General features: G+C 51.1%; 350 protein-coding genes, 4 tRNA genes and 2 pseudogenes (2 of these 356 only partly in view). 156 read left to right on the forward strand and 200 right to left on the reverse strand.

Annotation, left to right across the window (positions count from 1 at the left end; translation table 11 throughout):
- The 6 genes from CCY01nite_RS19445 to CCY01nite_RS19470 all read right to left on the reverse strand — a co-directional run.
- On the reverse strand, positions 1-468 hold the start of the coding sequence (locus CCY01nite_RS19445; RefSeq protein WP_146865309.1) for a DUF4962 domain-containing protein. It extends 3,291 nt beyond the left edge of the window; only the first 468 of its 3,759 coding nucleotides appear in the window; it begins with the start codon at positions 466-468; the stop codon falls past the left edge of the window.
- Positions 469-484: 16 nt separating this feature from the next.
- A complete protein-coding gene (locus CCY01nite_RS19450; RefSeq protein ID WP_186831155.1) occupies positions 485-1,879 on the reverse strand; it encodes a TolB-like translocation protein in 1,395 nt (464 codons plus the stop codon).
- Positions 1,879-3,696: a RagB/SusD family nutrient uptake outer membrane protein gene (locus CCY01nite_RS19455; RefSeq protein WP_146865313.1), complete on the reverse strand. Its 1,818-nt coding sequence runs from the start codon at positions 3,694-3,696 to the stop codon at positions 1,879-1,881. Before CCY01nite_RS19455 ends, CCY01nite_RS19450 begins: the two co-directional genes overlap by 1 nt.
- Before the next feature lie 32 nt (positions 3,697-3,728).
- Positions 3,729-7,004: a TonB-dependent receptor gene (locus CCY01nite_RS19460; RefSeq protein ID WP_186831156.1), complete on the reverse strand. Its 3,276-nt coding sequence runs from the start codon at positions 7,002-7,004 to the stop codon at positions 3,729-3,731.
- A gap of 199 nt (positions 7,005-7,203) precedes the next feature.
- Positions 7,204-8,187 carry a FecR family protein gene (locus CCY01nite_RS19465; protein ID WP_146865317.1) on the reverse strand — a complete coding sequence of 328 codons (984 nt, stop codon included), beginning with the start codon at positions 8,185-8,187 and terminating at the stop codon, positions 7,204-7,206.
- An 80-nt stretch (positions 8,188-8,267) separates the two neighbouring features.
- Positions 8,268-8,825, reverse strand: coding sequence for an RNA polymerase sigma-70 factor (locus tag CCY01nite_RS19470; RefSeq protein ID WP_146865319.1), 558 nt, complete (start codon positions 8,823-8,825; stop codon positions 8,268-8,270).
- 145 nt (positions 8,826-8,970) lie between these two features.
- Here CCY01nite_RS19470 and CCY01nite_RS19475 point away from each other — a divergent pair, with 145 nt between their 5' ends.
- The 18 genes and pseudogenes from CCY01nite_RS19475 to CCY01nite_RS19555 all read left to right on the forward strand — a co-directional run bounded on the left by CCY01nite_RS19475 (position 8,971) and on the right by CCY01nite_RS19555 (position 41,369).
- Positions 8,971-9,987 (forward strand): GntR family transcriptional regulator, encoded by a 1,017-nt coding sequence (locus CCY01nite_RS19475; protein ID WP_146865321.1) that lies wholly within the window; start codon positions 8,971-8,973, stop codon positions 9,985-9,987.
- A gap of 10 nt (positions 9,988-9,997) precedes the next feature.
- Positions 9,998-11,599: a solute:sodium symporter family transporter gene (locus CCY01nite_RS19480; protein ID WP_146865323.1), complete on the forward strand. Its 1,602-nt coding sequence runs from the start codon at positions 9,998-10,000 to the stop codon at positions 11,597-11,599.
- Between the two features lie 30 nt (positions 11,600-11,629).
- Complete coding sequence (locus CCY01nite_RS19485) at positions 11,630-13,639, forward strand: alpha-galactosidase (protein ID WP_146865325.1); 2,010 nt, start codon at positions 11,630-11,632, stop codon at positions 13,637-13,639.
- Between the two features lie 374 nt (positions 13,640-14,013).
- Positions 14,014-17,214, forward strand: coding sequence for a SusC/RagA family TonB-linked outer membrane protein (locus CCY01nite_RS19490; protein WP_246129984.1), 3,201 nt, complete (start codon positions 14,014-14,016; stop codon positions 17,212-17,214).
- Between the two features lie 17 nt (positions 17,215-17,231).
- Positions 17,232-19,145: a RagB/SusD family nutrient uptake outer membrane protein gene (locus CCY01nite_RS19495; RefSeq protein WP_146865329.1), complete on the forward strand. Its 1,914-nt coding sequence runs from the start codon at positions 17,232-17,234 to the stop codon at positions 19,143-19,145.
- 18 nt (positions 19,146-19,163) lie between these two features.
- On the forward strand, positions 19,164-20,411 hold the full coding sequence (locus CCY01nite_RS19500) for a DUF5000 domain-containing lipoprotein (protein WP_186831157.1): 1,248 nt from the start codon (positions 19,164-19,166) through the stop codon (positions 20,409-20,411).
- A gap of 17 nt (positions 20,412-20,428) precedes the next feature.
- Positions 20,429-21,658 carry a DUF4998 domain-containing protein gene (locus tag CCY01nite_RS19505; RefSeq protein ID WP_146865333.1) on the forward strand — a complete coding sequence of 410 codons (1,230 nt, stop codon included), beginning with the start codon at positions 20,429-20,431 and terminating at the stop codon, positions 21,656-21,658.
- Between the two features lie 57 nt (positions 21,659-21,715).
- Positions 21,716-24,028 carry a glycoside hydrolase family 95 protein gene (locus CCY01nite_RS19510; protein ID WP_146865334.1) on the forward strand — a complete coding sequence of 771 codons (2,313 nt, stop codon included), beginning with the start codon at positions 21,716-21,718 and terminating at the stop codon, positions 24,026-24,028.
- Between the two features lie 6 nt (positions 24,029-24,034).
- Positions 24,035-26,218, forward strand: coding sequence for an alpha-galactosidase (locus CCY01nite_RS19515; protein WP_146865336.1), 2,184 nt, complete (start codon positions 24,035-24,037; stop codon positions 26,216-26,218).
- Between the two features lie 201 nt (positions 26,219-26,419).
- Complete coding sequence (locus CCY01nite_RS19520) at positions 26,420-27,184, forward strand: LuxR C-terminal-related transcriptional regulator (RefSeq protein WP_146865338.1); 765 nt, start codon at positions 26,420-26,422, stop codon at positions 27,182-27,184.
- A 75-nt stretch (positions 27,185-27,259) separates the two neighbouring features.
- Positions 27,260-31,114, forward strand: coding sequence for a WG repeat-containing protein (locus CCY01nite_RS19525; RefSeq protein WP_146865340.1), 3,855 nt, complete (start codon positions 27,260-27,262; stop codon positions 31,112-31,114).
- A 506-nt stretch (positions 31,115-31,620) separates the two neighbouring features.
- Entirely contained in the window at positions 31,621-32,709 is a 1,089-nt protein-coding gene (locus CCY01nite_RS26655; protein ID WP_186831158.1) for a DinB family protein, read from the forward strand.
- 172 nt (positions 32,710-32,881) lie between these two features.
- A pseudogene (locus tag CCY01nite_RS26660) lies at positions 32,882-33,103 on the forward strand (beta-xylosidase family glycoside hydrolase); the annotation flags it as partial.
- A gap of 88 nt (positions 33,104-33,191) precedes the next feature.
- Positions 33,192-33,803: an RNA polymerase sigma factor gene (locus CCY01nite_RS19535; protein WP_186831159.1), complete on the forward strand. Its 612-nt coding sequence runs from the start codon at positions 33,192-33,194 to the stop codon at positions 33,801-33,803.
- Between the two features lie 70 nt (positions 33,804-33,873).
- Positions 33,874-35,013, forward strand: a complete 1,140-nt coding sequence (locus CCY01nite_RS19540; protein WP_146865344.1) for a FecR family protein — start codon at positions 33,874-33,876, stop codon at positions 35,011-35,013.
- 223 nt (positions 35,014-35,236) lie between these two features.
- On the forward strand, positions 35,237-38,548 hold the full coding sequence (locus CCY01nite_RS19545) for a SusC/RagA family TonB-linked outer membrane protein (RefSeq protein WP_186831160.1): 3,312 nt from the start codon (positions 35,237-35,239) through the stop codon (positions 38,546-38,548).
- 26 nt (positions 38,549-38,574) lie between these two features.
- Positions 38,575-39,945 carry a RagB/SusD family nutrient uptake outer membrane protein gene (locus tag CCY01nite_RS19550; protein WP_146865348.1) on the forward strand — a complete coding sequence of 457 codons (1,371 nt, stop codon included), beginning with the start codon at positions 38,575-38,577 and terminating at the stop codon, positions 39,943-39,945.
- A 14-nt stretch (positions 39,946-39,959) separates the two neighbouring features.
- Positions 39,960-41,369, forward strand: coding sequence for a TlpA family protein disulfide reductase (locus CCY01nite_RS19555; protein WP_146865350.1), 1,410 nt, complete (start codon positions 39,960-39,962; stop codon positions 41,367-41,369).
- An 89-nt stretch (positions 41,370-41,458) separates the two neighbouring features.
- Here the strand turns inward: CCY01nite_RS19555 and CCY01nite_RS19560 are convergent, their stop codons facing one another.
- The 5 genes from CCY01nite_RS19560 to CCY01nite_RS19580 form a co-directional block, all read right to left on the reverse strand.
- Entirely contained in the window at positions 41,459-42,880 is a 1,422-nt protein-coding gene (locus CCY01nite_RS19560; protein WP_146865352.1) for a TlpA family protein disulfide reductase, read from the reverse strand.
- An 11-nt stretch (positions 42,881-42,891) separates the two neighbouring features.
- Positions 42,892-44,274, reverse strand: a complete 1,383-nt coding sequence (locus tag CCY01nite_RS19565) for a RagB/SusD family nutrient uptake outer membrane protein (protein WP_146865354.1) — start codon at positions 44,272-44,274, stop codon at positions 42,892-42,894.
- Between the two features lie 11 nt (positions 44,275-44,285).
- Positions 44,286-47,762: a SusC/RagA family TonB-linked outer membrane protein gene (locus CCY01nite_RS19570; RefSeq protein ID WP_186831161.1), complete on the reverse strand. Its 3,477-nt coding sequence runs from the start codon at positions 47,760-47,762 to the stop codon at positions 44,286-44,288.
- A gap of 270 nt (positions 47,763-48,032) precedes the next feature.
- Positions 48,033-49,268 carry a FecR family protein gene (locus CCY01nite_RS19575; RefSeq protein ID WP_146865357.1) on the reverse strand — a complete coding sequence of 412 codons (1,236 nt, stop codon included), beginning with the start codon at positions 49,266-49,268 and terminating at the stop codon, positions 48,033-48,035.
- A 53-nt stretch (positions 49,269-49,321) separates the two neighbouring features.
- Positions 49,322-50,068, reverse strand: coding sequence for an RNA polymerase sigma factor (locus tag CCY01nite_RS19580; protein WP_146865359.1), 747 nt, complete (start codon positions 50,066-50,068; stop codon positions 49,322-49,324).
- A 73-nt stretch (positions 50,069-50,141) separates the two neighbouring features.
- Here CCY01nite_RS19580 and CCY01nite_RS19585 point away from each other — a divergent pair, with 73 nt between their 5' ends.
- The 6 genes from CCY01nite_RS19585 (at position 50,142) to CCY01nite_RS19610 (ending at position 60,477) form a co-directional block, all read left to right on the forward strand.
- Positions 50,142-50,732, forward strand: a complete 591-nt coding sequence (locus tag CCY01nite_RS19585) for an RNA polymerase sigma factor (RefSeq protein ID WP_186831162.1) — start codon at positions 50,142-50,144, stop codon at positions 50,730-50,732.
- Positions 50,733-50,838: 106 nt separating this feature from the next.
- Positions 50,839-52,092: a FecR domain-containing protein gene (locus CCY01nite_RS19590; protein ID WP_146865363.1), complete on the forward strand. Its 1,254-nt coding sequence runs from the start codon at positions 50,839-50,841 to the stop codon at positions 52,090-52,092.
- Between the two features lie 216 nt (positions 52,093-52,308).
- A complete protein-coding gene (locus CCY01nite_RS19595) occupies positions 52,309-55,797 on the forward strand; it encodes a SusC/RagA family TonB-linked outer membrane protein (RefSeq protein ID WP_186831163.1) in 3,489 nt (1,162 codons plus the stop codon).
- Positions 55,798-55,808: 11 nt separating this feature from the next.
- A complete protein-coding gene (locus tag CCY01nite_RS19600; RefSeq protein ID WP_146865367.1) occupies positions 55,809-57,242 on the forward strand; it encodes a RagB/SusD family nutrient uptake outer membrane protein in 1,434 nt (477 codons plus the stop codon).
- Between the two features lie 83 nt (positions 57,243-57,325).
- Positions 57,326-58,270 carry an ABC transporter ATP-binding protein gene (locus CCY01nite_RS19605; protein WP_146865369.1) on the forward strand — a complete coding sequence of 315 codons (945 nt, stop codon included), beginning with the start codon at positions 57,326-57,328 and terminating at the stop codon, positions 58,268-58,270.
- The gene (locus tag CCY01nite_RS19610) at positions 58,267-60,477 is read left to right on the forward strand and encodes a Gldg family protein (protein ID WP_146865371.1); all 2,211 of its coding nucleotides are present in this window, start codon (positions 58,267-58,269) and stop codon (positions 60,475-60,477) included. Before CCY01nite_RS19605 ends, CCY01nite_RS19610 begins: the two co-directional genes overlap by 4 nt.
- A 93-nt stretch (positions 60,478-60,570) precedes the next feature.
- Here the strand turns inward: CCY01nite_RS19610 and CCY01nite_RS19615 are convergent, their stop codons facing one another.
- Positions 60,571-61,005, reverse strand: a complete 435-nt coding sequence (locus CCY01nite_RS19615) for a DoxX family protein (protein WP_146865373.1) — start codon at positions 61,003-61,005, stop codon at positions 60,571-60,573.
- A 102-nt stretch (positions 61,006-61,107) separates the two neighbouring features.
- The gene (locus tag CCY01nite_RS19620; RefSeq protein WP_307726087.1) at positions 61,108-65,985 is read right to left on the reverse strand and encodes a PKD domain-containing protein; all 4,878 of its coding nucleotides are present in this window, start codon (positions 65,983-65,985) and stop codon (positions 61,108-61,110) included.
- Between the two features lie 124 nt (positions 65,986-66,109).
- Here CCY01nite_RS19620 and CCY01nite_RS19625 point away from each other — a divergent pair, with 124 nt between their 5' ends.
- Together CCY01nite_RS19625 and CCY01nite_RS19630 are read left to right on the forward strand one after the other, a co-directional pair.
- Entirely contained in the window at positions 66,110-68,590 is a 2,481-nt protein-coding gene (locus CCY01nite_RS19625; protein ID WP_146865377.1) for an alpha-L-rhamnosidase-related protein, read from the forward strand.
- A 43-nt stretch (positions 68,591-68,633) separates the two neighbouring features.
- Positions 68,634-69,320: an SH3 domain-containing protein gene (locus CCY01nite_RS19630; RefSeq protein WP_146865379.1), complete on the forward strand. Its 687-nt coding sequence runs from the start codon at positions 68,634-68,636 to the stop codon at positions 69,318-69,320.
- A gap of 130 nt (positions 69,321-69,450) precedes the next feature.
- On the opposite strand, the gene CCY01nite_RS19635 is transcribed toward CCY01nite_RS19630, so the two are convergent.
- Together CCY01nite_RS19635 and CCY01nite_RS19640 are read right to left on the reverse strand one after the other, a co-directional pair.
- Positions 69,451-69,804, reverse strand: coding sequence for a DUF2200 domain-containing protein (locus CCY01nite_RS19635; RefSeq protein ID WP_146865381.1), 354 nt, complete (start codon positions 69,802-69,804; stop codon positions 69,451-69,453).
- 76 nt (positions 69,805-69,880) lie between these two features.
- Entirely contained in the window at positions 69,881-70,945 is a 1,065-nt protein-coding gene (locus CCY01nite_RS19640) for a flavin monoamine oxidase family protein (protein WP_146865383.1), read from the reverse strand.
- A 54-nt stretch (positions 70,946-70,999) separates the two neighbouring features.
- Here CCY01nite_RS19640 and CCY01nite_RS19645 point away from each other — a divergent pair, with 54 nt between their 5' ends.
- The 3 genes from CCY01nite_RS19645 to CCY01nite_RS19655 all read left to right on the forward strand — a co-directional run bounded on the left by CCY01nite_RS19645 (position 71,000) and on the right by CCY01nite_RS19655 (position 76,912).
- On the forward strand, positions 71,000-71,398 hold the full coding sequence (locus CCY01nite_RS19645; RefSeq protein ID WP_146865385.1) for a hypothetical protein: 399 nt from the start codon (positions 71,000-71,002) through the stop codon (positions 71,396-71,398).
- 61 nt (positions 71,399-71,459) lie between these two features.
- Positions 71,460-75,785, forward strand: coding sequence for a CusA/CzcA family heavy metal efflux RND transporter (locus CCY01nite_RS19650; RefSeq protein WP_146865387.1), 4,326 nt, complete (start codon positions 71,460-71,462; stop codon positions 75,783-75,785).
- A gap of 2 nt (positions 75,786-75,787) precedes the next feature.
- The gene (locus tag CCY01nite_RS19655; RefSeq protein ID WP_146865389.1) at positions 75,788-76,912 is read left to right on the forward strand and encodes an efflux RND transporter periplasmic adaptor subunit; all 1,125 of its coding nucleotides are present in this window, start codon (positions 75,788-75,790) and stop codon (positions 76,910-76,912) included.
- On the opposite strand, the gene pdxR (CCY01nite_RS19660) is transcribed toward CCY01nite_RS19655, so the two are convergent.
- A complete protein-coding gene (gene pdxR, locus CCY01nite_RS19660; RefSeq protein ID WP_146865391.1) occupies positions 76,860-78,407 on the reverse strand; it encodes a MocR-like pyridoxine biosynthesis transcription factor PdxR in 1,548 nt (515 codons plus the stop codon). The genes CCY01nite_RS19655 and pdxR (CCY01nite_RS19660) overlap by 53 nt on opposite strands.
- Positions 78,408-78,512: 105 nt before the next feature.
- On the opposite strand from pdxR (CCY01nite_RS19660), the gene CCY01nite_RS19665 reads away from it, so the two are divergent.
- On the forward strand, positions 78,513-79,439 hold the full coding sequence (locus CCY01nite_RS19665; RefSeq protein ID WP_146865393.1) for an NADP-dependent oxidoreductase: 927 nt from the start codon (positions 78,513-78,515) through the stop codon (positions 79,437-79,439).
- A 107-nt stretch (positions 79,440-79,546) separates the two neighbouring features.
- Here the strand turns inward: CCY01nite_RS19665 and ppsA are convergent, their stop codons facing one another.
- The gene (gene ppsA, locus CCY01nite_RS19670) at positions 79,547-81,997 is read right to left on the reverse strand and encodes a phosphoenolpyruvate synthase (RefSeq protein ID WP_146865395.1); all 2,451 of its coding nucleotides are present in this window, start codon (positions 81,995-81,997) and stop codon (positions 79,547-79,549) included.
- Positions 81,998-82,312: 315 nt separating this feature from the next.
- On the opposite strand from ppsA, the gene CCY01nite_RS19675 reads away from it, so the two are divergent.
- The 15 genes from CCY01nite_RS19675 (at position 82,313) to CCY01nite_RS19745 (ending at position 105,239) form a co-directional block, all read left to right on the forward strand.
- Positions 82,313-82,771, forward strand: coding sequence for an Lrp/AsnC family transcriptional regulator (locus CCY01nite_RS19675; RefSeq protein ID WP_146865397.1), 459 nt, complete (start codon positions 82,313-82,315; stop codon positions 82,769-82,771).
- A gap of 101 nt (positions 82,772-82,872) precedes the next feature.
- Entirely contained in the window at positions 82,873-83,466 is a 594-nt protein-coding gene (locus CCY01nite_RS19680; protein WP_146865399.1) for an RNA polymerase sigma factor, read from the forward strand.
- Positions 83,467-83,548: 82 nt separating this feature from the next.
- Positions 83,549-84,760 (forward strand): FecR family protein, encoded by a 1,212-nt coding sequence (locus CCY01nite_RS19685; RefSeq protein WP_146865401.1) that lies wholly within the window; start codon positions 83,549-83,551, stop codon positions 84,758-84,760.
- A 114-nt stretch (positions 84,761-84,874) separates the two neighbouring features.
- A complete protein-coding gene (locus CCY01nite_RS19690) occupies positions 84,875-88,255 on the forward strand; it encodes a SusC/RagA family TonB-linked outer membrane protein (protein WP_186831164.1) in 3,381 nt (1,126 codons plus the stop codon).
- Positions 88,256-88,262: 7 nt separating this feature from the next.
- Positions 88,263-89,756 carry a RagB/SusD family nutrient uptake outer membrane protein gene (locus tag CCY01nite_RS19695; RefSeq protein WP_146865405.1) on the forward strand — a complete coding sequence of 498 codons (1,494 nt, stop codon included), beginning with the start codon at positions 88,263-88,265 and terminating at the stop codon, positions 89,754-89,756.
- Between the two features lie 60 nt (positions 89,757-89,816).
- Positions 89,817-90,584 (forward strand): hypothetical protein, encoded by a 768-nt coding sequence (locus tag CCY01nite_RS19700; protein ID WP_146865406.1) that lies wholly within the window; start codon positions 89,817-89,819, stop codon positions 90,582-90,584.
- Positions 90,585-90,600: 16 nt separating this feature from the next.
- The gene (locus CCY01nite_RS19705; protein WP_146865408.1) at positions 90,601-91,521 is read left to right on the forward strand and encodes an ABC transporter ATP-binding protein; all 921 of its coding nucleotides are present in this window, start codon (positions 90,601-90,603) and stop codon (positions 91,519-91,521) included.
- Positions 91,522-91,587: 66 nt separating this feature from the next.
- Positions 91,588-93,942, forward strand: coding sequence for a Gldg family protein (locus CCY01nite_RS19710; protein WP_146865410.1), 2,355 nt, complete (start codon positions 91,588-91,590; stop codon positions 93,940-93,942).
- A gap of 33 nt (positions 93,943-93,975) precedes the next feature.
- Entirely contained in the window at positions 93,976-95,283 is a 1,308-nt protein-coding gene (locus tag CCY01nite_RS19715) for a MutS-related protein (protein ID WP_146865412.1), read from the forward strand.
- Between the two features lie 24 nt (positions 95,284-95,307).
- Positions 95,308-96,630, forward strand: coding sequence for a MutS-related protein (locus CCY01nite_RS19720; protein WP_146865414.1), 1,323 nt, complete (start codon positions 95,308-95,310; stop codon positions 96,628-96,630).
- A gap of 250 nt (positions 96,631-96,880) precedes the next feature.
- Complete coding sequence (locus CCY01nite_RS19725; protein ID WP_146865416.1) at positions 96,881-99,034, forward strand: HEAT repeat domain-containing protein; 2,154 nt, start codon at positions 96,881-96,883, stop codon at positions 99,032-99,034.
- On the forward strand, positions 99,034-99,636 hold the full coding sequence (locus CCY01nite_RS19730) for a hypothetical protein (RefSeq protein WP_146865418.1): 603 nt from the start codon (positions 99,034-99,036) through the stop codon (positions 99,634-99,636). Before CCY01nite_RS19725 ends, CCY01nite_RS19730 begins: the two co-directional genes overlap by 1 nt.
- Before the next feature lie 54 nt (positions 99,637-99,690).
- Positions 99,691-102,450 (forward strand): TonB-dependent receptor, encoded by a 2,760-nt coding sequence (locus tag CCY01nite_RS19735; RefSeq protein WP_146865420.1) that lies wholly within the window; start codon positions 99,691-99,693, stop codon positions 102,448-102,450.
- Positions 102,451-102,459: 9 nt separating this feature from the next.
- Positions 102,460-103,683: a DUF4876 domain-containing protein gene (locus tag CCY01nite_RS19740; RefSeq protein ID WP_146865422.1), complete on the forward strand. Its 1,224-nt coding sequence runs from the start codon at positions 102,460-102,462 to the stop codon at positions 103,681-103,683.
- A 20-nt stretch (positions 103,684-103,703) separates the two neighbouring features.
- Positions 103,704-105,239 (forward strand): DUF6850 family outer membrane beta-barrel protein, encoded by a 1,536-nt coding sequence (locus CCY01nite_RS19745; RefSeq protein ID WP_146865424.1) that lies wholly within the window; start codon positions 103,704-103,706, stop codon positions 105,237-105,239.
- Here the strand turns inward: CCY01nite_RS19745 and CCY01nite_RS19750 are convergent, their stop codons facing one another.
- Both CCY01nite_RS19750 and CCY01nite_RS19755 read right to left on the reverse strand, forming a co-directional pair.
- On the reverse strand, positions 105,240-106,376 hold the full coding sequence (locus CCY01nite_RS19750; protein WP_146865426.1) for a FecR family protein: 1,137 nt from the start codon (positions 106,374-106,376) through the stop codon (positions 105,240-105,242). It lies immediately after the preceding gene.
- Between the two features lie 45 nt (positions 106,377-106,421).
- Entirely contained in the window at positions 106,422-106,964 is a 543-nt protein-coding gene (locus CCY01nite_RS19755) for an RNA polymerase sigma factor (protein ID WP_186831165.1), read from the reverse strand.
- A gap of 461 nt (positions 106,965-107,425) precedes the next feature.
- Here CCY01nite_RS19755 and CCY01nite_RS19760 point away from each other — a divergent pair, with 461 nt between their 5' ends.
- The 19 genes from CCY01nite_RS19760 (at position 107,426) to CCY01nite_RS19850 (ending at position 136,703) form a co-directional block, all read left to right on the forward strand.
- Complete coding sequence (locus tag CCY01nite_RS19760) at positions 107,426-110,737, forward strand: SusC/RagA family TonB-linked outer membrane protein (RefSeq protein ID WP_186831166.1); 3,312 nt, start codon at positions 107,426-107,428, stop codon at positions 110,735-110,737.
- Positions 110,738-110,754: 17 nt separating this feature from the next.
- Positions 110,755-112,233: a RagB/SusD family nutrient uptake outer membrane protein gene (locus CCY01nite_RS19765; protein ID WP_186831167.1), complete on the forward strand. Its 1,479-nt coding sequence runs from the start codon at positions 110,755-110,757 to the stop codon at positions 112,231-112,233.
- 112 nt (positions 112,234-112,345) lie between these two features.
- Complete coding sequence (locus tag CCY01nite_RS19770; protein WP_146865434.1) at positions 112,346-113,521, forward strand: TlpA disulfide reductase family protein; 1,176 nt, start codon at positions 112,346-112,348, stop codon at positions 113,519-113,521.
- Between the two features lie 6 nt (positions 113,522-113,527).
- Entirely contained in the window at positions 113,528-114,046 is a 519-nt protein-coding gene (locus CCY01nite_RS19775) for a TlpA family protein disulfide reductase (protein WP_146865437.1), read from the forward strand.
- Positions 114,047-114,234: 188 nt separating this feature from the next.
- A complete protein-coding gene (locus CCY01nite_RS19780; RefSeq protein ID WP_146865439.1) occupies positions 114,235-115,056 on the forward strand; it encodes a hypothetical protein in 822 nt (273 codons plus the stop codon).
- Between the two features lie 3 nt (positions 115,057-115,059).
- Positions 115,060-115,755 (forward strand): ABC transporter ATP-binding protein, encoded by a 696-nt coding sequence (locus CCY01nite_RS19785; RefSeq protein ID WP_146865441.1) that lies wholly within the window; start codon positions 115,060-115,062, stop codon positions 115,753-115,755.
- A 9-nt stretch (positions 115,756-115,764) separates the two neighbouring features.
- Positions 115,765-117,192, forward strand: a complete 1,428-nt coding sequence (locus tag CCY01nite_RS19790; protein WP_146865443.1) for a DUF3526 domain-containing protein — start codon at positions 115,765-115,767, stop codon at positions 117,190-117,192.
- A complete protein-coding gene (locus CCY01nite_RS19795) occupies positions 117,189-118,628 on the forward strand; it encodes an ABC transporter permease subunit (protein ID WP_146865445.1) in 1,440 nt (479 codons plus the stop codon). Before CCY01nite_RS19790 ends, CCY01nite_RS19795 begins: the two co-directional genes overlap by 4 nt.
- Positions 118,629-118,661: 33 nt before the next feature.
- Positions 118,662-119,264, forward strand: coding sequence for an RNA polymerase sigma factor (locus CCY01nite_RS19800; protein ID WP_146865447.1), 603 nt, complete (start codon positions 118,662-118,664; stop codon positions 119,262-119,264).
- Positions 119,265-119,384: 120 nt separating this feature from the next.
- On the forward strand, positions 119,385-120,551 hold the full coding sequence (locus CCY01nite_RS19805) for a FecR family protein (RefSeq protein ID WP_146865449.1): 1,167 nt from the start codon (positions 119,385-119,387) through the stop codon (positions 120,549-120,551).
- A 240-nt stretch (positions 120,552-120,791) separates the two neighbouring features.
- Positions 120,792-124,076: a SusC/RagA family TonB-linked outer membrane protein gene (locus CCY01nite_RS19810; RefSeq protein ID WP_186831168.1), complete on the forward strand. Its 3,285-nt coding sequence runs from the start codon at positions 120,792-120,794 to the stop codon at positions 124,074-124,076.
- 3 nt (positions 124,077-124,079) lie between these two features.
- On the forward strand, positions 124,080-125,537 hold the full coding sequence (locus CCY01nite_RS19815; protein ID WP_146865453.1) for a RagB/SusD family nutrient uptake outer membrane protein: 1,458 nt from the start codon (positions 124,080-124,082) through the stop codon (positions 125,535-125,537).
- 92 nt (positions 125,538-125,629) lie between these two features.
- Positions 125,630-126,832 carry a TlpA disulfide reductase family protein gene (locus CCY01nite_RS19820; RefSeq protein ID WP_146865455.1) on the forward strand — a complete coding sequence of 401 codons (1,203 nt, stop codon included), beginning with the start codon at positions 125,630-125,632 and terminating at the stop codon, positions 126,830-126,832.
- 167 nt (positions 126,833-126,999) lie between these two features.
- On the forward strand, positions 127,000-127,575 hold the full coding sequence (locus tag CCY01nite_RS19825) for an RNA polymerase sigma factor (RefSeq protein WP_186831169.1): 576 nt from the start codon (positions 127,000-127,002) through the stop codon (positions 127,573-127,575).
- 58 nt (positions 127,576-127,633) lie between these two features.
- Positions 127,634-128,758, forward strand: a complete 1,125-nt coding sequence (locus CCY01nite_RS19830; protein WP_146865459.1) for a FecR family protein — start codon at positions 127,634-127,636, stop codon at positions 128,756-128,758.
- Between the two features lie 250 nt (positions 128,759-129,008).
- Positions 129,009-132,482: a SusC/RagA family TonB-linked outer membrane protein gene (locus CCY01nite_RS19835; protein ID WP_186831170.1), complete on the forward strand. Its 3,474-nt coding sequence runs from the start codon at positions 129,009-129,011 to the stop codon at positions 132,480-132,482.
- A 12-nt stretch (positions 132,483-132,494) separates the two neighbouring features.
- On the forward strand, positions 132,495-134,057 hold the full coding sequence (locus tag CCY01nite_RS19840; protein WP_146865462.1) for a RagB/SusD family nutrient uptake outer membrane protein: 1,563 nt from the start codon (positions 132,495-132,497) through the stop codon (positions 134,055-134,057).
- Positions 134,058-134,083: 26 nt separating this feature from the next.
- The gene (locus tag CCY01nite_RS27120; RefSeq protein ID WP_146865464.1) at positions 134,084-135,589 is read left to right on the forward strand and encodes a redoxin domain-containing protein; all 1,506 of its coding nucleotides are present in this window, start codon (positions 134,084-134,086) and stop codon (positions 135,587-135,589) included.
- 10 nt (positions 135,590-135,599) lie between these two features.
- Positions 135,600-136,703, forward strand: coding sequence for a TlpA disulfide reductase family protein (locus CCY01nite_RS19850; RefSeq protein WP_146865465.1), 1,104 nt, complete (start codon positions 135,600-135,602; stop codon positions 136,701-136,703).
- A gap of 73 nt (positions 136,704-136,776) precedes the next feature.
- Here the strand turns inward: CCY01nite_RS19850 and rsgA are convergent, their stop codons facing one another.
- Positions 136,777-137,838: a ribosome small subunit-dependent GTPase A gene (gene rsgA, locus CCY01nite_RS19855; protein WP_146865467.1), complete on the reverse strand. Its 1,062-nt coding sequence runs from the start codon at positions 137,836-137,838 to the stop codon at positions 136,777-136,779.
- A gap of 409 nt (positions 137,839-138,247) precedes the next feature.
- Here rsgA and CCY01nite_RS19860 point away from each other — a divergent pair, with 409 nt between their 5' ends.
- Positions 138,248-138,997, forward strand: a complete 750-nt coding sequence (locus CCY01nite_RS19860; RefSeq protein WP_146865469.1) for a DUF3800 domain-containing protein — start codon at positions 138,248-138,250, stop codon at positions 138,995-138,997.
- Positions 138,998-139,344: 347 nt separating this feature from the next.
- Here the strand turns inward: CCY01nite_RS19860 and CCY01nite_RS19865 are convergent, their stop codons facing one another.
- The 44 genes and pseudogenes from CCY01nite_RS19865 to CCY01nite_RS20080 all read right to left on the reverse strand — a co-directional run bounded on the left by CCY01nite_RS19865 (position 139,345) and on the right by CCY01nite_RS20080 (position 178,594).
- A complete protein-coding gene (locus CCY01nite_RS19865) occupies positions 139,345-139,560 on the reverse strand; it encodes a hypothetical protein (RefSeq protein ID WP_146865471.1) in 216 nt (71 codons plus the stop codon).
- Positions 139,561-139,648: 88 nt separating this feature from the next.
- Complete coding sequence (locus CCY01nite_RS19870; protein ID WP_146865473.1) at positions 139,649-141,085, reverse strand: hypothetical protein; 1,437 nt, start codon at positions 141,083-141,085, stop codon at positions 139,649-139,651.
- Between the two features lie 153 nt (positions 141,086-141,238).
- Positions 141,239-142,675: a hypothetical protein gene (locus CCY01nite_RS19875; RefSeq protein ID WP_146865475.1), complete on the reverse strand. Its 1,437-nt coding sequence runs from the start codon at positions 142,673-142,675 to the stop codon at positions 141,239-141,241.
- Positions 142,676-142,694: 19 nt separating this feature from the next.
- A complete protein-coding gene (locus CCY01nite_RS19880) occupies positions 142,695-143,762 on the reverse strand; it encodes a nucleoid-associated protein (RefSeq protein ID WP_146865477.1) in 1,068 nt (355 codons plus the stop codon).
- A 769-nt stretch (positions 143,763-144,531) separates the two neighbouring features.
- Entirely contained in the window at positions 144,532-144,783 is a 252-nt protein-coding gene (locus CCY01nite_RS27180) for a DUF8820 family protein (RefSeq protein WP_503826420.1), read from the reverse strand.
- A gap of 10 nt (positions 144,784-144,793) precedes the next feature.
- The gene (locus CCY01nite_RS19890) at positions 144,794-145,510 is read right to left on the reverse strand and encodes a hypothetical protein (protein WP_146865479.1); all 717 of its coding nucleotides are present in this window, start codon (positions 145,508-145,510) and stop codon (positions 144,794-144,796) included.
- A gap of 11 nt (positions 145,511-145,521) precedes the next feature.
- Positions 145,522-146,178, reverse strand: coding sequence for a hypothetical protein (locus tag CCY01nite_RS19895; protein WP_146865481.1), 657 nt, complete (start codon positions 146,176-146,178; stop codon positions 145,522-145,524).
- Positions 146,175-146,579: a DUF6915 family protein gene (locus tag CCY01nite_RS27125; RefSeq protein ID WP_371863620.1), complete on the reverse strand. Its 405-nt coding sequence runs from the start codon at positions 146,577-146,579 to the stop codon at positions 146,175-146,177. The genes CCY01nite_RS19895 and CCY01nite_RS27125 overlap by 4 nt, the downstream gene beginning before the upstream one ends.
- Before the next feature lie 38 nt (positions 146,580-146,617).
- Positions 146,618-146,902 carry a hypothetical protein gene (locus tag CCY01nite_RS19905; RefSeq protein ID WP_146865484.1) on the reverse strand — a complete coding sequence of 95 codons (285 nt, stop codon included), beginning with the start codon at positions 146,900-146,902 and terminating at the stop codon, positions 146,618-146,620.
- A 97-nt stretch (positions 146,903-146,999) separates the two neighbouring features.
- On the reverse strand, positions 147,000-147,896 hold the full coding sequence (locus CCY01nite_RS19910; protein ID WP_146865486.1) for an adenine nucleotide alpha hydrolase family protein: 897 nt from the start codon (positions 147,894-147,896) through the stop codon (positions 147,000-147,002).
- Positions 147,897-147,929: 33 nt separating this feature from the next.
- On the reverse strand, positions 147,930-148,724 hold the full coding sequence (locus CCY01nite_RS19915) for a phosphoadenosine phosphosulfate reductase domain-containing protein (RefSeq protein ID WP_146865488.1): 795 nt from the start codon (positions 148,722-148,724) through the stop codon (positions 147,930-147,932).
- A gap of 206 nt (positions 148,725-148,930) precedes the next feature.
- A complete protein-coding gene (locus CCY01nite_RS19920) occupies positions 148,931-149,494 on the reverse strand; it encodes a hypothetical protein (RefSeq protein ID WP_146865489.1) in 564 nt (187 codons plus the stop codon).
- Between the two features lie 39 nt (positions 149,495-149,533).
- A complete protein-coding gene (locus tag CCY01nite_RS19925) occupies positions 149,534-150,490 on the reverse strand; it encodes a bifunctional DNA primase/polymerase (RefSeq protein WP_146865491.1) in 957 nt (318 codons plus the stop codon).
- An 11-nt stretch (positions 150,491-150,501) separates the two neighbouring features.
- A complete protein-coding gene (locus tag CCY01nite_RS19930) occupies positions 150,502-150,942 on the reverse strand; it encodes a hypothetical protein (RefSeq protein WP_146865493.1) in 441 nt (146 codons plus the stop codon).
- The gene (locus CCY01nite_RS19935) at positions 150,920-151,765 is read right to left on the reverse strand and encodes an HNH endonuclease signature motif containing protein (RefSeq protein WP_146865495.1); all 846 of its coding nucleotides are present in this window, start codon (positions 151,763-151,765) and stop codon (positions 150,920-150,922) included. The genes CCY01nite_RS19930 and CCY01nite_RS19935 overlap by 23 nt, the downstream gene beginning before the upstream one ends.
- A gap of 65 nt (positions 151,766-151,830) precedes the next feature.
- Positions 151,831-152,496, reverse strand: a complete 666-nt coding sequence (locus CCY01nite_RS19940; RefSeq protein WP_146865497.1) for a DNA ligase-like domain-containing protein — start codon at positions 152,494-152,496, stop codon at positions 151,831-151,833.
- An 11-nt stretch (positions 152,497-152,507) separates the two neighbouring features.
- Entirely contained in the window at positions 152,508-153,098 is a 591-nt protein-coding gene (locus CCY01nite_RS19945; protein WP_146865498.1) for a hypothetical protein, read from the reverse strand.
- Between the two features lie 171 nt (positions 153,099-153,269).
- Entirely contained in the window at positions 153,270-155,066 is a 1,797-nt protein-coding gene (locus CCY01nite_RS19950; protein ID WP_146865510.1) for a ParB/RepB/Spo0J family partition protein, read from the reverse strand.
- Positions 155,067-155,095: 29 nt separating this feature from the next.
- Complete coding sequence (locus CCY01nite_RS19955) at positions 155,096-155,746, reverse strand: hypothetical protein (RefSeq protein WP_186831171.1); 651 nt, start codon at positions 155,744-155,746, stop codon at positions 155,096-155,098.
- Positions 155,697-156,161, reverse strand: coding sequence for a hypothetical protein (locus CCY01nite_RS19960; protein WP_146865514.1), 465 nt, complete (start codon positions 156,159-156,161; stop codon positions 155,697-155,699). Before CCY01nite_RS19960 ends, CCY01nite_RS19955 begins: the two co-directional genes overlap by 50 nt.
- A gap of 30 nt (positions 156,162-156,191) precedes the next feature.
- Entirely contained in the window at positions 156,192-157,031 is an 840-nt protein-coding gene (locus CCY01nite_RS19965; protein WP_186831172.1) for a hypothetical protein, read from the reverse strand.
- Between the two features lie 41 nt (positions 157,032-157,072).
- On the reverse strand, positions 157,073-158,197 hold the full coding sequence (locus CCY01nite_RS19970) for a vWA domain-containing protein (protein WP_186831173.1): 1,125 nt from the start codon (positions 158,195-158,197) through the stop codon (positions 157,073-157,075).
- 11 nt (positions 158,198-158,208) lie between these two features.
- Positions 158,209-159,207 carry an ATP-binding protein gene (locus CCY01nite_RS19975; RefSeq protein WP_146865520.1) on the reverse strand — a complete coding sequence of 333 codons (999 nt, stop codon included), beginning with the start codon at positions 159,205-159,207 and terminating at the stop codon, positions 158,209-158,211.
- Between the two features lie 95 nt (positions 159,208-159,302).
- Entirely contained in the window at positions 159,303-159,614 is a 312-nt protein-coding gene (locus tag CCY01nite_RS19980; protein WP_146865522.1) for a hypothetical protein, read from the reverse strand.
- A 420-nt stretch (positions 159,615-160,034) separates the two neighbouring features.
- On the reverse strand, positions 160,035-161,114 hold the full coding sequence (locus CCY01nite_RS19985) for a hypothetical protein (RefSeq protein ID WP_146865524.1): 1,080 nt from the start codon (positions 161,112-161,114) through the stop codon (positions 160,035-160,037).
- A gap of 7 nt (positions 161,115-161,121) precedes the next feature.
- On the reverse strand, positions 161,122-161,958 hold the full coding sequence (locus CCY01nite_RS19990; protein ID WP_146865526.1) for a DUF4138 domain-containing protein: 837 nt from the start codon (positions 161,956-161,958) through the stop codon (positions 161,122-161,124).
- 28 nt (positions 161,959-161,986) lie between these two features.
- Entirely contained in the window at positions 161,987-163,156 is a 1,170-nt protein-coding gene (gene traM / locus CCY01nite_RS19995) for a conjugative transposon protein TraM (protein WP_146865529.1), read from the reverse strand.
- An 11-nt stretch (positions 163,157-163,167) separates the two neighbouring features.
- Positions 163,168-163,431 (reverse strand): hypothetical protein, encoded by a 264-nt coding sequence (locus CCY01nite_RS20000; RefSeq protein ID WP_146865531.1) that lies wholly within the window; start codon positions 163,429-163,431, stop codon positions 163,168-163,170.
- A gap of 103 nt (positions 163,432-163,534) precedes the next feature.
- Complete coding sequence (traK, locus tag CCY01nite_RS20005; protein ID WP_146865533.1) at positions 163,535-164,152, reverse strand: conjugative transposon protein TraK; 618 nt, start codon at positions 164,150-164,152, stop codon at positions 163,535-163,537.
- 13 nt (positions 164,153-164,165) lie between these two features.
- Complete coding sequence (gene traJ, locus CCY01nite_RS20010; protein WP_146865535.1) at positions 164,166-165,380, reverse strand: conjugative transposon protein TraJ; 1,215 nt, start codon at positions 165,378-165,380, stop codon at positions 164,166-164,168.
- 8 nt (positions 165,381-165,388) lie between these two features.
- Positions 165,389-166,027 (reverse strand): TerB family tellurite resistance protein, encoded by a 639-nt coding sequence (locus tag CCY01nite_RS20015; protein WP_146865537.1) that lies wholly within the window; start codon positions 166,025-166,027, stop codon positions 165,389-165,391.
- A gap of 10 nt (positions 166,028-166,037) precedes the next feature.
- On the reverse strand, positions 166,038-166,670 hold the full coding sequence (locus CCY01nite_RS20020) for a hypothetical protein (RefSeq protein ID WP_146865539.1): 633 nt from the start codon (positions 166,668-166,670) through the stop codon (positions 166,038-166,040).
- 18 nt (positions 166,671-166,688) lie between these two features.
- On the reverse strand, positions 166,689-167,510 hold the full coding sequence (locus CCY01nite_RS20025; RefSeq protein WP_146865541.1) for a hypothetical protein: 822 nt from the start codon (positions 167,508-167,510) through the stop codon (positions 166,689-166,691).
- Between the two features lie 5 nt (positions 167,511-167,515).
- Positions 167,516-168,151: a conjugal transfer protein TraI gene (locus tag CCY01nite_RS20030; protein ID WP_222614453.1), complete on the reverse strand. Its 636-nt coding sequence runs from the start codon at positions 168,149-168,151 to the stop codon at positions 167,516-167,518.
- Positions 168,152-168,258: 107 nt separating this feature from the next.
- Positions 168,259-170,784 (reverse strand): annotated as a pseudogene (locus CCY01nite_RS27130) (TraG family conjugative transposon ATPase).
- Positions 170,738-171,106 (reverse strand): DUF4133 domain-containing protein, encoded by a 369-nt coding sequence (locus tag CCY01nite_RS20040; RefSeq protein WP_146865545.1) that lies wholly within the window; start codon positions 171,104-171,106, stop codon positions 170,738-170,740. Before CCY01nite_RS20040 ends, CCY01nite_RS27130 begins: the two are co-directional and overlap by 47 nt.
- A gap of 4 nt (positions 171,107-171,110) precedes the next feature.
- Positions 171,111-171,446: a DUF4134 domain-containing protein gene (locus CCY01nite_RS20045; RefSeq protein ID WP_443092683.1), complete on the reverse strand. Its 336-nt coding sequence runs from the start codon at positions 171,444-171,446 to the stop codon at positions 171,111-171,113.
- 120 nt (positions 171,447-171,566) lie between these two features.
- On the reverse strand, positions 171,567-172,085 hold the full coding sequence (locus CCY01nite_RS20050) for a hypothetical protein (RefSeq protein ID WP_146865547.1): 519 nt from the start codon (positions 172,083-172,085) through the stop codon (positions 171,567-171,569).
- Positions 172,086-172,239: 154 nt separating this feature from the next.
- Positions 172,240-173,400, reverse strand: coding sequence for an RteC domain-containing protein (locus CCY01nite_RS20055; RefSeq protein ID WP_146865549.1), 1,161 nt, complete (start codon positions 173,398-173,400; stop codon positions 172,240-172,242).
- 306 nt (positions 173,401-173,706) lie between these two features.
- Positions 173,707-174,519 carry a hypothetical protein gene (locus tag CCY01nite_RS20060; RefSeq protein ID WP_146865552.1) on the reverse strand — a complete coding sequence of 271 codons (813 nt, stop codon included), beginning with the start codon at positions 174,517-174,519 and terminating at the stop codon, positions 173,707-173,709.
- Between the two features lie 31 nt (positions 174,520-174,550).
- Positions 174,551-176,563 (reverse strand): conjugal transfer protein MobC, encoded by a 2,013-nt coding sequence (mobC, locus tag CCY01nite_RS20065; protein ID WP_146865554.1) that lies wholly within the window; start codon positions 176,561-176,563, stop codon positions 174,551-174,553.
- A 39-nt stretch (positions 176,564-176,602) separates the two neighbouring features.
- A complete protein-coding gene (locus CCY01nite_RS20070; protein ID WP_186831174.1) occupies positions 176,603-177,793 on the reverse strand; it encodes a relaxase/mobilization nuclease domain-containing protein in 1,191 nt (396 codons plus the stop codon).
- 14 nt (positions 177,794-177,807) lie between these two features.
- A complete protein-coding gene (locus tag CCY01nite_RS20075; RefSeq protein WP_146865558.1) occupies positions 177,808-178,218 on the reverse strand; it encodes a plasmid mobilization protein in 411 nt (136 codons plus the stop codon).
- 142 nt (positions 178,219-178,360) lie between these two features.
- On the reverse strand, positions 178,361-178,594 hold the full coding sequence (locus tag CCY01nite_RS20080) for a hypothetical protein (protein ID WP_146865560.1): 234 nt from the start codon (positions 178,592-178,594) through the stop codon (positions 178,361-178,363).
- A 1,445-nt stretch (positions 178,595-180,039) separates the two neighbouring features.
- Here CCY01nite_RS20080 and CCY01nite_RS20085 point away from each other — a divergent pair.
- Positions 180,040-180,414 carry a hypothetical protein gene (locus CCY01nite_RS20085; RefSeq protein ID WP_146865562.1) on the forward strand — a complete coding sequence of 125 codons (375 nt, stop codon included), beginning with the start codon at positions 180,040-180,042 and terminating at the stop codon, positions 180,412-180,414.
- Positions 180,415-180,484: 70 nt separating this feature from the next.
- Here CCY01nite_RS20085 and CCY01nite_RS20090 read toward each other — a convergent pair whose 3' ends face one another.
- A complete protein-coding gene (locus CCY01nite_RS20090) occupies positions 180,485-181,882 on the reverse strand; it encodes a RagB/SusD family nutrient uptake outer membrane protein (protein ID WP_146865564.1) in 1,398 nt (465 codons plus the stop codon).
- Positions 181,883-181,898: 16 nt separating this feature from the next.
- Positions 181,899-185,933 (reverse strand): SusC/RagA family TonB-linked outer membrane protein, encoded by a 4,035-nt coding sequence (locus CCY01nite_RS20095; protein ID WP_146865566.1) that lies wholly within the window; start codon positions 185,931-185,933, stop codon positions 181,899-181,901.
- Positions 185,934-186,362: 429 nt separating this feature from the next.
- Between CCY01nite_RS20095 and CCY01nite_RS20100 the strand changes: the two genes are divergently transcribed.
- The 5 genes from CCY01nite_RS20100 to CCY01nite_RS20120 are packed head-to-tail and all read left to right on the forward strand — an operon-like array spanning position 186,363 to position 188,210.
- Positions 186,363-186,746: a helix-turn-helix domain-containing protein gene (locus CCY01nite_RS20100; RefSeq protein ID WP_146865568.1), complete on the forward strand. Its 384-nt coding sequence runs from the start codon at positions 186,363-186,365 to the stop codon at positions 186,744-186,746.
- A gap of 13 nt (positions 186,747-186,759) precedes the next feature.
- Positions 186,760-187,155, forward strand: coding sequence for a helix-turn-helix domain-containing protein (locus tag CCY01nite_RS20105; RefSeq protein WP_146865570.1), 396 nt, complete (start codon positions 186,760-186,762; stop codon positions 187,153-187,155).
- Positions 187,156-187,166: 11 nt separating this feature from the next.
- Positions 187,167-187,535: a helix-turn-helix domain-containing protein gene (locus CCY01nite_RS20110; protein WP_146865572.1), complete on the forward strand. Its 369-nt coding sequence runs from the start codon at positions 187,167-187,169 to the stop codon at positions 187,533-187,535.
- Between the two features lie 37 nt (positions 187,536-187,572).
- Complete coding sequence (locus CCY01nite_RS20115) at positions 187,573-187,815, forward strand: hypothetical protein (RefSeq protein WP_146865574.1); 243 nt, start codon at positions 187,573-187,575, stop codon at positions 187,813-187,815.
- The gene (locus CCY01nite_RS20120) at positions 187,812-188,210 is read left to right on the forward strand and encodes a type II toxin-antitoxin system VapC family toxin (protein ID WP_146865576.1); all 399 of its coding nucleotides are present in this window, start codon (positions 187,812-187,814) and stop codon (positions 188,208-188,210) included. The genes CCY01nite_RS20115 and CCY01nite_RS20120 overlap by 4 nt, the downstream gene beginning before the upstream one ends.
- 151 nt (positions 188,211-188,361) lie before the next feature.
- Here CCY01nite_RS20120 and CCY01nite_RS20125 read toward each other — a convergent pair whose 3' ends face one another.
- The 17 genes from CCY01nite_RS20125 to CCY01nite_RS27160 form a co-directional block, all read right to left on the reverse strand.
- Positions 188,362-188,820, reverse strand: coding sequence for a heme-binding domain-containing protein (locus CCY01nite_RS20125; RefSeq protein ID WP_146865578.1), 459 nt, complete (start codon positions 188,818-188,820; stop codon positions 188,362-188,364).
- A gap of 116 nt (positions 188,821-188,936) precedes the next feature.
- Positions 188,937-189,569: a DUF3347 domain-containing protein gene (locus tag CCY01nite_RS20130; RefSeq protein WP_146865580.1), complete on the reverse strand. Its 633-nt coding sequence runs from the start codon at positions 189,567-189,569 to the stop codon at positions 188,937-188,939.
- 49 nt (positions 189,570-189,618) lie between these two features.
- A complete protein-coding gene (locus CCY01nite_RS20135; protein ID WP_146865582.1) occupies positions 189,619-191,730 on the reverse strand; it encodes a copper-translocating P-type ATPase in 2,112 nt (703 codons plus the stop codon).
- Between the two features lie 3 nt (positions 191,731-191,733).
- On the reverse strand, positions 191,734-192,309 hold the full coding sequence (locus CCY01nite_RS20140) for a DUF2911 domain-containing protein (protein WP_146865584.1): 576 nt from the start codon (positions 192,307-192,309) through the stop codon (positions 191,734-191,736).
- 35 nt (positions 192,310-192,344) lie between these two features.
- Positions 192,345-192,914 carry a DUF3347 domain-containing protein gene (locus CCY01nite_RS20145; protein ID WP_146865586.1) on the reverse strand — a complete coding sequence of 190 codons (570 nt, stop codon included), beginning with the start codon at positions 192,912-192,914 and terminating at the stop codon, positions 192,345-192,347.
- A 35-nt stretch (positions 192,915-192,949) separates the two neighbouring features.
- Positions 192,950-194,167: an efflux RND transporter periplasmic adaptor subunit gene (locus CCY01nite_RS20150; RefSeq protein ID WP_146865588.1), complete on the reverse strand. Its 1,218-nt coding sequence runs from the start codon at positions 194,165-194,167 to the stop codon at positions 192,950-192,952.
- A gap of 17 nt (positions 194,168-194,184) precedes the next feature.
- A complete protein-coding gene (locus CCY01nite_RS20155; RefSeq protein ID WP_146865590.1) occupies positions 194,185-195,498 on the reverse strand; it encodes a heavy metal-binding domain-containing protein in 1,314 nt (437 codons plus the stop codon).
- Positions 195,476-196,729 carry a TolC family protein gene (locus CCY01nite_RS20160; RefSeq protein ID WP_222614456.1) on the reverse strand — a complete coding sequence of 418 codons (1,254 nt, stop codon included), beginning with the start codon at positions 196,727-196,729 and terminating at the stop codon, positions 195,476-195,478. The genes CCY01nite_RS20155 and CCY01nite_RS20160 overlap by 23 nt, the downstream gene beginning before the upstream one ends.
- A complete protein-coding gene (locus tag CCY01nite_RS26990; protein ID WP_146865594.1) occupies positions 196,713-198,647 on the reverse strand; it encodes an efflux RND transporter permease subunit in 1,935 nt (644 codons plus the stop codon). Before CCY01nite_RS26990 ends, CCY01nite_RS20160 begins: the two co-directional genes overlap by 17 nt.
- Before the next feature lie 5 nt (positions 198,648-198,652).
- The gene (locus CCY01nite_RS26995) at positions 198,653-199,939 is read right to left on the reverse strand and encodes an efflux RND transporter permease subunit (RefSeq protein WP_146865596.1); all 1,287 of its coding nucleotides are present in this window, start codon (positions 199,937-199,939) and stop codon (positions 198,653-198,655) included.
- A 74-nt stretch (positions 199,940-200,013) separates the two neighbouring features.
- Complete coding sequence (locus CCY01nite_RS20175) at positions 200,014-200,388, reverse strand: heavy-metal-associated domain-containing protein (RefSeq protein ID WP_146865598.1); 375 nt, start codon at positions 200,386-200,388, stop codon at positions 200,014-200,016.
- A 12-nt stretch (positions 200,389-200,400) separates the two neighbouring features.
- On the reverse strand, positions 200,401-201,390 hold the full coding sequence (locus tag CCY01nite_RS20180; RefSeq protein ID WP_222614457.1) for a YncE family protein: 990 nt from the start codon (positions 201,388-201,390) through the stop codon (positions 200,401-200,403).
- A 204-nt stretch (positions 201,391-201,594) separates the two neighbouring features.
- Positions 201,595-201,993 carry an HYC_CC_PP family protein gene (locus CCY01nite_RS20185; protein WP_146865600.1) on the reverse strand — a complete coding sequence of 133 codons (399 nt, stop codon included), beginning with the start codon at positions 201,991-201,993 and terminating at the stop codon, positions 201,595-201,597.
- Between the two features lie 137 nt (positions 201,994-202,130).
- Positions 202,131-202,469, reverse strand: a complete 339-nt coding sequence (locus CCY01nite_RS27050; RefSeq protein WP_146865602.1) for a four-helix bundle copper-binding protein — start codon at positions 202,467-202,469, stop codon at positions 202,131-202,133.
- Positions 202,470-202,504: 35 nt separating this feature from the next.
- On the reverse strand, positions 202,505-202,996 hold the full coding sequence (locus CCY01nite_RS20195) for a DUF305 domain-containing protein (protein ID WP_146865604.1): 492 nt from the start codon (positions 202,994-202,996) through the stop codon (positions 202,505-202,507).
- 28 nt (positions 202,997-203,024) lie between these two features.
- The gene (locus tag CCY01nite_RS20200) at positions 203,025-204,446 is read right to left on the reverse strand and encodes a hypothetical protein (protein WP_146865606.1); all 1,422 of its coding nucleotides are present in this window, start codon (positions 204,444-204,446) and stop codon (positions 203,025-203,027) included.
- Between the two features lie 195 nt (positions 204,447-204,641).
- Positions 204,642-205,037 carry an HYC_CC_PP family protein gene (locus tag CCY01nite_RS27160; RefSeq protein WP_443092684.1) on the reverse strand — a complete coding sequence of 132 codons (396 nt, stop codon included), beginning with the start codon at positions 205,035-205,037 and terminating at the stop codon, positions 204,642-204,644.
- 612 nt (positions 205,038-205,649) lie between these two features.
- Between CCY01nite_RS27160 and CCY01nite_RS20205 the strand changes: the two genes are divergently transcribed.
- From CCY01nite_RS20205 to CCY01nite_RS20240, 8 genes are read left to right on the forward strand one after another with little or no spacing between them, the layout of a single operon-like run.
- Positions 205,650-206,324 (forward strand): response regulator transcription factor, encoded by a 675-nt coding sequence (locus CCY01nite_RS20205; protein WP_146865608.1) that lies wholly within the window; start codon positions 205,650-205,652, stop codon positions 206,322-206,324.
- Positions 206,321-207,586 carry a sensor histidine kinase gene (locus CCY01nite_RS20210; RefSeq protein ID WP_186831176.1) on the forward strand — a complete coding sequence of 422 codons (1,266 nt, stop codon included), beginning with the start codon at positions 206,321-206,323 and terminating at the stop codon, positions 207,584-207,586. The genes CCY01nite_RS20205 and CCY01nite_RS20210 overlap by 4 nt, the downstream gene beginning before the upstream one ends.
- 53 nt (positions 207,587-207,639) lie before the next feature.
- Positions 207,640-208,071 (forward strand): PepSY-like domain-containing protein, encoded by a 432-nt coding sequence (locus tag CCY01nite_RS20215; RefSeq protein WP_146865612.1) that lies wholly within the window; start codon positions 207,640-207,642, stop codon positions 208,069-208,071.
- A 22-nt stretch (positions 208,072-208,093) separates the two neighbouring features.
- Complete coding sequence (locus tag CCY01nite_RS20220) at positions 208,094-209,380, forward strand: TolC family protein (RefSeq protein ID WP_186831177.1); 1,287 nt, start codon at positions 208,094-208,096, stop codon at positions 209,378-209,380.
- Positions 209,381-209,396: 16 nt separating this feature from the next.
- Positions 209,397-210,314, forward strand: a complete 918-nt coding sequence (locus tag CCY01nite_RS20225; RefSeq protein WP_146865616.1) for an efflux RND transporter periplasmic adaptor subunit — start codon at positions 209,397-209,399, stop codon at positions 210,312-210,314.
- A gap of 6 nt (positions 210,315-210,320) precedes the next feature.
- The gene (locus CCY01nite_RS20230; protein WP_146865618.1) at positions 210,321-213,434 is read left to right on the forward strand and encodes an efflux RND transporter permease subunit; all 3,114 of its coding nucleotides are present in this window, start codon (positions 210,321-210,323) and stop codon (positions 213,432-213,434) included.
- Positions 213,431-214,126: a phosphatase PAP2 family protein gene (locus CCY01nite_RS20235; protein ID WP_222614458.1), complete on the forward strand. Its 696-nt coding sequence runs from the start codon at positions 213,431-213,433 to the stop codon at positions 214,124-214,126. The genes CCY01nite_RS20230 and CCY01nite_RS20235 overlap by 4 nt, the downstream gene beginning before the upstream one ends.
- 6 nt (positions 214,127-214,132) lie before the next feature.
- Positions 214,133-214,606 (forward strand): EamA family transporter, encoded by a 474-nt coding sequence (locus tag CCY01nite_RS20240; protein ID WP_246129985.1) that lies wholly within the window; start codon positions 214,133-214,135, stop codon positions 214,604-214,606.
- Positions 214,607-215,433: 827 nt separating this feature from the next.
- Here the strand turns inward: CCY01nite_RS20240 and CCY01nite_RS20245 are convergent.
- From CCY01nite_RS20245 to CCY01nite_RS27135, 4 genes are all read right to left on the reverse strand, one after another.
- Positions 215,434-217,737, reverse strand: a complete 2,304-nt coding sequence (locus tag CCY01nite_RS20245; RefSeq protein WP_246129986.1) for a heavy metal translocating P-type ATPase — start codon at positions 217,735-217,737, stop codon at positions 215,434-215,436.
- Between the two features lie 111 nt (positions 217,738-217,848).
- Complete coding sequence (locus CCY01nite_RS20250; protein WP_146865620.1) at positions 217,849-219,129, reverse strand: efflux RND transporter periplasmic adaptor subunit; 1,281 nt, start codon at positions 219,127-219,129, stop codon at positions 217,849-217,851.
- A gap of 21 nt (positions 219,130-219,150) precedes the next feature.
- A complete protein-coding gene (locus CCY01nite_RS20255; protein WP_146865622.1) occupies positions 219,151-223,476 on the reverse strand; it encodes a CusA/CzcA family heavy metal efflux RND transporter in 4,326 nt (1,441 codons plus the stop codon).
- Positions 223,477-223,722: 246 nt separating this feature from the next.
- Entirely contained in the window at positions 223,723-224,052 is a 330-nt protein-coding gene (locus CCY01nite_RS27135; protein ID WP_371863621.1) for a DUF6660 family protein, read from the reverse strand.
- Positions 224,053-224,914: 862 nt separating this feature from the next.
- Here CCY01nite_RS27135 and CCY01nite_RS20260 point away from each other — a divergent pair.
- Entirely contained in the window at positions 224,915-225,274 is a 360-nt protein-coding gene (locus CCY01nite_RS20260; protein WP_146865624.1) for a heavy-metal-associated domain-containing protein, read from the forward strand.
- Positions 225,271-227,508, forward strand: coding sequence for a TonB-dependent receptor (locus tag CCY01nite_RS20265; RefSeq protein ID WP_146865626.1), 2,238 nt, complete (start codon positions 225,271-225,273; stop codon positions 227,506-227,508). The genes CCY01nite_RS20260 and CCY01nite_RS20265 overlap by 4 nt, the downstream gene beginning before the upstream one ends.
- Positions 227,509-227,606: 98 nt before the next feature.
- On the opposite strand, the gene CCY01nite_RS27055 is transcribed toward CCY01nite_RS20265, so the two are convergent.
- From CCY01nite_RS27055 to CCY01nite_RS20285, 5 genes are all read right to left on the reverse strand, one after another.
- On the reverse strand, positions 227,607-227,759 hold the full coding sequence (locus CCY01nite_RS27055) for a GDCCVxC domain-containing (seleno)protein (RefSeq protein ID WP_307726088.1): 153 nt from the start codon (positions 227,757-227,759) through the stop codon (positions 227,607-227,609).
- A 107-nt stretch (positions 227,760-227,866) separates the two neighbouring features.
- A complete protein-coding gene (locus CCY01nite_RS20270; protein ID WP_146865628.1) occupies positions 227,867-230,275 on the reverse strand; it encodes an outer membrane beta-barrel family protein in 2,409 nt (802 codons plus the stop codon).
- 64 nt (positions 230,276-230,339) lie between these two features.
- Positions 230,340-231,047 (reverse strand): phosphatase PAP2 family protein, encoded by a 708-nt coding sequence (locus tag CCY01nite_RS20275; RefSeq protein WP_146865630.1) that lies wholly within the window; start codon positions 231,045-231,047, stop codon positions 230,340-230,342.
- An 11-nt stretch (positions 231,048-231,058) separates the two neighbouring features.
- Positions 231,059-232,357, reverse strand: a complete 1,299-nt coding sequence (locus CCY01nite_RS20280) for a sensor histidine kinase (RefSeq protein ID WP_186831178.1) — start codon at positions 232,355-232,357, stop codon at positions 231,059-231,061.
- The gene (locus CCY01nite_RS20285) at positions 232,354-233,022 is read right to left on the reverse strand and encodes a response regulator transcription factor (RefSeq protein WP_146865634.1); all 669 of its coding nucleotides are present in this window, start codon (positions 233,020-233,022) and stop codon (positions 232,354-232,356) included. Before CCY01nite_RS20285 ends, CCY01nite_RS20280 begins: the two co-directional genes overlap by 4 nt.
- Positions 233,023-233,575: 553 nt before the next feature.
- Between CCY01nite_RS20285 and CCY01nite_RS20290 the strand changes: the two genes are divergently transcribed.
- Positions 233,576-233,764: a hypothetical protein gene (locus CCY01nite_RS20290; protein ID WP_146865636.1), complete on the forward strand. Its 189-nt coding sequence runs from the start codon at positions 233,576-233,578 to the stop codon at positions 233,762-233,764.
- A 130-nt stretch (positions 233,765-233,894) separates the two neighbouring features.
- Here CCY01nite_RS20290 and CCY01nite_RS20295 read toward each other — a convergent pair whose 3' ends face one another.
- From CCY01nite_RS20295 to CCY01nite_RS20345, 11 genes are all read right to left on the reverse strand, one after another.
- Positions 233,895-235,076 (reverse strand): TolC family protein, encoded by a 1,182-nt coding sequence (locus CCY01nite_RS20295; protein ID WP_146865638.1) that lies wholly within the window; start codon positions 235,074-235,076, stop codon positions 233,895-233,897.
- On the reverse strand, positions 235,069-238,161 hold the full coding sequence (locus CCY01nite_RS20300) for an efflux RND transporter permease subunit (protein WP_146865640.1): 3,093 nt from the start codon (positions 238,159-238,161) through the stop codon (positions 235,069-235,071). Before CCY01nite_RS20300 ends, CCY01nite_RS20295 begins: the two co-directional genes overlap by 8 nt.
- Before the next feature lie 23 nt (positions 238,162-238,184).
- Positions 238,185-239,687 (reverse strand): efflux RND transporter periplasmic adaptor subunit, encoded by a 1,503-nt coding sequence (locus tag CCY01nite_RS20305; RefSeq protein WP_186831179.1) that lies wholly within the window; start codon positions 239,685-239,687, stop codon positions 238,185-238,187.
- A 75-nt stretch (positions 239,688-239,762) separates the two neighbouring features.
- Complete coding sequence (locus tag CCY01nite_RS20310) at positions 239,763-239,993, reverse strand: hypothetical protein (RefSeq protein WP_146865644.1); 231 nt, start codon at positions 239,991-239,993, stop codon at positions 239,763-239,765.
- A 60-nt stretch (positions 239,994-240,053) separates the two neighbouring features.
- Positions 240,054-240,491 (reverse strand): DUF6769 family protein, encoded by a 438-nt coding sequence (locus CCY01nite_RS20315; RefSeq protein ID WP_503826421.1) that lies wholly within the window; start codon positions 240,489-240,491, stop codon positions 240,054-240,056.
- 109 nt (positions 240,492-240,600) lie between these two features.
- On the reverse strand, positions 240,601-241,872 hold the full coding sequence (locus CCY01nite_RS20320) for an MFS transporter (RefSeq protein ID WP_146865648.1): 1,272 nt from the start codon (positions 241,870-241,872) through the stop codon (positions 240,601-240,603).
- On the reverse strand, positions 241,869-242,636 hold the full coding sequence (locus CCY01nite_RS20325) for a nucleoside phosphorylase (protein ID WP_146865650.1): 768 nt from the start codon (positions 242,634-242,636) through the stop codon (positions 241,869-241,871). Before CCY01nite_RS20325 ends, CCY01nite_RS20320 begins: the two co-directional genes overlap by 4 nt.
- Before the next feature lie 32 nt (positions 242,637-242,668).
- Positions 242,669-243,772, reverse strand: a complete 1,104-nt coding sequence (locus CCY01nite_RS20330) for an MBL fold metallo-hydrolase (protein WP_146865652.1) — start codon at positions 243,770-243,772, stop codon at positions 242,669-242,671.
- 151 nt (positions 243,773-243,923) lie between these two features.
- Positions 243,924-244,595: an ArsR/SmtB family transcription factor gene (locus tag CCY01nite_RS20335; RefSeq protein ID WP_146865654.1), complete on the reverse strand. Its 672-nt coding sequence runs from the start codon at positions 244,593-244,595 to the stop codon at positions 243,924-243,926.
- A gap of 5 nt (positions 244,596-244,600) precedes the next feature.
- Entirely contained in the window at positions 244,601-245,149 is a 549-nt protein-coding gene (locus tag CCY01nite_RS20340; protein WP_146865656.1) for a TlpA family protein disulfide reductase, read from the reverse strand.
- 3 nt (positions 245,150-245,152) lie between these two features.
- On the reverse strand, positions 245,153-245,587 hold the full coding sequence (locus CCY01nite_RS20345) for a rhodanese-like domain-containing protein (RefSeq protein WP_222614459.1): 435 nt from the start codon (positions 245,585-245,587) through the stop codon (positions 245,153-245,155).
- Between the two features lie 533 nt (positions 245,588-246,120).
- Here CCY01nite_RS20345 and CCY01nite_RS20350 point away from each other — a divergent pair.
- From CCY01nite_RS20350 to CCY01nite_RS20360, 3 genes are all read left to right on the forward strand, one after another.
- The gene (locus CCY01nite_RS20350; protein WP_146865658.1) at positions 246,121-247,248 is read left to right on the forward strand and encodes a hypothetical protein; all 1,128 of its coding nucleotides are present in this window, start codon (positions 246,121-246,123) and stop codon (positions 247,246-247,248) included.
- A 349-nt stretch (positions 247,249-247,597) separates the two neighbouring features.
- Complete coding sequence (locus CCY01nite_RS20355; protein ID WP_146865660.1) at positions 247,598-248,479, forward strand: hypothetical protein; 882 nt, start codon at positions 247,598-247,600, stop codon at positions 248,477-248,479.
- 37 nt (positions 248,480-248,516) lie between these two features.
- The gene (locus tag CCY01nite_RS20360) at positions 248,517-248,753 is read left to right on the forward strand and encodes a hypothetical protein (protein WP_146865662.1); all 237 of its coding nucleotides are present in this window, start codon (positions 248,517-248,519) and stop codon (positions 248,751-248,753) included.
- Positions 248,754-249,044: 291 nt separating this feature from the next.
- Here CCY01nite_RS20360 and CCY01nite_RS20365 read toward each other — a convergent pair whose 3' ends face one another.
- Complete coding sequence (locus CCY01nite_RS20365; protein WP_246129987.1) at positions 249,045-249,419, reverse strand: helix-turn-helix domain-containing protein; 375 nt, start codon at positions 249,417-249,419, stop codon at positions 249,045-249,047.
- Positions 249,420-249,556: 137 nt separating this feature from the next.
- Between CCY01nite_RS20365 and CCY01nite_RS20370 the strand changes: the two genes are divergently transcribed.
- Together CCY01nite_RS20370 and CCY01nite_RS20375 are read left to right on the forward strand one after the other, a co-directional pair.
- Positions 249,557-250,831 carry a hypothetical protein gene (locus CCY01nite_RS20370; protein ID WP_146865666.1) on the forward strand — a complete coding sequence of 425 codons (1,275 nt, stop codon included), beginning with the start codon at positions 249,557-249,559 and terminating at the stop codon, positions 250,829-250,831.
- 22 nt (positions 250,832-250,853) lie between these two features.
- A complete protein-coding gene (locus CCY01nite_RS20375) occupies positions 250,854-251,765 on the forward strand; it encodes a HEPN domain-containing protein (RefSeq protein WP_146865668.1) in 912 nt (303 codons plus the stop codon).
- 38 nt (positions 251,766-251,803) lie between these two features.
- Here CCY01nite_RS20375 and CCY01nite_RS20380 read toward each other — a convergent pair whose 3' ends face one another.
- From CCY01nite_RS20380 to CCY01nite_RS20390, 3 genes are all read right to left on the reverse strand, one after another.
- A complete protein-coding gene (locus CCY01nite_RS20380) occupies positions 251,804-252,892 on the reverse strand; it encodes a site-specific integrase (protein ID WP_146865670.1) in 1,089 nt (362 codons plus the stop codon).
- A 139-nt stretch (positions 252,893-253,031) separates the two neighbouring features.
- Positions 253,032-253,115 (reverse strand) — tRNA-Leu (locus CCY01nite_RS20385).
- A 30-nt stretch (positions 253,116-253,145) separates the two neighbouring features.
- On the reverse strand, positions 253,146-254,165 hold the full coding sequence (locus CCY01nite_RS20390; RefSeq protein WP_146865671.1) for an MBL fold metallo-hydrolase: 1,020 nt from the start codon (positions 254,163-254,165) through the stop codon (positions 253,146-253,148).
- 80 nt (positions 254,166-254,245) lie between these two features.
- Between CCY01nite_RS20390 and CCY01nite_RS20395 the strand changes: the two genes are divergently transcribed.
- Complete coding sequence (locus CCY01nite_RS20395; RefSeq protein WP_146865673.1) at positions 254,246-254,593, forward strand: MmcQ/YjbR family DNA-binding protein; 348 nt, start codon at positions 254,246-254,248, stop codon at positions 254,591-254,593.
- 3 nt (positions 254,594-254,596) lie between these two features.
- Here the strand turns inward: CCY01nite_RS20395 and CCY01nite_RS20400 are convergent, their stop codons facing one another.
- The gene (locus CCY01nite_RS20400; RefSeq protein WP_146865675.1) at positions 254,597-257,656 is read right to left on the reverse strand and encodes an ATP-binding protein; all 3,060 of its coding nucleotides are present in this window, start codon (positions 257,654-257,656) and stop codon (positions 254,597-254,599) included.
- 18 nt (positions 257,657-257,674) lie between these two features.
- Positions 257,675-259,519, reverse strand: coding sequence for a CHAT domain-containing protein (locus CCY01nite_RS20405; RefSeq protein WP_146865677.1), 1,845 nt, complete (start codon positions 259,517-259,519; stop codon positions 257,675-257,677).
- Between the two features lie 170 nt (positions 259,520-259,689).
- On the opposite strand from CCY01nite_RS20405, the gene CCY01nite_RS20410 reads away from it, so the two are divergent.
- The 4 genes from CCY01nite_RS20410 (at position 259,690) to CCY01nite_RS20425 (ending at position 268,083) form a co-directional block, all read left to right on the forward strand.
- Positions 259,690-262,962 (forward strand): alpha/beta fold hydrolase, encoded by a 3,273-nt coding sequence (locus CCY01nite_RS20410; RefSeq protein WP_146865679.1) that lies wholly within the window; start codon positions 259,690-259,692, stop codon positions 262,960-262,962.
- A gap of 17 nt (positions 262,963-262,979) precedes the next feature.
- On the forward strand, positions 262,980-265,580 hold the full coding sequence (locus tag CCY01nite_RS20415) for a S8 family serine peptidase (RefSeq protein ID WP_186831180.1): 2,601 nt from the start codon (positions 262,980-262,982) through the stop codon (positions 265,578-265,580).
- A gap of 224 nt (positions 265,581-265,804) precedes the next feature.
- The gene (locus tag CCY01nite_RS20420; protein WP_146865683.1) at positions 265,805-267,028 is read left to right on the forward strand and encodes a PAS domain-containing sensor histidine kinase; all 1,224 of its coding nucleotides are present in this window, start codon (positions 265,805-265,807) and stop codon (positions 267,026-267,028) included.
- On the forward strand, positions 267,025-268,083 hold the full coding sequence (locus CCY01nite_RS20425; RefSeq protein WP_146865685.1) for a response regulator: 1,059 nt from the start codon (positions 267,025-267,027) through the stop codon (positions 268,081-268,083). Before CCY01nite_RS20420 ends, CCY01nite_RS20425 begins: the two co-directional genes overlap by 4 nt.
- On the opposite strand, the gene CCY01nite_RS20430 is transcribed toward CCY01nite_RS20425, so the two are convergent.
- The gene (locus CCY01nite_RS20430; protein ID WP_146865687.1) at positions 268,080-268,391 is read right to left on the reverse strand and encodes a hypothetical protein; all 312 of its coding nucleotides are present in this window, start codon (positions 268,389-268,391) and stop codon (positions 268,080-268,082) included. The two genes, CCY01nite_RS20425 and CCY01nite_RS20430, sit on opposite strands and share 4 nt — an antisense overlap.
- Before the next feature lie 6 nt (positions 268,392-268,397).
- Complete coding sequence (locus CCY01nite_RS20435; RefSeq protein WP_146865689.1) at positions 268,398-269,225, reverse strand: universal stress protein; 828 nt, start codon at positions 269,223-269,225, stop codon at positions 268,398-268,400.
- A gap of 435 nt (positions 269,226-269,660) precedes the next feature.
- On the opposite strand from CCY01nite_RS20435, the gene CCY01nite_RS20440 reads away from it, so the two are divergent.
- Genes CCY01nite_RS20440 through CCY01nite_RS20460 form a run of 5 tightly spaced genes read left to right on the forward strand, consistent with a single transcriptional unit; the run spans position 269,661 to position 271,760 of the window.
- A complete protein-coding gene (locus CCY01nite_RS20440) occupies positions 269,661-270,122 on the forward strand; it encodes a MauE/DoxX family redox-associated membrane protein (RefSeq protein ID WP_186831181.1) in 462 nt (153 codons plus the stop codon).
- Positions 270,123-270,132: 10 nt separating this feature from the next.
- Positions 270,133-270,516, forward strand: a complete 384-nt coding sequence (locus CCY01nite_RS20445; RefSeq protein ID WP_146865693.1) for a hypothetical protein — start codon at positions 270,133-270,135, stop codon at positions 270,514-270,516.
- A 34-nt stretch (positions 270,517-270,550) separates the two neighbouring features.
- Positions 270,551-270,934: a hypothetical protein gene (locus CCY01nite_RS20450; RefSeq protein ID WP_146865695.1), complete on the forward strand. Its 384-nt coding sequence runs from the start codon at positions 270,551-270,553 to the stop codon at positions 270,932-270,934.
- A gap of 27 nt (positions 270,935-270,961) precedes the next feature.
- Complete coding sequence (locus CCY01nite_RS20455; RefSeq protein WP_146865697.1) at positions 270,962-271,339, forward strand: hypothetical protein; 378 nt, start codon at positions 270,962-270,964, stop codon at positions 271,337-271,339.
- A gap of 46 nt (positions 271,340-271,385) precedes the next feature.
- Positions 271,386-271,760: a hypothetical protein gene (locus CCY01nite_RS20460; protein WP_146865699.1), complete on the forward strand. Its 375-nt coding sequence runs from the start codon at positions 271,386-271,388 to the stop codon at positions 271,758-271,760.
- An 80-nt stretch (positions 271,761-271,840) separates the two neighbouring features.
- On the opposite strand, the gene CCY01nite_RS20465 is transcribed toward CCY01nite_RS20460, so the two are convergent.
- The 4 genes from CCY01nite_RS20465 to CCY01nite_RS20480 all read right to left on the reverse strand — a co-directional run bounded on the left by CCY01nite_RS20465 (position 271,841) and on the right by CCY01nite_RS20480 (position 278,929).
- Positions 271,841-273,247: a TlpA family protein disulfide reductase gene (locus tag CCY01nite_RS20465; protein WP_186831182.1), complete on the reverse strand. Its 1,407-nt coding sequence runs from the start codon at positions 273,245-273,247 to the stop codon at positions 271,841-271,843.
- A 25-nt stretch (positions 273,248-273,272) separates the two neighbouring features.
- Complete coding sequence (locus CCY01nite_RS20470) at positions 273,273-274,619, reverse strand: RagB/SusD family nutrient uptake outer membrane protein (protein WP_146865703.1); 1,347 nt, start codon at positions 274,617-274,619, stop codon at positions 273,273-273,275.
- Positions 274,620-274,646: 27 nt separating this feature from the next.
- Entirely contained in the window at positions 274,647-278,180 is a 3,534-nt protein-coding gene (locus CCY01nite_RS20475; protein ID WP_146865705.1) for a SusC/RagA family TonB-linked outer membrane protein, read from the reverse strand.
- Positions 278,181-278,371: 191 nt separating this feature from the next.
- Positions 278,372-278,929 carry an RNA polymerase sigma factor gene (locus CCY01nite_RS20480; RefSeq protein WP_146865707.1) on the reverse strand — a complete coding sequence of 186 codons (558 nt, stop codon included), beginning with the start codon at positions 278,927-278,929 and terminating at the stop codon, positions 278,372-278,374.
- Between the two features lie 557 nt (positions 278,930-279,486).
- Here CCY01nite_RS20480 and CCY01nite_RS20485 point away from each other — a divergent pair.
- Positions 279,487-280,620, forward strand: a complete 1,134-nt coding sequence (locus CCY01nite_RS20485; protein WP_146865709.1) for a FecR family protein — start codon at positions 279,487-279,489, stop codon at positions 280,618-280,620.
- Between the two features lie 6 nt (positions 280,621-280,626).
- On the opposite strand, the gene CCY01nite_RS20490 is transcribed toward CCY01nite_RS20485, so the two are convergent.
- Positions 280,627-281,034 (reverse strand): carbohydrate-binding protein, encoded by a 408-nt coding sequence (locus CCY01nite_RS20490; protein ID WP_186831183.1) that lies wholly within the window; start codon positions 281,032-281,034, stop codon positions 280,627-280,629.
- A 283-nt stretch (positions 281,035-281,317) separates the two neighbouring features.
- On the opposite strand from CCY01nite_RS20490, the gene CCY01nite_RS20495 reads away from it, so the two are divergent.
- Positions 281,318-282,499, forward strand: coding sequence for a copper amine oxidase (locus CCY01nite_RS20495; protein ID WP_246129988.1), 1,182 nt, complete (start codon positions 281,318-281,320; stop codon positions 282,497-282,499).
- A 60-nt stretch (positions 282,500-282,559) separates the two neighbouring features.
- On the opposite strand, the gene CCY01nite_RS20500 is transcribed toward CCY01nite_RS20495, so the two are convergent.
- Positions 282,560-283,369 carry a hypothetical protein gene (locus CCY01nite_RS20500; RefSeq protein WP_146865715.1) on the reverse strand — a complete coding sequence of 270 codons (810 nt, stop codon included), beginning with the start codon at positions 283,367-283,369 and terminating at the stop codon, positions 282,560-282,562.
- A gap of 73 nt (positions 283,370-283,442) precedes the next feature.
- Here CCY01nite_RS20500 and CCY01nite_RS20505 point away from each other — a divergent pair, with 73 nt between their 5' ends.
- The 4 genes from CCY01nite_RS20505 to CCY01nite_RS20515 all read left to right on the forward strand — a co-directional run bounded on the left by CCY01nite_RS20505 (position 283,443) and on the right by CCY01nite_RS20515 (position 289,060).
- The gene (locus CCY01nite_RS20505; protein WP_222614460.1) at positions 283,443-284,522 is read left to right on the forward strand and encodes a tetratricopeptide repeat protein; all 1,080 of its coding nucleotides are present in this window, start codon (positions 283,443-283,445) and stop codon (positions 284,520-284,522) included.
- A gap of 6 nt (positions 284,523-284,528) precedes the next feature.
- Complete coding sequence (locus CCY01nite_RS26780) at positions 284,529-285,014, forward strand: helix-turn-helix transcriptional regulator (RefSeq protein WP_222614461.1); 486 nt, start codon at positions 284,529-284,531, stop codon at positions 285,012-285,014.
- Positions 285,015-285,204: 190 nt separating this feature from the next.
- Entirely contained in the window at positions 285,205-288,021 is a 2,817-nt protein-coding gene (locus CCY01nite_RS20510) for a TonB-dependent receptor (RefSeq protein WP_246129989.1), read from the forward strand.
- 10 nt (positions 288,022-288,031) lie between these two features.
- Entirely contained in the window at positions 288,032-289,060 is a 1,029-nt protein-coding gene (locus tag CCY01nite_RS20515; RefSeq protein WP_146865719.1) for a phytase, read from the forward strand.
- Between the two features lie 33 nt (positions 289,061-289,093).
- Here the strand turns inward: CCY01nite_RS20515 and CCY01nite_RS20520 are convergent, their stop codons facing one another.
- Entirely contained in the window at positions 289,094-289,981 is an 888-nt protein-coding gene (locus tag CCY01nite_RS20520) for an ATP-grasp domain-containing protein (RefSeq protein ID WP_146865721.1), read from the reverse strand.
- Between the two features lie 26 nt (positions 289,982-290,007).
- Between CCY01nite_RS20520 and pdxR (CCY01nite_RS20525) the strand changes: the two genes are divergently transcribed.
- Positions 290,008-291,507 (forward strand): MocR-like pyridoxine biosynthesis transcription factor PdxR, encoded by a 1,500-nt coding sequence (gene pdxR / locus CCY01nite_RS20525; RefSeq protein ID WP_146865723.1) that lies wholly within the window; start codon positions 290,008-290,010, stop codon positions 291,505-291,507.
- Positions 291,504-292,352 (forward strand): tetratricopeptide repeat protein, encoded by an 849-nt coding sequence (locus tag CCY01nite_RS20530; protein WP_146865725.1) that lies wholly within the window; start codon positions 291,504-291,506, stop codon positions 292,350-292,352. Before pdxR (CCY01nite_RS20525) ends, CCY01nite_RS20530 begins: the two co-directional genes overlap by 4 nt.
- 7 nt (positions 292,353-292,359) lie before the next feature.
- Here the strand turns inward: CCY01nite_RS20530 and CCY01nite_RS20535 are convergent, their stop codons facing one another.
- The 5 genes from CCY01nite_RS20535 to CCY01nite_RS20555 all read right to left on the reverse strand — a co-directional run bounded on the left by CCY01nite_RS20535 (position 292,360) and on the right by CCY01nite_RS20555 (position 299,478).
- The gene (locus tag CCY01nite_RS20535; RefSeq protein ID WP_146865727.1) at positions 292,360-293,274 is read right to left on the reverse strand and encodes an HAD family hydrolase; all 915 of its coding nucleotides are present in this window, start codon (positions 293,272-293,274) and stop codon (positions 292,360-292,362) included.
- 127 nt (positions 293,275-293,401) lie between these two features.
- Positions 293,402-294,769 (reverse strand): purple acid phosphatase family protein, encoded by a 1,368-nt coding sequence (locus CCY01nite_RS20540; protein WP_146865729.1) that lies wholly within the window; start codon positions 294,767-294,769, stop codon positions 293,402-293,404.
- A 115-nt stretch (positions 294,770-294,884) separates the two neighbouring features.
- The gene (locus CCY01nite_RS20545; protein ID WP_146865731.1) at positions 294,885-297,920 is read right to left on the reverse strand and encodes a TonB-dependent receptor; all 3,036 of its coding nucleotides are present in this window, start codon (positions 297,918-297,920) and stop codon (positions 294,885-294,887) included.
- Positions 297,921-297,929: 9 nt separating this feature from the next.
- The gene (locus CCY01nite_RS20550) at positions 297,930-298,916 is read right to left on the reverse strand and encodes a FecR family protein (RefSeq protein ID WP_146865733.1); all 987 of its coding nucleotides are present in this window, start codon (positions 298,914-298,916) and stop codon (positions 297,930-297,932) included.
- A gap of 1 nt (position 298,917) precedes the next feature.
- On the reverse strand, positions 298,918-299,478 hold the full coding sequence (locus CCY01nite_RS20555; RefSeq protein WP_146865735.1) for an RNA polymerase sigma factor: 561 nt from the start codon (positions 299,476-299,478) through the stop codon (positions 298,918-298,920).
- A 122-nt stretch (positions 299,479-299,600) separates the two neighbouring features.
- Here CCY01nite_RS20555 and CCY01nite_RS20560 point away from each other — a divergent pair, with 122 nt between their 5' ends.
- Entirely contained in the window at positions 299,601-300,932 is a 1,332-nt protein-coding gene (locus CCY01nite_RS20560) for a DEAD/DEAH box helicase (protein ID WP_146865736.1), read from the forward strand.
- 64 nt (positions 300,933-300,996) lie between these two features.
- Here CCY01nite_RS20560 and CCY01nite_RS20565 read toward each other — a convergent pair whose 3' ends face one another.
- From CCY01nite_RS20565 to CCY01nite_RS20575, 3 genes are all read right to left on the reverse strand, one after another.
- Positions 300,997-303,387: an ABC transporter permease gene (locus tag CCY01nite_RS20565; RefSeq protein ID WP_146865738.1), complete on the reverse strand. Its 2,391-nt coding sequence runs from the start codon at positions 303,385-303,387 to the stop codon at positions 300,997-300,999.
- Between the two features lie 284 nt (positions 303,388-303,671).
- Entirely contained in the window at positions 303,672-305,618 is a 1,947-nt protein-coding gene (locus CCY01nite_RS20570) for an alpha-L-arabinofuranosidase family protein (protein WP_146865740.1), read from the reverse strand.
- A 96-nt stretch (positions 305,619-305,714) separates the two neighbouring features.
- Positions 305,715-307,904 (reverse strand): B12-binding domain-containing radical SAM protein, encoded by a 2,190-nt coding sequence (locus tag CCY01nite_RS20575; protein WP_146865742.1) that lies wholly within the window; start codon positions 307,902-307,904, stop codon positions 305,715-305,717.
- A gap of 84 nt (positions 307,905-307,988) precedes the next feature.
- Between CCY01nite_RS20575 and CCY01nite_RS20580 the strand changes: the two genes are divergently transcribed.
- From CCY01nite_RS20580 to CCY01nite_RS20655, 16 genes are all read left to right on the forward strand, one after another.
- Entirely contained in the window at positions 307,989-308,603 is a 615-nt protein-coding gene (locus CCY01nite_RS20580) for a trimeric intracellular cation channel family protein (protein WP_146865744.1), read from the forward strand.
- Positions 308,604-309,043: 440 nt separating this feature from the next.
- Positions 309,044-312,169, forward strand: coding sequence for a SusC/RagA family TonB-linked outer membrane protein (locus CCY01nite_RS20585; protein WP_146865746.1), 3,126 nt, complete (start codon positions 309,044-309,046; stop codon positions 312,167-312,169).
- 12 nt (positions 312,170-312,181) lie between these two features.
- The gene (locus tag CCY01nite_RS20590) at positions 312,182-314,035 is read left to right on the forward strand and encodes a RagB/SusD family nutrient uptake outer membrane protein (RefSeq protein ID WP_146865748.1); all 1,854 of its coding nucleotides are present in this window, start codon (positions 312,182-312,184) and stop codon (positions 314,033-314,035) included.
- Between the two features lie 17 nt (positions 314,036-314,052).
- On the forward strand, positions 314,053-314,457 hold the full coding sequence (locus tag CCY01nite_RS20595; RefSeq protein ID WP_246129990.1) for an SGBP N-terminal domain-containing protein: 405 nt from the start codon (positions 314,053-314,055) through the stop codon (positions 314,455-314,457).
- A 24-nt stretch (positions 314,458-314,481) separates the two neighbouring features.
- A complete protein-coding gene (locus CCY01nite_RS20600) occupies positions 314,482-315,471 on the forward strand; it encodes a DUF4466 family protein (protein WP_146865750.1) in 990 nt (329 codons plus the stop codon).
- A 65-nt stretch (positions 315,472-315,536) separates the two neighbouring features.
- Positions 315,537-316,727 (forward strand): alginate lyase family protein, encoded by a 1,191-nt coding sequence (locus CCY01nite_RS20605; RefSeq protein WP_146865752.1) that lies wholly within the window; start codon positions 315,537-315,539, stop codon positions 316,725-316,727.
- Positions 316,728-316,743: 16 nt separating this feature from the next.
- On the forward strand, positions 316,744-318,597 hold the full coding sequence (locus tag CCY01nite_RS20610; protein WP_146865754.1) for a heparinase II/III domain-containing protein: 1,854 nt from the start codon (positions 316,744-316,746) through the stop codon (positions 318,595-318,597).
- Positions 318,594-320,531 carry a heparinase II/III domain-containing protein gene (locus tag CCY01nite_RS20615; RefSeq protein WP_146865756.1) on the forward strand — a complete coding sequence of 646 codons (1,938 nt, stop codon included), beginning with the start codon at positions 318,594-318,596 and terminating at the stop codon, positions 320,529-320,531. The genes CCY01nite_RS20610 and CCY01nite_RS20615 overlap by 4 nt, the downstream gene beginning before the upstream one ends.
- Before the next feature lie 2 nt (positions 320,532-320,533).
- Positions 320,534-320,986 carry a hypothetical protein gene (locus tag CCY01nite_RS20620; RefSeq protein ID WP_146865758.1) on the forward strand — a complete coding sequence of 151 codons (453 nt, stop codon included), beginning with the start codon at positions 320,534-320,536 and terminating at the stop codon, positions 320,984-320,986.
- 16 nt (positions 320,987-321,002) lie between these two features.
- Positions 321,003-321,695, forward strand: coding sequence for a ribose-5-phosphate isomerase RpiA (gene rpiA, locus CCY01nite_RS20625; protein WP_146865765.1), 693 nt, complete (start codon positions 321,003-321,005; stop codon positions 321,693-321,695).
- On the forward strand, positions 321,692-321,979 hold the full coding sequence (locus CCY01nite_RS20630) for an Rdx family protein (protein WP_146865767.1): 288 nt from the start codon (positions 321,692-321,694) through the stop codon (positions 321,977-321,979). The genes rpiA and CCY01nite_RS20630 overlap by 4 nt, the downstream gene beginning before the upstream one ends.
- Positions 321,980-322,017: 38 nt before the next feature.
- Entirely contained in the window at positions 322,018-322,206 is a 189-nt protein-coding gene (locus tag CCY01nite_RS20635) for a GldL-related protein (protein WP_146865769.1), read from the forward strand.
- A gap of 69 nt (positions 322,207-322,275) precedes the next feature.
- Complete coding sequence (locus tag CCY01nite_RS20640) at positions 322,276-323,088, forward strand: 2,3,4,5-tetrahydropyridine-2,6-dicarboxylate N-succinyltransferase (RefSeq protein WP_146865772.1); 813 nt, start codon at positions 322,276-322,278, stop codon at positions 323,086-323,088.
- 72 nt (positions 323,089-323,160) lie between these two features.
- Positions 323,161-323,247, forward strand: a tRNA-Leu gene (locus tag CCY01nite_RS20645).
- Between the two features lie 88 nt (positions 323,248-323,335).
- A complete protein-coding gene (locus CCY01nite_RS20650) occupies positions 323,336-323,590 on the forward strand; it encodes a type II toxin-antitoxin system Phd/YefM family antitoxin (protein ID WP_146865774.1) in 255 nt (84 codons plus the stop codon).
- Between the two features lie 2 nt (positions 323,591-323,592).
- A complete protein-coding gene (locus CCY01nite_RS20655) occupies positions 323,593-323,850 on the forward strand; it encodes a Txe/YoeB family addiction module toxin (protein WP_146865776.1) in 258 nt (85 codons plus the stop codon).
- A 143-nt stretch (positions 323,851-323,993) separates the two neighbouring features.
- Here CCY01nite_RS20655 and CCY01nite_RS20660 read toward each other — a convergent pair whose 3' ends face one another.
- Both CCY01nite_RS20660 and CCY01nite_RS20665 read right to left on the reverse strand, forming a co-directional pair.
- The gene (locus CCY01nite_RS20660) at positions 323,994-324,245 is read right to left on the reverse strand and encodes a hypothetical protein (protein WP_146865778.1); all 252 of its coding nucleotides are present in this window, start codon (positions 324,243-324,245) and stop codon (positions 323,994-323,996) included.
- 49 nt (positions 324,246-324,294) lie between these two features.
- Positions 324,295-324,849 carry an RNA polymerase sigma factor gene (locus tag CCY01nite_RS20665; protein WP_146865780.1) on the reverse strand — a complete coding sequence of 185 codons (555 nt, stop codon included), beginning with the start codon at positions 324,847-324,849 and terminating at the stop codon, positions 324,295-324,297.
- A gap of 648 nt (positions 324,850-325,497) precedes the next feature.
- Here CCY01nite_RS20665 and CCY01nite_RS20670 point away from each other — a divergent pair.
- Together CCY01nite_RS20670 and CCY01nite_RS20675 are read left to right on the forward strand one after the other, a co-directional pair.
- Positions 325,498-326,343 carry a dienelactone hydrolase family protein gene (locus CCY01nite_RS20670; RefSeq protein WP_246129991.1) on the forward strand — a complete coding sequence of 282 codons (846 nt, stop codon included), beginning with the start codon at positions 325,498-325,500 and terminating at the stop codon, positions 326,341-326,343.
- 10 nt (positions 326,344-326,353) lie between these two features.
- A complete protein-coding gene (locus CCY01nite_RS20675; RefSeq protein WP_146865782.1) occupies positions 326,354-326,866 on the forward strand; it encodes a class I SAM-dependent methyltransferase in 513 nt (170 codons plus the stop codon).
- Between the two features lie 58 nt (positions 326,867-326,924).
- On the opposite strand, the gene CCY01nite_RS20680 is transcribed toward CCY01nite_RS20675, so the two are convergent.
- The 15 genes from CCY01nite_RS20680 to CCY01nite_RS20750 all read right to left on the reverse strand — a co-directional run bounded on the left by CCY01nite_RS20680 (position 326,925) and on the right by CCY01nite_RS20750 (position 351,114).
- A complete protein-coding gene (locus CCY01nite_RS20680) occupies positions 326,925-328,076 on the reverse strand; it encodes a TlpA disulfide reductase family protein (RefSeq protein WP_146865784.1) in 1,152 nt (383 codons plus the stop codon).
- Between the two features lie 6 nt (positions 328,077-328,082).
- Positions 328,083-329,495, reverse strand: a complete 1,413-nt coding sequence (locus CCY01nite_RS20685; protein ID WP_146865786.1) for a RagB/SusD family nutrient uptake outer membrane protein — start codon at positions 329,493-329,495, stop codon at positions 328,083-328,085.
- A gap of 29 nt (positions 329,496-329,524) precedes the next feature.
- Positions 329,525-333,073 carry a SusC/RagA family TonB-linked outer membrane protein gene (locus CCY01nite_RS20690; RefSeq protein ID WP_146865788.1) on the reverse strand — a complete coding sequence of 1,183 codons (3,549 nt, stop codon included), beginning with the start codon at positions 333,071-333,073 and terminating at the stop codon, positions 329,525-329,527.
- A 300-nt stretch (positions 333,074-333,373) separates the two neighbouring features.
- Complete coding sequence (locus CCY01nite_RS20695) at positions 333,374-334,519, reverse strand: FecR family protein (RefSeq protein ID WP_146865790.1); 1,146 nt, start codon at positions 334,517-334,519, stop codon at positions 333,374-333,376.
- A 91-nt stretch (positions 334,520-334,610) separates the two neighbouring features.
- Entirely contained in the window at positions 334,611-335,198 is a 588-nt protein-coding gene (locus CCY01nite_RS20700) for an RNA polymerase sigma factor (protein ID WP_186831184.1), read from the reverse strand.
- Positions 335,199-335,262: 64 nt separating this feature from the next.
- Positions 335,263-336,717, reverse strand: a complete 1,455-nt coding sequence (locus tag CCY01nite_RS20705) for a family 43 glycosylhydrolase (RefSeq protein ID WP_146865794.1) — start codon at positions 336,715-336,717, stop codon at positions 335,263-335,265.
- 148 nt (positions 336,718-336,865) lie between these two features.
- Positions 336,866-338,188 carry a MutS-related protein gene (locus CCY01nite_RS20710; RefSeq protein ID WP_146865796.1) on the reverse strand — a complete coding sequence of 441 codons (1,323 nt, stop codon included), beginning with the start codon at positions 338,186-338,188 and terminating at the stop codon, positions 336,866-336,868.
- On the reverse strand, positions 338,185-339,534 hold the full coding sequence (locus CCY01nite_RS20715; RefSeq protein ID WP_146865798.1) for a MutS-related protein: 1,350 nt from the start codon (positions 339,532-339,534) through the stop codon (positions 338,185-338,187). Before CCY01nite_RS20715 ends, CCY01nite_RS20710 begins: the two co-directional genes overlap by 4 nt.
- A gap of 10 nt (positions 339,535-339,544) precedes the next feature.
- Complete coding sequence (locus tag CCY01nite_RS20720) at positions 339,545-341,845, reverse strand: Gldg family protein (RefSeq protein WP_146865800.1); 2,301 nt, start codon at positions 341,843-341,845, stop codon at positions 339,545-339,547.
- A gap of 22 nt (positions 341,846-341,867) precedes the next feature.
- Complete coding sequence (locus CCY01nite_RS20725) at positions 341,868-342,797, reverse strand: ABC transporter ATP-binding protein (protein ID WP_146865802.1); 930 nt, start codon at positions 342,795-342,797, stop codon at positions 341,868-341,870.
- Positions 342,798-342,940: 143 nt separating this feature from the next.
- The gene (locus tag CCY01nite_RS20730; RefSeq protein ID WP_146865804.1) at positions 342,941-343,873 is read right to left on the reverse strand and encodes a hypothetical protein; all 933 of its coding nucleotides are present in this window, start codon (positions 343,871-343,873) and stop codon (positions 342,941-342,943) included.
- Positions 343,874-343,983: 110 nt separating this feature from the next.
- A complete protein-coding gene (locus CCY01nite_RS20735) occupies positions 343,984-345,411 on the reverse strand; it encodes a RagB/SusD family nutrient uptake outer membrane protein (protein ID WP_146865806.1) in 1,428 nt (475 codons plus the stop codon).
- A gap of 11 nt (positions 345,412-345,422) precedes the next feature.
- Complete coding sequence (locus CCY01nite_RS20740; RefSeq protein ID WP_222614462.1) at positions 345,423-349,007, reverse strand: SusC/RagA family TonB-linked outer membrane protein; 3,585 nt, start codon at positions 349,005-349,007, stop codon at positions 345,423-345,425.
- Positions 349,008-349,233: 226 nt separating this feature from the next.
- The gene (locus tag CCY01nite_RS20745) at positions 349,234-350,442 is read right to left on the reverse strand and encodes a FecR family protein (RefSeq protein ID WP_146865808.1); all 1,209 of its coding nucleotides are present in this window, start codon (positions 350,440-350,442) and stop codon (positions 349,234-349,236) included.
- Between the two features lie 54 nt (positions 350,443-350,496).
- On the reverse strand, positions 350,497-351,114 hold the full coding sequence (locus CCY01nite_RS20750) for an RNA polymerase sigma factor (RefSeq protein WP_186831185.1): 618 nt from the start codon (positions 351,112-351,114) through the stop codon (positions 350,497-350,499).
- Positions 351,115-351,255: 141 nt separating this feature from the next.
- Here CCY01nite_RS20750 and CCY01nite_RS20755 point away from each other — a divergent pair, with 141 nt between their 5' ends.
- Positions 351,256-352,059, forward strand: a complete 804-nt coding sequence (locus CCY01nite_RS20755) for a hypothetical protein (protein ID WP_186831186.1) — start codon at positions 351,256-351,258, stop codon at positions 352,057-352,059.
- A gap of 293 nt (positions 352,060-352,352) precedes the next feature.
- Here CCY01nite_RS20755 and CCY01nite_RS20765 read toward each other — a convergent pair whose 3' ends face one another.
- The 5 genes from CCY01nite_RS20765 to CCY01nite_RS20785 form a co-directional block, all read right to left on the reverse strand.
- Positions 352,353-358,793, reverse strand: coding sequence for a T9SS type A sorting domain-containing protein (locus CCY01nite_RS20765; RefSeq protein WP_146865812.1), 6,441 nt, complete (start codon positions 358,791-358,793; stop codon positions 352,353-352,355).
- 286 nt (positions 358,794-359,079) lie between these two features.
- The gene (locus CCY01nite_RS20770) at positions 359,080-360,027 is read right to left on the reverse strand and encodes a methylenetetrahydrofolate reductase (protein ID WP_146865814.1); all 948 of its coding nucleotides are present in this window, start codon (positions 360,025-360,027) and stop codon (positions 359,080-359,082) included.
- Positions 360,028-360,103: 76 nt separating this feature from the next.
- Positions 360,104-360,463 carry a DUF1801 domain-containing protein gene (locus CCY01nite_RS20775; protein WP_146865816.1) on the reverse strand — a complete coding sequence of 120 codons (360 nt, stop codon included), beginning with the start codon at positions 360,461-360,463 and terminating at the stop codon, positions 360,104-360,106.
- A gap of 81 nt (positions 360,464-360,544) precedes the next feature.
- The gene (locus CCY01nite_RS20780) at positions 360,545-361,120 is read right to left on the reverse strand and encodes a Crp/Fnr family transcriptional regulator (RefSeq protein ID WP_146865818.1); all 576 of its coding nucleotides are present in this window, start codon (positions 361,118-361,120) and stop codon (positions 360,545-360,547) included.
- Positions 361,121-361,153: 33 nt separating this feature from the next.
- Positions 361,154-362,302, reverse strand: coding sequence for an NAD(P)/FAD-dependent oxidoreductase (locus tag CCY01nite_RS20785; protein ID WP_146865820.1), 1,149 nt, complete (start codon positions 362,300-362,302; stop codon positions 361,154-361,156).
- Between the two features lie 170 nt (positions 362,303-362,472).
- Here CCY01nite_RS20785 and CCY01nite_RS20790 point away from each other — a divergent pair, with 170 nt between their 5' ends.
- Positions 362,473-365,055 carry a phosphoenolpyruvate carboxylase gene (locus CCY01nite_RS20790; RefSeq protein WP_146865822.1) on the forward strand — a complete coding sequence of 861 codons (2,583 nt, stop codon included), beginning with the start codon at positions 362,473-362,475 and terminating at the stop codon, positions 365,053-365,055.
- A 5-nt stretch (positions 365,056-365,060) separates the two neighbouring features.
- Here the strand turns inward: CCY01nite_RS20790 and CCY01nite_RS20795 are convergent, their stop codons facing one another.
- From CCY01nite_RS20795 to CCY01nite_RS20810, 4 genes are all read right to left on the reverse strand, one after another.
- Positions 365,061-365,828 carry a lipopolysaccharide kinase InaA family protein gene (locus tag CCY01nite_RS20795; protein ID WP_146865824.1) on the reverse strand — a complete coding sequence of 256 codons (768 nt, stop codon included), beginning with the start codon at positions 365,826-365,828 and terminating at the stop codon, positions 365,061-365,063.
- Positions 365,829-366,011: 183 nt separating this feature from the next.
- Positions 366,012-366,923, reverse strand: a complete 912-nt coding sequence (locus CCY01nite_RS20800) for a hypothetical protein (protein WP_146865826.1) — start codon at positions 366,921-366,923, stop codon at positions 366,012-366,014.
- Between the two features lie 11 nt (positions 366,924-366,934).
- Entirely contained in the window at positions 366,935-367,834 is a 900-nt protein-coding gene (locus CCY01nite_RS20805; protein ID WP_146865828.1) for a helix-turn-helix domain-containing protein, read from the reverse strand.
- 142 nt (positions 367,835-367,976) lie between these two features.
- A complete protein-coding gene (locus CCY01nite_RS20810) occupies positions 367,977-368,813 on the reverse strand; it encodes an oxidoreductase (RefSeq protein WP_246129992.1) in 837 nt (278 codons plus the stop codon).
- Between the two features lie 116 nt (positions 368,814-368,929).
- Between CCY01nite_RS20810 and CCY01nite_RS20815 the strand changes: the two genes are divergently transcribed.
- From CCY01nite_RS20815 to CCY01nite_RS20830, 4 genes are all read left to right on the forward strand, one after another.
- The gene (locus tag CCY01nite_RS20815) at positions 368,930-369,655 is read left to right on the forward strand and encodes a DUF4197 domain-containing protein (RefSeq protein ID WP_146865832.1); all 726 of its coding nucleotides are present in this window, start codon (positions 368,930-368,932) and stop codon (positions 369,653-369,655) included.
- A gap of 305 nt (positions 369,656-369,960) precedes the next feature.
- A complete protein-coding gene (locus CCY01nite_RS20820) occupies positions 369,961-373,053 on the forward strand; it encodes a SusC/RagA family TonB-linked outer membrane protein (protein WP_146865834.1) in 3,093 nt (1,030 codons plus the stop codon).
- Between the two features lie 11 nt (positions 373,054-373,064).
- Complete coding sequence (locus CCY01nite_RS20825) at positions 373,065-374,696, forward strand: SusD/RagB family nutrient-binding outer membrane lipoprotein (RefSeq protein ID WP_146865836.1); 1,632 nt, start codon at positions 373,065-373,067, stop codon at positions 374,694-374,696.
- 137 nt (positions 374,697-374,833) lie between these two features.
- Positions 374,834-375,337, forward strand: a complete 504-nt coding sequence (locus CCY01nite_RS20830) for a DinB family protein (protein WP_146865838.1) — start codon at positions 374,834-374,836, stop codon at positions 375,335-375,337.
- Here CCY01nite_RS20830 and CCY01nite_RS20835 read toward each other — a convergent pair.
- The 5 genes from CCY01nite_RS20835 to CCY01nite_RS20855 are packed head-to-tail and all read right to left on the reverse strand — an operon-like array spanning position 375,319 to position 380,495.
- Positions 375,319-376,845, reverse strand: coding sequence for a sulfatase (locus CCY01nite_RS20835; RefSeq protein WP_146865840.1), 1,527 nt, complete (start codon positions 376,843-376,845; stop codon positions 375,319-375,321). The genes CCY01nite_RS20830 and CCY01nite_RS20835 overlap by 19 nt on opposite strands.
- On the reverse strand, positions 376,820-378,319 hold the full coding sequence (locus tag CCY01nite_RS20840; protein WP_146865842.1) for a sulfatase family protein: 1,500 nt from the start codon (positions 378,317-378,319) through the stop codon (positions 376,820-376,822). Before CCY01nite_RS20840 ends, CCY01nite_RS20835 begins: the two co-directional genes overlap by 26 nt.
- A gap of 19 nt (positions 378,320-378,338) precedes the next feature.
- Positions 378,339-379,340 carry an MvdC/MvdD family ATP grasp protein gene (locus tag CCY01nite_RS20845; RefSeq protein ID WP_146865843.1) on the reverse strand — a complete coding sequence of 334 codons (1,002 nt, stop codon included), beginning with the start codon at positions 379,338-379,340 and terminating at the stop codon, positions 378,339-378,341.
- A 15-nt stretch (positions 379,341-379,355) separates the two neighbouring features.
- On the reverse strand, positions 379,356-380,309 hold the full coding sequence (locus CCY01nite_RS20850; protein WP_146865845.1) for an MvdC/MvdD family ATP grasp protein: 954 nt from the start codon (positions 380,307-380,309) through the stop codon (positions 379,356-379,358).
- 3 nt (positions 380,310-380,312) lie between these two features.
- Positions 380,313-380,495, reverse strand: a complete 183-nt coding sequence (locus CCY01nite_RS20855) for a microviridin/marinostatin family tricyclic proteinase inhibitor (protein ID WP_146865847.1) — start codon at positions 380,493-380,495, stop codon at positions 380,313-380,315.
- Between the two features lie 171 nt (positions 380,496-380,666).
- Between CCY01nite_RS20855 and CCY01nite_RS20860 the strand changes: the two genes are divergently transcribed.
- The 5 genes from CCY01nite_RS20860 (at position 380,667) to miaA (ending at position 385,443) form a co-directional block, all read left to right on the forward strand.
- Positions 380,667-381,791, forward strand: coding sequence for a glycosyltransferase family 4 protein (locus CCY01nite_RS20860; RefSeq protein WP_146865849.1), 1,125 nt, complete (start codon positions 380,667-380,669; stop codon positions 381,789-381,791).
- 75 nt (positions 381,792-381,866) lie between these two features.
- Positions 381,867-382,439 (forward strand): L-threonylcarbamoyladenylate synthase, encoded by a 573-nt coding sequence (locus CCY01nite_RS20865; RefSeq protein ID WP_146865851.1) that lies wholly within the window; start codon positions 381,867-381,869, stop codon positions 382,437-382,439.
- A 51-nt stretch (positions 382,440-382,490) separates the two neighbouring features.
- Entirely contained in the window at positions 382,491-383,909 is a 1,419-nt protein-coding gene (locus CCY01nite_RS20870; protein ID WP_146865853.1) for a CCA tRNA nucleotidyltransferase, read from the forward strand.
- A gap of 39 nt (positions 383,910-383,948) precedes the next feature.
- Positions 383,949-384,524, forward strand: a complete 576-nt coding sequence (locus CCY01nite_RS20875; protein ID WP_146865856.1) for an IS1096 element passenger TnpR family protein — start codon at positions 383,949-383,951, stop codon at positions 384,522-384,524.
- Positions 384,525-384,537: 13 nt separating this feature from the next.
- On the forward strand, positions 384,538-385,443 hold the full coding sequence (gene miaA, locus CCY01nite_RS20880; RefSeq protein WP_146865858.1) for a tRNA (adenosine(37)-N6)-dimethylallyltransferase MiaA: 906 nt from the start codon (positions 384,538-384,540) through the stop codon (positions 385,441-385,443).
- A 3-nt stretch (positions 385,444-385,446) separates the two neighbouring features.
- Here miaA and CCY01nite_RS20885 read toward each other — a convergent pair whose 3' ends face one another.
- The 4 genes from CCY01nite_RS20885 to CCY01nite_RS20900 form a co-directional block, all read right to left on the reverse strand.
- Complete coding sequence (locus CCY01nite_RS20885; RefSeq protein WP_146865860.1) at positions 385,447-385,677, reverse strand: helix-turn-helix domain-containing protein; 231 nt, start codon at positions 385,675-385,677, stop codon at positions 385,447-385,449.
- A 17-nt stretch (positions 385,678-385,694) separates the two neighbouring features.
- Entirely contained in the window at positions 385,695-386,630 is a 936-nt protein-coding gene (locus CCY01nite_RS20890) for a DUF2975 domain-containing protein (protein WP_186831187.1), read from the reverse strand.
- A 121-nt stretch (positions 386,631-386,751) separates the two neighbouring features.
- Positions 386,752-388,305, reverse strand: a complete 1,554-nt coding sequence (locus CCY01nite_RS20895; RefSeq protein ID WP_146865864.1) for an OmpP1/FadL family transporter — start codon at positions 388,303-388,305, stop codon at positions 386,752-386,754.
- A gap of 125 nt (positions 388,306-388,430) precedes the next feature.
- Positions 388,431-389,471 carry a hypothetical protein gene (locus CCY01nite_RS20900; RefSeq protein WP_146865866.1) on the reverse strand — a complete coding sequence of 347 codons (1,041 nt, stop codon included), beginning with the start codon at positions 389,469-389,471 and terminating at the stop codon, positions 388,431-388,433.
- Between the two features lie 323 nt (positions 389,472-389,794).
- On the opposite strand from CCY01nite_RS20900, the gene proS reads away from it, so the two are divergent.
- From proS to CCY01nite_RS20915, 3 genes are all read left to right on the forward strand, one after another.
- Positions 389,795-391,270: a proline--tRNA ligase gene (gene proS, locus CCY01nite_RS20905; protein WP_146865868.1), complete on the forward strand. Its 1,476-nt coding sequence runs from the start codon at positions 389,795-389,797 to the stop codon at positions 391,268-391,270.
- A 75-nt stretch (positions 391,271-391,345) separates the two neighbouring features.
- The gene (locus CCY01nite_RS20910; RefSeq protein ID WP_246130018.1) at positions 391,346-394,282 is read left to right on the forward strand and encodes a sensor histidine kinase; all 2,937 of its coding nucleotides are present in this window, start codon (positions 391,346-391,348) and stop codon (positions 394,280-394,282) included.
- Positions 394,279-395,040 carry a LytR/AlgR family response regulator transcription factor gene (locus tag CCY01nite_RS20915; RefSeq protein ID WP_074237512.1) on the forward strand — a complete coding sequence of 254 codons (762 nt, stop codon included), beginning with the start codon at positions 394,279-394,281 and terminating at the stop codon, positions 395,038-395,040. The genes CCY01nite_RS20910 and CCY01nite_RS20915 overlap by 4 nt, the downstream gene beginning before the upstream one ends.
- Positions 395,041-395,344: 304 nt before the next feature.
- On the opposite strand, the gene CCY01nite_RS20920 is transcribed toward CCY01nite_RS20915, so the two are convergent.
- Entirely contained in the window at positions 395,345-396,877 is a 1,533-nt protein-coding gene (locus CCY01nite_RS20920) for a trypsin-like peptidase domain-containing protein (protein ID WP_146865872.1), read from the reverse strand.
- A 356-nt stretch (positions 396,878-397,233) separates the two neighbouring features.
- The gene (locus CCY01nite_RS20925) at positions 397,234-398,247 is read right to left on the reverse strand and encodes an acyl-CoA reductase (RefSeq protein WP_246129993.1); all 1,014 of its coding nucleotides are present in this window, start codon (positions 398,245-398,247) and stop codon (positions 397,234-397,236) included.
- Between the two features lie 87 nt (positions 398,248-398,334).
- On the opposite strand from CCY01nite_RS20925, the gene CCY01nite_RS20930 reads away from it, so the two are divergent.
- The 4 genes from CCY01nite_RS20930 to CCY01nite_RS20945 all read left to right on the forward strand — a co-directional run bounded on the left by CCY01nite_RS20930 (position 398,335) and on the right by CCY01nite_RS20945 (position 400,968).
- Positions 398,335-398,682 (forward strand): 4Fe-4S dicluster domain-containing protein, encoded by a 348-nt coding sequence (locus CCY01nite_RS20930; protein ID WP_146865876.1) that lies wholly within the window; start codon positions 398,335-398,337, stop codon positions 398,680-398,682.
- 102 nt (positions 398,683-398,784) lie between these two features.
- Positions 398,785-399,771, forward strand: coding sequence for a D-alanine--D-alanine ligase (locus CCY01nite_RS20935; protein WP_146865878.1), 987 nt, complete (start codon positions 398,785-398,787; stop codon positions 399,769-399,771).
- 26 nt (positions 399,772-399,797) lie between these two features.
- On the forward strand, positions 399,798-400,625 hold the full coding sequence (locus CCY01nite_RS20940; protein ID WP_146865880.1) for a PASTA domain-containing protein: 828 nt from the start codon (positions 399,798-399,800) through the stop codon (positions 400,623-400,625).
- A gap of 34 nt (positions 400,626-400,659) precedes the next feature.
- The gene (locus CCY01nite_RS20945; protein ID WP_146865882.1) at positions 400,660-400,968 is read left to right on the forward strand and encodes a rhodanese-like domain-containing protein; all 309 of its coding nucleotides are present in this window, start codon (positions 400,660-400,662) and stop codon (positions 400,966-400,968) included.
- Positions 400,969-401,051: 83 nt separating this feature from the next.
- Here the strand turns inward: CCY01nite_RS20945 and CCY01nite_RS20950 are convergent, their stop codons facing one another.
- From CCY01nite_RS20950 to CCY01nite_RS20975, 6 genes are all read right to left on the reverse strand, one after another.
- Positions 401,052-401,453: a RidA family protein gene (locus CCY01nite_RS20950; RefSeq protein ID WP_146865884.1), complete on the reverse strand. Its 402-nt coding sequence runs from the start codon at positions 401,451-401,453 to the stop codon at positions 401,052-401,054.
- Positions 401,454-401,472: 19 nt separating this feature from the next.
- Positions 401,473-402,666, reverse strand: coding sequence for a hypothetical protein (locus CCY01nite_RS20955; protein WP_246129994.1), 1,194 nt, complete (start codon positions 402,664-402,666; stop codon positions 401,473-401,475).
- Positions 402,667-402,673: 7 nt separating this feature from the next.
- A complete protein-coding gene (locus tag CCY01nite_RS20960; protein ID WP_146865888.1) occupies positions 402,674-403,489 on the reverse strand; it encodes a type 1 glutamine amidotransferase in 816 nt (271 codons plus the stop codon).
- A gap of 168 nt (positions 403,490-403,657) precedes the next feature.
- Positions 403,658-404,761, reverse strand: a complete 1,104-nt coding sequence (locus CCY01nite_RS20965) for a carboxylate-amine ligase (RefSeq protein ID WP_146865890.1) — start codon at positions 404,759-404,761, stop codon at positions 403,658-403,660.
- A gap of 25 nt (positions 404,762-404,786) precedes the next feature.
- On the reverse strand, positions 404,787-405,731 hold the full coding sequence (locus tag CCY01nite_RS20970) for an ATP-grasp domain-containing protein (RefSeq protein WP_146865892.1): 945 nt from the start codon (positions 405,729-405,731) through the stop codon (positions 404,787-404,789).
- Between the two features lie 7 nt (positions 405,732-405,738).
- Entirely contained in the window at positions 405,739-406,446 is a 708-nt protein-coding gene (locus tag CCY01nite_RS20975; RefSeq protein ID WP_146865894.1) for an esterase family protein, read from the reverse strand.
- Between the two features lie 64 nt (positions 406,447-406,510).
- Between CCY01nite_RS20975 and CCY01nite_RS20980 the strand changes: the two genes are divergently transcribed.
- Genes CCY01nite_RS20980 through CCY01nite_RS20995 form a run of 4 tightly spaced genes read left to right on the forward strand, consistent with a single transcriptional unit; the run spans position 406,511 to position 409,835 of the window.
- A complete protein-coding gene (locus tag CCY01nite_RS20980; protein WP_146865896.1) occupies positions 406,511-407,260 on the forward strand; it encodes an alpha/beta hydrolase in 750 nt (249 codons plus the stop codon).
- A gap of 24 nt (positions 407,261-407,284) precedes the next feature.
- Positions 407,285-407,677 carry a hypothetical protein gene (locus tag CCY01nite_RS20985; RefSeq protein WP_146865898.1) on the forward strand — a complete coding sequence of 131 codons (393 nt, stop codon included), beginning with the start codon at positions 407,285-407,287 and terminating at the stop codon, positions 407,675-407,677.
- A 1-nt stretch (position 407,678) separates the two neighbouring features.
- Positions 407,679-409,067 carry a hypothetical protein gene (locus CCY01nite_RS20990; RefSeq protein WP_146865899.1) on the forward strand — a complete coding sequence of 463 codons (1,389 nt, stop codon included), beginning with the start codon at positions 407,679-407,681 and terminating at the stop codon, positions 409,065-409,067.
- Positions 409,068-409,073: 6 nt separating this feature from the next.
- Complete coding sequence (locus CCY01nite_RS20995) at positions 409,074-409,835, forward strand: arylamine N-acetyltransferase family protein (protein WP_146865901.1); 762 nt, start codon at positions 409,074-409,076, stop codon at positions 409,833-409,835.
- A gap of 31 nt (positions 409,836-409,866) precedes the next feature.
- Here the strand turns inward: CCY01nite_RS20995 and CCY01nite_RS21000 are convergent, their stop codons facing one another.
- The 3 genes from CCY01nite_RS21000 to CCY01nite_RS21010 form a co-directional block, all read right to left on the reverse strand.
- A complete protein-coding gene (locus CCY01nite_RS21000) occupies positions 409,867-411,498 on the reverse strand; it encodes a RagB/SusD family nutrient uptake outer membrane protein (protein WP_146865903.1) in 1,632 nt (543 codons plus the stop codon).
- Between the two features lie 20 nt (positions 411,499-411,518).
- Complete coding sequence (locus CCY01nite_RS21005) at positions 411,519-414,500, reverse strand: SusC/RagA family TonB-linked outer membrane protein (RefSeq protein ID WP_246129995.1); 2,982 nt, start codon at positions 414,498-414,500, stop codon at positions 411,519-411,521.
- Between the two features lie 314 nt (positions 414,501-414,814).
- Positions 414,815-417,508 carry a TonB-dependent receptor gene (locus CCY01nite_RS21010; RefSeq protein WP_146865906.1) on the reverse strand — a complete coding sequence of 898 codons (2,694 nt, stop codon included), beginning with the start codon at positions 417,506-417,508 and terminating at the stop codon, positions 414,815-414,817.
- Between the two features lie 303 nt (positions 417,509-417,811).
- Between CCY01nite_RS21010 and CCY01nite_RS21015 the strand changes: the two genes are divergently transcribed.
- Positions 417,812-419,014 (forward strand): bifunctional 3,4-dihydroxy-2-butanone-4-phosphate synthase/GTP cyclohydrolase II, encoded by a 1,203-nt coding sequence (locus CCY01nite_RS21015; protein ID WP_146865908.1) that lies wholly within the window; start codon positions 417,812-417,814, stop codon positions 419,012-419,014.
- 28 nt (positions 419,015-419,042) lie between these two features.
- Here CCY01nite_RS21015 and CCY01nite_RS21020 read toward each other — a convergent pair whose 3' ends face one another.
- The 6 genes from CCY01nite_RS21020 to ggt all read right to left on the reverse strand — a co-directional run bounded on the left by CCY01nite_RS21020 (position 419,043) and on the right by ggt (position 428,607).
- Positions 419,043-423,842, reverse strand: coding sequence for a translocation/assembly module TamB domain-containing protein (locus CCY01nite_RS21020; RefSeq protein WP_146865910.1), 4,800 nt, complete (start codon positions 423,840-423,842; stop codon positions 419,043-419,045).
- A 118-nt stretch (positions 423,843-423,960) separates the two neighbouring features.
- On the reverse strand, positions 423,961-424,830 hold the full coding sequence (locus CCY01nite_RS21025) for a TraB/GumN family protein (RefSeq protein ID WP_146865912.1): 870 nt from the start codon (positions 424,828-424,830) through the stop codon (positions 423,961-423,963).
- 6 nt (positions 424,831-424,836) lie between these two features.
- On the reverse strand, positions 424,837-425,946 hold the full coding sequence (locus CCY01nite_RS21030) for an aminotransferase class I/II-fold pyridoxal phosphate-dependent enzyme (RefSeq protein WP_146865914.1): 1,110 nt from the start codon (positions 425,944-425,946) through the stop codon (positions 424,837-424,839).
- A gap of 1 nt (position 425,947) precedes the next feature.
- Positions 425,948-426,358: a hypothetical protein gene (locus CCY01nite_RS21035; protein ID WP_146865916.1), complete on the reverse strand. Its 411-nt coding sequence runs from the start codon at positions 426,356-426,358 to the stop codon at positions 425,948-425,950.
- On the reverse strand, positions 426,355-426,891 hold the full coding sequence (locus CCY01nite_RS21040; protein WP_146865918.1) for a DUF1572 family protein: 537 nt from the start codon (positions 426,889-426,891) through the stop codon (positions 426,355-426,357). Before CCY01nite_RS21040 ends, CCY01nite_RS21035 begins: the two co-directional genes overlap by 4 nt.
- Before the next feature lie 18 nt (positions 426,892-426,909).
- Complete coding sequence (ggt, locus tag CCY01nite_RS21045) at positions 426,910-428,607, reverse strand: gamma-glutamyltransferase (RefSeq protein WP_146865920.1); 1,698 nt, start codon at positions 428,605-428,607, stop codon at positions 426,910-426,912.
- 47 nt (positions 428,608-428,654) lie between these two features.
- Between ggt and CCY01nite_RS21050 the strand changes: the two genes are divergently transcribed.
- Positions 428,655-429,215 carry a hypothetical protein gene (locus CCY01nite_RS21050; RefSeq protein WP_146865922.1) on the forward strand — a complete coding sequence of 187 codons (561 nt, stop codon included), beginning with the start codon at positions 428,655-428,657 and terminating at the stop codon, positions 429,213-429,215.
- A gap of 18 nt (positions 429,216-429,233) precedes the next feature.
- Positions 429,234-431,732 (forward strand): M14 family metallopeptidase, encoded by a 2,499-nt coding sequence (locus CCY01nite_RS21055; RefSeq protein WP_146865924.1) that lies wholly within the window; start codon positions 429,234-429,236, stop codon positions 431,730-431,732.
- Between the two features lie 6 nt (positions 431,733-431,738).
- Here CCY01nite_RS21055 and CCY01nite_RS21060 read toward each other — a convergent pair whose 3' ends face one another.
- The gene (locus CCY01nite_RS21060; protein WP_146865926.1) at positions 431,739-432,149 is read right to left on the reverse strand and encodes a hypothetical protein; all 411 of its coding nucleotides are present in this window, start codon (positions 432,147-432,149) and stop codon (positions 431,739-431,741) included.
- Positions 432,150-432,237: 88 nt separating this feature from the next.
- Here CCY01nite_RS21060 and CCY01nite_RS21065 point away from each other — a divergent pair, with 88 nt between their 5' ends.
- A complete protein-coding gene (locus CCY01nite_RS21065; RefSeq protein WP_146865928.1) occupies positions 432,238-432,516 on the forward strand; it encodes an SWIB/MDM2 domain-containing protein in 279 nt (92 codons plus the stop codon).
- 152 nt (positions 432,517-432,668) lie between these two features.
- On the opposite strand, the gene CCY01nite_RS21070 is transcribed toward CCY01nite_RS21065, so the two are convergent.
- The 11 genes from CCY01nite_RS21070 to miaB all read right to left on the reverse strand — a co-directional run bounded on the left by CCY01nite_RS21070 (position 432,669) and on the right by miaB (position 445,063).
- Entirely contained in the window at positions 432,669-434,246 is a 1,578-nt protein-coding gene (locus tag CCY01nite_RS21070; protein ID WP_186831188.1) for an SEL1-like repeat protein, read from the reverse strand.
- Complete coding sequence (locus tag CCY01nite_RS21075) at positions 434,243-435,238, reverse strand: hypothetical protein (protein ID WP_146865932.1); 996 nt, start codon at positions 435,236-435,238, stop codon at positions 434,243-434,245. The genes CCY01nite_RS21070 and CCY01nite_RS21075 overlap by 4 nt, the downstream gene beginning before the upstream one ends.
- A gap of 25 nt (positions 435,239-435,263) precedes the next feature.
- Positions 435,264-436,937: a hypothetical protein gene (locus CCY01nite_RS21080; protein WP_146865934.1), complete on the reverse strand. Its 1,674-nt coding sequence runs from the start codon at positions 436,935-436,937 to the stop codon at positions 435,264-435,266.
- Positions 436,938-437,114: 177 nt separating this feature from the next.
- Positions 437,115-437,717, reverse strand: coding sequence for a redoxin family protein (locus tag CCY01nite_RS21085; protein WP_146865936.1), 603 nt, complete (start codon positions 437,715-437,717; stop codon positions 437,115-437,117).
- Between the two features lie 125 nt (positions 437,718-437,842).
- Entirely contained in the window at positions 437,843-438,814 is a 972-nt protein-coding gene (locus CCY01nite_RS21090) for a YihY/virulence factor BrkB family protein (RefSeq protein ID WP_146865938.1), read from the reverse strand.
- 35 nt (positions 438,815-438,849) lie between these two features.
- Positions 438,850-439,899 (reverse strand): endolytic transglycosylase MltG, encoded by a 1,050-nt coding sequence (gene mltG / locus CCY01nite_RS21095; RefSeq protein WP_146865940.1) that lies wholly within the window; start codon positions 439,897-439,899, stop codon positions 438,850-438,852.
- 88 nt (positions 439,900-439,987) lie between these two features.
- The gene (gene secG, locus CCY01nite_RS21100; RefSeq protein WP_146865942.1) at positions 439,988-440,368 is read right to left on the reverse strand and encodes a preprotein translocase subunit SecG; all 381 of its coding nucleotides are present in this window, start codon (positions 440,366-440,368) and stop codon (positions 439,988-439,990) included.
- A gap of 8 nt (positions 440,369-440,376) precedes the next feature.
- Positions 440,377-441,816, reverse strand: a complete 1,440-nt coding sequence (locus tag CCY01nite_RS21105) for a DUF8458 domain-containing protein (protein WP_146865944.1) — start codon at positions 441,814-441,816, stop codon at positions 440,377-440,379.
- Positions 441,817-441,856: 40 nt separating this feature from the next.
- Positions 441,857-442,372, reverse strand: coding sequence for an LptE family protein (locus CCY01nite_RS21110; RefSeq protein ID WP_186831189.1), 516 nt, complete (start codon positions 442,370-442,372; stop codon positions 441,857-441,859).
- Between the two features lie 19 nt (positions 442,373-442,391).
- Positions 442,392-443,636, reverse strand: a complete 1,245-nt coding sequence (locus tag CCY01nite_RS21115; RefSeq protein WP_146865948.1) for a sigma-54 interaction domain-containing protein — start codon at positions 443,634-443,636, stop codon at positions 442,392-442,394.
- Positions 443,637-443,650: 14 nt separating this feature from the next.
- Positions 443,651-445,063 (reverse strand): tRNA (N6-isopentenyl adenosine(37)-C2)-methylthiotransferase MiaB, encoded by a 1,413-nt coding sequence (gene miaB / locus CCY01nite_RS21120; protein WP_146865950.1) that lies wholly within the window; start codon positions 445,061-445,063, stop codon positions 443,651-443,653.
- A 182-nt stretch (positions 445,064-445,245) separates the two neighbouring features.
- Here miaB and CCY01nite_RS27140 point away from each other — a divergent pair, with 182 nt between their 5' ends.
- Positions 445,246-445,437 carry a type II toxin-antitoxin system HicA family toxin gene (locus CCY01nite_RS27140; RefSeq protein ID WP_146865953.1) on the forward strand — a complete coding sequence of 64 codons (192 nt, stop codon included), beginning with the start codon at positions 445,246-445,248 and terminating at the stop codon, positions 445,435-445,437.
- Positions 445,438-445,448: 11 nt separating this feature from the next.
- Positions 445,449-445,856 (forward strand): type II toxin-antitoxin system HicB family antitoxin, encoded by a 408-nt coding sequence (locus CCY01nite_RS21130; RefSeq protein ID WP_146865955.1) that lies wholly within the window; start codon positions 445,449-445,451, stop codon positions 445,854-445,856.
- Between the two features lie 4 nt (positions 445,857-445,860).
- Here CCY01nite_RS21130 and CCY01nite_RS21135 read toward each other — a convergent pair.
- From CCY01nite_RS21135 to CCY01nite_RS21150, 4 genes are all read right to left on the reverse strand, one after another.
- Positions 445,861-445,936: transfer RNA gene (locus CCY01nite_RS21135), tRNA-Gly, on the reverse strand.
- A gap of 83 nt (positions 445,937-446,019) precedes the next feature.
- On the reverse strand, positions 446,020-446,529 hold the full coding sequence (locus CCY01nite_RS21140; protein WP_146865957.1) for a hypothetical protein: 510 nt from the start codon (positions 446,527-446,529) through the stop codon (positions 446,020-446,022).
- Between the two features lie 14 nt (positions 446,530-446,543).
- Positions 446,544-447,323 carry a (Fe-S)-binding protein gene (locus tag CCY01nite_RS21145; RefSeq protein WP_146865959.1) on the reverse strand — a complete coding sequence of 260 codons (780 nt, stop codon included), beginning with the start codon at positions 447,321-447,323 and terminating at the stop codon, positions 446,544-446,546.
- 10 nt (positions 447,324-447,333) lie between these two features.
- Positions 447,334-448,626, reverse strand: a complete 1,293-nt coding sequence (locus tag CCY01nite_RS21150) for a 4Fe-4S dicluster domain-containing protein (protein ID WP_146865961.1) — start codon at positions 448,624-448,626, stop codon at positions 447,334-447,336.
- A 61-nt stretch (positions 448,627-448,687) separates the two neighbouring features.
- On the opposite strand from CCY01nite_RS21150, the gene CCY01nite_RS21155 reads away from it, so the two are divergent.
- Complete coding sequence (locus CCY01nite_RS21155) at positions 448,688-449,185, forward strand: phosphoribosyltransferase family protein (protein ID WP_146865963.1); 498 nt, start codon at positions 448,688-448,690, stop codon at positions 449,183-449,185.
- Here CCY01nite_RS21155 and CCY01nite_RS21160 read toward each other — a convergent pair.
- The gene (locus CCY01nite_RS21160) at positions 449,182-450,132 is read right to left on the reverse strand and encodes a DUF2279 domain-containing protein (protein WP_146865965.1); all 951 of its coding nucleotides are present in this window, start codon (positions 450,130-450,132) and stop codon (positions 449,182-449,184) included. The genes CCY01nite_RS21155 and CCY01nite_RS21160 overlap by 4 nt on opposite strands.
- Entirely contained in the window at positions 450,129-451,853 is a 1,725-nt protein-coding gene (locus tag CCY01nite_RS21165) for a phospho-sugar mutase (protein ID WP_146865967.1), read from the reverse strand. The genes CCY01nite_RS21160 and CCY01nite_RS21165 overlap by 4 nt, the downstream gene beginning before the upstream one ends.
- 102 nt (positions 451,854-451,955) lie before the next feature.
- Between CCY01nite_RS21165 and CCY01nite_RS21170 the strand changes: the two genes are divergently transcribed.
- Positions 451,956-452,612 carry a protein-L-isoaspartate(D-aspartate) O-methyltransferase gene (locus CCY01nite_RS21170; protein ID WP_146865969.1) on the forward strand — a complete coding sequence of 219 codons (657 nt, stop codon included), beginning with the start codon at positions 451,956-451,958 and terminating at the stop codon, positions 452,610-452,612.
- Between the two features lie 71 nt (positions 452,613-452,683).
- Here CCY01nite_RS21170 and CCY01nite_RS21175 read toward each other — a convergent pair whose 3' ends face one another.
- From CCY01nite_RS21175 to CCY01nite_RS21185, 3 genes are all read right to left on the reverse strand, one after another.
- Positions 452,684-455,242: a TonB-dependent receptor gene (locus tag CCY01nite_RS21175; protein WP_146865971.1), complete on the reverse strand. Its 2,559-nt coding sequence runs from the start codon at positions 455,240-455,242 to the stop codon at positions 452,684-452,686.
- A 258-nt stretch (positions 455,243-455,500) separates the two neighbouring features.
- Entirely contained in the window at positions 455,501-456,094 is a 594-nt protein-coding gene (locus CCY01nite_RS21180; protein ID WP_146865973.1) for a DUF445 domain-containing protein, read from the reverse strand.
- Between the two features lie 66 nt (positions 456,095-456,160).
- Positions 456,161-456,234 (reverse strand) — tRNA-His (locus tag CCY01nite_RS21185).
- 314 nt (positions 456,235-456,548) lie between these two features.
- On the opposite strand from CCY01nite_RS21185, the gene CCY01nite_RS21190 reads away from it, so the two are divergent.
- A complete protein-coding gene (locus CCY01nite_RS21190) occupies positions 456,549-457,754 on the forward strand; it encodes a hypothetical protein (RefSeq protein WP_146865975.1) in 1,206 nt (401 codons plus the stop codon).
- Between the two features lie 58 nt (positions 457,755-457,812).
- Here CCY01nite_RS21190 and CCY01nite_RS21195 read toward each other — a convergent pair whose 3' ends face one another.
- Positions 457,813-460,248, reverse strand: coding sequence for an MG2 domain-containing protein (locus tag CCY01nite_RS21195; protein WP_146865977.1), 2,436 nt, complete (start codon positions 460,246-460,248; stop codon positions 457,813-457,815).
- Positions 460,249-460,364: 116 nt separating this feature from the next.
- Here CCY01nite_RS21195 and CCY01nite_RS21200 point away from each other — a divergent pair, with 116 nt between their 5' ends.
- Positions 460,365-461,373 carry the 5' portion of a BaiN/RdsA family NAD(P)/FAD-dependent oxidoreductase gene (locus CCY01nite_RS21200; RefSeq protein ID WP_246129996.1) on the forward strand. The gene runs 275 nt beyond the window's last position, so the window shows 1,009 of its 1,284 coding nt (coding positions 1-1,009); it begins with the start codon at positions 460,365-460,367; its stop codon lies off the right edge, out of view.

The following is a 461,373-nucleotide window of genomic DNA, read 5'->3' on the forward strand; positions in this document are numbered from 1 at the left end:
GTCGCTTTCATCATATCCGAGGTCTTCCGGGAAGATGCCTGCCCGCAGGTCCCACTTTCCATAGTGCGCGGCCTTGTAATCCGGATCGATGGATTTGAGAAGCGCTGGAATGGTGAGCCATTTTTGTTTGCGCGGATCATACCGTTCCGCGAAAGTGGCGTCGCCGGTATGAATGGGCGATTGTCCGAACTGAATACTGCGGCGCGAGGGCGTGCAAAGCGCGGCGGGCGCGTATCCCCGGCTGAAGCGCATGCCGCTGTTGCCGAGCCGGTCGATGTTCGGCGTTTCGTAATAACTGCTTTTGAAACCGGGGTGCCGGTCGTCCATGGCGGCGGATATGGAAGTCCATCCCTGGTCGTCTGTAAGAATGAATATGAAATTGGGCTTTGGCGGCGTTGCCGGTTTGCGGGCTGACAAATAAAAAGATGCCAGGCCGGCAATACCCGCCAGTAACAACATTTTCTTCATGATCGTTTTTTCAGCTTTATGAGATCACCTGTTTCAGATCTGCGATATACACCTGTCTTCTCCCTTCGGGAGCGCCGTTGAAGGCAATGCTTTTGCCATCAGGGCTCCATACCGGGTGTGGGTCCAGCTTGTATCCGCTGCCGCCCTGTGCGCGGTTTTCCTTGGTGTATTGCGCGCCTTTTCCACCTACGTCGTTAGCGATGGTGCAAAGGATTTGTTCTTCATCATGGCGGAGATCGATCAGCCGGATGGGTATTCCGCCATCGGTGCTTACCACGTAGGTTTGCTTTGGATAAGCGTCCGCCAGCAGGTACCGGCCGGTATTGTCGATGCTCGGATGCCCGCTGCCCATGTGCTTTTCGCTCAGGATGGAAAAATCCGTTCCATCATATTTGAACTGGCAGAACCGCATGTCCTTATATCCCAGCCAGGTGGGCACGCAGTTCATCACCACATGCTCGCCGTCCGGGTGCCAGTTCGGATGATTGCCGGAGCCGCCCGGCGCTTTCTGGTTCCACTTTTCCATGCTAAGGCATTGCTGCAATCCTGTGCCGTCCGCGTTCAGGCTGAACAGGCAGGCGTTGCGGCCTTTGTTGTCCACCTGCGCACGGAGCACCTGCAAAATGCGGGTGTTCTGGCGGTTGAACTGGGAGTGGAAAAGATACAGTACAGCGTTGCTGTAAAACGGATAGTCGTTTTCCGAACGGGCGATAAAATCCGAAAAGGACACGAACAGAAATTCGCGGTTGGCGTCCAGGTCTGTTTTCCAGAGCCCTTCCCGCTGCATATCTGCCTTCGTAAACGGCGCCGGCCGGCCGGAAGGCGGATCGGGCACGGAGTAGCCGTACTGCGTCATGTTCATGTTCATCAGCTGCGGGCTGATAACGGAACGGTTGTCAGGCGCGAGGTCATATTTGGCGCCGGCATATACGGTGGCGGTATGATCGCGGATATCTATCCGAACGCATACCACCTTCCCTTCAATGATATCATTCGTATATAGGTACCTGTTGCTGTCATACCGCCATTGTATATTGGCGCCCAGCTGGAATCCCCACGCTTTGGTGCGGTATACGGTGCGGATGCTTTGCCGCTCCAGATCTATCACGCAAACCTCCGCGGTATCGCCCCAGGCTGCTTTCGCTTTCTGGGCGGGCAGCCGGGTTACGGCGAAATAGCGGCCATCGTGGCTCCACGGGCATTTGTTATAGAACGTGTGCAGGTAGAAGCCGTCGTCCGGCGTGATGCATTGTACCGGCGCCGCTGTTTTTCCCGGCCGGTAGGCGCGGAACTTATAGCGCCTTTCAGCATACAGCGGCAACTCCACATGAAACACGCCGGGCAATACGGCCCCGCCGAGCAAGCCGGCGGAAGTCCGGATAAAGGCCCTTCTTCCAATATGCTCCTTCATCATTTATAGCCGTCGTTCTGTGAAATGGTGGGTGAAGAAAGATCGATCTCTCCCTGCGGGATGGGGCGCAGCAGGTGATGGTCTTCCAGTTCGCCGCGCAGGTTCGTCCACGGGTTCATCGCCTTGGTACGTTCGATGAGCTTTCCGGTGCGTTTGAGATCGTACCAGCGCATGTTCTCGCCCATCAGTTCCCGGGCGCGTTCGTCCAGTATCATGTCTATGCTGATGGTTGCCGCGGTGGCGCGGTAGTGCACGGAATCAAGGGAGTTGACATTCCCGGGAATGCTGGCGCGATGTGGCTCGGCGCCTGCATTCGCACCCAGCGCGCGGTCCAGTACCTTGTTGTAATATACGTCCGCGCCACCCAGCGTACCGCCGGAAGCGCCTTTCACGATCGCTTCCGCCGCAATGAGATAGGCTTCCGCTGATCTGAACAATATCTGGTCCAGCGTACCGAAAGCATCGCCGTATTCAATATTGGGCTGCCAGAACTTCCACATCATCGGATGGATGTAAGGATCGTTGAAAGCGGTGGTGCAAACTTCGCCGTATTCCGGCACATTGTACACGGCGTAGGGTTTTGTGCCGCCTACGTCTATGCCTTTTTCAGACAACGGAGCGGGATCGTTCCAGGGGCGGAAGAGGATCACGGTATCGCCTTTTTTGATATCGATGCTGACGGTGTTGTTGTTCTTGATGGGCCGGAAATCATGCTGGTCTTTCAGCGCGTATTGCGCCGCCACGAAGTTCCAGCTGTAACGGGAATCCAGGCGGGGATCGAACATCCGGTAAGCGGCAGGCGTTACTACCTGCTTTTCCTGGTGCCGGTTGTAGTCGCTGGTCCTGCCGATGTTACCGGGCACCGTTTCCACCTGTCCACCGAAAATGGAATGTGCGTTATTGCCGATGGTGGCGGAAACAGGATTTTCGTTGGTGAGCACATTTTCGCTGTATTGCACGGCGAAGACGATCTCTGGATTTTTATCATTCTGTGTGGGACTGCCTTGCAGCAGCGGGTTTTTGGAATGCTGCGGGAACAGGTCGCTGTACCTGGCGGCCAGCGGATAGGCAGCGATCACCTGGTCTGCATACTGCAACGCGCTTTGAAAATCGGCGTTGCTGCCGCCGAGCGACTGGCGGAAGTTCCACCCACGGGTGAGGTGCACGCGGGCCAGCAGGAACTGTGCGGCGCCTTTGGTGGCGCGGCCATAGTCCGTTGCAATGGGCGGCAATGCGCTTTCCGCTTCTTCCAGATCGCTGATGATCTGTGCGTAGATGGTGGCGGAGGCTACTCTTTCCGCTTTTTTGGAGGCGGTGACGGTTTCCGTCAGCGGCATGGGTACGTCGCCCCATTGCTGCACGAGGTGGAAGTAAGCCATTGCGCGGAGGAATTTAGCTTCCGCCAGGCGCACCTCCAGCTCGCCTTCATCCATACCGGTAACATCGGGCGCGCGGGTCACCGCGGTATTGCAGCGGCCGATCTCCTGGTACAGCAGGTCCCACAATGTCTGCAGCGAGAGCAGGGTGGAGTTCATCGTAGCGTCGTAGCCGTTCTCCGCATTCTGTACCGAGGCTGTGCCGTCCCAGCGGGTGCTGGTGAAAAGGTCCGTGCCCTGCAATACCAGGTCGCGCTCCTGCGTGATCGTTCTCCATAAAGGGTAGCACGATCTGATGAGGTCGTTATATCCGTTTGCGGTGGTATAGTAGGTATCCGAGGTGGTGGTGGAAATGGATATCTCGTTGAGATAATCCTTACAACCTGTATTTGCCAGCATCATACCGGCCAACACGATCAATGTTTTATTATACAGTTTCATCTGTTAGTATTTTTTTTTGTTCAACAGGAAGATCAGAACGAAGCATTTACGCCAAAGGTGAAATTGACGGAAGGCAGATCATCCTTGTAGGTGCTGGAATTATACTCCGGATCGAAGCTGATGAAATTTGTAAATACAAATGGATTCATGATTTGTCCGTATACCCGGAGGCTGCCTATTTTCAGCCGTTTCAGCGTGGCGGGAGGCACAACGTACCCGAGGGTGATATCGGTCACCCGCCAGTAAGACGCATCCTGGTAGAAGATGGCGGCGCGGTAGGGACCGGGATTGTTGAGCGCATAATAATCGTTGGTGGGATTATCCGCAGTCCAGTAGTTCAGCGCGAGCGCATTGTAGCGGCCTTTGCCGATCTCACCCATGGTGCCGGAGATCATGGCGTTCCTGAACTGTGCGCCCTGGCGGGTGTAGACCATAAACGAGAGGTCCCAGTTCCGGTAGTTGAACGTGTTAAGGATGCCCGCCATCCATTTCGGCTGCTGCGATCCGAGTATCACGCGGTCTTCATCCGCCGTGATCTTGCCGTCGTTATTCTGATCTATCACGCGCACCGTGCCAGCTTTCTGCTTGTATTTGAGCGCTTCTGTGGAATCGGCCGTTTGCCAGATGCCGGCAAATTTGTAGTCGTAATTCGCCATGAGCGGCTGGCCTACGAAGAGGTTGTTGCCAACATCCGCGGTGGAATTGCCGCCGTAGAGTTCGAGTATTTCGTTCCTGTTGGTGGAGAAGTTGATCGTTGTTCTCCATTTAAAATCTTTTGATTGCAGGTTGACCGTATTTAACGTTACTTCCACGCCTTTGTTCTGCACTTTACCGATGTTCGTGATCACATTGCCGAAGCCGGTGGAGGTGGGCAGCTGTTGCTCTACGATGAGGTCGAGCGTATTTCTTTTATACACATCGATGTCCGCCGCTATTCTTCCGTTCAGGAAAGCGACGTTCAGACCGAGATCTACTTCGCGGCTTTTTTCCCAGCCCAGTTCGCGGTTGGCGATGGAAGCGGGCGCGAAGCCGAAGGCGGCGCTGCCGTCGAAATCATAGCCGGTATTGGCAAGAGTGGCCTTGGTACCGTAGGGCGGCACTACGTTGTTGCCCACGAGGCCGTAGCTGATGCGCAGCTTCATGTCCGAGAAAACGCCGAGGTTGCGGATGAAGGGCTCGTCTACCAGCCTCCATGCAAAGGCCGCGGATGGGAAGAAGCCCCATTTATGTCCGTCCGCCAGCTGCGAAGCGCCATCCCAGCGGCCGGTGAGGGTGAGCAGGTATTTGTCTTTGAAACCGTAATTCAACCGGCCCATATAGGAGAGGAGCGCCCGTTCCATCAGATCACTGCCGATGCTCACGATGGTACCGGCGGAGCCGAGATTATGCCATTTGGATTCGTACGGAAGATCTTTAACGGATATCTTGTACTGCTCGTCCCTTCTCTTGTACGCGCTCTGCAGCGCGGTAAAGTGGATGCTGTGGCTGGCGAGGTTCAGCTTGTAGGTGAGCAGGTTGTCCAGCGTATAGGAAGTTTGTGTTTGCGTTTCGTGCGAAGCGGTAGGCTTGGCGGTGCCGAGATTCGTTTTGGTAAAGGTGCCGCGGTAATCCCCGATGCCGGTGCCGTACACGAAAGTGGAAAGTGAAGAGCGGATGGAAAGGCCCTTCATCGGCGTGAGTTCCACGAAGCCCCGGGCGTTGAAGCGGGACAGCTTCGTTTCCAGTATCTGGTTGCCGTCGTAGGCTTCCACCAGCGGGTTGATCACCTGGTGGTCGTTGATCCCCATCCATAGTGCGTATCCTTTAAATTCCACATCATTGCTTTCCGAAACGTTCAGCACTTCGTCGTAATACGGTACGCCGGTAGGCCGCGCGCGGAAAGCGGAGCGGATCGTTTCCATGGAGCCGGTGTTCTGCACGCTGTAGGCGAAGTTCGTATTGAAGCCCGCCCTCAGCACTTTGTTCAGCTGCGTGCTGATGTTGCCGTTGAGCGTGTACCGTTTGTAGTTGATGCCGCGGGTCAGGCCGTCCTGGTTGAGGTAGCCCGCGGAAAAATAGTAGTTGACCTTTTCGGTGCCACCGGATGCGGCCAGTACATGATTGGTCTGCATGGCGGCGGAGCGCGTGATCAGGTCTATCCAGTCGGTGGATTTTCCGTCCGCTATCATGGCTTCTTCCGTGGAGGTGAGGGTGGCGTTGGGATTGGCGGCGGCCCATTGCTGTGCGTTCTGCATGTTGGGCAGGTGCGCGGCTTTGCGCATGCCGACGTAAGCGTCGTAGGTAATGCGGATCGTTCCGGCCACGCCTTGTTTGGTGGTAACGATGATCACGCCGTTGGCGCCGCGTGAACCGTAGATGGCGGTGGCGGATGCGTCTTTCAGCACGTCGATGGAGGCGATGTCGCTGGGGTTCAGCGTATTCAGGTCACCGCCCATGTTGCCGTCTATCACTACCAGCGGCGCGTTGTCGTAGTTGATGGAGCCAAGCCCGCGGATATCTATCTGGAAGTCCGCTCCCGGCAGGCTGCTGGTTTTGGCGATGTTGATACCGGCGGCCTGTCCCTGCAATGCCTGCAGGGGGCTGACGGGATTGCCGCGTTCGATGGTCTTTGAACTGATGGTGCTGATGGAGCCGGTGAGGTCTTTCCGTTTCTGGGTGCCGTAACCCACTACCACTACGTCGTTGAGTGACTGGGTGTTGGGCTCTATCACCACGTCGAGCGTTGTTTTGCCGGCCAGCGGCACTTCGAGGCGGTTGTAGCCGATGTAGGTGAATATGAGGGTGTCGTTAGCATTGGATACTTCGAGGGAGTAGCGTCCGCCGGCATCCGTTACCGTACCTTTCCTGCCTGCTTTCGATTGCACAGTGACGCCTACGAGCTTGTTGCCGCCGGGGTCGGACACAATGCCGGTGACCACCAGGCGCGGCGCCACCACGGAAATATGATCTTCCAAAGCAGGTACGGGCGCTCTCACCGGACCGTTCAGTTCATCGTAGCTCAGCGCGATGCAATCGTTCACCACGCGGTAGCGGATGTTCTTCGGGAGCAGGAGCCTGTCAAGCACTGCTTTCAGCATTTCTCCCTGTGCGTTCACTGAAACTTTCTGGTTGGCATCAATGATACTGTTGCTGTATATGAACTTGACATCTGCCGATTTCTCCAGTTTTTTCAGCACCTTTTCCAGGCTGATGCTGCGGACCGAAAGGTCTACCTGGCGATCCAGGATGGTTTGACCGTCTGCCGTACCCGCATAAGACATGCTGGTAAAGGTGAACGCTATCAATAGCTGGCTGAAGGTAATTCTCATGATTTTGCACCAGTTGACGCGATTTTGCAAATTAATTTTCATAACTTGGATTGTTTCATTTTGTTAAAAACTGAGACAAAGCAATCCCCTTCACTTGCTACGTGTTAGTTCAAGGTGGTTGCCTGTAACGGTCTGGAAGTGTTGGCCCACTTTCAGACCGCTTTTTTTTTCTGGTTGTTCGTTACGTAATCACGGTACTTTATTTTTTGGAGAATATAATTTTGTCGCCTTGCAATTCATAAGTGATATTCAGGGATGTTTGCATCATCTCCAGAATATCCGGAAGATTCTGGTTGGTGAAATCCGCATTGAGCGAATAACCCGCGGTTGATTCATCTTTAAGGGATATCTGCACGCCGAACTGGCTGTTCAGCGCTTTGATCACTTCGCTGACCGGTGTATTGGTGAATGAAAGCCCGGCTTTCTGCCAGATGAGCATGGCGCTTGCCGCGGAGGAATCCACGGCCAGTTGCTGATCTCCCGGCTGGTAGGTGATATGCTGGTCCGGCAGCACTATTTTTTCAGAGCGTTTATTGCCTTCGATGGCTACGGATACCTTGCCGGTGGCAACGGCTACTTCTGTGGCGGACTGGTTGAACGACCGGATGCGGAAGCTGGTGCCGAGCACTTTGGTTATGATGCCGTTACTGTGAATGATAAAGGGGCGGCGGGCGTCTTCCCTGACCTGGAAGAACGCTTCTCCCGTTAGTCTTACCTGCCGGCTGTCGCCGCTGAACTGCTGCGAATATTCCAGCCGGCTGTCCGGGCTGAGCCACACCACGCTGCTGTCCGGCAGCAACTGCTTGTGCATGCCGGTGGTGGTGTTGGACACGGCGATCTCTCCCCTGATACCGCTTCCCGGCGCCTGCGTTTCGTTTTGCAGCAGCGCGCGCATACCGAATACCAGTGCGAATATGGCGGCCGCGCCGGAGAGCGTATAGGCCAGGCGCCGGATCACGGTCCTGCGTTTCGTGCTGCGCTGTTCCGCTTCCGAGATGTTCATCCTGATCCTGTTCCTCATCCGGTCTTTTAGCGCCTGCTGGCTGGAAGGGGGCAGTATCTCGTCCAGGCTTTCTCCCGTGCCCATGGCGTCGTACCAGTTGTACAGCGCCTGTTCTTCTTCGGGTGTACAGGCCTGGCGAAGGTATTTTTCTATAAGTCTGTGCGGTATCTCGCTTTTCATTGTCGGATGAGGGTATTTGTAAGTATGTCCGTTGAAAAGGCGGTACCCCCTAACCGGGGAGGAAATTTTTTTTGGGAGCGTCAAAACAGGAACAGGAATATTTCTTTCAGGCTGAGGCGGAGGTATTTCAGCGCCCGGGTGAGGTGATTTTCCACGGTCTTTTCGGAGATGCCCAGCTCTTCGGCGATCTCCCGGTTGGTTTTGTGCTCGCGGCGGCTCAGCTCGAATACGGACCGGCATTTTTCCGGCAGGCGGGTAATGGCCTCGGAAAGGCGGCTGTTGAGGTCGTTCAGGAACACGGCCTCTTCTGTGGTGTTGAGATGGTCTACCGGCAATGCTTTGAGGGAGTCGGTATGTTTCTTCCGGATCACTTCTTTCTGGATATAATGGAAGAGGTGATAGCGTACCGCCGTAAAGGCATAGGCTTCAAAGGAGCTGCTGATCTTCAGGTTTTCCCGCCGGAGCCACAGGCTGGTAAAGAAATCCTGCACGATCCCTTCGGACCATTCGGCAGACCTGGTCCTGCTATAGATGGCATGGTACAGTTTTTTCCAGTAACGGTTGTAGAGTTCCTCAAATGCAGCCTCATCGCCCTGCCGCATCCATACCAGAAGTTCTTCGTTCGAAAGTTCATACATACGTGGCTTGTTTTGGCGATGGAACAAAAATATTCATTTGCAAATAAAAAATACAAATAATAAATCTGATAAATAGTGGAAGTTGAATATATTTACATGTAGGATAGAATAGTACAGTTTGTAAGCTGTCATTTAATTATTTGTTATGCAGGATATTTATGAGCAGATCCGGGAGCTGGAGCATATACAGGGGCTCTCCAAACATGAGCAGCTGGTGCAGGGGATCATCAATGCGATCAATGACAAGCTGATCCAGCGGGGAGACATGCTGCCGTCGGTGAATAACCTGATCAAAGAGCTGGGCTTTGCGCGGGAAACCATTGCAAAGGGCTATAAAGAGCTGGTCAGCCGCGGGATCGTGGAATCGAAGAACCGGATCGGGTTTTATGTGGCGAGGGAGAATACGGAAAATAACCTGCGGATCGCGTTGGTGATTTTTGCATTCGACAGCTTCCAGGAAGTTTTTTTCAAGACCTTCCGGGATAGCCTGGGCACGCCTGCGTACATCGACATTTACTTTCATCACAATAACATCGATGTGCTGGAAAGCACCATCGCCAGCGTAAGAGGCCGGTACGGCATGTACGTGGTGGCGCCCATCCCGCACAAACGTACGGCGGGGATATTGTCCACATTGCCGATGAACAAATTCCTGATGATAGACCGTTACCAGGCGCTGGACGAGGACTTCTCCTATGTTGTGCAGGAGTTCGGGAAATCTTCCTATGCCGCTTTTTCAAAGCTGGCCCCGGCCATACGTAAATTCCGCGGAATGATCCATTACCACCGGCCGGCATCCGACACGCCGATCGAGATCATCGAAGCATACAAAAAGTTCGTGAAGGATTTCAAGATCAAAAGCGTGATCCGCACGGAGTATATTCCCGGTTCCATCGAAAAGGGATATGTTTATTTTACCATCAACAATGCGGAGCTTTGGCAGATGTTGAAAGACGCGAAAGCAAAGGGTTTCCGGCTTGGGAAAGATGTAGGTGTGCTGTCGCATAACGATGAAGTGGTAAAAGAGATCATTTTCGATGGCATCACTACCTATTCCACAGACTTCGCCAAAATGGCCGAGAAGGCCGCGGAGTTCGTATTGAAACGCGAGAAGATACAGGAGGTCATCCCAACCGTTCTCCTGCGCCGCGGATCTTTATGATTGCTATGTTATGAATTTTGCTATACTTCTGAGCTTCCTTTTTGTTACGGTAGTAGCGGCGGCTGTTTCCATCTATGCCACCCGCAGGCAGCAACAGCAGACGCCTGTAGGCTTCTATCTTGGCAACCGCAGCCTGGGATTCTGGATGATCGGCAGTTCCATGTTCCTGACGAACATGAGCGCCAACCAGTTCATCGGCGAGAACGAGTTCGTGTACACCACCAACATGTCCGTCATGGCCTGGGGCATGAGCTCCATACTGGCCATGTTGATCGTGGCGGAATTTTTAATGCCGATGTATCTGCGGATCGGTGCGGTCACTACACCCGATTTTCTCGCGAAAAGATTCGATGCGCAAACGCAGCGGATCGTTTCGGTCATTTTTTTGCTCGGATATTTCATCAACCTGATCCCTTCCGTGCTGTATGGCTGTGCGGTAGCCATCAACGGCATTTTTCATATCGATCAATGGCTGGGGATCTCTTATTTTTCCTCGATCCGGCTGATCGTGCTGATCGTAGGGCTGGTGGGCTGCCTGTACAATATTCTCGGTGGTCTTCGTGCGATCACGATCACCGATGTGGTACAGGGCATGGGCATGCTGATCGGCGGCAGCCTGATCGTGTGGTACGGGTTCCGCTATCTTGGCGACGGCAGCATCTGGCGCGGCGTGGAAACCCTTACGCTTTTTCACCGCGAGCACCTGGATGCGATCGGCGGGCGGGAAGACGTGCTGCCGTTTGGCACCATCTTCACCGGCATGCTGCTGATCAACATCTACTACTGGGGCATGGAACAGTATATCGTGCAGGAAGCGCTGGCTTCCCGGAACCTGAAAGAAAGCCAGAAAGGCATTGCGCTGGCCTGTGTGGGCAAGCTGTTTGCGCCGCTGCTGCTGAATGTTCCCGGCCTGATCGCCGTGCATTTGTATCCCAGCCTGGAAAACAGTGCTACCGCCTTTCCGCGCCTGGTGAGCGACATCCTGCCGCCGGTGTTCATCGGCCTCGTGGCCGCGGTGGTTTTCGGCGGCGCGCTCAGCACCTTCAACGCGGGGCTGAACAGCACCGGCACCCTGTTCACCATGAACCTGTACAAACCCTGGCTGGAACGCAAGGGCCAGCCGGCGGATGAACGTAAATTGCTGCGCAGCGGAAAAATGCTGCAGGTAGGCGTTACGATCGCAGCCATATTTTTCTCGCCCTATATCATGTATTTCGACGGCGGCTTTTATAACTATCTCCAGAAGGTGAGCAGCTTCTTCAGCGTGCCGGTGTTTACGATCATGGTAGTGGGGCTGCTGACGAAGAAAGTGCCGCCTATCGCGGCGAAGATCGGCATCGTATTTTTTGTAACGGTATATACGGCCACGCAATTTCTTTTCGACACGGGACTGCATTACCTGCATGTGCTGGCGCTGCTGTTCTTTGCGGTTACCGGCATCATGCTGCTGGTCGGCCGTGTCAAACCGATGGAAGCGGCGTTCGTGCTGCCACGGCGGGCTGCAGTAAGCATCATTCCGTGGAAGACCCGCTATGTGTATTATGTGTTGTTGCTGCTGATGATGGTAGGCATGTTTATTCTTTTTTCTCCCCTGGGAATTGCGGGAGCGTAATATTATTTCATCTTTTTGAAGAGATCTCTTATGTCAAACAGGAAACTGATCGCAACGGCATTATCGTTTTTCTTTTTATGCGCCGCATCCGCCAGCGCGCAGCAGCCGGAGCTGGTGATCCCGCTCGGGAATAAAAGCAGGATCGTGTATGATCTGGAACGGGGGCAGTATGACGTTATCTGGAATGGAAAGATATTGATAAAGGACGCTTACACATTGTACCAGGCGGAGAAAGCAGGTGACAGCCGGAAAGCGGGGAAGGCCGGTTACTCCGTAAGCAAAGTGCAAACGAATATCGGCAGGGCGAAGCTGTACACGATCCGTTTTGCCGGCGACAACTCATTGCAGCAACAGTTTTATGTACTTCCTGGCAACAACGGTTTTATAACCCGGCTGCGGTTGCAGGATGCTGGCGCCGCGGGCATGATGGCGCCGGTGGCGACGGACAGCGTGTTGTGGAACCGGCCGGGAGACAACAGGGCTTTGTATGTGCCTTTCGATAATGACATGTGGGCAAGATACAACGCCATGCCTTTGGCGGCCGCATCTTTTAAAGGAAGCGAGGTGAGTGTGATATATAATGTGGAGGATAACCGGGGTGTTGTGATGGGATCGCTGGAGCAGGACGACTGGAAGACGGGCATTCTGCTGAAAGGGGATAACACGGGCGGATCGGCGGGCGTAACGGTATTGTCGGGTTTTTCGGACAGCGCGGTCACGCATGATGTGATGCCGCATGGAAAAGTGTTGCCGGTGAATGGAATAGTATATTCACCGATGGTGATGGTCGGTTTTTATGATGACTGGCGCGATGGCATGGAAACATTCGCGAAGTATAACAGCCGGTTGCATCCCCGTTCTGTGGCGGACTGGAAAGGCCCGACCCCAATGGGATGGAACAGCTGGGGCGTGCTGCGGGAGAAGATCCGCTTTGATCAGGCGATGAAAGTGGTGGACTTTTTTGCAGACAGCCTGCAGGGATTCAGAATGGCGGACAACACATTGTTCATCGACCTGGATGCATTCTGGGATAACATGACGCCCGGTGGCATCGATGGCGATGTAAGCAAGCTGGCTGCTTTCGTGAAACATTGCAAAGAAAAGGGATTGCGCCCCGGCATCTACTGGACGCCCTTTGCCGACTGGGGAAAATCCGACCGCAAAGTAGAAGGGTCCACCGGCTATTCCTACAAGGAAACATGGACGACCCAGCGGGGCCGCATGCTGGATATTGATGGCGGCCGCGCGATGGACCCCACGCATCCGGCCACGCAGCAAAGGATCGTGCATACGATCAACCGGATGAAAGACCTTGGCTTCGAAATGATCAAAATAGATTTCCTCGGGCACGGCGCGCAGGAATCAGACCGTTTCTTTGATCCCGCCGTTACCACCGGCATGCAGGCATTTAAAAGGGGCATGCAATTTCTGGACAGTGTGCTGGACAACAAGATGCTGGTCTATGCCGCCATTTCGCCCAATATCGCTACCGCCCGTTATGTGCATGTGCGCCGTATTGCCTGCGATGCGTTCAGCAGTCTTGATCACACGGCCTATACTTTGAACAGCACCGGGTACGGCTGGTGGCAGTCGTACCTGTACGATTATGTTGATGCCGATCACATCGTATTCGCGGAAGAAGCAGACGGAGTGAACAGGGCTCGGCTGGCAGCTGCGCTGGTAACCGGTTCGATCCTTACCGGGGATGATTTTTCCAGTACGGGCAAATGGAGCGGCACTGCCCGCAGGCTTTTGCAGCACCGCGACCTGCTGGCGCTGGCGGCACATGGAAAGAGTTTCCGGCCGCTGCGGGGAGATACCGGCGACAGGGGAGTGGAGCAGTTTTACCGGCGCGATGGCAACAAGGTGTACGTTGCGTTGTTCAATTATGGTAATGCAACGCAGACGGTCAGGATTCCTGATGAATTGATACGGGGCCGGAAGAAAATAAAGGAACTCTTTTCCGGGAAAATGTTTTCGGGAGAGGAACTGCAGGTGCCTCCGGCGGATGTGAGGATTTTTGAGATCACGCGCAACTAGTACACAGCAGCATGCTCCAGCGGACGTGAAGGTTTATTGAGATCACGCGCAACCAAACAAGATATTTTGAAAACACCGGGCGCTTCCTGCCCGGTGTTTTTTTATGCCGGTACTTCCAATTTTATTTTGGCGGATTGAATTATTGTAATAACTTAGCCTTGTAGTATAGTATAGTACAGAATAGATGATAGACGCTTCTGTTCCGGTTTTTATACATGAACACGTTATGTCAGCACGTTATGCCACGTTTTTATCAACCTTTTTTATCAACCGTTATGTATCATATGCAGTTAGCATGATGCCATGCTAATCAACATTACAATCGCTTGAATATGAATATCAGACCTTCTTGCTTAAAAGGCCGGCGGCGACGTTTGTGCTGTCGCTTTCCTGCAATCCTGTTTTTCGTTTCCCTGCTTACCTTTTCACTGCATTCTTCCGCGCAAAACGGCAGCAAGCTCACCGGTCATGTGCTGGACAGCGCCACGCGCCTTCCGATCGACCGTGCATCGGTGGTTATCAAAGGTACCCGGCAGGGAACGAGCACCGACAAAACAGGCGCATTTTCCCTGGACGTTTCCGGCAGCCAGGCGCATCTTGAATTTACCTGTATCGGCTACAAGCCCACAGAGCTGGTAGTGGAGAAAGGAAAGCCGGCCACTGTTTATCTCGCCATGGCGGTGGATACTTTCGGCGCGGTGGTAGTAACGGCATTTGGCCGCCGCGAGCGGCGTGAGGCGGTAGTGGGATCTGTGACCTCCATACAACCCGGAGAGCTGAAGATCCCCGCCAGCAACCTTACCAACGCCCTGGCCGGGAAAGTGGCCGGCGTTATTGCCTTTCAACGCGGCGGGCAGCCGGGGCTGGACAATTCGTCCTTTTTCATCCGCGGCGTTACCACGCTCGGTTACAGCAACAGCCCGCTGATCCTGGTGGACAACATCGAGCTGACGGCCAGTGACCTGGCACGTTTGCAGGTGGATGACATCGCCAGCTTTTCCATCCTGAAAGATGCCAGCGCCGCCGCATTGTATGGCGCCCGTGGCGCGAACGGTGTGATACTCGTCACCACCAAAGAAGGCAAGGCCGGTAAAGCGAAGGTGGAGCTGCGCGTGGAAACCGCGATCTCCGCGCCCACGAAAAGCATCAAGCTGGCCGATCCGGTCACTTACATGCGTACCTACAACGAAGCGCTGACCACCCGCAACCCGCTGGCGACGCCCTTCTACAGTCCCAACAAGATCATCGGCACGCAAAGAACGCTGAACGGAGAAGGCGGCATCACACCGTACATCTATCCGGCGGTGGACTGGATCAAGGAAATTTTCAAGGAACGCACGAACACCTCGCGCGCGAACTTCAGCGTGAGCGGTGGTAACGACCTGGCAAAATATTATGTGGCCGGTTCCTATTCGAGAGATAACGGCATCCTGCAGGTGAATCCTGTCAATAATTTTAATTCCGGCATGCGTTTCGAAAACTACCAATTGAGAGCCAACACCAGCATCAAAGCCACATCCACCACGGAAGTAGGCGTTCGCCTCTGGGGTAACTTCAACGAATACACGGGGCCGATCAGCAACCAGGGCGGCGGGTTTGCCACCGACCTGTACTCACAGGCGCTACATTCCAATCCCGTTGCTTTCCAGGCTTATTACCTGCCGGACAGCGCCAACCGGAATACGAAACACATTCTTTTCGGCAACGCGATCAACCAGACCGGCAACCTCCAGACGAACCCCTACGCATCGCTGATGTACGGGTACAAGACCTTTTCCGAATCGCGGATGTCCGCGCAGTTCGAGCTGAACCAGAACCTGAAATTCATCACGCCGGGCCTGACCTTCTTCGGCTTGTTCAGTACCAACCGTTATTCCTATTTTGATGTAAGCCGTAATTATCTTCCCTTTTATTACGACGTACAGAGCTATGACGAGCAGGCCGGCGAATACAAACTTCGCTGGCTGAACTCGCAGCCCGGCGCCGCCAGGGAATACCTCGGTTACCAGGAAGGTCCCAAGTACCTGAACACTTACCTGTATATGCTGGGAAGGATGGATTACAGCCGCACCTTCGGAAAGCACAGTGCGGGCGCATCCATCATCGGCACGCGGCAGCAGACGTTGAGCGGGAATGCCGGCAACCTGCAGGCATCGCTGCCCAACCGCAACCTCGGTCTTTCCGGCAGGGCCAGCTATTCTTTTGACGACCGGTATTTTGCCGAATTCAATTTCGGCTATAACGGCTCGGAGAAATTCGCGCCCGCGCACCGCTTCGGGTTCTTTCCCACTATCGGCGCGGGATGGGTAGTGTCTAACGAGGAGTTCTGGGGAGAAGGCATCAAAAGCGTGATCTCAAGGCTGAAGCTGCGCGGCAGTTACGGCCTGGTGGGCAACGATGCGATCGGCGATCCTAATACCCAGCGCTTCTTCTACCTGTCCAACGTAGCACCCAACGCCGGCGCCGGCGCTTCGTTCGGCACCAACAACTCGGTGTCCATGAACGGCACGGTGATATATGCTTATCCCAATCCGGACGTTACCTGGGAAACCTCCCGTAAAGCAAACCTTGCCGCCGAGATCACCCTGTTCAACGACCTGAACATCGTAGCGGAAGTATACCGCGAAAACAGGTACAACATTCTCGTGCAGCGTGGGTACATTCCCGTTACCGTGGGCATCGAAAACTCCGCCATCAGCAACCTCCGTTCCAACCTCGGCAAGGCTTATTCCGAAGGGTTTGACCTGAACGTGAACTACCGCAAGGATTTCAATTCCGGCCTGTGGGCTTCGGTGCTGGGCAACCTTACCATCACGCGCAACAAAGCGGTGCACCTGGAAGAGCCCGAGTATCCCAACCCCTGGAGCTTCCGCACCGGCAGAATGATCAACCAGCCCTTCGGGTACATTGCGGAAAGGCTTTTCGTGGACGACAAGGAAGCGCGCAATTCGCCCAGCCAGGTATTCGGCGATTACCTGCCCATGGGCGGCGATATCAAGTACCGCGACATCAACCAGGATGGTGTGATCGACCAGGACGATATGGTGCCCATCGGCCTGCCTTCCACACCGCAGGTCATCTATGGCTTCGGTTTTTCCGTGGGCTATAAGAACCTCGACCTGAGCGCATTCTTCCAGGGCTCCGCCCGGTCATCTTTCTTTATCGATCCTACCGCGCGTACGGATTTCAACCAGGGCATCTTCGGCACGGCGCCTTTCGCCAACAACGCGCAGATATTACAGGCGTATGCGGACGATCACTGGTCAGAAGAAAACCAGGACCTGTATGCGCTCTGGCCCCGCCTATCCACGTATGAAATTCCCAACAACCAGCAAACCAGCACCTGGTGGCTGCGCGACGGGAGCTTTATACGCCTTAAATCCGTGGAAGCAGGTTATACGCTGCCCAAAAAATGGGGCCGGCCGATTCACATGAACAGCATGCGCATCTACTTCAGCGGGCTGAACCTGCTCACCTTCAGCAAATTCAAGCTGTGGGACCCGGAGCTGGCTGGCAACGGTTTTGCCTACCCGATACAGAAAGTATATAACCTGGGTTTGAAATTCGAATTCTAGCCGATAAAAAGATAGATATGAAAGTCTTTGTAAAAATATTCGTAACTGGTTGTTTGCTGGCGGCTTCACCGGGGTGCAAGCAATACCTCGATGTTACGCCGGACAACGTTGCCACGCTGAACAGCGCCTTCAGCAACGCCAATGAAACGCAGGCTTACCTGTTTGGCTGTTACGCCAACCTGCAGGCGCTGGCGGATGTGAGAAGGAACGCGGGTTTCACCGCTTCCGGGGAAATTCTGTTCCCCATCAATATGCAGGACCAGACCACGCTTGGCGGTCAGGGTGGAGACGGTGGTTTCAACCTGATGCGCGGATTGCAGAACAGCCTCAATCCCCTGCATAACTACTGGGACGGCTACAACCTCGGCCTCCGGCTGTGGGAATCCATCCGCATGTGCAATATCTTCCTGGAAAACATTCACCTGCCGCTGGACGTGCAGCCGTATGAAAGAACGCGCTGGGCAGCCGAAGCGAAGTTCCTGAAAGCCTATTACCATTACTGGCTGTTGCGCATGTACGGCCCTATTCCCATCGCGGACAAAGCCATTCCCATTAATGCGCCCGCCGAAGAAGTGCGCCAGCAGCAGCAATCGCTGGATTCCTGCTTCAGCTATGTGATCAGAACGCTGGATGAAGCGATCCCCGGTCTGCCGCCCGCGATCCAGAATGCGGCCGCCGAAGCCGGGCGTATCACCGCCACCATAGCGCTGGCCGTAAAAGCGGAAGTGCTCGCCACGCAGGCAAGCCCGCTCTTCAATGGCAATCCCGATTATGTTTCGTTCAAGGACAAGCAGGGGCGAAGCCTGTTCCCCGCCGAAGCGGACCCGGAAAAATGGCGCCTGGCCGCGGAAGCCTGCAAGCTCGCGATCGACGCGGCCGTAGCTGCCGGGGCGAAGCCTTACGAACTGCGGGTGCAGGGCAACATCGTCAGCATGTCCGACCAGACCCGCCAGCTGCTCACGCTGCAAGGCGCTTTCACAGACGGCTGGAATCCCGAACAGGTATGGACCCTCAACCCGCACTACGGATGGCAATACATGTCCATGCCGAGAGTAACCGCGGATGCCGCCTCCAACGTTTTCGCCGTGTATTCCAATTTCTCCGTGCCGGTTTCCGAATCGGAGATCTTCTACACGAAGAACGGCGTGCCCATCACGGAAGACAAAACATGGGATTACGCGAACCGCTATCAGCTGCAGACCGGCGATGAAGCGCACCGTTACTATATCAAACAGGACTACACCACCGTAAAAGGCAACTTCAACCGCGAGCCGCGCTACTATTCCAGCGTGTCTTTCGACGGCGCCACCTGGTTCGGATCAGGCAACACCGACGACAACAATCCGAACTACGTGAACGCGGTGGACGGTTACGCTTCCCCGCCCGACCGCATGCGTTACAATGCCACGGGCTACTGGCCCAAGAAGCTGGTGCATTACCAGTCCGTGCCCGGCCAGAATACCGTATGGCACACGTATCCGTGGACGTTCATCCGCCTTTCCGGCCTCTGGCTGCTCTACGCGGAATGCCTGAACGAAGCGGACGGCCCCACCGCGGAGGTATATTCCTGGATCGACAAGGTGCGGGAAAAAGCAGGGCTGCCCGGTGTGCTGGCCTCCTGGTCGCAATACTCCCGCAATCCTTCCAAACCCACCACTAAAGAAGGACTGCGGCAGATCATCCACCAGGAAAGAAGAATTGAACTCGCCTTTGAAGGACAGGCCGGATGGGACCTCCGCCGCTGGAAAGAACTGCAGGCCGTATTGTCGTCCCCCTTCCAGGGATGGAGCGTATTCAACCGCACCGTGGCGGGATATTACCAGCTTAGCACCGTGTATCAGCCGCTGTTTGGATTGAGGGATTACCTGTTCCCCATCCAGGAATACGACCTGATCACCAATCCCAATCTCGTGCAAACTCCTTATTGGTAATCTTATCAAAACATGACTATGTCAAATCAATATAAAAAGCTCCTGTGGTGCGCGTTAGCGGTAACGACGCTTGGCTGCAGCAAGGTGAATGAGTATAAGGACATCGTGTCGTCCGACAAAACGAAGCCCGATCCTGTCACCAACGTCCAGGTAAAGAACGAGGCCGGTGCGGCCATCATCACCTATAACCTGCCGCGGTCAGAGAACATCCTGTATGTGCAGGCGGAATATATGATCAACGGTCAGACGAGCCGGCAGACTAAGTCCTCCTACTATTCCGATACCATCCATGTCGGCGGCTTTGAGAAGAGCCAGGATTATACGGTCACGCTGCACACCGTCAGCCGGGCGAATGTACAGTCCGACCCCGTGGAAGTTACCGTGCATCCGGACACGCCGCCTTACCTGCAGGCTTTCCCTACCATTGAAACGAAAGCCGATTTCGGCGGGATCAACATCAATGTACTGAATGAGCTGAAAGCCAACCTGGGCATCATTACCATCACCACCGATCCGGTCACCAGACAGCACGAGATCGTCAACCAGCATTATACCAACGGAGATACGATCACCTACAGCGTGCGCGGTTACGATACCATCCCGCGGGAGTTCGGCATTTACATCACCGACCAGTGGGGGAATATATCAGACACGCTGCTGACAACGGTAACGCCGATCTATGAAGAGCAAATGGACAAATCAAAGTTCAACGGCTATATATTGGGTACGGACGTGGAAACCGGCTTTGGATGGGAGATACAGAACCTCTGGAACGGCAACACCGGCTCGCCGGGTTATCATACCGAACAGCCCATTCAGCCGCTGGTGTGGCCGGCGGTGATCACCTTCGATATGGGGCAGGCAGCGAAGCTGAGCCGTTACACGATCTGGAACCGCGGCATAGACGGCAGCGGCAACTGGCTCTGGCAGGCCGGCGCGCCGCAGACCTGGACGCTCTGGGGCCGCGAATCAGATCCGGTGGATGAAACATTGCCCAGTGGCCCGGGTGCGCCCGGCGTAGGCGAAACATCCGCCAACGGATGGATCAACCTCGGCACTTTCACGCTCCCGGCAAAACCTTCCGGCCTGCCCAATCCGCAATACACGAATGCCGACCTGGATTTCTGGAACGCCGGCTTCAGCTTCAATTTTTCGCTGGAGCTGCCGAAGGTGCGGTACATCCGCTTCCAGTGCCTGGAAAACGCATCGCTGACCAACAACTTTTTCAATATTGCCGAACTGACATTCTGGGGCGATCCCAGGTAATTCATAAAAGCGTTTTTATGTTGAAACATCATTCATCCCTTTTCCTGATCACCGGCCTGTGCTGCCTGATAGCAGCCTGCTCGCAGCAACCCGATGATTTCAGGGAGTTTCTGGAAGACAGGGAGCTGACATATCCGGGCGCCATCACGCAGACCTTCACGCAGCCCGGCAATCTCCGCCTCGGCATCGGCTGGTCGCCCAGTCCCGATCCATCCGTGACGAAGTACAAAGTTTACTGGAACAATTACCGGGATTCCGTGGAAGTGCCTGCTTCCACGCACAGCCCCTCCGATACGATATCCACCATCATCACCGGCTTGCAGGAGTATACCTATTCCTTTTTCGTGTATTCGTTCGACGAAAAAGGCAACCGCTCCATTCCTGTTGAAATACAGAACGCACGAGTGTACGGCAACACCTATCAGAACAGCCTGATGAACCGGCCTATCAATCTTACGGAACCTTACAAGCTGCTGAATGATGACGGCAATGAGATCATGCTGAACTTCCTGCCTGCCGATTCAACGAACACAATTACTTATATTCGTTACACGAGCATCACCGATGAGCAGAAAGAAGTTGCATTGCCGCCGGACCAGCAGGCCATTACGCTGAACGATTATAAGTACGGCACCAAAGTAGCGTACCATTCGTACTACACGCCGGGGCGCCTGGCGCTGGATACCTTTCCCGTAACGCTGGTGGATACTTTCCCGCCGATAGCGTTCGGCATTGTGAAATGCGACAAGTCACTTTTCCGCGAGATCAGCCTGCCTTACGACGTGGGCCCGCTGGAAGGGCAGACCAGTGTTGCCCGGCTGTGGGACGGCTCCACAAGCCCGCAGGGCTATCCAAACATCTTTCACTCCAATGGGGACAACCCGCTGCCGCATCATTTTACATTTGATATGGGCAAAGCGTATGACAGCCTCCGAACGATGGAAGTGATCGGCCGCGATTGCTGTCATAACCCGGTGGAATACGAAGTATGGGGGATTGCCGATGTCTCCAACGCCGCCACCACCGTGCCGGGCAATGATCCGGGATGGAAAGATGATGCGATTGCCAAAGGCTGGATTCTCCTGAAAGAAGTGAACCGCACAGACGATGGCAAAGGTCCCTATACGCTTGACTTCTCCACCGAAACACCGCAGGTCCGCTACATCCGGATCAGGGTGAAAAGGGTGGCCAGCAACGAAAGCGCTTACAGCAACCTGACGGAGCTGACGATCGGATATAAAAAATAGCTGCCTGATAAATGATGCACGTGCGGCATCTGATTGAAAAATAAAGATTTGTTACAAATGAAAATAGCGATTGGCTTTATACTCCTCTTGTGTTCTTTATCGCTTTCCGCCCAGGAACGCCCTTTGCAGATATGGTTCAATAAACCCGCCGCTCAATGGGAAGAAACGCTTCCATTAGGCAATGGCCGCCTGGGCATGACGCCGGACGGCGGCGTGGAAAAGGAAAAGGTAGTACTGAACGATATCACGCTCTGGTCCGGCAGCCCGCAGGACGCCAACAACTACGAAGCGTATAAACAGCTGCCGGAAATAAGAAGGCTGCTCTCCGAAGGAAAGAACGATGAAGCGCAGAAGCTGATCGACAAGAATTTCGTATGCCTCGGCCCCGGCTCCGGCGGCCCGCAATGGGGATGCTTCCAGATGCTGGCAGACCTGCACATCACTTACAAATACGATGGAGATGCCAGCGCTTACCAGGATTACCGCCGTTGGCTTTCCCTGGACAGCGCCCTTGCCACTACGGTAATGACCATCAACGGCGTGCACTACAAACGCGAATATTTTACCAGCTTCGGTGATGACGTGGACGTGATCCGCCTCACCGCCAGCGAAAAGGGAAAGATCAGTTTCTCCACCGCCATCAGCCGCCCGGAAAGAGGCGCAGCTTCCATCGCGGGTCAGGCATTGCTGCTGGAAGGCCAGCTGGATAACGGAACAGACGGGAAAGGAATGCAATATCTCACGCAGGTAAAGATCGTGCATACCGGCGGGAAGCAAACGGTAAAAGACAACGCGCTGGTGCTGGATGGCGCCGATGAAGCCCTGATCTTCATTTCCACCGCAACGGATTTTCGCAACCCGGATTATAAGGCGCTGGTGGAAAAGAACATGCGTGCCGCGATCAGAAAAACGTATGCTGTACAAAAGCAGCAGCACGTCCGTAATTTCCGCAAGCTGTTCGGCCGCGTGGCCGTTGACCTCGGAACGGGGCCTGCGGAAAGCCTGCCCACCGACCAGCGGCTGGCAGCCTATTATCAGCATCCCGAAAAAGACAGATCATTGCCGGTGCTCTTCCTGCAATTCGGCCGGTACCTGAGCATCAGCAGCACGCGGGTAGGGCTGCTGCCGCCCAATTTGCAGGGGCTTTGGGCGAACCAGGTGCGCACGCCCTGGAATGGTGATTATCACCTGGACGTGAATGTGCAGATGAACCACTGGCCGGTGGAGATGTCCAACCTCTCCGAACTGAACCTGCCGCTAACGGAGCTGGTGCGCGGACTGGTAAAACCCGGTGAAAGAACGGCCAAAGCCTATTACAATGCCGAAGGATGGGTGGCGCATGTGATCACCAATGTATGGGGTTTCACCGAGCCCGGCGAAAGCGCTTCCTGGGGCGTTACCAAATCCGGTTCAGGCTGGCTGTGCAATAATTTGTGGGAACATTATGTTTATACCGATGATATTGCCTATCTCAAAAGCATCTATCCCATCCTGAAAGGATCGGCGCTGTTTTATAAAAGTATTTTGGTGAAGGATGAAAAAACAGGATGGCTCGTTACTTCGCCGTCTTCTTCCCCCGAGAACTCCTTTTATCTTCCGAACGGGAACCACGCCAGCATTTGCACAGGCGCTACGATAGACAACCAGATCATCCGCGAACTGTTCACGAACGTCATCGAAGCCAGCCGTAAGCTGAAAACAGATCAGGCATTCGCGGATACGCTGCTGGCGCAGATGGCGCAGCTTCCGCCCGCGGGCATCATTGCGCCGGACGGCCGCATACAGGAATGGCTGGAAGACTATAAAGAAACAGATCCGCAGCACCGCCATATCTCGCATCTGTACGGCCTGTACCCCGCGAACCTCATCACGGCCAACGGTACGCCGGAGCTGGCCGCCGCGGCAAAAAAATCACTGGAGGTAAGAGGCGATGACGGCCCCAGCTGGGCCATTGCCTATAAGCAGCTTTTCTGGGCAAGATTGCTCGACGGCAACCGCGCCTTCAAATTACTGCGCGAGCTGCTGAAGCCCACTCTGCGCACGGACATTAACTACGGCGCAGGCGGCGGCGTATATCCCAATCTGTTCTCCGCCGGCCCGCCGTTCCAGATAGACGGCAACTTCGGCGCCGCCGCCGCGATCATGGAAATGCTGCTGCAAAACCATGCCGGTTACGTGGAACTGCTGCCCGCCATTCCCGATTTGTGGAAAGAACATGGTAAGGTGAAAGGGCTGAAGGCAAGAGGCAACCTGACCGTTGATTTTGAATGGAAAAACGGGAAGGTCACACACTATAAGATATCGTCGCCCACCCGGAAAAAAGTACAGGTGAAAGTAAACGGAAAACAGTCAACATACACAACAGAATAAATGCTTATGAAGATCAGGTTAACCATCTGGATTTTTTTGGGTTTGTGCGCGGGCGGCCTTCATGCCCAGAATGTCATCATTCCTGTGGAAACAGCGAACAATGCGCTGGTGCTGGAAGCGAATAAGGAAAAGGATTTGTCAGTCATCTATTTCGGCAGGAAGCTGGCCAATGAAAAGGAGTATCAGCTGGTACCTTCGGTTTATCAGCAAACAGGCGATTATTCCGAAGTGCTGAACGCCGCCTATACGCCGTCGGGCTCCCGCAACCTGCTGGAACCGGCGATCTCGGTGGTGCATGCGGACGGCGACCGCTCGCTGGACCTCCGTTATGTAAAACACGAACGCCAGCAGCTGGACGAAAATATTACGCTTTTAAAAGTAACTCTCAAAGATCCGGTGTATGATTTTGAAGTCGTGCTGCATTATAAGATCTACCCCCAACAGGATGTGATCGAGCAATGGTCCGTGATCCGCCATCATGAGAAAGGGAATGTGGTGCTGGAGAAATACGCCTCCGCCAATTTGTACCTCAAGGCGCAGGGCTTCTGGCTGCAGCAGTATCATGGCGACTGGGCGAAGGAAATGCAGCCGGAGGAATCGAAGATCACCCACGGCATTAAAACCCTCGATTCTAAGCTGGGCACCCGCGCGAATATTTTCCAGCCTTCGGTGTTCATGGTGTCGCTGAACAAACCAGCTACGGAGGATGAAGGAACCGTGCTGTACGGCGCGCTGGAATACAGCGGCAATTTCAGAACGGACATCGAACTGGATTACCAGGACAATCTCCGTATCATCTCTGGCATCAACAATTATGCATCGCCCTACACCCTGAAACCGGGCGAAGCATTTACCACACCCGCTTTCCTCTATATCTTCTCCGATAAAGGAAAGGGCTATGCGAGCCGTCAGCTGCACGACTGGGCCCGGAATCATCGCATCCTCAACGGCCAGGGAAACCGGCTGACGCTGCTCAATAACTGGGAAGCCACTTATTTTGATTTTAATGAAGACAAGCTGAAAGCGCTGCTGCACGATACGAAAAAACTCGGCGTTGATCTTTTCCTGCTTGATGACGGATGGTTCGCCAACAAATATCCCCGCAATAACGACAAGGCTGGCCTTGGCGACTGGCAGGAAAATAAAAGCAAGCTGCCGAACGGCGTTGCCAGCCTGGTGAGGGAAGCCACGAAGAACGGCGTCAAATTCGGGATATGGGTGGAGCCGGAGATGGTCAACCCCAAAAGCGAGCTCTACGAAAAGCATCCGGACTGGGTGATCAAAGAACCTGCCCGCAAAGAGCACTATTTCCGCAACCAGCTTGTGCTGGACCTCGCCAATCCCGCCGTGCAGGATTTCGTGTTCGGCATCGTGAACGGCCTGTTCGAGCGCAATCCCGGCCTGGCCTATATCAAATGGGACTGCAATGCCGTGATATATAATGCGCACTCCGCTTATCTCGGCCGGCAGCAATCTCATTTCTATATTGAATACATGCGCGGCCTGTACAACGTACTCAAACGCATCCGCGAGAAACACCCCACCGTGCCCATGATGCTCTGCTCCGGCGGCGGCGGGCGCGTGGACTACGAAGCGCTGAAATATTTCACCGAATACTGGCCGAGCGACAACACGGACCCGCTGGAAAGGATCTTCATCCAGTGGGAATATTCCTATTTCTATCCCGCGATCGCCAGCGCCAACCACGTAACGGACTGGGGAAAGCAGCCCATCAAGTTCAGAACGGACGTAGCGATGATGGGCAAGCTCGGCTTCGACATCGTTGTCAGTCATCTGAACGAAAAAGACCTCGCGTATTGCCAGCAGGCGATCAAAGAGTACAACGGTTTCAAGGACATTGTGTGGAAAGGAGATCAATACCGCTTGTCCGACCCGCGGAAAGGGGCCGTTGCTTCCGTTGCTTATATCAATAAAGAGCGCTCGGAAGGCGTCATCTTCAATTACCTCGTGAGCAACCGTTACGGCGCGGGCAGCGCGTATCCCATCCGTTTGAAAGGGCTTGATCCGGCGGCGGTTTACCAGTTGGAGGAGATCAGTCTTTATCCCGGTACGAAGTCATCCATCGATGGCGGGAGGCAGTATTCAGGAGAGTTTTTGATGACTGTTGGGTTTAACCCGGAGGTGTCTGCGGGGAGGGCGAGTGTGGTGCTGAGGGTGAAGAAAAGATAAGCCTATAAAAATTCAATTGTAGACGGCCGGTCGTAGTCATTCGTATGGTAGGAATACTCAAACAGCAGCCGGGCGAGTAGCGTTTTGACCGCGCGTACATCGTTGTTGAAAAGCCTCAAAGCAGAATAGTCTGCATTTTATTTGCCATTTGCGCTGGAATCCGGTATCTTAAAGCTTTTTCATTGAAAGAGCACCGTGCCTATGGACAAAATTATCTTCAACGAAGCACAGCGGATATGGACTGAAATAGCGCAACACAAAACACCCGGAGAGCTGAAGCTGGAAGTAGAACTCTACAAGAAACTCCTTAATATCTTCCAGGTCGGCGATTACTACTACATGGTCTTTAACCCGCCGGAGATGATCATAGAATTTACCAGCAACTCCATCACCCCCGTGTTGGGTTATCAGCCGCACGAGTTTCAGCTCGACAAACTGATGGAGATCATACACCCGGATGACCTTCCCTACTTTATCAATTTCGAAGCGACAGTTACGAATTTCTGGCGGCAACTTCCTCCGGATAAAGTAAAGAAATATAAAAGCAGGTATGACTACCGCGTACGGAAAAAGGACGGCAGCTATATCCGCATCCTGCAACAGATCATCACCATACAGAGCGATGAAGATGGCGCCGTGCTGCGTACATTTGTGGTACACACGGATATTTCCCACCTGAAGAAAGACAACCGGATGATCCTGTCTTTCATTGGCCTTGACGGCGAGCCTTCCTATATCGATGTTGATCCTGTGCAGCGGCTGACGCCTTATAAAGAAATACTGACGCCGCGTGAGAAACAGATACTCAGCTTACTGGCGCAGAACCTCACTTCCAAAGAGATCGCGGCAAAGCTGGATATCCGTTATGCAACGGTATCAACGCACCGTAAGAATATACTGGGCAAGACCAATACTTCATCCGTTCTTGAGTTGGTGCAACTAGCTTTGGAGAAAGGCTGGCTCTGATGACAGCCGCATACCCTACGTAGGGTATTGAGTCGTCCGGCAGGGCAGGTTACCTTTGTGCGAAAACCTGACCTGATGAAAAAATGGCTGTCGATTACACTACTGATCCTGTTTGTTACCCGGGTAACGGCGCAGCGTACCCACTCGCACAAAGTTTCTTTCAGCGACCTGAAGGGATTTTCCGGTTACGTCACGTTTGAAACGTTTTATGAAGGATTCGCCACCGTTGTGAAAGGGCGTAAAGCGCATCTTGTGTTGACGAGGTACAATACCTCCGCGGAGAACCTGGCAGTATTGTACAAAGCGGGAATAGACCTGCGCGGGTATCCTTCCTCCGCTTATACGCCGGAGCGGTACAGTTTCGATGTTTCTTTCAATGCGCAGCTGATTCACGCCGCAGCGGGCGCCGCGGTTATTGTCAACAACACGAAGAACAAGCTAAGTCTTTCTCAGAGCGGAACTGATTTTACCACTATTGAATTTGGCCAGCCGGTCGCCGACCGCGTAAACAAATGGCAACGGGAAAACAACCGCTCCGCCTGGGAAGAAGCGGGGAATATCCGTAATACGGAGGTCACTGCCCTGTATGTGACGGACCTGAAAAACGAGATAGACCGCCTGCTGGGTGAGCATGCGAGAAACAAAAGCCGTTTCAAACAGTTGCTGGACCAGGCGAAAGCGGCAGCGGGCAAATATAATTTCGAAGCAGCGGAGAGTTACCTGGCAAAGGCCGCCGACATGAAAACCGGCGCCTCGGACGAACAGAAAGCCCTGGACGCGGCAAAGTCTTTCGTAAAGGAAAAGAAAGCCGCGCAGCAAAAGGAAGAGGAAAAGAAGAAGAAGGAAGAAGAAGAGAAGAAGAAAAAGGAGGAAGAGGAGAAGAAAAAGAAGGAAGAAGAGGAAAAGAAGAAAAAGGAGGAAGAAGAGAAGAAAGCAACGGAGAAAGAAACTGAAACAGAAGCGGCTAAAACCGCCGGTGGCGGTAGCGGCAGTGGCGGCGGTGGAAAGGAAAAGAAGGATGAAAAGAAAACAACCAGCACAAAAACGAAAGAAAAGTCCGGCTCCTCCGAAAAAAAGACGGTTTACATCCCCAAGACCTCCAAACAGCTCTATGATGAGTTGAAAACGATGACGGACCGGAATCCCGGCATGTTGAACAACCCCACGATCCGGCAGCAGCTGCGGGGCTATAAGATCATGGCAGACCGTGAAGATTATAACAATACGCTGAGCCGCGCCGGCGCGTTCAACCCCTCCAATTATTCACCGGGAACTTACAGCAAGGTCATGGGGCAGATCGCTTCTACGAACTACCGCATGGATGTAGCGGCGAATACTGTTGGTGCCATAACGGATATGGCTACCGGCGTGGTGAACAGCATTATCGCGGAGAAGAACAGGAAGGATGCGCAGCAACGCGCCGAGCGGGAAAGGGAGCGCCGGGCGGATGAGCAGCGAAGAGCGGACATCAGGGCGCACCGGGAGCAGGTGGAGAAGGAACGGTACAGCTATGAGGAAAAAGTAGAAAAAGCGTTGAAGAAGGATTATAAGCTGGCCTACACGGTAAATGACAAATATATCTATTTCAATACCGAAAAGGCGGAATTCGACAGGAGCAGTTTGAACTGGACTTTCGAGAAGGTTTCCGCTTCGCTGGGCATCGCGTCAAAGGTCTATATCATAGAAAAAGACAAGCTGCTGGGCCTCGCGGGGGATAACGGCGCCGTTATATACCCGCCGCAGTTTGAAGGAATTGCCGTTTACACGGAAAAGGGATGGCGTCCCCGTTTTCTCATCAATATGAAAGACAAATGGGGCGAGCTGCGCTTTGACGGTGAACAGGAGGAGGATGTGAAGCATGACGGTATCTGGTACCTGGCCAACCGCACTAAGCTGATGAGGGATGGTGATCAGTGGACGCTGAAAACATTCTATACCGGCGACCAGCCATCCACAACAACCAGTTTCACGACGGATGAACTGTCAGATCACTTCACCGGCGGGTTGATACCCGTGCTCAGCAAACCCGCAAAGGGTGTCACGCAGACTTCGGGTTACTCCGCGCCGGAAGGTCTGCTCATGACAACGGACGGGAAATTCTATAACCTTACCGACAATCAGAACGGACAAGGCATCGTGCTCAAATACTGGAATACGACATCTTCCGTTAAAGATCCCGATCTTTCCGGGAAACTCTTCAGGATCGGAAATACCTGGTACGACAGGCTGTACAACAAGAAAACAAAGGCGGTGACGATCCGTCAATTGCCGGAAAAATTTGCCGTTCCTGTTTGCGAAACGCAGTACGACAAAAAGGAAAGAGAGAGATTTACAAAATGGGGCATGCTCAACCAGGATGGAAAACTTATCATACCCATCGATCATGATTATCTCACACCATTTGACCAGGGCGTAGCATCGTCCGATAAAGGCGCCTACAATACAGAAGGAAAACTTATCCTGGATGCAAGAGGGAAATACAACTACGTTTCTACTTTCAGCAAAGGCTACGCTTTCTTTTATAATGGTAAGCTGGCGTTGCGGGAAGACGGGTTCATGAATAGAAGCGATGCGAAATGGAAACAGCTCAAGGATGTGCCGGTGGCCGGGGTGCTCGATGTGCATGGCCGGGAAATATATGCAGTAAAAACAATGTCGGAATATGATAATATTTACCATATCCTGGCAAAGAACGCCCCCGACAGGGAGATGGCTTTATACTGGTACCACCGCCTGCCTGATGCGGTAAAGACGGGTAGCTATAAATACAAATTTATGGTGGAAGAGATGGGTAATATCTATTTCCAGATGAAGAACTATGATAAAGCGCTGGAGTATTATATCATCAGCGCCAGGCAGAACTGGAGCAGCTATTTCGAATCCTCCCGCTGGTACTCATCGTTTGCGGACTACCGCACGAAATACCAGGATCTGACCGAAAGGATCGGGGATTTCTACATGTACCGCCTGCCGGATTCCATGTATGTTTTAAACGCCATGTACTGGTACGAGGCTTCCGGTAAACGCGGTGGTCTGCGGGCGATGGTGAAGCTGGCGGAAGCCAATGCCTTTTCCAATTATCCCATAGCACTGAAAGCAAACTTGTCCCGCATCAGGAAAATGGCGCCCAAACATAAATATGTGCATCATTATGTGCAGGGGTTGGTGCACCTGCAGAAAAAATCCTTCAAAAAAGCGAAAAGCGCATTCCTGAAATCCGCTAAAAAGAAGGATTATTACGCGCCGGAATATATGCTGGGCCTTATGTATAGCTCCGGCAAGTACGGAGAAACGCCGGATACCGCACTGGCGGTGGAATGGTTAAAAAAGGCCGGGGAACACAATAGCGCCCTGGCCCACCTGGAATATGGCAAGATACTGCTGGCCCGGCATGACCTGGAACAGGCGGAAGTATATCTCAATAAAGCCGCTGCCGCTGATCGTTACGAAGCATACGATTGCCTCGGCCGCCTGTTCGAGGAAAAATATCCCGATATGCCGCTGAAGGACAACCGGCTGGCCGTTTCCAACTACGAAAAGGGCGCGAAATGGGGGGTAGCGTCCGCTAAGGAACGCCTGCTCGCCGTTATTTCAGCGATGGCGGATACGAAAGACACAACGGCCGGCAAACCCGCTCAGCCATCGGTGAGCGCCTCCTTTCCTGGTGGAAACAAGGCATTTATCGCTTATGTCTCTGAAAAGATGAATACTTCCCCGTTGTTCTCCGATAATCAAAGGAACCGGCAGGTGAATGTGAGCTTCATCGTAAGCAGGGAAGGAAAGGTCATTGGCGTGGAAGTGCAGAATACAAACGACCGGGAGGTGACCGCTGAAATTATCCGCGTGTTCACATCGTCGCCCGAATGGAAGCCCGCCGTGCAGAACGGCCGGCCGGTGAATGTACAGATGAGCCAGGTGCTTGCAATATAAACCGGAAAAAGCTATCCGCTATTCTGAAAACCGGTCATTGATAGAAAAAGGAGGCCGTCTTTCAACATAGAAGACGGCCTCATTCTATTAAGAACATGAGTATGCCTATGCTTTTCCCGTTTTTTCTGATGGCAGGGATGAGGATGAATGGCCGGTAAAGGCGAGGGCAAGGCCAGGGTGAAGCGGGTATGAAGCGGATTAAAGGCCGACTAAGGCCGATCCAAGGCCGATAGTATGCGAGTACGAGGCCAGTACGAGGGGTTTTCCTCCTCCCCGGCTGGCCGGAATAACGTCCTTCACTCCACCTGCCGGGTGGAATTAACCCGGATACAGCATTAAGTTTACGCGCGCCGCAGCGGATAAGACAATTTCCCGGGTTGAGACAGGGACCGGAAAGTCTTGTCTTGGTAGTTATGCCTGCTATTAGTTAATTATAAATATGTACATTTAACTTGTGCAAATTATTAGCTAACTGCTTTGTTTTCCGATCACCAAAATCAAAAAGTATGAAAGCACTCAAGAAAATTCTCATTGTATTGGCTATTTTGATCGCTATCCCGCTGATCATTGCGCTCTTTTTGAAGAAAGATTACGCAGTGGAACGGGAGATTACCATCAACAGGCCCAAACAGGAAGTTTTTGACTATGTAAAGCACCTCAAAAACCAGGACAACTACAGCAAATGGGCCATGATGGACCCGGATATGAAGAAAACATACCGTGGTACCGACGCCACTGTGGGTTTTGTGTCCGCCTGGGACAGTGAGGATAAGAATGTAGGTGCGGGTGAGCAGGAAATAAAAAAGATCACGGAAGGGGAACGGGTAGATTTTGAGCTTCGTTTTATCAGGCCGTTCGAATCAACAGAAGCGGCTTATATGATCACCGAAGCGTCTCCGGAAGATCAAACCAACGTAAAATGGGGATTCAACGGGCATATGAATTACCCGATGAACCTGATGTTGCTGTTTATGGACTTCGAAGAAATGATCGCTAGTGACCTGGATACCGGCCTGACCAGGCTGAAGGGCGTACTGGAATCCCGGCCGATGGCTGCCAATGGCAGTAAAGAGTTTTTACTGGAATACTTCAACCGCACGACCAGCGATCTCGAAAAAAGCGTGGCAGGGCTGAGCGAAGCGCAATTGAAATTCAAGCCGGCCGCTGATAAATGGTCCGTGAGCCAATGCCTGGAACATATTATTGCCACCGAAAAAATGCTGTTCGGGATGTCTGAGAAGGAACTGGAAAAGCCAGCGCAGCCGGAACTGAAAGGGGAGGTGAAACTATCCGATAAAGAACTGATCGCGGCAATGACCGACCGCAGTGAAAAACACAAAACGTCAAAAGCGCTGGAAGGCCAGGGCCTGTATACCGATCCGCAAACAGCCCTCAATGACCTGTCCGTGGCCCGCAAGCCGGTACTTACATATATTCAGAACGCATCTTTAGAAGACCTGCGTAATCACGTCATCGATTATCCTACCGGGAAAGCAGACGGTTATCAAAGCCTGCTGTTCATCGCAGCGCATTGCGCGAGGCATACTTTGCAGATCGAGGAAGTGAAATCCGATGCGGGTTTTCCGAAGAACTGACCTGCAGCATTGTACTTTTAAATTATGACGCCCAACCAGGAAGGATACACGCTTCCGGGTTGGGTGGCCTTTTTTCCGGCTCTCCGGCAGCATACCATCCATCCCGGTTAGTAATGATACCTGGCTCCGATAGGGTGTATTCAGCAAATTTGACCAGCAGCCGTTAAAAGATGTTACGGTATACCTGCGTGTACAGCTCCGTGCTCCCGATGCACAGTGTATCTTCAGCTATAGCGAAGATGGTGAGCACTATCAGTCAATCGGCAAACCCTTTACGGCGCAACCCGGCAAATGGATGGGCGGCAAAGTAGGTTTGTTCAGTACGGCCAGGCCCGGTGTACGTATTGGTGGTTATGCTGATGTGGACTGGTTCAGGATGGAACATTTGGAGTGATGGGATCGACAGATCACAGCTCATATCCCGTCAGACCGCAGTTGGAAATTTTAATTATTTTAGCCGGGCAACCAACAAATTCAGCGAATTGCCCGGAAAGGAAACAAATAACGAAAGAGAGCTGCTGGTGAAGATCGCCGAAGGGAACGAGAGCGCCTTCCGTGAATTGATGCACGTCTATCAACCGCTTTTGCTTACTTATGTTTTTCAATTGACAAAGTCCGTCAGCAACGCGGAAGAGATCGTTCAGGACGTATTTTTGAAGATATGGATGGGCCGCGAAGCGCTCGCCGACGTGCAACGCTTCAAAGGATATTTGTTTATTGTCTGCCGAAATTATGCGCTGGACCAGCTGCGTAAAATAGCCCGTGAACGCGAACTGGCCGCCCGCTGGGAAAGCGAGCAGGCGCAGCTGGACAAGTACCCTCCCGCTGATACGGAAACGCCGGCCGCCATCTTTACACTGCTGGATGAAGCAGTTAACCGTCTTCCTCCCCAACAACAAAAGGTGTACCTGCTTGCGAGGCGGGATGGCCTGCCGCATGCGGAGATCGCCCGGCAAACCGGCTTGTCGGTACTCACCGTCAAAAAATATATGAAACTGGCCATTGCCGCTATCACGGCCTTTATCCGTGCGCGGGTAGGGAATATTCCCCTGGTCTGGATAATGTTTGCGATCGCCCCGGAAAATTTTCTCTAAAAAAGTTTCCACCCCATGGCCCCCGCCGTGATATCTTTTCGTCTTTATATAAAATTGCGCATCGCAGCTTATGCAAGAGATCGACATACAGCAACTTCTTCACCGTTACATGAAGGGCGTAGCCACTCCCGAAGAGGAGCAGGCACTCAGAGAATTTCTGCGGAAAAACCGGGATGACAGCCAGCTTGTTCGCCTGCTGGAAGATGAATGGGAGAATTTGCAGGAAGCAGATGCGCGGTTCAGGGAATATGATGTGGACGCTTCCTGGCGCAGGATCGTGCAGCCGGCCGGGCCTGTTGTCCGCCGTATGCATTTTATCCGCCGGTGGGGATGGGTTGCCGCCGTCCTGTTCATACTGGCCGCCGGCGCTGTGTTCTGGATGCAACGGGCAGATCGGCAGGATGCCGTCGTTGCGCAGATTACCGATATAGCCCCGGGCAGCAATAAAGCCACGCTGACCCTCGCGGATGGTTCTGTTATTACGCTGGACAGCACCGGTAACCAGGTGATCAGACAAGGGAATACGGCCATCCGTCAACACGGTGGTCAATTACAGTATGATGTTCGGGGAACGAATGCCACCATAAGTTATAATACACTTACAACGCCGAATGGCGGCCAGTTTCAGCTGCTGCTGCCGGACGGCACAAAAGTGTGGTTGAATGCCGCCAGCTCCATCCGGTACCCGACTGTATTTGCCGGTCAGGAACGCCGTGTGGAGATGACGGGCGAAGTTTATTTTGAAGTAGCTGGCAACGCGCAGCAGCCCTTCCGGGTAAGCGCTGCCGGCAAAGCGGAAATAGAGGTGCTGGGCACGCATTTCAACGTCAATTCCTATGAGAATGAAGCAATCCTGCGCACTACATTGATAGAAGGCCGGGTAAAGGTTAATGGCAAACAGATAAAACCCGGCCAGCAGGCACAGATAGCGGCCGGTATCCGCATTGTTGATCATGTTGATCCAGACAAGGTGATGGCCTGGAAAAACGGGCTTTTCAATTTTGAAGGCGCCACCCTCCCGGAGGTAATGAGACAGCTGGAACGCTGGTACGATATAAAAGTTATTTATGAGGGAACAGTCCCCGATATTGAATTTATGGGAGAGTTGAGCAGAAATATTTCTTTGAATGAGTTACTGGATATCTTAAAGAGAATGCAGGTCGGCTTCCGGCTGGAGGAAGGAAGGCGGCTGATCGTAATAAATAAGTAGCAGATTCTTCTCCTGCTGTATGCAAACTATGCCTTCATCCGATCCCCATTTTTGAAAATACAGGATCAACCAAAAAAAATCCGGAAGCGATTGAGCCCGCTTCCGGTAAACAGTTCAGTTGGTCCAAATTGAGCGTCAATCTCTATTTTTTAACAACCAAAACCTTTGCAAAAGTATGCAAAAAAATGCGCCGCCTGGCCGGTTCTATCAAACATTTTTAGTCATGAGGCTAGTTATTGTATTACTCACAATTTCTTTTATGCAGGTACAGGCTACCGGCAAAGCCCAGTCAGTGACCATTTCAGGAAAAAACATCCCGCTGAAAGAAGTATTCGCTGCCATTAAACAACAAACCGGCTATGTTGTATTTGCCAGGAAGGATGATAACCTGATGCGGCGGAAAGTTTCGCTGAATGTCAGCAACGCGCCGCTGCGGGAGGTACTGGAAACGATACTGAAAGACCGGTCTTATGAATTTATCATCCGCGACAAATCGATCATTCTTACGCCGGTACCGGCCGCTGCGCTTCCCGCCAGGAAACCCGCGGCTGAGGACAAAACCTCACCGCCTCTTGTTCCCGTTAGCGGGCGCATTATAGGGGCGAACGGACAGCCGGTCCCTGAAGTGACCATTGTGGTAAAAGGAACTTCGAAAGGGACTACCTCCGGCGCCGACGGCTCTTTTTCGATAGAACTGGACGACGGGGATGTGCTGCATATTTCAGCAGTCGGTTTTGTACCGGTCACGCTCAAACTGTCGGGGACGGTGTTCCAGGTGATCACACCGGGCGCAAAAGGGAATGCGGGCGGCAGCCAGCTGTCCGATCCGGCACTTGCCTCGCTGGTAGTGCGGTTAATGCCCGGCACGTCGAAGCTGGATGAAGTGCAGATCATGGCTTACGGCAGCACTACCAAACGGCTCTCTACCAGCAGCATCGCCACCGTTACGGCGAAAGAGATCGAACGCCAGCCGGTCTCGAACCCGCTGGAAGCGATGGTCGGCAGAATTCCAGGTATGAAGGTGCAACAGGGCGACGGGCTCCCCGGCGGATGGTTCGATATCGTTGTGAGGGGGCAAAACTCTCTTACCAGCGGTTACCGTCCGCTCATACTGGTAGATGGAGTGCCTTTCACCAACGAGAACATGGCAGTGTCCTTTCCGGGCACCAATACCTACAATAGCCCGATGAACACACTGAACCCCGGTGATATTGAAAGTATCGATGTACTGAAAGATGCCGATGCAACCGCCATTTACGGCTCCCGGGGCTCCAACGGTGTTATACTGATCACCACTAAAAAAGGCAAACCGGGCAAGACCAGCCTGGACATTAATGCCTATACAGGTATATCCACTGCTACGGTGAAAGCAAAATTCCTCAATACACAGCAATACCTGGAAATGCGCAGGGAAGCTTTCCGGAACGATGGCATCGAGCCGACGGTACTGAATGCGCCGGATCTCCTCGCCTGGGATACTACCCGGTATACCGACTGGACCCGGGAGTTCTTCAGCCGCCGGGCTGTTAATAGTAATGTACAGCTCTCGCTGTCCGGCGGAAACCGGTATAACCAGTTCAGGCTGGGGGCGGCCTATCATTACCAGACGCCTGTCTATGCCGAAGTGGCGAAAAGAACGTTGGGGCAGGATTTCCGTTATTACAAAACATCCGTACACTTCAGCTTTAATCACCGTTCAGCGGACAGCCGCCTGACGCTTGGGCTAAGTGCGGGCATCAGTCTGGATAACAGCCGGTTTTCCACCGGCAGCACCAATAATATTCATTTGCCGCCTAACGCGCCAAGGCCGCTGGATGCAGACGGCAACCTGGTATGGGAGGAAGGTGGGGCAACTTACCAGAACCCCCTGGCCCAGTTCCACAATCACTACAATGCGAAAAATACGGCGTTGACCAGCAGCTTCAATCTCGGATACCGGTTATGGAAAGGCCTGCAATTCAAACTGACAGGCGGCTATAATTCCGTTATGCTGGACCAGCTTACCCTAAGCCCGGCGAAAGGCAGAGAGCCTACTTCCTCCTTAAACCCCACCGCCAATAAAGTAAAGAACACGGTCAACAGCTGGCAGGTAGAACCCATGCTTCAGTACAACACCACCGCCGCCGGAGGGAAGCTGGAAGTGTTGCTTGGCCAAAGCTGGCACGGAAAGCTCAATGATCAGCTGCGCATGCTCATGTCGTTTGATTCGGATACTTACCTGGGGGTGGTAGCACACGCCACCGGCAATACGATCCGGCACAGTCCCGCTGAATACTATTACCACGGCATCTATGGCCGCGTCAACTATAACCTCCGTAACAAATACATCCTGAACCTTACCGCCCGGCGGGACGGCTCGTCCCGCTTCGGGCCGGGCAGGCGCTACTCCAACTTCGGGGCGCTGGGTGCTTCGTACATCTTTACGGAAGAGAACTTTTTCAGCGAACATATGCCTTACCTGAGCTTCGGTAAACTAAGGGCTAATTACGGCGTCACCGGCAATGATAACATCGGCGATTACGTATTCTTCGATACCTGGAGCTCGCAGGGAAGCAGCTATTTTTACGACGGTCTCTCCGGTCTTATCACCAGCAAACTCTTCAACGCGGATTATAGCTGGGAAAAGAACCTCAAGCTGGAGCTCGCACTGGACCTTGGCTTCTTTAATGACCGCCTGCTGCTCGGCGCCAACTATTACCGCAGCAGGGCAGGCAGTCAGTTGATCAACTATACACTTCCGGCACAGACCGGTTTCACCAGCGTCAACAAAAACTTTGAAGCCGTTATCCTGAACTACGGCATGGAATGGAATATAACAGCGGTGCCGGTACGGAAAAAGGATTTTGAATGGTCCTTCAATGTAAACGGTACTATTGCACGTAACAAACTGGCCGCGTTTCCCGGGCTGGAAAATACATCTTATGCCACCCGGTTCTTCATTGGAAAGCCCATTACACTCCTCCGCTACTACAATTATCTGGGCATCAGCCAGGAAACGGGCCTGTACGAATTTGCAGGCACTACCAGCAAGGACCGGAATACATTGGTGGATGTGGGAACGCCGACCCTCTATGGCGGCATGTCGCATACGCTGTCCTTTAAAGGATTCAGCGTGGACATGTTCTTCCAGTATGTCAGGCAGGAGCTTAGTTCTTACCTGAACCGCCTGAGCGCTGCCCCCGGGGGAATGTCCAATCAACCGGTACAGGTGATGGACCGTTGGCAGAAACCTGGCGACCAAACGGCTTTCCAGCGCTTTACTACTGGCGGGGCCGGCGCGCAGGCTTACAGCTACTTTAAAACGTCCAACGCATATATTGTAGACGCTTCTTTTCTCCGGTTCAAGAATCTTTCTGTTTCCTGGACTGTCAGCGAAAAAATAGTGAAATGGGCGCGGCTGAACAATCTTCGCCTGTACATGCAGGCGCAGAACCTTTTCGTGCTCACGCCATATGAAACCGGGGACCCGGAACAGGGCAGCCTCGGCAACCCGTTGACGAAAACATATTCCGCCGGGCTTCAGGTGAATTTATAAACACTGTTACATTCAAATAATAAACTATGCGGATATCCATATTATTATTTCTCTGCTTTTTGTGCTGCTCCTGCAACAAGTTCCTGGAGGTACAGCCGCCTCCGGGGAATTTGTCTCCCGGAGAGGTATTTGAAACGGACGAAACGGCCACCGCGGCGATTATCGGACTGTACATCAAGTATCCCATCTATTTTGGTTACATGTCCTCCACCCATATGGGCCTTTATGCCGATGAGCTGAATTATGTGCCATCCTCCTCCAGCGCAACGGGATATGAAACAACCATGCAATTTCATGAAAGCCGGCTGCAGGAAGACAATAGCACCCTTCAGTATTTCTGGCAGGAAGCCTACAATTTCATCTACCGCTGCACGCTTTGCATTGAGAATATTGCAGCGTCCGAAGCGGTCAGCGCTCCTTTAAAAAAACAGTTAACCGCTGAAGCTGCCTTTCTCCGGGCATTGTCCTATTACAAGATCGTGCGCCAGTTTAAACGGGTGCCGCTGATCAAAGGAACAGACTACCGGGAGAATGCGGTAATTCCCCAGGCAGACCCGGAGGAAGTCTATGCCTACATCATGGAAGATCTCAAAAATGTTATCACTTTATTGAAGGATGAGCCGCTTACCGCAAAGCGCACACGTGTTACAAAATACGCCGCGCAGGCTTTGCTGGCCAGCGTGGAGCTGAGCCGTAAAAACTGGGAACAGGCAGCGTTGATGGCCGGCGAAGTGATCAGCGCTTTCGGGATGGATGACCTTCCGCCGTTGTCTGCTGTGTTTCGCGACAATAGCACCGAAGCAATATTTCATGTTGAGCCGAATACGGAAAATGGATACAGCTCTGAATCCTACGTTTTTATTCCTTCCACTGTAACCGTTATTCCACAGTATGTTATACGGGATGGGCTGGTAGCGGCCTTTGAGCCGGGAGACAAGCGCAGAGAGGAATGGATGGGGAAAAATACTGTGAATGGAGTGGACTATTACTACGCTGCCAAATACAAAATGCGGGCGTCAACCCTGCCAAAAGAGAATCACGTTGTATTACGGCTCGCGGAACAATACCTGATCCGCGCGGAAGCGGAGTGTCAGCGCGACAGGTTCCCGCAGGCTATTGCTGACCTGGATCGCGTCCGGAAGCGGGCAGGATTGCCGCTGATCGCTGACACCCGGCCAGATATCAGCAAGGAAGACCTGCTCGAGGCGATCTACCATGAAAGAAGGGTAGAGCTGTTTGCTGAAAACGGTCACCGCTGGTATGACCTTCTGCGTACCGGTAAAGCCGATGCAGTGATGGGCCAGCTGAAACCGCAAACCTGGAACAGTCGCGGCGTAGCATGGCCGATACCGCAGAATGAACTGGATGCCAATCCGTTCCTGGAACCCAATTATTAATACAAATTATTGATATGAAATTATTAATGATAATGATGATGACCGGGTTGTTATCCGGGCCATTTACATCTGCTTTGGCCGACCCTGGCCCGGCGTTGACCAGGCTTCGCGTAGGCGACCAGGTGCCCGATCTGGAGCTTGGGCATCTTGCCAATTATCCGCACGATAACGTCCGGATCAGCAGCTTCAGAGGTAAGATCATCCTGCTCGATTTCTGGTCTACCGGCTGTACCGGCTGCATGGCCGCCTTCCCGAAAATGGAGGCGCTGCAACATCAGTTCCGGGAAAACCTGCAGGTGATACTCGTCAATCCCTGGCAAACGGACGAAAAGATCAAAAGCACCATGGAGCAACGCAATTATACCGCGCGTTACCGCCTCTCCAGCCTTCCCGCCATCAACGGCGACTCTACCTTGGTAACGCTGTTCCCTACACGTACCGTACCACATCATGTATGGATAGACCAGGAAGGAAAGGTAATTGCCATTACCGGCGGATACAATGCCACAGAAGAGAATGTAAAGGCGTTGATCAATGGTGAAAAGCTGCGCATGATCCTTAAACCTTCATTGTCCCGTTTCGACATTGAAGCGGCGCCGGTTACCAGCTACCTGGACCAAACCGCCTTTACGCGCAGCGGGCACTCCGTGCTCCGGCCATTCTATGAAGGAGAGGGCGGCACGGTCTACGGGTACAGTGCAGAGCATATCGTAGACTCGGCGAAAGGCACCGTACGCTACAGTTATGTGAATATTCCCGCCATGCAATTGTTCCGTGAGGCATTTGACCTGCGGCAGTCCCTTGACAGAAAAGAAGAAATACACACTACAAACGATCAGCTCCTGTGGGAAGTCACGTCGCCGGACTGGTATCTTCAACCAGCAAAAGGAATAGCAATGGACAACTGGGCCAGGCGTTTCCGCTTTTGTTACGAAGTAACCGTTCCACTGGCGGAAGTACAGTATTTACCGGATATTATGCTGCGGGACCTGAACGCCTTGCTGCAGCCTTACCTGCCGCTCCGCGGCAGCTTCGAACAACGTGCCAGAAAATCCTATCTGCTGGAGATTACAGACACCCAAAAGATCGCCGGTATCAAAACTTCCGGTGAAAGTGACACAGACTTTCCTTCCGCCAAAAACAGCTACACATATACGTACACGAATACCCCCTTTCGGTATATTTTCAGCGCCTTAAAGAGAAAATTCTACATGGGCTCCCTCGGAAATGAACCACCTGTTCATCATCCGGCGCTCCCGCTTATAGACAGGACCGGCATCAGCGGGACCATATCCATGCGTTTGCCTGCCTTTGATAACCCGGTGGAAGAACTGCCGGAATTGAACAACGCGCTGGCAATATATGGTCTGCGCATCCGCGAAAGCATAGAGAAAATAGATCTGCTGGTGTTCAGCGATCAGTAACCGGCCGCTTAGACAGCTTCACTAAAGTAGATGCTGGCCATTTGGGGCCAGTATCTACTTTAGCCGGAAACCGTATAGGGTCAACGACTTTAACGCATTTCTTTTATCATGTTTATCAGCTCCACCGTTTTTTGTTCGGTGAATGGTATTGGCGGGTTGGCTGAATATACAATCCCCCGCCTGTTAATTAGTAATAGCTGTGGCGCACTGGCAAATTGATAGTATTTGACCAGGGGATGCCTTATGCCAAGGCCACCGGTGTACAAATTGACCTCACCACTGCTTGTGTATTTTCCGCTTTTCAGACCTTCTATCCAGTGCGTTTTTTGCGTACTCATATTGACGTTAAGGAAAACGATACTTTTATCATCCTTGAATTTTTGTTGTATTACGCTCATGCTATTTTTGATCTGGGCACACCCTGTACAACCGGTAAACCAAAACTTGATCACCAGGTTTTTACCTTTATAGTCGTCAAGACGGTGCGTTTTGCCGTTTTCATCTTCCAGGTCAAAATTAAGCGCTTTTTTGCCCGGCCTCACAGCATGATAAGCGGACATCAATGTTTGTTTTGCCAGTGAATCCGTCATTGTTTCGGCTGCTATTGGAAGAATGGGCAGTATACCGGGATCCCGTTGAATGGATTTGATCAACAGGTAAGAACCCATGCGGTCTTTCAACATCCCGTCGTAAGTTGTTTGAATGAAATCAAAAGCCTTTCTGTACGGATTTGTACGGATGGCAGTTCCTTTTGATGTCAGTTCAAAATAACCCATCAATAGAAAAACCCTATACTCAATATATTTATCACTCACTTCCCATATTTTCTGCTCAACATCCAGTCTTTTATCATATACAAGGGTATTCATCACCCGTACGGGATCAAGTTTGTCTTTATCCGCCCGGCCATCCCTCTTCCAAACCGAATAAAATATGCTATAGCTTCTCAGATAGAAGTTCAATTCCAGTAGCTTCAAAAAGTTTTTTTCGATGGTAGGCGCATATGCTTGCAACACAAGTCCCCCCTTCTCAAATTTATGGTCAGCCAGTGCAAGCAGGTTTTGGGAAAAGGTAAGTGTATCGCGTCCCTGCATTGACGCTGAATAATATACCTTATCCAGCTGCAGTTGACAATTTAAGATGTTAACGGCATTTTTGCTTCCGTTCACCTTTTTCTGATCGGTTATATATACGCTATCTCCTTTTTTTACCGCATAAGTATTTTGTGTACGAAAGGGAGGCAGGTTGAGAAACCGAAAATACATTATGCTGTCGGTTGCAGGAATAGATACATAAAATGAGTCGGCAGATGAAATTACTTTTACAGATCGTTCCTTTTGCAGATGCGGAACGGCTGTCTGGTAATTTTCGATTAACCGGATTTCAGGTGCTTTATTTGCAGGAGACAACCTCCCGCAAATCGTTACCCGGTTTGTGCTATCACTATTTTCGCGCGCAAATGAATGGCTTTGGGCACAAAGGAAGATCAATGTTAGTAGTGTCCTGGTCATTTCAATGGATTTTAACGTTTATTCTGCTGAATGCCCGACAGCGCAATTTCATCGGCCGGGATGGGGAAAACATACCGGGGATCGTTGGAAGGCAATACATAAGTTTGTGCATTTAGCTCCCGTTGTATAGTAATATTCCTTCCCTCTCTATTCAACCTTTTCAGATCCTGCCACCGTAAAGAACGCCAAACCAGCTCTTTTCTTCTTTCCTGGAGTACTCTGCCAAGAGCTTCCGCGGGATCTGTTATTGCCAATGGTTCAAATGATGCATCATACCGGTTCTCCAACAGCCTATTTAATGCTTTGATTCCGCCACTTACATCTCCGTTCCTGATAGCACATTCTGCCTTGATCAGAAAAACTTCGTCCGTAGCCAGCCCGGTAAAAGGGTATGCGGGCGAATAGCCTTTTTTAATGTAGAACTCACGAGGTGACTTTTCTGCATAGAAAATAGGTAGCCGCAAGTCTGCAGCTTCGTATAGGGCTATTAAGTTTGTGTCTACAATTGCCTGTAGATTGTTCAATCCCGGGAATGTCGTAAAACCGTAAACAGCAGCCTGGCTGCTAAAGAAGATGATTTCTGAATTGAGATTGGCGAAAGGATTTATATTGTGAGGATCAACTGATCTGTAATCTATGAGTCGATCGTATGTAGTAAGTGTGCTGTCTGCGTACAGCTCCGCCAGTTTGTATTGACCCATATCAAGATAAATACGCGCGAATAGTGCGAACGTTGCCGGTCGCGATGGCCTGTTCAGATTTGTCATTGGCCTGTTAACATGAGATAAAAGAGTAGATGCCAGTTGCAGATCGCCGATCAGTTGATCGTATGTTTCCTGTACGGTAGCCCGTTGCTTCACTTCGTCAATAGCCGCCTTTAGCTTCAGCGGAACTCCGGGATGTATGCCGGCGCTGGCCGGATCATAGGCCGGAGAAAAGTTTCGGACGAGATCGAAATAGGCGTATGACCTGTAGAAAAGCGCACTTCCGTATATCTCGCTCCATTCATTTTTATCAACAAGATCTCTATTCATTTTGTCCAGTCCTTCCAGTACATTGTTTGCATAGAAAATGGCGGAATATGGTACGTTCCATCCCTGGAAATTGGTTTCACCACCATATACGTCTTCTGCCCAGAGGTATGCATTCTTTTCTGTTAATGAACCCAGTGCCTGGTAGGTTTGTTCATCCCTGATGTAATACTCATCTGCAGACAGTTGTGGTAATGGATTGGTAATATTCATGACGGTCATATTGTCCAGCAGATTTCGGTACTCCTGCAGCTTTGAGGGGATAGTAAGCGTTGAAGATGGTTTATCTTCAAGAAAATCGCTGCAACCGGAGATACAGATGTAGCCAAATATGAAGATTATGCAAAAGAAGTACTTATTCATATGTCAATAAATTAAAGGTTGAAGTTAATGCCCATCGATACGCTGAGCGGATCCGGTATTGCATTGCCCAGGGTGAAGTCGGGATCAATGTTGTGATCAGTAGATTTCCATAATATACCGATGTTTCTTACATATAGTATAAGCCTGGCGTTTTTTAACGGGAAACGTGCTCCTGTATTGAGCAGATAGTTAAACTGGATATCCTGCAGCCTGATGTGGCTGGCATTCTCGATTAACGCAGTGGAGTACTGGTAAAAATTATCCCGGTTGGCGTTTGCCGGATAGGTGAAGGAAGGAACATTCGTTCGCAGTTCATCGCCAGGTTGCTGCCATCTTTTTGAGTAATCTGCCTGCTGGTATGCGTTTACTCCTCCATTTAGCAATGTTGCGTAGCTAATTGAGTTGCGCCGGAAGTAATAGCCGAGTTTATAGGTGATATTGGCGGAAAGAGAGGCCCTGCCGAATGAAAATGTATTTCGTAAAGATCCGAAAGTGGCCGGTGTGGCATTTCCACTGTAAACCAGGGCTTCGGTATTTGTGGAGTTAAGAATAGCTGCATAGTTAGTGCTTTCAGAACCATCTGCTATACCAACGGGATTGCCTTCGGCGTTCAGCCCCTCCCAGGCAAAGCTGAAAAGAGCATAGTAGGGGTAGTTTACAGCAGGGTTTTGTGGATTGCTCCTGGCAACCGTCAGATTGGTAGATTGTTTGAAGTCATATTTGGTTACCTTGTCCCTGGTGAAACTCAACAAAAAGTCGGTGTTCCATTTTATCTTCCTGTCGCTGATAACGGCATGCAGAACTACATCAATTCCGTTTGTCAGAATATTTGCTGTGTTACCTTTAAAGCTTGATATACCTGTTTGGGGAGCTATAGATGCACTGCCTATCAGATCCAACCCTTTTTTCCTGTAATATTCGATACTTCCCTGCAAGATGTTGCCATGAATGGAAAAATCAAGCCCTAAGTTGATATTTTCTATTTTTTCCCACCGGAGAGAAGGATTGGGTGGATTAACCACTCTTGCATATAACACATTGTACATGTTATAAGTAAAGAGGGTAGAGGTAAAAAGGGCAGACATGCTTCTGTCAACATTCCCGTTATATCCATATGTCGCCCTTATCGCCAGTTTGGGTAGCCATGAAATGTTATAGAAATCTTCCTCACTTAACTTGTAGAGGAAACCCGCTGACCATAATGGTACACCTTTCTGATTGGAATTAACACCAAACAGGTTGGATTGATCTTTCCTTGCGCTGAGAGACAGAATATAGCGGCTTTTGAAACCGTAGGAGCCGTTGAAATAGTAAGACCGGTAACGGTCTGACGCCCACTGTTCCATCTGCTCTGACGGAATACGGCCGGAACGCGCCGGATTATAGAATAGAGGATAGAGTGCTGTGAAATCTATTGTAGCATTCTGATTCGATGCCGTTAACGGATCATAGCCGTATAAAGTCTGGGAGTTATAATCGGATCTATAGCTTTTTACCTCGATGCCGGCCACAACATTCACATCGTGGTGTTGACGGAACTTTCTGCTAAAGTTCAGTTGAAAGCGGCCATAGTGCGAGCCAAATGAGTTGTTACGGCGGTTGATGATGTCACCTGTGGGAATAACTCTTCGGATATCCCCTGTAAGGCCGTCTGTTATGCTATGAGTGTTGATCAGGTTACGGGTGAAGAAGGAGTTAACGTTGTTCAGATTTTCTCTTGAGCCATTTGCTCTTTCATATTGATAGTTCAGCGAAATATCCAGGCCGTCCAGCAACGAGTACTTGAAGGTTGTATTTATTCTGTAGTCCGTAAGCCCATCTTTCGTATTCGCATACCGCTCTTCAAGAGGTCTGAAATTCCAGTCCAGCAGCTTACCATCCCCGGCAGTATCTATATAGGACCTGCGGAGTAATTGCAGACCTCCGTAGACCGGTAATGCATTCCCGTTGGGGTCGGCCAGTTGTTCATAAGGGGTAAAAGGGGAATAGCTGGTGATATTACTTCTGGTTATACTGTTGGTAAATGTAATTCCGGTAAACAATTCGGCTCTGTTATTCAATAGCTGATAGGTGTTATTGGCTGTAATTGTTATTCTGTCAAATTGATCGCTTACAGCAGCATTTTTGTTTCTGTCGTAGGCGGTTGAAATAAAATACCTGTTGTTAAGGCCGCCGCCATTTATATTCAACTGATGTTGCTGCAAAATACTTTCTCTGAGGAGGTATTTGTTGATATCATTTCTGACATCCTGATTTTTTAGACGGTCCAGCGCCGTTGCTGCTTCCTGCTCAGTTATGCTGTTGTTTCGTTGCCGGGTCAGAATGTCAACTACGTCCGAGATGGCGCCAAACCCATTGTTTATTGTGGTATTGTAAGCTCCTTTTTCGAACAGGAATCGCTCTGCATCTATGTACTCCGCGGAACTTAAACGAGGGAGGTAGTATTGATCAGGTTTAGCCTTCAGTGTTAAATTGTTTGTGAAATGAATGGTCGGTTTCTGATTATATTTCCCTCTCTTTGTGGTGATCACGATCACACCGTTGCCGGCCCTTACGCCCCAGATACTCGCGGCCGCGGCATCCTTTAATATGGTGACTGATTCTATATCCGCAGGATTGATATTATTCAGGTCCCCATCGTAGGGGAAATTGTCCAACACTATTAAGGGGTCCGGATTAGCAAAAAGCGTACTTCTTCCTCTTATGGATATTGTTGCATTGTTTCCCTGGTTAGTAAGGCTTTTATTAAAAATAAGCCCGCTCGTTGTTCCATCCAGGCGATCCAGAATATTTGTTGATATACTTCTGTTCAGCAAAGCGCTGTCGATCACTACGAAACTGCCGGTAGCTCTTTCTCTGGGTATGGTCTGATATCCGGTGCTTACACTTACTTCTACCGTAGCCAGAGCGGAAATGGAGTACTGAAGCATAATAGCCAGCGTGCCATTTTCGAGGTTTGACTGGCTCAATTTGATAGTTTTGGGTTCCATACCTACATAGGATACCAGCAGCACGTCCCCTTCCGAGGCGTTCAGGCTTATAAACCCGTCACCATCAGTTACGCCTGAAACGTTTGTGTTTTTATTAAGAATTGAAGCGCCAGGCAAGGGTATTCCCGCAGAATCAATGACCCTGATCCTGACAGGAGGTGGTTCCTGACTGGCTGTATTTGGCTGGCCAATTGTCGTATTGGTTAACTTTTGTGTAAAAAAAATTGTTTCCCCATCTATGTAGTATTTCACTGGCAGACCTTGTACAACCAGATTGAGCAACTCACGCAAGGGCATATTACTCGCGGAGATGGAATATGTATGACTGGTTTTAAAAGTGCCGGCATTGTAAATGGCCCCAAAGCCTGTTTGCTTTTTTATGGAATGGAGCACCTGGTCTATGGTCAGCTTCTTACCTTGAAGGGTTATGTACTGTGCCGAGCTGGAAGCATGTGCATGAATAAAAACAATTGTCAGCAGAAAAGCGGTAATTCTCATTGTCCTCATGATTTTGGCAAGGCCCTGGTACTCCGATGATTTGAGGAGTCCCCAATAGCAGTTTTTTTGCATAGATTTGCAAAGGTTTGGTTGTGAATAAAATGGTTGTCAGCCGTTGAAGGATCATCCAGACTTTTGCCGGAAGCGAGCCCAATCGCTTCCGGTTTTTTGATCCCGGATTATTGTAACGGGGCGGAAAATGCCGCCCGGTGTACTATTCATGGTATTACAGGGCAACTCGCCCGGTTCCTGAAATGGCGCGACATTCTGTTACGGCAGAATAGTCAGTTTTCTTCCCTCCAGCCGATAGCGAATCCCGATTTTTTCAAAGTATTTCAGTACGCTGGTCAGTGGGGTGTTTCTGGTCATTTCCCCCCTGATTTGCCTTTCCGGTATTCCTTTCTCAAACACTACTTCAATATCATACCAGCGTTCAAGTTGCCGCATAACCTGATCGAATGTTAGATCGGTAAAAATAAAGAACCCTGTTTTCCACGCCGTCACGTTGTCTATATTGGCATCGTTGATTACACGCACCGCATCCGAAATTTGAGCCTGCTGTCCGGGTTTCAAAACTATTCCAGGTTGTCTCTTTTGGGCAACCGGAGAATTCGATCCCGGCGGTTCTGAAGACGCAACTTTTGAGGAGGACCCCGTAACGGAACGGGGGGCAGGCAATACTTTTACTTCTACGCTGCCTTCTATCAGCGTTGCAGTAATGTTCTCTTCATTCTCGTAAGCATTTATGTTGAAATGTGTGCCTAATACCTCCACTTCAGCCCGACTATTTATGTTTACCCGGAACGGCATTTTTTTATTCTTCGCTACTTCAAAATAACCCTCGCCTGCCATTTCCACACGGCGCTCATTACCCAAGAAGACAGTGGGATAACGAATAGTGCTGGCGCTGTTCAGCCATACACCGGTACCGTCGGGCAATGTCAGGTGAAACTGGCGCCCTTTGGGTGTGGTTATCTTATTATACATCAATTCGTTCCCATTGCTTTCATATAGCAATGCTCCATTCACGATCTTTGCCGCGGCCCCACCCTGCAATGACACTACTGTACCGCTTGCCACGCTATCCAGCAGTACTTCGCTGCCATCCGCCAAGGTGAGAATAGCCCCATTTCTACCTGGTGCCCTGTCCATGTACTGCTGAACAACGGTTGCAACCGGGGGGGATGACTGCCTGTCAGAAGACACGATAATAGCTACAGTCGCGCCGATAAAGAGAATAATTGACGCGGCGGCCCACCAAATGCGTTGGGCACGCATCCGTACCGGGTGCATGCGTGCATTAAGAAAAACATCCAACCGCTCTTTGATGTCAGGAGGATAAGCTTCTTCATAGGTGGATGCAGTCATTACCTGCTGCACAAAACCTTCGAGTGCCGCTTTATGTTCTGGCTGGGCGATCATTGAAGACAGCATAGCCTTTTCAGCGGTATTCAGGTCGCCAGTAAGATATTTATCCAGTAATTTGCGGAAAGTTTCCTGCTCCATACTTAGAAGGACGCTTTTATATTCCGGAGAAGGGGGGTGGGAATCAAAATATTTTACCGAAAGCAGTGCAAAGCCAGTACGATTACCGGCACGGTTTTGTCCGAATGGTCCTGCAAATATCTTCTTAGAAAACCCAGTGCCAATACGACATGCTCTTTTACCGTGTTTTTAGAAATGCCCAACTCGGTAGCTATTTCATCATATGTAAGCCCGTTTATGCGGCTCATTTTGAAGATCTTCCGGCGTACAGGGGAGAGCGCTTCAATACCGGCATAAATCAATCCGCTTGTTTCTTTTAATTCCAGTTGCAGATCGGGAGAGGACATTTCTTCCACCAGGTCGCCAGGCATATCCGGAACGATCGCCATTACTTTTTTACGCATGGCGGAGATTACCTGGTTACGGCCAATAACATAAATATAAACGCCGAAATTCTCCACTTGTGGAAGACTTGTGCGCTGTTCCCATATTTTCAAAAAGATGTCCTGTGTTAGTTCTTCGGCAGTTTGCGGAGATTTGGTAAGGGCGAGCGTACTGCCATATACCCTTTTCCAGAAAAGATCAACCAACAAGGCAAATGCTGCTGCATGACCTTCCGCTACTTGCTGTAGCAGGTATTTCTCATTATCTGTCGTATGATGATTCATTCTCCCTGCAGAAGTTAGTTGATAGCCATAAAAGTAAGAAAAAACAGGAATTGTGCCTCTGTGCCCGCGTATTCCAATGCGCATGTACCTCTCCACCACCCACCCCATTGCATATCCCGCAGAATTTGCCGAAATTCGTTCCCGATTGGGCATAACCAAAATCTTTTCATCCCATTAGTTTTCACCATTCAATAGCGTAACACATTCAATAATCAATATCGCTTCATTGAACGACGGCCATTTTACGGACACACCTGACCTTTATAAACGGATTGCAGCGGGCGATGAATCAGCCTTCCGGCAGCTGTTCGAGATCTACGCACCGCGCCTGCAGGCACTGGCGGCGCGTATCACGGGATCAATGGCCGTGGCGGACGACCTGGTGCAGGATACTTTCCTCAAAATATGGGTAGCCCGCGACCAGTTGGCGGAAGTAGACCAACCCGCCTCCTGGATCAAAAAAATATGTTTCTTCCAGGCCGTGAATTACGTCCGCCGCCAAATGATCCATGGCAAAGTGATGGATGCCGTTGGATATGAAAAGAACAAATCCCTGCCCGTAGCGGATATGATCGAATTCCGGCAGCTGCTCGGCCTGGTGAATAAAGCCGTGCAGCAATTACCCGACAAGCAACGGCAGATCTACCGCCTGAGCCGTGAACAGGCGCTGAGCATCAATGAAATCGCGCAACATATGGGCCTGGCCGTCAGCACGGTGAAGAACCTGCTGGTCATGGCCCTGAAAAATATCCGGGCCTCCCTGCAAAAGGCCGGTTATTCCTTTTTCCTCGCTGTATTGATCAGCATCTTCATCTGAACCGGCGCCAGCCATCCGCTTGATTTTCACCTGCTCCAAAAAAAACTTTTCTTTTTTTCGGTACCAATTCCCCGCTCAATTGTCTGGTATATACAAAGGGACATCCATGGAGCATAACGCCCGCCTGACATATTTACTGGAACGCCTCGCAGCACGCACCGCCACAGAGGAAGAACTGAACGAACTGACCGCTTTGGTGGAACGGGGGGAAACCGGTATTTCCATCGAGGAGGTGGAAAGCTGGCTGGAGGAACACCGGCCGCAACCGCAGCCCGCCTTCGATGAGCAGCACTGGATGGCGGTGGCGGACCAGATATTGATGTCGGACAAGTTGTCCGGAGTGCCCGCAACACGGCTCACCAGCGAAGGCATTGACGGGATGAGCAACGGTAATCCCGGCAAGCGCGCGCCAAAGGTGCATTTCCTGCACGGATGGAGAAGATGGGGGGCCGCGGCAATAATACTGCTCACAGGCGCGGGCGCCTGGTTTATGAACCGCCATCGTCAGCCAGCACCAGCCTCCACAGTCGCGGAACACAAGCTGCTGGACGCGGAACCCGGAAGAAACGGCGCCGTTCTTACACTGGCCGATGGCTCCCAAATGGTGCTGGACAGCGCCGGCAACGGCGTTATCACCCGCCAGAACGGCACCTCCGTAATGCTGAAGGATAACGGGCTGCAATACACGCCCGAAGACCCCGGCTCCGGTGAGGTAAAATATAATACTATCACCACCTCAAAAGGCCGGCAGTTCCGGGTGGTATTGCCGGACGGCACCAAAGTGTGGCTCAACGCCACCAGCTCCCTGCGGTTCCCGACGGCTTTCTCCGGCACGGAGCGCCTGGTGGAGTTCTCCGGGGAAGCCTATTTCGAAGTAGCTAAAAATGCTTCGCAGCCCTTTAAATTAAAAGTACCCGGGAAAATAGACCTTGAAGTACTCGGCACCGCATTCAATGTGAACGCCTATACGAATGAAAAAAACAGCTACACCACGCTGGTGGAGGGAGCTGTGAGAATATCCCTTACCGGCAAAAACGGCAGCGGGGTGGTATTAAAGCCGGGCGATCAGCTGCAGGCTGGCAGTGAAAGCATGGAAGTAACGCACAACGCAAACATGGAAAAGGCCATCGCCTGGAAGAACGGGTTGTTCAATTTCGATGGCGTGGGCCTGCGGGAAATGATGCGCCAGCTGGAACGCTGGTACGACCTGGAAGTGGTGTATGAAGGAAATGTGCCGGACGTGCGGTTCTTTGGGGAGATGAGCCGGACGCTGAAGCTCTCCGATGTATTGACCGGCCTGGAAAGGTCCGATGTGCATTTCCGCCTGGAAGAAGGGCCGCGCCTGATCGTAATGCCTTAACATAAAACTGAAAAAAAACAGATCAACCGGCAAAAAAAAGCCGGAGGTGCGCTAACACTTCCGGCAACCTTTGATCACTCAAAGGGCTGGCTGATTCAAAATCGGGTTTCGAGACCTCCATTTCTAACAACCAAACGTTGCAAATCTATGCAAAAAACTGCTTTTTGGAGCCGTTGGGACTTGCCGTGCCGGCTCCCAACCAAAATGCTCCGGATCATGAGACTAACCAGTATTCTCCTTCTCGCCATTTGTTTACACGTATCAGCCAGCAGCTTTTCCCAGTCCATCACTTTCTCCGGAAAGGATGTGCCGGTGAAAAAGCTGTTTGCCGCCATTAAAAAGCAAACCGGTTTCGTGGTCTGGGGCAAATCCGAGCTGCTGCAGCAGGCAGGTACGGTATCATTGTCCGTAGAGGATATGCCGCTGACGAGGTTCCTTGACCTCGTGGTGAAAGATCAGCCTTTCAGCTACAGGATAGCGGACAACACTATCATGTTGTACAGCAAGCCCGCCCGGCCCGCAGAGGGCGGGGCGGCGCCGGCGGCGGATTCGCCGGTGACCGGCCGGGTGACCGACAGCACGGGGGCTGTCCTGATCGGCGCCACGGTGCAGATCATAGGCGGCAGCCACACCGCCATTACAAATACAGAAGGGAGCTTTTCGCTTCCTGTGATGGCCGGGAACATCCTCCGCATCAGCTTCATCGGTTATAAAACAAAAGAGATCGCCATCACGCGGGCGATGGTGCAAAGGGGCAGCATCGGCAATGTAGTGCTGGCAGTCAGCTCATCCACATTGACGGAACTGAACGTTACGGCCAATACCGGGTACCAGTCCATCCCCAAAGAGCGCGCCACCGGGTCATTCGGCGTGATCACGGAAGAAACGCTTGGCGCGAGGATGGAAACCAGTATTATGGACCGGCTGGAAGGTACGGTGCCGGGCCTTTTCATGCAGAACGGGGAGGTCAATATCCGCGGGCTCTCCACACTCTACGGTAACCAGCGGCCGCTGTATGTGGTGGACGGTTTTCCGTATGAAGGCGATTTGGACTTCCTCAACCCTGCCGATGTGGTGAATGTAACGGTGATGAAAGATGCGGCGGCAGCCTCCATTTACGGTACCAGGGCCGCCAACGGTGTGATCTCCATCACTACCCGCCACGGCAGCAGCCGCAAGCTGACCGTCAACTTCAGCAGCACTGCATTCCTCACCGCCAAACCGGATGCCGGTTACATGAACCTGCTCAATTCTTCCCAGATGGTAGATCTGCAGCAGGAAACCTTCAACATGTGGCACCCCACTTACAACGACGCGATCCGGCGCGCGGGCCAGCCCAAAGCCATGGAAGCCCTGTACAACCACGAACAGGGCCTGATAGATGAAACGGAACTCAATACTATCCTGGATAATCTGAGGAAAGCGGACGGGCAAAGCCAGGTGGAAGACCTGTTCATGCGCAGCCGCATCAAGCATCGCCACGCTTTTTCCGTTAGTGGTGGGAACGATATTCACCAGTATAATATCATGATGAACTATACTGGCAACAGGGACTACGGGTTGCGTACCCGTACTGAAGACATCAACATAGGGCTGAAAGACAGGATAAAGGTGTTTGAATGGCTGGACGCTGAAATAGGCGCCTTTACGAATATCCGTGATAATACATTCGGTACGGAGCTCCCGGATACCTATTACCGCGGCATGCCTTATGAGATCTTCCGAAATTCCGATGGAAGCCCCGTTCCGGTCACCAAACTGAAATCACCTTACGAGATCGAACGGCTGAAAAGCATTGGATTGTATGATGAAACATTTTATCCGCTCGAAGAACTGGATAAAGCAGGTTTTTCCAATGCCGCGAATTATTTCAGGCTGCAGGGTGGCTTCACAGTGAAGATAATCAGCGGTCTTACGCTGGACCTGAAATACCAGACAGAGCGCGGCAGCAGCTATAATAAATCTTACTACGCCTCCGATTCCTATTATACCAAAAATATGATCAACGATGCGGCGCAACTCATCAATGGTGAACTGGTGAAAAACGTGCCCGACGGTGGACGGCTATTTGAAACAAGAGGAAGCTCAAAATCCTATACCGCCCGCGCGCAACTGAATTTCGACAAGCGTATCAGCCCGAAACATCACCTGTCTGCCCTCGCCGGCATGGAGCGCCGGGCCATCGTAAATTCATCTACTTCCGTATTCAAAATGGGCTACAACGATAACAATCTGCAATACCTGCCCGTAGATGAAATTGCCCTCGGTAATCTGAAAGGGACAGAGTCCCTCACCAGCACGTTCTCCTGGAGATACAACCAGAATAACAATTTCAATTACGGTGAGGACCGGTATATTTCAGCCTACGCCAACGCCGGCTACACCTACAACGGAAAATACAACGTTACCGGCAGCGTGCGTATAGACAACTCCAACCTCTTCGGCACCGATCCGCGTTACCGCTATGTGCCCCTGTGGTCCGTTGGCGCCAGCTGGCGGTTGACGGAAGAAGACTTCATGAAAGATATCAGCTGGCTGAACAGCCTGAGCATCCGCTCTACCTACGGGCTTGGCGGGAACGTGGCCAGAACGGTAGGGCCTTACCTGCAGGCAAGGTCTACCTTCTTCTCCGAAGCCAATGCCACCGCTACGGATATCATCTATCCGCCCAACAAATTATTGAGATGGGAGCGCACTGCTACTACCAATGTTGGTGTGGATTTTACCGTGCTGAATAACCGTGTGTCCGGATCAATAGATTATTACATCCGCAACACCACGGACCTGCTGGGAGAAAAGGCCATAGACCCTACCAATGCATTCCCGAGCGCCCTGATCAACTACGGCAGCATGAACAACAAAGGCATCGAACTGGCGCTCAGCACCCGGAACATCGTAAAGAAACACTTTACCTGGAGCAGCACGCTGTCCATGAGTTTCAACAAGAACAGGATGACCGAGATCAATACGCTCGGAGAAAACTACCTTGTTCTCACGGGAGGATACGGTGTAAACCGCATCGGCTACCCGATGGACGCGGTGTTCAGCTTCCGGTCCGCCGGGCTTGATCCCACCAACGGCTCCATGAGGGTGTACGATGCTGCCGGAAAAGTAGTCACCAACTACGACCAGACCGGCGCCATCGTGGCGAATATGACTGACATCAACGGGCTGGTGTACAGCGGTACGCTGCGTCCGAAATATACCTCCGGGTTCACTAACAGCTTTTCCTACAAGCAGCTTTCCCTCAGCATCATGATCATCGCCAACGGCGGGCATGTTATAAGAGATGTGGTGCCGCCGCTGAACTACGGCGCCCTCAACAGGAATGTGGACGCGAGAGCCATGAATTTCTGGCGCAAGCCCGGTGATGAAAATATCCCCGGCATGGCGCCCGCGCCCGATCTGAAAGGCAATGGCGGCAGCTATTACACGCTCATATGGTACGCATCCGATCAGAACGTGCTCAAAGCAGATTTTATCAAGGTAAGGGACATCGCGCTCTCCTACAACTTTGCGCCCATGCTGTCCCGCATCAAAAAGCTCTCCTCCGCCAAACTCACGCTGCAGGTGCAAAACCCCTTCCGCTGGGTGAACAACTCCGTGGGAATCGATCCTGAAGCCTACGAGATCGCCAGCCAGTACGCCAACAGAAGGCTGCCGGTGATGCCTGTTTACATGGCCGGAATAGATATCACATTCTAAAAAGAGGAATCATGAAGAAATTACATCTGTATATCATCATCAGCATACTGACCTTATCCGGCTGTACCAAGTTCCTGGATATAAAACCCAAAGACAAATTCATCCCGGCAACGGTGTCCGACTACGAGAACATGCTCAACTCCGGCACCACCGTGAACTTTGGCGATTACTTCTGGGACCTGATGTCCGACGACGCTTTTCTGCCCGAAGGAGAACCCGGTAATCTGTACACGAAGCAACAATTGTGGGGCCGGCAGATCTATACCTTCAACCCTTCTCCCTACGAGCAGGGCGCCAACGATTTCCTGTGGAGCGAAGGCTATAAAAGAATCTTCTACTACAACAGCATCATCAACAATATCATGGAGGCTACCGAAGGAACGGAAGCCAACAAGAAAAGCGTTCGCGCGGAAGCCTACCTTGGCCGCGCCATGGAACACCTGCAGCTGGTGAATGTGTACGCGCATCATTATGATGCTGCCACAGCGGCCACAGAGCCGGGTATACCTATTGCGCTGATAGCGGACATTAACGCGAAGTTTGTAAGGAATACGGTGAAGGAGGTGTACGACCAGGTGCTGAGCGATGCCAACGCCGCCATCGCTGACCTGCCGTTGAAAAATAAGCTGACGAAATTCAGAGCCAGCAAAGCCGGCGGGTTTGCACTGCTCGCCAGAGCTTACCTGTTCATGGGCGATTACGTCAACGCTAAGAAGAATGCGGACTCGGCGCTTTCCCTGCAAAGCACGCTGGCCAATATGAATGATTACAACATCATCATTCCCGGACCGTTCCCGAATGTACCGGGGCAGCCGCTGGGATGGACGGACATACCGGACGGGCAGCTCCACCCTGAAACCATTGTGGCCCGGCATTTCCTGCGTCCCTTCGGACTGGGCATGGATGTTTGCGCCTCCCCGGAACTGAGCGCCCTCTTTACCGACGACGATAAACGGTGGACATTATACTACGCAGACGGATGGCCGCCCGCGCCGCCGTTCAATTATATGTCCAGGTACGGCGTGAAGATCTTCCTGCGCGGCGACTACTACAGCAACTATCTCAATGTGCCGGAAATGTACCTCGTGCGCGCCGAATGCCTCGCGCGTGACGGGCAACTGGCGGACGCCCTGGCGGATGTCAACAAGCTGCGTTTGAACAGGATCACGCCGGCCGCTTACCAGGCTTTTACGCCCGCGGATTTCGGTAATGATGATGAACGTGTTTTGCGTTTTGTGCTGGAAGAAAGAAGGCGGGAGCTGGCGTTCACGGGCATGCGGGTCATCGATCTGAAAAGGCTGAACAAAGAGCCCCGTTTTCAGAAGGTCATCAAACATACCGCGGAAGGCATCGAGTATGAATTGCAACCCAACAGCGATAAATACCTGCGCCAGCTGTGGCCGAACGCTGCCGTGTTCAATCCTGACTGGCCGTTGAATCCTTAACATCTTTCCTGTCTTTCCCTATCCATCTATGGCGCCGGCAATTGCCGGCGCCATTCACCTCCTGTTGATCAATTTAAATCACCATGCAAGATAATATCGTTAAGATCGAAGCACTGTCACACCGCTACAGTAAAGACTGGGCGGTGAAAGATGTCAGCTTCGGGATCAATAAAAAAGGCATCGTGGGGTTGCTCGGTTCCAATGGCGCGGGCAAGTCCACCACCATGAACATCCTTTGCGGCGTGTTGAGCCAGACCCTTGGCCGCGTGCTGATCGAAGGCATCGATATGAGGACCCATCCGGAAGAAGCCAAGAAAAGGATCGGCTTCCTCCCGCAAAATGCGCCGCTCTACCTTGAGCAAACCGTAGATGAATACCTCACCTTCTGCGCCCATCTCCGGCTGATTGAGAAACGCCGGATAAAAGCAGCGGTGGATATGGTGAAGGAAAGATGCGGCGTAGCGCATTTCAGCAACCGGCTTATCGGCAACCTTTCCGGCGGTTACCGTCAAAGGGTGGGCATCGCGCAGGCGATCATCCATACGCCGCAGCTGGTGGTGCTGGACGAGCCTACCAACGGCCTCGATCCCAACCAGATACTTGAAGTACGGCAACTCATCAAGGAAATTGCCGCCGACCGCGCGGTGATCTTCTCTTCGCACATCCTTTCAGAAATACAGGCCACCTGCCAGGACATCATCATGATCGAAGGCGGCAAGATCGTGTTCAAGGACACGATGGAATCGTTCAACAACTACATTGAGCCGGACAGCCTCATCGCCACACTGGAAAACCCGCCCGGAGAAGCGGAGCTGAGAGCCATCAAAGGCATTAAGGAAGTGCAGTTCCTCACGGAGAAAACCATCCGTTTAAGATTCGAAACGGGAGCGGACATCGCGGAAAACCTCGTGGAAACAAGCGTTCTCCGCAAATGGCGCCTGAAGGAGATCACACTGGAAAAAAGTTCCCTCGACGCCATCTTCGCACAGTTATCCAATAAAAAATCTAAACCTGCCGTACAACCATGAAATTAATATTCAGAATAGCCCGCCAGGAGCTGAGCCTCCTGTTTCATTCGCCGGTAGCATGGCTCATTTTAATCGTGTTCCCGATACAGATCGGCGTTAATTTTATATACTACCTGCAGATGATAGGCAGGGCGCAACGGATGGGCAATCATTTTTCCGATGTCACCTCCATGGTGTTTGCCGGCCTGCAGGAAGGGTTTTATCCCGGTGTGAAAAGTACCCTCTACTTTTATATTCCCTTGCTCACCATGGGGCTGATCAGCCGGGAAATGCACAGCGGTTCCATCAAGCTGCTGCTGTCTTCTCCCATCAAGGTAAGGGACATTGTACTGGGTAAATATGTAGCCATGATGGGATACGGCGCGCTGTTGCTGGTCATCATCTGCCTGTATGCTATTTCCGGTTCGTTCTTTATCCAGCATATCGACTGGTCGCTGCTGGCTTCCGGAGCGCTGGGGCTGTACCTGCTCATCTGCGCCTATGCGGCCATCGGTCTGTTCATGTCCTCGCTCACCACTTACCAGGTAGTAGCGGCCATCAGCACGCTGGCGGTACTGGCGGGCCTCAACTTCATCGGTAGCGTGTTCCAGGGCAATGACGCCGTGCGGCACATCACTTATTACATGTCCATCGCCGGCAGAACGGAACAATTCATTTTCGGGTTGATCAGCTCGCAGGATGCTGTTTATTTCTTCGTGGTGATCGGCTTTTTCCTCGCCATCACCGGTATGCGGCTGCAGGACCAGCGAGAGGCCAGATCCGCTTATGCCCGCACTGCCCGTTATCTCGGGCTGATAGCCATCTGCTTCGTCATCGGCTACATCAGTTCCCTGCCCGCGCTTACGGGGTATATCGATATGACGGCTACCCGGACGCATACGCTCGGCCCGCAAAGCCGCGAACTGATAGAGAAAATGGACCAGCCGCTGAAGGTCACCACTTACGTGAACATCCTCGATAATAATTATTACCTCGGCGCGCCGGAAAAGAAAAGCGCGGATGAAAGGATACTCACACCATACCGCCGGTTTATGCCGGATATGGAAATGGACTACGTGTATTATTATGATTTCTCCAACAACAAAGGGCTTTACAAAAATTATCCCGGCGAAAGCGATGCCGCCATCGCAAAGAAAGTAGCGGACATCCAGGACCTCGACTACAAAAAAGTACTGCCGCCGGACGAGATCAAAAAAAAGGTGGACCTCGGCCCGGAAGAAAACCGCCTGGTAAGGCTCTTGCAGTATGGCGACAAAAAAACCTTCCTCCGGTATTACAACGACATCCGGATATATCCCGGCGAGCAGGAGTTTACCGCGGCGCTGAAACGCCTGGTAACACCCGCTGAAATCCCGCTGGTCACTTTCGTGACCGGGAATGGAGAAAGAAGCATTACCAAAGCGGGCGATGGGGCTTTCAGGACGTTTGTGAACGAGCTTACGTTCAGGGGCGCGCTGATCAACCAGGGCTTCAATGTGGATACTGTAAATCTCGCTTTCGGGGAAATTCCCGCAACTACCTCAGTGCTGGTGATCGCTGACCCGAAAACGGCGCTGCCGCAGGCCGCCCAGGCAAAGCTGGAGCAATATATCGCCAGCGGAAGGAACCTTTTTGTGATCACCGAACCGGGATCGCAGGAAATACTAGGACCTTTATTGCAGCAACTGGGCGTGCAGCCGGGTGAAACACCGGTACTGGAAGAAAGCCGGGACTATGCGCCCGATTTTATCCTGGCCCGCTTTGCAGACAGCGCGGGGATCATGGCGCCCAGGCTTTCCGCATTCAGGGCGGATAGCGCCGTAGTATCCATGGTGGGCGCGGTAAGTTTGCAGTACGGACAGGAGCAGGGTTTTCACACCATCCCGCTGCTGGTTGCGAAAAACAGGGAAGCGCTGGCGATTGCAGCCGAAAGGAAAATACAGGGCAAAACCCAGCGGATCATCGTTACCGGCGACGCGGATTTCATGAGCTCCGGCGAACTGGGACGGCGCAAACCGTATATCTGGAACCAGCCGCTGATCACCGAAATGTTCCGCTGGTTCACCTACGGCGAGTTCCCCGTCAACACCGGCGCCATCAGATCGAAAGATGTGATCGACACCGATGATAAAGGAATCCTTGCCATGCGGGTATTCTTCTTCGGCGTGATTCCGGGGGCACTGCTGATCTTTGCTTCACTGCTGCTGTTGTACAGGAAAAGAAGATAACATTGCCCTGCCTTGCTGAAAAGGCGAAAATAAAAAGAGGGTATCTCCCGGCTTCTGCATGGGAGATACCCTCTTTATTAAGATTACTGTCTTTTACTGCAGCGCTGTATTTGTGTTGCCGAAACCGCTGTGCGCCACGCGGCTGCGGCCACGGCTGAAGGCGCCGGCATCCAGCAGCTTGTGATAGTAGATGTAAGACACCACCAGTATGGCCATGATCACCAGCGGGAAGATGGCAAAGCTGCCGAAGCCATATACCACGGCATTGCTTGCAGAAGCGCAGATAAGACTGATGCCGAAGCCGGCATATGCCCATTCCTTCACGCGGGGAGGAACCATAGGAAGCATCAGGATGATGGCGCCGGCCACTTTAAATACGGTGAGCATTACCCTGAAATAATCGGGATACCCCAGTTTCCTGATCGCTTCCACAGCGAGCGGGGTATGAGAAGTAAGGCCGGGCATTACGCCGTCCCATAATACGATAATGGCGGTAGCAATCCAGAAGATGATCTTATTCTTTTTCATGATTGATGATTTTTAGGTTTGTTTGTTGAATACAAAACTATTGCTCTTCCATGAAAGCGGTCATGCCGGAATACGACAATTTGAGGGGGAGATTGCGACAGGCTACTTGATCACCATCACCGTACCCCTGAACAGGAAGGCCGTTCCATTCTCACACACCGTTTCTATCGCATACACGTAGTTGCCCATCGGCGCCACCTTGTTCTTCCAGGTGCCATCCCAGCCTGCGGTAGGCGTGTTGATCGGGAAATGCGTTTTTTCAAACACCAGCGTGCCCCATCTGTCATAAACGCGCATCCATGTCACTTCTTTGATGCCGCGCCCTTTGGGATAGAACCAGTCATTCTGTCCGTCCCGGTTGGGGGTGAAGACCGTCGGCAGGAACACCGCGCCCTTGTCGCAGGCGATGTGCACCGTTACTTCGTCCGAAGCCTTGCAGCCGTAAAGGTTTTCCACTTCCACGGTATAGCTGGTGGTGAGGTTGGGCAGGGCTTTCGGTGCGGGGCAGGTGGTGCAATCGAGGTAGTCCGCCGGCGTCCACCTCCATCTGATGATATCCGGACTCCCCAGTGCGCCCAGCTTTACGGGCATGCCCGCCATCGTTGTTTGGTCAGGCCCCGCATTGATGGTGGGCGAGGGGTGCACGCTCACTACCAGCGAGGTATCATGCGTAAAGCAGCCGTCCGCATCATAACCGGTTACTTCGTAAGTATAGTTGCCCTGCGCATGGATAGTGGCATGTGGCGAAGGATGGTTTACATCATCCAGCCCTTCGCCTTTCCATACATAGTGGTCCGCGCCCCAGGCCCGTAATGGCAGCGCATGACCCAGGCATATGATGGTGTCCGGCGTGGCCTGTATCCGGAATGGCTGCGCCACGCGGATGCTTACTTCATCTGTGCTGCTGCAGCCGTTGGCATCCGTTACGGTCACGGCATAAGTGGTGTTGGCCATCGGGGCCGCTACCGGGTCTGGCGCCTGCGGATCGCTGAGGCCCGCCGCCGGTGACCATTGATACGTGATGCCGCCGCCTGCGCTCAATGTGGTGCTGCTGCCCGCGCATACAACGTTAGATGTTGCAGCGGCGTTGATCACCGGCTCAGGCAGGATGTGCATGTTATGCAGCGCTGTATCGGCGCAGCCGTCCTTGCTGGTGACGATGAGCCTTACTTCCTGCGGCCCCGTTTTGTTATAGGTCTGGTCAGCCGGTTGCTGCGCATCGCCGGTTTGACCATTGCCGAAATCCCATCGCCAGGTAACATCATTCACGTTGCTCACTTCCCCGCTGAAGCTTACGGCAGCATCCTGGCAAGCCTGCAACGGCCCGTTAACGGACACCAGAGGCGCGGGATAGGCATGCACCGTTTGGGTCACCGTTTGCGTACAGCCGAAAGCGGTAGTTGTGGTGAGCGTGAAATCATAGCTTTGCTGCTGATCCAGGAAAAAGCGCGGCGTGGCAGTGGCGTCATCTTCCGCCTGCAGCCCCGCGTCATATGTCCATTTGTATTCCGCCTCCTGCTGCAGCTCATCGATGGAATAGCTGTTGAAGGTTGGCGCAAAAGCGATCCAGCCTTCATCACATACAAATTCCGGCGTAGCGGTCAGCTGTACATCCAGCTTGTCTATCACAATAGGCTCGTCCAGGAAAGCAGTGCCTTTACAGCCCGCCGCGTCAGAGAGGATAAGGCGCGGCTTGTAAATGCCCGGGTTTTTAAACGTGTGTTTGATGGTGGCGTCCGTGGTTTCCATCACAATACCATCTGTAAAGTCCCACGCGAAATTGGTCGCATTCAAGGCCTCTACCTTGAACTCGATCTCTTTTGTGAGGCAGCCGCCGTTGGCGGAAGTGGTGATAGTGGCGTAGGGGCCTTTCACTTCTATTTCTTCCTCGTATATATCCTCCGTATCGGCATCGCCCACCACTTTCAGCGTCACTTTATACTTTCCCGCGTAGGTGTAAGTATGAGAAGGATTGCTGATGGTGGAAAAGCTGCCGTCGCCAAAATCCCAGTAGGAACTTGTGTAGTTCACGGAAGTATTGGTGAACCGGGCGATCACCGGCGGGCAGCCGCTGTTGTTCACGAAGGATGTGGTGACCGTAAAGCCCGCGCTTACGCTGGATACCTTGATCTGCTTCTTCGCGCTGTCTACACAACCATTATCGTCCTTCACCAGCAGCTTCACCATGTACACGCCTTTATCCGGATAGTTTTTATACGGACTGTAATCCGTAGAGGAAGTATTATCCCCGAAATCCCACTGGTACGTGGCGTAGCCGCCCGTTTCACTGGTATTGTTATAGAACCATATATCGCCGCCCGGCGGTATCAGCGTAGTGCTGGGCGTAAAGTCCGCGTTCGGGCCGTTCACCTGCAGATAGCCGTTGTTGACGGTGCTGGTGCAGCCGTCTTCATCCGTTACCGTCAGTGTTGGATAGAAGTAGCCGGACTTGTGATAGGTATGTGTGAAAGGTGGCGCGGTAAATGCCGTGGCGCCGTTGCCATCGCCAAAATCCCATGACCAGGTCTTGATGGGCTTGCCTTTGGAAACGTCCGTCTGATCCGTGAACGTAAGCTCCGTGCCCCGGCATTCCAGCACCGGTGGAGAAAGGAATTTCGCTACCGGCCCGTGCACGTCCACCGCTACTTTATTGCTGCTGTCCGGGCACCCCTGCAGATTGTAGGCTACGAAGCGGATAGTGTCTTTACCCGGCAGCAGGTTCGTGAAGGTAGCGTGCTGATAATTGTAGTAGTCCCAGTAGGGGGAAGTACCGTCTGATGAGAGCCAGCGGAAATAATAAGTATCGTATATCGGTCTGTCGATAGCCGTTACGCTGGCTTTGAGCGTTTCGTGGCCGCACAGCATTGTTTTGTCTGTGGTAATGGTGACGGGCGATGGCGCGTACACGTTGATGTTCATGGAATCGGAACTGGTGCAGGTGCCGTCCGTGACGGTCAGCTTTACTTTGTATGCGCCGGTTTTGTCGTATTTGTGACTGACGGGGCTTGTTGCCGCCGTGTATGCATTTTCTTTTCCGTCTCCCCAACTCCATTTCCAGCCGGTAATCGTACCCAGTGAATGATCTTCAAAGCTGATCTCCGTGCGGTTGTCGCAGTCGATGCCCTGCATGGCAAAGCGCGGGAAAGGGTTCACGGCTGTGATGTACGCCGTTTTGGTGACTGTTTCGCTGCAACTGTTATTGGAAACCGTCAGGCTTACCGTATAAGTGCCCGGCTCCCGGTAGCTGTGCGCCGCATTTTGCGTATAGTCGTACGTGTAATCCCCGAAATTCCAGTGCCAGGAGTTGCCCACATCCGTTGTGCCTTTAAACTGCACCCAGTTGTTGCCGCAGACCTGGGGCGCCTGTGGGGATGAAAAATCAGGCGTTGGTTTTTTGTACACCCGGATGGTGCTGAAGGAATACAGGCCCACTGTTCCTTTACAACCATTGGTGGTGGTGTAGGTGAGCTTCACGGCATAAGCGCCTTCCTTGTTATAGGTATGTGAGGGGGTGGCCTCTGTTGATTTGGGGCTGCCGTCGCCAAAATCCCATTCATAGCTGGCAATGGCGTCGCCGGTATTGACATAGCTGGAAAAAGAGGTGGTCAGTCCCTCGCAGCCCTCGGCAACGCTTGCGTAGGCATAGACCTCCGGCTTCACCACACTGATATAATGTTCCGATACGCTGGAGCAGCCGGATGCATTGGCGGCCGTGAGCCTTATGGTGAAATATCCCAGGCTGTTGTAAGTAACGGAAGGGTTTTGCTGGGTAGACGATTGACCGTTGCCAAAGCTCCAGCTCCAGCTGGTGGCGCCCTGCGATTTGTCTGTCAGCTTTACGGTAGCCGGCACATCGCAGATCGCTTGCTGATCGGTTTCAAAGCCCGCCTGTGGCGCAGGTTTTATCACATAATCCTTGGTCACGGTTTCCTTGCATTTGTCGTAATCCGCTATCATGGTCACTTTTACCGTGCCGGCGCCGGCGGGAGAGTAGTAGGCCGTTGTGCCGTAGCCGGATATGTAACCTTTGTCAACGCTCCAGGTAATATTGTTGGCCTGTGGGCTGTTGACGGCGTTGAACGAGGTGGAGCTGTTTTCGCAGATGCTGGCCGGCAGCTGGAAATCCGTTTTAAAGTTAGCTACATTGATATCTTCCGATGTTTTGGTAGCGGTACACCCTTTGTCGCTCGTAACCGTGAGCTTTACCTTGTAAACGCCCCTGGCGGTATAGTTATGCGGGGCGGGGCTGGCGCCGGAGGCGGTGCCGCCATCGCCGAAATCCCATGCGTAGGTGAGATTACCGGGACCGCTGGAAGCATTGGTCACCGTCAGCGCGCCGGGCGCGGTGCACAGGAATTTGTCGGACACATTAAAATCGGCCTTCAGGGAAGCCGCCGCATCCACAATATTGCCCAGTTGTTTGGATGCCGTGCAACCGTTACTGGTAGTGATGGTGAGGGTAACGGTGGGTGACAATACATCATTGTAGGTATGTACAGGGCTGTTGCCCGAACCGGTAGTGCCATCTCCGAAATCCCAGCTCCAGGCGGTGATGGAGCCGCTCACAGGGTTCGATTTGTCCGTGAAAGTAACGTTCAGGGGAATGCAGCCTTTGGCGGGACTGGCGGAAAAATCCGGTTTGGGCTTTTCCCATACGGTCACGGTCTTTTCCGCGGTGCTGGTAGTGCCGGCGGCGTTCTTCACGGTCAGCGTTACTTTGTAGGTGCCGGGAGCCGTGTAGGAAGCGCTGGGGCTTTGCTCTGTGGACGTAGCGCCGTTGCCCAGGTTCCATTGCCAGGAAACCGGGTTGCCGGTGGAGTTATCGTTGAATTTGGTGATCAGGCTTTCGCAATCACTGGTTTTACTGGGGGTGAAGTCCGCTTTCAGCTGCGCGCGGGCGGAAACATTCAGCAAAAGCGCTATGAAAAACATGGTACAGGTGAGGACAACGCCTGGGGTTGCCTTGCGATACAGGGACATGAGATAAGAATTGGCGCCGAAAAATACGTATATAATGTCAAATTGTACAAAAAATAAGCCTTTAAACACAAACCCGATTGGGCGCCGGTTTTTAATTTTAGTCATCAAAAAATCAAATGGCCACATGAGAATAGTGATAACGTTATTAACGAGCTTTTTATACATAACAAAATGCTTTTCCAATGATCTTCCGCAGAACGGCATCGTACATGATCAGCTAAATAAAACCATCACCATCGTCACCCAGCAGGGGCTTTCAGCACTTGTCATCGACTATTCAATAGGATGTTACATCTCTCAATTGCTGGTAAAAGGGAAGAATAAATTATCGCCCTCCGGAGTCTATACCGGTTTCACCACCAACGGATCTGCCTATACGTCAAAAAAAACCGTCACAACTCCCGCCGTTAAGATCAACCGGAATATCGTCAGCATAACAAAGATCAATTACGGTGACGTTAGTGAAACATGGATATTTACATTGAATAAGAACGATATAGAATGGCAGCTCGAACGAAACTACCCTGATGCATATACGCTGGAAGACATGGCATTCCCCCGATGGAATTTTGACAATCTTTCTGTTTGGAAAGGAGGCATCATTGATAACGGCGGCATGGTCTGGTGCAAGTACCTGCATACGATCAATGACACCTATGGCGTACATACCGGCGGCACCACTTTCTGGAACGATAAAACCGGCGAAGCCTTGTCTGTTCAGGCAAAAGCATTGAACGGCCATCAGATCGCCACAAAATACTCGCACAGCGCGGAAGGAGAATTTACCAGCACACAGATCGTCAGCGCCCAACCTGTGAAACAACGGCATCATCTCAGCCGCTTTGTGCATGCCCGGCCGGATGTTTTTGCCCCGGTAAGGGTAGAAAAAGGTACCGCCGCTGCACATTTCACCATCAGCTATGTGGATTATTTCAAGGCTTACGACAGGGGAAACCTGCAAAACATCAATGCGGCAGCGGTACGGGAGCTGTTGAATACGACGGCAAGATACGGTGTGGTGGATAATAACATCGTGGGTGGTAACGGATGGATCACCAACTGGAAATGCCTGCATGAACCTTTCTTTGCACAGGTAGCGCTGGCCGTTGCCGACAGCAATTATACCAATAACCTTGCTTCCACCTTAAACCAGGAGCGGGATCAGGCGATGCTGCCGGACGGCCGCGTGCTGTCCCGCTGGCATAACGCCCCCGGTGACGAAATAGCCGGCACCTTTAATGCGGAAACCGGTTATTATGAAGCGATGTGGGGATACACGATCGATTCGCAAACCGGGTACGTGATCAACGTAAGTGAGCTGTTCAATCTTACCGGGGATGTAGCCTGGCTGAACGGCCATCAGAACAGCTGCCGCAAGGCGCTGGACTGGCTGATACGCCGGGATAGCAATCACAACGGCATCTTCGAGATGATGAACAATAATATCAGCGAAGCCAAATGCAGCGACTGGATCGATATTGTATGGGCATCTTTCGAGAACGCTTTCGTAAACGCACAGATGTATGACGCGCTGGTAAAATGGGCTTCCTGCGAACGGATATTGGGAAATGCAGCGGCGGCCATCAAATATGAAACCATTGCCCAACGCCTGAAGGAAGCCTTCAATAAACCCGTTGAAGCAGGCGGCTTCTGGTCTGATGCAAAGAAACAGTTCGTCTATTGGAGGGATAACGATGGTTCCGTGCATGGCGATAACCTTGTAACGCCCGTTCAGTTCATGGCTATTGCATCCGGATTGTGTGATGATAAGGAAAGGATTCAAAGCATCATACAGCAGATCGAAGAACGCACGGCGGCGGAAAACCTGTTTCACTGGCCTTTGTGTTTTGATTCTTTCAAACGCGAAGAAGTGTCCGGCGGTAACTGGCCGTTTCCCAGGTATGAGAATGGGGATATTTTCCCTACCTGGGGTTATATCGGTGTAAAGTCTTACATCCACTACGACAAGCAGCTTGCCTTAAAATATATCAACCATCTTTTAGATCAATACGAAAAGGACGGGCTTTCTTCACAGCGTTACAGCAGAACCACCCAAGAGGGATTAGGCACCGATATCCTTTCCGGGATTTGCACCGGCATTACCGCGCTGTATTCCGATATCTACGGCATACAGCCCCGCTGGAACCGTTTGGTAATTGCGCCGAATCTGGCGCCGTCGCTCTATGGCACAAGTTTCACATACCCGTTACGGAATGTCGATTATAACGTCTGGCTGGATGAAAATAGTTACCAAGTCGTATCTCCTTTTTACGCGGTGAGCTTTGATACCACTTTTGGCGTAAGCGGGGGAAAGGGGATGGTGAGGTTTTATCCTGGTGATCAGGATTCCGTGTGCTTATCTGTTGCTTCGGGAAAGGCTATCAGCCTGTCTGTTCAGCGGTTCGATGAACAGGAGGTCCGGTTTGCGATAAAAGAAAGCGGGCGGCACAGGATTTCATTGAACGGGTTTACGCCGGGGGCAATGTATTATTTGTCTGTCAATGGTTCCCGCCGGAAGCTCCGGGTTTCGAAAGAGGGGAGTATTGATGTATGGCAGCATACCGGCGCCGATGGTGTTATTACGGTAACACGTTTGCAGAACTAAATGTGTTTATTGTGTATATTCGGTAATTGCCAAATACCACACAATGAAATATCCCTTGACCGTTTTCCTTTTGATTTGCTTCCTGCACTCTTTTGGACAGTTCGCTATTGTTTCAGACGCTGACGGGTTTTTAAATGTCAGAGCAGATGGACAGCAGAACAGCAAAGTTATTGATAAGCTGGAAAATGGGCATTTGATCTATTGCTTCGAGAAAAAAGGGAATTGGACAAATATTGACTACACAAAAGCGGCGAAGGAACTGAATGGCTATGTTTATCAGGACAGGTATAAATTGATTGCAGATTTTCCGGAAATTCCCATCACGAAGGAGTCTGAAAATAAAATAGTCCTTAAGAAGGAAGACATAGCAATAACTATTTCACAGTCCGCATTTGACAAGAGGAAGCATAAGTTTACCTACATAAAAGATTATCCTGACCAAATTGAATTGATAGACAATCAAAGATATTGGGGAACTGATGGCGGGATGCCAACAAGGCAATTTGAAAAAATTGAAATCCGGACAGGACAAAAGACTTTGGAATTGCCGAAATCTGCATTGGATGGGCTTTATGAGCCTGGTATTTACAATGCAGTGGTAAACTATGATAAAGTAAGCGATACATTTTATATACAAATGATGAACAGTGATGGTGCGGGAGGATATTTAGTGTTGTGGAGGGTGGAGAAAGGCGTGTATAAAGACAGATTGGTCGTTTATGGATTTTAATACGTTCATTCATCAGTCAAAATGCGCATTCATCACATTGCCATTACTGCATTGTAACCACCATGAAAGCATTAAGCCGGGGGATTCTGTGGAATTTACCGTGGCATTTAATTAGACGCAAATAACGCCTTCACTTCCTTAAAATCTTCTCCATCGCCTTTCCTTTCGCCAGTTCATCTATCAGCTTGTCCAGGTAACGGGCCTTTTGCATTAATTGATCTTCTATTTCTTCCACACGATAGCCGCAGATCACGCCTGTGATCTTTGAAGCATTGGGGTTGATCTGCGCCTGACCGTAGAAATCTTCAAAATTGGTTTTATTATCGAGATGCTTTTTCAGCGACTTTTCATTATATCCCGTCAGCCAGAATATAATTTCATCTACTTCCGCTTTGGTGCGTCCTTTTTTCTCCGCTTTCTGGATATAATGCGGGTAAACACTGGCAAAGGCCATCTTGTAAACTCTCGCTGTATTATTATTCATTTTAGTTGTTTTTATGGTGATGGAAGCGCTGTTTCGCTGTTCATGGATAGTTAAATTACGAAATGTTGCGATGGAATCAAATGCCGCCTTTTAAAGTATGGAATGCCTGCTGCGCCGATACAACCGCCCCTTCCATATACCCTCCGAAAGAAGGCGATGTTTCCGCACCGCCAAACAGCAGCCTTCCGTTCATATACGATTGTTGCAGCAGAGGATGTCCGTGATGCTGATGCGGTCTTTGGATAACCGGTGAACCGTCCTGTATGAATTTATCATTCCAAATCTTGTCGAAATAGGCAGACGGCCTGGCGGCTTCATCACCTAACAGCGTTGTAAGCTGTTGCAGCACCAGTTCCTGCCTGAGCTCCGGGGTATAAGCGGCTGCACCGGGGTTCAGGAACCCGGTAAACCCGAATTTTGTTTCTTCGCAATTGGTATGGTCATACATTTCCATGATGATGCCGGCGTGACTGTAGAGCATCCCGGAATAGCCGTTCTTCCGCCAGAAAGGAGTGTGGTATTCCAGCGTGAATTTTAGCGCTCCGGCCATCCAGGTTTGGACTGCTCCGATTACTTCCTGCAAGGCCCCCGGCAGGGCCGGGCTGAATTGAATTTTACGGGAAACCAGCTGTGGCGGCATGCAGATCACCACTTTGCTCCCGTAAAATGTTTCACCCTGCGTTGTGCTTATCTTCAGCCTGTTCCCCGCATCCTCAATGGCAGACACCTCCGTATTTAACCGGAGCCTTTGTTCCGGCAATTTTTCGCAAAGGGAATCTATCAGTTTTGCTGTGCCGCCCTGAACACGGTAGGAGGGAGTATCAGATCCGGGCACGAAGAACTTTTGCGGCGGTTCGAAAGATTTTGTTTGAAAAAGGGACATCCCGTGCGAAAACTGCGGATATTTCGTCAACCCCAGTTCATTGATCAGGGCAATAAGATGTACGTGAATGTCCGAAAACCACGTAGCTCCGAGTTCCAGGGGCGTGTTCAGAGGGCCCGTTACCGTATGTATCCTTCCGCCCGGCCGGGAGCCGGCTTCCAGGAGGATGTAATCAATATTCTGTCCGTTGAGCAGGTAAGAAAGGTACAGGCCGCTCAGCCCTCCTCCGATTACCACTACTTGCGCCGTAGATTCCATGACGCGAAAATAAGTTAGTTATCAAAACCGATGATATTTTTTACCTTTGCCACTGTGAAAAAATGGATTGCGCTCATATTGTTTGCCGTCTATGCCTTTTCCAGCACGGAGCTGAGGGAAATAGCCAAGCTCCCTGTGCTCATCCAGCACTACAATGAACACAGGCAATTAAACCATTCCATTACCTTTTCCCAATATCTTGTTGACCACTATAATAATCTGCCCCATACCGACAATGATCAGGAGAGGGACAATCAGCTACCTTTCAAACAGGTAGATTCAACCGTCATGAGCAGTCCCGCTATTCCTCCTTCCTGCGCCATCAACCTGAAAAGACCGGTGATGTCGGTCGTGAAGGACGTACTTTTCCCAAAGAACGATCAATTCATCCCCTCCGGCAACTTCAGCAGGATCTGGCAGCCTCCCAGGTCCGGATCATCCATCATTGCTTAGGGCCAGGCCATCTATGATGCCTGACCTGTCCTTATTTCCGGATTGATCAAACTGCATTTTAATGTTAAATCGAATTATCGGTTTTTCCGTAAGGAATAAACTCGTTATTGCGTTGTTTACCATCGCATTGATTATTTATGGCATCTTCGAATTATTCAGGTTGCCGATAGACGCTGTACCGGATATTACCAATAACCAGGTACAGATCATCACCGTGGCGCCTTCTTATGGGGCAACGGACATCGAACGCCTCGTTACTTTTCCCGTGGAGCAGGCCAGCAGCAATATTGGCGGCATCACGGAGATCCGCAGCTACAGCCGCTTTGGTCTTTCGCTGGTGACGCTTGTTTTTGACGATGGCGTGGACATTTACTGGGCGAGGCAGCAGGTATCCGAACGGCTTGCCGTGATACAGGAAACGATACCGGACGGTATCGGGAAACCCGAAATGGGGCCTATCTCCACCGGACTGGGTGAAATTTACCAGTACGTTGTGAGGCCGGAGAAAGGCTACGAAAGCCGATACGACATTACCGAACTGAGAACGATCCAGGACTGGATCGTCCGCCGCCAGCTGCTGGGCGTGAAGGGCGTGGCGGAAGTGAGCAGCTTTGGCGGCAAGCTGAAGCAATACCACGTAGCGGTAAGTCCCGGTAAATTGCAGGCGCACGGCATCACCATTGTCGATGTGTTCAAAGCGCTGGAGACCAACAACGAAAACACCGGCGGCTCTTACATAGAAAAGCATGCCACCGTGTTGTATATCCGCAGCGAAGGTCTGATAGGCACCAAAGAGGATGTTGAGAACATTGTGGTGAGGAATATTGCGGGCGGCGCGCCTTTGCTGATACGCGACGTAGCGGAGGTGAAAACCGGCGCCGCTACGCGGTACGGAGCATTGACCTATAATGATGAAGGGGAAGTGTCGGGCGCGATCGTGATGATGCTGAAGGGCGCGAATAGCAACGTAGTTATTGAAGATATCAAGGAAAAGGTGGCGGAAATTCAGCAAACCTTGCCGGAAGGTGTGGTGATAGAGCCGTTCCTGGACCGGACGAACATGGTGTCTAACGCCATCCGTACGGTGGAAACGAATCTCATGGAAGGTGCGCTGATCGTTGTGTTCGTGCTCGTGATCTTTCTCGGGAACCTGCGGGCCGGCTTGCTGGTAGCGTCTGTCATACCGCTGTCGATGTTGTTCGCGGTGATCATGATGAATCTTTTCGGCGTCAGCGGCAACCTGATGAGCCTGGGGGCGCTGGATTTCGGGTTGATCGTGGACGGGGCCGTTATCATCGTGGAAGCGGTCATGCATCAGTTGAGCCACAGCAAAAGATTTGGGGGGATGACGATGTTGTCGCGGGAAGACATGGACCAGGAAGTCAAAAGCGCTTCTTCCAAAATGATGAACAGCGCCGTGTTCGGCCAGGTCATCATCCTGATCGTGTATTTGCCCATCTTCAGTTTACAGGGGATTGAAGGAAAGATGTTCAAGCCGATGGCGCAGACCGTGGCTTTTGCGTTGTTGGGGGCGTTCATTCTTTCCCTGACCTATATTCCCATGATGAGCGCCGTTTTCCTGAGCCGGAAGGTCAAGACGAAACAGAACCTTTCCGACCGCATTATGGCGCGTGTGGAAGCGCGTTACAGATCCATGCTCACCAAAGCGCTGGCGATGCCCAAAATCATCGTAGCGGCCGTATCGGTATTGTTTGTGGTGGCCGTGTTCATGCTCACCCGGCTGGGCGGCGAGTTTATCCCCTCCATCGAGGAAGGCGATTTTGCCGTGGAAACACGGGTGCTTTCCGGCAGCAATCTGCATACAACGATCAGCAACGTACAAAAGGTGGCGGGGATACTGAAAAGCCGTTTCCCGGAGGTCAGGAATATCGTTACCAAGATCGGCAGCAGTGAAGTACCCACGGAACCGCTCCCGATGGATATGGGAGATATGATCATCAATCTCAAACCCAAACGGGAATGGATATCCGCCCGTTCATTCGATGAGCTTTCGGAGAAAATGGGCGCCGCCGCTGCTGAAGTGCCGGGCGTGACCACTAGCTTTCAGTTCCCTGTGCAGATGCGGTTCAACGAATTGATGACCGGCGCGCGGCAGGACGTGGTATGCAAGATCTTCGGGGAAGACCTGGACACGCTGGGCGTATATGCCCGGCAGCTTGGCAATATCGTGCGGTCGGTACCCGGCGCCACGGAGCTGTATGTGGAGCAGATCACCGGCACGCAACAGATCGTCATTAAATATAACCGTGCGGCCATTGCGCAATACGGACTAAATATCTCGGATATCAACCGCAACGTAAACGCCGCTTTCGCGGGGCAGAGCGCGGGCCTTGTTTTCGAAGGCGAGAAGCGCTTCGAACTGGTAGTACGCTTGCAGAACGAGCAACGTACCGATATCCGCGATGTAAGAAACCTGCTGATACCCACGCCGGCGGGAACGCAGATACCCCTGTACCAGGTAGCCTCGGTGGAGCTGACCGACAGCCCCAGCCAGATACAGCGGGAAGACACCCGGCGGAGGATACTTGTAGGCTTCAACGTGAGTGGCCGTGATGTGGAAAGTATCGTGGAAGAACTTCAGCGGAAGGTGCAAAACGGCATGAAGCTGCCCACGGGATATTCCATCAGCTACGGCGGATCGTTCGAGAACCTGAACGAAGCCAAGGCCCGCTTGTCCGTCGCGGTACCGGTATCGCTGGTGCTCATCTTCCTCCTGCTGTATTTCGCCTTCAACTCCATTAAATACGGATTGCTCATTTATACCGCCATCCCTTTGTCCGCCATCGGCGGCATTTTCCTGCTGGCCTTGCGGGGAATGCCTTTCAGCATCAGCGCGGGTGTTGGGTTCATCGCCTTGTTCGGTATTGCGGTGCTGAACGGCATCGTACTGGTAGCGGAATTTAACAGGATCAAAAAAGCAGGGGAAAAGGATATGAAAAAGATCGTTGTACGGGGAACGGTCACCCGTTTAAGACCGGTATTGATGACCGCTTTCGTTGCTTCGCTGGGTTTTCTGCCGATGGCTTTGAGCAACGGCGCGGGAGCGTCCGTTCAGCGGCCGCTGGCAACTGTGGTCATAGGCGGTTTGATGATCGCCACCTTGCTTACACTGTTCGTATTGCCGATCCTGTATGTTGCTTTTGAACGGGGCATCCGGATCAGGCCCGGGAAATTCGCCGCCGGCGCGATCCTGCTTTTCCTCGCCACGCCGGCCTTCGCGCAAAAGCCCATTTCAATGGAGGAAGCGCTGGATTCGGCGGTAGCCAATAATTTACAGATGCAGAACAGGAAATTGCGGGCAGCGCGTGCGCGGGAATTGATGGGTACCGGGGTAGACCTGCCCAAAACTGTTGTCAGCGCGGAATACGGCAAATTTAACAGCCCGCTTTCCGATGACAGGATATCGGTGATGCAGAGCTTTAGCCTGCCTACTGTTTACCGCCGCCAGCGCCGCCAGTTGGGGGAAGAATGGAAAGTTGCTTTGCTGGAAACGGAGCTGCAGGAAGCAGAGATCAGGAGATTGACGACGGCGCTTTTTTATGAATTGCGGCTCCTGTCCGAAAAAGAAGCGTTGCTGATCAAAATGGATACCGCTTACAGCGCATTCTTCAAGGTGGCGGGATTGCGGCTGCAGGCGGGCGAAACGAACATGCTGGAAAAAGCCAGCGCGGAAAACCAGCTGCTGCAGATAAGGATGCTGCAAAAGAGCATCCGGCAGGAACGTGTGCAGCTTCAGCAGCAGTTCATGCTTTTGCTCAATACGGAAGAGGAACGTATTCCCGCCTCGGTGGATTTCAAGCTGGAAGCCCCCGTGCCGGACACCTCCGCGCTGGCCGCGCATCCTTTGCTGAAATGGCAGCAACAACGGGAGAAAGCCGCTGAAATGACCGTGCTGGTGGAAAAGTCGCGCTTGCTCCCGGAGCTGAGCGCGGGATACAATAACCTGAGCATACGGGACGGGGTGCAGTATAACCGGAGCGACCGGTTTCAGTCATTCCAGGTTGGACTGGCGGTGCCTGTTTTTACAGGTTCGCAGAAAGCCAGGATACGGTCGGCAGAAACATCCCGGCGCATCGCGCAGAACGAAACCGAATACCAGGCGCGCGCCCTTGAGGCGGAATTCTCCTCCGCATCGGCCCGGGTGCATCAATACCGCGAGATCGTCGCCGACTTCGAAGCAAGCGCGCTGAGGAACGCACTGGAGATCACCGCCACGCTGAGCCGGCAATTGCAGGCAGGCGAAATCAATTACCTGGAATGGACCGTTCTCAACCAGCAATCCCTCAACACGCAGCTCGATTATCTCGACGCCGTCAAAAACCTGAACAACAGCATCATTCACCTGAATTATCTTTTAGCCAAATAATCATGAAACGTACCATCATTTTCCATATTTGTGTTTTGTTATGCGCCTGCAATAGCAAGGCTCCGCAGGAAGCAGAAAAGGAGCCTGCTGCAACAGAAACCGGCCTCGTGCAACTGACGCCGGAACAGCTTAAAAACATCGACCTGGAAACAGGCAGGCTCACCGAAGAGAGCATCAGCAGCATCCTGCGGGTAAGCGGACAGGTGGACGTGCCGCCGCAGAACCTCGTTTCTGTTAGCACGCCGCTCGGCGGATACCTCAAATCCACCGGTATGATGCCCGGCACGCACGTGCGGAAAGGCCAGCTGATCGCCGTGATGGAAGATCCGCAGTTCATTCAGCTGCAACAGGAATATCTTTCCGCGAAAAACCGGCTGGCATATGCGATGAAAGAATACGAGCGCCAGCAATCCCTCAACAGTAGCAAAGCCAGCAGCGACAAGGTGTTGCAGCAGGCGGAAAGCGAATACCGGGATGTCAGCATCGCCACAAAAGCCCTTGCCGCCAAGCTCGCGCTGATCGGCATCAACGCGGACCGCCTCACCGAAAACAATATTTCCCGGACGATAAATATCTATTCGCCTATCAACGGTTACATCAATAAAGTGAACGTCAACATCGGGAAATACGTAACGCCATCCGACGTGATCTTCGAACTGGTAAACCCGGAAGACATCCACCTGAACCTGACCGTGTACGAAAAAGACCTCGGTAAGCTATCCATCGGACAGCATGCCACCGTTTTCACGAACGCGAAGCCCAACCAGAAATATGATACCAGGATCATTCTCATCAGCCATTCCCTGAACGAGAACCGGAGCGCCGAAGTGCACTGCCACTTTGAAAAATACGACAAAGGCCTGGTGCCCGGCATGTACATGAACGCGGAGATCCGGTTGAACGACAGCAGGGAGAAGGTGCTGCCCGATGAGGCCATTGTAAATTTTGAGAACAGGGATTATGTGTTCGTGGAGGAAGGCGAGCGGGTATTCCGCATGACGCCGGTGGAAAAGGGGCAGGTAAATGATGGGAAAACGGTGATCATTTCCGGTGGGCTGGAAGGGAGGAAGGTTGTTATTTCAGGGGCTTATGCTTTGTTGATGCAGTTGAAGAATACGGGGGAGTAGTGTAAGGAGCAAGCGCCTGCTTCCATATTTGAATTGCAGCGGCCATTTCCGTTTCATCCAAAGAACAATAACCAATGCGTATGAAGTCATGTGGCCTGGAAGTACCAGGCTGGAAAAAATAATTCCTGCCATCACTGATCTTCAATCCCAGCTTTCCTGCTTTCAGGGCGGTTGCGCTGGCGCTTATATGCTTTTTGTAGGTGGCCCAAATGGCCAATCCGCCGTTCGGCCTGTCAAACGTTAAATATGCTCCCAGCTGCTCCCGAAGCAGCCGGCAGGTATTTTCCAATCGCTCCTGGTAGATCTTGTGGGACTTTTTGATGTGCCGGGAAATATCACCGGCACTCAAAAGTTCGGCAGTCGCCTCTTCCAGCAATTGTTCCCCTTGCCGGTCTATCAGTTTGCGAAGGGCGGCAGCTTCATTTATTACCACTTCCGGGGCCACCATAAACCCGATCCGGATACCGGGCGCAATGCTTTTGCAAAAAGAGCCTACATAGATAATGTGTCCGTCCGTATCCACGCTTGCCAAAGGCAAAAGAGGGTTGCTCGTAAAATGATAATCAAAGTCGTAATCGTCTTCCAGCAATGCAAATCCGTATTTGGCGGCCAGGCTCATAAGCCGCATGCGCCGCTCCGCGCTCAGGGTAACAGTGGTAGGCCGGTGGTGATGGGGGATAATATAGATCATCCTGGGCGCCTTTTTTTTGCACAACTGCTCGATCCTGTTTACATCCATACCATCCTTATCTACCGGAATGAATACCAGATTGGCGCCTGCCTGCTTAAAGGCCTGATTCGCATCCAGGTAACCTGGCTCCGGTACAAATACAATGTCTCCGGGCCGGACGAGCAGCTGCGTAGCTAAATAGATGGCCATCTGCGTCCCTTTGGTTATCAGCACTTCTTTTTCAGTGACCTGCATCCCCCTGGTACGGTTTAGAAATCTGGCAAGTTCAACCCTGAGGCGATAGGAGCCATGCTCGGGGCCATACATGAGAAACTGATTTGTTAAGCGGCTTTTGCCCAATCTTCTGTATTCCCGCACCAGCTGCTCTATCGGGGCAATTCTTGGATCAGGGAAACCGTCATCGATTTTATACAACGGCGGCCGCGCTGCTGAATCTGTGCTGGTTGCTCCGTTAGAAGGCCGTTTTGTTATGAATGGATAGCCGGGTTGCCGGCTACGCATCAGCTTTTTGCTGTTTTGATGCGTTGAACGAACGGAAGTATCAGGAAGATGGCTGGAAACATACATGCCGCTTCTATCCTTACTTTCCACCCAGCCCTGCGCGCCCAGTTCCTCGTAAGCCGCCACCACTGTTTTACGGTTGATTTTCAGGCTCTGCGCCAGTTCACGCGAGGATGGAAGCGCCTGACCTGGTTTCAGAACGCCGCGGCAGATCAGCTGGATAATTTCCGATTCCAGTTGCAGGTATAAAGGACTGTGCTGCCCGTCTTTTTTAAATGAGATCTCAAGGAATTTTTTAATCATAACTGGACCCCTTGGTATTTTGAAATTGGACCATTAAGGTAACCAAATTTAAAACTAGTTTTACTTCACGATACAAGATTAAAAAATCAAAAAAGGAGGTATGTTATGAAAGCGATTATTGTAACAGACCAGGCTGCGGGAATAGCCGGAATGAAGCTGGTAGAGCGGCCGGAGCCGAACGGGGAAGGCGCTAACTACGGCGATGTTGTTGTGCAGGTTTATGCGTCAGGATTCACGGGGGATGAGCTGTCATGGCCTTCGACCTGGATTGACCGGCTTGGCCGTGACCGGACGCCTTCGATTCCCGGCCATGAGCTGGCCGGAGTGGTCACCGCGCTTAGCTATGGAACAACCGGATTGTCAGTCGGGCAGCGGGTGTTTGGTCTTACGGACTGGACCCGCGACGGCACGCTGGCGGAGTATGTAGCTGTTGAGGCACGCAACCTCGCACCGTTGCCGGGCGACGTTGATTTCACGGCAGGCGCGGCCCTCGTGATGCCGGGCCTTACCGCCTGGCAGGGGCTGTTCGAACACGGCCGGCTTCGTGCAGGGCAGAGCGTTCTTGTGCACGGTGCGGCCGGCGTTGTTGGTTCGATGGCCGTCCAGCTCGCACGCGAGGCAGGCGCATACGTCATCGGCACCGGGCGTGCCGACGGCCGTCAGACGGCTCTCGACTTCGGCGCGCAGGAGTTTGTTGACCTCGAAAACGATGTTCTGGAAGATGCCGGCGGGGTTGACCTGGTGTTCGACGTTCTCGGTGGCGACATCGCGAAACGGTCTGCGGGCCTGATTCGCGCGGGAGGGACGCTGGTCACCATCACCGGCCCCACCGACGTACGGCCCGCTGACGGCCTGACGGTCGACTTCGTTGTTATGCCCGATCGCACCCAACTGAGCGGGATCGTTCAGCGGCTGCGCGAAGGACGCTTACGGACGCATATTGGCGCCATCTCTACCCTCGACGACGCTGTTGCTACCTTCAATTCAACCAGGCGGGTAAAAGGAAAAACGATCATCCGCGTACGCCCATAAAATATAAGGAAAATAGATTTGAGCGGAAGCTTGCATCTGAAAAGACCTCACAGGAGGCCTTTTCAGTGTGTCAAACATACATCAGCACCAGTATCCGGAGGTTGATCTTATATTGCTGAAACAATTTGTTTTTTCTCTCTCAATTCCTTTTCAATAGCAGCAATAGCATGGATGGTCTTGAAAATGGAATCGGGCGTAACGGAAATGCTGTCAATACCTTCTTCTACCAGGAACCGCGCAAAATCCGGGTAGTCCGACGGCCCCTGCCCGCAAATCCCTACTTTCACCCCATTCTTTTTGGCTGTCCTGATCAGCATCCTGATCATTTCCTTCACGGCCGGGTTCCGCTCATCATAAAGATGAGCTACGAGGGACGAATCACGGTCCAGTCCAAGCGTCAATTGCGTGAGATCGTTGGAGCCGATCGAGAATCCATCAATATGTTTCGCGAATTCATCGGCAAGAATGATATTGGATGGCAGTTCAGCCATCAAATAAAGCTCCAGGCCATTTTCTCCCCTGATCAATCCAAACTCCTCCATTGTATGCCGGACCTTCAGTAATTCCTCTACGGTTCTGCAAAACGGGATCATCATAACGATGTTGTGCAATCCCATTTCTTCCCTGGCTTTCCGGATCGCTTTACATTCCAGGCCAAATGCAGGTTTATAGGCATCGGAATAATAGCGGGAAGCGCCACGCCAGCCGATCATCGGGTTTTCCTCTTTCGGTTCGAAATACTTTCCTCCCAAAAGATTGTAGTATTCATTGCTTTTAAAATCCGAGAAGCGGACAATGACTTTATTGGGATAGAAAGACGCGGCAATTTTGGCAACTCCGCATGCCAGCCTGTTCACAAAAAAGTCCTCTTCATTTTCATAACCGGCGATGCTTGCTTTTATCTGTTCCGACAATTCAGCATCTTTTATCTGCTCGTGCTGCAGCAAAGCCAGGGGATGCATCTGTATATAGTTATTGATGATGAACTCTTCCCGGGCAAGACCTACACCTTTGTTGGGCAAATGGGCGAACTGGAACGACATGGAAGGGGAGGCCACGTTCAGCAACAGGTCGGTGCTGATAGCAGGCAGGCTGTCCAGATCATATTCTTCCCTGACGAACCTGATCGCTCCATCATAAACGTAGCCTGCATCACCTTCCGCGCAGCTTACAGTGATGGTTTGCCCGTCCCGCAACGGTTCGGTGGCATTCCCGCAGCCAACGATCGCCGGCAATCCCATTTCCCTTGCAACGATGGCTGCATGGCAGGTCCTGCCTCCTTTGTTGGTAACGATCGCGGATGCTTTTTTCATGATGGGTTCCCAGTCCGGGTCGGTCATATCAGTGACCAGCACATCTCCTTCATTGAATTCGTTTCCTTCCAGCACTCTTTTGTCCAGCGAATAGAGGATGTTCACCCTGCCGCTGACAATTTTATCACCTACAGCGATCCCTTTTACCAGTACTTTATCGCCTCTCGATTCATCACTGATCCTGTAGTCAATGAACTTGTTATTGTTCTTCCGGGAGTGAACAGTTTCCGGCCGTGCCTGTACGATGAACAGCTCTTTACTGATCCCGTCGATGGCCCACTCAACGTCCATTGGCGTCCAGGTCCCTTTTATACTGCAATAATAATCTTCAATTTTCATCACCCAGCCTGCCAACTGCAGGACCATGCTGTCTTTCAGACAGAAACGATGCTGAAAGGCGCGTTCGGTGGGTATCACTCTGACCCTTTCATCGGCATCATCACCATAGACCATCATCTTGTCTTTGGCCCCGAGCTTTTTTTCGATCAATGCCGCATGCCCTTTTTTGAGTGCGGGTTTGAACACAACATATTCATCAGGTGATACGGCTCCCTGCACGATCATTTCTCCCAGTCCGTATGAGCCGTTTATCACCACCACATCCCGGAACCCTGATTCCGTATCCAGCGAAAAGGCAACGCCACTTGCGCCCAGATCACTGCGTACCATTTTTTGTACGCAAACGGAAAGACCTACCGTAAAGTGGTCGTATCCAAAATTCTGCCGGTAGGAGATCGCCCTGTCCGTAAACAGGGAGGCAAAGCAGTTGCGCACGGCATCTACCAGTGCGGCCGGCCCTCTTACATTCAGGTAGGTTTCCTGTTGGCCGGCAAAAGAGGCGTCCGGCAGATCTTCCGCGGTGGCCGAAGAACGCACGGCCACGTCTGTAATGTCCTGGCCGTACCGGGCAGAAAGTGCCGTATAGGCGTCAATGATCTGCTGCGACAGGTGTGTGGGAAAGCGCGCGTTCCTGACCAGGTTCCTGACGGACAGTCCTGCCCGCCTTAATGACTCCACCTGGTTGTAGTCAATCTCTTTAACCAGTGCCTGTATTCTTGCAATAAGGTCGTTGTGCCTGATGAATTCATCGTAGGCGTGAGTGGTGATCACAAAGCCGTCCGGGATTTTGATGCCGATCTTTGTCAGATGTTGAAGCATTTCTCCGAGGGAAGCATTTTTTCCTCCTACCAGGCTGATATCTCCTATGCCCACTTTTTCAAGCGGCATAATATAATGCTTGTTCATGTCAGGTGATTGTTTTGGTGTTGGAATCAAGAGTTCCCGGCTACGGGAACTCTTGAAGGGTGAATGGTTGGTATATGATGGTGATCAAAAAAACTAATGGTTGGTTTTTGCCGGCAAATATTTTTAAAATATTACCTTACGCCTGAAATATTTTCAATCGAAATTCAAAAATGTTTTTGATATTAAGCGTGATTCATGGAAAAACCGTAAAAATTCCGGTTTTTTGCTAAATGCAGGTTTGTTTTAGCAAAAAAGCCTGCCCGCTTAACAAAACACCGAATTTCTTACGGGCTTCGCTCCTTAATATTTTGAACGATGATGGACCTTGATCATACTGACATTGAGATCTTACGGCTGCTGCAAACGAATGCAGAACTGACCAACAAAGAAATTTCATACAAGCTCCACAAATCCGTCGCCACGATCCACGAGCGCATCAGGCGGCTGAAGGAACAGGGCTACATCAGGCGGGTCGTTGCGATACTGGACAGGAAGAAGGTAGACAAAAGTCTGATCGCTTTCAGCCATGTATTGTTGAAGGACCATTCGGCCAATACCCTGAGCTCGTTTGAAAAAGAAGTGGTGAAATTCCCCGAGGTGATGGAATGTTTCCAGATGACCGGGACGTTTGATTTTATCCTGCGCATCGCCACTACGGATATGGACGCCTACCATATCTTCTACAGGAAGCTGGCAACATTGCCCAATATCACCACCGTACAAAGCTTTTTTGTGCTGTCTGAAACAAAAAGTGACACTGCTTATCCAATATAAGGCGATGTCCACCAATATAAATCATCAGTCAGCATCAGGCTTGGCGAAATGAAATATTAAACATATTTTTCGGGGCATTAATTCACTTCTGCTACCCGCATATGCCACAAAGTGATATTGAAACAGACTGGTTTGCAAGGATTGCAAATGATGATGAACAGGCTTTCAGGCAGGTTTTTGATCACTATTGGCCCCAGGTATATGGTACCAGTTTACACCTGACAAAAAATCCGGAGCAGGCAAAGGACCTTTCGCAGGAGATATTTATCAGGCTCTGGGAAAACCGCTCGAAACTCGGGGATGTGAAGACCCCCGCTTCCTACCTCTACATTTTATCGAAAAACCTGGTGCTGGACCATCTGCGGAAAAAGGTGTTTGATCCGTCTAATATTGACTTCCTGATACAGTATTTCCAGGTTACCACACAAACGCCGCAGGAAAAGCTGGAGCTGAACGAGCTGAAAGCTGTTATGGAGCAGGCCGTCAACTCCCTGACCGGTAAAGTAAAAGATGTGTTTGCATTAAGCAGGCAACAGGGACTCACCCACGAACAGATTGCAGCCCGGTTGAGCATTTCAGTAGTATCTTCCAAAACCTATGTGGTGCGTGCCCTGCAGCAAATCCGGAAATATATGGAAACCCATGCGGGGGATCGCCTCGTTATTGCAGCGTTGGCTGTTTTGTCCCTTCGCTGAGTACTTTATTTGTCAACCGGAACAAATTTTTTTATTTTCTTGTCTTAGCCCTGCTTTTTTTCCCGTCTTTAAGAAATAGAATATGGCAAACTCAAGATTTGAAACCTTACTTCAGAAATTTGTGAAGGATACCATCAGTCCTGCGGAGGTGCATGAACTGGGTGACCTGATGTCGGCAGCCGGTTCCAATGAGGAATTGGATAATTTTCTGGCAAGTGCTTACGCGGACAGATCTTTAGCCGTGCATGAAGATTTTGACGGAGAAAAGGTCCGGGAGAAAATCCTGGCGCGGTTGCAGTTCGGGGAACCGCAAAGCGCGCTGCCGCCGGCGAACGATCGCAGGACCTTCAGGTTACGATGGCTGGCAGCGGCTTGCCTGGCCGGGCTTTTGGGTTTGGCGGCCTGGTTCTGGGCGTTACAGAAAAATACAGGCAGGGAGGGAATTGATCCCCGGCAGGTAGCCATGGTTGCGTCGCCGCAAACGAACAAGGCAATACTGACCCTGGCAGACGGGAGCGATGTATACCTGGATAGTGTCAATAACGGCCAGTTGGCCATTCAGGGGCGGGTTAAACTGCTGAAACTGGGCAATGGGCGGATCGCTTATGAATATAGCAGCGATACCACAGATATTGTACATACGGCGCGGGCGGGAATGAACACCTTAACCAACCCGCGAGGCAGTGAAGTAATTGAAATGAAGCTGCCCGACAGCACACGGGTGTGGCTCAACGTAGGATCGTCCCTTAGTTACCCGGTCGCTTTTGAACACAAGGAGAGGACCGTCATATTGAAAGGGGAAGCCTATTTTGAAGTGGCGCCGGACAAAACCAAACCCTTCCGGGTAAAAATTACTGACAACACAGAGATCGCAGTGCTGGGAACGCACTTCAATGTGAATGCGTACGAGGATGAGCCCGCTTTGATGGCCACTTTGCTGGAAGGCGCCATTCAGTTTAAAAAGGATAACAAGCGGCAGTTGCTGCAACCCGGCCAGCAGGTGCGGTCAGGTAAGGACGGGACCATCAGGCTCGTACCTGATGCAGATATTCAGGCCGTAATGGCCTGGAAAAGAGGCTTCTTCCATTTTGACAAAACGGACCTGCCAACGATCATGCGGCAAATGGAGCGATGGTATGATGTAACCGTGGAATTCCAGGGCAAGGTGACGGACATGAGATTCAGCGGGGAAATTTCAAGAACGCATGACGCTTTCCAGGTATTAAAAATACTTGAAGCCTCCGGTGCGCATTTCAAAATAGAGGGGAAAAAAATTATCGTACTGCCAGAATAAAAAAACAACCAGCGACTTAATATTTTATCAACCAGAGAGTATCTGTTTCCGCCTGCATACAGCGGACATGCCATCTCCTGCACCAGACATTTCATCGAATTTAAAATGATGCCAATGAGACTGACCATCACATTAATTGCTTTATGCCTATTGCTGCAGTTTCCGGCTTTTTCACAGCGGCGGCCGGTCAAAAAGCTCAGCCTGTCCGTAAAAAACGAACGCCTTGAAAAAGTACTGAAAGAAATAACGAGGCAAACAGGATATACCGTTTTTTATAACGAGTACATGCCCGCCAAAATGAATGACATCAGGGTTACCCTGACGGTTAAAGAAGCGGACCTTGCCGCCGTGCTGGACCATTGTTTTAAAGACCAGCCCATCCGCTACCAGGTAGTCGGCGAAGTGATCATCATACAGGAAAGGAAAGACGCGGAAAGCGCACCGGCAAAGCAGACAGCGGAAGGGCAACAGGTTGTTGTAACCGCTATCAGCGGTGTTGTGTTAAACGAACGGAATGTTGGGATAGATAATGTAAATGTAATTGTAAAGCGTACCGGCAAAGGGGTAATAACTACTGAAAAAGGAGAGTTTTACCTGGATAATGTCCGCCTCAATGATACGCTGACGGTAAGCTGCATTGGCTATAACACTCTTGAAGCAGCTGCATACCGCTCTGACCGCCGGCCGCTCATCATCAACCTCGTTCAGGCCACCAGTACATTGGATGAAGTGGTGCTGACGGCATTTGGTAAAACCAGCCGCAGGCTGGCAACCGGCAACATTACAAAAGTTGGCGGTGAGGAACTGGCGCGGCAACCGGTGATGAATCCTCTCCTGGCTTTACAGGGGCGGGTACCGGGCATGGTGGTCACGCCTACTACCGGCTATGCCAGCTCTCCCGTCAGCGTGCAGATCAGGGGGCTGAACTCATTAAACAAGGGAGTGCCCTCAGACCCGCTGTATATTGTTGATGGCGTGCCCATCAACGTACTGTCCCTGAATGCAGGGGGAGGGCGCACGGACCGGGTGTCGCCCGGATATGAACAGAGCCCCCACAATCCAAATTCTCTAACCACCGGCGGGCAAAGCCCGTTGTTCAATATCAATCCGCAGGATATTGAAAGTATTGAAGTTTTAAAGGACGCCGATGCCACTGCGGTATATGGCGCCCGTGGCGGCAATGGCATCGTTTTAATTACCACCAAAAAAGGCAAGCCGGGCGCTACCCGTTTTGAATTGCAGGTAACCCCCGCCTTTTTTACCATGGGCAGAAACGCCAGGTACTATGACATGCTAAACACGCAGCAATACCTGGCGATGCGGAGGGAAGCGTTCAAGAACGACGGGCTGACCCCCACTTTGGCCACAGCGCCCGATCTGTTGTACTGGGATACTACCGGCTATACCGACTGGCAGCGGAAACTGATGGGTGGCATTGCCAGGACCACAGAGGTCGCCGCAGGCGTATCCGGCGGCAGCGATCAGACCAACTTCAGGATCAGCGCCAACTATACACGGACCACCAATACAACGGACCTTTCAGGGGCCACGCAACGGGTTACGGTGTCTTCCAACGTCAGCCATGCTACCCTTAACAGGAAGTTTTCCGTTTCGCTGAGCACAAATTTTACTTACAGTAATGTAGATGTAACCCGGGGGTTATTCGGCACTTATGCTCCCAACGGCCCCGGAATATATGATGCAAACGGCTCCCTCAACTGGGCTGAATGGACGGTAGACGGCCTGTTGCCGGGCGCCAGTGTTTATCCTTTCGGGATATACAAGTCGATGCCAAATCCCCAAACCGGAACAGTACTGTTCAGCAGCCTTTCCCTGAACTATAAAATAATCAATGGCCTGGATTTTAAACTGGTAACAGGCTACAATTTTTCAAATAACAATACCAGGAATTTCATCACCATTGCCCAGCAATCGCCTTACGGCAACCCTCAGGGAAGGAATTTCTTTTCCACGACCACTATTTCCGGTCTGACCATTTATCCGCAGCTGGATTACCGGGTGCAGATCAGCCGTGGCCTGCTGTCCATTAAGCTGGTGGGGCAGGAAGTGATCAAGAACGCAAGTTCAACTGCGATGATCGGGGCCGGGTATACGTCTGATGCCTTGATCCAGTCTATCAACGGCGCCACAATTACATTACCCGAGATGCAAGCTGCCAAAAGCAAAGATGCCAGTTTTATTGCCAACGTCAATTATGATTGGGAGGGAAAATACATCGTTAATCTTGTTGGAACGCGCCAGGGGTCTTCAAAATTCGGACCGGGAAAAAAGTATGGTGATTTTGGATCGGTCGGCCTGGCCTGGATCGCTTCAGAAGAAAAATGGCTGAACAAGGCGCTCCCGGATTTTATCAGCCTCGTAAAATTCAGGGGCAGTTACGGGATCAAAGGCAGTGATGCCATTTCAGACTACCAATATCTGGCGCTCTGGCAAATACAGACAGCGGCCAATAATTACAACGGCCAGTCAACGCTGACGCCTTCTGTAAGGCCCAACCAGCGGTATGGGTGGGAAAGCCAGACCAACCTGGAGGGCGCATTCAATATCGGGTTCCTGAACAACAGGTTCACGGCAGAGATCGTGCATTACCGCAACCGCGTGTCCAATCAGCTTACCAGTGTGCCAACACCGGGTTATATCAACACGCCCGGTATTACCGGCATTGTGGACAATATACCCCTGGTGCTGCAAAATTCAGGTTGGGAGGGCGTTGTAATCGCCAGGATGATCCAAACGAAACAATTTGATCTGTCGGCCGCCTTCAATATCAGTCAGAATAAGAATATATTGAAATCCTTTCCCGGTATCGAAAACACGCCCTATTTCAGCCAATACAAAGTGGGCCAGTCCATAGATCTGGTGTACCTCTATCACTACCTTGGCATAAACCCGCTGACAGGTGAGTATGAGTTTGAAGATTACAACGGTGACTGGAAAGTCAGCGATTACAGTACACAGGTACCAACCACCGGAGACGACGACCGGTATGTTATTGTGAACAGGCTGCCGGAATTCTTTGGCGGCATGCATGTCGACGGCAGGTACCGGCAACTGAACTTCGGCCTGGGATTTAGTTACAAAAAGCAAATGGGTCAAAACATCCATGCCGGCAAAGCTTTTTCAAACGGCACATTTAACGCAAATGTTCCCGTGGAGTTCTATCGTAATCACTGGCAAAAACCAGGCGATATCGCGGATAATCCTGCGTTTTCAACAAACAGGAATATCGGCAACTTCCGGAATTCGGATCTGGTGTACAGTGACGCTTCCTATATCCGTTTGAATAACGTTTACCTCAGTCATCCCTTCCCCCAAACCTGGGTAAAGTACGCTGGTTTAAGAGGCGCCATGCTGGCCTGCGAAGCGTCGAACGTGCTGCTGCTGACAAAATACAACGGACTCGATCCTGATGTGCATTCCGGACTGCCGCCGGCCGCCATTTATCGTTTAAAACTGACCTGTCAATTCAAATAGAAAAGCCATGAGATGTTCTTGCATATATCTGGGAAAGTCAACAGCCGGTCTTGTTCTGCTGTTAGTTCTGGCGGGCTGCCTGTTCAGCACGGCATCCTGTAAAAAGCTGGTGGATATTTCAGACCCCGTGGATAAAATAACCTCCGGGACCGCCTTCAGTTCTGACGAGCTGGCCGGAATGGCCATGAATGGTGTTTACACCACTTTGATGACCAGCGGCTTTGTGAAACGCCCTATTACCCTGCATGCGTCGCTTTCATCCGATGAGCTGTTACGGGTGAATGCTATTGCATTTGGCCCTGAGGCCCTCCTGGCAGCTAACCGCCTGAGCCTGGAAGGTGTTGCCCCGGATGCCGGTTTTATTACAGACGCCACGTGGAATGCCGGGTATGCGGTGATCTATGCCGCCAATGCGGTGATCGAGGGCATTGCCGCATCCACCTCAGGCGACCTGCACGAGCCCGTTCGCAAGGTGCTCACGGCCGAAGCAAAATGCATCCGCGCCCTCTGCTATTTTTATCTCGTTAATTTTTACGGGGACGTTCCAATCGTGTCAACTACCGAATATAGCGACGCAGCCCTGATTGCACGCAGCAGCACGCAGCAGGTTTACGAGTTCATCATCGCCGACCTGAAAGAGGCAGAGGCGGCGCTGCCGGGAGACTATGCCGCGTCCGGAGGGGAAAGGATCAGGGTCAACAAATGGGCCGCGGCGGGCCTGCTGGCTAAAGCATACCTGTTTAACGGAAATTATCCGGAGGCAGTTGCCGCGGCCGGCAGGGTGATCGGTAATTCCGGATTGTATGGCCTGGAACGGAACCTCGATAGCGTTTTTCTGAAAAACAGCCGGGAGGCTATCTTTCAGTTTAAGCAAAATACAAGTGATGTTAGCTTGGGAAACGCAACAGACGATGGGCTTGCTTTGCTTCCCTTCAGTCTTACCAGCCCCGCTATCGGATATTGCCTGTCAAATGAGCTGTTGGGCGCATTTGATCCTTCCGACAAACGGAGGGACCGCTGGGTAGACAGCATCGTTGTTGCTGCCGGTTCCCGAACGGATACGTTCTTCTACGTTGCGAAGTATAAAACGGGGCAATACAACAGGGTGCGGAATGCGGTTCCCACAGAATATTATATGCTGCTCCGCCTCGCTGAAATGTACCTGGTAAGGGCGGATGCCAATGCAAGGGCCAGTGCAGCGCAGCCGGCAGCAGCCGTGGAGGATTTAAATACCATCAGGGCCAGGGCCGGCCTCCCCGCATTGCCTTCTTCCTTATCCGGAGAAGCGCTGCTTGCCGCCGTGGCGCGCGAATGGCAAACCGAATTTTTTTGTGAAAAGGGGCAGCGCTGGTTCAATTTGAAACGCACCGGCAAGGCCAGGAGCGTACTTTCGGCAATACCTGCAAAGCAGCCATGGGCTGGGGATGAGCAATTGCTGTATCCCATCCCTCCCAAAGATATCAACTTTAATCCCAGGTTAAAACAGAACCCGGGGTATTGATCAGATCAACACTGCCATGTCCGGAAACCGGAACTGACCACATCGTAAATAAAATTCGACATGAGAAAATTGCTTTGTTTTTTTATAGTACTGACCGGTATCATAGGGTTTGCTTCCTGCACAAGAGAGCAGCTCAAGCCGGATGGCACTGCCTCCCTCACGATTGTTAACGCGCTCATAGATACCGGTTACCAGTCGCTCATGCTAACGTCCAGCGAATTGGCCGGACCGCCACAAACAGCTGTCCCGCCTACGCTCTCCAAGGCAGTATCCGGTGGGGGATACGAATACGGGTTTTTGTCCGGCAAAAGAACTGTTTACCTCTACGCCGTCCGGAATGACAAATTGGTAAGCGGTCCGCCATTGATCAACCTGGACATTGAATTTCCCAGCGGATATATCGGCAGCCTGTTTATTGCAGGTACATTAGATAAACCGGATACGCTGCTGGTGAAAGATCAGCCGCTTTATTTCCCGCCTGCGGATAGCGGTATGGGCCTGCGCTTCGTCAACCTCGCGCAGGGCGGCCTTCCCGTTAGTGTGAATATAAAAGGGCAGGCCGATGGCGCCGAGGTTAATCACCTGCCTTTTAAAGGCATCACGGCATTTAAAAGATATGCGGCCAACGCCGCTACCGGCAGTTATGTATTTGAATTCAGGAACAGCGGCACCGGCGAGTTGCTGACCAGCTTTACCATCAGTAATGTAAACAATCCCGGTACGGCATCTCCCAATCTCTGGCGCTACCGGAATTTCACCCTGGTATTGTGCGGTGAGGCGGGTTCGTCCCTGACGCCACTTTCCGCGGTCATCGTAAAAAACCACTAATGCAAATCAATCACACATGGCATCTATTTTAAAAACAGCGCACCTTTCTCACCGGTATGGCTCTTCCTGGGCTATCCGTGATATCAATATCGAAATTGAACGATCCGGGATCATTGGTTTGCTGGGCTCCAACGGGGCCGGTAAATCCACTACCATGAATATTATTTGTGGGGTGCTGAACCAGACAGAGGGACAGGTATGGCTCAATGGCATTGATCTGGAAAAAGATCCCGTTGAAGCCAAAAAACATATCGGCTTCCTGCCGCAAACCCCGCCTTTGTACCCGGACTTCACCATCGACGAATATCTTTCCTATTCCGCGCAGTTGCGGCTGATCAGCAAAGACAAAATTAAAAAGGCGGTGGAAGAAGTGAAGGAACGCTGCGGGATTGCCGCTTTAAGCTCCCGGCTGATCCGCAATCTGTCAGGCGGGTACAAGCAGCGGGTAGGCATTGCTCAGGCGCTGATCCATAAACCCAGCCTGCTGGTGCTGGATGAGCCCACCAACGGTCTCGATCCCAACCAGCTGATAGAAGCCCGGAAACTGATCAAGGAAATTTCCAGGGACCATGCCGTGCTGCTTTCTTCCCATATACTGTCTGAAATTCAGCTGCTCTGCAACAGCATTACAATGATTGAAAGTGGAAGGATCGTGTTTGCGGATACGATGGATGCTTTTGATAACTACCTGCAACCGCAAAGCATATTGATGAGAATGGAAAATCCGCCCGTTAAATCGCAGTTGCTGGATATAGCCGGGGTGAAAAGAGTGGAGTTTCTGACAAGCAAGCAGGTGCGCGTGTATGTGGAAGGTGATGCCAACGAAATTGCCGAGGAACTGAGCAAAACAGGCGCACTGAGCGGCTGGCGGCTCAGGGAGATCAGCTTTGACAAAGGGCTCCTCGACGATACATTTAAACAACTTTCAAAAAAATAGGCCGGCGTCCGCCGCAACAAACACCGGAACGGATCTATCAAATTCATCACCAACAATTCATAGTTCATGATCTTTAAAATTGCCAAAGCGGAGCTTCGTAATCTTTTCTATTCTCCTGTAGCCTGGTTCCTGTTGATCATATTCTTTATACAATGCGCCATTTTTTTCACCAACCCTTTGTACAATTCCGCTAATGGCCAGGATATACTATTGGAGAATACACCGTGGTTCATTGACTACGGTCCGGGCAAGTCATTTACAGGCGCCTTGTTTTCAGCAAATGGACTATTCAGGAATATAGCGAACAACCTCTATCTTTTTGTGCCGCTGCTGACCATGGGGCTGTTCAGCCGGGAGTTAAACAACGGCAGCATCAAGTTATTGTATTCTTCCCCAATTACAACCAACCAGATCGTTTTTGGCAAATACCTGGCCGTAGCGATCTTCAACTGCATGTTAATTGTTATTGTCGGCGTTTTTATGTTGACAGGTGTTTTTGTGATCAGGTCAGCTGAATGGGGCGTGCTGCTGTCGGCAGTACTGGGTTTTTACCTGCTTGTTTCCGCCTATGCGGCGATCGGTCTTTTTATGAGCACGCTCAGCAGCTACCAGCTGGTGTCTGCCATCAGCACATTTTTAATTGTTTTTGTGCTGACCCGGATCGGCTCGCTCTGGCAGCAATATGATTTCGTCCGCGACCTTACCTGGTTTCTTTCCTTGCAGGACCGGACGGACAGGATGACACAGGGCCTGCTGCCCACGAAGCACGTGATCTATTTCATGGTGATCATTTGCATGTTTCTTGGTTTTACCCTCATCAAACTGAACAGTACCCGCAAACACAAGCCCTGGTTTGTCCGGGCCATGCAATATACCACCGTACTGGTCATAGCGCTGGTTATCGGCTATGTCAGCTCCAAGCCAAGATTTACGGCCTACCTGGATGCCACTTCCGGAGATTTCCATACGGTAGGGCCACGCACACAGGAGATACTGAAAAGCATGGATAAAGGCCCGCTCGAAGTAACGCTCTATACCAATGTACTCGGCACCAACGCTGCACATGGATTACCCAGAGCGCGAAATGCATACCTGGGACTCCTTTGGGAAAAATACCAGCGCTTTAAACCGGATATGAATTTCAGGTATGTCAACTATTATGATCATGACAGCGCGATAATGGGGAACAGTGTGTATGCCATGTTTCCCGGTAAAACGCTTGAACAGATCGCCGAAAAAGCAGCACAGGCATATCAGCTCGACCCGGATGATTTTGTATCGCCCGGGGATGTCAGGAAGGAGGTTGACCTGCGGCCGGAGAACCTGAAGCTGGTGATGCAATTGAAATACAACGGCCGAACGGAATTTTTGCGGACGTTCAGGACGCCGGAGATCTGGCCCAAAGAGATCAATGTCAATGCCGCACTAAAGCGGCTGATGCAGGATACGATCCCCAGGGTAGTATTTGCCGCGGGAAACTGGGAACGTTCTCCTTTCAAAACCGGGCAACGGGAGTATTCGTTGCTTTTTACAGGGAAAAGCGAGAACTATTCCCTTATCAATATCGGGTTTGACGTAGATACCATTGTTTTAGACAGCGCCGCCATCCCGGAAAACACCTCTACGCTTGTACTTGCCGATCCCAAAAGCCAGTTAAGCGAAAAAGCGGTTGCCGGTATAAAGGAATATATCGATAAAGGCGGCAACATGATGATCCTGGGTGAACCGGGTAAACAGCACATACTCAACCCGGTTTTGCAACAGCTCGGTGTACAACTGCTGCCAGGGACCATTGTGCAGCCCACTTATGATGAGATGCCGCATATTTTTTACCCGGTATACGCCGATTCCGCGCTGGATATCGCGGAGGAAACAGCATTTCTGAACAGGAAGTGGAAATTGAAAAGAAAAGAACTAAAGCCCACCACGCCGGATGATCCATTGAGAATGTCCATATCCGGGGCAACCGGGCTTGTCATTGCCGGGAATGGGCCGTTTAAAGCGGAAACGTTGCTGAAAGCGGCCGATACGGCGGCGGCCTGGGTAAAAATGGGGCCGGTGGTCACGGATTCCGCAGCGCCGGTATTCAGCCCCCGGGCGGGTGATATCAAAGGCAACTTCCCGGTGGCCACCATGCTCACCCGTAATATAAATGGCAAACAACAACGGATCATCGTATCCAGCGATGCGGATTGGGCCAGCAACCTCTATAAGGGTTCTACGCCATATGGACAGGCTTTCTTCAGCTGGCTGGACAATAACAGATTTCCGATTTACGATCCTTTCAAAGCTCACCAGGATAACCTGTTGCTCATCACACGAAAAGGAGCTGCCACATTAAAAGTGTTATACATATGGGTATTACCGGCATTGCTATTGATCGGCGCAGCTATTTTGCTGATCCGCCGCAAAAGAAAATAACCAATCATCTTTCCTGAATTAAACAGCATATACATGACCGCCAGATTATTGGAGACAGACGAACAGACGCTGGACGACCTGGGCATTTTTGGAAGGCAGGAGGCCGAAGGCATCTTCGGTATTTATAACCACACGCATTCCCGCGGCGGCGAAAAATTGCTGCGGGCGTGGTTTAATGCACCCCTTGCAGACAAGGAAGGGATCAATAACCGCCTGAACACGATAGAACAGTTCGCGTTGAGAAAAACAGGCTTTCCTGTAAACGGCAGTGTGCTGGACAGAATAGAGAAATACCTGGTCCGTACGCCCGATGATGATAACGATGGCCTCCCTCAAAATACGCTGAGCGAAAAAGAAACCGTTGACGGTGTTGTGGCTACCATTGAGTTGCTGCAGAGCATGAAGGCATTTTCTGATACTGCGGATGCCACCAGCCTTCCAGCCTACAGCGCGGAAAGGAATGAACTGGCCGGTCTTTTAGCGGATGCTGCTTTGGCGCCGGCGTTAAAGGAAAAACTGAAAGGCAAACTTTCTTATTCAGCCGTCACCGCATACGATCAGCTGTTCAGGAAAAGGGTGCATACACAGCTGGAGCAATTGTTACACTATGTGTATACGCTGGATGTATACCTGTCTGTCGGCCGGCTTGCTGAAAAGAACGGCTACGTTTACCCCCGTGTTACAGAACCGGGAACAGCAACACTGCTCATAAAAGGCGTCGTTCATCCCGCGCTGAAAAATGCGGTGGGGAACGACATAGCGATGCGCCCCGGCCATAACGTTATTTTTCTGACAGGCGCCAACATGGCGGGAAAATCCACCCTGCTGCGTTCCATCAGTGTAGCGGTGTACCTGGCCCATATGGGTTTCCCCCTTGCCGCCAAAGCGATGGAGTTTTCGGTCATGGACGGGATGTACACCACCGTGAACCTGCCGGATAACCTGGGTATCGGCGCCAGTCATTTTTATATGGAAGTGCTGCGCGCAAAAAAGATCGCAGTGGAGCTGAGCCAAAGGAAATCCCTTTTCGTCATTTTTGACGAGCTTTTCAGGGGCACGAATGTAAAAGACGCGCATGAAGCGACTGTAGCCATTACCAGCGCCTTTGCAAAGAATCACAGCAGTCTTTTTATTATATCCTCACATATTGTGGAGGCAGGTGAAGAATTAAAGCAGGAGCCTGCCATTCGTTTTCAATATATGCCCACGGAGATGAATGGTAATGTTCCTGAATATCCCTATACACTGCGGCAGGGCATTACCGATGACCGGCACGGCATGGTGATCATACGGAATGAAGGGATATTGGACATATTGAAGGAAGGGAAGAAGGTGCGGTAAGTCAAATACTTTAAAGATGATGATATGAATTTCAGTATAGATAAGCAAACGCTTGATGAGCTGAACCTGATGGGCAAGTTTCGCCAGGGTTCAATCTATCATATGTTTAACCAGGTAAAAACAGGCGGAGGCGAACAATTGCTTGACCAGATGTTTCGCAACCCGTTGCAGGATGTGGCCGCTATCAATAACCGCAGCAAAGTATTCCGTTTTTTCCAGGACGCAGGGTGTGAATTTCCCTTTGATGTACAGCACGTCAGCCAGATGCGGGAATACCTGGATGAAAAAAGCGGCAAGAGCGAAATACTGGTACTGGCGGATACGGTGATAAAAAAGTGTTTGTCCGCGCTGACGCACGATGAACGCTATAAAAGAAAAATACAGGGCCTGCAGGCGACCATCATCACGCTTGCCAGATGTCATTCGTTCCTGGAAACACTGGCGCCGGAAGAGCCTTACCGCTCCCGGATCAATACCATCAAAACAATACTGGCTGACAGGCGCATAGAAAAGTTGAGAAATATCGATATCTATACCACGCTGCCGGTCCGTTTGCTCGCCCATTACGATCATCTTTTAAAAAGCAGGCTGAACAAAGAGCTGGAAGCTGTTTTATCCTTTATATATGAGGTGGACGTATATATCGCGGTAGGCGGCGTGGCGCAAAGCAGGGGCCTGCGCTATGCCATTGCACATCCCCCGGAGGATAATTTTCTTTCGGCCACCGGGTTGTTCCATCCCGGTGTGCCTCATGCTGTTGGCAATGATATATACATGCATAAAGATACCAATGTGCTGTTTCTTACGGGCGCTAATATGGCCGGTAAGTCAACATTGATGAAGTCATTGGGCATTGGCTTGTACCTGGCGCACATGGGCTTCCCGGTGGCGGCTGAAAGCTTCGGTTTTTCGATCAGGGAAGGTCTGTATTCTTCCATTAATGTGGCTGATAACATTGGTTTGGGATACAGTCATTTTTATGCGGAGGTGGTGCGCGTAAAACAGGCCGCATTGGCAGCGGCTGCCGGAAAAAGGTTGCTGCTGATGTTCGACGAGCTATTCAAGGGCACCAACGTAAAAGATGCTTATGACGGTACATTGTCGGTGACCGAAGGCTTTGCTGATTACAGGGAATGCATGTTTGTGATCTCTACACATATTATCGAAGTAGGGGCGCCGCTGAAGAAAAATAATAATATCCGTTTTGCGTATATGCCCACGGTTATGGATGGGCCTCATCCGCGGTATACTTATCAAATGAAGGAAGGCATAACAGAAGACCGGCAGGGGATGATGATCATCCGGCAGGAAGGCATACTTGAGCTTTTAAACAGCGCGCAGGCATAAAAAACAGAATGATCCCTTAAATAATAAATGCAATATTGTTGCAAATATTATATATTTGCTCCCATAAACGGTACGAAGCAGCTTACCCGGAAACATGATTTTCCCAATCGGATCAATTCTTTTTCCGATTGCGTAAACTTCTGTTTCTCCCGCCACATACCTTCGCGGCGGAAATTTGTACGAACTATACCAATTCCGGTTGACTTTCATCCCGCCCTGAACTGCTTCGAGACCAATAAAATGCATTATAATGAAAGGGATTATTATCAGCCTTGCCGCGCTGAGTGTGACAACTGCGTATGCGCAAAAAATTGAGGGACCATCCGTTACATCGAAAACAAGCTTCGCCATCGTAGTAGACGATTCTACTTATTTACAGGCTGCAAAAGAGATCAACGCTTACAGGTTGGCCATCGAGGAATCGGGGTTGGGTACTTACATTGTACATCATCACTGGAACAGGCCGGAGGAGATCAGGAAGGTGCTGAAAGAACTGCACGCCCGGCCGCAGCAGCTGGAAGGGGCTGTACTGATCGGCGATATCCCGGTGCCCATGGTCCGCGATGCGCAATACCTCACTTCTACGTTCAAAATGAACCAGAAGATCAGCTGGCAGCGCTCCTCCGTACCTTCTGACCGCTTTTATGACGATTTTCACCTGGAATTCGATTTCATCAAGCAGGACAGCCTGCAGAAAAACTATTTCTATTACAGCATCAATCCGGACGCGGCGCAACAGGTCCATCTCAGCATCTACTCCGCGAGGATCAAGCCGCCGGTAGTGCCTGGCAAAGACAAATACACGCTGATCCGCGAATACCTTCGCAAAGTGGTGGCCGGCAAAAAGCAGCAGAACAGTCTTGACAATATGTTCGTCTCCACCGCGCACGGCTACAACTCGGAATCCGTCAACTCCTTTGCCGGAGAGCAGATGGCGCTGCGGAACCAGTTCCCGGCCCTGTTCCTGCCCGGCAATACCATCCGGTTTTTCCACTTCACCAACGATCGCGCGCTGAAGTTCCATCTGCTGAAAGCCTTGCAGCTGCCGGAAACAGACCTCGCCGTCATGCATGGTCATGGGGACAGCGATATTCAGTTGATCAACGGATATCCTTATGTGTCCAGCCCCACGGAGTCTAAAGAAAATATCCTCCGTTACCTGCGGTCCAAGATCCGGGCCGCGCAGGAAAGCGGGAAAGACATTGCCGCCGCCAAAGCGAATTATGAAAAGTACCTGGATGTACCGGCGTCGTGGATGGACAATGCACTGGACCCCGCAGTGATGAAGGACGATTCCATCTTCAATCATAACCTGGACATCCACATTGAAGATATTATCGCTGCCCGGCCCAATGCCCGCATGGTATTGCTGGATAACTGCCTCACCGGCTCTTTCCACCTGGATAAATACCTGGCCGGTTATTACCCATTCTCCGAAGGCGGCAATATTGTATCTGTCGCCAACAGCATAGGCGTGTTGCAGGACCTCTGGGCCACCGAGCTGTTGGGGCTTTTGCAGCACGGCGTTCGGGTGGGGAACTGGTTTAAGCACATTGCTTACCTGGAAACCCACATCATGGGCGATCCTACTTTTTGTTTCAAAAGCAGCAGCAAGCTTGACCTGAACGCAGCCATCACCGGCAGGCATGACGCCGTCTTCTGGAAATCCCTGCTGAAAACCCCGGATGCAGACGTTCAGGCGCTGGCGCTCGTACAGCTGGCGGGCAAAATGGATAAAGCGGCTTATTCAACGCTGCTGAAAGACACTTATTTCAGGTCCGGCTATGAGTCCACCCGCCTGGAAGCGTTCCTGCAGCTGGAAAAGCTGAACAACAGGGACTTTATTACGGTGCTCAAAGCCGCCACCACTGATCCTTACGAATTCATCCGCCGCCGCTCCCTGTATGCTGCGGGCGAGATCGGAAGCGATGAGCTGGCGCCCGCCATCGCCAATATGATCGCATATGACATGCATTCCGAACGTATTGCCTTCAAAGCGCAGACGGCTATGACCTTCATCAACGAAGGGCCGATGCTGGAAGCGCTGAAGAAACACGACGCGGACAAGAAGATCATCGCAGCCGTTACCCGCAACGGTCAGAAGATGAAAGAGCTGGCGGATACTATGCTTGATGCTTCAAAGCCGGACAAAAAAAGGATCGCCGAGATCACCATGATGCGCGCATACCGCTATCATCAAGCCGTACCGGCACTTATCACCATTGCGAAAGACGCGGGCAGCAGCGAGCCGGTAAGACTGGCGGCGCTGGAAGCATTGAGCTGGTTCCCCCGTTCCTGGAAAAGGGATGATATCATCGCGCTTTGCAGGGAAGCTGCCGGCGGAAACGGGTACACTGCTGCTTTAAAAGCACAGGCACGCAAGAACTTAAACATCTTTCAATAATGAAACAGTTACTGGTATTACTGCTGCTGGCGCAAACAGCCCTGGCGCAAACAAAGCAACGGCCCGTTCTGCCGGCAGATGTGCAGGTCCGTGTAGCACTGATGGCGGCGCCTGAAGAGTTTCGGGACAGCGCTACCGTGATCGGCTACACGCCCGACGGAAAAGTGACCACACTACGGGAGGGCACGAATGATATGGTCTGCCTCGCTCCGAACCCCAGGCAGTCCGGCGTATACGTATATGCCTATCCAAGGCGCCTGGAGCCCTTCATGGCCCGTGGCCGGGAGCTGGCGGCGCAGGGAAAGAACATCCATCAGAAAGACGAGGTGCGCGAAGCCGAGATCAACGCCGGCACGCTTTCGTTCCCGAAAGCCCCCACCATCCTGTACGGATATTGGGGCAAGAGTGAAGACCTGGTGAAAGAAACGGGAGAGATAAAGAACGGGCAGCGCCGGTACGTAGTATATGTACCCTACGCCACCGGGGCCAGCACGGGCCTTCCCACAACGCCTGGTATCCCGGGCATGCCCTGGCTGATGGGAGCCGGCACATTCAAAGCACATATTATGATCAATCCCGAAACGATGGGACATACACATTAATTGACATCATCTATGAGATCACATTTTACATGCACATATCGTGCAGGTACGGGGATGCTTTTGCTGTTATTTTTTGCATTATCCTCCTTCGCGCAACAATACCGCGTTGCCGGTACGGTGTACGACACCGGTAAAAAACCTTTGTCGTATGCCGTTATTACAATGCCTGCATATGGAATTACCGCACAGTCCGACGCCGCCGGCCGCTTCCTGTTGCAGAACGTGCCCGCCGGCGCATCCGGCCTCAACGTCCGCTTCCTGGGCAAAGAAACGATCGACACGCTATTGCAGGTCAACCGGGACCTGGAGCTGCAACTGACGCTGCGCAATGCGGACTTCCGCCTGGAGGAAGTCAGGATCACGGCCACCACCGCCAATACCAACGGGACGAGCTCACGCATTTCTCGCACGGCGATGGACCACCTGCAGGCGAACTCGCTGGCAGACGTGATGGCCCTGCTGCCCGGTGGCATCATTACCAATCCGGACCTTAGTCTTGCGAAGCAGATCAACATCCGCAGCGTAGGCTCGTCCGCTTCAGACATGAACGCTTTCGGCGCCTCCGTGATGCTGAATGGCGCGCCGATGTCCAACAACGCCAACCTGCAGACCATGACGCCGGCCGTCAGCGGCGGCACCGCTGCGCTGGCCGGTGGCGCATCTCCCGGCGGCGGTTACGATGTACGCGGCATTTCCATGAACAACGTGGAATCCGTGGAAGTGATCCGCGGTGTTCCCGGCGTGGAATATGGCGATGTAACGTCCGGCGTGGTGATCGTGAACACAAAAGCAGGGGTGCAGCCGCTGAAAGTTCAGGGCCGTACGAACTCAAGCCTCTACCAGCTTTCCCTGAACAGAGGCTTCAACCTCGGTGGCCGCAAAGGCGCTTTGAATGTTGGAGTAGATTATGCCCGCAACACCAACGACCCCGTGCAGCAATACCTCCGCTATGAGCGCTTCACCGCCAGTACCATGTATTCCAATACGCTGTTCGGCAGACTGGCCAGCACTACCTCGCTGGACCTTATCTACGGAAAAGATACCCGTGACCGTAACCCGGACGACGAGATCACCAAAACGGCCTCTTCCGGGAAAGACCTGGGCCTGATCTTCAATACACGCGGCAACATCCGTTTCAATAAAAGCTGGCTGCGGAACTTTAATTATGTTGCCAGGATCGGTTATACCGCCAGGAACAGCTTCTATGAAACGCAATACACCGCCGCCAATGCCCCTTACTCCATGACCACGACCGACGGCAGCGTGCTGACCAATCATCCTGACAGGAATTATGTGGACGTGGACGGGAATCAGCTGAACACCAGCCATCCCGCTGATGCCGGCAAATATGCCGTGTATCTGCCCAGTACCTATCTCGGCCGGTACGATATCAATGGCCGTGAACTGAATACTTTCTTCAAAACGGCCGCTACTTTTTTCAACAGGATCGGCCGGACCAACCACCGCTGGATACTGGGGGCCGACTTCAAGACAGACCGGAACTTCGGCGACGGCAAGGCCTTTGCGGATTCCGCGCCGCCTTACAGGAACCTCTCCGCGCAAAACGCCACCTTCAGAAAGCGGGCCTATAAAGACATTCCCGGCATCCACCAGCTGGGCCTGTATGCGGAAGATAATTTCAGCACATGGATAGGCGGTCACCGGCTGGAGATCGCGGCTGGTGTGCGTTATGATGTTTTCTCCGGGAACAGGACCGCATTATCTCCCCGTATCAACTCCAGCGTGGACGTAGTGCCGGGCATCCTCAGCATCAACGGGGCTTACGGTCAGTTGGCCAAAGCGCCGTCCGTACTCTATCTCCATCCGGAAGATGCCTATTTCGAGTACATCAACATCAACGAAACCGCTACCAGCAGCATTCCTGAAGATGAGCGCGTATTCATGACCACCACGCGCGTATTCAGCACAAAAAATGCGGAGCTGGAGATCGCGAAGAACAAAAAGGCGGAACTGGGCCTTCGCCTGAACATAAAACAGGCTACACTGCGCGTGACCGGCTTCCGTGAAGATGTGGACAACGGCTATACGATGGGCAATTCACTGGCCGGCTTCAAACCGCTGGTGTATAACGAATACACACGCACCGGCACGGGTGCTTACCAGCTCTCGGCCAGCAACAACGTGCTCGCCAGCTTTTACATGCCCACCAACAACCTCGTGGCCCGCACCAAAGGGCTGGAAATGGACCTGGACCTGGGCCGCTTCAAATCGATCCGTACTGCCTTTGCATTGAATGGCGCTATTATGCATACGCAGAGCTATAATAAGGATTATCTCTATTTCGACGATTTCAGCGGCAACGCCGGTGCTGCCAGAACGCACATCGGGTTGTATGAACAGGGGATGGAGAAGAGATATAACGAAACGGCCGTGACCACTTTGCGCACTACCCACAATATACCGCGGCTGGGTTTTGTGGTGACCCTGACCACACAGGTGATCTGGAGCGACCGCAACTGGTACAGGCTGGGCAACGACAGCATTCCGGTGAAATACATCTCCAGGGATGATGGACGGGTATATGATTTCGATGCTTCGAAAATGGACGAGCCGGAATTTGCAACATTGCTCCGGAACGTGAACCGCACCAACGAGATCATGGAATCTTACCCGCCGCTGCTAACCTTCAATGTGAACGTTACCAAAGAGATCGCGGACTATCTGCGTGTATCGTTCTTCGCCAACAATGCGTTCAGGGCCTATCAGCGGGCGGAATCCAAACGTGTGCCGGGAACTTTCACCAGGAGAGGCAACCAGTATTTCTTTGGCCTGGAATTATCACTCACACTCTAATTGCAACACATGAAATATTCCATCATAGCACTTGTTATCTTATGCAGCGCATGTTCCAGGATCGATAATGCGCGGGAGGCGGAGGAAATAAGACCGTACTCCATTACGGTAAAAGCCAATTCCGTGGTTCCGGAGATCACCAGTACAGCCGGTCTGAAAGTGGTATTCGAGAACTTCGCGGAAGGGTTCAGGCTGGAAAGGACGCTGGGTACCGGCGCCACGGCTATCGACAGCCTTATTCCCGGTATTTACAGCATCAACATATCCGGCCGCGCACAGGCACCCGGCGGCGACGTGTATTACCTGAACGGCGCAAAAATAAATTATGCGGTCACAGCGAATGCCGGCACCGTGGAAATAGATGTGGACGGTCTGAAGGTAAGCCCGCTCGTATTCACCGAGATCTTCTTCGCCGGCACTACGCCGTTTTATTTCAGGAACCAGTTCTACGAAGTATACAACAACTCGGACCAGACGATTTACCTGGACGGTTTGTGCTTTGCCAACCTTACGCCAACTACCGCCACCACCAATTTGCCCTTGTGGCCCGCGGAAGATGGCGCTGACTATGCTTATGCGGAGCGGATATGGAAGGTGCCGGGCAATGGTACGGAATACCCGCTGCTGCCAGGTGAATCCTTCGTGATGTCCCAGTTCGCCGCCAACCACCAGCTGCCGCAATACAATCCCGCATCTCCCGTTGATTGCAGCAGCTCGGAGTTTGAGTTCAATATGGACAACCCGAATTTCCCCGATCAGCCGGCGGTGGATATGCAGCATGTCTTTTATAACGGCAATGCTTCCAAGGGCACGCTGCCACAATACCTGACTTCCGTGTTCGGCGGCGCGTATGTGATCTTCCGCGTACCGCCCGGTGAAACCTACGACCCGGTGAACAATCCCGCGCTGAAAACGAGGAACCTGGCATCCACTTCCACCACGCAGTATGCCAAGATCCCCATCCGCTACGTCCTCGATGCGGTGGAGGCCGGCAACAACCAGAATTCCATCAATGCCAAACGTGTTCCTTCCGTGCTCGATGCCGGTATGACCTATGTGGGCGCTACGTACAACTCGCAGGGCGTTGCCCGTAAAGTGTCGGACATCACCAACCCGGATGGCACCCCCGTTTTCATAGACACCAATAACAGCACAGACGACTTTGAGCGCGGCGTAGTACCGCAGTTCAGGCGTCATGGTTCAAAGATGCCCGCATGGAACCACACCAATTAAGTGAATCAACATCGAAAACAATGAAGAAACTATATATCGCATTATTGCTCACCGCCGCCTCCTTTGGCGCTTTCGCGCAGCAAACGCCACGCAATACGCCGGCTGCTTTCGAGCTTCGTCAGCAACGCAGCCTGTGGCAGCGGTCCGGCAACCCCGCCGGTTTGCAGCTGGACCAACCTTACCGTTATTCCCAGCTGAAAGCGGGTTATGAAGCTTATGACGGCAACTTTCACCGCCCGCAGGAAGGTGTTTCCGGCAACCGGCAGATCGTGGAAACACAGGGCGGCATCTTCCTTGATAGCTGCTATCTCACCGGTTCATTCAACTACCGCCGGGAAGGGATCAAAGAAGCCAGCTTCAATGCTTCCATCATCGATCCGTTCAGAGGCATGCCCTATATTATCGCAGACCTGAACCCCAGTGACTGGGTGCAGCAACACTACCAGCTGCAATTCGGCATTGCCACGCCTTCCTACGGCCGCTGGTCATGGGGACTGGGCGCCAGCTACAATGCCAGCAGCGGCGCCAAGCAGCGCGACATCCGTACGGAGAACTATTATTATGCGCTGTCCATTACACCGGGCGTGGTCTATGCATTGGCGCCCAACCAGCATCTGGGCCTGAACCTGCGTTATGCCAACGTGAAAGAAGAGGCCACGATGAGCAATGTGAATACGTATGTGGACCAGACCTACTACGAGCTGCTGGGCCTCGGTACGGCGGTGAGCATGCTGGGTTCCGGCAGAACGAATAACTACGAAGGCGACAGCTGGGGCGGGGGACTGCAATACCGTTACAGCGGAAAGGCCACGTTGTTCCTGCATTTGAACTACCTCGTGGAAGCGGAGGACCTTACCATATCATTTACCGTTCCGCGCGACGGCGCCTCCGTGCTGCGTAAATCCTGGGAAGCCGGGGCTACGGTGCAGCAAGAATCATCCCGCCTGCTGCACACGCTCGGCGCCCGTTATTACAACCGCCATATAGACGGCATCCAGTATATTACCCAGCGCGATAACTCCGGCAGCCAGCAAGGCTGGATGACCCTGGCCAAATATGTGCGCTCCACTTTCAAGACCACGGAAGCATCGCTGGACTACAGCATTGTCGGTAAAAAAGGGAATAATGATTATTCCTGGCTGGCGAACTTTTCCGCGCGCTACAGGAAGCTGAACGATGAATATATTCTTCCTCACTCGTTCAAAAGAACAGAGAACGCTTACATCCAGGTGGGCGCGAAGAAGAATTTCCGGCTTGGCAGCAGCCAGTTGCTTGTTGGCCTGAATGCCGGTTATAACAGGAACCTTAGCGGTGGTTATGAATACAACGGCGCGAACAAGGATTACGTTATTGTAACCCAGTTGGAAACGAACGATTACCGTTACCTGGCGTCTGATTTTATCCGTGCTGAGCTGCCGGTGACGTTTTCATTCCCGATCGGAAAAGAGAAGAAGAATGTGATGTTTGTGAACGGTTATGCGGGATATACCAAAGCGGAAGGCTTCGGTTTTGATCATCGTGTTACCTATGGTGCTGCTGTGGGAGCGAATTTTTAGCTATTTGAAATGAAGTATGTTGCCGGCGTCCAGGTAGGAATCTATACCTGAAATGGCTTTCAGGTTATTCTGAAAAATATGGACGGGTTGATTTTTATCTATCACGCCGGTAAATTTACGTTGTTGCAGTGCGGCGTTATCTATCCGGGTTTCCAGTCCGTACCAGCGGCGTATTACGCGGCTGATCTCCTGCATGGAAGCGTTTTTGAAATAAAATAAACCTTCCCGCCAGGCCAGTACCTTTTGCTGATCGAAACTGTTTTCAGAGAGCCCTTTTCCGGCCTGGTATGTACCGGCTCTGCCGGGCGCCAGTTGCAGGTCCTGCGCCCCGGCTTTCATTCGTACGGCGCCTTCCACCAGGGCTACCTGGTCTGTTCCCGTATCATAGCTGTTCACATTGAAGCGGGTGCCAAGCACCTGCACCGTGCTGTTGGGAAGGTGCACGAAAAAAGGTTTGCCGGGCATCGGGGCCACTTCAAAGTATGCTTCGCCTTCGATGGTCACCTCCCGTGTATTGCCGGCGAAGGCGAATGGGAAATCCAGCCGGGTAGCTGCATTGAGCCATATTTTGGTGCTGTCTGAAAGCGTGATCTGGTAAGTCATTCCATTGGGCACAACAAGCTTGTTCATGGCCGCGCCCGTCCCCGCCGGACTGGCATATTGCAGGCTGGTTCCGGAATTGGTCAGCTGTGCTGTGCCACTGTTGATCACGCCCTTATTGCGGGAAAGATCGATCTGCTGCCCGCCGGATAATGTCAGCCGGATACCGTCTGCTTCGAATGGCGCCGCATTTTTTGTACCTGTTGGCCCGTTTTGCAGCCACCAGGTGCCGGCAATCCCCAGCAATAAGGCTGCCGCCGCCGCAACGGAAAGCCTGCGCAGGGTGGAAGTGCTTTTAACCTTACGGAGCACGCCGGTCAGCCGGTAGCTGTCCGGCCACTTTGCCGGATCTTTGAACCGGCTGAATGCACTGGAAACATCTTCGGGCGGCAGCTTTTGCAATAATCGCTGATATTCTTCAGCGGCCAGCGCATTGTTGCGCAGGAGGTCCTCACACTCGGCTTCCTCCCGCCCGCTTAACGAACCGGCTATTTTAGCGTAAATGAGATATTCTTCGTAGTCGGACAGCAATTTCATATCAATTAATAGACCCTTTTTTTCACGCAGGCTACTACGTGCATGCTATTGATTTTTTAGTTCTTTTCGTAATATGCGCAGCGCCCTGGCTAACTGGTTGCGCACGGTGTGGACGCTGATATGCAGTTTCTCCGCGATCTGTGCATAGGAGAGCGCCTCTGTGTAATACAGGGTGAAAACCTCAGCCGCCCCTTTCGGGACTTTTTTTAACGCGCGGTGTATAGCTGCCATCAGCTCCGCATGCTCAAGGCGTTGGGAAGGAGGCAGCAGTTCTTCCGGGGCGGGTATAGCGGATTGACGCCGGCGCCGGGTCTGCTGCTTTTTAAGCAGTTTGATGGAACGGTTACGAACAGAGCGGACCATGTAACCTTTAAGCGAGCTTTCGATCTGCAGGTGCAACTGCTGGTGCCAGAAGTCAATGAAAAATTCCTGTACCAGGTCCTGCGCAACAGGTTCATCTTCCAGTATGCTCATGGCTACCACATACAACGTCACACGCATGTCCCGGTATAAAAGATCAAAAGCTTGCCGGTCCCTCTTTTGCAGTTGCTTCAGAAGCGCGTTATAGTCGATTGGTTCAGTACCCATGCCTTTTTTATATTTCATTGATGCCAGCCTGCGATGGGAGCAAACAAAAGTAAATAAATGTTTAACATTATTCCCCGATATTGAACGTAGCCGGTTTTTTTTTCGCTCCCGAAAAAAAAATATGCTTTTCTGTAGTAGGCACGGATGAAAAAAGGGTCTTATAAAAAATATACGCCGCAGGCCGCGGTTTTAAATCAACCGGATCTTGTTTCATTGCCGCTGTCAGTTTCGCCTTGAAGGGAAACGATATGGGCCAAAACCAGCTTTACAATATGAATTTTATGTAGGATTACGGGGAATAGTACAAAAAATGATCCCCCCGGCTTGACAGGCTAACGAGGGGATCTGTCTGAAAATTTTCTTAAAAAGTTCAAACGTTGCAATCTATGCAAAAAACCAGACATTTTTTGAAGGGATGGGCATGCCCTGTGCCTGCACCTGTTACAAGAAACTTTGTTTTTATGATGAGGGTAATTACGGTATGGTTAACAAGCATTTTTTGCGCGGCCCAATTGCTGACAGCTTCTCCCGGATACGGCCAGGGAAAAGAGCAGCAGCGCATCAGCCTGGATTACAGCAAGGCTTCGCTGGCCACCTTGTTTGAAGCGATCGAGAAGAAAGCGGGCCTGGTCATTATGTACGAGAATACGGATATGATGAAGCAGGAAGACGTGCAGGCGGTCTTTCGTAACAGGAAAGTGGCGGAGGTCATGGACCGGATACTGCAGAACAAGAACCTGAAATGGAGCATCCTTGGACGGGTGATCAGGGTGGAACGGCGCAATGATGTGAAAAACGATGCTGCTGAGCCAGGTGTTCCGGCTTACCAGCCAGTACCTCCGGTGCGCATTTATATTACCAGCCTGGAAGGACAGGCGCTCGCCGGCGCTTCCGTTATCAACCGGAAAACGAACAAATCCGGTATTACCGATGCAAAAGGTATGCTGGACCTTGAGGTCAGCGCGGGAGATGTTCTCGTGGTGTCTTACGTGGGATACGCCACACGGGAGATCACCGTTAAAGATGTTTCTCCGTCTTTACGGTTTTCACTACAGGTATCGGACAGTAAGCTGGACGAGATCCAGGTCATTGCCTATGGTACCACGTCCCGGCGTTTGAATACCGGTGCCGTTACGACTGTAAAGGCCGCCGATATAGAAAAGCAACCGGTAGGCAACCCCATTATTGCGCTGAGCGGCCGTGTACCCGGGCTTTCCATTCAGCAAACAACGGGTGTGCCGGGTGCGGCGGTACGTTTCAATATACGGGGGCTGAACAGCATCAGCGGTGCGAACGATCCTTTTATAATCATAGACGGTGTTCCCTTTAATTCCACCAACATCAACATGAGCCAGGGAAACACCATGGGCGCGTTCGGCGGCGCAAGCGCCCTGAATTCGATCAATACGGCGGACATAGAAAGCATAGAAGTGCTGAAAGATGCGGATGCGACCGCCATCTATGGAAGCCGTGGCGCCAATGGCGTTATCCTGATCACTACCAAAAAAGGGAAATCGGGGAAAACAGGGCTCAATGTAAATATCTACCAGGGGATAGGCAAGGTGAGCCGTAAACTGGACCTGCTGGACACCCGCCGCTACCTGGATATGCGGTATGAAGCTTTTGCCAATGATGGTGTGGACTGGCGTGCCGCCAATGTAACCGCCAATGACCTGAAGTTATGGGATACTACACGGTATACGGACTGGCAGGATGTGCTGGTGGGAGGAACTGCAAAATATACAAGCGCACAGGTAGGTTTAAGCGGCGGCAACCAGCATACACAGTTTACGCTTAACGGAAGCTACTGGAAAGAAACATCCGTGTTCCCCGGTGAATTCAGGGACTGGAAACTGTCGGGGAGATTCGGGGTAAATCACCGGTCTGCCAACGACCGGCTTCGCGTAGACTTTTCCACGATCTATACCTATGATAATAATCTCATTCCTTCTTTCAACCCCTTTACCGATGCCCTTAGCCTGCCGCCCAATGCGCCGGCGCTATATAAGGAAGATGGTTCTATCAACTGGGAAGGAGGTACCTTCTATAACCCGATTGCCTATACGCTGGGCACAACGCAGTCACTCAAGTCCTACAACCTCAATTCCAGCGCGTTGTTCTCCTACAGGTTATTCAAAAGCGTATGGTTAAAAGCCAATACGGGATACAGCAAGGCAGATTTCAACACCGTTTCCTTAACGCCGAAAAGCGCTGTCAATCCTTTCTTTTACTATCCTACCAGCAACAAGGGCAACTATGCCACCATCCAGAATACGGGCTGGAATGCGGAGCCATATCTCGAATACGAAACAAAGCTTTACCAGGGGAAGTTATCTGTGATGCTCGGGTCTACCTTCCAGGAGCAGGTGCGGACCACAAACAGTATAAGTGCGTCCGATTTCCTGGACGACAAGCTGATGAACAACCCCGCGTCCGCCAAGAATGTCACCGTTTCTCCAACCGGCATCGTCAAGTACCGGTACAACGCCGTTTTCGGCAGGCTGAACTACAATTTCCAGAACAAATACATCGCCAATCTGACCATGCGGCGCGACGGCTCCAGCCGTTTCGGGCCCGGCCGGCAGTTCGGTAATTTCGGCGCCGTTGGCCTGGCGTGGATATTCTCTGAAGAGGGATTTGCCAAACGATTCGCACCTGTTCTCAGCTACGGAAAACTGAGAGCCAGCTACGGTATTACGGGCAGTGATGCGATCGGCGATTATGCATTTCTTTCCACTTATTCCGTTTCTGCTACCGCCAGTGCAGACAGAGTGGCCTTGAAGCCGGACAGGTTGTATAACCCTGACTATGGATGGGAATCGAACAAGAAAATGGATATCGAGCTGGAACTGGGATTTCTTGAGAACAGGCTCATGTTGTCCGTCAACTACTACCGAAACCGTTCCTCCAACCAGCTTGTAGGCATACCAATGCCCGCGATGACGGGATTCACCAGCATCAACAGCAACCTGCCGGCCACCGTTCAGAATACAGGACTGGAGCTGACGTTGAACACGGTGAACATCAGGAATGAGAATTTTTCCTGGAATACTTCCTTCAACCTTACCGTTCCGCGAAACAAGCTGGTGGCATATCCCAACCTTGCTTTATCCACTTATGCAACATCCTATGTTGTAGGCTACCCGCTTTCATTGGAGATGCTGTATGATTATGTAGGCGTAAACTCCCTGACCGGTGTGAACGTGTACCGGGACAGGAACGGGAAAGATACCTCGTTTATCACATCATTTTTCTTTACGCAGGCAGACCGTACAATACTTGTTAATACAGGCCCGCGATTCTACGGAGGTATCAGCAACGAATTGCAGTACAGGAACTTTCGTCTTGATATTCAGCTGGTATATTCAAGAAGAACGAGGAACAACGACATCGCGGTGCTGCCCGGTGTTGCCGGCAGGGAGAATAACATCACGGCCTATGTTTTTAATAACAGCTGGCGGAATCCCGGAGAGGAAGCGCTGTTTCCGAAATTTACCCAGAGCACAACCTCTCCCGCCTATCGCTCAAGAACTTCCAGCTCGAGTGAAGCGTACTTTACAGATACCTACTACCTGCGGTTGAACAATCTTTCATTATCCTGGACGCTGCCGCAGGAATGGCAGCGGAAACTGCATGCCAGCAACGCCAGGGTTTATCTGCTGGGACAGAATTTGCTGACGTTTACAAATTTCAAAGGTGTGGACCCCGAAACCGGAACAACGAGCATGCCGTTAATGCGTGTAATGACGGCGGGCGTACAGTTTAATTTATGATCTATAAAACCGAAATCATGTCAACTTATATAAATAAGGGAATTGTAACGATCATATGCATCCTGGCCATCCTGATGCCGGCGTGTAAAAAATTCGTGACGGTAGGAGAGCAGGAAACCGCAATGGGAGAGAAAGCCACTTTTGAAAAGGAGCAGACAGCGACAGCAGCTTTGCTGGATGTATATTCCAGTGTCTATAATATGTTCGGCAGTACCGGAGGGCTGTGTCTCACCAAGATCAACGCCATGTATGCCGACGAGTACACGCTTACCAATACAGATGCCAGTTTGATGCAGTTACATACGAACTCGCTCGACGCCGTTAACATATACGTCAGGGGTTTTTGGAACGGTTCCTATACGGCCATATATAAGATCAATGCCGTTTTGGAAAATATTGAAAAGTATGGCTCGGCAATTCCGGCGGCGAGCAGGGACCAGTTGACAGGAGAAGCAAGATTTCTCCGCGCATTTTCCTATTTGCTGCTGGTAAACGTATACGGTGACGTACCGGTTTTACTCACGCCGGACTACCGGCAGAATATGAAAGCTGCCAGAACTCCCCGGGCTGATGTCTACAAGCAGATCATAGCAGATCTGCAGGAGGCGGAGAAATTGCTGAATGCCGGTTACCTGGACGATAAGAATGTTCCCGGCGCCATGCGGCTTCGTCCAAATAAAGACGTAGCTACCGCTTTGCTTGCCCGCGTGTACCTCTACAACAGGATGTGGGAGGAAGCGGAAAAGGCGGCCACAACCATCATCAACAAGCATAACGTCTATGCACTGGAAACAGACCCCGGGCGTGTATTCAGCATCAATAGCAAAGAGGCCATACACCAAATGGCGACTAATAACCGCGTGGCCTATCCCGGAATTGCGATTGCTTTTGAGCTCACCGGCGCTCCCACTACAACAGGTGCAGGCATGGGCATAGGCGTGTTGAGCAATAGTTTGCTCAGCCGCTTCGAACCCGGTGACAATCGCAGGAGTGCTGCCTGGGTAGGTACATCTACCGCAAACGGCAACACTTATTACTTCCCTCACAAATACAGATCGGGCACAGTGCTAACGCAATATTTTACCACTATACGGCTTGCGGAAATGTACCTCATCAGAGCGGAAGCTTTTATTCAGCAGGACCAGGTGGAGAATGGCGTTGCCGACCTCAATGTCATCAGGCGGAGAGCCAGGGCGCAGGCGGATGCGCAGGTCCCGGACCCGCTGCCCGATCTTTCCTTAACCCTGGCAAAAAAAGAAGCATTGCTGGCGGTGGAACAGGAACGCCGGGTGGAGCTGTTTATGGAAGGCCATCGCTGGTTTGATCTGAAAAGATGGAACGGCATCGAGAACCCGGCCGTTAGCAGGGCGGAGGAACTGATGCCAGCCATCACCACCGCAAAAGGCGGAAGCTGGGAATCCTATAAGATGTTATTCCCGCTTCCGCAGAATGAAGTATTGCTGAACACCAACCTGGAACAGAATGACGAGTACTAATCTGTTCGTTACACATTGTTGAAAAATAAATCTATTCCGCACGGTATTCTTTTTTACAAATCAGAGTCTTGTTAAAAGAGAACCTGGTGCATAAAACTTAAAGCAATCAAAAATGCAATCAAAAGTAAAATTATTGGCCCTGATGCTATTGGCCGCATCACCGGCAATGGCACAGAAAACAGCGGCGGACGCTAAACCGGGTGAAGTGACCGTGAGGGGAAAGGTAGGTAACCTGAACGCGCCCCGGCAGCTTTGGATCTATATGGGCGATGAAAAATGGGATACCGTCCCGGTAAAGAACGGCGAATTTGAATACCGGAAAAAAACGTTGCTGCCTGCTTACGGAGCTATCATGGTTAAATACAGCCCTTATTACCCGGGTGTTAAAGGGCCGGGCTTCTTTTCGGACATGAGCCTCGCCAGCGTTTTCTTTGAGAATGGTACCATGACCGTTAACACGGCGGTAGATACACTGAAGACAGGCGTTCAGATACAAGGCTCTTCATTGAATGCAAAGCACAACGAATTCTGGAATAAAGAGGGTGCGCTGGTCCGCGACCAGAAGAAGCTGGCGGCTGAATTCAATAATGCTTCGGTTGAACAATTGCAGTCTGAAGCTTATCTGCAGGAGTATGAAAGGAAGAACGAAGTGATCTTACAGCGTTGGGACAGCCTCGTACTGGCGGAAGTTAAAAAATATCCCGATTCCTATCATACCGTAATGGCTTTTTACGGATACATGAGGCAAAGAAAGCCGGATTCGACTGCCGCCATCGCCATCGCCGATCAGTTCGGGGAGCTGTACAAGGAGCGGATGCGTTCCAGTGTTCGCAACCAACCGGCTGAAGCAACGGCGAAGATCCCTGTTGCGCCCGTTGGATCTGTGGCCCCGGATTTCGTGCAGGATAACATGGAAGGCAAGCCTGTAAAGTTATCCGACCTGCGCAGTAAATATATACTGATCGATTTCTGGGCAAGCTGGTGCGGGCCCTGCCGCAAGGTAAATCCCGATCTTGTAAAGCTCTACCAGCAATTCAAAGGCCCGAAGTTCGAGATACTGGGCGTTTCGCTCGACCAGGATGCGGATAAATGGAAGGCTGCTGTAGAAAAGGATCAACTTACCTGGCTGCATGTATCCGACCTTAAAGGCTGGAAGAATGAAGTGGCGCAGCAATACGACATACGCGCCATTCCGCAGAACCTGCTGCTGGACCCTTCCGGGAAAGTAGTGGCGAGGAACCTTAAAATAGACGAACTGGAAGATCAATTGAGCAACCTGCTGAAATAGAACAATATGGCAATCCGGAAAATGATGATATGGCTGACACTGGCGATGAGCTTTCTTCAGTTAACGGCCAGTGCTCAAACAGCGGCAGAACGTAAGCAGGCGTTTCCTTTCGAGTTCAAAGACACGCTGGGAAGAGTGGTGAAACTCGACGATCTCAAAGGCAAGGTGGTCTACATGGATTTCTGGTTCACCGGATGCAAAGGCTGCGTGCAGGTAGCAAAAGGGTTGCACGATGCCGTTTTGCCCGCTTTCCGGGAAGATACCAGCGTAGTGTTCATGTCCGTTTCGCTGGATATCAATTTCCTGAAGTGGAAAAGAAGCATCCGGGAAGGACTGTACACGAGCGAAGGCGAACTGAATGTATTTACCATGGGTATGGGCGGCGATCACCCGTTTTACCGGCATTACGGATTCTCCGGCGCTCCGCAAACGATGCTGATAGACAGGCAGGGGCGCGTTGTTTCCACTTCTCCGCCGTTTCCGGGACCAGCACTCGTGGAAATGATCCGGTCGGAACAGAAATAATGTTTGAGTTTTTCAGCCGTATTTATATATTTGCAACGTTGATGCATAATTTAGAATATCTGATTTGATCAACATAAAGGCACAGCAATGCCCTGAAGCTATTTTTTTGCGATCTGCAGCGCTGCCGGTTTTTCCTTGACCGGTAGCGTTGCATTTTTTCAGATCGCATTCATATCAATCATTCGTTCATGAGATACGGTCTATTGATGGTAGTTGGTTTAGCAGTGGCATCCTGCCAGGTATCCCGCCCTTTTACCACCTTACAAAACAGCGATCGCGCGCTGGCGGACAGCATGCTGGCATATGCACTGGACCACGAGGCCGTTTATACGCTGCTGGATACGATCAAGCCCGTCAGCAGTGTGAAGTTCCTGAGATTCCCTGTAGCGAAAACGTCTTTCATGAAGGATGGCGATCACCAGGTGACGCCGGGGGACAGCCTGCCTGCGCTGGCATTACAGTACGCCCGTATCTGCGCGGAACTAAGCAAGGGAGATCACCAGTTTGTAATGATGCCTTTTGCGCAAAAAGAGGGACACATGCGCAACATTGAAATATACGTTGTGCGGAAAAGCAGGTTTTCGTCGTTGATCGCGCAGCATGCCGCTTTCTTTGGCCAATGGGGCTTCACGCCGGAAAGTGATCCCGCTACCGTGCTCCCGGTCATCGAATATGAAAGCCGGCACGACCGTAACAGGGGATACGGGCTGCTGTTCGGGTATCCGTTATATGCCGTTGATTTTTTTGTGACGGCCAACCAGACGGTGGAAAAGGATACGACGATAAAGCTTGTTCCGCGCGATTTTTTTGCAATACCGGTATACGCCGGCAACAAGGGGCATTTCACCTATGCGATGCCCAAGGGACATCAACCCTCGGAAATTGATTCCATGATATACCGGAGGGCGGTCCATACACTGGACCGGTATAAAGCACAAAGACCAAAATATTTTACATCCGGAGGGCTGAAGGCAATTGCATTATGGCGCAACTGGAATAAAAAACCATAACACATGCTACAAATAACCAACCTGAACAAAACGTACGGGGACCATCATGCCCTGAAAGGATTAAACCTCACCGTCAACAAGGGAGAGGTGTTTTGCCTCCTCGGCCAGAACGGGGCGGGTAAAACCACCACCATTAATATTTCGCTGGGTTTTTTGGCGCCTGATTCCGGTGAAGTGCTGATAAACGGGAAGAAAGTTGGGAAGGATGGGAATGATACCCGGCGCCACATCGCCTATATTCCGGAAGTGGTGATGTTATACGCGAACCTTACCGCTGTTGAGAACCTCGACTTCTTTAGCAAGCTCGCCGGCTATTCATATGACCGCAAACAACTGCGGGATTTTCTGACAGACGCCAATCTGCAATCCGAAGCCCACGAAAAACGGGTGGGGGCCTTCTCAAAGGGCATGCGCCAGAAAGTAGGCATTGCCATCGCCATCGCGAAGAATGCGGACGTAATACTGATGGACGAGCCTACCAGCGGGCTGGACCCCCGGGCTACGGACGAGTTTACCCGCATTGTAAAACAGCTGGCATCCCAGGGGAAGTCGGTGCTGATCGCTACGCATGACATCTTTAACGCGGTATCCATCGGTACGCACATCGGTATCATGAAAGACGGGCAATTGCTGCATGTGGTGGGCGCGGACAATATCAGCCCGGAAGCGTTGCAGAAACTTTACCTGGAAACCATCTAAAATATTCACATGAAAATATTCATAACACTAGCGTCGCAGGAACTGAAAAGACTGTGGAGGGACAGCACTTTCCAGGTACTGGCGGTATTTCTGCTGCTGTTGTCCGGCTACGCCATATTCAGTTCCACGGAGCAATACGGGCATGCATACACGGAACATCATGCGTTGACCGATACGGCGCGTTACATGCTGCAGCACCAGAAACCAACATCCGCGCATATGGCCGGGCATTACGGGCATATCGTATTCAAGCCTGCAACGTTCCTGCAGGCCATCGATCCCGGCGTAAACGCCTATACAGGTACAACGGTAAGGCTGGAAGCGCACCGGCAGAACGAAGCGGTGTTCATTCCCGCCTCGGGGCAGTCGTCACTCATACGGTTCGGGGAATTTTCATTTGCGATGTTACTGCAGGTGATTTTTCCGCTGCTGATATTGTTCACCTGCTACCGTTCCATTATTGCCGACCGGCAGAACGGCACGCTCCGGTTACTGCTCTGCCAGGGCGTGAGCATGCGGCAGCTGATAACGGCCAGGGCCGCCGCTTATATTGCGGTTTACTGGACTTTCCTGCTGCTGGCGGCTCTGGTATATGGCCTGGTATTTTACATGGGACAGCACGAAGCGGGGGCCGGTGTGCTGCCAAGGGTGTTCCTGCTGGTATTCCTGTACGGATTGTATTACGCGCTGCTGATCGCATTGACCGTTTATTTGTCCGCAAGGGCCAATAGCCCGTCGGGCCTGCTGGTCGGGTTGCTGGCGGCGTGGTTCATATTCACGGTGATCATTCCCAAAACCGCGGCCAACATTGGGGCGCAGCGAACGCCATTGCCAACAAGGGTAGCGTTCGACCAATCCATTGCGGACGACCGGAAAGGCGGCATTAATGGTCATGATACCCGTAACGAGCGCTCGCAGCGATTTACAGATTCGGTATTGCGCGCACACGGTGTTGACAGCGCCAGCCAGCTTCCGGTAAAACTGGGCGGCTTATTGATGCAGGCGGATGAAGATTTCAATAATTATGTTTACGATAAGGCCATTACACGCATCAGCAGCATCATCTCGGCACAGAACAGGGTAGGAGCGGTTTCCGGGTTTGCGGACCCTTTCATGGCCGTTAAAAATCTGTCGATGGCTATCGCGGGTACAGACATGCACCATCATTATGATTTTACAAAAGATGTGGAAGACTACCGGCGGGTGCTGATCCGCGACCTCAACAAGCTGGACGCGGCAAGGGTATCGGAGTTTAAAGACAGCAAGGGAAAGCTTACACAGGAGTACTGGGACCAGGTGAAAGACTACCGCTACGAATCCCCTGCGCTTGGCTGGAGCCTGGCTAATTATATCACCGAGATCATCGCTTTATTCACCTGGATCGTAGCAGTTTGTTTGCTGATCGCACTTACATCCAATAAAATCAGGATTGCATGACGAAGTATTTAACTATCTGGAAATACCAGGCGGTATTGCTGCTCAGGAACCGTTTTTTGGTGGCAGGGCTCCTGTTCCTGCTGGTGGCGGGCCTGTTCGGTGCGCGGTACGGTAAACATTTTGTAAGCCAGCAGGAGGAAATGATCTATGCTGTGGATACATTGCAGCAGCAGAAAACGGCATATGCCATAAAGGAGATAAAAAGAAGGGATACGGCAACGCTCAGCCTGGAAGAACAGCAGCGGTTCGATGATGTGATGAAGTATTATCAGTCTGCCGTTGCCGGCGCAAAAACGGTCGTGTACAGGCCCGGCCCGTTCACATCGCTGTCCATCGGGCAGAAAGACAACTTTCCGTTTTATCATGAAGTGTCCAATAATTTCAGGGGGGCGGATATTTATAGTACAACGTCAACGGATATCCAGAACCCGGTTAAATTGCTCGCCGGGAATTTCGATCTCTCGTTCGTGATCATTTACCTGTTCCCGCTGTTCATTATTGCGCTGGGGTATAATGTGCTTTCCGGGGAAAAGGAAAACAGCACCTTTACGCTGCTGCGCATCCAGGGCGATGTGAAAAGGGTGCTGCGTCACAAGTTGGCGTTCCAGGCATCCGTATTGATACTGCTGTCGGTCGTTATCAACCTGGCCGCCTTTGCCATAAACGGTATTTCATTCCGGCAGGAGGCCGTGCAGATGAGCGCCTGGCTGCTGATCACGGTTATTTACATCGTTTTCTGGTTTTCACTGGTCTATTTCATCGCTTCACTGAACCGTTCCAGTACCACCAATGCCCTCGTGCTGGGGGGATTGTGGATCATTTTGCTGCTGCTGGTCCCATCTGTCATTCACCGGAACGTATCCGATTCTCATGAAAAGGAACTGGTGCAGACGATGTTCAATCAACGGGGTGATTATTCCAAAGCCTATGACCTGGAGCCGGCGCAGCTGGCCGATTCATTCAGCAGCCTCCGGCATCCTTACCCGCTCGCGGCCATGAAGGATACAGGAGATGGCGCACGGCGTTTTTATGAAGGGTTGATGCGGTCGGAGATACAGATCCGTTTTAATAACAGCATGGGTAAAATGGTAGTGGAGAGCCAGGCGAAAGAGTATGCGCGCACACTGCGGCTGAACTGGTTGAACCCGGTGTTTGCTGTTCAGAACGCATTCAACCAGGTGGCCGGTTCGGAGATAAACAACTACCATCAGTACCTTGCCGCCGCGGAAGCTTACCAGGCGGAGCGCCGCTATTACTTGAACAACATCGCGATACAGGCAAAACCGTTTACGCTGTCAGACTTTTTGAAAGTGCCGGAATTCGGTTTCCGGCAGTCCGTCGTAAACCTGGCGGAAGCCCTGCGGTTGCTCCTGCCGGTTATTGTCTTAACTTTGTTACTGATAATAACCGCGTCTTTGCGCCGGGTGATAAAATAATTTATCTTTCAACTAAAGAAGGGGGCCGGGTTAATGAAAGTAACGCTGGAAAATGAAATACAGCTATTGGAAGCGCTGGCAAAGGGAGACGAGGCCGCATTCGCGGAATTGTATTACTTCTTTCAGCCCGTTCTGCACACATTCATTTTCCCGCTTACCGGATTCTCTAAAGACGAAACGGAGGAGATATTGCAGGACATCTTCCTCAAACTGTGGTTGAGAAAGGAAACGATGGTCATCGTAAAGTCGCTGAAACCATATCTTTTCAGGATGGCCAAAAACCGGCTGCTGGACAAGCGCAGGCGTGATGCCCAGGTAACGGGCGCCATTGCCGGCTGGCAGTCTGCGCAGCCCGGCACGGAAACAGGCGACGCCATCCGGGAAAAAATGCAGCTGGAAGAATATCATGAACTGGCCCGCAATGCGATAAAAAGACTGACGCCACAGAAACGCAGAATCCTTCTGCTGCGAAACGAGCACGGAAGGTCACTCGATGAGATCGCGGCAGAGCTGTCCATGACAAAATTTGCGGTAAAAAAACATTTGTATGAAGCCGTGAAAACATTGCGCGACCAGCTGCAACATTACAATGGCATCGATATTCCCATCGCGATACTGATCATTATCCATCTTTGATACATCATATCCGGCTTCCCGCGATCAAATTAAACAGATTACATATTGTTGTGAAATATATTTATCCGCAAGGGTATTCTTTTTCACGAAACGCAGTCTTGTATGTAGAGACCTATCAGTATGAACCAGGATTATATCAAATCACTTTTGCAGAAATATGCCTCCGGGGATCTTTCCGACCAGGAGCGGGAAATACTGTCTGAGGCCATTCGCACCGCAGACGACAAGATATTCCTGGATCTTATGGAAGATCACGAAGAGATCAGCTGGAACGCGGATCGCCGGCGGAATGCCGATGACGCATTTTTGCAGCTTCTGCAGGACAAGATAAGCGCAATGGAGGACCCGGTAATGGTAAGGAAAGCTGCCCGGGTCCGATATTGGGCGTTTGCCGCTGGTTTGCTGCTGCTGATACTGGCTGGTACATGGTTGTACCGGCAGCAACATGCTGGCAATGGCACTGCATATACGCCGGACATTGCCGCTGCCACACCCAAAGCTACGCTGACGCTGGGGGATGGTTCCATTGTAATGCTCGACAGTGCCGGTAACCGGCTCATACCGCAGGGCGGTACGTCGGTCCGGCAGCAGGGTGGCGTGCTGGTGTACCAGGCCACCGGCAATGAGGAGAATGTAAGCATCAACACGCTCTCAACTCCCAGAGGGGGCCAGTTTGCGGTGCAACTGCCCGACGGTTCCCGCGCGTGGTTGAATGCGGCCAGTTCGCTCCGTTATCCCACGGCATTCAGGGAAGGAGAACGGCGTGTGGAAGTGACGGGGGAAGTATATTTTGAAGTGGCTGCGCAGGCATCGGCCCCCTTCATTGTAAAAGTAAAAGATAAGTTGCTGGTGAAAGTGCTCGGCACAAACTTTAATATCAATGCTTATGAAGATGACCGGCAGCTGTATACCACGTTGCTGGCCGGAAGGGTACAGGTAGATGCCCCGGCTGCAAACAAAAAGATGGAATTGCAGCCGTCACAGCAGGCGGTGTTGACGAAGGATGGAAATCTTGATCTGAATAAAGCACCAGACCTGGAGCGGGTGATGGCCTGGAGGAACGGTATATTTTATTTCGAGAATGCTGAATTACGCGAAGTAATGGCGCAGCTTTCCCGCTGGTATGATGTGGATGTTGAATTCGAGAAGGATGTAAGGAAGCTGTATTTTTCAGGAAAGCTGCAGCGGGGCCTGGGCCTGTCGCAACTATTGAGCGTACTGGACATGAGCGGTATCCATTACAGGATAACAGGCAGAAAGATCGTTATTGAATCTGCCGAACGTTAAAACATAAAACCAACAGTTGAAATCATGATGTAGCAGTTTCAGGCTTTATCCCTGTTAATTACAAAAAAACCGGAAGCGATTGGACCCGCTCCCGGTGAATGTTTGAGTTATCAGTGTCACAACAATCGTCTTACCTATTATTGATTAACGTCAACCAAACAATGCAAATGTATGCAATGGAATCGTTTTGTAAAAACCGCACCCGGAAAAGGGCGGTGTTCAACCAAAATTTTGCTCTCCGTGAGACTGACTTTTATTTTAACTATTTGTGCCTGCCTGGAGGTATCGGCCGGGACCTATGGGCAGCAGATCACCCTGTCGGTCAGAAATGCTCCGCTCAGGCAGGTATTTAACGCAATTGAAAAACAGACGGGGTACCTTGTTTTTTTTAATAACGAGCTGGTCAGGAATGCCCGGCCGGTTACTTTGAATGTAAAGGATATCGGCCTGGAAGAGTTCTTGCGCCGGAGCCTCAAAGATCAGGACCTTGAATACGGTATTGTAGAAAAAACGATCATTATAAAAAGAGCCTCTCCTCCGCCAGGGGAACAGGCAGCTCCGGTGATAGCGGAAGCTGTCCGTGTACCCGTCACAGGCGTGGTGAAAGACACCGCCGGTCATCCGCTGCCGGGCGTGACCATCTCGATCAGGGGAACCAAAAAAGGCACAGCCACCGGAGCGAACGGAAGGTTTTCCATAGATGCCAGTCCCGGTGATGTACTGCTTCTTTCTTTTATTGGCTATCAGCCGCGGGAATACGTGGTGGGCAGCGCTTCGGATATTAGTATAGTGCTGCGCGTGGCGGTATCGGGACTGGATGAAACGGTGGTAAAAGGATATTATACCACCAGCAAACGCCTGAATACCGGGGCTGTAGGTACCGTAAGGGCGGAAACCATCGAAAAGCAGCCCGTTAGCAATGTGCTGACAGCGTTGATCGGGCAGGTGCCCGGACTGGATATCACGCAGCAAAGCGGTATTCCGGGCAGTAACGTTACCGTCAGGATCAGGGGCACAAACAGTTTAACGGCTGCGGCAAACGACCCGCTTTACCTGATAGATGGCGTACCTTTTCTATCGAACTCGACCAACACGGTACCCAATAACTTCAGGCAGCAGCCTGGCGGCGGGGCCAGCCCGTTCAATTCCCTCAACCCGGCAGACATCGAATCGATAGAGATATTAAAAGATGCGGATGCGACCGCTATCTACGGATCAAGAGGCGCCAATGGCGTTATCCTCATCACCACCAAAAAGGGAAAGGCTGGCGACAGTAAAATTGATGCGAATTTTTCAAAGGGCTTTGGCAAGGTGGCCAGGATGATGGACCTGCTGGACCGCAGGCAGTACCTGGATATGCGCTATGAAGCATTGAAGAATGATGGCGTGGACATTGGCAGTGCTTCCTATGCGCCCGACCTGCTGCAATGGGACACTACGCGCTCTACCGACTGGCAGGACCTCCTGATCGGCAATACCGCTCAATATACCAATGCACAATTGACATTTTCAGGCGGAAGCGCGAATACAAGTTATTCGCTTTCCGGTGGTTACTGGAAGGAAACCGCTGTATTTCCCGGCGATTTTGCGGATACAAAGGCATCCGCACGGTTCAGCCTTAATCATACCTCTGCTGATCAACGCTGGAAGGCGCAGCTGACAGGAACTTTTCTGAAAGAAAAGAATAATCTTTCTCCCAATGATCCAACGCATAATGCGGTTACGCTTCCGCCATTGGGTATGGACTTATACCTGCCGGACGGGAAACTGAACTTTGCCGGTACGGCTTTTGCCAATCCGCTGGCCTCCTTGAACCAGCAATATGATGCCCGGACCACCAATCTGAACGCCAACTCCCTGATCAGTTACCGCATCCTTAACGGGCTGGAATTTAAAGTGCAGCTGGGCTATTCCAATTTAAGGTACACCTCTTTATACACCAATCCCGAGAGCGCTGCGAACCCGGTTTACTTTCTCGGTCCCGCGAACCGTACTGCGGAATATGGCGATCATACCACCGAGACCTGGAACATCGAACCGCAACTCACCTATGATGTCAGGTTGCTGGGGCAGCCGCTGAAAGTTTTGCTGGGAACCACCTTCCAGCGGAGCACTCAGAAAGGAACACTGGATTACGCTTCAGGCTTTATCGATGATGCGCTGCTTGAAAACAAGGGTTCCGCGCAGACGGTTTCCAGCAAAACGGCCTATAGCGATTATAAATATAACGCCCTGTTTGCCCTCGTCAATTATAACGTAGATGGCAAATATCTGCTCAACCTCACTGCCCGCCGCGATGGATCGAGCCGTTTTGGCCCCGGCAACCGTTTCGGTAATTTCGGGGCTGTAGGCGCCGCCTGGATTTTTTCTGAAGAACAGGCGCTTAAAGATGCGCTGCCATTCCTGAGTTTTGGAAAGCTCAGACTTAGTTACGGGATTACGGGAAGTGATGCTATTTCCAACTATGGGTACATTTCTCTTTATAATTCCACTTCCAGTTACTATCCCTATTACGGCGCTAACGGCATCGGCCTTCAGCCAGCCAACCTGGCGAACAGCGATTTCAAATGGGAATCCAACAGGAAAGCTGACGTTGCCCTGGAATTGGGATTTTTAAAGGACCGCATACTGCTGAACACAAACTTCTACCGCAACCGCTCTTCGAATCAACTGATAGGTTACCCGATTTCGCAGGTATCCGGTTTTTCAAGCGTACCATTTAATTTGCCGGCGGTAGTGCAGAATACCGGCTGGGAAATAGAATTGAATACCACAAATATAGAGCGGCGGGATTTCTCCTGGACCACAAGCTTCAACATCACGCTTCCGAATAATAAACTTATCGATTACCCGGACCTGGCTTCTTCGTCCAATGCGAATACTTACGTGGTTGGGGAGCCTCTTACGATTGTCAAGCTGATACCTACACTGGGCATTGATCCCAATACAGGTATCATGCGCTACCGGAACAGGTTTGGCGATACGGTCACCAACATCGCGCTGTTGGGGGTTGCGGACCGTACCGTAGCCGTTAACACCGGCAAACAGTTATATGGCGGTTTGCTGAATGCGTTCAGGTACAAGGGCTTTCAACTGGATGTATTTTTCCAGTTCTCAAAAGCCAATGGCATGATCTGGAATGTAAACGGCGTATATGTTCCCGGTTACTACGGTAACCTTCCGCAGTATGTGTATGACCGCCGCTGGAAAGGCCCGGGCGACACCGATGCCGCATTGAACAAGCTTACGCAAAGCTCAACGTCCGCTGCCTACCTGGCGCGGCCCCGCAATACAGACGAAGCTGCCTATGATAATATATTCTTCGCCCGCCTGAAAAATGTGGCATTGGCTTACAATTTCCCGCAGGCCTGGTTGAAGAAAGTGAAGATCCAGAACCTGAGGGTTTACGCACAGGGGCAAAACCTCGCCACGTTTACCAATTACCTGGGAATGGACCCGGAGAACCAGAGTGCATCTATTGCGCCTATCGCTGTTACGACATTTGGTTTACAAGTAACATTTTAAACAATGAAGAATATTATCAAAATATACGTTATTGCGTTATTGGCCGCCACAACGGGATGTGCAAAGTTTGTGGAACTTGATCCGCCTGTAAATTCCATCTCCGACAGAACGGCTTATACCACCAACGCCACGGCTACCTCGGTGCTTACCGGGATACTGTATAATATGACCGTGAACACTGATTTTGTGCATGGTTCTTCCGGTGTGGGGCTCCTGACAGGAATGGGATCGGATGAACTGAAGTATTACCAGGCGTCGCAGACTTATTCGGAATTCGCAAAGAATAGTTTGCTGGCGGATAACTCATATGTGTTAGGCATATGGGTAAGATGTTACAAACTCATTTATGCTATCAATGCCGCGATCGAAGGAGTGACCGCATCACCGACCATCAGTGAGCCGGTAAAACAGCAATTGACAGGAGAGGCTAAATTTCTCCGGGCATTTTGCTATTTCTACCTCGTCAACTTATATGGGGATGTTCCGGTGCCAACCACTACCGACTATAAAGTGAATATCACGTTGCCCAGGAAACCTGTGCAGGATGTTTATCAACAGATCATCCAGGATTTAAAAGATGCGCAGTCGTTACTCAGGAATGAATATTTATCCGCCACGAATGTGGTGACCACAGACCGAGTGCGCCCCAATAAATTTGCCGCCACCGCGCTGCTCGCAAGAGCTTACCTGTATGCGGGCGATTGGGCAAATGCTGAAATGAGCGCTACGGAAGTGATCAACCAGGCGGAAACCTACAAAATGGACAACGATCTGAACCAGACATTTTTAGTGAACAGCCGGGAAGCTATCTGGCAGTTAGGGCTGGCAGCGAACGGTTCCGGTGTTAATACCTGGGACGGCAATATTCTTATTATCAGGACCTCACCCGTCACCGGCTATCCGGGCCTGTCGCTTTCCGAAACACAGATGGATGTTCTGGAGGGCGACAAACGGCAGACCAACTGGACCAACCTGTTCATCGCTGATGGAACGGGTTACCCGTATCCCTTTAAATATAAGGTATACCAGGCTGCCGGCAACTCCGCCACTACAGAGCATACCATGGTGCTCCGCCTGGCGGAGCAATATCTGATACGCGCCGAGGCTAAAGCGATGCAGGGACGGATCTCGGGCACCGATGGCGGCATGGCAGACATCAATGCTGTCCGTTCACGGGCAGACCAGACAGAGGTTACAGCCACCACGCTGCAGGAGTTTATGCTTGCGCTGGAAAGGGAACGCCGCCTTGAGCTGTTTACAGAAATGGGGCATCGCTGGTTTGATATCAAGCGGTGGAAAGGATTTTCAAATACGTCCATCACGCGGGCAGACGAAATCATGCCGGCCATTGCTGCTGCAAAAGGTGGTGTATGGAAACCGGAGTATAAACTTTGGCCCATTCCCTCCAGTGAGCTGAAAGTGAACGTACATCTCACGCCGAATCCGGGTTACGGGTTGTAATATCAGAGGCTGCTGTGATGAAGGAATCAGGGCAACAATCACAGCAGCCTTTAACCGGGCGATAAGCTTTATCATCAATAGATAACGAACAGATGAAAAAATTAATCTTCAGCCTGCTGCTGTCAGCCATTGCTTCGTTTAGTGCAGCACAGGAGAAAAAACTGGCCTTTACGGTATCCGGACATATCTCCGGGGAGTTGGCTGATTCGATCAGCAAGATTTTCCTGTATTATTATGAGGACGGCGAAAACCATGCAGACAGCACCGATATAGTGAAAGGGAACTTTGCATTCAAAGGCGAAGTGCAGGAGCCCTTGCAGGCGACGCTGGTCGCCCGGTTCGGGCAGCTTACATCTGCTGAAAACCGGCTCCGCGGCATCTCGGAAAGCCGCAGGATATACCTTGGTGAAGGGAAGATCGAAGTCAGCATCACCGGCCGTTTCAGGGATGCGGTAGTGACCGGTTCGCCTATGACGGCAGATGCCGACCTGTACGACGCTTACCTGAAGCCGTTTATAGACAATAACGAAAAAGTATATCAGCAGACACGCAAAGAGCCGCCGGGTAAGGAGAGGTCTGCCAAGAAACGCGCCGCACTGCAGGCCATTGTGACCGCCAAAAAAGATTTCATCCGGAAATACCCTAATAATCCGTTTGCTATCCAGGCCATGAAGGACGCCTTGCAGGATTATCAGAACGACAAATTGTTCAAACCGGGAGCCGATTCTGTTTATGCAGAACTGGTTTCCCTGAATGATCAGCTAGGCCCCAAGCTGAAAGAAACCCCGGACGGAAAGGATTTTGACAAGCGGCTAAAGGAGCTGGGCACGCGCAAGCTTCCGCATTTCAGCGGGCCATCTCTGGCAGGCGGAACAATAGACATCAATAGTTATAAAGGCCGTGTGTTCCTGATCGATTTCTGGGGAAGCTGGTGTGTATGGTGCCGTAACGGGCATCCGCATCTTAAAGAAGTGTATGAGAAATTCAAGCCCCTGGGTTTTGAAATTATCGGCGTGGGTGTGGAATTTGACAAGGACAGAAAGGTGGGTGAGCAGAAGCTGCGTGATGCTATCGCCAAAGATGGCATCACCTGGCCGCAGATCTTTAATGTGAATGATGGTGATGCTGATCTCCGGAAGATTTTCAGCATCTATGCTTATCCTACTAAAATCCTGGTGGACCAGTCGGGGAACATTGTGCTTCGGGTGACGGATGATGAGGAACGCAAACTGGACGCCAAACTGGAGGAGTTGTTGGGAAAAGTGCAGGCAAAGGCTGGCGGTCGCAGCCAGTAGGCATAAGCAATACGTAACATTGGTTTCTTCCCTTCGTGCCGGGCTTTATCCCGATGGAACCGGGTGAAATGGCCGCGGCCGTGCCCGGCCCGGCTTGTCTTTTATTTGAATTCCACCCGCCAAATCATTTTATTTGTACTGCCGGCCCTGGGTTGCCGGCAGGTAATATGGATAAGTTTTCTCATAAGTCGGATGATGCGTTATTGCTGGCTTTCAAGGCGGGAGACAATAAGGCATACGAAGTTATATATGATCGTTACTGGGAATTATTGTTCCGTTTCGCCAGGAAAATGCTGCAGGACGATGCCGCTGCAAAGGATGTAGTGCAGGAGGTCTTTACCGTTTTCTGGATCAAAGCGCCTGAAGGTAACGTCAGGCCGCCGCTTGCCGCGTTCTTATATACGGTCACCCGAAACCGGATACTTGATATTGTCAGACATCTGAAGATAGAAAACGAATACCTGAGATCTCTCAGAACATTCATTCAACAGAGCGACGCCATACCAGACAGACTATATATCGAGAAGCAATTATACGATCAGATCGAGCGCGAAATCATGAACCTCCCGGAAAAGATGCGGGTAGTATTCGAGAAAAGCCGGAAAGAATTTAAAACCAGCCAACAGATCGCTGACGAATTGGGTATTTCCGAAAAGACAGCCAGAAACCAGATCAGCAACGCAATACGCATCCTGAAAGATAAGCTGGGGGATTCCATGAACATTTTTCTGGTTTTTTTTTAAAACCATCTGGGACATGAGGCCGGGTTAATCGTTATATCTCCAAAACCTGGCAAAAGCTATGCAAGAAGATTTCAGACCGGAAGATGAACTGCTCCGGCGGTACAGAGACGGGTTGTGCTCTCCGGAAGAGGAACGCCTGATCGACCAATGGTTCAATCTGTATGCGGAGCAGGCTCCGCATGCCGGTGAAATCATGGATGCGGCTGCCATCCGGGATGAAATCTGGCAACGGCTGCCGGCATCCCGGCAACCCCGTAAGCGGCGGCTTTGGCCCGTATGGGCGGCGGCAGCTTCAGTGGCGTTGGTCATGGGGGCATTGCTCTTTACGACCGTTTTCAGAACTGCTCCGCCAGCCCGTGAAATTGCGAATAGAAATGATGTGGCTCCCGGTAAAGCCGGCGCCACCCTCACGCTGGCGAACGGTCAAAAGATCCGCTTGTCCGACCAGGCAGAAGGAGAGCTGGCCAAACAGGCCGGCGTAACGATCCGGAAGTCGGCATCGGGCGTACTTGTATATGAAATTACCGCTACGGACCAGGATGCATCGGCTGTCAATATTTTATCCACCAGCCCGGGAGAATCATACGAAGTAAAGCTTCCCGACGGTTCCGTTATTTCCCTGAACTCCGCTTCCAGCCTTGAATACCCGGCTAATATCGCTGGCCGCAGCGAACGGAGGGTCAAGCTCGCGGGAGAGGCTTTTTTCCAAGTGGCCAAAGACGCGAAGCATCCGTTTATCGTGGAGGCGGGCAATCAAACCGTTCAGGTACTGGGCACCGAATTTAACATCAACTGCTACGCCGACGAGCCTTCTGTAGCGACCACGCTGATCGGCGGCTCGGTAAGCGTGAAAGCGAATGGCGCCACGCAGCTGCTGGTGCCCGGGCAACAGGCGCGCAGCCGCAACGGCGGCCTGCAGGTAGCCGCAGTGGATACCGATAGCGTTGTAGATTGGAAGAACGGGGACTTCTATCTCAATCACGTGGATTTCCGGACAGCGATGCGAAAGATCGCCCGCTGGTATAATGTGGAAGTAATTTATGACGCTTCCGTGCCGGCAAACCTGCGGTCCGGCGGCTGGATATCCAGATCCAACAACCTTTCCACCGTTTTAAAATCAATCGAGCATGCCGGCCTGGTCACTTTCCGCATAGAAGGCCGTAAGATATATGTTACCAAATAGCAACCATTAATCAACCAAAAACCAGCATCATCAATGAAAAAACACTTACCAGACATGTAGAAAAAAACAACCGGAAGCGCGGTGAACGCTCCCGGTTACAGTTCAGCCAATCAGCTAAAATCGTTAATCGCAGCATGCTATGACATTCCAGGAAACAGCACGCAGCTAAAACCGAACATTACAAATGTATAAAACTTATACCAGCAAGTCGGGTATATGCATGCGCCTATACCACAAAATCGCCTTGATCATGCGGCTAACTACTCTGATATTATTGACCTGTCTGATGCAGGTGAGCGCGGCAACGTACGGGCAGCGTATTTCCCTTAAAAGGCAAAATGCGTCACTGGTTTCGGTGTTAAAGGAAATCAGGGGGCAATCCGGGTACGATTTCTTCTTTGACGACAATACCATTCCGGAATCAAAAAAAGTGAGCATCAACATTTCCGATGCCACGCTGGAACAGGCTTTGCAGGCCGCGCTGGCCGGCCTGGGGCTCGAATACAGGATCGAAGGAAAAATCGTTTCGATCCGGAAGGAAACCGCCCCGGTATGGAAAACGGTTGTGCCCCTGGCCGCCATCGATGTACGGGGGCGCATCCTGGACGAAAACGGAGAGCCGCTTGCCAATGCCATCGTGCGCGTGAAAGGGACCAGCAAGCAGGTGCAGGCGGACGGGAACGGTGAGTTCATCCTGACCGGCATCGATGAAGGCACGATCATCGTTGTTTCTTTTATCGGGTATACCTCCAAAGAAATCAAGGCTGCGGCTTCCCTGGGCGAGATCGTCCTGTCAGTCGATCCCCAGGAGCTGAAAGTGGTTGAAGTGAAATATTCCACCGGTTACCAGACCATTTCCAAGGAACGGTCGACCGGCTCGTTCGGCACCGTCAGCAAAGACCAGCTAGACAAGCCCTCCACCGATATATCCCAGCGCCTCATCGGTACCATCGCCGGGTTGCAGGCGAGAGGGATGGATGAGAACGGCAATCCTACTTTCGAGATCCGCGGGCAAACGAGCCTTCAGGCCAACCCCGCGCCGCTGCTGGTGGTCGACGGTTTCCCGGTACAGGGCGATTTCAGATCGATCAACCCGAACGACGTGGAAACGGTAACGGTATTGAAGGATGCGGCGGCGGCCTCGATCTGGGGCGCCCGCGCCGCTAACGGGGTAATTGTGGTCACCACCAAAAACACGCGGAGGAATGCCCCGCTGAAAGTTGAATTGAACGCATTTACACGGATCGGAGCAAAGATGGACCTGGATTACGTTCGCCCGCTTGCGTCCTCCGCCGAAACCGTGGAGTATGAAAAGCTGGCTTACGCCAATTGGAGAATCCTTCCCAACCCTGTTTCCCTCTACGATGCCGGATTAGCCTTCTCCAGCGCGCAAATTGCCCTCAATGAGTTCTCCCTCGGGGAAATCACCGCCGCGGAGCGCGACGCGCGGCTGAAAACGTTGAGCGGACAGGATAACAGGGACCAGATCTCCGATCATCTGCTCGCCAACCCTGTTTCCACACAGGTGAACTTATCGCTTTCGGGGGGTACGAAGAAACTTAGGAATTTCATGTCCATGATGTACGAGGACAACCAATCCAACTTCAAAGGAACGGACGGGAAACGTTACATGCTCAACTTCCGCAGCAATGCCGATCTGGCCAGATGGCTGAAGCTGGATGTAAACGGGATGTACCTCTTCAGCAAAAACAATAATAACGGGGTGAGGCTGGAGGATATCAACAGCTGGTCACCCTACGATATGCTGATGAACCCGGACGGTTCCCTCACCAATGTTCACCAGTACTACACGCCGATCCTGGATCGCTTTGTACCGATGGATAAATTTCCTTACGCCGACTGGACCTACAATCCCATCCAGGAGATCGCCAACCGGAGCCGTACCGTAGAGCAATCGCTCGCCCGGCTGCAGGCGGCCTTTACTTTCCGGATTCTGCGGGGACTGTCGGCCGAACTGCGCGGGCAGTATGAGATGGGCAACAGCAACAGCAGGGACCTCGCCAACGAAAATACCTTCGAAGTGCGCAATACTGTGAACACCGCAACATCCTGGGACCAGGTGGCCAATACTTTTACGCCCAATCTGCCCAAGGGCGGGATATTGAATCTCGGCCGGGAAAAGACGGAATCCTACAACGTACGCGGACAATTGAATTTCGACCGGCGTTTTGGAGAAAAGCATGCCGTAAACGCGCTCGGAGGGATAGAGTTCAGAAGCCTGACGGTGCAAACCATTACCAATCCCACCGCATACGGTTATAACGAACAGACGATGGGCGTGGGCATACTTCCCAACGGCCCTGGCGGGCCTTCGGCGCCCCTGGTGGACTGGATGGGGTATAACCAGACTTTCAATTATGTCAATAGACTCGAATACAACACGCAGCGGCTGTTCTCTGCGTTCGGCAATGCGGCCTATACCTATAACGGGAAATACACGGTGTCCGGCAGCTATCGCTTCGATGCGTCGAACCTCATCACGGATGATCCCGCATACCGGTATGCACCGTTCTATTCCGCCGGCGTCGCCTGGCAGGCGGGGCGTGAGGACTTCCTGCAATCCGCGACCTGGATCGATCAGCTGACGGCCAGGCTTACGTACGGCCACCTGGGGAACTACGATCCCACGACCTCGTTCCGGCCTTTGATCACTCCCGGCGCGAGCCCCAATATTTTCATTAATGCCTATACGGCGGGCTTCTCCAGCTTCGGTAACCCTACGTTGCGGTGGGAGCGGACCAAGGTATGGACGCTGGGCTTCGACTTCTCGTTCTTCAAAAACGGCCTGATGGGTAAAGTGGACCTCTATAACAAGAACGGGCAGGATCTGTTGGCCGTGCTGTCTATTCCATCCATTCACGGTACCGCTTCCCAACGCCTGAACAATGCCGCCATGACGAACAAAGGGATCGAATTGGAGCTGGGTACGATTCAAAACATTACGAAGGACCTGACCTGGCGGGGGAACGTGAACTTCTCTTACAACCGCAACCGGATCACCGATCTGTTCGTCATCAATTACAACGCTTACCAGATGTCGTGGGGCGGCTCCGCTGCGTATGTAGAAGGATATGATGCCAATACGATCTGGCGCAGGGAATACGCCGGAGTAGAAGACAAGCAGCCGGTGTTTTACGGGCCGGATAAGCAGAAGTTCACCCTTACCTCTTTCGTGGATGCCGATCCGCGGTTGTACATGCAGGATAAAGGCACCCTGGTGGCGCCGTATACTGTAGGGTTCATGAATGCTTTCCAGTACAAAAGGCTGGCGCTTTCCTTTATCGTGACGGGCAAGTTCGGACATAAATTCCAGCGGATGGCTTTCAACTACCCGGCAACCTGGACGGGCAGGGTATTGCCCAACTCGAAGCTGACCGAAGTGATGCAGGGCGATCCTTCCAAAATTATTCCGCTGCCGCTGAACGATGTGGAACCGGAGTATTATGCCTGGTCTTCTGCAGCCGGCGGGATGGGGTATCTCATAGAAAGCGCATCGCATGTAAGGATGCAGGAAGTGAATCTCAACTACACCCTGGCGCCGGGGATCACCCGCAGGATAGGGATGAGCCGGTTGATGGTATATGCACAGGGCAACAACCTGTTCATCATCCGCGCGAATAAAGCCGGCGAAGATCCGGAATACGTGCGCGGCACGATGCGGCCCATGCCGACATATACATTTGGTTTTAAGTGTGAATTTTAAAAACGCGGGAAGATGACAAATACGATAAAAGCAACGATACTTTGTTTGATGGTTTTGGCTGCGGGATGCAGCAAGATCGATGACTTTCTTGGCGAGCCTCCCAGCAAAACAGCCGCCATGGAGATCGAGCGCTTCGATCAGCTGGAACAGATCATGAACGGCTACCAGCCGGCCCTGAGCGGAGCGCCTTCCGCCGGATTCAGTGCCGAAGTGAATAATACCGCCGTGTATAGTACGGATGATTATTTCCTGGATAAGCAACTTTACGACGCGCAGCCAGGTGCTTTTAACCTGACAGGCATACAGTATACATTTTGGGATGCGGACATCCTGCCCCGCAACCTGACCACCGACCGGTTCTGGACGAACGAGTACAGCAAGATCTTCTACGCCAACACGGTGCTGGAATACCTGGATAAAGTGAGCGGCGGCACGGCGGAACAGAAAGCCAATCTGAAAGCGGATGCGCACCTGGTAAGGGCTTACAGCTACTGGGTGTTGGCCAACACTTATTGCCTGCCCTATTCGGAAGCGACGAAGAACGAGCCGGGCCTGCCCATCAAGCTGACCATTAACTTTGAGGAAGCCGAAGCGCGCCAGCCGTTGCATAAAGTATACGAGCAGATCGAGTCAGATCTGGCCGAGGCGATGAAAACCACCGTTCCCCTGGTACAATCCGGCAGGCCGGTGCACTGGCGGGCCAGCAAAGCGGGCGTCAACGGATTTGCCGCGCGGTATTGGCTGAACCGTTACAATTATGCCAAAGCGCTGGAATATGCTGACGCGGCATTGTCGGCCTACAGCACGCTCGTGGATTACAATACCGAAATGCGGTACGGCCAGCCGCGGACGGTGACATTGAATGCTGGTACGCCCCAGCAATCCACTTATACCATTCAATATCCCTACGCGCACAATAACCAGATGGATTTTACGGATATGATCGGGTGGAAGGAGTTTCTTTATTTCCGCATGCTCAGCCACGGTTCCTGGTGGTATGTACCGAGCCCGGAGTTGCTGGCGCTGTATGACCAGCAGCACGACCTCCGGTACCGGTATCATGTAGTGGAAGGGTATTCGTACGACCGGGGGATGATCAACCCGTCCTACGACTATCCCGGCTACGTTTTCTTTTTCAAGGACCGGGTGCCTTCAGGGCCTACGGTTGCCGAGATGCTGTTGATCAGGGCGGAAGCGCTCGCACATGCGGGCAGCGCGGGACCGGCCATGGATGCGTTGAACCAGCTGCGCGCCAAGCGCATGGAGCCCGGCGTATGGGTGAACCTGACCGCAACCGGGAAAGACGATGCCATCCGGAAAGTGGCGGAAGAAAGAAGGCGGGAACTGCCTTTCTCCCAGCGCTGGTATGATCTGCGCCGGTATAACCACAATGAATATGAAGGGGACGATGTGATCCTGACCCGGAGCTTCTATCCCTATACTATTTCTAACGTCACAACCAGCCAGCCGCTGAAGACGTACACCCTGACAAAAGGCTCCCGCCGGTGGGCGGCTCCCATCCCGAATACGGATATCACCGCCAGCCAGGGCGTTATCGAACAGAACAAGTATTAACATATCAGCACAAAACAAATAGAATCATGAAAGGAAAATTAATATACCGGGCGTTGATGATGGTAGCTTGTGCAATGCCCTTGTTTAACCATGTTCATGCACAAAAACAGGACTTCGTTCCCGTTTCCGCCAAAGAGAAAAAACAGCTGCGGGCGGCGGTGGAAGCGGCCCCTGACAATATGGAAGCGCATAAGGCATATCTGGCCGCCTTCCGCAGCGGGGACGACGCCAGATCGTCATATGAATCCCTGATGAAAAAATATCCTCAATCCGCCTCCATTCCGAAAGCGCTGGCGGATAAATACGGGCACTACAGCCCCAAAACCGCAGGTTACCTGCTTCAGGCGGCGGCGCTGCAGCCGGGCGATGTAGCAGTTTGGAAAGATCTGGCACTGGATGCTTCCATGCGGGGAGATGACGCCAAAAAACGGGAATACATCACGAAGGCGCTGGCCGCGGACACGGGAAATGTACAACTTCAGTATGAGCTGGCTAACTTGATGCAGGAAGAAGATGAAGCGGCCTGGAAGCAACAGATGTTGAGGCTTGCGGAGAAATATCCCAGCGACGAATCCACTCTCCACGCCCTGCACATAATGGGGTTGGGCATTCGGAACGAGGAGGAGAAGATTGCAATTTGGGAAAAGCTCTATAACCTGTCATTTCCCGCGGAAATCAAGCAGTTCGCCATGAGCCGGCTGGCAGATGCTTATATCCGGACAGGCAGGTACGACAAGGCCATTGTATTGTCTGAATCATTTAAAACTATCGCGGCAGAAAGAATGAGATTCCCCATGCGGTTGAAGCTGGCAATAGAACTTGCTGCGGCGGACATCAAAATGAAAGATGGCAATTTCGCAGCGGCGAAAGCGATCCTCATGCCTATGGACATGCACGGCAAGTTCAACCTGAATATCGGCACCAGGGTGGCGATCGCGAAAGCTACCGCGTTGAAGGCGTCCGGCGAAATGCAGGCGGCGTACGACAGTCTGATCGCCTTCCAGGCGAAAACGCCTTTCCCCGATGTGAAAGACTCGCTGGCGTTATATGGCAAAAGCCTAGGGAAAAATGAAACCAGGGTTAAAGCGGAGCTACGCGCGATTATCGCCCGGAACTCCCGGCCGGCGCTGCCTTTCGAAGTGGATAGCTATCCCGCCGGGAAGAAGGTGAAGCTGTCAGATTATAAAGGAAAGGTACTCCTGTTGTCGTTTTGGTATCCCGGCTGCGGCCCCTGCCGCGGGGAGATGCCGCATATCGAAGCCGGTATTAAAGATATCAGCAAAGATCAGCTGGCATATGCAGGCGTGAATATCCTGCGGGAACAGGATGATTTCGTATTGCCTTTTATGAAGGGAACGAAATATTCCTTCACGCCGCTGGGTGCAACGGAAGCGATCGTGAAGGATTACAAGATCAGGGTGGCGCCCACCAACCTGCTCATCGATCAGGATGGCAATATCGCTTATTACGGCTTTATGATCGATGCGGACAGTGAAGTCATGCTGAAGCTGATGATCCAGTCTTTGTTGTAAAAACGAATATATGTACAAGAAGTTGAAGTTATTGAGTGTGGCATTATTGGCCGGCGGTGCGGTGGCCGCCCAGGCGCCGAAGCTGGATTATACCATTGAGGGTACGATAAAAGGACTGCCGTCGGGGAAAATTTACCTGGCCGTGTTTGGCCCTGGTCAGGGAGATTCCGCGGTTGTCACCAACGGGACGTTCCGTTTCAAGGGAACATTATCTGAGCCTTCGCCGCTGATTTTGTCGCTGGAAAAACAATATGTCAATCAGCCGATGTATTTGTTCTTTTCGGATGGCGGGAATGTAAAAGTAGCTTTGGACAAGCATAACCTGGACGATGGCCGGGTGCAGGGATCGCAGGCCACCAAAGACTTTGATCTGCTCGAAAAAACGAAACAGCCTTTCGATGCCCAATTCAGGAAGTTATTTCAATCCGCTGATTCCGACACCACCTTGGCGGGGAAGGAGAAAAGGGAAAAAGAAAGAAGGCGGATCTATAGCGCGAGAGAAGCCGCGATTGAAGGCTTCATCAGGAAGCACCCCTCATCTCCGGTTGCTACGTACGCTACCTACCGCAACTTCCTGATCAATGAAGCGAAGCTGGAAGATCTTTCCCGGTTGCTGTCGCCTGAATTTGATTATACCTCTTACGGCCAGGAAATAAAAAATGCTATCGCCAACAATAAGAAACTGGCTATCGGTAATACGGCGCCGGATTTCACGCAGAACGATACGCTGGGCAATCCTGTGACACTCTCATCCTTCAAAGGCAAATACGTGCTCGTCGATTTCTGGGCCAGCTGGTGCGGCCCTTGCCGGGCAGACAATCCCAATCTCGTAAAAGCTTTCAGCGCCTACAAGGATAAAGGTTTCACCATCCTCGGCGTATCGCTCGACATGCCCGGCGCCAAAGCCAGGTGGATGAAAGCCATCCACGACGACGGCCTCACCTGGACGCACGTTTCCGACCTGAAAGGCTGGCAGAACGAAGTGGCGAAAGTGTATGGCATCAAGGCGGTGCCGACTAATTTTCTCCTGGACCCCAACGGAAAAATCGTTGCAAAAGACCTGCACGGTGATCAATTGCAAAAGACCTTATCAGAGATATTTGACAGGTCTTAATTGATGATTCCGTTGTTTTTATCGAACTAAAAGAGGCCGTCTCAGTACTTTTGAGACGGCCTCTTTACGGTGATCAATACTTGCTGTCTTTCCGGTGTTTGAATACCTGCTTTGCCATTTTTGTAAACTGCTTTTCATCTCGTCTTTTATCCGCTTCACTGGCCTGGAAATGGTATTGCTCACGCAATAGTTTCAGGTAGCTGTGGTATACCACCTTCGGCAATGTGCCGTTGTGGACAGCTGCTATGATGGCGCAACCGGGCTCATGCTGGTGGGTGCAATTGCCAAACCGGCATTGCGGTGCCAGCTCATCTATCTGCGGGTGATGTACGCCCTCGCTTCCGCTCTCTGCTGTAACGCCAAACTCGCGCATTCCTGGTGCGTCGATGATCATGCTGCCATTGGGAAGCAGTACGAGATGCCTGGCGGTGGTGGTATGTTTTCCCTTGTAGTTGGCGGTGCTGGTAGCGCCTTCTTCCTGCAGCTTGTAACCCAGCAGGCTGTTGACCAGCGTGCTTTTGCCTACGCCTGACGATCCCAGAAGGATGTAAGTGTGCCGGGGCAGAAGATATTGATTCGCCCACGCTTCCTGCTGCGCCTGATTCAGTGCGCTGGTGAGCACCACCGGGCAATTGTATCCCAGTTCCTGTACTTCCTGCCTGTATGTTTCCGGATCGGGTACGAGGTCTGCCTTATTGAGAATAACGACAGGCTGAATATTGCACTGCACGATCTGCTGCAGGTAACGTTGCAAACGCATGAGATTGTAATCGCGCCCGAGCGCCTGCACGATAAACGCCGCATCGATATTGGCTGCGAGCACCTGCCGCCTGCTTTGCGTACCGGGCGCTTTGCGGCTGAGTTCGTTGATGCGCGGTAGTGTATCGATGATAATGCCTTCCTCATCGTAAGGTTTCATCAGTACCCAATCGCCTACTTTGGGATAGGCTTCCGGTTCGCGGCTGTTCATAAGTGCGCCGGCGAGTTGTGCCTCGACGTTGCCTGTTTCCGTGATCAGCAGATGTTTAAATCCTTGTATAGACAGAACTCTCGCAGCTTCGAGGTCCCTGGAAGTGTTTATTTCGAAATGACGCATAAAATGCTCATTCCATCCGTACGACTGTAGTGCCGGCATGGTATAATAATTCTGTCTTGCGTATGCGGACAGGCATAGCAAGTTGGTTTCAACAAATTAATTGAAGACTTTCTGACGCAGGTAGCCGGGGAGTATTAAAGCGAAATTGCTTTGTGGGCCTGCGTTAGGCGACAATAATCGACAAGAGGTTGTATGGTGATTGGCGTGTCATGAGATGCAAAGGTAATGAAATATTGGTATGAACGCATAGCGGTCTACACAAAATTCCGGTGGCTGTACGTTCTCCAGACCGGGGTTTAACAAAAGAAAAAGCCCCTGTAAATAATGACTTACAGGGGCCTCGTGTGCCCCTTGGTGAACAATTTTCGAACTGGTTTGTAACTGATTTGAAACTTTTATGTAATTCTGGTAAAATCATTCATGTAATTTGTAGTCAAAGAAGGAAAAGATGACTGAAACAAAGCATCCTAAACATAGATACCATAGATTCCTTGATGAGGCCGGAGATCTTACATTTTACGGGAAAAGCAGAGTGCCTGCCATTGGCAATGAAGGTGTTTCCAGGTATTTTATATTAGGAATGCTTACGTTGAACACACACGTAGAAATTGTGCGGCAAAGCATAATTGATCTTCAGATACATATTGCAGACGACCCCTATTTTCAATCTGTCCCCAGCATTCAAAAAAGGAAAGAAAGTACTGGCTTCTTCCTGCATGCAAAAGATGACGTGCCAGAAGTGAGAAAAATGGCTTTTGAATTGATTAAGAATACTGATTGCCATTTTGAGGCAGTTATCGGAAGAAAAGATTACGGAATCTATGAAAAAAAACACAACGGGAACCAATCGGAATTCTATGCTGATCTTTTCTCTTATATGTTAGTTGATAATCTTAATGGACACGAACGGTTGGTATTGAATATTGCTCACCGCAGCAAATGCACTACTCATAAAAATCTTGAAAAAGGGCTTGAAAAGGCAACTGTAATCGCTCGCAATAAATATCCTGATGGTGGTAATTGCTGCAAGATTGGTTTTAATATTCAGTATCCAACTACAGAACCGATTATCAATCTTGTGGACTATTTGTTATGGGCGCTACAAAGAAAAATGGAAAGAAATGAAGATCGTTACATAAAATTTGTAGACGAGAAATACTCATCAATTACAACATTATATAATAGTGACGAAGCATAAAAAAAGCCCATCATCACACTAAGAAGAATACTCTTCAACGGCTTGAAGCCGACCTTTATGTGATACAGGCAATACAAAGATACAAAATGTGCCTAAATAAGCGATATAAATAAAAACGCCTTGCAAATTATTCATTTACAAGGCGTTTGTGCCCAGAACTGGAACCGTATCTATTTGATTATCAGTTCCTTTCTGCGGCTGTGAGCCGCCTGTGAGCCAATATTTTTGAAGTGTGCTGGTATTTTTCCGGAATGATTGCCCCCTTTGGGAATCACATTGACACGGCGTAAAATTAAGGAATTTCTGGATTATTTTTTTAGCCTTTCTTTGAAGAAGCTCTTCGCCTATTAACCGGATAGTACCCACCAGATGCTTTTAACGACCTTAATACCTTGTATCAGAGCTGGCAGCACCCCTAAAAGTAAAGCCACAGCCATGAAAGTGCCGGCAAACAGTAAAATGGCAACCAGGATGCTGCAAAATTCTTTACAAGTGAGTCCTTCGGTGTCGAGGCGAAATAGACCCAGCAGATGTATTTTGATTTTTTTATGGGAAGTTTCCATATCAAAGTTTTGATAGGGCAAACTTACTCCTTACGGTGGCTACAGGCGGATTCTGGTAGTTTGAGTAGAAAAGAAGTATTTTGACTTTCTACGCATCCCACGCGCCGTTGATGACCTTGAAGTTCTCTTGTACCTGCTTCTCCGACCATCCCTCAAAATGATCAGACAGCAATTTGATGTATTTAAGTTTGCAGTGCGCGTTTGGCTCATATTGGCGGGAAGCGGTCGCGAAAAATTCCGCAAACAAGGATATGACTAAGCGTTTTTCGCCGTGACCATAATTTATTCGTTGTTTGAGCAGCTTGTTATTTCCGCCGAACGCCCTGGCAATGAACTGGTAGACCTGTTCCTCGCCCAGGAAAGGCTTCGCATTTTTTGCGGAACGTGTTAGTTTTAAAAAATGTGTCTTTACCTCACTGATGGGCATTTGCCGGCAAAACACGTTTTCTATCTTGTCAACGTCAATGGCGGTAGTGGCTTTAGGGGGGCGGGCTTCTTGCCGGGGGCTATCCATTTTTTGCAAGAACGGAGCCATGTCCTTTAGGTAACGGATTTCACCACTGTACCACTGTTTCAGAATGCGGTTTACTTTGCTTCGCTCATCCTTAAAGTTTTGACCAAGTTGCTGCAGTTCATGGTCACGGCGCGCATTGATCAGTTCAATCTGTTTCTTGTCGGGGTCTGTCAGTAATTTTTTGTCCTGGAGCGCTTTGACATTTATGGCTTGTAAAATCATGGTGGTGGCACCAATGATATACTCCATCATCCGCTCTTCGGTAATTATCCTGGCCTTGCTTATCCCAGAATAACGGTTGTAGAAAGGGGTACCGTTCAGAATGGGGAGCTGATTTTCAAAATGAGGCTTTAAATGGGCCAGATAGCTGATATGCCAGGGGAATTCTTTCACCCAGCGGTTATACTTGATGATCAGCTCATTAACATCGGTTGGCTTTGCCTTGCCTTTGGGGGATTCGTAACTTTTAAGGAATGCCTGGAGTTTAGGCACTTTATCAGGGTACACCTTGGCTGCCTGTTCGATCATATTACGCAAATAGGCCGTGTAAACGTTTAAGCCAATAGGGGCGCCATAGCCGTCTGGCAGTTGTCCAAAGCTCTCATAGGCGTATTCAAAATATTCGGTGATATGCTCATACCAATCTGGTTCCTCGATCTTGGCCGTCCATAGGTTTTCAGTTTGGCGTGCGGTTTCGATTATTTTGGCTGGCAAATTCCCAAGAAATTTCTCGCGATCATACCAGGGAGGCGGAATGTTCAGTCGCGCATGTAATGTACAACAATTGGGAAACTGCTGGAGATAGTCGGTAATATTTGTTTCCAAGCTTTGATGTAGCGGGCAGCAACGAGGCCAGTCGGGTTTCACAACATCGGGTATGCCTTCCAGCTTTGTCCGGAAAGCCGGAGCGTAAAAATCTTCAGCGGAAATCCATGCAAATACGTTTTCGCCGCGGCTCTTGCTTTTTATCGCTTTTCCCAGGGCAATAGGATTGATCACTTCAATTCTCATATGTCTGACTGACTAAAATCATCTTTCAAATATAAGAAATATCATGTACTGTTTTTGTAAAGCTAAGGCTGATCTATCTTCTTATTATTAGATTAAATAACACTTTCCCGATAGCACCTTTTTAGTTTCTCCTCCTTTCCACAGAGACAGGGATCATTTTTTAAACCAATGATCATAGATGTCAGGAAAATAAAAACATGTAAATGCGATTCCTACGTAGAAAATGGCCACTATTGGATAAATAACTCTCAAAGACCAGCGCCGGCCATTTAAGGAATTCTTAATATGCCTTTCAAAATCTTTTTCCGGTAACAATTCCTTTGAAGCATTTTTCCAATACAACATTTCCTTCTTTGAAACACTAATATCTGTCCAATCCACCACAGCTTGAAGTATTATTGATGCAATAAAATAAATTGCTAAAGCATAAAAAACCAATTTCAGACGATGGTTATCCGATAATGTATCCTGATCGGTGAATTTGGTAAACAGAGTAAATCCGACCAGCACTAATCCCGCCAAAAGATCTCTTAGAAAGTTAGACAGTAATGTTCTTATTTTAACTGCGTAAAGCTCTGATTGAGTACGAATATCTTTTAATAACTCTTTGAGTTCTTTTACATACGCATCCTTTCTGTCAATAATTACAAAATTATACCGTTCTTTCGCCTGCTCCAGTGCATGTGGCAAACACTTGATCAAAGAATTCAATAAGGTGTCATCCGGATTCTGGTCGAGACTAAGCCTTTCATTAAACAGTTTTTTGCGGATCGGTACTCGATCTTCAAAAATCCAGGCCACCAGCCCTAGTAACTCTTTGTAAAACGTGTCCGTCAATAATTCACGACCGTCGAATATTCGCAACACTATCCGTCGAATTCCATTAACAATAACCTTATCATCATTGTGATATTCTGTTACCAAACATGTTGCCAGTGCTACACATGCCTGGTATCGGAATGCTTGTTGAAGTGGCGTTGTTGCTTGCCTAAATGTCACTTTCCAGGCAGCAGCGTTAATGGAGATATCATCCGTTGTAATAAAATGAATAACTTCCTTTAGCTGATCCGGGTCTGGTAATTGGTAATCCGAACTAGCAGGTACCACGTAAGCACCGGTGCCGGGTAAGAACTGTACGCTTTCCCCTCCGAATGATTCCTGTAAATCACCTACCAGTATCTTTATTTGCCCAAGCTCATTGATAGGGCAAGTTTTGAGTAATGGATTTAGCTCTTTCAGCCATTGTTCACATTTTTCGGATGTCAGGAAGAAATTATAATGCCAGCTATCGGGATGTACTTTTTGGATCAGCGGCCACTTGTTCAGGCGCACTTCCCACTGGCCAATACTTTCCGGATTTTTCGCATAGTCGTCAATATCGTTATCGTCTGCTTCATTATTGTTGAAGTATAGGCGCAAGACCGTTGAAAAACCAAGCGCCCGTAGTTGTTCTGGGAGCTGCTTATACTCGTTCAGAAAATCTGGATGCTGAGTTCCTTGAATACTGAGATGATGCCATTGCTCTTCCCAGCTGTCTGCATAGGTGATCAACCTAGTAAAAACTGCCAGTATTTGTGAATAAGGGGTCATAAGGCATCAATAGTTAAAATTACTTAGCATTGTCTAAGATATCAATCTTAGTCGTCTTGATTGTAATATTAAAAAATCCGTCTTTATCTTTCTGAGGAGAAATCGTCAAGTTAGATTCCGCGGGATCTCCCATCCATTCAATCTTGATACCCTCTGCTGTTAACCTTACATTTTTTTTCCTTGCTGTTGTCAGAGAATCCTTAAAAGGCACAAATGTCTGTCCCGATAGCCCCTTTTCACCTAAAAAGTCTCTGAACGATTTTCTTAACCGCTCCCTTCTCTCATCATCAGGGTCATCGCTGTTGATGACAGCATTAATAAAATCCGTTGTCTTGAACTTATCGGCTGCCATCAGATAATTTATTGCCCTGCTTTTATAAGATGCAGGATCTTGGTTCGGATCTAGTTCTGCATTGCTTTGTACAGCCCAGCTATTCGTAAACTTGACCGCCAGTTCCGTAAGTCTCCCTGGGGTCTCCCTTTCTATAACTTCAAGGAAATTATAGAAATAGTCCGTAATAGGCTTGGGCATTGACACCGCTGAACGGTCTTTGGCTAACACATCCCATTTGTAGTGATCGCTGATATCAACCAACGCTGCTTTTTGGATCGCTTTTTTATCTTCAATAAACGTATTTTTAATTTCTTCCAGCAGAGCTCTATTCCTTGTGGTTTTATATTGATATACAATTCGGTGATCCAGTTTTAAGAGAAAAACCAGTTTTTGCGCATTTTTCATGGAAACCAGCGCAGTAATAAATACACCATCATTAGCCGTCTTTTTATGATGCTGCCTGAATAAGCTAGTGATCAGTTTTGACATCGCTATGAAGTTGGCGTCCGGGTCATCATGTATCGCTTTACAATTCTTGTATAAAATCGAATTTTCTTTGTCTTTAAATACAAATTGAGTGCCTTCGGAGATTTCGCCGAACCTTTTCTTGAAAAATTCCTCTTGTTCAGAGGTTAAACTGACTTCTTCCAGATAAGTAGGAACATGTTCGTGAGCAAAGATGATGTGAAAAATGAACTTCTCAATGTGGAATGACTCTTTTTCACTATCAGAAAGACCACTTTCTTTTTTCATGATATAGAGGGGTTTAGGTATAAAAAGACAATATAAGCAAATTTTATCATCCCAATTAATGATAAATTATTTAAAATTAAAATATGTATTTTTTTATACCACATTTTGAGATTAAGTAATTTTTCCAAAGATAAATAGCTACTACGCCATGGATATGCGTGCTCCTTTTATTGAAGAGCCATTTGCGTTTTGTTGATTAAAATGGTGGGCTTTTACCAAAATGTGTGCTGTTTCTTTATCTGATAGGTTCATATTTAATTGCTTTGAATGTTATGAATGCGATTTTTCAGCGGTATAAAACTCCATTGATATAGTAGCCGATAAGCCGCTCCCAGGCTCGTATTAAGCTATTGATATCTACATAGAAAAAATTCTGTCCGGCTGCAATGAATGATATATACAGGCATATCCCTGTATTCTCTATTAAGACTTTGCACCTTAGCGTGCTTTTTTGCTTCTTCCATTGATTTTATCTTCATAATTCTGATAATTAAAGGCGACCACCTTTAGAGGCGGCCATATGTGGTTACTTAATTAAGGTTAAAAACGTCTGCCCCGATTTTCTCAAATCAATGGGGCCTTTCAAACACGAGGTTTCACCGCCAAAGAAAGGGCTGCAATGCCTCCGTGGGCTACTCCAACGGGAAACCTCTAAAGTCCGTACAGCCTTTGATTTCTAACTGTTGAGGGAGATAAAACGGAAGTACTGGTGGTTGGAGCAGGGCAGATAAGGGGGGATTCTATTACCCCCCCTTAAAAGTGTCCATGATCAGTCAAACACCCGGTGTACAGTGTTGTCCATTGGATTGAATTCAACCTGGTTATAGCTGCGGTAGGAACCTGGTTCCAGCACAATACGGTCATGTTCATCATGCGTCAAGATCCCCTGATCTATCAATTGGATGAAAATACAGAAGTCTGTCCTTGTAAACCCGAAGTCCCTCTTTGATTCAAGGACATGTTTATGCCCAATTGTTTCCCCTTCGCTCAATACGAGCCTCTTTGTTTTCTGTTGTGACATAGTATATTTTTTAGGTTTCAGAATACATTAAACTGAGATATTGTTCTTTTGAAAGATGATATGGAGCGGTATCCGTTGACTGCGGAGATTGCTCTGCCACAATGATGTCTCCCTGCCGAAAGATTCTTTTGGGATGGGAAATATCAATGCGGATTGTCCAGGCAATTGCCCGGATAGCATCAGGATTGCGAGAGCTTGATATTGAATTGCCGAGTGCAGCCTCTTCAGGGATGTAAATCCAGTATTCCCGTTCAGTAGTGGTACACCAGCAGCGTACAGCGAAGACCGGGTTTGGGTCTGACTGCTCACTTTTGAAGAGTTTATTACCATCCAGCCGGTACAACTCATAGGTATCATCGAAGGTATGTTCATAGGGTTTGTTCTTTTTATCCCACCGATTACGAACCTTACTAATAACCTGTTTGTCTAACAGTGTAGGATCGAGCGATTGGAACAGACGAGATACCCCAATACAGTCAAACATCACTCGCCTTTTCTCCATATTGGTTTCTTGCAACGCTTCCTGAACGGTAATGGGCTGTATGGTTTCCCAATGCTCTTCTACGAACGCTTCCAGGTCTTTTAAAGCCGGATGATGGGTAACATCTCTTTTGAAGTGGTTTATGGATTCAAATTTGGCTTTCCAGAAGCGCATAGCTTCGCTTAATGAAAAACCTCTCATGTGGCTTACGATGTATTCAGCCGAATGCAGTTTAAACGTAGGCATTTTTGTAAATTTTAATTGGGTAAATCGATTTTGATTTCGGAATCTGTGGAGAAGTAGAAGCTGTAATCAAACTTTTTAATATAAAATACCAGTTCCGATTTTTCCGCTGAAAAGTCTTTGTAGTTGATGGTGATTACATCCCAGGCGCCTGATATGTCTTTAATAGATTCGATTTCATTTGTGAATTGTGGAATAAGCGCTTTTTGCAAGGTTGCTTCAATTACATCATGCTGCCGGGTACGAGCTCCGTCCTTAATGACCATAAATGCAGAAAGTTCTTCTATTTCCATTTCATCGGCATGTAGTTGAATATCGATGCTGTCAAACCAGATATCCCTTGGTACACGAACTTCCATGGAACATTCCTTAACTTCTTCCCTGGTATCGGTGTATCTATCGTTTCCTTCAAAGCATTTAGTTGCTGGGTTGTAGTATACTTCCCCTTCTGTATCAAACGAGCCGGCAAATGAACCGTAATCAGTGTTATCAGCAATCAGGTCAATGATTGCGTTCTGAAGGTCATCGGGGGTATCAATTATTTCTTCATTAATGGACATTTCAAAATAGCCGGAATCATGTCCCCCATTCCAGGAAACACATAGTTGTTGGCCATTCTCGGTGATCTTCTGACAGTATTCAGTCATTGTTGGATAATCTTTGTGTGTCATGATTCAATAGTTTTTAATTGTTCTGATTTAATTTCTTTCAGCAAGGATTTGTCGGCAAGCCGGGGCTGGTTGAACCAGGTCCTATGCTGTGCAGGCACTTCGAACCGTAGGCATTCCAGCCAGTCTTTCAGGGAGGGTACATTTCCATTGTGATCTTCCTTGCAATGTTCGAAGAGGATATCTCTTACGGACATATTTTCCCCGGTCTTTGTGTTAGGAATTACATCACCTACAAGGTCTGTGATAACCTGGATGAACCACAGGTTATGGGAAAACATCCGGTGTTGGGCTGCGGGAAAGAAATGTTTTGAGCTATCCATTAGCCGGTGAAGTTTCAACGTGTCGCCTAACCGGCAGTTGAATTTGTGAGCACTGAGTAGTGCATGGTCATAATAATGCATGGTATTGTTTTTATGTGTTAAGAAATAAAATTGAATTGTTACGGGATATTTGTGGGTATGGGTACTTTGTAGTGTCCATCGGGATCAATCCAGACTTCAGCATTCGATTCATCGTAAGTATTTGTTTCGAATATGAGCCGAGCAACAATTCTGGCAAGAGTTTCAATGGATAAGTGTTCTGCTGCTTCTGCTTCGATAATGGGCCTGTTATTTCTTGAGCAGGTAGCGTTGATCGCTTCCAGCAGAAATTCTTTCGTGTAGTTACGGCATGATCGGTAAATGTTTACCAAAACCAGCACGGATAAATCATTAGTATTTTTCATGATGTAATTCGCACTTTGTTGCCGGTTGCGTACCGGGTTTGTGGTGAGTGTAATGGGTGGGTGATGAGGGGAGAACAGGCAATGACATACCGTCTCGTCAGTATTTAGACAATACACAGTGTCCGTGGCTCATCTTATATTCTTGCAGTTGCTCGGATGTGAGATGCCCATATAAGCGGAGTGCAGCTTGTAGAGATTCCGGTAATAATTTCCGGCCAAAGACGCCAAGGTTCTTTTCATTGGGCAGCCCGAGGCGGCGCCACTTAGAAATCTTTGCCTGTTCTCTTTTTATCCATTCCTGTAGTTTCTTTGGATGAAACTGGTATAGCCAGACGAGTTCTATCGCGGATAAAAATGGGCATCTTAAGCAATTCGAGGGAGGCGGTAAGGGCAATCCGGTAGAAAGAGTATATTCCTGGCAACTACGGCGGTCCATCCCCTCTTCTATGAGTGGGTATATTCTCATCAGGCTATTTGCCATCCAGATGTGCGGGAATGATTTTGCCTGTCTGCTTTCTTCTCCATGGGCAATGCCAAGAAGTACCTGTACTTTCCCATTTTCTAAGGCATATTTTTTTATAAATGATTTTCGGCTTTTGGCGTGATGTATATCTTGATGGTAATACTGTTTGCCAATGAGGTTGTCCAGGAAATTGTAAAACGGTTTGATCTTTAAGTTATCTGTGCAGCTTTTTGGATATGCCTTTGAGATAATGCCATCATATTTTTCCATCCATTGCAGGAGGCCGGGCCACTGTTGCGGATGAAATCCTTGCCCTGATTGTATGAAATGAAATTCTATATCACGCTGTTTGCAGAATTGTTTTATAAACTGAATATGATGATAGGTCGCTGGATGCTCGTCTCCGGTGTCACACATGATGACAATAAGCCGGCCCTTGACGTATTTCTTGTAAAACGGTGGCTCTAAAGCTAATTTGTAGAGTATGGCAGTGCTATCCTGCCCGCCGCCGAAAGCAAGAACTGTAATCATAAGGCTTTATGGATTAGATGGGCCCGGTATTTTCTATATAGGCTCCCGCTGGAAGTACCCAGTTTTCCGTAAAAATGGGAAGCGTGTATACGGGTGAAATAGCTTGAGCTGCAACAATGGGTGTTGAAAAACGGCACTGTAGGGAACACCTTGTTTAATAAAGGTCATCAAATCAATTCCTTGCCTGATCGTTTTTCCAAATTGCTTTTCATACCGGGCAAGCATTTTACCTTGGTCGGGTGATAAATAGAACGAAGTAGCCATTTGATTGTTATTACCGAATATGCACCACTTACAACTACATCGGTTATAGCCAAGGTAATAGCAGGGATGAACCACTATTTTATGGTGCCGGATGGTTTCCCATACATCAGCTTCTTTCCATGAATGAATGATACGGCACCGGTCTATGTGGCGTTTGTTTTTTATGCCTACACGGTTATCAGATCTGTCAGGTTCAAAAAAAGCATAATGTTTTCGCGCAGGGCTTTCTTCGCTTCTTTCTCCCGATATAACTAATGCCCGTTTGCCGGCAAACCTCGGTTGATTAATAATGGCTGTTTGAGCGACTGCGATTTTAAGATACGCTGAACACCAGCGAACCGACAATTTTGCAGAAAGCTGTGGAAATAATAACCGTGTGTTAGGTTTTCCATTGCCTCCTGAATGAAATATGCCGTTGGGGGTTTCAAAATAGTTAGGCTGGGTAGGGCTGTTGGAGCGTAACATTTCACCTTTAAAACCGCTTTTCTTCCAGCTGAAGAATATAGGTATATTAAAGGGTGCTGCAAACTTTATGCAATAATCAGCTGTACATTCCCAATCCATTAATTAGGATTCCTTACCATCCATTAATTGGTGCCATAATTCGATCCTATGTTTAGGTATTCCCAAATCCAGGAGATGTAAAAGGCAAGCTGTAGAATCCTTTCCTCCAGAAAACATGATTAAATAATAATCATAACCGTGAATATCAAATTCAAAAGACATCGGATGAGCTATATTAATCTGGGAATTATCTTTATGGTCGTTTGTCATTTTGACTGGTGTATCATTCTTGTTATATTGATAAATGGTTCTGCAGGCTGGAAAATGATTATTTCCTTTTGCTTTTTTAAACGTTCTACCTCATATATGCCATCCATGCCCAATAACGAAAAGGCTTCAGCATAAGGCAGTATGGAGAGGAAGTGATGATGAAACAGAATTTCTGTAATCTTCGGTGTATATTCTATCACGTAGCCGCAATCCCCCAATTGGGCTACCACATCTATAACCTCGCTACCGAATCCGTTTATGTCTGCAAAATGTTCTGCTACTGATCGCTCTGTAGAAAAAGAGAGGTATTGTAATTTTTTATCCGGAACTATTACGTCTACAGGTTGTTTTAGAATGATACCTCGGTAAACAGGGCCATGATCATACGGTACCTGTTTTAGTAGTTTTTGTGCAATCTTCAGCACAGTGGTTCGGTTTTCTTTTAAATAGATGTCGGCAGCACCGGGTTGAAAGGGAACTAAAGAATTTGCCGACCAGTTGAAATAGGTGATTAGGTCACCCTCCATCTCTCGAAGGGTGAGTTTTTCTCTCTGCTGCATAATGTATGTTTTGAGTTGAAAACTGGCTGGGATTAACAATCAGTTCCGGCTTTTGTAGGGTACGCCATATCCTTCTTCCAACAATCTTTTAGCCGCCAGCTTGAAGTTGCCGCCACATTCAAGGATGGCATATACTGCATATGGGCGGTAGCCGGTACACGGAATAAATTCAGTACTGGTGGTAAATACGCTGAACAGGCCAAGACCATGATGAAAATCTCCGGATGTTTCATGTTCTGTATAGCCGGGACGCCGGAAATAGGTTTTTAGAGATGAGGTTTTAACTACCCGCCAGCCATATTTCTCCAGCAGGGCTATGATATCACCACGGTTGTTATAATCATTAAATGGGCTGTTGCGATCTATTTTGTGCCCGGATGCGATTTTTTTTGAAGGTGATGGTGTTGCAACGGTATTAAAGCTTTTTGCGATCTCCATCAGTTTTTCGCGCTCTGCAGGAAGAATATCAGGTATGTTATGAAGCCCATTTTGAATGAGCCTATACCCTGGAGATGGATATACTATAACATATCCGCCATTCCCTTTGATCTCGATCAGTACTTTCATCTTTTGCTGAGGGGCGTATAATAGCTCCTCGTTTGTGCACTGCCGCCCGGCAAGGACGGTATTGTTGCCTGTTTTACTGCATTTGTAGAAGAAATGGTAACCATTGTTGCGGGAGGCAGCTATCGTTAATTTTGCTAATAGTTCGGGGTTATATGTTTCTACAGCCTGGACGAATTGTCTGAACAACTGACGTTGCGGATCGTTTTTCTCGTCCATGTCTATCACTTCAAGGTTTTGGCTGATTGCTCCGCAAATAATCGCAACGCCAGTAGCCAAGGGATGGTTAAGTGATCTTTTGAGCCTACTGTGGCTGATGATGATATGCTGATATTGTTTCCAGGAATGAACACTTTTTTTATCTGACCTTACTGCGATTATTGAATAACCAAGTTGTATATAGGACCGTGCAGTTTTTAGCAGGTTGTTCATATACCATCATTTCAGCGTTTGGCACCGCTCTGTAGATACTTAAGAAGGTCCAGCCGCATTTTGGTAACGCCTACAATCGAGTTGACGCTGTTATTGATAGTTTGTGCCTGTGGAATATAATCGGGATTCTCCTTTACCCTTTCAATATTGTCGGTAAGTGTGTCAATCAGCTTTTTGCTGAGATCATTATCTTGCTCCATGAGTACTGTTAGTTGCTGATTTTTGTCAGTTTCCTGAACGAGCTCACTTATGTTACTGGTGGGTTTCCAGTATTCCAGGAAGCTTTTTATGCTTTCCAGCTTCCTGTCAAAAGATGATAGGTTGGTAATGATGGTATATTTATCATTTACTTCATCCATTTTTACATTTTTTACAAAATGGATTTGTCCTGCGTACTGGAAGGTTTTTCCAATCATACTTTCCAGTTCTTCAATGTTTTTTTTGTTGTTCATAAATAGTTCGATTTAAGATGAGTTGTTGATGTTTAATTTCAATGAGCGTGGTATTTGATTTGAGCATTTGCCGGAGTATAGGATCATGGGGGGAAAGTAGGCCTGCCACGTAGTTGTCGGATAAGCCTTTGCTGCTCTTTTCAGCGTTCCGCCGTGACAATTCTGCATTGGAAAGCAGGATAAGATTTTCGATCGTCAGGTTATATGGGTCACCGTCTTTAAAAACTACGTTACTGTTTTTGGGTGCTTTTCCATAAGCCTGTTCCCATGCCCATCTGCCCCAGTGACGGAAGTCCCCGTTACATTTAATAACCGGGTACTTCCTGCCTGTAACTTTATGCGTCCAATAACGGATCTCTCCCTCCGGGCTGCGACCTCTTTTGTTCCAGGCTTTCACCGGGCACTGGGCAAATCTGCCGGCCTTCACATTTCGCTGATGGATAACACGGATTTCCTGGGGCGTTCTTTCCAGTTTCAGGTATTTTCTCTTTTTTTCGATATGCTTTTTTGTCCAACCCTTTTCTTTGGGCCATCTTTTCTGGAAGATCTCGGCCAATTCACAATCACCTATCGTACTGTAGTGTTCAAAGAGAAACCGTATCTGATCTTCCGTGAAATATTCGAGTTGAAGTCGCAATAAGCCCAGCTCATAGCACGCTTTGCGAACAGTTCCAATATTTATACGGAGAAAATCAGCTAGTTGCCCGTTATTGGGAAACCGGTGAAAATGTACTTTTATGGCATTTTGGATAACGGCATCGGAAGCTCGTACCTTTTTTTGTGTACCAGGAGTTCTGCAATGCCTTTCGGAACGCTTTTTCATTGAGATATAATTTTTTATTTATGAGTAAGGGTGAAGACTGTGGGATATGGGTGTAGATATGGCTGTCAGAAGTTATAATTCAGGGTGGGCTTCCGAGCCTTAATTTGCCAGGAGTGGTTATTCCTTTCCCGGAACCCCGGCTCTAATCTGGCATCAGCTTTTTTTAATACGAGCCCTTCATAAAGATCGGTTCTGGTTATTTCTTGATAAAGTTCCCCAAATCCATCAAGGTATGCCGGCGCCATGAATACGTTTTCTACTCGCGTGGTAAGAAGGTGATTAAAAATGACCATGTCGCTTTCAGACACGAACCCTCTACTGCCCCCAAACAGCTCGTATAAAAGGGTCAGGCGTTTTTCAAATGTTTCCCCTATCAGGTAATGCCCTTTCCAGACAAGAATATCCCAGATGATAAACTTATGATTGAAAGGTCTGCCATCTTCGCCATACTTGTTCTTATTGAGGTATTCGCCACATAGTACCATATACTTTTCACTATCATTAAGTGATGTGTACTGGATGGGATTTTGTAGTGAGAGCTCTTCGTTTTTCCTGTTAAAGAGTTTGTATTCATGATTACCATTGATGAATAAGACGGCGCAGCTCCCATTATATTTCGGTTGAGCGATCCACCCCGCGCCCAATCCACTTAGTAATGCCGGAGTAATGGCCGCTTCCGGCCTCGGTGGGTAGATGTACTTAAACTCTGAATAATTTGAGAATATACTCATGGTATTCTTTTTTAGCGCATAGAAACTATTGGTGCAATGGCGTAAAAGAGGTCGTTTATTTGATCGCCGTATTGTGCCAGTGTGTCTATCGTTCCCTTTTTTACATTGACTGTATCTTTTGCTTCGATCAACGCAGCCAGGTCGTCTTCCGGTATACCTTCTGCACTTTGCAGGGCATCGGAGATCTCTTCAATGTATTTTCGGAGAATTTCCTGGTTGAATGCGTATTCTGTATTTCTTTCAATGACGTCCGGGAAATTCTTAGCAACAATGGCCGCAACATCATCCGTCATTTTGGTATAGCGATCCTGTACGCTTACCGTCACATCAGCCAGTTTGAAGGAACCGATATTTCTGCCTTGTTTCCGGTATTCTTTTAAATAGAGATCCCGCGCCTTCTCCTTAATAAATCCTTCTTCAATACTTAGTTTTGCCTCCCAGTTTTTACACTGAGATTTGGCTTCCACATAGGCTTTAACATGCTGTTCCAGTTCAGGGGAAATAGTCAGCGATATAACCTTGCTTTTAGCTTCTTTAGCAGGCGCCGCTTTTTTTGCGGACATGAAGATATTTTCCTTTACGGTGGTTTTACTTTTTTGCATAACAATGTTTTTATAATTTGAAAAAAGCTACCCGCTACCTGTGTTATACGGTGCAAAGTCCCATCTCCTTCGTTGAGAAGAAGTACATTGCATCTGGTAGGTATTGTACTGGTAGGAGGAAGCGCCGGGGAAGTAGCGGGTAGAAAGGTTCGAGAAAAGAATAAGATGGGATCAGGAAGCAATTTTCGTGGCAGGACTGCTTTTTTTCTGCTGACTTTTGGATGTTTTAACCAGACTTGCTTTCATTTCTTTAAGTATTGCCGTTTCCTGGCTTCTGCGCATCTGCCTTTTTTTCGCAATTTCTATTTGTTCCTTCTCAAAATCAGTGATGGGGATCGTGCCTAAGCTTTCGGCCATCAAACGGAACATATAGCCTCCTTTGGTATGGGGGAGGTTAAAACTGTATTTATGAATCATTATTTTCCGAATAAGATAGGCGGTCTGCTGTTTCGTTAAAGACTGTAGTGCCTGACTAAACTTCTCGGGGCCGGCACTTTCTTCCAGGCCCGTTTTTCGAAATGCTTTCCTGACCTCCCGTTGCCCTTCGTAGCTCAGGCTTTCAAACAATATGAATAATGTAAGTATATTGTCTGATTTACCGGCTCTCAATGGAACTGCCTGTAGCGATTTATCTTCTTTCACTTGCGTTACTATCTTTTTATGAATTTTCTCCTGATCGAGCTCTTTGGCTCTTATCTCCAGCCGCTGGATATCTTTTATGCGACTTTCGACATCCTCCACGGTAGGATTGCCCTGCTCAATCGTTTTTTTGGTAGCCTTGGATGCCTTCGGCATTTTGGGTGTCAGTTCAACAAAAATATACCTGCCGGTATCTCTATCATTATGGGAGTATAGTACCAAAGCCTTTTTATACTTCCCTAAAGTGATATTGTCTTCGAAAGCTTTTACTGCTTCTTCGTAATCCGTTTCTGCTTTTTTGAACATTTGTTTTACCGTTGAATTTTTTTCGCCTTTCATACCGTCCTGGAACGTTTTCCACTCCGGCTTTTTCGGCGGCGTTATTTTCCGGCAATCGTCGCCATATCCCAATTTCAACAGTTCTATTCCATTTTCTTTCAGGCGGGATACTACTTCCGGCACGCTGTAGGCGTCGTAAACCAGTATAGCGGTGGCATCGTTGAGCACCTTTTCTGTTTCCCTATCCAGATAGAGTGACGTCTTATTTTTGAAACAAACGATATGATTGCAGTGCGGGTATTTTTGATCTTCCGGGAAAAGCGAGGCGGAAGCAGAATTAAATGGACAGCCCAAGCACGGACCAGCCTTTTTGTCCAGCTCTGCATCTTTTAGGTCGAAAGCCGCCAGAGAGAGATCTCCTTTATATCTATTGATCGCATGAGTGTTAAGGAAGATCTGCGGATGCGTTTTCCGGGCTTCATCTTTATCCACCTGATTTTTGTATAGTTCCTTCTGTGCCTCTGGTGGTAATGAACAGATGAGCAGCGCTGTACTAATAGGGATTCCATTCTTCAGGAAGAGCGCTTGCCATTGTTCAGCGAGGTCGTTGAGCTTTAGTTGTTGGCGGACATAATATGGCGATTTACCAATGAAATGGGCAATGTCATCCACTTTCATTTTCTGTTCATCAATGAGAAATCGGAAACTGACGGCTTGTTGCATCGGGTGTACATCCTGCCGCTGAATGTTTTCGATGAGCTGAATTACCTTTATCTCTTCTTCGGAAATATCCGCATTTTTGATAATAGCGGGTATTTCTTTGAGTTCAAGTAGCAGCGCCGCTCTGTATCGTCTTTCCCCGAAGATGATTCTGAAGCCGTTTTCAAACGGTTTTACCATGATCGGTTGCAGGAAATCACTTGTTTTGATGGATTCCGCCATTTCTTTAATTTCATCAAACGTCCTTCTCGGTTGATTAGGATCGGATGAGACCTTTTCGATAGGTACCAGCACAGCACTGTTGGCAGCCGGTTTCATTGTTGCTTCCATTTTTGTTGTATTTAGTGGTTAAGAAATATTTAAAAATCAAATGAAGCTTGATGCGTGGTCGGAGATACAGGTGCATGTGGTTTATCCGGTATATCTTCCGTTTCTCTTTCGTTTTTTTTCACCTTTAGCCTTTGTCTAAGCAATTCCCGGCGTTTTCTGTAAATAAATTCCCGCAGTCCGTTAAGTTCGCGCTGTAGCCATTCCGTAAGTTCCCGTGGAGCGTTTATTTCGTTCCAATGATCTTCATTAAAATAGTCTTCCAGTGTCCGGCAGCTTAGATGCGTGTAGATATCCACCCAGTCTCTATCCATCGGTGCTTCATGTGTCCTTGTATAGAGATAGATCACGCATTCTACGTCGGTGGCTGATTGTTGCCCTTTCATCAGAGCGATCATTCTAGCCATGGGAACTTGTTTCAGCAGCCTTTTAGGTATTACATCCGCCCATAGCTGACTGAATGTTAGAATCGGAGCGGTAAGGGCATCCATGATATCAAAGATGCCATCACCCTTTTTGAGGGGCGTTTGTTCAGGCTTTTGGGGATGTTCCTCTATTTTGAAAAGGGCTTGTTGGGAAATCCGTTTGGGAGTTGTCGGCATTGGATAATGTTGTGACGATGAAATAAAGTGGTTAACTAAAGGAAGTTGCTGCGCATCGGTCACAAAAGCCGTATCCTGCATCCTGGTTGAATGCAAGTTGTTTTTTAACGTTACCCTGAAAGATATTTCCACAGCACCCGCAGATAAACCGGACAAACTCATGGTCTTTGGGCACTTCTACTATCAGTTGTACCTTTTTGAAGGGATTGGCTTGTTCTGCTTCCATAAAGTAGTGTTCCAGTTCCTCCGCCGTTTCTATCCATCCGGCGGTAATGCTTTCTACCTGCCAAAAAGATCCGTCCGGCTCCTGCCGTAGTACCGCTATTTCAAGAAACATATTATCGATGTGGCCATCTGCGACACAAAGAAAGACATGTGTATTCCCTTGCCAAGCCAGGGCTTCATACCAGTGGCTTTTTTGCTCTTTTATAAGAATGGCCGCTTCTTTACGGCTGGTTATGTTCCGTATCAGGTGAACTCTTGCTTCGAAATACATGACGATAATTGTTAGGAGTGGTGAATTGGGTTAATCGAAGAAATCATTAATCTTATCGAGGATCGCTTTTGCTTCTTCAGCTTTTTGATTGCGGATGGTGGCGTTTTTGCGAAGTGCGTCAGGATGAATCAGCAGCGTTTTCATGCTGTCTATCACGGCTGTGATATCTTTGTCGTTAGTGAAGTTGAGCCGCGGCAGTATATCTACCAGTTCCTGGATGTTCGTTACCAATGTATCCCGGAATACGGCATCTTTAACGGATAGCTTTTCCACCATATGTCCAACAGCATCTTTAATTCTTGTCCAGATGTTTTTTGTGGCATGTGTAATGCGAGAATTGATCTCTGTTTCAATTTGCGTACGCAGATGTGAGACTTCTTCTTCATTTATTTGTAAGCGGAAGTCGGTGCTGTCCGGGATGGGCAGGAAAGTAATTTCAATGTTGAATTTTGATCTTATGACAGCAGCAGCAGGATAATCTGTTTCCCGGAACATGCCATTGAGCCGCCGGCGGGCGTCTTCTTTTAGAACTGGGTATTGGCTGATGAAATTACTGGCAGCTACTTCGAAGCTGGATTTGAAGGCCCGGAACTGGTTCACGAACTCAAAGTAATTGGTAGAAGGCAGAAGCCGGTCGCCGTTATCGCCCCAGGGTAGTGTGTTATCATATAGGAAACTTCTCGCGCCGCTGGCGATTTTCTGAATTTCACTTAGTTCATTTTCTGCAATGAGTATTTTGTTATACCTGCCTGCATTGTGCGCGTTGTGTTCCTTTTCTATTTCGCGGGAAACACTTTTGTCGTACTTGCGGGCGCCCCACTGGCTGATAGTAAGATTCACCAGCAGTGCCCTTTCTGATAGATTTTTCACGTTGGTATTTTTTATTGGTTACAAATTGTTAGTGCGGAGGGTTAGATAATCTGTATGGTTTCTCCAAATGGCGGCTGAAAGTCCACGTCATCACCAAACTGGGCCCATAGCACTTGGTAGTCAGGTGGTGAAGGGAAGCGGCTACAATCGCCATCTGTCAGGTAAACAACCGCTTTGGGCTGCAGGTCATGTTGTTCAATGTAGAGGAAGCCTGGCCGGAAGTCTGTACCACCGCCGCCGCTGGGTTTAAGCTGTACCGGTTCATCGGTATCTATGTTTTGTATGTCCTGAACAGCAGCGTCTACATATATAATCTGTAAAGGAATATTGAATGTATGGGCAATGGCCTGTACCTCTGCTGCGAACTGGTTTATTAATACTTCATCCACGCTTGCAGAAGTATCTGCTATTAAGATGATCTTTCCGGTTTCCGTTGATTCAAGAGCTGGTAAGTATAAATCCATGTGCAGGTAGCGAGGTGCTGGTTTGCTCCAGGTATAGTCATTCCTGGATAATTCTGCAATAAACCTTGCGAGCACTTCCTGCCAGTTGATACGAGGCTGTAGCATCTCTGTAACCAGCCTTTCTAGGTGAGCAGGTAGTTTGCCCTGCCTTTTTGCTATAAGGGCTGCCTGGGCAAGCGTTTGCTTCATGTTGGCTTCTATTTCCGTGGTGTCCTTACCCGGCGGGGCATCAGCTACTTCTCCAATTCCATTTTCATTTTTGTTGCCGGTGTTGGATGCGTGGTCCCCCGTATCTGATTTTTCATCCGAGGCTGGTAAGAGCTGATAGATCTGCTCAGCGCTTTTGTTCAGGTAGCGGTCGTCGGATAAATAACCAGCGGGTAATGCGAACCCGGAGGCCGCCAGCATTGGATTGATGGCATAGTCGGTTGCGCGGTTCCAGGCTTTTACGTCCCGGTTATCTCTGCGGGTATGATGTAGCATGGCCATATGAAAAACCTCGTGGGCGATCAGTCCTTTTGTCTCGTCGATGGTCAGCTCGTCTACATAACCCGGGTTGTAAGTCAGTGTTTCGCCATTGGTAGACGCGGTTTTGATGTTAGGGTCAGGTTCGTATTGAAGAAGCAGGGCGAGGGTTGCAAAGAAGGGCTGTTCAAGGATGAGCTGTACTTTGGCTTTCAGTATTTTATCTGCGGCTTTCATGATATCAGGTTTTAGGTGAGTGCATCGGAGTGATCGGAAGCCCATTGGATGTATGCCCGGTTGTTGCAGATAAGCCGGTTCGTGGTGGCGGCATCTTTCATACTCGCCACGGCGTTTTCTAGGGGCAACCGGTCGAGGTAGGTACAGATCGCCCCGATGTTCTGATCTGTCATTTTGTGGGAAAGCGCTGCGGCAATGGCATATATCGCACCGGGCTCACGCGGAACTGGAGCCGAAGCCGGGTTGAGGATGATCTCATCCATAGATGGTAATTCCCGGTACATTTTAAGGAACCCGCGGTATTCTGCGGCAAATGCTTCCCCGGCAGCACCTTTGAACGCTTCAAATTCAAATCGTTCCGGCAAGGCCGCTTGCTGTTGTCTGCCGATAGCTGTGATGGTACGTGGAGAGGGAGAATTGACAATATCCCTGGAGGGTTGGAAGTCGTCCAATAGTTCGGGGCGGAACCGAATAAATGCGATAAGTTCCGTGGGCATATCGTTTTGAAGGGCCCATTTGATCCAATCATCAGTATTAACTTCCAGTTCCACAATAGCGGCAAATCGTGATTTTACCGGCTCCAGCAACCCGCCAACGGCAGCTTTATCTTCCCGGCGGTTGGTGGCTGCAAGGAATGTTACCTGGTCACTCACCTGATGGCCATTGATCCGGCGGGCCAGTAAAAGTTGCATACAGGCAGCCTGTACGCTGGGTGGCGCTTGGCCTAAATCATCAAGGAAAAATACAGTTTGCCGGCTGGCGTTTATCAGCTGGCGGAGTTCTCCAAATGGTAAAAAATCTGCGGTGCCGTTTTTGTTGGGAAAGGGCAATCCCTTGTAGTCGGTTGGATCACTTACTACAGGATGGGAAATGATCAGGTCTGTTTGGGCGGCTGCCGCGGCTTGCGATACGATATCAGACTTACCGATGCCTGGTTTGCCTTTTATCAGAACTGGGAAATTGTTGCAGATAGCAAATTGCAGGTAGTCCGCTAATGCAGATGGTGTCATAATGAGAAGTTTTAAAGGTTGTAAAAAGTATGAGCGTAGTGTTCTGTACATTAGAAGAGTGTAGTTGCAAAGGGGCTTACGGTAGACAGAGAGTGCTAACTGTGACGGTATATGAGGTGCCCTTTGTAGAATATTTCGTGTACCTGCCTTTCGCCTTTTTCTGGCTGGATCTCTCCATCCATTGCATAGCATCCCAGTTCCGGTTGTTCAGGATAGATACTTACATTATACAGTTGAGCATTGCGCAGGAACAGTTCGATGGTTTCTTCTGTAACAGAGTGTTCGCACTGACCTTCATTCCAGTAGCGCAGTTTTTTGATCTCTAAACACACCGGATGTTTGAGATTGGGAAAGGCCAGGTGTGGAATAACGGTAATGAAGTTTTCGTTCGTGAGCGATTGTTGCATGTAATTGTGTTTTTGAAGTGAGGAAATGATTGCCTGGATGGTTCTATTGCAGGGAGTAGTCGTTCCATATCCGCCCCCAATTTTTTATGTCCTTGGGCAAAAAAGAATGGCATAAAAATCAGCGGCGTCCGCCCGAACATTTCCTAACACTAAAGATGGCCTTGTGGCCAGCAAAAAAAAGTGGCGCACATCGTTCATGTACGCCACTTTTTTTTGCTGGTGAAGGAGCGAAAATTGGGCGCATCGGTCATGCGCCCAATTTTCATTGTGTTAGTGTTAGGAAATTTCGGGCAGCCGCTACCTTCGCCTATTCTTTTTTGCCCAAGGGCGTAAAAAATAATTTTTTTGTAATCGGCAGGTAGGACTACGTGATTTTCAGGGAGTGATATTAGGGATGATGCGACCTGTAGAAGTGGCTGTTTACCTCATCTTATTTTTCTTTCCAAATTCCATTTCCACTACATCTCTGGACCGTTCCACAATCTTGGCCACCTTTTCATATTGCTTACTCGTTATTTTTTTCATGTCCACCTGGCGGTTATTGTTGATATCAAATACATGAATAGCTTGGAGGCCCGGAGCGGGCTGTATGCGGTATTTTTCTTCGGTTCCGTTAATATTCAATGTGACTTCTTTTGACCCACCGGCTTTCAGCGTTTTGACCAGGTTGCTGTATTCGGTTTTGTTCATTTCTTTCATAGGTAACTTTTTCAAGGCATTCTCTAGGTTGAAGGTTTGTGTTTTTATTGGGTGTAATGTATCCGTTCTATCGAGCATCAGCCATTCATTCCCGTTCCTGCAAATGTGCCTGCCATTAACAAGATGAGCAGCTTCACTGGCAGAGAACTGGATTTCAGCCGCCTGGGAAAAACTTTGCCATGAAACCGGTTGAGGGTGTAATGCTGTGGTGCTTTTCGGCCTGGCAGCAACATCAAATCTTTCAAACTGGTAACTGTCGGTACCCTGGATTTTATTAAAATGCAGCACGTAATCTGTATCGGGATGCCGGATGTCGTGATAGCGGATATGAAAGGAATTTAATCCCTGGGCAATCATTTTTTTCAGTACGGTCGATATATCCTGTCTGAAGCCAGCCTGTTTGATAGCATGGGTAAGGTGTGCGAGGTTTCGTTCCTGCCCGATCTGGTTTTGCAGATGCCTGATAGCGTTTTGGTGTAGGTTGACGGTCCGGCGGTTCCCGGTGATAAAGTTGCGCAGCCAGCGGCTTATCCTACCATTTAAAAGGATGTTGATAAGGTTGGGGTTGGTTTGAACGAGCAATTTCCTGAGCTCATTTTTCAGAAAGCGTCTTGTCGCTTTCTCAGGCTTGTTGAGTTTGCGTGAAAAATGTTTTTGGAGATCTGTATAGTACTGCTTTTTCAGTTCGGAAGCCTGCCTGTCATTCCGGCTACCTACAGGGTTATTGATCCTGTAATGCACTTCCTGTTCTGCATATAGCAAAATGGCATCCATAAGGCGGTTCTCCGGGCCTGGTATCATACAGTGATTATAATGATCTTGCTTTAAAAAGGTCTTTGTTTCGGATGGTAAGGGTAACGTGCCTGCCTCCGTTTTGTTCCTGTAACTCTAAGGTCAGCTTTTTCTTATCCGGTATGGTGGCTTTAGCGATGGCAACGATCCATTTCTGGCTGGATTTCCCTTCTAGGGTAGGTAGTGCATCCAGATATACCGGTTGGATGGGGATTTGCTGCACAGAGGACCGGCGGGCAACCTTTATATCTTGGATGTAAAGGCTGGCCCACCCCGCCTGGTAAGAAAGCCGGGAGCGGTTGACTACGCGAAATTTCAAGAAGAGCGTATTGTTATGGGCATAAATCCCTTGCAGGGACAATTTGAGTTTGAATTTACGGTTGGATGCATGCAGGAATTTTCTTCCGGTCCGTATTTTCTCCAGACCGGTTTTCAGTTCCCGTTCGTTGAGAGGGGCAACTTCGAGGTTGCCGGCAAAAGTGCCTGTTTGCAGTGCCGCTTCTCTCAGGTCATATGTAAGGGTGGAAAGTGTCGGACGCCATGATACTTTGAATGCGTAGATACTTCCATCCCCGGTAAAGACATGGAGACTGGTGGTATCGGTAAGTGGAACCGCGGCTTTCAACTTAATGACATTTACTTTTTCCGGTACTTTTTCTGCGCGCAGGTTCTCGCTCCCGCAATCTGCGTTTAACACGGTGAATGGAAAAGATATTACAGTGGTGGCTTTGTCTGTTACCTGGATGTCATAAGGCAGTAAGCTATATAGCCGGGTACGTGGCTGCATCGTCTGGGCCGCGGCATGCAAGCTGAAAATAACGATGCTCAGGAGGCAAAAAAGTAAATATTTCATGATATTTTGATTTTCAGTTAACAATGAGCTATTGCAGGAAAACCTGGTGACCGGCTTTTACAGTGACTTTTACCTGTTTTATCTTTCGGCTGAGAAGCGTTTTGAGGCTTTGTATGCCGGCGCTGGTGGCTTGGGCGGATATAGATGGATCGAGGCTGGTCATCGAAAGGGTTTGCAGCGTGTTATCCAGCCCCTTCTTGGCGGCATCACGGGTAATAGCGCCGGGGATGGAAATGCCGGTGATGCCATCGGTATCGAAAACTTCGAGCTGAACCGGTATGATGATGTTATTGTGTACGATCCGGTCCAACTGCACAATAAGCCTTTCATCAGAAATGCTACAGGTGCCGAAAACGAAGCTATTTGCGGGTATTGGTTGCCCGCCCACGTAAATATTTTCCGTTAACCGTAGTTTGATAGTGGAGCCATCCTGTACAACCTGGTCGGCATGTACCACCGCTTTGATGGCAGATTTCTGCTTTGTTACCGTTGTTGCCCGTTGTTCCAGCCCGTGGAATACGGTAGCGGGTCGCGGAATTTGTTCAGGATGCCGGTTAACCGGTATAATACGCTGGCTGGTATCCTTGTATGCCTGTCTGGCGGCGGATGGAGGTTGCTGGATGCGAAGAATTTTATCCAGCATGGCGTCCAACTGCTTCAATTCCGGGTCTTCCACGGTATCCGTTTGGAGGGCGTCCATTAGTTTTTCCAGGCGGGCGATATCGGGGGAGGTTTCCTGTGGGTTTATGGAAGGTTCCCTGTGATGGCCGGGGTTTTCTTCCTCTGCAACGTGGTTGAGTTCCTGCATAATTTTTTCCAGTTGCTCGTTTACCCTGGTTTCTTGTTGCGCCAGGCTTGGCCGGTGATTCCGTTTCCGCTTCACTGGCAGGTATTCATCCATAGGTTCCTGGGCAGGATCAGCCTGAAAGAAACTATTATTGGATTCCTTTCTTTGCTGGTTCTCTTTTTCCAGCGAATCCTTTTGCATTTGCATGTAAACTTCCAGTTTACTACGTTCCTTTTCCTTGATGTTCGGCTCCGGTAATTTGGTGTTCAGCCGGCTTAAAGTGTCCGTAGAATTTTTCAATGTGCTTCGGGATATATACTTACCGCCGAGGTTGATGATGATAATGACCGATAACACAAATAATGGCAACAGCACCAGCATCTTGCGATGCTTTTTCAGATCAACTTTCATATTTATTTGATTTATGGTTTTTCTTTCCGCATAAGGCTATCCTGCCTTTTTTTCATTTGCTGGTATTGCCTGATCAATGTTATGTCCAGGCTGTCAGGGATGACGATGGTGTTGGGCGTAGTGATGGAAGAGCGTTCGGGGATCCGTTCGGAGGTGGTGTTGGTGGTGCCAATTCCGAAAAGTCGGACTATGTGGATGGCGGCTATTGCAACACAGAATAGTAACAGGAACAACTTCTTTTGAGAGATGCTGTATTTCACGTCCTGCCGTTGCATAAACATCGTAAAGCTTTGTTGCAGCTTACCAGCCAGCACCGAAAGCCTTGTTGGCTGCTGGAGCGGAAGTACTGGTTTCTTTTTTGAAAATAACCGAAACATATTACCTGTTTGATGTACCGATGTCTTTGTTCTCAATGACCCGCCAACGTTCGATCAGCATGCCATGAGGGTTATTGTCGCTTGGCTGGGTGATCCTGATGATCCCTTCCGTTACCAGTGAGCGGGTGACGATGTTGGTAGTGCGGATGATCCGGAGTTTACCGGTGTACCTGAATTTCCATGGGGTTGTATTGAGGTCGATCTCAATATTTTCGGATTCTATTTCCTGGCTTATGCTGGCAGCGATCAATGAGGAGTAGTAACCGCTTTCCCGAAGATTGTTGTATTCACTGGCAGCCGTATTGTCCGCCAGGTAAAGTGCTTTGTTGATATGCCGCTTTATGATGATCTCATCCGGTTGTAGCGTGAAGAAGTAGAAATGAAAAGTTTTTACATGATCCCGGATTTCTATACCCCAATATTTGCCCCGTTCATCTGCAAAGGCTTCGAATATTTTTCCGTTGGCAATAACGAGTACTTTGCTGTCCTTTTCCCGGATAAGCTGCCGGGTGGCGTATATAGTGTAGGTACACAGCAGGATGCTTCCCGCGATTGCGACAATCGCTACGACGCGGGACAGCTTAAATGCTGAATCAATATTTTTGAATTGTTCAAACATGATGTTTCCTATTTCAAGCGTTACCGGAAAGTTTGTTGTAATTGTATCCGCCTTCTTTCTGGTATGGTTCAGCACTGCTGGCATCGGCCATGGATGAGGAATAGTAATCACTGCCAGGCGTGGAGCTGCTCATACTACCTGCCCCGGAGGCTGCGGCGGCAGAGCCGCCACTACCACCACCAGCACCACCAGCGGCTATACTGGCAGTGGTGAGGACTACGGAATTTGTTTTTGAAACAAGTGTGTTGGCGCCAGCGGCATGTACGATGTAATTGGCAATGCTGGGGATACTGAAATATCCTACGATACCAACTACCAGGAATACCAGGTATGCCAGGTCGGTCTGTCCGAAGCTGGGCAAACTGCCATTCTGCATGTCGGATAGATCCATCCGGAGCATGCCTTCCTGGATTTTTCCTATCATGGCGCCTAGCAAATTTGCGATGGGCAGCCATAGATAAATGTTGATATACCGGGCAATCCAGATGGGCAGTATGTGCTGGAACCCGTCATATATGGACAGGCAGAGGACAAACGGGCCCAGTATGGAAAGCAATAGGAGAATGAACGTGCGCATGGCGTCTATGCAAAGCGCTGCGGCGAAGTAGAGCAGTTGTAGCACGAAGGAAACGAAGAGCTTAATAATGATGTTCAACGAGTGGGTGACAATGGAAAGAGAGAAAGAAAGGGCTTTACCCAGGGTAAGGCCATCTTCATCACTCCCGGTTTCATCTTGTTGCTCATATTTCTGCCAGTCTTCCTGCCCGCCATGCAGTCCCCCTACAAGGTCCTGCCATTCTTCGCTGTTGGTGATGGCCTTCTCACGGCTTTCCAGCAAAACTGCAATCGGATCGTTGGAATTTTTGACCATTTCTTCCGTAGCGATGACCGTGGGCGAAAGCACGCCGTTCATAATGCCCAGAATATACGGATAGAGACTGATCACGAGCGTAATTACGAAAGGTCTGAATAAAGGAAAGAAGTCGATCGGCTCCGCTGCCGCGAGGTGCTTCCATACCCGCACGCCTATATACCATAATGCGCCAAATGCCCCGATTGCCTGTGCTACCACCAGGATGTCATCTGCAAGGGGGATCATTTCTTTGTACAGGTTATCCAGTACTGTCTGGAACTTTTTCAGTTCCCCGTTCAGCACCTGGCACTGGCCGGTAGCAGGGATACCGGCGATAAAAAATATTGCTCCCAAAAATCTCCATATCTTTTTCATACACACGTTCAGTTTGGGTTTATGAGCTGTTCAAGTTTTTGGTATTCAGTGATCTCTTTTTTCCGTTGGGCGCCCAGCAGGGTGGCTTTCTGGGAAAAGTGTCGCATGAAATCCTGTTTGTCCTTCATTTCATCATAAATCCGGTCAATGGCATTGAGCCGCTCGGCATCATTCATGCGCAGCTGGTTGGCAGTAATTACTAGTAGTAATCCTTCGAGGTTTTTTAATGATCGATCGACTAGTCCGGTGTATACGTTTTCGATATATTCCAATTCGCTGCCGGAAAACACCTGGCCCGCCCTGAACCCGGAAAGAGCGCTTTTGTATTGCCGGACGATCTCCAGTTGCAGGGTTACGATGTCCGCTACTTTTTTGTATTTCTTTACGGTGGGGCTAACTTCCAGCAGTCCGTCGAGAAATACCTGGTGAAGTGAGAAGTTGCCCTCTGAAAGATTTTTGATCGTATTGTAGCCGGTGGATACGATCTGGTACCCTTTATACATTTCCTGTAAAATGGATTTAAGCTGGTTCAGCTTCTGAATGTTGAGGATGAGTTGTTGTATCTCAAATGCCTGGGCTTTAGCGGGACAAATTGCCAACGCCATCAATGGAAACACCAGGCATAACGTAATACATAGTTTTTTCATCGCCTGTGTTTTATTGTAGTGAATAGAGTGTTTCCAGTGCGCGATGTTCGTTCCTGCTTTTCATTCGCTGCTGTGAGAGAAGCTGGCATTGGGTGTTACGGGTAGTGATCCACTGTTTTTTTTGAGAAACGGACAGGTATATTTTATCAATTCTTTCCAGCCGTTGTGCATCGCTCATTTGCAGGGTATGGTCGGTGAGCACATCGCTTAGCAGGGTCATATCATCCAGCAGTTGTTGCTGCATGTTTTGGAGCTGGCGGCGGATCAACTCTTTTTCTTCGGATATGAATGTGTTATTGGTGGAAAGCAGTTTCTTTATACTGCGGTCCTGCTGCTGGATGACCGGGATGCAGGCGAGGGTGGCTATTGTATTGGAATAGCCCTTTATACTTGGGCTTACTGTTTCCAGGCCAGTAAAGAAGGCTTTATGGAGGTCGAAATCCCCGTTCTTTATCTGGGAGATAGTGGAGAGCCCTTTGTTCACTATTTTATAGCCTTGCTTTGCATAGCCGAGGTAGATCTGTAGTTTGGCTATTTGTTGCAGCAGGTATTTTGTCTGGGTCTTTTTCTGGCTGAATATGCCCTGGGCGCGGCAGGGAATCAGCGCCGCCAGCAGGCAGCATATGCACAATATCCTTTTCATCACATTTTCAGTTTATGGTTAAAGCCGCTTTACATTTGCAGGTTGGATGGCCGGGGGATCGATGATCTTTTGTGCTGCGTGGATATTTTTTATGTTGATGAGGTATTGGTGGATGTCCGGTGCCGGAGGGATCGGGAATGCAGTTGTACCAAGGAAGGTCCGGGATATACCTCCAATCCTGGCATGGATAGATTTCAACTGCAGGGCGGTGGTGGATGGCTGGTAGTTATAATGCAGCCGGTAGTACATAGCGTCCTGCTGTGAATAGGACTTTAGTTTCCCGTTGATGATAAAGTTATGCTGCTTACCCGGCGTAGCTTCTGCTTTGTTGATGGCTGCTGCCAGATGTGCTTGCAAGTGCGAGGCGGTATAAGAACAATCTCTCAGTCTATTTATTTCCAGTTGAATGAGTTGGTGTAACTGTTCAGTCTTTTGATGATGCAGGGAGCCTGTGATACCTTCGCTCAGCAGTTTAACGCGCTGATATAATTCCTGGGAGGTCCATACATCACTTCCTAATTCAACCGGTATGGTAAGCGGCACATCATCCATCCTTGCTTCTATTTCCTTTAGAGAAATTTGTGATAATAATCCATCGTATTCGTAGGTGAAAGTGAAGAGCACTTTGTCTTTCTGCTGGTTAAAGCAGCCGAATAAATGCACCTGGAAAGGTTCTTTATCCAGCAAGGTGGAATTACTGTCCAACAGGTGCTGTACGGCTAGTTTCAAGTGTTCTTTGTAACTACCCTCAGCTTCTCCGTTGTGAAGGCGGCTTTCATCATAGCCATTCCATTTCAGCAACAGCACCTGTTCTTCAATAATGGAATCCAGTTCTTTCATACCTGTTATTGAATACCGTACAATTTTTTTACCGTTTCAATTTCAGCCTGCGACTTTGCACGCTGGAGGCTTAGCAGTTGGTTGCGCCCGTTGAATTGCCGCAGGGCTGATAGGTGCTCGTCCATGGCTTTGCTGGTCTGGCTGATCAGTTCCAGGCGTTCGGCATCGGACATTTGTATTGTGAAGGATTGCATGATGGTCAGTATGTCATCTACGCTGGAAATACTGGCTTCCAGGATGCCGCCGTACACGCTGTAGATGTATTCTTTTTCTGGTGGCGAGAAATTATTGTCCTGTGTTACCAGTTCGTAAGCCCTTTTGTATTCCTCAAAAAGCTGCTTGTAGATATTGAGGATGTCGGAGAACTGCCGGTAGTAGCTGAGAATGGCTTTCACCCGCCGCAGTTCTTCAAAATATTTTTGGTATAGTTCTTTTTGACGGTTTGTCCACTCTGAAATCTCGTTTAGTTTCAGTTTTGATAAGGTGTTCTCTATCTGTTTCTGCACGTTTTGCAGATCGATGGTACTGTTCTGTAGCTTTTGCACACCCAGGTCAATGGCACGGATCACTTTTTTGGCTACCGCTTTGATCGCTTCAACAATGACCAGTTGGGCCTTTGTTTGTTGAACACTAGTAAACATTAATCCGCTAATGAGAGATATTACTAACAAGCACTTTATTCCACTTCTCATCTCTGAATGGTTTGAATGTGATAGAACTTTACAGGAAAATATATATACAGGTGTGTTTATGCTACGGCACCGCGAATCTCACTTGCCAGCATGGCCACACCCTTTTGTATGCTGCCATACCGCCGGGCGTATTCTTGCACCTTCATCTTTTCTTTTTCTTCGGTGGTATAAGTGAGGTATTCTTCCAGGCTAACTTCCGTTCGATAAACCTTGGAAAGCACGCCGCCGAGGCCAATGAATACTTCCTTGTATTTTTTGGTAGGGTCGTTGGCTTTGTTCATGGACATGATCAGGGTCTTTTCCTTATCAGTTAACCCGAGCAGTTCCTGGATACGGTCGAATTTGTTGATGTACTTGGTTTGATCGAGCAGAATTTTGCAGTCGCTGTTATTGATGATGGCATCTTTGATAACGGGGCTGCTGATAATGTCGTCCACCTCTTGGGTTACTACTATCGCCTCTCCAAAGTGTTTGCGGACGGTTTTGAATAAATACTTTATATATTCCGCCATGCCGGCACGAGCGATGGCCTTCCATGCTTCTTCTATCAGGATGATTTTACGAATGCCTTTGAGCTTTCGCATCTTATTGATGAAGAGCTGAGAAACGATGATCGTAATTGTTGGCAGCAGAATTCCATGGTCCTTGATATTGTCCAGTTCAAATACAATGAAGGGCTGATGGAGCAAATCAAGATTTTCCGTAGCGTTGAGCAGATAATCAAACTCACCCGATTTATAGTAGGGCCGCAATACATACAGGAAGTTATCAATGTCAAAATCTTTGTCTTTGATGCCTTCTTTCCGCAGAGCCGGCAGGAAAATTTCCTTGCAGTATTCGTAAAAGGTATTGAAGCAGGGAAACAGTTCGCTGTGCGTCGCGAGGTGATCAAAATAGCCCTGCAATGCATTTGACAAAGACACATACTCCGAACGGGTAAAGGTTTCATCGTCTTTTTTCCATAAGGCTAAGAGCAGTGTTTTGATAGATTCTTTCTTCTCCGTGTCCAGCGTATCATCTTCCAGGAAGAAAGGATTGAACTTGATCGGGTCGCGTTCGGAGTACGTGAAATAATATCCGCCCACCAGGTCACACAATCCCTTATATGAGTGTCCGACGTCCACCAGCACGCAATGCGCTCCATGCTCGTAATATGAGCGTATCATGTGGTTGGTGAAAAAAGATTTCCCAGATCCAATTGGAGTGCTTACCGGGCCACCTCATGACAAAGTGGCCCGGTAAGCACCACTGGGTCCCAACACGAACTTGTTCCTGTTCGTGCAGATACCCTTTTGCATAGGTTCATCCGATATGTCTACATGCAACGGCAAACCGGTTAAGCGTTCACCCAGCCTGATACCCATTGGGCTGAGGGAGTTGCGATGCGAGGTTTCCATGTTGAAAAAGCAACTGGCCTGTTCCGCGAAAGTGTCGAAGGTTTCGTGCAGGGGCAGGTACGCGGCTCCCCCGGGAATACCGGCGAAAAAGAGCTGGGGTGTGATCACTGTTTCCTGCTTGGCACGGGCATCCATCTGGGCCAGGGAGGCGGAAATGTTGTTGCGGATCTCTTTGCTTTGATGTTTATTGTCTGTCCAGGCCAGTATGTTGAAATGCCCTTTTACGGGTAACCGTTGTTGGGAGATCGCTTCGTTCAGGAATTGGTTGACGGCTTCGCGGCTGATGCTGTTTTCCCGTGAATAAGCGGAAAGGGATTGCAGACGCAGGCGCTTACTTTCCATTTTCTTCAGCGTCAGCTGCGCATCGTCAATAATGATATACTGGTTGTATATATGATTACAATTGAGCAATTGACCGAGTGGTGCAGCGAAGGAAACGGAGAACTTCGTTTTTTCCGTGCTGTATTTGTCGTAGTTGATCCTGGGGCCGCAAAGCGCGGGAAGGTCTTCTACATCGGACAGGGTGAAAAGCTGCGTGTGCAGATCACCTATCCGAAGTTCCTCTTCAAATGAAATGTCCCTTATGATGGGTGGTTCCTGGGCATGCAGCAGGTAACAGTACCTCTCCAGTAGACCAGTATCGGTAGATGTACCTGTTAGTTCTTCAGTAGTTAGCCGGCGGGCCATTATATATGAACTATCTTCCAGTATTTTGACGAACTGGCCCACTTTGTCGAGGAAGGCATTCAGTTCCCGGTTATCTACGGTCTGGTTGGGTGCCAGGCTGGAACGAATAAGCGAGGACGACAGGGAACTGGCTGCTTTGCGGTTCCCTGGGTATTTAGTGAGATAGATGTAGCATTTGTGGTCCAGGTATGGACGTTCATTGAAAAAGCGTTCACTGCATTTGGACAGGAAGGATTTATCCGGGTGGGAAAAATCAGCCTGGTAAGCAGTTTGTTGGTACCAGTCCTGTTTATGCAAGATGGAGTGTTGCGGTAACAGGCGGATAGCCTTTACCCATGCCTGATGCAATGCCTCATAATCGCTATTGGAAAGTGTGAACAATTCCGGTAAGGATAGTTCAAATGCCAGCGTGATGTCTCCCTGGCGGGAAAGCAGGCAATCTTCTGATACTTTATAGATGGGAAGCACTTCTTCCAGTTTTTTTCCTTTCTTCTTCATGTTTCTCTTCACTTAACTGGGTAAAACAGATCCTTGAACGAGTAGTGATATGACCGGGCAGTTGTTTGCGGGCTGAATGGTTCAACAATCCATGTTCTCCATATTTCTTGCTGAATTTTTGCACGCCCGTGTAAAGTCCGACGCCGGCAGGGATGATGATACCTGCGCAGAAGTAGATCCCTATTCCAATCACGTAGAGGATGGCAAAGAGAAGGAGCAAGATTACCATACCGACAGCGAGGTAGATGATGTATTGCGCCTTGATGCCTTTTATTTCTATGCTACGGTTAATCCCCTTGTTAACCTGATAGACGGTAGCCATTGCATTAACTGATACCAAAGAATGAACGCAACGCAGTCGCTACAATCACGAGGAATATACAGGCTCCAAACCAGCTGGCGGCAGATTTGGCTGTGTCCTGGTCGCCTGAGCTCCACTTGTTATACACTTTAATGGCGCCAATCAAACCTACCACAGCTCCGATGATGTATAATAATGTAACACCTGCTTCGAAATAGTCATTCATCAACTCGGTAGCCTTTTCTATACCGGCTACCCCATCCTGCGCCCGGGCTATGGCGGTAGGCAATACTCCAGCCATCAGAAGCAGACAATATTTTCCTATTAAGCCAGTGGCTCCACACATTTTCTTTCTGCACATATTCAACCACGTTTAACTTTGAAAAAGTAAAGGCATAAAAAAGCCCGCCTGCATTCTTTCAGCACTGTTCACTTGCTCGCAGACGGGCTACGTCACCAACAATCCAACCCTACCAACGTTTTAATCCCAGAGGGATGCTAATTCACTTTTCGTAAACGCTATCCCGCAATCTCTTTCTACTGACAGGGCGATATATGTATTGATGGAATCGTAATACTCAGTTTCCTGCAGGAACTTATAGGGAGCTACGATAGACCTGATCTTGGAATTGACCTCTTCGGGGTTGGGAGGAGCAGAAGCAATATGATTAATGGTATCCTGTATTTTGTCTACTACTTTTTCTGCTTCTTTTAATAGGGCCTGGTCGGCATCGTCCAGCATTTCAAAACCTGCTTCATCTATGGTGTCCGGCTCATGTTCCAAATCCGTTTCCACTGCCGGTGGAAGCACCATGCCGGCTAAAGTGTTTCGTATAAGGGGCTGGCGCGGTAGAATATCATCACTGACATAAGGGTCTTCGGGAACATGGGCTTTTGAGAATTTTAACACCCCGGCGCGGTGCAGCCACCAATAATATAATCCCAATACTCCCACAACGACGGCAACCGCTATTTCATACATACTAACCTGAATGGGCATATACTTTTGTTTTGTGTGAAGAATTCAGTTGATTGCTGACTTGACACAAAGATGATGTTGCAGAGAAGCGATTTTTCAGAGTAGAGGGAGAGGCTCGAAGAAATAAAACAAGAAAGCCCGGCTGGACCGGGCTTTTAGTTCTGGATGATGGTAGTTATTTTCGGGGATGATAGTTTTCTATCATCCTGTCTTTTTGTTCTTTAAGTTTCATCGCCAGTTTTTGAAGGTAACTGGATTCATCCTTTTTCCGGGATAGTATTTCCTGGAAGGTCCTGGAAGGATTATCCAGCCGGATGGAAAAAAATGTTTCGAAGCAGGTGTATATCTCCTGCAGGGTTTCGTCCAGCGCACCGATCTCTTTGCAGGCTCTTGCAAATTCGATCAGGCCAACCTTGGGGCCTTTCCACTTTAATGTTTTGAGCGGTTGAGAAGGAGGCTCGTTAACCGGCTGCTCTTTCAGGAACGCTATTTCATCATCGATGTATTGTAACATGAAATGCTGTGCTGATGGTAATTCGGGATCGTACTTGAGGTGCTCGTCGTGTGTCTGTAGCTGTTTGATATGTTTTTTTATGTATGCTAAACGGGCCAGTTTGTCAGGAAGTGTTTCCAGGGAGTTTATTTCATTTTCTACGTGCATTATCATATAATTCATAAACTCTTTGCTGTTGCAGTTCATGTTGCCTAACACTTTCCTCATTTCGCAATTGTAATCTGTGTTTGTGCCCGTAGGGATACGTAGTAATTCAGTGGTTAGTGACCGGATATATTCCCAGTCTTTATAGCTGACATTTGACTTGTCCATGAATTGCTTTAACGGGACAAGCGTTACACTGAGCAGTTGAGCGGATGCAGGTGTGAATAACTGTTGCTGTAGCAGGGCAATAGAAGCCGAAAGCTCGTTCTTTGCTTTGGTAAGTTCTGGTGCCGGCATTTTCATTTCCTTGAGGATGCATGGGTGATAGTATTGCTGGATATGTGAAAGAATGGATTCAAGAATATAAACGGAACGCTCATAGAATTTTACGGCATGAGATGTATTGGGAAGCTCTGCTTCGGTGGTAGCCAGCAGTATGGTAAGTTCATTTAGTAAATGGGAGATTGAATAGAACTGTGTTTGGAGGTAGAGCTGCACCTGTTCGGGGTTCTCATAATGCAGCATATCCTGCTGGATCTCTTCGAGCAGGTATTCCTTTGATATTTCAAGATACCCTAGCCATTTATTGATTTCATCAAGCGAGCTTTGAAGGAGCAGTGGCGTATTCTGTATCTTTTCATGGATGAACTTTGGTAAAGCCTTGATCAGTTGGTGCATAGTCTTCCCCTTTATTATTTAACAATATGTCATATTGTTGGGGGAAGGGGGAATTGAAAGAACGGGTTAATCCGCAGCGGGTTTCCAATCCTTACTTGCAAAAGTAGTGATAAATTTGCCACGTTAAATTGATCCGGTTCAATATTTTGTTGGATCAAACGGCTGAAGTTTCTTCCTGAATGCTGAGATAACTGGTTATTGGCAGTATAAGTATTATATTTTTATTTTATCTCAAATTGGTTACACTGAACCATAAAAACAGGCAGCCTGTAAAGACTGCCTGTTTGAAGCTTTGCTGGTTTTGGATCACTTGGCCTTCATTTTTGCTCCTTTGCCCTGCTCTTGTTCCCCGTTTTGTGCCTTTTCCAGCAATTTTTCCGTAAGAGGAGGTATTTTCTGTTCCATTTCCTCTTTTACCGCAAATTTCCTGTTGTCTACGCCCTGGATCTTTTTTTGATCCAGTTTTATCTTTTGGCCTTCCTTATCAAACATGAGGATGGTGCCGATATTGGGCTTGGGGATAAGGGAAACGCGTTCCCTCGAGCCATCTGGCCGTTTGATGGATGTTACACCAGGTTCGCCTGCTTTCATATCACGGATCAGCGATTCTTTGTCCTGTGGGCTCATGTATGTAAGCGGAAGTTTCCCCAGCTCTATTACCAAGTTAAAGTTGGTAGTGTTGTCGTAGTAGCTGCGCAGTATGCCGTTACCGTTTTCGTCTTTCTTTGACAGATCCACTGTAGACCACCTGCCCACTTTTTCACCATCTTTCATGAATTCGCGATAAACGAAGCGCTTGTCCGGATAACTATCCATCATGTTGTACATTTCGTCCGCACTGTAGCCTTTCTGGGAAAAAAGGCTGAATGTGTGTGACTGCGGCTGCTCATTCTCCTTTGTTATCGTGGCTTTGACTGCGTTTAAGTAATACCGGTCTTCCACTTTTTCCAAGTGTAAAGAATATTCCATTTTATCCTTTCCAAAATTGCCTACCGCTTCTAGCTTTATCACATCCCCGCCTGCTTTCATTTTAGCAAGCAAAGTATCGTCAAGTGCCTGGGGGAATCCCAGTCTCGGGAGTACCTGCTCAGTGAGGTACTGATAATTGTCTGCATTCATATTTTATGTTTTACGTTAAAAAATCAATTGGTTATATACTTTTACTTTGTGTAGATGTAGCGGGAGGTTTAGGAGGTTTTTTAATGAGGTGTTTAAAGGCAGGATTGTTCCGGATTTTTTCCATTTCGGTATCAATCAGGTGGCGAACGTCGCGTTTGATCTGGAAGTAGTTTTCCATGACGGTTTGTTCATCGATGTTCCTGATCACAGGTAGTTGCTGATAGGATTGCTCTTCTTTTTTTATGGCGTCTATATCATTGATGATGCGACAGTGGAATACCTTGTTTTTGATGGGGTTCTGAGGGGTATCTGCTACGGCGCCTACAAATTCACCGCTGCTTAAATTTGAAATCCTGGAAACAGGAACAGCTGCATCCAGATTGGCGGATTTACTGACAGAAGTGTCGCTGGAGCTGATGGAGTGGGATTCTTTCTGCTGGTTGATCTTTCCGATCCGTTCGCTAAGGGATTTGGCGCTTTCCCCCAACACCTGTCCGGATATAATGTTTCCGCAGATATTGACGATCACTTCCGCGTGTTCTTTTCCGTAATCCCTTACGAGTTGCGACATATCCTGCAGCCCGACCAGAACGGCTATTTTATTGGATCTGGCAGTACTGATCAGGTCTACACTGGCAGTCAACGTGGGATATTCATCATAGATAAGCGCACAGGGATGTTGCCCTTTTTTATTAATCAGCTTGTGCATCCGTTCCACATACAGGCTCAGGACTGCGCCGTAAGTGCTTTGTTTGGCAGGATTATTTCCGACGCAAACAAGTTTCGGACTTTCTGGATTATTGATATCAAGCGTGAAATCGGAACCACTGAGCACATAATAGAGGGATGGAGAGACCAGGCGTGACAGTGATATTTTTGCGGAGGCAATTTGTCCTTCCAATTGTTCGGCGGCGCCGCGAACATAAGCGCTGATGAATGGGTTGATCAAAACTTCGATGGTGGGTTCCAACGTGAGTACCGGGAATAGTTCATCGTACTCCATCATGGAAAGCTCTATGGCATGAGGGAGGGTGCAATATTTGCCATTTTGATATTTTCTAAGGAACCAGAAGATGGCGGTTACAAAAAGGATTGGGCTCTCCACGAAGAATTCGCCTGATTGCTTTAACCAGCTACGGTTAAGTGCCAGCATCAGTGTTCTGCTGCTTTCAGTGGCATCCGTTAAATCCAGCATGGTTTCGGGGTAAAGCACATTGCAGCGATGTGTTCTGCTCAGGTCATCGAAGTTGATGATATAGAATTGTGGCTTTACCGGGTATAGGTGTGCATGTTTCAGCGCATGGTTATAAAGAATAAGCGTGAGGTCAGGGAACTTGAAATCATACAGGAAAAAACAATAGTGGCGTTGTACCAGTTGGGTGATATAGTTGCGAACGACCCAGAAGCTCTTACCTGATCCTGGCGTACCAGCCAGAATGCAGCCCCGGAAAATTTGAAGATTGATCCAGCCTTTGCGTTTCTTGCGCCGGAATACGTATTCAGTCGGGAGGTTTACGGTATCTTCAGTTTGTAAGAGCCGTTCCTCCTGTGGGAAAGATTCATTGAAGTCGTTGAAGATATCATTGCCCATCCGGTCTTTCAGGAGCCGGCTTACTTTGGTGCCGCCGGTGAGAATGAGCAAATAACCGGTACTGGTAATGATGATGTATAGGCTTGCAATTTTGGTGGGAGGAGCGCTGATAGAGAGCAGGAAGGTAGATGTGAAGAAAAATACCAGTCCAACGGAGAGGTAGAGCAAAACCGGCTGCACTGCCAGTTTATCATCTTTCTTCCCGGTAACGCCGATCAAAGAAATGGTGAGCAGCAAAAGGATAACCAGCTTGGGCTTGTAGATGCCGCTTAAGGCCGGGAATCCATTGGAAAGGTTATATATAATCTTATTGAGGATTGGAACAGATAGCTCCAGCTCTGCTACCGCGGGAAAGCATACACTGTAAAAATGTATGAGCAGCAGGAGAATACTTCCAAATCTTAGTAAATCCAGAATCTTATATAAAGCCTGGATATTTTCACCAGTTTGCATATGCACATCAATCTTTTCACTACCGGAGAAATGATCTTATCAATTACCTTTTCGCTTTTTCCTTTTTTTCTTCAAAAATTCAGGTGATATTCCACTTCCTTCATTTTCATTCACCAACAATCCTTTTAATAATTTCAATGTTAATTGCGATAAATCTACCTGTGGTTCGCTGTAGGGTTGATTTTGCTGTTTATTTTCTGTCTTGCTTTTTTGCCTGTCTTGAATAAGTTTACTTCCTAAAAGTTCGATGGGGATTTTTATATCCTGGTAGCTTAATACGGTTTTACTGAAGTGATCGATAAACCGGATGTCCAGCAACTGACCCTGTGTATCTCTTTGTATCTCGCAGCGGACTTTCCGTTTTGCCAGTATTTGTTTAAACCGGGTTTCTGTAAAACGCAGTGGCTTTTCCAGCAGGCTCTTTACGATGCCCGCGGTATGTGTGGCATACAGGTGTTTTCGCTGGAGCTCTCTTTTAAATTTCCTTTGGAGGAATTTCAAAGTAGGTTGACCATAAATGGAACTGGCTTTTACAGGAGTTCCAATTTTATTGCCATGCCAAACCCGTGAATAAACTAATCCTCCATTCTCCCGCATCCGGCTGCCGGGAATGCCCGGGTCAGCAACGATGTTGTAATCCTTCAAAATGGCGTTTAACTCATCGAGGGAAGTAAAATGGTACAGTGATGTTACTTCCATTACGATGTTGGATATTACCAGTTTGCTTTTTTGATGATCCAGTTCATCATCGAGCGAAGCTGGATACAATGGCAGGGTGACCTCTCTTTTCATCGACTCTGCCGGTATCAGGTCATATTCCCGTTCAATGTCCTTTCTTGCCGGTTCGGACTTTAGTTTCCCGATGTTGTGAATATCGATAGGCCGGCCATTTGGCCGGATGATCGAGGTAAGAATGTGAATATGCGGGTGCGCCGTATCATCATGCCGGTATACTAGGAATGGCTGGTTACCGAACCCGATCCGGTTCATGTAGTCAACCGCGATGGCCTGCAACTTTTGATCATCCAGTTTGTCGTAGGGTGAAAAGTTCAGCGACAAGTGAAGCGTATTGGTGGTAACCGTTTGGCTCCTGTTATTGAGCCGCTGGAACCTGTTCAGCTTTTCGGTAAACCCAAGAGAAGGCAGTTCACAGCCAAATCGTGAGGCCAGTAACAATTCTGCCTCCCCCCGGGAAATCTTTCGTTCATTGTAGCTGAGCGCACCGCGCACCGATTTTCCTGTTTTTATCCGGACAACCACTTCTTACACAGGCTTGAGATCAATTCCAGTAAACGGTCAATTTTCGTTTCTACTTGTTGGTATTTTTCAAATCCGATCTTCGCATAAAACCGTTTTTTATCTTCTTCCGGGTAGGTATTGAAGTGCCGGGTAATCTGGTTAAAATTGACGCCGATGGCATTTAATTCGCTGCGAAGAGTAATAAGTTCTTCCAGCAGCAGGTCTGTAGATTCATCGTGTGTATAAACCTTTACCTGGTTATTATGGATGATATCACGAACGATGCTGCTGATCGTTTGATCCTTAGTTCTTTTGGCTATGCTACTTAGTTCCTGGTACTTATCGTCCCTGATACGGGTCATAACCGGGTGTGTTAATCCCTCAGTGCCTTTTGTAGATCCTTTTCGCATAAGCATGTAAAATGATGCACGTAAATAATGCCGCCGGCTGCCCTGTTTAGGGCGTGTTGATTACAACACTACATCTTGCTGCGCGCGCACAAGGCGCGCTCAGCCCCCTGTTCCGGGGAACGGAGTTGTCGTATAGCAGGATGAACGTTTACGGGATTTGACCCTGGCTTACGGAAGGAAGCGCACGGCCTTCCTGGTAGTTTCCTCCGAAGACCGACAGGCTACGGATGCAGTCAGAATAGATAGTGAGTACCTTTTCATCCCGCAAGCTGTCAAATTCATTCTTCAGGCGTTCTTTTTCGTCATTTATTAATTTCCTGCTGGCGCCAGTTATATCATCATGTACCGCCCAGCAATCAGCGTATTTTCGGATATAATACATAAGCGAAAATTTACATTCCAGTAGATGTAGTGTTTATTTTCTTTACCGCTGGGTTCGGGTCGATGGAAGGTAGTTGTAGCAATTTGTTGGGATTAATGGTGCTGATCTGTAAAGCAGTCAGAATTTTGTTATCCTTTAGCAGCTGAGGAAAAAGTTTTTTCAGGCTGTTCACCTCATCTGCATCAAGCGACCGGCTTAATTGCCTGGAGGCGTCATATAATGACCAGGTGTCGGAGAATTTGCAGATATAATACATAGTGATTATTGTTTACTGATTGGCTTGCCGGAAAATGCCTGCGGGAATTATCTATTTAGCGTTGAATCTACAGGGCTCATGTTTAAGAAGGCTTTTGATCCAGCTTTGGGCGAATTGCTTCCAATTCTGCAAGTGTTCCCCTTTTTTATTTTTCCATTCTTTAAACTCATGAAACAGGAAAAAACATTCTGCCTCGTTCGCGGGCAATCCCCGTTGGTCGAAGTATGCTCTTACTTCCTCCACAGGTGGCGGAAAGAACATAGAATATTGGGAGGATGTTTGCATTGGTTTACATTTTTTACGTCCGTTAATATTTAGCAGTCGGTTTAGCAAATGTGCGTGTTCAGCGATTTTCAATAATGTTTCTTTGGCAAATATGTGGATGGTAGGAAGCGAAAAATCAGAGTGTAGACCGAGGCTCGGAGAAATAATTTGAAATCTACTGGGGATTATTTTGGGTTATTTTCAATGGAATACCTTAGAACTAGGTTTACTTCCACTTGTATTCAATACTGCTTCCACTGTACATTTTACAGGATTGATGATTTTTGCGATATAAATCGCAGTAGAACCACCCGTTTCGCTCATTTTCACTGTAAGTGGAATAGCGGCGTAAGGAATTGGGCGAAGGGTAATCCTCCTGGTCTTTCCGTCTGATGATGGAAAGGCCTTGGGGGATTTTTAAGGAGATCTTCTGTTTTTTACCAACATTATGTCGTTAATGGAAATATTTCGTTGCAAGGTGATGTTGGGCGCTGATAATAAAAACGTTGGGCATTATTAAACGAAATGGATTTTTAGGATTTTTTCTATTTGGTTTCTATTTGGTTTCCATTCGCGGTGCCCATTAAATTTGCACCTTTATGAACAGGTTGGCTTTAAAAAGACAAGAATCCTGATGATGATACCCATTGTGTAAGCCAGTCTGTTATAATCGTTTTTAAATTTTGGCTCCAGGTTTCTGCTTGTCCGGAAAAGTGGAAACGAGTTAAACTGGAAATGGTCGATATGCCCGGACAAGTAACGTTAGTTTTCTCGTAGAATAGGTTTTATCCCTTAGGTGGGATGTTTGTGTCCCTCACACTATCTGTTCTTAATATTCAAAATAGATATGTGGATGGCATGTGTGAGCCTATGCGTGGGAATAGGAAGTAATCATTTTTTGTTAATCATTTAAAAAAAACACCACATGAAATTCCTCAAAATGCTACCGTTTGCTGCCGTGGCTATTACGCTGGCCGGCGTTGTAATGCTCAGCGCATTTACTCCCGCAAACAAAAAAGCCGTTACCCCAAAAACAATGGCACTCGGTTGGTATCAGTTTAATGGTGATGCCACCGATGATGAGTATGATTTCTCAAACTATTCCTTATCTTCCACGCCGGTCAACGAGACACCGGATTGTGAGGGAATTGAATTAGTATGCGCCATTAGAATTAATCCAACAACAGACGTTGATCCTGTGACCGGGCAGATTAGGACTACTGCACCTGTTCATGCTGAAATTCAGCAAGCACTTGCCGGAGATGAAAACACCGAGAATGTGTGGCTAAAGGAAGAATAAATGGATGCTATTATTTTGACAGGGATAATTAGCAACAGGGTGGTCAGATGATCACCCTGTTTTTATGCTGTTATCGTTCATTTTGTGGGATTCCGGACAATTGAATTACTTTTTCGGGGATAAGGGCTACATAATCTGGAGAACCCGGCATCAGCTGATAAGTTTCCCCATTTATTATGCGTGTTAGTACCGTTTGATGTTCCAGTGTAGTATTGAGCCGTTTAAGATCTGTCCAGCGAAGGCCGCGGAAACAAAGCTCTTTTCTTCTTTCTATTAAGATTTTGTCCAATGCTTCCGTGGCTGAGGTAACGGTAGTCGGTACAAAGGAGCCAGTTTGTATACGTTGTATCAGCAGGCTGTCAAGCGAACCTATGGCACCCGTTATGGCACCTTGTCGTGCTAACCCCTCTGCCCGTACCAGGTACATTTCCGCGGTAGTAATACCGTTAAATATTGAATAGGTGGTTCGTTTTTGATAGCTGCCTTTAAAACTATAGGAATTGTCTGCATTCTGGATAAAAAAGGCTTTTTTGCGTAAATCCATCATTTTGTAGCTGCGATATAAGAAACTGTCTACCCTACTCCTGGAAGCATTAAAGATAGAAGATAGTGAAAGGGTGCTAAAAAAGAGTACTTCCGGGTTAGCACTGGGTTCAGGCATTGGACTGGATGCGGTTACCGGGAGGCTGTTAAAGTTCACTAACGTGCTTTGCAGCTGGAGACAGGAATCTGCACAGTTGACAGCTTGCGGATAGTTCTGCATGGTTAAGTAAACTCTTGCCAGCATTCCCCAGGCAGCAGCTCGGGTAGGGCGTAGGTAGAATTCCGCACGTGGAGGCAGTAAATTAACAGCCTTGCTTAGATCACTAATGATCTGTGCATATGTAGCTTCCAGTGATGCTCGCACGGAAGGCTTATTAAAATCAGGGTCCAGGCGGAGGGGCAGGCCGGGAAGGTTTAGAGCTTTCCCTGGTTCATATGCTGGGGTGTAGGCTTGGGCGAGCTCATAGAGCGCGAAAGCCCGGTAAAATAGTGCGCTGCCTTCCACCCGGTCCCGCAGCAATGTCTCATGTGTGGCGACTGGTATTTGTGGCAGGAGATCTAAGACGACATTGGTATAATAAATAGCCTGATAAGGCCTTGACCAATCCCCCAGATTGGTATTGTCTGGCAGCCATAAGTAATAATTGCGTTGCTCTGCCTGCGATAAGGCATTGAACACGTCGTTCAGTAAATAATAGTCATCGCAGGATATTTGACCAAATGCCGGGTAACCTTCATTAAAGCGCTGGCGGTTGTCCAGCAACAATGATAGATCGTTGAGGCTCGTGGGAACGCTCAGTTGCTTGTCTGGTTTGGTATCCAAAAATTTCTTGCATCCCCCTAATCCAAGGCATATGCAACATAGCAGGGAAAAGATTATTCCATAGAGCCTACTTCGTTTATTGATAAAAAGATAAATATTCATTGTAATAATTATTTTATTAGAAATCGAGCTTTACTCCAGCAGAAACTGTTCTTGGCATCGGTAAGTCATTGGGATTATTGGGGTCGAGTCCAGCCTTGTTTGCCCGCCAAAGTAGAATATTCAGGTTGTTGGCGTATAAGTAGAATCTTAAGGCTTTTATGCCTGTTCGTGACAACCCCCTTGCTGGTAGGTTATATCCCAACGATAAGTCATTTATTCGGATATGGTCTGCCTTTTCTACGGTAATAGCAGAGAGCTGGTAAAATCCATCCCGATTGCTGGCAGCCGGATAGATCATGGAAGGTACGGTGGTATGTAGTTCATCGCCGGGTTGTTGCCAACGGCGCAGGTAATCGGGGTGGCCCTCCAGCCGGGCGAAAAGCTGGGAATAGCTGATCGTATTTCGCCGGAAGAAATATTTAAATCGCCCTGCGATATTGGCGGATAGTTCTATGCCCTTCCAGGAGATCGTATTACGCAACGAACCGAAATACGGCGGTAGTGCCGGCCCGTGATAGACAAGGTACTCCAGTGGCGTTTGCTGCAGGATAGCTGTATAATCGGTGCTCAATGATTTACCTAAATAACCCCGTGGATTGCCGTTGGCCGGGTCGAGCCCTCCCCAGGGGTAGCTGATCACTAGGTAAGGGTTTTTCCCCTCAAGAGGTGTTAGTGCGCTTCCATTTCCTGCATAATCACTGGCTTTTCCAGGTTCTCGCAGGTATTTTACCAGCCGGGTGTTGATGTAAGAACCAAGCAAAGCGATACGCCATTGCAAAGGCCCATTTGTTAGCCGGGCGTTTAATTGCAGGTCAATGCCGTTGCCTTTCAGGTTGGCGCTATTAGCCTGTATGGAAAGAATGCCGGTGGTAGGATCTACATCCTGGAAAGCCAGCAAATCCCTGGTGGCTTTTGTATAATATTCAATGCTGCCGGACAACCGATCATTTTTCAATGCAAAGTCAACCCCGAAATTAAACATTCCGATCTGCTCCCACCGCAATTCAGGATTGGGTGCGCCACTGATAGTGGCATAGGGCAGGTAGCCCGTACTTGCGGCTACATAGTTGATCAGTGTTTTAGCGAGCGCTAATGGGGTGGTATTACCCCTGTAACCAAAACTGGCGCGGGCCTTCAGGTAAGGGATTGCAGGAACTTTGTAAAATCGTTCATTTGAGATATTCCACCCGGCACCTACTGACCACAATGGCGTAAACCGGTTGTTGGTGTTCACGCCATAGATATTGGCAGCATCACGGCGGGCGCTAGCATTCAGCATAAGCCTGTTATCAAAATTATATCCTGCATTGATAAATTGGGATACAAAGCGACTGGTCAGGTCTGCGAAAGAAAGATTGTCCGGGATGGTGGTCACGCCAGCCAGGTTATCATACGTGGGATATCCATTTATAACATCTGAGCTGCCATAGGTCAGGATAGCATCATTGTAGCCATAAACCCTGAAGCTGTTGGCTGTGCTATGTTTGTCGCTTAATTCCCAACCAGCAAGCGCGTTGATCTGGTGCTTGCCCCATGTTTTGTTATAGTTAAGCTGTCCTCTGATGGCATGGGCAGTCATGGCATTTTTACTGATATCGGCAATACCATCCCTGGGCACCGGATACTTGTCGTTGGTATTGGTTGCTGCCGGATTATAGAATAGGTTGATCAGGTTACGAGCGGTATAGGTGTCAATCGAGTAGATGGATTTGCCATTTCCCCAGGCCTTTTCATACCGGTATGATATGGAAGCTGTCAAAGTAGAGCCGAATTTATAATTGGCGCCTAGATCCAGCATGAGATCAGCATTACGGCTGGTATTGTCAGCATTTTCCAGTTCATCCAATGGGCGGTACTGCCAATCTAGCAACTGCCCTCCGCCAACCGTATCCAGGTAACTCATGCGATATTGTTTTGAGACAGGTAAATGCTTGCCCTGCTCATCTATCAACCGGGTATAAAGCGGTAACAAGCTACCAGTAGCTGTGCGGTAATTGCTGGATTGGTAGTCACCTGGGCTGTTTGCAGTGTTACTACTGCTGGTGTACAAAATGCCTGTGGATAATTCCAGTTTCTTTATGGGTGTAAAAGTATTGCCGGACCGAATGGTGATCCGGTCAAACTGATTGCCCACCAGGTTGGCCAAGCCTTTATCATATCCCGCTGAAAGGAGGTAACGTACTTCTTCGGAACCACCATTTAGTGAAAAGGCATATTGTTGGTTCAAGGAAGGCCGGTAAAGATATTTCATAAAATCCCGGCGCAGATCATACCCCTGCAGGATATTAATCTGCGCATCTGCTTCTGCTTGTGATAGCTCCCCATTACGCACCCGGGCCAACAATTCTACAACCGGCGTTACGGGTGGCCGGTTCGTGGTATTACTCAGGTCGCTGTTATACCTCCCCTGGTTAAAGAGGAATTTTTCTACATCAATGATCGCTGAAACCGGTAGCGCCGGCAAATCAGGTAGACGAGGCTTTTCTCCTACGGTTACGTTGGTGTTGAAAGAATAGGTTGTTTTTTGATTTTTCTTTGCTTTTTTCGTAGTAATGACAATCACTCCATTGCCAGCCCTTGCCCCCCAAATAGAGGCAGCTGCCGCATCTTTAAGCACCGTGATATTATCAACATCATTAGGGTTAATATTATTGATGTCGCCCTGATAGGGAAAGTTGTCCAGGATGATTAGCGGCTCAGCGGCTCCTTGTAGGGTACTGATTCCTCGTATTTGCAAACCGTTTTGGCTGGGACCATAATTGAGCAAGCCGCTTGTGACATCTTTTAGGCGACTAAGAATATCCGGGCTCACGCTGCGGTTCAATAGTTGGTTATCAATTTTGACAAATGAACCAGTTGCCCGCTCTTTAGGTAAAGTTTGATAACCAGTGCTAACAACTACTTCGTTCAATTGTCGGTGCATAGCCGGGGTGTTGATGCTATCCGGAAGAAGCGGCTGAAATGTTGTATCACCTTGAACGATTTTATTGGGCAAAGTATCAGTGATCACAAAGACTTCTATCGGTTTTCCATTTTCGTTCTGGCGGGTAGATAAAGTTGCAGTTAAGCCGAAATGGCGGTTGACATCATAAAAGAGCTGCTGGTAGAAATCTGCGGTATCACTGCCTAGAGATAGGACGGCCTCGTAACAATACCTGTTAGTGGAGTTCCACTCCGCTTTAAATGTAGCAGCGGGCCGGATAAAGCGGTTACTATCCTTTACCGGTAAGAGGATACGGCCTGTGGTGCGATCAGAAAAAATATCATTGCGTTGTAATGCCAGGGCATAAAAATTCAGAATAGACGCATTGATCCTTGTAAACCTCATTGTTCCCGCGGCGCTGTCCACCGTGAAATATGATTTCGCAGGTACACCTGGTAAGTAGCCAGTAAAGCCGGAATAAATTCCATTGTTTTTTACTGAATTGCCGGCAAACCGACCTTCGTGAGGTTGGAACAGGGGCACCTTTGCATCAAAATCAGGCTGGTCTGCTTTATGCGGCCAATTTACAGGCTGGCCCTCCAGGATTTTTTTAATATTTGCTGAAGTCACATATTCAGCTCCTGTGATGGCGATAACTTTTCCCTGCCGGTCGATCCAAACTTCATGCGGTAGCCAGGTGCTCGGAAATAAGCTATCCAAATCGTCCGCATTATAGGCAATGGGTAGGTTGATGGAGCGACCTGCTCTTTCTTCTACACCGGTTATTATCTTTTTGATCTTTCCCTCATCATCACCGGATCTTTGACTTCGGGTATTGACAAGCAGCACTTGTATATCGCTACTATACAGGCGTTGTAGAGAATCCATTTTTGGGATCAACTTAATGCAGGCACTGCACCAGCTACTCCAAAAATCCAGGATCAATAGCTTCCCTTTGAAGTCCGATAGTTTGGCGGTCGGAGAGGTATAGTTTATTAGGTGGGTAAATTCAACGTCCGGTACTGGATCTCCGATAGTCAGCGGGTGGATATCAGCTGGTGGAAGTTGGGCAAATAGATTCGTTACCGGCAATAGCAAGGCCAGTAAGCAAGAAAACAGCGATTTCATTGCGATTAATTATGGAAAGTAGATGATGGTTGTATTGAAATGTTTTAATGGCAAATGGGGAAAAAATGCCCTCCGCGTAGGACAGGCGGAGGGATTTCATTCCCATTGTTTGTTAACCCCAAAAATGCGCTAAGGCTGGTATAGGCCCAACGTCAAGGCTACGCTTGAATACGATAACATTCATATGACAAGCCCTGCGTAGCCTGACGCGGGCGACAAAGGGCCGGTGTACTCCCTTACACCGGGTTTTTGGGTTTCTTTACCCAGTTAGTTTGCAGAATATGCAGTTGGCGATGCCTGTATTTCATACTTGTGCACATGAAAGCAAGGTAGTGTGCCTGTGGTTGGCAAAACGGTTTTTGACTTCTCTCGATTGAAGTTTTGCTTCCATTTGAGAAGTTTTAGTATATTTGGAGCAAACAAGAAGGTATGAAAATTGGATATAATATAATTGAAGCCCGGGAAGCGCAAAGTCTGACACAGGAATATATGGCAGGTGAGCTGAAAATCACTGTAGCCGAATATGCAAAAATAGAAAACGATGAGATAGATATTACACTAAATCGTTTGGAGGCTATTGCTAATTTGTTGTCTTTTTCTCCTATTGATTTATTAATGTCTGGCAGAGAAGTAGGAATGATAAAGAACATATTTGTCAATCAGAATGGTAATGCAGGCACCAATATTCATATTCAGGGAATTGACCAGGGAGAAATACGTAAGGCATACAAGGAACTTTATGTGGAGCAATTGGATAGAATACCCAAGCTTGAAATGTTATTGAAGGAGCATAAAATACCGTTTTCTTTTTAGCAAAAGCAATGCTATGAAAGTTGGTGAGAATATACGCGAGATACGGGAACGTGAGAAGAACTTCAAAAGGAGTTATATGGCCGGAAGATTAAAAATATCTACTAGGGCGTATAGTAACATTGAAAACAATGTTACTGATATAAGCATTACGCGATTAGGGGAAATAGCCGATATTTTTGAGTGCTCTTCTGAATATATACTTAACTATAAACAGTCCAAAAAGGATTTTTATAATTATTTTCATAATCATAATGGTAATAAAGGTGTAAACATCATGCACCAGGGTAGTGAGAATAATCTATTTGAATTATGGAAGTTACAGAAGCTCCAACAGGAACTTATAGAAAGTGAAAAAAAGCGAATTGAATTGTTGGAGGCATTGCTAAGAAGCCATAATATAAACTTTTAAAAATTACATACATGAAAATAGGTGATAACATTCGGGAGATCCGGGAGAAGGAAAAGAAACTGAAAAAGGAAGATGTTGCAAAAGCGCTTGGTATCAGCTCTAAAGCGTATAGCAATATTGAAAATAATACTGCGGACATAACGCTTACCCGCTTATATGAACTGGCTGAAATTTTCGGTGTTGCTCCTGAATATATTTTGAACTATCAGGACAAATCCACTTTCACTAATCATTTTCATAACCATGAGGGCAATCAAGGTATAAATATCATGTATCAAGGTTGTACTTCCGATCAAATCAAAAACATTGAAGAACAGATCAAGAAAAATAAAGCAGAAGCGTCAAGGTTACAAGAAAATACGAAGGTAAAACAGAATTAAAAGCATCATATTATCTAAATAACTTAAAAATACTATCATGGGAACTGCATTAAATACGAACGTTATAGATAGCTATCTTGCGCTGCTAAAGAATCTAAGCCCTGGTGCGAAGCTGGATTTAATCGCTAAACTGACCCAAAGCTTGAAAGCAGATATGAAGCCTTCAGAAAACCTGTTTAAAAGTTCTTTTGGAGCTTGGCAGGGAAGTGAATCTGCAGAACAGATCATCGCTGATATACGAAATAGTAGAACTTTTACCAGGCAAATTGAAGAACTTTGAGCCAGTACTTGATAGATACTAATATCTGTATCTTTTTTATGAAGGGCCTGTATAATCTTCAGAGTAAATTCCAGGAGGCAGGCAACGAAAATTGTATTATTTCTGAAATTACCCTGGCGGAATTAAAGTTTGGTGTGGAGAATAGCCAGCAAAAGGAAAGAAACTCTATTGCACTTGATAATTTCTTAACTGGAGTTACTATTATTCCTATTTTTTCGTGTTTTGATATTTATGCCAAAGAAAAAGCACGGCTACGGAAATTAGGACAGCCCGTTGACGATTTCGATCTGTTGATTGGCTCTACAGCTGTTGCCAATGATCTCATTATGGTGACTAACAACGCAGCTCATTTAGGCAGAGTACAAGGTATTCGAATTGAAGATTGGACGAAATAAACACCTGAATTTAATTTAAGACAGAAGATGGTAGGAATTTAATAGAAAAAGTGAGTTTGATCAACAAATCCAATAACCGAACTCAGGCAAGATCACATTAGAACTCATTTGCCTAAAGGTTTGCAGGCTCTGCTCCGTCTTATCAGAAAACTTACCGCTCCATTTTTATCAGCGTACCGTCAATCCATTTCAGAACAAGCTCTCTCTGGTTCGCTGTTAACCTGGCATCGGCATGCAGCATGGTGTAGGAAGGAAGCGGCATTTTTCCACTGATGACCTGTTCTTTCATCCGCTTTAGTTTATTACGCCGCCGCTTTTCAGAATAGGTGGCGTACTCATTAAAATTCAATTCTTCTTTGCCATCCCTGATATGGCGGGCCATAAACCACCCGACGGGCTGGATATTCATGTACCACGGGTAGCTGGTATTGTTGCTGTGACAGTCATAGCAGGTAATCTTCAGAATTGACTTAACATTCGGCGGCACCGTGTATACCGTTGCAATATCCTCCGGGAAATGACCGGTGCTGCTTTGGTTCCGCTCCGGGCGAAAGAACTGAATTCCAATAAAAATGATCAGCGCAATTAGAACAACTTTGAATTTCCTCATAAACTTCTTTTATAAACTATATCATCAATAAGAAACTTCCCGCAAACAAAGGATGTACGCCGAATCACCCACGTTGTTCGCGGGAAGCACTCAACAGATGCTTTCGCTAAGGGCTATTATTTAATAACTTCCTTCACGGAACCGCATGTCAGCATTTTGTCGCCGAAATAGGGGTTTTTTATATCTTTCGTTTCGCTGAGCCACATCGCGCCTTTGTTGTTGTCGTACATCGGGCAGTGGTCGTGATACAGTGCCTGTCCACCGCCGAAGCCCTTTACCAGGGCGTAAACATCTTCGCTCATCTGAACGAAATGTTCCCTTTGATGTTCGATGTTTCCGCCGTTCTTGCTGATGTGATCAGCATGTTCTTTCAAATCTTCTTCGTTCTCAGCATATAATTTCTGTTGATCCGGCGTCATAGCAGATTTGTCTACTTTGCCCAGGGCCTCATCCATGGCTTTGGCCCCGGCTGCAGCCTCATTGGCGTTATCCGCAGCCAGTCCGTTTTTAACATGGATGTAGTGATCAATCACTGGCTTCAGTGAGGCCGCTACTTTTGCATCTACATCCGCGAACTGTGGTTTGATCTCATTAACGCTTTCATCTGAAGGCGTTTCATGTTTCATGGCTTCCCCGGCTGTTGCAGTGGAATCATGGTTGTGCCCATCGCCAGACTTGGTGCCGCTGTTATTGCAGGCGGCAAAGATAATGGTGGTCAATGCCAAGGCAGCAATAATGTTCTTTTTCATTTTTCTTGATTTTGAAGTTTAAGGAAACAGTATTAATGATTGGTTTGAGCTATTTTACTTTCAACAATTTTGCATTGATTGCTACGATGATCGTACTCAGGCTCATCAGGACGGCCCCCATAGCCGGGCTCAGCATGAACCTGGGAAAGAGGACACCCGCCGCAAGTGGAATGGCAATGACGTTGTATCCCACGGCCCAGGCCAGGTTCTGAATCATTTTCCGGTAGGTAGCCTTGCCGAATGCAATCATCTGGACAACATCCCTAGGATCGCTGTTCACCAGGATGATATCGGCAGTTTCAGCGGCCACATCTGTTCCGGATCCCACGGCAATCCCAACGTCGGCCATCGCCAAAGCCGGCGCATCGTTAACACCGTCACCGGTCATGGCCACCACTTCTCCTTTATCCTGGAACTCTTTTACTTTTTGCTGCTTCTCATGGGGCAATACGTTGGCCAGATACCCGTCCATATTCAGTTTCTTTGCGACTGCAGCAGCCACTTTCTCGTTATCTCCCGTCAACAGGAATGATTTAATTCCCATCGCTCTCAGATCGGCAATGGCTTCCGCCGCCGTTTCGCGGATGGCGTCGGCAAAAGTGATGATACCGGCAGGTACATCACCGATAAGGACGAAATTCACCGTATCCGTGGACTGATCCACATCCTCTGGAATGTGCGGCACCGGCATGTTCTGCTGATTGAAATAATTGGGGCCCGCGGCCACCACGGCTTTGCCGTTCACACTGCCGGTAACCCCGATGCCCTGCATATACCTGAAATCCGACGAGCTCCATAAGGCAAGGTTTTTTTCCTTCAGCTTCTTCATCACGCCGTGCGCGATGTGATGCTCGGAGTTCTGCTGGATGGCTGCGGCATACTGCAATATTTCGTCTGCTGTGAATTGCGGATTCAGGGGAATGACCCGTTGTACTTCATGAGAGCCTTTGGTCAGCGTGCCGGTTTTGTCAAAAATGATGGTGGTCAGCTTACGGGCGTTCTCAAAGGCTGTGCGGTTGCGGATGAGCAGCCCATGCACGGCGGACAGCGTGGTGGATATCGCCACGACCAGCGGAATAGCCACGCCCAGCGCATGGGGGCAAGATGTTACCATCACGGTAACCATTCTTTCCAGGGAGAAAGAAAGCTCATGCCCTGCCGTCAGCCAGACGATGAAAGTCACCACCCCGACGCTGATAGAAATGATCGTGAGCCATTTCGCCACTTTGTTGGCCAGATTTTGCGTATTGGACTTGGCTCCCTGTGCAGATTGCACCATGTTTATCACCTTATTGAGGTAGCTGTCTTTGCCCGCGCCCGTCACCTGTACTTTCAAGGCGCCATCGCCATTTACTGCCCCACCTATCACTTTATCGTCCTTTTTCTTCTTTACAGGCAGGCTTTCGCCGGTAAGCATGCTTTCGTTGATATCCGAACTTCCCTCCAGGATCACGCCATCAGCAGGGACTTTTTCACCCGGCTTGACAAGGATCACGTCCTTATTCTGCAGGTCCTGCAACGGAATATCGGTTACCTGCCCGTTACGTTCTGCATGCACCACGGCAGGAAGCAACTCCACGAGCGTTTCCAACGCACGGGAAGCCGCCATTTGCGACTTCATTTCTATCCAATGGCCCAGCAGCATGATGTCGATCAGCGTAGCCAGTTCCCAAAAGAAATCCATGCCTTGCAGACCAAACACTACCGCCACGCTATACAGGTAAGCGGTGGTAATGGCAACGGCCACCAAGGTCATCATACCCGGGTTCTTCCACTTCAGTTCCCTGACCATTCCCACCAGGAAAGGCCACCCACCATAAAAGAAAATAAAGCTGCTCAACGCGAGCAGCACATATTTATCGCCGGGGAAGGTAAAAGTAAAGCCAAGCCATTGCTGGATCATATGTGACAATAACAGCACCGGCACGGTAACAGCCAGGCATATCCAGAACCGCTTCAGAAATCCTTCCGTGTGATGCCCGGCATGCTCATCATGACCGCCCATGCTGTCATGCTGTTTATGATGCGATTCCTTCCCGGAAGTCATAGCGGCATGGTCGTGCCCTGCATGTGCAGGGGCCTGCCTGCCGGGTTCGTTACCGGCACCGTGGTTGCTGTGCTGGTGGCCGTGATGCCCATGATGGTTGTGCTCGTCTTGCATACTTTAGTTTTTGAAGGTTACGGGGAATTCGATGCGTATTTTTTCCCAGGCCATGGCAATTTTGCCGGAAGCGCCGGTCCCGGGCTCTATAAAGTATTGAAGCCGCTCCGTTAAACTATGCCGCTGTGATTTCACATTCAGCCTTACGATATCCTCTTTCTCATCGTATTCCGATGCCAGGTGCTGCTGCCACCTGGAATTTATGATTACTGTCCATTCATTTTTACCGGGAATGGTAAAAAAGGCGTATTTGCCTGCCGGCACAACTTTTTTACCAATAATCACATCCTTTTTGAACTGGATGGTAGTGGCATCATGGGCACCCGTTACCCATACCTCGCCGAACGGCACCAGCCCGCCCCAGATGATCCGGCCCCGGACGCCCGGTGAGTGGTAGGTGATGGTAACGGAATCGGACCCGATCAGCCCGGCTGCTGCCGATTTGATGCTTCGCTTGCTGGTATCCTTCACCAGGTTCGGGTTGTAGCATACCTCCCCGGACTGGGCCTTCAAGGTTGAATGGGTAAAAAGCAGCAAGGCCATGAAGCATATGCTGAAGAATGAATTGAGTTTGGACATGCGATGTTTTTAAGTAACAGTTTTGTTTCCGGATTTTATTGAATGGTTTCTTTCACCTCGCCGCAGGTCATCATTTTTTCGCCGAAATACGGGTTCTGGATGGCCTTGTTGTTGCTGAGCCAATACCCGCCTTTGTCATTCAGCGCCATAGGGCAAAAGTCTACATACAGCTCACCATTATTCATTCCGGCTTTTTTTACGAGCAGGATGAATTCATTGCTCAGCGTGGAATATGCGGCCCGTTGTTCCTCAATATCTGAAGTGGCGGTGATCTTGGCGGCGGCAGCCTTGATGGCTTCCCCGCCCTTGACCGCTGTTGCGCCCGTTTCAATAGCATTGCCTGCAAGGCGGGCTTCTTTTGCTTCTCCCTTGATCAGGGCCTGCGTCAGGTGAACGTAGTGCTGGTACACCGCATTCAGTTTATCGTCTTTCAGTTGCACGCTTGCAGCTGTTACTTCACTTCCCTGCATAGCTTCATGGTTATGCGCTGCAGGAGAAGCGGTAGAATCCGTGGAACTTCCCTTTTTTTCTCCGGCGTTGCCGCAGGCGGCCAGCAGAACAATAGTCAGTACCGGTGCCGCCGCTGATTTCAGAAATTGTTTCATGTGATTTTCAGTTTATAATTTTTATAGTTGCTTGTTTACATCCCTGCCATACTGGCCATGGGATCTGCGCCTTTTTTCAGTATATACTCCGAATACAATAGGTAAGCGCCGGTTATCACCACGATCTCGCCTTCCTTCAGCCCTTCAGTAATTTCCACGGAATCGAAATCCTCCATGCCGGTTTTCACCATCCGAGGCACAAATTTTCCGCGTTCTTTTTCTATCCATACATGCGCTCCTTTACCATCGCGGATCACAGCGTCTACTGGCAAGCTCAGCACATTTCCCTTGCTTTTTACCGGCAGCAGGATGTTGGCCTGCATGCCCGGTTGCCACCGGTTATCGGGATTGGGAATGCTGCCGCGTACCTGCAGCAGTTGGCTGCCGCTTTGCAGGGAGGGATTGATGAACCGGACCGTCATGTTCTGCGGTTCCTTTTCCCAACCTGATACAACCACCTTTACGGACTGCCCTACACGGATGAGGGATGCTTCCGCGGGATACACGTCGGCTTCCACCCAAAGTTGATTATACCCCTCCAGGCGCATTACCGCTCCACCCTCGGAAACATATTGTCCTTCCGTGGCGGTCAGTTCTGAAACGATGCCGCTGGCGGGCGCCGGGTAGGTCACGTAAGGGCTGGTTTTACCGGATTGCGCCAGCTGATTGATCTGCGCTTCGCCCTGGTCATACAACACCAGCTTTTGCCGTGCGGCCTTTTCGATTTGCTGGAAGCGGGCGTCATCCGGGAATTGTTTTGCTTGGGCAAGCGCCAGGAGGTACTCCTGCTGTAGTGTTGCCAGTTGCTCCGAGTAAATTTTATACAGCGGCTGGCCTTTATTGACCCTTATGCCGGTTTCCTTTACAAAAAGCACCTCGATGCGGCCAGGTACCCTACTGGCAATAATGGTGGTGTTCTCGGGATCAGTGGCCAGCCGGCCGTTCAGTTGCCTGAAGTTCGCCAGGGCGCCAGCGCCTACGGCCATGGTGGTAATATTGGCCAATTTTATCTGGCTTTCGCCGAGCGTCAGCGATGCATCTTTGTTGGACTTGTCAAATGGCACGAGGTCCATGCCGCAAATCGGGCATGTTCCGGGTTTGTCCTGCACGATCTGCGGGTGCATCGGGCAGGTATAGGTCTGCTTTTTATCCCCGACGGCCTCTTTTTTTCCTGGGTCCGAGCAGGCTATCAGGAACACTGCCGGCGCAATGGAAGCTAACGCAACTGCCTTTAAAAAACTTTTCCTTTCCATATTTTCAGATGTTGCATTTAGTTATTTATTTTGATGAAGCTCTCGCTACCTACCAGGTAATATGCATTGGATGCGACTTTCCATGTACTGATATCCGTTTCTACCTGTATCATATCGCCCGCCTCTGCGCCAGTTACTACGACCACCGGCACATATGCATTATTTTCTTTCCTGAATACGACAGACTTGTTGCCCAGCCGCAATACGGCCTGCTTCGGCAACCACCAGCCTTCAGAATATATTACGGGCACGTTCGCGCTCAACAACTGGCCAACCTGAAACTGCTGACCGTCCAGGTACACCCTGGCGATAGTGAAGTTCATTCCCTCCCGGAATACGGGTTCTACCAGGCCTATGCTGCCTGATAGCATCCTGTCTTCATCGCTCGTGGGATAGAACAGGAGTTTCTGACCTCGGCGGAGCCGCGCTGCCAGCTGCGGCGGAAAGGCAAACTCCGCGACAAGCGCCCTGTTCTGGTAAATGGTAAAGAGCGACTGGCCGGCACTTACATACTGCCCCTCGCGGAGCAGTACCGGCGTAGCGGCGGGTGCTGAGGGAGCAGGCGCACTTGCGGCAGGGGAAGCTGCGGCGCCCATGCCACTCATCCCATCGCCTGCGGGAGCTGCTGAAGAAGCCGGCATGGCGGCGGCAGTTGGCGCACCCGCTCCTGCCGATTTTTCCAGGATATAACCGTCGCTGGGGCTATATACTGGAACATGGTAGAGGATGTTGCCGGTTCTGATAACCTGGTCTATCTGCGCGTTCTGCATGCCCAGCAGCTGGAGCCTTTGTTTGGCCGGGGACAACATTTCTCCGTCGTTTTTCGCCACGAACAGGAGCTCCCGTTGTGCGGAAGCCAGGTCCGGCGAGTAAACTTCCATAATTAATTGGCCTTTACGGACCGGCTGGTAATTGTATTTAATGAGCAGGCGCTCTATCCGCCCGCCAACCCGGCTGGCAATGCTCGTCTGGTTACGGGTGTCGTAAGTAATGATACCGTTCACATCCGATGCATAAATCCGGGTGCCGCTTTCCGCACTGATGGCGGGGATGGCTGCAACCACCTGCGCATTGGCAGGTTTCGCTAACATGGCAATGCTGCTGTCAACCACCAGTTCATTGTTCGCTTCTTTCAGCACCAGGTTCATACCACAAATGGGGCACTTGCCGGGTTTATTCTGGATGACCTGCGGATGCATAGGGCAGGTGTACAATTGCCCCGCTTTGTGCCCGGCGTGAGAAGCATTGTCTGACTTGCCTTTGCAGGCGGCCAATCCCAGTACGGCAACAGATATTCCAAACAATATTTTAACGATATAACTGTTTCTCATAATCGACGATCATTTCATAGAGTTTTAATTTTTCATCCAGCACATTGGCCTGCATCATGGTGAGCGCCTCCCAGGAATCGATCACGTTAGACAGCGCCAGCTTGTTTTCCTGGTAATTCAGGAAATTGGCGTCCAGTGCCTGGCGCAGGGCGGGAACGATCTTGTCACTCATCGCTTCGATCCGCTTTTGCATGGAAAGGATCTCGTAGTGCATGCCGTAAAGCATTCCCTGCGTTTCTTGCAGCATGGCGGCTCTTTCCTTTTCCATCGCCTGTACTTCGTACTTCATTCCTTTGATCCCGGATTTATACATTTTGGAGGACCACGGCGCAATAGGGATGCTAGCCATTACCATAGCGTTGTAAGCATTCGGCATCATTGCGTCCAGCGGATACATATGGTCGAAGCGTACCTTGAAATCGGGCTTCTTTTCCTTCCTCATGCTTTCGATGTTCAATTGCATCGAAAGGATGCTTTCATCCATTTTCAGAATGTCTTTCCGTGCAGTTGCCAGGGAAGCCGTATCGTAGGAAGGCGCGATGTCGAAGCGGGGATTATAGCTGGTGTCTATTTCGAACTGCTCGTTGCCGGGCGCGTTCATCAAACTGTTCAGCCAAGAGCGGGCTTTGGCGATATTGCCTTCCTCCATCCGGATCATGTTTTTATTATCTTCTATCTTCGCATTCGCTTTGTATATACCGCTGAGTTGTGATTGATTGTAAGGATACCTAACTTCTTCGATCTTCTTCATCGTTTCCATGATCTTTTCGTTCTCCTGCAGGATGCGGATGCGCTGTTTCGCTACGATCCAGCTAAAGTAAAGGCGCTTGGCCTGCGCTTTCAGATCGTTGAGGGTAACGCCCCGCGTCGCCATTTCCACGTTGGCCTGGGAAGCGATATATTTCTTCTTTGCGCTGAGCTTTGCCGGATTGGGAATATCCTGTTCCAGCTGCAGCATCAGGCTGCCTTTATCCCTGTCGTCCATGATCATCTGCCCGGGGTACGGCGTCATGAACGTGCCGACGCCGACCATGGGGGCCATCCAGGCGGTGGCCGCGTCCGCATTGTATTTGTAGCTTTCCGCTTTCAGGCCGTAGGACTGCAGCAGAACGTTGTTCCGGTCTATACGTAGCAGCACGCTGTCCAGCGGCAATACCGGCGCCTGCTGCGCGGCGAGCCCCGCCGGCACAAAAAGCGCAACAAGTATGATATATTTAATGATGTACTTCATGTATCTCCAATTTTCCGTACTTACGTAATTCATATTCTTTCGTCAATAAGAAGATCAGCGGCGTCACCAGCAAAATGTGCGTGGAAGAAGTGAGTACCCCGCCGATCATCGGCAGCACAATGGGCTTCATTACATCTGTGCCTACGCCGGATGCCCAAAGGACGGGCACCAGGCCGAACAGGGACACGCATACCGTCATCAGCTTGGGGCGGAGGCGCTTCGCCGCGCCGTGGATAACCGCCAGGCGCAGGTCTTCCCGAGTAATTGTCTGGGATGAATTGCCTTTTTCCTTCACCAGCTGCTGCATGGCGTCGTTCAGGTAAATGACCATCACGATCCCGGTTTCCACGGCTATCCCGAACAGGGCAATAAAGCCCACGGCCACGGCCACGGAAAGGTTCACGCCCCAGAAATAGATCATGTAAGCGCCGCCGATCAGCGCAAAGGGTACGGTGATGAGGCTGAGGAATGCCTCCCGGATGGAATGGAAGGCAAAATACAGGGAGAAGAAAATGATAACCAGTACCACCGGGGCAATCCACATCAGTGTTTGCTGCCCGCGGATCAGGTTTTCATACTGGCCGCTCCATTCCAGGTAATAACCCTGCGGCAGAATACCTCCTGTGCTGTTAATTTTATTGATAGCTTCCTTCACGGTGCTACCCAGGTCCCTATCTCTCACGTTGAACATCACGGCGCCCCGCAGCATAGCGTTTTCCGATGTGATCATCGGGGGGCCGTCCGTGAACTTCACGTCCGCCACGGAAGACAAGGGTACTTCTCCAAAGGAAGCGGACATGATGGGAATGCGTCTGATATGCTCCACGCTGTTGCGGTATTCCTGCGCCAGCCTTACGCTGATGGAGAACCGCTGCCTGCCTTCTATCGTGTTGCCAATGGGCGCGCCGCCTAGGGCTGTTTCCACCGTCTGGTTCACATCGTCCACCGTCAGACCATAACGGGAAAGGTCCTGCCGGCGAACGTCAATGTCGAGGTATTTTCCGCCCGTAACCGGCTCCACATACAAGTCGGCGATGCCGCTGGTGCCTTCCAGCGCTTTCCTTACACGCTCTGAAACGGAGGCGATGGTATCCAGGTTCTGGCCGTATACTTTAACCCCCACATCTGTGCGGATACCCGTTGCCAGCATGTTGATGCGGTTGATGATGGGTTGCGTCCAGCCGTTCACCACGCCGGGGATCTGGAGCTTAGCGTCTAGTTCGTTGATGATGTCCTTTTTTGTAATGCCTTCCCGCCATTCTGATTTAGGCTTCAGCATGATGATGGTTTCGATCATGCTGATCGGTGAGTTATCCGTGGCGGTGCTGGCGCGGCCGGCTTTTCCCAGCACTTTGTCCACTTCCGGCACGGATTTGATGATCTTGTCCTGGACCTGCAGGATACGCTTTGCTTCGTTATTGGAAACGTCAGGCAATGTTACCGGCATGAACAGGATGCTTTGCTCGTCCAACGGCGGCATAAACTCGCTGCCGAGGCTTTTCAGCAGCGGGATGGTAATGATCAGCGCGATTACGTTGATGGCAATCGTTGTTTTCCGCCATTTCAGTACGCCCCTTATAATGGGTTCGTAAATCCTTTCCAGCACCCGGTTTACCGGGTTGGCATGGTCCGGCCGGAATTTGCCTTTCATGAAAAACGAAATCAGCACCGGGGCCAACGTGATCACGAGCAAGGCGTCCATGATCATGATGAAAGTTTTGGTGTATGCCAGTGGGTGGAACAGCTTACCTTCCTGGCCAGTAAGCATAAATACCGGGAGGAAGGAGGTAATAATGATGACAGTGGCAAAAAACACCCCGCGGGACACCTGTTTGCTGGACTGTTCGATCACCTTCAAGCGTTCTTCTTCCGATATCCAGTCCGGCGATTTTTTAAATATTTTCTTCAACCAATTCATTGTTATTAGCTTTTTTGCTGTTTTTCCCACAGGGCATATCTTTCAGCAAGGTGTTTATATGCATTTTCACTCATGATGATCCCATTATCTACGATAACGCCGATGGCCAGCGCAATACCTGTCAGGGACATGATGTTCGACGAGATGCCAAAGGTGTCCAGCAGGATGAAGCTCGCCGCCAGGGTAATGGGGATCTGTATGATGATGCTGAGCGCGCTGCGCCAGTGGAAAAGGAAAATGATCACGACGATGGACACCACGATCATTTCTTCGATGAGCGTATTTTTGATGGACTGCACCGATTCTTTGATTAGTTCGCCCCTGTCGTACACGATATCGAACTTTACGCCCTTCGGCAGGCCCTTGGCTACTTCCTCCATCTTGGCCTTCACCTTATCGATCACGGCATCAGCGTTCTCTCCATACCGCATTACTACGATACCGCCTACACGCTCGCCTTCTCCGTCCTGATCAAAGATGCCGAGCCGGGTTTCGCCGGTCATCTGCACAGAAGCCACGTCGGCAACGCGGATGGGAATGCTGTTCTGATTTTTGACGGGGATGTTCTCGATCTCTTCCACGGATTTCAGGTAGCCGGAAGTTTTAATGATGTAGCCGATATCGCTTAGCTCGAACTTCCTGCCGCCGGATTCGTTATTATTCGTCCGGATGGCATTGATCACTTCCGGGACGGACAGCCGGTAGTACAGCAGCTTGTTGGGGTCTACCGTGATTTGATATTGCTTCTGGAAGCCGCCGAAGGAAGCGATCTCGCTGACGCCTTCCACATTCTGTAAGGCAAATTTCACGTACCAGTCCTGCAGGGCGCGTTGCTCCCCGAGGTCCATGTTCGGCGCATCCAGCGTATACCAGAGGATATGCCCCACGCCAGTGCCATCGGGCCCGAGCTGCGGAGTGACGCCGGTGGGTAGGGTTGTGGAAACTGTGCTGAGCCTTTCCAGTACACGTTCCCGGGCCCAGTATATATCCACATCATCGTTGAAGATGACGTAAATAAAACTCATGCCGAACATGGAGGAGCCGCGCACATATTTGATCTTGGGCAGCCCCTGCAGGTTCGTTACCAGCGGGTAGGTGATCTGGTCTTCGATCAGCTGGGGGCCGCGGCCCATCCATTCAGTGAATACGATCACCTGGTTTTCCGACAGGTCAGGGATGGCGTCTATAGGATTCTTTTTTACGGCAAAGATGCCCCAGGCGAATAATGCCGTAGCCATCACCAGCACAATAAACCGGTTTTTTAATGACCATTCTATAATACGATGTACCATATCTCTGCTTTTCTTTTGAAGGACGCAGCGTGCAGACTGCTGCGTCCTGCCTGTTTGTTTTTGTTGCCTGTATGTTATTTATGGTGCTGATGGCCCGGCGCGGACGCAGCGGCGCCTTTGCGATCATACTGGCAGCATCCCGGCAGCTTCGCGTAAACGGAATCTGCGGCTTTGGCTTTTTCGGTATCATGGCCGGCAGCAGCGATTTTCTGCTGTACGGCATCGCTGCTTACCTTCACTGGGTCCAGCGATACAGTCATCATTTTGGTTTCAACGCTCCATTCAGCCTTAGAAACCCCGTCAATGGCAGCGGCTTTTTCAATCCTTTTTTTGCACATGTTGCAGTTGCCGTAAACTTTGAAGGTTTCTTTTTTGGCAGATTGGGCAAAGGCGCCGGAAGTACCAACAAAAGCAAGCATAGCGACGAGAAGAGATAATAGTTTGTTCATTTTTATGATGGTTTATTGTTTGATTACGATGCCGTTCGGCTTTTTGCCAACCGGGATGTCTTTTATTTTGACGTGATCCGCCACCTTTAATACAGAAACGCTGGCAGCAAGTTGGTTCGTGACGTAAGCCGTGCTGCCGTCGCTGGTGAACGCTACTGCATGCGCGCCGGCGCCGGCCTGGAACTTGCCCCCGTGTACCCATTGGTTACCAGACGCGTCCAGGGTCCAGAAGTGTACCTGGCCGTTGTCAGGATCGGTCACCCACAGTTCCTTTTTTGAGGCAAGATGGGCTGCACTTCCCGGCATAAAGCCGAGCGGGATGGTCTGTACTACAGCATTGGTGGCCACATCTATTACACTGATGCTTTGCCCGTCTTCGTTGTCCAGGTACATTTTGCCGTCAAACCCTACCCATGCGCCCACGGGGTTCTCACCTACGGGAATGGTAGCCAGTATGGCTTTTGAGGCGGGATCGATGACGGAAACAGTATTGTCGCCGCCGTTGGCCACATACGCCTTTGTGCCGTCAGCCGAAAAAGTGACTTCCGCAGGCTCCATGCCTACGCGGATGGTGTTTTTCAGGGTATAATTCTGTGCATCGAATACCAGTACCTTTCCTTCCATCTCCATTTGAGAAGTCCAGATTTCGCAGCCATCCGGCGAGAAGGCGGCGTTGTGATTCATGGCCGGCACTTCCAGGTTTTTAATGATAGTGCCCTTCAGGCCGTCTATGATCAGCACTTTGCCTTTCATGCCACCCATGTTCCCGGCATGACCCGCGCTAAGATCAGTACCTGGTACGCCTATGGCGATGCGGCTTACCTCAAAAATGCTGAAAACAGATGCATGGTGCGGCCACATGGCCATATTGCCCGGGGAAGTCATTAACTCGATGGTTTCTGCCACGGTATTATCAGCTAGCTTAATGACCGAAACTGTACTGCTTTCTCCATTTACTATGTAGGCGGCCGGGTAGTTGATGTTCTTTTCTGGCATATCCATGTCGTCCATTTTGTGCCTTCTGCACGCGGCGACCGTTACTGTCAAAAAAAACAGAATTACACCAGCCATCACAATTGCATAGCGTTTGCTCAATTGCATAACCAAATTATTATTCAGAAAAAAAGAAAGTATGTAGCGGGAATTACCGGGCGCCTCAATGCTACAGAGGACTTGTATGAGCAGGGTGCGGGATCTGGGGTAAGATCAAATGCGGAATGTGCAATAAAAGATATGGGCGGGGACTTTGCTACTTCGTGGAGGTGCGTGCCCGGTAGGATGTTCCACTGCAACAGAAACGGGAAACACCTTTGGAAGGTCAATGTATGAAACGGGAGTAGCAACAACCGCCAGCTGCATGAATTGAAAGACACTCTCGGAGATTTTCTGGTCTTTCTCCAGCTTCACCGTTTTATGAATGTCTTTGCAGCATTTTTTGGCGCATGCACTATTTTCTTCGGAACCGCATTTACTGCATTTTTTTGCTTCATGCTCCCAGAACTTCACGTCCACCAGTTTTCCCATGCAATAGTGCATGTGAAATGTGGCGCCGGTTGACGTTCCAATGTAGAACAGGGCCAAAATCAGTATGAGGAACCGTTTCATCTGTGGCAAAAATATGGGGAAATCCCGGATTTACTGTTATATAATTTTGCGATATTTTTATATTTTATCCGTTGAATAAATTCATATCCAACTGATTATCAAAGCCAGGAGGAGATTTTCCTCCTGGCTTTGCTGTGTTAGGCATGTTCTGCCATTTGCGCACAGGTCTCTGCGCATTTCCTGCAAGCTTCCGCGCAAGCCCGGCAATGCTCCATGTGGGCATGTTTTTCGCATTCCTCCGCGCAACGGTTACACGCATCGGCGCATAACTGACATATCTGGGCGGATAATTCCCCGCCCAGGCTCATGACCTGCGCGGCAGCGTTGCAGATTGCGGCGCATTCAAGATCAAGCTGTATGCACCTGGTCAGTTCTCTAACATCCTGCTCATGCAGGCAGGAAGTGGCGCAATGGTTGCAAATGACCGCGCATTCGTTACATGCGTTGATACATTCCTGAAAATGTTGATGAGGCATAATGAAATATTTAGTGGTTTAAAAATATTACAACGCTATTTTCCTTCTTTCATCTCCTGTAGTTTGGCTTTCATCTGATCAATCTCTGATTGTTGGCTGGTGATGATAGTTCTGCATAATTCCTGAATTTCCGGATCCTTTACTACGGCCTCTTTCGCCATAAGAATGGCGCCAGCATGGTGCGGAATCATAGATCGCAGAAATTGCCTGTCAGTCACTCCTGCCTGGTACCTGATTAGCAGGAAGAATATTATCGTCGCCAGCCCACCGGTTACCAGCAAAAGGCCGTTCAGCTTTTTATTTGCATACATTGACCGCATCAATAAAAGCTCGAATATCAACATAGGGCTGGCCATTAGCCCCGCCATATAAAACTGGTTGACGTTCGGAACGACGTTAGAAAAGCTGTTGACCATGGCGTACATTAAAACGTACATTGATATGAAAGAGAGGATCACCATGAAAAGCAACTTGCGGTAATTACTACGTCTTTCATGCTGCATTCCTTTTTCATGCTCGTTTTCCATAATTTATTATTTAAGTAAGAAAATATCGTTAATTCTTCATGTTCATCTTCATAAGCCCGGGATACAATCTTAGGTAAACCTGGAGTGCCATCGGGTTTTTGCCGTATAGATCATGCAGGTCTTTGCTGTCGAAGAATACACTGAATTGTCCGCCGAGGGCAAGGCGCGTTTTGGCAAATGAAAACAGGTCGTAGCTAATGCCCGCTGATAATGCATTTACGGGGAATAGTGTCCCTTCTCCATATTTAAGCGGATCGAGATCCAGTTCCTCGGATGACTTCTGTACCCATTCATACCGGGTGGATAATTCCGCTTTTCTCAAACGGAGCGTACCTTCCAGGAGGAAGGCGTTTTCCCCGTCATGTCCGGCGGTTTTGTTCAGCCCCCACAGCGTTGTTACATTAAGCCAGTTGTCATTTCGCATGGGCAGGCTGTAGATGGCGGAAGCTGTGGTGCGGTTCACGTCTTCGTCCGCATGCAGCAACTCGGGGCTTTTGATAAAACCGTGGGAAACCAGGAAGGCCCAGTTCCGGGATGGATTGAACGACAGGCGACCGCTCCAGGAATCGAATCGCATCTTATCGAAATTATACCTGTTTTCGTCAGGCTCCCGGCCGGTGAAAAGAGAACCCTCCACTTTGAATTTATCCAGCCTGACGCCGAGCGTTGCCACGCCGAAGGTGATGTGCGTACCGTCATTCCAGTGATGGCTGATCGGTGCATCCGGGTAGGACAGCGCTGACGGCCTGTGCATGAAGGCAACGGATCCAATGGCCGGTTCCCCGGGGTAACCGAAATAGACGAATGCATCCACCTTTTTTGAAAAAGCATATGAATAGCTGACGGAAATTTCGGAGAAAAGATCATGGGGGTGCTGTCGGTCCACCAGCGGTTCTCCTTCCCAGCTTTCCCCAGACTGGAACAGGAGCGGGTAGCCGTTGCCGCCTTCGGTTATGCGGTCCAGGGAAATCATCACGTTGTAGTGGAACAAGCCTTTCCGGCCCACTTTCCGTTGTGCCATCATCATAAACCAATTCGGGGCATCGAACTGATCATCCCCGCGGGTACCTCTGTTGCCGGCATCCTGTTTGGTGTAACGGAGAAACAGGTTGCCGTGTACCATATACATCCATTTTTTGGAATGGAACATATATCCGTACATCGGGGAAGCGTCCGGCAGCCACGCGGTTCCCGAACCGTTGCGGTTCATGGGCAGGTTAAGCGAAAAAGCATGGCTCATGGGAACTTTCATAGGCATGTCCATTTCCATTTTACCACTATCGCTCATGTTATGTTTATCATGCATCGAACTGTCCATCACCGGCTTTTGGGGTTTGGTGGTTTTTTTCGCAGGTTTTTTAGGGGTTTGAGGTCTGTGATGCTCATGCTGTGCATACAGGACGCCTGAAAAACAAACCAATGCGAACAGTAAGAATAGTATCTTGTTCATACATTATTATTTATTCCTGTGAGTGAAAAGCCAATCCTGGAAAGCAGCAGAAAAAGTTCTGTCGAGACTGCGTATACAATTTCATAACCAGATGGTCTATTTGTTGATAGAGCAGGGTATTGTCTTTTAAACGCCGGCGCGAGTCGCAGAAGTGACAATCTCTGCATCACCTAAAGTGGGGTAAGCGTTTTTTGATCAGATCCGGAAATTCTGATACTGTAAAAATAAAGAAGGGTGTATAGGTGGCGGATGATTGGCGGTATTGGCGCGTACTGAGGTGTGCGAAAAAGAAACAAAAAGCGTATTGCCATGTAAGAATATATTTAGTAGGGTGGTCACTGCGTTGGGCATTGCAAAGACCGTAGGCATGTGGCTATCATCGGACCTTGAACTGGAAATTGATACATCTTTGCAACAGCCGCTACTGAGCGCTGTATGTCTTTCCATTCCACATTTACCACATGACCCGTTCTCACCAGTAAAAAGGCTCACACTCTCCAGTTCGTCCATGCAATAATGCTGGTATATAGTTATTCCGCTCACGAAAATGAGGTAGGATACGGCTAATATAACAGTACATACGCGTTTCATGTGGAAAGTCAATAACCATCACGCCGAAAAATTATACCACTTTCTTTGCAGGGCTGTCCTTTCTTTAAATCATATTGCTTTTTATAATATAAAATTATAATAATCAACAATATATGCATAGGCTTATTCAGATAGAAGGATTATATGTGTGTTTTGTGTTAGGCGCAAAGAGGAACTATATCTACGAAACGGGAACTAAGAGCGGTGCAGGCTGGGTGGATTACTTATAGAGTTTTTCTTTCTTACAAAAAGGAACTTCAGACTGAAATCACCATCTTTTTTATTCTTTACATAGTCAGGGCAAATATATTAAAATTAAAGGGCAGTTTTTTAGCTGTCCGTCAGTTGGATTCCTATGCCAGAGATCCTGCTTTATATTCTGCCTTTTCAACTGCCATTTGAATTTCTTCCTTGACTGTCAAGAGCCATTAACTACATGGTTTCACAGGGATGAATTGGCCATTTCACAGGACATTTCCAGTTCCTTTACCGATTGAACAATGTTACCAGTGATAAGAAAAATCCCAGCAGGCGGGGTTTCTCCGGCTTCAGACAATAACTAATATGCCGGCTTACTCACAACTTTACAAACTTTAAAAGCTATATTGCTTTATGAAGATACTGATCATTGAAGATGAGAAGGAGCTGGCAACCAATATTGCCGCTTATTTAAAGGCGGAAAACTATCGGTGCGAATTTGCAGAAACCTTTAGATCAGCGATTGAAAAAGTAAGTGTTTATGAATATGATTGCATCCTGTTAGATCTGATGCTGCCGGATGGGGACGGGTTAAAAATACTGGAAGCATTAAAAAAAGAGAATAAGCAGGATGGCATTATTATTATCTCTACAAAGCAGGCTATTGAAGACAAAATAGCTGGTTTGAAGTCAGGTGCAGATGATTACCTGACAAAGCCCTTTCATCTTTCGGAATTAAGTGCCAGAATATATTCAGTAATTCGAAGGAAACAATTTAATAATGCCAATCATTTGCAGATCAATGAAATTGACATTGACCTGCTTGAAAAGCTGGTCACCGTAAACGGGCAAAAGGTGCAGCTTACGAAAAAAGAATATGACCTGCTGATCTTTCTGACCGGCAATAAAAAAAGAGTGATATCAAAAGCTGCCTTGGCGGAGCATTTATCAGGTGACATGGCAGATATGCTGGATAACTATGATTTTGTCTATGCTCACATCAAAAACCTGAAGAAAAAGCTGGCCGACGCAGGAAGTGCTGACTATATAAAGACAGTTTACGGGATGGGTTATAAATGGGATGCATGAACAGGCTACTTAACAAAACACTTCTCTATTATACTTTCTTTTCAGCAGTTATTCTGCTGATAAGTGCTCCCGTTTTTTATGGGATGTTACAAAAATTGTATACGGATGATGTGGATGAGGCGATCATGTTGCGAAAAAAAGAATTCCTGACAAATAACATTGCTACGCTCACTGGAAATGATATTCCAACATGGAACAAATTTAACCGGGATATAAGAATACTCCCGGATACTATTACCAGCCAGCCGAAAGACACTATTATCCAGGAAACATTTCTTGATGTACTGGCACCTGAATGGGAGCCGTACCGGGTATTGTATACCAATGTTGAAATACAGGGTAACAGTTACGTACTAATGATACAATTGAACCTGGTAGAGTCTGAGGATCTTATTAAAGCAATAGTGTGGATATACCTTGGGGTACTCGTTGGATTGCTGATCGTTATTTTCTTTCTTACCCGGTTCATTTCTAATCGCCTTTGGAAGCCGTTTTATACAACCTTGCAGCTTATTGACCAGTTCAACCTGGAGAAACTGGTCACTCCACGATTTGACGAAGTCAATACCTACGAGTTTCAAAAGCTAAATCAGGGATTGAACAAGCTGATTAGTGAAAGTCTCCGTTCTTTTTCGGCTCAAAAGGTTTTTACGCAAAATGCAGCGCATGAATTACAAACGCCCCTCGCTGTATTGCAATCCAAATTAGACCTTCTGATGCAGGACGAATCACTTACCTCATCGCAGGCCGCTGTAGTCCAGTCTTTATATGATTCTACCTCAAGGCTTTCACGGATCAATAAAAACCTCCTGTTGCTGGCTAAAATAGAGAACAACCAGTTCGCTGATACGGAGAAAGTCAACATAAGCGAATTGATCAACGAAGTATTGCCCTATTTTACCGAACAGGCGGATGGGAAAAAGCTGAGCATAACAACCAGCTTGCAAACAGCAATAAACCTGCTCTCCAATAAAGGCCTTACCGAAATATTAATCAACAATTTTATTCTTAATGCCATCCGGCATAATGTGGAGGGCGGCCGTATTATCATTATTTCAGCACCGGACCGCCTGGTCATTCAAAATACCGGAATTGAACATCCCCTTGATACTGCCATGTTATACAGCCGTTTCGGGAAAAATGCTACTGATACCCGTAATAACGGGCTTGGTTTAGCGATCGCCAAAGAGATTTGTGACCGATATAACTGGCAGATCACCTATCAGTACGATGGGCTCCATAATTTCTCCATTCTTTTCTAAAATTCAGAGAATCTACTAAATCTGCTTTCAATTTCGTATTCAAATCTTCTACAATGAATACGAAAAATTACTTGGTTGCGGCTGTATTACTGGCCGCTACGATCATGGCTGGATGCTCGCAGAAAGGAAATCCACCTGAGAAAATAGTAGCAGCCTTTAAAAAGCTACATCCGCAGGCAACCATTGAAAAATGGAATGATGAACCGCCTGTTTGGGAGGCAAAATACAAAGACGCAACAGGAAGTGGCGCAGTGTCCTTTGATAAGAATGGTGTAGTCACCGAAACAGAACTGGTAATCAATGAAGACCAGTTGCCTGCCCAGCCGGCTATACCGGACTATATTCAGGCCAATTACAAGGAAAAATTACAGCGTTGTGAAAAAATTGTTACCGCGGATGGAACAACTACCTATGAGATCCAGATAACAGGTAAAGAAATCGTTTTTGATGCACAGGGAAAATTTTTACAGGAGGAAGCTGATTGATTGTACCATATTTCTGCTAGTTATGCTTAAAAAAGTAATATTCACTACTATACTGTTTTTTATATTCAGCAACCTGCTCATGGCCCAGAACGATTTGCAGTTCTATATCCGGTCTGCAAAGGAAAACAGCCCGCTTATAAAAGACAATAAAAACCAAAAAGAGGCTACCAGGATGGAGGTGGAACGCCTGAAGGCGATGTATGTCAGCCCGCAGGCAGGAGTTACGGCCAATTACCTCCTTGCGCCGGTATTGTCGCAGGATAATGGAAAAACGGCATTGCAACTGAACCCTGTCAATCCGCAAAAGTACATAGGGTACGATGTGTCGGCCAATAATGGCGGTTTGTACCAGGGATTGATCGGCATCAGCCAGCCGCTGTTCGGCCGTCAAAAGTTGGACGTTTTAGCTGATCAAGCCACTATCTCCAGACAGATTTACGATAACACCATCCGGCTCACGGAACATGATATCGAAAAGATCGTTACCGATCAATACATCCTATGCCTGCAGAATAGCCGGCAGGCTGATTTTGTTGGCGGGTATATCCAGCTATTGGAGGAGCAGCAGCAAGTGGTAACAAAACTGGTTAATGCCAGCATTCTTAAATTATCAGATCTCAGCTTGTTGAACATAGAGCTGCAAACACAGGTAATTGCCCGCAAAGCACTGGATGCGGCCTATCGAAGCAGCCTCCTGGACCTGAACGTGCTGAGTGGAATAAGTGATACCACTTTACATACACTTCCGGATATAGCGTTGACGATAAGCCCGGAAGTGAACGGCTCGTCATTCGTTAGCAAGTTCGACCTGGATAAAAGCGCATTAAACGCACAGCAACGCGTATTTGAGTTGAAATACAAGCCACTTGTGTCTGTTTTTGCAAATTCTGGTTTGTCTGCAGTTAACACGTCCACCCTGTACCGGCGGTTTGGTGTAAATGCCGGTGTAAGCCTGGCATGGACTTTATATGATGGTAAGCAGAAAAAGATCAGCAGGGAACGTACTAACATCCTGCTGAAATCGTCCGATGCCTATAAAGAAACGTTTCTCCGGCAAAACGAAGTAAGAAAGAACAGGTATGCGGTTGAGCTTCAAAATACGGCTGAACGCATTTCTCTTGTAGACGAGCAGCTGATGGAATATGATAAATTACTGGCCAACTACAAACAGCAGCTGCTTACCGGCCAGATCTCGGTCATAGATTATGTCAACACCCTGAAGAATGCAATGGCGCTGCAAAGAGAGCTTCTTTTGCTGCAAACAAACAGTCAGCTGATAATAAATAATCATAATTATTGGAACTGGTAATCTTTAACTATTTGGAATGAATCGTAACTATCTGATATCACTACTCGCAGTTCTTGCTTTTACTTCTTGCCATACCGCTGGCGGCAATGAGGAAACCGAAGTCCGGCCGGTAGCAAGTGTAAAATGCACTGGTGTAACATTTAAAGACATGAATGAACAGGTACGGCTCACAGCTACCGCAGTGTACTTACAACGCAGCCGGGTAAATGCACCTGTTGCCGGGTACATTATACGGGTACATGTTAAATACGGTGATGCGGTAACTAAAGGACAAGTGTTGTATGAAATGGAAACCAAGGAAAGGGTCGCGCTGAACAACAGTACCATTACAGTGGATAGCAGTCTGCGGAATTTCGGGCAGATTATTATCAAGGCCCCCGTTTCCGGAATTGTAACTACGATCGACCGGCAGCAAACGGGAGAATACATAATGGAGGGTAACCCATTCTGTACTATTACCAGGAATAGCGACCTGGCTTTCCAGTTGAATGTGCCTTATGAATATCATTCGCTTGTTGAGCGAAACCGGAAATGCGCGATTGTATTGCCGGATAAGTCGCGCATTCAGGGCCGGATAGTAAAGGCATTAAGCGCTCTTAATCCCGTAGCCCAAACGCAAATATACCTGGTAGCCCCCGCAGGGAACACTTTCCTCCCCGAAGGCCTGGTAGCTTCTGTGCTAATAACGACCAACAGCAGGCCTCATGCACAGGTCTTGCCCAGGGAGGCGGTATTGAGTGATGAATTGATGAAAAATTTCTGGATCATGAAACTGGTGAACGACACAACGGCGGTTAAAGTAGATATTACTACCGGAATAAGCAATGAAAATGAAATGGAGATTGTTTCACCCGTGCTGAGCCCGGCAGACAGAATCATATCAGAAGGCAATTATGGACTGGCAGATACCGCATCTGTAAAAATTATTAAATAGGGTGAAATGAGGAAAGTCAATTATTTCCAGGTATTATCGAAGCCTGTTATTTTCGTTGCAATAATATTGGCAGCAGCCGGTGCATTCTCTTACTTCCGTATGCAGACGGCATTGTTCCCCGAAGTCACCTTCCCGAAAATAAACCTGATAGTAGACAATGGCCAGCAACCCATTGACAGGATGATGATATCGGTAACCAAGCCGCTGGAGAGCGCTGTAAAACGGGTGAAAGGCGTCACCACTGTCAAAAGCAGCACCAGCAGGGGGAGTTGTGTTATAGAGGTATATTTTAACTGGGAAACGGATATCTATACAGCGAAAACGCAGATCGAGAGCCGGATCAATGAAATAAAAAGCATGCTTCCGGCGGGCGTTACTATATCCACGGAAGCCATGAACCAGTCCCTGTTCCCGGTTTATGGGTATACGCTTGAAAGCCGCACCAAAGGGCTTGTAGAACTAAAGGATAATGCCAACCTCCTGGTCCGGCCGCTTTTTTCGCAGGTAGCCGGTATTTCAAATGTAGTAGTTAGAGGAGGAAAGGTAAAAGAGTATGTAGTTATTCCCGACCCGGTGAAAATGTCTTCTCTGGGCATCACGCCCAACACACTGATCACTGTGTTCAATAATACCAACTTTATAGCATCCAACGGCAACCTGGCAGACTACCACAGGCTTTACCTGACCCTTACGGAAACAAGGGTTGATGATATTATTGCTTTACAGGATGTGATCATAAAAAACGATGGTAACAGGATCATCAGGTTAAGGGATATCGCGACTATTGATCTGCAGCAACAGCAGGAATTTGTAATTGTAAACGCCAATGGAAATGATGCCGTTTTGATAGACCTGGTTAAGCAGCAGGGTGTGAACCTTATGGACTTTGCCCGTGATGTTAAAAGCAAGGCGGCGGAAGTAAGGCGGGTATTACCGCCGGGAGTGGAATTGAAGCCCTACTACGACCAGTCTTCTTTTGTTGGCGACAGTATTCACAGCGTATCCAAAACCATCTATGAAGGTCTGCTCCTCGCCATTATTGTGATGATCGTATTCCTGCGTTCCTGGCGGGCCAGCCTGGTAGTTCTTCTGACCATTCCGGTGACCATTGCGTTTTCAATAATATTGCTCTATGCGGCTGGCCTTACCATCAACATCATGTCGCTGGGCGGCATTGCTGCCGCCATCGGGCTGATCATAGATGATGCAATTGTAATTATAGAGCAGATATACCGTACCCATGAAGAACACCCTGAACGGGATAATTTCACCATTGTAAAACAGGCCATCAGGGATCTCTTCCCTGCTATGGTCGGATCTTCCCTGTCAACGATCGTTATCTTCATCCCATTCCGCATGATGAGCGGGCTCGCGGGGAGTTTCTTCAAGGAGTTGTCAGACACCATGCAGATTGTACTGGTATGTTCTTTCCTGGTAACATGGATCGTGTTGCCGGTACTGCACCTGGTTATAGGGTTCCGGCATTCCATAAGCCATCATGCAACGCCTCCGCATGCAGATCCCGCCCGCAAATTGCGCTGGCTCACCTGGCTATTCAATAAACCCGCCTTTGCGGTCATTTTCGTACTGCTCCTCGGCGGGGGCGCCTATCTGGTATCCGGCAAGCTGGAAACCGGCTTTTTGCCAGACCTGGATGAAGGCACCATTGTTCTCGACTATTATTCGCCAAGCGGCACTTCGCTGGAAGAAACAGACAGGATGCTCAGAGAGGTGGAACAGATACTTGTTCATCATCCGGAAGTTGAAACCTACAGCCGGAGAACCGGCATACGGATGGCATTCAGAACTGTTCCTCAGAATTTCGGTGATTATTCCATACAGCTTAAAAAAAGCAGAACGCATAAAACAGTGGATGTTATTGACGATCTGAGAAGGCAGATAGAAGCTACGCAACCATCCCTGCACGTTTCATTCGGGCAGCGTATTTCTGATCTGCTGGGTGACCTGATGAGCACTCCCAGTCCTATAGAGATCAAAATATTTGGTGATAATCAGCAGAAGCTGGAAACACTGGCTCACCAGGCGGAAAGCATCCTGGGCAATGTTAAAGGTATAACCGATATAGAGAACGGGCTGGTACTGGCAGGTCCTTCCATGGTATTCATGCCGGATGTTCAGAAACTTGCGCAGTTCAATATTTCATTACTGGATTTTCAAACGCAGTTAACGGCTTATACGGGTGGTGTTCCGCTTGGGATCAATGCCAACGGGCCTACACTCGGGCCCGCGCAGATGGCCATGGCCGGCGGCGTTCAGATTGGGAGCATCCAGGATGGGGAACAAATGCGCAGAATACTGATGCGGTTTACCAATTTTAAGGATAATAATCTGGACAAGATCAAAAATGACCTCATTTTTTTGCCGGACGGTACCACAAAACCGCTTTCATTCTTTTGCACAGTAAAGATCATCAGTGGTGAAACAGAATTAAAGCGCGAAGATTTGAAGTCCAATATAGTACTCACGGCCAGGTTGACAAACAGAGACCTTGGCAGTGCGATAAAGGAAATACAGCAAAGCTTTGCTAAAGAACTGCCCCTGCCGCAGGGCTATACAGTAGCATATGGGGGCGCATACGCCGAACAGCAGCATTCATTCAAGGAACTACTGCTTATTTTGATTACTGCTTCATTGCTGGTATTCACGGTATTGCTTTTCCTGTTCAGGCACTGGCTGATCTCTATATTGATCCTCTTTATTTCCGTATTGGGCATTGGAGGTTGTGTGCTTGCCTTATATTTTACTGGTATCCCGTTAAATGTGGGCAGTTACACAGGTATCATTATGATAGTTGGAATAATTGCGGAGAATGCCATATTTACCATCAACCAGTTTTTTGCAAACCTCAAGGCTGGCGGCAAGGTGGATGATGCCATTAAATATGCCATTGCCTTGCGTATCCGACCTAAACTGATGACCGCAATTGGCGCCATCCTGGCGTTGATGCCGTTGGCACTTGGATTCGGCCTGGGAGCACAGATGCAGCAGCCGCTTGCCATCGCTGTAATTGGCGGTTTTATAGCAGGTATCCCCTTATTGCTTTTCGTATTTCCCAGTTTCCTGCGCCTGATCTACAAACAAAAAACTATTCAACAATGAATAAATTCATCAGCAAAGCGCTGCTGCTTATGGTAATATTTATTATACCTGGAGTAGCATCATTTGCACAAAAAACAGACAGTACTTCAAAAATAGTTCCGCTAAAATTCCAGAGAAAGCAGCTTTTTGTGCCAGCTACATTGATTGTAGCAGGTTTCGGGCTAAATGGCAATGGCAGAGAATCTATCAAAAACGAAATTGTAGAGGAACGAAATGAGATGGTCCCGCACTTTCGTACCCGGCTGGATGATTATCTCCAGTTTTCGCCGCTGGTATTAACCTATGGATTTGAAGCGTTGGGCATGAAACCCAAAACAGATATCATGAACCGGTCAGTAATTTTGTTGAAAAGTGAAATGCTGATGCTGGCCTCAACAAGCTTATTGAAAAGTACATCGCATATATTAAGGCCTGATGGTAGTGCCTACACGTCTTTTCCGTCAGGACATACTGCGCAGGCGTTCGCGGCCGCCACTTTACTCGCAGAGGAATATGGCCACCTTTACAAATGGGTGCCGTATGTTTCTTATGGCCTCGCATCAACAGTCGGAGCACTGAGGATGGCCAATAACAAACACTATTTAAGCGATGTGGTATTGGCAGCTGGTATCGGCATCCTATCCACTAAAGTAGCCTATTGGACACATCAATATCACTGGAATAAAAGGAAGAATAAAACAGTTCTATTTTGAAACAAGATGTACTGGCTTTATGTTAGAGACCAGTTATTAAAAATTAATGGACAAATTAACATGAATATGTGGTGGATATATGCTTTACTATCTGCGCTTTTTGCTTCCTTAACAGCCATCTTTGCAAAGGTGGGTGTAACAGGTATAAATTCAAACCTGGCTACTGCCATACGTACGGTCATCATTTTGATAATTGCCTGGGTGATCGTATTTGCAAGGGGTGAGTCAAAAGGTTTGCATACACTGTCCAGGCAGAACCTTGTTTTTTTGATCATATCTGGTGTAGCAACGGGATTATCATGGATTTTTTATTTTAAGGCACTTCAACTGGGAAAAGTTTCCCAGGTAGCACCTGTAGATAAACTCAGCGTGGCATTAACCATCATATTATCAGTTATTTTTCTTGGAGAAGCATTAACTATAAAAACGGCCGTTGGTGCATTACTCATTATCGCGGGTACAGTAGTGCTGATCTTCTGATTAAAAACTAATTGAAAAGCAAGCGCACTCCTACTAACAGCAATGCTATCGCTAACGATCTGATGATCCAATGTGGCTTTACAAATTGTGAAACTCTTGCGCCAAACTGTGCCCCGATGATTACACCGGCTCCTATGGATAGAGGTTTAGGCAACTGACCCTTGCAAGATATGAACAATAGTGCCGCTTAGTGCCATAATAGCAAGGATCAAATGCGAGGTGGCCCTGGCAATATGTGCAGGGAAATTGAGCAACAAAGTAAGTGCCGGTACGTGAAATAATTCCTCCACCTATGCCTAAAAGAGATGAAAGGGACCCTACGAAAAAACTCAATACAATACCCGACCACACCTTGAATCTATATCTGCAATGCTCTCCCTCACTATCAATCAATTCCCGGTGAGTTAAGTTTTGATTGCCGGTAACTTTGCTTTTTGAGTAAAAAGTTGGCTTGACCAATAATAACATTAATATTATTTCCAGGAAAATATCAAAAGTTTCCTGTCTATCCAGGCCGTAATAAAAGCTCCCATGATCAGACTAACGGTTATTTCTTTCCTGCAGGGTCATCGCTAACTCCTGCGGGAGCTACCACGCCGTTGACGGGAAAGGGCATCTCTTTATCTTATCACATTAATCCGGTTCGGCAAGGCTGATATCTACGGATGGGAGGCCTTCAGCTGGAGCGCTGGAGGGCAATCTAATAGTTTACTGGTTTCGGAATAGCATGCTAACACACCGTGACCAGGTAGCGGTAGTTTTCACCGCTGGAGGAATATACCGGCAGATATATTTTAAGTATAGATTCCATAATCTTGCAATCATTTTTAGAACTTCATCCGCTGGATGCGAATGGCATTTACAATGGCCAGCAGCGCCACGCCTACATCCGCGAAAACCGCTTCCCACATAGTTGCCAGCCCGCCTGCACCTAAAACGAGCACGATGGCTTTAACACCAAAGGCCAGGCCGATATTCTGCCATACTACCCGGTTGGTAGCCCGGCCTATCTTCATCGCGGTGGCAATACGGGAAGGCTGGTCTGTCTGGATCACCACATCTGCCGTTTCGATGGCTGCGTCACTTCCGAGGCCGCCCATAGCTATGCCCACATCGCTAAGCGCCAGTACGGGCGCATCATTGATGCCATCGCCCACAAAAGCCACTACCGCGCCGGGTCCTTTCTTGATCTGCTCAATCTTTTCCACTTTGTTTTCCGGCAGCAGGTCGCCAAAAGCACTGTCTATTTTCAAGGCAGCAGCCACTTTATCGACTACTGACTGCTTATCGCCGCTGAGCATGGTAGTTTTTACATTCATGGTATGAAGGGCGTCAACGGCATCTTTCGCATCTTCTTTGATCTCGTCGGCAATGGTGATGTACCCTGCAAACTTTCCATCCACACCCACTACGACAATCGTATCGGTGATGGCTTCTACTTCCGCTGGAACAGGTATATTCATCTTCTTCATCAGTTTCACGTTTCCAGCCAGCACCTCCTTCCCCGAAATCCTGCCTTTCAGGCCGTGGCCGCTGATCTCTTCCAAGTCGTCCACTGCAACATCATCTGCTGCAGCGCCAACATATTCCACCACCGCTGTAGCTATCGGGTGGGTGGATTTGCTTTCCAGGGCAGCAGCCATGGGCAGCCATTCTTCTTTCGGGATATCGAAGCTCTTAATCTCCTGAACACGGAAAACGCCTTTTGTCAGGGTGCCGGTCTTATCCATCACCACCCGGTTCACCTTGGTCATCAGGTCAAGGTAATTGGAGCCTTTAAACAGGATACCCTTGCGGGAAGCCGCACCGATTCCACCGAAGTAACCCAGCGGTATAGAGATTACCAGCGCGCAGGGGCAGGAAATTACGAGGAAGATCAGCGCCCGGTACAACCAGTCGTTAAAAACATATGGATTAACGAAGAAGTAAGGCAGAAGGGCGATGCCCACGGCGAGAAAAACCACGATGGGCGTATAAATTCTTGCGAACCTGCGGATGAACTGTTCTGTTTTCGCTTTCCTTGTGGTGGCTTCCTGTACCATGGTAAGGATGCGTGCCAGCGAACTGTCATTGAATAGTTTCGTCACCTTCAGCTCCACGACCTTTTCCTGGTTGATCATGCCCGCCAGTACGGTTTCACCTTTATCAAAAGTGGACGGCTTACTCTCTCCGGTTAACGCCGCTGTGTTGAAAGAACTGCCATCATTAATGATAACGCCGTCCAGCGGCACCCTTTCACCTACTTTTATCTGAATAGTATCTTCCACTTTCACATCCAAAGGTGACATTTCCTTAAAGGCACCATCCACCAACACCATTGCCGTATCAGGGCGAATATCCAGCAGCGCCTTTATGCTGCGTTTTGCGCGGGTTACCGCTGCATCCTGAAATAGCTCGCCAACCGTGTAGAACAACATTACTGCCACGCCTTCAGGATATTCGCCGATATAGAACGCGCCGAGCGTGGCGATGGTCATCAGTACGAACTCAGTAAACACATCGCCCTTTACCAGCAGGCTGATGCCTTTGCTGGCTACAGGCCAGCCCACAGGAAGATATGCAATAGCATACCAGGCTAAACGAACCCAGCCAGCGAAGAAAGAGGGTTTTATATAACTGTCCGCGATGATGCCTGCTATCAGCATAATAAAGCTGATAATGGCCGGTAGATACTTTTTCCAGGCGGCCGAAGAACCTTCCGCATGTGAGTGATCATGTTCTTCTTCCTCCGTTTCCACTTCCGTTTCTTCGTGGGCAGGCTCTTGCTGCTTTACAGACTTCCATTTCAGCCCCTCTTTATCAATAGCAGCCAGTACAGCCTGTTTGTTGGTTGCCGTATGGTCAAACTCCATGCGGATATTGCCGGTTGCGGACACGGAAGCGTCCACCACACCCGGAACTTTCCTCAGTTGGGCCTCCACTACACTGGCTTCCATCATTTCTCGAATGGCTTCCACCTCAATAACCAGATGGCCGTATTTCCGGGCAATGAATACGCCCGCTTCGCGGGCATACCGCTGGATCTGGTCAAGGGAAATTTCATTTGGGTCGTAATGGAAGCAGAGCCTGGCGCCGTTATTTTCATCGGCAGTTATAACATGGGCTTTCTCAATACCTTTATGGTGCTGCATGGCGGCAATTATTCGCTGTACGCATGCGTCTCGTTCATCAGGTATTTCAGGCAGCAGCAAATCAAGGTTAATCTTTATCTTTTCCATATTGGCCGTTTATATTTTAAAAAATCAATGTTCGTGGCCTCCTGTATTGGTTTGCTTGGCAAGAATGAAAAATGCGCCTTTGACCACAATTTGCGAACCGACAGGAATATCCTTCAAAGGAGTAATTTCAGTATATCCTACATCGGTAGTGCCTTTTGCAACAGGAATTCTCTCAAAAGTTATACCCTTTGCCGCAACCGCTTCCTCTTTTTCCTTATGATCGTGCGGTTCGGCGGCACTATGGTCGTGCTTTTCGCCGCTTTCGTCATGGTGTTCGTTTTCAGCATGGGCATCGGAAACGATGAAGATGTAGTCCTGCCCCTGGTAGGTAACCAGCGCGTCCGTGGGAACCGCCTGCGCCACGGCTTTTTCAAGGCTGATGAGTGCGGTAATACCCATTCCGTCGATCAGGCCGGTTTTGTCACCTTTCACCTTCGCATGTACGCTAACGGCCTTGCTTTCACCTTCGAAGGACGATCCCAATGAGAAAATTTCCGCATCATACTCTTTACCGGGATTATTTGTCAGAGTAAAATGAATGAGTTGACCTTTCTTCAGCTTGGAGAGGTCTTTTTCGAACACGAACAAGTCCAGATGTAATTGGCTATTGTCCACAACGTCGGCCACCGCTGTATTAACGTCCACGGAGTTGCCCAGGTTCACGGAAATATTGCTAACTACACCGTTTATGGGACTACGGACGCTGATCACTGAAATCAGATTGCCGCTTGCCAGCGTGTTCGTATTTATGCCCATCAGCCCGATCTGCTCTTTCAAGGCCGCGCGGCGGGTTTTCAGCTCGGATAAGGATGATTCCGCGATCTGGAGGTTTTTCAACGCGCCGGCATTGCCGCTGGTAAGTTCCTGTTGGCGGATAAGTTCCTGTTGCGCAAGCTGAATCTTGGGGTTAATGGCCAGAAACTCTTCCTGGACCTGAATAAACTGAGGATTAGAAAGCGTAGCAATAACCTGTCCTTTCTTAACAGTACTGCCAGTCTGAATCAACAGGGACTTAATTACCCCGTTGTATACGGAGTTGATGGTGGCCCGGCTTTGATTGGGAACTTTTAAGACGCCATTAGCCCGCAGTGAGGATGTGAGCTGTTTGTTTTCGATCTTTCCCAGTTCTACGCCGATGCTTTTCATCTGTTCTAAGTTGAGGGAAGCTGTGTTTTCGTTTTCATGTTCGTCATGATGCTCGTCGCCTTCGGCTTCAGTTGTTTTCTCCTGGCCGCTTTTACCCTCACAGGAAAAGAGGGCTGCTGATATCGAGAAATATGCTAAGAAAATCAATATTTTGTTCATCTGAGACTGATTGAGTTAATATTATTGATTGATGAAATAGTTGTAATTAATTACGGAATGGTTGTATGTGTTCAGATTGTCCAGGTAATTACGTTGTATGTCGATAGCTTGGGTTAGGAACTGGGCGAGCTCCGCAAAGCTGATTTCACCGGCGCGGTAAGCAAGCGTGGCGGCTTTAAGGATCTCTTCCGCCTGGTCGAGCCCTGTAGTTTCGTAAAACTTCAGCAGGCTCACATTTTTTTCAACTTCCTTTAGCGCGTTTGCACGTTGAGCATTGAATACCTGGAGGTTGTAGGCATACTGCTTTTCCTGAACGTTTGTTTCGGCTTGGGCCACACGAACCTTTTGCTTATATGAGCCGGCACCGAAGAGGGGAAAAGACGCGGTTACGGAAAAGCCGGTAAATGGATTACTCATTCCATAAAGGCGTTGGCTGAAAAAGCGTCCAGAGAACTCCGGCATATTCTCATTTCGTGCTACTGCTACACCCGCATTCGCAATGGAAACATTTTGGTGTTCCAACTGCATGATTGGATGCAGGCTGTCCGGCAATAGCTGCGGAAGCGGAAGCTTTTCCAAGGGATCAAGAACGGGCAGTACATTTTCATCCGCATTCAATACTTGTCGCAGAAGAGCTTGCTGGATTTGGATGTCCTTATCCACCTGCACTATTTGCGCTTCGAGCTCTTTCATACGTACATTGGCAGCGATGCTGTCCAGGCCAGGACTATCGCCAGTCCTAACCTTCAGCCGTGCTGCATCGGAGAGGGTTTTATAGATACTGTCCAGGCGTTGGAACAGTTTCTTTTTGTCCTGCAGGAACCAAAGCTGATAGTAGGTTCCGCGTACATCCCGTTTTACGTCGGCATCAATAACTACAGCATTTATATGGGCATATTTGAGTTGTTCGCCATATAACTTCTTCTGAGATTTGTAAAGGCCGGGCCATGCAATGCTTTGGGAAACCCCAATTTTGAGAATGCCAACCTTGTCGCTCGGGCGGTAATCTTCGTTTTCCGCAAATACGCCTGTTTTGGGTAGTAGGTTCGCGGATTTGACCAAGGCCTGTCCTTTACCAATCATCTCCTGGCCGACTGCGAACCGCAGGTTTTCTTTTGCCAATCCCATTACTTCGTTGATGGTCGTGCGCTTACCGGGAGTCTCCTGTGCCCGGGCGCTGAAAGTTGCCAGGGAAAGCGCAGGGATAAGCAGAATCATAGCCACGGACGGTTTTAGCTTCATACCGCTGCCTCTAACTGAGAATATGATATATAACAATGGTAATACAACCAGTGTTAGAAAGGTTGCCGAAACGAGTCCACCAATCACCACGGTTGCCAACGGTTTCTGCACCTCAGCACCTGCGCCAGTGGACAATGCCATCGGAAAAAAGCCCAACGAGGCCACGGTGGCCGTCATCAATACAGGCCGGAGTCTGATCTTCGTCCCTTCAAGCACCCTGGCGATCACATCTTTCATCCCTTCTTTTTCGAGTTGATTAAATGTACTGATCAAAACGATGCCGTTTAATACCGCTACTCCGAACAGGGCGATAAACCCAACGCCAGCGGAGATGCTAAATGGCATTCCCCTTAGCAATAGAGCCAAAATCCCGCCGATGGCGCTCATAGGGATGGCTGTGAAGATCAAGGTCGCTTCTTTGAACGATCCGAACGTGAAGTAGAGCAACATGAAGATCAGAATCAGGGATACGGGCACCGCGATGCTCAGGCGTGCGGAGGCCTCCTGCAGATTTTCGAACGTTCCCCCGTATGTAAGGTAATAGCCAGTCGGCAGCAACTTGGCTGCTGACAGTTTCTCCTTTATCTCCTTCACGACACTTTCGACATCTCTATCACGAACATTGAAGCCAACCACGATCCGCCGTTTACCTTCTTCCCGGCTGATTTGCGCAGGGCCTTCCTTAATAGCGACCGTAGCGATCTGTTCAAGCGGTATCTGGTTGCCATCCGGCAAGGAGATATATAGGTTACTTACATCTTCCATTGAGCTCCGGTTAGCGCTGTCCAAACGTACGACCAGATCGAATTTCCTTTCATTTTCAAACACAACACTGGCAGCTTTACCTGCGAAGGCTGTGCTGATCGTATTATTGACCTCGGAGATGTTCAGGCCATACCCGGCAATCTTTGCGCGATCATAGGTGACCGTTATCTGCGGAAGCCCGGTTGTCCGTTCAATTTGTGGCGCCGTTGCTCCCTTTACGCTTTGGACAACCGCCGCAATTTTTGGGGCTAGAAATGCCAGCGTATCTATATTTTCACCGAATATTTTGATGGCGACATCCTGACGGACGCCTGTCATCAATTCGTTGAACCGCATCTGGATCGGCTGTGAAGCCTCGAAGAACACACCTGGAATGACCTCCAACTTTTCGAGCATGCGTTCCGCCAGTTCTGAATAACTTTCCTCTGTTCCCCATTCATCCTGCGGCTTGAGCGTTATTATAAGGTCGGTCGCTTCCGGCGGCATTGGATCGGTCGGTACCTCCGCGGCACCAGTCTTTCCAACCACCATTTTCACTTCGGGAAACGATTTTATTATACGGCTGGCCTGCATGGACGTTTCTATACTTTGCGACAGGGAAGATCCCTGGGGAAGGATACAGTGGAATGCATAGTCACCTTCCTGGAGTTGCGGAATAAATTCGCCGCCCATCCGGCTAAAGATCAGGATCGTGACAGCCAGCAGGAATACGGCTATAGTCACAACCATATATTTGAATTTTATAGCGGTGCGGATTAACGGGGCGTATTGCCGTTGGAAGAAGTCCATCATCTTGTCTGCGAATGTCCGTTTGTTCGAAAGTTTCTTCGGCAGGACCAACGCGGACATCATGGGAATATAAGTGAGGGAAAGTATCAGTGCGCCCATGATGGCGAAGCCCACCGTCTGGGCCATAGGCCGAAACATCTTTCCTTCGATTCCGACCAGCGACAGAATAGGGATATATACAATCAGGATGATAATTTCACCGAATGCGGCACTGTTCCGGATTTTCGAGGCAGAAAGAAATACTTCCTCGTCCATTTCCGCCTGCGTCATTTTTACTTGGGATTTTCGCAGGCCAAGATGGTGCATCGTGGCCTCTACGATGATCACAGCACCATCGACGATGAGCCCGAAATCAATCGCCCCCAGGCTCATGAGATTGGCGCTGACTCCGAAGAGGTTCATCATGCCCAGCGCAAACAACATGGACAATGGAATTGCAGAAGCCACGATTAGGCCGGCGCGAATGTTCCCAAGGAAAATAACAAGCACGAAGATGACGATGAGCGCACCTTCTATCAGGTTGGTTTTTACGGTATTGATTGCACGATCTACCAAGCCTGTGCGGTCGGAATAAGCTTCTATTTCAATATCGGTGGGAAGGGAAGATTGAATGGTTTTCATTTTTTCCTTTACCCGAGATACCACTTCCGCGCTGTTGGCGCCTTTAAGCATCATTACAATGCCTCCCACGGCTTCTTTTTCACCGTTGTAGGTCAGGGCTCCGTAACGTACCGCGCTGCCAAGACGTACATCAGCGACGTTCTTGATCAGTACCGGAATGCCGTTCACGTTTTTCACAACGATATTGCCGATATCTTCCAGATTGGAAACGAGGCCGATGCCACGGATGAAATAAGCATTTGGTTTCTTGTCGATATAGGCGCCTCCCGTATTTTCATTATTCGTTTGCAGCGCGATAAAGATTTCCTGCATGCTTACGTTCAGTGCCTTCAACCTCGCCGGGTTAACAGCAACTTCGTACTGCTTTACGAGTCCCCCGAAGCTGTTCACTTCTGCGATACCGGGTGTTCCGTAAAGTTGGCGGGCTACAATCCAGTCCTGCATGGTGCGGAGGTCCATGGCAGAGTACTTATCCTCACTTCCCTTTTTAGGATGTATGATGTACTGGTATATCTCTCCGAGACCGGTACTTACCGGTGCGAGTTCGGGCGTACCCATGCCCATGGGTATCTTTTCCTCCGCTTCTTTGAGCTTTTCATTTATTAGCTGGCGCGCAAAGTAGATATCAATGTCATCGTGAAAAACCACTGTAATAACCGAAAGGCCAAACCGTGAAATGGATCTCATTTCCTCCAAGTCCGGTAGATTGGCAAGGCTTTGCTCGATGGGGTAAGTTATAAATTGTTCTACTTCCTGGGATGCCAGCGTAGGGGCGCGGGTAATGACCTGTACCTGATTGTTGGTAATGTCGGGCACCGCATCAATCGGTAGTCGGCCGGCACTCCAAACGCCCCAAGCCACAAGCGCCAACGTCATCAATCCAATAATTAATTTGTTTTTTATTGAAAAGCTAATGATTCTACTTAGCATGTTTGAGTAATGGTTTGTAATGAAAATTATAATAATGCTTTACCCGTCCCGCTATGGCAAGGGCAACAAGAAATGCCAGGAGTATGAGTACGGCCGTTTTGGTAATTCGCAACCAGAGGGGGACACGTTGTTTCCTGCGCATTTTTGCATTCCCAGCCTTAGAAGGTCGTGACATAGATTTTGCCATAACCAATTTTTGGATGCGGAAATAATCAGTAAGGAACGATGTAGCCGAAAAGGCTTTAATTAGACGAGCTGGGGCGGTTGGAAAATCGGGAAAGAAAGTTCCGGATACGAATAGTTATTGTAACAATTGTAGGAAGATAACGATTCTGGTAATAGAATATCGATGCTCACATATTGGTAGACAAATGTGACTACTGAACAACACGAACAAACACACAAAGGAGAGCATGCATCGTTATGATGCTTGGAGTGCCCGGAGGAATGTTCCTGAACGGAACTATAATGATTTTGTGTAGGGGATACTGAGCCGCCGCTTAGTCCTTGGTCTGCACATGGAATACAGCTAAGGATGATCATAATAATTGATAATATAGTTGCAGCGTTCCGCATTACGGCAAAAGTATTGAATTTTATATGATATTATGAATGGGTAGTTTAGAAAATTTATGAAGGCTTGTTGCAAACAAGGACATACTAGCTTGATAAACAATATTTTGAGTGGGGAGTAAAGCAATCGCTGAACTGTCGTTTGCTGAAATAGTACCTTTCCGGTTCTAGTTTCCATTTTTCCTATATTTCATACATCGCACGTTGTTGGGCCAATGCGGGAAGACAGGGCGTTTTTCAACCTGGTTCAATTCTCGATGATCCAGCCTGGGTAAATAAATAGCCAACGAACAATTGAGGTCGCTGAAGCTCACGTTCACACTCGTTTTCCATCGTTTTGTATCAATTGTATCAATCTGGCCATTGATACTATAAAGATTCGTTATATTTGACGCAGCAACTGACATCAAACGATGCCCAAACTAAACAAATGGATAAGCTTTTTACTGGTACTTGTTGTGGTATGTGCCTCAGCAGGGGGGGCAAGTTATGCCATTGAGCAGCCCGCGGACAGTTGCTGCCAGCATGATCTACCGCAGGACGATCCCTGTTCCTCCGATGAACAACCGGGAAAAGGTTGCTCTAACGAGGGCAATCCTTTCCAGTTTTGCTCCTGCTGCATCCATGCCTGGGTGACTGCGCAGCAGATTTCGCTCGGAAACGCGCCACACCCGGCGCCTACCAATTACCAATTTTGCGGAAACGCATTTCTTCCTACACCTCCCGCTTCCGATTTCTGGCAGCCGCCACGTTTTTTATGATAATGTAGATGACAGTGCCTGTAAAGCACTATAAGCATGATGCCGCGAATTGACCGGCATCAAAAGTCCTGTATCCATATTTCACTCAACTTATCAAACTTATCATGAAAAGCGTATTTTCTTTTCTTATTGTAGCTATTTGCCTGTTCTTCGCCGCTCCGTCAGCGTTTGCCCAATTCAAGGCCTCCGAACCGCAAAAAGCCCTCGTGCAGGTGGTTAACCTGACCTGCGATGGCGACATGCCCACCATCAAAAAACAATTGATCAATCAGGATGGCATCGAGTCCGTGGAATTCACCAAAAGAGCATCCGGTTCATCCTCTTTTACCATCCTTTTCAATCGCGACGTGATCTCCCTCGACCAGATCCACAAAACCATCGAGAAGACGCCCGGCTGCGATGACAAAACCACGATGCCCTACCGCGTGAAAAAAGACAAAAAGGCTAAAGACGCTAAACAATGAGAATCAACGCATTGCTGACGCTTCTCTTGCTTTCCGGAACTTTGCAGGCCCAAACCATCAAAGGAAAACTTTTCGGCGAAACCGGTGATGAAAGAGAAATCCTTCCCGGCGGAACCGTACAGTGGATCGCCGGTGGGCCCGTTGCGATCGTCAACGAAAACGGCGTCTTTGAGCTGCAGGCCGATGGCGTGACCGAAAAGCGGATCGTGGCTTCTTTTTCCGGTTACCGGAGCGACACCATCGCCTGGGACGGTCGCACCTACCTGAGCATCACGCTCAAACGAACGGCGACCGACCTCACGGGTGTGACTGTTACAGATCGCCGTGGCGCTTTCATTTCCGGCACTTCCGTCAATAAGCTGGAAGTTATCAACCAGCGGGAACTGAGCAAGGCAGCCTGCTGTGACCTGGCCGGCTGCTTCGGCACCACGGCTTCTGTGCAACCACAGACCACCAACATCGTGACTAATTCCCAGGAACTGCGCATCCTGGGCCTCTCAGGTGTTTACAACCAGGTGCTGGTAGACGGGCTCCCGATGGTACAGGGGCTGACCTACACTTATGGCATCAGCACTTTCCCCGGCACGATCGTAGAAAACATATACGTTTCCAAAGGAACAACCTCTGTGCTGCAGGGCTACGAAAGCATTAGCGGCCAGATCAATCTTGATACCCGGCATCCTGACAAAGCCGATCGCCTGCACCTGAACGCTTATATCAACAGCTTCGGCGAAAAGCACCTGAATGCCAGCGGCGCCACGGTAGTAGGGAGGAATAAAAAATGGCATACGTTGCTGGCGCTACATTCCGTACAGCCTTCGGCCCGGATTGACGGGAACGCAGACGGTTTCCTCGATCTACCTTTGCTCACCAGATACATGGCCTATAACAAATGGAAATATGGCAGCGATACAGAAAACGGGCTCAGCGCGCAGTTCGGTCTGCGTTTCGTAAACGAGAAGCGCATCGGCGGGCAGAAAATCTATCGGGGAAACGGTGACAAGGGCAGCGGACAGGTGTATGGCCAGTTCGTCAACTTCAACCAACCCGAAGCCTATGCCAAACTGAACTACCGTTTTTCAGACCGGCATGTTCTGGCGCTGGCGGCTTCCGGCTCCGCCCATGATCAGGACGCCTGGTTTGGCACGCTTGCCTACACCGGAAGGCAGCAGACAGCCTACATCAACCTTCAGCACGAAATGAAATGGGGGCAACACCTCCTGAAATACGGTATAAGTTACCGCTACCAGGAACTGACGGAGGACATCCGGTTTGTGGTTGCAGACCCCACGAAGACATACGCCGGCAAATACCTCACCCGGTTACGTGTGCCGGGCGTTTTCGCGGAGAATACTTTCCATTGGGCGGACGATAAAGTGGTGCTGATCGCCGGCGCGCGTATGGACCGTCATCAGGAAGAGGGCTGGTACTTTACACCGCGCACGATGCTGAAATATGCCCTCAACGCCAATCACACCTTCCGCGCATCCGCCGGGACGGGCTGGCGGCAGGTAAACCTTTTCAGTGAACAGCCGGTAATCCTGACCAGCTCAAGGAATATCGTGTTCACCGAGGCGCTGCGGTCGGAGGAAGCGATGAACTGGGGCGTAAGCCACACCTGGCGCTTCGAAGCCGGTTCCACCAAGGGTACCCTTAGCGCGGATTTTTACCAGACGCGGTTCCAAAACCAGTTCTTTCCGGACTATGACCTGGATCCGTCGAAGATCGTTATCCGCAATTTCGATGGCGTGTCGCGTTCCAACGGCGTGCAGGTGGATGCGCTGTTTGTTTTCGTGCAGCAACTGGAAGTGAGGGCCGCATACAACTACCTCGACGTGTACCGGAAAGAAAATGGGACGAAGGTGGTGTTACCCTTCAATCCGCGCAACAGGCTAATGTCTGCCGTATCTTATCGCACGCGCAACAACAAATGGCAGGCCGATGTAAATGCACATTGGTTCGACCAGATGCGGCTGCCGGATACACAAGGCAATCCCGAGCCCTACCGGCGCCCGTCCAGCTCCAGCCCATACACCACGGTGAACGTGCAGGGAACCTTCCGGTTAAGCACGCTTGAATTTTATGCAGGTTGCGAAAACATTGCCAACTACCGCCAACCGGATCCCATTATAAGCGCGGACAACCCATTCGGGCCGCACTTTGATCTGTCTTCCGTTTGGGGGCCGACGAGAGGGAGGGAATTTTACTTTGGCGTTCGGTATACGATCAAGTAAGCGTTATTATCTTATAAGCCTATCCCTTGCTTGTTTGCGGGGATAGGTTTTTTGTGTATAGTGTATCCGGACTGCTGAATGTACCCCTCAAACTATCATCAACAAGACTTATTCAGTTGTACTGGAGGGCACTTAACCGTGCCATAACTACAAAATACGCAACAATCCCCGTGATTGGGCTTTAGTACCGTTTTGCAATTTGTGCAGGAATAGAAATATTGACTGGAATGGCTGGTCAACTCATAATTCACCCCGCTGGGCGTTGTGTTCAGCCCAACTTCGTGGGGTTAACCAGGTGAGGATTACCCGACAGCACGAGGTTTACGCATAATGACCAACCAGAGATTGTGAATAGTTACTAAAACTTCCACGCATATCCTGCGCGAATTATCTGCGTTTCGTAGTAATCAGTACTGATGTAGCTGAAATTCTTGCCGTTCACCTTCCTTTTGATGCGCAGGGTGCCGGCCAGGTCGGTGGCATTCAGTGTCAGTTCGCTGCGGCCGCCGGCGAAGGTCTTTTTCACGCCCGCATCGATGTAAAAACGGCCATAAATTTTCCCTTGCGGGATAATGTCAGGTGCTACGTACACTGCCGTTACCTGCAGGTCCGTCTTTTTCGCCAGCCGGAAGTTGCCGTTCAGCTTTAGGTTTCCGGAGATCATTTCTTCTCTGTCTGCTGAAAAGACATTTTCTACCGGATATTCGTTTACCACTGAAAATGCTCTGATGACATTCTTGTACCCGGTGGCATACAGGCTCAACTGTGTCTTGCCAAACTGACGGGATAGGTTTGCTTCCAAACCCGAATTGAAGCTGCGGCCGGCATTCTGGAAAATATTATAAATAAGGGTGCTGCCTGGGATAGTACTTGCTATGCGGATAATGGTGGCATCGATGGATTTGTGGTAAGCAGCGGCATACAGCGTTGTTGATGTCCAGCTTTTCGTATACCCCAACTCGAAATTATCGGTAAACTGGGGCCGCAGACCGGGATTGCCGACCTTAATAATCTCTGCGTCATCGTACTTCGGGAAAATGCGAATGTCTACTTCGTTGGGCCGGTCTACCCGGCGGTTATAGAAAAGGGAGAAGCGGGAATCATTGGCCGGTTTGAATGCGACCCGAATTGTCGGGAATGGCTGGGTGTATTTGTAGCCGTCGCTGCGGTAGGTCCGGTGGTTGGGATTTACGTCATATTCGATGCGAACGGCTTCCACACGCAAACCAGCCTCCAGCTCCCATTTCTCCCGTTCCAGGATGTAATTACCATAAATGGCCGGAATCGTTTCGGAGTAGTTGGCCCAGCCACCGGCCGCGGTATCCAACGGGGAGTTTAATCCGGGGATGAAGCGCATGTTGGTAGGGATATATCGGCGCCTGAACTTGATACCGCCTTCGGCGCGGCCGAACCTGAGCGGATGTGTGTAGTCTATGCTGATATCAGCCACATGCTCGTCCGATAAGAGTTTGAACGAATCTACGCCTGTAAAGGTTGGATTGATATTAGTGAAAAAGTATTGCTCATCTTCGCGATGGAAGGTGTAATTCGCTGTTGCCTCGAGCTTACGGCCTGGCTGTGGGAACAAACGCTGCCAGTTTAGCGATGCGGTGGCTGTTGTCTTGATCTCATCTTCAAGAAACTGCCAGAGCCGGTGCCGGTCTTTTAGCTGATTATCGAAGAAAGGCTGGTCGCCATCGTCCAGGATCTTTTCCCGGCTGTAAAGGCCGGAAAGCGTAACGGTATTCTGTTCATCCAAAAACCAATCGGCGCCTGCCTTCATGGTGGTGACATTCGTGCGGCGGTTGCGCTTCAGCTGCTGGCGGATGGTATCGCCGTTGCTGTAATACCGGTCTGTAAATTCGTTTTTGTTAAGCGTATGGGTATAGAGGTTGTCGCCTTGGAAAAAGAGATTGACGCGTTTCTTCCGGTAGTTGAGGGAAACAGAAGGATTAATCTTTGGGGTGGTGCGGTATTGCGGCCGGATATCCGGAAAATTCTCTTTCCTTTCCCATAAAGCGCCAAGACCACCCGCCAGCCCAATCTTTCCGTTCCATCCATCCTTCTTTTCCTTTTTAAAAACGATATTGATGATTCCCGCGTTCCCGTTAGCGTCGTAACGTGCGGATGGGTTGTTGATGATCTCGATCTTTTCTATAGCTGATACGCTGATGTTCTCCAGGCTGGATTGTCCTCCATAGCCGGTAAGGGCTGTTTGCTGGCCGTCGATCAGTACCATAACCTTTTCATTGCCGCGCAACTGCACTTTGCCCTCCTGCGAAACGGTCACGCCGGGCAAATTCGCCATGACCTCCAGCACGGAGCCACCGGCGCGGGCAACGTTGTTTGCCATGGAGAAGATTTGTTTGTCCATCTTAGCGTTTATTCCATCCTGCTGCTTACCTGTGACAGTAACCTCATGTAGTTGGCCCGCGGTTTCAGACAGGAAAATCTGGCCGAGGTCGAGAAAATTACTAAGGCGGCCGGCTACCATGTTTTCCCATTTCGTTGCGTAACCGAGAAATGTAAGCTTCAGGTGGAAATTACCCTGTTGCGGTGCAGAAAGGGTAAACCGCCCATCTCCCCCGGTAACCGTACCCGCCACCAGGCTGCTGTCTGCGGCTCGGTGTAGTGTTACGGTAACGAACTGCAGCGGTGTTTTACGGGAGGCGTCGCGTATTTGTCCCGAAACGACGACCGAGCTGGATTGGGCGCATAGGACCAGCGGGGCGATCAAAAGAAGGATAGCAATAAAAATTCTCCGCATTTCTTTTTCCCGTAAAGCTCGTACCTGATTTAGAAGAAAATTAGCATGTGGAAACATCGCGCTATCAAAATGGCTCAACGCGCGGCTTTTTCTTTCGCCATTTGTATTGGTGTGTCCAGTAGGCCATTTTCATGGAAAGGATGCCGATGCCGGCGCCAAGCAACACATCACTTATGTAGTGGCGGTTGTTGGCGATGCGCAGAGCGCCCACGGTCGATGCCATACTATAAGCGGCGTAAGGCATCCAGCGAAACCGGTGTTTGTATTCTTCCGAAAGAAAGGCGGCGGCGGCGAATGCCTGGGCTGTATGGCCGGAAGGAAACGAGTTGTAAGTAGAGCCATCGGGTCGCAGCTGGTGGGTCGTGGATTTCAAAAGGGCGACTGTCGAAATCATCATTGCTTCTCCTTTGATGAGAATGGCCGTCCGGTTCCGTATGTCCGTCCGTGAAGGGATACCGGCAGCGTCGAGTGTGTAGGCGATGGCGATCGGTGCGAATTGGAGGTAATTGTCGATACCTGTATGGAAACTTGGGATATGTTCGTTCCGCTCTTCCGCCAGCTCCTTTTTCAGCCCTTCCTCACCGTTTCCGTTTGCGAGAAATCCCGCCAGCATCAATGTCGCCGAAGCATACACTGTTCGCCGGATATTCAGCGGACGCAGGTGATACATGCTGTCGATAGAAAATTTCGCCTGTGGAATTTCCTGTCCAAAGGCCGGACACGACAGTAATAGGGCGGCTGCCAGCAGCCGTCTGATCAGGATGTTGAGCATATGTAGTTAAATTATTCCTTCGTGTTGCCAGTAAATCTTACCGAAAAGTGGTGCCACCCCTCCGCGAAACGATAACCCGCCGACCAACCATACAGTTGACAAATTTCCTTAACGATAGCGAGGCCGAGGCCGGTGCCAGTGGTATGGACGGCTGCGGAAGAAAAACGGTTGAACAACTTGTCCTCCGGCAAAGACGTTGCACCTGTATTGGTGATATTCAGCGTATAGCCTTCCAGCCAGATAAGCACGTTGCCTCTGGTTGAGGTATGCCGGATTGCGTTCATAAGCAAATTGGTCAGTAGAATCTCCGCGAGTGCACGATTCCCAACGACCTCACAGGGCTGCGATGCAGTTATGTCGAAGCGCAATTCCTTTTCCTCTATGAAATCTTCCATGTCTGCCTTGAGCTCCCGGAGTAACTGCGCCATGTCCATCGGTTCCTGATCAGTAAACTGTCTATTGTCTATTTTGGCCAGAAGCACAAGGTTGCGATTGATACGGGACACGCGCGAAAGGGATTTGCTGGCGTTTTCAATGATGCCCGATTGTTCTTCCGTGAGTTCTTGCGTCTGAAGAATGAGGTCCAACTTCGATTGTACGATAGCGAGCGGTGTTTGCAGCTCGTGCGACGCGTTTTCCGTGAATTCTTTCTGTTCAAGATAAGCCGTAAGATTGCCGTCGATTAGCTTACGGATGCCCCTATGCAGGGCCTCAAACTCGACAATATTTGTCACCGGCAGCGGGATATGCTCCTGGCTCTTCAGGTCATAAGCCTCCAGCCTATCGATTGTTTTATGGAACGGCGCCCACAGCTTCCGGGAAAGCCTTTTATTCAGCAGGAGGAATCCGCCGAGCAGAACGAGAAAAAAAATGGCCGTGACAGCCGTGATGGCTCCTATCGTTTCGTAAGATTCTTCTATGTTCGTTTCAATGGTCATCCGATATGGCTGACCGGCTACCGTGAAGTATGTGACCAACCCGTGAAACCTGTCAAGCTCCACATGCCCGGTAAAGCTGTTGTGCTTATAGACTGTATAAACGCTATCCTTATTTACAGCTGGCACAGGTATGATGGATGCGTCCGGCTGAATCTGATTCCAGGCGCGGATGCTGTTATTCAGCGATCCGGTATCGCCGGTGAGCAGTTCGAAATTTCGCTTAGCCCGCAATGCTACAATCATATTATGTTCGTGTAACTCCGTTCGCCAGATTAAATCCACGATAAAGAAATACACCGGCACGCTGCCAAGGAACACCACCAGGGCGTAGAGCAGAAAAACCTTCAGATTCCTGTCAAGCAGCTTTTTCATATTTCCCATTTATAGCCGGTGCCGTAGATGTTTTTCAGGTAGTTTCCATATCCGGCTTCGCTAAGTTTCCGCTTAAGATTTTTGATATGCGCATAGACGAAAGCATGGCTATCAAACATATCGGCCATATCCCCGGAGAGATGTTCAGCCAACGCACTTTTCGAGATCACCTTGTTCCTGTTGCCGACGAAATATAGCAGCAAATCCAGCTCTTTTTTGGTCAAAGCGACTTCCTTTTCATTTACAAACACCTTTTTAGAGAGCAGGTCGATGCGGACTTCATTCTGGTCTACGACGTTGGTGCTGGAGAACTGTTTCCGCCGAATGACAGAGTAGATCCTTGCCGCCAACTCAGGGAGATGGAAGGGCTTGGCGATGTAATCGTCGGCGCCGGTAGTGAGGCCGGTTACCTTATCGGTTAGGGCATTCCGCGCCGAAATGATGATGATACCGTCGTCGCGCTTTTCCTGCTTCAGGATGTCAAGCAACCGGAGGCCGTCGCCACCAGGAAGCGTCAGATCGAGCAGGATGCAGTCATAGGTGTACATTCCGATCTTCTCCAATGCTTCGGAGAAAGTCGTAGCCATTTCACAGGTATATTCCGTGAGGTATCCGGCTATGTCTGCCCCCAGTTCTGGTTCATCTTCTACCACCAAAATTTTCATATTTACAAAGGTATGAAGCGATTTAGAATAAAATTGGCATGCAGGCACATGTAGTATAATATTTTAATATGCGACAATGGGGTAATCCACAATTCGTCAATGAACATCTTTCCATTTTATTCTTTTTCATAAAGAAAAAAGCGAGCAAAGACGGCCAGGCGCCAAAAGCCATCATATTATTCTTCTGCCTTTCCAGCTACATAACCGAGCTGGCCGCTCTGGCAGCTTACTGTTTGCCGGTCAGTGAAAAAGTTTCGCCATATGCGGCCAAAAGACGATGCAGCAGTGCGTGCGGAAAGCCCGAGCAGGAAGAAAAGGATAAAACGGAAAGCCAGCGGGATTGTTACTTAAACTGTCCGCTTTGTTATGTCATGACGCTGACCAGCGTTGCGCTTCCCGGCAAAGTATCAACCCTTGCCAAAAGAGAATACACACTGTATTCATCTTCCTACATTTTCATCTTCTGCTCTACCACCTGGAAGCCTCCGAATGTGTGCTGACACATATTAACCATTCTTTCGAAACCAATTTTACTTTCATTTAAACAAAATATATGAAACAGGCATTTTTATTGGCTTCAGCGCTCGTGCTGCTGGGTGGCTCCGTAGTATTCGCAAACGGCGAAACAAAGGATAAAAGCAAAGGCAAGAAACCCGCAAGTACGGAAAACACATGTACCAAACCTTGCCCGAAACCTTGTCCGCCGGTAAAGTGTGATAAGAGCAAATGTGGTAAAGAATAAACCATAACGGTTTTTTATAGGAAAAGCCCCCGGTTGTACCGGGGGCTCCTTCATTCTACCCATTTACTGGCATCGTAGATATTGGACAATATTTAGAAAAAGGGGAAACAATTGCTTTCCCTTCCCGTAATCATAGCGAGTATTTCAACAGTTCGGCTACAGTCCGCTGCAATTCCGCCTCAATTTCCAAATACCTGTCCTGGCTTTCATAGAACAGGGTCTGCTCCATAAAATACTCCAGCGTAGTGATTTGTCCAGCTTTCAGCGACTTCTTCAACAGGTCTTCGCTTGACAGCTTCCCTAACTCTTCCCCATATAGGATGTAGCTGTCTTTCAGCTGGGAGTACTTCTCATACAATTCCTTCACTTCATTATAATGCTCGGTGCGATGCGCTTCTACCTGGCTTTCATACCAGCGTGCCCGTTCCTGCTGGGCATTTACTTTGTTGCGGTTTTCCCATAGTGGAATACTCAGCCCGAAATGCCCGCCGTGGAAACGTTGACCGAGAATACCCTGGTACCGGTAACCGGCTTCCAGCTTCGGCAGCCGCAGGGCCTTGCTTAAACGTACCTCCGCTTCACCGGCAGATTGCTGAGCCTGAAGCATTCGCAACGTCGGGTCTACGGCTTCGATGGTTTGCTCCAGTGTATCTAATACCGGGAGTGCTGGTTGCGGTGGGTACGCCGTGTCTTCCATAATTACAGGCTTGCCGCCGTTCAGTGCGGTCAATTGCTGGGTAAACTGCTTTTTTCCCGCCTGCACCAGCCGCAGGTCTGTGCGGATGTTCGCCAGCTGTAGCCGTGCTTTGTTCAGGTCCAGGATGGTGGCATCTTTCAACTCATATTTCCGCTCATAATCGCGGTAGAAGGTTTCTGCTTCTGCTTGCCGTTTCAGCAACAGGCTTTCCCGCTTGTTGAGATAGACCAGGCGGAGGGACGCGAGTTTTGCTTCCAACATGATTTCCTGCCGGTTACGGGCGCCCTCGTACCCGGTCTGCGTGCTTTTCAGGCCGGCCACTTTTTTACGGAAGCCGTAAGCGGTCGGGAAGTCGAACCCCTGGGAAACCAGCAGGTCCGTTTGGTTGCCGGCGGTGGCGGGATAACCTTTCAGATAATCAATGCTCACTTGTGGATCATACAGCGTCAGGCCGGTTTTGTAGCCGGCTTTCACCGCGGCCACACGTTGCTGTTCGGCACGGATATCTTTATTGTTGCGCTCGATCCGCTTCAGCACCGTGTCCAGTGTGCTTTGAGCCGGCAGCCGGAGGGCGGACAGACAGAGCAGCATTATATACAGGATGATCTTACGCATGTTTTTGTTCTTTTTGTTGTACGATGTAATACACGATGGGCACCACGAAGATGTTCAGCAAGGTGGAGCTGAGCAAGCCGCCCAGGATTACCTTCGCCATCGGGCTTTGTATCTCGTTACCGGGTTCGTCACCTGCGACTGCCAGCGGGATGAGCGCCAGTGCGGCGGTGAGCGCCGTCATAAGGATAGGCGTCAGCCGGTCTACAGAACCTTTGATAATCGTGTCGTGCAGGGAATAGCCTTCCAGCTGCAGCGTGTGGTAATGCGATACCAGCAGAATGCCGTTGCGCGTGGCCACGCCGAACAATGTGATAAAACCGATGATAGCGGGAATGCTCAGCACGCCGGAGGTCAGCCATATGCTTACCACGCCCCCGATCAGGGCCAGCGGCAGGTTCAGCAGGATGATGCCGGACATTTTCAGATTCTTGAATTCCTGGTACAGCAGCAGCAGGATGATCAGCAAGGCCACCAGTGAAGTAAACAGCAACGTTCTGGATGCCGCAGCCTCGCTCTCGAACTGTCCGCCGTATTCCAGGTGATAGCCCTCCGGCAGCTGAACATTTGCGCCTACTGCTTTCTGGATATCTGTCACTACGCTGCGAATATCGCGGCCGGCCACGTTGGCGGAGATCACTACTTTGCGTTGCACGTTCTCCCGGTTCACGGTATTCGGGCCTTTCGTGGAGATCACTTCAGCCACGTTACTGAGAGGGATCATTTGGCCGGAGCCATCCGCGATCAGCGTATTCCGCATGTTCTCGATAGTATTGCGGTTGGCATCGTTATATTTCAGGATGAGGTCGAAACGTTTTTCGCCTTCAAACACTTCGCTGGCCTTTTCCCCGGCCATCGCCACGTCCACGAATTCCGTAAAATCACTCACTTTGATGCCGTAACGCGCCAGCATTTCCCGGTTCGCTTTGATCTGCACCTGCGGGATCTCGATCTGCGGTTCCACGCTGAGGTCTACCAGGCCGGGGATATTCTGGATATTCATTTTGATCTGGTTTGAAAGCGTATACATTTTGTTCAGGTCATCGCCAAAAAGCTTGATGGCGATGTTGGCGCGTGTGCCGGACAGCATGTGGTCGATGCGGTGGCCGATGGGCTGGCCGATGGTGATGTTCGCCCCGGTGATGCCTGCCAGCTTGCCGCGCACATCTTCCAGGAACTCGTCGCGATCGCGGTCCTTCAATGTGAAAGGCACATCGATCTCCGAAGCGTTCACGCCCTGGGCGTGCTCGTCCAGCTCGGCGCGGCCGGTGCGGCGGGTGGAGGTGCGTATTTCAGGGATGGTCAGCAGGGCCTTTTCAATCTGCCGGCCGATGCTATTACTTTCTTCCAGGGAAATGCCCGGCAGGCTCACGGCGCTGATCACCAGCGATCCCTCGTTAAACTCCGGTAGGAAGCTGCGCCCCATCCGGAAGAACAGGAACACCGCCACTATAAAAAGCCCCACGGAACCGATCAGGATAGCGCGCTTCAGGTGCATAGCTTTTTCCAGTGCGGAGCCGTACCATCCATTTACCTTCTGTTCCAGCCAGCTGCCTTTCGCCTGCTTCAGTAGTTGTTTTTCGTTTGTCAGCAGATAGCTGCCGAGCACCGGCGTGAGCGTTACAGCTACAATCAGGGAGGCGAACAGCGACACGATGAAAGAGATACCCAGCGGTGCCAGCATCCTACCTTCCATGCCGGTCAGGAAAAACAGCGGCACGAACGCAGCGATGATGATCAGCGTGGCGTTCAGGATGGAGGCCCGGATTTCTACTGAGGCGTCATATATTACTTCCAGTGCATTGCGGCGCTCTGCGGCTGGTTTCAGCGCGTTCTCCCGCAGGCGCTTCAGCACATTATCCACGTCGATAATGGCATCGTCTACCAGTGCGCCGATGGCAATGGCCATACCGCCGAGCGACATGGTATTGATGGTGAAGCCCATCCATTTCAGTGCCAGCACAGCCACCAGCAACGAAACCGGGATGGCCAGCAGCGAAATGAGGGTGGAGCGCCAGTTCATCAGGAATACGAACAGTACCACCACCACGAACAGCATGCCTTCGATGAGCGAGCGTTTTACGTTATGGATGGATGCATTGATGAAATCACTTTGTGAGAAAATATCGCTGTGAACGTTCACGCCTTTGGGAAGGTCCTGCTGCATCGCGGCAAGTGATGCCTGGATGCGCCCGGTCAGCTCCAACGTGTTCGTGTTCGGTTGTTTGCTGACGGTGAGGATCACCGCATCTTTACCTCGCATGGAGCCGTCGCCGATCTTCGGTGCGCTGCCGATCTGGACGGCCGCCACATCGGCGATCTTTACAGGTGCTCCGCCCATGGTCTTTACCACGGCGTTGCCCAATTCCTGCACGTCATTTGTGCGGGCCATGCCACGCACGATGTATTCGTTGCCGTATTCATTGATGAAACCGCCGGATGAATTCTGCGAGACGTTGCGGCAAGCCGCCAGCAGTTCATCCAGGCTCACGCCGTAATGCTTCATTAGCCGGGGATCGGCCAGCACCTGGTACTGTTTGTATTCACCGCCGATCACTACCACGTTCGCCACGCCGGCGGTAGCCAGCAAGCGCGGCCGGATAGTCCAGTCAGCCAGGGTGCGCACATTCATCATGTCGGTGCTGTCGCCGGTTACGGCTATCAGCATGATTTCCCCCATGATGGAGGCTTGCGGGGCCAGTACCGGGTTGCCGACGCCTTCGGGGAGCCGTTCGGCCACCGTCACCAGCTTTTCCGTTGTGATCTGCCGGGCTTTGAAAATGTCCGTTCCCCATTCAAACTCCACCCACACGATGCTGATGCCCGCCGATGAGCTGGAACGCACGCGGCGCACATCGGTGGCGCCGTTGAGCGCTGATTCTATCGGGAAGGTCACGAGCTTTTCCACTTCTTCCGGGGCCATGCCGTGGGATTCCGTCAACACTACCACCGTTGGGGCCGTGAGGTCCGGGAATACGTCCACTTCCATCCGGGAAGCCACGTAGCCGCCGCCGATGAGTATCAGCAGCGCGCCGAACATGACCATCAACCGGTTGTGCAGGGCATATCGGATTATTTTGTTTAACATATCCTCTGTTTACCTGTGAATGACTAATGTTCATGCCCATGCGCCGGCATGGTGCCGGAGGCTGTGGACAATTTGATATTATATGCGCCTTTCGTGACCACGCGTTCACCTTCTTTCAGCCCGCTGAGCACCTGCACGTTTTTTCCGTCATTGCCGCCAAGTGTCAACTCCCGTTTCTCGAAGGATTCACCGGCCATCTGCACATAGCAGGAGAAAGTGCCCTGGTCTTCCATCAGCGCAGATACAGGGATCACCAGCGCATTATTTACAGCATCGGCCTGTAGCAGCACTTCAATGAAAGAGCCCGGCAGCAGCCCTTCGCGTCCGTCGATCTCGAAGAATGCGGGCACCGTGCCATTTTCGCCCGCGGCTTTGCCAACGGAGGCCAGCCGGCCGTTCAGGTCTTGTAAGGAATATACAGTAGTCGGATTCACGCGGAAGTTGGCCGAACGAATGCTACCAATGCGGGCGTATGCAGCGGGTGCGATATCAGCACGCACCATCAGGCGTTTGTTGGTGGCCACAACAGCCAGCGGCTGACCGGCTTCTACAAACTGGCCTTCAGTGACGCTGAGGGTGCGGATAAATCCTCCCCTGGACGCGGCAATGCGTTGCCCGCCTGTGCCGTAGGTGCCGGAAAGCGAACTGGCTACAGCACGGGCGTTGTCGTATTCGGTTTTGGCTTGCAGATAGTCCCGTTCGGTGATCAGCCGGTCGTTATACAGGCTCTGACTGCGCTCGAAATCGACTTTCGCTTTGGCAAGATTGTTCCTGGCTTCCTGTTGGCGCACATCCGTATTTCCGTCTGTGAGGCCCTTGCTGGAAATGGTGAATAATACCTGTCCAGGCTTCACGGTCATGCCAGTCACGGGTTTCATGCGGCTGAATGATACGATTCCGGCTGTTTTGGCGGCTAGCACCTGCTCATCACCAGGAGCGCCGGTAATGGCGCCGGAGGTGCGCACCGTGTTATAGAAGGTTTGCCGTGTCACCGGCTGGTTGGCGAAGGGTATTTTCCATGCCTGTTCCTTTAGGTAGGAAATATCGCCGCCGGTTTGCGGAACTTTGGCTACCGCAGCGGCCTCCGCGTTAGGATATACCAGCACGTTTTCGATGATGATCTGATCAGTGTAGCCCTTTGTTTTGACATCGAATACGAGTTTCCCCGTGCCCGCGGCTGCAGGTTGCAGCGCCAGCCGGAAGATGCCGGGAGATGATGGGCTGTCCACCGTTTGGCGGATGCCGTTTCCTCCACTTATCAGGCTGATGGTGATGGACCCTTCGGTAAACGGCGTAAAAACCTCGCCCAGGTGGGTGAAGTGGGCCGCGAATTTGGCCGTTTGGCCAACCACCAGCGGTTTGAATTCTACGTAAAGTTCCGTTTTATCGGTGTAAAGAGTGTATGACAGCGCGGCGGGGCCTTCGTCGTGGCTATGGCCGCCATCACCGTGATCATGTCCTTGCTGGGTAGGTTGATTGCATGCGATTGCAAACACCGGTAGCAAGGCGAACAGTATTTTCTTCATTTTGATTCGTTTGTAGTAAAAATACCGCCGGGCCATGCCTGTGGCGGGACATGGCCTCGGACGGCCGTTCTCGGATTAGTGAGAATGTTCTTTTCCATCCGCATGTGTGTGCGGTTTGGAAGTGTCTGCTTTGGTAGAATCGCCTACGCTGAAAGATTCCTGCGCCGGCTTAGTAGTGTCGTGGTCGGCGTGAACGGAACCATCAGCGTGGGTGTGCGTGCTGTCGCCTTGTTCCTGTTTAGGAGCGTTCTGGCAAGCAGTGGCCGCAAACAATGCGATCATTGCAGAAAGGATGTAACTTTTCATGTTAACGGTTTGGATTTTAAATAAAAGCGGTGCGCGCATCAGCAAATGCTGCGCGGTGTGTTAAGCATGAAAAGCCGCCGGTGGCGCTCTTAATCCGATGGGTGTGAGGAAGATGATGGGAACAAGGTCTAATGGGGGACTGCCGGGCACTGGAAGATCCACCTCAAATACAACAGGTTCGGCAAGATAGGAAAATATGTGCGCGCGAATCGCAGCTACAAAATGTTGCTGAAGCTGAGTGATGGCTTTTTCGCGGCCGAAGATCTCATATTCGCCGCCGTTATGTGAAAGATGGGCGAAAGCATGTTCTAGTGGGGATTCGTCATCTTGGTGTCTGTCATGGTCGTGAGCATGCCCCTGGCCATCAGTGTGATCGTGGGCTACATGCATGTGTAAATCATCAGGATCGTGATGCACATGCGGTATAATGCTGTGCATCGCCATCATTATGTATGCTGTAAGTAACAGCCAGATATATCTCGTGCGTTTTGACGACATGCAAGGCAAAACTAACAATTATTACTATTCCGTAGTCATTAATTTGATCACCGGTCGTCCGAGGAATTGAGTCATGATTCCGGCAATCATTAATCTTTGGTTATAGCATTTATATTTTCGCTCGAACCGTTACGGCCTCTGGCCGCATAGTTTCTTTCATCTTCACCCAAACCACCACCCCAGAGATAAAGGTAACGATACCGGCAACGTGAACCGCCCAAACTAATCCTAACAGATTGGCTACGATCCCGGCCATCACCGCGCCCATGGCGTAGCCTATATCCCGCCAAAAGCGGTAAACGCCCAACGAAGATGCCCTCCAGGAGGGATGCGCCGCATCGCTGACCGCTGCCAGTAATGCCGGATAAACCATCGCTGTGCCAATACCCAGCAGAACGGAACCAAACAGTCCGGCATAAAGCGGTTCAAACAGCTCAAGACCGATCACGATATGCCCGAACGCCTGGACGAACATTCCCCAAACAATCAACGGTTTCCGGCCAATACGGTCGGCCAGCGGCCCAGTAATGACCTGGCCGGCGCCCCATACTACCGGATAGATCGCCTTGATCCATCCCACGCCTTCCAGGCCTACGCCAGCAGCAACGAACAGCAGCGGAAATACACCCCACGACATTCCATCGTTTAGGTTGTTGATCAGCCCTGCCTGGGAAACGGCAAACAGGTTTTTATTTCTAAAAGAAGTTTCCCGGAACACCCAGCTAAGGTTTGGTTTATGCGCCTTTTCGCCCGATGTGGTGGTGGAGATGGACGTGGATTCCAGTTTCGCGTGCCGCCGTGTATCACTAACAACGAATATCGATAGCAGCAGGCCGGCAATGGTGTAAAGAATGCCTATATAGAATGGCGCCGGACGCAATCCATACCGCGAGGCCAGATAGCCGGTGGCGAGGGCCGTCAGACCAACCGCACCATATCCGGCCGCTTCATTCAGTCCCATCGCGAAGCCTCGTTTCTTTGGCCCCACAAGGTCGATCTTCATGTTTACGGTCATAGACCAGGCCAGCCCCTGGCTGATACCCAGCAACACGTTGGAAGCGATGATCCATGCCCAGGTCGGCCCCCAGGCCAGCATAAACGGCACAGGTAGGCCAACGAGCCAGCCAGCTATAAGTATCTTCTTTCGGGTGTACCGGTCTGCCAGCGCGCCGGACACGAGGTTGGTTATGGCTTTTACGACGCCAAATGCGATGATGAACGAGAAGATGAACAAATCGGAGCCGATCTTAAATTCTTCCATGCCCACGAGGGGCACAACCGTCCTTTCCAGCCCGACCATGCCGCCGACAAAGCAGTTCACGAGCACCAACCAGACAAACTGTTGCCAGTTTTCTTTCAACCCTAATCGAATCTCCTTCATAATATGATTTTTTTGATGAGTGCTAACGTATCTATACTGCCAAAATGTTCGCCTTTTTCAAAATCACCTTCTTGCTGGGCCATCGTATTGGTCAAATGGGCAAAGCACACGATGTCTCTCTGTTTCGCGATGCCGAGGGCGTACAATGCGGCGGCTTCCATTTCCACACAGGTTACGTCTTCCGACTGCATGGCGTTGATGGCTTCTGCGGTTTCACGGTAGGGCGCGTCCGTCGTCCAGCTTTTGGCATCGAACCAGATATCCTGATCCAGGCTGGCGAGTTTGCGGTAAAGCCCGGGGGAAATAGCAGAAATTTCACCGGCGGGGATATAATGGTAGCTGGTTCCCTCATCCCTCACTGCTTCGGTGATCAAAGCGAACCGCTTTGGGTTGTACGGTTCGTTGATGATACCTGCAGAAGTCACACTGATCAGCAGTCGGCATCCGGACACGAACAACTGCTCCGCCACGAGCACGGCGTAAGACGCGCCAACGATGCAGGGTACGATTCCGAGCGGTGTTCCGTTCAGTTCAAATTGATATAAACTGGAATGATAACATGCCCAGCATTTGCTTTTCTCCGCCAAGCCTTGTCCGATAAGGTAGTCGGCCAGGTCACCATCCGGGTCCAGTACGCAGATGGACGGTACATCGCCTTGCCCGATGTTTTTTTGCCTTCTGGCTTCACGCAGGAGATTTTCCGGGAGGAACACCGATGCAGATTGATAATATTTATTGTCCAGTATTGCCACTCTTTTATCCATGAGATTTCGATTATTGATGGAGTTGTTGGTTTTCAGGAAACGGCGCAGCGGTTTGCTCCAGCTTCCAGATCGGCAGGATTGATGCCTTCGTGGTGGCCGCTTTTATTGAGTGCGGCGATTTGTTCGTAGTTCGGTGGCGTGGGTGGGATTCGTTGAATGGTTTGGGCCACAAACTCATCTTCGGAAAGGCGGAGCAGCATAATGTTTTCGAGCAGTAACGAGAGCGATGCCGTGATGGGATTTCCGTCGAAGGCAATGGCGCCGGAAGTATGAGCTGGGAGAATTAATGTTTCGCCGGGAAGGCTTTTGATTTTTCCAAGTGAATGATACAGTTGACGCGCTTTAAGGATGGCTTGTTCTTTATCCGCTTTCAGGTCGGGTCGGCCGACGCCATCGATAAAAAGAGTGTCGCCGGTAAGCAGATATTTCCCGTCGATAAGGTATGAAATGCTTTCCGGCGTATGGCCCGGCGTTAATACTGCTTTCAGTAAGGATTTTCCGAATGATATCTCCTGTCCATCGGTTAGCGGAGTGAAGTTATAGTTCACCTGGGCGCTTTCCATGAAAAGATGGTTGGCCCCGGTAACTTTGGCCAGTTCCAGTGTGCGGGAGATGTAATCGGCATGCACATGTGTGTCCATCACGTTGCGGATCGTCCAGCCGTGGTTTGCCGCCAATGATATGAAAACATCGGGGTCAAGTGCGGCATCTACTACTATGGCAGTGTCTCCGGAGCCGATGATATAGGACAGGATACCCTTCGCTACCCTGCGCACCTGGATTATTTTTACTACTTGATCTTCCATCACAGCTTCATTCCAGGCATAATTCCACGCCTTCATTCCGCCTTCAAGAGAGAAGGCCTGTATATCACGTTCCAGGAGGGCATCTGCGGCTGTCTTGCTCATGCGGCCTCCCGCACAAACGGTTACAACCGGAATATCGTATGGAAGCTCGACATCATCGAGTATGTGTTTGTCTCCTTCGGAAAGTGCCTGGTAGGCGTCTTTATGGATGCTACCAGCGATCTTCCATTCTTCTCGTTGGGAAACAGGCCGAACATCGAGAATGGTCACTTTTTTGCCTTCGGCCAGCATTTTCTGCAATGCTGCAACGGAAATTACGGGAGTATTCATGGCTTGCGGGTTTTAATGATACTGCAAAGATATATCGTTCTGGCATCTATTCAATAAAAACATTGAATAGATGCTGCGTAGAGATGCCGAAGAAAATAGAAAAGGCAATTCCATTCCGAATTGCCTTTATATTAACCAGTTGTAAAAAGCACTACTTTGTGGTTTCAACTTCTACCGGATAACCTTTCTGTACCCAGTCGGGAAACCCTTCAGTCATTCTTTTAGCGTTGTAGCCCTTTTGGGTAAGGGTGGCAACGGCCTCATCGGCATATAAGCAGAAAGGGCCGCGGCAATATGCAACGATCGTTTTGCTTTTGGGGATGCTTTTCAGCCGGTCGCCCAACTGCTCAAGCGGAACGGAAATGGCGCGGTGGATATGGCCACGGTTGTACTCTTCTTCAGGTCGCACGTCAAGAATGACTACATTTTTTTTCTCGATCATTTTTAGTAGATCGTCGGCATTCACTGGATCCAGGTCATTAAAGCCCTTGCGGAAGTCCTTGACGACCTTATCAACCTCGCTGTTATATACCATTCCCAGTTCGCGCAAACCTGCCCAGGCATTGTAGACATTCTCGCCGGCCAGTGAGTATCGGATGAAATTGCCATCGCGGGTGATTTGAACCAGCCGTGCGTGCTTTAGCGTCTGCAGGTGTTGGGAGGTGTTCGCGATGGATAGGCCGGTTGCATTGGCGATTTGTTCCACCGGAAATGGTCCCTGGGCCAGGAGGTCGATAATTTCCATGCGGTGAGGGTTTCCCATCGCTTTCGTGACCTTGGCTAATTCACCATATATTTTGTCTTTAAATTCCCTTTTGTTCATATGGCTCATGGTTTAGCGGATCTGCGGGTTGGATTCGATTGTGTTATTGAAACACTGCCAATTTGACCGGCAATGAATGAATACAAGGGTTCCCCATGGAGATTTATGGCTGCGATTCTACCGTTTGCATCAACAACGACGTTGAAGGGCAGCTCTTCGATCCGGTAGGATTTAGCCACGGGGCTTTTCCAGAATTGCAAATCGCTGGTCTGAGGCCATGTGATATTGTACTTCCGGAGGCCGTTCACCCATTTTTCTTTATCCTTATCAAGTGAAACGCCTAGTATCTCGAACTTGTCCGCCTTTACCGCGGCATGGAAATCGGTGTACATTTTGCCCAACTCGGCCTGTTCACCAACGCATGGCGCACACCAAGTAGCCCAAAAATCCACCAGCACCAGTTTGCCTTTCATGTCGGAAAGCCGGACGGGACGGCCATCTGGAGAAAGTAAGGAGATCTCCGGTGCGAGATCTCCCTTTTGTAATGGTTGGTTCTGGGCCTGCAGGGACGTGTGCAAGGCAAACATCACACATATTGTTATAAATCTTTTCACGTGTTATTCATTTACAGGATAACCTTTATCCAGCCAGTCCACTTTGATGTTTTTCGGAATATCGAGGAGCTTCCTGTTTACAAACCCCATTTCAGCGAGCGTCTTGAATGTCGGCCTTATGTTGGGGCATTTGCTGAACGGACAGCAGCCGCAATACAGGATCACTTCTTTGTATTTCGGAACGGATTTGAGATGCGCTTTTAATTTGGCAATGTTTTCCGCGTCCTGTCCGGGTCCGATGTCCACCGACCCTTTAATGACCGCGTCCGGACCGATATTGACGATGAGTAGGTTGTCGGCCTGGCCTTTTTGGATTTTAGCTGCGAGGTCGGAAGGGCGGACGAGCTGGTTGCTATTCCAGGGTTCTTGCTGCTGGGCTTTCGCGCCGAAGGACAACATCGCAATGGCGATCCATGCCAGTAAGATGGTTTTAGGCATAGTATGGTAATTTGCTACCAAAGGTACGCAATCTTGTCAATTATTCAATAAATAAATTGAATAGGTTGTGGCTCCGACTGCTTTAGAATGTAAAGCCGATAAATAAAGGGAGGACAAGTGGAAATAAATACAAGACATTTCATAGGTCAAATATGAATGATTAGAATTCTATGCATTACCATTAAACTGTTGGATTAGGTTCTGTTTTATGCAATATGCGACAGACTTTTCAAAGACTTCATGCGACATATTTGCCGTCTCATCGGTTTTTCTGTCGGCAGCCACGGTGTGCGCCCAAGAGAACAAATATACCAGTAAATCAATTACCGCACAACCGTTATAAAATATAAGTGCCTTTTTACAATCAATTGATAATGAATAAATAGCATTTTCAAGTCATGTTAATGGGCTATAACTGTTGAGTATTTTATCAAAACGGTGATTAACTTTGCATACAGTACATAACCGGCGAGGTACCGGACGCTTTAAGTATGTTGACAATATTTTAACCCGTTATACTCCCTTATTCTACCATGAAAAAAGAAACTATGCAGTATCCTATTGATCAATTGGATCGGCTTTTGACAGAAACAATTCATCCTGCCCAGTTTGTTACTCAACCGCTTATGGAGGGTCAAATAGCAAACTACATTGCAACGGTTAGAACAGCACAGGCTGATATTCGCCAATTCCTGTGGCGGAAAGCATCTAAAGCCAAAGATTTGATTGCCATGGAGCGCTTGGTGTCGTTGTATCAAGCGTCCATCATCCGTTTGTTGGATACGTTGTACCAATACCAATTGGACGTTACCAGCAATAAAGTGATACTCGAATGTTATCAAGGCATTTACCACGAGTTGGAAGCTTTACTTGGCTATATAGAGCGTTATTTTCCGCATTTTATCAATTGCCAGCAAAAAGTACCGGATGGTTTTCTGTCAGTCAGTATTCAGCAGCTCAAAAGTAGAGCAGGCGTTACAAAGGAAAAGCTACGGGTGGCAGGTGTCCATCCTGTTTTGACCCGAATTGCATTGGCCTGCATCCAACTTCCAGAAAATGTGACTTATGCTCATCTTCTTTATTGTAAGATGCTGTTAACCTTATTGGATGACCCACAACTGTTTGACGGCGCCACTGATGTCAATCAACGAGTGGCCGAAAAGCTGATTTACCTGAACTATAATCACGACCGTTTTGTACTGGAGATTATACGTTATATCTATGAAGATGTCAATAATATCCAGGATCATGCGCAGAAAGTGGAACGATTGCTCTTTCACCAAAAGGGCATTCACCAGATATTTCTACGGCCAGGTGTGGCTTGGGAACTGCAGCTTCCGCATATCAGCCACCAGGTAGATAATTGGATTAAATGGGAACTACGTTTCTTGCAGGAACGTGGTCAGCTGCAGCCATTGCCAGTTTCATTGCCATCTTCCCAACCTTTTATACAGACTAATCTGGAAGGGGCCCATATTTATACTCTGGTGATGCTTTTTGTAGACTCCGGCCTTGTGCTGAATTATCAATATGGTTCTTTGGCAGAGTTGGTGGCCCCAATCATGGCTACCCGGCACAAAAAGGGTTTTTCCCCGGAGAGCCTCAAAAAATACAAGGATAAGATCACCCCCGCCATAAGGACGATGTTCGACGATTGTTAAGAAGAATGATTGAATTACTGGAAGATATATAGAGATAAATTATAATCAACTTTGGTTTGTTCTATAGGTGGTATCATTTTTCATGGGATGTTGAACAGTCGACGTTTTCCTGAGATGTTATTTGATTTCCACTTTGATTCTACTTTACTTCCACTTTATGCGTATTATAGGTTAGTATATTTGTCTCCGTAGTTTTCCTACCTGACAAATACAACTATCAGCAAAGGTATTAGCCAACCACTGCCTTGCATCCTACCTTTCCAACAATACACATATGCGCTAACCAATCAATGCCTCGGCTTAATTCGTTGAAGGGTTGGCATGCTTGTTAACAAGTATTGAAAGAAGAATGAAAATTGCCATAAAGGATATTGCCGAAATGAAAGCATTGCTATCATTGGAATTTTGGTCTGGGAACAGGTGGCTGGTTTTTGACAGTTCAAAGCACTGTATCGTAACCCAGGACATTAGGTGTTTCCCTAATCTTAGGCAAGCGAGTTTTTTTTGCCAGTACAAAGTGTCAATAGGCCAGCTTTACCTCATCAAAGCCCTTAGTTCTAGCTTAAAAGTCCTTAATTGTGGTTTTGGGTGGCGGAATAAAATCGCAGCTGCTCAATTACAGCAACTGCTTAATTATTTTCCTGTTACTTCCTTTCGTCAGGGTGACGATTTGACCAGCAGTCTTTTAACTGGTGAATATTACCCGGTATTATGGAATAGAATAGTTTGCCCGTTGTCGGTGATTGACCGTTATCATTTAGTTGAATACGTTCCAGCCGACTGGAAGTCGCGTGAGAAGCTGGGACAAGTAGTTTATACTTTCGATAATATTTCAGATGCTTTGGACGGGTTTAACAAACAGACCAAGTGTAATCCAGATGGGAAAGGACATTCAATTCCTGTTTTGTTGCTGGTTGGACAATTCCAAAACCAATCGTTGAAACTGGATATTGAAGGGACACCTGAAGAAAGCACGGGTATGTTGTTATATACTGCACATATCACCCGTGATTCGGTACTTCAGCGCAACGTCTATGAGATTAATCTGGTCCAGGATGTGTCTATACCTGTCATAGTTAAACATGGAATCATTGTCAAATATGACACCATAAGGGGAAAACTTGATTTTTATGATGATTGCCTACGGAAAGTACAGCCTGGTGCTGTTGTTGATTTTTTTGATCTGGTTTTTTTTGCTTATCAGCAGCCTGTAGAGGTTGTCCAGGCATAGGGAAAAGCAGATTGGAACAATGTGAAATTGATGGCCAATGAAGCGTGATGAAATTGCAGTGATGAAAGCGGTGGCTCTATGCTATAAACCCTTTCTTAAACCAGCAGAAGCGATGATCTATTGTAACCTGGAACATACACAGTTGGCAAAGAAACTACAGGAGTATGGTATTTATAAAAGTGTCAGTGGATATTACAAGCGGGAAGATCTGGATCTGATGATGTCAGGTGGGCATTCCCGCATCCAACAGGCCGTACAAAAAATGAAACTGTAAAAATCAAAATATAATTTCTTTTGGCCAAAGTCACTTTACCCCCATTATTTCAAGAACATCAGGATTACATTTGATGACGCAGGCCGCAAAATCCGGAAAACATGGGAGAAAAGGGGGCGAGATGGGTCTTTGTGCGGCTCCAAAACTTACAAAACGAAGAATTGCCCCAAAAACGAGGGCACTGCCGTCATGCAATTCTTGTACCCTCACGGCAGCAGACATTTCACCGTACCCCAAAATAAAAAAGCCACCATAAGGTGGCCTTTCTTGTATCAAAATATTCTAAAGCTATTACTTTTTTGCCTTGCCTTGCAGCAACTCGTTTTTTTCTTTTTCACTGGCCAGTAGTCGTTCATATAGCTCAACTACCTTATTCAACGGATTAAACGTACAATGATAATTAAACCCACTATTATCATGAAAGGTATTGATGAAATTATTGGCAGCTTCGTCACTAAAAGTTTTTATCGCATCTGTTGGAACTTTCAGGGCTTTTGCAACTTGTTCTAATAACTTAGGGTCAATTTCCTCTTTTTGCTCTAGCAATGAAATCTTCTGCTGGTTCCAATCGTCCCCAAGTTCAATAGCAAGCGCATCTTGCTTAATGCCTAATATTTCTCTAATACGTTTTAAATTTCTTCCTTGATGTATGATGTTTTCTGCCATAGCGATATTTATCATGGGATACAAATATAGATAAAATTCAGAACAAGTTTGATACCGGTTTTTTTATGTAAGAAACGAAGTAAAAATGTTGAATACAAATGTATTACATGATTATTTCGTTGTCAAAGTAATACGTTATGGCAACTACAAAGAATACCGGCAACATGGGCTTCGGAAAATTACGCAACGCATCTGAACCTCTTACCATTCATTTAGAAGATGAACCCTACATATTAAGTGAAGAAGCTTTAAAAAAGAAGGTAGAGGCAAAGCTGTTACGAAAAAGGGATTGGTTTTACCCCAAGCTAAAGTTTATTTCTATTAAAGATAATGTGTTAAAGTTATTGAACACGCATAAAGAGGTATCTCATGAAATGACCGTATATATTGAGCCTGACCAATTACATATTTCCTGTAGCTGCGGCACACAGGTAGAAACACTTTGTCTTCATACCTATAAGGCTCTTGAACGGTTAATATGGTATCGCAGTACAGACTATTTTGCCAGATACCGCCCTGACGGCATTATGCAGATAGGAACTGCCCATGAGAAATACTTTGATAGAAAGGTTACTGACACCGGTTTGGACATCAAGCCCAAAACCAGTTTGGGCAGTGTCTATAAATTAGGTGATAAGCTGGAAGGCTTGAGCTTTACAGATGTAATGAATTTACCTCAGGCTGCGCCACAAAGAATTCAGGGCAGGGAAGCCGGTATAACCTATATCCTAATGAATGCTTTCCGCAATAGATACCTGACTTTCCTGTTCCCATGTTTAGGGGTGCTAAATAAGGCAGGGACTGATGTTAAAGGATTTCATCACTTCATTAGTGACACGCAAAAGGAATATGATACCCTTCTAACGGATGAGCAAAGAGCATTGAACATTATTTGCCTTGAAATGTGGCAACAGACGGAAAAGCAATCCGGCTCATTAATTGAAGGAGAACCTGAAAAGGAGCGTTCTCCCATTGGTATATTCAGCCTATGGGAAAAGGCCATGCCATTACTACTACAGCAGGAATTTATTTACAGATATAGCTTGTATGGTAAACGTGAGCTGAAAGAAAAACCATCAAGGGGAAGGATTGAGCGTATAAGCCTCCTAAAAGACACTCCGCGTCTGCATTTTCAACTACTTGATAAAGGTGCATTTTATCAATTACAAATGAAAGTAACCATAAGAGACAAAAAAGTTAACAAATATAATGCAGAAACAACTTTTTTTATTGGAGAAGATAAAAAGCTATATCTGCTGGCCTCTTTAAAGGATGCAGGCGTAGTGCAATGGATGCAGAAATCCGGTGGGTATATAACCATTTTCAAGGAGCACTTTTCAGCTTTTGAGCAGGAGTATTTAAACTCGCTACGGGAATGCTATTCAGTAAATACCGTTAAAGGTTATAAATAACCAGTTTTCGCAAATCCAAAACATGAACATTATGCAAATCAGCGGTCAATACAACAAGGTAGAATATAACACGAATGTGTTTATTAATGCGGATACTGATAACAATGAAATAAACAACTGGAAAGAAAAACTAGCTTCCATACTGGAACAGATACCATCCAAAGCAGATACTTTAAAACCCCTTATTCAGTTTATAGTTGCAGCCATTACTCCCACTAAAATTTACATGCTACAGCATAAGGATACAACTAAAGCCGCAACAGGCGGGTATATTGACCTGCTGATAGTCATATCCAGCCAAAATGAGGTGCCTTTTAAAGAACTAGAACCCGTGTTGGAGTTGGCATACCTGAAAAATCAGCGGGTTTCTTGCTCCCTGCATAACGAAGGCAATTTATTGGAATGGTTGCGAAATGGGCATACTTTTTATTCTCTTAACTGTATTCCTGAAAACCTAGTCTATGACGATAAAGCGACTATTTATCCTATTACTAACCCAGAAGCCTTACAAGAATTGAAAATACGGGTAAAACGTCAGTTCACACAGACTTTTCAGAAAGCCCTCGATTTTAATAAAAGCGCCGCTTACCTTTGCCAAAACACTTCTTCCTATTTAATACCATTTATGCTACACCAAGCAGTTGAACTCACCTACAGAGGTATTTTACAAAGCCTGAACGGATATGATAAAAAGACGCATGAAATCCGGGCATTAAAAAAATATATTCGCCGGTGTGCGCCGCAATTGAACAGCATTTTCCCGGATAATACCGAAGAAGAAAAGCGATTGCTGGACATACTGGAAAACGCCTACCTGAAAGCCCGTTATGAAGATCATTATAATGTGCCGGAAGATGATCTTTCCAAACTTTTTGATAAAGTAATACGATTGCAGGAAACAGCTAAAGAAATTGTAGAAAGTAAATTACTTTAGATGCTTTAAGTTCATCAAATGATTGCATACCAGTTTTACTATGGCAGGTGAGAGCCAGGAAGTTTTTGAATATGCTCACTTTGGTCTTTCAAGCGATGTCGTTTGTAAACCTCATTCACATACCGGCTGGTGGTATGGCCCAGTAATAGTGCTACTGTAGCCGCATCTACATTAGCATCCTGTAGTAGGATAGAAAAACTCAATCGGGCGCAGCTCCAGGTAACATGCTTGTCAACGCCAGCATCCTTCACCCATCTTTGAACAATTTTATTGCAACCGTCGAGGGAGGGTAGTACAAATATTTTTCCTATCGATGTCAGGCCATTATGTCTAATCCGGATTTTTTCAAGAATGGCTTGGGCAATGGGGTGCATGGTGAGTACTAATGGGTTTCCTGTTTTCTTTTGAATAATCCGGGTTGTAAGAGAGCTTCCCTTGATTTGTGACCATTCAAGACTTTTTACATCTATATGCCTCAGGCCAGTGTAGCAAGAAAATACAAAGGCTTCTTTTACCTCCTGGTTTAAACAGGGGGTTTTTAGTAATTGGATATATTCCTCAGCTTCCAGATTCTCTTTTAGTTGCGTAATTGGGCTTGATTTTGCCGCAACTTCTTCCGTGGGATTATTTTTGTAGTAACCTTCCTTCGTTGCCGCCTTAAGGACTTTTTTAAATTTTGCATAATAATTGGCTGGTGTATCCCCATTAAACCGATCCAGCAAATATTGCCGGAAACGTTCACAAATGTTTTCCGTGATCTCGATAGGTGCGAGAAAGGTTTTTTTAACGAATGCTTTGAATTGATCAAGACTATTTTTTAAGTGACGGTTGCCCTTTCGTTTGTTATTGTCTACGTACTCCTTATAATAGTCTAAGAAATTCGCTTTGAATTTGTGTGAGGGAATATGCCCCGTACCAATTGACTGTTGTTCCAGGGTCAATTGGGATTTTTTGGTTTCCAAAATGGCAAGGGCTTCTTTGTTATGATTTTTTTGCAGCTGCTCTTTTGGTTTTGCATATGTGTAAATACCAGTAGCAATTCTTTCTCCGGGCCCTTTGCCCCATTCCAGTGTGTAATAGATTTTTTGCCCATTCCGCGTGGGTCTTGGTGTCACAGTGATGGTCATAAACGTTCATTTTTTGTGTGCCGAACTGTGTGCCATCTGTGAGCCAAAAAGAGTGGAAGTATGCGGAAAAAACCGGCAAAAAGTGGGGTTTAACAAAAGAAAAACCCCCTGTAAATCAATGACTTACAGGGGGTTTGTGTGCCCAGAACTGGATTCGAACCAGCACACCCTTGCGAGCGCTGCGACCTGAACACAGTGCGTCTACCAATTTCGCCATCTGGGCATCCGTGTTAGGGAGTGCAAATGTAGCGCATTATTTCAAATTTCCAAAAGTTTTCAGATTCTCCCACCAATGTTGGCCCGGCATATCACCGCCCAGTATAACTGGCTCGCCTATACGGGGCGTTGTGATCCTCACGTCTTGCGCCGCGGCGGCCTTCACTGCCCGCTCCGCGGGCTCGTACCATGGGTGGTAAGCCAGCGCGAACTTGCTCCAGTGCACCGGGAGAAACACCTCCGCCCGCAGGTCTACTGCCGCCTGCACCGCTTCTTCCGGGTTCATATGGATGTTCGGCCAGCTGGGGTTGTACTGCCCGGTTTCCAGCAGCGCCAGATCAAACGGGCCGTACTTTTCGCCGATGGTTTTGAAATGCGTGTCGTAGCCGGAATCCCCGCCCACATAGATCCTGCTGCCATTCAGCTGTAGCACGAAAGACGCCCACAAAGAGCCGCCCCGCCGCAGCCCGCGCCCGGAGAAGTGCCGCGCGGGCGTGGCTGTCAGCGTCACGCCGGGCGCCACTTCATCCGCATCCCACCAGTCCATTTCCGTGATCAGGTTGGCCGGAATCCCGCACTTCACCAGGTCGCGGCCCACGCCAAGCGCCGTATACACCGTTTTTACCCGGGAGCGCAGGCGGCGCAGCGTCTGCTGGTCCAGGTGATCGTAATGGTTATGCGTGATGATCAGCAGGTCGATGTCCGGCAGATCATCCACAGCATAGATATTCGATCCGGGGAAAGCCTTCACCATAAAAGGAACGGGGGAGGCATGGCCGCTAAGCACCGGGTCTACCAGTACGTTGAACCCGTTATGATGGACCAGGTAGGAAGAATGCCCGAACCATATTATGACCGGCGCGCCCGCGGGCAAGGCTTTCAGGTCTGTCCGCACGGCCGGCAGCGGTTGGGACGGATAAGCCGTTTTAGGTTTGTTGAGAAAGTTCACCAGCACCTTCAGGAAAGATGCGTCCGGCGACATCACCGGTGTAGGAGAAAGATTCTGGAACGAACCATTTGAAAAATTGGGCGAACGCCAGCCTTTAACACGCCTCATCGGTATAATAATTTTCCTGAATGTACGATCAATGTCGGATTCTTACAATTTGATGCAGCCGTTGCTGCTTACATTTGCGTATGGTCACCGTTAAAACATTCCGGAGAATATGCATGTCGCTGCCCGAAGTACAGGAGGTGGCGCATTGGGGGAATCCCGCGTTCCGCACCAAACGGAAGATATTCGTTACGCTGCGGGAAAAGGAACTGCAAGCTAATTTTGGCTTCACGCCGGAAGAGCAGGCGGCTTTCTGCGGGGCGGACAGTAAAAGCTTCGTTCCGGTGGAAGGCGGCTGGGGCCGGCAGGGATGGACGACCGTAAACCTGGAAAAGATCTCTGAAAAAATGCTTGTCAACGCTTTGCAGAGCGCCTGGTATAATGCCGCGCCGCCGAAATTGCAGGCGGCTTTCAGGGAGAAACTGGAATGAGCATCACCTGAACGCCAACCCCAGCTCCTTCCGCCGCTGCTTCGATATCTCCCGTTTTACAGGTGACTGTTTCTGCGCCAGCACGCTCCACGATTTGGCCGCGTTGAAAACATCCAGGTAAGGCATATCATTCCTGAACACGCTCAGGAACTGGTCCCGCACATAATACAGCATATCCCCGTTGCCGGACATGCCGTAACGGTCATTGGCCGTCAATTGCAGGCCGGTCTTCACGTTCAGCCGGTTGTCCAGCACCAGCAGCCTGTTCTTTTTCGTGAGCACCAGTATTTCATCCTTTGCGCGGTTGTACTGCATCGTTTCAATGCCGTCCGGATGAAAGAACATGCCGGTCAGCACGCCGTCCAGGTTCCGGCGGCGGATCGTGTCCCGGTAGTTCCTGTCCTCGCTGTGATAGACGGGCGATACATGGGTGATGAATGCATTTTTGTCGAAATTCAGCGCCAGCAGGCTTTCCCGGAAATACAGCCGCGAGTGGTCGTCCAGCTTGATCAGTTCCGCATCTTCATCATACGCGCCCATCTTGGCGATGATCCGCTGTTTGTCCAGGCTCCCGAAGGCATAGCCGCAGCTTTCCGTGGTGGGGAAGCTGAGCGTATCGCGGCCGAGCAGTACATGTATCTGGTCGAATTTTCCCCAGATCAGCGCGCCATCGTCTGTGAAATCACCGAACTGCATGCTGCGGATCTGTTGAACGAAATTCCCGTGCTCGTCGTATACATGCAGGAAAGTATTGCCTTCGGGCGTCACGTAGAGCGAAACGATCTTTTTCAGATCGCGGGAGGTGGTGACGGTGGCGGTGGCGGCCAGCTGGTTCAGGGGGATGCCGCCGGGCGTCATCACCTGCGCGGTATAGGTAAGGTCGCCGTTGGTTTTTTCGAGGAAGGGAACGAGCAGGTTGCCGGATGCGGTGTACCGCACCCGGTAGGAATCAAATTCGGAGAAAGCATTCGGTGCAAGGTTTTCGATGGGATGCAGGTAACGGCCGGCGCCGCCGAGGCGCACCACACGCTGGTGGCCGGTGCTGCAGTTGAGTATCGTAAATTCAGTGGGGAACGGCGTTTGGGGGGAATAACGTTCCAGCTTGTTGTTCTTTTTCGTTTGCGCCATGGCGCTGGTTTTGCGGGCCAGCAGCAGCATGTCGTCGCGGTTCAGGAAGTAGGCGTAGGAGATGCCGGGGAAGGAGGCGATCTGTTTGCCTTTGTTGTTGAGCACGATGTAATTTTCATCGCCGTTATCCATCACCATAAATAGCCCGTTCGCGGATATATCGATGTGGCCAGGCTCCAGCATGGGAGAGCTGAGGGTATCGGTGTAAGCGCTGAATTTCGATTGTACTTCCTGCGTTTGCATGAATTCCAGCAGCTTCTGCTGTACCCAGGCGGTATCCCTGCCGAAAACCCGTTCCTTGATGGGACCGAAGAGGTTCAGGGCATCCACCGGGTCGATGTTCTTCATTTTGTAGCCCATGTACACCAGGCTTTCATTGCGGTTGAATTCCCGGCGGAGGGATTGCGAATAGAAGTACAGGGCGGTGGAGGAGATGGCGAGGATGCCACCGGCGATCCATCCCCATTTCCAGCGTTTTTGCCGCTCGCGCAGTTGCTTCAGCCGTTTTATTTCTTCCTGTTTTTCGATGTCTTCCTTTTCTCTTTCTTTGATGCTGGCGGTGTAAAATTCGAGGATGTCCGGCGCGAGGTTGAGCTGGGAGATGAAAGGGCGGTATGAATCGATCTCCTTGCGGGTGAGGTATTCGCTCGTTTTGCTCTGGAAGCCGGTGAAGCGGCTCCTGATCTGCTGATCGATGAGGGCGGCCCGCCGTTGTTCCTCGGTGCGGCGGCTGTCTATCAGGCCGGCCAGCACGTCGTGCGCCAGCTCGTAAGTTTGCCCGTCCGTGCGGAGTATCTTGTTCTTTTCCAGTTCGGAGAGGCAGCGGATCATCAGGGCAGATGGACGGTTTTGCAGATAGGGCGCCACCTGGCCGGTGAACCAGATGCCGTTGTTGATGCGCAGGTAGGCCAGCGGCCGCTTGGTGCCTTCGTTGGTCACAAAGCCGTCCAGCACATTGCTCACAAAATCATCCGGGATGTCCGGAAATTCTTCGTGCAGCCCTTCCTGTATAACGGTGATACGCTCGCGGATGAAGCGGTTCAGCACTTCGTTCATCTTGCCGAAACGGCGGATGATGGCGCTGTCGAATACGATATCCGGACCGCTGTTCATGTACACGGCGCGCCACAGCTGGTCCAGGTAGATCTGCAGGTAGGGGAGCGAGATGGTGTTTTTTTCGGTGAGTATGCTGATGATCTGTTTGGCATTTTCGCTGCCTTCGCGGAGTGTGATGGAAAAGCGCTCGCAGGATTTTACGATCACCTCTTCCACGTTCCGGGCATTCATGGGTTCTATCCGCAGGCGGCGGTCGCAGAAGTCGGGGATTTCCTTTTCAAACTCGCTCAATCCGGCGAAAAATTCTTCCCGCATGATGAACAGCAGGTTGCAGAATTGCAGGTCGGGGTCGCAGAGGATATGGTCGATGATGCGGATGAAGGTTTGTTTTTCGTTGTCGCTGCCCATGATGAGCAGCTCTTCAAACTGGTCGAAGATGAGGTATACGGGCCGCAGGTACCGCAGGTTGATGCTTTTGAGCGATTCGTATATTTCATCGTTCCCGGAGGGCAATGGCGCTCTCACAAAGGTGTGCTGGCGCATGTTGTTATCGCCGCTCAGCGCCGCGGAAACGCCGGTGCTTTGCGGCATGGCCGCGGTACTATCCTGCTTCAGCACCTTGGCGAGCGATTCATTGATGTTGTCGCCACGCCGGATGAAGAAGGGCGTCCAGTCCGTATCTTCCATCCTGTTCATCAATCCGCACTGCACGATGCTGGTCTTGCCCGTGCCGCTGGTGCCGTAGACCAGCACTAATCTGTTCTTGTGAATATGCTGGTACAGCTGGCGGATCTCTTCATCGCGTCCGAAGAAAATATTGTAATCATCCCGGCCGTAGGGGTCCAGGAATTTGAAGGGGCTGTTGATGATCGGTTCCATATCTGGGGTCGGTTGTGGCTATACGACGGCTGCCATTGACGTAAAATGTTTGAAGGCGGTGAGCTGCTTGCAGACGGCTTCATAGCGCCCTTGTTCCTGCTGCTCCGTTCGTCCGAAACGGCGGTTGATATTGATCTCTACCCGGTTCAGCTCGTCATCCGGCTTGCTGACGTTCCGGAACACGTACACATCGTCCGTGGAGCGGTATTGTCCGTAGAATACAAGGTTGGAGCGGTCTGCCCGGCTTTCGAAGGCGTTGATGTCTACCACCAGCGGGGAAAGGTTCAGAAATTCCAACGCTTCGCCGCGGTACTGCCGTCTTTCTACATTGAAAACGGTGAGGTTTTGCTTGGTGAGGATCACGCCGCTGTTGTCCAGGTGCTTGGCCAGAAGGTAGTAATTCACTTCATGGCTGGCGTTGGAGTTCATCAGCTTCACCACCTGGTGATCGAATTCCGTCGTGGTGTCGTGCCGGTATTTGTTGATGCGGATGTTTTGGATGCTGGTGAGCGTGTAGCGGTGCAGGAAGCCGAGTTTTTCGAAGAAAACGGACAGCATCTCTTCGGCCGTCAGGCAAAGTTCGGGCACTTCCGCCTCCTGTATCTGCGCGGGCCGGTTGGGATGGCTGATGGAAAAGTAAGTGGCTTCGCGGATGTAGGAAAGATATTCGCAGGCTTCCCCGAATTTTTTGTTTTGCTCATCTTTTTCGCGCAGCGTTTCCAGCTCGGTCACAAAATAATCCACCTTCTCCAGCGTATCGATGAACTTGCGGATGCTGCGGATGAGGAAGCTGTAGTTATACACGGCGCGTTCATCCACCGTCAAGGAAAAATAATCCGCCATCAGCTGCGCAATGCTGTCCGGCAGCTTTTCTATTCTTTTCAGGATGATCAGTTCCCACAACTGCGAGATCATGATGATGCCCATGAATTCAGTCGTAATGTGAAATACCCGCCCGATCTGTTCCAGCCGCTTCATGCCGGGGCGCTTGAGCGCTTCGGCGCCGTATTCCGCGGCGAAGAGCGTTTTCAGCTGTATGGCGATGGGATGAGGGAATACGTCCATGATCGTTTTCTGGAACACGTTGTCTTCAATGATCTCCGTTTTCTTTTTTTCATCCAGCTGCAGGGCCGGAATATTGCCGTCCTGCACCAGCGCGGAAAAGATGGTCTGCGTCAGCTGAAGGTTCGGCTCGTAGATGACGTTGGCGTAAGTGTTCTCCGTGGGCATGGGATTACCGTCCACCGCTTCCGCTTTTTTGAAGAACAGTCCCCAGAATGGCTCCCGTGGCGTAGCGCCGGGGATGTGCATATCGCGGCTGGCGGGTTCGTCGAGTCCCAGCTTCTCCGTTGTGGCGGTCTGCGCGGCGGCGAGGGCGGCGGTAAAAGCATTGCGGACCGTCATCCTTTTTTGACAAAGATTCTGAAACAACGCCACACCGAAGATCTTGGCCGAGGTGTCGTTGACGGACGCGCTGGTGGCGATCACCGCCGGAACGCCCAGCTCCAGCAGCTTGTCCACCTGCTTCGCCGTGGAACAGCCGTTAAGGATCACCAGCTTCAGCGCGCCGCTGGCGATACTCGGTTGCAGCTGGTAAGCGATGCCGATGCCGTTGGCGGCCTGGTCGTTGAACAGGAGGGAGGTCTGGCTGGCGTGACCGGCATAATGGAATAACGCGATGTTATTGCCATACACGCTGAATGCGTTGTTGATGTTATCTACAGTCGCATATGATTCCCGGTGCACTGCGTAATTGCCGCGGTTATGTTCGATGAGTATGCGGTGTATGCCTTCATCTTCGGCTGTGATGGAGGAAAGGGGATCTTCGCTGCTGTTCGCGAAAGATATCAGGATCGTTTTCATAAAAGAAACTACTTCGGGGTAAAAAATGCAAACAACTTGGGGTTCAATATGATCTGTAAGTTAACACTTTTTGCTGATATTCATTTGATTATAAAATTTTTTGTACAGCGTGCAGGAAAGGTGTAAGTTTAGTGTGTTCCCCAAAGTACGAGACCCCAAAAATTGCTGTTATGCAAACCAGAACACTTTATGCCACGTTCGTAGGCATAAATGCCTATCCCCAGGGCGCGTTAAGCGGTTGTATCAAAGATGTGCTGGACCTGGACCTGCTGCTGCGTGAGCAATGTGCGCAACAGGGTGCGGATGTAATGGATTACCGTCCCGCTTATTTTCTTGCGCCGAACGCTTCCGACCAGCTCCGTATCAGCGGGTATGAAGCGGCCAATCAATGGCGGATCACTTACAAAGCGCCTACTTTCCGGTCGTTGACGGAAGAAGCCTTTACACATTTTTCCGAAGCGAAGCCCGGCGATATCTGCCTGTTCTACTACAGCGGCCACGGTTCGCAGACCGCGGCGCCGGAGGGCCTGCAGGAAAAGATGATGGAAACCCTTGTGTGCGTGGACAGCCGCAGGGAGGCGCGGGACCTGGTGGACAAGGAACTCGGTTACCTCCTCTGGAAAGCGTTCGCGGGCAAAGGCGTGCATGCCCTCGTGATCATGGACTGCTGCCACTCCGGCAACAATACCCGCTCCGCGCTGGTGAATGACGACCTGCGTTTCCGCTTCTGGCCGGCTGACGGCAACAAAGTGCCGCTCACTTCCTGGATCGGGCATGCGGAAGGATTTTATGTGTTAGCGGATGGCCGGATCTCCATCAAAATACCCCCTTACATTCACCTGGCTGCCTGCCGGAATGATGAAAAAGCGCAGGAAACCATGAACGGCGGCCTGTTCACCTCAAAATTAACAGAGGTGCTGCGGGCCGGCGGCACCGCGTCCAGCTACCGCAACCTGATGCAGAGTGTGTCCGTCACCGTTAGAGGGCGTGCGGAAAGGCAAAGCCCGGTCGCCTTTTCGCAGGAAGATGCCGACCTGGACCAGCAGTTCCTTTCCAGTGCGGTGATCCCGTACAAGCCTTCCTTTGAGGTGCGCTATCATGCGCGGGACAAGGAGTGGCGGATGTCCGGCGGAGCCATGCACGGCATCCTGCCTTCCACCGTTATGCGGATAGGGGAAAGGGATGTGCCGCTGGCGGCCGTGTTCCCGTCGTGGTCCGTGCTGGACAGCGCGGCGATGAGCGGGCTGGATACCACCGGCATAAAAGAAAAAGCGGTTGTACTGCAACGCGGCGAACCTGCCATGCTCGTCCGGCTGGCGGAAAGCGCGGCGGGGTTGCAGCAGGTATATGACCGCCATCCGCATGCATATTTCCGTATTGCTGAAGAAGGTGCGTTGTACGTTGCTGAACGGTGGGGCGACAGTTACATTCTCCGCGGGATCAACCACAACATGCCCTTGTTCCAGCGCCAGCAAGATCCGGCGGTGTTCCTGGAACAGGTGAACAAGGTGGGCAACTGGCTGGCCGCGCTGGAATTGAAGAACACAAGCCCCGCACTGAAGGCGGATGATTTTATCTTCAACTGGGTGATAGACGGGGAACCGGTGGTGAAACTGCCGGGCGAAGAAATACGGTTGTCCTACAAGAACAACGAACATCCTGTGTTCAGCATGAACGTCGCGCTGCATCCCTCTTCCGCCATCCGCTCCTGCTTTGTAAAGGTGCTGTACCTCGGCAGCAAATACAGTATAGACGGCAGTCTTGTGCGCAATGATGCCAATGAGCTGAAACCGGGAATGTCCATCCCGCTGACATTTAACTATGAAGGCGAAACCTACGATTCCATCGGTGTCAGCATCGACGAAGCCTATCAGTACTACGGCATCAACGAGATCACGGATTTCCTGAAAGTGATCATATCAGACAGGGAAGTGAACCTTGACCAGTATCAGCAACAAGGTTTGCCGCTGGATGTACCGCCCGGCGCCGGTACGCGGGACATTGCGCCGCCGGGTAAAGCGGGGAAAACGGTGGACCAGCCCAACTGGTCGGTGTTTACTTTTGGTATCCGTTGTACCGGCCCCAAAAAGGAACAGGAGTTGCGCGCGGGGAGCCCTGCCGACTTTGCGGCTTTTACAGTGGAGGCACCGCCGGGGTTTAGCGCCCGTGCAGCGGCCATCACAGCGGATGAAGAAAACAATCGCCAGCCATCTTCCCGCGGGCAATCCGGCGCCAGCATCTGGGACGGCGTACTCACAGACGACAGCCCCTTCGCCCGCAGCATCCATCCCATCACAGACAGCGGCATCCGCATGCTGGAACTCTTCCCGCTGAACAATGGACCGCTGACGATACCTGAAGGCGCACAGCTCGTTATCCGGCCGGCGACAGCCTCCCGCTCAACGGAAGAAGAACTGGTGGTTCCCTACGGCTACGATCCCCATCTTGACATGTACATCCCGCTGGGCTATGCAGACGATCAGGGTAACATCTACATCGAACAATTACCACCACTAGTAGCAGACGAACGCACCCGCAGCCTCGGCGGCTCCATCAAACTGCTTTTCAAAAAGCTGATCCGCAGCCGGGAAGTGAACAGCCTGCGGATCTACGCGCGTGGCGGTAACGGCTGGGAGGAAACGAAAACTTTGCAGGATGGTAAAGCCGTGCTGCTGATCCATGGCATTACCGGGGATACGCGGTACATGGCGGAAGCGTTCAAAGATACGATCGGTGATGAGGTTGATCTTTTGCTGACGTATGACTATGAGAACCTTGCCACGCCCGTCAGCAAGACCGCGGAAAAGCTGCATGCGCAATTGCAGGCGGCGGGCGTACAGGAGCTGACCATCGTTGCGCATTCCATGGGAGGGCTGGTAGCGCGATGGCTGGCGGAACAGGTGCCCGGCACGGGTTACGTCCGGCGACTGGTGCTGGTGGGTTCGCCCTGCGCGGGCTCCGAAATGGCCGCGCTCGGTACCGCCGCCTTCGGCATGCTGACGCAGGCATTGAACCTGACAGGGCCTGTTAAATACGCCATCACCGGTCTTTCCTGGCTGCTGAAACAACTAAAGCTGCATCCCGGTGAAACGCTGAACGAGCTGAAACCCGGTTCCAGCCTGCTGCAAACATTGTCCACCTCCAAAGCCCCGCCGGGTGTGGAATACCGCATACTCGGCGGCGACACGTCGCTGCTGCAACACTACAATGGCGATGATCCATTCCTCAAACGGATACTCTCACTGGCAAAAGATAACATACTCTATCCGGGCTTAACGCAACGGGTATACGAAAAAGAACCGAATGACATGGCGGTAACGCTCAGCAGCATGCGCGCTGTTCCGTCCGCCAACGGGGAGGTAAAGCTGCAGGTGGTCGCGAGCAATCACCTGGCTTATTTCCGCGAGCAGGAAAGCCTCGGGCAAATTCTTTCACTCTTGTAATGCTAAAAAACAACGTTATGTCAAAAGGATATTCATTACATATCGGGCTGAACAAAGTAAATCCCCGGCACTACCCCGGCGTGCCCGAATTGAATGCCGCGGTGAACGATGCGGTATTCTGGGAGTCGTATGCAAAGCAACTCGGCTACAGCACCGCGTCCCTGCACGACGGGGAAGCTACCACGGAAGCTGTGCTGGCTGCGCTGGGCGGCTGCGCTGAAAAAATGAAAGCGGGAGATATCCTGCTGCTGACTTACGCCGGCCACGGCAGCGAGCTGCCGAATGACAAAGCGGAAGGCTTTGATGACGAGCGCAACGATCAGACCTGGTGCCTGTACGACCGGCAGTTGCTGGACGATGAACTGTTCGCGGCTTTCCGTTTGTTCGCGGAAGGCACGCGCATCGTGGTGGTGTCTGACAGCTGCCATTCTGGTACAATGGTACGCGCATTGCCGGATGAGCTGGACCTCAGCGCCATGCTGGAAAGCGGGCTGGAACGCGCGGCGGGCAGCAGGGGGCTGGCCTCCCGCAAGCTGCCGCTGGAAGTGGAGCAGGCGGTGGTGCAGCAGTTCGGGGAAACGGTGTACCGCCCCGTGCAGCGGCAATTTGAAACGCAGCCGCAGGCGGAAGATATCAAAGCCGCCGTGAAACTGCTGGCCGCCTGCCAGGATAACCAGACGACGTTCGACGGTGAAGAGAACGGCGTGTTCACCGAATCATTCATGCAGCTGTTCGAAGATGATGCTTTTTGCAATGCCACAGCGGAAGAGCTGATCAACCGCATCCGCGAAAACTATTATTTCCCCCGCCCCAATTTTTTCCAGTATGGCGCCATCATCCCTTCTTTCGATCAGTCGTTCCCGTTTATTATTAATATTCCCGATGCGGCGAAGGTAACCGGCTACCGTGCGCCGGACCTTGGCGCCGTGCCGGTTGAAAGGACGGCGCCCACCGGCATCCAGGTCAGGAAAAATGCGGTGCTGGTGCTGGACATTGCCGGCGATGCCGGCTTCACCGGCGGCCAGGATATCGAGATACTCGATGAAGAAACGTTCAGCGGCGGAAAGACCTTCACCATAGAGCTGCTTAACACGCCGCATGAACACGCCTGGAGCGCGGCGCATGCGTTGCAGCAGGAACTCGCAGCCAAAGGTATCCAGGCGCAGGCAGAGCCCGTGATCAGCGTAAACCCGGCGCAGGACCGCCGCGCCGCCCGCGAAGCGGATGCCAGCAACCCGGACTATATCAAAGATTGGCCGCCGGTGATGGGGGATGCGACAGGCGGCATCGGCTGGCACCTGGACGCTGACCACTCTCAACTTGCCAAAGCCGCGGAAACCGTGAGCGGCAAACCCGGCGCCCATGTGCGCATCGCTCACCTGGACACAGGCTACATCCCCGGCCACGCCGCCCTGCCGCTGATGCTGGACATGGCAAACCAGCGCAGCTTTGTGAAAAAGGAAGATCCCAAGGTGGCGGTAGATAAAACCGATTCGGGGCAGGACGGCCACGGCCTCGGTACGATCGTGCTGCTGGCCGGCAACCGGGTGAAAAAGGAAGATACTTACGATGAGTATGAAGGCTTCATCGGCGGGATACCTTTCGCGGAAGTAGTGCCGCTGCGTATATCCGAATCCGTTGTAATCATGAACTCAAAGAATTTCAGCGCCGCCGTGCGGTATGCGATAGAACAGGGTTGTGAGGTCATATCGATGTCCATGGCCGGGAAGCCGGACAACCGGATGGCGCAGGCGGTCAATGATGCGTACGAAGCGGGCGTGGTGATCGTGTCCGCCGCGAGTAATTGCTGGTACAAGGGCACGGGCGCCCTGTTGCCGAAATGCGTGATGTTCCCCGCCGCTTTCGAGCGCGTGATCGCCGCTACCGGCGCCATGTTCGACCATCAGCCCTATGATGTGAAATTCCTCCGCACCAATGGCGAGCGGGCCATCGGCACGCAGTACATGCAGGGCTCCTGGGGGCCGGCATCGCGGATGACGCGGGCGCTGGCGGCCTACACGCCCAATACGCCCTGGGCATCCACCGCCCATACCTTCCTCCGCAGCGGCGGCGGCACTTCCTCCGCCACCCCGCAGGTAGCCGCCGCCGCGGCCTTGTGGATCGCCTATCACCGGGAGGAAATGGAAAAGAAAGGGTATTATGAAGAAGGCCGCAAATGGCTGAAGGTGGAGGCAGTGCGGCATGCCCTGTATACCGCAGCGGCCAGGGATGCCGTGTTCCCGGAATGGGAGAAATATTACGGGAACGGCATTCTGCGCGCCTGGGATGCTTTGCAGGTGGGCGTTGCGGACGAATCCGAATTAAGCCTGTCCCCAAAAGCGGAAAGCAGCTTCTTCGGCATCGTGGAAACTGTAGGCTCCTTCTTCAAACGGCGCAAGCTGTTCCGGAACGCCGGCCCGAAGCCCCCGGAAAACGCCCTGGGCATGGAACTGCTGCACCTCCTGCAAACAGATCCCCGGTTCTACGAGCTGTTCTCCCGGCTGGACCTTGGCAGCCCATCCGAAGTGGAAAAAGTGCTGGAAGACGGGGTGTTCCAGGCGCAGGTGCTGCAGTCGCCGTACGCCTCCGCATACCTGAAGGAAGCGATATTGCAATAAAGGAAGCCAGCGGCGGCGCGGCTGCCGGACGGTGAAAAACGTAAGTAATATCATCCATAAAGATGATCCTCGTCAGTGTTTGCCGGTGCAGGAGAACGGACATTTGCACTATCGGCAAACAAATTGTCTTTTAGTGTTTTTCATAAGATATGAGATATGGATAGCGCCGCGGATTCTTCTACGGCGCTTTTTTTATGCTTTGGATTTAATTTATAGATTTGGGGATGCTTAACGACAACGGTAACATTGGTTTCGAGGTGCTGTTCAACCACGCAACGCTCGGCATCCTGGTAACGGACCCGGAAGGCCGGATCGTACTGGCGAACCCTTTCCTGCTCAAACAGTTCGGCTATGCTCATTCAGAATTACTGGGAGAGAAAGTGGAAAAGCTGATCCCCCGCCGTTTTGCCGAACGGCATGTGCAGCACCGGCACAATTTCTCCCGGCATCCGCACAGCCGCCCGATGGGCATCGGCTTCGACCTGTACGCCATGCGGAAGGACGGCACCGAATTTCCCGTAGAGATCAGCCTTGGCACCAACGAAACCAAGGACGGTCAGTACGTAGTGGCATTTGTCAGCGATATTTCCCTGCGCAAGGAATCGGAAAATGCGCTGAAGGAACTGAACGCGGCGCTGGAACAGAAAGTGGCGGAACGGACAGAATCCCTCTCGGAAATGGTGGCGCGGCTCAATGCGCAAATGAAAGAGATCGAAATAAAAGATAAGGAGCTGCGGAATGCCTTGCAGAAAGAAAAAGAGCTGAACGAATTGAAATCAAGGTTCGTATCGATGGCCTCGCACGAGTTCAGAACACCGCTCAGCACCGTGCTTTCTTCCATCTTCCTCATCTCCAAATATGAAAGTACGGACGAGCAACCCAAGCGCGAAAAACACATCCAGCGCATCGTTTCATCCGTCAATATGCTGACGGACATCCTCAACGATTTCCTTTCCGTCGGCAAGATAGAAGAAGGAAAGATACAGGTGCGGCTTTCGGAATTCAATGTGGAGAACCACGTCAGCGCCATTGTACATGAAATAACGGAACTGCGGAAGAAAAAGCAGGATTTCGATTATCAGCATACCGGCGATCCGATGCTGTACCTGGACCCGGGCCTCCTGAAACACATCATCCTCAACCTGCTTTCCAACGCCATCAAATTCTCCCCCGAATACGCCATCATCAAAATATGGACGGAAAACCGCCCCGGCCGCTTCATGATCGGTGTGCGGGACACCGGCATCGGGATATCGAAGGAAGACCAGCAGCATCTGTTTGAACGGTTCTTCCGCGGCGCCAACGTGAGCGAAATACAGGGCACCGGCCTCGGCCTGCACATCGTTTCCAAATACGCGGAGCTGATGAACGGAGAGGTGACCTGCGAAAGCGAGGAAAACAAAGGAACTACATTCATCGTGTCTTTCAAAACCGAACAACCGATATGAACACTATCCTGCTCATTGAAGATAATCCCGATATCAGGGAAAATACCGCCGAAATACTGGAAATGGCGAACTACAAGGTGCTGACCGCCGCCGACGGCATGGAAGGCGTACACATGGCCTTTGAGCACAAGCCGGACCTTATCATCTGCGACATCACCATGCCGGTGCTGGACGGCTACGGCGTACTGCACATGCTGCATAAACGGAATGCCTTGCACAGCACGCCGTTCATCTTCCTAACGGCAAGGACTGAACGATCAGACATGCGCAAAGGCATGGAAATGGGCGCCGATGATTTTATCACCAAGCCGTTCGACGCCATGGAGCTGTTGCAGGCCATCGAAAGCCGTATCAAGAAAGCCGCGCTGCTGAAAGAGGAATTGTCCGAAGGGCTGAGCGGTTTCAACTCCCTGTTGTCCGTCGCTACCGGCAAAGACCAGCTGGCGGCGCTGAAAGAAGAGCGCAATACCAACATCTATAAAAAGAAACAGATCGTTTATACGGAAGGCAATCATGCTTCCTACCTGTTTTACCTGCTCCGTGGTAAAGTGAAGACCTACAAACGTCATGATAACGGCAAGGAGCTGATCACCGGGCTTTATAACGAAGGAGACTACCTCGGCTATACCGCTTTGCTGGAATCCGGCACTTACCAGGACAGCGCCGAAGCCATGGAAGACGCCGAGCTGGCGCTGATACCGAAAAGCGATTTTGAGGAGCTGATCAACAACGACGCGGCCGTATTGCGGAAATTCATGCGCCTGCTGACGCGGAACATGGTGGAGAAGGAAGAACAGCTGCTGGGCATCGCCTATAACTCCCTGCGGAAAAAAGTGGCGGACGCCTTGCTGGCGCTGGACAAAAAATACAACGTACACAAAAGCGAATCTTTCACGATAGATATCAGCCGCGATAACCTCGCAGCCGTAGCGGGCGTGGCGAAAGAATCCCTGATCCGCACACTGGGTGACTTCCGGGACGAAAAGCTGATCAGTATCCGCGAGGGCGAGATACTGCTGCTGGACCGTAAGAGATTAAAAGGAATGATGAATTAAAGCTCCGGGAGATCGCTGCACAGTATTTTCATATGCTCGATCTCCTGCTGCATCTTTTCCAGGTCCAGCTCCAGACCTTCCATTTGTATTTTATTGGGTTTGTTCTGCTGGTAGAGCATCACCAGGTCGTGATGCAGCAGCGCAAGCGCCTGGTCGTTCTGCAGGAATTGCAGTTGCAGGTATTCCGCGCGTTCCAGGAAAGTTTTGGTCGTGTCCAGCTTTAAGGCGCTGGCAAGCCGTTGCTTCAGGAAAATGTTCTCCTGTTTCAGTTGTTCCAGTACTTTTAGTGAATTTCTCCGCTGTTGCATTTTCTCTTACTTGTTATGCGCGATAAATAGGGGGCAGGCCACTGCTTTGATCAGCATGTCCGCCATGCTGGCCTTGAACCACCGGGATACGGCGCTGCGCTGATAGGCGCCGAGCACTACGAGCGATCGCGGGCCTTCTGTGAGCAGGCGTTGCAGGATCTCGTTTTCCGCATCTCCTTTCAATACGGTGTACATGGCATGCGGGCAGTGGCGTTTCATGAATTCCTTCATGAGCCTGTTTTCGGGGAGGTGGAGGTCGTTTTCCTTGACGGAGATCACTTCCACGGGGAGGTTGCCGGGCATGATGTGGGTGAACATCTTGATGGCGAATACGGAAGCGGGGGCGCCGTCGTACAGCATGATCACCTTTTCGAAGGGCGCGTAGTTTTCGGGGGTGATCAGCACGGGGCATTGCACGTCGGACAGCAGGTCGCGGAGAAACCTGGTGGGCGCGGGTTCTTCCAGCCGGCTGAAAGATTCATGGGCGTTGATGATCAGCAGGTCTGCGTAGATGCTTTCCCGCAGGAGGTCCTGGATGGCGATGGACTTGTCCCGGTGAACGGAATACTGAATCCCTTTCTCCTGGCAGGCCGTTTCAAATTCGCGGACCGCATGGTCGCGTATCTGTTTGTCTTTTTCCGCGAGCTTTTTGAGCCTTTTCTCTGAAAATTCGCCGTCTTCGATAGCTTCATACACGCTGAAGCTGTTCCGTGTAAAATCGTCCAGGAACACGCCGACGAGATGTGCGGGCATCCCGGCGGCCAGTGCGGTGGCGGTTTGTATGGTGGCCTGGCTGAGCCGGAGGCCGTCCAGGGCGGCGATGATCTTTTTCATGATGTGAAGGTCGGGAGGATTGGGGCGCGGGGCGATGACGGGCGTCAACGGGATGGGTGATTGTGGTGGGCTTAACAAAGTTTTTTTGTCACTGCGGAATAATTTCAGTTGGTGTTTCTAACTTAGTGTTATCGAAAAAGACACAGTATTTGTTAGCTTAAGAAAATTAACCCGTAGATATGCGATATGAAATAACCCGTGCACCTGGCGTGCGAAAGCAGCATTTTACAGATGGAATAGATAAGAGGTATTATCCGAGTAATTATTCTGGTTAGCCTGATGTAGAGTTCTATTGGCTTAGAACTGTAATCAAGGTATGTACCAATGATAACTGGATTCTTACAGGATTCAGGAGAAGCCCTTCTGCCCTAGATGGAATTTTTATTTGAGTGTTTCCCGATATCTACGCTGTTTTTTTACCAGAAATTTAAACCAATGAAGAAAAAGATCATATTGGAAATAATCTATGTCAGTTTTCTGATTTTATGGGCATACGCTGCATTCAGTAAACTATTTGCCTTTGATATATTCAGTACGCAGTTGGGCAAATCGCCACTGTTGCGCTCCGTAGCTCCAGTTGCGGCTATTGGCGTACCTGTGATAGAACTTGTGCTGGCGGCGATGCTTATAATGGAGAGAACGAAGAAAATTGGTTTGATTGGGTCGCTTGTATTGATGGTGATATTTACGGTGTACCTTATAGGGATACTCGCTTTCAGTACGGATATTCCATGTAGTTGTGGGGGCTTGCTTCAAGATCTAACCTGGAAACAGCATGTATTCTTTAATTTAGGAGTAATAGTATTAGCTACAATTGGGGTTTTCTTACAAGGTGGGAGATTTTCTAATTGGAAATCAGACAAAATGAATAAGTCATTAGTTCGACAATCACTTTAAAATTTATTTTATGAAAAAGCTAATATTCATTAAAGCACTTCTCTTATTGATCATCCCAATAATGCTGGTCGCATACCCTACGCCAACAGCAACAAGAGTAGCAGACCAGACTTTTGAGTTAGTCCCTGGTGGTGATCCTGAAGATCCCCTCGATTGGGTAGTTATAATTATTGTTCCATGCCCAGGCACAGGTAGAATTTGTGCAATGATAATTTTTGATTCTGATATTTATACTTTGGCGGAAGCAACTGCTGCCGGGAATCCGGCATGGGCAGGGCTGCCAAAAGTTAATCAGCCGAGCTCAGGATTGGCAGCAGACATGGCTGCCGCACTAGCATCACCAAATGACCCTTACATTGCACCAAGCGGACGAATAATCTATAAAAGAAGCTGATAGATTATAGCGAGTAATATGAAATATAAAAAGTATGAAAAAGATAGTTGTGCTAAAAATATTACTACTGACTTCCATATTGGTTTACAGCAAGCGGTATTCAAATTTACTTTCAATACAGCCACGCCCTGAGCTGGCATTTGAGCTGGTAATGTATGGAGATCCGTTTAATCCACTTGATTATGTGCCATTTGATGACTGGTATCCATATGTAAATTGCCCTGGAACGGGATATATCTGCGTTGTTGAAGTTTACGAAAACGAGATTTACTTGCCAACTGATATACCAATTCCTGCATACTGGGGGAAGCCGAAGGTTGGAGAAGGCACGTTACATGATGACATAAGCAACGCATTGTCGGTATATATCGACCCATACTTTACCGGGAATCTAAGAACAATCTGGAAAAGGTTTTAGTAAAAAATATTGATAAACGAATCTACTATGAAAGGTTACGTAATCAGGATATTCATCGTACTCTGTACTCCCGTTTTTGGATTTTCGTCATCAAAAACAACCTTCAACACAGTTAAAAAAGATTGTTTTCTGCTAGTTGCCGGTGGTGATGCAAATGATCCATCGGATTATACATGGACTGCTTCCGCACTAAATTGCCCGGGCACAGGGAGAATATGTATGATCGTAATATCCTCTTCCGATGTTTATACTTTACCAGAGGCTATTGAAGCTGGTAGTGATAAATGGGTAGGCAGGCCGAAAGTTAACCAAACTGCCTTAGCAGAAGATTTAAGTAATGCAGCTAAATCAGTAAGTGATCCTTATACGGCTCCAAGCGGGCGGATCTTTTATAAAGAACACTAAGTCGTTTATATAAACAAGTATTATTTAACCAAAAATTTTAATTCCCATGACAAAAAGAATCATGAGCCTTTGTGCTCTCGCTATCGCCGCAGTATTTGCATTCGCCTTCAAAGCGGAACCAGCAAAAGTATTTGCTGATCAGCAATTCTATTTAACACCAGGTGGTGACAGAAACGATCCATTAGATTTTGTCGCATTAACCACTCAAAACTGTCCCAGCACAGGTGCAGTTTGTGCAATTGATGTATTCAATGCAGACGTATACACATTGGCAGAAGCAATAGCAGCGGGGAATTCTGCATGGGCAGGACAGCCAAAAGTAAATCAAGCTGCTTTAGAAACTGACATGGCTGCAGCAGTAGCGGCAATACCCGATCCTTATACCGCTCCTAGCGGACGGGTTATCTCCAAGAGGAACTAGATTCCCCTCTCATGTATTTTAGAAAAGTTGAGAAAGAACGACGTTTCTTTCTCAACTTTTCCAAAAAGAAGGATACAATATCAAAGCATGGAAATAACAAACATCTTTAATTTTACGGAATCTGGTTTAAGTTTAAAGCCTCTTGTTTCAAGTATTTTTTCAAATTCCTCATAGTTCTTAATCTTCGTGGGGTTTGGCAATATAAGGTCAATACGCTCATTGTATCCAGTATCATCTATTATTGGCCGATCAACCTTAAAATAGTAAACTGATTTAAGTTTTTGAAAATATTCATAAAAAAGGTTTCTAATATTATACCCATAATAGTTATTTTGTATAATGTTGTCCGCATATGAAAAATCGAATGAAGGATTGTCTTGTGTTGATTTGATTCTGTCTATATCCCCAGTAAACTGTAGTTTTAGACAAGGAACGGTTCGTTCCTCCCATCTACCGTAAATCCCTAAGTAATTCTCGAAAAATCGTTCTATATCCTGAAGCATGAATGTATTAACTAGTGAATCAGGTATAGACAACGGCAAAACCTGCTCATAACAGACTTTATGACGATAGTCGGCATCTGTAGCCTTTCGCTTAAGGATTACATCAGATTGGCTTATCATAGCTGTATCGCTAACCTCCAATAGAAACCGGCTTCCATAGAGGAAATGGTCATCAAGTAACAAATCGTCTTTAAGCGCTGCTTGATACAGTTCCAGTATTCCCATGTTCAGGTATGTGTTTCTTTGGGTCCCTAACAACGAATCAATGAAATCTTCAACTGCACTCCCATAAGCAGAAGCACCCTTATCATCAAAACCTCCGAAATTTGAGCTGTAAAGCGGCCGATTACCGGATATTGGAGACTGCTGGACGAAGTACGGTTTGTTTCGGTCATAGGCTAATGCATTGTCTTCTATATAGGAAATTTTCACACCACTTAGCGCTTCTTGAATCTTTTTCTCATGGGTGTTTTCCGAAATTCCACGTAATTTAACCCTCCCATCTGCTCCAATCCAGACATGGTAACCGATCTCTCCCCGTATAGGAAATAACTTCAGAAAATTTTTAGCGTCGGCCAGCATTGGCAGGTTGTCTGGAACAATATTGTCTGCTGGAGCACGCTTCCCATTTTGCTGCTTTAGCCATTTTTTTACTCTGTTCTCATCCTCCCAGGGGTTAACGAGAAAAATTTGAATTTGATTCTTAAATTTCTCTTGAAGAGCTGATAATCCATAAAAACCTTTAATGCAAGGTGAACAATATGTTGTCCAAAAGTCTAATATTATTAGTTTCCCCCGAAAGTCTTGAAGTGTAGTTTTGCCAATGTAATCTGAATATAGATTGCCTGAGTTGTCCATTACTTTTTTCAAAGTAATGTTAGGAAGAATATCTCCTTCCCGTAAATCAGTATCTTTTATTAGTTGTCCGGATATTTGACTAATTCCGATTAATATGCTACAGCACGTTGTAATGATTTTCTTCATTCTAATATTCTTTTTGATGACTATCTTATCGTTCATTTTGCTGAATGCCAGAAAGTCGAATAACTTCATCAGGAATTAGCCATACCCAACGTTTGTCATTTGGTGGTAATGTGTATGTTATTCCATCAATTTCTCTTTGTAAACTAATGTTAGCCCCTTCAAGATTCAATCTTCTAAGATCGCTCCATTTGCTGCTCCTAAAAAGGAGTTCCTTCCAACGTTCGTGGAGAACTAACTCAAGTGCATCCTCTTTAGATGCTGCTGTCTCGGGTATAAACTTTTCATCAATATATCGATGGGATAGTAAACGATTTAAATCTGCCAATCCACCATCAATCATGTCTCTTCTTACCAGGCATTCAGCCCGGATTAAATAGATTTCGTTGGTTGCGATGCCGCAATAACCTACATAGCCTTCTCTTCCCTCATAACTCCCTTTATAATTCACAGATCCGTCATGATTGACTATAAACAGGACCTTCCGTCGCAGATCATTTTCGTTATAGGAATTAAATAAAAACGGATTAACAGTCGTTGAAGGAGCAGGTATTCGGCTTCCTCCATAAAAAGCAAGGAAGACGCTTTCAGTATTATCTGTTGAGAAACTGGGATTGGCCAAAGTATCCAATGTGTTGAAGTCGATCAGATCTGGTGATTCACTCAAGTAAAGGCTCGCATATTTTTCAGCATTGGTATAGTCTCTCATGCTTAAATATACACGAGCTAAGAACCCGAAACAGACAAGTTTATCCGGAACATTAATGGCGTCGTTGTCCATTGGCATCAAGGCTATGGCGCCCTCTGCGTCTTTTATTATTCGCGCGTATGTCTCAGAAACGGTTGATCGGGCAATTTTTTCTTCTACATTAGGTGTAATCCGCAAGGGGATGCCGAGATCGGTTTGTGCCGATTCACTGTAAGGTTTACAATAGATCTGTGCAAGTTGATAAAAGGCGAAGGCCCTGAAGAATAACGCCTGCCCTCTAGCGTTATCACGCTCTGATGAGCTACCGTCCTCTGTTTGTTCCAGCCCCTGTAATACCAGATTGGCATAGTAGATAACGATATAGGGAGATGTCCATGCATCAATCTTAGTATCCTTATCCCATCTACACGCATTTTGCGATTCAACATCCAGATTTGCATATGCCGAAGAAGATAAGGCATACTCATCTACTCCTATATCGGCAAGTGAGGCCCCGAAATTATTGATACGATCATAATCTCTTAGAATCGCGAGCAAATCCTTGATATTCGAAATGGTTGTAATAGAGCGATCTGGTTTTTCATCCAGAATCTTAGAACAGGATGATATAATTAAAGCTAGCCAAAGAATGATAAGAGTCGGTAAATTTTTTTTTATGTAACTCATGATGTTAGTTTTCTTTTAAACTTCTTGCTAAAGGGTTAGATTTAATCCAAACGAATACGAGGTAACGGGTGGTAAAACACTGGTAGGATAATCTGGATCATACTTCACTTTTGACGCTTTCCAAATCATCACATTCATATTGCCTATATAGGTATACAGTTCGATTCCTTTTATAGGAAGATTGTTGAATTTTCGATTGTCCCATCTATATGAGAGGCGAATATCCTGTAAGCGGATATGATCTCCTTTTTCCACATTAACTTCAGACATTGAATAGAACTTATCCCGATTAGCATTTCCAGGATATGATATTGATGGCACATTGGTAATATGTTCATCCCCTGTTTTCTGCCACCTTTGACTATAATCACCATGTCCTCGCCATGTATTATACAATTGATTATATTCGATAGAAGGTTTCTTATAGTAATACTTTGACCTGAAAGAAATATTAGCAGATAAGGAAAACCCGGCATAAGAAAAGGAATTTAGGAGATTTCCATACAGTAAAGGGAATGCGGATCCTATATATCTTTGATTTTTCAAGCTATCAAGAAAAATTCCCTGGTAATTGGTGCTAATCTCATCACCGATGTAACCACGAGGATCACCGGTTTCTGGATCTAGTCCTGCCCATCGATACGCATATATTCCCATATAAATATCTCCTTCCCTAATGATCGGAGCAGTAGGAACGGATTTTGTTTCTTCAAAATATCTTGAAACAATAGTTTTTGCGAAATTCACATTAAGGCTTGTTTGCCACCCGAATTTGCCCTGAATGTTCTTGCTTTGAAGAGCAAGATCAACACCCTTTCCTGTCAGATTTGCTGCGTTTTTTTGCATCATTCCCCCGGTAATTCCCAAAGTTGGATCAAGCGGGAAGTTCGCAATAACATCTTTTGATTGCTTATGGTACCATTCAATACTACCCGTTACCCGATTGTTAAAGAGCTGGAAGTCCATGGCAGCATTGAACGTTCGTACCTCTTCCCATCTAAGATCAGGATTGGGTGCACCGAGAGGCATAGCATAAATCTGTCCCAGGAAGTTAGGCCTCGAAGAATACAATATTGTGCTTAATGCTGATATTGCGTTGTTAATATTTCCTGCATACCCATAGGTGGCTCTGATCGACAATTTGGGCATCCAGCCAACATTGTAAAAGTTCTCCTTGCTGATATTCCAGCGACCGCCTACCGACCACAAAGGCTTATATTTATTATTAGTAGTTACCCCAAATAAGTTTGATCCGTCACGCCGGCCACTAACATATATTCCATATTTTGAGTCATATGTATAGGACGCGTTTGCAAGGAAAGACACAAGGTTATTATTCCTTTCGGATAACCTGTCCATATTCGGAATCCTGGCATTTCCCCCAAGGAACTGCGGAACATTGCTTCCATAATTGAGATTGTTATCATAACTCAATGTGGCGTCATTATATCCGTAGAACCTATTTCCCTCTGTATATAGCCAGGATTTAGATAATTCACCTGCAACTAGTGCCGTAAAATCATGTACACCCTGCCAATTCTTCTGGATATTTAGCTGTCCACGTAAATTGTGGGTTGTCAGTTTATTTGCAAGGATATCCAAAATACCACCTAAAGGGATACTACGAACAAATGTTGTAGGATTAGTATAACGATTGATAAGGTCACGGGTAAAAAAGGAATTTAAATCTTGAAGATTTCGATCGTCCGTAATCTGACGAGTATATTGATATTTCACACTTCCACTTAACCAGGAAGTCAATCGCACATCACCGCCAAATTTCATTCGAAGTAACCCACTTTTTGTGACATGACCGGCATTTGCCTCGCGTTCATCTAATGGAAAATAGTACCAATTGAGTAATTCGTCTTCTGGTAACGACTCTAAATATGATGATCCAAAAAAAGTAGGTAAAGCCATATGATTGCCATCTTCATCAGCCAGCCGCGCATATGGTAATGAAAGCCGTCCAGGGCTAGATACCGGAAAGGTAATTCCCCCTCCTGTTAGTTTCTCATGATTGTAATCCACCCCCAAGTTTAATTCCAACGGTTTGGTTGGCCGTATATTAAAGTTAGTGCTAATGTTATATCTGTTGTTCTTTCCTGGCCCCTGATATTCTGATAAATTGTTATCAACGCCAAACGATAAATTATACCCCAATAAACTAGAACCTCCAGAGACATTTAGAAAATTCTGTTTGTTAATAGCATTCCTGAAAATGTATTTTTCGACATCCTTTCGTATATCGAATGATCGAAGTTCGTCAATCTGTGAGTTTGCCTCAGCATCTGTCAAATCTCCTTTGCGATGCCTATCTAGAATTTCAACCACTGGCGAAGTAACAAAGAATTGTGGATATTGGAGATGAAGGTCATAAAATCCTCTGCTAAATAAATCCCGCTCGACATCGATGAAATCACTGCTGCTCATTTGTGGGAAATAAAAAGGATTTGGTTTTTGGAGGATGGAGATGTTAGAGTTAAATGTGATAGCCACCGGTCTATTTCGCACTCCGGTTTTAGTTTTAATTACAATCACTCCGTTTCCAGCACGAGCTCCCCATATCGAAGCGGCTACGGCATCTTTCAATACGCTGACACTAGCAATAGTATTCGGATTAATACTGTTTATATCTCCTGTATACGGAAAGTCATCCAGTATTATCAACGGATTTTGAGATGATATGCCATTGAGATCATTTGCTGTGTTAAGTGTGCTTACACCTCTTAACTGAATTTTTATAACTCCGGCACCATCTGATTTGTTGAATAATAGCCCGTTTGCCGCTCCATCTAATCGGGTAAGTAAGTTACGACCAACTTGGCGCTCTAAAATAATACTATCTACAACAGTTGCACTTCCAATGAATCGCTCTGGCGCTACTTGTTCATATCCTGTGCTAACCTCTACCTCCTTGATCTGCATGGTAGCAGCGGCCAGCCGGATCTCCGGATTGTGATTGTTTTTTACTGCAACCTGAATAGGAATAAATCCAACACTAGAAATAACCAGCACCGCATTCTCATCCGGAACACCAATATTAAAATCCCCATTCCCATCCGTCACCGTCCCCATACCTCCACCATTCTTAACCCTCACCGTAACCCCAGGCAGCGGGTTCCCATCACTGTCCGTAACTCTGCCGCTAATGCTATCTTTCGAAGAAGAAGGAGCGCTTTGTTCCTTCTTCGGCAGAATAAGAATTCCCGTTCCCTTAACGCTCCACGTCAGCTCTTTCCCTTTCAACACTTCCGCCATTGTCCGCTCCAGCGAAGCACGGCGAACATTCACGGAAACTTTCTCAGACGGATTTAAAAGCGTCGTATTATATAATACCGTATACGGCGTCTGCTGCTCGATGCTTCTGAAAACCTGTTCAATAGGAGTGTTTGTAACGTTGATTGTGATTGACACACTGTCCTGCGCAAAGACGGATTGGCTTACAATCATAAGGAGCAGTAGGGTGATGGCTGGCCACTTGCCCCGAAGGCAAGCACTGCTGTAGATTTTTTTCATGTTTGAGTTAGTTAAGGTTCTGCCAGATGTTTCTTTGTTCATAGTATATGATTGTAAGAAATGCCTGCGGGGTGAACAGAAATTAATCAAAAATTAATAAAATAATTTAGTATCATCCGGCTGCAATGGGCCACTCTAGGCGTTTTCAGAATATTGCACAAAAATGCCATTGCGTGTATGCGCAATGGTTATACATAATTGCTTCTGATGGGGTGGGAGGCCGGTAAATGATGTTATCGAAGACAAAGAAATATTATCAGGATGATGGGGCCGAAGCCTCTCAGTACTTTCAGTCCGAGCTTTATATGCGTCTTGATACTGTTCTTGCTGATCCCCAAAAATGTTGCCGCCTCCTGGTAGGAATATCCTTCCTGATACACAAGATAAAATGCTCTCAGCCGCTGGGGACTGAGGTGAGATAGTAATTGTTGTAGTTTCTGGTCGGTAGCGTGTTTTTCACGGGAGGCATCCGGGTCTTCCCATGTATCATGTTGCAATACGACGCGCAGACCATCTTTTTTTGCCTCGAGTCTTTTTGCCTGTGTGATTTTTGCGATACAATAATTGCGAACGACTTTATATAAATAAGAACGCAGATGCTGTACATGGTTCCAGTCCTTTACCAGCAACAACTTGAAGAATATCTCCTGCACAGCCTCTTCCGCTTCCGCATGATCCTTCAGCAGATAATCAGCATGGGCCAGCAACACTTTGTAGTACCTCTGGTACATCATCGTATATGCTTCCCTGTTGTGACTGTGTAATTCCTGAACGATTAAGGTGTCATCCATCTGCGAAATTCAAATTAGCCGGTTTCAGATATTTCAATTGCATCCCCCGAAAATTGCGTGGAGATGCCTGTTGGTTTTTTGAGTTAAACTTAAACGGAGAAAAAAAGGAGAAGGTGCGAATAAAGTATAAAAAATCCTACTTGAAATGCATGTCTCGTATGTGCTGGCGTAAATCTTATAAAAAAAACATTTTACTTATGTTAAACTGTCGTTAATTCAATAACTTTTTTTGTGGTAGGTTAGATATTTTCTAAAATTGACAATTATAGACGCAGATTATATTTAATTCCTTAAATTTTTTGCAATTATTCACCCCGTTTTGCGCCTTTGTGCTCGCGTGATATTGCTGTTCATTTGTTAAAATGATGAAGGTAGTGGAAGTAAAATACCGGAAGGAGGTGATAGTATATTAACTAGTAAGGGCAGATTACTTTGCATGGCTAGAGAAAAAATTCGTCATGCTACTTTGGTTCATATTTACCGTTAACAAATACTTTTATAAAGAGTTTCACCCTATGTTTGTTATTATTAATCATAGTACAGTATAACCCTGTCAAATGGACAAAAATCACGTACTTGATCTGTTGATCAAGGAACATTATGGCCTGATAACCATCGCGGAGCAGGAAGAGTTGGACCAGATACTGGCTGATAGCCAGGAAGCAAGGGATATGCAGCTCGAAGTTCGTTCCCGGCCCGCAAATGAAGCCAGGCAATTTATTGAGCAGGCCGACCCTTCCGCTGCATATGATCTCACCATCGCACGTTATGAAGCCCATCGGGCCCGTAAACGAACTGTCCGCATGCGTTGGTTTGCGGCTGCGGCGGTAACCGGTATCGTCGCAGCCATAGCCTTTTTTATGCGACCGCAGCAGTCTGTGCAGGAAGCACAGCTTACCGGTAATAATGCTTCCTCCGCCAACGGGCTTACTCTGCAGCTGGCAGACGGACGTACCATTGAACTGCAGGATTCCGGTCAACAGGCCATTACATCCGGTAATACAAAGCTGAGCAACAATAACCGGGTGTTACGTTTCAACTCCGGGAATGTCAATGCAAACAGCTGGAGCACATTATCGGTGCCGGCTAAACTGGACTACCGGGTTGAGCTTGCAGACGGTACCATCGTATGGCTGAACAGCACCACCCGCCTGCGCTTTCCCTTTAACTTCGCAGAAACCCGGGAGGTATATGTGGAAGGGGAAGCCTATTTCAAGATCGCTCCGGATGCAGCTAAGCCTTTTATTGTGCATTCAGGAAACTCCAGCATACAGGTATTGGGTACAGAATTCAATCTTAATAGCTACAATGCCGGCACGCTGATCACTTCGCTCGTCCAGGGAAAAGTGGCCGTAACCGTAAGGAACGAACGTGTGGAACTAAAGGCTGGGGAAGAGCTGGTAGCCACTGCAACAGATGTGAAGCGCCAGCGATTTGATGCCAGGATCACACTCGGATGGCGAGAGGGTATTCACTACTTCCAGGATGCGGATATGACCGAGATCGCGGAGATGATCGGTCGGTATTTCGATGTAAAAATGGTAATGGACAGTCCTTCTGCCGCCAACCTGCGTTTCCGCGGAAGATTGCACCGTCATCAGCCGCTGCAGAATTTTATAGATCAGCTAAATACGCTCGGAAATGTTAACCTCTACTGGAAAGGCGATGTGCTTCACTGCAAAACGATCTGATGCCCCTCAATCCGTCCTCCACCAGTTCGATATAAATTTAAACCCGATAATATTGAACTCCCCGCTGCCCTTCGCTACCAGGTAAAGGTCATGCACGCCCATAGCATGACGGAGGTTGCCCTGCAGCTTGATGGCGTACGTAGTATCCGCCGTATCAGGAATGCGCAGCGTACCGATGCGCTTGCTTCTCCTGCCCTTTGGCTGGTCGATGCGGAATTCCAGGCGCGCATTGGACTTGCCGCCCAGCTTGCTGGTCACCTTTACTTCAAAGCCTATTTCACCCATGCTCAGGTTCACCTGCCGGAAGCCCAGGTAGGCGCCTTCTTTCATCAGGTAACTCACGGAATCGGGAACGGACAGAACGGAAGACTGGCCTCTTGCAGGCAGCGATATGGATAATAAAATAACTGCCATCGCAGTTAATGCAAGAGGCCTCATAGGTTCGGATAGTTCTTCAAACGGATGCCGGCCGGGTTTTTCATCACCTGCATCCCAGATTATCAATCAATTTTCACATAAAGATAAATAATAATACCTAGTTTCAGTTAACAAAAGAAAGCCGTCATTCAAACTGCCGGTTAAATATTTTATTTAAAAACATGTAGTAGTTAATAAAAATTATTATTAAGTTTGACGAGTATTTTAAATTCTTTCAATTACCACGTTCGCTCTGATCGTCCACTTAATAATGATAAAAATGAAACAACCAAACTGGAAGCCGCTGTTGCTCGCTTGTACCATTGCATCGCTCGGCGCGCAGGCGCAGGAATTGAAGCCGGAACTGAATAGCGCGATCCTTCGTACCAAACAGGGAAGCATTGTAGAACTGCCGGATTTTCTGACGGAGAAGATACCGGACATTACATACCGTAAAGTGGTGATGCCCGGCCCGCAATACCTGATCGCGGACGATCCTGAATACATCCGCATACCGGAAGGCATTGCCCTCCAGGAGCCCGTTCAGCCCGGCGCAGTAAGGTTGTATGTGTATAATGTAAACGGTGTTAAAGAACCGGCAAAGATAGACCGCCGCATCACGGCCGTGATCAAAAATACTGGCACGGGAAACATGCATATCCGCATGCTGAAATATTCTTCCCAAAAACCAAGCACCAACTATTACCAGATCGGCAAGCAGGGGCTGGCGGACTACTTCGCGTCAACACCGCAACGCACCATCCGCACTGTAAAACCGGGCCAGGCGATCGCCATTGATGAGCAGCTGGAAAAGAACATTGTGAAGTATGACGAGCTGGTACATGGATTTTACGAGTTCGTGATCGACCAGCCGGGCGAGATCAGCGTGATCCAGACAGACCTGAAAACCTCCGGCCCGAAAGCCCTGCAGCGCATCACGAACATCATTCCGCCCAAAGGCCAGAATGCCGGCCGCGGCGTGTTCGGCGTGAGCAACTACCGGGTGATCACCGATTCCGTATACGATACCAAAAATGGCACAATGGAGATCATTCTCGCGGACGGCGACAAAGATCCCTGGGTGGAAGGTAAAATGAAAGGCCGGCCGGATGTGGCGGCGCTTGCCGGCAACTACGGTGTGATGTATGACATCGAAATGAAATGGAAAAGCAGTGATGGCAAAGGGCTGGCGCTGGTAACCTGGAATTCCCGCAGCGGCAACAACCAGTGGTGCGGCGGGATGGCCAATACCATGATCGTCAGCAAGGGAAAGTTCAACGAAGGCATCATCCAGTTACCGTCTGACCGCCTTATCACGAAAGCGGCGCCGGAAGCGATCCTGATACAGGTATTTGAGCCGGCTGCTAACGGGGAAGAACAAACGATAAAAATGACTTATTCACCGCCGGGCGCATCCTGTTTACCAACGCCCCTCATCTTTATACCGGTTGATCTGAAATAACGGACAACCTGTTGATCAATAATTGATACAGACCGCCCTGGTACCGGGGCGGTTTTTTCGTTACCGCCCGTAATCGATATACCCGTTCGCATGCGGCACCAGCGTCCATTCATTGCCGCCGGCTTCCATGGACTGCCCGTTCATGCTCTCGTACGTTTTCAGGAAATCATACTTGGAAAAATTGTTGCGGGACAGCGAGCGGTAGTACAGGTCGTCCCACATCCAGTAGCCTTTGAGGGAATTGGGCCGGTTGTCGTAATGCTGGAAAGATTCGTCCTCCACGAAATTCGGTTTGGCTTGCCCGTTTATCTGAAGTGTGGATCTGATGCTCTGAAGATTGCCCTGCTGATCGAAGGTGAAAACCTGTGTTAATGTCCGGTCGCTGTTACGCAGCTCTTTCCGGCTGATCCGGTTGGCGGCATCGTAGAAATAGAAGGCGGTATCCTTGTGATCGCTGAGGTTGCTGAAATATATCTTTTTAACGATCCGCCCGTTTTCCAGGATCAGTTCGCGTTTGTTGACCGGCACTGTAACGTTAAGGCGTGTATGGGTTTCAAGAATGATCCTGTTGCCCTGATAGAGGACGGTGTCGTATACTTCTTGTGAATAGATGCCGGCCACCCCGCTAACGTTTGGAACGGGCAGCGTGCCGCCATTCCGCCGGGTGATCCTGTTTCCCTGATAAGAGAAATAGGCACTGCTGCTGACGCCGGGATTGTAAAGGATTCCTGCGGCATCGGAGATCATATAGATGCTTCGGATGCTGTCCAGCATGGGAGGAAGATCTTTCGGCGATACGCCGGACTTTTTTCTGCAAGCGGTAGCAACGCAGAAAGTGAGCAGGATGAAAGGGATGATTTGCCGTGGCATAGGAGTAAACTTTATTAAATTTAATCATTTTCCGCTTAACAGTAACATAACATTAAACCCTTTCCTTTGCCCCATGTTACGGAGCGTTCTTCTTCTTGTCAACTTCCTGATCTTCATTACACATGCTCTCCGGGCGCAGCAGGAGCCCGGCCTGGTTTTCAGCAGCACAAACAAACGGTCCGCCACGGATTCCGCTTTCCTGGCGCAGAAAGAAGCTTACCTCAAAGCGAAGGACAAGCCGGCGGCAGCCCTCGCCCTCCGGCAGATGGGCCGCATCTGCTATCATCTCGGTCACTACCCCCAGGCACTGGATTACCATCTGCAGGCGGCCAAGCTCTTCCGCGAAACAGGCCGACTGATGCAACTCGCCGAAAACCTGAACGACATCGGCACCTTATATTACTATAACCGCCAGCCGGCACTTGCCCGGCCGCAATACGACGAAGCGCTGGACATCTACCGCAAAGCGCACGACAACGCCGGCCTCGCCGTCACCTACGGCAAGATCGGGCACCTGTACGAAAAGCAGCAGCAATACGACAGCGCTTTTTATTTCCAGCGGCTGGCGCTCGCGCGTTACGGGCAGATAGATGACCGGCAGGGAATGGCGAAAATATTCGAGAACCTGGGCAGTGTGCATGAAGACCTGGAACAGTACGATTCCGCCAGCCATTACTTCCGGCAGGCGCTGGCTTTTAACCGGGACAGCATTGCCCGGATAGAGATCATGAACAACCTCGGCGACATGTACCGCAAGACCGGCCGTTACCGGGAGGGCCTGGACCAAACGCGCCTCGCCATGCAGTTGGCCATCCGGACCGGCGAGCAATACCAGCTGAGCAGCGCCTACCGGGACATGGCAAAAGGTTTTCACCTCCTTGGCCGGCATGATAGCGCTTATTATTACCTCGAATTGAGCCGCTTTCATTTGCTGGAAATCTATTCCGGCGAAAGCAGCAAGCAGCTGGCGCTCCTGCAAACGATGTACGACATGGAAAAGAAAGACCACGAGATAGCCATGCTGCGCAATGCCCGCAAAACCACCGTGGCGATCGTGATCGCGGGTCTGTTGCTCGTGGCCATCGCCGTGCTGGTGATCAGCCGCCAGCGGCTGAAGATCAGAAATGCCGAGCTGCTGCACCTCCGCGAGTAGGAGCAGATGCGCAGCGCGCTGGAACACCGCAAAGCCCTCGAACAAAACCTCCAGCAGGAACTGGAACTGCGCTCCCGGGAACTGAGCGCCCACACCCTGCATATCATCCGCAAAAACCAGCTGCTCGAAGAAGTGCATAACAAGCTCGAATCGATGGTGCGGGATGACAAACGCGATCAGAAAAAGCAACTGAAGCAGCTGCAACTACAAATTCATCACAATTTCAATCATGATCAGCATTGGGATGAGTTCAGGGGGATATTTGAACAGGTGCACCAGTCCTTTTTCGATAACCTGAAAAAATACTGCGATCATCTCACCGCCAGCGACCTCCGCCTCGTGGCATTGCTGAAAATGAACATCGGTTCCGGCGACATTGCCACCTTGCTCAACATCTCGCAGGACAGCCTGCGGGTGGTACGCTACCGCCTCCGCAAAAAACTGAACCTGCAGCAAGGGGAAAGCCTCACCACTTTTATACAGTCGCTGTAACGGCGTAACATTTTCTTAACGGACATTTTGTAACGATGATAACAGCTGATATTCAATATTTTAAATCAACCGTGTTGCCTCTTTGTTCACACCTCCCCAACCCCTTGTATCCTTTTTGTTCACGCCGGGAATTTGACATCGCGCCCCTTCCACAACACCTTTGTTGCGTCGAACAAAACGACCACACCGCATGATGAAAAAAATTCTATCAGTAATCCTCTTTTCCTGCCTCGGCATGATATGCTTTGGCCAGGGCACCGGTCTTGTTACCGGCCATGTGATGGATAAGAACCAGCAATTATCCCTGCCGGGCGCTACCTTGAAATTAAAACCCGGCAACCACTACACGGTTTCCAACCAGCAGGGCAAATTCGAATTTCTCGGCGTGCCCGCGGGCAGCTACACCCTGGAGATCACCTACATCGGTTATGAAAAGGCGACGCAGGAGATCACGGTAGCAGCCGGCCGGAACACCGCTGTGAACCTGCAGCTCGATGCCGGTGGCGTGGTGGGCAAAGAAGTGCTGGTGCTGGGCGACCGCCTGCGCGGGCAGGCCAAGGCGCTGAACCAGCAGAAGAACAATCCCAATATCACCAACATCGTATCCGCGGATCAGATCGGGCGTTTCCCCGATGCCAACGTGGGCGACGCCATCAAACGCATCCCCGGCATCACCATGCAGAACGACCAGGGTGAAGCGCGCAATATCATCATCCGCGGCCTCGCGCCGGAGCTGAACTCCGTGATGCTCAACGGCGACCGCATTCCCTCCGCGGAAGGAGACAACCGCCGCGTGCAGATGGACCTCATTCCCTCCGACATGGTGCAGACCATTGAAGTGAACAAAACCCTCACGCCGGATATGGATGCGGACGCCATCGGCGGCGCCGTTAACCTCGTGACCCGTGCCGCGCCCAACGGTCCCCGTCTTTCCGCAACGTTGTCCAGCGGTTTCAACCCGATCCGCAATAAAGCCCTCTACAACGGCTCCCTCGTGCTCGGCAACCGCTTCTTTAACAGCAAGCTCGGCGCCGTAGTAAGCGCATCATACAACAACAACGATTATGGTTCGGACGATGTGGAAGCGGTATGGACGAAAGATGACTTCGGGAACGTATACACGGAGGAAGTGCAGGTCCGCAAATACGACGTGCAGCGCGTGCGCAGAAGCCTTTCCGCGGCGCTGGACTACAAGATCAACCCTTCCAACACCATCTACCTTAACGCCATGTACAACTGGCGCGACGACCGCGAAAACCGCTACCGCCTTGAGTTGAAAGACATTGAACCGGAATACGATGCCAACGATCAGATCACAGGTTACACCGGCAGCCTGAGCCGGGAAACAAAAGGCGGCATCGACAACAACCGCAACCGCAACAGGCGCCTGGAAGACCAGCGCGTGCAGAACTACTCCCTGCGCGGCGAACACCTGCTGGGCAGCAAGGTGGACCTCGACTGGGCCGCCAGCTTTTCCACCGCCAGCGAGCACCGTCCCAATGAACGGTACATCGAATATGAAAACGAAGACCAGCCGATCACCCTCAACCTGTCTGATCCGCGCTATCCTTTCGCCGCAGCGCCGGACGCCACAACGGACGGCTTTGTGCTGAACACGCTGTCCGAAAATAACGACTACACCCGCGAGAATGAGCTGGGCATGAAAGTGAACCTGCGTTTCCCGCTGAGCATCCTGCCGCAGCAGAAAGGCCGCCTTCGTGTAGGCGCGAGGCTGCGCCTGAAAGACAAAAAGCGCGAGAACAGCTTCTTTGAATACGAGCCACTGACGCCCTTCGGCAATATGTCCGCCATGCCCACAGTGAACTGGAGCGGCGACAACTTCCAGGCGGGGAACAAATATGTGCCCGGCACTTTTATCTCCAACAAATTCCTCGGCAGCCAGCCGCTCGGCAATGCCAGCCTGTTTGAGCCAAAGGATGAACCTTCCGAATACCTGGCCGTGAACTTCAAGGCCAAAGAAACGATCATCGCGGGGTATGTGCGCTGGGACCAGGACATTACCGCCAAATTGTCCATGATCGCGGGCCTGCGCTTCGAAAACACCAGCATCGATTACAAAGGCAACATCGTGGAAGAGGAAGAAGAGCTGGCCGGTCAACGGGATGTGCAGAACAGCTACCTGAACGTACTGCCCGGTTTGAGCTTTAAATATGATGTAACGAATGATTTCATCCTCCGGCTGGCCGCTACTACGTCCATCGCCCGCCCGAACTATTACGACATCACGCCTTTTGTGAGCAGCATAGTGGAAGATGAAGAGCTGACCGCGGGGAACCCGCAGCTGAAAGCGGCGTATGCCTGGAACCTGGACCTGATGGCGGAGCATTACTTCCGTTCTGTGGGGATCATCTCCGGCGGCATATTCTACAAGAACATCAGCGATTTCATTTACACCTACAGCGACCAGCAATATTCCACGGAGAAGTTCGACGCGGATTTCCCCGGCCTGCAAAATCCCGTACCTTCCGGCGACCGCTGGACGTACAAGCAGGCCCGCAACGGCGACAACGTGAAAGTATATGGATTTGAAGTGGCCGTGCAGCGGCAGCTTGACTTCCTGCCCGGATTCGCCAAAGGCTTCGGTGTGTATCTGAACTATACGTATACCGAATCATCAGCGGACGGTGTGTATAACGGCGATGGCGAAAAGCGCACCGGCGTTACCTTGCCCGGCACCGCGCCGCATATGTTCAATGCATCGCTGTCTTTCGAGAACAGCCGCTTTACCGCGCGCCTCTCCGGCAACTACGCCGCCGCCTACCTGGATGCGCTGGGTGGTTCGGAGTTTGACGACAGCTATTACGATCAGCAATTCTTCCTGGACGCAAATGCTTCTTACAAGCTCACGAAGCAGCTGCGGATGTTCGCGGAAGCCAATAACCTCACCAACCAGCCATTGCGTTATTACCAGGGCATTTCGTCCCGCACCATGCAGGCCGAGTTCTACCGCCCGCGTTATAATGTTGGTTTTAAGTTTGACCTGTAAACAAAAAAATATGTTGAAAAATATAAGTATTCTGTTGAGTGGAATCGTATTGATAAGCGCCTGCGATGACGGCAAAGCCCCCGTGCACGAAAATGCCCTGAAACCCACTGTGGTCACCGAACAGGTGACGCACGACACCGATGACCCCGCGATCTGGATCAATGCGGCGGATACGCTGGAAAGCCTCATCATCGGCACGGACAAGGATACGGACGGCGCGCTTTACGCCTTTGACCTCGACGGAAAGATCGTGAACAAAGTGCCCGGCCTGAAGCGCCCCAACAACGTGGATATCGCTTACGGGCTGCTGCTGAACGGTGTTCGTACAGACGTAGCCGTTGTAACGGAAAGGGAAATGAACCGCATACACGTGTTCTCCCTGCCGGACCTCAAAGCAATTGATAACGGCGGCATCGACGTATTCACCGGTGAAACGGAGCGTGACCCGATGGGCGTTGCGCTGTACACCCGCCCGGCAGACAGCGCCATCTTTGCTATCGTAGGCCGCAAATCCGGTCCGCTGGAAAACTATCTCTGGCAATACCGCCTGGAAGACGATGGTACAGGCGCCGTGAAAGGCACGCTGGTGCGCAAGTTCGGCAAGTACAGCGGCAAGAAGGAAATTGAAGCGATCGCGGTGGATAACGGGCTCGGCTATATTTATTATTCGGATGAAACAGTGGGCGTGCGCAAGTACATCGCTGACCCTGACCGGCAGGACAATACCGAGCTGGCACATTTCGGAACAACAGGATTTACGTCCGATCACGAAGGCATCTCCATTTACCCGCTTTCCGATTCCACCGGCTACATCCTCGTTTCCAACCAGCAGAACAATACTTTCATGGTGTATCCCCGCGAGGGGCAGCCAGTCCTGCTGGCGGAAATCCCGGTGTCCACCATTGAAAGCGACGGTTCGGAAGTAACGGCCGTGCCGCTCGGCGGCAAATTCCCGCAAGGGCTGTTCGTAGCCATGAGCAACGGCAAGGTATTCCATTATTATTCCTGGAAAGACATCGCAGAACGGATCAAACCATAGTGTAGCAAAAAGGCCGCAGCGATGCGGCCTTTTTCATATCGTTACGGACTGCACCATCTGCTGCAATGCCTCCGTGTATCGCTGATAACCTTGCGGATGTTTGCCAAGGAAAAGATAAGGCTCGATCAATTCCAGTTCCATCAAATGCAATGCATCATCGATAAGAATGCCATCCACCCGCGCGTACAAACAACCTTTCGCAAACTGCTCCACATAAGCGGCCGCTTGCCGCACATGTTTATCCGCCGCGGGCATCGCATCCGCCGTGCCGCCATGATATTGCTGCACACGGAAATCCCCCTGCTTCGGCTTCTTCAGCACGCTGTGGCTGAACCGGCCGTTCAGGAAAATGAAAGACCATTCCCCTTCGGTGGCGATCTCCGCAATGAAAGGCTGCACAATAAAGGCTTCTTCTTTTAACAGCTGCGTGACGAGCGCCTGTTGCTCCGTGATGTTTTGCGGCGTGATGGTGAAGGTATGCCGCGCGCCCGCGCTCACGCATGGTTTCACGATCAGCTTGTCAACCCCGAAAGGATAGAAAAAAGAGGAGAGCAATGGCAGCTCCCCCCGTTCGATGATGGCGGAAGGGATGACTTTCAGGCCGCTGGCGGCGATCTTTTGCAGGTAGTGCTTATCACTGTTCCATTTTACGATGTTGTAAGGATTCAGCATGCGGACGCCGGCAGATTTTATCTTGTCCATCCAGCGGCAGAAAGCCGCGTACTTCTCATGGTAGTCCCAGGGCGATTTCAGCAGCACCACGTCGTAAGAGGGCCAGTCCGCTTTTTTGTCCGTCCATATTTCCCGGTGAACATCCATTCCCGATTCCTGTAAATGCCGCAGCAATATGGCTTCTTCATCCTCCAATGAATCCGCCGCATATTTTCCCTGATCGGCATAAGTAACATAAGCAATTCTCATGGAATGACCGTTTTAAACAAAAGTAAATGTATATTGGCATTGTAAAAAGAGCCACTTTTGATGACTTCAACAGGGCCATTATGAGCAAGACCTCGCCGCAGATACCGTTGCCGTTCCTGAAGTTGCGCCGCCGCGACGCGGAGCCGCTTTTCCTGCAACTATACAGCCAGATCAGGGAGGCCATTTTCAGCGGGCAGCTGAAGGAAGGGGAGCGGCTGCCGGCTACGAGGGCGCTGGCCGCGGAGCTGGGAATATCCCGCAACAGCGTGTTCCAGGCTTTTGAGCAGCTGATCCTGGAAGGTTTTCTCGAAGGCCGGAAAGGAGACGGCACCTACGTTTGCGCAAAGATCAGCATGGCGCCGGCAAAGCCCGCAAAAGCAGCACAGGAGCAGGAAGAAGAATATCTGCCGGATTGTTCCATCGAACCGCTGCTGCCGTTTCAGACCTCCATCCCTTCTTTGCCGCATTTCCCGTTCCGCACCTGGGCCCGCATTGCGGCGGACGTATACCGGAACATTCACACGCTGCACCTGGGGTATGGGGATACGCAGGGATACGAGCCCCTGCGCAACGAGCTGTCGGATTACCTGCGCATCAACCGTTCCATCATTTGCCCGCCTGACCAGATACTGATCGTCAGCGGCTCGCGGCAGGCCATCAACCTTTCCGCGCAATTGCTGATCGGGAAAGGGGACCAGTGCTGGATGGAAGATCCCGGCTACAAGGGCGCCAGCGACGCCATCAAAAGATGGGGCGGAAAGCTGTGCCCCGTGCCGATGACCGAATACGGGCTCGACATCGATTATGCCATCAAAAAATATCCCGCGGCGAAATTCGTGTATGTAACCCCTTCCCATCAATACCCTTTCGGCGGCACGCTGCCGCTGTCCGAGCGCCTGAAGCTGCTGCAGTGGGCCGCCCGGCAGAAGATGTGGATCGTGGAAGATGATTACGACAGCGAGTTCCGCTATGTGGGAAGGCCGGTGCCGGCTTTGAAAGGACTGGACGATGCCGGCCGCGTGATCTACACCGGCACTTTCAGCAAGGTGCTGTTTCCCGCGCTGCGGCTGGGTTACATGGTGCTGCCGTCAAGAGAGATGGCGCGTAATTTCAGGAAGCTGAAAGGCAGCATAGACCGGGAAAATCCCGTGATAGACCAGGCGATCATCACACAGTTTATGCGGGAAGGGCATTTTGCGCGGCATCTTCGCAAGATGCGCACGCTGTATAAAAAATTGCAGGATGAGCTGACGGCGCTGATGAAAATGCACCTGCATCCCTGGCTGGACGTGGAATCAGGCGAGAACGGCATGCATCTCGTGGCATGGCTGAAGCACGGCATGGACGCTGTAGCGGTGGAAAAAGCGGCTAATGAAAAGGGCCTTGTGCTGCAGCCGGTAGACGATTTTTCCATCAAATACCGGCATAAGAACGCGCTGATGTTCGGCTTCACGGGGTATCCGGCGGAGGATATGGAAAAGGCCGTGCTGCAGTTGAAACAAATCCTGTTAAATTTGCACCCATGACGAACGAAAGATATTTTACGCAAGACCAGTTCATTGCCCAGTTCAACGCAGAGATATTGCAGGCCGCGGAAGTCTGGAAAAGGCTGCAGGAAAACGGTTTTTCCGAATACGCGCTCGCCGTGTTCGATTTCACTTTTGTTTCTGATGAACGCGAAAAGCTGGAAGCGCTGGCGCAGCTGTTCACCTCCGGTTATGACTTCGTGATGAGTGAGGTGACGCAGCATGGCGACACCTGGAAGGTGCAGGGCGTCAGCAATGAATTTCCCGTAGATGGCGATAACCTGCTCTGCTGGGCGATCGATATACTGGTGAAAGGTTTTGAACGCGATTGCCGGCTGGATGGTTACGGCACTTTTGCCGGCGCGGCGAATGATGAATTTCCCGATATGGCGGCGGGCAAGCTGGAACACTATTTCAATCTTGCTTTGAGCGCCTACCGGCAGCAGAACTACAGCGCTTCGGCCATCCATTTCAATACGGCCATCCGTATTTATGATGTGAACCCCAACTCCTGGTATTCCCGCGCTATCGTAAAAGATTCCCTCTACCTCGTGATGCAGGCCCGCGCGGACTACGATCAGGCGATAGCGCTGGCGCCCGCCTTCACGGAAGCGTATATCAACCGCGCCGTCAACAAATACGAAGCAGGCGAGTACGACGCGGCAACGGCAGATTTCAATAAAGTGCTGGAGCTTGATCCTGATAACGCCATGGTGTATTACAACCGCGGCAATACGAAATTCAATGCCGGCGACAGGGAAGGGGCCTGCGCGGACTGGAAGCGGTCGCAGGAGCTGGGCGGTGAATATGCCGCGGAGCGCCTGGCGGAATATTGCAACTCATGATCCGGCATTAGTTCTTCCGGTTCGTTTTATTTTTCGGAATGCCCCATTCCTGCGTAACGTACGGATAGTTATGCTGCGGCACATCGTTGCAGTACACGGCGATCCCGCCCTGCTTTTCCCAATATCCCTTTACGGTGAAACCGTTCTTTTCCACTTTCTGATCATCCGGGTTCACGATCATTTTCAACCCCACAGACGCATCGATCATTTCCATGTCGCCGCGGCTGTTACCGGCCGCAAACAAAGGTTGCGCCTTGATAACGGTTGCTATCAGATCGGCTTTGCCCTGCTCCTGCGGCACCGGCAGCACAATGTCTTTCGTGATCCTGTTGAACTGTACGACGGACTTCACACCCAGTATCCTGTTCAACGGAATGCCCAGCGCCTTGTGCACGAATTGCTGGTACAGCACTTCCGGAGAAGCGGAGATCACCCATACTTCAAAGCCGTAGGCTTCCAGGTTGGCCAGCAGCTCGCGCATTTCAGGATAGAATTTGTCCTCGTACCGGGCATGAAAACAATCTTCTCCCATCCGTTCCACCTGCGCCGGGCTAAGGCCGGAAAGAAAGCTGATCCGGTTCTGCACGTAGGCAAGCCCGGTATTGTCGCCATGCAGCATGGTATCAATAATGCGCATTTTGGCGGTGGACAGGGAATCTTTCTTACCCGCATACTGTTCCTTCGCAAAGCTGTAGATCGCCTCGTCCGCGAGGTAGTAGGGCGCTTGTCCAAGTAAAGTGCCATCGCAGTCGAAGACCGCTACTTTTCTTTCTTTGATGATGATGGTGGAGTTGAGGAAGGATTCGAGCTTTTCGTTGACCGCTTTGGGCCAGCCCAGGATCGGGCGGTAGGTCTGCGCCCCGGCCAGCAGGGTGGCCGCCAGCAGCCAGAGGGAGAGCAGCATTGTTTTTACCTGGATCATCTTGTTTCAGATTGTTTCAAATTGTTACGATTGGTTTCAAATGTACAAAAAGAAGGAGAATAATGCAGGCTGAAAGCAAAAAGCCGCCGGCAAAGGAATGCGGCGGCTTTCTGTGGAGCGGAACGGTTCAGGGCTTTCTTTTCAGATAGTCATCTTTTTTCTGTTCGAATGATTGTTTTTCCGTTGCGGATAATTTCTGCCGGTAGGCTGGCGGCAGTTCTACCATTTCTTTTACTTCGCGCGGCTGCTGATCGGTCAGCGTCTTTTGCCCCGCGCTTTTTTTATCGATCCGGAAAGCGTCATACAACTGGCCGGTGACGGTATAACACTTGTACTGAATGTTATCCGCGTTTATATCGATGACCTGGTACAGTTGCGTATTGGCTGCCGCGCGTTGCTGCCACTGTTCCAGTGCGGGAACATACATTTTCGGGCCACTGACGGAAGTGATGTATACCGGTCCGCTTAATGGCATCTGGGCTGATTGCGGCGATTGTTCAGACACGCCGCGCCCGTAGGTATGATCGTGGCCGGTGAGCACCAGGTCCACTCCGTATTTGTTGAACATCGGCTGGAAGGCGTCGCGGAGGGATCTGTTGTCACGCCCGCCCGCGGAGGAATACAGTGGATGATGCATGGTGATGATGGTCCACCTGCAGGGATTGTTCCGCAGCAATTCTTCCACCCAGGCCACCTGGCTGGCGCTGTCCGCCTTGTTCAGCAGGAAAGCCTGCGAGCAGATGGAAATGATCCGTACGTCCTGGTAGTCCAGGTAGTAGGCCACTTCTTCCAGCCCTGCCGGGCCGTTTTCCGGGAATGCGAATTGCGGCCGCCAGTGTTTGGTCAGCGTCAGCCTGCGCTGTTCATCGCGGTAATATTCATGGTTGCCGGGTGTGGCGATCACGGGCATCATGCCATAGATCCATCCACCGGCGTAAAACCATTCTCCCCATTCATGATCGGTATTTGTTCTGTTGATAAGATCGCCGGCGTGCAGGGAGAACGCGGCCTGCGGCGCCTGAGCGTATGCGGCGCGCATGGCGCGGGACCATAGTTCCTTGTGGTCGTTCTGCGCATCGCCCATATAGATGAAAGAGAAAGGTCTGAACTGGTCCGCGGCAGTGGTGAAATGCAACCATTCGCTCCAACGAACGCCATCGCCTACACGATACATATATTGCGTGGCCGGTTGCAGGTGGATGAAACGGGCGGTATGATGAATGGCTTCCGCGCCGGTGAGCGCGATCCTTTCCTGCGTGGCTTCCACCATAACGGCGGAATCTTCACGCCCCGGATGTGGACTGGCGGGCTTCAGCATGGCGATGCCTTTTCCTGTCAGCGTATCTGTACGCCATGTAACGGCCTGTGTATGCGCGGGATCACCCGCGAATGTCAGCACGATCCTGTCCGGCACAGCGGTAGCGGGATAAGCGGTTTGCGCCTGCGCCAGTTGTAACGCGGAACAAAAGAGCAGAGAGAAAAAAATGAATTTCATGTTAGCTATTAAGATAAGCAAAAACACGCCGGCGGAACAGCCGGCCGTGTTAAGGAATTAAGAAATTATGTGTTCCGGAGCTGCCTTCATGCAAGGCAGTTCCGGATGCCTGCCGTTATAGCCGGAAGCTCAGCCCCGCACTGCCCCATAGCCCGTCCACATAAGTATTCAGCGGATATTCTTTCGAGCCGAAGTAATCACCGCGTTTGGCGCGGGTGAGGTTGCTGAGGTTCAGCACCGCTTTCAGCCGCCCGGTGATCTGCTGGCTGGCCGAAAAATCCAGCTGCATGCGTCCCTTCTCGTGCATGTCCAGCGAAGCTTCATCGCCTACTTCGGAAAGGAAGGAAGCAAAGAAATAGGAAGAGATGCGCGCGGAGAAACCGTACTTCTCATAGGTCAGCGACACGTTGCCCACATGCGGGCGCATGGACGGCATGGCAATGTCGCGCGTGCTGATGATGCCGGGTACGGTGAGTCTGGACTGGATATAGCTGTAGTTGGCGTAAATGCCGAGCCCGTTCAGCGCGCCGGGCAGGAAGGTGAACTGCTGCTGCCAGGCGAGTTCAATGCCGTATATGCGGCCCTTCGCGCCGTTGCTTACGGTGTTGATGCGGTAGCCGTCAAACTCGCCGCCCTGCTGCTCGTACGAATAATCAAACAGCACATTGCGTACGTCCTTGTAGAATACGCCGCCGGACAAAAGGCCGATGGAAGTAAAGTAATGCTCGAACATTAGGTCGTAGTTCGTGGCTCTTTCCTCTACCAGCGCGGGATTTCCCTGGTTGATGCGCTCCCTTCTCCTTTCAATTTCCTTCCAGGGCACCAGGTCGTAGTAATTGGGCCTGGACAGCGAGCGGGTGACCGCGGCGCGGAGGTTCGTGCGGGAAGAAACCTTGTATTTGATGTTTAGCGAAGGGTAAAAGCCGTGGAATGAATTGGCATGATCGATCTTTGTGGTGGAAATGTATTTGCCGGTTTCATCCAGCAGCACTTCGTTGCCTTTGTAGCTGAAAGAGGTACGCTCAAAACGCACGCCGGCCACCACATCCAGCTTGTTCAAACGCAGGGTGCCCATCAGGTAAGCCGCTGCCAGGTCCTCATGGCCTTCATAAGAATCGGGATCTGTATTCTGGCGGGTATAGGTGGGGTCCTGCTCGAATTTATCACCGTTCTCCCGGAAGTATTGCTCCATGATCTCCGTTTCCGGGAAGCCCTGCAAATGCATGAACCCGTTGAGGAAATCCTTGCGCTGGTAGGCGGAATTGTAGTCGGACAAACGGAAGTCCGCTTCACCTGCCTTCAGCACATGATTGTAATAGTTGCGGAAACGTTCGTTGGTCTTGTAGCGGTAACGGCCGCCGAATTTGATGTCCAGGCTTTTGTTGCTGCCGAGGTTGATCTTGCGCAGCGCGTTGAAAGTGGCCTGTCCGTCTTTGTCGTCCACTCTTTCATGCCGGTTGATGTAGTTGCGGGTGGTGTAGTTGGAAAAATCCCTGGCCGCATCGTTGTCGTAGTTGATAACGGGCAAGTCGGGCGTGGAGAGATCAAGTGCTGCCGCCTGACCATTCAGGGAGAAGCCGGCATTCCAGTATTTGGGCTGGTCGTACAGCCCTTTGTTCAGGTTCACGTCATAATCCACCTGCCAGTTCCGGATAAGTGATTTACCGCCGAGGTTGATATTGAAGATATCGCGGTGGTAATCCCGCCATCTGCCTTCGCGGTAAATGGACATGTCCGCCACATGATGCTGCGCGTCATATTCTTCCATGCTGTGCCCGATGCTGCCGGAATACTGGAATTCATAGTATTTGTTGTAGTTCGTGCGGAGGTACAGCGTTGTATGCCGGCCCGCATCATAGTTTAGGTCCAGCGTCAGGCCGAGGTTTTTACGGTCGATGTGGAAGGCTTCATAGGTAATGCTTTCCGGCTTGCGGTACGATGCGCCTTCCAGCTCATAGTCCGCCCAGGAAATATCTACCCTGTCCTGCCCGCGGGTAGAAACAAAGTAGCTGGCGCTGACGAGATAGCCGAATTTATTTTTCTTTCTGCCATATGAAGCGGAGAGGTCGTAGTTCGGTTTATTGGTGAGGCCGTTGTAGCCCACGAGCGCTTTGCCGGTGAGGGTAGGCTTTTCTTCCTGTGCGCTTTTGCTGATGATGTTGATCACGCCGCCGGTGGCATCCGCGTCGCGGTCAGGCGTCAGCGTTTTGATGATCTCGATGGATTCAACGGTGTTGGAGAGTACGCCGTTCAGGTCGGTGGTCCTGGACTGCGTTTCTGTGGCCGGTATGCGGTTGCCGTTCATCTGCACGGCGTTCCGGGTGGGGTCGAGGCCGCGGATGATCACGTCCCTCGCTACGCCGTAGCTGTAGCCTACGGCCACGCCGGGCACACGTTGCAGGGATTCGGACACGGTGTTGTCAGGGAACTTTTCCATTTGTTCCTGTGACAGTACGTATTTGATGTTGTCTGCATTGCGCATGGAGTTGAGGGCTTTTACCTCGCCTCTGCGTATGCCCGTGATGGTTACACCGTGGAGCGCTTTGGTGAGGGATTCCAGCTCGAAGTTGGCGTCCAGCGTTTGCCCGCTTTCCAGCTGCACTTCTTTTTCCAGTGTGGCAAAGCCGAGGTAGCCCACGGAAAGCTGCAGCCTGCCCGGCTTCACGTCCGGTATCAGGTAGATGCCGTCTTTATCCGCCGTTGCGCCCGCGGATGTTCCCTTGATGCGGATGGTAGCGTAAGGCAGTACCTGGCGGTTGCTTTTATCGCACACCACGCCGCGGATCACCCCGCTTTTCAGCGCCTGTTCCCGGCGGTAGGGGCGGAGGTATACTTTGTTGCCGGACAATTGCGCGGACAAATGATTACCGGCCAGCAGGCGTTGCAGTACTTCATCGAGCGATGCATTTTGCATGGACAGGCTGACGGGCGCGGATGTGCGGAGGTCTTCATCATAATAGGTGAACACCAGGCCGGTGGACGCCTGCAGGCTGGCCAGCGCTTCCTTCACCGTTTTTTTCTGTACCTGCAGCGATACTTTGTAGTCGCTGAGCCGCTTCTCCTGCGCCGTTACGGCCAGCTGGCAAAACAGGAATACGGGCAATAGCCACCCTGCGCGCCTGGCGGCGGCGTAGCAAACATTTGATTTCATGGTATTGAACTAATTTTTTCTGATAAACAAAATGGTGTTGTCCCTGATGGTATAATCTATTTTATTGGATGCTTTGATGGCCTGGAGGATGTTGGTCAGTGAGGGGTGATTGAACATGGATGTGAACCGGAGCGCGGCGAGGGAAGGATGTGCAAAATGCACCTTCACATCAAAATATCTTTCCAGCAATGTAGCCACCTGCCGCAGCGGCGTAGCTTCGAATACAATGCCGCCGCCCGCCAGCACACCGGCTTCGGCGGTGGAGATATTCCTGATCTCCCAGTTGTCTGCCTCCGCATGATAGGTAAATGCCTGCCGAGGCTGCAATGTAGCCAGCGTGGAGGCATCGCGCAGTACCTGCACTTTTCCTTCCACCAGTGTGATGCGTACCTGCAACGCGCTGTCGTATTGCACCTGGAAGGCGGTGCCGAGCACTTTGGTGCTGATCTGCCGTGTGTGCACGTAAAACGGCCGCGCGCTGTCTTTCGTAATGTTGAAATATCCTTCTCCGGTCAGAAAAACTTCGCGGCGGTGAGGATCAAACCCGTTCGGAAAGCGGATGCTGCTGAGCGGCGAGAGCCGCACGGTGGAGCCTTCCGGAAAGGTGATCACGGTAGACCGGCCCGGCGCGGCGCTGATCTGCTGCCAGGTGACCGCCGGCGTTTCCGGCTGCTTGCTTTGCGGGAAGATCACGAACAATACGGTCAGCATCGCCAGCAATGCCGCCGCCCGTGAGCGGACGGGCGATGGCCGGCGTTCGCTTGCCGCTGGTGTGAGATCCGGCCCCAGGTGCAGGGACGAGAGCGCCTGCAGTCGCCGGAAAGCCTCCCCGCGCTCCGCTTCCCGGAACGCCGGTTTCAGCTCGTCATACAAATCCCGGTACACCCCGGAAGAAAGGAACAGCTCCCGCCACTTCGCTTCCTGCGCTTCATCCGCTTCACCCGCCAGAATGGCGTAGAGCAAGGCCCAGTCTATATTTGATGATTCGATGCCCACGTCAGAAGATTTGCCTGGATTGTGAAAACAACACCCTGAAATATTCTTTCAGCTTTTTATGCGCCTTGTGCAGCTGAAAATTGACCGTGCCTTCCGTGAGTTTCAGCAACTGCGCGATCTCCGCCGGCGCATAATCATGAAAACGGTACAGCCGGAAGATCTCCCGCTGGCGCTGCGTCAGCTGGTCCATGGCCCGCCGTATCTCCAGCTCGATGTCTTTTATCTGGGAAGCCCCCGCCATATCGTTATAATATTCATTTTCTATATGCTCGCTTAGTTCCTCAACCACCAGTATCTTCTTGCGCAGCACATTAAAGGTGGCATTCCGCGCAGCCGTGCACAGGTACGACCGGATATTCTTTTCTATCACAATGTCTTTCCGCTTTTGCCAGATCTGGTGCAGCACGTCCGCCGCGATCTCCTCGGCATCCTCGCTGTTATTGCTGTAATAGAAGGAAACATCGCGCAGCTCTTTGTAGTATTTTACAAAAAGCACCTCGAATGCCTTGTGGTCATCCTGCCTGATATATTCCAGTAAAAGCTCGTCTACATGCTGCCCCATGCGTAGGAAAATCACTTGTTCATTCTAATAGACACAAGTTTGGGCAGATATTTATACTTTGCCGTGTTATGGAAAGGTTAAGAGATTAAGCGCTACCTTTGTCACTCATTTTCCGAAGGGTTATGCGATTTGATGAATTAAACCTGAACAGGCCGTTGCTCAATGCGTTGAACGACCTGGGGTATACAACACCGACAACGATACAGGAACGGGTATTTTCCGTGGTGATGTCCGGCAGGGACGTGTGCGGTATTGCGCAGACAGGCACGGGCAAAACGATCGCCTACCTGCTGCCGGTATTGCGGCAACTGGAATTCTCGAAAGAGAAATTCGCCCGGGTGCTCGTGCTGGTGCCCACGCGGGAGCTGGTGGTGCAGGTGGTGGAAACCGTAAAAAAGCTCACGGCGTATATGAGCGTGGAGGTGATCGGCGTATACGGCGGCACCAATATGAACCCGCAAATGGCGGCCGTGCAGAACAAGCTGGATATCGTCGTAGCCACACCGGGCCGCCTGTATGATCTTGTGCTGAGCGGCGCGCTGAAGCTGAAAGGCATTAAAAAGCTGGTGATAGATGAGGTGGATGAAATGCTGAACCTCGGCTTCCGCCCGCAGATCAGGAACATCATGAGCCTGCTGCCCGAGAAAAGGCAAAACCTCCTGTTTTCCGCTACCATCACCGAAGAAGTGGAATCCCTCATCACGGAATACTTTAACAACCCCCAGACCATCGAGGCCGCACCCGCTGGCACGCCACTGAAGAACATCCACCAGCGCGTATATCACGTTCCCAATTTCTACACCAAGGCGAACCTGCTGGAACTGCTGATCACCCGCGATCCGGAAATGACGAAGGTACTGGTATTCGCCGCCACCAAGAAGCTGGCGGACGAGCTGTTTGAGCAGGTGGAAGCGAAGTTCCCGGAGCAGGTGGGCGTTATCCATTCCAATAAAGAGCAAAACCACCGCTTTAATACCGTCAACCGCTTCAAGGACGGCACTTACCGCTTCATCATCGCCACGGATATCATTGCCCGCGGGATGGACATTGCCGGCGTATCCCATGTTATCAGCTTTGACACGCCGGAGGTTTCGGAAAGCTATATCCACCGCATCGGCCGTACCGGCCGCGCGGATAAGGACGGGATCTCCATCCTCTTTACATCTGAAAGGGAAATGCCGCTGAAGGAAAAGATCGAAGCGTTGATGAACTACACGATACCCGTGCAGCCGTTGCCGGAAGACCTCGAAATATCATCCCGCCTTACGGACGAGGAAGATCCCAAATTCGTTGTGCCCAACATCGTATTGAAAACCCCGAAACGGGAAGAAGGCGGCGGGGCTTTTCACGAGAAGCTGGCGAAGAACAAAAAAGTGAACGTGAAAATCAGCCATAAGGAAAAGATGATGCAGAAATACGGTAAACCGAAGTCGAGGGGGAAGAAGCGGAAGTAAACCTGCTCCCGCAAGCTATTCATCGGGGCAGCGTTGCTTCAACACTTTGGTAGCCGCAGGCCGCTCATTCCGCCCGCAAACTGTTCACCGGGTTCGCCAGCGCGGCTTTCACCGCCTGGGTGATCACTGTTACCAGCGCGATCACCGCTGCCGCCACACCGGCCAATGCCAGCACCCACCATTGTATGTTCACCCGGTACGCGAAGCCCTGCAGCCAGCGGTCCATCACCAGCCATGCAACCGGCAAAGCCACCACCGCGGCTATCATCACCAGCTTTAAAAATTCGGCGGACAACATGGCCGCAATATCTGAAACACCCGCGCCCAATACCTTCCGCACACCGATCTCCTTTTTACGTTGCTCGGACGTGAAAATGGCCAGCCCCAGCAGCCCCAGGCAGGCGATCAGTACCGCCAGTACCGTGAAGGTCAGCGCCAGTTTTCCCTGTTTCTCTTCCATGGCGTATTGCCGTGCGAAATTCTGATCGAGGAAATGAAATTCCGCGGGGTTGGCCTTGTCGAATTGCGCATATACCTTGTTCACAAAAGCCAGCCCTTCCGCCGTTCTGCCTTTGGCAAGGCGCAGGTACAGGTTGTCTTCCATGGACGCCACCGGCGGCATCATCATCACCATCGGTTCTACTTTGTGCTGGATGGAATACGTATGAAAATCCCTGATCACGCCAACGATCGTACGTTCGCCGGTTTCCTTCGTATCCCCGATCCTGAACTGTATCCTTTTCCCTACCGCATCTTTCAATCCCACCTTTTTCATCATCGTTTCGTTGATGATCGCCGCACTGTAGCGGTCCGCCTGCGTGGAGAAGTTCCTGCCCTGCAGCATCGTGATCTGTAATGCGGGAATGTAATCCGCGTCCACCAGCAATTCCTGCGCGATGGTAGAGCCGGTGGTAAAGCTGCCGTCCGCCGTTTCGAAGCGGAATCCCATCCCGCCTATATCATTATTTCCGATCGGGTTGCCGGCCACGGCCACCGCTTCAACGGCAGGATGCTGCAGCAGCCGGGATTTGAGCGCGGACACCTGCTTGCGCACTTCCTGGTCGTGAATGTGGAAGGTCAGCACCTGTTCTTTGTTGAAGCCAAGGTCCTTGTGCATGGCATATTGCAGTTGCTGGTAGATGATGATGGAGCCTGCGATCATCACCACGGTGACTACGAACTGGAAAACAACGAGTGACTTCCGCAGCAGGATATTGGATGAGAGCCCGCCCATCTGGCCTTTCAGCGCCGGAATGGTGGAAAAGCGGGAAAGGAACAACGCCGGGTAAGCGCCGCTTACGACGCCTGTCAGCACCGCGAAAGCCGCGATCAGCAACAGGGTGGGGGCTATGCCGAAGCGGCCCATGGATAGTTCTTTCCCCGTGATATAGTTGAAATAAGGTAATGCCAGCTGAACAATGAGTATCGCTGCCATGGCGGCGACGAACGTGATCAGCAGCGCTTCCGTAATGAACAGCAGGGTGAGTTCCCGCTTGCCGGAGCCGATCGCTTTGCGCACGCCTACCTCGCGGATGCGCGTGGAAGCGCGGGCGGTGCTCAGGTTCATATAGTTGATCACCGCGATCATCAGTATCAGCGCCGCAATGGCGATGAACATGTATATGCGGCTGATGCTGCCGTTGGCGCTGATCTCGAAGGCAAGATCGGAATGCAGGTGGATCGATGTGAGCGGCTGCAATTCTATTTTATAGTCATCGATGCGCATGATCTTTTTGATCGTCTTGTCCGCGAATGACGGGAGCTTTTTTTCAAGATCGGCCTGGCGGATGCCGGGCTTCAGCAGGAGGTAGGTGTACAGCCCGAATTGCTGCCAGTCGCCCGTATAGTTCGCGGGCAGCGAGCGGAGGGCGCTGAAGCGGAGGTGCGAATGCGGCGGGATGTCCTGCAGCACGCCGGTTACTTTATTGGGGAAGTTGTTGGAGAAGAAGATCGTCTGGTCCAGTGCTTTTTGCGGATCGCCGAAAAGCTGGCGGGCGAGGGTTTCCGTCAGCACGATAGCATTAGGCGAAGCCAGCGCCGTAGCCGGATCGCCATACAGGAACGGCCAGGTGAATACGTTGAAGACATTCGGGTCCGCAAAAAAGATATCTTTTTTATGGACCTTTTTATCGTTGTAAGTGATGATCCCGTCCCCTTCAGCAACGATCCGCACGGCCTCCTGTATCTCGGGGAACTCCGCTTTCATCGCGGGCGCGAAGGGCGCGGAAGTGGGGGCTTCATGCAGGTCGTTATTGTTCCAGCGGGCATGCTGTACCACGCGGTAGATGCGGTCTGCATGCCTGTGATAGCGGTCAAAGCTCAGCTCGTCCGCCGCGTACAGTACGATCAGCCAGCAGGCCGCCAGCCCAAACGCAAGGCCCAGTATGTTGATCGCGGCGTAGAACCGGTGCCGGGCGAGGTTCCGGAATGCCGTTTTGAGGTAGTTGGTAAGCATGCCAACAGGGCTGTAAAAATAATGCCACTTCCGGGCTGGTTTGATATTCAGCTGATTATGATTTCTGGCTGTCCGTTTTTGGGATGGAACTGTCCGTTTCAGGACAGTTCGGGCGTTTTGCGGATGGTGCAATATTTCACTGGTCTTTTGCTTCGGCGGGATGTAGGCTAGGCATCATTTTACCGGTAGCTGTATAGCGCCAGCCTTTCATCTTCTGCGGATGCATGCATCATGTGCCGGGATTTGCATAGCGCCGGCCTTTCACTTTCAGCAGAATGCGCGCATCACTTCACCGGTATCTCCAATACCTGCAGCGTGGCCGCCCCAATTTCCAGCTGCAGCTCTCCGCGTTTGGCCGTTAACGTTGCCTTTTGCGGATAAACTTTTTGCGGCTCCTGCAGGGTGTTGAATGCCATGAGATCGTCCGCGTGAAGCGTTGTGCTGATGATGGCATTCTGATTGGACGCGCCTTTCAGCTGCAGCGTGATCTGCTTCGGCCGGGCCGCGCTGTTCACCAGCTTTACGAATATCCGCCCCGCTTTCCGGTCGATCGTGGCGCTGGCATACAAGCTGTCCGCTCCCGCCACTGCTTTTTCATCCTGCAGGATAGGGATCACCTGCTTGCCGGTGTTATTGGAGAAAAGCTGCTGTACGTAATAGTTCGGTGTGCCGATGGACGTGAGGTTGTTGAACCAGATAAGGTCCGGGCGCCATTGCCAGGCTTCCACATGCGCGAGCAGGGGAGCGTAGGATGCCATGTGCACCACGTCCGCATTCCGTTCCAGCCCCGTCATGAAGCATGCTTCCGCCAGGGCGCTGAACCAGCTGTTCCGGGATTCGGCATCGGGCTTTTCTTTGCCATGGGCCGCGTATTCACCGGCAAATACCTTCGCGCCGGTACGGTCGTAGTTGTCGTACCGCGAAGCATTCTGAAAGAACCAGTCGGGACTTTTATAATAATGTTCATCCACCAGGTCGGCCTTTGTGGTGCGCAGCTCTTTCCAGGCCGCATCGAACATCTGGCCGTCTGAATACGGGCCGGTGCCGGATATCAACAGGATCTCCGGGTGTTTTTCCTTGAGTATTTTTTCGAACACTTTATACCGTTCAAAATATTGTTCGTCCCATTGCTCGTTGCCGATGCCGAGGAATTTCAGGTGGAAGGGTTCGGGATGCCCCATGTCCGTCCGCAGCTTTCCCCATTTCGTGCTGGCGTCTCCGTTAGCAAACTCGATAAGGTCCAGCGCGTCCTGTATGTAAGGGTCCAGCTCCGCGAGGGGCACCACTTCGCCGGTGTTGAACTGGCAGGCCATGCCGCAGTTCAGGATGGGGAGGGGTGCTGCGCCGAGGTCTTCGGCCAGCAGGAAATATTCATAAAATCCCAGTCCGAAGCTCTGGAAATAGTCGGGGGCGTTGCGGTGGGGGAATTCCACGTTCCAGCGGTTCATGATCACCTTCCGCTGGTCCAGGTCGCCCACGGTGGTTTTCCATTGATAGCGGTTGGCCAGGTCTTTCCCTTCCACGATGCATCCTCCGGGGAAGCGTACAAAGCCCGGCTTCAGGTCGGCCAGCTTTTGCACGAGGTCTTTCCGCATGCCACCGGGACGGTCTTTCCAGGTCTGCTGGGGGAACAGCGAGATCATATCGGCCTGCAGTACGCCCTTGCCTTCAAAGCGGATCTGCAGCTTCGCCTTTTCCGCTGTTTCCGAACAAACGAAGGTGATGCTGTGTTTTTTCCAGTCGTAGCCGATCCTGCCGAGCGTGGCGCCGCCGATCTTTTCGTTCTTTTCATTGACGAGGTCAACGGATACCTGCAGCGGCGCACCGTCTGCCTGGCGGGCCTGCATGGAAAAAACGTACTGCTCGCCCTGGCGTACGCCCATCCCCCTGAAACCTTCATTCACCAGTCCGTACGAGCCGTTCACTTTGATATTGGCAAAGCGGGGATTTTCGGGATGCGTCTGGTAGCGGTTCTCGATCAGCACGCTGCCGCCTTCCTTGCTGAGCGGTTTCCAGCCCATCATCGGCTGATGGAATTCAAAAGACCTGTTCTTGACCAGTTCCGCATACAGCCCGCCGTCCGCGGCGAAGTTGATGTCTTCAAAGAAAATGCCCCACATGGTAGGCTGCACGTCGGCAATGGCCTTTGTGGCGTTGATGGTCAGCTTTTGTGCGTTGGCAGTGCTGGCGGCCAGTAGGAGGATGATGGAAAATCGGAGGATGTTATGCATGTTCGTTCACTGTTTTCATTAGAGGAATTCAGACCGCCCAATATGCAACATTTTTTCGGGGATCACTTTGCAGATATTCGCATTTTTCCGGCAATTCTAGAGTTTCAGCAACCCGAACCGGTGCAGCGTATTCACGGGCTTGTTGTCCCAGAAAAGCTCAAAATCCTCCAGTCCCGCAGCATCATAACTTTCCCTGACTTCCTGCAGCGTGTAGGTTTTGCCGTTGGAAACGGACAGTTTTTCGAGGATGCCGGCCAGCCAGATGCCCTGTTCCTGGCTGACGCTGATGTTGTGCTTTTCTTTCCGGGTCTGGAAGGTGAGGGAGGTCATTTCCCATTGCTGCCCCTTTTTGGATTTGGTAAAAGTTTCCACGGCGGGCCGTTTGCCGAGCCAGATCACTTTGGAAGTGGGTTTGGACGGCGCGTAGGCGTCTTCGGACAGGGACTTTACGATGAAATCCGGCGCCACACGGGTTTTGGGAACTTTGAACTCGAACCATTTCTGCAGCGGATCGTCCAGGCAGATGCCGTGCATGTAGTTCAGCAGCGATTTTTTCAGCCCGAAGCTGAAGGCATCGTGATCGGTGCCCGTTTCATCGATATGAACAATATCATTATTGGCAAAGCTGCCGATGATGTCTGTTTCCTTTTTGACGTGGAACCGCTCTGGATACAGGCCAACGGGACTATGAGCCGTCATCGCGAACTGGTGCCAGAATGCGGACTGAAGGATGCCCGCTTTGAACATCTGGCGCACCATTTCCAGGGAGTCGATCGTTTCCTGCGCCGTTTGCGTGGGAAAGCCGTACATCAGGTAGGCATGCACCATGATGCCCGCTTCGGTAAGATGACGGTTCACCTGCGCCACCTGCGCAACGGTGATCCCTTTCTGTATCAGCTCCAGCAGGCGGTCAGACGCTACTTCCAGTCCGCCGGACACGGCAATGCAGCCGGACGCCCGCAGCAGCAGGCAAAGATCGCGGGTAAAGCTTTTTTCGAAGCGGATGTTCGTCCACCAGCTGACCACCAGCTTTCTTTTCAGTATTTCGATGGCCAGCGCGCGCATCAATGCCGGCGGCGCGGCTTCATCCACAAAGTGAAAGCCGTTCTGTCCCGTCTGCGCCATGATCTCCTCCATGCGGTCGCAGAGCAGCGAAGCTGTGAGCGGTTCATAGCGGCTGATATAGTCGAGCGAAATATCGCAGAAGGTACATTTGCCCCAGTAGCAGCCGTGCGCCATGGTGAGCTTGTTCCAGCGCCCGTCGCTCCACATGCGGTGCATGGGGTTCACCACTTCGATGGCCGAGATGTACCGGTCCAGCAGGAAGTCGCTGTAGTCCGGCGTGCCCACTTCCCCCTGTTTGTAATCCGTGCAGGCTGTATTGGAGAACCAGGTCACCGCGCCGTCCACCAGCGTGAAGGTCCGTTTCAGCTCCTGCAGCGTTTTCTTTCCTTCGATGAACGCCACGAGGTTTTCGATGGGCGCTTCGCCATCGTCCAGTGTGATGAAGTCGAAGAATTCGAACACCCGTGGGTCGGAGAGGGAGCGTAGTTCTGTATTGGCGAATCCGCCGCCCATTATGACTTTAACGTCCGGATAATGTTTTTTGATCCATTGCCCGCAGCGGAGCGAGGTGTAGAGGTTCCCGGGGAAGGGCACGGAAATGGCTACCAGCCTGGGCTGGATGTTTTTCATATGTTCTTCCAGGATGCGAATGAGGAGTTCGTCCACGTAAGTTAGGTCCTGCTGCAGCGCGGCATACAGCTCGTCGAAGCTGTTGGCGGAGCGGGCAAGGCGTTCCGCGTACCGGCTGAACCCGAAGTGTTCGTCGGCGCATTCGGTGATGAGGTCGGAAAGATCTTCGAGGTAGAGGGTGGCGAGGTGCTTGGCTTTGTCCTGCGTACCCATGGAGCCGAAAGCCCATTCGAGGTCTTCCAGCTGCGCGAACCGTCCTGCTTCGGGGAGGAAATCGCGTTTGCAGATGCGGTGGGCGAGGGTGGGGTTTTTGCCCTGGAGGAACTGTACCACGTCGTCGATGGTATGGATATAATCGTCCTGCAGCGCTATGATGCGCGCGGCGTTTTCCGTTTGCGGCGTGTTGAGGCGGGCAAAGAGCTGCTGCAGCCCTTGGTGGGAGAACAGGGCGAGGGTGACTTCAATGCCCAGGTCCGCCTGGAAGGAAGTGATGTTCCTGGTGTTCAGGAAGCCCTTCAGGTAGGCCGTCGCCGGGTAGGGCGTGTTCAGCTGCGTGAAGGGCGGTGTTATCAGAAAAACGGAAGCGCTCAAATCAGGTCTGGTTTAGCGGCAAAATTATTACTAAAAAGGCAGACGGGATAGTTGTTTTCGTAACTTGACCGCAAAATCCCGATCATGCTGCACATTCTTTACATCATTGCCATCACCGCAGAAGCAATGACCGCCGCTTTATCTGCCGGGCGGCGGAATATGGACTGGATAGGTGTTTGTATCATCGCATGGGTCACCGCCCTCGGGGGCGGCACCATCCGCAACATCCTGCTCGATCACTATCCCATGACCTGGGTGGAACATCCCGAATACCTGCTGATCACCGCTGGCGGCGCGCTGTTTGCGGCGCTGATCGCTTCCGTGATGAAACGTTTGCGCACACTTTTTCTTTATCTCGATGCGCTCGGCCTGGTGGTCTTTACCATCATCGGCTGCCAGATAGCGGAGCAGATGCAGCTTTCCATCGTCATAGTATTGCTGAGCGGGATGATCACCGGCTGCGCCGGCGGCGTATTGCGCGATGTACTGTGCAACGATGTGCCGCTGCTGTTCCGCAAGGAAGTGTATGCGAGCGTATCCATTATCACCGGCGCTGTATATGCAGGCGTGGGATACCTCGGCTACAGCATTCACCTCGCTACCATCATCGCCGCCGTAGCGGGACTTGTTCTTCGTTTGCTCGCTATCCGTTATGAATGGCAAATGCCCAAATTCGTTTACCAGGATGAATGGGAATAATAATTCACCCCTTACACTAGAAAAGTAGAGGTGTATTTTTTACGCTAATTATTTTGGAGATATCTTATCAAGTATATTTATCAGGTTCGCGCGGTTTTAGTAAATCTTTATTTCCTTGTAAATGATTGTTAATCAATTTATTGTATTACATATAATTGCTGTTTGCCGGACAATTTTTTCTCCTGAAAAAGCCCGAAAATTTTTTTAATTACAATCGATTGTTTTTTATACATTTGTTTTAAGTGCAAGAACCAAAATCGAGAAATTCCATCAACTAACTAAAACTGCTTCCACGTATGAAAATTTTGTTTCCACTAAAACAAGGTTGAGTTTTTTAACCTGAAAATGCAAACGTTTGCATTGCGCTGACTTGTTCAGCTGAATGCCGGTCGGAAACCGGCATAATGACGTTGTATTGCCTTCCCTTAAAATAAAGCGTTATGTTAAACAGTTTCCCACTCTCTTTGTGCCCGCGCTGGCTACATGCCAGGTGGATATTATGGGCGATGGCTCCGGCCGCCCTGTGTCTGCCACCTGCTACAGCGCCGGCTGCGTTCTTCCAGCAACAGTCCGTTGTTATTAAAGGACGTGTAACAGACGAACACAACCTGCCGTTGCCAGGTGTTACCGTAGCCTTAAAAGGTACGGGAACCGGCACCACCACCGACGCCAACGGCAACTACACCCTGCGCAGTAATGCCAACAGCGGTGTACTGGAATTTTCCTTCATTGGTTATGCCAGACAGGAGGCGGCATTCACCGGCGCCAGCACGCGCAACATCGTGCTGCGGTCAGACCAGAAAGCGCTGGGTGAGGTTGTTGTTGTTGGATATGGCACCCAGAAAAAGGTAAACCTCGTGGGCGCCGTGTCTGCCGTGAAAGTAGACGAAAAGATCGCGGGACGCGCATTGCCCAATGCGTCCTCCGCTTTGTCCGGCATGGTGCCGGGCCTCGCTGTAAACCAGTCATCTGGCATGGCGGGCCGGAACTCGGCCACGCTGCTGATCCGCGGCCTGGGGACAGTGAACAACGCCAACCCGCTGATCGTGGTGGACGGCATGCCGGATGTGGATATCAACCGCATCAACCTAAATGATATCGAAAGCATTTCCGTGCTGAAAGACGCCACCTCCGCATCTGTTTACGGCTCCCGCGCCGCGAACGGCGTTATTCTCATCACTACCAAATCCGGTAAAGGCATGAGAAAAGCGCAGATCAATTTTAATGGCAACCTCGCCATCGTAAAGCCTACAAAGGCTTATCAGTTCATGGCGGATTATCCGCGTGCGCTCACCATGCACCAGCGCGGCGCCGCCGTAAGCCAGCAACCCGCGGCCTGGCAGTTCAAAAACGGTACGATCGATCAGTGGATGGCCCTGGGCATGATAGATCCGCTGCGGTATCCGAACACGGACTGGTGGGATGTGATCTCCCGCACCGGCAACATCCAGAACTATAACGTTTCGGCTTCCGGCGGCGGAGAAAACTCCAACTTCTTCATTTCCGTGGGCGTACAGGATGAAAAGGGTTTGCAGATCAATAACGACTACAAGCTCTACAACGCGCGTTTCAACTACGATTATAAGATACGCAAGAACATGAACGTGGGCGTGCGCTTCAACGGCAACTGGTCCAAGCTCACCTATGCGCTGGAAGACGGTTTTACCGATGATGCACCTACTAATACAGCGGGCTTCGACCTGCAATACGCTATCGCCGGTATCACGCCCTACGATCCTGTATCCGGCCACTACGGCGGTGTAATGGCGTATGGCGAAGACGCGCAGGCGTATAACCCGTACACGGTGTATATGAACACCCTCAGCCGTATGAACCGCCAGGAAGCCAACGGTTCCATTTACTTCGACTGGTCGCCCGTGAAAGGGCTCACCGGCCGCGTTGATTACATTCTCACGTACAACAACCAGTTCCGCTGGAATGCCAACATGCCCAACCAGGCCTTTAACTTCCAGACGAACACTTTCGGCGGGCGTATCTACGTGGGCGAAAATGCCGGCATCGGCAACTTCACCAACACCGGTTATAAAACGCTGATGAACGGACGGCTCAGCTACCAGAATACTTTCGGCAAGAACCACGAGCTTTCCGTGATGGGCGTTTACAGCGAAGAATACTGGTACACCCGCTCCCAATCCTCCAGCAGGAACGACCGCCTGCATCCCTCCCTGCACGAAGTGGATGCGGCATTGACCGACATACAAAGCGCCGGCGGTAACTCCAGCGCCGAAGGCTTACGTTCCTACATCGGCCGCCTTAATTACACCGCTTTCAACAAATATCTTTTTGAAGCGAATTTCCGTTACGACGGTTCCTCCAAATTCCTGCCGGGCAGCCAGTACGGCCTGTTTTCGTCCGCGGCGGTCGGGTGGCGCTTTACGGAAGAATCCTTTATCAAGCCTTTCACCAGCCGCTTCATGAACAGCGGCAAGCTGCGGGTTTCTTACGGTGGACTGGGTAACAACTCCGGTGTAGGCAGATATGAGCAGCAGGAAACGCTGAACACCAGCAACTACATGAGCGGAGAGGATATCGTAAGAGGATTCGTATACCGCAAAATGGTGAACCGCGACCTGACATGGGAGGCCAATACGGTCTTCAATATCGGTCTTGATCTTGCTTTTCTTGACAACAGGCTGACCGCAGAGCTGGACTATTACAACCGCCTCACGAAAGGCATGCTGCAAAGCTCCGAGATGTCCATTTTACTGACAGGTGCCTATGAAGCGCCGCGCGCGAACATGGGCAACCTGCGCAACCGTGGTGTGGAAGCGAATATCACCTGGTCAGACAAAGTGGGAGAGTTCCGTTACGGCGTCAACCTGAACGCTTCCTACAACGCCACCAATCTTGAAAAATGGAATGAATTCCTCGGTAAAGGCTACACGTTCATCAACATGCCGTACCACTTTGTATACACGTATGAAGACCTGGGCATTGCACAAACCTGGGAAGACGTTTACAATGCCACGCCACAAGGTGCTTCGCCGGGAGATATTCTGCGCAAGGACCTGAACGGCGACGGCAGGATCACGGGAGATGACAAGAAAGCGTATCCCAATCTGCAGCGCGACCGGCCAACGACGAATGCCGCGCTGAACGTGAACCTCGGCTGGAAAGGCATTGACGTTGCTTTTCTTTTCACCGCCGCTACCGGGCGCAAAGACTACTGGATCAATAACTATAACAACGTGAACTACGGCCAGCAACGCTACGCCTTCACCTGGGAGCACTGGAACAACCCCTGGTCCTGGGAGAACCGCGGCGGCGCCTGGCCCCGCCTGCTCGGAAGCTCCAACAGGGAAGAAACCACCTTCTGGCTGGATGACCTGAGCTACATCCGGCTGAAGAACATCCAGGTAGGATATACGATCCCGCAAAACCTCCTGAAAAGGATCGGGGTGAACAGCTTCCGCATTTTCGGCTCTACCGAGAATGTAGCCACCATTACCAGCTACCGCGGGCTTGACCCCGAGCTTACCGGCAACAGAAGCAATGCATACCCGCTGAACAAATCTTATTCCATCGGCGTCAACGTGGGCCTCTAAAATGTTGTAACCATGAAAAAGAATCAAACTATTATAAGCTTGACGGCAGTGTTGGCAGGTGTCATCATTTTTGCAACATCCTGCGTAAAAGACCTGCTCGATCAGCAACCAACGACAGACCTGGGCGCCAACGCCTTCTGGAAAACAGAAGCGGACGCCACCATCGCATTGATGGGCGCGTATGCGGACGTACGCCCGCTGTTCGACCGTGATTATTATTTTGACGGGCACGGTGAATATGTGCGGAACCGCGGCAACGCCGTAACGAACGGCAATCTTCAGAGAGGAGATGCCTATCATGCCAGCTCGGCCAGCAGTGCGTATGCCCCTTCGGGTTATGGTCAGTATTTCGACAAGATGTACCGTTACCTGTATGGCGGCGTCACCCGTACGAACTATGTGATAGAAAATGTACAGCGCATGCTGCCCAATGCCACGGCCACTTCTTTGCCGGAACTGGAAAGAGTGATCGGCGAAGCGCGCCTGCTGCGCGGAATGATATATTTCCGGCTGATCTCCATGTGGGGAGATGTGCCTTACTTCAGCAAGGTGATCAACAGCAATGCGGAAGTGGCGGATCTGGCGAGATTGCCGATCGGCCAGGTGAAAGATTCCATCATCGCGGATTTTGACTACGCATTTGACAAGTTGCCGCCGGATGCATCCGAGCCGGGCCGCGCTTCCAAACCGGCTGCGCTCGCGTTCCGCGGAAAGCTGCAGCTGTACTGGGCCTGCTGGAACCAGTTCGGATGGCCTGAACTGCAGGGCTTCGTACCGGACGCCGCCGCAGCTACTGCCGCATACAATGCCGCGGCGGAAGATTTCCGCAAAGTGATCAATGACTACGGACTGGAATTGTTCCGTGGCGGTGAACCGGGAGAGATCGATCCCCCCGGCCTGGCGGAGAAGCTGCCGAACTATTACTACCTCTTCACGCCAATCGCCAACGGAGACCCCGAGATCATCATGAGTTTCGCTCACGGCGGTACCGGCACCAACCAGGGAGAAGAGCTGATGAGGGATTTCGCGGGCCGTAACCACGAAGGCTCCCAGTGCTGGATCACGCCGCGTTATGAAATAGCGGACCGCTACCAACTTATCTCCACCGGCGATTTTGCGCCGCCGCTGATACCCATGAACCCCGCCACGCCCGGCGCCAGAACGGCCGACCGCTCTGCCGTTAATCCGCAAAGCTATGTGGACCGGGACTACCGCATGAAGTCCACCATCCAGTGGGATTACGAAATGAGCCTCGGCTTCGCCTCGCTGAAAGTCACCAACTGGGTGCCCTGGATATACAAAGCCGGCAACCAGGAAGTGATCATCAACGGTGAAAAATACATTTCCTATAATACGGACGGCAGCAACTCCGGCTATGTATTCCGCAAGTTCGTGCGCAATACGCCGGGCCTCGGCCGCAGCGACGGGAACTACGCCTGGCCTGTGATGCGCCTGGCGGATGTGTACCTCATGTACGCCGAAGCCACCAACGCCGTGAACGGCCCGCAGCCGGACGCGATCAACCTGCTGAACAAGATCCGCCACCGCGGTAATCTTCCGCCATTAAGCGGTACGAAAACGGCGAACAAGGAAGTGTTCTTCGACGCCATTGAGCAGGAAAGGATCATTGAGCTGATCGGTGAAGGCCATCGTGGATTCGATCTCCGCCGCTGGAGAGCGCTGGAAAGAGTGTGGGGCCCGCCGTACGGAGATGCCGTGCTGCGGATCGATACGCATGGCGAGATCGTGAGCCGCTATTACCAGAACACGCCTGAAAGAACGTACCAGCAAAACTACATCTTCAGGATACCGCCAGGTGAGCGGGACCGTAACCCGAAGCTCACACAGAACACACCCTGGTTATAACCTAAAACATGAAAGAGATGAAAAGACATATGAAAATAATCGTGGCCGTCCTCCTGGCGGCACTGGCCTGGGCAGGATGCAAAAAAGAACATCCGGTGGATGAGGACGGGCTGCTGATCACCAACCGCGCGGAATGTTATGTGAGTGATTTCGACCTGTGGGGAGCGGACCATCAGACCGTGAGAACGAAAAATCCAACGATCGATACAGTCGCCTGCACCATCAATATAGAAGTGTTCTTCGGCACCGATCTCCGGAACCTCTACCCGCGGTTCTCCCTGGTAACGGACGCGAAGCTGGACCCGAAAATAGCCGGTAAAACGGATTTCTCCGACCTCGCCAACCCGCGGCAATACACGGTAGTGTCCGGCAACAGACAGGTACGGAAAACATATACCGTTCTTGTTTCCGTTCAGCAATAGTTTGTAATACTTAAATCAACGATTATGTCATTCAGATCATTTTTATATATATCATTCTGCCTGCCATTACTGCTGGCGGCAGGATGCAAGGATGATGACTATGCATTGCCCACGCCGCAGAGCGGGTTGCAGAACGATGCGATCAAGCGCACGCTGGGGCCGAATGTAATAGGGCTTAACATCGAGTTTGCCTACGCCATGGCCATCCTGCCGGATCAGGGCAAGCTGGTTTCCGCGCAGGCGGAAGCATCAATCGCCGGCGCCACGGGAACGTACCTGGAACACCGTTCGTTCTTCACCGATCCCAACGGCGGCATAGACACCGGCGTACCGGTAGCGGAACCTTCCACCACCAACGGCACTACTACCAGCGTGACTTTCAACAAAGACACCAGCGCCGCCACTCTCCGCTATTTTTACCGGATACCGGAAGAAGCGCGCGGGAAAACGGTCAACTTCACCTTCTCCGCTAAAAGCAGCAACGGCGAAGCGGTGTCCCTTTCCATGGGGCCTTACACCATCTCTAAAATGGATATGAAGCTGGACATGGCGGCAACAGACGCCGCGGCCTGTTATATTTCCATTGAGGACATGGCGGTCTACACCGCCGCGGAAGCCACCGCCAACCCGGAGAAGATAGATCTCGTGTATCTCTACCGTACACCAGCCGGATTGACCTTCAATCACGCACTGGTTGCACCTGCCGCAGATCCGCAATATCTTCCGGGTGTTACGCTGCCCGCGGGTGTTGACAGGAATACGAAGATCATCAAGACCTGGGCCCTGCGGGACAGACACCTCGCCCGGCTCGAATTCGGTATCTATATCGATGATCCGGACTTCGAGCAGAAAAGTTTCACCGACGCGCCCAACTTCGCCGTCAACCTGAAGAAAGAAGCGGGCGCATGGGTGGAAACGGCGGACGGGAAATACCGGGCCTACATTTTCGTCAACAATGTCAACAACGGCTCAAAAACCGCAACGATCAGCATGAAGCGCTATACCATGCAATAAACATCATCAGAAAATACAGGGGCTGTCCGAACACGGCCCCTGTATTTGCATTTTAATGAAACGTTATGCAAAAGTTACTATCATTCCTGCTGCTGTTTTGCTCATTGTCCGCTGTCAGCGCCGGTCCCCCGACCTTTCTGCTGAAGCCGGAGGTGCTGCTCGCATCCAGGGAAAAAATAAAGCAGGGCGATCCTGTTATGAAGCAGGCGCTGGCCACTTTGCTGAAAGACGCGGACAAAGCGCTCACACAGGGGCCTTACTCCGTTACGTATAAAAGCAAGGCCCCCGCAAGCGGCGACAAACATGATTACATGAGCGTGGGGCCTTACTGGTGGCCGGATCCCACGAAGGCGGACGGACTGCCTTACATCCGGAAAGACGGCCAGGTGAACCCCGAGCGGTACGCCATCCGCGATGCGGAATATCACAACGCCTTATGTAAGGATGTGTACACATTGGGATTGGCCTGGTTCTTTACCGCCGATGAAAAATACGCCGCGCATGCGGCAAAGCTGCTGCGCACCTGGTTCCTCGATCCGTCCACCCGCATGAACCCGCACCTCAATTTCGGTCAGGCTATTCCGGGCCGCACGGATGGAAGAGGCATTGGCATTATCGACACGCGGAACCTTGCAAAACTGATCGACGGTGTTCAGCTGCTAAAGAACTCCTCCGCGCTGAAACCTTCGGAGTATGCGGGTATACAATCATGGTACCGGGATTTTCTGCAATGGATGCGCACCAGTCCCATCGGACTGGACGAAGCGGACGAGCACAACAACCACGGCACCTGGTACGACGTGCAGACCGTAGCGATGGCGCTGTTCACGGAACAGCCCGCGCTGGCAAAACAGCTGCTGGAAGAGCAGACCGAAAAGCGTATCGAAAGTCAGCTGAAGGAAGACGGCAGCCAGCCGCACGAGCTGGCCCGCACCTTGTCATGGAGCTATTCGCAGATGAACCTGAAAGGATTTTTTGAGCTGGCGATGCTGGCGGAAAATGTGGGCATCGATCTGTGGAATTTTGAATCCCCCGGCAAAAAAAGCCTACGCAAAGCCTACGCCTGGATGTTGCCGTACGCGGCCGGTGAAAAAGACTGGAAACATCAGCAGATCAAGCCGGCGGACCATAAAGGTTACCTTGAGCTGTCCGCCGTCGCCGGCAAAAAGTTCCCCAGCGTGGACCAGCAACCGCTGCACAACCGCTACAAGGATTTTCACAATGATATGATGACCCTTACGGAATGGACATTCTGATCAAAAAATAACGACCATGCGCTACTTTTTTTTATCGCTCCTTATCCTGTGCACGACCGCTTCATCCGGACAGGAACCGCTGCTGGCCGGCCTCCGCAAAGAACATCCGCGGCTGATCGCCACAACGGATGATTTCAAAAGGATCGCCGCCGCGAAAGAAACGGATGATTATATGAAAACCGCGTATGCAAAACTGTATGCGCAGGGCGAAGAGCTGCTGAAAGCTCCACCGTCCATTTACGTGATCCCCGACGGCAAACGCCTGCTGGCTACCAGCAGAAGGGTAGTGGACCGCGTAGCCACCCTCGCGCTGCTGTACAATGTTTCCGGCGAAGAACGTTTTGCCGCGCGCGCCTGGAATGAGCTGCTGGCCGCCTCGCAGTTCCCGGACTGGAATCCTACGCACTTCCTGGATGTGGGGGAGATGACGTATGCGTTTGCGATCGGGTACGACTGGCTTTTTCATTATCTCGATAAAGACCGGCGGAAGATCATCCGCTCCGCGATCATCGAAAAAGGATTATCACATGCGCTGCTGGCTTACCAGGGCTTGGCTACCCGGGAAACCAGCTGGTGGCCCAAAGTGCCGCATAACTGGAACCAGGTGTGTAACGGCGGCATTGGCGTGGGCGCACTGGCTATTGCGGATGAAGAGCCGAAGCTGGCGAATGAAATATTGAAATATGTGGTGGAATACCTCCCGCTGGCCATGCATCATTTTGCGCCGGACGGCGCCTGGAATGAAGGGCCCGGCTACTGGAACTACGCCACCCGCTACAACGTGGCGATCATCGCCGCCATGCAAAGCGCGCTGGGAAAGGATTTTGGCCTTTCAGCCATAGAAGGCTTTTCCAAAACCGGCCTGTTCCCCTTATATCTGAACAGTCCCATTAACCGCTCTTTCAATTATGCGGATGGCGGTGACAGCCCCATCAAGGGCGCACAGCTATACTGGTTCGCCAAACGGTTTAACCAGCCGGAAGTTGCGCAATACCTGCACAGTTTCCAGGTGGCCGATCCTTTTGCATTGCTCTGGTATGATGCCGCCCTGCTGCGATCAGCGCCGCAACTGCCGCCGGACGGATATTTTCGTATAGCCGAGGTTGCTTCCATGCGCAGCCGGTGGAACGATCCCGATGCTACATTTATATCTTTCAAAGCCGGGGATAACAAGGCCAATCACAGTCACCTCGACCTCGGCAGCTTCATCCTCGACGCACAGGGCGAGCGTTGGGTGGTAGACCTCGGGGCGGATAACTATAACATGCCCGGATATTTCAATTCCGCCAAAGGCGGCAAACGCTGGGAGTATTACCGCAACCGCGCGGAAGCGCACAATACAGTGTTGATCAACCCCGGTAAGGAAGAAGATCAGGACCCGCGCGCCGAAGCGAAGATCACAGCATTCAAAAGCCGGAACGACGCGGCTTACGCCGTCATGGACCTCACGCCTGCTTATGCAACGCAGGCCACATCCGTGAAGCGCGGCATTGCGCTGCTGAAGAAAACCGGCGCGGTGATCATACAGGATGAGATCGCCAGCGCCCGGCCTTCCGATATTTACTGGTTCGCACATACGAAAGCGGAGGTGTCGCTCGGCCGCAATAAAAGAACCGCTACGTTCTCGCAAAACGGGAAGCAATATACCGCCACCTTGCTGGCGCCCGCCGGCGCGGCTTTCAGCGTGATGCCGGCCACGCCGCTGCCATCTTCCCCCGATCCGGAGGAAGACAATCCGAACAAAGGCATTTCCAAACTGACCGTGCATCTGCCGGCGGCAGCAACAGCGCGGATTGTGGTGGCATTTCATGCCGGCGGCAAAGTACAGGACAGTCCATTTACACAACCACTCGAAAAATGGGAAAAATGACAAGAATATTTTTACTGGCCTGCCTGCTGCTGGCAGGTTATGCGCCCGTAAACGCACAGCAGCAGAACCTGCTCAGCGGCAGGTTCACGCCCGCGCAACTGGCCGGAGTACTGGTGCCGCAGGCGGAATGGAAACCTTTTCCGCGCGCGGGAGATCAGGCCGGATGGGCCAAAGCCGATCCTGAAACCATAAAGGCCATTGTACGACGAGCGGAAGGATTTTTGAAATTCAACTGGCCCGGCATTCCCGCCGTCAAATCCATGCTCATCGCGCGCACTGGCAACAGGAGCGAATACGAACACATCAGCTTTCAAAAGCGGCAGGTGCTGGGTGTGCTGATCATCGCGGAAGCATACGAGAACAAAGGCCGTTTCACAGACCAGATCATCAACGGCATATGGTCCATCTGCGAGGAATCTTTTTGGGGCGCTTCGGCACATCTGCCTAAAGGGAAGGAGTACGGCGGACTGGTGGATGTGTCCGCCCCATTTGTAGACCTCTTCGCGGCGGAAACAGCTACTTATCTCGCCTGGGCGGATTACCTGCTGGGCGATCAGCTGGACGCGGTATCGCCACAGGTGCGGAAGCGTATCTATTACGAAACGAACCGCCGCATTTTTCAGCCGCTGATGACGAAACGCCACGGCTGGATGGCCGCCAACGCCGCCGGGCGCCGCCCTAACAACTGGAATCCCTGGATCTGCTCCAACTGGCTCAACGCCTTGCTGCTGCTGGAAAAGAACGATACGCTGCGCGTGGCGGGCATCAACAAAATGCTGCATGTGCTGGATGCGTTCCTGAACCCGCATCCGCTGGACGGCGGCTGCGATGAGGGGCCGGGCTACTGGGGGGCTGCCGCCGCATCGCTGTACGATAACCTGTCCCTGCTCAACCTCGCCAGCAACAACGCCTTTGATTATGCGTACAAGGACGAGAAAGTGCGCAACATGGGTCAGTTCATCTACAAGGCGCAGATCAGCGAACAGTATTTCATCAACTTCGCGGACGCCTCGCCCAAACCGGGCATGGCCGGAAGCATGATCTACCGCTACGGCAAAGCCATACAGGACCCCGCCATGATGAAGTTCGGCGCTTACTACCTGAAGAACGACGACAAGGCGAACCTCGGCAGGTTCCACTTTTTCCGCAATTTCTTCTCCATGTTCATGCAGGATGAATTTAACAGCGCGGAAAAAGGACTGCCATATCCCGCGGATACCTGGTGGCCGGACTTGCAGGTGATGGCCTCGCGCGATAAAGCGGGCAGCACCGGCGGTTTCTTTGTGGCCGCAAAAGGCGGTAACAACGATGAAAGCCATAATCATAACGACATCGGCAACTACGTGGTGTATTACAATGGCCTGCCCCTGCTGATCGATATCGGCAGCGGCACTTATACGGAAAAGACCTTCAGCTCCAGGCGGTATGATATCTGGTACAACTGCTCCGATTTTCATAACGTTCCTACCGTGAACGGGCACACGCAGCCGCCCGGCGCACGGTTCAAGGCAACGGCCGTTGCTTACCGCTCCGGCCGCTCCTTCAGCGAAATGACCATGGACATTGCCCCGTCATACCCCGCTGATGCGGGTATCAGCAAATGGCAGCGGCAGGTGCGGCTGAACAAGGGAAAGAACGTGGTGGTGGAAGATATGTTCGAGCTGAAAAAGAACGAAGGGATCACGCAGCATTTGATGACCTGCTATCCCGCGGAGCCCGTGAAACCCGGCGTACTGGTGATCCATTACAAGTCGAAAGACTTTTATGTGCATTATCCCGAAACGCTGACCGTAGCAGTGGAAAAAGTGCCGCTGGTGGCCGCGGAAGACGAAGGCATCCGCCGGAACTGGGGTGATAATATTTACCGCATCAATTTCCAAAGCAATGGCGGCAAGCTGAAGGACAAAATGACTTTTACGATCGCGGAGCAATAATTGTGGAAATCCTTTCCGGCTGCATCTCTACAGGCATGAAGCTGGTAAAAGGGAAGAACAATTATTTTATTATGCTCACGGCCTTCTGGCTGCTGGCCATCACCGCGGTCTGCATAACCATCGCCTACACCATGCGGTACGACCGGCCGAAGTGGCGGAGCGTGAAAGCGGTAATGTCCTGGCACCCGGCGCTGCGTTGCCCTCCCCGGAGTTATGCCCATATCAGCCTGACCGGAAATGAAATAACGGACGCGATAAAGCTCGATATGGCAAGGACAGGCATGCGCAGGATTTTAATGGAAATGGATACCATCCACGGTATCCATTTCCATTTTGGTGACAGTGCCCGCTACAAAACGCTCATACGGGTGATGGACATGCTCCGGCAGGAGAAAGCGGAAAGTTATCTGCAGGACAGTGACGGCATCCGTTTCCTGTATGTATCAGAGGAATGACCTAAATTAGCACATCATGTCATCATCCACCGAACAGGAAAAAAAGAACGCCGCCCGCGAAGCCGTGAAGCTGATCCGCGATCACCAGGTAGTGGGCCTGGGCACCGGCTCTACGGCAGTGCTGGCCATTCACGAGATCGGTGAAAGAGTACGGCAGGGGCTTGTGATACAGGGCGTGCCTACGTCCAACAGCACGGCGGCGCTGGCCCGGGAGCTGTCCATTCCCCTGGTGGATATCAATTCCGTGGCGCACATCGACATTACCATAGACGGCGCGGACGAATTCACGAAGGAGCTGCATCTTATCAAAGGCGGCGGTGGAGCTTTGCTCCGGGAGAAGATCGTGGCGGTGAAGACCTTGCAGGAGGTGATCATCGCGGATGCCTCGAAATACGTGGAGCGGCTTGGCAGATTCAGGTTGCCGGTGGAAGTGATACCCTTTGCCTCGGGGTACGTGTTGCATGAGCTGGAAAAGCTCAACGGCAAGGGGGAGGTGAGGGGAGCGCCTTTTGTGACGGATGAAGGCAATTATATCATCGATGTGGATTTTAAAACGATCGAAGATCCGGTGCGGCTGTCTGCCCGGCTGAAAAATATCACCGGCGTTGTGGAACATGGCCTGTTCACCGGTCTGGCTGAAAGAGTGCTGATGGGAACGGGGGACAAGGTGCAGGTTTTCTTAAAACAGAACAGTACATTTACAGCATGAAACCAGTTATCACTATCTCATATTGCCCGAAATGCGGCTGGCTGCTGCGCGCCGCTTACATGGCGCAGGAGCTGCTCACTACTTTTGAAGAAGACCTCGCCGGCGTTACCCTGCAACCCGCTGAAATTGCCGGCAGCTACCAGATAAGGGTAGGGGAAGACATTGTATTTGACCGGAAAAGGGAAGGTCATTTTCTGGAGATCAAGGAAGTGAAGCAACTGGTGCGCGACAAGGTCAACCCCGGCAAGAGCCTCGGGCATGCGGACCGGAAGCCTGCGCAGTAATACTGTTATTTTGTATCCTGAACCAATAATTTCTACTTATGAAACTCTCACAGTCTCTTGCTTTACTGGCATTCGCGTTTATTGTTAGCGCCCTTTTCAAGATCATGCACTGGCCGCATAGCGATACGGTGATGGTGGTGGCTTTTGTGCTGGAAGCGGTAGCCGTCGTGCTATTGATCGCAAAGCTTGCCACGCATCCCAAAGTGAAGGAATTTTTAAACCGGTAGGAAGCGGCCGGCGCTTTTGATTACCTAACTCTCCCCGATTGTATTATTTTTGCCGGAAATATTTAGACAATGGATGTACAGCAACAAATACAGGCCGCCTGGAACGACCGGAGCCTGTTACAGCAAACGCAATATTCCGATGCGGTAAAGGCCGTGATAGAAGCCGTGGACAAAGGCAAACTGCGTGTGGCCGAGCCGGCGGAGAACGGATGGAAGGTAAATGAATGGGTGAAGCAGGCGATCCTGATGTATTTTACGATTCAGCCGATGGAAACGATGGAGCTGCCTCCTTTCGAGTTCCATGATAAAATGAAGCTCAAAACCAACTATAAAGAACTGGGTGTTCGCGTGGTGCCGCATGCCGTGGCCCGTTACGGCGCTTATATCTCTAAAGGCGTTATCCTCATGCCGTCTTATGTAAATATCGGTGCATATGTGGATGAAGGCACCATGGTAGATACCTGGGCAACGGTAGGCTCCTGCGCGCAGATCGGCAAAAACGTGCACCTGAGCGGCGGTGTTGGCATCGGCGGCGTACTGGAACCCCTGCAGGCAAGTCCCGTTATCATTGAAGACGGCGTGTTCGTAGGCTCCCGCTGTATTGTAGTAGAAGGTGTGCATGTGGAAAAAGAAGCGGTACTGGGCGCCAACGTGGTGCTGACCCAATCCACCAAGATCATCGACGTGAGCGGTCCCGAGCCTGTAGAGTACAAGGGCCGCGTACCCGCCCGCAGCGTGGTGATCCCCGGCACTTATACAAAGAAATTCCCGGCAGGGGAGTACCAGGTTTCCTGCGCGCTGATCATCGGCCAGCGTAAAGCCAGCACAGACCTGAAAACCAGCCTGAACGACACGCTTCGCGAGTTCAATATTGCTGTTTAACAGTAAAAAAATTCAGTGCGGAAATTTGGAAATAATTGAAAAGTACTTACTTTTGCACTCCCTAACACGGTTGCCCAGATGGCGAAATTGGTAGACGCACTGTGTTCAGGTCGCAGCGCCCGCAAGGGTGTGCTGGTTCGAATCCAGTTCTGGGCACCAAACGCCTTGTAAATGAATAATTTACAAGGCGTTTTTATTTTGGGAACTTTGGTTATTTGTACGTATTTTTGTACTTAAATAAGTACTTATGAGAGTAGTTAATTATTCCGAATTTCGTAATAACCTCACTGAAAACCTGAACGCAGTAAATGAGGATAGAGAAATCGTTGTGGTTTCCAGAAATCAGGGTAAAAATGTGGTGGTAATGGATCTGGATGAATATAATTCTATCCAGGAAACATTACATCTGACCAGCACCAAAGCTAACAGGAAAAGGCTGGAAGAGGCAATAGCAGAAATGAATAAGGGGAAATCCGTTAAACATAAACTTATTGAAAAATAAGCATGGAGCTGGTCTGGCAGACGAACGCATGGGAAGATTATCTTTATTGGCAGGAACAGGACAAAAAAATCCTTCAGCGCGTTAATGACCTTATTAAAGATACTTTACGCTCTCCCTTTAAAGGGATTGGAAAACCGGAACCCTTGAAGGGAGATCTTTCCGGCTTCTGGAGCCGCCGCATAACTGATGAACACAGGCTGGTATACGCCGTCAAAGACAAGCGGCTGCATATTATTCAATGCAGATTTCATTATCACTAGGTAACTAACAATGGTTTTAGATGCCAAAGCAATTTTAAATCTGCAAAACCAGTTCGAAAATTGTTTACTAAGAGATGCCAAACGCCTTGTAAATGAAAAGTTTACAAGGCGTTTTTTATTTCGGGAGTTTTAATTATGAATATTCACAACCCAGGCCAGAACACGCCGGGAGGCGGAATAGGGCGTTTGTCATGAGATCGCTGTTCTTCCATTTCATGCTCAGGCAATGGCGCAATAGAAGGCTGTGAAATTTGCGCCATACAAAATCCAACTATCATGGCAGCATTAAAAAGCAGTACGCTTAAAACTGTCACCACCGCTGCCCATTGAGCCTGTGCAGTAGTGGAATTATCTTCAGGGATTTCTTTATAAAAGTATCCGGCATTCTTTTTCATAAATAAGTATTTGTTTTTAGTTAGTTAATAAGCACATTTAGTGAATGGCTTATATACATTGTTCTTCCCAAAATTTGCGGACTGCCTGTCGGGCCAGGTATACCTGGGTTTTGACGATGTCGGATGTTAAACCCATGCGGGCGGCAATCCCGGCATACTTTTCTCCCTCTACGATAGCACAAAAGATCTCGCGCCAGCGTATGGGGTGAATGGCATTTTCCGCTGCGCTGCGAAGTTTAAGCATATCCTTGTACGTTGGGATATCTTCAAAGTCAGTCGCAGTCAGCGCATCCCCCGCGTCGAGGAGGTACCGCTCTAACTTTTTCTTATTTGCCCGCATACTTTCCTGGTAATCCAGCCAGGAATTCCGAACCATCTTCAGCAAATAAGCCCTGGCATTCCTGAATTCCTGAAAATCTTGCTGGTGGCATAGCTCATAAAGTTTTATATAAAAATCCTGCAAGAAATCTTCCTTATCAGCTTTGTTGCCGCGAAACAATTTGCCCGCATAATCTTTGATATCCTTGTTGAAATTTTTATAGAGCCTGTCAAAATATCTACCCCCTTCGTTGTCTCCATGGCCAGTGAAATGGTTTTGAAGCATAAATTCTTTCTGATAGTTAATGTATCCATTAATGATCTCGATTAAGTTTTCATGTATAATTTGTGTACGAAGTCTATTTAGATAAATCGGAGAATCTATAATATAATGACGGAAAATAATTGATAAGGTAACAATCAAAAGGGGAAAATTATTTTCGTTGAGGGGTATCCGGTAGTATAAGTGGTGAATGCGCCAAAATCAGACCTGACACAGGTTACAGCGCATGGGGGTACGTTTGCGGCAACATGCCGCACCGGGATTAGCCACGTATGGAATACGGGAAAGTAATTGACGCGAACAAACCGGAGCGTCAATAGGGATTTTCTTTAATTGATAAAAAAACTTGCAGGATGAAATTCACCCTGCTATGTGGTAAGACTGGATTTCTATGCGTTTAGGGTGAGTTGTTTCAAATATATTTGATTTCGTTAACATCATGTTAACTCCCGGCTCCATTTCTCCCGGCGGGCCAATTCAGCGTCATTCACTTCATCCGGTACAAACGAACCCAACCTCACCTCACCATCCGGAACATAACTCGCGACAATCACACCGGATGCTAACACCATGGAATCCGTCAAATTATAAGGGTGTTTTTCATTATCAATGGAAATCCCGACATTTATCGCTCAAATGAAGCATCTATATATGAAAACGCAAACCTTATTGTGTACGGTCATGCTGGCAGCCGTGATAGGATCTACGGCCTGCAATAACCGGACAGCTTCCACGGAAACTGCCACGGATTCAACAACGGCAGCATCCGCCATCAAACTGAAGGAAGCAACTGTTACTTACAAGGACGACACCGCTACGCTGATCGGGTATGTGGTATACAACGAAGCCAGCGAACAGCCGCGGCCGGGCGTGCTGGTGGTGCCGGAATGGTGGGGACTGGACGATTATACCCGCAGCCGCGCAAGGCAACTGGCGGAACTGGGATACATTGCATTGGCGGTAGACATGTACGGCAATGGCAGGCATGCCGCCACGCCGGACGAAGCGGGTAAGACCGCCGGTGCGTTCTATACCAATGCCGCACTTATTAAATCCCGCATGGCTGCTGCGCTGGCCGAGATCAAAACTTTTTCCCAAACCGATACTTCCCGAATCGCCGCCATCGGCTACTGCTTTGGCGGCGCTATGGTGCTGAACGCAGCCAAAATGGGCCTGCCGTTCAATGGCGTGGTGAGCTTCCATGGCAGCCTCGCAGGCGTTACGCCGGACAAGGACCTGCTCAAATCCAAAATATTGGTGTGCCACGGCGGGGCGGACAAATTCATTTCTCCCGAAGAAGAAGCGCAGTTCAAAAAGGGACTTGATTCTATCGGCGCCGACTATACGTTTAAATCATACCCCGGCGCCCTGCATGCCTTCAGCAATCCTGCCGCTACAGCAACCGGGAAGAAGTTCAATCTGCCCATTGCTTACAATGCCGCGGCGGACAGCGCTTCCTGGCAGGACATGAAAGCATTTTTCGGAAAGATATTCTGATCTGTACTTTATGACCATTGAAGAAGCCCGCAGCCTGATCGCACCCGCCACCCTGTTGCCTGACCCGGCGCAGCAATGGGCGGACCTGGGCTGCGGAAGCGGAATATTCAGCTATGCGCTTGCCTCGATGTTGCCGTCTGGCAGCAGTATTGTTTGTGTTGATAAGGACCGGCAGCACATCGATCCTGTTTATAAAAAGGTTTCGTTGCAATTCCGGCAGGCGGACATTGAACGGACCAGTTTTGAGGCGGGCTCATTGTCCGGTTTGCTGATCGCGAATGCGCTTCACTATGTAAAAGATCAGCCGGCATTTATTGAAAGAACGATGGGCTTGCTTGCTGAACGGGCATCCTGGATCATTATCGAATACGACAGTGATGTGCCCAACCCGTGGGTGCCGTACCCGGTGTCTTTTAACAGCCTTAAAAAGCTGTTTGATGGCTACGGGACTGTGCGGAAGCTGAACGAACGGCCTTCTGTGTATGGCCGCGCAAATTTATATGCATGCCAGGTGAATAGCTGAATGCAAAAATGGCCGCTTCGGAAAGGGAAGCGGCCATTTTTCTATGTTTAACCTGCGGTTATTTTATCTTCTCCCGGATCTGGTCCAGCGTCACATTCTCCGCCACCACAATTCCTTTTGCATCGAGCAGGAACATGGCGGGAATGGCTTTCACCTGGTAAGCGTCCGCAAGGTCCTGACGGTCCAGGTAGCTGTGCCAGGGAAAGTTTTCTTCTTTGTCGGCTTTCATCCAGTCGGCATCTTTCTTATCGATAGATACACTAATGATTTCCACGTCCTTGCTGTTCTCCGCATAAAATGCTTTCAGCGCAGGCACGGCTTTGCGGCAGGGCCCGCACCAGGAGGCCCAGAAATCAACTACTACATATTTCTTCCCTTTCGCGATGGATGCGAAGGATACATCAGCAAACGTCAGTGAAGGAGCTTGCTGGCCGATATAGCTTTTCGGATAGAGGTCCGCGTGCACCACCTGGCCGTAATAGCTTTCTTTCGCTTCTTTGGAGAACTGTTCGAAAAGCGGCTTTTGTTCCGGTGTGAAATAGCTGAAGTTGGTGAGCATGAGGAACGGCCCCCACCAGGTATCCTTGTTGGCGGTGATCAGGGCGGTGATGGAATCGCCTACGGTCTTGAAAAATGCATGTTCTTCTTTTTCGAACTGTTTCCATGCATCTGAAGCCATGATCTCTTTCTGCCGGGCGGTATCCTTTGCGTTGCGGGCTGCGCTCAGCTCGTCGGTAACGGCTTTGCCGCGTTCATGATAGGCTTCGTACAGTGTGTTCAGGCGGCCGCGCAGGGAGGATTTTTCTTCATACGCCGTATGCGAGGGGCTGCCTTTCACCTGGATGCCGGTGAAGGAGCGGCCTTTGCCGTCTTTGGCGGGCGTTGCTTTGCCGGTTACGCTGATCTCCGCGTTTTCCACCATCAGGTTAAAGCCGCTGTAGCCGCCGTCGGCGATCTTCACGAAGAAGTAGCGCGGGCCGTCTACGCTGCCGGTAAAGGTGAACCGGCCGGATTTTACGGTGGCGGAGGCAACGGGTTTTTCTTCCTTGTGAGTACCGGAAGGGACCAGTTCCATCACGGTGCCGTCCGGCAGTTCGCTGAAATGCCCGGTGATGGTGTATTTCCCTTTATCCTGGAAAGATGAAAATATCACGGCGAGCGCCAGAACGGCCGCGGTGAAGAAGCTTTTACTGAGCAGTGTTTTTCTCATGATGGGTTATTGATTTACGTTTTGATGAATGGTTCCGTTGCCGGGATTGTTGATGGCGCCTTGCGGGAAGGGCATCGTCCACATATGCGATCCTGGCGCCAGCGACAGGGCGTTTCCGTTCTCGGTTTTCGTGAGGGTACGCGCGTATTGCGGTTCTTTGTTGAACCGCCGCATGTCCCCGAACGCTACGATGGAAAAGAGCGTGCCGCTTTCCTTGGTGCGGCGGATGTAGCCGATGGCTTCATCTGTGGTGGCCGCGGAAAGCGGGGTGTATTGCGCCGGCAGGATGCGTTTTACGCGAACGGCGTTCAGGGCCTGCATGGCGCCGGGCCAATCTTCTTGCCGTGCCAGGCATTCCGCCTTGATGAGGTACACCTCGGAGGTGGTGATGCCGCCATCGTTAAAGCGGCCGGTCATAATGCTGTAGTAATAAGTATCCGTTCCAATGGTGCGCAGCTTCCAGCGGCTGAGAAAGCTGGCGTCGCCGGCCTCGAAACGTGCAGCGCGGTCGGTGCGGATGTTGTATTCCCTTTTGCTGTAGGTAGCATCTTCATGTCCGAAGATATAATTTTCCACGAAATCATACGCGCGCGGTGAAGGCAGGCTGGGATATACGCCCGGCTCGTCGATCTGGGCTTTGTAGCTGTTGTAATAGGCCACCCAGTCGAAGAGTTGATCGTTTTGCGCGAGGGCGTCGTTGGCGGAGGCGAGGGCTTTGTCGTAGTCGCCCATCTGAAGATAAACTCTTGCCAGGAAAGCGTGCGCCGCGCCTTTGGAGCCGTGCAGAATGGTGGCGCCTTCCAGGGGCAGGTCGGGCAAAGCTTCCGTGACGTTGCGGATGATGTAATCGTACATTTCCTGGATGGTCACCTGCTGGTAGGGCGCCCCGATGTCCGCGCTTTCGATGAGCGGAACAGAGAGCTTGGTGGCGGCGCTGGAAGCCTCGTAGGTATCCGCGTAATAATTCACGAGCAGGAAGTAGTGCATGGCGCGGCCCAGTTTGGCTTGTGCTACCAGCATCTTCCGCTCCGCATCCGTAGCTTCGGTAGCTTCCGGCGCGTACTGCACAAGGAGGTTATAGTTGGAAATGGCGGCGTAGGCGGTGTAGTAGGCGGACTCGTCGCTGTTATTGTAAGTGATCCTGTTTTCACCTTCCTGCCACATATAATTGGCCTTGCTGAGGGGGTTGAAGTTCAGTGCCTCCGTCCGCTCGAAGCGGTCGTTAAGCAGGTATATCGCCTGCAAATGCGGGTAGCGGTGGTTGCCATACTCGTCGCGCACCAGCGCTTCAAAGTCCGCCAGCGTGGTGGGCATTTTGCGGCCTTTCGGCACAATGTCGAGATACTTGCTGCAGCCGCTCGTCAGCGCCATACCCAGTACCAGGGCGATGTATATGTTTAATCTGATAATTCGTTTCATTGCCTTTTTCTTTTTTAAAGGTTCGATGATTACAGCCCGAGTTGCAGGCTCCACACATAATTGGGTCTAACGTACCCGCCCATCAGGTATTTGGCATTCTTGTCGGCTGCGATGGTGAATGCGTTCTCCACGTTGAACTGGATGCGTGCGCTTCGCATGAAAGCCTGCCGGATAAAGCGTTCGGGTAGATTGTACGCCAGCGAGATGTTCCGCATGCGGATGTTGGACGCATTCAGCACGTTGATGGACGCATTGCTGTACATGGTATATGTATCGGAGCTGAAAGCTGGATCTTCCGAGAAGATGGCCCTCGGCACATCGGTCGTCGCTTCGTCGCCGGGCTTGCGCCAGCGGTTGGCGATGTCTTTGTTCACGGCGCCGAACTGCGTCATGTAGCTGAACATATTGGAATTGTAGGCATTGCCGAGCATGGGAAGAAAAGTGTTCCGCATTTTGTGCCCGCCCTCGTAAGTCAGCAGGAACGCGAAAGTAAAGTTCTTATAATCGAGGGAGCTGCTGAACGATCCGCTGTAGGTGGGCACGGTGGTACCGAGGTATTTGATGGCGTCCAGCTCGCTGGGTGAAAAGGTTGCGATGCCTCCTTTTTCATCATACACCTGCGGCAGACCTTCCGCGCTGAGGCCCGCCCATTCATAGCCGTAGAGGGCCTGGTAGGGATTGCCCACGCGGGGGTAAGCCTGCGGATAATCCAGCTGAAGGAAATACACCGGCGCTTCCACATTCACATACGTCACTTTGTTTTTGTTGTAGGCGAAGAGGCCGGTGAGGTTCCATTTCCAGTTTTTGGAACGGACGATATCCGCGCTGATGGTGGTTTCCAGGCCGTGGTTGGTCATTTCACCGTTATTGATCTCGTAGGTGGAGTAGCCGAACCCTTCGGTGGGTACGCCCATGGTATTCGCCAGCAGGTCTTTACCCTGTTTGCGGTAGTAATCCACAGAGCCCGTGATCCGGTTATCGTACATCGTAACGTCCACGCCTATATTGCCGGTGAAAGTACGTTCCCAAGACAATAAAGGGTTGGGCCTGGAACTGATGCTGCCCTGGATGCCGCCTACCTGGAAGTTCGGGCTGTAATATGCGGTCATGTACGGCGCGGCGTTTTTGGAAATATTACCGCCCACGCCGTATGAACCGCGCAGCTTCAGGAAGGTCACGAAGCCGGGCGTGAAGAAGGATTCGCGGTAGATGTTCCAGCCGAGGCCGGCAGACCAGAGCGGCTTGTTCTGATATTCGGAGTTGGTGCCCCAGAGGTTCGAACGGTCCCAGCGGAGGCTGCCTGTCACGAGATATTTGTCATCATAAGAATATCCCACATTACCGTAAAACGATACGAAGCGGTTGATGATCTCCCGGTCGAAACCCATGTCGCTGGCGGAGAAAGTGCCGTTGAAGAACGTTCCCTGCGGATTGGCCAGCGCTTTCGCATTGATCAGATCATAAGACAGCACATGCGGGTCGTAATTATATTGCGTCTGGTCGTTCAGTTCCAGCTTCATGCTCTTCGTTTCCGAGCCGAGGATCGCTGTGATGTTGTGATGCTGACCGAAACGTTTGTCGAAATTCAGCTGCTGGCGGAAGTTGTATGCCGTGTTCAACTGGTTCTCGCGGTTGTAGATGTTGCCATAGGGCAGCAGGTAAAAGAGCCCCTCGTCCGCCGTGTATCCCGCAAAACTGTTGACGCGGTTGCGCACGTAATAGCTGTTCTTGTCGTACAGGGTATTCGTGCGCATGTTGTTGTTCTCGTACTGGAAAGACACCTGGTAGTTCAGCCACTTCGCGAACTTCACGTCCAGCTTCGCGTAGCTGCGGCTCATGAAGCTGTTGATGTTCTCGATGTTGCGCCCGATCTCGTCCAGCGGCGTAATGTCCATATTGTAGAGGCCGTACTGGTTGATGATCGACAGGGTGTTCGAGTTGAGGCGTCGGTCGGCCGTCATGGTAAAGTTGGCGCCGTCTTCATTTTTCAGATAGTCATACGGCATCACATTGTAGCCGGGTGACATCGGATCATACATTTGCCTTTTGCCGTCGGTGTAAAGCAGGTACGTGCTTACTTCAAAATCCAGCCAGGGCGTGAAATGCGCGGTATTGCGGACGTTCAGGCCGAGCGATTTGTTACCGGAATATTTATCTTCCTGTGCGTTGTTCCAGTAAGTGGCGGAAGCGTAGAATGCATTCCTGTCGCTGGCGGCCGCTACGTTCACGTTGTATTGCTGCAGGAGGGTATTGCGTTTGGCATACTCCGCCACATCGTTGTAATACTTATATCCTTGTCCCGCCAGGCTGTTCAGCCGCGCGTCCAGTTCCTGCTGGTCGATATTGCCCGCATAGAAATTGAGATAGGCATCGGCGCCCCGGTTGATGTACACCTTGTTGTCCAGCAGCGATTGCGCGTAAGCAGTTGCGCCGGCGCCCTGGAAATTCGGGTTGCTGGCCGCCCATTCCTTTTCCAGCTCAAGGATCTCGGCGGAATTGGTGAGGTTGCCGGTATAATAATTAAAGGGCCGGTAGGTAAGGGTGGAGGATGCGTTTACCTGTGGACGGCCTTTTCTTGCTTTTTTAGTAATGATCACCACCACGCCGTTGGCCGCGCGGGCGCCGTAGATGGAAGCGGCCGCGGCGTCTTTCAGCACGGTGATCTTTTCAATGTCTTCCAGGTTGAGGCCGGGAAGGTTTTCCTGGAGGGAGTTGCCGGCGAAGGTGGTGTTCTCCACCGGGAAACCGTCGATCACGTAGAGCGGGTTGGTAACGCCGTTCATGGACGTGGTGCCGCGGATCAGCCCGTTGTTGTAACCCGCCACGCGCCCTTCCAGCAGGGAATTCAGGCTGCTGAGGCGCTGCTGCTTCAGGGAAGAGGCGGTCACGGTGGCGAAAGCGCCGGTAGAGCGCTCCTTGCTGAGCGTCTGGTAGCCGGTGGCGTAGTTGTTGACGGTAATTGCTTCGAGGGAATCTACCATCATGGTGAGCAACACTTCGAAGTTCACGGACGCATCGTCGCCGGGCAGGCGTTTTACATCCGGTATGGCTTTGCCGGATATAAGCCGGGCGATGGAGATTTCCTTCACCTGGAAACCGATGGAGGAGATCTGCAGTACAGCATCTTCCGGCACCGCGGCCAGGGTAAACATCCCTTCACTGCTGGTGGAAGCGCCGGCCTGCGTACCTTTCACGCGGATAGAAGCGCCCGGCAGCGGCTCCCGCTCCTGGGTATAGACGATGCCAGACACCTTCACGTCCCGCGCCGCCTCCTGCTGGTCCGCCGGTTTGCCGGAGAGGAAAATGGTTTCCACGGAAATGCGGTAGTTGAGCGACCGGTCTTTCAGCACTTTGTCCAGGAACTCGCCGAGCGGCATGTTTTTGGCGGAAATGCTCACCGGTTCTTTATCGCGGATCAGCTGTTTGTTGTACATCACCACATAACCCGCCTGTTCTTTGATAACGGAAAATACTTTTTCCAGCGGCACGTTGTTGCCGGAGAAAGTGATGTGCTGGGAACGGACGTTCCCCGAAACGTGCAGGCATACAGCCAGAAGCAGAAAGCTCGCAATTTTCATGATACGCAGCATTTGTTGAAATTGCCGCCGTGCCGCGCTGTGTGGTAGAGATACTGAATCGTTCCTTCTACATACATCGGTTAAGGGATAGCTGAACCGGCCCTTAACGGGCACGCGCCACCGCTTGCAAATAGCAGTTTTTTGCATAAATTGCAATGTTTGGTTTGGTTGTTAAACGTATTACTGTACGGCATTATAATCTTGCTGAACGCCAGCCGGGAGTGACCCCATCACTTCCGGTTTTTTATTCGGCAAGACTTTTGTTTTTCGGGCAACGCGCAGGGACAAAATGGACCGGCCTCAGGGTAAAACTACCAGCCGCCGGTTTGTATCGATCCTGAATTTCACGTTAGCGTCCTGCAGGCCGAGGAGCACGTTGGACAGGGGTTCGTTCCTGCCCATTTCGCCACCGAACATGATATCCGGTATTCCTTTCTGGTAGACGATCTCCAGATCGTACCACCTGGCCAGCTCGCGCATCACTGCATCCAGTTTTTTATTGTCGAAATTGAACAATCCGTTCTTCCAGGCTATGGATGCTTCGGCATCAGCCACATTGCTTTTCTGCAGCTGTGTTCCGTTCATCACCGCCTGCTGGCCGGGAAGGAGAACGGTTTGTTTTCCGCTTACTTCCACCGACAATTTGCCTTCCAGCAGGGTAGCCACGGCGCCCGGTTCATCCGGGTACGCCTTGATGTTGAAGCGTGTTCCCAGCACCCGGAGCGATGACCGTTCCGGTACATGCACGATAAAGGGCATGGCTTTGTTTTGGGCCACTTCGAAATAGGCTTCGCCGGTTACCGTGACCGGCCTTACGGTTCCGGTGAACGCCACCGGGAAGCGGATACTGCTGGCGGAGTTGAGCCATACCTTCGATCCGTCGGGCAGCAGCAGCCTGAACTGCCTGCCGCGCGGGATGGTGATGGTATTGAACTCCGCTGCTTCCTTCCTGTGTGCGCCGGCGTCATACGCCAGTTCTCCCTTGCCGAGGGTCAGCCTGCTGCCGCTTTGCCGGGCTATTTCGCCCTGGCGGGTGCTGTCCAGCGGGATCACGGAGCCGTCGGCCAGCGTCAGGATAGCGCCTTCGTGGCCCGGCTGTACGTCCGGCTGCGCGGGCGCTTGCACAACGGGGGCGGTTTGTACGGCGGGTTGCCGCGTCAGCCAGAAGGCGGTTCCCGCCCCCAGAAGACATATCACCGCCGCCGCCCAGCCCCAGCGGCGGAAAAAGGGCCTTACCACCGGTTCCTGCGCGGGTATTTCAATCGCTTCCAGTTCCGCCATCTGCTCCATCATCCATTCCTGGTCGGACAAAACCTCCATCAACCGGCGGTTTTCCGGATTTTTCGCGGCCCAGCTTTCCAGGCGCCGCAGCTCTTCTCCGGAGATCTTTCCTTCCAGCTTTTTCAGCAGCAGGCGCTCCAGTTCATTCATTCTTTGCGCATCCATATCGTGGTGGTGGGATGTTATATAAAAGCGATCCCTTTAGTATAACACAACTAAAAGGTCGTTTTAACCAAAAAAGGAGAAATTTTTTTTTCTACAGCAATTTCATAAGCAGGAGTAAGGTCAGGAAGCCCTTTTCGGAGAGCCGGTAGCGTAATAGCTTGATGGCCCTGGCTTTCTGATTCAGGACGGTTTGCGGGGAAATACCCAGCCTTTCCGCGGCTTCGGCGGTACCCAGTTTGTGGATGAAAATAAGCCGGAAAACTTCACCGCATTGCGCGGGTAGGGCGGCCACCTCCTGGTAGATTTCGGCCAGTACTCTCGATTTCAGCATTTCCAGGTCTGCGCTCTCTTCTCCTTCGGGCGTAAGATAGCATAGTTCCTGGTGCGACAGTTCATGCCGGTCGCGGGCCTTTAAATAATTGAAACAGGCGTTGCGGACGCTGACGTATAAAAATGATTTGATATCCGTGAGGTTGGAGAAGTCGTTTTTCTTGCCAAAGAGTTTCACCATGCTGTCCTGCGCAATGTCTTCCGCTTCTCCGGCATGCTCAACGATCCTGCGCGCGAAATACACCAGGCCCTTGTAAAACCTGCTGTACAGCTCCGTTGCCGCCGATCTGTCACCTTCCCGGAACAGCCTTATCAGTTGTTGCTCATTATGTAAGTCGCTGTTATGCAATGTCCGTATAATCCTTCCGTCCCGCAAACTAAAAATAAATTGTCACAAAAATGAGCATTCATCATCACGGCGCCTCGAACTTCCATATCTGCGCGTCCGTACCATTCCAGTTCCAGGACCGCACGTCTGCGCCGGGTGCGGCGCTGCCATCGGCAATATCCATTACATTATTGCTGGACTTCGACATAATACGGTACCAGCCTCCTCCCAGGTCTTCGATCTTCCACAGCTGGCAATCATTGGCAAAAACATCCCAGACCTGGATGTTGGCGCCGCGGTCGATGCCGCATGCATCCAGGTCCAGCGATTTATGGGTGGGCAATTCGGAGATGATCTTGTAGAAACCGTTGTTCTGGTAGGTGATATTCCACTTTTGCCCGTTGCAGGTGGTGCGCGTCCAGGTCCTCACATCCGCATTGCCGGTGGAGCATCCCGCAATATCGAGATACAGGCCGGCGCCGGAAGTGGTGTTGATCTTTGAGCGGATGGCGTACTGCCCGTTGGGTATGGGATTAGGCACATAACAGGGCGTGGTGCCGCTGGTTTGCGTAACGCCCGAGTTGGTGATATTGATGGGCATGATGTTGCCTGCCGCGTCGAAGAACATCCTGTCGATCGCCACCTGCCGCTCATGAATATTGGTGCTGGTGCGTCGGTGATACACAAAGAAATACTCGTCGCTGCAGCCGGGTTTGCGGATCACAGCGTTATGCCCCGGCCCTTTTATGGCGCCCCGTGGGGAAGTGATGCGGCCTTTGTAGGTCCACGGCCCCATGGGGTTGGTGGAAGTGGCGTATTCCACGTGATAGTCATCATTACCGAAATGGTTGATGGAATACATCAGGTAGTAGATACCGTTCCGTTTGATCACGTAGGCGGCCTCGAAGTAGTTGGAGGGCTTGTTGTGCCCACGGGTGCCCGTTAACGATATCATATCGTTATTCAGCCGCTGGATGTTGAAGGTGGTGTTGCCCCAGTACATATAAGCCTGTCCATCCGTATCGATGAATACCATGGGGTCTATCGGATCGGTGCCGTCGCCGGTGGCGAGGGCGCTGCCTTTGTCAACAAAGGGGCCGGTGGGGCTGGTGCTTACCGCTACCCCTATTTTTTTGGCGGCGGTAAAGTAAAAATAGTAGTTACCGTTACGCGCTACCACCGAAGGCGCCCATCCATCCGTATGCGCCCAGCTGACATTCGCCAGGTCCAGCACAATGCCTTCGTCCGTCCAGTTCAGCAGATCGGTGGATGAATACGCATGGAACTGGCTGGCGTTCGGGCCGGTGGCGGTAGGGTAGATGTAGTACTTGCCATTGGCGTAAATGATATCCGGGTCGGCGGTGGGGACGGGCAGGATGGGGTTCCCGCTCATCAGGCCCAGCGCGCTCAGGATGGTGGCGTTGGACTGCAGGGAATCCGGGTTTGAAACCTCCGGCGTGGTTTCTTTTTCCTGGCATGCTGTAAGGGTTAATGTGGTGATAACTGTAGCGGTCAGTAGTGGAATGAGTTGCTTTTTCATTGGGTTTTGCATTTGGGTTTGTCAAAAAGTGTTCGTGGATCAGGTTAACAATAGTAAGTTAATGAAAAAGCAGGAATTATCACCAACCCGCCGCCGGCAGGGCAACGGGTTTCTTCAGTTAGTTACGCTGATCAGCAGCGCCGCCAGGTCACAGCATATCCAGTATCCCTTCGTTCTCAATAATGATCATGCCCTGCCGGTCGGTGGTAATGCCCTCCTGCAGCTTGTAAGTATATCTTGGTACGTGCCCTTCCATCACCGTAGGCAGAAATACAAAACGGATGGAGGGCACTTCCCGTAATGCCTCTCCGGCTTCAAAGATATGTGTGGAGATGATGAAGAAACATTCCGTAAAGCCTGCAAATGCGGTGGTGACGGACAATGTAGCGTCATAGGCGTCTTTGACGTTGGTGCCTTTGAACAGTTCATCAAAGATGATGAACAGTCTTTTTTCTTCGCTCACGGCTTCCGCGACTGTTTTCACCCGCAGCACCTCCGCATAGAAATGACTGTATCCTTTATGGAGATCATCCGGCACATTCACGGAGGAGTAAATGCCGTCCAGCACGGAAAATTCCAGCACCCGCGCGGCAACGGGAAAGCCCATGTGCGCCAGGTACAGCAGAATGCCGGAGGCTTTCATCAGGGTGGATTTTCCCGCCATGTTCGCGCCGGTAAGGAACATCACATTGCTTTCGTGGCTGAACCCGAAGGAGTTGGGCGTTCCATTGTCCAGCCGCGGATGCCTTACATCTGTTGCTGTGAAGAAATTAGCGCTGCGCGGATGCGCAACGGCGAAGGAGAAATGTTTTTCACGCGCTACCGTACCAACGGCGATGTACACGTCCAGCTCATACGTGGCAGTGATCAGCGCCTGCAGCTGTTCTTTCCACACGCCGGCTACCAGGTAACGCAACTGTGCAGCCTGTGAAAGTGATAGCTCGCTGTTCGCCGGCATGTGCAGGAAAGCGGCGGCCTGTGGATGGCGCAGCACCGGCCCCGCCTTTTCCGCCCAGGCTGCCCATGGCGTGACGGTATGCAGCGCATCCCGTTCCAGGCGTTGCAGCAACTGATCGCATTCGCGCAGCATCAGCAGGCTGGCCTGCAGCCCCTGCTGTTCGCGTTCATACGTTTCATCCTTCGTCAGCATAGCCATGGCCCTGTTCCGCGTCATCCTGACGAGCGAAAGCATGGAGCTTTGTTCGCTGTTCTCTTCCAGGTAAGCCACCATCGCGGAGATAACGTCATGCTGAAATGGAAATTCGGCCGCATGATCGCGGAAATAGCGGAATATGCTGCTTCTGTTGTTGATGGCCTGCTCGTTTGTCAGCGGGTGAAGGAACATCTGGTCCAGCAGCTGTTCTCCGCCTTTTGTTTTTACCCGGTTGAATAGACTGAATATAGACGCGCTGTTGTATTTGCCCAACAGCTGCAGATCGTCGAGCGTTTGCTTGTCCGCAATGAAACTCATGTGCTTTTCTTTTCTGTTTTTTTCCGGGACAGGATGTCCAGTATCCCTTCATTTTTAATGATCACCATACCATGCCTGTCCGCCGTAATGCCTTCCGTAAGCCGGTGCGTGTACACGGGTTTGCCTTCGCTGAGCAACGTAGGCAGGTACATGAACCGGATGTTGCCGCATTTTTCTTTCAGCACTTCGCCCGCTTCAATGATGTGTGTAGATACTACGAACATGCAGTTGCGCCGGCGTGCGATGGCGGACGTAACGGCGATGGTGGCTTCGTAGGCGTCTTTTACGTTCGTACCGCGGAACAGCTCGTCGAAGATCACGAACAGGTACTTATCCCGGCTCAACTCCCGCGCCACGTTCTTGATGCGCAGCACTTCCGCGTAAAAATGGCTGGCGCCCTGGCTGAGGTTATCGGGCAGGTTGATGGTGGTGAAAATGCCGTCCCGCACCGCAAATTCCATCTTCGACGCCGGCACGGGAAATCCCATATGCCCGAGGTACATGGCGATGCCGAGGGATTTCATGAAGGTGGATTTGCCTGCCATGTTGGCCCCTGTAAGGAACAGCACATTGCCTGCCGGCGTGATCTCCAGCGAGTTCTTTACCGGCTTTTCCAGCGAAGGGTGCCAGCAATTTTCGAGCGTCACGGTCTGCTGCTCCTTCGCTACCGCTTTGGGAAAAGCATATCCCCGCGCGCGTGCCGTCCCGGCAACGGATAGCAAAACATCGGCAAGGTAGATGTGATCCAGCAACTGCCGCAGCTTGTTCCGTTCCCGGAAGCGGAGCAACTGGTCGTACACGGAAAGCGTGGCGAAAGAGAATTTCTGTTTCCCGTTTTCCGCCAGTAACGGCTGAAGCGCGGGCGTGGAGAGCAGTTTGTCCATCGCGTCGATTTCTTCATGATACGGCAAGCCTGCCATTCGTTGGCGGGCATCGTTCACGAAAGCGCGCGTTGCCTGCAGGATGCCCATGAGGCCGGCCACACCTTTCTCTATCGTTTTATAATGCGTATCTGCGGCAATGATCTGGTTGAATTTTCTCGCCAGGTTATCTTCCTGGTGGCTGAGCTGCGTGCGTTCATCCGTGTCGGACAAGTAATGTTCCGCGGCATCGAACCAGTGGTTCTCATAAGGAAAAGGTATTGCATGCTCCGCGAAATACCGGATCACGGAGCTGCGGGCATTGATGGCATGCTCGTCCGACAGCGGGCGGCGGAACATATCTTCCAGCAGTTCCGAGCCGCCTTTGGTATGCGTGCGGTTAAACAGGGCATAGATGCCGTCGTTTCCCCCCTTGCCGAAAAGGCGGAGATCGTTGATCGTTTGTTGGTCGGTCATCAGGCTCATAACACGGCTTTTATTTTCTCCGGCGGCGGATCAGCAGGATGGCGCCCGTCAGCAGCATAATGCCCGGCCATATCCACATCAATATTGTTTTGGCCGTTTTTGCGCCGTTTTTCTTCATGTGTATCTGGTTGTCTGTGGGGGCTGGGCGGCTTACGTCTACCGGTACGGTGCCGTAAGACAGCCAGTGGAACATGCCGGGGATGAGGGTGAAGTTGGATGCGCCGTAGCGATGGATCGGCGGCGTCATACCGCCGTTGCTGATGCAATCCGCATCTCCCAGCACCACGATGCGCTGTTCTTTTTTACCTACCTGGCGGGAAAGGCCCATCATGGTTACATACGTGCCCTGCCGCTCGCCGGTAGCCGGGTTGAGACTGGCGGAATCGTTCACGAAGTCGATCGTCTGCAGCTCGTTCCAGGTTTTCATCGTATCGCGGCTGGAAATGATGGGCGTAAATTTGAATCCTTTGTCCGCTGCTTTTTCAAGACCGGCGGAGTTGACCATGCCTACCCATTGGCCGCGTTTGTCCATGTTGTCGAATATCTCCGCCATGGCTTTCCCTTCTTTGGTCGGTACGCAGATCACTACGTTGCCGGCCACGTCCAGCTTGGGCTGCACGAGCTGGCCTGGTACGGTTTTAAGGCCGAACTGCGCAATGAACGCTTCCATGACCGCAGAGCCGGGTTTAAGCGTTACCACCAGGTTGCCGCCCGCGGCGATGTAGGCGTTCAGCTTTTTACTGACATTGGAATCGGGCGCTTCTTTCAGGTCCGCTATCACAATGATGTCCATGTCTTCCGGTATCTGTTTGTCACCGGAAAGATCGAGTGTTTCCACATCGGAGCCCTGGTTGGTGAGCGCATAGCGGAAGGATTTTTCAGAGGAAAAAAGGGTGTAATCCTTTGCACGGTCGCCTTCCATTTTACGGCCGCCCTGCAGGAAGCCGATGCGAGGCAGCTTCATCACCATGCGTTTGAACGCGGCGGTGATCTCCGCTTCACTGGGAAACTTCACCATGTCGTTGTACAGGCGCAGGTAGGATTGCTGCCCGTTCTCTCTTTCCACGATGCGCACAAAGGTGTTGCCTTCCGCGCTGAGGTCGATCTTCTTTTTGATCTCCTCGGGCTTGAGGAAGAGGTCCAGGTCGATATCCAGTATTTCCGCCCTTTTTTTCGCCTGTTCGTCCAGCGGTTCGTCCTTCGGATCTTTCGGGCTTCTGAAAGACGGGTTCACGGATTTATCGTAATAGTATACGTAACGGAGTTTGGTTTCCGGCTTGAAGCGCAGGTAATGGCTGAGCCGGTCTTTATCTTCATTGACCTGTGCGGGCAGGCCGTTGAAAGCCTCGCGGTCGAGCAGGTTCACATAAGTGGTGATGGTGAGCCCGCCGGTCATCTTCCGCACTACTTCCTGGCTCGCCGGCGTGAGCGTATTCCTTTTTGTTTCAGTGGCATCGTAGTAGCTCATCATCTTTGGCCGGGAAGTGATATAACCGAGTGTGAGCGCCACGATCAGGGCCAGCGAATACCTGCTCCATACGGATGCGAAAGATGCATGGGCGCGGCTGGCTTGCAGCCTGAGTACGGCCAATGCGAGGAACAGCGTGATGATGATCAGGAAGTACAACACATCTTCCGAACTGATCAGCCCGGCGATCATGGTGCCGGCGCGGCCTGAGATGGAAAGCCAGTAAGTGAGGTCGCGCACGAATTCAATATCCTGCCATACCTTGCCGATGTAATTCAGCAGCCCCAGCAACACCAGTGTGCCCAGCGCCGCTACTACCGGGTAACCGGTGAGGCAGGACATAAAAAGGCCGATAGCTGAATAGGCGCACATCAGCAGATAAAGGCCCAGCAGCCCGGAGCATGCTTCCTGCCAGCTGAAGTTGTCTATTTTAATTCCTCCCAGCACAACATACACCAGCAGGATGCCGATCAGCACCAGGCTGTACAGCATCATCGCCAGGAATTTCCCGGAAATGATCTGCGTGGAGGTAAGCGGGGAGGAGTACAACAGCTTCACGGAGCCGCTGCTGAGCTCGCGGCTCATCAGGCCCATCGTGAGCAGGGGCATGTAGAGATAAAGATATCCCTGTACGGCGGGGAATAGTGACAACTGCCCGCCGAACAAGCCGTAAGTACCTGCTCCGATGCCGTCTACCAGTTCCTGGTAACGGACCAGCTCCTGCAACCTGCCGCTGAACACAAAGCCCGTCTGAACGGCGAATATCACCAGGATCATCCAGGCAATGGGTGAATAGAATAATGTATAGAGTTCCGCTTTCGCGATCTTATTTATTTGTCTCATGAATGGTGTCTTTTTAAGTACATTATTTAGCGGCCTTCCCGGACAGTCTTGCGAATACCGCATCCAGCGAGCTTTTTTCAACTACGAGTTCCATCAGCCCCCAGCCGCGCTCCACGCTGGCAGCGGCAATGCGCCGGGTGGTGTTCTTGTCGCCGTCGTACCCGAGGCGGAAACGGTATGGGCCGATCTGTTCCACGGAACGCACGCCTTCGAGCTGCCGCAGCGCTTCTTCGGGGGGCGGTTCGTCCAGCGACAGGATCAGGCTGTTGGGCTCGATGTAATTGTCGAACATATCCATCGTACCCGAAAACACCAGCTGCCCCTGGTCGATCATTTTGATCTCCTGGCAGGTGGCCTGCACTTCGGAAAGAATGTGTGTAGAGAGGAGCACGGACCTGTCTTTGGCGATCTCGCGGATGAGATGGCGTACTTCCACGATCTGGTTGGGGTCGAGCCCGTTCGTGGGCTCATCCAGCACCACAAAGCGCGGGCCATGTACGATGGCCTGGGCAATGCCCACACGTTGCTGGTATCCGCCGGAAAGATTGCGCAGCAGGCGGTCCCGGAAATGTAATACGCCGCATCTTTCAGCGGCTTCCGTTACTGCTTTTTTTACCTGCGCTTTATCTACCAGGCGGAGGTGTGCGCAGTAAGTGAGATATTCCTCCACCGTGAAGTCCAGGTGAAGCGGCAGCTTCTGCGGCATAAAGCCGATGTTACGTTTAGCCGTTACCGGATTTTTATCCAGGTCTGTACCATTGATGAACACCTTGCCTTTGGTTTGCTTCAGTACGCCGCAGATAATATTCATGGTGGTGGATTTACCGGCCCCGTTAGAGCCCAGTAATCCTACCACTCCCTGGCTGCGTATCTCGAAACTGATATCCCTCACTGCCCATTGAGCAGTGTAGCGGTGCGACAGATTTTCTACTTTTACGATGGCGTTTTCCATTCAGTAAGTTTGTTTGCGTAATTGTTTGAAGGCATCTCTGAAACAATCATGTCCTTCCTTTATACCTGCCTTCTTCCTGATTATTGATGAATGGCAAAAGAACGCCCCCCGGCGGTTGGCCGGAGGGCGCTCAGGCATCAGGATCAATAAGTGGCGTTGGCGATCGCCCTTACATCCAGCTGATATTTATCCATGAAGTGATCGATCAGGATATCGAACTTCTCTTTGATGAGCGGATAATTGTCCAGGTACGGCGCCATTTCTTCGTCCGTACGCTGCAGCAAATGAAATACAAACGAGTTCAGGTCGTTGCTTTTTCCGTTGGTGACCCAGGAATAGTCGTTAGCCAGCCATTCGAAGGGATTGCCGGTGACGGTGTTGTAAGACGATGGCAGAAACCCTTTCTGGCGGTATGCTTCCAGGTTTTCCGGGTTGGCCGCATTCACCGGCGTGGCGGGTTTGGGAGCGGCATAGTTGCTGACGGTGTAGAACGCCTGCGGAATATCCAGGAACTTGTTGCCGATATAATAATTCCACATCGCCACCATGATCACCTTCTTTTTAGCCAGCTTCTGCTCCGGCGTCATCGTGCGGAGGCCGGCATTCATGCCGCTGAAGGCAAGGGCTTTCCCGATCACTTTAAAATCGAAGTTCAGGTACTCCATACCGGGCGGGTAACCCGGGCGGTACTGCCGGATGCTGTCCATGATAAAAACACGGTAAGGAATACCGCCTTCCTTTTTAAAATCTTCCGGCAGGAATTTCAGCCACACATCGTCCAGGAACGCGAGCATATCGGAGGTGTAGGCGGGGTCGCCCAGCACGGCGGTGTCTATTCTGCCGGCGCCGGTGCTGGTGGATTGTATCCATTCGAAATCTTTCTGCGTAAAGTTGTACAGGAAATACGAGCCGTAGGTATCGTACAGCTGCTGAATTTTATTGTTCGCTTCTTCCGGCGCATCGCCCTGGGGCAGCACGTAGTCCGGTTCTATTCCGATCGGCGGGCCGATGGGCGTATCTTTTTTGCAGGCTGCCAGTAGCAGGCCGGTAAAAGCGAGAAGAAAGATATGTTTCATCTGTCAATATTTATTTTTTTAGCGGTCAGATGGAACGCCCGGAATATCATTCCTGGTGCGCGAAATCCAGATGGGCGTTTCATATGAATGCGTGTCATGCGTTAAAGATTTTAATGTCCTACTCTATCAGGCATATCTGCGGATGGGTTTTGTGAGAGCGCGGGATTGCGCAGCAGCAGTCCTGTCGGGAAAGGCAGCGTGTACGCGGGATCTTTTTCTTCCAGCGTGTACAGCAGGATGCTCTCTGATACGTCATGCTGATAGCGGTGCGTGATGGCCGGGCGGCCGTAGCGGCGCAGGTCGAACCAGCGGAAACCCTCGTAACAGAATTCCTTGCGGCGTTCGTCGCGGATCTCGTTGAGCAATGCGGTTTTATCGGTGATGCTGGTGTCTGTATAACCGATGATGCGGCGGCGGCGCATGTCGTTGAGGTCTTTCAGCGCCGCTCCGGGATTGTTCAGCTGCACGTATGCTTCCGCGCGGTTCAGCAGTGCTTCCGAAGTGCGGATGGCCTGTACGATCGTACCTGGACCGTTGGACAAAAGTTTGTTCAGCAGCACGGTGCCGGACCCCTGCGGCTGGAAACCATATTTCAGCCGGATGTCGTTGGAGTGGAAGCTGGCGCGGAGCGCAGGCGCGGGGGAGTATTCCGTCTGGTTGACCTGGTAGGTGCCGCCATACATCCATTCTACTTCCTCGTTGTTATAGCTCACCCAGGGGCCGGTAGTGATAGTGGTCAGGTCCGGGATAACAGCGCCCTGGTCAAATGCCTTGTTCGCTTCGGTAACGCACTCTTCCCATTTACCGGCATGAAGGTATACCCTGGAAAGCAGGATGTGAATGGCCGGCTGGTTGATATGATAGTCCCTGCGTACGATAGGCAGCGGGTCCATCAGGCGGGCGGCTTCATGCAGGTCTTTCAGCACGGCGTCATACACTTCCGCCACGGTGTTGCGTGCCGGAAATTCGGCGTCCACCGTGGAGTTCAGCTTCAACGGTACCCCGGGGCCGTCCGGGTGCTCCGTGTACGGGTCTCCGTAGAGGTTGACGAGATGGAAATAGTGATAGGCTCTGACGGCAAGGGCCTCCGCTTTTACGCGGTCTTTTTCCTGCCGGGTGCCAATGGCGTCGTCGATATGGTCCAGCACGGCATTACAGCCTTTGATGCGGTCATATATCTCGTAGTACGGCGTATTCGTGGGAAGGTCGCCGATGCGGTCGCCCACGCCGTTTTCCTCCGCCATGCGCGGCTGCCAGGTATAATGAAGGAAATGCGTTTTGGTGGTCGGGCTGCCGATGATGGTATAGCCTGTGCTTTGACCATATTCGATAAAAAGGTCCACATCATCATCCATCAGATAAATAAAATCCGCCGGCTGGTCTGCGCCGGGATAACCCGATCCCAGCAACAGCTCACGGAAGTCCACCACGGTTTTAGGGATCACGTCGCTTTGCGATTTCTCTTCGAGGAACTTGGAGCAGCCGCCCAGCAGGAGGGAAGCAGTGATCACCGGTATTGCAAATAGCTTGTATGTCATGCGCGTCAATGTTAGAAGGTCATGTTTAATGATACGGAAGTAACCCGGCGTGCAGGCCAGCCCGCAGTTTCAGGATCGTACCCTCTCCATGACTTGTCGAAGACGATCAGGAAAGGATTGGTGAGGCTGAAAGAAGAAGAAAGATTTCTCACATGCAGCTTTTTCAGCACGGAAGGTCCGAACTGGTAGTTGAGCGAAACCTGGCGGCAGCGAATGAAGTCCGCGCTGGCCACCATGATGTCCGACATGTTGTACAGGTCGTAAGGTGAAACACCGGGTGTGTTCAGCAGCGGCAGCTCTATTTCAATCCTGCGCGGGTTGCCCGGCGGCACGGCGGGGATGTTCGTATGCTGCTCGTCTCCCGGTTGCTTCCAGCGGTCGTTCAGCACACGGGGCGCGTTTTGCTCGGGCGTGGGCGCGCCGGACGGGTTGTAATATACCGGCAGGCGTTTGTCCGCGCCGAAAGCCACGGCAAACATCACCTGGAGCGAAATGGTCTTGTACCGCAGCGATGTGTTCACACCGCCGGTGAAGTCAGGCTCCAGCTTGCCGGTTTCCACCAGGAAGTTGGTATAATCGTCCGACAGCTTGCCGTCCAGGTAGTTGAACATCGGCACACCGTTCGCATGGCTGAGGCCCGCAAAAGAATAGGAATAGAAGGTGGAATACGGGCGCCCGTTGAGCACCGCGGTACCGCCCAGGTAGTCCGGAAGCAGGTTGATCTTCTGATTGTCCCTTACCACGTTGCGGGTGCGGCCGCTGTTCACCGCCAGCTGCCAGGTGACGTTTTTCGTGCGTATAGGCATTACGTTTATAATAAAGTCATAACCGTAGTTCTCCATCTGGGAACCGAACACAATAGCCGCGTCCATACCGTTTTCCAGCGGTACCTGCCGTGGGGACAGCACATTGCTGACCTTCCGGAAGTAGTTGGCGGTGGCGCTCACCCTGCCGTTGAACAGGGAGATGTCCGCCCCGAGGTTCCAGGTTTTCGTTTTTTCCCAACCCAGGTCCATATACGGCAGTGATTTGATGTTGAGGATGTACTGGTTGTAGAGATTACTCAGGCCGCCGTCCGTTGCAATGAGGTAGGGGGATACTTCCTCCACCGCGTTACCCTGGTAACCGTAAGTGGCGGAAAGGTCCAGGTTGTTAAGCCATGCCACATTGCGGAACCAGTTTTCGTTGGCCATGCGCCATTTGCCGCCGATGGACCAGGTGGGCTGGAAGCGTTTGTTCTTGTCCTGGCCAAAGCGGTTGGAAGCATCCAGGCGGGCGTTGAAGTTAAACACGTAACGCTGGTCGAAACCATAAAATGCCGAAACGTATTCGCTGAGGTAATTGCTTTCCTGGTTGACGATCCGTGAGTTCTGGCGCATGGCTTCGTGCAGGTCTACCCTGGTGCCGCTCACCAGGTCGGGCCGGTGCGGTAACGGTGCAAAGGTTTCGCCGCGGTAGCGGAGATAGCCGTAGCGGGTAGACAGGTCGCTTTCCAGCAGGGAGGAACGTGCTTCAATGCCGCCCTGCACGGTTACCGAGTGCACCTTGCTGAAGATGCGGTTGTATACGAGGCTGTTCCGGAATGTATAGCTCTTGTTGGTGGAGTTCTGTAATGCTGCGAGGCCGCCGAAGGGCAGGCGGGTATTATTTTCCTCCGGGGAATTGGAGGGTACGCTGCCAAAATCGTATCCGCGTTCATTGGTGATGTACCACGACAATTCGGTGGCGTATGACTTTTGCCTGGTGGTGGCGGAAGAATAAGACAGCAGGCCCTGGTATTCGAGCCCCTTCGCCAGTTTAAACCGTACGTCGGCCGTGGTGCTCAGGGTGCTGTTGGTGTTGAGGCTGCCGGTATTCTCTATTTCGTTTTGCACATTGTAGAGGAAGTTGGCCTTGCCGGGGATGGCGGAGCTGACCTGGCCGCGTTTTTCATGGTAGAACAGCGTGCCGTCCTCGTTATACATCGGGATGGTGCGGGAAGTGTTGTATGCGTATTCGAAGGGGCTGACGCCATAAGCGAATCCGTCGGTGTTGCGTACGCTTCCGTTCAGCAGCAGGTTCACCGTAAGGCGGTTGCCCAGGCGCAGCGTGGTGTTGGATGATGCGGAGAAGGAACGGAGATCGTTGCCTTTGGCCTCACCGATCTGCTGCTGCATGTTCAGTGAAGTGCGGTTCATCAGTTTTTCGTTGCCGCCGGAGATGCTCACGCTGTGATTCTGGCTGAAGGCGTTCCGGAACAGGTAATCGAACCAGTCCGTGTTCTGGTTTTCCAGCTTACGGAATCCCTGCATGTATTCGTTATAGTCGATCTCCTTGTTCTGCAGGCGCTGGATGAGGCCGCCGTAGCCGATGGGCAGTACATCGTAAGTATAGGAATCCCGGCCCTCATACACTTCTTTGGAGAAGCGCATCAGTTCCTGGGAATTCATCAGGTCGAACTGCGCGTATTTCGGGCGCTGGCCCACGGAGAGATTGGTGTTGTAAGATACCGATATCTGGCCGGGGCGTGCTTTTTTGGTGGTGAGCACGATTACGCCGTTGGCCGCCTGTGAGCCGTAGATAGCCGTAGCGGAAGCGTCTTTCAGTACGGTGATCGTTTCAATGTCGTTCGGGTTCAGCCAGGAGATGGCGTTGGAAGCGATGAGGCGCAGATCGCCGAGGTCGCCCGCCAGGCTGCCGGAATTGGGAGGCAGCGGCAGCGGGTCGCGCTGGATGATACCATCTACCACCCACACCGGTTCCTGGTTGCCCAGGATGGTAGAGGTGCCGCGAATCCGGATCTTCGGCGTGGCGCCTACCTGGCCGGATTGCACCATTACGTTCATGCCGGGCACTACGCCCTGCAGCATCTGGTCGATGCTCGTTTCTCCCGCGATCCTGATATCATCGGCGCGTACACTGTAAACGGCGCCTACATAATTACCTTTATTGACGCTGGAATACCCGTTCACGACTACATCATTGATGGAGAGATCACGGGTACGCATGGTGAGGGACAATACGGGTGCGCCGCTTTCGGTGGACCGGAGCAGGCCGGCCTGTTCGCGTTTGACGGTAAAGGCCGTGAACCCGTTCTCCGTCCGGCGGAAACCAACTTCCACCGGTTCATAACCCAGCATGGAGAAGACCACCACGGCATTATCGGGAATATTAACGAGGGAAAAATTTCCGTTGGCAGCGGAGATGGTGCCGATGGTGGTGTTTTTAATGCGGATAGACACGCCCGGCAAAGGCTCACCTGCCGCGGACCGGATGGTGCCGCTGGCGGAACCCGGCGGGGGAGCGGGCTCAGCGGTCGCCGCCGCTTTACGGGACAGCACGATGGTTTTGCCTTTGATCAGGTAAGTGACCGGAAGGTCTTTCAGCACCAGCTTCATCAGCTCTTCCAGCGGCATGTCTTTTACAGAGAGGCTGATGCGCTGCTGCTCATCGATGGTGTTGGCATTGCTGAACACCACGTAACCGGTTTGCACCTTGATGGCGGCAAATACGTTCTTCAAAGGTATAGTCTCGGCAGACAGCGTGACAGTTTGTGCGTGGCCGGAAGCAGATGCCTGGAAAATTGCGGCCATGATGAGGATCGCAGTCAGTTTCATCACATTCATGATTTTGGTCAGGCCGTTGTTTCCCCGGTTACCGGGCGGCCAATAGCATTTTTTTTGCATAAATTGCAAATGATTTGGTTGTTAATAAATGAGAATAGCAAGTCCGTTTAAGCCTCAACCGGATCAAGTGAGACCGTCACGGCTGCAACCCGTGACGGTTCTTTATCTGGCTGGTCTTAATCAGGTATCTTTCAGCCCTTTGTTATGCGGCTGTATACTAGTTGTTCAGTACTATCAGCGTACGTCCTTCGATTCTGAATCCAACATCTGTTCTTCTTAATATTTCCAGCAGGTCCGGCAATGCGGTCTGCCTGTCTATTTCCCCCAGGAATGTGATGTCCGGTATACCGTTTTCATATACAACGCTGATGTCGTACCAGCGTTCCAGCTGGCGCATCACGTAATCGATGCTGGCCCCTTCGAAATTGAAGAACCCGTTTTTCCAGGCCATGGTCTTGTCCAGGTTTGCATCCAGCACCTGTATCCTGCCATCGGCCCTGCGCAGTTTTCCCTGCTGGCCGGGCTTCAGTACCGGGCCTTTGGCCGGAGCGGCCGCAGGCGCCACTTTTATGCCGCCGCTCAGAAGAGTGGCGACAATATCTTTTTCATTGTCGTAAGCATTGATGTTAAAAGACGTACCCAGTACGGAAATGGTGGCCTGGTCCGCCGCGTTCACGAGGAACGGTTTGGAAGCGTCGGCGGATACCTCAAAGTATACTTCGCCGGTAATTTCTACTTCGCGCGTTTTGCCTGTAAAAGCAAGCGGGTAACGTATGGAGCTGGCCGCATTCAGCCAGGCCCTGGTGCCGTCCGGAAGCAGCACCCGGAACTGCCGCCCGCGGGGGGTGGTCATGGTGTTATAGGCCAGGGTAGAGGCTTTGGCGCCTGCATCGGTATAGGCCAGTTGTCCGTTGGAAAGCATCACCTTCGTGCCGTGCTGTTGTGCGATCACGCCGTTGGCCAGGCTGTCCAGCGATACTTTGCGGCCGTCAGACAGGGTGAGGATGGCGCCCTCGCGGCCCGGCGGTATTTCCGCCGGCATGACGGCCACATGTGATGGTTGTGATTCCTTTTGCGAGGTTTGCGAAGCCAGGTACCAGGCGCCGGCGCCGAGGAATAATACGGCGGCCGCCCATCCCCAGCGGCGGAGGAAGTGCAGGCGGTGTACCGGTGCGGGCGCGGGCGCCGCAAAGGCCGGTATGGCTGCTTCGATCTTTTTGGAAATGCGGTTGGCGTCAAAGGCATAAAACCGGCGCAACTCCCCGATGACCAGCTGCGGGTCTGTCAGTTCCCCGAACAGTTTGCGGTTATCCGCGGAAGCGTTCAGCCATTCGTCCAGTATACGCTGTTCTGCTTCATCCAGGTTGTTCCCGAGGTGTTTGCCGATCAACCGGATGATCTGGTCATTGTTCTCTATCATGCCCATATATCCCCTATAACAATTAACACATCCACTTCTACCGGTTGGTCAAAAAAAAAATTATATGCGCAGCACCGACAGGGCCGCGATGAGTACAGGCAGGGAAATCAGTTCATTTTTCAGCAGGGAAGTGCGCAACAGGCTCACTCCTTTTGCTTTCTGGTTTAAAACCGTCTGATAGGCCATGTTCAGCTCCGTTGCGATTTCCTGGGCGCTTTTGCCGTCTATAACGGCCAGGCGCACTACGTCCCGGCAGCGGGGCGGCAGCTTTTCGATCTCGGAAAAGATCAGCTGCATGACCTCCGTTTTGATATATGCCTTCTCTACGTCCATATCCAGCTGCTCCGCGGCCTTTCCGAGCGAGTGATGGATATCACCGTGCAGTTTCTGCGCTTTCAGATGGTTGAGCGCGGCGTTGCGGGCGGATGTATATAAAAAAGATTTTAAGTGTGCTATCGAGGGGAAATCTTCCTTTCTTGAAAAAGCCTGGATGAAACATTCGGAAACGATATCTTCCGACGCCATGGTATCTTCCACCATCTGGCCGGCAAAATAGCAGAGCGGCCGCAAAAAGCGTTCATAGACCGCATGCAGGGCTACCCGCTCACCCCGCTGAAATAAAATGATCAGTTCGGCGTCTTCGTATGGCAGATCGGTTGACAAATTTGTTGATTCCAATGACCGGTAAATGTAAACAATCTGGAAGAATTTTGATAATTCCCGGCTAGCCTCAGTGATGTAGCGGCGGCATGGTTTGCTCCGGCCCTGAACCTCTCTGCTGTATTTGTGTTATATTTACAATAACCAAAATCTTGCTTTATGGCCATACAAACTTCTTTGTTCACCTTCACGGGGAAAGCCGCCAACATGATCGGTTATTACCGCGATGGTAAACATTATTTCCGCAGCATGCCGGCCTCCGTCCGGCAGACCAAAGCCACCAAACGCGCCGCGCTTCGCTTCGGCGCAGCCAGCAAAAAAGGACGCCTGATCCGCAGCGCTTTCGCTGATGCGCTGGATATTCCCTATGACGGCAGTCATATCAACCGGCTGAATAAACTGCTGATCAAAGCCGGCAGGGAGAACAACGCCGCACTGGCAGGCTTCCGGTTTAACCAGCATACAGGAACAGACCGGTTCTTCTGCATGGATCCCTCACTCTCTGAAGATGGTATATTGCATATTCCCGCGCAGGAATTACCGCAATTCAGGGGCATCACCGCGTTTGAGGTAAAAGTGATCGCCACCCGCATCAGTTTTACAGAGCGCCGCGTAGTACGGACGGATACCGCCCTGATCACGCTCGACGCACGGGAAGCTTTCGGAGGTGCGGCACTGGATGTGGATGTACCGGGAAAGGGAACATTAGTGGTGACTTTACAGGTAAGAGGCATGAACGGCAACGCTCCCTCCAATAACAGGAAATACCTGGCCGCGGACATCATCGCCGTAAAAGAGCCGGAAACCGCGCAGGTCTTTCACAAGCCTTCACACGGGCAGCAGGCTGCTTTGCAGCAACGGCTGCAGGCAATACTTGATGCATCCACCCGGGAGCAAGGGCAGCGGTCATTAGCCAACCATCCTTACGCCCATCGTGCCAGACCTGACATACAGCGGGAATAGGGCTTCCCCCGCCTGAGCGCAAGATTTGGTGAACATCCGTTGAACGTTACAACCCACATCTTCAAAAAACATTGAACAACCCATCTTCTCCTGCAATATCCATCTTGCGGGAAAGGTTCTCTATGCCCTGCAAACACAATCCCCCCGCATACTTCAACTTCAGATGAAAACTGCATCATCCCCACATCAAGTCCACCTTGCTCTCTGTGTTCCTTGTGTGATCCCTTAGTGATCGCATAAAAAAATGGGCTGCGAAACATTGTCCGCAGCCCATTCCTCTTCTTAGCCGTCAGTTATTTACGTACCATCACCTTTAGTGTCTTCCGGATATTGGGTGTTTTGATCACAACAAGATAGGTAGCACCCGCCATTGCTGCGGGCAACTGTACCTGTGTTACCGGTGTTGTGGATCTTTGTGTTGTTACCGGCTCGCCTGAAAGGGAGTAAACGCAGATCTGCATTTGTGCAAGCTCCTCAGCAGGGAAATCAACCTCAACGGTAATAGTGCCGCCTGCCTTGGCCGGGTTGGGATATGATTTGGCTGCATTGGTGCTTTCCAGCGCTATTTGTGCGATACAGGTTTGCAGCACCTCTCCATCCGCCGTTGTCATCTTTAAATAATATTCAGCTGTTGGATTTAACGCATTATTATCACCTGAATAATATTGCCCGGTGCCCGCCAGTTGTCCATTCCTGTACCATTCATAAGCTACGAACTGATAGCCTCCGTTGGTTTGCGGGTTGTTATTTACAATCAGCAGGCTGCCAAACTTCTTTGTTACAATGCTGAAGAAATCCAGCCGCCTTTCAATCACGACCGTATAGGTTTGTGTTGCCGAGCCATCCTGGGAAGTGACCGTTACATCGCGGGTATAGATACCGGGAGCCGGCGTCTGGATCGTAAACGCATGTGAAGGCGACACTTCGGCATTGGCTTCTGTAGTGATGGATATGTCAACAGCATCTGAAGTTTCGTCACATCCCATCAGGTAATAGATTTCCGGGGAAGGATCGGCATAAGCCTTATTACCGACGGTGATGGCTGATATCGCGGCATTGCTGCTTTCAATCGTCAGCGGTTGCACTATGCTAACAGCGGGCAGCCAGTTTTCGTTACCATCCTGGTGTGCCGTGATCAGCACTTCGCCGGATGTAAGCATATCCGCAAAGCCTTCCGGCGTGAGCGTAGCCGGCGGTTGTGATGCTGAATAGGTATACGTATAATAAACATCAAGACCGGAAGATGCTGTGGCATCCAGCTGGAAGTCTGCGTCTGTTTCAAGGTTCCTGACGGGTATGGCGTCAAAGGTGATAACCTGCGGAGCCTTGTTGATGATCATGGTAGCTGTCAGTATAACAGGGCCGCAGCCGGAGGCTTCCGCTGGCGGTGTAAGGGTAGCTGTTACGATATATGTGCCTGCGTTGATGGCGCCGTTATCGCTGCCTGTGGCCGGTGTGATGCTGTAGTCTGCGGTTGCGTCTGCGGGAAGATTATTGACTGTGATGGACTGAACGCCGCCGTTATAGGTAAATGTAGCATCATCTAATGTTACGGGGCTAAGCGGCGATTCGTTAACAACGATCGTCTGCGTTTGCAAAGAAGTGTTGCCGTTGCCGTCGTCATACGTCCACGTTATACCATATGTTCCGGCTACGGTGTAGTCAAGCGGATCTGTGGTGGTAGCAGTGATCCGGCCATTACAGTTGTCAGTCGCCGTAGGCACAGGGATGTCATCATGCAGCACCTGGCAGTAGCGGGTAATGGTTGGAAGGTTCGCTACGTCCGGTACAGCCGGTGTAACGTCCGGGGTAGTGTTGACGGTGATAGACCCGGTAGCGGTACATCCGTTCGCATCGGTCACTTCCACGATATACGGGCCCGCAACAAGCGCGGTAGCCGTTGCCGTAATTTGTACCGGGGTAGTATTCCAGGCGTAAGTATACGGGGCAACGCCGCCTGTTATGGTGGCGGTGGCAGCGCCGTCGTTATGGCCAGGACAGGCTACGTTGGCGGACGTAAGCGTTAAGCCGAGCGCTGCGGGCTGGGTAATGGTGACGCTTTGCGTGTTGCCGCATCCGTTAGCGTCTGTTACGGTGACGGTGTAAGTACCTGCGGTAAGCCCCGTGGCTGTTGCCGTAGTTTGCACCGGCGTTGTGCTCCAGGCGTAGGTATAACCGGGAGTGCCGCCTGCTGCCGTGATCGTAGCCGTTCCGTCAGCGCCGCCATTGCAGGATACGTTTACCTGCGATGTTGTAGCTGTTAAGGCAGTGGGTTCGGTAATGGTGAAGTTTTGTGTAACTGCGCAGCCGTTAGCGTCCGTTACGGTGACGGTGTATGTGCCTGCGGCAAGTGCGGTGGCTGTTGCTGTGGTTTGAACAGGGATCGTGTTCCATGCGTAAGTATAGCCCGGAGTGCCTCCGGTTACCGCTACGGTAGCAGAACCTGTTGCGCCTCCGTTACAGGCCACGTTCGTTTGCGCACCGGCCGCGGCGCTCAATGCCGCGGGCTCGATGATGGTGAAGTCCTGCGTATCGGTACAACCGTTCGCATCGGTTACTGTAACGGTGTAGGTGCCTGCCGCAAGTCCCGTTGCTGTGGCTGTAGTCTGCACCGGCAGGGTATTCCAGACATAGGTATATGTTCCTGTACCGCCTGTTACATTTACAGTGGCCGAACCTGTAGCGCCGCCGTTACAGGCTATGTTGGTTTGTGCGCCTGCCGTGGCGTTTAATGCTGGAGGTTCTGTAATGGTAAAATTCTGCGTCAGCATGCAGCTATTGGCGTCTGTCACCGTTACGCTATAACTGCCTGCGGCAAGCCCTGTAGCGGTAGCTACCGTGCCTCCCGATGGCGCCCATGCATAAGTATATGGAGCTGTGCCGCCAAAGGGGGTTACGGTAGCAGCGCCGCTGTTATCCCCGTTGCAAAGAAGGTTTGTTTGCGATGTGGTGACGCCCAGCGCAGGCGGTTCGGTGATGTTAAAAGTGCTTGTTGCCACGCAGCCATTGGCGTCGGTAACGGTTACTGTGTAGCTGCCTGTCGCAAGTCCTGAAGCCGTGGCACCTGTGCCTCCTGATGGCGCCCATGCATAGGTATAACCGGGAGTACCGCCACTGACAGCTACAGTAGCCGATCCGTCTGAACCGCCGTTGCAGGATACATTTACCTGGTCGTCTGCCACTGCGTTTAGCGGAGAAGCCGGCGCTGAAACGGTAATATTCCGGATGGCCTGGCAGCCGTTGTTATCGGTTATGGTAACTGAATAGTCGCCTGCTGTAAGGCCCGTTCTGTCTTGTGTAGTGATGCCGCCTCCCCAGTTGTAAGTATATGGAGCCGTACCGCCTGAAGGAGTGAGGTCAATAGCGCCGTCATTTCCTCCAAAGCAAGACACATCGGTCACCACCGTAATTCCTGATACGGCCGCTGCCGGTTGAGTAACTGTTGCATGAATAGTATTCGTACAACCGTTGGCGTCAGTGATGGTAACTGAATATGCCCCTGCAGCAAGACCTGTTCTGTCCTGCGTAGTGATGTCACCTCCCCAGTCGTAAGTATAGGAAGCTGTACCACCTGAAGGCGTAAGATTGATAGCGCCGTTAGTTCCTCCAAAACAAGCTACATTGGTGACCACCGTAGTTCCTGACACGGCTGCTGCCGGTTGGGTAACGGTTGCATTAATAGTATTCGTACAGCCATTGGCATCCGTAATGATAACCGAATAAGCGCCTGCCGCCAGCCCTGTTCTGTCTTCGGTCGTTATACCACCTCCCCAGTCGTACGTATATGGAGAAGTGCCGCCGGAAGGGGTAAGGTTGATAGCCCCGTTAGATCCTCCAAAGCAGGACACATTGGTCACCACCGTAGTTCCTGATACAGCGGCGGCGGGTTGGGTAACGGTTGCATTAATAGAATAGGTGCAACCGTTGGCATCCGTAATGATAACCGTGTAATCGCCTGCCGCCAGCCCTGTTCTGTCTTCGGTAGTTACACCACCTCCCCAGTCATAAGTATAGGGAGATGTACCGCCCGAAGGAGTAAGGTTGATGGCACCGTCAGTTCCTCCGAAACAGGACACATGGGTCACTACTGTGGTGCCCGATACAGCTGCGGCTGGTTGGGTAACGGTTGCATGAACGATGTTTACGCAGCTATTGGCGTCGGTGATGGTAACTGAATAGGTGCCTGCTGCAAGGGCCGTTCTGTCTTGTGCAGGGATGCCGCCTGTCCAGCCGTAGGTATATGGAGCCGTACCCCCGGTGGGAGTGAGGTCGATAGCGCCGTTGCTCCCGCCAAAACAACTCACATTTGTTACCACTGTGGTTCCTGATACGGCCGCTGCCGGCTGGGTAACGGTTGCATTCACAGTATTCGTACAGCCGTTGGCGTCGGTGATGATCACCGAATAAGTACCTGCTGCGAGGCTTGTTCTGTCCTGCGTAGTGACGCCGCCTCCCCAGTTGTAGGTATATGGAGATGTACCGCCTGAAGGCGTGAGGTCGATAGCGCCATTACTTCCTCCAAAGCAAGACACATTGGTCGCTACTGTAGTGCCTGACAGCGCCGCTGCCGGCTGGGTAACGGTTGCATTCACTGTATTCGTACAGCCGTTGGCGTCGGTAATGATAACCGAATAATCACCTGCTGCAAGGGCCGTTCTGTCTTGCGTAGTGACGCCGCCACCCCAGTTGTAGGTATACGGAGCCGTACCGCCTGAAGGCGTAAGGTCAATAGCACCGCCGGTCCCTCCGAAACAAGCCACATTGGTCACCACTGTAGCGCCCGATAAGGCGGCCGCCGGCTGGGTAACGGTTGCATTCACTGTATTCGTACAGCCATTGGCGTCAGTAATGATAACCGAATAAGCCCCGGCTGCAAGGCCCGTCCTGTCTTGCGTAGTGACACCGCCACCCCAGTTGTAGGTATACGGAGCCGTGCCGCCTGAAGGAGTGAGGTTGATAGCGCCGTTGCTTCCTCCAAAACAACTCACGTTGGTCACCACTGTAGTGCCTGACAGCGCTGCCGGCTGGGTAACTATTGCACCTACTGTACCGGTACAGCCGTTGTTATCGGTAATGGTAACCGAATAGGCGCCTGCCGTCAGGCTTGTTCTGTCCTGCGTAGTGACGCCGCCGCCCCAGTTGTAGGTATATGGAGACGAGCCGCCTGCAGGGCTGAGATCAATAGCGCCGTTATTCCCTCCAAAGCAAGCCACATTGGTAGCCACTGCTGTTCCTGATACAGGCACCGGTTGGGTAACTGCTGCATTAACAGTATAGGTACAGGCGTTGGCATCGGTAATGGTAACCGAATAAGCGCCTGCCGTGAGGCCCGTTCTGTCTTGTGTAGTGATGCCGCCACCCCAGTTGTAGGTATATGGAGGCGTGCCGCCTGAGGGGGTGAGATCAATAGCGCCATTGCTCCCTGCAAAACAGCTGGTATTGGTAACCAGCCTGGTGGCGGATAAAGGAGTTGCCGGTTCTGTAATAGTAAAATTCCTTGTTGCCTCGCAGCCGACGGCATCAGTAACGATTACACTATAGTTGCCTGCGGCAAGACCAGAAGCAGCAGCTCCCGTGCCTCCTGATGGTGACCATGCATAAGTATAAGCGCCAATACCTCCTGAAGGTATTACCGTTGCCGTACCATTTGATCCGTTAAAGCAGGATACTTCTGTTTGAGAACCGGAGGTGCCGATGGAGACTACAGTATGAGTAGCCGGATTGGAATTTTCAAATCCCGCTGCATTAGTGGCGCGGCAACGGTACTGGTAGCCGTTCATGTCGGTTGTTGCGCCGGTTATAGCCAGTGTGCTGGTATTAACACCTGAATAATTCCCCCCTTCAGATAAGGGCTGAAATCCGGCACCGGTATTTCTATACCACTGGTAAAAAGTAACGTAGGAGGCTGTGACGGACATTGTTGTATTATTTCCTACGCATACCGTCCTGTTAGGCGGATGTGAGGAAAATACCGGCGCATACAGAATAAAAGTACACCCTGAAGGCAGTACCACCGGGGAGGTACCAAGCATCCAGTTTGACATGTTCACCATTGCGCTGCGTATGTCTTCAGCAGAAGTAGCAGGTACCCCTGTGCAGTTGAATTTTCCCGACTGTGCCTGGGTGGTGGTGGCTGTTACCGGGCCCGTATAAAATGCGTTGGTGCCTCCCGTAAGGCCCGGAGGCATTAAGGATGAGTTAGGCCCCGGCGCCTCATCTATGTTCCAGTCGCTGGTGGTGGTACCGGGTGTATAAAAATAATTGATACCGGCAATAGCTAGTGCGCTCCCGCCCGTAATGCTTCCCCCGCCGCCCTGGAAGGCAATGATCTGATCGCCCAGGTCAGATAATGAAAGCCCGGCTGGAGAGGCCCCTTCAGTAAGGGTTACCGTACCAAAATTAGCAGTAAGCCCTGTAATACGGATTTCTGTACCTATTGTCAGGCTGGAATTACTCACCCACTTTATCGTAGACTCCGTGCTTCCCGCAGGCTCCCAGCCGGAGCCTGTATAGCCTCTGTCGGTGAAGCTGATGGTTGTTCCCGAAGAGATAGAGGCCAGCAGCACAAAAGAAAACTTGCTACCAGCGCCATCCCCGGATGTGGCGTCATAACCGGTAAAAGCGATACCTCCCGCGGGGAGGGTTGTTTGTGCCTGAACGGTAACAGGGAGTAATGTGGCAGCTAAAAAGAGGATGTTCGTAAACATCCGGATTCGTAGGTAGAAATTCGTCATCAAGTATAATTGAAGTTAAATTCGGAGTAAGCACTGTTTCGATGTTAAAATGAGCTGATAATCATAGGTATATGCATCTTTTAGTCAGCCCGGTGAATTTGCTCGCGATAGTTTTAAAAAATCAACATAGGTATATGGATTGAACGGGAATAAATGGTAAAATATAATAAATTTACAAAATGTTAAAAAAATAAAATATTTAATATAATTTTTAATGGGTTTTTTGCTGACCAGTGGGGGAGATCCGGTCATCGCAAAATAATGGGGTAGTGGGGTTTGGTGTATCTTAAACCACAGCCTCAACAGGCCGTTTTGCCATCCTGATCACGCCGTTCAATAATTCCATCGAAGCATCTATTTCATCTTTCTTGATGGAAATACTCTCGATATTGAATCCCACCGGCATATTCTTCCTGTCCGCGTACTCCAGTATCTCGGACGCCACGTTCAAACAGGTATGCATGGAAGATTCAAGGATATCTTTGGAATGTTTCAGATCGTTATAGAGCCATTTCGGCACTTTGATGCCCAGCCATTCCATGAACTGCAGGGTTTTCAGCGAGCCGCAGGGCGCCAGCGTGAAGATCACCGGCGCGGGAGCAATGCCTTGCCCGCAGGAATGATAGTAATAATCCGCCAGCAGGTCTTTCGTATCATTCACATTATAAACGCACTGCGATACAAAGAAGCTACAGCCCTGCAGGGTTTTTTGCATGATCCGCAGATGTTCGTCCCCTTTCTTTGCATGCCGCTCGGGGATCGTAATGCCGCCGATCAGCAGCTCCGGTGAAACCTGTTGCCGCAATCCAAACGCATCCTGCAGGGAGAAGTTCGTTTTCTCTACCTGCTTTTGTGAAGATGCGCCCACAAATACGGATTGTTTTATATCCACGTTCTGTGTCAGCCACTCGCTGAACTGCGCTCCGGTGAAATTGGCAATGCTCTTGTATATGATCTTCGGAACTTCCAGCTGCTGAAAATGCTCCCTGCTGTACACTTCCGGCGGCACCGTGGAGATAAATGCAAAAGTCCTTTCCTGTTCCGTTCTGGACGACTCATCCTGGATATCGTAGAGGATCAGCGCATCGATGTCTTGCTGCGAAATACGTTCAAACTGCCCTTTCGCAATTTCCGCGATCCTTTCGGGAGCGGTGGTGACTTTAGGAGGAGTGAGGCTATAGAAGATCAGTCTGGAGTTTCCTGTGTTGATTTTATCAGCTAGGCTATTGCTCATGGCATCGTACGGATTGTCAATAAAAGCCGCAAGTTCCGCCAAAAATGAGTCAAATGCAAGCGCGGACGGGTTTTATTTACTTATCCATTAGCTTTATCCAGTCTTTTATTACTTTTTGAAGATTCGCCCGGTGCTTTTTCACTTCCTCCATGGAATGGAATTTTGCATAGGCCTTGCCTTTAGGCCCGGGTTCGAGCAGTCCTGTTTTGTCATTTAACAGCTCGCCTTTGTGAAAGATCACTGCCACAAAATCGGTTACACGGGGATTGAACGTTGCCATGGGTTCTTTGTAGTCAAAACTGGGACCGCCCCATTTTACATCCTCTTCCATTTTAGCGCTGGTTTCGCGGATGATCTTGATGACCTCTTCAATTTCGGCTTTTAAAGGATGTTTGAGTTTGCTTACAAACTCGTCGATTTTATTTGTCTTGCTCATGGTGATTTGTTTTTGATGAACGGCACAAAGATGAGGCAGCCGTTTTTCAAAAACATTTACATATGTGGAGAAATGAAAAAATTATCTGCCGGCAAAGATCCTGCTCAGCTGGGTAGGGGTAATGCCGAGATAGGCGGCTATGTGATGCTTCTTCAGCCGGTTTACCAGCTCAGGGTATTTTTGCAGGAACGCATCGTAGCGGATTCTGGCGGAATCATTCCGGAGGGATATTTCATCCGGCTCTTTATCGATCACCCAGTGTTGTTCCATGTAGCGGATGTAAAATTCAGCAACGTCCCGGTGTTCCGACACCAGGTTTCTGAATGCATGGAAATCATATTCGAGCACGGTACTGTCTTCCAACGCCGAAATGGTAAAAGGGCTTCCTGATTTCGTTAATGTAGCGGGGATTGAGCCGGCGATCCTGCCTTCGGGGAAGAAGTATTTTATAACGGTGTCTCCTTTTTCCGTGATGTAATACTGTGAGAAAAGCCCTTTGGTGACGAAGGCTACTTTTTTAGGGGTTTGTCCTATGTTGATAAAATTGTCACCCCGGCGGTATGTGTTTTCTTTGAGCAATGCGAGCCAGGCATCTTCAGCTTCCGGACTGAGATGGGCGTAGGTCCTGATTTTCTGAAAGAATTGGTCTGTATGCATTCGTTCAAATTTACAATATTTCCCCTTTTGCCCTCACTTCATAAACTTCTTCACGATCCTGTTTTTGCCGATGGTAAATACGGTATTGAACAGGAAGGGCATCCTGGCAAGCGTTTTCAGCACCATTGTTTTCTTCCTCATATCGGCGCCTGCTTTTTCATAAAGCTCCTGCTCATAGCGCTTCACAAATGCCGCGCTGAAATCACCGGCTGCAAAGCACCGTATCACCTGTTCCGCGGCCAGCTTGCCACTTAATACGGCGTTGCCGATGCCGTCTCCGCTCACGGGGTCTATCAGCGACGCGGCATCGCCCGCGAGCAGGAAATGATCGCCGCTCATGGCCACCCACCGGGAGCCCATGGGCAGGCCGCAGCCCTGCAGCGTTCCCAGCGGCTGCGCGTTCCGGAATTTTTCCTTTAATACATCCGACCGGCTGATAAAATCGTAGAAAGCCTCCTTCACATTGATCTTCCTTTTCACCACGTCGTCAGACAAAATACCCATGCCCGCATTCACCATGCCGCCTTTCACGGGAAATACCCAGAAATACCCGGGCAGGTATTTCCTGTCGAAATACACCTCCGTGCAGGTATCTTCCATCCCCGCCACGCCGCTGTAATAAGCCCTGACTCCCGCCACATGATGCTTCCTGTCGATCTCCCGCGAAGCCAGCTTCCGTGCCGTAACACCGTTGATGCCGTCCGCGCCGATGAGCATGGTGCAGGTATAACGCCGGCTGCCGCCTTTCGTTATCACAGTATATCCGCCGGATGTTCGCTCGATGTCCTGCACCACAACGCCTTCCAGCGTATCAATGCCCGGCAGCCCTTTAATGCCGGAGAAAAGAAAATTGTCGAAATGCTCCCGGGTAGCGGTATACGCCTCAAGGCTCCAGGAAAAATCCAGCATCTTGTTGTTGTAATAACAAACCGTGCGGCGGGTGGAGAGTTTCTCGGTGAAGGCGGACAGCCTGCCGGCAAACTGCGCATCTATCTCCCGCAGGTATTTGATGGCCCGGCCGGGAATGGCGTCGCCGCAAACCTTGTCACGGGGAAAGTTATGTTTGTCGATAACGGCGATCCGGAGGCCGGCATCTCTGAGTGCCAATGCGCAGGCACAGCCCGCGGGGCCTGCGCCGATAATGATCACGTCGTATTGGGGCGACGGTATAGGTGCTGTCATGTGGAATATTAACGGCACGCAACTTAGGGAAAATTCTCCGGATTTATACAGCAGTCAGAGATATGGCGATTTTCGCATATATAGAGAAAAATCGCGTAAACAGCTTTAAATCGCTATGACCATTCCCTCAATATTTATAGCTTTGCGGTGCTTAACGAAAAGAACCGCTCATGTTGAAACAGTCCGGCAGCCAGAAGGATATTTTTTCCCGCGAAGTTGTTACCCGCTTCGAGCTGTATAACAGCTTGTTCCTCACCCTGCCGTTTTACCAGGTAAAGGATACCGGCATTCTGCTGCCGTTTTTTACGGCGCATTGTGAAAAGGGCGTGGCCCAGCTGAAATCTCCCACGGAGATCATGGAGACCTTCTTTAAAGAACGCGCCCCTGAAATTGACGAGCGGGAGCAGATCAACCGCCTGTTCCGTTTCATTCAATATATTGAAAGACAGGTGGTACTATTCGACGCCATCGAAGATTCTTCTTTCAGCAAGCTGAGCCGTACGGACGGCATCGGCACGCTGCAGGGCATCCTGCAGCAGATAGCGGAAGATGACGAAATGCGTGACGCCATCCGGGAAAAGCTGCAGGATTTTTCCCTCCGCCTCGTGCTCACCGCCCATCCCACGCAGTTCTATCCCGGTACGGTGCTGACCATTATGACGGACCTCGTGGAGGCCCTGAAGGTCAACGACATCAATACCATCAACCTGTTATTGCAGCAGCTGGGCAAAACGCCCTTTTTCAATAAAACATCCCCCACGCCGGTGGATGAGGCGGTAAGCCTCGTCTGGTTCCTGGAACATGTGTTCTACCAGGCGTTTGCGGACATCCAGACCCGCCTGAACGAAGCGTTCGATCTGAATGCCGCGGCGCTGGAACTGGGCTTCTGGCCCGGCGGCGACCGCGACGGTAACCCGAACGTCACTACGAACTCCACCCGCACGGTGGCGGCTACACTAAGACAGACCATCTTCCGCTGCTATTACCGCGATTACCGCACGCTCAAGCGCCGTATCACTTTCCGGGGCATTGAAGAGCCGATGAACAAACTCGGCCAGCTGATGTACGATAATGCATTCGCGCCGCAGCCGGATGCAACCGACCTGCAGGCGGAAATGACCGCAGTGCTCCAAAGCATTCGCGATACGCTGGTGAAGGACCACGACGGCCTGTTCGTGAACCTCGTGGATGACCTTTCCCTGAAGATCCGCCTGTACGGCTGCTATTTTGCGAGGCTGGACATCCGGCAGGACAGCCGCGTGCTGCGCAAGGTGTTCCGCTACGGGCTGGCGCAGCCGGAGCTGGGCAACGGCCTGCAGGAAAAAGAATATGAAAGCCTGCCGGAGGATGAAAAGCTGCAGCGCATCACCTTTAACGAAGTGGACTTCCCCTGCGCGGAAACGCCGCAGGAAGGCGTTGATCCCCTGATCAACGACACCCTCTGCACCATACGCCTCATGCACCGCATACAGCAGCAGAACGGCGAAAACGGCAGCCACCGGTTCATCATCAGCAACTGCCAGGAAGCGTCCGACATCCTGCAGCTCATGAACCTGTTCCTCTGGTGCGGATGGACGAAAGAAAATCTTACGGTGGATTTCCTGCCGCTTTTTGAAACGATCAAAGACCTGAAGCAGGCCGCGGGCGTCATGGAAAAACTGTATACCCATCCTGTTTATAAAGAACACCTGAAAAGGCGCGGGAACAGCCAGATGATCATGCTCGGCTTCTCGGACAGCACCAAGGACGGCGGGTACCTGATGGCGAACTGGTCCATCTACCAGGCCAAAGTGGAGCTGACCGCCATTACCCGGAAATACGGCATAGACCTGACCTTCTTCGACGGCAGGGGAGGCCCGCCCTCACGCGGCGGCGGCAAGACGCACCGGTTCTACGCCGCTATGGGCGAAGAAGTAGCCAACAATCATATACAGTTGACCATCCAGGGGCAGACCGTCAGCTCGCTGTACGGCTCCGTTGAAACCGCGAAATACAATGTGGAACAGCTGGTGAATGCCGGCGTCAGCTCGGTATTGCATCCGGGGCAGCGGGATCACCTGGGAGAGAAGGAAAAAGCATTGATCACAGGCATGGCGGAAGAAAGCTTCGGCCGGTTCGTGGCATTGCGCGAGCATCCGGTGTTCACCGAATACCTGGAAAACCTCAGCCCACTGATGCTGCTGTCCAGCATGAACATCAGCAGCCGCCCCACCAAACGCAATGCCGGCGCGCCGCTCAAGCTGGAAGACCTGCGGGCCATCAGCTTCGTGACCGCCTGGAGCCAGCTGAAACAGAGCGTTCCCGCTTTTTATGGCGTAGGCTCCGCGCTGAAAGCTACCAAAGACGCGGGCAAGTGGCAGGACATCTCCGAACTCTACAAAACATCCGGGTTCTTCAAGACCATGATCGATAACTGCATCATGTCCATGTCCAAATCCGATTTCCGCGTTACCGCGCACCTCCGCGACGATGAGCACTACGGCGCTTTCTGGACGATGCTTAAAAATGAATTTGACCTTACCCGCGCCATGCTGCTGGAACTTACCGGCAACCGCGAGCTGATGCAGGAATACCCGGTGGAGAAAAATTCCATCGCCCTGCGCGAGCGGATCATGCTGCCGCTGGTGGTAACGCAGCATTATGCGTTGCAGAAAGCGAAGAACGCAGCGGACGCGGACCTGAAGAGCGCTTACAGCAAGCTGGTGATCCGCACGGTGTATGGTATCGTGAATGCGGGGCGTAACCTGGTGTAGCCATTTCACGCCTTCCCCGGCATGAACATCCGCCGGAAAAAATGTTTGACCTTGTTCTTCCTGTAGGAAAACAGCATCCGCTTTCTCCTGTAGTTCAGCATCGTGCTCAGCGCGAGCAGTTCGTTCTGCCCGCTCAGCCGCGCATATTCCTGGCAAAGGTAAGCCAGTGACGGCAGCGGCAGGTCCAGGCGGCGGAGGTTCTTCATCCGGTAAGCAAAAGAGCTGCGGCTGAATTTCATCCGGTTGTTATCTACCAGCGTAAAGTTGTAGGACTGCCCGTTCTTCGAAAAAAGGATATTACCCACGGAATAGTCCTTGTGATAAATATTTTGCGCATGCAGCTGATGGGTGTACCGCGCCAGCGCCTCCAGCACTTTCCTGCCTTCTTCCGGCAGCATCTCCGCGATATGTTTCAGCTCCGTGTAGTCCGTATAAGTGCTGATGAAATAGCTCTCCTGCATCAGTCCTTTCCGTACGCATTCAATGTACGCCACCGGCTCCGGGGTCATAAACCCTTTGTCGATCAGCGTTCTGGCGTACAGGTACGCTCTTTTGGCCTTGGACGGAAGCAGGTGTGCGTATACCAGTTGATTGAACAGGTAGATCTTCCGGTAGGACTTGATCACCAGCTTTATGTTATTGCCATTGTCTACCCGAATAATATTGCGCGTCTTGTGAACGATTTCACCCAGGGAATTGAATTTCTGCGGAATGTCCTCAATATAGTTCCGCAGGAATTCATACCGGGGCGATAATCCAATATGAATACTCATTTGCCGTTCTTGTTAGCAATTAATAAATACGACGCTGCTTTTTCCATATGGAAAAGCGCATCAGCATCTTGCCAGTGAAACAGGTAGGTAAAAGTGAAACAGGTAGGATAAAGTGCAGATAGGTGATACGTTGTATCACAGTGCAAAAATGAGGCGTTTTTGCGAAAAAAACAAATCCGCGGGTTACTTCAGCTGGTACAGCAGGCTGAGCCCGAAGCCGGAGATCAGCATCCGTTCTTTCCTGTTTTCCAGCAGCTGTTGCGTCCAGTCCGTAAACCCGCCGTCCGCGATCTCTATTTCTCCGTCGCCGGCAGGTATGATGGTTTTGAACTGGATGCCTTTATAGTATTGATTGGCGGGTGAACCGGTATCGATGCCAACGGGAAAGCCGCTTTCCTGCAGGTGTTGCAGGGCTTTCGGCAGGAAGTGCGCCGGGTATCCTTCCCGGGGCTGCAGCTTGAACCGTATGCTGCTGATGTGGAAGATGTTTTTCAGGAGGTCTGTCCACACACTGAAGTGTTCTTTCAGAGCAGCCAGCTCGAAATCGAAATTACCCGTATCCCTTCCGGCGGATACGAGGCAGCCGATCGAGAAATGCGGGGAGAAACGCGGGTCCTGCAATGGTTGCGCGCGCACATGGCGGTGTACGGTACTGAAGCGCAAAAGCTCCGTGGCGCCGTTTTGCCGCATGTCCGCAATATGCAGCGCGATGGAATTGGTGGCGTCCGCCAGCACTTCGGTGTGGCGGGTGGCGGAGATGATCTTCTTCTGGTCTGCTTTCGCCACCACGGAGCAGCTGCCGAACTGCGCCAGGGGTGACAGCTCGATGGGCGTGAACTGATGTTCCCTGTAAATTTTCAGTACCTGCGATGCTTTTTCCAGCAAGCCAATCATATCCGTGTCGGCGGGATGCACGAAGCGGTTCTGACGGTATTGCTGTAGCAGGACGGGTGGTGTGATAGCGGCTGCTTTGCGGGCGAATACCTCCATCAGCAGGGAGTTCAGTTCGGTGCCGGAAAGCTTTTCCGCGAGGATGCCGGCCATATCGGGGCAACCTGTTTTTTCAGCTATTTTCCGGAGGATGTCATCTCTCATAATATGATACTTCAGCCTCTGAATGCGGAAGGCGTCAGGCTGGTTTGTTTCTTGAAGAAGTGATTGAAATGCGCGGGCTCTTCAAACCCCAGGCAGTAGCTGATCTCGGAAACGTTCCAGTTCGTATGCTTGAGCAATGCCTTTGCTTCGCTGGCCAGCCTTTCAAAAATATGATCGGTGGTGGTTTTGCCCGTGGTATGCCGGATGGCGCGGTTCAGGTGGTTCACATGCACGGCCAGCTGTTCCGCAAAGTCCCGCGCGGAGCGGAGCGAGAAACGCTGTGTGGGCGATTCTATCGGGAACTGGCGCTCCAGCAGCTCGGTGAACACGGCGGTGATGCGGGCATTCGCATCCACATGCTGGTAAAGCGTTTCCACCGGCTGCATCTTCAATGCATAATGGATCACCTCGGTAATATAATTCCGGATCAGGTCGTACTTGTACAGGTAGTTGGAACCGATCTCTTCCAGCATCCTGTCAAAAACGGAGCTGACAAATTTGTCCCGGCTTTTGTTCAGCTGGTAGCCCGGTTTGCCGTGCGGCATGAACATCGGCAGGTCGCGGATATTGCTGCGCAGGTGGCTGGTGAAGAACGCTTCCGTGAAAATGCAGAAGTAGCCCGTGGAATCGCCGCTCAGCTGCTCGAACGTATATGGCACGTTCGGGGAAAAGAACAGCAGGGTGGTGCCGGAGACCTCCACGCTTTTGTCCGCATAATGATACACATGCCGGCCGCGCATCAGGGCGATCTTGTAAAAATCGCGGCGGCTGTATTGCGCGGGTTCCTTGCCGGGGCCCAGGCAATCTTCCATGCGGAACACGTTGAAATGCCCGATGTCTTTTTTGAGATTATCCGGCAGCCAGTTGAATTTATACTGGTAAAATTCTTCCAGCGTTTCTGTTTTTGCCATACTGAAAAGTTAAAGATTTTCCGGGTAAAAAATGTTGTTGGTAAATAAACTGCTGAGGCTGACCAAAAAGTATGGTCAGCCTTTGCATCCATCCAATTTTAGTTCAGCCCCGGCAGTATACAGGAAATGATCGCGTCTATGCTTAAAAACCGGTAGCCGTTGCCAGCGCTCTCACATGCTCCATGTCTTTTTGTATGGAGCTGATCTTCGCAACCGCCAGGTCGTAAGCATCCGCGCCCAGGAAAAGATGCAGGGGCGGTTCCTGTTGTTCCGCTACGGCAATGATCACTTCCGCCGCTTTTTCGGGATCGCCGGGCTGGTTGCCGTTGTAGCTGTGCTGGTGAACGGATTGCGCCTCCCTCACATTCCGGTATTCCGCGATCTCGTGCTGCGTTACGTTCAGGGACGCATTGCTCAGGAAGCTGGTGCGGAAGTACCCCGGTGAAACGATCGTCGCGTGGATGCCAAAAGGTTTCACTTCCGTAGCCAGTGATTCCGTAAAGCCCTGCACCGCGAATTTTGTTGCGCAATAAATACCGAAGCCGGGAAAAGTGCCAATGAAGCCGCCGATGGACGATACGTTGAAGATGTGCCCGGATTGCTGCCCGCGGAGAATGGGCAGGGCTTTGCGGATCACGTTCAGCGAGCCGAATACGTTGATGTCGAAATTACCCCTTGCTTCCGCATCGCTCAGCTCTTCCAGCGCGCCCGCCAGGCCGTAGCCGGCATTGTTCACGATCACGTCCAGCCGGCCGAAATGCGCCGCCGCCTGGCGGATGCCCTGCTCCACATTCCGCTCGTCCACCAGGTCCATCGCCAGCGGCAGGAAAGTATCCGGACCGGCGCCTACCGCCTGCTGAAGATCGTCCGCGTTCCGGGAAGTGGCCGCCACGCGGTAACCTTCCGCCAGCAGCTTTTTAACCAGCGAGAGCCCCAGGCCCTTGGATGCTCCCGTTACAAACCATACTTTTGTTTTCATCATGTGTGTTTTTTGATAACACAAAATTAGCCCGGCCATCCGTCGCCATTATTATGACCGCCAAACATATACTTGTATAATTCAAACAATTATATTTGCCAAAACGAACACCTGCTATGATAAAATTCGGAATAACAGGCTGCCTCGCCGCGCTGCTCTTATGCACCGGCTGCGAAACCACGCAGCAGATACTGAACAGCCTGCCCGCCACAACCGGACAAACGGGCGGCACCGCGCAGATTGCGGCGGGCCTGAAAGAAGCGCTGACCATCGGCACGCAGAACAGCGCCAACCGGCTTTCCTCCGTCAACGGATTCTTCGCCAATGCCGCGCTCAAGATACTGATGCCGCCGGAAGCGAAAAAAGTGGAATCCACCTTGCGGAATGTGGGCCTGGGCAGTGTGGTGGACAAAGCCATCCTGGCGATGAACCGCGGCGCCGAGGAAGCGGCGAAATCCGCTACGCCCATTTTTGTGAACGCCATCCGGCAGATGAGCATTACCGATGCGATAGGGATACTGCGGGGCGGCGATTTCGCGGCCACCAATTACTTCAAGCAGAAAACCACCGCCGCGCTCACGGATGCGTTCCGCCCCGTGATCAGTAATGCCCTGAAAAATGTGGACGCCACCAAATACTGGGCGGACGTATTTTCTGTATATAACAAATTCTCCACCACCCCCGTGAACACCGATCTTACCGCTTATGTAACAGAAAAAGCGCTGGCCGGCATATTCCATGAAGTAGGACTGGAGGAGCAGAAGATCCGCCGCGATCCCGCTGCCCGCGTGACCGAACTGTTGAAAACAGTATTCGGAAGCTCCCTTGCACAGACAAGATAAGATTACATGTAAATAGCAAAGGGATGGATGCGATGTATCCATCCCTTTTTTATTGGTGAGCGGAGAATGATCTGAAAAATTCCGGGGAAAAAGTGATATATTAGTACAACTCAGGAATAAGGACGGTAGTATAATCAAAATCGAATCGTAGAAACTTTCTACAACAAGTTTTATTACATATTTAAATCTAAATCTGACAGGTATGCTGAACGCGGTCAGGATACGCACTTTGCTGTTTACCTATGTATGCTTTTAACGGTGATTAAATCGAGATCTTATTCAACCAATTTCTAAAACTACACAACATGAGAAGACTTCTCCGGTTACTGGCGATCTGTTCGCTGGTGATGTTGTTGTTGCCGGACCCCTTACAGGCGCAGCAGCAAAAGACAATTACGGGAACTGTGCTGTCTGACGACGGCGTGCCTATGCCAGGCGTGACGATCAGGATACAGGGCACCACCAGGAATGCGCAAAGCGATGCAAGAGGCCATTATACTATCCAGGCCAGCGAGGGCGAAACGCTTGAATTTTCTTTTATCGGGTACACGACCCAGGCTATTGCGGTAGGCGCCGGTAATACGATGAATGTATCGATGAGGATGTCCGAAACAGCACTTGGCGAAGTGATCGTAACAGCGATGGGCATCAAAAAAGAACGGAAAGAACTGGGCTATTCGGTGCAGGACATTAAATCAGATGAACTGCTCAAGAACAAAGACCCCAACCTGATCAATTCGCTGAACGGAAAGATCGCGGGGCTGAACATCACCAATTCCGGCGGCGCGCCGGGCAGTTCCGCTTCAATCATCATCCGCGGCGGTACGTCCCTTGAACGCGATAACCAGCCGCTGTTCGTGATCGACGGCATGCCGATGGACAACTCCACCGGCCAGGGCGATAACAGCGCATTTGACGGCACCGTGAATCTTTCCACCACCAACAGCAACCGCGCGATGGACATCAACCCGGAAGATATTGAATCGATCTCCGTGCTGAAAGGTCCCGCCGCCGCCGCGTTGTACGGCCTCCGTGCCGCTGCGGGCGCCATCATCATCACCACTAAAAAAGGAACGGAAGGGACCGTCACCGGCTCCGTAACCTCCCGTTATATCACCAACTGGGTGAACCGGCTGCCGGAGCAGCAGGGAATTTACAAGCAGGGAACTTATTACAATGGCAACTTTACGGACGAAACTTTTTTTTCCTGGGGCGACAAATTCCAGTCCGGCGAAGCGGTCTACGACAATATGGGCGATTTCTTTGAAACAGCCCAGGCTTTTGATAACAGCTTCAGCCTGTCCGGTGGATCGAAGAACGGGAATTTCTACCTTTCCGGTTCCAACCTGAACCAGTCCGGCGTAGTACCCACTACTAACTATGTGCGCTCTACCATCCGTTTTAACGGTGAGCAGAAGTTGGGGATCGTTACGCTGGGCGTGAATGCATCCTACTCCACCAGCGAAACGCAGAAAACACTTACGGGCAGCGGTTTGTGGGGGTCTAATGGTACTGGTTACATGGAAAGTATCATTGCATGGCCGCGAAACGACAATATGAAGGAATGGCTGAACGAGGATGGTACCAAACGCTTGCTGCTGCCGAGCCTCTCCCTGGATGCAAATGTAGACAATCCGTACTGGATACTGAACAGGAACCCCCAGTCCGATAAAACCAACCGTTTCATCGGGAATGCATATGCCACGGTCAAGTTCACCGACTGGTTCGACGCGACTTACCGGCTGGGTATCGACAACTACCTCACCAACTACAGGAACCTGATCGCGGAAGGTTCCAGCGTGAAACAGGAATGGCAGGGCGGTATGCTGTCCAGAACAGACAGGAACTACAATTACGTGAACTCCAACCTGATGCTGAACTTTCACAAGACCTTCAATGACTGGGATGCAAGCCTTGTACTGGGTACCACTTCGGAAGACACATACCTGCGCTCTGTATCCAACCGCGTGGACAGCTTCGTGATCGCCGGATTCTATAGCCTTAACAATGCCGATCAGCAGAATAAATATTCCTCTGAAAACATCACGAGAAAACGGCTGGTAGGTGTGTACGGCGATCTCCGCGTATCCTGGCGCAACACCGTCTTCCTGAGCATGACCGGCCGCAACGACTGGTCATCCACGCTTCCGGAGCAAAACCAGTCTTTCTTCTATCCCTCTTTCAGCGGTAGCTTTGTGTTCACCGAATTATTGCCGAAGAGCAGCGTGCTGTCGTTCGGCAAGGTGCGCGCATCCTGGGCGCAGGTGGGTAAGGATGCCCCGGCATACCAGACCAATACTTATCTCTTCGGACCGGAGCTGACCATTGGCGGCGGTTTCCGCAACTACTGGACGCGCGGCAACGATCAGCTTAAACCGGAAACGACCACTTCCACGGAATTCGGTGCGGAAGTAAGGTTCCTCAACGGCCGGTTGGGACTGGATTTTGCGTACTACATCAATAACAGTAAGGACCAGATACTGCAACCGCGCGTGAGTAACGCTACCGCCTATATCCTGAGCTATGTGAATACCGGCGAGATCGAGAACAGGGGTATGGAACTTACGGTAACGGCGAACCCTGTACGGCAGAAAAATTTCCGCTGGGACGTGATGCTGAACGTTTCCGGTAACAGGGGCAAAGTAAAATCACTGCCCGGCGCGCTGCCTATTCTATATGTAACAGATGTACAGGTAGGCAATGCCAAGGCTGCTTCTTTTGATGACGGCAATTTTATGGGATTGAGTGGTCTGAAATGGCAAACGGATGACGACGGAAATTTGTTGCTCAACTGGGATTCCGGCTATCCGCTGACCACCAATAACGCCACTGCCCCGGTAGGCAACCGGGAACCAAAGGTGCTTGGCGGCCTGAACAACAGCTTCAGCTACAAATCGTTCAACTTTTCTTTCTTATGGGATTTCCGTATAGGCGGCGACGTATATAATGGTACTGAATACCTGCTTACGGCGTACGGCCTGAGTGAAAGGACGGCAAACAGGGAAAGCGAGATCACTTTCACCGGCATGTCGCTGAATCCCGCCACCAGTAAATATGAAATGGTGACAAGAACGGTAGCGGCGGATGAAAATTATTATCGCGATACCTACCTGGCCCATGCGCCTTTCTTTATTGAAAAAGTGAACTGGCTGCGCCTCCGCTCCATTTCGCTGGCGTATTCACTGCCCAGCTCAACGTTGCGGAACATCGGCTGGCTGAAAGGAGCTACGGTTACTGCTTCCGGTACCAACGTGCTGCTGTTCACCAATTATTCCGGCATGGACCCTGAAACCAGTGCGGCGGGAGCAGGCGTGATCGGATCAGGATCTGTCGGCATTGATTATTGCGGTGTTCCGGCAACTTCCGGCTTCGCGATCGGTTTAAATCTCAAATTCTAAAAGTTACGGAAATGAAAAAGCTATTGTATATACTAAGCCTGTCCATCTTTTTCACTTCGTGTAAAAAGTGGCTGGACGTGAATGATAATCCAAACAGCGCCAACTCCTCCGTACCCACGGCGGACCAGCGTCTCCCGCCATTGATCGCCCAGTTCGCGGACGCCTATGAAAGCGCCGGCACCCGTGCCGCTTTTTTATCACAGCAGCTGGCGGTGACCTATGCGGTGAACAATAACTGGAACCTTACCCGCTGGTACTCCAACACCTCCAGCGCCAACTGGCCCTGGCAATGCTGGTATGTGAATGCGGCCGTGAACATTACACCGCTCATAGAAGCTGCGGAAAAGGTGGAGGCCTGGCATTACATCGGTGTGGCGAAGATCATCAAAGCCTGGGGCTTCGGATCGCTGGCCGACTTCTACGGCATGATGCCCTACGATGAATTTGATGATGCCAGCACCATCACACCCAAATTCGACGACGGTTCCTATATCCAGGAAAAAGTAATGGCCCTGCTGGATGAAGGGATCGCTGATCTGCAGAAAACACAGGGACCCAAAGCTCCGGCGCTGTCCAGGGGAGATATCCTTAACCATGGGAACACGGACAACTGGATTCGCCTGGCATATGGTCTGAAAGCGCGCTTCCTGAACCACCTGTCCAAAAAGGCGGAATACGATCCGCAGGCGGTACTGGCGGCCCTCGCGAATGCGCCGCAGCAAAATGAGCAAAGCTCCGTGTTGCAGTACGTGGATGAATCCGCTACCACCAGCAACCTCGCTAAATCTGCCCTGCAATATCAGAACACCGGCCTTACCGCCAGGGTTACTAAACTGTACCTGGATTATATCACGAACAATTATACCGGCGCGCCTTCCAATGCCATGCAGGACCCGCGTCTGTTCCTGCTCGTGCCACGCCAGGCCGATAAAGCCGGTAACCTCATCCTTTCAAAAGGGGTGGATATGACCTCCGATCTGCCAAAGAATGGCCCCCTCAGCTATACGTACAACGCCAGCACCAATTCATTCAACAGGCCCGATTCCGTTTATGTGATCATGCGTAAAACACCCGCCGCCCCCACCGGCAGCGAACGCATCCAGTCCACCGGCACCTGGTACACGGAACGTGGTGCGAAAGGGCTGCTGTTCACCAACGCGGAAGTGAAGTTCATGGAAGCGGAGGTATTGTTCCGGCAAAACAAACCAGGCGAAGCACTTGCCGCCTATAAAGCCGGCATGCGCGCACACATGGGGCTGATGGGCGTCGACCCCACCGTCATCGAAAATTACCTGTCCAGCACCTCCGTTATACAGGACGCCAACGCGCTCACGCTCAGCCACATCATGATACAGAAATACATCGCCCTGTCATACTCGATCGAATTGTGGGTAGACCTGCGCAGGATGGATTTCTGCACCGATGCATCAGGGAATTACAACGAGGCGCAGGGCGTTTACAAAGGATTCAAACGCCCCTCGCACGTTTTCGCGGACGCATATCCCAGCCAGACGGACTGGCCGCGCCGCTTTGCGGTGCCCAGCTATGAGATCAACTATAACATCGAAAGGGTATTGGAAGCCAATCCCAATGCGGACAAGCCCACTTACCTCAATGAAAAGGTATGGTGGGATAAACCGTAGTACGACCGTTTATATAAGAGAAGCCGCCTCCGCAAGAGGCGGCTTTTTTGCGCATTAGCCCCCTCACATTGTCAAATATGCACATCAAAAAGCTCCCGCAATCAAACTAGGTTTGTATAACAATAAACGATTTGAATATGAACAGGGAACAATTACTGGCAGATATACAAACCACCGTTTCAGGGTTGATGCAAACGCTTTCATCCTTCAACGATGACCAGATCAACAAGGTGCCGTTTGAAGGCAGCTGGACGGCCGGGCAGGTGGCGGAACACGTGCTGAAATCATCCGGCATCGCCGAAATATTGCATGGTAAGGTAGAGCAGCCCAATCGGGCGCCGGACCAGTATGTAGCACCGCTCCGCGAGCAGTTCCTGAACTTTGATATCAAGATGAAATCACCGGATTTTATTTTGCCTTCTGACGGAGCGCATGATAAGGAAGAACTGATGGCGGAGCTGGAAAGCATCTGGAAAAAGACGGCCGCTGCCGCCGCTACGCTGGACCTTTCCATGATGTGTCTTGATTTTGAATTGCCCACCCTCGGCACGATGACCCGCTATGAATGGATCCGCTTCCTGGTGGTGCATACGCAACGGCATACGCATCAGCTGAAAAACATTCACAAGGCCGTGGCGTAAGCCTCCGACGGCCAGCGCACGGCTTGGCCGGTGGACCTTCGCAGCGGCATTTCCGCGCCGCGTGTCTGAAGGTACGTGGTCAGCAGCGCCGCCAGCTCTTTTGCCTTGCGGGGATGCGCTTGTATTACATCATGTTGTTCGCCGATATCGTCTTTCAGATTATATAAGGATAGCTGCTCCTTCCGCTGATCATACACCAGCTTCCAGTCGCCTTTCCGGATCGCGGAGAAGAAATGCAGGCCGGGGCCTTCCTCGTACATCCAGCGATGGGGATAGTGCCATACCAGCGTTCTTTCTTTTTGCCGCGATGAGGCGTTCTTTAACAACGGGACCATGCTTTGTCCATCCAGCTGCTGCAGCAGCGCGGGCTTTTTAATGCCCGCCACTTCCAGCAGGGTGGGAAAGAAATCTTCGATGATCACCGGCTGCGCCTGCACGCTGCCGGGCTGCACAGTGCCCGGCCAGCTCACGATCATCGGCTCGCGGATGCCGCCTTCGAATACGGAGCCTTTCCCGGATCTCAGCGGCAGGTTCTGCGTATGCTTTTCCTGGTGCTGCGTGCGGTAGGTGCTCAATCCGCCGTTATCAGACATGAACAGGATGATGGTGTTGTCTGTCATACCTTTTCGGTCGAGGTAATCCATGATATCTCCCAGGCTTTTATCCATCCCTTCTATCAGCGCTGCGTATTTCGCTTCTTTATCATCCAGCCCCCTGCTGATGTAAGATGGGTAAAAGCGCTGGTCCGCCTCGAGCGGCACATGCACGGCGTACTGCGCCATGTAGAGGAAAAACGGCGCCCTGGCGGAATCGAGGGCGGACAGTGCTTTGCGTGTAAGCGCTTCCGTTAGGAACACGTCCGTTCCGTAAAATTCTTCGAGGCCGGGCACATAGTTGGTGGCGGAAGCGGCTCCGTATTTTTTTTCGGGCAGGTAGCTGGCGGGATGCCCCGCGGCGTGGCCGGCTATGTTCACCCGGAAACCCAGGTTCCGCGGGTCCGCGCCGGGAGTGCCGGTGGAGCCGAAATGCGCTTTCCCGCAATGCACGGTGTAATACCCCGCATCCCCCAGCAGTTGCGGTAATGGCGTGGCGTGAACGGTATGGGGAACGCCGGCGGCAGGGCTCATGCCGTTCATATTCCAGTCCGGCGCCTGTAACAGCGAATCCGGCCGGTCGGAACGTTTGTCGCGCAGCGGGGAAGTCCAGTTGGACACATGATGCCTTGCGGCGTTCATGCCCGTCATCAGGCTGACGCGCGTGGGCGTGCACACCGGCGTGGCGTAGGCGTTCGTGAATTTAATGCCGCGCCGGGCGAGGCGTTCCATATTCGGTGTATGGAAACGTTTGTTCAATGGCGTAGCCTGCGTCCAGAAAGGCTCGCTGGTGTCCTGCCAGCCCATGTCGTCTACCAGGAAGAGCACGATGTTGGGAGGCTGTTGCGCAAAAACGGTAGGCAGGTACAGGAAAGCCGCTACAAGAAGGCTATAACATTTTTTTCGCTTCGTCATCCTCATATTGATTGATCAGTTTTTCCAGACCGGCCTTCAGTTCGGCAGTTATTTTTTCATATCCTTTTTTACCGTACAGGTTATTCATTTCCTGCGGATCTTTTTTGAGATCATAGAGTTCCCATGCATCGGTCCTTTCATAAAAACGGATCAGTTTGTAGCGTTGCGTACGGATGCCGAAGTGCGGCGATACGGAATGCGTTCCGTTCTCGTAGTAGTGATAATACATGGCGTCGCGGCCCTTCCCGTTTTTGAAGAGGGGCAATATGGACTGACCCTGCATGGCCGCGGGAATGGCAACGCCGGCGGCATCCAGCAGCGTGGGCGCAATGTCCAGGTTCATCACCATGTCCGTAGATTGGGCGCCGGGTTTGATCACGCCGGGATAACGCATTACCATGGGCGTTCTGAAAGATTCTTCGTACATGAAACGTTTATCGAACCAGCCATGCTCGCCCATGTAGAATCCCTGGTCTGAAAGGTAGATCACGATGGTGTTCTGGCTTAATCCATGCTGGTCGAGATAATCCAGCGTGCGGCCGATGTTCCGGTCCAGCGCCGCGGCGGTGCTCAGGTAGTCGCGCATGTAACGCTGGTATTTCCATTCCGTGAGCGCGCGGCCGGTGAGGTGGCGGCTTTGAAAATCGGCGGCGATGGAATCGTAGTAGCCGTTGAACCGCGCTCGCTGCGCCTCGTTCATGCGGCCGGTATTCTGGCGGGGCTTGCCGTCGGCGAAGGGCATTTTCAGATCGTAGTCAAGGAGCATCGTTTTGGAAATGGTCATATCCTGCGCGGCCGCCGCCTTGCGGTTTTCGTAAGTGTCGTAGAAATTATCCGGCAGGGGGAATTGCACGTTGTCGTAACGGCCGAGATCGGTAGTGTCCGGTTCCCAGGTGCGGTGTGTGGACTTATGGCCGATCACGAGGCAGAAGGGTTTGCTGCTGTCCCGGTTGCTCAGCCATTCTTCCGCCATGTCTTCGATCACATTCGCCGCATATCCTTCGAATCTTTTTTTACTGCTGTCCATCATCAGGAAATCGGGATTATAATATTGACCCTGTCCCGGTAATATCCGCCAGAAATCAAACCCCTGCGGCTTTGTTCCCAGATGCCATTTCCCGACCCACGCCGTCTGGTAACCGCTGGCCTGCAACTGCTTCGCGAACGAATCCTGGTTGCCTTCGAAGCGGGGATGCTGGTTGTCTTTGAAACCGTTGATGTGGCTGTATTTGCCGGTAAGGATCGCGGCGCGGCTGGGGCCACAGAGGGAATTGGTGACATACGCTCTTTTGAAAAGAACACCCTGCCGCGCGATGCGGTCGATGTTCGGCGTTTGCGCCAGCTTGCCGCCATAGGCGCTGACGGCCTGGTAAGCGTGATCGTCTGAAAGGATGATGACGATGTTCGGTTTTTGCTGCGCGAAAGATACCGCCTGCGTCAGGCAGGCTGCCAATAGAAGAGTAGTCCGTTTCATATCAGTAAGATAATATATTTTATTTGCCTTTTCTGCGCTCCGCCTGCCCGAGCAACACAGCCGCCATCTGCCGGGATATGGCGTGGTGACAAAGTTTGTCCAGCCAGAAAAATTCCCCCGCCGCATTTACTTCCAGGAAATAATATTCGCCTTCCGGCGTAAGGATCAGGTCCACCGCACCGTAGTTCAATCCGTAAGTGTCCATCAGCGCCTGCAGGGATTGTTCGATAGCGGGAGGGAGCAGGTAGGGCTGCCATTCCTCCGCCAGCGCCGCGCCTTCTTTCCGCCAGTCGGTTTGAGAAGCAGGCAGCTTTTGCGAATCGATCGCGAAGGAAAATATTTTCTTTCCTACGATAGTGATGCGCAGTTCCAGCTGTTTTTCCAGCTTCTGCTGGAACATCATCGGGCAATATTGCAATTGGTCGAGTTGTTCGAGATGTGCTGTTGTGATCTCGTTGGTGAATACCACGTGTTCCTCGCCCTCGCGGTAGATGGCGAAGGCGCTTTGCATTTTACCGATGACTCCGCCGGCGGTCTGTTCCATAAACGCTTTCAGCTGCGCCGGTGAATTGGTGATGCAGGTAGCGGGCACCTGCAGCCCGCATGCCGCGGCGGTCCGCAGCTGTTCTTCCTTGCTGTCCAGCCGCCGGTAAGTGCTGTAACGTTCCAGCTGGAAGCAGGGCAATCCTTCCAGCATGCCGAACAGCGTGCGCCGCAGCTCACCAATGCTGGTGCCGAGGTATTCCTTTTCCAGCACGCTTTCCAGTCCTTTTCCAATGTGATAGCTGCGGCGGTACCATACCGCCGTGAGATCGTCCAGCCGGTATGTTCCTTCCGCCAGTTCCAGCATCAGTTGCCATTCGCCGGCCCGGTAAACGGTGGTCAGGCTGGCATGCATGGGATAGCGGTCCACGTCAAAGCGTACCACCGCGCCGCCTGCTTCTTCAATGTAGCGGATGACCTGGTCAGTAGCAGCATTGTCTGCCGAATGCGTGATGACGAGTATTTTTCCGTTGTTCATGAACATAGATTGCGATCATCGCTGCGTTACCCGGAGTGCCAGCTTTTCCGCGATGGCGGCGGCGATGGGGTAATCGAGATACTTCTGCAGCATGCCCCATTCTCCCTGCGGGTTCACTTCGAGGAACACATATTGGCCGTCTGGTTGCAGGATCATGTCTATGGCGCCGAAATAAAGCCCCATAGACCGCATCATGTTGGTGATCTTTTCCTCCACCGCTGCCGGCAGCATGAACTGTTGCCACTGCACGATGCTGGTGCGCCAGTCCGTCGTCTCCGGCGCTTTGAGGCTGCCGGTATAGAAGTCGCCGTCCACATACGCGATCCGCAATTCTCTTTCCTTGGCGATGTTTTCCTGGAGGATCATGGGGCAGGCGGACAATGATTCGAGCATGGCGGTATCTTCTTTCCGCAGCCGCGTGGTGGGGAAGAAGGCGCCGGCGCCGTCCATCGTGTGGGACAGTGCGCCATGCAGCTTCACGACCACATCGCCGTTGCAGGCGTCGTAGAACTGCAGCGCATCTACCGCGTGATTGCTGATGATCGTTTGCGGGACCTGCAGTCCTGCTGCCTGTGCGAAAGCGAGTTGCAGCAGCTTGTTGCTGCCTACGGCATGATCGATGTAGATGGGATTGATCCAGGGAACGTCCAGCGAATCGAGGAAGATGTGCAGGGCGGTATTATATTCTTTACGGAATGCGGGAATGTAGGTAGCGTCCAGGTTGGGCGGCGTTTCCAGCTCCCAGAGCTTGCGGTACCATACGCCGGTGATATCGGACGCATGAATGACGGTATCACCGTGCTGCAGGCGATAGGAGGGCCCTGTTTTTTCCAGCCGGTATTGCAGCTGGTAACGGGTGCCGAATTCGTCGGTATTAAAACGGAAGCTGGCATGCCCCAACTGCTGAAGGCGCTGCTGTACCAGGTCGATCGTATATGTATCCCGGGAGTGAGTGATGCAAAGGATCATATTTTACAGCAGCCACCATTCTTCATCTCCGTCGGAAGGATATTTTTGCGTCTGGTCCGGTGCGTCCGCGAGTTTGCTGGTCCAGTTGCTTTCTGCGGAAAGGCGCTTTTTTACTTCCTCCCTGGAAGCCTGGGTTTCCAGGAACTGGGCAAAGAATGGTTTCAGCACTTGTTCATTGGGTTTCATACTGCTGGTGTTTTAAGTGATGATACAGATGGATGTTTTTCAATACCCCTGAGATTAACGGGACATTCAATTTAGGATTTTTACATCAAACAAAAAAATCAGAATTGACGGCAACGGCCTCATTGCACGAATTTTTACTATTTTGCCGCCGGATAAAAATCACTGCACATCTTGAATATCGGTTTCGACGCAAAGCGGGCTTTTCAGAACCGCACGGGGCTGGGGAATTACAGCCGTACCCTCATCCGGTCGCTCGCGGAATATTACCCGCAACACCAGTACTTCCTGTTCGCGCCCCGGTTGAAGCCGCTGTTCCAGCCACCGCCGGGCATGCAGTCCATACAGCCGGAAAAGGCCCTGCACCGCTGGCTCCGGCCGGTGTGGAGAGGCCGGTGGGTGGTGGATGATCTTAAACGCCATCATATCGGTCTCTATCACGGCCTCAGCGCCGAGCTGCCGTCCGGCATCCGCAAAAGCGGCATCAAAAGCGTGGTGACGATGCACGATCTTATTTTTGAGCGTTATCCGGAGCAATACAATCCCATCGATGTATTCACCTACCGCAAAAAGGCGCAATACGCCTGCCGGCAGGCGGACCAGGTGATCGCCATCAGCGAACAGACGAAGCAGGACCTCATCGAATTTTATCATATACCCGCGGAACGCATTACAGTGGCCTATCAGAGCTGCGACCCCTCTTTCATGCAGCTGCATTCAAAGGAGGCTATCAGCGGCATGCTGGCGCGTTACAACCTCCCGCAGCAGTATTTTTTATACGTAGGATCGGTGATAGAGCGGAAGAACCTGCTCGGCATCACGAAGGCGATGGCTTTGCTGAAAGGTAAGCTGGACCTGCCTTTGGTGGTGCTCGGCGATGGACGGAAATACAAGGAGGAAGTGAAATCTTATCTCCGGGCTACCGGTCTGGCGGAAAAGGTGATCTGGCTGAATGAAACGGGGCGTTTTGCGTTTGAAGACCTGCCCGCGTTGTACCAGGGGGCGGCGGCATTGCTGTATCCTTCGGTGTTTGAGGGCTTCGGCATCCCCATCCTGGAAGCGCTCTGGTGCCGCACGCCTGTGATCACTTCGCAGGGTTCCTGTTTCCTGGAAACGGGCGGTGATGCGGCCTTTTATGTGGACCCGTACCAGCCGGCCACCATAGCGGAGGCGATGGAGCGGGTGGTGGCAGACCCTGCGCTTGCGGAAGGAATGCGGGAGCGGGGAGTGGCGCATGCGCAGCGGTTCACTGTGGAGAAATGCGCCGCGGCGGTGATGAAAGTATATGAAAGCATATAACGCTAAGTTTAAACGCCGCTACATGCGGAACCAGTGGCCTGACCGTTTACGCAAACAGCAACTATTTTTGCAACTATGACCGATTTTGAGAACGATATCGTACAAAGCCTCGCCGTGCTGCGATCCGGCGGCATCATCCTGTATCCTACCGATACCATCTGGGGCATCGGCTGCGACGCCACCGACGAAACAGCCGTAAAGCGCGTTTTTGACCTCAAGCAGCGCGATGAATCCAAAAGCCTGGTGATCCTCATGGCTGATCCCCGCGACCTCGTGAAATATTTATCGCAGCCACCGCCGGACATTGCGGATACCATCGCCCAGTTCGACCGGCCAACAACCGTTATTTATGAAGGCGCCCTGCACCTGGCGCGCAATGTGATACATGAAGACGGCACCGTGGCCATCCGGCTGGTGCAGGACACGTTTTGCCGCCACCTGGTGAAACGCCTGCGCAAACCATTGGTATCCACGTCCGCCAACATCAGCGGCGCACCGCCGCCCGCGAATTTTGCGGAGATCTCCCCCGAAATTGTCAAAGGGGCAGACTATGTGGTGCAGTACCGGCAGGATGATCTTGTTCCCCGCCAGCCCTCGCGCATCGTGCGTATCCAGCCGGACGGGCAGCAGCAAATCCTCAGAAATTGAAGGAATAGATCGTAATTGAGTACTTTTGCGCCTTAAACCAGTAGAAAGTATATGCAGATTCCCTGTAGAGCACGGGAAAAGGAGTTATTCGAATGCGTGGCAAAAGCAGCGCGCCAGGTCGGCGTTCCCTGTTACCTTATCGGCGGTTTTGTCAGGGACAAGCTGCTGAACAGGGGCACGAAGGATATGGACATCGTTTGCGTAGGCGATGGCATTGCCCTGGCGCACCGGGTGGCAGCATTGCTCGGCCCGGCCATCAAAGTGAACTATTTCAGGAATTTCGGCACGGCGCAGGTCCGCTACCAGGACCTCGACATAGAGTTTGTAGGCGCCCGCAAGGAAAGCTACAGCCGCGATTCCCGCAATCCCGTGGTAGCGCCCGGCAGCCTGGAAGACGACCAGCTCCGGCGCGATTTCACCATCAACGCCCTCGCCATCAGTCTGAATGAAGCCGATTACGGCCAGCTGATCGATCCCTTCAACGGCGTGCAGGACCTGGAAGACAAGCTGATCCGCACCCCGTTAAGTCCCGCGCAGACCTTCAGTGATGACCCGCTGCGCATGATGCGCGCCATCCGCTTTGCCTCCCAGCTGGGATTCGCCATTCTGCCCGAAACCTTCCAGGCCATTCGTGAGAATGCGGACAGGATCAGGATCATTTCGCAGGAACGCATCACGGACGAGCTGAACAAGATCATGTTGTCCGCCAAGCCTTCTGTGGGCCTCGATCTGCTGTACCAGGCCGGTATCCTGAAAATCATTTTCCCGCAGATGACGGACCTCGTGGGCGTGGAAATGGTGGACGGCAAAGGGCATAAAGACAATTTTTATCACACCCTCCAGGTGATCGACAATATATCCCGCCACACAAAAGACCTCTGGCTGCGCTGGGCCGCTTTATTGCACGATATCGGCAAGCCCGCCACCAAGCGCTTTGAAGAAGGCCATGGATGGACCTTTCACGGGCATGATGCCGTGGGAGGGAAGATGGTGCCGCGGATCTTCACCAAACTGAAGCTGCCGCAGAATGAAAAGATGCGGTTGGTACGGAAATTGGTGGAACTGCACCTGCGCCCGATCAGCCTTACAAAAGAAAATATAACAGATTCGGCTATACGCAGATTGCTGTTTGACGCGGGTGATGACCTGGAAGCGCTGATGATGCTGTGCGAAGCGGACATCACCTCGAAGAACAGGGCGAAGGTGAAACGTTACCTCGAGAATTTTGAAATGGTGCGCGAGCGGCTGAAGGAAGTGGAGGAAAGTGACCGCATCCGCAACTGGCAACCACCCGTCACAGGTGAAATGATCATGGAAACGTTCGGCCTGAAACCCGGGCGGGTAGTGGGAGAACTGAAAAATGCCATTCGTGAGGCCATTCTCGACGGAGAAATTCCCAATAGCTATGAGGCTGCTTATCAGTTCATGTTACAGAAGGCCAGGGAACTGGACTTGACCCCTGTTAAATAATTTGGTAATTTTACACGACGCTTAACTTAACTATAGCATATGCCGGTATTGAAGTTCAGAGTTTATTGGGAAGAAGACGAAAGTGTCTACAGGGACATTGCGGTCAAACCTGCCCAGAATTTTTTACAGTTCCATCAGGCCATTTTGCTGGCGTATGAGTTTGATTCCAAGCACAAAGCGACCTTTTTCCGCAGTAATGACAACTGGCAGCGTGGCCGGGAGATACTGCTGGAGCAGGACGGCCAGCCCCGCAAGGCGGAGCCGCTGCTGATGTCGGAAACCCCCATCGGCGCCATGGTAAAAGCACCGAACCAGAAATTCATCTACCTCTACGATTACGCCAAGAACTGGACCTTCCTCGTGGAGCTGATCGGTGTGGCGAAAGATGAAAATATCAAGCTCACCTATCCCGCCTGCGTGCGCAAGGAAGGGCTGGCGCCGAGCCAGTATGGCACAAAGGGCCTTATCGGTGACAAGCTCGTGGAAATGGAAGAAAAATACGATCTCAACAAGGAAGGTATGAGCGAAGACGGATTTGGTGAAGAAGGAGAGGAGAATGGTGAAAGTGAGGATGATGGCATGGAAGGAGGCGCGGAAGAGGAAAATCTGTTCTGATCGATATTAGCGGATGAAAAATACGGTAATACTACTCGCCGGCCCCACCGCCTCCGGCAAAACAGCCCTGGCGATCCGGCTGGCCCGTCAGTTGAGAACGGAGATCATCTCCGCGGATTCCCGCCAGTGTTACCGCGAGCTGAGCATCGGCACCGCCAAGCCTTCTCCCGGAGAGCTGGCCACTGTTCCGCACCACTTCATCAATTCACACTCCATCAGCGAAGAAGTCAATGCCGCCACTTATGAACAGCTGGCGCTGCAATATGCCCGTGATATATTTACCCGCCACCCCGTAGCCATTGTCACCGGCGGCACCGGCCTGTATATAAAAGCTTTCCTGGAAGGGCTGGACCAGATTCCTCCCGTTCCGCCTGACATCCGGGCTTCCGTCCGTTCCGCGTACGAGGCCAACGGCCTTCCCTGGCTGCAGGAAACACTACAGCACCGCGATCCTGCATTTTACGCGACTGCGGAGATCATGAACCCGCAACGCCTCATGCGCGCTCTCGAAGTGTTGGAAGCCACCGGCCGCTCCATTGCTGATTTCCGCACCGGTACCTCACAGCAACGTGATTTTAACATCATCCGCACCGCTATTCAATTACCGAAAGAGTTATTGCACGAGCGCATTCATCAGCGAGTAGACATGATGATGGCCGCCGGCCTGCCGGATGAAGTGCGCAGCGTGGCCGCTTTCCGGCATCACAACGCCTTACAGACGGTCGGTTACGCAGAAGTGTTCGAACATTTCGATGGAAAGCTGAGCCTGCCGGAAACCGTGGAAGCCATTAAAACGCACACCCGGCAGTATGCCAAGCGGCAGATGACCTGGTTCCGCCGGGATAAAGAAATACAGTGGTTTGATGCCAGGGAAGGAGATGCCTTGCTCAACTGGGTAGAGCGCCGGATCGAGTATTGATCGTTATTTCATCAGTTTCTTATACGCTTTGTCATCCAGGTATTCCAGGATATCACCCGGCTGGCATTCCAGGGCCGTGCATATCAGTTCCAGCGTACTGAACCGGACGGCTTTCGCTTTACCGCTCTTCAGGATACTCAGGTTCGATATGGTAATATCTATTTGCTCACTTAACTCGGTGAGCGACATCTTTCGCTTTGCCAGCATAACATCCAGGTTCACAACTATCGGCATAAAAGTTATTTGAATGGTTAAATCGTAAGGTCCTGCTCGTTCTGCAAAGACAAACCTCTTTTAAACGCCTTGGCAATAGCGAAAAAGATCACACTTGCTATCAACATGCTTTTATAATTTGCCAAAGTTGCTGCAATATTCAATTCCACATCTTCCGTAATCCAGTTATGAAATGCAAGCCGCAATACGCCCTGCATGAATATGGTCACCAAAGGAACTGCCAGCAGGCATATGGAAATAAGATGCAGCTGCCGTACATGGCGTTTGGTAAAGACCTCGCCCTTTGATATGCGTATCAGCATCTTGACAGGGATGACAAAGAAAAGATAACCCATGGCAATGAGCAATATCACATGCAGTACGCCAAGCGGTATGTAGAAGATATCGTATACTTTCTTGCTGATAGGGATCATCATGCTGCCTTCCCTGTTGAAAAAAAACGGTTCCCGCTTATCATATGCGAACCGGAATGGCACTTGCCGCTCTTCGTAATGTCCGTACCTTGTGCCTCCGTTTCCCTCACTATCCCACACCGGGTATTCCAGCCAGTATTTCCCGTCCTTTACGTTGAAAGCAACATCCGGTTTTAGCTTGTAGCCCGGTAATGTAAGATAGTGTTGTTTGGTGTTATCCTTCGGCAAACCGTCTTTGTTAGCCTGAAATCCTATAAACGGGGAAGAATAGGAAATACCGGCCCTGGTGCCCCCCTGGTTCAGCAGTTGCTGCTTTTGCCGCAGGTTTTCTCTTTTATTTTCCAGTATAGAAAATTCCCGGTAGGTCATCCTGCCCGTGTCCCGGGGGATGTATGTATCCCGGACCGTATCCGTTATGACCGAGCTGGCGCTGCTAACATCGTTGATGGTTCGGGATTTGGGCACGAATATAATCGCGATAAAAGCGATTACCAGGAAGTAAAGTACATTGACGGCGGCGGGCCATACTTTGTTCAGCATATTTATGTTTTTGCTGCAAAATAGTAAATATTTATTGATAAACGATAAAAGAATACTGTTTAACAAAAAAATCCGCTTGCTGTAATAGCAAGCGGATCTTCTCATAATATCAATGTTCCTTTTAGAACTTGAACCCTACTGTCGCCACAATATTCCCGCCGGATGCATCTACCGTTGCCGGCAATACAGGGGTCGGGGATTCCTGGAGCTTGTAGGGGTAGTATTCGTCTTTCATCAGCGTGTGCACGTACGTGAGGTCCGCGAAGAATCCTCTGTTGCGGTATCCGAGGCCGCCGCTGATCTTTTTCATACTGGCGTCTACGTTACCATGCTGATAGGGATCGCCATAGTAGGCAAAACCCGCGCGAACAGCCAGTACAGTGAATTTCATTTCACCGCCCACACGCACGTTCACGGTGCCTTTATACAGGTTGTCGATAGAACGGTTCAGGTTGTTGGCAAATTCACGGTCGGCCTGGCTGCCTTTGTTGAAGCGGAATTTGGTAGCGGAATAATCCACATACTCCACGTCCGCCGTAATAAAGCCGTGCTGCTGGCTGACATCCGCATTGGTGCCGAAGATATAGGAGGCGCTGATCAGGCCGTGCCAGGGCGTTTGCAGGCTGTATTCATATTCTACGGGATAGCCGTCCGTCAGGTCCCCGGTGGTCTGGTACCGCTCATTCTGTCCATCTACCACGAAGTTTTCTGTATTCACAAGAATGCTGGCGTTGGATGCGTCGCGCATGCTGAACCAGGTGGGCGTATGGAAAGCAACGCCTAACCGCACATTGGGCTGGGGGCTGTAGATCGCGCCCAGTTTGGCGTTGAAACCTACCGCGTCTGTCTGGAGATTTTCACTATGCTCGAAGAAAGAAAATTCGTTGTTGGCATCCCCGGAATCATCGTCTTCCGCGTAGGTGCGGTTACGTTCGTAATTGATCGTAGGGAAGTTCAGGGAGAGGCCGAGGTACAATTGGTCGGTGTAGTTGGCGCCGAGGCCGATGGAGAACTCGTTCATGCCGCCTTTCTCCGTCACCTGGTCCTGCTGGTAAATGCCGCCCGCGGGATTGACGCGGGACCGGTAACCCAGGAGCGTGCCGTCGTTGGCGGTATCCACGTCTACCAGGTAAGTATTGAAGGCAAGGCTGGCGCCGAGCGGAAAGATCACGCCGGCATCATTGGGATCATTGACGTTGTTGAACGTCAGATCTTCCAGCCATTTCTCCGTGTAGGTATTGTTGGTATTTACGCCGGCGATGTATGTTTTGTTGTTGAAGTCGGCCAGCCTGTTGTAGTTCAGCGAGAACGCCACGTTCCGCCATCCGGATTTGGAGCTGGTGGGCATCCCGAAAACCACGCCGAGGTTGTGGAAGCTGAAGCCGCTTTTTTCCTGGTCTGTTTTCGTGTTGAGGTAGTCGTACTGATTGCTGCGGAAATAAAAGCCGGGGGTGATCACGATCTCACTGGTCCTGAAGAAGCCGAGGCCGGCAGGGTTTACGTGGGATGCGGTAATATCTCCGCCAAGCGAGCCCGCGGCTCCGCCGATGGCTTGCGTACGGGCAGTACCGCCGGTAGTCAGCCGGCTGTAGCGCAATGCATCGCCTTCATCCTGGGCCCAGGCATGGGCAGATACACTAAGGGCTATTAAAAGACCTGCGATTCTTTTACTCATCGAAATAACAGTGTTGTGAAAAATAGATTTTTCGGGTAAGGGCATAGGATTAAAAAGAAAATGATCAATTACGGACTTGTGCAAAAGGATGCCCAGGTCAGTAATTGATCATTCACGGTTTATGATCAGCCGCCTCTCGGACGGAATGTTCTTGCAGGTGTACCGCTGCTGTTGCTGCTGTTAGATGGTGCGGGCGCAGCGCTGCTGCTGCGGCTCGGGAATGATCTGCTGGGTGCCGGTGAACTCTGACGTTGCGGAGCGGGCGCTGACTGCCTGTAGTTGGGCGCCGGCCTGCTGTTGTTGTTATTTCTGTCAAAAGTCCTGCTCGGTTGAGTGGTCCTGTTCGGCTGTGTAACCGGGCGTTCGCTGGGAGAGGACTGGAAGGTCCTTCTCGGCGTGTAACGGTTATTGTTGCTGCGGTCATTCACGTTGGGCCTTACAGAGTTGTTGGTCCTGTCGAACGTACGGACAGGCGCGTTGCCTCTGTTATTGGGCCTGGGTGTATAGTTGCTGCGGTTGCCGTCGAAGATCCGGGAAGTGGAGGAACCACGCGGGCCCCAGGAGTTGGAAGGTCGGGGGGTATAATAACCGCCGGCCCATCCGCCGCCATGCCAGCCACCACCGTACCATCCGCTGCCGTAATAGCCGGGATAGTAGCCATAATAGCCGGGGTGATACCAGCCGCTACCGTACCAGGGATATCCCCATCCGCCGCCGTACCAGCTGTTCCAGCCCCAGGGGTTGTAACCCCATCCGCCGCCCCAGCCAATGCCCAGGCTAATGGACGGGCCCCAGTAAGAGCCCCAGCGGCCAAAACCGCTGCCCCAGTAGTTGTTCATGTAAATATTCGGGCTGTAAAAATCGTCGAAATAGTATCCATCCCAGTAGTTACCATTGTAACCCCGGCTGAACCGGTCGATGCGGCGCGCATAATCATAACGCTCCTCATCTTCATCGGAATAAGTTACATAATTGTCTTCGCCTTCGTTGTCAGCATACGTTTCCTCTGCATACTCATCCTGGTTGCTGGCAGTGTTATTGACGTAAGCTCTTTCCCTCACCGGCGAGTAGTACACGTCATCCGGCGTCTGGGCGGTCCTGTATGCGGTAGAACAGCTGCTTAACACAAGCAGCGCGGCTACGGCACTATATATCATAGGTTTCATCTGCTGATGTTTTGTTAACAATGTAAATTTACTCAATTTAAGTGAATTTTCCCGTTGAACGATGCCACGCACACGGCGTTTTATTATCTTCGCACACCCCCGTTGAGGGTTTGCTTTTTTCAACTTATGTTTGTGGCGTTTTCCGTATTATTAATAGAACAAATATTGCGCCAATAAATTGTGCCGGAATCCCTGTAAATTGTAGCTTTCAGGGCAAATGGCAACAGGAACGGATGAACGGAAAAATGCCCTTGCCGGGTGCCTGTGAAAGAAAGCATTATAACAGACCGGACCGGGGTAAACGGTAAAAGAAAAAAACTTATATGAGTAAAGAGATTACAGCTCGTTCGCAGGATTATGCGCAATGGTACAATGACCTGGTTCTGAAAGGAGGCCTGGCGGACTATTCTCCCGTCCGTGGATGCATGGTTATCAAGCCCTACGGCTTTGCACTATGGGAGAACATGCGCGACGTGCTGGACAAAAAATTCAAGGATACCGGCCACCAGAATGCCTATTTCCCGCTCCTGATCCCCAAAAGCTTCCTGAGCAAGGAAGCTGATCACGTGGAAGGCTTCGCCAAGGAATGCGCCGTTGTGACGCATTACCGCCTGAAAAACGATCCTGACGGGAAAGGGGTGATCGTAGACCCGGAAGCCAAACTGGAAGAAGAGCTGATCATCCGCCCTACGTCTGAAACGATCATCTGGAATACGTATAAGGACTGGATTCAGTCCTACCGCGACCTCCCGCTGCTCATCAACCAGTGGGCGAACGTGATGCGCTGGGAAATGCGCACCCGCCTTTTCCTGCGCACAGCGGAATTTCTCTGGCAGGAAGGGCATACCGCCCATGCCACGGCGGAGGAAGCTATCGCCGAAACCCGGCAGATGCTGGACGTTTACGCGGATTTCGTGGAAAATTACATGGCGGTGCCGGTGATCAAAGGCGTGAAAACCGCCTCAGAGCGCTTTGCCGGCGCGGTAGACACCTATTGCATCGAAGCCCTCATGTCAGACGGAAAAGCGCTGCAGGCGGGTACTTCCCACTTCCTCGGGCAGAATTTCGCCAAAGCCTTCGACGTGCAGTTCTCCAACAGGGAAAACAAGCTGGAATACGTATGGGCCACCTCCTGGGGTGTATCCACCCGCCTCGTGGGCGCGCTCGTGATGGCGCACAGTGATGACGACGGGCTCATACTACCGCCCCGCATTTCTCCGTTACAGGTCGTAATCGTTCCCATTTACAAAGGCAACGACCAGAAAGCGCTGATCGATGAAAAAGTGAATGACATCATGGCAGCACTGAAAAACGCCGGCATCCGTGTGAAATACGACGATTCAGACAATGCGCGGCCCGGATGGAAATTCGCGGAATATGAAATGAAAGGCGTACCAGTGCGCATCGCAATCGGCGCGCGCGACCTGGAAAATAACGTAGCGGAAGTGGCCCGCAGGGATACAAAGGAAAAATCCAGCTATTCCCTGGACGGCCTGCCCGACCGCATCATACAGCTCCTGGAAGAGATCCAGCAGAACATGTACGATACGGCGCTGGCGTACCGCAAGGAACATATCACCAAAGCAGACAGCTGGGAAGAATTTGAAGCGCTGCTGGAAGAAAAAGGCGGGTTCATTTCGGCACACTGGGATGGAACGGCGGAAACAGAAGCGGCGATCAAGGAACGCACCAAAGCAACCATCCGCTGCATCCCGCTGGACAACCCGCAGGAAGCAGGCGCCTGCATCCTTACCGGCAAACCCTCCAAAGAAAGGGTATTGTTCGCCAGGGCTTACTAAAAGGGAGCCGGCAATCCGGCAAGCCATTTGCCAGGTTTATTCGTCACGCAAAAAAACATTAGACTTACATCGTTGATGCAGGCCATCCGTTATATCATATTGCTGGTCATCTGCCTGGTGCATTCCCGCTTTGCGGAGGCACAGGGCCTGGTGATCCGCAATTATAATGTAAAGGATGGCCTTGCCAACGCCACCGTATACGGCGCCGTGCAGGACACGGAAGGCTTCATCTGGTTCGCCACGCCCACCGGCGTGAGCAAATTCGACGGGAAGCGCTTCCGTAACTATACCAAGAAAGACGGGCTGACCGACAACGACGTGATCAAGCTGGCCGCCGATTCCCGCGGAAGGGTGTGGTTCTTCACCAACAACGGCATGCCTTCCTACTACGGCCAGCACGTGGTGCACAACGAGGATAACGATACCAGCCTCCGCTTCAACAGCAGAAGCCAGTACATGCAATATGCGTTCGAAGACCGCGCCAGGATACCCTGGTTCCTCAACACCGCCGGCCGCATCATCCAGTACAACGGCCGCGAAACGATCTACGACAAGCTCGGCGCCAAGCCTTCAGATCTCTTCTGGTTCCTCAGCAACGACACCATCTTCCGCCCGCTGCAGCAGGCCTTTCAGCTGCAAAGCCTGAAAGATAACAACAACCCAGGCCAGAAGATCTTTCTCACCGCACCCTTTTCCATCATGGATGGGGATTTCGCCGGAAGAGTGCGGGAACACCCGGTGATCATCCACGACAACGTGCTTTATTCCTACACCCGGAAAGATATCATTCCTTTCTTCAGGGGGCAGGACTGGGGCATCACCGAAGGCATCAGCAGCATGTGCATCGACGGGAGCAACCTCTGGATCGGCACGCCGCGCTCGCTCTACTACGTCCGCGATTTTTTCAGGGGGGAAACAAAGCTCAGCAAGCTGCTGGACAATCACTACATCACTTCCATCCTGAATGACCGGGACGGCAATATCTGGATCACCACCTTCGGCGACGGCGTCTATCACATCCCCTTCAAACATTTTTACTTCAGTTACCTGGACAATACCAACGGGCTTTATTCGCATTCCGTTTACAGCGTTTTCCGGGACAAGCGCAACAGCCTCCTCTACATCGGTGAGAACGCCGGCATGCTGAACCTGATGGACATGAACGGCCGCATCACCCGCTACTCGCTGGATTCCAGCGGCGGCCGGAACAGCGTGTTCAGCATCCGCGCGCTGCCCAAAGGGCAGGAAGTGCTCATTGGTACGGACAATGGGGTTTACCGCTTCGCGCCCGGTTACAAGAAGCCCGTGCAGGAGGTGGACATGCGGACGGTGAAAGACATGGGCATCACGCCCTCCGGCAAAGTGCGCGTGGTAACCCGCAACCAGCTCCTGAACGGAATAGGCACGGTGCCGCTGGACCTCAGCAGCCTGGAAACCCAGGTCACCAGCATTTCCAACATTAACGACAGCGCCTATTACCTCGGCACCAGCTCCGGCCTCTACTTCGGCGTGGGTGACGGGATGCCGCAGCCTGTGCACCAGGACCCGCGCCTGCGGCAGGGGATCAAGGACATGCGGTGGATCGACAGCCTGCTTTGGGTGGGCACGAGCGACCAGGGCATCTTTGTGCTGAAAAATAACAAGATCATCCGCCACTTCAGCACCCGCGACGATATGCTCAGCGATATCTGCCAGCAATTGTATTTCGACGGTACAGACCGCGTGTATGTAGCCACCAACCGCGGCGTGTCCGTCATCGACGCGCGGAGGCTCGTAATGCTGCGCAATATCACTTCCAACGACGGACTGATGAGCGACGACATCCGCGGGCTCAGCCATTCGCAGGACACCCTTTTCATCGCCACGTCCAACGGGCTTTGCTACTTTTCCCGCGACCACATCCCTGTGGATACCGTGCCACCCACGGTATACCTCAATGCCATCCGGTACGGGGACAGCACTTTCCTGGCGCTTCCCTACTTCCAGCATCTTTACGAAAGAGGCGGCGCTTTTGAAGTGGAGTTCGGCGCCATCGCTTACGACCTGCCGGAGCTGGTGGAATATCAATACAATTTTTCGAACGACACATCTTCCGGCTGGGTCACCACCATGAGCAATATCATTCCCTATCCGCGATTGCAGCCCGGCGATTACAAATTGCTGATCCGGGCGCGCAAATACAAAAGCGGATGGAGCCAGCCGGTGTCGCTCACCATTTCCATTCTGCCGCAGTGGTACCAGCAATGGTGGGCGAGGGGCATACTCGTGCTGCTGGGATTAATGGCGATCGTACTGGTGCTCCGCTATATCGTGGGGCGCATCAAGGGAGGAGAGCGGCGAAAGACGGAATATAACCGGCGCATCGCGGAGCTGGAGGCCAAGGCATTGACCAACCAGATGAACCCGCATTTCATCTTCAATTCCCTCAATTCCGTACAACACCTCATCCTGGAAAAAGAAGAGAAGCAGGCGCTCAATTTCCTGGCGGACTTCGCCACGCTGATGCGCCAGATGCTCAACAACTCCCGGAAGTCATTCATATCGCTGGAAGACGAGATCGCTTTTCTCGCCCGGTACCTGGAGCTGGAAAAGATCCGTTTCGCCAATTCCTTTGTTTATCGTTTTGAGCAAAGCGAAGAACTGAAAGAATACACGGTTTACATTCCGCCCATGCTCATCCAGCCCATTCTCGAAAATGCCATCAAGCATGGTCTTGCGCCGAAGAACGGCAGCGGGCATTTGCTGGTGAAGCTGGAATTGCGCGGAGACCTTTTGCTGTGCGCGGTGGACGACGACGGGATCGGTTGGGAGCACGCTAACAATATTAAGAGTGGAAAGCTCGCAAAACATGAATCCACGGCGCTAAGTGTTATTAAAGAAAGGCTCCAGATTATCAAATCTTTTAATGGAAGCGTTGGAAAGTTAGAAATTATTGATAAATTTAAGTCTGGATTCGGCAACAAGGAAGGTACCTTGGTTGAAATCCAGATTCCCATTGTAAAGATGTTATGAGTATTATTAAAGCTGCCATTGTTGACGACGAGGTCCGCAACATACATATCCTGCGAAACATTCTTGAAAATTACTGTAAGGATGTAAAGGTGATAGGCGAAGCACAAAATATCCATGAGGCTGCGGAAATGATCAAGAATAACCCTATTGATGTACTTTTCCTGGATATTGAAATGCCCCCCCATAACGGTTTTCAGTTACTGGAAATGTTCCCTGTCCTTAATTTCGAAGTAATTTTCATCACTGCTTTCCAGGAATACGCGCTTCAGGCTATCAAGTTTGCGGCGCTGGACTATTTGCTCAAACCGATCAAGGTAAGTGAGGTGGAAGACGCATTGGAAAAAGTGAAGCGCAGCAAAAAAGGCCGGCTCAACGAACTGGCGTCCATTCTGAAAGATTATGTAAAGAATAATGATAATGCGTTCTCGAAGATCGTGATACCGGTGAATGACGGTTATAACGTCATCGACCTGAAAGATATCATCTATTGCGAGGCATTCGACAGCTATACGAAGATCCAGCTTATCAACAACGTTTCCCATCTCATCTCCAAATCCCTGAAAGAATATGAGGAAATGCTGTCAGACAAAGGTTTTTACCGCGTACACAAATCCTTCCTGATCAATATTCATCATATTGTGAAGATTATCAAAGGGTTAGGTACTGCCGTTATCATGAGCGACCAGAAGAACATCCCCATTTCGTCCCGCAAAAAAGACGAATTCTTCACCCAGCTGAAAGGTGTGATCAACCTGTAACCTGTTTTTCCATCCCCTGATTATTATTTCACCGCATCTTTATTGCCGTTGGCGAGCTATTTCTTGACGTTTACCAAGTGGCAGCGGCGTCATATGCTTTATAGTCCTACTTTTAGTGCAGGGTTTTCATAGGATATATGGTCATTGTTGTGAGCCTTTACAATAATGGTCATAATAAAGGTCTCCTGTTTGCAGGGGACTTTTCTATTTTACGGCATTCCGTAAAAAGCAAGGCCCCCCGAGAAGCGGGGGGCCTTCAATCCTAACCTATAAAACCTATATGAAAACACTTATGAATACATGATTAAAATTCGATGCTGTTGCTCAGGTCGATATTGTAATAATAGATATTGCCATACTCGTCGCCCGGGTAAAAACCCTCCAGTCTTACTTTACTTTTCCCCTGCATCGCTTTTTTGAGGTCGTCCGTTGACGCGATCCGCTGGTCGTCTACCTTCAGGATCACGAAGGATGATTTCATGCTGGTCTGTTTTTTGATCAGGCCGCTGTTGATGTTGGTCACCACTACGCCGCCTGTGATCCCCAGCCTTTTTGCATATTCCGCCCGGATCGGGCTTAATTCAGCCCCCAGGTAATCGAGTACGGTTGCCTTTACGATGCCCGTATTCCCGTCGAGGTTCTTCAGGATCGCACTGGCGGTGTACTCTTTGTTGTTTCGCATGTAGTTAATGCTCACTTTATCACCTGGTTTATATCGGCTGATCTGTTCCATCAGTTCCGGAACTGATGCGGTAGAGATACCGTTTATTTTTGTGATAATATCACCTTCTTTAATGCCGGCTGTTGCGGCTGCGCCGGTTTCCGGCACGCCCAGCACCTTGATGCCGCCCATGTCGCGGGTCATTTGCTGCTCACGCAGCTGTGCTTCGGTCATCCTGGACGGGTCCTGGTATTCAATGCCGAGGTAAGCCCTCTGCACGTTGCCAAACTTCACGATGTCGTTCACCACTTTCTTCACCAGGTTCACCGGGATGGCGTAGGAATAACCTGCGTATGCGCCGGTGGGCGAGGCGATGGCGGCATTGATACCGATGAGTTCACCGGCGGTATTGATCAGCGCGCCGCCGCTGTTGCCCTGGTTCACCGCCGCATCCGTCTGAATGAAGGATTCGATGGCGGACCTGCGCTGGCGGGTGTTGATGCCGATGGCGCGGCTTTTGGCGCTCACGATGCCGGCTGTGACCGTGGTTTCCAGGTTCAGCGGATAACCCACTGCCAGTACCCACTGGCCTACCTGTATGTCGTCTGAATCGCCGTACAGGAGATAGGGGAGGCCCGCGGCGTCTATTTTGATCACGGCCAGGTCCGTATTCGGGTCCGTGCCGATCACTTTCGCCTTGTATGATTTATTGTTGCTCAGCGTTACGGAGATCTCGTCCGCGTCGTCCACTACGTGATTGTTGGTCACGATAAAACCGTCATCCGCGATCAGCACTCCGGAGCCGGAAGCCATCTGCCCCGGCACATAATACCGGCGGGAGCCTCCGTCGTCAAAGTCTTCACCGAAAAACTCTTCCAGCAGGCTTCTGCGCTTCTGGATGTTATTGTTCAGCTGGCGCGGATTGATCTTTGTTTTGATATGCACCACGGCCGGTGTACCTATTTTGGCGGCCTGCTGGAAATCAGTAGGCGGCGTAAGATTGGTATTGGGCATGGCACCGGGCGTATAGCTGGCATAATTGACAGGGATATCGTCCGACCCGTTCTGGAACAATCCTTCCGGTTTTGGCTGAAAATATTTGCTGTACACAAATATGCTCGCAAAAGCGGTGGCTGCGCTGATAAGAACGGTGGCCGCAACTTGTTTGAATTTCATATTTGCTAATTGGTTTTAAAAGGGTCAAAAAAGTAAAAATATCCTCAGCCTTTATACATCAATTTATGTGCCTTTGCTTACAAATGTAACGCAGAAATGCTGGTGTGCGTTGCAACACCTATGTATTTAACAGATTTTTAGGCCATTCGTTAAAGGCTCCTTAAATAAACGGAGGGGGCACTGCCAAAAGTATGGCGGGCGCCTGTCAGGATAACAAACCGGGATGTCATTTTGTTAGCGGGCGGGTGGCGGCTGCGGTGGCACGAGCAGCCGGCGGCGCCAGCGTTCAGTGAAAGCGGCGGAAGTGTGCAGGCATCAAGCGCAAACGCACGTCCGGGCTGTTACGGCAACTGCCATCACAGCGATTGCAGGAAAGCCACGGTGTCCACACCATCCGCGTAATCATTCAACGCAGGCTGCTGGGCCTGGCCGAAGGGAACGTTCCCTTTTCCCACGAGGCATTGCAGGTCCGGGTGCTGCTTCAGCTCTGCTTCCAGCATGGCCCTTTCCTGGTAAAACCCGTAGTGCAGCACGCTGAGCGGGGAGAAGAGGGATTCGCTTTCGTGCAGCAGCACGCTGTCGTTCGTTTGATACGGCGAGAGGTTCAGGAGGTAAAGGGCGAGATTATAATCGTAGTTGTTTTTGTATTTGTGATGATCGGCGAGCCGGGCGTACTTTTTCAGCGCGGCGAGCAGCGGGTTGAAATCATAGCCTTCCGGCACAAATACTTTGGTCACATTCCGGCAGCCCAGCCCGAAGTACAGCATCACATCGTCAGCGAGGGCTTCCAGCTCCGCGGGCGTTTCCTCACCGGTGAGCACGGCGGCGGAAGTGCGGTTGCGGCGGATGATATGGGGATATTTCGAGAAATAGTAGTTGAAATAGCGCGCGGAGTTGTTGCTGCCCGTGGCGATGTAGGCGTCGCAATCTTTCAGGATGTCCTGCACGGTTGTTGAACTGCCGCCGGGATACCATTCTTCGAGCTTTGCGAGCAAATGCGGGAGCAGGATGTTGTCTTTGGAGGACAGCTTGAGGCGGATGTCGTGCCCGCTGAGGTAGCCCGTCATCCAGTCATGAAACCCCACCAGCGGAATGTTGCCCGCCGCCACGATGCCCACTTTCTTTGGCGCGGAGGGCTGGCCGAAACCGGGGTATCCCGCCAGCCAGGCGTTCAGCGCGTCCTTTTGCAGAAACTGCCCGCTGATGCCACGGATCGCCAGGTCCGTAAATTCCGGGGTGAACCAGCCGTTATGCCGGTAAGCCTGTTCCTTCACCGCCTGCAGGCCGTCACGCTCTGCTGCCGTTCCCTGGCCGTTCAGATAAGCCCCCAGGCGCTCCAGTGCTGCTATTTTGTGTGATAAATCCATCATTTCCCCGAAATACTTGAGATTGAGTTGAAGATATTTTATTTTTGAGGCAAAATTAATGGCTTACATCCTAAACAAAAAGTTTACATCATGGCAATTAAGATAACAGACGAATGTATTAACTGCGGGGCCTGTGAACCGGAATGCCCGAACAATGCCATTTACGAAGGTGGTGTGGAATGGGCATTGGCGGATGGTACAACGGTAAAAGGAAGCTATACGCTGATGGACGGCACCGAAATGGACGCCGACCAGCGTAACGCCCCGGTGAGTGTAGATACTTATTATATCGTTCCCAATAAATGTACAGAGTGCCAGGGCTTCCATGAAGAGCCCCAGTGTGCGGCGGTTTGCCCGGTAGATTGCTGCGTGCCCGACGAAATGTACCAGGAAACGGTGGACGAGCTGATGGAAAAGAAAGCCCGTCTCCATATTTAATACAAGGGAAACAGAAAAAATTCAGCGAAAAGGAAGGTCCGGCATCACGCAGACCTTCCTTTTTGATTTTTTATTTTTAATTTCCGCGATATTTAACCGATTATGACTAAAAATATTGCCCTGGTAGCTGGCGGATATTCCGGAGAATATGTGATCTCCGTGCAAAGCGCCGCCGTTATTGAGAAAAACATCGATCCGGCGCTGTATACCGTGTACAGGATCGTGATCACAAAAGAAGGATGGCGCCACACAGCGGCGGATGGCGGCGTGTATGAAGTGGACAAGAACGATTTCAGCCTGACCATCGGCGGAAAACATATTTCCTTTGACGCGGTCTTCATCGGCATTCATGGCACGCCGGGGGAAGACGGGCGCCTGCAGGGCTATTTCGAAATGCTGGGCATCCCTTATACGAGCTGCGGCATGGTTGCCTCCGCCCTTACCTTCAACAAAAGCTATTGCAACAAAGTGGTGGCCGCGCTGGACGTGGTGAAAGTATCGCGCTCCATCCACATCTTCCGCAACAAGCCTTATGACGCCGCGGCCATCCTGCAGCAACTGCGCCTGCCGGTATTCGTAAAGCCGGCGGAAGGCGGCAGCAGCATCGGCATGAGCAAGGTGAGCAAGGCGGAAGAGCTGGAAGCCGCGATTGAAAAGGCTTTTAAGGAAGACAGCCAGGTGCTCATAGAGGAGTTCATTAAAGGCACCGAAGTAACCTGCGGCCTGTTCTTCGCCAAAGGTGAGCTGCATGTACTGCCGCTGACGGAGATCCGCAGCACGAAGGACTTCTTCGACTACGAAGCCAAATACACACCGGGCATCACCAACGAAGTAACGCCCGCCGAGATACCGGAAGCCGCCGCGGAACATATCCGCACCGCCGCGAAGGAACTGTACCACCGCCTGAACTGCCGCGGCATTGTGCGGGCGGACTTCATCCTCGAAGAAGGCACCGGCCAGGTATACTTCCTGGAAATAAACACGATGCCGGGACAGAGCGAGAACAGCCTGGTACCGCAACAGGTAAGGGCCGCAGGCATGACGCTGCAGGCATTTTACGGCATGCTTATTGAAGAATGCCTGACCTGATTTTCCTTATACACAAATAGGCTTCAATGAAATTATTCGACAACATCACTAAACGTTCTTTCGGCTATAACATACTGGTAATCTTAGGATTAATGGTTGTGTTAGGCTTCATCTTCTTTTTCTCCCTGAGCTTTCTCACCCGCCACGGCGAAGTGGTGACGGTGCCGGACATCCGGGGTAAATCTATCGAACAGGCTACCGCTGCCCTGGAAAAACTGGGCTTTGAAGTAGAAGTGCGCGATTCTGTTTACATAGACACCCTGCAGGCGCTGCTCGTATATGAGCAAACGCCGGAACGCGGCGATGTGGTAAAAGTGAACCGTACCATTTACCTGACCGTAAACAAAGTAATTCCACCGATGGTGCCGATGCCCGATCTCGAAGGGCTGACTTTCCGCAGCGCGGAGATGACGCTGAAAGCGCGCCGCCTGAATGTCGGGGATACGATCTATAAGCCGGACTTCGCTACCAATACCGTTTTACAGCAACTGCTCAACGGCAAGCCCATCAAGCCGGGCAAGGAAATACCCGAAGGCAGCAATATCACGCTGGTGCTGAGCAGCGGAACCGGCAGCATGGAAAACCCGGTACCGGAGATCGTGGGGCTGACTTACATGGAGGCCCGCGAAGTGCTCGCGGCCAGCAACCTCAACGTGGGCATCGTGCTGTTCGATGGCGGCGTGACGGACACTTTGGGCGCATTTGTATTTAAACAGCTGCCCGCCCGCAGAAACGAGCTGGGTGAGCTGAACCTTATCCGTGCGGGAGAAAGCGTAGACCTCTGGCTGTCATCCAACCGCCCGGTGAGGGACAGCCTGCTGCCGCCGCAACAGATACCTGCGCCGCAAGAGTAATATCTTTCATAACTTTACCAAAAATCAAACTACCATGGAAATAATAACCGCGGAAGAGCTGAAGCAACGCCTGGATAACGGCGAACAACTCCATATCGTAGACGTTCGCGAGCCGCATGAAAGAGAAGAATTCAATATCGGCGGCATTCACGTGCCGCTCGGAGATATCAGGGCCATGATGGTGGACGAGCTGGAACCGTTTAAAGACGAGGAACTGATCGTTTACTGCAAAAGCGGCAACCGGAGCGGACAGGCTTGCATGCTGCTGGAAACCATGGGTTTTTCCAACACGAAGAACCTGGAAGGCGGCATGATGAACTGGAGAACGAAGTTTGCGCAATAAAGGCGCATGCATGATATGCTGAAGGCCGCTCCGATGGGGCGGCCTTTTTTATTCGCTATCGCCAGGCCCTTTGGGAAACCGCGTCAAACCTGTTTCACCACGCCCGGCACCACCGCTGTGGCTTCGATCTCCACCAGCAGGTCCGGCCCTATCAGCCTGCTGACCTCCACCATGGTAGTGGCCGGCCGGATGCCGTGAAAGAACTCTCCGTGCGCGCGGCCGATCTCTTCCCATTTTGAAATATCAGTGACGAACATGCGCGTGCGCACCACATCGTGCAGCGATGCGCCGGCCTTCACCAAAGCGGCCTCTATCTTCGCAAGCGCATGTTTCGTTTGCTCGTATGCGTTATTGATGCCGATCACTTTTTCCCCATCCACCGAAACGGTGCCGGAAACTTCCACAATATTACCGATCCTCACTGCGCGGGAGTATCCCACCTTGGCCTCCCAGGGGGCGCCGGAGCTGATATTGAGACGTTGCATATCTGAAGTTTATAGGTTGTCATTCAAAAAAGCAGCAGCTGCCGCCCACCCATTCCTGGTCCGCATTATACGCCACACCGATCATCTTTCCCTTGCTGAGGCGCGCCAGGCTGTGCGCCAATATGGGGCGGGGCGCATCGTCCGGCCAGCAGTACATCATGCGGATTTCGCATTTGGCAGGGCCGGTGGGCGTTTCAATCACGGGGGCGTACTGCACTTTTTGCTGCAGTATCCAGTTCTCGGGGTCTTTGATCGCATTGATGTCCGCGGGTGTGGGATCGATGATCACGCCCTGGCCCGCGAAGGAGAACAGGGGTTTCAGCACGTAATTGTCCAGGTCTTGCGGCAGCACGGGAATTTCGTGGAGGAACCAGGCTTTCGGTGCAAAGGGGCCATGTATCAGCGGCAGCAGGTACTTGCTGATGCGGTAATACCAGTTGGGGTGCGGCGCCCATTCCACGTCCAGCTCATGCTGAAAGTCAACCGCAGCGCCCAGTTCCGTGCGGTATTTTTCCAGGTCTTCAAAGATCATGCGGTTGTAGATGCGGCGTATGCGCGTCTTTTTCCCATCGCGGTCATAATACAGCTTTTTGCCTTCCTGTATGAGGGCGGACACGCAGATCACCGGGATGCCCAGCATCTTTTCCGTTCCGGCAAAATCGATCAGCGTTTTTTGTTGCTGCGGCAGTACTTCGAGCAGTACCACGGCTTCGGGGGGATGACCGTTGAGGATGGTGCGTTGCAGCAATGCTTTGTAAGCGGCCGCATCCATCTGCTCCGGAAAACTGCTTAAACCGGCGGGAATGTCGAATTGCTGCCGGAATTGCTCCGCCAGCAATTCCTGGAAGGCGAAGAGGCTCGGAAACCCCTGCAGCTCTATCAATTGCGGCGCCAGTGATCCGTCTTCCGCGCGGGTAACGGCAAAATCAATGATCACAAAGGAGGAGCGGCCGTTCTCTTTCGGAACATGCTGGCCTTTTGGTATAGCCATTTCCGTTAGTTCGCGGAAATCAGGCTGCAGGAGCAGGTCGATGATGGATTCACCCGCATCCAGCAGCTGCTGTTTCAGGGGCGCGGGCACGAACACGGGCGTTTCCGCGATGCGGAAAGCGGGCGTGATGCCGGTTTCGGCTGCCAGCGCGGCCTTCAGCGCTTCATACTTCGCTACGGAGAAGGTTTGATTATATTGTTGACGGACAACCGGGATCATCATATCGTATTTAGGTGTACTGCTGCTGCCGTTGCAGGGCTTCCAGCAGGAAATTGGGCAGCAGGGTGTTGTGGGTGAGGAGGATTTTGTCCGGCTCGGCCAGCAATTCCAGCATGCTCCGGTATTTTTCCTCGCCGTGCTCCTGTATCACACGTTGTTTCCTGGCGGGCTGCAGCAGGTATTTGCGCATGCCGGCCGCGTCCGCTTCGGGATGGAACTGGGTGCCGGTCATGTATGGATTGAAGCGGATGGCCATGGTCGCTCTTTCCAGCGGCACATGCGGCCTTTCCTTTTCGATGGTCAGCACCTGCGCGCCCATCGCCGCCAGCTTCTCATCATCGGGCTGCGTCACCTGCCAGTTGCGGCTGTCCACGATATAGAACGGGTCGGGGAGGCCGCTGAATAAAAGTTCCTCCATGCCGGCCTCCGTTTTATGCACCGGGAATACGCCGAATGCGGGAGATTTCCGCCGGCAAACGGTGGCCAGTGAAAAATACCGGCATACGATCTGGAAGGAATGGCAAATCAGGAAAATATGTTTTTTGCGGTTGCCGGGAACCTCGTTCCAGGCCAGCACGCTGTTCAGCCAGCCGAAATAGGCTTCTTCCCAGGCATTGCCGGCGCTGTCCAGGGGACTGCCCGGCCCGCCGGAGGAAATATAAACATCATATCCCAGGTCCGGCACCTGCTGCTGCAGGCGCACATCAAATTCATTCAGCTGCAGCGGGATCTGCTGCTGCTCTGAAAAATCCATCAGCAGTTCGCGGATGCAACGCATACCTTCATTGGGTACGCCTTCGTACATGTCTAGCACAGCTACTTTCATCTCTTTGCAAAATTAAGCCAGAAATCGGGAATGTGGCGGATGGAAGGATTTATCCGGCACCGCACCTCCGGGCAGCCGCTTCCTCCTCCGACTCCGGGTAGCCGCTTCATCCGTCAGCCGTCATCAGCGATGCCCGCTGGCACATGGCGTATGCGGCCGGCCCGCCGGTCACTCTTCCAGGAACCTCGACTGGATATAATCCACCACGGCGGTGAGGTCTTCCTTTTCAGCGAACACCTCCAACTGTTTGTCCGCACCGGTGCCACCGGCCAGGATCTTTTCGGTGCCGCCTACCGCCTCGTTGCGGGAGCCCAGGTCGTCGAGCACATCGTCCACGAAATCCAGCAGTTCATAGATAAGGGCGCGGGTATTGACCTCCATTTCTTTGCCAAAATCGATCAGGCTGCCATCGATGCCGTACCGCGAGGCGCGCCATTTGTTTTCGTTCACCAGCGCGCGGTTGTAGATGATGAAGTTCAGGTTCTGCATGCGCAGCTTGAATATCTTCACGCATACCGCCTGGAAAAGCGCGGCGAGGGTGATGGTTTCCTGCACGGTCAGCGGCACGTCGCAGATGCGGAACTCCACCGTGTTGAAAAACGGATGCACCCGCAGGTCCCACCAAACCTTTTTGGCATTATCGATACAGTTGGTCTTTACCAGCAGTTTGATATAGTTGTCGTATTCCTCGATGCTCCCAAAGAAATCCGGGATGCCGGTGCGGGGAAATTTATCGAAGACCTTCGTGCGGAAGGATTTGAAGCCGGTGTTGCGGCCTTCCCAGAAAGGGGAATTGGTGCTCAGCGCAAAGATGTGCGGCAGGAAGTAGCGCGCGCTGTTGGCGATGTGCAGCGCCATTTCGCGGTTCTCCATGCCCACGTGCACATGCAGGCCGAAGATGAGGTTGGAACGCGCCGCGTCCTGCATTTCATTCACCAGCTCAAAATAGCGGGGATGATCCGTGATCAGCTGCTTTTCCCATTTGGAAAAAGGATGCGTGCCGGCGGCGCCCACGCTGAAACCCAGCTCGTCCGCTATCCCCGAGATCGTTTTGCGCAGCAGCAGCACATCGTCGTACGCTTCATGGATATCCGCGCAGATCTGCGTACCCACTTCCACCACCGCCTGGTGCATTTCCGCCTTTACCTTGTCTTTGATCACTTTTTGCGCCTGCTCCACGATCCTTTGTTCATGCGAGCGCAGTTCCCGCGTCTGCGGGTCCATCACCATGTATTCTTCTTCTATCCCGAGTGTAAAGGCTGAGAAATTCATAAGTGTGAAGATCGTAAAATTTATGTCAATGTTGCTGGACGGCTTTGCGGATGAAAGTGCCCCAGGTAAGGTTGTCTTTCCCGAATTGCTGACTGCGCGCCCTTTCCACGGCGTAAGCCGCCATCGTTTCCACCACCCATTCAAAATTGTCCACACCCACAGAAGCCAGATCAGCGTCCGGCGCGGGATTGCAGAAGTCGATCGCATAGGGAACGCCGTCCCGGACGGCCAGCTCTACCGTATTGAAATCGTAACCGAGCGCGCGGTTCAGCTCCAGCACAGAATATTCCATGGCGGAGATCAGCTCCCTCGTGGGCTGGAAGCCCGCCTGGTACCGCTCCTGTGGCGGGTTGCGCGGCTCATAGGGCATGATGCGCACATGTTTCCCGCCGATGCAGTAGCAGCGGTAGTATTCGTCGTACACGATCTCTTCCTGCAGCATCATCACTTCCTGCCGGGTTTCCGCATGCACCTTGAAGAACTGCTCGCGGTCCGTGATGCGGTATACATGCTTCCAGCCGCCGCCGGCAAAGGGTTTCATATAGGCCGGAAAACCGGTCTTTGCAAAGATCGCCTCCCAGTCCAGCGGATAACGCAGGTTCCGGAAAGAACGCGCATCCGTATCCGCGGGCTGCTCAAAAGAGGGCAGCAGGGCCGTGTTGGGAACAGGTATCTGCAGGCTCAATGCGAGCGCGTTGTTGAAATATTTCTCGTCCGCGCTCCACCAGAAAGGATTGTTGATGACGGCTGTGCCTTCCAGTGCGGCATTCTTCAGCCAGGCGCGGTAAAAAGGTACGTCGTGGGAAATGCGGTCGATGATCACGGCATAGTTTTCCGGCTCTCCCTGCAGCGCTTTGTCGATCATCACGAACTCCGCGCAGAGGCCCGGCCCGCAGATGCGGTTCACCCGCTCCACGAAAGCCTGCGGAAAAGCGTTCTCCTGCCCGAATAAAATACCGATCTTTTTCATGCGCATATCACTTTATCAGCGACAGATAATGCGGCAGCATCTGCTTCCATACGGGCCAGTCGTGCACCGTACCCGGCCTTACATCCAGCCAGTGGCTGATCTGCTTGTTGTGGAGGATGCCGGAGAACTGCTCGTTCTGGCCCAGGCATACGTCCCGCTCCGCAACGCCCAGCACAATACCCATCCGCCAGAGGTCGGGATGCGGATTGTCCGGCATGAAATCCATGGGATTGTTGAAGTACACATTATCATCGTAATGGCCTTCTATCCTGGAACGGATGTCGAACAGCCCGCTCATGGAAAACAGGTAAGACACTTTTTCCGGATGCCGGAATGCGAAGTTGGCGGCATGATAACCGCCAAAGCTGCATCCCGCTACCGCTATCCTTCCAAATCCCGTTTCTTCCACCATGCGGGGCAGCACCTCCTGGAAGATAACGGCGTCGTATAACAAATGGTTCAGTGCGCGTTCAGCGGGCGGGATCTGGCGGTTGTACCAGCTTTCAATGTCAAGGCCATCGGGACAATACACCTTTACATGCCCCTGTTCTATAAACCATGCAATGGCATCTATCAGGCCGCGGTCCTTGCTTTCGTAATAGCGGCCCATGGAAGTAGGGAAAAGAAGGAGCGGGTAACCGCGGTCACCGAAGACCAGCATTTCAAAATCCCGGCCGATATGAGGAGAATGCCATTTGTAATAGTTTTCAGTCATGGTTATTCACAGGTTACGTGAATATCCGCATTTTTTTTAACTTAGCAATATAACCCGTCCGCTTATGCTTCCCAGAAAAGAATCCTTCGGTCAGTACTCCCTTTTCCTGCAAAGGGAGGTGAGCTTCGATGTCTATCTGCCGGCGAATACACGGGATACACCGCATTTATTGCTGATCAACGACGGGCAGGACCTGGAGCAGATGGGTTTCCCCGCCATGCTGGAACATTTGCAGGACACTACCCATCCTTCGCTGTGGGCAGTGGCCGTTCACGCCGGCGCGCAACGCCTGCAGGAATATGGTACGGCGAAGCATGTGGATTACCAGGGGCGTGGCTGCAAAGCAGGGCTTTATACCCGTTTCATCGTACGGGAACTGCTGCCTTTCCTGCAACAGCGCTATCATCAGGCATTCCCGGATAAAACTTTTGCCGGTTTTTCGATGGGAGGATTGTCCGCGCTGGACATCGTATGGAACAACCCGCAACATTTCCGGAAAGCGGGTGTGTTCTCCGGATCGCTCTGGTGGCGGTCTTCCAACGACGATGCCCATCACCGCATCATGCACCGCCAGGTAAAGGAAGGCCGTTTTCACCCGGACCTCCGCTTCTTTTTTGAAGCAGGCACCGAAGATGAAAAGACGGACCGCAACGATGCCGTGCATGATACGGAAGAGCTGGTGTCCCTCCTGGAAGAGAAGGGATATGAAAAAGGAAAACATATTCAATATACCCTAGTGGAAGGTGGGAAACATGATCTCGCCACCTGGGCCGGTGTAATGCCCGGCTTCCTGGAATGGGTCGTTAAAGCATGACCATTCCGCTTATTAAACTATCCTATGGCTGAATACAAATTTAAAGAAGACCTGGTGCTGCAGCAGCACCACCTCTCATCACTGCTTCACATCAGCGTTCATGTAGTACCCGTAAACGACGAAATCCGTATTGCGGGGCATTCCGTGATCACCTGCCTGACCTTTGAAATTGAAGACGTTATTTTCGATGATCACCTGATCGGTAAAATAGCAGACCTGAAAGGGAAGCAGCTGAAAGTAAAGGTAGACGCCACCAAATACAAGATCGTCACCGGTGCGCAGGACAGTAGTAAAACACCCGTTACCGCTACGCTGACCCTCAAAGCGGGCGATGCGGAGCTGGCGGTTTACCTGCTGGATGATTCGGCCAATCCCACCGCCCGTTCCCGCTTTACTTTCCAGATCAATCTCGTTTAATATGAAAGATGTATATGCGCTGCTGCCGGAGAAAGCAGCCAGCCCCAACAGCTTGAAAAAGATGTGCGGCAACCATTGCATAAAAACCTATACTGCATGGACAGCCCGCGCTTTTCTCCGCAACGGAAAGAGAAATTTTACGGTTCTGCTGATGATTGCCCTCTGCTGCGCCGCAAAAGCCCAGGAAAATCCGAACGTGAAAGCCCTGGAGATCACCTCCAACCCCGGCTATGTCTTGCTCGGCGTGCAGCCCACGAACATCTCCCGCCCCTCCACGCCGCGGGACTTCGTGGCAGGCATGCAATCCGCGGTAGTGAACGGCCGCCTGCAGCCCAACTTTGCCATGGAAGCCAACCCGTTCAACTGGTTTAAAAAGCAATCAAAGGAAAAGGACTACCGCTTCATTGCGGACGACTACCTGTCCCCGAAAGCAGGCCCGGCCATCCGCCGCAACTTCGCCATCTCGCTCGCCACTTCCGAATCCGATACCATCGTTTTCGGTGACCTGCAAAAAGGCATGGGCCTGGGTTACGGCTTGCGGTTCACTATCTTTCCCGGCACGGTAAACAAAGCCACGCTCCGCAATGTGACGGACATTTCCGTGAAAGACGTGAAGATCGTTTTCCTGGAAGCCCTGCAATTTCTCATCGATGACAATGATGATTTCAAATACGAATATTTAAGCCGCGCGCAAGACCTGGCCATCGCTCATCTGCATAAAAGAAAAGACATCCCCGAACATCTGAAACCGCTGGTGGAAAAGGAGATCGCGCAATACAGAGCGGCCTTCGCACTGAAAACGGAGCAAGCAGAAGCGCTCGCGTTCATCCATACGGAAGATTCCGTATTGCAGCGCCAGATAGCGGATGCGGCCAGCGGCATCGGTATGCGGAAAGAACCATTTGCGCGTGACGGGTTCATCCTCGAATTCGCGTACTCCGGCGTTACCGTTTTTCAGCAGAACCAGTGGGCGCAGGCCGTGAACGCCAGGAACGGCATCTGGCTGACGCCGTCTTACCGCATCGACCTTGGCGCGGAAGATCAACCGGACCTTATACAATCCTTCGACGTATTGGGCGTTGTACGTTATCTTTGGAACGATAAAAAAGTAGATACGGGGAATTACCTGGACCTGGGCCTCAAAGCGCAGTTTAACCGGAATGACTGGAACGTGTCGCTGGAAGGCGTGGCGCGCCATGCTTCCACCGTGCCGGCGGATGTAAAAAGCAACTGGACGTACTCCTGGCTGACCACCTTCAGCTATACGATCAACGAGATCACCACGCTTAAATTCACTTTCGGCTCCCGGTTCAACGGTCATACCACCACGTACACGCAGCCGGCGGAAATGATCGCCGTTGGCGGGCTGAGCTTCGGATTGTTTAAATGACATCACATGAACCTGGAGGACTATTTTTCACGTATACATTACAACGGCGCGGCGGCCGCATCGCTGAATACTTTGCGGGAGCTGCATTTTCTGCATACGCAGCATATCCCTTTCGAAAATCTTTCCCCGCTTGCCGGCGCGCCTGTGAGCATTGAATTGCCGGACATCGTGCAAAAGCTGGTGCATGACAAAAGAGGCGGGTATTGCTTCGAGCATAATCATTTGTTCAAAGCGGTGCTGGAAGAGATCGGATTTAAGGTCACCGGCTGGTCGGGCCGCGTATTGTGGAACGGACAGCTTGCGCATCTTGCGCCGAGAACGCATATGTTGTTGCGGGTGGAGGTGGAAGGCCGGGAATATATTGCGGACGTGGGTTTCGGCAGCATGACGCTCACTTCGCCCATCCTGTTCCAGCCGGACATTGCGCAATCCACGCCGCATGAAACTTTCCGCATTATGCAAACGGATGGTCATTATGTGCTGGAAGTACAGATCAGGAACGTCTGGGTGCCGGTTTATATGTTCTATGCGGAGGAGCAATTGCTGATCGATTATAAGCTGGCGAACTGGTATGTGTCTACACACCCGGATTCCATTTTCCGGAAAGACCTGATGGTGGCCAGAACTGGCGCGGGCGTGCGGTATGTGCTGGTCAACAACGTGCTGTCGGTCAGGCATACGGGGAAGGATGCGGAGAAGCGGGAGCTGAAGGATGAAGCGGAGGTGAACGCGGTGCTGCGGGAGATCTTCGGGATCGAAAGAAAATAAAGGCAGCCTCCTGCGAGGCTGCCCTGTAACATCATTGATACCCCTTGTTTTGCTTAAGGTTGTTATTCTTCTCTATTTCCGTTCTCGGGATCGGAAAAAGTATCCTGTCGTTATTGTTCGTCGCGGCATGCGACAACCATGATTTCTTAGTGAAAACGCCGAACCTGATCAGGTCTGTGCGCCGGTGCCCTTCCTGGTCAAATTCCCATCCCAGCTCGTCCAGGAAGCGGCCGTACTGAACGTCCGCCCCGCCTTCGGTGGTGAACTGGTTATTCACCTCGTCCTGCATACCGTAAGCATAGGAGCTGCCCATCAGCAGCTGCGCGCCGGTTACCACAGCTTTGGCGGGATTCTCGGGGAAGTTCCGGCGTCTTACGTCGGTTACAATAGCGGCCGCATCATCCGGATGGCCGCTGCGGAGCAGGGATTCCGCTTTCATCATCAGCACTTCGGCATAGCGGAAAACGGGATAATCGTTGCTCAAACGGTTGGAGGCGCCCATTTCTATTTCAAATTTGTTCAGCCGGAAACCGTGGATGGATTCTCCCTTTTCCAGCCCTGGCAGCTCGTTCACAAAAGCGAGCGGATCACCGGCAAAGTCGCCCTGGGCCACGTAGAGCATTTGCCCGGACGATGTGTATTGCTGGCCTTTTATCCAGTTGTTTTCATACCGCGCATCGTCCGTGTCAAACGTATTGATGAATTGCGGAATGGCGCAGATGCCGCCCCATGGCGTGTTCCGGAGATTATAGGTGGCCTGGTTCTCCTGTTGCAGTGTTTGCATGTGCAGGTCAAAGGCATTCCAGTTATCGGTATAATCCTCATCCATCGGGATGGCGAGAATGATCTCTTTGGAGCCCTGGTTGTTGGTCACGAACGGGTTTTTCTGCGTGGGTTCCAGGATGTATCCCGCACCGGAATTGATCACGCTGTCGCATGCCGCAATGCATTTGGCCCATTCCGGCGTGCCGGTGTAAATGCCCGCGTTGAGGTACATTTTGGCGAGCAGCGTGAAAGCCGCCCATTTGTTGTATTTGCCGTAAGTGGCTTCGTTGTTCTCCGTGCTCAGGAAAGGAATGTTGTCCGTCAGCTCTTTTATGATGAAGGCGTAGACCTCCTGGCGGGTGTTCTGCTCCGGCAGAAAGCCGGTCGGCAGATCGAACTGCGTTACAATGGGCACGTTGCCGTAGAAGTCGCACAGAATGGCGTAGTATGAAGCCCGCAGCACTTTCAGCTCCGCTACCACCGCCTCCTTGCCGTCTGTAATGGGAATAAGCCCGGATTCGATCTGGTAGAGGATCCTGTTGCAGTTGGTAATGCCCGCATAGGTCCTGGACCAGGTCTGGTTGATCACATCATCATCGGTGGTCCAGGTATGTTTGTGCAGCCGCTGATAAACGCCATCGTCAAACCAGCCCCAGGGGCGTTTGGGGATGACGAGCTGGTCAGATGTTACTTCCTGCGCGCGCCAGAGGCCGTTCCAGTCCAGCAGGATGAAACGCCATTGCGAGTATCCGGCGCCCACCAGCGCCGCCAGGTCGTCTTGCGTGGGATTGAAGCGGGTGGATATGATGGCGGTGTATGGCTGATCTTTCAGTTTGGTGCAGGCGGGGAGGTATAGTGCCGCTGCCAGTATCGTTATATAGAAATGGATCTTTTTCATCTTCCGTTTTTTTACAATGGTTAAAAATTCAGATTCACACCTACGGTGAAGGAGCGCGTGGTCGGGTATTTGTCGCGGTTGTCCAGACCAGGGTTCAGGCCGAGCCTGTTCACTTCCGGATCAAGACCTTTATAACCGGTTATGATCAGCGTATTCAGGCTGGACACATACACGCGCGCTCCTTTGATGTACTTGTTATTGAGCTTGCTGAAATTGTAACCGAGCGTAACGTTGTCTACTTTCCAGAAATCGCCGTCTTCCACATAGTAGCTGTTAAATTCCAGCGCGTTCACGTTCAGCTGGGTCTTGCCGAATACCGGGTCGTAAGAAGAGCGGAGGATGTTGTAGTTCTGGATGGCGGGGTTTTCCATGTACATGCGCTGTGAGTTGATGATCTGGTAGCCGAAAGCGCCTCTCATGGTAATGCTCAGGTCAAAATTCTTGTAGGAGAAGCTGTTGTTCCATCCTGCGTAATATTTCGGGAGGCCGTTGCCGATCACTTTTTTATCTTCAAAGCTGTGCGCAAAATCGTCATATTTCACCGCTTCCCCGTTCCTGCCCTCATATATCCATTTACCATCATCATCGATATCAATTACTTTATACCCGTAGAAATCACCGATGCCGTCGCCGATCGTTACAATGTGGGTGAACGTCTGGATGGGAATGCCGGCCTCGCCTGTGGTGAAGTAAGGCGTGGTAGTCTGGTACAGTTCGTTGGAGAGGCTGATGAGTTTGTTGGTGTTGGTGGAAAAGTTTACGCTGGTGTTCCATACGAAGTCAGTTCTTTTCACCGGCACAAAGTTCAATACGATCTCTATGCCTTTGTTTTCCATTTTTCCCACGTTGGCGGTTGTCTGCGGGTAGAGATTTGGCGGGCTGGGCACCGCGTAATTGTACAGCAGCCCGGAGATGCGGCGGTTGTATACATCGATGTTACCGCTGATCCTGCCGCGCAGCATGCTGAAGTCCAGCCCGATGTTCGCTTCTCCTTTTTCTTCCCAGCGGATGAAGGGGTTGGCGTTGGTGGCGGGCACCAGGATCCTTGTCCATTTACCGTTTGAGTACACATAGTTGCCATAGTTGATCAGGGGCTGGCTGAGGAAACCGGCGGAAGGAGGGTTGCCCGTGATGCCGTAACCGGCGCGCAGTTTGAGGTCATCGAACAGTTCGGTGTTCTTCATAAAATTCTCTTTCGATATCCTCCAACCGCCTGAAACGGCCCAGAAGTTGCCCCAGGGGGAGTTGGCGCCGTACAGCTGGCTGGCGCCCTCGCGGCGGAGGCTTGCCATCAGCAGGTATTTGTCGTTAAAGCTGTAGTTGACCCTGCCGAAGAAGCTGATCAGGTTCGTTTCCGATTTTCCGCTGCTGATATTGGCCAGTTTGTTCTGTATGCCTTCTCCCAGCCCGATGTTGTTGTACCCGAACACGTCGGTGGGAAAATCCTGGTTATCGGTGTAGGTATTGGTGGATTCATTTTCCTGGTAGCCGTAACCGCCGAGCACCACCAGGTGATGTTTGTTCATCACTTTTGAATATTCCGCCGTCCATTCCGTAAGGCGGTCGATGGATAAATTGGAGCTGACGGAAGCAAAGCCGTTTACGCCGCTTTTGATGGTGGAGATATGCTTTTTCGTTTCTGCATAACCGTTATTCCCGTTAAAGCGTGAATAGGAGAAGAGGGCGGAGAGCTTCAGGTTATTGACAGGACGGTAGGTGAGCGTGGCGTTCATGCGGGAATTGACGTTTTTGGATTCCCCATCGCTTTCATAGAGCAGGGCGAGCGGGTTCTCGTAGTCGAAGTTCCCGGTCTGCTCGTAGAAGTCGCCGTCTTCGTTGTACACCGGTTCCGTGGGGTTACGGATAACGGTCTGCCGGTAGATCCAGCCGTTGAAGCTGTTGGAGCCGTTATTGTTCCGGGTGTAGCTGTTGGTCTGGTTGAGTATGCCGATGTTCAGCTTCAGCTTGTCGTCAAACATGCTGTGGTTCACGTCTATACGGCCGGTGAAGGTGTTGTTGTCGCTTTTCCGGAAGATGCCCTGCAAGGCGCGGTAGTTGGCGGAGGCGAGGTAGTTGGTAGTGCTGTTGCCGCCGCGGATGGTGAGGTTATGCACATGCGTCAGCGGTGTGCGGGTGGCTTCTTTCAGCCAGTCGGTGGTGCTGCCCGCGTCCCAGTTGGCGAGGCGGGTGCCGGCTTTGATCTGGTCGCGGTAATCCTGGGCGGTGAGCATGTCCAGCTTCCGGGCGATCACCTGCGTAGTGGCGTAGCCGCTGTAGTCTACGCTGGTCATGTTGGTGGAGCGGGCTCTTTTGGTGGTGATGATGATCACGCCGTTGGAGCCTCTCACGCCGTAGATCGCCGCGGAGGAGCCGTCTTTCAGCACGTCTACGGATTCGATGTCTTCCGGCGCTACGGTTTTAAGGTCGCCGGGAATGCCGTCTATGATCACCAGGGGATTGGCGTTTGCGCCGAAGAGGGTGGTGTTCCCCCGGAGCAATATCTGCGTGCCGTCCGTAGGGTTCCCGCTGGGCGCGGCGATAGTGAGGCCGGCTACTTTCCCTTGCAGCAGCGCTCCGGCATCCTGTACAGGACCTTTTACGAAGTCAGCGGCCTTCACGGAAGCCACGGCGCTGGTCACGTCCGCCCGCCTTTGGGTGCCGTAGCCGATTACAACCGCTTCCCGCAGGTTCTCGGCGGATACCTGCATCACCACGTTAACGGAAGCCCTGTTATTCACGGCTATTTCCTTTTCCTCAAAACCTATGTAGGAGAACAGGAGAACGGCGGAACCGCTGTTCACGGTGATGGTGTACTGCCCGTCAATTCCGGTGGTAGTGCCTGTGGTGGCGCCTTTTACACTCACGCTTACGCCGGGCAGGGGTTCACCTTTTTCATCCGTCACTTTGCCTTTGACGGTGGTTTGCTGTGCGTAGGAGGCCCTGGTCCCTAGCAGGACTAACAGGCAACAGGCCAGCAGCATGACTGGAATGCATTTTTTCATCTCGGTGGAATTTTGGTTATGAATGGTAATCAGTTCACTGTGCATCTTTCTGAAATGGTTGTCCAGAAAGGATTGGATAGTAAATAAGTGTAATTAGTGGTTACATTATTTATCAGTTTTATTCTGTTGTGGAACGCTCGAATTACAATCTTGGTCTATATTATAGCGTATCGCGACTTGTTCAACTGTATCTATTATTGTCAAGTTAACACTTATTTATATTATTTAGGAATATTCTGCCGGATTTATTTTCCGGGGCATAAAAAAACCGGGCTCAGGGGAGCCCGGTCATTATAAAGATATGTTTGTGATGACTAGAAGTTCAGCCGGAGGCTGGTGGTCCAGGTCCTGCCGAAGCCGATGTATACAGTGCTACGCTTGCCGGAGCCGTTGTTGCCAATCACGAAATCCGTTGCATCGGTTGGGTCATAGGCAACGTCATTGGTGGATTCAGAGATGTAATCCTCGTCGAGGATGTTATCTACGTTCAGCCTCCAGGTGAGCCGGGTAGCACCGAGTTTGAACTTGACGCTCAGCACAGCGTCCAGCAAGCCGTAGGAGGGAAGCTTCCAGGCTTCGCGGCCTTCATCCGTCGGTTTATTGCGGCTGGAGGGATCGAAATAGGCGTACAGGTTGTCAGCGAAAAAGTAGCTGGCCCTTAACTTGATACCATCCAGCACTTTGCGGTTCTGTAATACCTCGTATGCTGCGCCGATGTTGAATGTCGTTTGTGCGGCGTCGCCTACCTTCACGTTATTGGTAAAGATGGTGGTGGGATCGCCTTTCGGATCGTTGGTATCGTCATCAAAGGTCTGTGTCTGGGCGTTGTTCTTCCATCTCCAGTCACCAATCGATGCCATACCGGTCAATTCAAAGTTGCGGGTAACGAAGCTGGTAACGTCCAACTCAATACCCTTGTGTAGGGCATCCAGACCGGTGGTTACATAACGCTCGTTGGCGCCGGAATTGGTGCGGATAACGGTTTTATCTTTCCAGCTGGTGTTATAGAAGTTCACGTTCGCATTGAGGAACTTGGTACGGAGGCCGTATCCCAGTTCTACGCCAAATACTTTTTCATTGGCCGTGTTCAGGATCTTTTCGTTGTCATTGGCATAGAATACGGAGTTAAAGAAAGGCGCCCTTGAGAAGTGCCCAACATTCACGAATACGTTGTGCTGGGTGTTGATGCGGTAGTTACCACCGGCTTTAAAAGTATAGCCCGTGAAATTTTTCCAGTCCGTCATCCGGTTAGGATCGCCTGGTGCATAAAGGAAAAGATCTTCGCGTTTGTATCCAGTGTTGGATACAGCGGCAGCCGCAAACAGATCCAGGTGCTCATTAGAATATTCCAAAGAAGAGAATCCACCGATCTGTTGCACATAACCGTTATTGTTATAAGCGATAGGAGTTTCCTTGTCGCCCGGTGGTACGTACGTTTCGGGATTGTTGCTGTCATCAGTGTTGTAAAGGGCGTCTGCTCCGATGGTGCTTTCCAGTCTCCTGTAGTGGAGGCCCTTGTAGTAGCGGTAGTCAACGCCCACATTCAGGCTTAGCTGGTTTGTAAAACGATGCGTCAGGTTGGAAATGATGCCGTACCAGTTATGTTCGTTCATGGATGCTCTTTTGGCGATGCCCGTGCCGCTAGTTACTACGTATTTGCCGAGATAGGGGCCGGGCGTGGTCCATGGAACATTGGCTGTAGCGCCGAAGTCAGGGACTACAGTACCTGTGTTGAACCTTTTGATATCGTCAAAACGCACCAGTCCGTTGGCGTCCCTGGGGAGGCTGTAAACATTGGTGCCGTTGATCCTTCCGTAGTCACCACTACCGCCACCGCGACCAATAGAGGCATATACGATGGAGTTCAGTTCCGTTTTGTCGCTGATAGTCCAGTAGTGGTTCAGGTTGAACACCGGTTTGTGATAAAAGTTGGTGTTCATGGTGAACTGTTTGCCATCCAGGTAGCCCCAGCCGTTATTGTATTTTGCGCCGTATGCTTTCACGCTCGGGTCTTTGGGGTTGCCGTAGAACGTCTGATAGGGCAGGCCCACGGAACGCTGGTTATGCTCCTGCGGAGCGCCCGTAGCTGTCAGTGAAAGGGTGTGCGCGCTGTTGATGGTCCATGACAGGGTGGCGAAATAGTTCCAGCCTTTGAAGTCCGTGCCGTCCACATAACCATCGCCCTGGGTATAAGAGCCCAGCAGGGTGAAGGCCAGCCCGTTCTTCATCAGGCCGGAGGAAACGGAAGCGGTATATTTCATATAGCCGTCGTTACCGAAAGCAACGGATGCAAATCCGCCTTTCTCGCGGTCGCTGGCTTTTGTAACGATATTGATATTACCGCCTACGGCGTTGATGGACAATTTGGAGGCGCCGAGGCCGCGTTGCACCTGTATGTTGCTGGCAATGTCCTGCAGGCCGGCCCAGTTGCTCCAGTAAACGCGGCTGTCTTCCATGCCGTTCACGGGCACCCCGTTGATCATCACGGATACGTTCTCCTGGGAGAAGCCGCGCACGTTCATGCGGGAATCGCCAAAGCCGCCGCCGGCTTTTGTTACATACATGGAGGGCGTGGCGCGCAGCACTTCGGGAAATTCCTTGTTGCCAAGCCGCTCCTCGATGTCCGCCGCTTTGATAGTAGACAACGCCACCGGCGTTTTACGGTCGATCGCCATGTTGCCGGTAACGATCACTTCATTAATAGATACCTGGTTGGGGGCCAGCTTGATCACACCAAGGTCCTGGGAGCCTGATACCGTAAATTCCTGCGGCAGAAAACCTACAAAATTCACCGTTACTTTAGACAGGTCTGCATTTGATTTCAGGCTGAAACTTCCGTCCAGGGTACTGGTGGTCCCAACAATACGGCCGCCCGCATTGCCGCTTACCGTAGCCCCGATCAGCGGCTCCCCGGTAGACTCGTCCAGTACTTTTCCTTTGATGATTTGTTGTGCAGTTGTTCTGAGGCCGAACATTACACAGAGGGATAGTAAAAACAATAGTCTCATAAGCAAAATGAATTTTTTCAACACAAAGATGGGAAATAATTGCGCTCAAACTTTAACTAGACTTTAACAAATTGTTAAGTAGCAGGATTTTCTATTATATCGGGAAATTTGCTTTCATTAATTCAAAAAAAGCCATGAAAAGAGCGGTTTTGTATAGTATAAGGGCCGAATAATCGCATATTTCAAATTTAAAAATATGTTATTCATTTCCTTTATCATTTATTGTGGATAACCGGTATTAACAGCATTCCGGCTACAGTCCCAAAAATGGCATAACTTTGCATCTATTTAAGCAAAAGATACATGTTAGATACAATTGAATCCGCCATTGAGGATATCAGGCAGGGGAAGCTGGTGATCGTGGTGGATGACGAAGACCGCGAGAACGAAGGGGATTTCATTACTGCCGCAAGGAATGTTACGCCGGAGATCATCAATTTTATGAGCACATACGGGCGCGGCCTCATTTGCGCCCCCCTGTCGGAGGACCGTTGTGATGAGCTGGGCCTGGAAATGATGGTGCGTGACAATACTGCTTTGCATCAGACGCCTTTTACCGTTTCAGTAGACCTGCTGGGTCACGGCTGCACCACCGGCATTTCGGCGCATGACCGTGCCAAAACCGTGCAGGCGCTGATCGATCCGGAAACCCGCCCGGAAGAGCTGGGTAAACCGGGACATATCTTTCCGCTGAAAGCCAAGAGTGGCGGCGTGCTTCGCCGTACCGGCCATACCGAAGCGACGATAGACCTGGCGCGGCTGGCCGGCTTCGAGCCCGCGGGCGTGCTGGTGGAGATCATGAACGAAGACGGATCGATGGCGCGCCTTCCGCAGCTGCGCGAGATCGCCCAAAAGTTCAACCTCAAGCTCATCTCCATAAAAGACCTCATCGAATACCGCCTGCGCACCGAAACCCTTATTGAAGAGGAAGTACGGGTGCAGATGCCCACCAAATACGGCAATTTTGAGCTGGTGGCATTCAAGCAGCTCAATACCAATGATATGCACATGGCGCTGAAGAAAGGGGACTGGGAAGCCGGGGAGCCGGTGCTGGTGCGCGTGCATTCCAGCTGCTTCACGGGAGACATCCTGCATTCCCTGCGCTGCGATTGCGGAGAGCAATTACAGGCTGCCATGCAAATGGTGGAGAAAGAAGGGAAAGGACTTATTCTTTATATGAACCAGGAAGGCCGCGGCATCGGGCTGATGAACAAGCTGAAAGCCTACAAGCTGCAGGAAGAAGGGAAGGATACGGTGGAAGCGAACCTGGAATTGGGTTTCAAAATGGATGAAAGGGATTACGGCGTAGGCGCGCAGATACTGCGGCATCTGAACGTAACCAAAATGCGCCTTATCACCAATAACCCGCGCAAACGCGCCGGCCTCAATGGCTATGGGCTTGAAATCGTGGAGAATGTGGCGATCGAGATCTGTCCCAATCCGCATAATGAATTTTACCTGAAAACGAAGCGGGACAAGTTAGGGCATGAGATATTGAAAGGTTGAGAGGCGGTTTTTTTTGCCGTTGAATCCGCTACGGCAAGGTGTTCAAACTGCTGTCACCCCGCGCTTTCAGCAGGCTGTCCTGCTTCTCCCGCATGGCCGCCGCGCGCCGCAGGCTGTCGCCGAGTAAACGCCGCCGCCTGTCCTGGAACAGCTCTTTCAGCACATTGTAATCCCGCACGTATGACAGGCCAAGCCCGCTGCGCGTACGGTTCCCCAGCGTATAGGCGTCGTAATCCGTTTTGCTGAAGGCATTGATGCGCACACGCCCATCCTGCGACAGCAGGTATTCCAGCCTGAAGTCGCCCGCGATGTTCTGGGAGGACGAGGTCGCGGTCACCCGTCCCCAGTCATAATCTCCCCCTACGTATAGCCGTATGCGGTTGTTGAAGAAATTCTTGGTAACGCCCGCGCTCACCAGGTTCCGGTCAAAGGAGTTGCTCACATCGGTATTGAAATTGTAAGCGGTATAGTTAACGTTGAAGCCGATGCCGGCATTTTTCAGGAAGGTGTTGGACAGGTTGTTGAGGATGGCGGAAGCCTGCGCGCTCAAAGCCTGGCCCACGCTGTTCTTGCCGGTAACTGCTACGTTGGCGCCGCCACCGCCGTCCGGCGGCTGGAACTGCCCCGCGGCCAGCAGGAAGTAGATCTGGTACAGCGCCTGGTTCTGGTCCTGGTTGATCTCTTTCAGCCTAGCGGCAATGCTGCTTTCATAAGAAAGCGAACCTACTTCCGGCAGCGTGATCTCGTAGGAGATGATGGGCTGCATCAGCGCACCGCGCAGGTTCAGGTTGATGTCTACCCGCTCGGAGCGGTTCAGCTCATCATAGCCGCTGCCACTGCCTGAAGAAGAGCCGTTATAAGCAGCCGCGGAAAGATTGTAGAGGCTCACTTTCGGGAGCGTGTATTTTGCGGTGATATTCAGCTTGGCATCGGCGGGATCTCCATTCCAGGTGATCGTACTGTTCTGGTCGATGTCAAATTTCCAGTTGGCGAAACGGGAGAGCGAGAAGTTATACGTCCCCTGGTTGATCACGTAATTGCCGTACATCGTGAAGTCCCCGTCCAGGTTCACGTCCATCGTGAGGTTGCCGGTGCCGTTCGCGGAGATCATATCGTTGGTGGTGGCATTGAGGATCACATCGATCTGCGCATCCGGGTTGGCGGCGATCTCCAGCTTTACGTTGAGCTTCACATCGTCTTTTTTCTTCGGCTGGTCCACCACCTTGCCATAGCTCCTGAAATTGATGAACTCATGTTTGCCCACGTCCTTGCTGTCGGAGATCGGCAGGTAGAAATGCGTGCCGCGAAGGGGACGGGCCAACACGCGCAATTGCAGGTCGTTCAGCGGGCCGGTGAAATATATCCTGCCGGAAGCGAGCACATCGCCATAATACAGGTTGTTGTCCTGCGCGCCGGTATTCAGGAACAGGAATTTCCGGGAGTTCACGTCGAACTCGAAATTCATGTCGTAGAAATTCTGATGGCTGATGAAGCCGTTCACCTTCGCTTCGTTGTTGTATTTATCGATGAGGGTGAAGGGGTGCATTTCTATCAGGTTGTCGTCCATATTATGCACATGCAGCAGCGGAATTTTGTAATAGGTGCCGAGGTAATTGACTTTCATCCCGATGTCCCGCACCTGCACGGAGCCGCGGAACGAGGGTTTTGCCGTGGTGCCGGTTACCGTCAGCTTGCCGGTGGCCTTGCCGGAAAGATTGGTCACGTAGTCGCTGAGGTATTTTTCGAGAAGGGCGATGGAGGCGTTGTCCATTTCGAGGGAAGCGTCTACTACCTGGTTGGAATCGGATACGCCTACATTCCCTTTCGCGGCGAACTTGCCGAATGAATTATCGGAAGCCACATCAAAGCCCGCCTGCCCGGTGCGGTGATCGTAATTGCCTTTCAGCTGCACGAGCCCGAGCGAATCATTATCGATCCGCAGCTGGCTGGCTGAGATGTCCGCATCCACGCCCAGGTTTTCGAACGGGTCATGTACATTGATGTTCCCGTTGGCGAGCCCTTCTATCCGCATGGCGGTGATGCCGGTGGGGATCACGTCCGCGAGGTTGATGTCTTTCAGCGCTATCATGAACCGGGATTCGTCCGGGTTGAATTCGTTGGTGCTGATGGTGATGCTCTGCATGTTGCGGGAGATGCGGAGGTTGCTCACGGTCAGGAAGTGAGTGCTCCAGTATATCTCATTGCCGGGCGTCATGCTCCACTGGCGGCCGTTCACCGTGAAGTTGCTGTTCAGGAAATTTACCTTGATGCCTTCCTTTACGGTAACCACGCGGGCGTAAAATCCATCGAGGTCGGCGGAATCGGTGGCTTTCAGGTCTATCTTGACAAAGGACGTGTCCCTGCCGGAGCTGGCTACGATGAGCGGGTTGGTGAACACCACGCTGTCCCGGAACAGCACGTTCCCGATGCTGGTGCTGACATCGATCTTGCGGAAGTCGCCGTTGGCTTTGAGCAGCAGGTTGCGCACACCGAAGTTCGTGTAGGCCGCATAGGGGATGGCGGCATTGAGGTTCACCTGGCCGGAGAGCGTGTTCAGCGCGCCGGCGATCTGTGTGCCGTTCAATCCTTTGATATCATCTGTAAATGCCCGCAGCACTTTATCCACTTCCCCGAACTCGAAGGAGAACGTGAAATCCTGCCCGGCATTTGCCATGGGCGGGGAGCTGAAATAGCTGGGGTAATATTTGTTGAGGAAAAGGCGGAAAGCATTCGGCAGCTCCATGAAGCTGTAGGAGCCCTGCACATAGCCCTGTACCTCACTGCCGGCGATGCGGAGGGTTTTCAGGTTGTTTTCGATGTCTGTGCTGACGGACAGGGAATCGAACTCCACGCGGCTTTTGTTCTTGAACAGGGAAACGTCGTACAGGCGCGCGATGCCGTCGAAGTTGTCGATGTTGCTGCCGGCGAAATTAAGGTCCGCCTTGGCCTGCAGGGTGATGGAGTCTTCCGTGAGGTGCAGCGCTTTCAGGTCGCTGTTGCGTATTTCGGAATAAAACTGAAAAACGGGCAGGCGGTTATTGAAGTCGATGGTACCGGCGAAGTCCATGTCAAGGTTCGGATCGTTCACGGTGAGGGAGCCGTTGAAGAACTTCTGGTTCATTTCCCCGGCGGTCTTCAGGTTCTGATATTCATATCCCTGCAGCCCGATCTTTTGAATGTCCGCATCCACGGAGGCTTTGAGGTTCTGGAAGTTGAAGCCTTCGCCTTTCAGCCGCGCGCTCATGGTGAGGGTGGACACGATGTTGTTGTCCAGCAGCTTGCCGAGGTCGAACCCGTCGGTGTTCAGGCGGCCGGAGTATACGGGTACGTCTTTGCTGGTTTTAAAGTTGATGTCCGAATCGAGGTTACCGAGGTTGGTCTGGAACTTTCCGTACGCCACGAAGTCATTCACGAATCCCACGAAAGAACCCTGGAAGCGGAGGTTGGAGATCAGGTCGGTGCGTACCTGGGTAACGTCTTTCAGCATGGGAAAGAACTGCCGGAGGTCCTGCCCGCTGGTGATCAGCTCCTTCGCGGAAAACTCGATGAAGGTTTCGTTGATATATGGCAGGCCGCGCATGTCCACATTCCCGGCGAAGCGGGTGTGGTTGCCGCCGCGGAGCTGCAGGCTGTCGGCGGAGAGGTTGCTAACGGGACCGTCTACACGTCCATTTACGGTGATCTCCGTATCCCAGGTAGAAAGGGGAGGAGCGAAGAAGGCGATATCGTCGGAGGAGAGCTGCGTGTTCCTGAAGCGCGCGCGCATGGTAACGTTGTTCACGTAGTCGTTCAGGTCGCTGAGGTCCTCGTACTGCATGGTGTAGTAGTCGCGGATGTGGCTGTTATTGGTTTCCAGGTCGAGGTCGTTGAATTCCATTTCCACGGGCGACATCTTGAAGCTGCTTTTCAGGTGTTTCACTTCAAACCCGCTGCGTTCTTTGGTGGTCAGCTGCAGGTCTGCGTAGATGCTGTCCTGCACAATGCGGCTGTTGGTGAGGGAAAGGTCGATGTTCCCGAAGCGGATGTGGCTGGGGTCGAAGACGCCTTTGGTGGAGGGGACGGTATCCTGGAGGTTGTCTACCCCGAAGAGGCCGTCTTTGATCACGATGGATTTGACGATCAGCTTCCAGTTGGCGGCGTTCCAGCGCAGGGGTACGGGGCTGAGGGTGTCCGGCACAGGTGCGGCCACGGTGGCCGGCAATGCGGGTGGCGGCCGTTTGGGGCGGGAGGCTTTGTAGCTGCTGACGATGAAGACCGGCTTGTTGAGGGACAGCTCATTGATCAGCACGTCATGCGCCCGGAGGTCCAGCCGCTCGGCATCCAGGAAAATGCGGTCCGCGCTCACGGCCATATCTTCCCCCACCCATCCGTCACGGATATTGAAATGCACCCGCTTGAGGTCCACCCGCTTGAGGTCCAGCGAAATGCCGGTTTGCTTTTTGGGCGGTTTGGTGGACGGCGCAGCCCCGAATTCATTGATCAGGAACTGGTAATTCCAGACGGAATCGCCCACGGGGCGGATGAGGTTCACTTCCGCATCTTCCAGCCCCACGAATTTGAGAACGGGCTTGTCCTGGATGAAGAACCAGTCCGTGATCCTCATTTGCAGGGCGCCCGCGTACAGCAGGGTATCCTTGTGCTGGTCTTCGATATAAGTACCTTCCAGCCGCATGCTGTTGAACAGGCGGAAGTTCACATATTTGATCTCAACCCTTGTCTGTAGCTGTTTTGACAGGCGTTTGGTAACCTGCCGCACCAGCACGTTCTGCACAGCAGGGATATTGATGAGGATGGTGACCAGCAATAACAAGCCCAGCAAACTCAACAACGCAATGGTCAATATTTTACGTGCTTTTCTCAGGGAACTCCGGTTTATTCCGACAAAAATAGGCATTCACAGCATGTCTGCCAATTGAATAAACTGTATATCCCCGGTATTTATTTTATCATTCGGGCAGATCATTGGGGATGGGCTCCACGGTGTATCCCTGCTTCCGCAGCAGCGATACCACGCCCTGGTCGCCGCCGAGGTGCATGGCGCCGCAGGCAAAGAGCGTGGCTTCCTTCCGGGCGGCCTTTTCTATCACGGGAATCCAGTTGCGGTTGCGGTCGTACACGAACACATCTTCATACCCCGCCATCTCCGGCGATTCTTTCAGGAAGTCATGCAGCTTCTCAATATCCTGCTCGCGGTAAGCCTGAACAATGCGGGCAAAGATCCCACGCTGCTTTTCCATGTCGTTTACATATTCCATGATCATACGGCTTTCCGTGGTGTCCGCCAGCCGGTCGAAGACGTGCACCTGCGCGGCCAGGTCTTCCAGCCCTTCCACCGGCTTTTGCGCTTCCTTTGCCATTTTGAGAAAGGTTACTTCGTAGGATGCCGGCGTAGGGCAGTTCAGCGATTTGGTGAGCATGGTAGACAGCACCATCATGGGTTTCATCTGCTGGAAGAACGAGATGTCCATCTTCATGCTGTCTTTAAAATATTGTTTAAGCCGCACAAAATCCGCGGGTGTAAAGATGTTTTCCAGCTTGTAGCCTTCCGTTTTTTCCTGCATGGCCTGCATCAGCTGGCCCATCATGGCGGGATCATCCATGTCCATTTCCAGGTAGAGCGTTCTGGCGGTTGAAAAAGCGCTTTTCAGTTGATCGGAAACGAAAAAATCGTCCGGACAGATCATATGAATGGTGCCGTAGAGATAGGAGGGTTGGGCGAGGCCCTTGCCGGATATTTTGTACAGCAGGGAATGCTGCGCAAATGCGGGCAGCAGTAATAGCAGGAGCGCAAGGGTCGTGATCGTTTTCTTCAGCATACTGATTTATTGAATGGATGAATAGAATCGGGTGAGGTGTTCCGCAAGTATTTCCAGGTCTGACTGGGTATGCAGGGCGGAAAGCACGATGCGGTTGATCCTGGGGCCCTGCGGGTCAGGATAGGAGAAGGAGGAAATAAAAACGTCGAGGGACAGCAGGTGTTCGTAGATGCCGCGCAGCCCGTTCAGCTGCACGACGGGCCTTGCGGCTTCCGCTGCTCCGCCGTGGTGTTCATGGATGGCGAATACCGGCAGCGCATGCGGATGGTGCAGCGCGGGAATGCCGGCAGTGAGGTTCTCCAATGCCTGGATGCGCTGCTTCAGCACGTTCCTGGCGGCGGTAAATGCCTCACGGGCATGCAGGAACGTATAGGCGTTCGCGGGGATCATGGGCGTGCTGGCGGTGAAAAGCGGCAGCTTGCGTATGGCGGCAATGTCCGCAGCATGACCGGCCACAAAGCCGCCTTCCAGGCTGAACGCCTTTGCCAGCGAGGCGGTGACGAGGTAATGGAGCGCGGGGCTGGCGGGCAGCGACCGCACAATGCCTGTCCCTTCATCATCCAGTATGCCTATACCATGCGAATCATCGATCAGCACGAGCACTTTTTTCCGGATGCCGGCCAGTGGTGAAAAATCATGCACCGTGGCGGTCAGGGGATTGACGGCATCGGCCACCAGCACGTACTGGTGATCGTCGCCATTATTCACCGTTTCAACGATCGTGGCCAGCCAGTCCGGTACACTGCCTTCGGGGACCTGCGCACCGGGATAGCGGATGGCGGGATGCGCGCCGGGGGCATGCAGCAAAGTTCCCCTGCCGGCGGCGTAGGTGACGGCGGCCTGTGCGGCGAGGTAGCCGGATGAAAAGCATACGGCGGATTGCTGGTGGAACATGGCGGCGAGGGCATGCTCGAGTTCTTCGTATAACCGTAATTGTAAGTTGGAGATGCGCGACGATGGATACACGCTGCCGAACCTGCCGTTGCCCACGGCCAGCAGGTCGCGGAAAGCATGCGAGGCATGCAGGCCAAGGTAGCTGAAGCCGGAGAAGAACAGGCAGCTTCGCCCGTCTATCAGGGCGGTTCTGCCGGGCGCGGTATCTGTGATGCGGACCATGTTATTGTTTCCGGGTATGCAGGATGAAATGATAATCGCCGGATTTCACTTTCATGTCAAACGACTGCTCGTCCAGCTTTACCACTTCCACCAGGTGCTCCGCATTGCGGGAGCCGTTGGGGGAAGTGATGGAAATGATGCGGCCGTTGCTGATAAGCTGATAGCGGCCGGTATCCGGTTGCCCCGCGATGGTGGCAATGAATATGTCATTGTCTAAAAACTGGTAAAACACATCGCTGTAATAACCGTTTTTCAAATCTTTGGCCTGTGTGATCTGCACCAGGTTATAGGGATCTTTGGGCGGAACGGACACATCGTAGACCTTCCATTTTTTATGCTGCAGCAAAGCATTCGTTTTGCCGGAGCCGCAGGCAGCGAGCATTACTGCGATGCCGATGATAAAATATCTCATTTGCCGGATGCTTTTTCCTGGTTGAATTGTTGCGAGCCGCCTTTGGGAATGGAAAGGCTCTCCCAGTTATTTTCCTTCATGATCTTCCCGAGGTAAACGATCTGGCCCGCATGGTACGGGTAATGCGACAGCTGGCGGTTCAATGCGTCGAGCACACTGTGCGGTTCCGTGCGGATGTAAATGGTTTTGGTCAGGTCTTCTTCCTGTAGCGCGTTCAGCGTTTTCATCAGGCAGTCCCATCCTTTTTCCCATATTTCCAGCATCGCGGCTTTGCCGCCCTGCGGCTGATCGTCAATAAACTCGGCATCTCTTTCGCGCCAGGGTTTTTCACCGTCAGACGTGAGAAAGTCCGAAAAGCGGGAAAGCATGTTGCCGCTCATGTGCTTGACGATGATATAGATGCTGTTGGGCTCACCGTCAGGCTGCCAGTGGAGCTGCGCGTCATTCAGCTGCGCGAAGGTTTTCTCCGCCAGCGTTTTATAGCCCAGCAGGCGTTGTTTTATACTATCCAGGTATAATGCTGCTACTGTCATCTTCCAAAATTACAAATATTAATAGCCCGCGGCGCTGTCGTCGCCTCTTTTATCGCCGACCGCTTCTATTTTACCGCCGGGATGTATGCGGATCAGTTCCGTTCTGCCGATGGGCGATCTTGTCACCACTTCGTAGCCCATCTGCCGGAGCGCCTGCTGCGTACTGTCCGGAAAATCCCTTTCCACCTGCACGATGTCCGGCAGCCATTGATGATGGAACTTGGGGGCATTGACGGTGTTGACCGCATCCAGGCCGAATACCAGCGCATTCAGCAGGGTCTGGAAAACGGAGGTGATGATGGTGGAGCCGCCGGGCGTGCCGGTGATCAGTACCGGTTGATTGTCTTTTATCACGATGGTGGGCGTCATGGAGCTGAGCATGCGTTTGCCGGGCTGTATGGCATTGGCCTCGGCGCCAACGAGCCCGTACATGTTCGGCGTGCCGGGCTTTACGCTGAAATCGTCCATTTCATTGTTGAGCAGGAAGCCCGCGCCGCCTACCACTACTTTGCTGCCGTAGCCGCCATTGAGGGTGGTGGTCACGGATACGGCGTTGCCGTCCTGGTCTACCACGCAGAGGTGCGTGGTTTCCGTACTTTCCCGGCCTGCCTGTCCCGCTGCGATATTTTCGCTCTGCGACGCCCTGCCCGGCGTGAAGGTCTGCATCCTATCCTGTAAATATCGTGTACCCGTGATCGTTTGTACGGGCACTTTCACAAAATCCATGTCGCCAAGGAAATGCGCCCTGTCCGCATACGCCCTGCGTTCCGCCTCGATCATCAGCTGTACGCTTTTCGCGCTGTGGAAGCCCCAGGTTTCCAGCGGATATGTTTCCACCATTCCCAGCATCTGCTGTATGCCGATGCCGCCGCTGCTAGGCAGGGGCATGGTGAGGATCGTATATCCGCGGAAATTGAACAGGATGGGCCGGCGTACTTTCGCGCGGTAGCTTTTCAGATCTTTTTTGCTGATGATGCCGCCGCCGCGTTTCATTTCCGCCACGATCCGGTCCGCCGTTTCTCCTTCATAAAAACCTTTCATGCCCCGCCTGGCGATCAGCCGCAGGGTGTGCGCCAGTTCGGTTTGCACGAGGGTATCGCCGGTTTTCCAGGTACCGGTTTTTACAAAAGCGGTGGGAGCGGTGTTCAGCCGGAGGAAATTTTCGCGTTGCCTGTTCAGTCCCGCTGCTTCGGCGGCCGTGATCGCATATCCTTTTTCCGCGAGGCGGATGGCCGGTGCGGCGAGTTGTGCAAAAGGAAGGCGCGCGTATTTGTGGGAGGCGAACAATCCGGCTACGGTGCCGGGCACCCCGGCGGCCAGATGCCCGTCCAGGCTCATGCGCGTTTGTGCCACACCGTTACTGTCCAGGTACATATCGCGCTGCGCATTGCCCGGCGCTTTTTCCCGGTAGTCGATCGCCAGTGTGCGGCCATCGTGCAGCCGCGCCACGAGAAAACCGCCGCCGCCGAGATTGCCTGCTTCGGGATACACCACGGCCAGCGCCAGCTGCGTGGCAATGGCGGCATCCACCGCATTACCGCCCTGCCGCAGCACTTCCACGCCGGCGAGGCTGGCGAGCGGATGCGCTGACACCACGGCGCAGCGGTCTGCATGCAAGTGTTTGTCCGTCGTATAATTGTAAGGATCAAAGCTTTGCTGTGCGGCCAGCATCGCGGGTGCGGCCAGGCATATCAACAGGAACAACAAGAGGCGCATAAATCGACTGTTTGCTTCTAAATTAAGATTTATTACTTTTAGTTCGTATGAAAGGAGTCATCCGCTGCGTCCTTTACTGCCTGGTATCTGCTTCGGCCTGTCATCAACCGGCAGCCGTTGTGACGGAAACGCAGGCCGACAGTATCATAGAGACAAAGATCCCGCCCGCTCCCGTTACACTCCCGCTGACCGCTGAAGATTCATCCCTTTTCAGGCGGTATAAAAATAGAATGGAAAAGATCGATGATTCCGTCTACTACTACCAGCAAATACGCCGGTATTTTCCCGAAAAAGATTCCCTGCGGATGAACCTCTACATTTCCCGGAAGCGCCCTGTGAAGCTGGTCTATGGCAAACACGGGAATTATTATTTCGATGCCGGCGGAAATGTTTTCGCGCGTTACCAGTACTGGTCGGAAGAACATATCACAGGCGAGCTTTTCGAAAAATACAATACGGTGATCGCTTTCAACACCACGATCTACACCGATAACTGGAAGCTGCAAAAGCTCGGCGTGGTGGAAGCGATGGAGCGGAAAGCGGCTTGTATCAGGGAGCTTGACAGCCTGATGGGCAAATTCCCGCGGGTTTCGTACAGGCTTCGTTGAATTCCCTATCTTAGTAATATGAAGCGCATTTCGTTGTTCCTTTCCCTGCTGTTGACCGCATGTTTCCCCGCCCTTGCACAAACGGCGCCCGCTCCGTCTGCCTACCTGCAATATGAGCCCGGCAGCCGTTTTACGCCATATTTTAAAGTGACAGGATATTTTGAAGAGGTGGCCCGGCGCACCGCTAATGTAAAGCTGGAAACTTACGGTCATACCTATGAAGGCCGCCCGCTGATGATCGCGATCGTAGCATCGCCGGAGAACATGGCGCGGCTGGACGAGATACGGGAGAACAACCTGCGGCTCACCAAAGGCGAAGGGAATACCGCGCAGCCGGTGATCATCTGGCTCAGCTATAATGTGCATGGCAATGAAGCGGTATCCACCGAGGCTGCGATGAAAACTTTGTATGCGCTGGTGACGGACAAAGCTTCGCTGCTGCAACATGCGGTCGTTGTCATCGATCCCTGCCTGAACCCGGACGGCCGTGAGCGTTATGTTAATTTTTACAACGCCATCCACAGTAAAAAGGCGGATGCCACACCGTATGCGCGGGAACATTATGAGCCCTGGCCAGGCGGGCGCAGCAATCATTATTATTTTGATCTGAACCGTGACTGGGCATGGCAGACGCAGGCGGAATCGCAGCAGCGCGTGCAGCTGTACAACCGCTGGATGCCGCAGGTGCATGTGGACTTCCACGAACAGGGTGTGGATGCGCCGTACTACTTCGCGCCGGCGGCCGAACCGCTGCATGATGCGATCACGGCATGGCAGCGTGATTTCCAGACGCAGATCGGGAAGCATAACGCCACCTATTTTGATGCGAAAGGCTGGCTGTATTTCACCCGCGAGCAATTCGACCTGTTCTATCCGAGCTACGGCGATACTTATCCTACCTACAATGGCGCCATCGGCATGACCTACGAGCAGGGCGGAAGCGGCCGCGCCGGCCTCGCCATCCTGAACCGCGAAGGCGATACGCTTACGCTGGCGGACCGGATGGAACATCACTATACCACCGGCATCGCTACCGTGGAAGTTTCAGCCGCCAATGCGGGAAAACTTGTCAGCGAGTTTGCGAAATATTTTGCGGATGCCCGCACACAGCCTTCCGGCGATTATAAAACATATGTGGTGAAGGCGGACGGGAACCCGGAGCAGTTGCGGGCGCTGTTCAACATGCTGCGGAAGAACGATATCGAGGCCGGTTTTGCGGAGCGCGACAGCCGTGCCGGAGGGCTTAACTATTTCACCGGCAAAACGGAGAATTTCGTGATAGAAAAGGGGGACCTGGTGGTGAGTGCGTACCAGCCGCGCTCCAATCTCGTGCGGGTGCTCTTTGAGCCGGTTGCCCGTTTATCCGATTCCGTTACTTACGATATCACGGCCTGGGCCATGCCGTATGCTTACGGCCTTCCCGCATATGCGGTGAAGCAGCGCCTGGAACCGGCCACCGCAAAGGAGATGCCCAAAGCTGCTGTGGAAGCTATGCCTGCCGGGAACGCCTATGCGTACCTCGCGCCGTGGAACAGCATGAAATCATTGCAATTCCTTTCCGCATTACTCAACCGCAATATCCGGGTGCGGTATGCGGAAACGTCTTTTCAGCTGAACGGCAAAACATATCCGCCCGGCACGCTCATCATCACCAAAGCCGGCAACGGCCACCTCGAACCGCTTATTCCCGACCTCGCCGCCCGCATGGAAGTGCCGCTGGTAAAGGTGCCTACAGGTTTTGTAGATGAAGGGTCGGACTTCGGGTCGGACAAGATCCGTTTTATCCGCAAGCCGAAAGTGGCCGTGATGGCGGGCGACGGCGTGTCATCCCTGGGCATGGGAGAGGTCTGGCATTTCTTTGAACAGCAGATCGATTATCCCATAACAGTGCTGAACTCCAACAACCTGTACAGCGTGAACTGGAAAGACCTGGACGTGCTTATTCTGCCGGACGGGCACTACGCTGCTTTGTCAGACAAGGCAACGGCTGAACGCCTGAAGGACTGGGTGAACGGCGGCGGCCGCCTGATCGCCATGGAAGATGCCGTATCCCGGCTGGCGGAGGCGGATTGGGGATTCAAGCTGAAAAAGGAAGAAGAGAAGAAGGAAGATGAAAAGAAAGAAGTGCCCTATCTCGCCCTGAAGCCCTACGGCAACCGCGAAAGGGAAAGCGTGTCGCAATTCATCCCCGGCGCTATCTACAAAGTGGAGCTGGACAAATCCCATCCGCTCGCATTCGGTTATCCCCATTACTATTACACGCTCAAGCAGAATGATATGCTGGTGAGCTTCATCGAATCCGCCGGCTGGAATGTAGGCGTGCTGAAAACGGATAATTACCTGACCGGTTTTGTGGGCGCGCAAACCAAAGCAAAGTTGAAGGACGGGTTGATATTCGGCGTAAAGGAGATGGGGGCGGGAGAAGTGGTGCTGATGACGGATAATCCGTTGTTCCGGAGCTTTTGGGAGAACGGGAAGCTGTTGTTCGGGAACGCGGTGTTCCTGGTGGGGCAGTGACGCGCATCAATCCATGAACACATCCTCCCGGGTAAGGTCATAAAACAGGTTCTGCAACTGATGAAGATGCACCAGCGGCCGCCCATAGGCGGTGTTTTTCCCGTCAGCGCAGGCCAGCGGCTGAAATGCGCCGGAAACCCTGCGGAGATAAACGCTGTCCTTGTGGTTGTATTTATAGGCATAGACATGCTCGTCTTCCCCGTAAGCCTTTTCGCCGGGCAGAAAGCCGAACTTTTCCAGGTGGTGTGCCTCCAGGGGCAGGGGATGGACCTTGTCCAGCGGTAATTTGCTCCTCGGCAGGCCGGAATTGTAAACATGCCCGTCCAGCACGCCTTCCACGCGAAATACGGTCTCGATCATATTATAATCGTAATACCAAACGAGATTTCCTACCCGTATATCTGTTTCTTCTATCATAATTGTATAAATTACAGTGTAAGTTTACATCATAATTGGTAATGGCCCAACGGGCGCGGTTGCCGATATATTAAAAAACTATAATGTTATGACAGCAGCGAAAGCAACAACGACCAAAAAAGCAGGTGCAGGTTTACAGGCCCCGCTTACCCCAAGCCCTGCATTGGCCGCAGTGGTTGGAAGCCAGCCGCTTCCCCGGACCGAGATCGTAAAAAAGATGTGGGATTACATCAAGGCGAACGGGTTACAGGACCAGAACAACAAAAGAATGATCAATGCCGACGGCAAGCTGAAGGAGATCTTCGGGGGTAAGGACCAGGTATCCATGTTCGAGCTGCCTAAACTGATCAGCGTTCATGTGAAGTAACACGGATTTTCTATCCCAGCACCTGTGAATGTTCCGGGAGAGGGCTCCGGGTGAGTTTCTTTTGACCCGAATACACTGGTTGTTCAGGGATAATGTAAAAAAAGGACGTATCAAAGCAGATACGTCCTTTTTTGTCAGGTTATAATGGTTTGTTATTTCCCACTGGTGTCGCCGGCGACTGTCTGGAGGAGTTGCATAGCGCCTCCCTTGCCGAAGGATTTGGCCATCCATGCCCTTCCCAGCTTTTTATCTTTCTTTACGCCGGTGCCGGTCATGTACATGTTACCGATCATTTGCATGGACTGTTTATCGCCTTTATCGGCTGCCCGTGTGAAATATTCGAGCGCTTTTTTGTAGTTCATCGCGTGGCCGTAGCCGTTGTGCTGGTAATACAAAGTGCCGAGATGGCGGAGCGCGGTCACATCATCATTGGCTGCGATAGCTTTTTCATAATATTCTCTTGCCGTTCCGTAGTTACGTTCCACCCCGGTGGCGTCGCGGTACATATTGCCCAGGATCACCATGGCGTCTACATGTCCCGCTTCAGCAGCTTTTTTGTACCATACCACAGCCTGGGCATAATCCTGCTTAACGCCGTGACCGTTGTAGTATAAAGCGCCCAGGCTTGACATCGCAGACACATCATACCGCCTGGCAGCTTTTATCATCCATTCCCAGGTCTTTTGCGGATCCTTTTCAACGCCGGTTCCGTCATAATATAGCATGCCGACTACCCGCATTGCCTTCGGATAGCCGTTTTCCGCGGCCCGCCGGAAATAGGTAAAGCCCTTCTTATGGTCAGGAGGCAAACCGTTTTCCATGTTGATATAACATAGTCCGGCCAGGTACATGGCCTCATTATCCCCCATTGCCGCGGCCTGTTCATACATTTGTAACGCCCGCAGAGAATCCCGCTCCATGGGTATTCCCGCATAATAGAGTGAGGCTATTGCAGTAAGGGCTTCTGCTGCAAGCGGATCATCTTTGCTTTCCGCCTGCTTTTCAAGGCCGGGTAGTGCCTGTTGTAAAAGTTCTTTTCCCCGTTGCTCATCCTTGGCTACTCCCTGCCCGTTATAATAAAGGCTGCCCAGCGCATAGGTGCCAAGGGCATCATTCATGCTGGCGGCCCGGGTGTACCAGTTAAATGCCTGTTTAAAATCGGGCGGCGCGTTAAGACCGTAGTCACATAAAGAACCCATGCCGGTCATGGCCGCGGCAGAACCCTTTTCCGCCGCCTGTTCATACCATTCCCGGGCGGCAATATAGTTACCATGCCTGTTGTTCAGCGCCGCAAATCCCACCATCGCTTTTACATCCCCTTTGCGCGCTGCTTTCAGCAATGCACTGTGATTACCATACTTTTTGATCGCTTCGGATATCTTGTATACTTCCCTGAGCTTATCTTCAATGTTCTCCTTGGTCTGATATTCTTTCATGAAGAAATCAACATGCTCCCGGAGATCGGAGACCATGGCAAGGTCGGTTATAGGTGAACTGGCCAGCAGCTTGTATTCCGCTGATATCCGCAGGAACATTATTTTCTGATTAACGGCGCCGAGCAGCTTCTCCGTTTCGCGCAGCTTTTCGAGGCTTGTTTTAAAATCATCCTTCGAAAAAGCTTCTTCCGCTTCTTCATATTTAAACTGCGCGATAGTTGACTGGGCCGAGACGTTCAGTTGCAAACATATCAGCAGCGCAACGCCGGCGGTCCATAAGGTTGATCGTATCATTGCTTTTTGAATTTGACGATGGAAAATTCTTCTGTTACGCTGCATTCCGTGCCCAGCACACCACCGTAGGTTATAATATGCAATATGATGGAGTAACCGGACACGCTGTTATCTTTCAACGCGGCGGTGCGGGTGTAAGCGCTGGCTTTTTTGGTGAGCTGCTGCTGCAACTCGGTTATTTTCACGTTCTCTTCCCCAAAATTCTTCTTCATGCGGGCTACCAGGTTTTCGAACGTGGCGTTGGCCTCGTCTGTGCCGCCTTTGCCGCTCACCATGTGCTTTTTGGATACGCCGGCTACTTTCCCCGTTGCCTTTTCAACGTAGATACCGCTTAAGCCTTCGGAAGCCTTGATCTTCATGGTCTTGAATTTCGGGATGTAGAGTATGCAGTCGCGGTCAATGCCCATGTAGCCTTTTGGCATGTCGAAAGGCTCTTTATAGGAGAGGTAGTTCCATGCGGAAGAGGGGATTGCCGAGCGCTCCATACCGACCGTCACCCCGTCCAGCGAAGGAGGGAAGCTGCGGAATTTTTCAGCGATGGCGGCATCGGCCTCATTTGCGGCCACTATGGCTTTTTCGGCTGCTTTCTTTTTGTCCAGCTCTTTTCCCATCTCGTGGAAGGCTTCTTCCGTTGCGGGATATTCCTTTAGTGCTTCCGATATTTTATATACCTCGCGGAACTTGTCCTCAATGTTTTCATTGCCCTCGTATTTGGAGAGGTATTCACCGCAATTTTTCCGCAGGTTCTGCAGTATTGCAAAGTCAGTTGTTGCGAGCTTTTGCTGGGATATGATCTTCAGGTACATCGTTTTGGGGCTGGAGGATTTTAGCAGTTTTTCCACTTCCTCCACCTTTGAAAGCGCGGTCCTGTAATCATTTTTTGCGTAAGCTTCTTCCGCCTCTTCGTATTTGAATTTGGCGATCATGTTCTGCGCCTGTACGTGGAGGGATATCAACCCGGTCAGGCACAGGGAAAGCAAAAGTTTTTTCATGGTATACTTTTAGGATATTGAGCGTTTAGTTTTCCCAGAAATCATCTTTTTTGGCCGGGGCGGCTTTTTTATTCTTTTCCCCGCTTTTTTCGTTGCCCCAGAAGTCGGTGTTGCTGTTGCCGGCGGCGGACTTCTTGCCCTTGTAGGTGTAGTGTTTCACTTTCACCTGGCATTTGCCTGCGATATTCTCGAAGGCGGCGCGCATGTCATTGGCGAGCTTTTCGGTGGTGTAATAGCCCATGATCGTGATCTTTCCGGCGCCGGTGACTTTTTTCAGATCGCCGGTTAAACCGTTCTTGAACGGCCAGGTGCCGTCCCCATACCGGCTGACGGGGAAAACGTTGGTGAGCATGGCTACGGGGGCTTGTTTGCGGATGTCTGTCGTATCCAGTACGTAAGCGAAGAAGTACAGATCGTTCACGCTCACTTTGTGGAAGGAGAGGGGGACGCCGCCGTCAGGGAAGCGTTTCAGCATTTCCCTGCGTGAGGATACGAGTGCCTGCCATTTCTTTTCCTTTATCCGTGCTTCTTCCGCGGCTCTTTCCCGCCGGAGCTGTTCCTGCATTTGCCTTCTCTTTTTCTCCGCCGCCATCTCCGAAATCATCGATCCGGCTGCTACTACCGCCTGGCCGATAGCGCGATTGGTTTCGTTGGCGTTGTTGTAGAGGCTGTTGTAGCTGGCCTGGTAACTTTGCTGTCTGGCGCTGGAAAGTTCTTCCACGGCCTGGTTGATCGCATAATATTTACTTTCAAAATCGGCGTTCAGTTCTTCTATCGATTCATAATTCCCGTCAAGCCTGGATAGCGATTGCAGGTTGCTTTTCGCTTTGTTCACGGCCTGCGCGGCATAGTAGCTGCTCATCGCTAATGCACCCTGCTGTTCGATCCGTGCATGCGATTCCCTGGTCTGGTCGAAGTAGGCTGTTTGCGCTTCCCGGAGTTGTTTGGTGTAGTCCACTTGCGGGGCGGCGGTGGTGCGGGATGGTGTGCCTGCAGATCCGGTTTTGGCCGGTTTTTTTTCTTCCCAGAAATCGTCGTCGGCTTCTTTATTGGTGGTGGCTGTGGTGGAAGCTTTTGCCGTATTATTACCGGTTGCGGCGGTGCTTTGCAGTGGATTGGTGCTGGTATTGGCGTTCTGCGGTTTGGCGGCGGCGGTTTTCCGTTTTTCCAGCAGCTTGCGGATGGCATTTTCAATATCCTGCTGCCCTTCAAACTGTATGAAATTCATGCCCATTATCTTGGCGGTGTATTGTTCCGCTTTTGAGTCGAGAGGCACCTTTATATATTTCGTTTTATCCGCTTTGCTCAGTGAAAAATCCCATGTTTTACCTCTGCCCTGTACGATCACATCAAATTCCACCAGCCAGGTCCGGAGCTTGTAAAAAGGCGCCGTTCCCACGTCCTGGTCTGTAAACACTTCTCCGTGGTACATATACCGGTATTCGAACGAGGGGCGGGGACTTTGCGCGGTAGCGGGAGCGACGTTCATGGTCATAATGAGGTCCGCTTCCTTGTTGCCGGCAATGGTCATGACGCGGAACGAGGTGGTGATGTTGAAGGATGCCTTCACCAGCCCGGTTTCCCGGGAAGAGGGCAGGGGGAAGGTATAGGCGATCGTGTGTTGGGCGCCGGCGGGCCGCGATGACAGTAAAAGCAGCGTCAGGCCCGTTAATAACGTGATCTTGGTGTAGGTGCTCATTCGGTAACAGATAACAGGGATATAAAATAAACCGCATCAAAAGTAGGCTGATCGGAAAACCTGGGAAATACTCATAGTTAGGTATTTTTTGCTATTGGGATGTTAATATAAGGGCCATAAAAAAGGTCTTCCGCAGAAGACCTTTTTTAGAACCGGCGGGAGCCGGGTATGTCCTGATTACAATTTTCGTTTGATGCCGCAGCCCACGGAGGCGGTGGAGGTTACTTCCACTTTTTTCCCTCCCAATACCGCGCTGATGGCGTTATGCAGGTATTTTTCCTTTACGCCGCCTTCGTTGCCGGGGTTGTCGTCGATCGCGCCTTTGTATACGAGTACGGCATTTTTATCGAACAGGTAACATTCCGGTGTGCGGTCTGCCGCAAATGCGTCGGCGATGGCATTATTCCTGTCCACTACATAGTACCAGTTATATTGCTGGCCTTTGGCGTAACGCTGCATGGCTTCGTAAGAATCTCCGCCGGAGCGGGCTGCTTCGTTGGAATTGACGAGGATCACGCCGATATTGTTCTTCAGCGCATACTGGCAGATCTCCCGGGTGCGTGCCTGGTTACGCGCCACATATGGGCAGGTGTTGCAGCTGAACATCACGAGCAGGCCGTTTGCCTTTTTGGCGTCATTCAGGGAAACTTCCTTTCCTGACACGTCCTTCATTTTGATGTCGGCTTTCGGCAGCCTGGCGCCTACGTCCAGTGCGTATGGGGACCGGAACGCGGTCAGCCATATGGCAGCAACGAGTAACAAAACAAATTGCAGTTTCATCGGCTTTTATTTTGATTTTTCTGGCGGGTGTCCGTGCAAGATCTCTTCATAGGCTCATCTTTCCGGTTTACAGTCGATATGAAATTACGGTATTTCCCACTTTTATTGAAACCGTACAACACATTTTACGATAAGCCTTGTAACTCAGGTCCTTTTTCGTCTTCTTCCCGCTGTGCGGCGATCTCTTTCAGCGTGGAAATGCTGGTATTCAACTCAAATCCCACCAGTAAAATGAACGAATTGAAATATACCACCAGCATCAGTACAAGGATGGTGCCGATTGAGCCGTAGATCTGGTTGTATTGCGCAAAATTGGTGACCCAGAAGGAGAATCCGAGGGTTACGACGATCATGGAAATGGTGGCGAAGGTGGCGCCGGCGGAGATGAATTTCCATTTTTTCTTTGTGGCGGGGCCGAAGCGGTATATGACGGAGATGATCGAAAAGAACAGCAATACGATGAGCGTCCACCTGGCCGCGCCGATCGCGAACTGCGTGAATGAATTGCGGATGCCGATGGTTTCCAGCACCAGTTTCATCAGCTGTCCCTGCATGATGATGAGTATAACGGTGGCGAACAGCAGCAGTACGAGGAAGATGGTGAGCTTCAGCGCCGTGAGCCGCGTTTGCCACCAGGTGCGCCGGTTAAAGCCGGGCAGCAGTTTGTCGAAAGAATGCAGCATGCCCATCACGCCGTTGGAGGAATAGTAAAAGCTGAGGATGAAGGCGAATGACAGCAATGTATTGCGCTGCGTGTACAGGAAGTCGTGGATCATATCCCGCACGATCTTGTAGCTGTTATAATTCGGCGTTAATGTTTCCGCGAGGTCGTATAACGTGGGCTCTACATTTTGTAACGGAATGAAGGGCACCAGGGTGAATATAAAAATGAAGAAGGGGGGGATGGCGAGCAGAAAGTTGAACGAGATGGCGGCGGCGCGTTCGGTGAGGCTTTCGCGCGCGGTCTCTTTCAGGAAAAAAACGATGACATCGTACAGGGGAGCGCCGTCAAAACCCGGCAGCACCAGCGATTTACTTTTGTGAATGGTCCATCTGACAGGCTTTGATTCCAGTACGATTTTTTCTACATCGATCATCCGGGGAATTTGTTGGGTTACCGTAAAAATACAAACTATTTGATATTACGGGAGTTCAACCATTTCTGATAAGCCCGGGCGTTTTGCATGTGCTCCCTGTAGTTGCTGGCAAAGTCGTGATACCCACTATAATCCGGCCTGGCGCAGAAATACAGGTATTCTGTGTCGGCGGGTGTGAGCACGGCGTCGATGGACTTTGCGGAGGGGGTGCAGATGGGGCCGGGGGGCAGGCCGGAATAGCGGTAGGTGTTGTAGGGGGAATCGTATTCCAGGTGTTCGCCGCGGATGCGTTTCAACGCGAAGTTCTTCAGGGCGAACTTCACGGTGGGATCGGCGCCGAGGCGCATGCCGGTGCGGAGGCGGTTGAGATAAACGCTGGCCATGGCGGGTTTTTCGTCGTGGCGGTTTGTTTCTTCTTCCACGATGGAGGCGAGTATGGTGACTTCGGCGGGGCTGAGCCCGAGTGTGGTGGCTTTGGATTTGCGTTCGTCCGTCCAGAATTTTTCGTAATTATTTTCCAGTTTTTCAAAGACTTTGACGGCGCTGGTATTCCAGAAAAATTCGTAGGTGTCGGGCATTACGGCGCTCATGACGGTATTGGTGTCCAGCCCGAATTGCCGGAGGTATACGGGGTCCTGCAGGAGGGCCTGCATGGTGAGGGAGTCTGCTTCCAGGTTGCGGGATACGAGGCGAACGAAGTCGTCTTTCGTGCGGAGCTTGTTGATGACGAGCCTGACGGGGGCCTGGCGGCCGGAGCGGAGGGCGCGCACGATCTCGAGGTTGCTCATGCCTTTTTTGATCTCGTAGCGGCCGGCTTTCACGCGGGCGGGGTAATCGAGCTTTTTTGCCACGATGTTGAAGGTGGCGGCGGACCCGATGATGCCTTGCTCTTTCAGTCCTTCGAGTACGTCCTGGTAATTGCTGCCGGTGCGTACGTAGAAGTATTTTTTATCGCCAAAGGCTCTTGTGTTGGGGCCCATCAGCAGCCAGGCGGCGAGCACGAGGCCACCGGCGAGCAGGCAGGCCAGCGCTACGGCGATGCGGCGGACCCAGGGCGAGTTTTGATTCTTCGCTTTGTTTTTCATGGGATTGCGATATGATCAGGGGCGGTTGTGCCAACAAAAAGCCCCGCTTTCAACGGCGAGGCTTCTGTAAATATTATAGTTGATAATATTATTTGCCAGAATCGGGTTGGGGAGCTGCGGGTTGCTGCTGCTGCTGTCCTTGCTGGAAGGGAGCTGCGGTTCCGCCGGCTGCGGGGGCTGGTGTGCCGATGCCGCCGCCTTGCTGTTCGATCGTGCTTTTTTGCTGTGTGCTTCCGCCGGGGCCTCTGCTGATGAACATGGCGGATGTGAGGCAGAGGATGGCGATCACAGCTGCGAGTATCCAGGTACCTTTTTCCAGCACGTCCGTTGTCTGGCGCACGCCCATCACCTGGTTACCGAAACCGCCGAAGGTGCCGGAGAGACCGCCGCCTTTGGGGTTTTGCACCAGCACAAAGAAGCCCAGTAAAATACAGGCTACCACGATCAATATTCCAAAGAAAATCAACATGTTCGTTGCTATTTATTGTTGTCTGTTAGTAATTGTAATTCTTTGATCTTTTGCGCAAAATAAGCGTTTTTGTCGGGATTAAGCAAACTTAATTTTTGATAGATATCTATCGCTTTTGCGTGCTGGTGCTGGCGTACCCAGATTTCGGCGAGGGTTTCAGACACCACATCATTATTAAAAGTGATGGAGTCCATCGCCATTTTTTCCACTCTTTCTGATACTTCCGGTTCTTCGTCTTCATACAACCGGTGCATTTGCTGCTGGTACCAGTTCTTGGTGGCTTTGCCGGCTGTAAAGGTGTCTTTCAGCTCCCGCAGCCAGTCCGTAAAGCTTCTCATTTCCGCCTGTGCTTTTTCATTCATCATTTCTGCATTATTCGGGTCTTTCAGCTTTTTATAGGCAAAATAGTCATCTGTGTACAGTGGCTGGAAGGTGAGAGTGGTTTCCTCTGCCGGGGTGTCCATCGGATGAATCCTGATGGGCCCTTCTTCCAGGTTTTCCTCCGCGATGCCGGGGAGGGTGAGGCCGGCGGCCAATTGTCCTTCCGGTTCTGCGTCTGCCGTCAGCACGATTTCTTCTTCCTCTATTTCCGGTTCGTAAGCGGGTGGTGTTCCGGGTGCTTTTACCGGATCGGCTTGTTCCTTCTCTTCCTGCTCTTTTATCGGTTCATAATCAATCGCTACGATCTCGTCTTTTTCTTCTCCGAGTATTTCATCGGCCTGTTCCTTTTCCTCCTGTTCTTTTACCGGTTCGTAATCAACCGCCACGATCTCGTCTTTTTCTTCTCCGAGTATTTCATCGGCCTGTTCCTTCTCCTCCTGTTCTTTTATCGGTTCATAATCAATAGCTACGATCTCGTCTTTTTCTTCTCCGAGTATTTCATCGGCCTGTTCCTTCTCTTCCTGTTCTTTTATCGGCTCATAATCAACGGCAACGATCTCATCTTTTTCTTCTTCCGGTATTTCTTCCGTGTGTTCCGCTGCTTCGCTTGTTTCGTGCGTTGTGATGTGATCCGTTCCGGCTTCTTCCACCACTTCATGCGTCAGGGCGTCGTATCCGGCGATCTCATCTTCCACGGCTTCCAGCAGTTCATCTTTATCGAGGTGCTCCGGGTGATCTGTTCCTGTTTCTTCTACTACTTCATGCGTCAGGGCATCGTATCCGGCGATCTCATCTTCCGCGGCTTCGATCAGTTCTTCCTTATGGAGCGCCGGTATGGGCTCCGTCAGCAACTGGTAAAAATGCTGCGGGGAGCTGCTGTACAGCTGCGCTTTTTTTATCGCCGGGGCGGTGAGATCTTTGTGTGCGGGGAATTGTTTTTGTGCCAGCAACAGCTGCGCCGCCGCAAAATAGGGATACGTTTCTACCAGCCGTTCCAGCTCAGCCTGGTCAACTTGCCGGAGGTCCGGTTGGTTAAAAATATGGTGGATGATCCTGTTGGCGGTCATGGCGCTAAAATATGAAAATAATACTTAAATCAAATAGCTGCTACCAGTTGGCGAATGCCCTGTTAAAGATATCGTCTGCCAGGTTGGTGACGATGTTGGGCAGGATTCTTGGCTCGGCTTCATTGATCGTCAGGGTGGCATTAAAATCCTCGGAGCGGGAGAAGGACTGGCTGTTAAAGCCTTTCTTGTCACCGATCCGTTTCAGGAAGGTAATGTTGACAGTCACGGTCAGACGGGCGGATGCGGGCTTGTCGATGTCCGTTACCGCGGCGTTGGAGATGGAATATCCCGTGATGGTCCCCTTAAATTCATAGTCTGCATTCTGATCGTTCGTTTGCGTCAGGCGGGTCTGCGCCAGTATCTTTTGCCGCAGCTTTTCGGTGAGCTGCTGGCTGAGCTGCGGATTATTGTTCGGCGCGCGGTTTTCAATAAAACGTACGTTCACCGTTTTGGCCTCAGGGTCGATGCTGGCGCCGCTGGCTGAATATTTTACAGAGCAGGCCGCTGAAAGCAGCCACAGGCTGATGCTTGCGAAGCAGGCAAGTGTCCTGGCCATAGGTCGATGGGTTCCGGATTTACTCATTGATATTATATTCCTTCAGTTTTCTATACAAAGTCCGTTCCGAAATGCCGAGATCCAGCGCGGCGTCTTTGCGTTTTCCTTTGTGCTTTTTCAGTGCCTTTTCGATCAGCTCTTTTTCCTTGTCGGCAATGGACAAGGTTTCCTCCACTTCTTCGTGATGGTCTATTTTGTTGCTGTCCTGTATAATAAAGGGCTGCTGTGGCTGAATGATATTGGATGGCGCTACTTCCGCGGGCGGAAAATTATGGTGATGCACCACGTCGCCGTCCTGGTAAGTATTGCTATGCGCCAGCGATGGATTTTGCAGCACTTCAAAGAACATTTTCTTCAGCTCGGTGACATCTTTTTTCATGTCGAAGAAGAGCTTGTAGAGAATATCCCTTTCGCTTGCAAAATCGCCGCCATTGACATTCCCCTGCGGCGGGGCCAGCATGGGCAGGCGGTTCACGGCGGGCTGTTCCGGCAGGAAACGGCGAAGGTCGGCGGCGGTCACCAGCTTGTCTGTGGCGAGTACCGATATCTGTTCCGCGATGTTCTTCAATTCCCGCACGTTGCCGCGCCAGGGGTAATTGATCAGTATTTCGCGGGCTTCGTCGTCGAGCTGTACGGAGGTTGTTTTGTAGCGTTCCGCGAAATCCACGCAGAACTTGCGGAAGAGCATGTGGATGTCTTCTTTCCGGTCCCGCAGCGCGGGTACGCGGATGGGAACGGTATTAAGACGGTAATACAGGTCTTCACGGAACTTGCCCTGGTGGGTGCTTTCCAGCAGGTCGCGGTTGGTGGCGGCGATCACGCGCACGTCTGTTTTCTGGACTTTTGAAGAGCCTACGCGGATGTATTCGCCGGTTTCCAGCACGCGCAGCAGGCGGGCCTGGGTGCCAAGCGGCATTTCACCGATCTCGTCGAGAAAAATGGTGCCGCCGTTCACGGTTTCGAAATATCCCTTTCGGCTGTCTACCGCCCCGGTGAAGGAGCCTTTTTCATGGCCGAACAGTTCGGAGTCGATGGTGCCTTCCGGGATGGCTCCGCAGTTCACAGCGATGAACGGATTATGTTTACGGGCGCTGAGCGCGTGTATGATCTGTGAGAATACTTCCTTACCAACGCCGCTTTCGCCGGATATCAATACCGTGAGATCGGTATTGGCTACCTGGGAGGCCACCTGCAGGGCATAGTTCAATGCCTGCGAGTTGCCGATGATGCCGAAGCGGTTTTTTATGCTTTGAATGTTGTCCATGCTTTCGGGTTTTGTCAATCAACTACTTTTCCGAGCAACGTACCGGCGGTACATGCTTCTATCTTTACTTTTACGTACGTTCCCTTCTGATGGTTCCCTTTGGGGAATACCACTACCTTGTTCTGATCGTTGCGGCCGAACAGGTCGTCTTCCGAACGTTTGGAAACGCCTTCGATCAGTACGGAGAATGTTTTGCCTACATCCTGCTGCATGCTTTCGAGGGTATGCCTGCGGTGCAGCGCCACTACTTCGGCCAGCCTGCGTTTCTTCACTTCTTCCGGCACATCGTCCTGGTAGCGGCGCGCGGCCAGGGTACCGGGCCTTTCGGAGTAGGCGAACATGTAAGCCAGGTCGTAATGCGCATATTCCATCACCGCCAGGGTATCCTGGTGATCTTCTTCGGTTTCGGTGCAGAAGCCGGTGATGATATCTGTTGACAACCCGCAATCCGGCAGTATTTCGCGGATACGGTCTACTTTTTTCATGTACCATTCCCGGGTGTAGGTGCGGTTCATCAGCTGCAGGATGCGGGTGCTGCCGCTTTGTACGGGAAGATGGATATAGTTGCAGATGTTCTCATGGCGGGCCATGGCGAACAGCACATCGTCGGTGATATCCTTGGGATGGGAGGTGGAAAAGCGGATGCGCAGCAGCGGGCTGATGGCGGCTACTTTTTCCAGGAGGCCGGCAAAAGTGACGGTTTCGTCTTTCTGCTCATCTACAAAATAGTAGGAGTCTACATTCTGTCCGAGCAGTGTGACTTCGCGGTACCCGTTTTCAAAAAGATCGGTGGCTTCCGCTATGATGGAATACTGGTCGCGGCTGCGTTCGCGGCCACGGGTGAAGGGCACTACGCAGAAGGCGCACATGTTGTTGCAGCCGCGCATGATGGAAACGAAGGCGGTGACGCCGTTGCTGTTGAGGCGAACGGGACTGATGTCCGCATATGTTTCTTCGCGGCTGAGCAGCACATTGATGGCTTTCTGGCCGGTTTCGGCTTCTTCGATGAGGGCGGGGAGGGTGCGGTATGCGTCCGGGCCCACAACGAGGTCTACCAGTTTTTCCTGTTCGAGGAACTGGGCTTTGAGGCGTTCCGCCATGCAGCCGAGTACGCCGACGAGGAAGCCGGGGCGGTTCTTTTTGGTCTTTTTGAATTCGGTGAGGCGCTTGCGGACGGTCTGCTCTGCTTTTTCGCGGATGGAGCAGGTATTGAGCAGCACGAGGTCTGCTTCTTCCGCGTTGCGGGTGGCGCCGAAGCCTTCTTTATTGAGAATGGAGGCCACGATTTCGCTGTCGTTGAAATTCATCTGGCAGCCATAACTTTCTATATAGAACTTTTTTGTGTATACGCGGGTGTCTCCGGCCTGGGGGGCTACGGCTTCTCCCTGGCGGCTTTCATCATGGGTCTTATCTACGATCTCCAGCATTATCCTGTCCAAATTTAAGAACCGCAAAAATACATAAAAAAATGACAGAATGACAGGGTAAATGTGATGGGGCGTGTTAAGGTATTGATAATAACACTTGTGTTATAAAAATTTGGAAGTTTATAACGGGTGTGTTATATTTGTGGGGTAAACCATTGTTTGTGTAATCAACCCAACTGAAGATGAAGTTTTCGGAATTGTACCGTATACTGGAACGTGACGGGTGGTATATCAGCAGAACGGGTAAACATCATGTTTATGCTCATCCAACAAAACCAAAGAAGATACCGGTAGGAAAACATGGAAGCCAGGAAGTTCCGTTCGGTACTTTCAGAAGTATCATGAAGCTGGCAGGCATTATAAAAAAACAGTAATAACGAAGGATATGAAAAAGAAGAAATTAATCGTGGTCGTTGAAGCATCATCAACCGGCTTCGGTACTTACTCAAGCGATCTTCCCGGAATAACAGGCTACGCGAAAACCATACCGGAAGCCAAAAATGATTTTATCGATGCGTTACAAGCCGTACTGGATCTGAACGCGGAAGAAGGCACGCCCGATCCTGATTTACACGACGGCAATTTTGAGTATATCTATAAATACGATCTTCCAAGCATTTTCGCCCATTTCGGCATGTTGGACGTTACCAACTTCGCCAAGCGGATCGGGCTGAATGCGTCGCTGTTAAGGCAATACAAAGCCGGGCTTGCCATGGCATCCGAGCGGCAGAAAAAAAGGATCGAAAAGGGGTTGCATGATCTGGGCAGGGAACTGTTAAGTGTGAAGCTGTGAAAAATGGAGCGGGAAACCGGGCTCGAACCGGCCACCCTCAGCTTGGGAAGCTGATGCTCTACCAAATGAGCTATTCCCGCTTTTGAAATTCAGCCGTTCCGTCAAAGAAAAACGGCAGCGCTTAACACTGCCGGTCACAAATATAGTTGTTCGGTTACAATTTTTAAGCGGTCTGCCCTAATTTATTCGCCAGCCAGCTTTCCTTCAGCGGAATAAGCCAGTGGGCTTCCAGCTCCTGCTTCGTTTGCACCGTATTATTAAGATAGATCGTATCGCGGGAGATGTACCCTTTTTCGAGGGCGTAGCTTACCTGCGCCATAGGCAATAACTGCAGCTTTTCCTTTACGAGGAACCCCAGCAGCAGGCGGTCAAAAAGATTCACTTCATACTGGCGTTCCAGGCTTTTGATCACCCTCACGGAACTGTCCGTGCTGCAGCCGCTGACGCCTGCTTCCGTTTCATCGGCCATGAGTATGATCACCTGGTTGAACAGCAGCCGGCCCCATCCTTTTACGGGTACGCCGTGTGAATTCCATTGTACGGTGAACTGGTGAAGCTGCTCTTCGATCTCTTCCGCTTCCCTTTCACCGAAGGGGCGGTTGCTTTGGTATATCCAGACCCTTGAAGTGGGGGAGAAGTCCTGCGGTAATATATGTTTGATATCTGTGTTCATACTGCAAAGTTAAGCTATTGCATGTTTTGTTCGATCATTTCGGCGATGTCCAGCACCTTCACCTCTTCTTCCTTACCGGCTTCCTTTACGCCGTCTGTGAGCATGGTCATGCAAAAAGGGCAGTTGGCGGCGATCACGGAGGCGCCGGTGGCTACGGCTTCGTGCCCCCGGGCGAAGTTCACGCGGGTGCTGCCTTTTTCTTCTTCCTTGAACATCTGTGCGCCGCCGGCTCCGCAGCAGAGCCCTTTGCTGCGGCATCGTTTCATTTCCACCAGCTCGGCGTCGAGGGCTTCCAGCACCTGACGGGGGGCTTCGTAAATGCCGTTCGCGCGGCCGAGGTAGCAGGAATCGTGGTAAGTGATCTTTTTACCTTTGAAGGCGCCGCCTTCTTTCATTTTGATACGGCCGTTGTCGATCAGCTGTTGGAGGTAAGTGGCATGGTGCAGCACTTCATATTCCCCGCCCAGCTGCGGGTATTCGTTTTTGATGGTGTTGAAGCAATGCGGGCAGGCAGTGACGATCTTTTTCACGCCATAGTTGTTCAGCACCTGGATGTTATTATAGGCCATCATCTGGAAGAGGAATTCGTTGCCGGCCCTGCGGGCGGGATCACCGGTGCAGGTTTCTTCCTTGCCGAGAATGGCGAATGGTATGCCGGCTTTATCCAGTATGGCTGCAAATGCCCTGGTGATCTTTTGCGCGCGCTGGTCAAAGCTGCCGGCGCATCCTATCCAGAAGAGCACTTCCGGTGTTTCGCCGTTCGCAAAATATTCAGCCATCGTTTTGATCTGCATATATTCGGTTTTATTGTGCCCAGGCGTCGCGGTCATCCGGACTGAATTTCCAGGGCGCCATGTTATTTTCAATGTTGGAGAACATCATGTTCCATTCCTGCGGTGCGCTGGATTCCTCCATCACCAGGTGCCTCCGCATCTGCAAAATGATATGCAGCGGGTTGATGCTCACCGGGCATTCCTCCACGCAGGCGTTGCAGGTGGTGCAGGCGCGCAGTTCTTCTTCGGTAATATAATCCCGCAGCAGGCTTTTGGTATCCGGCGTTTTGCTGCGCCCCACTTCTTCCGCGCGGTCCCGCGTTTTCATCATGATAAGGCGGGGAGAAAGGGCTTTGCCTGTCTGTGTGGCGGGACAAGCGGCGGAGCATCTGCCGCATTCCGTGCAGGCGTAAGCGTCCAGCAGGTTTTTCCAGGTAAGGTCCTGGATATCTTTCGCGCCGAATTTCGGTACGGTATCGGAAGCCGGTGCGTTGGCGGCCAGCTCCGGCTGCATGGCGTACAACACTTCCTGCTGTATGGCCGGCATGTTTTCCATTTTGCCTTTCGGCCGCAGGTCCGTATAGTAAGCGTTGGGAAATGCGAGGATGATATGCAGGTGTTTGGAAAATGGCAGGTAGTTCAGGAAGGCGAGCACGCCGAGGATGTGCAGCCACCAGGCCCCGCGCTCCACCGCTATCAGCGCGGAATCGGAAAGCCCGGAGAACAAGGGAACGAAATGACCGGTAACCCAGAAATCGCCGGTGGGCAGGTAATGTGCCGCACCGCGCGCCTGCAATGCCTGGTCCGCCGTGTTCATGGTGAGGAACAGCAGCATCAGCACGATCTCCGTCAGCAGGATGTAGTTGGCGTCTGACCGCGGCCATCCATCGAGGTCCTTGCTGATGAAGCGTTTCAGCTTGATGATATTGCGGCGTACGAGGAAGATGGCGCAGGAAACGGCCACCAGCACCGCCAGTATCTCGAAGCAACCGATCAGCACCAGGTACAGGGAGCCTAAAACGGGCGCGAATATACGATGTGTACCCGCCAGCCCGTCTATGATGATCTCCAGTATTTCAATATTAATGATAATGAAGCCCGCATATACGAAGAAATGCAATACCGCCACCAGCGGGTTGCGGAACATCTTCTTTTGCCCGAACGCCAGCAGTAGCAGGTTTTTCCAGCGCCTGGCGGGCTGATCGGTGAGGTCAGTGTCCCTTCCGAGCAGGATGTTCCGCCGGATCGCCAGCACCCTGTGCGTGAACAGCCAGACTGCCGCAACCAGCACGATTAAAAAGAGAAGTTGATAAACAATTTGCATATCCTTGATTTGACCTGTTGTTGTTGCAATTTATGTATTTTTACGGCTGCAAAACCGCTATATGGAAAATAAGAACGTGATCCTTACGCAGGAAGCGATTGAAAAGAAGATCGAACGGATTGCTTATGAAATATATGAGCACAACTATAATGAGTCTTCCATTATCCTGGCCGGCATCTGGGACCGTGGCTCCATCCTCACGGCGAAGATCGCGGCGCATCTCCGGCGTATCGCGTCTTTCCATATTGATGTGATGGAAATAAAGCTGGACAAACAGCATCCCCTCGATGTAACATTGTCCCACGAACTTGACTTCAACGGCAAGGTGATCATCCTGATCGATGATGTGGCCAATTCAGGCCGTACCATGTTATACGCCCTCAAACCTTTTTTGCAATTCCTGCCCAAGAAAATACAAACGGCCGTGCTGGTAGACCGCCGGCATAAATCCTTTCCTTTGTCCGTTGACTTTGTCGGGTACAGCCTGGCCACCACGTTGCAGGACATGGTGATGGTAGATGTGAACGGCGAAGAGATCCACTCCGCTTATCTCGTTTAAAAGAATACCGCATGCATCCTGATCCTGCCGGCGCTGTTCACTTCCAGCGCGGGCGCGGGGAATTTGATGCTGTTCAGTATCCGGAACAGTACTTTCAGTCCTTTTTTTCGTGTAGGGATGCGCGTGAAATCGATATCGGGAGAGAGGTAGAATTGACGGGTGCGGTGGATGTGCGCATAGTTGAAATGATGCCCTTCCGCGTCTTCCCATGTATTGTCGTCCGCCGCATACAATCCGTCCGCGCCGTAGCCGATGGCAATGTTCAGCCATTTCGGGAAATTGCTGTCTTTCATAAAAGAAGAGGGGTTGACGGAAAGCCAGTAGGTCTGCGCGTTATAGTCTTTGAGGATGCGTTCCAGCAGGATGTCCCCGAACTGTTCATCCGCGCGGGCGCGCAATATGGGATCGTTATAGCGTTTGCGCGTGGCCGAGAATTTCAGCTGGATGCGTTGCTCGTTCCACAGTAATTCCTGGCTGATCATGGCGGCAGCGCCGGTGGCATTGGCGCCCATGTCGCTCCAGGAAAACCCCCAGTGCGCGGAATGTGCGTCCAGCAATTCTATCACGGACTGGTAAGCAAACCCGCTCATCCCCCCGATCCATATCTGCTGCTTGCGCGGCAGCCCGCTCCACCGCCACAGCTCCCGGCTGTACACCGCGAGCGTGTAGGCGCTGTAGGCATGACCGAATTTATCCACCTGCAGCCATTCGCCAAAATCGTTCAGCGTATGAAAGCTTTTCTTCGGATAATCCTTATACCAGTATTCGTTCAATAAAAACAACGATCCTGTGTATACCGCCGCGGTGGCGGCGCTCAGCCCCCCGACCTTCGCCCTGTTCACCGAATCCCGCTGCGCGCTCAGATTGTGAGCGATGCATAAACAACAAAGGCAAAGCGATAGTACCGCCTTGCCTTTATTAAACGATGTTCGTTGTTGCCGGATCATCCAAGCTTCATATCGTGAATAATATTGGTCACCTTGCCGTCCAGCAGCTGCTCCACTCTTTCGAGGTCGGCCACGCTGTCCAGCGGCTCATGCACGCTGAAGTAAAATTTGATCTTCGGTTCTGTGCCGGAAGGTCTGGCGGAAATGCGGCTGCCGTCTTCCAGCAGGAATTGCAGCACGTTCGATTTCGGAAGATCGATGCTGGTGGTTTCGCCGGTAGCGATATTGGTCACTTTTTGCAGCTGGTAATCGAACAGCTTCACAACAGGTGAGCCGTTGATCGCTTTCGGCGGGTTGTCGCGGTAAACGGTCATCATTTCCGCGATCTCTTCGGCGCCTTTCATGCCTTTTTTGGTGATGGAGATCAGCGATTCTTTGTAGAAGCCGTATTTCAGGTAAATATCGATCAGCTGCTCGAAGAGGGATTTGCCTTCATTCTTCGCGTAGGCGGCCATTTCGCAGATCATGGCTACGGAAGCGATGGCGTCTTTATCCCGCACATTATCACCGATCATATAACCGTAGGATTCTTCGCCGCCGCAGATAAAGTTTTCCGTGGCTTCCTTGCGGCGGATCAGGTCCGCGATCCATTTAAAACCGGTGAGGGTGTTGTAACATTTAATATTGTTGGTGGCGGCGAACACATCGATCAGGTCGGAGGTCACCACGGTTTTGCAGATGTAGTCGTTCGGCTGCGTGAGGCCCTTGCTTTTGCGGGCTTCGATGATGTAGTTGAAAAGCAGCACGGCGGTCTGGTTACCATTGAGCAAAATCCATTTGCCGGTATGATCTTTCACGGCGATGCCTACACGATCGGAATCCGGGTCGGTGCCCAGCAGGATGTCCGCATCCAGGGCAGCGGCTTTTTTCAGGCCGATGCTCATGGCTTCGGATTCTTCCGGGTTCGGATATACAACGGTGGGGAAGTTGCCGTCCGGCTGGGCTTGCTCTTCCACGATATGCACGTTGGTGAAGCCGAAGCGTTTCAGGATCTCGGGCACTAGGGTGATGCCCGTACCGTGGATGGGCGTATATACGATCTTGAGATCGTTTTGTTTGGCCACTATTTCCGGGTATACGCTCAGCCCTTTCAGCATGTTCAGGTATGCTTCGTCGATGTCTTTTCCGATGAGGGTGATGTTCTGCTCCCAACCCGTCCAGTTCACTTCTCCGATGCTGCTGATCTTGTCCACTTCCAGGATCACGTTTTTGTCGTGCGGCGGCACCAGCTGCGCGCCGTCGTTCCAATAAGCTTTATAGCCGTTATATTCCCGCGGGTTATGGGAGGCGGTCACTACCACGCCGGCCTGGCATTGCAGGTGGCGGATGGCGAAGGAAAGCTCCGGGGTGGGACGGAGGCTTTCAAAGAGGAACACCTTGATGCCGTTCGCGGCCATCACATTGGCGGTCACTTCCGCGAAGTAGCGGCTGTTGTTGCGGCTGTCGTGCGCGATAGCCATCTTTATTTCCCCGGTGAATGATTTTTTAAGATAGTTGGCGAATCCCTGCGTGGCCATGCCCACGGTGTATTTGTTCATGCGGTTGGTGCCTACGCCCATTACGCCGCGGAGGCCGCCGGTACCGAATTCCAGGTTACGGTAAAATGCGTCTGTCAGCTCGTCCGGGTTCTCTTTACGGAGTTTTTCAATTGTCGATACGGTTTCGGCGTCATACCCGCCATTCAGCCATTGTTCTACTTTGCTGAGAATGTTTGCATCCATTGTTTAATCTTTTTTGGGCCACGAATTTCGTTAGGGCTGTAAAATAATGAGAAATTGCTGAACCTCCATGTATCTATGCAGATTGAATGTTATTTTTGCGCCATGAGGCGGTACGAAGACAATTACAAGCAAAAAGGACTAAGGAAGCAGCTGGTGGACAACATCCGCCAGAAAGGTATTACGGACGAAAATGTACTGGCAGCCATCAACAACATTCCCCGGCATTATTTCCTGGACACAGCGTTTGAAGGGATCGCGTATGAGGACAGGGCATTTCCGATCGGGGAGGGGCAGACCATCTCGCAACCCTATACCGTGGCTTACCAGACGCAGCTGCTGGAAGTCAAACCTTTTGAAAAGGTGCTGGAGATCGGCACCGGCAGCGCTTACCAGGCATGCGTGCTCGGTGAGCTGAAAGCCAATGTGTACACCATCGAGCGGCAAAAGAAGCTGTTCGAGCAGGTGAAACAATTTCCCTTCAAATCAAAATATCCCACCCTCCGTTTCTTTTACGGGGACGGATATGAAGGATTGCCTACCTATGCTCCGTTCGACAAGGTGCTGGTGACCGCGGCGGCGCCGCATATACCGGACAAGTTGCTGCGGCAGCTGAAGATCGGTGGAAAGATGGTGATACCCGTGGGCGGCCAGGATGTTCAGCGCATGCTGCGCATTACCAAGGTGGGGGAGGATGATTATGAGGAGGAGGTATTTGACAATTTTTCGTTTGTGCCGATGCTTACCGGGAAGAACGGGTAAGACATTAAAAAAGGTCCCGAAGCCATCGGGACCTTTTTATTGCTATTATACTGAAACTACAACTGTGCGTATTAAAAACCCTGGCCGGTATCCATCTGCATCCCCTGCTGGTCTCCGCGGTTGCTCCGGCGTTTGAACAGCTGGGTGTCGAACTTCCCGAAACGGTAGCTGAGGTTCAGCTTCAGGATGCGTGATTCGCGTTTGCGCAGGTAATATTGGGAGAAGGATTCATCCATCTGGTCCATTTCATACTGGCGGGTATTGAACACATCGCTCAGGGAAAGGGTGGCGGAAAGGTTTTTGCCTTTCAGAAAGTCTTTCCGCAGCGCCAGGTCTACCGTATTCATCCCTTTGATCATGCCCTGCGCCGAGGTGGGGATCATCATGAAACCGCCACCGCGTCCGCCGCCGCTGCTGGGCGGCAGGGTGATCGTGGGCGCCTGGTAATTGGCCGTTACCTGGAAGGTGAAATTGGCGGGCAGCTTGGTTTCGGAATTGATCTTCGCCAGCCAGCTGAAACCGCTGTTCCGGATGAAGTTGCCGGTCTTGTCGTTGAACACATCTACTTCCTGCTGATACAGGTTTACGTTGGTCGTAATGTCCCAACCCTTTACGATCTGGTTCTTCACCGTTATCTCCGCGCCGTAGGAAAGGCTTTTGCTGGCATTCACGAAAGTGGAGAGCAGCGAATCCTTGCCGATCACCGTACTGAGGGAAGTGATCAGGTTGTTGGTATTGCGGTAGTAAAGCGATGCGAGCACATTGTGCAGCTTCCAGGTTTTCATGTAGGAAAACTCGAGGCTGTTGGTGTATTCGGGCTTCAGATCGGGATTGCCTTCGCGCTGGTTTTGCGGATCGGTGATGTCCCGGTAGGGGATCAGCTGGAAGAAGTTCGGGCGGGTCACGCGGCGGGAATAGTTCAGCTGCAGTTCCTGTTCTTTCGGGAGCTTGTAGGAGAAATACACGCTTGGAAAGAGGCCGGGCCTTGCTTTCGTTGGATTGAACTTCAGGCTTTCGCTCGGGATCTCGCCCGCGTAAACATACTGCTCCGCCCGCAATCCCAGCTGGTAACCGAAGTTGCCGACTACGTTCGCATAGTTGACGTAAGCCGCGTAGATCTGTTCGTTGTATTTATAGTCGGTGGACAGGCTGTCGATGCGCTCGTCCACACCCGCGTTGTTCCTGTTAAACACATCATAGATGCTGCTGTAGTTGCGGAGGGTAGCTTTTACGCCTGTTTCGAATTTGCCGGTAGTGCCCACGGGGTCTACGTAATCCGCCTGCAGGGTGTAAAAGTCGGTTTTGCCATCGCTATTATTGAACTGGAAGCGCGGATCGCCGATGGGGCTGCCGTTAACGTCCTGCGCCTGCGTGTTAAAGCCGCCGCTGCGTTCATTGCTGCTTTTGTTCATGGAGAAATCGGCCGTCAGCTCCTTGTTCGGTTCGGTGAAAAGATGCTTGAAGCCCGCGGTGGTGGTATAATTGCGGAAGCCAAATTCGTTGTCGGACAGGCGCTGGCTCTGGCCGGTGAATGTTTTGTCCGCATCGCTGAATACGCTGGTCAGGTCTTCATAATTTTTGAAAGACCCGCGCACGATGTTCTGCCCAATGGAGATCGTGTTCCGGTTATCGATGTAATAATCCACCCCCAGCTTTCCAAACTGGAACTGTCCGCCGTTACGGCTGTCGCTGTTCTGCGTGGTGTAGTTGTTGCCGCTGCCCTGTGTTCCGAAATTGGTACGGTCTGTTTGTCCTGATCCCCAGTTGCGGTTCGCATTGAAGTTATAGTTGGCGGAAACGTTCCATTTACCCTGCCGGGCATTGATGTTACCGCCGGCGTTGTATTTATCGTTCGTGCCAACGCCAGCCATCACCATACCGTTAAAACCGGCTTTCTTGTTCTTTTTCAGCACGATGTTGATGATGCCGCTCATGCCTTCCGCGTCGTATTTGGCGGAGGGGTTGGTGATCAGCTCCACGCTTTCGATGGCGTCCGCCGGTATCTGGTCGATCGTTAATGTGCTGGGTTTCCCGTCTACAAAAATATTGGGAGAAGAGTTGCGGACCTTTACGTTCCCGTCGATGTCCACATTCACGGAGGGCACGCTTTTGAGTACGTCCGCCGCGGTGCCGCCCACGCTGGTCAGGTTCCTGTCCACATTGAACACCTTTTTATCAATGCTCATCTGGAAGGCGGTGCGCTGGCCGGTGACTTCCACTTCGGACAGTACTTCGGGATTTGCTTCCAGGCGGATGTTGCCCAGGTCCTGGGAAACGGTTTGGGGCGTTACGGATACTTTTTTGAAAACAGGTTTATAGCCCATGAAGTTGATACGAAGGATGAACTGACCGAAAGGCAGTTGTTCCAGGCTGAAATCGCCATTGGGTTTGCTGAGCATTCCACCTACCACACTGGAATCTTTCTGGCGGAGGAGCGCTACGGAAGCATACTCTACCGCCTGCCTGGTCTTTGCCTCTACCAGCTTACCGTACACATGACCGATCTGGGGCATCGCCGCGCGTTGCTGCCCGCCTGCACCGGCGCCGGGTCTTGCGCCCTGGGGTGCCTGCGCGGCAGCGTACGTCTGCATCACAAGTGATCCAATCAATAAAACGAACAATTTTTTCATCTGTTATTTATGTGGTTTTTTACGGGCAAGATGGAACCTTACCGGTTTCATCCTGAATTTTTCTTTAACTCTGATTTAGACGTTGTTTTTGAAAAGAGTATTTGCCCGCACAAAAGTAGGTGCAATCACGCTCGCTCCGGGGACAAAGTGATAAAGGGAAAGGAAAAAGGGACGAATGCGGTTAAAACAATGGTAGAAGGCGTTAACATTATTTAACACAGTGTGGGCGTACGTTTCGGGGGAATAAGGCGTCCGCTGCTACACCATGGCTATCAGCAACTGCAGGCATCCTGTAACAAACCCGATACCGGCGCCGAGCCAACCCATTTTTGCAAGGCCGCCGCCCAGCTGGTTGTGCAATCCTGCTTCCACCTGTTCCACGGAAAGGCCCGCTACTTTGGACGAAACAATCCGTTGCAGGTCCAGCTCGTTCTGCACGTTTTCAAGATACTGGCCGATCAGTTTCGGAAAGAGCAGGTCCAGCTCCGCCGCCAGGGTGGTTTTTATCTGGAGGATGGTGCTGTCGCCAATGAACATGGATATCATCGGCATTGTTTCCGGCAATTTTTTACGGAGGAAATGTTCCAGGTGCTCTTCCACCAGCGGTTTGATCGCGCTGATCTTTTCCGGGTCCGTTAACTTCCGCCGGATGTCATCAAAAGAAAAGAACTGTTCCGACACCATTTTTCCGAGTTCCGCGGCAAGGCGCTGCTGCTGCCGGGGAAAGATCCCCTGCAGGGTGAGCACGCCCAGGTTCACCGGCTTTACCGGGTGAAAGATCAGCCATACCGCCGCCCGGCTGGTCAGCCAGCCGGCAAATGCGCCGAGAAAAGGAATCAGGTAAAGTAACATAGCAATGCTGTATTATATACAATAAAAAATGGCCTCCATTTTTACAGAGACCATCTTTGAAAGGTGGGTGACTGAGGGGTTTCGAACCCCCGACCCTCAGAACCACAATCTGATGCTCTAACCAACTGAGCTACAGCCACCGTGTCGTATTTTGTGGAGTGCAAAGTTAACGTAATTCGTTTTCAATTTCCAAATGTCAGGTAAAAATCTTTTTTGATTATAGATGTTTTTTTTGACGAGGATAACTAACTGATGCTAAGAGCAAAATTCGCCCGCCGAAAACCACCCCAGAAACAGGTGAGTTATGCACAGGATTTCCCCAAAAAATACCTTATCTTTGCGTTTCGCAATTCACCCGAAAACTTACTAGCCCAGCATGCGAAGTGCTGGGCTTTTTGTTTTTATAAGGCAAAGGATAATTATATAGTAGATTGAAGTACAACTAATTATGCATATGGATCAACTGAAATTGAAATTACAGGAGTATTACCAGCATTATCAGCAACTGGACAAAAAGCCCAGGAAAGCAGCAGGTACAGCAGTGAATAACCGCGTAGAGGAAATGGAAAGCGATATTCTGACCCAGTTCGGTTTACCGGTATCGAAACGCTTCGTACAGATCCTGCACGATTTTGTGCATCACAGTGTGGTGAACGACCAGTTGCTGGACTATGTCAGCCGCAAACTGAGAACGGCTGCGCGCCGTTATCTGCTGTCGCCGGTCATGAGCGATCTGGACCAGCTGACGCAGGCGCGTGATCAGAAGAAAAGTCCGTACGACGTGTTGCCGGAACTCGGCTGCCCGGTGCATGACTATGCTATTTTCCTGGTAGGGGAGTTACTGTACCGCCGTAACATGACGCCGCAGGACATCCTGGATGAGCTGAAGCGGGTGCAGCTGCACCGCGCCTGGGAAGACCTGCAGGTGCTCGGCAAAGTGCACAACTATTCCAGCCACGAACTGTACGCAAAGCTGAAAAAACAGGGGCTCCGGTTTGTGGATGATTTTATCCAGCAGCTGCGCCGCCAGGAGGTGGCCAAGCCGCAGAACAAGCGCCTGACGCCGGCGGAAGAAGGATACAAGCCGAATTACCAGACCATCTCGAAAGTGCAGATAGAAGATATCGTGTTCGATGACAAGACCACGCCCAGTCTTTTCGGCAAGATCCGCAGCGGCAGAAGCTATTCGCGCATTACCATCGGGCTGGAATTTTCCGAACTGAACCAGCTTTTGATGAGCAGCGGCGAGCTTGGCGTGGAGATCAGCAACGCTATTAAGAAACGCCTGGCTAACCGCAGCGCGGAAAAACCAATGGTGATCGACATCAAGGCGGAGTTTGGCGAGCCGCTGAAGCTGGACAATTGTTATCTCGAAGTCTACAAGCCGCAGCATAAAGAAGATGGTAAATGGACGGAGGACAAGGACGCTTTTTATTTTGTGGACAAGATCCTTTCCAAAAAGGAGTTCGACAAGAAAGCGAAGGAAGCGGAAGTGAAAACGAAGATCCAGGAATGCCTGGAGCTGATCGGCGGGTCTTACGTTTATTACCAGCGCCTGCGCCGCCTGGGCATCACGGACGATGAAGCCAAGCTGCGGGCCGGCTTGCAGGACGAGCTGCTGTTCAAACTGAGTTTTTACCTGAACAAGCTGAAGGATTAACGGGCTTTTTCAGGCAATAAAAAAACGGGGCATGGTTCAATGCCCCGTTTTTTTGTTTTTAGAAGTTCTTTTCTACCCGTCCAACTCTGCCGTACTGGTCCATTGCTTCCAGCACTACGTGATAGTTCTTTGTAAAGTCGTTGTTATAGAACGTGAAGCGGGCGGTATTGTTCGTTGTGTCGATCTTCAGGTTCGCGTTCCAGTAGAGCGTCAGGCGCTTGTCGGGCAGGCGGTGCACTTCTTTCTTCACGGCATAATCCGGGTTGTAGAATTCTTTCAGGATGCGGTAGCCGCCTTTCTTCATCATTTCCATGCCTTTGGCGGTAGGATCGGGACGGGAATCGCCGCCTCTGCGGGTCCATATCGCGATGGCGCCATTCGCGCCGCCGAAGCCTCCCATGAAGGGCGGGCGGTATACTTTGATCAGCGCTACGTCCGCCATGGGAATGTTTGCTACGGTTTGTATGTCCACCGGCATCTGGTCCAGGAACACGCCGGGAGCGCCGCCGCGCCAGGAGAGGGATGGGCTGTTGATATCGCCGTTGATCTGCAGGCCGGGCACCCTGGCCTGGAGGTACTGGAATACGTTGAAGGAAGTGGGATTTTCCTGCGTCAGATCAAAAGTATAACCATTGTCGCTGGAGAACATGCCGGTAGCGTAACGTTTGTCCGTACTCTCCGCCGCGGTAGGTTTTTTCGCGTTGATGTTCACTTCTTTCAGGTAGATGGTGCGGTTCGTGATCGTGCGGTTCACGCTGTTGCCTTCGCTGACCGTTGCCAGGTAATTCTTCAGTATGCGGCTGTCGACAGGCGGCGGCGGTAACAACGGCATCGGCGTTTTAACCGGCGCATATATGTCAAAGAAGTGGCGGTCGAATTCCACATCTACATCTTTCCATTTTTTATTGGCCATATTTCCCTGGAAGTAGATATTGGCCGTATCGCTGAAGAGCATGTTCTCCAGCAGGAACCGCCCTTTGGAATCCACCGGTGCGGAGGCGATGGCGGTGGAGCTGTCTACCGGTATGCGGATGAGGAAGCTCACCTGTCCGTCCGTCATCGGATTGCGGCCGGTCGTAAAGGCGGTGCCGGTGATGGAAATGCCCTGTTCGTACGGGTAACGTATTTCCGGGTATTTGTCGTTGATGATCTCCTCCCAGGAAAAGCGCCGCCATCCGTTGGTGAGCATCACAAGATCGAGCGCCTGCAAGGTGCTGGCGCTGTCGTTGCGGAAGTACCAGTAAGGGTTGTGCACATAACCATGCAGGTCGGATGTGAGCAGCCCGTGCGTGATGATATTGTTGGCGTTGGGGTCCCTCGGCACCTGGTCGGCGTCAGTAACGGATACGCTTACACGGCCTCTCATGGAATCGGGTACCTGCAATACCAGTTCTGTTCTTTCACGCGGTCCTTTATTGAGTTCCTGCGGGTCCAGGAAGAAGTCCAGCGTATCGGTCTTCTGGTTGATGTATACGATGCGCTCGCTCAGCGGGCGGCCCGTTTTGTCGAATATCGTCAGTTGCAGGATGCCGGAGGGCAGGTCTTTGGCGGGTATCAGCCCGCTTACTTTTCCTTCCTCGATGTTCAGCATGGCCCTGTACACCATCTGGTTCTGCATCTGCGCGACCAGCATCAGTTCATTGTGACTGGTATCCAGTCCGTGATAGCCTGTAAGATAAAAAACGCGGGCGCCGCGGTTGAATACTTTCAGCGCAAGCCCGGATGCTTTCACAGCGGGCAGCGGGAAGTTCTTTTGCTGGCCGCTGGCGGATTGCACCACTGCTTTGTAGGTTTCGCCTGCTACCGGTTTCAGCTCAAAGGAGCCCATGCCGTCATGCACCGTTTCTATCACCGCTACCTGTTCATCTTTGCTGTTGCGCACTACGCCGGCTACTTTGATAGGGTAGCCGTTTTCGTCGATGGCCTTGAAGGCCACGGTGCTGTTCACTTCCTGGATGAGGTCGCCGCCTTCAGGGAAAAACTGCACCGAATAATTCTTGGCGGCGGGCTTTTCGGTGGCGGCGGTATTCTTTGGATCGAGGATCTGTATGTTGCGGTAAAAAAGGAAGGTGGAATCGAAGTTGAGCATCCAGGCGGTATATGCTCTCACCTGATAAAGTCCGGGCTTGATGCTTTCCGGCAGCTGGAACTCGCCGGCCGCGCCGCCTTCATAAGCCAGCACCAGCTCTTTCTGCACAACAGCGCCTTTCGCGTCCCGCAGCTCCGCATAAAGGTTGCGGGCGCCGAGGGCGGGCAGGTTGTTCAGCGTAATATATGCGGAGAACCACATGGTTTCCCCCGGGGCATAATAATCTTTGTCGAAGTGGAGGTAAACCTTCTCCTGCGGATAGTTTTGCGTGAATTTCTGTAGTGCGAGTACGATCCTGTCCGTCCAGTCATCAGGTAATTTAAAACCCATTGCTCCCCAGGTACCGGTGGCCAGGAGGCCGACGATCAACAGGTTACGTAGTTTAAGCAGGGACTTGCGTTGCATGGCGTTGGCTGTCTTTTAAAGACAACAAGATAATGAATTACGAATAATTAGTAGAAAGGAATTATCAGATTTTAACATTTCCTTTTTGGGCTATTAAGTGCGAAATTCGCCGCAATATGATGCAGAAAGATGAAAAAGGCATGAACAGGCTGGTAGTGATCGGGGGCGGAGCGGCCGGTTTCTTTTGCGCGGTGAATGCGGCAAGGCTGCATCCGCAACTGGAAGTACGCCTGCTGGAAAAAACGAACAAGCTGTTATCCAAAGTGAAAGTTTCCGGCGGCGGGCGCTGCAATGTAACGCATGCGCTGAGCAGCATCCCGGAGATGGCGAAGCGTTATCCCCGCGGCACGCAGTTCCTCAAAAAATCTTTCGTCCGCTTTTTCGTGCCGGACACGGTCCGCTGGTTCGGCGAAAGAGGCGTACAGCTGAAAACCGAGGATGACGGGAGGATGTTCCCGGTAACGGACAGCTCGCAGACGATCATCGACTGCCTCTTGCGGGAAGCGGACCGGTATGGCGTGAAGGTGCAGATGCAGTCGGAAGTATCGGGGATCACCCGGCGAGGGGAGGAGTGGATCATTCAATTGCGGGATGGCAATACCATTTCCGCCCGTTACGTTTGTGTGGCGGCCGGAGGATATGCGCAGGCTGAGAAGTTCGGCTGGTTGCGGGAGCTGGGGCATACGATAGAGCCGCCGGCGCCTTCGCTGTTTACGTTCAACATGCCGCAAAATCCCGTTACAGCGTTGATGGGCGTGTCTGTACCGGATGCACAGCTGAAGATCGCGGGTTTGAAGCTGCAGGAATCCGGCCCGCTGCTGATCACGCATTGGGGAATGAGCGGGCCCGCGGTATTGCGTTTGTCCGCCTGGGGCGCGCGCCTGCTGCAAAGCCTGCAATATACGTTCACGTTACTGGTCAACTGGCTGCCAGCCTATCATGAAAGCTCGCTGCGCGATGCCTGGCCGGAGCTGCGGTTGAGCATGGGCGGACAAATGATCTATACCAAAAATCCCTTCGGCCTGCCGCAACGGCTCTGGCATTTTCTCTTACAACAGTCAGGCATAAACGAAAATGCACGGTGGGCCGAGCTGCCCGCCAAAGAGCAGAACAAACTGATCCGCT

Source organism: Chitinophaga cymbidii (genome assembly GCF_007992715.1).
Lineage (GTDB): Bacteria > Bacteroidota > Bacteroidia > Chitinophagales > Chitinophagaceae > Chitinophaga > Chitinophaga cymbidii.

Bases quoted from the DNA above. Each gene is read 5' to 3' on its own strand.
- CCY01nite_RS20285 (WP_146865634.1), bottom strand. From the start codon at position 233,022: ATGAAAATTTTGGTGGTAGAAGATGAACCAGAACTGGGGGCAGACATA.
- CCY01nite_RS19480 (WP_146865323.1), top strand. From the start codon at position 9,998: ATGAATTTTGCTATACTTCTGAGCTTCCTTTTTGTTACGGTAGTAGCG.
- CCY01nite_RS19525 (WP_146865340.1), top strand. From the start codon at position 27,260: ATGAAAAAATGGCTGTCGATTACACTACTGATCCTGTTTGTTACCCGG.
- CCY01nite_RS19750 (WP_146865426.1), bottom strand. From the start codon at position 106,376: ATGAAATTGCTGTCCGACTACGAAGAATATCTCATTTACGCTAAAATA.
- CCY01nite_RS20390 (WP_146865671.1), bottom strand. From the start codon at position 254,165: ATGAGGCGTGTTAAAGGCTGGCGTTCGCCCAATTTTTCAAATGGTTCG.
- CCY01nite_RS20055 (WP_146865549.1), bottom strand. From the start codon at position 173,400: ATGCACCAACTGATCAAGGCTTTACCAAAGTTCATCCATGAAAAGATA.
- CCY01nite_RS19765 (WP_186831167.1), top strand. From the start codon at position 110,755: ATGTCAACTTATATAAATAAGGGAATTGTAACGATCATATGCATCCTG.
- CCY01nite_RS20740 (WP_222614462.1), bottom strand. From the start codon at position 349,007: ATGAAACTGACTGCGATCCTCATCATGGCCGCAATTTTCCAGGCATCT.
- CCY01nite_RS20260 (WP_146865624.1), top strand. From the start codon at position 224,915: ATGAAAAGCGTATTTTCTTTTCTTATTGTAGCTATTTGCCTGTTCTTC.
- CCY01nite_RS19565 (WP_146865354.1), bottom strand. From the start codon at position 44,274: ATGAATAAGTACTTCTTTTGCATAATCTTCATATTTGGCTACATCTGT.
- CCY01nite_RS20145 (WP_146865586.1), bottom strand. From the start codon at position 192,914: ATGAAACAATTTCTGAAATCAGCGGCGGCACCGGTACTGACTATTGTT.
- CCY01nite_RS20565 (WP_146865738.1), bottom strand. From the start codon at position 303,387: ATGCTTACCAACTACCTCAAAACGGCATTCCGGAACCTCGCCCGGCAC.
- CCY01nite_RS20275 (WP_146865630.1), bottom strand. From the start codon at position 231,047: ATGCTCAACATCCTGATCAGACGGCTGCTGGCAGCCGCCCTATTACTG.
- CCY01nite_RS20480 (WP_146865707.1), bottom strand. From the start codon at position 278,929: ATGGATGACACCTTAATCGTTCAGGAATTACACAGTCACAACAGGGAA.
- CCY01nite_RS20605 (WP_146865752.1), top strand. From the start codon at position 315,537: ATGCAAAAGTTACTATCATTCCTGCTGCTGTTTTGCTCATTGTCCGCT.
- CCY01nite_RS20915 (WP_074237512.1), top strand. From the start codon at position 394,279: ATGAGTATTATTAAAGCTGCCATTGTTGACGACGAGGTCCGCAACATA.
- CCY01nite_RS20910 (WP_246130018.1), top strand. From the start codon at position 391,346: ATGCAGGCCATCCGTTATATCATATTGCTGGTCATCTGCCTGGTGCAT.
- CCY01nite_RS20235 (WP_222614458.1), top strand. From the start codon at position 213,431: ATGAATAAATTCATCAGCAAAGCGCTGCTGCTTATGGTAATATTTATT.
- CCY01nite_RS19835 (WP_186831170.1), top strand. From the start codon at position 129,009: ATGCGGCTAACTACTCTGATATTATTGACCTGTCTGATGCAGGTGAGC.
- CCY01nite_RS19595 (WP_186831163.1), top strand. From the start codon at position 52,309: ATGAGACTAACCAGTATTCTCCTTCTCGCCATTTGTTTACACGTATCA.
- CCY01nite_RS20440 (WP_186831181.1), top strand. From the start codon at position 269,661: ATGAAGAAAAAGATCATATTGGAAATAATCTATGTCAGTTTTCTGATT.
- CCY01nite_RS20265 (WP_146865626.1), top strand. From the start codon at position 225,271: ATGAGAATCAACGCATTGCTGACGCTTCTCTTGCTTTCCGGAACTTTG.
- CCY01nite_RS20105 (WP_146865570.1), top strand. From the start codon at position 186,760: ATGAAAGTTGGTGAGAATATACGCGAGATACGGGAACGTGAGAAGAAC.
- CCY01nite_RS20790 (WP_146865822.1), top strand. From the start codon at position 362,473: ATGTTGAAACAGTCCGGCAGCCAGAAGGATATTTTTTCCCGCGAAGTT.
- CCY01nite_RS20940 (WP_146865880.1), top strand. From the start codon at position 399,798: ATGAAATTATTCGACAACATCACTAAACGTTCTTTCGGCTATAACATA.
- CCY01nite_RS20635 (WP_146865769.1), top strand. From the start codon at position 322,018: ATGAAACTCTCACAGTCTCTTGCTTTACTGGCATTCGCGTTTATTGTT.
- CCY01nite_RS26995 (WP_146865596.1), bottom strand. From the start codon at position 199,939: ATGGTACATCGTATTATAGAATGGTCATTAAAAAACCGGTTTATTGTG.
- CCY01nite_RS20795 (WP_146865824.1), bottom strand. From the start codon at position 365,828: ATGAGTATTCATATTGGATTATCGCCCCGGTATGAATTCCTGCGGAAC.
- CCY01nite_RS20675 (WP_146865782.1), top strand. From the start codon at position 326,354: ATGACCATTGAAGAAGCCCGCAGCCTGATCGCACCCGCCACCCTGTTG.
- CCY01nite_RS21195 (WP_146865977.1), bottom strand. From the start codon at position 460,248: ATGCAACGCAAGTCCCTGCTTAAACTACGTAACCTGTTGATCGTCGGC.
- CCY01nite_RS20810 (WP_246129992.1), bottom strand. From the start codon at position 368,813: ATGAAAACAAAAGTATGGTTTGTAACGGGAGCATCCAAGGGCCTGGGG.
- CCY01nite_RS20535 (WP_146865727.1), bottom strand. From the start codon at position 293,274: ATGATCCAGGTAAAAACAATGCTGCTCTCCCTCTGGCTGCTGGCGGCC.
- CCY01nite_RS20745 (WP_146865808.1), bottom strand. From the start codon at position 350,442: ATGGGCATGATAGAGAACAATGACCAGATCATCCGGTTGATCGGCAAA.
- CCY01nite_RS20445 (WP_146865693.1), top strand. From the start codon at position 270,133: ATGAAAAAGCTAATATTCATTAAAGCACTTCTCTTATTGATCATCCCA.
- CCY01nite_RS20870 (WP_146865853.1), top strand. From the start codon at position 382,491: ATGCAGATTCCCTGTAGAGCACGGGAAAAGGAGTTATTCGAATGCGTG.
- CCY01nite_RS20300 (WP_146865640.1), bottom strand. From the start codon at position 238,161: ATGTTAAACAAAATAATCCGATATGCCCTGCACAACCGGTTGATGGTC.
- CCY01nite_RS20950 (WP_146865884.1), bottom strand. From the start codon at position 401,453: ATGCAACGTCTCAATATCAGCTCCGGCGCCCCCTGGGAGGCCAAGGTG.
- CCY01nite_RS21085 (WP_146865936.1), bottom strand. From the start codon at position 437,717: ATGAAACTGCAATTTGTTTTGTTACTCGTTGCTGCCATATGGCTGACC.
- CCY01nite_RS20960 (WP_146865888.1), bottom strand. From the start codon at position 403,489: ATGAAAGTAGCTGTGCTAGACATGTACGAAGGCGTACCCAATGAAGGT.
- CCY01nite_RS20640 (WP_146865772.1), top strand. From the start codon at position 322,276: ATGGATGTACAGCAACAAATACAGGCCGCCTGGAACGACCGGAGCCTG.
- CCY01nite_RS19805 (WP_146865449.1), top strand. From the start codon at position 119,385: ATGAACCAGGATTATATCAAATCACTTTTGCAGAAATATGCCTCCGGG.
- CCY01nite_RS19795 (WP_146865445.1), top strand. From the start codon at position 117,189: ATGACGAAGTATTTAACTATCTGGAAATACCAGGCGGTATTGCTGCTC.
- CCY01nite_RS20200 (WP_146865606.1), bottom strand. From the start codon at position 204,446: ATGAACAAGATACTATTCTTACTGTTCGCATTGGTTTGTTTTTCAGGC.
- CCY01nite_RS19725 (WP_146865416.1), top strand. From the start codon at position 96,881: ATGAAAGGGATTATTATCAGCCTTGCCGCGCTGAGTGTGACAACTGCG.
- CCY01nite_RS20980 (WP_146865896.1), top strand. From the start codon at position 406,511: ATGCTTCCCAGAAAAGAATCCTTCGGTCAGTACTCCCTTTTCCTGCAA.
- CCY01nite_RS19945 (WP_146865498.1), bottom strand. From the start codon at position 153,098: ATGCAAAAAAGTAAAACCACCGTAAAGGAAAATATCTTCATGTCCGCA.
- CCY01nite_RS27120 (WP_146865464.1), top strand. From the start codon at position 134,084: ATGAAAGGAAAATTAATATACCGGGCGTTGATGATGGTAGCTTGTGCA.
- CCY01nite_RS20365 (WP_246129987.1), bottom strand. From the start codon at position 249,419: ATGGCAGAAAACATCATACATCAAGGAAGAAATTTAAAACGTATTAGA.
- CCY01nite_RS20465 (WP_186831182.1), bottom strand. From the start codon at position 273,247: ATGAAGAAAATCATTACAACGTGCTGTAGCATATTAATCGGAATTAGT.
- CCY01nite_RS19860 (WP_146865469.1), top strand. From the start codon at position 138,248: ATGACTGAAACAAAGCATCCTAAACATAGATACCATAGATTCCTTGAT.
- CCY01nite_RS19680 (WP_146865399.1), top strand. From the start codon at position 82,873: ATGCCACAAAGTGATATTGAAACAGACTGGTTTGCAAGGATTGCAAAT.
- CCY01nite_RS19625 (WP_146865377.1), top strand. From the start codon at position 66,110: ATGAGAATAGTGATAACGTTATTAACGAGCTTTTTATACATAACAAAA.
- CCY01nite_RS20615 (WP_146865756.1), top strand. From the start codon at position 318,594: ATGACAAGAATATTTTTACTGGCCTGCCTGCTGCTGGCAGGTTATGCG.
- CCY01nite_RS19820 (WP_146865455.1), top strand. From the start codon at position 125,630: ATGAAAAAATTAATCTTCAGCCTGCTGCTGTCAGCCATTGCTTCGTTT.
- miaB (WP_146865950.1), bottom strand. From the start codon at position 445,063: ATGCTGGAGATCGTAGATAAGACCCATGATGAAAGCCGCCAGGGAGAA.
- CCY01nite_RS20725 (WP_146865802.1), bottom strand. From the start codon at position 342,797: ATGGAAAACGCCATCGTAAAAGTAGAAAATCTGTCGCACCGCTACACT.
- CCY01nite_RS19830 (WP_146865459.1), top strand. From the start codon at position 127,634: ATGCAAGAAGATTTCAGACCGGAAGATGAACTGCTCCGGCGGTACAGA.
- CCY01nite_RS20920 (WP_146865872.1), bottom strand. From the start codon at position 396,877: ATGAAATTCAAACAAGTTGCGGCCACCGTTCTTATCAGCGCAGCCACC.
- CCY01nite_RS20930 (WP_146865876.1), top strand. From the start codon at position 398,335: ATGGCAATTAAGATAACAGACGAATGTATTAACTGCGGGGCCTGTGAA.
- CCY01nite_RS21000 (WP_146865903.1), bottom strand. From the start codon at position 411,498: ATGAAAAAGATCCATTTCTATATAACGATACTGGCAGCGGCACTATAC.
- CCY01nite_RS20075 (WP_146865558.1), bottom strand. From the start codon at position 178,218: ATGCTTATGCGAAAAGGATCTACAAAAGGCACTGAGGGATTAACACAC.
- CCY01nite_RS20845 (WP_146865843.1), bottom strand. From the start codon at position 379,340: ATGAACAACGGAAAAATACTCGTCATCACGCATTCGGCAGACAATGCT.
- CCY01nite_RS21080 (WP_146865934.1), bottom strand. From the start codon at position 436,937: ATGAGCACCTACACCAAGATCACGTTATTAACGGGCCTGACGCTGCTT.
- CCY01nite_RS20380 (WP_146865670.1), bottom strand. From the start codon at position 252,892: ATGACCATCACTGTGACACCAAGACCCACGCGGAATGGGCAAAAAATC.
- CCY01nite_RS19880 (WP_146865477.1), bottom strand. From the start codon at position 143,762: ATGAAAAAAGAAAGTGGTCTTTCTGATAGTGAAAAAGAGTCATTCCAC.
- CCY01nite_RS20505 (WP_222614460.1), top strand. From the start codon at position 283,443: ATGTTACGGAGCGTTCTTCTTCTTGTCAACTTCCTGATCTTCATTACA.
- CCY01nite_RS27140 (WP_146865953.1), top strand. From the start codon at position 445,246: ATGAAGTTTTCGGAATTGTACCGTATACTGGAACGTGACGGGTGGTAT.
- CCY01nite_RS21105 (WP_146865944.1), bottom strand. From the start codon at position 441,816: ATGACCGCCAACAGGATCATCCACCATATTTTTAACCAACCGGACCTC.
- CCY01nite_RS19615 (WP_146865373.1), bottom strand. From the start codon at position 61,005: ATGAAAAAGAATAAGATCATCTTCTGGATTGCTACCGCCATTATCGTA.
- CCY01nite_RS19720 (WP_146865414.1), top strand. From the start codon at position 95,308: ATGAATTTCAGTATAGATAAGCAAACGCTTGATGAGCTGAACCTGATG.
- CCY01nite_RS19485 (WP_146865325.1), top strand. From the start codon at position 11,630: ATGTCAAACAGGAAACTGATCGCAACGGCATTATCGTTTTTCTTTTTA.
- CCY01nite_RS20310 (WP_146865644.1), bottom strand. From the start codon at position 239,993: ATGAAAAGTTACATCCTTTCTGCAATGATCGCATTGTTTGCGGCCACT.
- CCY01nite_RS19545 (WP_186831160.1), top strand. From the start codon at position 35,237: ATGAGGCTAGTTATTGTATTACTCACAATTTCTTTTATGCAGGTACAG.
- CCY01nite_RS20570 (WP_146865740.1), bottom strand. From the start codon at position 305,618: ATGCATAACATCCTCCGATTTTCCATCATCCTCCTACTGGCCGCCAGC.
- CCY01nite_RS20015 (WP_146865537.1), bottom strand. From the start codon at position 166,027: ATGAAAAAACTATGTATTACGTTATGCCTGGTGTTTCCATTGATGGCG.
- CCY01nite_RS19655 (WP_146865389.1), top strand. From the start codon at position 75,788: ATGAAACGTACCATCATTTTCCATATTTGTGTTTTGTTATGCGCCTGC.
- CCY01nite_RS19730 (WP_146865418.1), top strand. From the start codon at position 99,034: ATGAAACAGTTACTGGTATTACTGCTGCTGGCGCAAACAGCCCTGGCG.
- CCY01nite_RS20560 (WP_146865736.1), top strand. From the start codon at position 299,601: ATGCGATTTGATGAATTAAACCTGAACAGGCCGTTGCTCAATGCGTTG.
- CCY01nite_RS20685 (WP_146865786.1), bottom strand. From the start codon at position 329,495: ATGAAACGAATTATCAGATTAAACATATACATCGCCCTGGTACTGGGT.
- pdxR (WP_146865391.1), bottom strand. From the start codon at position 78,407: ATGATTAAAAAATTCCTTGAGATCTCATTTAAAAAAGACGGGCAGCAC.
- CCY01nite_RS19555 (WP_146865350.1), top strand. From the start codon at position 39,960: ATGAAATTATTAATGATAATGATGATGACCGGGTTGTTATCCGGGCCA.
- CCY01nite_RS20955 (WP_246129994.1), bottom strand. From the start codon at position 402,666: ATGATGATCCCGGTTGTCCGTCAACAATATAATCAAACCTTCTCCGTA.
- mltG (WP_146865940.1), bottom strand. From the start codon at position 439,899: ATGAAAAACAAAGCGAAGAATCAAAACTCGCCCTGGGTCCGCCGCATC.
- CCY01nite_RS21090 (WP_146865938.1), bottom strand. From the start codon at position 438,814: ATGATCGATGTAGAAAAAATCGTACTGGAATCAAAGCCTGTCAGATGG.
- CCY01nite_RS20995 (WP_146865901.1), top strand. From the start codon at position 409,074: ATGAACCTGGAGGACTATTTTTCACGTATACATTACAACGGCGCGGCG.
- CCY01nite_RS20025 (WP_146865541.1), bottom strand. From the start codon at position 167,510: ATGAAAGAACTGGATTCCATTATTGAAGAACAGGTGCTGTTGCTGAAA.
- pdxR (WP_146865723.1), top strand. From the start codon at position 290,008: ATGTATATTGGCATTGTAAAAAGAGCCACTTTTGATGACTTCAACAGG.
- CCY01nite_RS19840 (WP_146865462.1), top strand. From the start codon at position 132,495: ATGACAAATACGATAAAAGCAACGATACTTTGTTTGATGGTTTTGGCT.
- CCY01nite_RS20520 (WP_146865721.1), bottom strand. From the start codon at position 289,981: ATGAGAATTGCTTATGTTACTTATGCCGATCAGGGAAAATATGCGGCG.
- CCY01nite_RS21110 (WP_186831189.1), bottom strand. From the start codon at position 442,372: ATGGCCAGGACACTTGCCTGCTTCGCAAGCATCAGCCTGTGGCTGCTT.
- CCY01nite_RS20715 (WP_146865798.1), bottom strand. From the start codon at position 339,534: ATGAGCCTGATGACCGACCAACAAACGATCAACGATCTCCGCCTTTTC.
- CCY01nite_RS20000 (WP_146865531.1), bottom strand. From the start codon at position 163,431: ATGCAACGGCAGGACGTGAAATACAGCATCTCTCAAAAGAAGTTGTTC.
- CCY01nite_RS19920 (WP_146865489.1), bottom strand. From the start codon at position 149,494: ATGCAGCAGAGAGAAAAACTCACCCTTCGAGAGATGGAGGGTGACCTA.
- CCY01nite_RS21155 (WP_146865963.1), top strand. From the start codon at position 448,688: ATGGAAAATAAGAACGTGATCCTTACGCAGGAAGCGATTGAAAAGAAG.
- CCY01nite_RS20430 (WP_146865687.1), bottom strand. From the start codon at position 268,391: ATGCAACAGCGGAGAAATTCACTAAAAGTACTGGAACAACTGAAACAG.
- CCY01nite_RS20720 (WP_146865800.1), bottom strand. From the start codon at position 341,845: ATGAGACAAATAAATAAGATCGCGAAAGCGGAACTCTATACATTATTC.
- CCY01nite_RS19870 (WP_146865473.1), bottom strand. From the start codon at position 141,085: ATGAGAATTGAAGTGATCAATCCTATTGCCCTGGGAAAAGCGATAAAA.
- CCY01nite_RS20805 (WP_146865828.1), bottom strand. From the start codon at position 367,834: ATGGCAAAAACAGAAACGCTGGAAGAATTTTACCAGTATAAATTCAAC.
- CCY01nite_RS20210 (WP_186831176.1), top strand. From the start codon at position 206,321: ATGAACAGGCTACTTAACAAAACACTTCTCTATTATACTTTCTTTTCA.
- CCY01nite_RS19600 (WP_146865367.1), top strand. From the start codon at position 55,809: ATGAAGAAATTACATCTGTATATCATCATCAGCATACTGACCTTATCC.
- CCY01nite_RS20990 (WP_146865899.1), top strand. From the start codon at position 407,679: ATGAAAGATGTATATGCGCTGCTGCCGGAGAAAGCAGCCAGCCCCAAC.
- CCY01nite_RS21075 (WP_146865932.1), bottom strand. From the start codon at position 435,238: ATGAAAAAACTTTTGCTTTCCCTGTGCCTGACCGGGTTGATATCCCTC.
- CCY01nite_RS21050 (WP_146865922.1), top strand. From the start codon at position 428,655: ATGAAAGGAGTCATCCGCTGCGTCCTTTACTGCCTGGTATCTGCTTCG.
- CCY01nite_RS19635 (WP_146865381.1), bottom strand. From the start codon at position 69,804: ATGAATAATAATACAGCGAGAGTTTACAAGATGGCCTTTGCCAGTGTT.
- CCY01nite_RS19570 (WP_186831161.1), bottom strand. From the start codon at position 47,762: ATGAGAATTACCGCTTTTCTGCTGACAATTGTTTTTATTCATGCACAT.
- CCY01nite_RS19690 (WP_186831164.1), top strand. From the start codon at position 84,875: ATGAGACTGACCATCACATTAATTGCTTTATGCCTATTGCTGCAGTTT.
- miaA (WP_146865858.1), top strand. From the start codon at position 384,538: ATGAAAAATACGGTAATACTACTCGCCGGCCCCACCGCCTCCGGCAAA.
- CCY01nite_RS19790 (WP_146865443.1), top strand. From the start codon at position 115,765: ATGAAAATATTCATAACACTAGCGTCGCAGGAACTGAAAAGACTGTGG.
- CCY01nite_RS19970 (WP_186831173.1), bottom strand. From the start codon at position 158,197: ATGAAAGCCGCAGATAAAATACTGAAAGCCAAAGTACAGCTCATCCTT.
- CCY01nite_RS20935 (WP_146865878.1), top strand. From the start codon at position 398,785: ATGACTAAAAATATTGCCCTGGTAGCTGGCGGATATTCCGGAGAATAT.
- CCY01nite_RS20130 (WP_146865580.1), bottom strand. From the start codon at position 189,569: ATGAAAAAGAACATTATTGCTGCCTTGGCATTGACCACCATTATCTTT.
- CCY01nite_RS19745 (WP_146865424.1), top strand. From the start codon at position 103,704: ATGAAGAAACTATATATCGCATTATTGCTCACCGCCGCCTCCTTTGGC.
- CCY01nite_RS20405 (WP_146865677.1), bottom strand. From the start codon at position 259,519: ATGAAAACGATCCTGATATCTTTCGCGAACAGCAGCGAAGATCCCCTT.
- secG (WP_146865942.1), bottom strand. From the start codon at position 440,368: ATGTTGATTTTCTTTGGAATATTGATCGTGGTAGCCTGTATTTTACTG.
- CCY01nite_RS20085 (WP_146865562.1), top strand. From the start codon at position 180,040: ATGAAATTCCTCAAAATGCTACCGTTTGCTGCCGTGGCTATTACGCTG.
- CCY01nite_RS20820 (WP_146865834.1), top strand. From the start codon at position 369,961: ATGAGAAGACTTCTCCGGTTACTGGCGATCTGTTCGCTGGTGATGTTG.
- CCY01nite_RS21145 (WP_146865959.1), bottom strand. From the start codon at position 447,323: ATGCAGATCAAAACGATGGCTGAATATTTTGCGAACGGCGAAACACCG.
- CCY01nite_RS19550 (WP_146865348.1), top strand. From the start codon at position 38,575: ATGCGGATATCCATATTATTATTTCTCTGCTTTTTGTGCTGCTCCTGC.
- CCY01nite_RS21160 (WP_146865965.1), bottom strand. From the start codon at position 450,132: ATGATCCGGCAACAACGAACATCGTTTAATAAAGGCAAGGCGGTACTA.
- CCY01nite_RS20945 (WP_146865882.1), top strand. From the start codon at position 400,660: ATGGAAATAATAACCGCGGAAGAGCTGAAGCAACGCCTGGATAACGGC.
- traJ (WP_146865535.1), bottom strand. From the start codon at position 165,380: ATGAAAAAGATATGGAGATTTTTGGGAGCAATATTTTTTATCGCCGGT.
- CCY01nite_RS19515 (WP_146865336.1), top strand. From the start codon at position 24,035: ATGAAGATCAGGTTAACCATCTGGATTTTTTTGGGTTTGTGCGCGGGC.
- CCY01nite_RS20800 (WP_146865826.1), bottom strand. From the start codon at position 366,923: ATGAGAGATGACATCCTCCGGAAAATAGCTGAAAAAACAGGTTGCCCC.
- CCY01nite_RS19520 (WP_146865338.1), top strand. From the start codon at position 26,420: ATGGACAAAATTATCTTCAACGAAGCACAGCGGATATGGACTGAAATA.
- CCY01nite_RS26655 (WP_186831158.1), top strand. From the start codon at position 31,621: ATGAAAGCACTCAAGAAAATTCTCATTGTATTGGCTATTTTGATCGCT.
- CCY01nite_RS20225 (WP_146865616.1), top strand. From the start codon at position 209,397: ATGAATCGTAACTATCTGATATCACTACTCGCAGTTCTTGCTTTTACT.
- CCY01nite_RS20325 (WP_146865650.1), bottom strand. From the start codon at position 242,636: ATGGATAAAAGAGTGGCAATACTGGACAATAAATATTATCAATCTGCA.
- CCY01nite_RS19985 (WP_146865524.1), bottom strand. From the start codon at position 161,114: ATGATACCAGGCCCGGAGAACCGCCTTATGGATGCCATTTTGCTATAT.
- CCY01nite_RS20865 (WP_146865851.1), top strand. From the start codon at position 381,867: ATGACCGATTTTGAGAACGATATCGTACAAAGCCTCGCCGTGCTGCGA.
- CCY01nite_RS20315 (WP_503826421.1), bottom strand. From the start codon at position 240,491: ATGTCGTCAAAACGCACGAGATATATCTGGCTGTTACTTACAGCATAC.
- CCY01nite_RS20250 (WP_146865620.1), bottom strand. From the start codon at position 219,129: ATGAACAAAATATTGATTTTCTTAGCATATTTCTCGATATCAGCAGCC.
- CCY01nite_RS20770 (WP_146865814.1), bottom strand. From the start codon at position 360,027: ATGAGCAATAGCCTAGCTGATAAAATCAACACAGGAAACTCCAGACTG.
- CCY01nite_RS20320 (WP_146865648.1), bottom strand. From the start codon at position 241,872: ATGAAGGAGATTCGATTAGGGTTGAAAGAAAACTGGCAACAGTTTGTC.
- CCY01nite_RS19875 (WP_146865475.1), bottom strand. From the start codon at position 142,675: ATGACCCCTTATTCACAAATACTGGCAGTTTTTACTAGGTTGATCACC.
- CCY01nite_RS21175 (WP_146865971.1), bottom strand. From the start codon at position 455,242: ATGAAAAAATTGTTCGTTTTATTGATTGGATCACTTGTGATGCAGACG.
- CCY01nite_RS20815 (WP_146865832.1), top strand. From the start codon at position 368,930: ATGATAAAATTCGGAATAACAGGCTGCCTCGCCGCGCTGCTCTTATGC.
- CCY01nite_RS19590 (WP_146865363.1), top strand. From the start codon at position 50,839: ATGGAGCATAACGCCCGCCTGACATATTTACTGGAACGCCTCGCAGCA.
- CCY01nite_RS20660 (WP_146865778.1), bottom strand. From the start codon at position 324,245: ATGAAAAAGAATGCCGGATACTTTTATAAAGAAATCCCTGAAGATAAT.
- CCY01nite_RS20095 (WP_146865566.1), bottom strand. From the start codon at position 185,933: ATGAAATCGCTGTTTTCTTGCTTACTGGCCTTGCTATTGCCGGTAACG.
- CCY01nite_RS20730 (WP_146865804.1), bottom strand. From the start codon at position 343,873: ATGAAACATATCTTTCTTCTCGCTTTTACCGGCCTGCTACTGGCAGCC.
- CCY01nite_RS19685 (WP_146865401.1), top strand. From the start codon at position 83,549: ATGGCAAACTCAAGATTTGAAACCTTACTTCAGAAATTTGTGAAGGAT.
- CCY01nite_RS20060 (WP_146865552.1), bottom strand. From the start codon at position 174,519: ATGAATGCAGACAATTATCAGTACCTCACTGAGCAGGTACTCCCGAGA.
- CCY01nite_RS19925 (WP_146865491.1), bottom strand. From the start codon at position 150,490: ATGAACAACCTGCTAAAAACTGCACGGTCCTATATACAACTTGGTTAT.
- CCY01nite_RS21040 (WP_146865918.1), bottom strand. From the start codon at position 426,891: ATGACAGTAGCAGCATTATACCTGGATAGTATAAAACAACGCCTGCTG.
- CCY01nite_RS20580 (WP_146865744.1), top strand. From the start codon at position 307,989: ATGCTGCACATTCTTTACATCATTGCCATCACCGCAGAAGCAATGACC.
- CCY01nite_RS20195 (WP_146865604.1), bottom strand. From the start codon at position 202,996: ATGGAAAACGAGCATGAAAAAGGAATGCAGCATGAAAGACGTAGTAAT.
- CCY01nite_RS20240 (WP_246129985.1), top strand. From the start codon at position 214,133: ATGTACTGGCTTTATGTTAGAGACCAGTTATTAAAAATTAATGGACAA.
- CCY01nite_RS21115 (WP_146865948.1), bottom strand. From the start codon at position 443,636: ATGGACAACATTCAAAGCATAAAAAACCGCTTCGGCATCATCGGCAAC.
- mobC (WP_146865554.1), bottom strand. From the start codon at position 176,563: ATGCAAACTGGTGAAAATATCCAGGCTTTATATAAGATTCTGGATTTA.
- CCY01nite_RS21070 (WP_186831188.1), bottom strand. From the start codon at position 434,246: ATGATACGATCAACCTTATGGACCGCCGGCGTTGCGCTGCTGATATGT.
- CCY01nite_RS19770 (WP_146865434.1), top strand. From the start codon at position 112,346: ATGCAATCAAAAGTAAAATTATTGGCCCTGATGCTATTGGCCGCATCA.
- CCY01nite_RS21190 (WP_146865975.1), top strand. From the start codon at position 456,549: ATGGATCAACTGAAATTGAAATTACAGGAGTATTACCAGCATTATCAG.
- CCY01nite_RS20100 (WP_146865568.1), top strand. From the start codon at position 186,363: ATGAAAATTGGATATAATATAATTGAAGCCCGGGAAGCGCAAAGTCTG.
- CCY01nite_RS20020 (WP_146865539.1), bottom strand. From the start codon at position 166,670: ATGAAAAGGATATTGTGCATATGCTGCCTGCTGGCGGCGCTGATTCCC.
- CCY01nite_RS19700 (WP_146865406.1), top strand. From the start codon at position 89,817: ATGAGAAAATTGCTTTGTTTTTTTATAGTACTGACCGGTATCATAGGG.
- CCY01nite_RS20295 (WP_146865638.1), bottom strand. From the start codon at position 235,076: ATGCGTAAGATCATCCTGTATATAATGCTGCTCTGTCTGTCCGCCCTC.
- CCY01nite_RS20415 (WP_186831180.1), top strand. From the start codon at position 262,980: ATGTCAAAAGGATATTCATTACATATCGGGCTGAACAAAGTAAATCCC.
- CCY01nite_RS19620 (WP_307726087.1), bottom strand. From the start codon at position 65,985: ATGTCCCTGTATCGCAAGGCAACCCCAGGCGTTGTCCTCACCTGTACC.
- CCY01nite_RS20175 (WP_146865598.1), bottom strand. From the start codon at position 200,388: ATGAACAAACTATTATCTCTTCTCGTCGCTATGCTTGCTTTTGTTGGT.
- CCY01nite_RS20655 (WP_146865776.1), top strand. From the start codon at position 323,593: ATGGAGCTGGTCTGGCAGACGAACGCATGGGAAGATTATCTTTATTGG.
- traM (WP_146865529.1), bottom strand. From the start codon at position 163,156: ATGAAAGTTGATCTGAAAAAGCATCGCAAGATGCTGGTGCTGTTGCCA.
- CCY01nite_RS20600 (WP_146865750.1), top strand. From the start codon at position 314,482: ATGTCATTCAGATCATTTTTATATATATCATTCTGCCTGCCATTACTG.
- CCY01nite_RS21130 (WP_146865955.1), top strand. From the start codon at position 445,449: ATGAAAAAGAAGAAATTAATCGTGGTCGTTGAAGCATCATCAACCGGC.
- CCY01nite_RS19975 (WP_146865520.1), bottom strand. From the start codon at position 159,207: ATGACACCATCTGCATTAGCGGACTACCTGCAATTTGCTATCTGCAAC.
- CCY01nite_RS20360 (WP_146865662.1), top strand. From the start codon at position 248,517: ATGAAGCGTGATGAAATTGCAGTGATGAAAGCGGTGGCTCTATGCTAT.
- CCY01nite_RS20350 (WP_146865658.1), top strand. From the start codon at position 246,121: ATGAAAAAAGAAACTATGCAGTATCCTATTGATCAATTGGATCGGCTT.
- CCY01nite_RS20305 (WP_186831179.1), bottom strand. From the start codon at position 239,687: ATGAAGAAAATACTGTTCGCCTTGCTACCGGTGTTTGCAATCGCATGC.
- CCY01nite_RS20735 (WP_146865806.1), bottom strand. From the start codon at position 345,411: ATGACATACAAGCTATTTGCAATACCGGTGATCACTGCTTCCCTCCTG.
- CCY01nite_RS20420 (WP_146865683.1), top strand. From the start codon at position 265,805: ATGCTTAACGACAACGGTAACATTGGTTTCGAGGTGCTGTTCAACCAC.
- CCY01nite_RS19580 (WP_146865359.1), bottom strand. From the start codon at position 50,068: ATGCCCAATCGGGAACGAATTTCGGCAAATTCTGCGGGATATGCAATG.
- CCY01nite_RS20595 (WP_246129990.1), top strand. From the start codon at position 314,053: ATGAAAAGACATATGAAAATAATCGTGGCCGTCCTCCTGGCGGCACTG.
- CCY01nite_RS20985 (WP_146865898.1), top strand. From the start codon at position 407,285: ATGGCTGAATACAAATTTAAAGAAGACCTGGTGCTGCAGCAGCACCAC.
- CCY01nite_RS21150 (WP_146865961.1), bottom strand. From the start codon at position 448,626: ATGCAAATTGTTTATCAACTTCTCTTTTTAATCGTGCTGGTTGCGGCA.
- CCY01nite_RS20705 (WP_146865794.1), bottom strand. From the start codon at position 336,717: ATGAAAAAGCAACTCATTCCACTACTGACCGCTACAGTTATCACCACA.
- CCY01nite_RS20160 (WP_222614456.1), bottom strand. From the start codon at position 196,729: ATGAAGTACATCATTAAATATATCATACTTGTTGCGCTTTTTGTGCCG.
- CCY01nite_RS20555 (WP_146865735.1), bottom strand. From the start codon at position 299,478: ATGGGGCAGCATGTAGACGAGCTTTTACTGGAATATATCAGGCAGGAT.
- CCY01nite_RS20925 (WP_246129993.1), bottom strand. From the start codon at position 398,247: ATGATGGATTTATCACACAAAATAGCAGCACTGGAGCGCCTGGGGGCT.
- CCY01nite_RS19800 (WP_146865447.1), top strand. From the start codon at position 118,662: ATGAAAGTAACGCTGGAAAATGAAATACAGCTATTGGAAGCGCTGGCA.
- CCY01nite_RS19850 (WP_146865465.1), top strand. From the start codon at position 135,600: ATGTACAAGAAGTTGAAGTTATTGAGTGTGGCATTATTGGCCGGCGGT.
- CCY01nite_RS20125 (WP_146865578.1), bottom strand. From the start codon at position 188,820: ATGAGGAAATTCAAAGTTGTTCTAATTGCGCTGATCATTTTTATTGGA.
- CCY01nite_RS20355 (WP_146865660.1), top strand. From the start codon at position 247,598: ATGAAAATTGCCATAAAGGATATTGCCGAAATGAAAGCATTGCTATCA.
- CCY01nite_RS21035 (WP_146865916.1), bottom strand. From the start codon at position 426,358: ATGAGATATTTTATCATCGGCATCGCAGTAATGCTCGCTGCCTGCGGC.
- CCY01nite_RS20110 (WP_146865572.1), top strand. From the start codon at position 187,167: ATGAAAATAGGTGATAACATTCGGGAGATCCGGGAGAAGGAAAAGAAA.
- CCY01nite_RS19865 (WP_146865471.1), bottom strand. From the start codon at position 139,560: ATGGAAACTTCCCATAAAAAAATCAAAATACATCTGCTGGGTCTATTT.
- CCY01nite_RS20220 (WP_186831177.1), top strand. From the start codon at position 208,094: ATGCTTAAAAAAGTAATATTCACTACTATACTGTTTTTTATATTCAGC.
- ggt (WP_146865920.1), bottom strand. From the start codon at position 428,607: ATGCGCCTCTTGTTGTTCCTGTTGATATGCCTGGCCGCACCCGCGATG.
- CCY01nite_RS20885 (WP_146865860.1), bottom strand. From the start codon at position 385,677: ATGCCGATAGTTGTGAACCTGGATGTTATGCTGGCAAAGCGAAAGATG.
- CCY01nite_RS19650 (WP_146865387.1), top strand. From the start codon at position 71,460: ATGTTAAATCGAATTATCGGTTTTTCCGTAAGGAATAAACTCGTTATT.
- CCY01nite_RS21165 (WP_146865967.1), bottom strand. From the start codon at position 451,853: ATGGATGCAAACATTCTCAGCAAAGTAGAACAATGGCTGAATGGCGGG.
- CCY01nite_RS20470 (WP_146865703.1), bottom strand. From the start codon at position 274,619: ATGAGTTACATAAAAAAAAATTTACCGACTCTTATCATTCTTTGGCTA.
- CCY01nite_RS19735 (WP_146865420.1), top strand. From the start codon at position 99,691: ATGCTTTTGCTGTTATTTTTTGCATTATCCTCCTTCGCGCAACAATAC.
- CCY01nite_RS20410 (WP_146865679.1), top strand. From the start codon at position 259,690: ATGCAAACCAGAACACTTTATGCCACGTTCGTAGGCATAAATGCCTAT.
- CCY01nite_RS20765 (WP_146865812.1), bottom strand. From the start codon at position 358,793: ATGACGAATTTCTACCTACGAATCCGGATGTTTACGAACATCCTCTTT.
- CCY01nite_RS20255 (WP_146865622.1), bottom strand. From the start codon at position 223,476: ATGCTAAGTAGAATCATTAGCTTTTCAATAAAAAACAAATTAATTATT.
- CCY01nite_RS20895 (WP_146865864.1), bottom strand. From the start codon at position 388,305: ATGAGTAAAAGAATCGCAGGTCTTTTAATAGCCCTTAGTGTATCTGCC.
- CCY01nite_RS20205 (WP_146865608.1), top strand. From the start codon at position 205,650: ATGAAGATACTGATCATTGAAGATGAGAAGGAGCTGGCAACCAATATT.
- CCY01nite_RS20590 (WP_146865748.1), top strand. From the start codon at position 312,182: ATGAAAAAGAATCAAACTATTATAAGCTTGACGGCAGTGTTGGCAGGT.
- CCY01nite_RS21180 (WP_146865973.1), bottom strand. From the start codon at position 456,094: ATGTTACTTTACCTGATTCCTTTTCTCGGCGCATTTGCCGGCTGGCTG.
- CCY01nite_RS20395 (WP_146865673.1), top strand. From the start codon at position 254,246: ATGGTCACCGTTAAAACATTCCGGAGAATATGCATGTCGCTGCCCGAA.
- CCY01nite_RS19575 (WP_146865357.1), bottom strand. From the start codon at position 49,268: ATGGAGCAGGAAACTTTCCGCAAATTACTGGATAAATATCTTACTGGC.
- CCY01nite_RS19665 (WP_146865393.1), top strand. From the start codon at position 78,513: ATGAAAGCGATTATTGTAACAGACCAGGCTGCGGGAATAGCCGGAATG.
- proS (WP_146865868.1), top strand. From the start codon at position 389,795: ATGAGTAAAGAGATTACAGCTCGTTCGCAGGATTATGCGCAATGGTAC.
- CCY01nite_RS19465 (WP_146865317.1), bottom strand. From the start codon at position 8,187: ATGAAAAGCGAGATACCGCACAGACTTATAGAAAAATACCTTCGCCAG.
- CCY01nite_RS20280 (WP_186831178.1), bottom strand. From the start codon at position 232,357: ATGAAAAAGCTGCTTGACAGGAATCTGAAGGTTTTTCTGCTCTACGCC.
- CCY01nite_RS20670 (WP_246129991.1), top strand. From the start codon at position 325,498: ATGAAAACGCAAACCTTATTGTGTACGGTCATGCTGGCAGCCGTGATA.
- CCY01nite_RS19895 (WP_146865481.1), bottom strand. From the start codon at position 146,178: ATGACACACAAAGATTATCCAACAATGACTGAATACTGTCAGAAGATC.
- CCY01nite_RS20045 (WP_443092683.1), bottom strand. From the start codon at position 171,446: ATGTGCAGAAAGAAAATGTGTGGAGCCACTGGCTTAATAGGAAAATAT.
- CCY01nite_RS20335 (WP_146865654.1), bottom strand. From the start codon at position 244,595: ATGAACAAAAGGGAATTTAAAGACAAAATATATGGTGAATTAGCCAAG.
- CCY01nite_RS21055 (WP_146865924.1), top strand. From the start codon at position 429,234: ATGAAGCGCATTTCGTTGTTCCTTTCCCTGCTGTTGACCGCATGTTTC.
- CCY01nite_RS20650 (WP_146865774.1), top strand. From the start codon at position 323,336: ATGAGAGTAGTTAATTATTCCGAATTTCGTAATAACCTCACTGAAAAC.
- CCY01nite_RS26780 (WP_222614461.1), top strand. From the start codon at position 284,529: ATGCGCAGCGCGCTGGAACACCGCAAAGCCCTCGAACAAAACCTCCAG.
- CCY01nite_RS20460 (WP_146865699.1), top strand. From the start codon at position 271,386: ATGACAAAAAGAATCATGAGCCTTTGTGCTCTCGCTATCGCCGCAGTA.
- CCY01nite_RS21030 (WP_146865914.1), bottom strand. From the start codon at position 425,946: ATGGTCCGCATCACAGATACCGCGCCCGGCAGAACCGCCCTGATAGAC.
- traK (WP_146865533.1), bottom strand. From the start codon at position 164,152: ATGTTTGAACAATTCAAAAATATTGATTCAGCATTTAAGCTGTCCCGC.
- CCY01nite_RS20755 (WP_186831186.1), top strand. From the start codon at position 351,256: ATGGCCATACAAACTTCTTTGTTCACCTTCACGGGGAAAGCCGCCAAC.
- CCY01nite_RS20400 (WP_146865675.1), bottom strand. From the start codon at position 257,656: ATGGAACCGATCATCAACAGCCCCTTCAAATTCCTGGACCCCTACGGC.
- CCY01nite_RS20090 (WP_146865564.1), bottom strand. From the start codon at position 181,882: ATGAATATTTATCTTTTTATCAATAAACGAAGTAGGCTCTATGGAATA.
- CCY01nite_RS20850 (WP_146865845.1), bottom strand. From the start codon at position 380,309: ATGATCCTTTGCATCACTCACTCCCGGGATACATATACGATCGACCTG.
- CCY01nite_RS20835 (WP_146865840.1), bottom strand. From the start codon at position 376,845: ATGACGAAGCGAAAAAAATGTTATAGCCTTCTTGTAGCGGCTTTCCTG.
- CCY01nite_RS19935 (WP_146865495.1), bottom strand. From the start codon at position 151,765: ATGAAAAAGCGTTCCGAAAGGCATTGCAGAACTCCTGGTACACAAAAA.
- CCY01nite_RS19910 (WP_146865486.1), bottom strand. From the start codon at position 147,896: ATGATTACAGTTCTTGCTTTCGGCGGCGGGCAGGATAGCACTGCCATA.
- rpiA (WP_146865765.1), top strand. From the start codon at position 321,003: ATGTCATCATCCACCGAACAGGAAAAAAAGAACGCCGCCCGCGAAGCC.
- CCY01nite_RS20975 (WP_146865894.1), bottom strand. From the start codon at position 406,446: ATGACTGAAAACTATTACAAATGGCATTCTCCTCATATCGGCCGGGAT.
- rsgA (WP_146865467.1), bottom strand. From the start codon at position 137,838: ATGCCGGCACTACAGTCGTACGGATGGAATGAGCATTTTATGCGTCAT.
- CCY01nite_RS20080 (WP_146865560.1), bottom strand. From the start codon at position 178,594: ATGTATTATATCCGAAAATACGCTGATTGCTGGGCGGTACATGATGAT.
- CCY01nite_RS20825 (WP_146865836.1), top strand. From the start codon at position 373,065: ATGAAAAAGCTATTGTATATACTAAGCCTGTCCATCTTTTTCACTTCG.
- CCY01nite_RS20450 (WP_146865695.1), top strand. From the start codon at position 270,551: ATGAAAAAGATAGTTGTGCTAAAAATATTACTACTGACTTCCATATTG.
- CCY01nite_RS19990 (WP_146865526.1), bottom strand. From the start codon at position 161,958: ATGAAATATTTACTTTTTTGCCTCCTGAGCATCGTTATTTTCAGCTTG.
- CCY01nite_RS20330 (WP_146865652.1), bottom strand. From the start codon at position 243,772: ATGAATACTCCCGTAATTTCCGTTGCAGCATTGCAGAAAATGCTGGCC.
- CCY01nite_RS19705 (WP_146865408.1), top strand. From the start codon at position 90,601: ATGGCATCTATTTTAAAAACAGCGCACCTTTCTCACCGGTATGGCTCT.
- CCY01nite_RS20140 (WP_146865584.1), bottom strand. From the start codon at position 192,309: ATGTCCAAACTCAATTCATTCTTCAGCATATGCTTCATGGCCTTGCTG.
- CCY01nite_RS19540 (WP_146865344.1), top strand. From the start codon at position 33,874: ATGCAAGAGATCGACATACAGCAACTTCTTCACCGTTACATGAAGGGC.
- CCY01nite_RS20515 (WP_146865719.1), top strand. From the start codon at position 288,032: ATGTTGAAAAATATAAGTATTCTGTTGAGTGGAATCGTATTGATAAGC.
- CCY01nite_RS20710 (WP_146865796.1), bottom strand. From the start codon at position 338,188: ATGAGTTTCATTGCGGACAAGCAAACGCTCGACGATCTGCAGCTGTTG.
- CCY01nite_RS19495 (WP_146865329.1), top strand. From the start codon at position 17,232: ATGAAAGTCTTTGTAAAAATATTCGTAACTGGTTGTTTGCTGGCGGCT.
- CCY01nite_RS20370 (WP_146865666.1), top strand. From the start codon at position 249,557: ATGGCAACTACAAAGAATACCGGCAACATGGGCTTCGGAAAATTACGC.
- CCY01nite_RS20495 (WP_246129988.1), top strand. From the start codon at position 281,318: ATGAAACAACCAAACTGGAAGCCGCTGTTGCTCGCTTGTACCATTGCA.
- CCY01nite_RS19915 (WP_146865488.1), bottom strand. From the start codon at position 148,724: ATGGATTGGGAATGTACAGCTGATTATTGCATAAAGTTTGCAGCACCC.
- CCY01nite_RS20540 (WP_146865729.1), bottom strand. From the start codon at position 294,769: ATGAAATTCATTTTTTTCTCTCTGCTCTTTTGTTCCGCGTTACAACTG.
- CCY01nite_RS27050 (WP_146865602.1), bottom strand. From the start codon at position 202,469: ATGCCTCATCAACATTTTCAGGAATGTATCAACGCATGTAACGAATGC.
- CCY01nite_RS20680 (WP_146865784.1), bottom strand. From the start codon at position 328,076: ATGAGAAAAACACTGCTCAGTAAAAGCTTCTTCACCGCGGCCGTTCTG.
- CCY01nite_RS19785 (WP_146865441.1), top strand. From the start codon at position 115,060: ATGCTACAAATAACCAACCTGAACAAAACGTACGGGGACCATCATGCC.
- CCY01nite_RS20630 (WP_146865767.1), top strand. From the start codon at position 321,692: ATGAAACCAGTTATCACTATCTCATATTGCCCGAAATGCGGCTGGCTG.
- CCY01nite_RS20785 (WP_146865820.1), bottom strand. From the start codon at position 362,302: ATGACAGCACCTATACCGTCGCCCCAATACGACGTGATCATTATCGGC.
- CCY01nite_RS26990 (WP_146865594.1), bottom strand. From the start codon at position 198,647: ATGAATTGGTTGAAGAAAATATTTAAAAAATCGCCGGACTGGATATCG.
- CCY01nite_RS21140 (WP_146865957.1), bottom strand. From the start codon at position 446,529: ATGAACACAGATATCAAACATATATTACCGCAGGACTTCTCCCCCACT.
- CCY01nite_RS19640 (WP_146865383.1), bottom strand. From the start codon at position 70,945: ATGGAATCTACGGCGCAAGTAGTGGTAATCGGAGGAGGGCTGAGCGGC.
- CCY01nite_RS19675 (WP_146865397.1), top strand. From the start codon at position 82,313: ATGATGGACCTTGATCATACTGACATTGAGATCTTACGGCTGCTGCAA.
- CCY01nite_RS19905 (WP_146865484.1), bottom strand. From the start codon at position 146,902: ATGAAAAATACTAATGATTTATCCGTGCTGGTTTTGGTAAACATTTAC.
- CCY01nite_RS20855 (WP_146865847.1), bottom strand. From the start codon at position 380,495: ATGAAACCCAATGAACAAGTGCTGAAACCATTCTTTGCCCAGTTCCTG.
- CCY01nite_RS19560 (WP_146865352.1), bottom strand. From the start codon at position 42,880: ATGACCAGGACACTACTAACATTGATCTTCCTTTGTGCCCAAAGCCAT.
- CCY01nite_RS19930 (WP_146865493.1), bottom strand. From the start codon at position 150,942: ATGAACAACAAAAAAAACATTGAAGAACTGGAAAGTATGATTGGAAAA.
- CCY01nite_RS20135 (WP_146865582.1), bottom strand. From the start codon at position 191,730: ATGCAAGACGAGCACAACCATCATGGGCATCACGGCCACCAGCACAGC.
- CCY01nite_RS20510 (WP_246129989.1), top strand. From the start codon at position 285,205: ATGATGAAAAAAATTCTATCAGTAATCCTCTTTTCCTGCCTCGGCATG.
- CCY01nite_RS20890 (WP_186831187.1), bottom strand. From the start codon at position 386,630: ATGCTGAACAAAGTATGGCCCGCCGCCGTCAATGTACTTTACTTCCTG.
- CCY01nite_RS19775 (WP_146865437.1), top strand. From the start codon at position 113,528: ATGGCAATCCGGAAAATGATGATATGGCTGACACTGGCGATGAGCTTT.
- CCY01nite_RS20780 (WP_146865818.1), bottom strand. From the start codon at position 361,120: ATGCATACAGACCAATTCTTTCAGAAAATCAGGACCTACGCCCATCTC.
- CCY01nite_RS19455 (WP_146865313.1), bottom strand. From the start codon at position 3,696: ATGAAACTGTATAATAAAACATTGATCGTGTTGGCCGGTATGATGCTG.
- CCY01nite_RS19605 (WP_146865369.1), top strand. From the start codon at position 57,326: ATGCAAGATAATATCGTTAAGATCGAAGCACTGTCACACCGCTACAGT.
- CCY01nite_RS21025 (WP_146865912.1), bottom strand. From the start codon at position 424,830: ATGCTGAAGAAAACGATCACGACCCTTGCGCTCCTGCTATTACTGCTG.
- CCY01nite_RS19460 (WP_186831156.1), bottom strand. From the start codon at position 7,004: ATGAGAATTACCTTCAGCCAGCTATTGATAGCGTTCACCTTTACCAGC.
- CCY01nite_RS20545 (WP_146865731.1), bottom strand. From the start codon at position 297,920: ATGAAATCAAATGTTTGCTACGCCGCCGCCAGGCGCGCAGGGTGGCTA.
- CCY01nite_RS27135 (WP_371863621.1), bottom strand. From the start codon at position 224,052: ATGCGGAACGCTGCAACTATATTATCAATTATTATGATCATCCTTAGC.
- CCY01nite_RS19710 (WP_146865410.1), top strand. From the start codon at position 91,588: ATGATCTTTAAAATTGCCAAAGCGGAGCTTCGTAATCTTTTCTATTCT.
- CCY01nite_RS19450 (WP_186831155.1), bottom strand. From the start codon at position 1,879: ATGAAGGAGCATATTGGAAGAAGGGCCTTTATCCGGACTTCCGCCGGC.
- CCY01nite_RS19500 (WP_186831157.1), top strand. From the start codon at position 19,164: ATGTCAAATCAATATAAAAAGCTCCTGTGGTGCGCGTTAGCGGTAACG.
- CCY01nite_RS20345 (WP_222614459.1), bottom strand. From the start codon at position 245,587: ATGCCTAAAACCATCTTACTGGCATGGATCGCCATTGCGATGTTGTCC.
- CCY01nite_RS27125 (WP_371863620.1), bottom strand. From the start codon at position 146,579: ATGCATTATTATGACCATGCACTACTCAGTGCTCACAAATTCAACTGC.
- CCY01nite_RS20830 (WP_146865838.1), top strand. From the start codon at position 374,834: ATGAACAGGGAACAATTACTGGCAGATATACAAACCACCGTTTCAGGG.
- CCY01nite_RS20475 (WP_146865705.1), bottom strand. From the start codon at position 278,180: ATGAACAAAGAAACATCTGGCAGAACCTTAACTAACTCAAACATGAAA.
- CCY01nite_RS20290 (WP_146865636.1), top strand. From the start codon at position 233,576: ATGAAACAGGCATTTTTATTGGCTTCAGCGCTCGTGCTGCTGGGTGGC.
- CCY01nite_RS21005 (WP_246129995.1), bottom strand. From the start codon at position 414,500: ATGAAAAAATGCATTCCAGTCATGCTGCTGGCCTGTTGCCTGTTAGTC.
- CCY01nite_RS20585 (WP_146865746.1), top strand. From the start codon at position 309,044: ATGTTAAACAGTTTCCCACTCTCTTTGTGCCCGCGCTGGCTACATGCC.
- CCY01nite_RS20875 (WP_146865856.1), top strand. From the start codon at position 383,949: ATGCCGGTATTGAAGTTCAGAGTTTATTGGGAAGAAGACGAAAGTGTC.
- CCY01nite_RS21010 (WP_146865906.1), bottom strand. From the start codon at position 417,508: ATGAGACTATTGTTTTTACTATCCCTCTGTGTAATGTTCGGCCTCAGA.
- CCY01nite_RS19715 (WP_146865412.1), top strand. From the start codon at position 93,976: ATGACCGCCAGATTATTGGAGACAGACGAACAGACGCTGGACGACCTG.
- CCY01nite_RS21015 (WP_146865908.1), top strand. From the start codon at position 417,812: ATGTTAGATACAATTGAATCCGCCATTGAGGATATCAGGCAGGGGAAG.
- CCY01nite_RS19755 (WP_186831165.1), bottom strand. From the start codon at position 106,964: ATGGGTACTGAACCAATCGACTATAACGCGCTTCTGAAGCAACTGCAA.
- CCY01nite_RS20270 (WP_146865628.1), bottom strand. From the start codon at position 230,275: ATGCGGAGAATTTTTATTGCTATCCTTCTTTTGATCGCCCCGCTGGTC.
- CCY01nite_RS19980 (WP_146865522.1), bottom strand. From the start codon at position 159,614: ATGCAACAATCGCTCACGAACGAAAACTTCATTACCGTTATTCCACAC.
- CCY01nite_RS19890 (WP_146865479.1), bottom strand. From the start codon at position 145,510: ATGCCTACGTTTAAACTGCATTCGGCTGAATACATCGTAAGCCACATG.
- CCY01nite_RS19960 (WP_146865514.1), bottom strand. From the start codon at position 156,161: ATGTATTTCGAAGCAAGAGTTCACCTGATACGGAACATAACCAGCCGT.
- CCY01nite_RS19470 (WP_146865319.1), bottom strand. From the start codon at position 8,825: ATGTATGAACTTTCGAACGAAGAACTTCTGGTATGGATGCGGCAGGGC.
- CCY01nite_RS20435 (WP_146865689.1), bottom strand. From the start codon at position 269,225: ATGAAAAAGATCATCGCCGCCCTGGACGGCCTCCGGCTCAGCCAGGCC.
- CCY01nite_RS19475 (WP_146865321.1), top strand. From the start codon at position 8,971: ATGCAGGATATTTATGAGCAGATCCGGGAGCTGGAGCATATACAGGGG.
- CCY01nite_RS20485 (WP_146865709.1), top strand. From the start codon at position 279,487: ATGGACAAAAATCACGTACTTGATCTGTTGATCAAGGAACATTATGGC.
- CCY01nite_RS19760 (WP_186831166.1), top strand. From the start codon at position 107,426: ATGATGAGGGTAATTACGGTATGGTTAACAAGCATTTTTTGCGCGGCC.
- CCY01nite_RS19505 (WP_146865333.1), top strand. From the start codon at position 20,429: ATGTTGAAACATCATTCATCCCTTTTCCTGATCACCGGCCTGTGCTGC.
- CCY01nite_RS19815 (WP_146865453.1), top strand. From the start codon at position 124,080: ATGAAGAATATTATCAAAATATACGTTATTGCGTTATTGGCCGCCACA.
- CCY01nite_RS20775 (WP_146865816.1), bottom strand. From the start codon at position 360,463: ATGAGCAAGACAAATAAAATCGACGAGTTTGTAAGCAAACTCAAACAT.
- CCY01nite_RS20155 (WP_146865590.1), bottom strand. From the start codon at position 195,498: ATGAGAAACAGTTATATCGTTAAAATATTGTTTGGAATATCTGTTGCC.
- CCY01nite_RS20690 (WP_146865788.1), bottom strand. From the start codon at position 333,073: ATGAAAATTGCGAGCTTTCTGCTTCTGGCTGTATGCCTGCACGTTTCG.
- CCY01nite_RS19695 (WP_146865405.1), top strand. From the start codon at position 88,263: ATGAGATGTTCTTGCATATATCTGGGAAAGTCAACAGCCGGTCTTGTT.
- CCY01nite_RS20695 (WP_146865790.1), bottom strand. From the start codon at position 334,519: ATGGATGCGCAAAGAATGAATGAACTGGAGCGCCTGCTGCTGAAAAAG.
- CCY01nite_RS21170 (WP_146865969.1), top strand. From the start codon at position 451,956: ATGAGGCGGTACGAAGACAATTACAAGCAAAAAGGACTAAGGAAGCAG.
- CCY01nite_RS19825 (WP_186831169.1), top strand. From the start codon at position 127,000: ATGGATAAGTTTTCTCATAAGTCGGATGATGCGTTATTGCTGGCTTTC.
- CCY01nite_RS20245 (WP_246129986.1), bottom strand. From the start codon at position 217,737: ATGCAGCACCATAAAGGTATTGAGAAAGCCCATGTTATAACTGCCGAT.
- CCY01nite_RS27160 (WP_443092684.1), bottom strand. From the start codon at position 205,037: ATGAAACGCGTATGTACTGTTATATTAGCCGTATCCTACCTCATTTTC.
- CCY01nite_RS20215 (WP_146865612.1), top strand. From the start codon at position 207,640: ATGAATACGAAAAATTACTTGGTTGCGGCTGTATTACTGGCCGCTACG.
- CCY01nite_RS20965 (WP_146865890.1), bottom strand. From the start codon at position 404,761: ATGAATTTCTCAGCCTTTACACTCGGGATAGAAGAAGAATACATGGTG.
- CCY01nite_RS19630 (WP_146865379.1), top strand. From the start codon at position 68,634: ATGAAATATCCCTTGACCGTTTTCCTTTTGATTTGCTTCCTGCACTCT.
- CCY01nite_RS20030 (WP_222614453.1), bottom strand. From the start codon at position 168,151: ATGTTTACTAGTGTTCAACAAACAAAGGCCCAACTGGTCATTGTTGAA.
- CCY01nite_RS19510 (WP_146865334.1), top strand. From the start codon at position 21,716: ATGAAAATAGCGATTGGCTTTATACTCCTCTTGTGTTCTTTATCGCTT.
- CCY01nite_RS19940 (WP_146865497.1), bottom strand. From the start codon at position 152,496: ATGAGTATATTCTCAAATTATTCAGAGTTTAAGTACATCTACCCACCG.
- CCY01nite_RS20665 (WP_146865780.1), bottom strand. From the start codon at position 324,849: ATGCTTCAAAACCATTTCACTGGCCATGGAGACAACGAAGGGGGTAGA.
- CCY01nite_RS19610 (WP_146865371.1), top strand. From the start codon at position 58,267: ATGAAATTAATATTCAGAATAGCCCGCCAGGAGCTGAGCCTCCTGTTT.
- CCY01nite_RS20530 (WP_146865725.1), top strand. From the start codon at position 291,504: ATGACGAACGAAAGATATTTTACGCAAGACCAGTTCATTGCCCAGTTC.
- CCY01nite_RS20425 (WP_146865685.1), top strand. From the start codon at position 267,025: ATGAACACTATCCTGCTCATTGAAGATAATCCCGATATCAGGGAAAAT.
- CCY01nite_RS20490 (WP_186831183.1), bottom strand. From the start codon at position 281,034: ATGGCAGTTATTTTATTATCCATATCGCTGCCTGCAAGAGGCCAGTCT.
- CCY01nite_RS21060 (WP_146865926.1), bottom strand. From the start codon at position 432,149: ATGATAGAAGAAACAGATATACGGGTAGGAAATCTCGTTTGGTATTAC.
- CCY01nite_RS20840 (WP_146865842.1), bottom strand. From the start codon at position 378,319: ATGAAACGGACTACTCTTCTATTGGCAGCCTGCCTGACGCAGGCGGTA.
- CCY01nite_RS20610 (WP_146865754.1), top strand. From the start codon at position 316,744: ATGCGCTACTTTTTTTTATCGCTCCTTATCCTGTGCACGACCGCTTCA.
- CCY01nite_RS20115 (WP_146865574.1), top strand. From the start codon at position 187,573: ATGGGAACTGCATTAAATACGAACGTTATAGATAGCTATCTTGCGCTG.
- CCY01nite_RS20040 (WP_146865545.1), bottom strand. From the start codon at position 171,106: ATGGCTACCGTCTATCAGGTTAACAAGGGGATTAACCGTAGCATAGAA.
- CCY01nite_RS19955 (WP_186831171.1), bottom strand. From the start codon at position 155,746: ATGCAGGATACGGCTTTTGTGACCGATGCGCAGCAACTTCCTTTAGTT.
- CCY01nite_RS19780 (WP_146865439.1), top strand. From the start codon at position 114,235: ATGAGATACGGTCTATTGATGGTAGTTGGTTTAGCAGTGGCATCCTGC.
- CCY01nite_RS20375 (WP_146865668.1), top strand. From the start codon at position 250,854: ATGAACATTATGCAAATCAGCGGTCAATACAACAAGGTAGAATATAAC.
- CCY01nite_RS20150 (WP_146865588.1), bottom strand. From the start codon at position 194,167: ATGGAAAGGAAAAGTTTTTTAAAGGCAGTTGCGTTAGCTTCCATTGCG.
- CCY01nite_RS27180 (WP_503826420.1), bottom strand. From the start codon at position 144,783: ATGTCACAACAGAAAACAAAGAGGCTCGTATTGAGCGAAGGGGAAACA.
- ppsA (WP_146865395.1), bottom strand. From the start codon at position 81,997: ATGAACAAGCATTATATTATGCCGCTTGAAAAAGTGGGCATAGGAGAT.
- CCY01nite_RS21065 (WP_146865928.1), top strand. From the start codon at position 432,238: ATGACAGCAGCGAAAGCAACAACGACCAAAAAAGCAGGTGCAGGTTTA.
- CCY01nite_RS20455 (WP_146865697.1), top strand. From the start codon at position 270,962: ATGAAAGGTTACGTAATCAGGATATTCATCGTACTCTGTACTCCCGTT.
- CCY01nite_RS20500 (WP_146865715.1), bottom strand. From the start codon at position 283,369: ATGCCACGGCAAATCATCCCTTTCATCCTGCTCACTTTCTGCGTTGCT.
- CCY01nite_RS19740 (WP_146865422.1), top strand. From the start codon at position 102,460: ATGAAATATTCCATCATAGCACTTGTTATCTTATGCAGCGCATGTTCC.
- CCY01nite_RS19950 (WP_146865510.1), bottom strand. From the start codon at position 155,066: ATGGAAGCAACAATGAAACCGGCTGCCAACAGTGCTGTGCTGGTACCT.
- CCY01nite_RS20050 (WP_146865547.1), bottom strand. From the start codon at position 172,085: ATGCCCATTCAGGTTAGTATGTATGAAATAGCGGTTGCCGTCGTTGTG.
- CCY01nite_RS20900 (WP_146865866.1), bottom strand. From the start codon at position 389,471: ATGAAACCTATGATATATAGTGCCGTAGCCGCGCTGCTTGTGTTAAGC.
- CCY01nite_RS20230 (WP_146865618.1), top strand. From the start codon at position 210,321: ATGAGGAAAGTCAATTATTTCCAGGTATTATCGAAGCCTGTTATTTTC.
- CCY01nite_RS20970 (WP_146865892.1), bottom strand. From the start codon at position 405,731: ATGAAAAAGATCGGTATTTTATTCGGGCAGGAGAACGCTTTTCCGCAG.
- CCY01nite_RS20180 (WP_222614457.1), bottom strand. From the start codon at position 201,390: ATGGATATGCCAGAAAAGAACATCAACTACCCGGCCGCCTACATAGTA.
- CCY01nite_RS20185 (WP_146865600.1), bottom strand. From the start codon at position 201,993: ATGAAACGGTTCCTCATACTGATTTTGGCCCTGTTCTACATTGGAACG.